At 42.3% G+C, this 461,373-nt stretch carries 442 protein-coding genes, 13 pseudogenes, 2 riboswitches and 1 other annotated feature (2 of these 458 cut by a window edge); of the genes and pseudogenes, 362 read left to right on the top strand and 93 right to left on the bottom strand.

Going from position 1 to position 461,373, the window contains the following annotated elements; translation table 11 throughout:
• The 4 genes from AC6HZ4_RS19355 to AC6HZ4_RS19340 all read left to right on the top strand — a co-directional run.
• Positions 1-1,291: the 3' portion of a methyl-accepting chemotaxis protein gene (locus AC6HZ4_RS19355; protein WP_497491334.1), read on the top strand. It extends 422 nt beyond the left edge of the window; 1,291 of the gene's 1,713 nt are visible here — the last part of the coding sequence; its start codon lies off the left edge, out of view; its stop codon occupies positions 1,289-1,291.
• 610 nt (positions 1,292-1,901) lie between these two features.
• On the top strand, positions 1,902-2,198 hold the full coding sequence (locus AC6HZ4_RS19350) for an ArsR/SmtB family transcription factor (RefSeq protein ID WP_497491333.1): 297 nt from the start codon (positions 1,902-1,904) through the stop codon (positions 2,196-2,198).
• 335 nt (positions 2,199-2,533) lie between these two features.
• Positions 2,534-3,427 (top strand): hydroxymethylglutaryl-CoA lyase, encoded by an 894-nt coding sequence (locus AC6HZ4_RS19345; protein ID WP_497491332.1) that lies wholly within the window; start codon positions 2,534-2,536, stop codon positions 3,425-3,427.
• Between the two features lie 189 nt (positions 3,428-3,616).
• The gene (locus tag AC6HZ4_RS19340; RefSeq protein ID WP_497491331.1) at positions 3,617-3,772 is read left to right on the top strand and encodes a DUF1540 domain-containing protein; all 156 of its coding nucleotides are present in this window, start codon (positions 3,617-3,619) and stop codon (positions 3,770-3,772) included.
• A gap of 190 nt (positions 3,773-3,962) precedes the next feature.
• On the opposite strand, the gene AC6HZ4_RS19335 is transcribed toward AC6HZ4_RS19340, so the two are convergent.
• The 3 genes from AC6HZ4_RS19335 to AC6HZ4_RS19325 form a co-directional block, all read right to left on the bottom strand.
• Entirely contained in the window at positions 3,963-4,121 is a 159-nt protein-coding gene (locus tag AC6HZ4_RS19335) for a hypothetical protein (protein WP_497491330.1), read from the bottom strand.
• 77 nt (positions 4,122-4,198) lie between these two features.
• Entirely contained in the window at positions 4,199-4,534 is a 336-nt protein-coding gene (locus AC6HZ4_RS19330; protein WP_497491329.1) for a DUF2085 domain-containing protein, read from the bottom strand.
• Positions 4,531-4,794: a hypothetical protein gene (locus AC6HZ4_RS19325; RefSeq protein ID WP_497491328.1), complete on the bottom strand. Its 264-nt coding sequence runs from the start codon at positions 4,792-4,794 to the stop codon at positions 4,531-4,533. The genes AC6HZ4_RS19330 and AC6HZ4_RS19325 overlap by 4 nt, the downstream gene beginning before the upstream one ends.
• Before the next feature lie 412 nt (positions 4,795-5,206).
• Here AC6HZ4_RS19325 and AC6HZ4_RS19320 point away from each other — a divergent pair, with 412 nt between their 5' ends.
• The 5 genes from AC6HZ4_RS19320 to AC6HZ4_RS19300 all read left to right on the top strand — a co-directional run bounded on the left by AC6HZ4_RS19320 (position 5,207) and on the right by AC6HZ4_RS19300 (position 9,536).
• Positions 5,207-5,404 (top strand): spore coat associated protein CotJA, encoded by a 198-nt coding sequence (locus AC6HZ4_RS19320; RefSeq protein WP_497495778.1) that lies wholly within the window; start codon positions 5,207-5,209, stop codon positions 5,402-5,404.
• 12 nt (positions 5,405-5,416) lie between these two features.
• Positions 5,417-5,680 (top strand): spore coat protein CotJB, encoded by a 264-nt coding sequence (locus AC6HZ4_RS19315; RefSeq protein ID WP_497491327.1) that lies wholly within the window; start codon positions 5,417-5,419, stop codon positions 5,678-5,680.
• A 15-nt stretch (positions 5,681-5,695) separates the two neighbouring features.
• Positions 5,696-6,265, top strand: coding sequence for a manganese catalase family protein (locus AC6HZ4_RS19310; RefSeq protein WP_497491326.1), 570 nt, complete (start codon positions 5,696-5,698; stop codon positions 6,263-6,265).
• Between the two features lie 244 nt (positions 6,266-6,509).
• Positions 6,510-8,651, top strand: a complete 2,142-nt coding sequence (locus tag AC6HZ4_RS19305) for a sensor domain-containing protein (protein ID WP_497491325.1) — start codon at positions 6,510-6,512, stop codon at positions 8,649-8,651.
• 290 nt (positions 8,652-8,941) lie between these two features.
• A riboswitch (cyclic di-GMP riboswitch) is annotated at positions 8,942-9,028 on the top strand.
• Between the two features lie 205 nt (positions 9,029-9,233).
• A complete protein-coding gene (locus AC6HZ4_RS19300; protein ID WP_497491324.1) occupies positions 9,234-9,536 on the top strand; it encodes an ArsR/SmtB family transcription factor in 303 nt (100 codons plus the stop codon).
• A 242-nt stretch (positions 9,537-9,778) separates the two neighbouring features.
• Here the strand turns inward: AC6HZ4_RS19300 and AC6HZ4_RS19295 are convergent, their stop codons facing one another.
• Positions 9,779-10,936 (bottom strand): MFS transporter, encoded by a 1,158-nt coding sequence (locus AC6HZ4_RS19295; RefSeq protein ID WP_497491323.1) that lies wholly within the window; start codon positions 10,934-10,936, stop codon positions 9,779-9,781.
• A 322-nt stretch (positions 10,937-11,258) separates the two neighbouring features.
• On the opposite strand from AC6HZ4_RS19295, the gene AC6HZ4_RS19290 reads away from it, so the two are divergent.
• Together AC6HZ4_RS19290 and AC6HZ4_RS19285 are read left to right on the top strand one after the other, a co-directional pair.
• The gene (locus AC6HZ4_RS19290) at positions 11,259-12,614 is read left to right on the top strand and encodes a TrkH family potassium uptake protein (RefSeq protein WP_497491321.1); all 1,356 of its coding nucleotides are present in this window, start codon (positions 11,259-11,261) and stop codon (positions 12,612-12,614) included.
• A gap of 385 nt (positions 12,615-12,999) precedes the next feature.
• On the top strand, positions 13,000-15,012 hold the full coding sequence (locus AC6HZ4_RS19285; protein ID WP_497491320.1) for a methyl-accepting chemotaxis protein: 2,013 nt from the start codon (positions 13,000-13,002) through the stop codon (positions 15,010-15,012).
• A 47-nt stretch (positions 15,013-15,059) separates the two neighbouring features.
• On the opposite strand, the gene AC6HZ4_RS19280 is transcribed toward AC6HZ4_RS19285, so the two are convergent.
• From AC6HZ4_RS19280 to AC6HZ4_RS19270, 3 genes are all read right to left on the bottom strand, one after another.
• Positions 15,060-16,871, bottom strand: coding sequence for a response regulator (locus AC6HZ4_RS19280; protein ID WP_497491319.1), 1,812 nt, complete (start codon positions 16,869-16,871; stop codon positions 15,060-15,062).
• Positions 16,843-17,631, bottom strand: a complete 789-nt coding sequence (locus AC6HZ4_RS19275) for a CheR family methyltransferase (protein ID WP_497495777.1) — start codon at positions 17,629-17,631, stop codon at positions 16,843-16,845. Before AC6HZ4_RS19275 ends, AC6HZ4_RS19280 begins: the two co-directional genes overlap by 29 nt.
• Before the next feature lie 96 nt (positions 17,632-17,727).
• Positions 17,728-20,403, bottom strand: coding sequence for an ATP-binding protein (locus AC6HZ4_RS19270; protein ID WP_497491318.1), 2,676 nt, complete (start codon positions 20,401-20,403; stop codon positions 17,728-17,730).
• A 328-nt stretch (positions 20,404-20,731) separates the two neighbouring features.
• On the opposite strand from AC6HZ4_RS19270, the gene AC6HZ4_RS19265 reads away from it, so the two are divergent.
• The 3 genes from AC6HZ4_RS19265 to AC6HZ4_RS19255 are packed head-to-tail and all read left to right on the top strand — an operon-like array spanning position 20,732 to position 24,091.
• Positions 20,732-22,189, top strand: a complete 1,458-nt coding sequence (locus AC6HZ4_RS19265) for a circularly permuted type 2 ATP-grasp protein (RefSeq protein WP_497495776.1) — start codon at positions 20,732-20,734, stop codon at positions 22,187-22,189.
• A gap of 34 nt (positions 22,190-22,223) precedes the next feature.
• Entirely contained in the window at positions 22,224-23,198 is a 975-nt protein-coding gene (locus AC6HZ4_RS19260; RefSeq protein WP_497491317.1) for an alpha-E domain-containing protein, read from the top strand.
• Positions 23,195-24,091, top strand: a complete 897-nt coding sequence (locus AC6HZ4_RS19255; protein ID WP_497491316.1) for a transglutaminase family protein — start codon at positions 23,195-23,197, stop codon at positions 24,089-24,091. The genes AC6HZ4_RS19260 and AC6HZ4_RS19255 overlap by 4 nt, the downstream gene beginning before the upstream one ends.
• Positions 24,092-24,348: 257 nt before the next feature.
• On the opposite strand, the gene AC6HZ4_RS19250 is transcribed toward AC6HZ4_RS19255, so the two are convergent.
• Both AC6HZ4_RS19250 and AC6HZ4_RS19245 read right to left on the bottom strand, forming a co-directional pair.
• The gene (locus AC6HZ4_RS19250) at positions 24,349-25,806 is read right to left on the bottom strand and encodes an ATP-binding protein (RefSeq protein ID WP_497491315.1); all 1,458 of its coding nucleotides are present in this window, start codon (positions 25,804-25,806) and stop codon (positions 24,349-24,351) included.
• Between the two features lie 698 nt (positions 25,807-26,504).
• Positions 26,505-27,299, bottom strand: coding sequence for a DUF2935 domain-containing protein (locus AC6HZ4_RS19245; RefSeq protein WP_497491314.1), 795 nt, complete (start codon positions 27,297-27,299; stop codon positions 26,505-26,507).
• Between the two features lie 486 nt (positions 27,300-27,785).
• Between AC6HZ4_RS19245 and AC6HZ4_RS19240 the strand changes: the two genes are divergently transcribed.
• The 4 genes from AC6HZ4_RS19240 to AC6HZ4_RS19225 all read left to right on the top strand — a co-directional run bounded on the left by AC6HZ4_RS19240 (position 27,786) and on the right by AC6HZ4_RS19225 (position 28,933).
• The gene (locus AC6HZ4_RS19240) at positions 27,786-27,992 is read left to right on the top strand and encodes a hypothetical protein (protein ID WP_497491313.1); all 207 of its coding nucleotides are present in this window, start codon (positions 27,786-27,788) and stop codon (positions 27,990-27,992) included.
• Positions 27,993-28,105: 113 nt separating this feature from the next.
• Positions 28,106-28,246, top strand: a complete 141-nt coding sequence (locus tag AC6HZ4_RS19235; RefSeq protein ID WP_497491312.1) for a hypothetical protein — start codon at positions 28,106-28,108, stop codon at positions 28,244-28,246.
• The gene (locus tag AC6HZ4_RS19230) at positions 28,233-28,520 is read left to right on the top strand and encodes a hypothetical protein (RefSeq protein WP_497491311.1); all 288 of its coding nucleotides are present in this window, start codon (positions 28,233-28,235) and stop codon (positions 28,518-28,520) included. Before AC6HZ4_RS19235 ends, AC6HZ4_RS19230 begins: the two co-directional genes overlap by 14 nt.
• Before the next feature lie 146 nt (positions 28,521-28,666).
• A complete protein-coding gene (locus tag AC6HZ4_RS19225) occupies positions 28,667-28,933 on the top strand; it encodes a hypothetical protein (protein ID WP_497491310.1) in 267 nt (88 codons plus the stop codon).
• A 186-nt stretch (positions 28,934-29,119) separates the two neighbouring features.
• Here the strand turns inward: AC6HZ4_RS19225 and AC6HZ4_RS19220 are convergent, their stop codons facing one another.
• The gene (locus tag AC6HZ4_RS19220) at positions 29,120-29,548 is read right to left on the bottom strand and encodes a DUF3997 domain-containing protein (RefSeq protein ID WP_497491309.1); all 429 of its coding nucleotides are present in this window, start codon (positions 29,546-29,548) and stop codon (positions 29,120-29,122) included.
• Positions 29,549-29,699: 151 nt separating this feature from the next.
• On the opposite strand from AC6HZ4_RS19220, the gene AC6HZ4_RS19215 reads away from it, so the two are divergent.
• From AC6HZ4_RS19215 to AC6HZ4_RS19205, 3 genes are all read left to right on the top strand, one after another.
• On the top strand, positions 29,700-30,155 hold the full coding sequence (locus tag AC6HZ4_RS19215; protein ID WP_497491308.1) for an RDD family protein: 456 nt from the start codon (positions 29,700-29,702) through the stop codon (positions 30,153-30,155).
• A 774-nt stretch (positions 30,156-30,929) separates the two neighbouring features.
• The gene (locus AC6HZ4_RS19210; protein WP_497495775.1) at positions 30,930-31,412 is read left to right on the top strand and encodes an SDR family NAD(P)-dependent oxidoreductase; all 483 of its coding nucleotides are present in this window, start codon (positions 30,930-30,932) and stop codon (positions 31,410-31,412) included.
• Positions 31,413-31,612: 200 nt separating this feature from the next.
• Positions 31,613-31,837: a hypothetical protein gene (locus AC6HZ4_RS19205; protein WP_497491307.1), complete on the top strand. Its 225-nt coding sequence runs from the start codon at positions 31,613-31,615 to the stop codon at positions 31,835-31,837.
• Positions 31,838-32,014: 177 nt separating this feature from the next.
• On the opposite strand, the gene AC6HZ4_RS19200 is transcribed toward AC6HZ4_RS19205, so the two are convergent.
• A complete protein-coding gene (locus tag AC6HZ4_RS19200; protein WP_497491306.1) occupies positions 32,015-33,172 on the bottom strand; it encodes an aminotransferase A in 1,158 nt (385 codons plus the stop codon).
• A 251-nt stretch (positions 33,173-33,423) separates the two neighbouring features.
• Here AC6HZ4_RS19200 and AC6HZ4_RS19195 point away from each other — a divergent pair, with 251 nt between their 5' ends.
• Both AC6HZ4_RS19195 and AC6HZ4_RS19190 read left to right on the top strand, forming a co-directional pair.
• Entirely contained in the window at positions 33,424-34,398 is a 975-nt protein-coding gene (locus AC6HZ4_RS19195) for an HD domain-containing protein (RefSeq protein WP_497491305.1), read from the top strand.
• Positions 34,399-34,729: 331 nt separating this feature from the next.
• Positions 34,730-36,013: an ATP-binding protein gene (locus tag AC6HZ4_RS19190; protein WP_497491304.1), complete on the top strand. Its 1,284-nt coding sequence runs from the start codon at positions 34,730-34,732 to the stop codon at positions 36,011-36,013.
• Positions 36,014-36,059: 46 nt separating this feature from the next.
• On the opposite strand, the gene AC6HZ4_RS19185 is transcribed toward AC6HZ4_RS19190, so the two are convergent.
• The gene (locus AC6HZ4_RS19185; RefSeq protein ID WP_497495774.1) at positions 36,060-36,851 is read right to left on the bottom strand and encodes a DUF3967 domain-containing protein; all 792 of its coding nucleotides are present in this window, start codon (positions 36,849-36,851) and stop codon (positions 36,060-36,062) included.
• 540 nt (positions 36,852-37,391) lie between these two features.
• Here AC6HZ4_RS19185 and AC6HZ4_RS19180 point away from each other — a divergent pair.
• The 3 genes from AC6HZ4_RS19180 (at position 37,392) to AC6HZ4_RS19170 (ending at position 39,795) form a co-directional block, all read left to right on the top strand.
• Positions 37,392-38,108: a hypothetical protein gene (locus tag AC6HZ4_RS19180; protein WP_497491303.1), complete on the top strand. Its 717-nt coding sequence runs from the start codon at positions 37,392-37,394 to the stop codon at positions 38,106-38,108.
• A 195-nt stretch (positions 38,109-38,303) separates the two neighbouring features.
• Positions 38,304-39,125: a polysaccharide deacetylase family protein gene (locus AC6HZ4_RS19175; RefSeq protein ID WP_497491302.1), complete on the top strand. Its 822-nt coding sequence runs from the start codon at positions 38,304-38,306 to the stop codon at positions 39,123-39,125.
• A 13-nt stretch (positions 39,126-39,138) separates the two neighbouring features.
• Positions 39,139-39,795 (top strand): YkyA family protein, encoded by a 657-nt coding sequence (locus AC6HZ4_RS19170; protein WP_497491301.1) that lies wholly within the window; start codon positions 39,139-39,141, stop codon positions 39,793-39,795.
• Between the two features lie 57 nt (positions 39,796-39,852).
• Here AC6HZ4_RS19170 and AC6HZ4_RS19165 read toward each other — a convergent pair whose 3' ends face one another.
• The 3 genes from AC6HZ4_RS19165 to AC6HZ4_RS19155 form a co-directional block, all read right to left on the bottom strand.
• Positions 39,853-40,311, bottom strand: coding sequence for a YkyB family protein (locus AC6HZ4_RS19165; protein ID WP_497491300.1), 459 nt, complete (start codon positions 40,309-40,311; stop codon positions 39,853-39,855).
• 337 nt (positions 40,312-40,648) lie between these two features.
• Positions 40,649-40,987, bottom strand: coding sequence for a hypothetical protein (locus AC6HZ4_RS19160; RefSeq protein ID WP_497495853.1), 339 nt, complete (start codon positions 40,985-40,987; stop codon positions 40,649-40,651).
• Positions 40,988-41,090: 103 nt separating this feature from the next.
• On the bottom strand, positions 41,091-41,948 hold the full coding sequence (locus AC6HZ4_RS19155; protein ID WP_497491298.1) for a metallophosphoesterase: 858 nt from the start codon (positions 41,946-41,948) through the stop codon (positions 41,091-41,093).
• A 170-nt stretch (positions 41,949-42,118) separates the two neighbouring features.
• On the opposite strand from AC6HZ4_RS19155, the gene fadH reads away from it, so the two are divergent.
• From fadH to AC6HZ4_RS19135, 4 genes are all read left to right on the top strand, one after another.
• On the top strand, positions 42,119-42,883 hold the full coding sequence (gene fadH / locus AC6HZ4_RS19150) for a 2,4-dienoyl-CoA reductase (RefSeq protein WP_497491297.1): 765 nt from the start codon (positions 42,119-42,121) through the stop codon (positions 42,881-42,883).
• 304 nt (positions 42,884-43,187) lie between these two features.
• The gene (locus AC6HZ4_RS19145; RefSeq protein ID WP_497491296.1) at positions 43,188-44,357 is read left to right on the top strand and encodes a pyridoxal-phosphate-dependent aminotransferase family protein; all 1,170 of its coding nucleotides are present in this window, start codon (positions 43,188-43,190) and stop codon (positions 44,355-44,357) included.
• Between the two features lie 85 nt (positions 44,358-44,442).
• Positions 44,443-45,642 (top strand): EAL domain-containing protein, encoded by a 1,200-nt coding sequence (locus tag AC6HZ4_RS19140; RefSeq protein WP_497495773.1) that lies wholly within the window; start codon positions 44,443-44,445, stop codon positions 45,640-45,642.
• Between the two features lie 388 nt (positions 45,643-46,030).
• On the top strand, positions 46,031-46,534 hold the full coding sequence (locus AC6HZ4_RS19135; RefSeq protein ID WP_497495772.1) for a DUF3993 domain-containing protein: 504 nt from the start codon (positions 46,031-46,033) through the stop codon (positions 46,532-46,534).
• A gap of 431 nt (positions 46,535-46,965) precedes the next feature.
• Here AC6HZ4_RS19135 and AC6HZ4_RS19130 read toward each other — a convergent pair whose 3' ends face one another.
• Positions 46,966-47,205, bottom strand: a complete 240-nt coding sequence (locus tag AC6HZ4_RS19130; RefSeq protein ID WP_497491295.1) for a glutaredoxin domain-containing protein — start codon at positions 47,203-47,205, stop codon at positions 46,966-46,968.
• A 111-nt stretch (positions 47,206-47,316) separates the two neighbouring features.
• On the opposite strand from AC6HZ4_RS19130, the gene chrA reads away from it, so the two are divergent.
• From chrA to AC6HZ4_RS19080, 10 genes are all read left to right on the top strand, one after another.
• The gene (chrA, locus tag AC6HZ4_RS19125) at positions 47,317-48,471 is read left to right on the top strand and encodes a chromate efflux transporter (RefSeq protein WP_497491293.1); all 1,155 of its coding nucleotides are present in this window, start codon (positions 47,317-47,319) and stop codon (positions 48,469-48,471) included.
• 186 nt (positions 48,472-48,657) lie between these two features.
• Complete coding sequence (locus AC6HZ4_RS19120) at positions 48,658-48,894, top strand: YkuJ family protein (protein ID WP_129726957.1); 237 nt, start codon at positions 48,658-48,660, stop codon at positions 48,892-48,894.
• Positions 48,895-49,240: 346 nt separating this feature from the next.
• On the top strand, positions 49,241-49,756 hold the full coding sequence (locus AC6HZ4_RS19115; RefSeq protein ID WP_497491292.1) for a ribonuclease H-like YkuK family protein: 516 nt from the start codon (positions 49,241-49,243) through the stop codon (positions 49,754-49,756).
• A gap of 195 nt (positions 49,757-49,951) precedes the next feature.
• A complete protein-coding gene (gene abbA, locus AC6HZ4_RS19110) occupies positions 49,952-50,146 on the top strand; it encodes an antirepressor AbbA (protein WP_497491290.1) in 195 nt (64 codons plus the stop codon).
• Between the two features lie 152 nt (positions 50,147-50,298).
• Positions 50,299-50,742, top strand: coding sequence for a cyclic-di-AMP-binding protein CbpB (gene cbpB, locus AC6HZ4_RS19105; protein WP_497495771.1), 444 nt, complete (start codon positions 50,299-50,301; stop codon positions 50,740-50,742).
• Between the two features lie 193 nt (positions 50,743-50,935).
• Positions 50,936-51,805, top strand: a complete 870-nt coding sequence (gene ccpC, locus AC6HZ4_RS19100; RefSeq protein ID WP_497491289.1) for a transcriptional regulator CcpC — start codon at positions 50,936-50,938, stop codon at positions 51,803-51,805.
• Between the two features lie 76 nt (positions 51,806-51,881).
• On the top strand, positions 51,882-52,604 hold the full coding sequence (gene dapD, locus AC6HZ4_RS19095) for a 2,3,4,5-tetrahydropyridine-2,6-dicarboxylate N-acetyltransferase (protein WP_497491287.1): 723 nt from the start codon (positions 51,882-51,884) through the stop codon (positions 52,602-52,604).
• A gap of 68 nt (positions 52,605-52,672) precedes the next feature.
• The gene (locus AC6HZ4_RS19090) at positions 52,673-53,794 is read left to right on the top strand and encodes an N-acetyldiaminopimelate deacetylase (protein ID WP_497491286.1); all 1,122 of its coding nucleotides are present in this window, start codon (positions 52,673-52,675) and stop codon (positions 53,792-53,794) included.
• A gap of 487 nt (positions 53,795-54,281) precedes the next feature.
• On the top strand, positions 54,282-54,830 hold the full coding sequence (locus AC6HZ4_RS19085; protein WP_497491285.1) for a peroxiredoxin: 549 nt from the start codon (positions 54,282-54,284) through the stop codon (positions 54,828-54,830).
• A gap of 167 nt (positions 54,831-54,997) precedes the next feature.
• A complete protein-coding gene (locus AC6HZ4_RS19080; protein ID WP_497491283.1) occupies positions 54,998-55,666 on the top strand; it encodes a potassium channel family protein in 669 nt (222 codons plus the stop codon).
• A 242-nt stretch (positions 55,667-55,908) separates the two neighbouring features.
• On the opposite strand, the gene rnjA is transcribed toward AC6HZ4_RS19080, so the two are convergent.
• Both rnjA and AC6HZ4_RS19070 read right to left on the bottom strand, forming a co-directional pair.
• Positions 55,909-57,576 carry a ribonuclease J1 gene (rnjA, locus tag AC6HZ4_RS19075; RefSeq protein WP_497491282.1) on the bottom strand — a complete coding sequence of 556 codons (1,668 nt, stop codon included), beginning with the start codon at positions 57,574-57,576 and terminating at the stop codon, positions 55,909-55,911.
• Complete coding sequence (locus tag AC6HZ4_RS19070) at positions 57,576-57,788, bottom strand: DNA-dependent RNA polymerase subunit epsilon (protein WP_497491281.1); 213 nt, start codon at positions 57,786-57,788, stop codon at positions 57,576-57,578. Before AC6HZ4_RS19070 ends, rnjA begins: the two co-directional genes overlap by 1 nt.
• A gap of 672 nt (positions 57,789-58,460) precedes the next feature.
• On the opposite strand from AC6HZ4_RS19070, the pseudogene AC6HZ4_RS19065 reads away from it, so the two are divergent.
• Positions 58,461-58,583: pseudogene (locus tag AC6HZ4_RS19065) on the top strand (carbonic anhydrase); the annotation flags it as partial.
• An 83-nt stretch (positions 58,584-58,666) separates the two neighbouring features.
• On the opposite strand, the gene def (AC6HZ4_RS19060) reads toward AC6HZ4_RS19065, so the two are convergent.
• Together def (AC6HZ4_RS19060) and AC6HZ4_RS19055 are read right to left on the bottom strand one after the other, a co-directional pair.
• Positions 58,667-59,221, bottom strand: a complete 555-nt coding sequence (def, locus tag AC6HZ4_RS19060; RefSeq protein WP_497491279.1) for a peptide deformylase — start codon at positions 59,219-59,221, stop codon at positions 58,667-58,669.
• Positions 59,222-59,350: 129 nt separating this feature from the next.
• On the bottom strand, positions 59,351-59,506 hold the full coding sequence (locus tag AC6HZ4_RS19055) for a YjcZ family sporulation protein (RefSeq protein ID WP_497491278.1): 156 nt from the start codon (positions 59,504-59,506) through the stop codon (positions 59,351-59,353).
• Between the two features lie 215 nt (positions 59,507-59,721).
• Between AC6HZ4_RS19055 and AC6HZ4_RS19050 the strand changes: the two genes are divergently transcribed.
• The 6 genes from AC6HZ4_RS19050 to AC6HZ4_RS19025 all read left to right on the top strand — a co-directional run bounded on the left by AC6HZ4_RS19050 (position 59,722) and on the right by AC6HZ4_RS19025 (position 66,252).
• Entirely contained in the window at positions 59,722-60,378 is a 657-nt protein-coding gene (locus AC6HZ4_RS19050) for a YkyA family protein (protein ID WP_497491277.1), read from the top strand.
• A 442-nt stretch (positions 60,379-60,820) separates the two neighbouring features.
• On the top strand, positions 60,821-61,942 hold the full coding sequence (gene pdhA, locus AC6HZ4_RS19045) for a pyruvate dehydrogenase (acetyl-transferring) E1 component subunit alpha (RefSeq protein WP_497491276.1): 1,122 nt from the start codon (positions 60,821-60,823) through the stop codon (positions 61,940-61,942).
• 3 nt (positions 61,943-61,945) lie between these two features.
• Positions 61,946-62,923 carry an alpha-ketoacid dehydrogenase subunit beta gene (locus tag AC6HZ4_RS19040; RefSeq protein WP_497491275.1) on the top strand — a complete coding sequence of 326 codons (978 nt, stop codon included), beginning with the start codon at positions 61,946-61,948 and terminating at the stop codon, positions 62,921-62,923.
• Positions 62,924-63,013: 90 nt separating this feature from the next.
• A complete protein-coding gene (locus AC6HZ4_RS19035; RefSeq protein WP_497491274.1) occupies positions 63,014-64,324 on the top strand; it encodes a dihydrolipoamide acetyltransferase family protein in 1,311 nt (436 codons plus the stop codon).
• A gap of 5 nt (positions 64,325-64,329) precedes the next feature.
• Positions 64,330-65,745: a dihydrolipoyl dehydrogenase gene (gene lpdA, locus AC6HZ4_RS19030; protein ID WP_497491273.1), complete on the top strand. Its 1,416-nt coding sequence runs from the start codon at positions 64,330-64,332 to the stop codon at positions 65,743-65,745.
• Positions 65,746-66,006: 261 nt separating this feature from the next.
• The gene (locus tag AC6HZ4_RS19025) at positions 66,007-66,252 is read left to right on the top strand and encodes a hypothetical protein (protein ID WP_497491272.1); all 246 of its coding nucleotides are present in this window, start codon (positions 66,007-66,009) and stop codon (positions 66,250-66,252) included.
• On the opposite strand, the gene AC6HZ4_RS19020 is transcribed toward AC6HZ4_RS19025, so the two are convergent.
• Positions 66,240-66,632: a DUF1885 family protein gene (locus AC6HZ4_RS19020; protein ID WP_497491271.1), complete on the bottom strand. Its 393-nt coding sequence runs from the start codon at positions 66,630-66,632 to the stop codon at positions 66,240-66,242. The genes AC6HZ4_RS19025 and AC6HZ4_RS19020 overlap by 13 nt on opposite strands.
• Positions 66,633-66,957: 325 nt before the next feature.
• Between AC6HZ4_RS19020 and AC6HZ4_RS19015 the strand changes: the two genes are divergently transcribed.
• Together AC6HZ4_RS19015 and AC6HZ4_RS19010 are read left to right on the top strand one after the other, a co-directional pair.
• A complete protein-coding gene (locus AC6HZ4_RS19015) occupies positions 66,958-67,251 on the top strand; it encodes a DUF3055 domain-containing protein (protein ID WP_497491270.1) in 294 nt (97 codons plus the stop codon).
• Positions 67,252-67,570: 319 nt separating this feature from the next.
• Positions 67,571-67,699, top strand: coding sequence for a GapA-binding peptide SR1P (locus AC6HZ4_RS19010; RefSeq protein WP_497491269.1), 129 nt, complete (start codon positions 67,571-67,573; stop codon positions 67,697-67,699).
• A gap of 210 nt (positions 67,700-67,909) precedes the next feature.
• Here the strand turns inward: AC6HZ4_RS19010 and AC6HZ4_RS19005 are convergent, their stop codons facing one another.
• Together AC6HZ4_RS19005 and AC6HZ4_RS19000 are read right to left on the bottom strand one after the other, a co-directional pair.
• Entirely contained in the window at positions 67,910-68,740 is an 831-nt protein-coding gene (locus tag AC6HZ4_RS19005) for a protein-glutamine gamma-glutamyltransferase (protein WP_497491268.1), read from the bottom strand.
• A 218-nt stretch (positions 68,741-68,958) separates the two neighbouring features.
• The gene (locus AC6HZ4_RS19000) at positions 68,959-70,431 is read right to left on the bottom strand and encodes an aminotransferase class I/II-fold pyridoxal phosphate-dependent enzyme (protein ID WP_497491267.1); all 1,473 of its coding nucleotides are present in this window, start codon (positions 70,429-70,431) and stop codon (positions 68,959-68,961) included.
• 861 nt (positions 70,432-71,292) lie between these two features.
• Here AC6HZ4_RS19000 and AC6HZ4_RS18995 point away from each other — a divergent pair.
• Positions 71,293-71,562 (top strand): UPF0223 family protein, encoded by a 270-nt coding sequence (locus AC6HZ4_RS18995; RefSeq protein WP_497491266.1) that lies wholly within the window; start codon positions 71,293-71,295, stop codon positions 71,560-71,562.
• A 111-nt stretch (positions 71,563-71,673) separates the two neighbouring features.
• On the opposite strand, the gene AC6HZ4_RS18990 is transcribed toward AC6HZ4_RS18995, so the two are convergent.
• A complete protein-coding gene (locus tag AC6HZ4_RS18990) occupies positions 71,674-72,300 on the bottom strand; it encodes a YktB family protein (RefSeq protein WP_497491265.1) in 627 nt (208 codons plus the stop codon).
• A gap of 209 nt (positions 72,301-72,509) precedes the next feature.
• Here AC6HZ4_RS18990 and AC6HZ4_RS18985 point away from each other — a divergent pair, with 209 nt between their 5' ends.
• Positions 72,510-72,698, top strand: a complete 189-nt coding sequence (locus tag AC6HZ4_RS18985; RefSeq protein WP_129726927.1) for a YkzI domain-containing protein — start codon at positions 72,510-72,512, stop codon at positions 72,696-72,698.
• Positions 72,699-72,786: 88 nt separating this feature from the next.
• Positions 72,787-73,578 (top strand): inositol monophosphatase family protein, encoded by a 792-nt coding sequence (locus AC6HZ4_RS18980; RefSeq protein WP_497491264.1) that lies wholly within the window; start codon positions 72,787-72,789, stop codon positions 73,576-73,578.
• A gap of 190 nt (positions 73,579-73,768) precedes the next feature.
• On the opposite strand, the gene AC6HZ4_RS18975 is transcribed toward AC6HZ4_RS18980, so the two are convergent.
• Positions 73,769-73,945, bottom strand: coding sequence for a DUF5325 family protein (locus AC6HZ4_RS18975; protein ID WP_497491263.1), 177 nt, complete (start codon positions 73,943-73,945; stop codon positions 73,769-73,771).
• Between the two features lie 277 nt (positions 73,946-74,222).
• On the opposite strand from AC6HZ4_RS18975, the gene typA reads away from it, so the two are divergent.
• The 3 genes from typA to AC6HZ4_RS18960 all read left to right on the top strand — a co-directional run bounded on the left by typA (position 74,223) and on the right by AC6HZ4_RS18960 (position 77,242).
• Complete coding sequence (gene typA, locus AC6HZ4_RS18970) at positions 74,223-76,067, top strand: translational GTPase TypA (protein WP_497491262.1); 1,845 nt, start codon at positions 74,223-74,225, stop codon at positions 76,065-76,067.
• Positions 76,068-76,642: 575 nt separating this feature from the next.
• Positions 76,643-76,951 (top strand): YlaH-like family protein, encoded by a 309-nt coding sequence (locus AC6HZ4_RS18965; protein ID WP_497491261.1) that lies wholly within the window; start codon positions 76,643-76,645, stop codon positions 76,949-76,951.
• Between the two features lie 3 nt (positions 76,952-76,954).
• On the top strand, positions 76,955-77,242 hold the full coding sequence (locus tag AC6HZ4_RS18960; protein ID WP_497491260.1) for a hypothetical protein: 288 nt from the start codon (positions 76,955-76,957) through the stop codon (positions 77,240-77,242).
• 276 nt (positions 77,243-77,518) lie between these two features.
• Here the strand turns inward: AC6HZ4_RS18960 and AC6HZ4_RS18955 are convergent, their stop codons facing one another.
• The gene (locus tag AC6HZ4_RS18955; protein WP_497491259.1) at positions 77,519-77,719 is read right to left on the bottom strand and encodes a YlaI family protein; all 201 of its coding nucleotides are present in this window, start codon (positions 77,717-77,719) and stop codon (positions 77,519-77,521) included.
• 484 nt (positions 77,720-78,203) lie between these two features.
• Here AC6HZ4_RS18955 and AC6HZ4_RS18950 point away from each other — a divergent pair, with 484 nt between their 5' ends.
• Both AC6HZ4_RS18950 and AC6HZ4_RS18945 read left to right on the top strand, forming a co-directional pair.
• A complete protein-coding gene (locus AC6HZ4_RS18950) occupies positions 78,204-78,659 on the top strand; it encodes a pyridoxamine 5'-phosphate oxidase family protein (protein WP_497491257.1) in 456 nt (151 codons plus the stop codon).
• A 181-nt stretch (positions 78,660-78,840) separates the two neighbouring features.
• The gene (locus AC6HZ4_RS18945) at positions 78,841-80,169 is read left to right on the top strand and encodes a PhoH family protein (RefSeq protein ID WP_497491256.1); all 1,329 of its coding nucleotides are present in this window, start codon (positions 78,841-78,843) and stop codon (positions 80,167-80,169) included.
• A gap of 330 nt (positions 80,170-80,499) precedes the next feature.
• Here the strand turns inward: AC6HZ4_RS18945 and AC6HZ4_RS18940 are convergent, their stop codons facing one another.
• Positions 80,500-80,997, bottom strand: a complete 498-nt coding sequence (locus tag AC6HZ4_RS18940) for a peptidyl-prolyl cis-trans isomerase (RefSeq protein WP_497491255.1) — start codon at positions 80,995-80,997, stop codon at positions 80,500-80,502.
• A gap of 169 nt (positions 80,998-81,166) precedes the next feature.
• On the opposite strand from AC6HZ4_RS18940, the gene AC6HZ4_RS18935 reads away from it, so the two are divergent.
• The 3 genes from AC6HZ4_RS18935 to pyc all read left to right on the top strand — a co-directional run bounded on the left by AC6HZ4_RS18935 (position 81,167) and on the right by pyc (position 86,661).
• Positions 81,167-81,451: an Fpa/YlaN family protein gene (locus tag AC6HZ4_RS18935; protein ID WP_497491254.1), complete on the top strand. Its 285-nt coding sequence runs from the start codon at positions 81,167-81,169 to the stop codon at positions 81,449-81,451.
• A gap of 162 nt (positions 81,452-81,613) precedes the next feature.
• Positions 81,614-82,789, top strand: a complete 1,176-nt coding sequence (locus AC6HZ4_RS18930) for an FtsW/RodA/SpoVE family cell cycle protein (RefSeq protein WP_497491253.1) — start codon at positions 81,614-81,616, stop codon at positions 82,787-82,789.
• Between the two features lie 428 nt (positions 82,790-83,217).
• Entirely contained in the window at positions 83,218-86,661 is a 3,444-nt protein-coding gene (gene pyc / locus AC6HZ4_RS18925) for a pyruvate carboxylase (protein WP_497491251.1), read from the top strand.
• 104 nt (positions 86,662-86,765) lie between these two features.
• On the opposite strand, the gene AC6HZ4_RS18920 is transcribed toward pyc, so the two are convergent.
• Positions 86,766-87,728, bottom strand: a complete 963-nt coding sequence (locus AC6HZ4_RS18920) for a COX15/CtaA family protein (RefSeq protein ID WP_497491250.1) — start codon at positions 87,726-87,728, stop codon at positions 86,766-86,768.
• 564 nt (positions 87,729-88,292) lie between these two features.
• Here AC6HZ4_RS18920 and cyoE point away from each other — a divergent pair.
• From cyoE to AC6HZ4_RS18885, 7 genes are all read left to right on the top strand, one after another.
• Complete coding sequence (gene cyoE / locus AC6HZ4_RS18915; protein ID WP_497495770.1) at positions 88,293-89,138, top strand: heme o synthase; 846 nt, start codon at positions 88,293-88,295, stop codon at positions 89,136-89,138.
• 170 nt (positions 89,139-89,308) lie between these two features.
• Positions 89,309-90,358, top strand: coding sequence for a cytochrome c oxidase subunit II (coxB, locus tag AC6HZ4_RS18910; RefSeq protein WP_497491249.1), 1,050 nt, complete (start codon positions 89,309-89,311; stop codon positions 90,356-90,358).
• Between the two features lie 34 nt (positions 90,359-90,392).
• A complete protein-coding gene (ctaD, locus tag AC6HZ4_RS18905) occupies positions 90,393-92,252 on the top strand; it encodes a cytochrome c oxidase subunit I (protein ID WP_497491248.1) in 1,860 nt (619 codons plus the stop codon).
• Positions 92,252-92,875: a cytochrome (ubi)quinol oxidase subunit III gene (locus tag AC6HZ4_RS18900; RefSeq protein WP_497491247.1), complete on the top strand. Its 624-nt coding sequence runs from the start codon at positions 92,252-92,254 to the stop codon at positions 92,873-92,875. Before ctaD ends, AC6HZ4_RS18900 begins: the two co-directional genes overlap by 1 nt.
• Before the next feature lie 3 nt (positions 92,876-92,878).
• Positions 92,879-93,217 carry a cytochrome c oxidase subunit IVB gene (ctaF, locus tag AC6HZ4_RS18895; protein WP_497491246.1) on the top strand — a complete coding sequence of 113 codons (339 nt, stop codon included), beginning with the start codon at positions 92,879-92,881 and terminating at the stop codon, positions 93,215-93,217.
• A 210-nt stretch (positions 93,218-93,427) separates the two neighbouring features.
• Positions 93,428-94,345, top strand: a complete 918-nt coding sequence (gene ctaG, locus AC6HZ4_RS18890; protein ID WP_497491245.1) for a cytochrome c oxidase assembly factor CtaG — start codon at positions 93,428-93,430, stop codon at positions 94,343-94,345.
• Between the two features lie 164 nt (positions 94,346-94,509).
• Positions 94,510-94,845, top strand: a complete 336-nt coding sequence (locus AC6HZ4_RS18885) for an Asp23/Gls24 family envelope stress response protein (protein WP_497491244.1) — start codon at positions 94,510-94,512, stop codon at positions 94,843-94,845.
• A 14-nt stretch (positions 94,846-94,859) separates the two neighbouring features.
• On the opposite strand, the gene AC6HZ4_RS18880 is transcribed toward AC6HZ4_RS18885, so the two are convergent.
• A complete protein-coding gene (locus tag AC6HZ4_RS18880; protein WP_497491243.1) occupies positions 94,860-95,225 on the bottom strand; it encodes a YugN family protein in 366 nt (121 codons plus the stop codon).
• Between the two features lie 269 nt (positions 95,226-95,494).
• Between AC6HZ4_RS18880 and AC6HZ4_RS18875 the strand changes: the two genes are divergently transcribed.
• From AC6HZ4_RS18875 to AC6HZ4_RS18850, 6 genes are all read left to right on the top strand, one after another.
• A complete protein-coding gene (locus tag AC6HZ4_RS18875; RefSeq protein WP_497491242.1) occupies positions 95,495-96,529 on the top strand; it encodes a CAP domain-containing protein in 1,035 nt (344 codons plus the stop codon).
• An 85-nt stretch (positions 96,530-96,614) separates the two neighbouring features.
• Complete coding sequence (locus tag AC6HZ4_RS18870; protein ID WP_497491241.1) at positions 96,615-97,046, top strand: YlbD family protein; 432 nt, start codon at positions 96,615-96,617, stop codon at positions 97,044-97,046.
• 11 nt (positions 97,047-97,057) lie between these two features.
• Positions 97,058-97,309 (top strand): YlbE-like family protein, encoded by a 252-nt coding sequence (locus AC6HZ4_RS18865; RefSeq protein WP_497491240.1) that lies wholly within the window; start codon positions 97,058-97,060, stop codon positions 97,307-97,309.
• Between the two features lie 66 nt (positions 97,310-97,375).
• The gene (locus AC6HZ4_RS18860; RefSeq protein WP_497491238.1) at positions 97,376-97,948 is read left to right on the top strand and encodes a histidine phosphatase family protein; all 573 of its coding nucleotides are present in this window, start codon (positions 97,376-97,378) and stop codon (positions 97,946-97,948) included.
• Positions 97,949-98,043: 95 nt separating this feature from the next.
• Positions 98,044-98,493 carry a YlbF/YmcA family competence regulator gene (locus tag AC6HZ4_RS18855; protein WP_497491237.1) on the top strand — a complete coding sequence of 150 codons (450 nt, stop codon included), beginning with the start codon at positions 98,044-98,046 and terminating at the stop codon, positions 98,491-98,493.
• A 297-nt stretch (positions 98,494-98,790) separates the two neighbouring features.
• Positions 98,791-99,060: a YlbG family protein gene (locus AC6HZ4_RS18850; protein ID WP_497491236.1), complete on the top strand. Its 270-nt coding sequence runs from the start codon at positions 98,791-98,793 to the stop codon at positions 99,058-99,060.
• Between the two features lie 603 nt (positions 99,061-99,663).
• On the opposite strand, the gene AC6HZ4_RS18845 is transcribed toward AC6HZ4_RS18850, so the two are convergent.
• On the bottom strand, positions 99,664-100,053 hold the full coding sequence (locus AC6HZ4_RS18845) for a DUF7147 family protein (RefSeq protein WP_497491235.1): 390 nt from the start codon (positions 100,051-100,053) through the stop codon (positions 99,664-99,666).
• A gap of 506 nt (positions 100,054-100,559) precedes the next feature.
• On the opposite strand from AC6HZ4_RS18845, the gene rsmD reads away from it, so the two are divergent.
• The gene (gene rsmD / locus AC6HZ4_RS18840) at positions 100,560-101,111 is read left to right on the top strand and encodes a 16S rRNA (guanine(966)-N(2))-methyltransferase RsmD (protein ID WP_497491233.1); all 552 of its coding nucleotides are present in this window, start codon (positions 100,560-100,562) and stop codon (positions 101,109-101,111) included.
• 17 nt (positions 101,112-101,128) lie between these two features.
• Positions 101,129-101,614, top strand: a complete 486-nt coding sequence (coaD, locus tag AC6HZ4_RS18835; RefSeq protein WP_497491232.1) for a pantetheine-phosphate adenylyltransferase — start codon at positions 101,129-101,131, stop codon at positions 101,612-101,614.
• Between the two features lie 13 nt (positions 101,615-101,627).
• Here the strand turns inward: coaD and ylbJ are convergent, their stop codons facing one another.
• A complete protein-coding gene (ylbJ, locus tag AC6HZ4_RS18830; protein ID WP_497491231.1) occupies positions 101,628-102,830 on the bottom strand; it encodes a sporulation integral membrane protein YlbJ in 1,203 nt (400 codons plus the stop codon).
• Between the two features lie 104 nt (positions 102,831-102,934).
• On the opposite strand from ylbJ, the gene AC6HZ4_RS18825 reads away from it, so the two are divergent.
• Complete coding sequence (locus AC6HZ4_RS18825) at positions 102,935-103,729, top strand: patatin-like phospholipase family protein (protein WP_497491230.1); 795 nt, start codon at positions 102,935-102,937, stop codon at positions 103,727-103,729.
• Positions 103,722-104,747 carry a SepM family pheromone-processing serine protease gene (locus tag AC6HZ4_RS18820; RefSeq protein ID WP_497495769.1) on the top strand — a complete coding sequence of 342 codons (1,026 nt, stop codon included), beginning with the start codon at positions 103,722-103,724 and terminating at the stop codon, positions 104,745-104,747. The genes AC6HZ4_RS18825 and AC6HZ4_RS18820 overlap by 8 nt, the downstream gene beginning before the upstream one ends.
• A 267-nt stretch (positions 104,748-105,014) precedes the next feature.
• Here the strand turns inward: AC6HZ4_RS18820 and AC6HZ4_RS18815 are convergent, their stop codons facing one another.
• A complete protein-coding gene (locus AC6HZ4_RS18815) occupies positions 105,015-106,241 on the bottom strand; it encodes a nucleotidyltransferase (RefSeq protein ID WP_497491229.1) in 1,227 nt (408 codons plus the stop codon).
• Between the two features lie 173 nt (positions 106,242-106,414).
• On the opposite strand from AC6HZ4_RS18815, the gene AC6HZ4_RS18810 reads away from it, so the two are divergent.
• The 4 genes from AC6HZ4_RS18810 to AC6HZ4_RS18795 all read left to right on the top strand — a co-directional run bounded on the left by AC6HZ4_RS18810 (position 106,415) and on the right by AC6HZ4_RS18795 (position 109,042).
• Positions 106,415-106,918, top strand: a complete 504-nt coding sequence (locus AC6HZ4_RS18810; RefSeq protein ID WP_497491228.1) for a YceD family protein — start codon at positions 106,415-106,417, stop codon at positions 106,916-106,918.
• Between the two features lie 57 nt (positions 106,919-106,975).
• The gene (rpmF, locus tag AC6HZ4_RS18805; protein WP_497491227.1) at positions 106,976-107,149 is read left to right on the top strand and encodes a 50S ribosomal protein L32; all 174 of its coding nucleotides are present in this window, start codon (positions 106,976-106,978) and stop codon (positions 107,147-107,149) included.
• A gap of 424 nt (positions 107,150-107,573) precedes the next feature.
• Positions 107,574-108,347, top strand: coding sequence for an enoyl-CoA hydratase/isomerase family protein (locus AC6HZ4_RS18800; RefSeq protein WP_497491226.1), 774 nt, complete (start codon positions 107,574-107,576; stop codon positions 108,345-108,347).
• Between the two features lie 134 nt (positions 108,348-108,481).
• Positions 108,482-109,042 (top strand): RsfA family transcriptional regulator, encoded by a 561-nt coding sequence (locus AC6HZ4_RS18795; protein ID WP_497491225.1) that lies wholly within the window; start codon positions 108,482-108,484, stop codon positions 109,040-109,042.
• Positions 109,043-109,073: 31 nt separating this feature from the next.
• Here the strand turns inward: AC6HZ4_RS18795 and AC6HZ4_RS18790 are convergent, their stop codons facing one another.
• Positions 109,074-109,544, bottom strand: coding sequence for an N-acetyltransferase (locus AC6HZ4_RS18790; RefSeq protein WP_497491223.1), 471 nt, complete (start codon positions 109,542-109,544; stop codon positions 109,074-109,076).
• 343 nt (positions 109,545-109,887) lie between these two features.
• Between AC6HZ4_RS18790 and AC6HZ4_RS18785 the strand changes: the two genes are divergently transcribed.
• From AC6HZ4_RS18785 to AC6HZ4_RS18580, 42 genes and pseudogenes are all read left to right on the top strand, one after another.
• The gene (locus AC6HZ4_RS18785) at positions 109,888-110,760 is read left to right on the top strand and encodes a 2-dehydropantoate 2-reductase (protein ID WP_497491222.1); all 873 of its coding nucleotides are present in this window, start codon (positions 109,888-109,890) and stop codon (positions 110,758-110,760) included.
• Between the two features lie 81 nt (positions 110,761-110,841).
• Positions 110,842-112,455 carry a bacillithiol biosynthesis cysteine-adding enzyme BshC gene (gene bshC / locus AC6HZ4_RS18780; protein WP_497491221.1) on the top strand — a complete coding sequence of 538 codons (1,614 nt, stop codon included), beginning with the start codon at positions 110,842-110,844 and terminating at the stop codon, positions 112,453-112,455.
• 338 nt (positions 112,456-112,793) lie between these two features.
• Positions 112,794-113,726 (top strand): 16S rRNA (cytosine(1402)-N(4))-methyltransferase RsmH, encoded by a 933-nt coding sequence (gene rsmH, locus AC6HZ4_RS18775; protein WP_497491219.1) that lies wholly within the window; start codon positions 112,794-112,796, stop codon positions 113,724-113,726.
• A 45-nt stretch (positions 113,727-113,771) separates the two neighbouring features.
• Positions 113,772-114,125, top strand: a complete 354-nt coding sequence (ftsL, locus tag AC6HZ4_RS18770; protein WP_497491218.1) for a cell division protein FtsL — start codon at positions 113,772-113,774, stop codon at positions 114,123-114,125.
• Between the two features lie 17 nt (positions 114,126-114,142).
• A complete protein-coding gene (locus tag AC6HZ4_RS18765) occupies positions 114,143-116,278 on the top strand; it encodes a penicillin-binding transpeptidase domain-containing protein (protein ID WP_497491217.1) in 2,136 nt (711 codons plus the stop codon).
• A 104-nt stretch (positions 116,279-116,382) separates the two neighbouring features.
• On the top strand, positions 116,383-118,299 hold the full coding sequence (locus AC6HZ4_RS18760) for a stage V sporulation protein D (protein WP_497491215.1): 1,917 nt from the start codon (positions 116,383-116,385) through the stop codon (positions 118,297-118,299).
• A gap of 61 nt (positions 118,300-118,360) precedes the next feature.
• Positions 118,361-119,842 (top strand): UDP-N-acetylmuramoyl-L-alanyl-D-glutamate--2,6-diaminopimelate ligase, encoded by a 1,482-nt coding sequence (locus AC6HZ4_RS18755; RefSeq protein ID WP_497491214.1) that lies wholly within the window; start codon positions 118,361-118,363, stop codon positions 119,840-119,842.
• A gap of 25 nt (positions 119,843-119,867) precedes the next feature.
• Complete coding sequence (mraY, locus tag AC6HZ4_RS18750) at positions 119,868-120,842, top strand: phospho-N-acetylmuramoyl-pentapeptide-transferase (RefSeq protein ID WP_497491213.1); 975 nt, start codon at positions 119,868-119,870, stop codon at positions 120,840-120,842.
• Complete coding sequence (murD, locus tag AC6HZ4_RS18745; RefSeq protein WP_497491212.1) at positions 120,843-122,195, top strand: UDP-N-acetylmuramoyl-L-alanine--D-glutamate ligase; 1,353 nt, start codon at positions 120,843-120,845, stop codon at positions 122,193-122,195.
• Positions 122,196-122,269: 74 nt separating this feature from the next.
• Positions 122,270-123,367: a stage V sporulation protein E gene (gene spoVE, locus AC6HZ4_RS18740; protein WP_497491211.1), complete on the top strand. Its 1,098-nt coding sequence runs from the start codon at positions 122,270-122,272 to the stop codon at positions 123,365-123,367.
• 178 nt (positions 123,368-123,545) lie between these two features.
• Positions 123,546-124,451: a UDP-N-acetylmuramate dehydrogenase gene (gene murB / locus AC6HZ4_RS18735; RefSeq protein WP_497491210.1), complete on the top strand. Its 906-nt coding sequence runs from the start codon at positions 123,546-123,548 to the stop codon at positions 124,449-124,451.
• Between the two features lie 109 nt (positions 124,452-124,560).
• The gene (locus AC6HZ4_RS18730; protein WP_497491209.1) at positions 124,561-125,331 is read left to right on the top strand and encodes a cell division protein FtsQ/DivIB; all 771 of its coding nucleotides are present in this window, start codon (positions 124,561-124,563) and stop codon (positions 125,329-125,331) included.
• Positions 125,328-126,020: a DUF881 domain-containing protein gene (locus AC6HZ4_RS18725; RefSeq protein ID WP_497491208.1), complete on the top strand. Its 693-nt coding sequence runs from the start codon at positions 125,328-125,330 to the stop codon at positions 126,018-126,020. The genes AC6HZ4_RS18730 and AC6HZ4_RS18725 overlap by 4 nt, the downstream gene beginning before the upstream one ends.
• Positions 126,021-126,040: 20 nt before the next feature.
• Positions 126,041-126,757: a DUF881 domain-containing protein gene (locus AC6HZ4_RS18720; RefSeq protein WP_497491207.1), complete on the top strand. Its 717-nt coding sequence runs from the start codon at positions 126,041-126,043 to the stop codon at positions 126,755-126,757.
• A gap of 1 nt (position 126,758) precedes the next feature.
• Positions 126,759-127,146, top strand: a pseudogene (locus tag AC6HZ4_RS18715) (small basic family protein).
• A 92-nt stretch (positions 127,147-127,238) separates the two neighbouring features.
• Positions 127,239-128,513, top strand: coding sequence for a cell division protein FtsA (ftsA, locus tag AC6HZ4_RS18710; protein WP_497491206.1), 1,275 nt, complete (start codon positions 127,239-127,241; stop codon positions 128,511-128,513).
• A 37-nt stretch (positions 128,514-128,550) separates the two neighbouring features.
• On the top strand, positions 128,551-129,717 hold the full coding sequence (ftsZ, locus tag AC6HZ4_RS18705; protein ID WP_497491205.1) for a cell division protein FtsZ: 1,167 nt from the start codon (positions 128,551-128,553) through the stop codon (positions 129,715-129,717).
• A 323-nt stretch (positions 129,718-130,040) separates the two neighbouring features.
• Complete coding sequence (gene spoIIGA / locus AC6HZ4_RS18700; RefSeq protein ID WP_497491204.1) at positions 130,041-130,958, top strand: sigma-E processing peptidase SpoIIGA; 918 nt, start codon at positions 130,041-130,043, stop codon at positions 130,956-130,958.
• A 23-nt stretch (positions 130,959-130,981) separates the two neighbouring features.
• On the top strand, positions 130,982-131,701 hold the full coding sequence (gene sigE / locus AC6HZ4_RS18695; protein ID WP_497491203.1) for an RNA polymerase sporulation sigma factor SigE: 720 nt from the start codon (positions 130,982-130,984) through the stop codon (positions 131,699-131,701).
• 75 nt (positions 131,702-131,776) lie between these two features.
• Entirely contained in the window at positions 131,777-132,556 is a 780-nt protein-coding gene (sigG, locus tag AC6HZ4_RS18690) for an RNA polymerase sporulation sigma factor SigG (RefSeq protein ID WP_497491202.1), read from the top strand.
• Between the two features lie 282 nt (positions 132,557-132,838).
• Positions 132,839-133,117, top strand: coding sequence for a YlmC/YmxH family sporulation protein (locus AC6HZ4_RS18685; protein ID WP_497491201.1), 279 nt, complete (start codon positions 132,839-132,841; stop codon positions 133,115-133,117).
• Positions 133,118-133,377: 260 nt separating this feature from the next.
• Positions 133,378-134,193 carry a peptidoglycan editing factor PgeF gene (pgeF, locus tag AC6HZ4_RS18680; RefSeq protein ID WP_497495768.1) on the top strand — a complete coding sequence of 272 codons (816 nt, stop codon included), beginning with the start codon at positions 133,378-133,380 and terminating at the stop codon, positions 134,191-134,193.
• Positions 134,190-134,858 carry a YggS family pyridoxal phosphate-dependent enzyme gene (locus AC6HZ4_RS18675; RefSeq protein WP_497491199.1) on the top strand — a complete coding sequence of 223 codons (669 nt, stop codon included), beginning with the start codon at positions 134,190-134,192 and terminating at the stop codon, positions 134,856-134,858. Before pgeF ends, AC6HZ4_RS18675 begins: the two co-directional genes overlap by 4 nt.
• Positions 134,859-134,873: 15 nt before the next feature.
• Positions 134,874-135,320, top strand: a complete 447-nt coding sequence (locus AC6HZ4_RS18670; protein WP_497491197.1) for a cell division protein SepF — start codon at positions 134,874-134,876, stop codon at positions 135,318-135,320.
• Between the two features lie 5 nt (positions 135,321-135,325).
• The gene (locus tag AC6HZ4_RS18665) at positions 135,326-135,589 is read left to right on the top strand and encodes a YggT family protein (protein WP_497491196.1); all 264 of its coding nucleotides are present in this window, start codon (positions 135,326-135,328) and stop codon (positions 135,587-135,589) included.
• A gap of 13 nt (positions 135,590-135,602) precedes the next feature.
• The gene (locus AC6HZ4_RS18660; protein WP_497491194.1) at positions 135,603-136,376 is read left to right on the top strand and encodes a YlmH family RNA-binding protein; all 774 of its coding nucleotides are present in this window, start codon (positions 135,603-135,605) and stop codon (positions 136,374-136,376) included.
• Positions 136,377-136,462: 86 nt separating this feature from the next.
• Positions 136,463-136,966 (top strand): DivIVA domain-containing protein, encoded by a 504-nt coding sequence (locus tag AC6HZ4_RS18655; RefSeq protein WP_497495767.1) that lies wholly within the window; start codon positions 136,463-136,465, stop codon positions 136,964-136,966.
• A 50-nt stretch (positions 136,967-137,016) separates the two neighbouring features.
• Positions 137,017-137,238: a binding site (T-box leader), on the top strand.
• Between the two features lie 58 nt (positions 137,239-137,296).
• Positions 137,297-140,062, top strand: coding sequence for an isoleucine--tRNA ligase (gene ileS, locus AC6HZ4_RS18650; protein ID WP_497491193.1), 2,766 nt, complete (start codon positions 137,297-137,299; stop codon positions 140,060-140,062).
• 289 nt (positions 140,063-140,351) lie between these two features.
• Positions 140,352-140,645: a molecular chaperone DnaK gene (locus AC6HZ4_RS18645; protein WP_497495766.1), complete on the top strand. Its 294-nt coding sequence runs from the start codon at positions 140,352-140,354 to the stop codon at positions 140,643-140,645.
• Positions 140,646-140,771: 126 nt separating this feature from the next.
• Positions 140,772-141,230: a signal peptidase II gene (lspA, locus tag AC6HZ4_RS18640; RefSeq protein ID WP_497491192.1), complete on the top strand. Its 459-nt coding sequence runs from the start codon at positions 140,772-140,774 to the stop codon at positions 141,228-141,230.
• Positions 141,231-141,238: 8 nt separating this feature from the next.
• Positions 141,239-142,153, top strand: a complete 915-nt coding sequence (locus tag AC6HZ4_RS18635; RefSeq protein ID WP_497491191.1) for an RluA family pseudouridine synthase — start codon at positions 141,239-141,241, stop codon at positions 142,151-142,153.
• A 224-nt stretch (positions 142,154-142,377) separates the two neighbouring features.
• On the top strand, positions 142,378-142,914 hold the full coding sequence (gene pyrR, locus AC6HZ4_RS18630; protein WP_497491190.1) for a bifunctional pyr operon transcriptional regulator/uracil phosphoribosyltransferase PyrR: 537 nt from the start codon (positions 142,378-142,380) through the stop codon (positions 142,912-142,914).
• A gap of 146 nt (positions 142,915-143,060) precedes the next feature.
• On the top strand, positions 143,061-144,347 hold the full coding sequence (locus AC6HZ4_RS18625; protein WP_497491188.1) for a uracil-xanthine permease family protein: 1,287 nt from the start codon (positions 143,061-143,063) through the stop codon (positions 144,345-144,347).
• Between the two features lie 160 nt (positions 144,348-144,507).
• Positions 144,508-145,422 carry an aspartate carbamoyltransferase catalytic subunit gene (locus tag AC6HZ4_RS18620; RefSeq protein ID WP_497495765.1) on the top strand — a complete coding sequence of 305 codons (915 nt, stop codon included), beginning with the start codon at positions 144,508-144,510 and terminating at the stop codon, positions 145,420-145,422.
• Positions 145,406-146,692, top strand: a complete 1,287-nt coding sequence (gene pyrC, locus AC6HZ4_RS18615) for a dihydroorotase (RefSeq protein WP_497491187.1) — start codon at positions 145,406-145,408, stop codon at positions 146,690-146,692. Before AC6HZ4_RS18620 ends, pyrC begins: the two co-directional genes overlap by 17 nt.
• On the top strand, positions 146,689-147,789 hold the full coding sequence (locus AC6HZ4_RS18610) for a carbamoyl phosphate synthase small subunit (protein ID WP_497491185.1): 1,101 nt from the start codon (positions 146,689-146,691) through the stop codon (positions 147,787-147,789). The genes pyrC and AC6HZ4_RS18610 overlap by 4 nt, the downstream gene beginning before the upstream one ends.
• The gene (carB, locus tag AC6HZ4_RS18605) at positions 147,774-150,992 is read left to right on the top strand and encodes a carbamoyl-phosphate synthase large subunit (RefSeq protein ID WP_497491184.1); all 3,219 of its coding nucleotides are present in this window, start codon (positions 147,774-147,776) and stop codon (positions 150,990-150,992) included. Before AC6HZ4_RS18610 ends, carB begins: the two co-directional genes overlap by 16 nt.
• Positions 150,989-151,768, top strand: a complete 780-nt coding sequence (locus AC6HZ4_RS18600; protein WP_497491183.1) for a dihydroorotate dehydrogenase electron transfer subunit — start codon at positions 150,989-150,991, stop codon at positions 151,766-151,768. The genes carB and AC6HZ4_RS18600 overlap by 4 nt, the downstream gene beginning before the upstream one ends.
• Positions 151,765-152,700, top strand: a complete 936-nt coding sequence (locus AC6HZ4_RS18595; protein ID WP_497491182.1) for a dihydroorotate dehydrogenase — start codon at positions 151,765-151,767, stop codon at positions 152,698-152,700. Before AC6HZ4_RS18600 ends, AC6HZ4_RS18595 begins: the two co-directional genes overlap by 4 nt.
• Positions 152,675-153,388: an orotidine-5'-phosphate decarboxylase gene (gene pyrF, locus AC6HZ4_RS18590; RefSeq protein WP_497491181.1), complete on the top strand. Its 714-nt coding sequence runs from the start codon at positions 152,675-152,677 to the stop codon at positions 153,386-153,388. Before AC6HZ4_RS18595 ends, pyrF begins: the two co-directional genes overlap by 26 nt.
• On the top strand, positions 153,385-154,017 hold the full coding sequence (gene pyrE, locus AC6HZ4_RS18585; RefSeq protein WP_497491180.1) for an orotate phosphoribosyltransferase: 633 nt from the start codon (positions 153,385-153,387) through the stop codon (positions 154,015-154,017). The genes pyrF and pyrE overlap by 4 nt, the downstream gene beginning before the upstream one ends.
• 257 nt (positions 154,018-154,274) lie before the next feature.
• Positions 154,275-154,541, top strand: coding sequence for a hypothetical protein (locus tag AC6HZ4_RS18580; RefSeq protein WP_497491179.1), 267 nt, complete (start codon positions 154,275-154,277; stop codon positions 154,539-154,541).
• Positions 154,542-154,617: 76 nt separating this feature from the next.
• On the opposite strand, the gene AC6HZ4_RS18575 is transcribed toward AC6HZ4_RS18580, so the two are convergent.
• Genes AC6HZ4_RS18575 through AC6HZ4_RS18565 form a run of 3 tightly spaced genes read right to left on the bottom strand, consistent with a single transcriptional unit; the run spans position 154,618 to position 155,958 of the window.
• Entirely contained in the window at positions 154,618-155,145 is a 528-nt protein-coding gene (locus tag AC6HZ4_RS18575) for a permease (RefSeq protein ID WP_497491178.1), read from the bottom strand.
• Positions 155,142-155,624, bottom strand: coding sequence for a hypothetical protein (locus tag AC6HZ4_RS18570; RefSeq protein ID WP_497491177.1), 483 nt, complete (start codon positions 155,622-155,624; stop codon positions 155,142-155,144). The genes AC6HZ4_RS18575 and AC6HZ4_RS18570 overlap by 4 nt, the downstream gene beginning before the upstream one ends.
• Positions 155,617-155,958, bottom strand: coding sequence for a PadR family transcriptional regulator (locus AC6HZ4_RS18565; protein WP_497491176.1), 342 nt, complete (start codon positions 155,956-155,958; stop codon positions 155,617-155,619). The genes AC6HZ4_RS18570 and AC6HZ4_RS18565 overlap by 8 nt, the downstream gene beginning before the upstream one ends.
• Positions 155,959-156,081: 123 nt before the next feature.
• On the opposite strand from AC6HZ4_RS18565, the gene AC6HZ4_RS18560 reads away from it, so the two are divergent.
• The 6 genes from AC6HZ4_RS18560 to AC6HZ4_RS18535 all read left to right on the top strand — a co-directional run bounded on the left by AC6HZ4_RS18560 (position 156,082) and on the right by AC6HZ4_RS18535 (position 160,936).
• On the top strand, positions 156,082-156,225 hold the full coding sequence (locus tag AC6HZ4_RS18560; protein ID WP_497495764.1) for a TetR-like C-terminal domain-containing protein: 144 nt from the start codon (positions 156,082-156,084) through the stop codon (positions 156,223-156,225).
• Between the two features lie 391 nt (positions 156,226-156,616).
• Positions 156,617-157,702 carry a ribosome small subunit-dependent GTPase A gene (rsgA, locus tag AC6HZ4_RS18555; protein WP_497491175.1) on the top strand — a complete coding sequence of 362 codons (1,086 nt, stop codon included), beginning with the start codon at positions 156,617-156,619 and terminating at the stop codon, positions 157,700-157,702.
• Positions 157,703-158,082: 380 nt separating this feature from the next.
• Positions 158,083-158,622: a TetR/AcrR family transcriptional regulator gene (locus AC6HZ4_RS18550; protein ID WP_497491174.1), complete on the top strand. Its 540-nt coding sequence runs from the start codon at positions 158,083-158,085 to the stop codon at positions 158,620-158,622.
• A gap of 250 nt (positions 158,623-158,872) precedes the next feature.
• Positions 158,873-159,730: an NmrA family NAD(P)-binding protein gene (locus AC6HZ4_RS18545; protein WP_497491172.1), complete on the top strand. Its 858-nt coding sequence runs from the start codon at positions 158,873-158,875 to the stop codon at positions 159,728-159,730.
• Positions 159,731-159,983: 253 nt separating this feature from the next.
• Positions 159,984-160,118, top strand: a complete 135-nt coding sequence (locus AC6HZ4_RS18540; protein WP_497491171.1) for a hypothetical protein — start codon at positions 159,984-159,986, stop codon at positions 160,116-160,118.
• A gap of 235 nt (positions 160,119-160,353) precedes the next feature.
• Positions 160,354-160,470: riboswitch (SAM riboswitch) on the top strand.
• A gap of 88 nt (positions 160,471-160,558) precedes the next feature.
• Positions 160,559-160,936 (top strand): peptide-methionine (S)-S-oxide reductase, encoded by a 378-nt coding sequence (locus AC6HZ4_RS18535; protein ID WP_497491170.1) that lies wholly within the window; start codon positions 160,559-160,561, stop codon positions 160,934-160,936.
• 335 nt (positions 160,937-161,271) lie between these two features.
• Here the strand turns inward: AC6HZ4_RS18535 and pdxR are convergent, their stop codons facing one another.
• Positions 161,272-162,651: a MocR-like pyridoxine biosynthesis transcription factor PdxR gene (gene pdxR / locus AC6HZ4_RS18530; protein WP_497491169.1), complete on the bottom strand. Its 1,380-nt coding sequence runs from the start codon at positions 162,649-162,651 to the stop codon at positions 161,272-161,274.
• A 221-nt stretch (positions 162,652-162,872) separates the two neighbouring features.
• Between pdxR and AC6HZ4_RS18525 the strand changes: the two genes are divergently transcribed.
• A complete protein-coding gene (locus tag AC6HZ4_RS18525) occupies positions 162,873-163,490 on the top strand; it encodes an FMN-binding negative transcriptional regulator (protein ID WP_497491168.1) in 618 nt (205 codons plus the stop codon).
• A 391-nt stretch (positions 163,491-163,881) separates the two neighbouring features.
• Here the strand turns inward: AC6HZ4_RS18525 and AC6HZ4_RS18520 are convergent, their stop codons facing one another.
• The 3 genes from AC6HZ4_RS18520 to AC6HZ4_RS18510 form a co-directional block, all read right to left on the bottom strand.
• Positions 163,882-165,195: an MFS transporter gene (locus AC6HZ4_RS18520; RefSeq protein ID WP_497491167.1), complete on the bottom strand. Its 1,314-nt coding sequence runs from the start codon at positions 165,193-165,195 to the stop codon at positions 163,882-163,884.
• A gap of 247 nt (positions 165,196-165,442) precedes the next feature.
• Entirely contained in the window at positions 165,443-165,931 is a 489-nt protein-coding gene (locus tag AC6HZ4_RS18515; RefSeq protein WP_497491166.1) for a zinc ribbon domain-containing protein, read from the bottom strand.
• Between the two features lie 152 nt (positions 165,932-166,083).
• Positions 166,084-166,842, bottom strand: coding sequence for an MBL fold metallo-hydrolase (locus tag AC6HZ4_RS18510; protein WP_497491165.1), 759 nt, complete (start codon positions 166,840-166,842; stop codon positions 166,084-166,086).
• 131 nt (positions 166,843-166,973) lie between these two features.
• On the opposite strand from AC6HZ4_RS18510, the gene AC6HZ4_RS18505 reads away from it, so the two are divergent.
• On the top strand, positions 166,974-167,384 hold the full coding sequence (locus AC6HZ4_RS18505; protein ID WP_497491164.1) for an Lrp/AsnC family transcriptional regulator: 411 nt from the start codon (positions 166,974-166,976) through the stop codon (positions 167,382-167,384).
• 243 nt (positions 167,385-167,627) lie between these two features.
• On the opposite strand, the gene AC6HZ4_RS18500 is transcribed toward AC6HZ4_RS18505, so the two are convergent.
• Both AC6HZ4_RS18500 and AC6HZ4_RS18495 read right to left on the bottom strand, forming a co-directional pair.
• On the bottom strand, positions 167,628-167,993 hold the full coding sequence (locus tag AC6HZ4_RS18500; RefSeq protein WP_497491163.1) for a DUF1284 domain-containing protein: 366 nt from the start codon (positions 167,991-167,993) through the stop codon (positions 167,628-167,630).
• 428 nt (positions 167,994-168,421) lie between these two features.
• Positions 168,422-169,819 (bottom strand): hypothetical protein, encoded by a 1,398-nt coding sequence (locus AC6HZ4_RS18495; protein ID WP_497491162.1) that lies wholly within the window; start codon positions 169,817-169,819, stop codon positions 168,422-168,424.
• Positions 169,820-170,336: 517 nt separating this feature from the next.
• Between AC6HZ4_RS18495 and AC6HZ4_RS18490 the strand changes: the two genes are divergently transcribed.
• The 10 genes from AC6HZ4_RS18490 (at position 170,337) to AC6HZ4_RS18445 (ending at position 184,026) form a co-directional block, all read left to right on the top strand.
• A complete protein-coding gene (locus AC6HZ4_RS18490; protein ID WP_497491161.1) occupies positions 170,337-171,725 on the top strand; it encodes an ABC transporter substrate-binding protein in 1,389 nt (462 codons plus the stop codon).
• Between the two features lie 58 nt (positions 171,726-171,783).
• Positions 171,784-172,725, top strand: a complete 942-nt coding sequence (locus tag AC6HZ4_RS18485; RefSeq protein ID WP_497491160.1) for a carbohydrate ABC transporter permease — start codon at positions 171,784-171,786, stop codon at positions 172,723-172,725.
• The gene (locus tag AC6HZ4_RS18480; RefSeq protein ID WP_497491159.1) at positions 172,722-173,555 is read left to right on the top strand and encodes a carbohydrate ABC transporter permease; all 834 of its coding nucleotides are present in this window, start codon (positions 172,722-172,724) and stop codon (positions 173,553-173,555) included. Before AC6HZ4_RS18485 ends, AC6HZ4_RS18480 begins: the two co-directional genes overlap by 4 nt.
• A gap of 12 nt (positions 173,556-173,567) precedes the next feature.
• A complete protein-coding gene (locus AC6HZ4_RS18475; protein WP_497491158.1) occupies positions 173,568-175,028 on the top strand; it encodes a glycoside hydrolase family 32 protein in 1,461 nt (486 codons plus the stop codon).
• A gap of 340 nt (positions 175,029-175,368) precedes the next feature.
• Positions 175,369-177,129, top strand: coding sequence for a cache domain-containing sensor histidine kinase (locus AC6HZ4_RS18470; RefSeq protein WP_497491157.1), 1,761 nt, complete (start codon positions 175,369-175,371; stop codon positions 177,127-177,129).
• On the top strand, positions 177,119-178,297 hold the full coding sequence (locus tag AC6HZ4_RS18465) for a response regulator (RefSeq protein WP_497491156.1): 1,179 nt from the start codon (positions 177,119-177,121) through the stop codon (positions 178,295-178,297). Before AC6HZ4_RS18470 ends, AC6HZ4_RS18465 begins: the two co-directional genes overlap by 11 nt.
• Positions 178,298-178,514: 217 nt before the next feature.
• Positions 178,515-179,774, top strand: a complete 1,260-nt coding sequence (locus AC6HZ4_RS18460; RefSeq protein ID WP_497491155.1) for an ABC transporter substrate-binding protein — start codon at positions 178,515-178,517, stop codon at positions 179,772-179,774.
• A 499-nt stretch (positions 179,775-180,273) separates the two neighbouring features.
• On the top strand, positions 180,274-181,515 hold the full coding sequence (locus tag AC6HZ4_RS18455) for an MFS transporter (protein ID WP_497491153.1): 1,242 nt from the start codon (positions 180,274-180,276) through the stop codon (positions 181,513-181,515).
• 13 nt (positions 181,516-181,528) lie between these two features.
• A complete protein-coding gene (locus AC6HZ4_RS18450; RefSeq protein ID WP_497491152.1) occupies positions 181,529-183,016 on the top strand; it encodes a glycoside hydrolase family 32 protein in 1,488 nt (495 codons plus the stop codon).
• Positions 183,017-183,405: 389 nt separating this feature from the next.
• Positions 183,406-184,026 (top strand): GntR family transcriptional regulator, encoded by a 621-nt coding sequence (locus AC6HZ4_RS18445; RefSeq protein ID WP_497491151.1) that lies wholly within the window; start codon positions 183,406-183,408, stop codon positions 184,024-184,026.
• Between the two features lie 172 nt (positions 184,027-184,198).
• On the opposite strand, the gene AC6HZ4_RS18440 is transcribed toward AC6HZ4_RS18445, so the two are convergent.
• Together AC6HZ4_RS18440 and AC6HZ4_RS18435 are read right to left on the bottom strand one after the other, a co-directional pair.
• On the bottom strand, positions 184,199-185,764 hold the full coding sequence (locus AC6HZ4_RS18440) for an ABC transporter permease/substrate-binding protein (RefSeq protein ID WP_497491150.1): 1,566 nt from the start codon (positions 185,762-185,764) through the stop codon (positions 184,199-184,201).
• On the bottom strand, positions 185,764-186,888 hold the full coding sequence (locus tag AC6HZ4_RS18435; protein ID WP_497491149.1) for an ABC transporter ATP-binding protein: 1,125 nt from the start codon (positions 186,886-186,888) through the stop codon (positions 185,764-185,766). The genes AC6HZ4_RS18440 and AC6HZ4_RS18435 overlap by 1 nt, the downstream gene beginning before the upstream one ends.
• 743 nt (positions 186,889-187,631) lie before the next feature.
• Between AC6HZ4_RS18435 and AC6HZ4_RS18430 the strand changes: the two genes are divergently transcribed.
• Positions 187,632-188,615 carry an LCP family glycopolymer transferase gene (locus tag AC6HZ4_RS18430; RefSeq protein WP_497491148.1) on the top strand — a complete coding sequence of 328 codons (984 nt, stop codon included), beginning with the start codon at positions 187,632-187,634 and terminating at the stop codon, positions 188,613-188,615.
• 232 nt (positions 188,616-188,847) lie between these two features.
• Here AC6HZ4_RS18430 and AC6HZ4_RS18425 read toward each other — a convergent pair whose 3' ends face one another.
• Positions 188,848-190,281, bottom strand: coding sequence for a S8 family serine peptidase (locus AC6HZ4_RS18425; RefSeq protein ID WP_497491146.1), 1,434 nt, complete (start codon positions 190,279-190,281; stop codon positions 188,848-188,850).
• Positions 190,282-190,563: 282 nt separating this feature from the next.
• Here AC6HZ4_RS18425 and AC6HZ4_RS18420 point away from each other — a divergent pair, with 282 nt between their 5' ends.
• Complete coding sequence (locus AC6HZ4_RS18420; RefSeq protein ID WP_497491145.1) at positions 190,564-190,803, top strand: hypothetical protein; 240 nt, start codon at positions 190,564-190,566, stop codon at positions 190,801-190,803.
• Positions 190,804-190,928: 125 nt separating this feature from the next.
• Here the strand turns inward: AC6HZ4_RS18420 and AC6HZ4_RS18415 are convergent, their stop codons facing one another.
• Positions 190,929-192,635 (bottom strand): Rqc2 family fibronectin-binding protein, encoded by a 1,707-nt coding sequence (locus AC6HZ4_RS18415; RefSeq protein ID WP_497491144.1) that lies wholly within the window; start codon positions 192,633-192,635, stop codon positions 190,929-190,931.
• A 113-nt stretch (positions 192,636-192,748) separates the two neighbouring features.
• Between AC6HZ4_RS18415 and AC6HZ4_RS18410 the strand changes: the two genes are divergently transcribed.
• The 17 genes from AC6HZ4_RS18410 (at position 192,749) to spoVM (ending at position 210,453) form a co-directional block, all read left to right on the top strand.
• Entirely contained in the window at positions 192,749-195,472 is a 2,724-nt protein-coding gene (locus tag AC6HZ4_RS18410) for a calcium-translocating P-type ATPase, SERCA-type (protein ID WP_497491143.1), read from the top strand.
• Positions 195,473-195,650: 178 nt separating this feature from the next.
• A complete protein-coding gene (locus AC6HZ4_RS18405; protein WP_497491142.1) occupies positions 195,651-196,523 on the top strand; it encodes a YicC/YloC family endoribonuclease in 873 nt (290 codons plus the stop codon).
• 67 nt (positions 196,524-196,590) lie between these two features.
• A complete protein-coding gene (gene remA, locus AC6HZ4_RS18400) occupies positions 196,591-196,854 on the top strand; it encodes an extracellular matrix/biofilm regulator RemA (protein WP_497491140.1) in 264 nt (87 codons plus the stop codon).
• A gap of 12 nt (positions 196,855-196,866) precedes the next feature.
• A complete protein-coding gene (gmk, locus tag AC6HZ4_RS18395) occupies positions 196,867-197,484 on the top strand; it encodes a guanylate kinase (protein ID WP_497491139.1) in 618 nt (205 codons plus the stop codon).
• 1 nt (position 197,485) lies between these two features.
• Positions 197,486-197,698 carry a DNA-directed RNA polymerase subunit omega gene (gene rpoZ, locus AC6HZ4_RS18390; RefSeq protein WP_497491138.1) on the top strand — a complete coding sequence of 71 codons (213 nt, stop codon included), beginning with the start codon at positions 197,486-197,488 and terminating at the stop codon, positions 197,696-197,698.
• Between the two features lie 77 nt (positions 197,699-197,775).
• Entirely contained in the window at positions 197,776-199,002 is a 1,227-nt protein-coding gene (gene coaBC / locus AC6HZ4_RS18385; RefSeq protein WP_497495763.1) for a bifunctional phosphopantothenoylcysteine decarboxylase/phosphopantothenate--cysteine ligase CoaBC, read from the top strand.
• Positions 198,999-201,398: a primosomal protein N' gene (gene priA, locus AC6HZ4_RS18380; protein ID WP_497491137.1), complete on the top strand. Its 2,400-nt coding sequence runs from the start codon at positions 198,999-199,001 to the stop codon at positions 201,396-201,398. The genes coaBC and priA overlap by 4 nt, the downstream gene beginning before the upstream one ends.
• A 12-nt stretch (positions 201,399-201,410) precedes the next feature.
• Entirely contained in the window at positions 201,411-201,887 is a 477-nt protein-coding gene (gene def, locus AC6HZ4_RS18375) for a peptide deformylase (RefSeq protein WP_497491135.1), read from the top strand.
• A 14-nt stretch (positions 201,888-201,901) separates the two neighbouring features.
• Positions 201,902-202,843 (top strand): methionyl-tRNA formyltransferase, encoded by a 942-nt coding sequence (gene fmt, locus AC6HZ4_RS18370; protein WP_497491133.1) that lies wholly within the window; start codon positions 201,902-201,904, stop codon positions 202,841-202,843.
• On the top strand, positions 202,840-204,174 hold the full coding sequence (rsmB, locus tag AC6HZ4_RS18365) for a 16S rRNA (cytosine(967)-C(5))-methyltransferase RsmB (RefSeq protein ID WP_497491132.1): 1,335 nt from the start codon (positions 202,840-202,842) through the stop codon (positions 204,172-204,174). Before fmt ends, rsmB begins: the two co-directional genes overlap by 4 nt.
• Positions 204,175-204,178: 4 nt before the next feature.
• Positions 204,179-205,264: a dual-specificity RNA methyltransferase RlmN gene (gene rlmN / locus AC6HZ4_RS18360; RefSeq protein ID WP_497491131.1), complete on the top strand. Its 1,086-nt coding sequence runs from the start codon at positions 204,179-204,181 to the stop codon at positions 205,262-205,264.
• Positions 205,265-205,268: 4 nt separating this feature from the next.
• Positions 205,269-206,021 carry a Stp1/IreP family PP2C-type Ser/Thr phosphatase gene (locus tag AC6HZ4_RS18355; protein ID WP_497491130.1) on the top strand — a complete coding sequence of 251 codons (753 nt, stop codon included), beginning with the start codon at positions 205,269-205,271 and terminating at the stop codon, positions 206,019-206,021.
• A 7-nt stretch (positions 206,022-206,028) separates the two neighbouring features.
• Entirely contained in the window at positions 206,029-208,023 is a 1,995-nt protein-coding gene (pknB, locus tag AC6HZ4_RS18350) for a Stk1 family PASTA domain-containing Ser/Thr kinase (RefSeq protein WP_497491129.1), read from the top strand.
• Between the two features lie 19 nt (positions 208,024-208,042).
• Positions 208,043-208,924, top strand: a complete 882-nt coding sequence (gene rsgA / locus AC6HZ4_RS18345; protein ID WP_497491128.1) for a ribosome small subunit-dependent GTPase A — start codon at positions 208,043-208,045, stop codon at positions 208,922-208,924.
• A gap of 2 nt (positions 208,925-208,926) precedes the next feature.
• Positions 208,927-209,574: a ribulose-phosphate 3-epimerase gene (gene rpe / locus AC6HZ4_RS18340; protein ID WP_497495762.1), complete on the top strand. Its 648-nt coding sequence runs from the start codon at positions 208,927-208,929 to the stop codon at positions 209,572-209,574.
• A gap of 87 nt (positions 209,575-209,661) precedes the next feature.
• Positions 209,662-210,303, top strand: a complete 642-nt coding sequence (locus AC6HZ4_RS18335; RefSeq protein WP_497491127.1) for a thiamine diphosphokinase — start codon at positions 209,662-209,664, stop codon at positions 210,301-210,303.
• Between the two features lie 69 nt (positions 210,304-210,372).
• Positions 210,373-210,453 (top strand): stage V sporulation protein SpoVM, encoded by an 81-nt coding sequence (gene spoVM / locus AC6HZ4_RS18330; RefSeq protein WP_034670092.1) that lies wholly within the window; start codon positions 210,373-210,375, stop codon positions 210,451-210,453.
• Positions 210,454-210,521: 68 nt separating this feature from the next.
• Here spoVM and rpmB read toward each other — a convergent pair whose 3' ends face one another.
• Entirely contained in the window at positions 210,522-210,710 is a 189-nt protein-coding gene (rpmB, locus tag AC6HZ4_RS18325) for a 50S ribosomal protein L28 (RefSeq protein WP_129726809.1), read from the bottom strand.
• Positions 210,711-211,145: 435 nt separating this feature from the next.
• Here rpmB and AC6HZ4_RS18320 point away from each other — a divergent pair, with 435 nt between their 5' ends.
• The 105 genes and pseudogenes from AC6HZ4_RS18320 to AC6HZ4_RS17800 all read left to right on the top strand — a co-directional run bounded on the left by AC6HZ4_RS18320 (position 211,146) and on the right by AC6HZ4_RS17800 (position 324,349).
• Entirely contained in the window at positions 211,146-211,508 is a 363-nt protein-coding gene (locus AC6HZ4_RS18320) for an Asp23/Gls24 family envelope stress response protein (protein ID WP_497491125.1), read from the top strand.
• A 22-nt stretch (positions 211,509-211,530) separates the two neighbouring features.
• Positions 211,531-213,210, top strand: a complete 1,680-nt coding sequence (locus AC6HZ4_RS18315; protein WP_497491124.1) for a DAK2 domain-containing protein — start codon at positions 211,531-211,533, stop codon at positions 213,208-213,210.
• A 212-nt stretch (positions 213,211-213,422) separates the two neighbouring features.
• Complete coding sequence (gene recG, locus AC6HZ4_RS18310) at positions 213,423-215,462, top strand: ATP-dependent DNA helicase RecG (RefSeq protein ID WP_497491123.1); 2,040 nt, start codon at positions 213,423-213,425, stop codon at positions 215,460-215,462.
• A 96-nt stretch (positions 215,463-215,558) separates the two neighbouring features.
• Positions 215,559-216,146: a transcription factor FapR gene (gene fapR / locus AC6HZ4_RS18305; RefSeq protein ID WP_497495761.1), complete on the top strand. Its 588-nt coding sequence runs from the start codon at positions 215,559-215,561 to the stop codon at positions 216,144-216,146.
• The gene (plsX, locus tag AC6HZ4_RS18300) at positions 216,143-217,141 is read left to right on the top strand and encodes a phosphate acyltransferase PlsX (RefSeq protein WP_497491122.1); all 999 of its coding nucleotides are present in this window, start codon (positions 216,143-216,145) and stop codon (positions 217,139-217,141) included. Before fapR ends, plsX begins: the two co-directional genes overlap by 4 nt.
• Entirely contained in the window at positions 217,141-218,085 is a 945-nt protein-coding gene (fabD, locus tag AC6HZ4_RS18295) for an ACP S-malonyltransferase (protein WP_497491121.1), read from the top strand. Before plsX ends, fabD begins: the two co-directional genes overlap by 1 nt.
• Entirely contained in the window at positions 218,085-218,825 is a 741-nt protein-coding gene (gene fabG, locus AC6HZ4_RS18290) for a 3-oxoacyl-[acyl-carrier-protein] reductase (RefSeq protein WP_497491120.1), read from the top strand. The genes fabD and fabG overlap by 1 nt, the downstream gene beginning before the upstream one ends.
• Before the next feature lie 85 nt (positions 218,826-218,910).
• A complete protein-coding gene (locus AC6HZ4_RS18285) occupies positions 218,911-219,144 on the top strand; it encodes an acyl carrier protein (protein WP_129726801.1) in 234 nt (77 codons plus the stop codon).
• A gap of 74 nt (positions 219,145-219,218) precedes the next feature.
• Entirely contained in the window at positions 219,219-219,959 is a 741-nt protein-coding gene (gene rnc / locus AC6HZ4_RS18280; protein WP_497491119.1) for a ribonuclease III, read from the top strand.
• Positions 219,960-220,011: 52 nt separating this feature from the next.
• Entirely contained in the window at positions 220,012-223,581 is a 3,570-nt protein-coding gene (gene smc / locus AC6HZ4_RS18275; protein WP_497491118.1) for a chromosome segregation protein SMC, read from the top strand.
• 15 nt (positions 223,582-223,596) lie between these two features.
• Positions 223,597-224,586, top strand: coding sequence for a signal recognition particle-docking protein FtsY (gene ftsY, locus AC6HZ4_RS18270; RefSeq protein ID WP_497491117.1), 990 nt, complete (start codon positions 223,597-223,599; stop codon positions 224,584-224,586).
• An 88-nt stretch (positions 224,587-224,674) separates the two neighbouring features.
• Entirely contained in the window at positions 224,675-225,007 is a 333-nt protein-coding gene (locus tag AC6HZ4_RS18265; RefSeq protein ID WP_497491116.1) for a putative DNA-binding protein, read from the top strand.
• Positions 225,008-225,019: 12 nt separating this feature from the next.
• Positions 225,020-226,363 (top strand): signal recognition particle protein, encoded by a 1,344-nt coding sequence (gene ffh, locus AC6HZ4_RS18260; protein WP_497491115.1) that lies wholly within the window; start codon positions 225,020-225,022, stop codon positions 226,361-226,363.
• 113 nt (positions 226,364-226,476) lie between these two features.
• Positions 226,477-226,749, top strand: a complete 273-nt coding sequence (rpsP, locus tag AC6HZ4_RS18255; protein WP_129726795.1) for a 30S ribosomal protein S16 — start codon at positions 226,477-226,479, stop codon at positions 226,747-226,749.
• Positions 226,750-226,756: 7 nt separating this feature from the next.
• Positions 226,757-226,984, top strand: a complete 228-nt coding sequence (locus tag AC6HZ4_RS18250) for a KH domain-containing protein (protein ID WP_497491114.1) — start codon at positions 226,757-226,759, stop codon at positions 226,982-226,984.
• Positions 226,985-227,168: 184 nt separating this feature from the next.
• Entirely contained in the window at positions 227,169-227,687 is a 519-nt protein-coding gene (gene rimM, locus AC6HZ4_RS18245; RefSeq protein ID WP_497491113.1) for a ribosome maturation factor RimM, read from the top strand.
• The gene (trmD, locus tag AC6HZ4_RS18240; protein ID WP_497491111.1) at positions 227,684-228,418 is read left to right on the top strand and encodes a tRNA (guanosine(37)-N1)-methyltransferase TrmD; all 735 of its coding nucleotides are present in this window, start codon (positions 227,684-227,686) and stop codon (positions 228,416-228,418) included. Before rimM ends, trmD begins: the two co-directional genes overlap by 4 nt.
• Before the next feature lie 148 nt (positions 228,419-228,566).
• On the top strand, positions 228,567-228,911 hold the full coding sequence (gene rplS, locus AC6HZ4_RS18235; protein WP_129726791.1) for a 50S ribosomal protein L19: 345 nt from the start codon (positions 228,567-228,569) through the stop codon (positions 228,909-228,911).
• A 75-nt stretch (positions 228,912-228,986) separates the two neighbouring features.
• Positions 228,987-229,541, top strand: a complete 555-nt coding sequence (lepB, locus tag AC6HZ4_RS18230) for a signal peptidase I (RefSeq protein WP_497491110.1) — start codon at positions 228,987-228,989, stop codon at positions 229,539-229,541.
• A 58-nt stretch (positions 229,542-229,599) separates the two neighbouring features.
• The gene (gene ylqF, locus AC6HZ4_RS18225; protein ID WP_497491108.1) at positions 229,600-230,466 is read left to right on the top strand and encodes a ribosome biogenesis GTPase YlqF; all 867 of its coding nucleotides are present in this window, start codon (positions 229,600-229,602) and stop codon (positions 230,464-230,466) included.
• Positions 230,467-230,507: 41 nt separating this feature from the next.
• Positions 230,508-231,305, top strand: a complete 798-nt coding sequence (gene rnhB, locus AC6HZ4_RS18220; protein WP_497491107.1) for a ribonuclease HII — start codon at positions 230,508-230,510, stop codon at positions 231,303-231,305.
• Between the two features lie 385 nt (positions 231,306-231,690).
• Positions 231,691-232,851 (top strand): ADP-forming succinate--CoA ligase subunit beta, encoded by a 1,161-nt coding sequence (gene sucC, locus AC6HZ4_RS18215; RefSeq protein ID WP_497491106.1) that lies wholly within the window; start codon positions 231,691-231,693, stop codon positions 232,849-232,851.
• 19 nt (positions 232,852-232,870) lie between these two features.
• Complete coding sequence (gene sucD, locus AC6HZ4_RS18210; protein WP_497491105.1) at positions 232,871-233,773, top strand: succinate--CoA ligase subunit alpha; 903 nt, start codon at positions 232,871-232,873, stop codon at positions 233,771-233,773.
• 150 nt (positions 233,774-233,923) lie between these two features.
• Positions 233,924-234,793, top strand: coding sequence for a DNA-processing protein DprA (dprA, locus tag AC6HZ4_RS18205; protein WP_497491104.1), 870 nt, complete (start codon positions 233,924-233,926; stop codon positions 234,791-234,793).
• A 163-nt stretch (positions 234,794-234,956) separates the two neighbouring features.
• On the top strand, positions 234,957-237,035 hold the full coding sequence (gene topA, locus AC6HZ4_RS18200; protein ID WP_497491103.1) for a type I DNA topoisomerase: 2,079 nt from the start codon (positions 234,957-234,959) through the stop codon (positions 237,033-237,035).
• Between the two features lie 51 nt (positions 237,036-237,086).
• Complete coding sequence (trmFO, locus tag AC6HZ4_RS18195; RefSeq protein ID WP_497491102.1) at positions 237,087-238,388, top strand: FADH(2)-oxidizing methylenetetrahydrofolate--tRNA-(uracil(54)-C(5))-methyltransferase TrmFO; 1,302 nt, start codon at positions 237,087-237,089, stop codon at positions 238,386-238,388.
• 228 nt (positions 238,389-238,616) lie between these two features.
• Complete coding sequence (gene xerC / locus AC6HZ4_RS18190; RefSeq protein ID WP_497491101.1) at positions 238,617-239,516, top strand: tyrosine recombinase XerC; 900 nt, start codon at positions 238,617-238,619, stop codon at positions 239,514-239,516.
• A 74-nt stretch (positions 239,517-239,590) separates the two neighbouring features.
• A complete protein-coding gene (hslV, locus tag AC6HZ4_RS18185) occupies positions 239,591-240,133 on the top strand; it encodes an ATP-dependent protease subunit HslV (RefSeq protein ID WP_497491100.1) in 543 nt (180 codons plus the stop codon).
• Between the two features lie 14 nt (positions 240,134-240,147).
• Complete coding sequence (gene hslU, locus AC6HZ4_RS18180) at positions 240,148-241,542, top strand: ATP-dependent protease ATPase subunit HslU (RefSeq protein WP_497491098.1); 1,395 nt, start codon at positions 240,148-240,150, stop codon at positions 241,540-241,542.
• 77 nt (positions 241,543-241,619) lie between these two features.
• Positions 241,620-242,399: a GTP-sensing pleiotropic transcriptional regulator CodY gene (gene codY / locus AC6HZ4_RS18175; RefSeq protein ID WP_497491097.1), complete on the top strand. Its 780-nt coding sequence runs from the start codon at positions 241,620-241,622 to the stop codon at positions 242,397-242,399.
• A gap of 318 nt (positions 242,400-242,717) precedes the next feature.
• Positions 242,718-243,419, top strand: a complete 702-nt coding sequence (gene rpsB / locus AC6HZ4_RS18170) for a 30S ribosomal protein S2 (protein WP_497491096.1) — start codon at positions 242,718-242,720, stop codon at positions 243,417-243,419.
• A gap of 123 nt (positions 243,420-243,542) precedes the next feature.
• Entirely contained in the window at positions 243,543-244,430 is an 888-nt protein-coding gene (tsf, locus tag AC6HZ4_RS18165) for a translation elongation factor Ts (RefSeq protein ID WP_497491095.1), read from the top strand.
• Between the two features lie 110 nt (positions 244,431-244,540).
• On the top strand, positions 244,541-245,263 hold the full coding sequence (gene pyrH / locus AC6HZ4_RS18160; protein WP_497491094.1) for a UMP kinase: 723 nt from the start codon (positions 244,541-244,543) through the stop codon (positions 245,261-245,263).
• Between the two features lie 3 nt (positions 245,264-245,266).
• Positions 245,267-245,824: a ribosome recycling factor gene (gene frr / locus AC6HZ4_RS18155; RefSeq protein WP_497491093.1), complete on the top strand. Its 558-nt coding sequence runs from the start codon at positions 245,267-245,269 to the stop codon at positions 245,822-245,824.
• An 87-nt stretch (positions 245,825-245,911) separates the two neighbouring features.
• Positions 245,912-246,685, top strand: coding sequence for an undecaprenyl pyrophosphate synthase (gene uppS, locus AC6HZ4_RS18150; protein WP_497491091.1), 774 nt, complete (start codon positions 245,912-245,914; stop codon positions 246,683-246,685).
• Between the two features lie 18 nt (positions 246,686-246,703).
• On the top strand, positions 246,704-247,498 hold the full coding sequence (locus AC6HZ4_RS18145; RefSeq protein WP_497491090.1) for a phosphatidate cytidylyltransferase: 795 nt from the start codon (positions 246,704-246,706) through the stop codon (positions 247,496-247,498).
• A gap of 109 nt (positions 247,499-247,607) precedes the next feature.
• The gene (gene dxr, locus AC6HZ4_RS18140) at positions 247,608-248,750 is read left to right on the top strand and encodes a 1-deoxy-D-xylulose-5-phosphate reductoisomerase (protein ID WP_497491089.1); all 1,143 of its coding nucleotides are present in this window, start codon (positions 247,608-247,610) and stop codon (positions 248,748-248,750) included.
• A gap of 17 nt (positions 248,751-248,767) precedes the next feature.
• Positions 248,768-250,027, top strand: a complete 1,260-nt coding sequence (gene rseP, locus AC6HZ4_RS18135) for an RIP metalloprotease RseP (RefSeq protein WP_497491088.1) — start codon at positions 248,768-248,770, stop codon at positions 250,025-250,027.
• Positions 250,028-250,087: 60 nt separating this feature from the next.
• Positions 250,088-251,788, top strand: a complete 1,701-nt coding sequence (locus AC6HZ4_RS18130; RefSeq protein ID WP_497491087.1) for a proline--tRNA ligase — start codon at positions 250,088-250,090, stop codon at positions 251,786-251,788.
• 65 nt (positions 251,789-251,853) lie between these two features.
• The gene (locus AC6HZ4_RS18125; RefSeq protein WP_497495760.1) at positions 251,854-256,158 is read left to right on the top strand and encodes a PolC-type DNA polymerase III; all 4,305 of its coding nucleotides are present in this window, start codon (positions 251,854-251,856) and stop codon (positions 256,156-256,158) included.
• Positions 256,159-256,900: 742 nt separating this feature from the next.
• Positions 256,901-257,371: a ribosome maturation factor RimP gene (gene rimP / locus AC6HZ4_RS18120; protein ID WP_497491086.1), complete on the top strand. Its 471-nt coding sequence runs from the start codon at positions 256,901-256,903 to the stop codon at positions 257,369-257,371.
• A gap of 17 nt (positions 257,372-257,388) precedes the next feature.
• Positions 257,389-258,489, top strand: coding sequence for a transcription termination factor NusA (gene nusA / locus AC6HZ4_RS18115; RefSeq protein WP_497491085.1), 1,101 nt, complete (start codon positions 257,389-257,391; stop codon positions 258,487-258,489).
• Positions 258,490-258,501: 12 nt separating this feature from the next.
• Entirely contained in the window at positions 258,502-258,774 is a 273-nt protein-coding gene (gene rnpM / locus AC6HZ4_RS18110) for an RNase P modulator RnpM (RefSeq protein WP_497491083.1), read from the top strand.
• Positions 258,775-259,086 (top strand): YlxQ family RNA-binding protein, encoded by a 312-nt coding sequence (locus tag AC6HZ4_RS18105; RefSeq protein WP_497491082.1) that lies wholly within the window; start codon positions 258,775-258,777, stop codon positions 259,084-259,086.
• Between the two features lie 4 nt (positions 259,087-259,090).
• On the top strand, positions 259,091-261,205 hold the full coding sequence (gene infB / locus AC6HZ4_RS18100) for a translation initiation factor IF-2 (RefSeq protein WP_497491081.1): 2,115 nt from the start codon (positions 259,091-259,093) through the stop codon (positions 261,203-261,205).
• The gene (locus AC6HZ4_RS18095; RefSeq protein ID WP_497491080.1) at positions 261,202-261,480 is read left to right on the top strand and encodes a DUF503 domain-containing protein; all 279 of its coding nucleotides are present in this window, start codon (positions 261,202-261,204) and stop codon (positions 261,478-261,480) included. The genes infB and AC6HZ4_RS18095 overlap by 4 nt, the downstream gene beginning before the upstream one ends.
• Positions 261,481-261,493: 13 nt before the next feature.
• A complete protein-coding gene (gene rbfA, locus AC6HZ4_RS18090; RefSeq protein ID WP_497491079.1) occupies positions 261,494-261,850 on the top strand; it encodes a 30S ribosome-binding factor RbfA in 357 nt (118 codons plus the stop codon).
• Positions 261,851-261,907: 57 nt separating this feature from the next.
• A complete protein-coding gene (gene truB, locus AC6HZ4_RS18085) occupies positions 261,908-262,831 on the top strand; it encodes a tRNA pseudouridine(55) synthase TruB (RefSeq protein WP_497491078.1) in 924 nt (307 codons plus the stop codon).
• A 43-nt stretch (positions 262,832-262,874) separates the two neighbouring features.
• Positions 262,875-263,841: pseudogene (gene ribF, locus AC6HZ4_RS18080) on the top strand (bifunctional riboflavin kinase/FAD synthetase).
• Positions 263,842-263,938: 97 nt separating this feature from the next.
• Positions 263,939-264,208, top strand: coding sequence for a 30S ribosomal protein S15 (gene rpsO, locus AC6HZ4_RS18075; protein ID WP_497491076.1), 270 nt, complete (start codon positions 263,939-263,941; stop codon positions 264,206-264,208).
• Between the two features lie 163 nt (positions 264,209-264,371).
• Complete coding sequence (pnp, locus tag AC6HZ4_RS18070; protein ID WP_497491075.1) at positions 264,372-266,501, top strand: polyribonucleotide nucleotidyltransferase; 2,130 nt, start codon at positions 264,372-264,374, stop codon at positions 266,499-266,501.
• 230 nt (positions 266,502-266,731) lie between these two features.
• Positions 266,732-267,688: a polysaccharide deacetylase family protein gene (locus AC6HZ4_RS18065; RefSeq protein ID WP_497491073.1), complete on the top strand. Its 957-nt coding sequence runs from the start codon at positions 266,732-266,734 to the stop codon at positions 267,686-267,688.
• Between the two features lie 97 nt (positions 267,689-267,785).
• The gene (locus AC6HZ4_RS18060; RefSeq protein ID WP_497491072.1) at positions 267,786-269,033 is read left to right on the top strand and encodes a M16 family metallopeptidase; all 1,248 of its coding nucleotides are present in this window, start codon (positions 267,786-267,788) and stop codon (positions 269,031-269,033) included.
• 59 nt (positions 269,034-269,092) lie between these two features.
• Positions 269,093-269,338 carry a YlmC/YmxH family sporulation protein gene (locus AC6HZ4_RS18055; protein ID WP_497495759.1) on the top strand — a complete coding sequence of 82 codons (246 nt, stop codon included), beginning with the start codon at positions 269,093-269,095 and terminating at the stop codon, positions 269,336-269,338.
• 280 nt (positions 269,339-269,618) lie between these two features.
• Positions 269,619-270,521 (top strand): dipicolinic acid synthetase subunit A, encoded by a 903-nt coding sequence (gene dpaA, locus AC6HZ4_RS18050; RefSeq protein WP_497491071.1) that lies wholly within the window; start codon positions 269,619-269,621, stop codon positions 270,519-270,521.
• Entirely contained in the window at positions 270,518-271,117 is a 600-nt protein-coding gene (locus AC6HZ4_RS18045) for a dipicolinate synthase subunit B (RefSeq protein ID WP_497491069.1), read from the top strand. Before dpaA ends, AC6HZ4_RS18045 begins: the two co-directional genes overlap by 4 nt.
• Positions 271,118-271,254: 137 nt before the next feature.
• On the top strand, positions 271,255-272,301 hold the full coding sequence (asd, locus tag AC6HZ4_RS18040; protein WP_497491068.1) for an aspartate-semialdehyde dehydrogenase: 1,047 nt from the start codon (positions 271,255-271,257) through the stop codon (positions 272,299-272,301).
• A gap of 19 nt (positions 272,302-272,320) precedes the next feature.
• Positions 272,321-273,553, top strand: a complete 1,233-nt coding sequence (gene dapG, locus AC6HZ4_RS18035; protein ID WP_497491067.1) for an aspartate kinase — start codon at positions 272,321-272,323, stop codon at positions 273,551-273,553.
• A gap of 11 nt (positions 273,554-273,564) precedes the next feature.
• A complete protein-coding gene (gene dapA / locus AC6HZ4_RS18030) occupies positions 273,565-274,443 on the top strand; it encodes a 4-hydroxy-tetrahydrodipicolinate synthase (RefSeq protein ID WP_497491065.1) in 879 nt (292 codons plus the stop codon).
• A 497-nt stretch (positions 274,444-274,940) separates the two neighbouring features.
• Positions 274,941-275,237, top strand: a complete 297-nt coding sequence (locus tag AC6HZ4_RS18025) for a hypothetical protein (RefSeq protein ID WP_497491064.1) — start codon at positions 274,941-274,943, stop codon at positions 275,235-275,237.
• A gap of 273 nt (positions 275,238-275,510) precedes the next feature.
• The gene (locus AC6HZ4_RS18020; protein ID WP_497491063.1) at positions 275,511-277,178 is read left to right on the top strand and encodes a ribonuclease J; all 1,668 of its coding nucleotides are present in this window, start codon (positions 275,511-275,513) and stop codon (positions 277,176-277,178) included.
• 160 nt (positions 277,179-277,338) lie between these two features.
• A complete protein-coding gene (locus tag AC6HZ4_RS18015) occupies positions 277,339-278,082 on the top strand; it encodes a ClpP family protease (RefSeq protein WP_497491062.1) in 744 nt (247 codons plus the stop codon).
• Positions 278,079-278,285: a YlzJ-like family protein gene (locus AC6HZ4_RS18010; RefSeq protein WP_497491060.1), complete on the top strand. Its 207-nt coding sequence runs from the start codon at positions 278,079-278,081 to the stop codon at positions 278,283-278,285. The genes AC6HZ4_RS18015 and AC6HZ4_RS18010 overlap by 4 nt, the downstream gene beginning before the upstream one ends.
• Before the next feature lie 113 nt (positions 278,286-278,398).
• Positions 278,399-279,157 (top strand): annotated as a pseudogene (locus AC6HZ4_RS18005) (cell division protein FtsK); the annotation flags it as partial.
• 156 nt (positions 279,158-279,313) lie between these two features.
• Positions 279,314-280,759 (top strand): annotated as a pseudogene (locus AC6HZ4_RS18000) (DNA translocase FtsK); the annotation flags it as partial.
• A gap of 424 nt (positions 280,760-281,183) precedes the next feature.
• On the top strand, positions 281,184-281,909 hold the full coding sequence (locus AC6HZ4_RS17995) for a GntR family transcriptional regulator (RefSeq protein WP_497491059.1): 726 nt from the start codon (positions 281,184-281,186) through the stop codon (positions 281,907-281,909).
• A gap of 207 nt (positions 281,910-282,116) precedes the next feature.
• Positions 282,117-283,184, top strand: coding sequence for a BMP family lipoprotein (locus tag AC6HZ4_RS17990; protein ID WP_497491058.1), 1,068 nt, complete (start codon positions 282,117-282,119; stop codon positions 283,182-283,184).
• 94 nt (positions 283,185-283,278) lie between these two features.
• Complete coding sequence (locus AC6HZ4_RS17985) at positions 283,279-284,817, top strand: ABC transporter ATP-binding protein (RefSeq protein WP_497491057.1); 1,539 nt, start codon at positions 283,279-283,281, stop codon at positions 284,815-284,817.
• Positions 284,810-285,868, top strand: coding sequence for an ABC transporter permease (locus AC6HZ4_RS17980; RefSeq protein ID WP_497491056.1), 1,059 nt, complete (start codon positions 284,810-284,812; stop codon positions 285,866-285,868). The genes AC6HZ4_RS17985 and AC6HZ4_RS17980 overlap by 8 nt, the downstream gene beginning before the upstream one ends.
• A complete protein-coding gene (locus tag AC6HZ4_RS17975) occupies positions 285,869-286,828 on the top strand; it encodes an ABC transporter permease (protein WP_497491055.1) in 960 nt (319 codons plus the stop codon).
• Between the two features lie 415 nt (positions 286,829-287,243).
• Positions 287,244-288,518: an EF-P 5-aminopentanol modification-associated protein YfmF gene (yfmF, locus tag AC6HZ4_RS17970; RefSeq protein WP_497491054.1), complete on the top strand. Its 1,275-nt coding sequence runs from the start codon at positions 287,244-287,246 to the stop codon at positions 288,516-288,518.
• A 1-nt stretch (position 288,519) separates the two neighbouring features.
• The gene (gene yfmH, locus AC6HZ4_RS17965) at positions 288,520-289,806 is read left to right on the top strand and encodes an EF-P 5-aminopentanol modification-associated protein YfmH (protein WP_497491052.1); all 1,287 of its coding nucleotides are present in this window, start codon (positions 288,520-288,522) and stop codon (positions 289,804-289,806) included.
• 196 nt (positions 289,807-290,002) lie between these two features.
• The gene (gene ymfI, locus AC6HZ4_RS17960; RefSeq protein ID WP_497491051.1) at positions 290,003-290,728 is read left to right on the top strand and encodes an elongation factor P 5-aminopentanone reductase; all 726 of its coding nucleotides are present in this window, start codon (positions 290,003-290,005) and stop codon (positions 290,726-290,728) included.
• A gap of 72 nt (positions 290,729-290,800) precedes the next feature.
• Positions 290,801-291,049 (top strand): DUF3243 domain-containing protein, encoded by a 249-nt coding sequence (locus AC6HZ4_RS17955; protein ID WP_497491050.1) that lies wholly within the window; start codon positions 290,801-290,803, stop codon positions 291,047-291,049.
• A 163-nt stretch (positions 291,050-291,212) separates the two neighbouring features.
• Positions 291,213-291,998: a DUF3388 domain-containing protein gene (locus AC6HZ4_RS17950; protein WP_497491049.1), complete on the top strand. Its 786-nt coding sequence runs from the start codon at positions 291,213-291,215 to the stop codon at positions 291,996-291,998.
• Positions 291,999-292,020: 22 nt separating this feature from the next.
• Positions 292,021-292,917, top strand: a complete 897-nt coding sequence (locus AC6HZ4_RS17945) for a helix-turn-helix domain-containing protein (protein ID WP_497491048.1) — start codon at positions 292,021-292,023, stop codon at positions 292,915-292,917.
• Positions 292,918-292,978: 61 nt separating this feature from the next.
• The gene (gene pgsA, locus AC6HZ4_RS17940) at positions 292,979-293,557 is read left to right on the top strand and encodes a CDP-diacylglycerol--glycerol-3-phosphate 3-phosphatidyltransferase (protein ID WP_497491047.1); all 579 of its coding nucleotides are present in this window, start codon (positions 292,979-292,981) and stop codon (positions 293,555-293,557) included.
• A gap of 12 nt (positions 293,558-293,569) precedes the next feature.
• Entirely contained in the window at positions 293,570-294,805 is a 1,236-nt protein-coding gene (locus AC6HZ4_RS17935; RefSeq protein ID WP_497491046.1) for a competence/damage-inducible protein A, read from the top strand.
• A gap of 148 nt (positions 294,806-294,953) precedes the next feature.
• Complete coding sequence (recA, locus tag AC6HZ4_RS17930; RefSeq protein WP_497491045.1) at positions 294,954-296,000, top strand: recombinase RecA; 1,047 nt, start codon at positions 294,954-294,956, stop codon at positions 295,998-296,000.
• Positions 296,001-296,394: 394 nt separating this feature from the next.
• A complete protein-coding gene (rny, locus tag AC6HZ4_RS17925; protein WP_497491043.1) occupies positions 296,395-297,957 on the top strand; it encodes a ribonuclease Y in 1,563 nt (520 codons plus the stop codon).
• A gap of 226 nt (positions 297,958-298,183) precedes the next feature.
• Positions 298,184-298,978, top strand: a complete 795-nt coding sequence (ymdB, locus tag AC6HZ4_RS17920; protein WP_497491042.1) for a 2',3'-cyclic-nucleotide 2'-phosphodiesterase — start codon at positions 298,184-298,186, stop codon at positions 298,976-298,978.
• Positions 298,979-299,290: 312 nt separating this feature from the next.
• Entirely contained in the window at positions 299,291-299,551 is a 261-nt protein-coding gene (spoVS, locus tag AC6HZ4_RS17915) for a stage V sporulation protein SpoVS (protein WP_129726731.1), read from the top strand.
• Positions 299,552-299,609: 58 nt separating this feature from the next.
• A complete protein-coding gene (locus AC6HZ4_RS17910) occupies positions 299,610-300,536 on the top strand; it encodes a dipeptidase (protein WP_497491040.1) in 927 nt (308 codons plus the stop codon).
• Positions 300,537-300,795: 259 nt separating this feature from the next.
• Positions 300,796-302,556: a 2-oxoacid:acceptor oxidoreductase subunit alpha gene (locus tag AC6HZ4_RS17905; RefSeq protein ID WP_497491039.1), complete on the top strand. Its 1,761-nt coding sequence runs from the start codon at positions 300,796-300,798 to the stop codon at positions 302,554-302,556.
• Positions 302,543-303,409, top strand: a complete 867-nt coding sequence (locus tag AC6HZ4_RS17900) for a 2-oxoacid:ferredoxin oxidoreductase subunit beta (protein WP_497491038.1) — start codon at positions 302,543-302,545, stop codon at positions 303,407-303,409. The genes AC6HZ4_RS17905 and AC6HZ4_RS17900 overlap by 14 nt, the downstream gene beginning before the upstream one ends.
• Positions 303,410-303,783: 374 nt before the next feature.
• Positions 303,784-305,313: a tRNA (N6-isopentenyl adenosine(37)-C2)-methylthiotransferase MiaB gene (gene miaB, locus AC6HZ4_RS17895; RefSeq protein ID WP_497491036.1), complete on the top strand. Its 1,530-nt coding sequence runs from the start codon at positions 303,784-303,786 to the stop codon at positions 305,311-305,313.
• Between the two features lie 3 nt (positions 305,314-305,316).
• Positions 305,317-305,766, top strand: a complete 450-nt coding sequence (locus tag AC6HZ4_RS17890; protein ID WP_497491035.1) for a YlbF/YmcA family competence regulator — start codon at positions 305,317-305,319, stop codon at positions 305,764-305,766.
• Positions 305,767-306,032: 266 nt separating this feature from the next.
• Positions 306,033-306,578, top strand: a complete 546-nt coding sequence (gene cotE, locus AC6HZ4_RS17885) for an outer spore coat protein CotE (RefSeq protein WP_497491034.1) — start codon at positions 306,033-306,035, stop codon at positions 306,576-306,578.
• 222 nt (positions 306,579-306,800) lie between these two features.
• Positions 306,801-309,410, top strand: a complete 2,610-nt coding sequence (mutS, locus tag AC6HZ4_RS17880; RefSeq protein ID WP_497495758.1) for a DNA mismatch repair protein MutS — start codon at positions 306,801-306,803, stop codon at positions 309,408-309,410.
• A gap of 4 nt (positions 309,411-309,414) precedes the next feature.
• Positions 309,415-311,289, top strand: coding sequence for a DNA mismatch repair endonuclease MutL (gene mutL / locus AC6HZ4_RS17875; RefSeq protein WP_497491032.1), 1,875 nt, complete (start codon positions 309,415-309,417; stop codon positions 311,287-311,289).
• 146 nt (positions 311,290-311,435) lie between these two features.
• Positions 311,436-312,212 carry an ABC transporter ATP-binding protein gene (locus AC6HZ4_RS17870; RefSeq protein WP_497491031.1) on the top strand — a complete coding sequence of 259 codons (777 nt, stop codon included), beginning with the start codon at positions 311,436-311,438 and terminating at the stop codon, positions 312,210-312,212.
• Between the two features lie 193 nt (positions 312,213-312,405).
• Complete coding sequence (miaA, locus tag AC6HZ4_RS17865) at positions 312,406-313,356, top strand: tRNA (adenosine(37)-N6)-dimethylallyltransferase MiaA (protein WP_497491030.1); 951 nt, start codon at positions 312,406-312,408, stop codon at positions 313,354-313,356.
• Between the two features lie 24 nt (positions 313,357-313,380).
• Entirely contained in the window at positions 313,381-313,605 is a 225-nt protein-coding gene (gene hfq / locus AC6HZ4_RS17860; RefSeq protein ID WP_129726720.1) for an RNA chaperone Hfq, read from the top strand.
• 237 nt (positions 313,606-313,842) lie between these two features.
• Positions 313,843-314,226, top strand: coding sequence for a hypothetical protein (locus AC6HZ4_RS17855; RefSeq protein ID WP_497491028.1), 384 nt, complete (start codon positions 313,843-313,845; stop codon positions 314,224-314,226).
• Positions 314,227-314,404: 178 nt separating this feature from the next.
• Positions 314,405-315,214 carry an N-acyl homoserine lactonase family protein gene (locus tag AC6HZ4_RS17850; RefSeq protein WP_497491027.1) on the top strand — a complete coding sequence of 270 codons (810 nt, stop codon included), beginning with the start codon at positions 314,405-314,407 and terminating at the stop codon, positions 315,212-315,214.
• 131 nt (positions 315,215-315,345) lie between these two features.
• Positions 315,346-315,891: a PadR family transcriptional regulator gene (locus tag AC6HZ4_RS17845; protein WP_497491026.1), complete on the top strand. Its 546-nt coding sequence runs from the start codon at positions 315,346-315,348 to the stop codon at positions 315,889-315,891.
• A 416-nt stretch (positions 315,892-316,307) separates the two neighbouring features.
• Positions 316,308-317,717 (top strand): MATE family efflux transporter, encoded by a 1,410-nt coding sequence (locus tag AC6HZ4_RS17840; protein WP_497491025.1) that lies wholly within the window; start codon positions 316,308-316,310, stop codon positions 317,715-317,717.
• Between the two features lie 203 nt (positions 317,718-317,920).
• Positions 317,921-318,712 carry a tyrosine-protein phosphatase gene (locus AC6HZ4_RS17835; protein ID WP_497491023.1) on the top strand — a complete coding sequence of 264 codons (792 nt, stop codon included), beginning with the start codon at positions 317,921-317,923 and terminating at the stop codon, positions 318,710-318,712.
• Positions 318,713-318,948: 236 nt separating this feature from the next.
• Entirely contained in the window at positions 318,949-319,725 is a 777-nt protein-coding gene (locus AC6HZ4_RS17830) for a CPBP family glutamic-type intramembrane protease (protein WP_497491022.1), read from the top strand.
• Between the two features lie 18 nt (positions 319,726-319,743).
• A complete protein-coding gene (locus tag AC6HZ4_RS17825) occupies positions 319,744-320,373 on the top strand; it encodes a TetR/AcrR family transcriptional regulator (RefSeq protein ID WP_497491020.1) in 630 nt (209 codons plus the stop codon).
• Positions 320,374-320,681: 308 nt separating this feature from the next.
• Positions 320,682-320,831 (top strand): annotated as a pseudogene (locus tag AC6HZ4_RS17820) (cation transporter); the annotation flags it as partial.
• A 12-nt stretch (positions 320,832-320,843) separates the two neighbouring features.
• Positions 320,844-321,848, top strand: a pseudogene (locus AC6HZ4_RS17815) (heavy metal translocating P-type ATPase); the annotation flags it as partial.
• 30 nt (positions 321,849-321,878) lie between these two features.
• Positions 321,879-322,727: a DUF8832 domain-containing protein gene (locus tag AC6HZ4_RS17810; RefSeq protein WP_497491019.1), complete on the top strand. Its 849-nt coding sequence runs from the start codon at positions 321,879-321,881 to the stop codon at positions 322,725-322,727.
• Positions 322,728-322,945: 218 nt separating this feature from the next.
• On the top strand, positions 322,946-323,746 hold the full coding sequence (gene bacA, locus AC6HZ4_RS17805; protein ID WP_497491016.1) for an undecaprenyl-diphosphate phosphatase: 801 nt from the start codon (positions 322,946-322,948) through the stop codon (positions 323,744-323,746).
• 192 nt (positions 323,747-323,938) lie between these two features.
• Entirely contained in the window at positions 323,939-324,349 is a 411-nt protein-coding gene (locus tag AC6HZ4_RS17800) for a YjdF family protein (RefSeq protein WP_497491014.1), read from the top strand.
• 110 nt (positions 324,350-324,459) lie between these two features.
• Here the strand turns inward: AC6HZ4_RS17800 and AC6HZ4_RS17795 are convergent, their stop codons facing one another.
• Positions 324,460-325,452 (bottom strand): tyrosine-type recombinase/integrase, encoded by a 993-nt coding sequence (locus AC6HZ4_RS17795; RefSeq protein WP_497491012.1) that lies wholly within the window; start codon positions 325,450-325,452, stop codon positions 324,460-324,462.
• 94 nt (positions 325,453-325,546) lie between these two features.
• Here AC6HZ4_RS17795 and spoVK point away from each other — a divergent pair, with 94 nt between their 5' ends.
• Positions 325,547-326,500: a stage V sporulation protein K gene (spoVK, locus tag AC6HZ4_RS17790; RefSeq protein ID WP_497491010.1), complete on the top strand. Its 954-nt coding sequence runs from the start codon at positions 325,547-325,549 to the stop codon at positions 326,498-326,500.
• Between the two features lie 44 nt (positions 326,501-326,544).
• Here spoVK and sspL read toward each other — a convergent pair whose 3' ends face one another.
• From sspL to AC6HZ4_RS17775, 3 genes are all read right to left on the bottom strand, one after another.
• The gene (gene sspL, locus AC6HZ4_RS17785; protein ID WP_497491008.1) at positions 326,545-326,682 is read right to left on the bottom strand and encodes a small, acid-soluble spore protein L; all 138 of its coding nucleotides are present in this window, start codon (positions 326,680-326,682) and stop codon (positions 326,545-326,547) included.
• Positions 326,683-326,697: 15 nt separating this feature from the next.
• The gene (locus tag AC6HZ4_RS17780; RefSeq protein WP_497491006.1) at positions 326,698-326,832 is read right to left on the bottom strand and encodes a hypothetical protein; all 135 of its coding nucleotides are present in this window, start codon (positions 326,830-326,832) and stop codon (positions 326,698-326,700) included.
• Positions 326,833-327,062: 230 nt separating this feature from the next.
• Complete coding sequence (locus AC6HZ4_RS17775; RefSeq protein WP_497491005.1) at positions 327,063-327,674, bottom strand: trimeric intracellular cation channel family protein; 612 nt, start codon at positions 327,672-327,674, stop codon at positions 327,063-327,065.
• A 103-nt stretch (positions 327,675-327,777) separates the two neighbouring features.
• On the opposite strand from AC6HZ4_RS17775, the gene hflX reads away from it, so the two are divergent.
• From hflX to glnA, 4 genes are all read left to right on the top strand, one after another.
• The gene (gene hflX, locus AC6HZ4_RS17770; protein ID WP_497491003.1) at positions 327,778-329,049 is read left to right on the top strand and encodes a GTPase HflX; all 1,272 of its coding nucleotides are present in this window, start codon (positions 327,778-327,780) and stop codon (positions 329,047-329,049) included.
• Positions 329,042-330,322, top strand: coding sequence for a methionine gamma-lyase family protein (locus tag AC6HZ4_RS17765; protein ID WP_497491002.1), 1,281 nt, complete (start codon positions 329,042-329,044; stop codon positions 330,320-330,322). The genes hflX and AC6HZ4_RS17765 overlap by 8 nt, the downstream gene beginning before the upstream one ends.
• Before the next feature lie 210 nt (positions 330,323-330,532).
• Positions 330,533-330,892 carry a MerR family transcriptional regulator gene (locus tag AC6HZ4_RS17760; protein WP_497495757.1) on the top strand — a complete coding sequence of 120 codons (360 nt, stop codon included), beginning with the start codon at positions 330,533-330,535 and terminating at the stop codon, positions 330,890-330,892.
• 57 nt (positions 330,893-330,949) lie between these two features.
• A complete protein-coding gene (gene glnA / locus AC6HZ4_RS17755) occupies positions 330,950-332,284 on the top strand; it encodes a type I glutamate--ammonia ligase (protein ID WP_497495756.1) in 1,335 nt (444 codons plus the stop codon).
• A 460-nt stretch (positions 332,285-332,744) separates the two neighbouring features.
• Here the strand turns inward: glnA and lexA are convergent, their stop codons facing one another.
• Complete coding sequence (lexA, locus tag AC6HZ4_RS17750) at positions 332,745-333,365, bottom strand: transcriptional repressor LexA (protein WP_497491000.1); 621 nt, start codon at positions 333,363-333,365, stop codon at positions 332,745-332,747.
• Positions 333,366-333,492: 127 nt separating this feature from the next.
• On the opposite strand from lexA, the gene AC6HZ4_RS17745 reads away from it, so the two are divergent.
• The 7 genes and pseudogenes from AC6HZ4_RS17745 (at position 333,493) to mnmH (ending at position 339,099) form a co-directional block, all read left to right on the top strand.
• Positions 333,493-334,149, top strand: a complete 657-nt coding sequence (locus tag AC6HZ4_RS17745) for a YneB family resolvase-like protein (RefSeq protein WP_497490999.1) — start codon at positions 333,493-333,495, stop codon at positions 334,147-334,149.
• Positions 334,150-334,195: 46 nt separating this feature from the next.
• Complete coding sequence (locus AC6HZ4_RS17740; protein ID WP_497490998.1) at positions 334,196-334,435, top strand: DUF896 domain-containing protein; 240 nt, start codon at positions 334,196-334,198, stop codon at positions 334,433-334,435.
• 279 nt (positions 334,436-334,714) lie between these two features.
• Positions 334,715-336,712 carry a transketolase gene (tkt, locus tag AC6HZ4_RS17735; protein WP_497490997.1) on the top strand — a complete coding sequence of 666 codons (1,998 nt, stop codon included), beginning with the start codon at positions 334,715-334,717 and terminating at the stop codon, positions 336,710-336,712.
• 157 nt (positions 336,713-336,869) lie between these two features.
• Positions 336,870-337,010, top strand: a pseudogene (locus tag AC6HZ4_RS17730) (helix-turn-helix domain-containing protein); the annotation flags it as partial.
• 145 nt (positions 337,011-337,155) lie between these two features.
• Entirely contained in the window at positions 337,156-337,602 is a 447-nt protein-coding gene (gene sirA, locus AC6HZ4_RS17725) for a sporulation inhibitor of replication protein SirA (protein WP_497490996.1), read from the top strand.
• Positions 337,603-337,687: 85 nt separating this feature from the next.
• Entirely contained in the window at positions 337,688-337,906 is a 219-nt protein-coding gene (locus tag AC6HZ4_RS17720; protein ID WP_497490995.1) for a YneF family protein, read from the top strand.
• Positions 337,907-338,028: 122 nt separating this feature from the next.
• The gene (mnmH, locus tag AC6HZ4_RS17715) at positions 338,029-339,099 is read left to right on the top strand and encodes a tRNA 2-selenouridine(34) synthase MnmH (protein WP_497490994.1); all 1,071 of its coding nucleotides are present in this window, start codon (positions 338,029-338,031) and stop codon (positions 339,097-339,099) included.
• A 154-nt stretch (positions 339,100-339,253) separates the two neighbouring features.
• Here the strand turns inward: mnmH and AC6HZ4_RS17710 are convergent, their stop codons facing one another.
• Positions 339,254-339,466, bottom strand: a complete 213-nt coding sequence (locus AC6HZ4_RS17710; protein ID WP_497490993.1) for a hypothetical protein — start codon at positions 339,464-339,466, stop codon at positions 339,254-339,256.
• Between the two features lie 240 nt (positions 339,467-339,706).
• Here AC6HZ4_RS17710 and AC6HZ4_RS17705 point away from each other — a divergent pair, with 240 nt between their 5' ends.
• Positions 339,707-340,414 carry a cytochrome c biogenesis CcdA family protein gene (locus AC6HZ4_RS17705; protein WP_497490992.1) on the top strand — a complete coding sequence of 236 codons (708 nt, stop codon included), beginning with the start codon at positions 339,707-339,709 and terminating at the stop codon, positions 340,412-340,414.
• A gap of 48 nt (positions 340,415-340,462) precedes the next feature.
• On the top strand, positions 340,463-340,957 hold the full coding sequence (locus AC6HZ4_RS17700; RefSeq protein WP_497490991.1) for a CcdC family protein: 495 nt from the start codon (positions 340,463-340,465) through the stop codon (positions 340,955-340,957).
• 28 nt (positions 340,958-340,985) lie between these two features.
• Here the strand turns inward: AC6HZ4_RS17700 and AC6HZ4_RS17695 are convergent, their stop codons facing one another.
• Complete coding sequence (locus tag AC6HZ4_RS17695) at positions 340,986-341,417, bottom strand: DUF2621 domain-containing protein (protein WP_497490990.1); 432 nt, start codon at positions 341,415-341,417, stop codon at positions 340,986-340,988.
• 278 nt (positions 341,418-341,695) lie between these two features.
• Between AC6HZ4_RS17695 and AC6HZ4_RS17690 the strand changes: the two are divergent.
• Positions 341,696-341,866: pseudogene (locus AC6HZ4_RS17690) on the top strand (hypothetical protein); the annotation flags it as partial.
• A 48-nt stretch (positions 341,867-341,914) separates the two neighbouring features.
• On the opposite strand, the gene AC6HZ4_RS17685 reads toward AC6HZ4_RS17690, so the two are convergent.
• The 5 genes from AC6HZ4_RS17685 to AC6HZ4_RS17665 all read right to left on the bottom strand — a co-directional run bounded on the left by AC6HZ4_RS17685 (position 341,915) and on the right by AC6HZ4_RS17665 (position 345,161).
• Entirely contained in the window at positions 341,915-342,724 is an 810-nt protein-coding gene (locus AC6HZ4_RS17685; RefSeq protein ID WP_497490988.1) for a YitT family protein, read from the bottom strand.
• Between the two features lie 256 nt (positions 342,725-342,980).
• Positions 342,981-343,142, bottom strand: a complete 162-nt coding sequence (locus AC6HZ4_RS17680) for a XapX domain-containing protein (protein WP_497490987.1) — start codon at positions 343,140-343,142, stop codon at positions 342,981-342,983.
• Between the two features lie 124 nt (positions 343,143-343,266).
• Positions 343,267-344,322 (bottom strand): selenide, water dikinase SelD, encoded by a 1,056-nt coding sequence (gene selD, locus AC6HZ4_RS17675; RefSeq protein WP_497490986.1) that lies wholly within the window; start codon positions 344,320-344,322, stop codon positions 343,267-343,269.
• A gap of 33 nt (positions 344,323-344,355) precedes the next feature.
• Entirely contained in the window at positions 344,356-344,742 is a 387-nt protein-coding gene (locus AC6HZ4_RS17670; RefSeq protein WP_497490985.1) for an Hsp20/alpha crystallin family protein, read from the bottom strand.
• A 269-nt stretch (positions 344,743-345,011) separates the two neighbouring features.
• Positions 345,012-345,161 (bottom strand): small acid-soluble spore protein P, encoded by a 150-nt coding sequence (locus AC6HZ4_RS17665; RefSeq protein WP_497490983.1) that lies wholly within the window; start codon positions 345,159-345,161, stop codon positions 345,012-345,014.
• A 115-nt stretch (positions 345,162-345,276) separates the two neighbouring features.
• On the opposite strand from AC6HZ4_RS17665, the gene AC6HZ4_RS17660 reads away from it, so the two are divergent.
• Complete coding sequence (locus AC6HZ4_RS17660; protein ID WP_497490982.1) at positions 345,277-345,543, top strand: hypothetical protein; 267 nt, start codon at positions 345,277-345,279, stop codon at positions 345,541-345,543.
• Between the two features lie 37 nt (positions 345,544-345,580).
• Here the strand turns inward: AC6HZ4_RS17660 and sspO are convergent, their stop codons facing one another.
• The gene (gene sspO, locus AC6HZ4_RS17655; protein WP_497490981.1) at positions 345,581-345,730 is read right to left on the bottom strand and encodes a small acid-soluble spore protein SspO; all 150 of its coding nucleotides are present in this window, start codon (positions 345,728-345,730) and stop codon (positions 345,581-345,583) included.
• 298 nt (positions 345,731-346,028) lie between these two features.
• Here sspO and acnA point away from each other — a divergent pair, with 298 nt between their 5' ends.
• From acnA to tlp, 12 genes are all read left to right on the top strand, one after another.
• On the top strand, positions 346,029-348,749 hold the full coding sequence (acnA, locus tag AC6HZ4_RS17650; RefSeq protein ID WP_497490979.1) for an aconitate hydratase AcnA: 2,721 nt from the start codon (positions 346,029-346,031) through the stop codon (positions 348,747-348,749).
• Between the two features lie 762 nt (positions 348,750-349,511).
• On the top strand, positions 349,512-349,832 hold the full coding sequence (locus AC6HZ4_RS17645; RefSeq protein WP_497490978.1) for an ArsR/SmtB family transcription factor: 321 nt from the start codon (positions 349,512-349,514) through the stop codon (positions 349,830-349,832).
• 85 nt (positions 349,833-349,917) lie between these two features.
• Positions 349,918-350,340: an ArsI/CadI family heavy metal resistance metalloenzyme gene (locus AC6HZ4_RS17640; protein WP_497490976.1), complete on the top strand. Its 423-nt coding sequence runs from the start codon at positions 349,918-349,920 to the stop codon at positions 350,338-350,340.
• Between the two features lie 307 nt (positions 350,341-350,647).
• On the top strand, positions 350,648-350,995 hold the full coding sequence (locus AC6HZ4_RS17635; RefSeq protein WP_497490975.1) for an ArsR/SmtB family transcription factor: 348 nt from the start codon (positions 350,648-350,650) through the stop codon (positions 350,993-350,995).
• 27 nt (positions 350,996-351,022) lie between these two features.
• A complete protein-coding gene (locus AC6HZ4_RS17630) occupies positions 351,023-351,661 on the top strand; it encodes an MIP/aquaporin family protein (RefSeq protein ID WP_497490973.1) in 639 nt (212 codons plus the stop codon).
• A 41-nt stretch (positions 351,662-351,702) separates the two neighbouring features.
• Complete coding sequence (gene arsC, locus AC6HZ4_RS17625) at positions 351,703-352,104, top strand: arsenate reductase (thioredoxin) (RefSeq protein ID WP_497490972.1); 402 nt, start codon at positions 351,703-351,705, stop codon at positions 352,102-352,104.
• A gap of 70 nt (positions 352,105-352,174) precedes the next feature.
• Complete coding sequence (gene arsD, locus AC6HZ4_RS17620; protein WP_497490971.1) at positions 352,175-352,534, top strand: arsenite efflux transporter metallochaperone ArsD; 360 nt, start codon at positions 352,175-352,177, stop codon at positions 352,532-352,534.
• Positions 352,535-352,542: 8 nt separating this feature from the next.
• Positions 352,543-352,908, top strand: a complete 366-nt coding sequence (locus AC6HZ4_RS17615) for a protein-tyrosine phosphatase family protein (protein WP_497490970.1) — start codon at positions 352,543-352,545, stop codon at positions 352,906-352,908.
• A gap of 244 nt (positions 352,909-353,152) precedes the next feature.
• Complete coding sequence (locus AC6HZ4_RS17610) at positions 353,153-353,716, top strand: redoxin domain-containing protein (RefSeq protein WP_497490969.1); 564 nt, start codon at positions 353,153-353,155, stop codon at positions 353,714-353,716.
• 566 nt (positions 353,717-354,282) lie between these two features.
• On the top strand, positions 354,283-354,426 hold the full coding sequence (locus tag AC6HZ4_RS17605; RefSeq protein WP_497490968.1) for an FbpB family small basic protein: 144 nt from the start codon (positions 354,283-354,285) through the stop codon (positions 354,424-354,426).
• A gap of 57 nt (positions 354,427-354,483) precedes the next feature.
• Positions 354,484-354,627: a small acid-soluble spore protein N gene (sspN, locus tag AC6HZ4_RS17600; protein ID WP_497490967.1), complete on the top strand. Its 144-nt coding sequence runs from the start codon at positions 354,484-354,486 to the stop codon at positions 354,625-354,627.
• A gap of 262 nt (positions 354,628-354,889) precedes the next feature.
• Entirely contained in the window at positions 354,890-355,123 is a 234-nt protein-coding gene (gene tlp, locus AC6HZ4_RS17595; RefSeq protein WP_497490966.1) for a small acid-soluble spore protein Tlp, read from the top strand.
• Between the two features lie 21 nt (positions 355,124-355,144).
• On the opposite strand, the gene AC6HZ4_RS17590 is transcribed toward tlp, so the two are convergent.
• Positions 355,145-356,434: a glycoside hydrolase family 18 protein gene (locus AC6HZ4_RS17590; protein WP_497490965.1), complete on the bottom strand. Its 1,290-nt coding sequence runs from the start codon at positions 356,432-356,434 to the stop codon at positions 355,145-355,147.
• Positions 356,435-356,498: 64 nt separating this feature from the next.
• Between AC6HZ4_RS17590 and AC6HZ4_RS17585 the strand changes: the two genes are divergently transcribed.
• Positions 356,499-356,963, top strand: coding sequence for an acyl-CoA thioesterase (locus AC6HZ4_RS17585; RefSeq protein WP_497490964.1), 465 nt, complete (start codon positions 356,499-356,501; stop codon positions 356,961-356,963).
• A 183-nt stretch (positions 356,964-357,146) separates the two neighbouring features.
• Here AC6HZ4_RS17585 and AC6HZ4_RS17580 read toward each other — a convergent pair whose 3' ends face one another.
• Together AC6HZ4_RS17580 and plsY are read right to left on the bottom strand one after the other, a co-directional pair.
• Positions 357,147-357,437 carry a HesB/YadR/YfhF family protein gene (locus AC6HZ4_RS17580; RefSeq protein WP_497490962.1) on the bottom strand — a complete coding sequence of 97 codons (291 nt, stop codon included), beginning with the start codon at positions 357,435-357,437 and terminating at the stop codon, positions 357,147-357,149.
• 237 nt (positions 357,438-357,674) lie between these two features.
• Positions 357,675-358,253, bottom strand: a complete 579-nt coding sequence (gene plsY, locus AC6HZ4_RS17575; RefSeq protein ID WP_497490961.1) for a glycerol-3-phosphate 1-O-acyltransferase PlsY — start codon at positions 358,251-358,253, stop codon at positions 357,675-357,677.
• Between the two features lie 231 nt (positions 358,254-358,484).
• On the opposite strand from plsY, the gene AC6HZ4_RS17570 reads away from it, so the two are divergent.
• From AC6HZ4_RS17570 to parC, 7 genes are all read left to right on the top strand, one after another.
• The gene (locus tag AC6HZ4_RS17570; protein ID WP_497490960.1) at positions 358,485-360,356 is read left to right on the top strand and encodes an anaerobic ribonucleoside triphosphate reductase; all 1,872 of its coding nucleotides are present in this window, start codon (positions 358,485-358,487) and stop codon (positions 360,354-360,356) included.
• Positions 360,353-360,853: an anaerobic ribonucleoside-triphosphate reductase activating protein gene (gene nrdG, locus AC6HZ4_RS17565; protein ID WP_497490958.1), complete on the top strand. Its 501-nt coding sequence runs from the start codon at positions 360,353-360,355 to the stop codon at positions 360,851-360,853. The genes AC6HZ4_RS17570 and nrdG overlap by 4 nt, the downstream gene beginning before the upstream one ends.
• Complete coding sequence (locus tag AC6HZ4_RS17560) at positions 360,816-361,499, top strand: response regulator transcription factor (RefSeq protein ID WP_497490956.1); 684 nt, start codon at positions 360,816-360,818, stop codon at positions 361,497-361,499. The genes nrdG and AC6HZ4_RS17560 overlap by 38 nt, the downstream gene beginning before the upstream one ends.
• Positions 361,500-361,689: 190 nt before the next feature.
• Entirely contained in the window at positions 361,690-362,892 is a 1,203-nt protein-coding gene (locus tag AC6HZ4_RS17555) for a S1C family serine protease (RefSeq protein WP_497490954.1), read from the top strand.
• 69 nt (positions 362,893-362,961) lie between these two features.
• Complete coding sequence (locus AC6HZ4_RS17550; RefSeq protein WP_497495755.1) at positions 362,962-363,375, top strand: CoA-binding protein; 414 nt, start codon at positions 362,962-362,964, stop codon at positions 363,373-363,375.
• Positions 363,376-363,741: 366 nt separating this feature from the next.
• Complete coding sequence (gene parE, locus AC6HZ4_RS17545; RefSeq protein WP_497490953.1) at positions 363,742-365,724, top strand: DNA topoisomerase IV subunit B; 1,983 nt, start codon at positions 363,742-363,744, stop codon at positions 365,722-365,724.
• Positions 365,702-368,128 (top strand): DNA topoisomerase IV subunit A, encoded by a 2,427-nt coding sequence (gene parC / locus AC6HZ4_RS17540; protein WP_497490951.1) that lies wholly within the window; start codon positions 365,702-365,704, stop codon positions 368,126-368,128. Before parE ends, parC begins: the two co-directional genes overlap by 23 nt.
• 418 nt (positions 368,129-368,546) lie before the next feature.
• On the opposite strand, the gene AC6HZ4_RS17535 is transcribed toward parC, so the two are convergent.
• The 3 genes from AC6HZ4_RS17535 to tpx form a co-directional block, all read right to left on the bottom strand.
• On the bottom strand, positions 368,547-369,725 hold the full coding sequence (locus tag AC6HZ4_RS17535) for an NAD(P)/FAD-dependent oxidoreductase (RefSeq protein WP_497490950.1): 1,179 nt from the start codon (positions 369,723-369,725) through the stop codon (positions 368,547-368,549).
• A 39-nt stretch (positions 369,726-369,764) separates the two neighbouring features.
• On the bottom strand, positions 369,765-370,208 hold the full coding sequence (locus AC6HZ4_RS17530) for a helical membrane plugin domain-containing protein (RefSeq protein WP_497490949.1): 444 nt from the start codon (positions 370,206-370,208) through the stop codon (positions 369,765-369,767).
• Between the two features lie 837 nt (positions 370,209-371,045).
• Positions 371,046-371,546 (bottom strand): thiol peroxidase, encoded by a 501-nt coding sequence (gene tpx / locus AC6HZ4_RS17525; protein ID WP_497490947.1) that lies wholly within the window; start codon positions 371,544-371,546, stop codon positions 371,046-371,048.
• A gap of 469 nt (positions 371,547-372,015) precedes the next feature.
• On the opposite strand from tpx, the gene AC6HZ4_RS17520 reads away from it, so the two are divergent.
• The 12 genes and pseudogenes from AC6HZ4_RS17520 to AC6HZ4_RS17465 all read left to right on the top strand — a co-directional run bounded on the left by AC6HZ4_RS17520 (position 372,016) and on the right by AC6HZ4_RS17465 (position 384,833).
• Complete coding sequence (locus AC6HZ4_RS17520; protein WP_497490946.1) at positions 372,016-372,849, top strand: transketolase; 834 nt, start codon at positions 372,016-372,018, stop codon at positions 372,847-372,849.
• Positions 372,849-373,799, top strand: coding sequence for a transketolase family protein (locus tag AC6HZ4_RS17515; protein ID WP_497490945.1), 951 nt, complete (start codon positions 372,849-372,851; stop codon positions 373,797-373,799). The genes AC6HZ4_RS17520 and AC6HZ4_RS17515 overlap by 1 nt, the downstream gene beginning before the upstream one ends.
• Before the next feature lie 24 nt (positions 373,800-373,823).
• A complete protein-coding gene (locus tag AC6HZ4_RS17510; protein ID WP_497490944.1) occupies positions 373,824-374,582 on the top strand; it encodes an SDR family NAD(P)-dependent oxidoreductase in 759 nt (252 codons plus the stop codon).
• A gap of 231 nt (positions 374,583-374,813) precedes the next feature.
• Complete coding sequence (locus AC6HZ4_RS17505) at positions 374,814-375,527, top strand: FadR/GntR family transcriptional regulator (protein WP_497490942.1); 714 nt, start codon at positions 374,814-374,816, stop codon at positions 375,525-375,527.
• A gap of 521 nt (positions 375,528-376,048) precedes the next feature.
• Positions 376,049-377,380, top strand: a complete 1,332-nt coding sequence (locus AC6HZ4_RS17500) for an MFS transporter (RefSeq protein ID WP_497490940.1) — start codon at positions 376,049-376,051, stop codon at positions 377,378-377,380.
• A 77-nt stretch (positions 377,381-377,457) separates the two neighbouring features.
• Positions 377,458-377,586 (top strand): annotated as a pseudogene (gene garR, locus AC6HZ4_RS17495) (2-hydroxy-3-oxopropionate reductase); the annotation flags it as partial.
• A gap of 623 nt (positions 377,587-378,209) precedes the next feature.
• Positions 378,210-379,547, top strand: a complete 1,338-nt coding sequence (locus tag AC6HZ4_RS17490; RefSeq protein ID WP_497490938.1) for an MFS transporter — start codon at positions 378,210-378,212, stop codon at positions 379,545-379,547.
• A 165-nt stretch (positions 379,548-379,712) separates the two neighbouring features.
• On the top strand, positions 379,713-380,444 hold the full coding sequence (locus AC6HZ4_RS17485; RefSeq protein WP_497490937.1) for a FadR/GntR family transcriptional regulator: 732 nt from the start codon (positions 379,713-379,715) through the stop codon (positions 380,442-380,444).
• A 470-nt stretch (positions 380,445-380,914) separates the two neighbouring features.
• Positions 380,915-382,246 carry an MFS transporter gene (locus AC6HZ4_RS17480; RefSeq protein ID WP_497490936.1) on the top strand — a complete coding sequence of 444 codons (1,332 nt, stop codon included), beginning with the start codon at positions 380,915-380,917 and terminating at the stop codon, positions 382,244-382,246.
• A gap of 119 nt (positions 382,247-382,365) precedes the next feature.
• On the top strand, positions 382,366-383,322 hold the full coding sequence (gene pfkA / locus AC6HZ4_RS17475; protein WP_497490935.1) for a 6-phosphofructokinase: 957 nt from the start codon (positions 382,366-382,368) through the stop codon (positions 383,320-383,322).
• Positions 383,323-383,344: 22 nt separating this feature from the next.
• Complete coding sequence (gene rpiB / locus AC6HZ4_RS17470; protein ID WP_497490934.1) at positions 383,345-383,812, top strand: ribose 5-phosphate isomerase B; 468 nt, start codon at positions 383,345-383,347, stop codon at positions 383,810-383,812.
• A 163-nt stretch (positions 383,813-383,975) separates the two neighbouring features.
• On the top strand, positions 383,976-384,833 hold the full coding sequence (locus AC6HZ4_RS17465; RefSeq protein WP_497490933.1) for a class II fructose-bisphosphate aldolase: 858 nt from the start codon (positions 383,976-383,978) through the stop codon (positions 384,831-384,833).
• Positions 384,834-385,021: 188 nt separating this feature from the next.
• On the opposite strand, the gene AC6HZ4_RS17460 is transcribed toward AC6HZ4_RS17465, so the two are convergent.
• Positions 385,022-385,321, bottom strand: a complete 300-nt coding sequence (locus AC6HZ4_RS17460) for a hypothetical protein (RefSeq protein ID WP_497490932.1) — start codon at positions 385,319-385,321, stop codon at positions 385,022-385,024.
• A 595-nt stretch (positions 385,322-385,916) separates the two neighbouring features.
• Between AC6HZ4_RS17460 and AC6HZ4_RS17455 the strand changes: the two genes are divergently transcribed.
• The 6 genes and pseudogenes from AC6HZ4_RS17455 to AC6HZ4_RS17430 all read left to right on the top strand — a co-directional run.
• A complete protein-coding gene (locus tag AC6HZ4_RS17455) occupies positions 385,917-386,138 on the top strand; it encodes a Spo0E family sporulation regulatory protein-aspartic acid phosphatase (protein ID WP_497490931.1) in 222 nt (73 codons plus the stop codon).
• Between the two features lie 128 nt (positions 386,139-386,266).
• Positions 386,267-386,767 (top strand): GapA-binding peptide SR1P, encoded by a 501-nt coding sequence (locus tag AC6HZ4_RS17450; protein ID WP_497490930.1) that lies wholly within the window; start codon positions 386,267-386,269, stop codon positions 386,765-386,767.
• 580 nt (positions 386,768-387,347) lie between these two features.
• The gene (locus tag AC6HZ4_RS17445) at positions 387,348-388,556 is read left to right on the top strand and encodes a branched-chain amino acid ABC transporter substrate-binding protein (RefSeq protein WP_497490929.1); all 1,209 of its coding nucleotides are present in this window, start codon (positions 387,348-387,350) and stop codon (positions 388,554-388,556) included.
• Between the two features lie 864 nt (positions 388,557-389,420).
• A complete protein-coding gene (locus AC6HZ4_RS17440; protein ID WP_497490928.1) occupies positions 389,421-390,407 on the top strand; it encodes a branched-chain amino acid ABC transporter permease in 987 nt (328 codons plus the stop codon).
• Positions 390,408-390,417: 10 nt separating this feature from the next.
• Positions 390,418-391,698 (top strand): branched-chain amino acid ABC transporter permease, encoded by a 1,281-nt coding sequence (locus AC6HZ4_RS17435; protein WP_497490927.1) that lies wholly within the window; start codon positions 390,418-390,420, stop codon positions 391,696-391,698.
• A 12-nt stretch (positions 391,699-391,710) separates the two neighbouring features.
• Positions 391,711-391,869: pseudogene (locus tag AC6HZ4_RS17430) on the top strand (ATP-binding cassette domain-containing protein); the annotation flags it as partial.
• Between the two features lie 130 nt (positions 391,870-391,999).
• On the opposite strand, the gene AC6HZ4_RS17425 reads toward AC6HZ4_RS17430, so the two are convergent.
• Positions 392,000-393,430, bottom strand: coding sequence for an IS4 family transposase (locus AC6HZ4_RS17425; RefSeq protein ID WP_497490925.1), 1,431 nt, complete (start codon positions 393,428-393,430; stop codon positions 392,000-392,002).
• A 95-nt stretch (positions 393,431-393,525) separates the two neighbouring features.
• Between AC6HZ4_RS17425 and AC6HZ4_RS17420 the strand changes: the two are divergent.
• The 5 genes and pseudogenes from AC6HZ4_RS17420 to AC6HZ4_RS17400 form a co-directional block, all read left to right on the top strand.
• A pseudogene (locus AC6HZ4_RS17420) lies at positions 393,526-394,149 on the top strand (ABC transporter ATP-binding protein); the annotation flags it as partial.
• A gap of 18 nt (positions 394,150-394,167) precedes the next feature.
• Positions 394,168-394,869 carry an ABC transporter ATP-binding protein gene (locus AC6HZ4_RS17415; RefSeq protein WP_497490924.1) on the top strand — a complete coding sequence of 234 codons (702 nt, stop codon included), beginning with the start codon at positions 394,168-394,170 and terminating at the stop codon, positions 394,867-394,869.
• Between the two features lie 115 nt (positions 394,870-394,984).
• Complete coding sequence (locus tag AC6HZ4_RS17410; protein WP_497490923.1) at positions 394,985-395,377, top strand: gamma-glutamylcyclotransferase family protein; 393 nt, start codon at positions 394,985-394,987, stop codon at positions 395,375-395,377.
• A 640-nt stretch (positions 395,378-396,017) separates the two neighbouring features.
• Entirely contained in the window at positions 396,018-396,479 is a 462-nt protein-coding gene (locus tag AC6HZ4_RS17405; RefSeq protein ID WP_497490922.1) for a hypothetical protein, read from the top strand.
• Between the two features lie 358 nt (positions 396,480-396,837).
• Entirely contained in the window at positions 396,838-398,457 is a 1,620-nt protein-coding gene (locus AC6HZ4_RS17400) for an ABC-F family ATP-binding cassette domain-containing protein (protein WP_497490920.1), read from the top strand.
• Positions 398,458-398,551: 94 nt separating this feature from the next.
• On the opposite strand, the gene AC6HZ4_RS17395 is transcribed toward AC6HZ4_RS17400, so the two are convergent.
• From AC6HZ4_RS17395 to AC6HZ4_RS17385, 3 genes are all read right to left on the bottom strand, one after another.
• The gene (locus AC6HZ4_RS17395) at positions 398,552-398,722 is read right to left on the bottom strand and encodes a DUF4021 domain-containing protein (RefSeq protein WP_497490919.1); all 171 of its coding nucleotides are present in this window, start codon (positions 398,720-398,722) and stop codon (positions 398,552-398,554) included.
• 283 nt (positions 398,723-399,005) lie between these two features.
• The gene (locus AC6HZ4_RS17390; protein WP_497490917.1) at positions 399,006-400,184 is read right to left on the bottom strand and encodes an NAD(P)/FAD-dependent oxidoreductase; all 1,179 of its coding nucleotides are present in this window, start codon (positions 400,182-400,184) and stop codon (positions 399,006-399,008) included.
• Between the two features lie 40 nt (positions 400,185-400,224).
• A complete protein-coding gene (locus AC6HZ4_RS17385; RefSeq protein ID WP_497490916.1) occupies positions 400,225-400,668 on the bottom strand; it encodes a DUF1641 domain-containing protein in 444 nt (147 codons plus the stop codon).
• Between the two features lie 426 nt (positions 400,669-401,094).
• On the opposite strand from AC6HZ4_RS17385, the gene AC6HZ4_RS17380 reads away from it, so the two are divergent.
• The 3 genes from AC6HZ4_RS17380 (at position 401,095) to AC6HZ4_RS17370 (ending at position 403,520) form a co-directional block, all read left to right on the top strand.
• Entirely contained in the window at positions 401,095-402,294 is a 1,200-nt protein-coding gene (locus AC6HZ4_RS17380) for a branched-chain amino acid ABC transporter substrate-binding protein (RefSeq protein ID WP_497490915.1), read from the top strand.
• A 195-nt stretch (positions 402,295-402,489) separates the two neighbouring features.
• Complete coding sequence (locus AC6HZ4_RS17375) at positions 402,490-402,948, top strand: YoqH family protein (RefSeq protein WP_497490914.1); 459 nt, start codon at positions 402,490-402,492, stop codon at positions 402,946-402,948.
• Between the two features lie 302 nt (positions 402,949-403,250).
• On the top strand, positions 403,251-403,520 hold the full coding sequence (locus AC6HZ4_RS17370) for an ArsR/SmtB family transcription factor (protein WP_497495754.1): 270 nt from the start codon (positions 403,251-403,253) through the stop codon (positions 403,518-403,520).
• A gap of 396 nt (positions 403,521-403,916) precedes the next feature.
• On the opposite strand, the gene AC6HZ4_RS17365 is transcribed toward AC6HZ4_RS17370, so the two are convergent.
• The 3 genes from AC6HZ4_RS17365 to AC6HZ4_RS17355 all read right to left on the bottom strand — a co-directional run bounded on the left by AC6HZ4_RS17365 (position 403,917) and on the right by AC6HZ4_RS17355 (position 406,639).
• A complete protein-coding gene (locus AC6HZ4_RS17365) occupies positions 403,917-404,693 on the bottom strand; it encodes an arylamine N-acetyltransferase family protein (RefSeq protein ID WP_497490913.1) in 777 nt (258 codons plus the stop codon).
• 130 nt (positions 404,694-404,823) lie between these two features.
• Positions 404,824-405,486, bottom strand: a complete 663-nt coding sequence (locus AC6HZ4_RS17360) for a nitroreductase family protein (protein ID WP_497490912.1) — start codon at positions 405,484-405,486, stop codon at positions 404,824-404,826.
• A gap of 202 nt (positions 405,487-405,688) precedes the next feature.
• Entirely contained in the window at positions 405,689-406,639 is a 951-nt protein-coding gene (locus AC6HZ4_RS17355) for a DMT family transporter (RefSeq protein WP_497490910.1), read from the bottom strand.
• A gap of 190 nt (positions 406,640-406,829) precedes the next feature.
• On the opposite strand from AC6HZ4_RS17355, the gene AC6HZ4_RS17350 reads away from it, so the two are divergent.
• From AC6HZ4_RS17350 to AC6HZ4_RS17330, 5 genes are all read left to right on the top strand, one after another.
• Positions 406,830-408,173 (top strand): aminotransferase-like domain-containing protein, encoded by a 1,344-nt coding sequence (locus AC6HZ4_RS17350; RefSeq protein WP_497490909.1) that lies wholly within the window; start codon positions 406,830-406,832, stop codon positions 408,171-408,173.
• Positions 408,174-408,861: 688 nt separating this feature from the next.
• The gene (locus AC6HZ4_RS17345) at positions 408,862-409,035 is read left to right on the top strand and encodes an aspartyl-phosphate phosphatase Spo0E family protein (protein ID WP_497490908.1); all 174 of its coding nucleotides are present in this window, start codon (positions 408,862-408,864) and stop codon (positions 409,033-409,035) included.
• Positions 409,036-409,810: 775 nt separating this feature from the next.
• A complete protein-coding gene (locus AC6HZ4_RS17340; protein WP_497490906.1) occupies positions 409,811-410,338 on the top strand; it encodes a TetR/AcrR family transcriptional regulator in 528 nt (175 codons plus the stop codon).
• Between the two features lie 142 nt (positions 410,339-410,480).
• Positions 410,481-411,374: a hypothetical protein gene (locus AC6HZ4_RS17335; RefSeq protein WP_497490905.1), complete on the top strand. Its 894-nt coding sequence runs from the start codon at positions 410,481-410,483 to the stop codon at positions 411,372-411,374.
• A gap of 33 nt (positions 411,375-411,407) precedes the next feature.
• Entirely contained in the window at positions 411,408-411,842 is a 435-nt protein-coding gene (locus tag AC6HZ4_RS17330) for an ABA4-like family protein (protein ID WP_497490904.1), read from the top strand.
• 267 nt (positions 411,843-412,109) lie between these two features.
• Here AC6HZ4_RS17330 and AC6HZ4_RS17325 read toward each other — a convergent pair whose 3' ends face one another.
• Complete coding sequence (locus AC6HZ4_RS17325; protein ID WP_497490903.1) at positions 412,110-412,433, bottom strand: mannosyltransferase YkcB-related protein; 324 nt, start codon at positions 412,431-412,433, stop codon at positions 412,110-412,112.
• A gap of 534 nt (positions 412,434-412,967) precedes the next feature.
• Complete coding sequence (locus AC6HZ4_RS17320; RefSeq protein ID WP_497490902.1) at positions 412,968-414,182, bottom strand: cytochrome P450; 1,215 nt, start codon at positions 414,180-414,182, stop codon at positions 412,968-412,970.
• A 341-nt stretch (positions 414,183-414,523) separates the two neighbouring features.
• Here AC6HZ4_RS17320 and AC6HZ4_RS17315 point away from each other — a divergent pair, with 341 nt between their 5' ends.
• From AC6HZ4_RS17315 to AC6HZ4_RS17305, 3 genes are all read left to right on the top strand, one after another.
• Complete coding sequence (locus AC6HZ4_RS17315; protein ID WP_497490900.1) at positions 414,524-414,799, top strand: hypothetical protein; 276 nt, start codon at positions 414,524-414,526, stop codon at positions 414,797-414,799.
• A 355-nt stretch (positions 414,800-415,154) separates the two neighbouring features.
• Positions 415,155-416,828, top strand: coding sequence for a peptide ABC transporter substrate-binding protein (locus AC6HZ4_RS17310; protein ID WP_497490899.1), 1,674 nt, complete (start codon positions 415,155-415,157; stop codon positions 416,826-416,828).
• A gap of 199 nt (positions 416,829-417,027) precedes the next feature.
• On the top strand, positions 417,028-417,741 hold the full coding sequence (locus AC6HZ4_RS17305; protein ID WP_497490898.1) for a class I SAM-dependent methyltransferase: 714 nt from the start codon (positions 417,028-417,030) through the stop codon (positions 417,739-417,741).
• 126 nt (positions 417,742-417,867) lie between these two features.
• Here AC6HZ4_RS17305 and AC6HZ4_RS17300 read toward each other — a convergent pair whose 3' ends face one another.
• Positions 417,868-418,038: a hypothetical protein gene (locus AC6HZ4_RS17300; protein WP_497490897.1), complete on the bottom strand. Its 171-nt coding sequence runs from the start codon at positions 418,036-418,038 to the stop codon at positions 417,868-417,870.
• A gap of 328 nt (positions 418,039-418,366) precedes the next feature.
• Here AC6HZ4_RS17300 and AC6HZ4_RS17295 point away from each other — a divergent pair, with 328 nt between their 5' ends.
• The 8 genes from AC6HZ4_RS17295 to AC6HZ4_RS17260 all read left to right on the top strand — a co-directional run bounded on the left by AC6HZ4_RS17295 (position 418,367) and on the right by AC6HZ4_RS17260 (position 427,611).
• The gene (locus tag AC6HZ4_RS17295; RefSeq protein WP_497490896.1) at positions 418,367-418,702 is read left to right on the top strand and encodes a hypothetical protein; all 336 of its coding nucleotides are present in this window, start codon (positions 418,367-418,369) and stop codon (positions 418,700-418,702) included.
• 230 nt (positions 418,703-418,932) lie between these two features.
• Complete coding sequence (locus AC6HZ4_RS17290; RefSeq protein WP_497490895.1) at positions 418,933-421,059, top strand: vWA domain-containing protein; 2,127 nt, start codon at positions 418,933-418,935, stop codon at positions 421,057-421,059.
• Positions 421,060-421,075: 16 nt separating this feature from the next.
• Positions 421,076-424,438, top strand: coding sequence for a tubulin-like doman-containing protein (locus AC6HZ4_RS17285; protein WP_497495753.1), 3,363 nt, complete (start codon positions 421,076-421,078; stop codon positions 424,436-424,438).
• A gap of 54 nt (positions 424,439-424,492) precedes the next feature.
• Entirely contained in the window at positions 424,493-424,807 is a 315-nt protein-coding gene (locus AC6HZ4_RS17280; RefSeq protein ID WP_497490894.1) for a hypothetical protein, read from the top strand.
• Positions 424,808-424,879: 72 nt separating this feature from the next.
• A complete protein-coding gene (locus AC6HZ4_RS17275) occupies positions 424,880-425,131 on the top strand; it encodes a DUF1294 domain-containing protein (RefSeq protein WP_497495752.1) in 252 nt (83 codons plus the stop codon).
• Between the two features lie 69 nt (positions 425,132-425,200).
• Entirely contained in the window at positions 425,201-425,644 is a 444-nt protein-coding gene (msrB, locus tag AC6HZ4_RS17270; protein WP_497490892.1) for a peptide-methionine (R)-S-oxide reductase MsrB, read from the top strand.
• Between the two features lie 333 nt (positions 425,645-425,977).
• On the top strand, positions 425,978-426,919 hold the full coding sequence (gene rarD / locus AC6HZ4_RS17265) for an EamA family transporter RarD (protein ID WP_497490891.1): 942 nt from the start codon (positions 425,978-425,980) through the stop codon (positions 426,917-426,919).
• A 269-nt stretch (positions 426,920-427,188) separates the two neighbouring features.
• Entirely contained in the window at positions 427,189-427,611 is a 423-nt protein-coding gene (locus AC6HZ4_RS17260; RefSeq protein ID WP_497490890.1) for a divergent PAP2 family protein, read from the top strand.
• Positions 427,612-427,671: 60 nt separating this feature from the next.
• On the opposite strand, the gene AC6HZ4_RS17255 is transcribed toward AC6HZ4_RS17260, so the two are convergent.
• Positions 427,672-427,830 carry a YfhD family protein gene (locus tag AC6HZ4_RS17255; RefSeq protein ID WP_497490889.1) on the bottom strand — a complete coding sequence of 53 codons (159 nt, stop codon included), beginning with the start codon at positions 427,828-427,830 and terminating at the stop codon, positions 427,672-427,674.
• 176 nt (positions 427,831-428,006) lie between these two features.
• Between AC6HZ4_RS17255 and AC6HZ4_RS17250 the strand changes: the two genes are divergently transcribed.
• From AC6HZ4_RS17250 to AC6HZ4_RS17240, 3 genes are all read left to right on the top strand, one after another.
• On the top strand, positions 428,007-428,138 hold the full coding sequence (locus tag AC6HZ4_RS17250) for a YuzL family protein (protein ID WP_497490888.1): 132 nt from the start codon (positions 428,007-428,009) through the stop codon (positions 428,136-428,138).
• 332 nt (positions 428,139-428,470) lie between these two features.
• A complete protein-coding gene (locus tag AC6HZ4_RS17245; protein WP_497490887.1) occupies positions 428,471-429,184 on the top strand; it encodes an N-acetylmuramoyl-L-alanine amidase in 714 nt (237 codons plus the stop codon).
• Positions 429,185-429,530: 346 nt separating this feature from the next.
• Positions 429,531-431,189, top strand: a complete 1,659-nt coding sequence (locus tag AC6HZ4_RS17240) for an alpha-glucosidase (protein ID WP_497490886.1) — start codon at positions 429,531-429,533, stop codon at positions 431,187-431,189.
• Positions 431,190-431,219: 30 nt separating this feature from the next.
• Here AC6HZ4_RS17240 and AC6HZ4_RS17235 read toward each other — a convergent pair whose 3' ends face one another.
• Both AC6HZ4_RS17235 and ric read right to left on the bottom strand, forming a co-directional pair.
• Complete coding sequence (locus AC6HZ4_RS17235) at positions 431,220-431,975, bottom strand: (S)-benzoin forming benzil reductase (protein WP_497490884.1); 756 nt, start codon at positions 431,973-431,975, stop codon at positions 431,220-431,222.
• 574 nt (positions 431,976-432,549) lie between these two features.
• Positions 432,550-433,254, bottom strand: a complete 705-nt coding sequence (gene ric, locus AC6HZ4_RS17230) for an iron-sulfur cluster repair di-iron protein (protein WP_497490883.1) — start codon at positions 433,252-433,254, stop codon at positions 432,550-432,552.
• A 28-nt stretch (positions 433,255-433,282) separates the two neighbouring features.
• On the opposite strand from ric, the gene AC6HZ4_RS17225 reads away from it, so the two are divergent.
• On the top strand, positions 433,283-433,495 hold the full coding sequence (locus AC6HZ4_RS17225; RefSeq protein WP_497490882.1) for a hypothetical protein: 213 nt from the start codon (positions 433,283-433,285) through the stop codon (positions 433,493-433,495).
• A gap of 54 nt (positions 433,496-433,549) precedes the next feature.
• Here the strand turns inward: AC6HZ4_RS17225 and AC6HZ4_RS17220 are convergent, their stop codons facing one another.
• Positions 433,550-433,729 carry an H-type small acid-soluble spore protein gene (locus tag AC6HZ4_RS17220; RefSeq protein WP_497490881.1) on the bottom strand — a complete coding sequence of 60 codons (180 nt, stop codon included), beginning with the start codon at positions 433,727-433,729 and terminating at the stop codon, positions 433,550-433,552.
• 281 nt (positions 433,730-434,010) lie between these two features.
• On the opposite strand from AC6HZ4_RS17220, the gene AC6HZ4_RS17215 reads away from it, so the two are divergent.
• Positions 434,011-434,259 (top strand): hypothetical protein, encoded by a 249-nt coding sequence (locus tag AC6HZ4_RS17215; RefSeq protein WP_497490880.1) that lies wholly within the window; start codon positions 434,011-434,013, stop codon positions 434,257-434,259.
• Positions 434,260-434,421: 162 nt separating this feature from the next.
• Entirely contained in the window at positions 434,422-435,096 is a 675-nt protein-coding gene (locus AC6HZ4_RS17210; RefSeq protein WP_497490878.1) for a serine/threonine protein kinase, read from the top strand.
• Between the two features lie 242 nt (positions 435,097-435,338).
• Here the strand turns inward: AC6HZ4_RS17210 and AC6HZ4_RS17205 are convergent, their stop codons facing one another.
• Positions 435,339-436,043 carry a hypothetical protein gene (locus tag AC6HZ4_RS17205; RefSeq protein WP_497490877.1) on the bottom strand — a complete coding sequence of 235 codons (705 nt, stop codon included), beginning with the start codon at positions 436,041-436,043 and terminating at the stop codon, positions 435,339-435,341.
• 485 nt (positions 436,044-436,528) lie between these two features.
• Here AC6HZ4_RS17205 and AC6HZ4_RS17200 point away from each other — a divergent pair, with 485 nt between their 5' ends.
• Positions 436,529-436,954: a hypothetical protein gene (locus tag AC6HZ4_RS17200; protein ID WP_497490876.1), complete on the top strand. Its 426-nt coding sequence runs from the start codon at positions 436,529-436,531 to the stop codon at positions 436,952-436,954.
• 354 nt (positions 436,955-437,308) lie between these two features.
• Here AC6HZ4_RS17200 and AC6HZ4_RS17195 read toward each other — a convergent pair whose 3' ends face one another.
• Positions 437,309-437,731 carry a GlcG/HbpS family heme-binding protein gene (locus AC6HZ4_RS17195; RefSeq protein ID WP_497490875.1) on the bottom strand — a complete coding sequence of 141 codons (423 nt, stop codon included), beginning with the start codon at positions 437,729-437,731 and terminating at the stop codon, positions 437,309-437,311.
• 232 nt (positions 437,732-437,963) lie between these two features.
• Here AC6HZ4_RS17195 and AC6HZ4_RS17190 point away from each other — a divergent pair, with 232 nt between their 5' ends.
• The 6 genes from AC6HZ4_RS17190 to AC6HZ4_RS17165 all read left to right on the top strand — a co-directional run bounded on the left by AC6HZ4_RS17190 (position 437,964) and on the right by AC6HZ4_RS17165 (position 442,428).
• Positions 437,964-438,680: an NAD(P)/FAD-dependent oxidoreductase gene (locus tag AC6HZ4_RS17190; protein WP_497490874.1), complete on the top strand. Its 717-nt coding sequence runs from the start codon at positions 437,964-437,966 to the stop codon at positions 438,678-438,680.
• 16 nt (positions 438,681-438,696) lie between these two features.
• Positions 438,697-439,017, top strand: coding sequence for a glycine cleavage T C-terminal barrel domain-containing protein (locus AC6HZ4_RS17185; RefSeq protein ID WP_497490873.1), 321 nt, complete (start codon positions 438,697-438,699; stop codon positions 439,015-439,017).
• A 28-nt stretch (positions 439,018-439,045) separates the two neighbouring features.
• Complete coding sequence (gene solA, locus AC6HZ4_RS17180) at positions 439,046-440,197, top strand: N-methyl-L-tryptophan oxidase (RefSeq protein ID WP_497490872.1); 1,152 nt, start codon at positions 439,046-439,048, stop codon at positions 440,195-440,197.
• Positions 440,198-440,271: 74 nt separating this feature from the next.
• Positions 440,272-441,420, top strand: coding sequence for an aromatic ring-hydroxylating oxygenase subunit alpha (locus AC6HZ4_RS17175; RefSeq protein ID WP_497490871.1), 1,149 nt, complete (start codon positions 440,272-440,274; stop codon positions 441,418-441,420).
• 107 nt (positions 441,421-441,527) lie between these two features.
• Positions 441,528-442,001, top strand: a complete 474-nt coding sequence (locus tag AC6HZ4_RS17170) for an ATP-binding cassette domain-containing protein (RefSeq protein ID WP_497490870.1) — start codon at positions 441,528-441,530, stop codon at positions 441,999-442,001.
• 121 nt (positions 442,002-442,122) lie between these two features.
• Positions 442,123-442,428 (top strand): HesB/IscA family protein, encoded by a 306-nt coding sequence (locus AC6HZ4_RS17165; RefSeq protein WP_497490869.1) that lies wholly within the window; start codon positions 442,123-442,125, stop codon positions 442,426-442,428.
• 100 nt (positions 442,429-442,528) lie between these two features.
• On the opposite strand, the pseudogene AC6HZ4_RS17160 reads toward AC6HZ4_RS17165, so the two are convergent.
• The 3 genes and pseudogenes from AC6HZ4_RS17160 to AC6HZ4_RS17150 all read right to left on the bottom strand — a co-directional run.
• Positions 442,529-442,756, bottom strand: a pseudogene (locus AC6HZ4_RS17160) (NAD(P)/FAD-dependent oxidoreductase); the annotation flags it as partial.
• Positions 442,757-442,926: 170 nt separating this feature from the next.
• Positions 442,927-443,394, bottom strand: coding sequence for a DUF1641 domain-containing protein (locus AC6HZ4_RS17155; protein WP_497490868.1), 468 nt, complete (start codon positions 443,392-443,394; stop codon positions 442,927-442,929).
• A 92-nt stretch (positions 443,395-443,486) separates the two neighbouring features.
• A complete protein-coding gene (locus AC6HZ4_RS17150; protein WP_497490867.1) occupies positions 443,487-445,193 on the bottom strand; it encodes a high affinity choline transporter 1 in 1,707 nt (568 codons plus the stop codon).
• Between the two features lie 671 nt (positions 445,194-445,864).
• Between AC6HZ4_RS17150 and betB the strand changes: the two genes are divergently transcribed.
• On the top strand, positions 445,865-447,358 hold the full coding sequence (gene betB, locus AC6HZ4_RS17145) for a betaine-aldehyde dehydrogenase (protein ID WP_497490866.1): 1,494 nt from the start codon (positions 445,865-445,867) through the stop codon (positions 447,356-447,358).
• 29 nt (positions 447,359-447,387) lie between these two features.
• Positions 447,388-448,590: a choline dehydrogenase gene (gbsB, locus tag AC6HZ4_RS17140; protein ID WP_497490865.1), complete on the top strand. Its 1,203-nt coding sequence runs from the start codon at positions 447,388-447,390 to the stop codon at positions 448,588-448,590.
• 117 nt (positions 448,591-448,707) lie between these two features.
• On the opposite strand, the gene cudC is transcribed toward gbsB, so the two are convergent.
• From cudC to AC6HZ4_RS17125, 3 genes are all read right to left on the bottom strand, one after another.
• On the bottom strand, positions 448,708-449,277 hold the full coding sequence (gene cudC, locus AC6HZ4_RS17135; protein WP_497490864.1) for a choline uptake/conversion transcriptional regulator CudC: 570 nt from the start codon (positions 449,275-449,277) through the stop codon (positions 448,708-448,710).
• A 383-nt stretch (positions 449,278-449,660) separates the two neighbouring features.
• The gene (gene bcaP / locus AC6HZ4_RS17130; RefSeq protein WP_497490863.1) at positions 449,661-451,076 is read right to left on the bottom strand and encodes a branched-chain amino acid transporter BcaP; all 1,416 of its coding nucleotides are present in this window, start codon (positions 451,074-451,076) and stop codon (positions 449,661-449,663) included.
• A 426-nt stretch (positions 451,077-451,502) separates the two neighbouring features.
• A complete protein-coding gene (locus AC6HZ4_RS17125) occupies positions 451,503-452,033 on the bottom strand; it encodes a ferritin-like domain-containing protein (protein WP_497490862.1) in 531 nt (176 codons plus the stop codon).
• Between the two features lie 150 nt (positions 452,034-452,183).
• Here AC6HZ4_RS17125 and ppnP point away from each other — a divergent pair, with 150 nt between their 5' ends.
• Positions 452,184-452,498, top strand: coding sequence for a pyrimidine/purine nucleoside phosphorylase (gene ppnP / locus AC6HZ4_RS17120; RefSeq protein WP_497490860.1), 315 nt, complete (start codon positions 452,184-452,186; stop codon positions 452,496-452,498).
• Between the two features lie 70 nt (positions 452,499-452,568).
• Here the strand turns inward: ppnP and AC6HZ4_RS17115 are convergent, their stop codons facing one another.
• Both AC6HZ4_RS17115 and yppF read right to left on the bottom strand, forming a co-directional pair.
• Positions 452,569-453,006, bottom strand: coding sequence for a hypothetical protein (locus AC6HZ4_RS17115; protein ID WP_497490859.1), 438 nt, complete (start codon positions 453,004-453,006; stop codon positions 452,569-452,571).
• Positions 453,007-453,096: 90 nt separating this feature from the next.
• A complete protein-coding gene (yppF, locus tag AC6HZ4_RS17110; protein ID WP_497490858.1) occupies positions 453,097-453,324 on the bottom strand; it encodes a YppF family protein in 228 nt (75 codons plus the stop codon).
• A 227-nt stretch (positions 453,325-453,551) separates the two neighbouring features.
• Between yppF and AC6HZ4_RS17105 the strand changes: the two genes are divergently transcribed.
• Entirely contained in the window at positions 453,552-454,895 is a 1,344-nt protein-coding gene (locus tag AC6HZ4_RS17105) for an MDR family MFS transporter (protein ID WP_497490857.1), read from the top strand.
• 584 nt (positions 454,896-455,479) lie between these two features.
• Positions 455,480-458,506 (top strand): efflux RND transporter permease subunit, encoded by a 3,027-nt coding sequence (locus tag AC6HZ4_RS17100; protein WP_497490855.1) that lies wholly within the window; start codon positions 455,480-455,482, stop codon positions 458,504-458,506.
• 47 nt (positions 458,507-458,553) lie between these two features.
• Here AC6HZ4_RS17100 and cdaS read toward each other — a convergent pair whose 3' ends face one another.
• Positions 458,554-459,183, bottom strand: a complete 630-nt coding sequence (gene cdaS, locus AC6HZ4_RS17095; protein WP_497490854.1) for a sporulation-specific diadenylate cyclase CdaS — start codon at positions 459,181-459,183, stop codon at positions 458,554-458,556.
• A 54-nt stretch (positions 459,184-459,237) separates the two neighbouring features.
• Positions 459,238-460,563, bottom strand: coding sequence for a glycoside hydrolase family 18 protein (locus AC6HZ4_RS17090; RefSeq protein ID WP_497490853.1), 1,326 nt, complete (start codon positions 460,561-460,563; stop codon positions 459,238-459,240).
• A 419-nt stretch (positions 460,564-460,982) separates the two neighbouring features.
• On the opposite strand from AC6HZ4_RS17090, the gene AC6HZ4_RS17085 reads away from it, so the two are divergent.
• Positions 460,983-461,373, top strand: the 5' end (the start) of a protein-coding gene (locus AC6HZ4_RS17085) for a response regulator (RefSeq protein WP_497490852.1). The gene runs 2,366 nt beyond the window's last position; only the first 391 of its 2,757 coding nucleotides appear in the window; the start codon lies at positions 460,983-460,985; its stop codon lies off the right edge, out of view.

The following is a 461,373-nucleotide window of genomic DNA, read 5'->3' as shown; positions in this document are numbered from 1 at the left end:
ACGTGCGCCGGAATATTATATGGCAGCCTCTAAAAAGGCGATCTTTGTTAGTGAGATTAGCGGCGAGCTGGCAAATAAGGAACTGCGTCACCTAAACGAAGTAAAAGAACAGACAAAAGCAGCATTTGCGAGAACCTTACTCATACTTGGAATTGCGGCAGGTCTGATTCTATTATTCTCGATTGCTTTCTCCTATGTATTTTCACATACCATTTCAAAACGATTGAAATATTTATCTGTATTGGTAGACAAAATGGCAGATGGGGATCTTACTGTAGAAGAAGAGATGGTTTCAGGTCCTGTAAAGGACGAAGTCATTCAGCTCTTACAGCAATTTCATAAAATGAAGGTATCGCTCAACCACTTGATCCAGAATGTACTATCCAGCGGACGCGAGGTATCTGCCACAGCAGAGGAATTATCGGTAAGCATGGAGCAAAGCCACTCCGCGAACCATGCAATGGTTCTTTCCATTAATGGTGTACATGATGTAGCTGTTGTACAAGCTAAGTTTCTAGAAGAGTATAAGGCAGCTTTTGAAGAATCAAATCGTGTGCTTCAGCAGGTGCTGGGTCGAACGCTTGACCTCGAAACAAATGTGTCAGATTCCAAGCAAGCGATGCTTGCGGGAAAGCAGTCTGTTTCTGACATTATTACAGGTATTCAAGATATGAACGGGATGATGATGAGGTTCAAGGAACGAGTGGATGTAGTTACCGAGAATTCTATGCGAATTTCTAAAATTATTGAAGTTATTAACGCTATTTCCGAGCAAACAAAGCTATTGTCGCTCAATGCGTCTATTGAAGCAGCACGTGCTGGTGAGTCAGGAAAAGGCTTTGCCGTTGTTGCTGGTGAGATTCGCCACTTATCTGAGCAAACAAGACAAGCAACAAAGGATATTGAAGAGATGATTACAGATATGAAAAACAATACAATGCAAGTTGAAGAAGAAGTCCGAAATGGCATGCATTATGTCCAAAGTAACACGCAGCTTGCACAAAATGCGAATGAGGCATTTTCGAATTTGGAAGAAAAGAACCAAGAATTCTTCCACGGCACACAAAGCATTATTGATGAAATGAAGCAAGTGTCCCATCAGCTAGCCACAGTAGAGACAAAGCTAAGCGGACTTGACCATCACGTTACAACATTGCTGCGCACAAGTGAAGATGCTTCAGCTATTACAGAAGAACAGTCCGCTGTAATTGAAAACGTCGCAAGCCGCTCCGTGACATTGGAACAAATGGCTAACCAGTTAAATAAGGATGTAGGGATTTTTAAGGTATAACAGGCACATCAAGAGGTATAGCTGCGGCTATACCTTTTGATTTTTTTCGTAGCTTTTATAAGTAAACTCTTACTTGCCAAAATTCTGTCAATTCGTTTGTGCTATTCGCTTCCTTCCATTGTTCAATGGTTACGTTAGGAACGCCGATTGCACGGATAATAAGTATGATCAATTTAATGCAAAAATAAGAGGAAGAAAGCATTCCTTTCTCGAACATTAAAAGCAAAGAAATCTCTATCCGTAATTAATATGTAGACTGGATGCAGATTTCATACGCTGTATATTGCCCTAGGAAAAAGCCCCTGCAGTACAAACCATTTTCTTAAATTCAACATCCGCACAGCATTTTACAATCTACTTTCTGACAGGTTGACCAACGAAAAAAGGTAAGAAGGAAGGTGAAGACATGATGGAAATTCCTAAAGAATGTTACCTGTATGCTTGAAATCTATGATTTATAGTACAGATGAATAAGCTGTTGTTGTATTTTTAATATATTATTATGTTAGTATGTAACAAAAACCGGAAATATATGCTATAATTAAACAATTGTTAAACATTGGGATATTATGTTTTACAAAATAAAACCTCTAAAAGGCGGAGATATACGATGTTAGATTTTACAATTAAACAACCGAATTTAAATGGTGTAGCTGAGCAGCTTAAGGTAATTGCCCACCCAGTACGTTTGCAAATACTTCATGTTTTGATAGAACACGGACCACAAAATGTTACATCCTTATATGAGGGTTTGGGGCTTCCACAGTCTACATTGTCACAGCATCTTGCAAAAATGAAATCGGCGCGTATTGTACTAGGAAACCGAAAAGGACTGGAAATTTATTATGAGGTATTAGATTCTCGCATGAAGCAAATTGTCGCTTTAATCAATGAAGAGCTATCGTGATACAAGCAGTTTGTCATGTATGCAAAGATAATTTGTTTGCGCTATAGTGAAATTACAGAATTTAGCTTTACATAAGGATGCATTTTGCAAAATAACTACTAGCAAAGCCAGCACTTCAAGGATTTGGAAGAGGATATGGAAATTTATAAAAAGAATAAGGCTGGATGAAAACGAGCAAGGATAATTTTCCTTGCTCGTTTTTATATTTTCGACATGAACGTCTGCTGAGCCAGCATATGTATCTGTATATTGAACCAATCCATTCGTTGGAAAATAAGCCTGAACATATTTAGCTAAAATGGCAGCGATTTCTTAAGGGAGATGAGGTGAGGGATATGAATCTTCCAAAGCAGGTTGAAATCATTGAAGTGGGGCCAAGGGATGGGCTGCAAAACGAAGCAAGCTTTATCCCTACGGAACAAAAGATTGCCTTAATTAACGCATTAAGTCAAACAGGAATACGAAGAATGGAGGCGGCTTCCTTTGTCCATCCAGTATATGTTCCGCAAATGAAGGATGCAAAGGAAGTGCTGCAAGGAATAGAAAAACGTCCAAATATTCAGTACATGGTACTTATTCCGAACGAAAAAGGATATGAACGAGCAGCGGAAAACGGGGTACGCGATCTTTCTTTAGTGACAGGAGCAAGTAACAGCTTTAATTTGAAAAATGTAAAGATGACGAGGGAAGAGTCGATCAAGAGGCTTGAGGCTGTTATTAAACAGGCAAAGGCAAATGGAATGTTCATTCGCTACAATATTTCCACCTCATTTTGGTGCCCGTACGAAGGAAAGGTGGATGCGGGTCTTGTTTTGGAGATGGTTGAGAGGATCGATGCTCTCGAAGTAGATGAAATCGTAATATGCGATACAATTGGCCGTGCGAATCCGCAGCAGGTGTTTGATTTGTTCGAACGGACCTTTTCCTCGCAGCCGAAGGCAAGGATTGCTGCGCATTTTCATGATACTTATGGCTTAGCACAAGCAAATATAATCGCAGCTTTACAGGCTGGTGTTACACGTTTTGATGCTTCAATCGGAGGACTGGGCGGCTGCCCGTTTGCGCCTGGAGCAGCAGGAAATGTTGCAACGGAGGATGTTGTTTTCATGCTGCATGAGCTGGGAATTGAAACAGGAATTGACCTGCCCTCTCTTCTTTCCTGCGTAAAGCTGGTCAAATCGTTAACGGCACGTGAGTTAACAGGTCATTTTCATAAAGTTAGGGCGTAGAGAGCATAATGGGAACCCTTATACTGCAGGGAGAGACAGTAACCACGAGGGCAGCCAGGTACTATCTCATATCTTTTTTGATGATATGCGTCCGTGCGCTCGTTACGTTAGTTCTGACGCAGTTCAAATAAAAGGAAGTATCACACGTCCTCAATTTGTAAATGATAATTGTAAAGGAGGTGTGATACGATGGCTAGAGACGTTCTTTGTGAAGTAAACAACTGTAAATATTGGGCTCCTGGAGACAAATGTACTGCAGAGGCCATTTATGTAGTCAGCCATAAAGGCAAACAAGCATCCGATAGCAAGGAAACAGATTGCAAAACATTTGTACCGGAGTTGTAATATGTTTAGGGGTAACCTCTATTTGGTTACCCTTTATAATGTATATTATTGATAATAGCTATCATTTTCATTCGGATTATAGAATATTTTTTAGAATTTGTTTTAGATGCAACGTTTGTACTAAAATTTCTATAATCTTTCTTACTGCAAAGTATAAGCTATGTAGAAAAGAACGGGCGGAGAATGAGAGCTACTCCGTTTTTTTCAGAAAGCTCGAAGCTGCAATTGCGATAATGCCAACTGCAATTAAGCTAATTGCTACAAGCTTGTTCGGATTTTTGAAAATGCTGAAATTCGTGCATCCAATAGCAAACAGCAGCAGTCCGATTCCGAGTAAAGCATTTTTCATAAGATCACCCCTTTCTACAGCTTGTCTTCTAAAGGGATGGGAAGCCCTCCCTTGCAGCAGCTTCCCTAACAGAGTTTCTATACTGCTGACAAAAGAGCGGTTAGAGCAAAGGAACAAGAAACAATGAGAACGGATAAGCCAAAGCCGCTTAATAAACCGGTTACGAGCCGCAATGTATTGTTGCTTGTTCGCCATTTCCACAGCTGTGTATAGCCGTCCGCTATAAGCGGGAGCTGGCTTAATAAGCCGACCCAGAACGGAATATGCCAGCTAAGGAGCAGGAAAAGCGGCACGAACAAATATCCGGCTAAAATACCAGTGCATCTCGCACAAATCGGCATCGTCTTTCCGTTTATATGCAGACAGCGTTCCGGCTTTCGATGGCATGGAACAATTTTAAGCAAAGATATCAATTGCAATCCACCCCGCAGCACTCCAGCCCATCGCTATCACAGTCTACGCAATCAGGGTACGAACTATCGAACGTACAATTGGTGCAATTCCGCTCTATTCTTTTGTAATAATAGATACCGATAAACAAAGAAAGCATAATTGCAAGCACGAGACAGACAATTGCTAAGGTAAGCTGCCATGAATTTCGGTCCTCCGAGAAAAAGAGCAGGCCAGAGCAAATGTATAAAATTAAATCCAACGCAGTAAGCAAGAAAAACAACGATGATCCCCCCTAAGAAGCGTTTGTATTCTTTATGCAAATCAAATGTTATGCATTCCATATTTCAGAAAGCTGAAACGGATCGCTCCCTCTTTTTGCATAAAAAGATTTCCATATATTTCTGAATCCTATTATAAATGAAATTTTTCTGTTGTGGAGAAAAACAGAAGAGCATTTTGCTTGCGGAGAATTTTTACCGCAATAAGAAGGGTGTGTCTGCTTTTCATGATGTCTAGCTCCATAGCAAACCAGGCCGATTCTGCTTCTCTTATGCATGTCTTCAGAATTTTTATACTCATCATATCGTACTTAGGCGAATACATTTACAAAGAGATGAAAAGGCAGGTAGAATTCCCTGTTGGTGAATAAGGAGGGGTTTATGATGAACCAATCGAATCAAGCCTTTACTCGGATGAAATCTTATATTCCGTATCATAGTGCTTATGACCCATGTCCGCCGATTGGACAGAAATATTATTCTACGCCGCCCAATCTATATTTAGGATTTCAACCGCCTAACCTAGAACAATTTCCTCCGAAGGAAGCTTTGCATAAGGGAACCTTGTGGCCGGCTTTGTATGACTACTATGAGAATCCATATAAAAAGTAGGGGGTAATGTGTATGCAGCAGCCTTTACCGGAGGAATATTATCAGCTTCTGGAGGATTTGCAGGCAGCTGATTTTGTACTGGTTGAGCTTACCTTATATTTAGATACCCACCCTGGGGATATCAATGCCATCAGTCAATTTAATCAATATGCCCAATATAGGCAGCAAGCAAAGCTGGCATTTGAGGCGAAATTCGGTCCTTTGCAGCAGTATGGAAACAGCTACGCTGATGCCAAATGGAGCTGGAACAATTCACCTTGGCCTTGGCAGGTATAGAAAGGGAGGAGTAATATGTGGATTTACGAAAAGAAGCTGCAATATCCTGTAAAGGTGAGTACGTGCAATCCGAGGCTTGCAAAATTTTTGATTGAACAATATGGAGGAGCGGACGGCGAGCTGGCAGCGGCATTGCGGTATTTAAATCAACGCTATACAATTCCTGATAAAGTGATAGGACTATTAACGGATATTGGGACAGAGGAGTTTGCCCATTTAGAAATGATTGCTACCATGGTTTATAAGCTTACAAAGGATGCGACGCCGCAGCAAATGCGCGATGCGGGCTTGGATGCTCATTACGCTGATCACGACAGTGCGCTCTTTTATCATAACGCTGCAGGCGTGCCGTTTACTGCAACCTTTATACAGGCAAAAGGAGATCCAATTGCGGATTTATATGAGGATATTGCGGCAGAGGAGAAGGCGCGCGCTACCTATCAATGGCTGATTAATATGTCGGATGACCCTGATTTAAATGATGGTTTACGCTTCCTAAGGGAGAGAGAAGTGGTACATTCTCAAAGGTTCAGAGAAGCAGTGGAAATATTGAAGGAAGACCAAAACCAAAAGAAGATTTTCTAAGCATATCTTTAGATCTATTACACATGAAAAAATTAAGAAACGCCATCTTTCTCTAGAAAAATCGCGTTTCTTAATTTTTTTCATTTAATAAGAATAATAAACTCTCGGTACAAAAGAATTCTAAATTCCTCATATTAACAATTTTTTAAGATGTTGTTATGAATCATTTTCGTGTACAATAGTATTCAAAGATATAAATAAGGGGTTATATAAAGATAAATCAAAACATACAGAGGGATACTCTATGAAGCTAAATCAATCGAGTGTAATCAAGAGCACAGAAAATCAGATGTATTTGCCCCCTACAGAATCTATTTTAGATAATATAGGAAGCGGTTTTTTTGTGTTAGATCAAAATGGGGTTGTTACATACACAAATAAATCGATTGAAAATTGGATTGGAAGAGCACGAAATGAATTACTCGGTTATAGGATTTGGGATGTAATTCCAGAAACTGAAAACCCGAAGTTTTATGAATTTTATTATCGGGCGATAGAGGAGCAGGAGACTTTTTCATTCGAGGAATTTTTTGAACCGACGGGCGCTTGGCTGAAGGTTACGGTCGTTCCTTCAAGTCTGGGTTTGATTGGGTATGTATCCAACAGTACCGAGCATAAAAGCAATGAAAGAATGATTAAGCATATGGCTTATTATGATTATTTGACAGATTTGCCAAATCGGAGATGCTTTGAAAAAAAGCTGGAAGATGTAATTGCATCCGCAAAGAAAAATAAAAGTGGATTTGCTCTCCTTTATGTAGATATTGATCGATTTAAATACATTAATGATGCGTTAGGTCCCGGTATTGGAGATCAGTTGATTCATCAATTTGCCGCTCGGCTTGTCCAGCTTGTTGGGAATGATGCATTTATTGCGAGGCTAGGAGGAGACGAGTTTGCGATTGTGCTGGATGGGGAAGCTGTCAGTAAGGAATGGATGGAAACGCTGGCCCACAATATAAATACAAATATAGAAGAATGTCCGTTTCATATACAGGATTTTGAGCTGTATACGACAGCGAGCTTAGGAATTTGCTTGTATCCGGAACACGGCGAAGATGCAGAATCCTTAATTAAGCACGCAGATATTGCCCTGTATGGAGCAAAGGAAAACGGTCGAAATACGTATGCGTTGTACAATCCAATTCTTGATATCGATCGTTTCAAAAGGATTTTGCTTGTAAAGGGATTGCGCCAAGCGATTGAGCAGGATGAATTGGAGCTGTATTATCAGCCGCGTGTAAATACAAAAACGGGAAGAATACAAGGCGTTGAAGCTCTGCTCCGCTGGAATCATCCAGAATGGGGGACTGTGTCGCCGGCTGATTTTATCCCAATAGCGGAGGAGACCGGTCTTATCCATCCTCTGACAAAATGGGTTGTACAAACAGCTTGTAAGCAAATTCAGGCATGGAAGCAACAAGATATTGCACCTGTTCCCATTTCAATTAATGTAACGGCTAAGCTTTTTGTATCGGAGGATTTTGTCCGTAACATGCAAAATGCATTAGAGGAAACAGCAATTGAAGGGAACTGGATAGAGATAGAGATTACGGAAACATCCATTTTAGATAATGAGAGATTAGTTGAATTAAGCATCAACCGCTTAAAGAAGCTCGGTTTAAACGTTTCGATCGATGATTTTGGAACAGGTTATTCCTCCTTGGCTTACTTGTCTCACTTTAAGGTGGATACACTGAAAATTGATCGCTCCTTCATGCGGGACGTTATTACAAATCAATCCAATGCAACAATTGTAAAAGCAATTATTCACTTAGCGCACGGCCTAGGAATGAAGGTAGTTGCAGAAGGTGTGGAAACAACCGAACAAATTGATTTTTTAAGGGAACATGATTGCGATGAGCTGCAAGGCTATGTCTTCAGCAAGCCTGTTCCTCTTGCGGAGCTGATTCCGCTGTTAGCAAAAGGGGCCCTGCATTCAAATGAAGGAGATACCGTGAATCTCTATGCGCAAAAACGAAAACAGTTGCATGTTTCGCTGCTGTTTCCAATTCGCTCATATATGACAATTACTCGAATGAACGGCAAAGAGATTCGTTTAGATAAGACAGAGGTGTTAGTTGACGAACTTAGCGCAGATGGATTGAGCTTCTCGTCCTATCTTGGGCTTGCTATTCATACAGATGTGATTTTTGAGTTTGAGATTCAGCTTTTTAGTAAAATTCTTACTGTGTGTGGGTATATTATTTCCAAGGAAGAATTAAGTGATGGCACTTATCGATATGGTTTAGAATTTGTAATAGATGAAAAGGAACGCGAAGATTTAGCCGGCTTATTGAAACAGCTCCTGCTGCAAATGAAAATAAACCCATTTGTTCCGAATTGTAATATGGTGGAGTTGGAGCAAAAACAGGATATTTCCTAATGCTAGAAAGGATTGGCAAAGCGGGCAGCTTTGCCAATCCTTTCTTTGTTATTCTTTAATAAGGTGTAAATTTCCAGCTAGAAGCTAATTTGATGTATAGCGGAAGCGGCCTGCTTCAGTCTCCAGAATGAATTCTGTCATAAAAGGAAAAGAGTGCTTTATGTGATAGAATTCATTCTGTTTTTTTGTTTCTTATGGATGCTTCAAATAAATTATGTTATAATTTGTATATTAAAGTAAATGTTTCATCCTTTACCTTGGCATATATGCAAGAGATGTGTTTATATAGGTAAGGGCTTAGGCAAACTTATCGAAAGATAAGGATGCAAAGCTACGGGTCTAAGGTGCGAAAGCATGATGATTGCCAGGTTGTCATGGTTCTTTTTATTGGTCATCCTACAGCATGATAATACATACAATGTAACCCAGAAAGGACAGGAGACTACATACTCATGTCCTTTATTTGCCGGAGAGAATAATGGGTAATTATGACAAATAGAATTGTTATTTCATAATAATATATACCATGGTAGTACGGCCTTTGATCTTTTAGTTTGCTAGAAAGGAAAGAGGAGGAATTCGATGTTTAATTATGAAGTCGATACGAAGCGCTATGAATTGGTAGCGAATCAATTAAAAATAATAGCTCACCCTGTCCGTTTACAAATTGTTAAGCTATTAATTGAAAAAGGTGCACAAAGCGTGACGCAGTTGAATGTGTACCTTCATTTACCGCAGCCTACTTTGTCGCAGCATTTAGGAAAGCTCAAGTCCATTCAGACTGTACAGGCGAATCGAAAAGGAATTGAGGTATATTATGAAGTGGTGGATGAGCGTATAAAGGAGCTAATTTCTTTGCTTGAAGTGTCATTTATTGCAGGATAATACATAAGGATAAGTAAAAGCATCGATTAGGAAAATCTATTGTACAAAAACAAGCTGTGAAGAATTCTTACAGCTTGTTTTTGTATGTCGATTCCTTTATACATAGCGAGTAGAGATGCATTCCTTCAAAATCACGATAGGATCTAGATGGGATGATGGGTGGATCCAGCAACAATCAGAAAATGGAAAATGCCGCAGGGGGGTGAAGCATCCCCTGCGTTGAAATAATTAAGATCGTTTGCCTACACACTTTGCTCAACAGGACGGCTGTATTTTTTAGATGTAATATGGAACGCCCCGTAGCAAATGGCAGACACGCTGCAAAATAAAAATAAAATAAAGTAGAGATACGCAGTACCGGCATAGTCAATGATGAATCCCCCTGCTGAGTTTCCGATAATGCTGCCAAGTCCAGAGGTAACGGAGGCAAACACAGTTTGGTACGTTGCGCTTGTCTTCGTTGTTGAAAAGGATTGTACAGTTTCAACAGCGGCAGCAGTGAAAAGAGCAAAGCAAATACCATCAAGCAGCTGCATGGAAAGAACAACGAATAAGCTCGGAGACAAGGTTAACACGATACACTTTACGGCATACAAAATACCAGCGATGCATAGGACGAGAAATCGTCCTATTTTTTTGTTAAGTCTAGCGGCTATCCAAAACATCGGGACTTCAATAATTGCTGCTATTGCGTAAGCAGTGCCAATCCAGCCTTTATTGTAGCCCGATTCCTTGAAGTAGATGGGAAGAAAGCTAAAATTGATGGCAATTGCCATTGTCAATAGAAAGGAGACAGCCAGAAAGGCCATAAATGCTTTATTAAAAAATACCTGTTTGACCTGTCCTGTAAGAGAGATTGTCATCTTCTGTTTTTTTACTTTTGGAAAGCGAAGCAATGTAAGCAGAACGAGCGCACTGCAAGCCAGATAGAAAAAGAAGCTTTTATCATAGCCGATTTTTGCATATAAAAAGCCGGTGAGGAATGAGCCTAACGAAAATCCAAATGCACCCCAGGAACGGACGCTCCCGAAGGAAAAACCTTCCTTTTGCCCGATTTCCAATGCAATAGCATCGCCAATAGGCCCCGAAGGCGATTGTAGAATTGGCAGCAAGCAAGCGATGATGACTAAAGCAGCATAGCTATCAAATACATAATATCCGAGTGCAAGGAGGGGAGAAGCAATCGTTGAAATCATTAAGATAATGCGGTTGTCAGATAAACGGTCATTTATAATGCCCATGATTGGTTGAGCGATTAAACCGGTAATAGCTGCTATAGCCAGAATACCTCCGATAGCTGCAGGTGTAATTCCCTTATCGCTGAAATAAATACTTAAATATGGAGAATATGCTGACAGGCCGATGTAGTAAAAGAAGTAAAAAGTACTTATATTTCTCATGTTATTCCCCCAATTGGATAGGATAAATGCTGCCTGAAACAAACAGAAAAGGATGGATTGTGTGAAGGTACTGTTTTATCTAACAGTAGACAGCGCTTTCGTAAAGGTGTTGTTTTTGAAATATCCACAATTTGGTTAAATTATAATGTGAATTCTTAATAAATTAAATACTCTATTTGATTGAAACATCTATTATTTTGCTAATGTTAGATTCGTTTGTACGTATATTGATTTAGATAATGGAATTGTATCTTTTGTTTTTTTTCAGCCCTTTGCTATAATAAAACGTACTGATTTTGTAAATAATGAGGGACTTTTGCATATGACGTTTAAAGTAAAGACTATGAGTGAAAAGCTGTCTTCAGTGCAGCTGATTGTGTTGTTTTATTTCATAGCCGTAATGATTTCTACCGCTCTTTTACTTATTCCGGCGGCAAGAAATCCGGGTGTGGAGCTTTCTGTAGTGGATGCGTTATTTACAGCAGCAAGTGCTGTGAGTGTAACAGGCCTTACGGTTGTTTCGACGGCTGAAACGTTTAGTACAACCGGTTATTTTATTTTAATTTTCATTGTCCAGTTTGGCGGTATTGGCATTATGGCGCTCGGGACGTTTATTTGGCTCATTATGGGGAAGAAAATTGGATTTAAGGAACGGCAGCTCATTATGATTGACCAAAATCGTTCTACCTTCTCCGGGCTGGTACAGCTCATGCGGGAAATTCTGCGCATCATTATTACGATAGAGCTCATTGGGACAATCGTGCTGGGAACGTATTTTCTACAGTATTATCCAACGTGGCAGGAGGCCTATTTGCATGGATTGTTTGCTGCTGTAAATGCTGCGACCAATGCCGGTTTTGATATTACTGGTGAATCGATGGTTCCATATGCACATGATTATTTCGTACAGTCTGTTCATATCATTTTAGTGATTTTAGGAGCAATTGGCTTTCCTGTGCTTGTTGAGATTAAAGAGTATGTAACATACAAAGGAAAGAATCCGTATCGTTTTTCGTTGTTTACGAAGCTGACAACAAGCACCTTCTTTTTACTTCTCGGTATTGGGACATTTTTTATTTACTTTTTTGACCGTCATCATTACTTTTCCGATAAGACATGGCATGAATCATTATTTTATGCATTATTTCAAGGAGTGTCGACTCGAAGCGGCGGGCTGGTCACGATGAATTTAAACGAATTTACCACACCGACGCATCTTGTGCTGGCTGCACTTATGTTTATCGGGGCATCTCCCAGCAGTGTTGGGAGCGGCATCCGCACGACGACGTTTGCGATTGTGGTGCTGAGCATTTTGGCGTATGCAAAAGGACGAACTACGGTGAAGGTGTTTCGGAAGGAAATACATCCTGTTGATGTGCATCGCTCGTTTATTGTTTTGACAGTTGCGGTCTTTTTATGCGCCATATCGTTCATTGCGCTAGCTAGTACAGAGCCGTCACTTAGCTTAACTGCTATTGTGTTTGAAGTATGCTCTGCCTTCGGTACAACAGGTTTGTCGCTGGGGATTACGCCGGAGTTAAGCACGGCGGGGAAAATGCTTTTGATTGCATTAATGTTTATCGGACGTATTGGTATCTTTTCGCTTCTGTTTTTGATACGCGGAAGAGAGGTTAAGGAGAATATTCATTATCCGCAGGAACGGGTGATTATTGGGTAGGTCTGCATATGTATGAACTTGTGAACAGGTCCAGTAAATTGACCTGTTTTTCTTGCACTTTAGAAGAGTATAAATTTTCAGCTAGAAGCTGATCCGATGTATTAGGAATTTTTAAGAATAAAATGTAAGTGCAGCTATGTCCCTGTCTTCATATAACGGCTCGCCAATCGGCGAGTTTTCTTTATATATGGTAAGAAGTGTACAGCCGGCATGCTTGCATTAACAGGTCTTTTCTATCAGGAATTGCTTTCTGGCGATATGTAACATTTTCCTGCTATAAAACAGAAAAAATATCATATACGAGTGGTGCTTTTCCCTCTAAAATAGATGATAAGGAGGTTCATCTTTACTTAAATATTCAGTCATCATATGGAGGGAAGTTAGATTGCTGCAATCGATACGAAGTAAATTTATTCTTTGGTTTCTTATTATATCGTTAATTCCGCTTATTGGGACATTAAGTGTTTTGTATGCGTTGAATTCTGACCTGTTGCTTGAGAAGGAAGAGGAGAATATTCAAAGGATTGTTGCCAGTACGGCTGAGAGGATGGACAATCAGTTTCTTATATATTTGCGCGAAATATCTTTAGCTGCTAAAAGCGACGCACTTCAGTCTTCGGATATGGTATTGAAAAAAAATATGCTGCTAAGCGTAAAAAGCGGAGATCCGGAGTTTTATAGTACGATTTCGTTCCTTGATACAAAGGGTATCATTCAAGAGGATAGCAATCCCGCCGGTGAAGGCTCTACCGTCGGGGGCGATCGGAGTGACCGAGACTATTTCAAAGCGGCGATGCAGGGAAAAACGAGTGTATCCTCTGTCATGATTTCCAAATCTACAGGGAAGCGTATTATTGTAGTATCCGCTCCTGTTAAAGCGAAGAGCGGCGAAATCATTGGTGTTATTAGTGCCACAATTGATTATGAAAAGTTCATAATGAAGTACGGAGATACGTTTAAGCAATTTGGAAAAAATACACATGTTGTCATTGTTGATAATGCGAATGTTGTTCAGTATAACTCTAAGGATGAGAATGATTTTGGCAAGTCCACGCAAAAATCCAATCTGGATAACAATCTAAAAGCGTTGATGGCGAAAAGCTCGAATCAGAATGGTTTAAGCTCTTATGCCGACAAGGAAAATCAAAAGTATCTAGTTGGCTATGCGCCTGTGAAGCTGACAAATTATACAATCTACTTCAGCATGACAGAGGAATCCATTTTGGCATCTGCGACAGCTGCGTTTCAGAAGATGACGTTAACAAGTGCGCTTGTGGTTATTGTATTTGTGTTACTTGCAGCCATTTTTATTGCTAATCGAATTGCTCGTCCAATTGTTGCTTTGTCGAAAGCAGCTGAGCGTATTGCCGATGGCGATTTGCTCGTCGAACATATACCAATTCCATCAAATGATGAAGTAGGTAAGCTGACTGAAGGACTGAATGCAGTAATTGATAGTTTGCGCACGACTATTTTTTCTATTAAGCATACATCCGGCCTTGTGGCTGCTTCTTCAGAACAGCTGTTAGCATCAGCAATTGAAAGTGTCGGAGCGTTTGAACAGGTGGCAAAATCCTCAGATGATATCGCAAATGGCGCAAAGCTGCAGGTTACCGAGGCTCATTCCATGCTGGAGGCAGTGACATCCGTGGATAAAGAAGTGAAGGAGATTTATAATGGAGCATTGATTGTAGAGAAGCAAGAACAAGCTGTGCAGGAAAAAATTGCAGCTGGCGTAGCTGCTATTATGGAGTCATCCACTCATTTAAATGAGATGGTTCAAAAGGTAGAGGAAACTATGCGTGCGGTAGAGGCTTTGAGTGTACAATCTGAATCTATCGGAAAAATTGTTGTGTTTATTGAGGAAATTTCACAGCAAACAAATATGCTTGCCCTAAATGCGGCGATTGAAGCAGCAAGGGCAGGAGAGGCTGGCCGGGGGTTTGCTGTTGTTGCAGATGAGGTACGCAAGCTTGCCGAACAAACACAAAAGGCCACGCGGGAAATTTCTGGATTCATTTCAAGGCTTAGCTATGATATGTACGATGTTCGTAAGCAAATGACCGAAAGCACACAGCTTGTTAAAAATGGCGAACAATCGAGTCAATCCGTTCGTGACTGCTTTGAAGATATTTCAATTTCTGTAAATGACGTAAATGTTCGAATGACAAATATGATCCGCTCAACGAAGGAAATTGCCAAGAGTACAGCATATCTGCTGAATCAGTCCCATCAAATGGTAACTTTGGCTGAAAAGGTATCCAGTGATATTGCAAATATTGCTGCTGCAAACGAAGAGCATGCGGCAATGATGGAGGAGATTAATGCTTCTGCTGATACTCTAACAAAGATGGCGGAGGAGATGGATCAGAAGACCTCCCAATTTAAAGCAAACTAGGTAACGATCATATTACGAAAATGTTAATAATAAAAAAGGCCGGCAGATCATAACGATCTGCCGGCCTTTTCTATCTCCTGCCGTTCCTCCACATTGAAATGTACAAGAAATTTCGTTCCTTGCTCGCTCGTTTCTACCTTCATAACTGCATTGTGCCGAGCAACAACTCCATGGCAGACAGATAAGCCTAGACCGGTTCCATTTACCTTTGTGCTGAAAAAAGGAGTCCCAATTTTCTCAAGCAGTTCTTCCTTAATACCACAGCCTTCATCCTGTACCTCCAAAATAACTTCGGATCCATTTGTATATGTTTTGATGGTTAAAACACCTTCGGCTGGCATTGCTTCTAGTCCGTTTAAGGCTAGATTTAAAATTAATTGACGAATTTCCTTTTCGTCTAAGGATAAAGGCGGGCAGTCTCCAAGCTCCATGCAGGCGGATTTATGGGACACCATCGCCTTTGCCTGAATGAGAGGAAACAATGTCTGGACGATATCATTTAACTGCTTTTGCACACGCAGCGTCGAGGTTGTTTTTGTTACGGAAAGAAATTCTGTAATAATATTGTGCGTTCGGTCCAATTCTTCGATCATAATGTCAATATACTCGGTTGAAGGATGATTTTTTGACATTTGTAAAAAGCCCCGAACCGTTGTCATCGGGTTTCGTATTTCATGAATAATACCGGCAGCCATTTCTCCCATTAGGTTTAATCGGGCGAATTTTGCTATTTCTTTTTCGACGGCGACTCTGTCGGTAATATCGGTAATAATGCTAAGGATACATGCTTCTCCTCGTATTTCCATAATCTCTGTTGACAACAACCCTTCGCGCATATCACGTGATTTTGTCCAGTAGTTAATGCGCGCATTTCGGACAGGGGCTGTTAATTCGAAAATTCCAACAGAGGTTTCTCCAAGTCCATCTAAATCCATGATGTATTGGATCTCATCATGTGTCTGATTGATAATGTCCTCGTATGTATGCCCCGTATAGCTGAGCCAGCTTTCATTTACATTCATATAGCGTTTGTCCTCAAGAGAACGCAGTTCAATTAAGCAAGGAGTAGCGTTAAAGATTCGGCGGAAGCGCTCTTCGTCTGACAGCTTCCGCTCGGTCACATCCCGGATGGAGCAGACGAAAATCTGCTGCTTCTTAACGGCGGCCATTCCAATTTGAATATCGCTTGGGAACTTTGTTTTATTCCTTCGCAGCGCGATTGTTTCGACAATCCGTTCGTTTTCTCCCGACGGACGAAAGTGAAGGGTAGGGACAAGTTGATTGATATGCAGGCCGATACATTCGCCGGGTGTATACCCAAACATGTTTGTAACGGCCTCGTTTACGGTTAAGATGTGACCTGAATGGTCGAATGTGAGAATCGTATCTGTCGTTGTTTCGCCAATGACGCGCAGCAGCTCATTTTGCAGCTTAATTTGTTCTTGCTGCTGCTGCATTTCTACAAGTGCTTGAACCTTCATTCTTAATGTTTCGGGATGAAATGGCTTAAAAATATAATCAATAGCGCCGACACTATATCCGTTCTTTACATGCTCTAAGGCTTGGCTAATAGCAGTGATAAAAACGATTGGGATTTGCTTTGACTTCTCTCTCGCCTTAATAAGCTTAGCTGTTTCAAATCCATTCATTCCAGGCATTTGCACGTCAAGCAAAATGACGGAGAAGTCTTCCTGTAATACGTGTTTCAATGCCTCTTCGCCGGAACTAGCGGTAACGAGGTTATAGTTGGAATAGGCAAGAACAGACTGGAGTGCAAATAAATTCTCTGGGCGGTCATCAACCATTAAAATATTGACCTTTTGCTGGGCTTCATTTAATTTTTTGATAGATTCTCCCACGGGTATCAATCTCCTCGTAATAAATATGTTTATTAGTAGATACAAGCTGTTCCTTGCTGCCGAGACCTAAAATACCTGACGGTGCTAAGCTTTCGTAAAATAAATGATGAACACGATTGGTGAGCGCTCTATTAAAGTAAATCAGAACATTTCTGCATATAATTACATGGAACTCATTAAAGGACTGATCCACAGTTAGGTTATGCTGAGCAAAGATAACATTTTTGCATAGAAAGGGGTGAAACATAGCATTCTCATCTTTAATGGTGTAATACTCGGAGAATGCTCTGTCTCCTCCGGCATGCAGGTAGTTTCTTGTATACAGCCGCATCTTCTTTAACGGAAACATCGCTTGTTCAGCTATGTTTATGAGCGATTCGTTCATATCTGTTGCATATAATTTTGTCCGTTCATATAGTCCTTCCTCATACAGCAAAACAGCCATCGAATATACCTCTTCGCCAGTAGAGCAGCCGGCGTGCCAAATCCGGATATGAGGCAGCTCTTTTAAAATGGGAACGACTTTTTGACGAAAGGCGAGAAAGAATTCTGGATCGCGGAACATCTCTGTCACATGAATCGAGAAATCATCGAGCAGCTTCTTCATCATTATCGGATTGTGGAGCACTTGCTCTTGTAACGCTGATACATTGGGCAGGTGCTCCATTTGCATTCTATATTGGATTCTTCTTTGAATGGAGGCGAATGTATAATCACGAAAGTCAAAGCCGTAATGTCGGTATATCGCCTCGAGAAGCAGTTCAATTTCAAGCTTTTCTAAATCATCTGTACTGCCTGTCGCGTGTGGAATATAAGCATCAAATGGTTTGCTCTCTAGAATTGTCTGTCCCTCCTACTAATACAACCAAACTCTCATTACAGAAAAAAGCTGTTCTAGCTGTATAGGCTTGCTAATATAATCAGATGCACCGGCGGCAATGCATTTCTCTCTGTCCTGCTTCATTGCCTTTGCGGTTAGTGCGATAATCGGAATGTTTTGAAATTTCGGGATTTTTCGTATCGCATGCATAGCTTCGTATCCATTCATTTCAGGGAGCATAATATCCATTAAAACAATGTCGATATCAGGTTGATTTTGCAGCAGTTCAATCCCGTCTTTTCCGTTGTCGGCAAACAGCACCTGCATCCTTTGCTGCTCAAGAGCTGTCGTCAGCGCAAAGATGTTACGCATATCATCGTCAATAATCAGCACCTTTTTATCCTGCAAAAGAGGATTTTCCTCAGTGTATAGGGACTCGATTTCTATTGCAGGAGCAGCCTCCTGCTCAGCGTTCCTTGTGCTTGCAGCTTCAGAAATGGGCAAATACAGTGTAAAGGTACTTCCTTTCCCTTTCTCGCTTTCTAGCCCAATTGATCCTCCTAACAGGTGTGCGATATCTCGGCTGATAGATAACCCAAGACCGGTTCCGCCGTACTTTCTGTTTGTGGCCCCGTCTGCTTGTTTAAATGCTTGGAAAATAAACTCCTGTTCTTCTTTCTTAATGCCGATGCCTGTATCGCTGACGGAGAAGGCGAGTGCGGCCTGCTGATCAGGAAGTGTATCTGTTTTCGTTTGGTAAATATGAAGCGCTACTTTTCCTTTTTCAGTAAATTTAAAAGCATTTGACAGTAGATTTTTTAAAACCTGCCGCAGTCGTTGTTCATCTGTATATATTGTATCTGTAAGATCTGGTTCTAAGTGAACGGTAAAGGAAAGTCCTTTTTCGGCTGCCAGCTGAGCGAATTGCCGTTCTGTAAAGGCGCATATGCGCTGCAAGCTTACCTCGTCTATCGTTATATCAAGCTTTCCGGACTCTACCTTTGCTAAATCAAGAACGTCATTAATTAAATGCAGCAATTCATTGCCGGAGGAATAAATCGTCTGTATAAACTCCAGCTGTTTTTCTGTTAAATTGCCTTCCGCATTTTCTGCAAGAAGATGTGCCAAAATGAGCAAGCTATTAAGCGGTGTACGCAGCTCGTGAGACATATTGGCTAAAAATTCTGACTTGTAGGTAGAACTAAGCGCGAGCTGGCGGGCCTTTTCCTCCAGCTCTAGCTGTGCGTTCGTTAACATTTTCGTTTTTTCTTCGGACTCCCGATATTGCTCCCCGAGCTCCTCGTTTATGCTTTTGAGCTCCTCCTGCTGCATTTGCAGCTCCTCAGACTGGCTCTGCAGCTCTGCTGTTAATGCTTGTGATTCTTTTAACAGTTCTTCGATCTTCATACGTCCCATGACGCTGTGGATCGTAATGCCCACATGATTCACGACCTGCTTCAGAAGCGCCTGCTGAATCGGGGTGAACGGATGGAAGGAAGCGAGTTCAATCACGGCTGTTACTTGCCCTTCAAATTCGACAGGTATAATCATAATATAAGAAGGTGTCGCTGCACCGATGGCGGATTGGATTTGTATGTAAGAATCGGGAGGGTTCGTAAGCGTAATGCTCCGGTTTTCAAGTGCCGCTTGTCCAATTAGACCTTCTCCAAACGAGAAGCTATCCCGGCCTACTTCACTGCTGTCGTAGGCATACGCAGCAAATTTGTGCAGACGCTGCTGAGAGCCCGCTCCTTGTTTAATATAAAAAGCTCCGTAGTTCGCACCGATCATCGGTGCGATTTTTGTAAGGAACATATTTGTCAATGTTTTTAAATCATGAACACCTTGGTACATTGTAGCGATTTCTGCAGCGTTTGTTTCCAGCCAGTTTTGCTCCTGCAGCGTTTGTTTAAACTCCAGCTCCTGCTTTCGATGCTCCTCAAGCGTATAGCATAATGCATTGAAGGCTTCAGCAATCTTGCTTGTTTCGTCCTTGGAACGAACATGGATGCGAGGCAGGTTTACATTAGAGGCCGAGTAGGAAGCGAAGCCTGCGATCACCTTTGTAATTTTATGAAGATTTCCAGTAATATTTCTCGAAATAAACAATCCAATTCCAACAGCTAAGATAAAAATCAGAACATTTAGAAGTGTGTTCGTCAGAATGACTCGTTCTACAAGTTCGGTATTTGCTTCCTTGCCTTCGCTTAACATTTCCCGCTGCCGTTCAGCGATAACGTTTGCTACCGGCTCAAGCTGCTTGCCGATTGGAAATACCTCGTCTTTAAAGTACTGCAGTGCTTCCTCCTGATTGTGATTGTCTTCATACCGCTCCAACAACTCTTTGTATTTCTTTTCAAACTCCTGATTTAAAACGGTTAATTGTTGTAAAGCTTCCTTATTGCCTTGCTGTGTCAAAAGCCCTCTAGTATTACCGATAAGCTCCTGCAGGGTTTCATTTGCTGTTTGTAGTTCAACTAAAAAGTTTGTATCCTGGGTGAGCAAATAACCGCGAAGTGCATTCGTTTGCTTGAGTGCTAAAGATCGTATTTCTGCTGTATTTGCTAGAATTGTCACTCTTCTGTCAATTAGATCTGAATAAGAGTTGTTTACCTGTTTGATATAGTAGTAGGAAATTGCGCTCGTTCCCCCGAGCAAAAAGGCTATAGATAAATATCCAATCAGAAGCTTTTTTCCAATTGTCCATTTCATTCAGTTTAGCACCTGCCTTTCTCTAGTCTTCTCATTACTCTGCCGTTGTCATGTATATACATTATACAGGATTATAAGACGTTTTTTGACCTTTTGTTATATTTATTTACATTAATTGTTACTTAAAATAACACTATTTAAGTGCAACCACAAATCAATTAGATTTTTTGTCACAAAATTGTCACAAATTCCGCGCTGAATTCGACAGGCTGTTAAATTCATCTTATTGTATAGTTGTTTATGTTAATAAATTCCTGTTATGAATGTTTACATGTATCCAGGGGGAAATATGAAGAAGTTGCGGAGGAAGATCCTTATGCCGATGTTGATGAAAAAACAAGATAAACCATTATTTTATAAATATGGGACATCTTTTTTTTATGATGAAATGTTTGACTGTCAGGGAGATGTAAGAGCCCCTTATAGCATGCTGCATCAGAAATTTCTAAAGATGGGAACGGATGAAATAAAGAAGCGTAACGCCCGTATGCATTCTGAAATGGTAAAGCAGGGGATTACGTTCACACTGTACAGCAGCAATGTGGAAGAAGCCTCTCTAGAGCGGACCATTCCATTTGATATGATTCCGAGAATTCTTTCTGCCGAGGAATGGGAAGTGGTGGAGAGAGGGATGAAGCAGCGTGTTCGGGCGTTAAATATGTTTATCCGCGATATTTATCATGAACAAAACATATTAAAGGATGGAATTGTGCCAAGAAAAATGGTTGTAACGAATACATATTTTCGCCCGGAAATGGTTGGGATCCATATACCAAATGATGTTTATATTTCGATATCAGGAATTGATTTGATCCGTGATGAAAATGGTGAATTTTACGTTTTAGAGGATAACTTAAGAAGTCCCTCAGGATTATCCTACGTATATAAAAACCGTTCTTTGATGATGCACTTGCTTCCCGAGTTGTTTTTTGAATATCATGCCCGCGACATTGATGAAGGGTTAAACAATCTATTAACGAGTTTACGAAGCCTTGCTCCCGGTAACAAGCCAAATCCTTTTGTTGTGCTTCTAACACCAGGTGTACATAATGCTGCCTATTATGATCATACATTTCTTGCCCAGGAAATGGGGATTGAGCTTGTTGAAGGGCGAGATTTAGTTGTTATCGATCAGAAGGTATATATGAAAGGCATTGGAGGACTTCGCCAGGTGGATGTGATTTATCGAAGAATTGATGATGAGTTTCTTGATCCGCTCGCGTTTCGTCCAGATTCTGTACTCGGCGTAGCAGGGCTCCTCAACGCGTACCGGGCAGGGAATGTTGCGATTGCGAATGCGCCGGGAACAGGGGTAGCGGATGATAAGGCCATTTATATGTATGTTCCTGACATGATTCGCTATTACCTGCAGGAAGAACCTATTTTAAAAAATGTCCCGACCTACGATTTGTCGCAAACGGAGGAAAGGGAGTATGTTCTAGCTCATTTATCCAAGATGGTGGTAAAGGAACGGGCGCTTTCAGGAGGGTACGGAATGCTTATTGGACCTTCCGCTACGAAGCAGGAGCTGCAGCTATTTGCTGAAAAAATTGTACAAACGCCGCATCAGTATATTGCGCAGCCGACGATTCAATTGTCGTGTGTTCCATCTATTGTTAATGGACATGCTGTCTCCCGTCATGTGGATTTGCGGGCATTTGTATTTATGGGAAGTGAAACACATGTAATTCCCGGCGGACTCACAAGGGTGGCGCTAAAGGAAGGATCTCTTATTGTCAATTCCTCGCAGGGCGGCGGTACGAAGGATACATGGGTTTTATCATAAGTTCAAAATTCGGTAAAAATGGGGTGGATAAGCAATGATGAACCGCACTGCGGAGGCTTTATTTTGGATTGGGCGCTATATGGAACGGGTTGAAAATCATACAAGATTAATGGACGTGAATTATCATATGCGCCATGAGTTGAAGGGAAATGATAGAGATGAACCCGAGTATATGTGGGAAAGGCTAGTGTCGGCGATTGGAGATATTTCGTTATTTAAGCAGCGTTATCATGCTGTTACAGAGACATCTGTACTTCATTTTTTAATGTTTGACCAATCGCATAATAATTCTATTTTTTCTTGCATTCGTCAAGCGCGGCAGAATCTTCGTTCTCTTCGGCAGCTGCTTCCCGGGGAGCTATGGGAAATTGCTAATGCATTTTACCTCTGGATAGGTGAACAGAATATGGAAAAGGTTATGCTGCGTTCGCCGCATGCGTTTTATCAGCGTGTACGGGAATGGGTGGCTTTGTTTAACGGGGCCGCGGATTCCATGATGGTTCGGGAGCGCGAGTGGCATTTCATTCAGTCCGGAAAACATTTAGAAAGAACAGAAAATACGCTGCGGGTGTTACAGTCTGTGTATACAACCTTAAAGCGTGAAGGTTCTTCCCTTACAGCCAGCGGCACTTATAACCGCATGATTATTTTGTTGAAGTCTGTTAGCGGATACGAGGCGTTCCGAAAATTTTATGCAGATGAAGTGATATGTTCAAAGGTTACAAGGTTCATGATGCTAAATACAGGATTTCCGCGTTCTGTCATGTTTGCTTTAACATCCTTCGGGGCGTCGCTAACAGCCATTCAGGATCAGGATTGTCAATTTGAATCATTGCTGAATGAATCAAAAGCCATTACGGAAGAGTTAAGAGAAACGCTTGCTCGTTGCAATAACGGACTCTCTCAATCTGATATTTTAGACGGAATCGGCCGCATGCTGCTATTATGCGACCAGCTAGGGTATGCAATTTCAAAAACTTTTTTTCAGGAGGAGTTTGTTGAAGCGTGAGACTACAAGTTTCCCATCTTACTAAATATGTATATCGAGAACCAGTAATAGACAGTGTTAACGAAGTTCGCCTAACGCCAAAAACGGGGGGCTCTCAAGCATGCTATGACCATTCTATTTCCATTTCGCCATCTGTTTCGCTATTTCCATACACAGATTACTTTGGAAATACAGTTCATTATTTTTCTGTTCCGTTTCCGCATGAAGAGCTTATCATTGAATCGCGCTCTATTGTACAGACGAGCGAGGGGAGTATAGAGCAAACGAGCCGTGTGCCCTACAGTGCGGAATGTGAGATTTTACAGAGTGAAGCGTTTCAAAATCAATATGCCGAGTATTTAATGGAGACGGCGTATACGAAGGCCGCGAAGGAACTAGAGGACTTCGCACGAGGGATAGCTTCTGGCGAGAAGATAGAAAGTATATATCAGCTTCTAGAGCACATTTCGCACGCTATTTATACAACCTTTACTTATGATACAAATGCAACAAATGTACATACGACTGTCGAGGAGACGTTGCAGTTAAAAAGGGGTGTGTGTCAAGATTATGCCCATCTTATGATTGCGACGTGCAGGTTGTTTAATATACCGTGCAGATATGTGAGCGGCTATCATTATATAGGAGAGTTTGGAAGCGAAGAAACGAATGTTCAGCATTTCTCCCATGCCTGGGTAGAAGCCTATGTTCCGTTAGTCGGTTGGATTGGTTTGGATCCTACGAACAATGAGAAAACGAACTGGCGTTATATTAAAATTGGGCATGGCCGTAATTATGGAGATGTTGTACCTGTAAAGGGGATGTACCGCGGTACATCCTGTCAGCATCTGGAGGTCACGGTTGAGTTGAAGAGGGTACAGGAAGAACATTCGAGTGACGTAGAGGTAAAATAAGACTGGAAGATGAAACCTCCCATTGATTTTCTGTATCAGAAAGTCAATGGGAGGTTTTTTTGGAAAAAAGATAGGTCGGTTTCTTTGTTTAGATGCAGCTATCGTTTTTTATGTATTATACACTGTTCCTCAGTGTATAAGAGAAAAACGGAGGACTCTTTCGAAAACTAGCTAAAAACTCAAGGGGGAAAGTACTAGGGAATGTTTTACCAATTGTGTTTTATGAATAGATTGTTTGACTGCGCGATGCGGTGATGCTATGGATTGGGAAATGTAATCGTAAAGGCTGTACCCTCGCCTAGTCTGCTTTCACAGGAGATGCTTCCCCCATGGTTTTTAATGACGCGATACGTTACCATCAGTCCGAGGCCATTTCCTTTCTTTTTCGTTGTGTAAAACGGCTCTCCAAGGTGGTCAAGCTTCTCGGCAGGAATGCCGTCTCCTTGATCGCGAACAGTGACAATGATATTGTTGTCTGATTCCAGGCAGGAAACAAATACAGAGCCGCCTCGCTTTTCTTGCATAGATTCTATTGCATTTTTTAAGAGATTGAAGAAAGCCTTTTTCAGCTGGTGTTTGTCGCCGCAGGAAAGTAGGGGATTGCCTGCATAATGCGTTTGGACAGTTACCCGTCCCTTGAAGGCTTCCGAATCGAGAAGTAGTACAACCTCGTCAAGTAAGGCGTGAAGATTCACGTTTGTAATCTGCTGTGGCTGCGGTTTAGCGAGCATCATGAGTTCACCGGCTGTTTGGTTAATATGGTCAATCTCTGATTCAATGAGCTTGATGAATTTTGGTGTAAGAAAGGACTCATCCTGCAGCATAAGGGAAATAAACCCTTTGATTACGGTAAGCGGATTGCGTATTTCATGACCAATTCCTGCTGCCAGTTCTCCAAGCAAGGCCAATTTTTCCGCTTGCATTAGAGCTTCTTCTGTTTCTTTCTTCTCCTTAATATCGATGGAGGAGCCGATTAATGCCACTGTTTCTCCATTTTCCACAATCGGGCTTAGCGATGTGAGCCAATACAGCCTATTTAAGTAATGTACCTCAAATACAATTTTCTCTTGTGATTCCCAACAGCGCTGGTAATGCTCGTATAGAAATGCAGCGTGATCAGGAAGAAACAAATCCTTAATGCATGTTCCGGCCATGTCGTTAGGTGTGTAGCCGAGTTCGTATATAAGCTGTCCATCACAAAGGGCGAAATAAAAATCATCAGCATGCTTTTGAATTTTAAACATGAGTCCTTGCTGATTTCGCATCATATCTGTTAGTTCTTTATGCATGAGCCGAAGTGCTTCCTCATGTTCTCTTCTTTGGCTAATATCCCTCGAGATGCCCAGAATATAACGGCAATTTCCTGTAGCTTCTTGAAAAATAGGAATAATCGTTGTGTCGTATGTTCTTTTCTTGTTCCTGATGGTTAGCTGCTCTTCGTAGCTGAGCTTTTGTTTGCTTGAGATTGCTTTTCGATAGTTTGTATCAATGGCATGTGCTTCATCCGATTGAAAGACATCTTTTATTTGCTTGTCTTTTACCTGTGCAAGCTGTATACCTGTAGTTCTTACATAAGCGGGGTTTACGTGATTGAATCTGAAGGTGAGTAAATCGTCAACATCAATCAGGAATATCATGTCTTCTAAATGGTCGAAAATCATACATAGATGCTGCAAATCTAGATTTTTATTTGTCTGTAAAGCGGACAAATCCAACGGTACTACACCTCCATTTACAGCGGGAAATATGAATCCCAATATGGTTTAGCGGTATTTTCGGAAATGCGTTTCATGTGTTTTGCATCGTTTTTTCTCGCAAATTATCAGCCTACGTATTTAATATATCCTGTTTTGCTTGAAAATTCCATAAAATCCTAGTTTTTAGCTTAAAAAAAGAGAAAGATATAAAGCTTTGCATAAGAATAAATCGGCCTTTTGGTATTATTTTATCTTAAAATCACGATAAAAATATAAATATGTCAGTTGCGAGGCCGTTCACTTGTATAATGAAGAGGGGACGTTCATCAGGTGAAAGAAGAACAGGGGGACTTCTTTACTGAAGAGCCTTCGGGGTTTTTATCCATAAAAACTAATAAAATATACCTGTTCATTTATGTTCACAATTGGCCAAACAAAAGACCTCTTATGGCAGACCGCTGCTGTTACCACTTTTTTGTAAGAGAAAGTGTTCAATACAAAATAGACCTCTGCCTTTACTTGCTTGCTAAGCAAAGATAAAAGGCTTGCCTTAAAAGTTTTGAATGGTCTTATATATGTAAATTTTAGTGGTTTTTTATTTTAATGTATTGATAATTGAATGTTATATAAAAAGAGTAACCCCTTCCCATATGGGCGATTTGGAGGGGGTAAGCATAGGATTATCTGGGTTCCTTTATAGGATTTGCATGCTGGCTCTAATACTTTTGATGTGTGAGTGATGATTCAAACATGTCAATGATATGAAGAAACCTTTCTGCTTCACGGAAAACGTGATCTGCAAGAAGGGGATGAATATTACTTTTTATTTTACAGGATTCAATTAGCTCCCTTGCAGTTTTTTTAAAGTTACGCAATGAAACAACTGAAACACGGTTTTGATCAAGGAATTGATCCAAAATAGGGACAGTTTCAGACTGGGGACGCATAGACTCCAAATCAACTGCTTGAAAAAGAAGTTGATCAAAATCGTGGCTAAACTCTTGGGCTTGCTCTACTAATTTTCTTTCGGAAGGATCGAGAAGGTGGCCGATAAATTTAGCATGGTCCGCCATAATTTTGAGGAAAAAGACATTCTCTTTTATAATAGCTTCAGGTAAGGGATCTAATGTACCTTCGTTTAATTGTTTTAAGCGGTTAGCAAAATAAGCTGCTTCCCGGCTGGTATGATCAACTAACAACGCATAGTTATTAGAGCGAATTTCACATCGTAAAATCAATCCAAGCACTTTTCTTTTATAAGCCCAAATGGCAGCTGCGGCTTGATAAACCTGGTCGTTAAAAGTCCTAATTTGTTGGGGGTCTGAGCTAACAGAAAATTGAGTAAGTTGCTGCTCAATTCTTTCAAACAATCCGATAAATTCCTGTGCCTCTTGAATAAGTTGTTTATCATCATAATTAAATCCCAGGCTTAAAAATAAAGCATGCTCTTTCATGATTCGAGACCAGAAGCGGATTTCATCTAATGATCTTGAAACAAATACATCAGCCATTGATATCCCCCTTTATAATAAATTCCGCCCATTCATTATATGCACGAGTTATAAGGCTTAGAAGAGTCTGCTCCCGCAGGCCGATTGTTGGATGCACAAACTCTGAATAATGCAGCAAAAGATTGAGATGCCGGTTTATTTCACTCAAGTCAAGGGGAGGGCATCTCTTTTTAATTGGTTGCTAATAAAAGATACTGCTGTTGATAATGCATCTTCGGAAAGTGTTTGGAAAATCAAAAGCATCCGTAACGGCGGGAATGCGAGCAGATAGAGGGATGTTCGTTCCTTTTAATCCATGTGAATAGCTCCTCCATCCCAACGTTCATGCTCATGAAGTACTCCCCTTAGCAGCAAACAAGAAGAGGTTGAAAAATGTAATTTTTATACATATAGAAATAAATTGAAACCGATATATAAGTATAATACAATGAAGACGTATAGTAGGAGTTTGTTTATCGTGTAAGCAGCTGAGGGGAGATTACAACTATGAAGTATGAAATATTCCTTATAACTGGGGAATGGGTTGCATCTTTTGAGAGCAACTGGCATTTTAAAGAGTACGAGCATCTGTTTTTTAATGATGGAAACGAAAAGCGGAATTTCATTATTACGCGTGTGACACACGATATTTATGAGGGGATAGGGCATACAATCCGCTTATACTGTCAGGAGAAAAAGGTATACGGAGCGTAACTTTATCTGGAAGTGATTGTAAGATTCACTGCTTCAGTAGAAGGAAAGCTGGAAAAGCTCTCAGTTTCGAGAGCTTTTTTGATTGCTTAAAGCAATAATAGGTGCGAAGCACGGTGAGGAAGAGTCCCTTTCCTGAGCCTGGCTGCAACATCATACGGCTTTCTGCATATGATGGTACAGGCAGTTTGAAAGGGGTGGCGCTGCGTGAGGTTTACCGCAGCGGTCTTTGGGATGGCTGGAATGATGAGCATTAATGTATTCTGGCTGCTTGTATCAGAAATAAGCACATCCTCGTTCGCTCCGTTTGTTTCGTGGCTGTATATCGCTCAACTCTTTGTATTCGGAATACTCAGCGCATACCGATTTGGTACAAAGGTATGGTATGTGCATATTGGTATTTTGCTTATCTCATGTACTTGGGCACAAAGCTTGTTATACTCAGGTATACTTATGGACAGTCTGTTACGTACGTGCTGCGCTTTATTTGGAAGTATTGTATATGGTGTGCTGTTTCGAAGAGAGATGTGATTGATAGGGAGGCAAGCCCGCGGCGCGGTTTGGCGGGCTAAATCTATAACGAAATGTTTTGTGAAGCCGGACACAGATGTCTGGTTTTTTTTGGATTTATAAGCGGGGGCTAAAGGGCTGCATAATAGAAGAAAGGAGGGAATGCATTGTCAATTGGAATTGCAGCTATTATCATTGTTTGTACTGCTTGCTTACTCAGCTGTCTTTTATACAAGGTGTTTCCGAATGATGTTATCCCTTATATTCCTTGTGTAGTCTATGCGCTCGGTGGAGCGTATTTTCTGGCGCTTGGCGGAGCCGTGCGCGGCGAGATGCAATCGCAGATAAAGGCTTGGGCAATTGTTATGATTGTCGCGGCATTTGCAAGCTTTGGTGTATGTACATGGCTTCAAGCAAAATATTCTTCATCATAAAGAAAAGCGGACACAGCCGATTTGCTCCCGCAGTAAAACAGGCCGCGTACAGAACACGCAGTTTGGCGGAGAGGATTCACTGAAGTTTTCCGTGTGTTCCTCACCACAAAAGGCGCTTTTTGCCTTGGGTGGTGAGGCATACATATCTTTTTTATTATAAAAAAGCATAATTAAATGTAAGAAAAATTATCCCTTTTGGGTAAGTTCTTCAACCTTTTGCAATTGAAGCGCGCTTGAAATACGAAATTCTCTTTTTTGTGCTTCAAATTGCTTTTTTGTATATGGACCGAATCTTTTATTATATTGCAAGTCAATAATCCAGTAGTTTGCGCTCTGCTGATTGGGAATTTGCGCGCCAGGATTATTGGGGTCAGCCTGTAATTCCAACTGCTTCGCCAGTATGTAGCTGTCGTTCCAAGCCACCTCCGTGACAACGGGAGGGATGAGCTGCGAAGCGTTGAAAGCATCCATTTTCGGAATGATTTGAGTTGTGTTTGCGGAGGACTGCAAGACTTCGTAATCAGCACCGATATCATATTGTGTATAGCGGGACGACAAGACGCAGCCTGACAGAAGGAAACAAGTCAGGAAAAGGAGAAATGTGTTTTTCATCATCGCATATTGACCCCCTCAAACGATAGATTTATATATATTTTAACCAAAAATAGGCATTCCAGTCACGTACCATACTTTGTCTGAAGTTGTCACAACAAGTCGAGCGTGGTAAGATGGGAGCGAAAATGCATAAGGAAAGGAGGATTTTACAATGAAACTTCATGTGCATCAGCCTGCCTTTGTTATGAACAGAGTCGGAGCGTTTTTGATAGATATGTTTATCGTTTCTCTTGTATACGGTATTGCGGCTGCGGTAATCAGCGGTGATTATAGAGCTGCCTTCGATCGTTTTCAAGTAAGCCTTGGTGATGCCCGCTATGATATGCTGCTCGCTCTTATTATTATGACGGCTTACTTTGTTTTGCTTCCCTTATTTTGGAATGGACGGACAATTGGGAGCCGCTTTACGCGCATACAACTGTTAAAAGAAAGCGGAGAAGCAGCTGGAGCAGGGACGCTGCTTTGGCGCTTTGGTATCTTGGTGTTATCGAATGTGCTGCTGCTTGGTATTCCAGCTATTGTAAATATATATATGATGCTTCTTCGAAAAGATAACAGAGGCTATCATGACTTAGCTGCTCGTACGAAGGTCATTAGTAATGTATAGGCTGAGAATAGGAACATTCCGATTGAATCAGTGATCATGGGAGCGGTGGATTTGTTGATAAAAATATTTAAATTGTAAAAGAATAAAGGTTTTTTCGTTCAATAATTTGTAATTTTTTTTACAACTTTTAACTATTTTGTCGGACGAAATTTTACAATTTATGATGAAAAAAAGAAAAAAATGTTATATTTATTTGCGTGTAAATCGTTAAAACCCTTATATATAAGGGTTTTAACGGATTTTACTTTTCAGAAAATTTTTTAAGTTCTAACTATATTTCTGCAAAAATCGACATAAGTTTTTGTTATAATCGTTTTTGTATAGGACTGGCATCTCCTATATAAGTACCCTCCATTAACAGGCACGCAGACATGTAGCGTGTCTCCTTTTTTGATACACACTACATATTTCCTCTCAGTATTGTTATGGCAGCTTGGTATGCGGCAGAATAAGCCGAGGATAACCTTAGCATGAGAACAGAAAAATCAGTACGAAGAAAGAGATAAAAACATCGAGCTGCCTCACAAAGAAAGAGGACAACATGTACGTGAGTTATATTATTTGCGCAGGGAAATCTGCATTTGTAAAACGATCTTTAAGCAGAGAGTATGCATGAAGCAGACGTGTAAAGCAGTAGGATAGCAGGATTCCACTTCGTCTTTGACCTAAGGGTCTCGCACTGCAATCTCAGGAATCGATTCCTCATTGTTGCGGTTGCTGTAGAAAACGGAGTATACTGTAGGACGGGAAGTTTATCAGAAGGGGTAGAGGATGATGAAGCTAGCAGGGAAGGTTATCGTTGTGACAGGCGGAGGTATTGGCATCGGGCGTAAAACAGCACTTTTATTAGCGCAGCAAGGTGCAAACATCGTGATTACCGATATTGATGTCGATAACGGTATGGCGACGGTACAGGAGATTTTGGCCCAAAACGGCAAAGCAATTTTCGTTTCCCATAATGTGAATGAAACGGAGGATTGGAAACGGGTAGTAGAAGAGGCGATGAAGGCATACGGAACAATTGATATGCTATTTAACAACGCAGGCTTATACCGTATCCGTTCTATTACTGACGTTGCAAAGGACCGATGGGAAGATGCAATGGCAATCTATTTGAAAGGGCTGTTTCTAGAAATCAAACATCTTACATCTTCAGTTAACAAGCAGCAGGAGGAAAGTACGGTAAATGATTTGCCGCTTGCAGGCTTAATGAAAGGGAGACAGCAGTTTTTCGGAACGGCTGAACCTGCTGTATAAATATAATACGAACAGTGTTACTAATCCATCATTTATTTTCTAACGGAAGTTTATGAAAAGTCGCCTAAGGCGGCTTTTTTTCTTAACCTTAATTCCCTTCCCAAGTACAAGTAAAGCCTATTTTAGAAATGGTGAGCACCGAAATTTTTTTTGATAATAGTATAGAAGTATAATCATCCTTATCAAAGGAGGTGTTTTGCATGGATAACACATTAAAGTCTTTCTTCGCAGCATTTGTCGGTTGGCTATGGATAGTTACAGCCGGGCAGATGGACGCTTCTTTGACATCTTTCTTTCATTTCTTTTCCTTTACTGCAATTGATGGCTTTATCAACTTTCTAACATATGCGATGACTTTTATCGGCTGGCTGGCGGTTGTTTTCTTTGGCTGGTTTGCAATGAGCAGCGCGTGGAAGTCGAAATAAGTTCATTTTCTGAATAAATGTAAGCGATTACAAATAAGAGAGAGAAGAATTTAGCTCTCTCTTATTTTTTTGATAAAAAATTAAGAGAGGGCCCCCTTCTCTATGCAAGGGCAAACAGCACCTTGCATGGAGAGGAACCTTCCCTTTCGGAAGTAAAACGGGCTGACTGCGCTTTTCTTAGATCTCAGCTTGTAAAAAGCGCTCGATTCGATCGCAGCCTTCCTTTAAGGTTTCCAGACTGTATGCATAGGATAAACGAAGATAGCCTTCTCCATACTCAGAAAACGCTGTACCCGGTACGACCGCAACTCCAGCTTCTTTGACAAGGCGCATAGCGAAATCAAAGGAGCCGCTCCCAAACTGCTTGATTGAAGGAAAAATATAAAAGGCACCAGTTGGCTGTTCAACTGATAAACCCATGCTCGTTAAGCGATGGTATACATAGTCTCTTCTTCTTTTGTATTGATGACGCATCATGCGAGGCGCATCCTTGGCTGCTGTTAAAGCTTCTATCGCTGCGTATTGAGAGATAGAGGAGGCGCATGTTACATTATACTGATGAACCTTTAAGATTTCCTTGGCGATGTAAGAAGGAGCGAATAAAAACCCAATACGCCAGCCTGTCATAGAATGTGATTTGGAAAGACCGTTAATAACAATTGTTTTATCACGCATAGATGGAAATTGAGCAATTGAGCGATGGGATCCTTCATAAACAAGCTCGCTGTAAATTTCATCAGAGATTACGAAAATGTCTTTAGTCTCTAAGACACTAACAATTTCCTGAAGCTCTTCCTTGCTGAGCGTAACTCCTGTTGGGTTAGATGGATATGGCAAAACAACGCAGCGTGTATTTTCTGTAATAGCTTGCTCGAGCGCTTCGGCTGTTAAGCGAAAGCCGCTTTCCCGTACATCAACAAATACAGGCTTTGCACCCATTAAACGAATAATCGGCTCATAGCCTGGATAGATAGGCGCCGGCAGGATGACCTCGGCTCCTTCATCTAAAATCGTCCGAAACGCAATATCAATCGCTTCGCTCGCACCTGTTGTAACAATTACTTCGCTTGTCGCATTGTAATCGAGCCCGTATCGCTCTTTGACAAAAGCGGCAGCAGCCTGTCTCAGCTCAGGAATGCCTGCGTTATGCGTATAGCTTGTAATATTTTCTGTAATAGCACGCTTGCCGGCCTCCTTCACGAAGGAAGGTGTCGGAAAATCAGGCTGACCAATCGTAAGGGAAATCAAATTGTCGTATTCTTGAATCAGATTAAAAAATTGGCGAATGCCTGAAATTTGGATGTTTTTTACACGTGGATTTAATAGATGTTCCATAAAGTCTTCCTTTCTTCCGTTGCAAAATTTTAATTTATTTTATCATATCTGTGAGTTTGATTGCGAAGTTTTTATTATAGGTAGAAAACAAGCTGAAAGAAATGAAAACGCTTCATATGATCCTTCGGGTATCTATTGTAAAAAAAGATGTAAAATTCCCTAACGTTTCTGTAAAACAATGAATATAATACCAAACCTATCATAGTATGATGATAATCTCTAGTGAAAAGAATGTGGGACGGTGATTAGAGGTGCAGCAAACCTTTTGCCAAGAAACGGTATACGATCCGCTTTATAGACATGAAATTCAAGCCTTTCCTCACGAACTGGAGCTATTTCAATCAAAAACGCTCCGAAGGTTAAAATTCTTAAGCCATTATGGTACCGCTTCTCTTTACTCGCCTATTATGCATTCACGGCTCGATCATACAATCGGTGTTTGGTCCGTGATTGCCCGTTTCTTCCCAAATGATAAAGAGCTTCGTCTTGCCGCTTTGCTTCATGATATCGGACACTTACCGTTTTCTCACGCTGTTGAAAAAACACTTGGTTTTAATCATCACGCGAATACGGAAAAGCTAATCCGTGAAGGAGAAGCAGCTCGTATTCTGAAAAAACACGGGTATGCTGGTGAACATATCATTACTTTATTAAATGAAGATACACCATTGACAAGCAAAACAAGCCTGCTTGGAGCAGACCATTTCGACAGCTTCCTGCGGGATGCATATCTCGTTGGCGGGATTGCTAGGAAACCGTGGGAGTTAATTCAAAATATCCGATTTTCCGGGAATTTTGTAGAAACAGATGTAGAGACAGGACTGCATATTATGGAAGCGATGGTTGTTGATCATAATGCATTTCTCAGTCCGCTTGCGATCGCCATTGATGCTTTATTGTCAAAGGCAGTTGCAGCTTATGCGAAGCATCAGGAGGTTAAATTGTCATTTATTGAGCCGCTCACGAATTATGAGCTTATTTACCACCTGCAAACGTGTGAATGTCCGGAAGTGAAGGAACTGATGAATGTGGTGCTGTGGGAGCCTCATCGTATCTGTATACATGAAACAGCAGCAAAGGAACGGATGCAGGTAGATGTAAAAAAGGTGTATGATAAGGAAGTTCTCGTAGATGGGAACCCAATTAGCACTTTAAGTGAGGAAGCGCAGGAGCAGCTAAGAAAAGTGAAGAGCCTGCAAAAAACATACTACGTTTCCTATCAATGAAGAAAAGCGGGCATGGCTTGTAGTAAGATAATCCGCTCACAAAACGCGCTTTTGCCTTTTGCAGGGAGGGTTATGTTACGGAAGGGAGCAGGCGGCGTCCGCTAGATCGTATTCAAAATGTTATGCTTTTTAATCTTCTAACGAAGGGCCGTGATGCTGCACGGCCCTTTTCTTTTTAGCACGTGTCCGATTGCTCGTAATCTTTCACCTAAACATGGAGCAAAGCTAGTGTATGCTGCCGTATAAAATTACCGGAAAAACATAAATTTTTACAGAATGATTGGTTGTAAATGTTATAATTAGTAGAAAAAGGTAACGGGGGATGGGGGATTTGGAGCAGATTGGGGATCTTCTTATTCAACTCGCAATTGTAATCTTGCCTGTGTTTTTGTACGAAACACTTCGTTTGAGTCGTTATCACGTGTCCGTTCCGAAGCGGAATTGGAAAACAACGTCCCTTCTATCGGGAGGCATTGTGGTTTTGTCTATGATGTATCCAATTCATCTTGGAGAACATTATTATTTTGATTTTCATGCAATTCCTATTATAGGCACATATTTATACGGAGGAGGATATGGGCTGTTTCCAGCGATTTGTTCCGTCGTCTTTTACTGGTTTTGGTACGGAGGCGATAAGATTTGGATCCAATTCCTTGATATGGCGTTTCTATCCGTTATTCCTTTTTGGCTGTCGCGTAAGTGGAATACCTTCGCGAATCATAAAAAAACCATTATCTCCTTTTTATTTGCATCATTGTATGCGCTTCTTTACTTGGTTGGGAGCATCATCTCCGTTTTTCTGCAGGATTCTTTTACGCCGGCTATTTCTCAAGCGCATGCATATTTTACAGTTGCCTCGCTTGCACTGGCTGTAGCGATGGCATTTCAAGTCTACTTGGCAGAATATTTATACGACAACGCACTGCTGCGGGTCGAGATGCAAAAGTCTGAGAAACTAATGATTGTAAGCGAGCTAGCGGCGAGTGTGGCTCACGAGGTAAGAAATCCGCTCACAGTTGTAAGGGGCTTTATTCAATTATTTCAAAGAGCGGAGGAGATAAAAAACAAAGAGTATCTGGAACTTGTGTTGACTGAGCTTGATCGGGCAGAGCATATTATTTCAGATTATTTAAATTTGGCGCGTCCGCAAATGGAGAAAAAGGAACAATTTTGCTTATCGAATTTGCTCGATGAAATGTCGACCATTATGTCTTCCTTTGCGGCTATGCAGGGGGTGTATTTGCAAACGGAGATTCAGAAGGATATCTATATGGTTGGCGATCATGCAAAGCTAAAGCAAGCGATTATGAATATCGTGAAAAACGGGGTTGAAGCAATGGATGGCCAGAAAGGGTATTTGAAGGTAAGGGCGTATCAAAAGGGGGATGAAGCGATTGTGACTGTTAAGGACAGCGGTGCCGGAATGGATAAGGAACAGCTTGCAAGGCTTGGGCAGCCATACTATTCTTTGAAAGAAAAGGGGACTGGTTTAGGGCTTATGGTAACATTTAGTATTATTCAGGCGCATCAAGGAAGAATTGCCTATAAAAGCGAGAAGGGGAAGGGGACAGAAGCAAGCATTACTTTGCCGGTTCGTCCGCTAGGCATTTCCTAATGAAAAAAGTTACCGAGGGTACCGGTAACTTTTTTCATTAGCATCATTATGCTCGCTCCGGCTTCGCACGGAAGATGTTTTTAATTGTTCTTACCCAGGTGCTTTCTTGGGATGCGGCAATCATTCGCTTCGTTTCCTGCATTTCCCGAATGAGGCTCATCAATTGTTCGTCACGGCTTGACTCCTGCTTATACACATGGTTGATAAGCTTATTCATTTTTTCATCCTGCTTTGATTCTTTTTTGTACATTTGGCTAAGTACATTATCTATTTTTTCGTCCTGCCTTGATTCGGTTTGCTTGACGTGGCCGATTAGGTCATATAGCATATTTTCTTGTTTTGATTCTTTCACGTACACTTGCTGCATTAGTTCATCCAGCTTCTCATCTTTTTGGCGGTTTTGTGAGATAAGCGTTGAATTTTGATGGATAATTGCTTCGTTTAATTGTGCAAGTGTATCGAGCTTATTCATAAACTCTTCGAACTTCTTATTTTGCTCGCGAATGGTCGTATTGACATCGTCGTATATGGCAACAGCTGCTTTGGCTGATGATACAGGCTGTTTGGGCTCAGCGGGCTGTAACGATACGGGCAGGGCATCTTCTGGCATGTTTTGTAATATTGCCGCAACTGCTTCCGCAGCATCTTCATCGAGTTCAGATACTCGTTTATGAATGTCCTTCAATAAGCGGATATCTGCCATTGTAAACATGCGTGAATTTCCCGTTTTCTCAATTATGTAGCCATGCTGTTCAAGCAAATTGCTATATTTTCGCACTATATTGCCGGGAATCCCCGTTTTATTAGCGATATCCTTTGTCTTATAGCATCCTGTCATGACCCAATCTCCTTTCAAATGGTTCGTACTTACAAATTCCATATGTTCCGCGGCTCCTCCTTTGAAAAAGAATGTCGGATGATTGGAAGTTTTCTACAAGTTCCGTTGAAATTAGTAAAAAGCTGCAGAGGGTGATAGGGATAAATGTTATATTTTGGAGGAAAAAGAAGGGGAAAGGGGAAGATAGATGGCAGATCAACTTTCTTAATTTTAAAATATGCTCTCCTGGTTTTTGTAAACAAGACAATGGAAAGAAAAGGCTGTTGTAAAGTGGTTCATAAAGATAGGGCATCATAAGAAGCAATTGACGTTGATAAAAAAAGTAATACCAGTGCTCATAATGTCTCTTAACAAATGGTTTCTTTAGGAAAAACCTGTCTAAAATGTAAAAGCAGAGAATGGTTTTCATCATTCCTTGTCGAATATGGAACAAGGAGTGATGAATTTGTGTTTCGTTTCATTGTAGTACGTTTTCCTTATGGAGTAAAATGAAGCAGTAATCATATATATAATAATGAAGAAGAGAGTGAGGTGAGGGACATGTCAAAATGTCAGGACGGACTGGATATGTCAGTGTATACGGTATATGAACCGGAAGAAATACAAATGCGAGTTGCTTTATCTGCTGCGTCTAGCTTAACGGATATTGAATGTGCCATGCATCTTCCAGAGGGAGCGGTTTTGCGCTCTTCGTCCATTCCGCCTGCTAAGGTGGAGAAGGAGACTGTGACATGGATGAACCCGAATGTTTCTCTATGGGATGTAGCTGTGGCACCTTCATCAGAAACGATAAAATTTACAGCAACAGGGCGGATTGGCAGCGAGAAGGTTCTAGTAGAGCGTGTCGTACAAGGGGGAGAAAAACTTGTCCTGGCTCAGCTTGCTGTTCGCAATCATTCCGAAAATGCCTCCAGTTATCGCCCCGGTGATGTGCTGGAAATAGAAATTCGTCTCCGTAATTGCGGGACGGTGGATGTAGTACAGTTGTTTGGAAGCCACATGATTCGTGATTATTTGTCATATATATCTGATACGCTGCAGGCTGATAAAGGAGAGGCTGCTGTAGTCTTTCGGCTCGTGCGTTGGCGTATCTCCCTGTTGCAGCCTGGAGAAGAGGCTGTATTGACATTTCAAACGAGGGCGCAGGAAGGAAATCCGCATGCTCATATTGCTCTTGGTGCAACATACACGTTCCAAGCGCGTGGTACGATGTATGGTCCATACCAAGCAAAGGGAATAGTGCTTCTAAAACAGTAAAAGGGACCGGTTTGGTTCCTTTTATTTACGTTTTTGGCAGCAGACTCTTCAAAATAAGACAAAATGAGAATATAATAAATAATAGAGAAGCGTACGTGTATTTACGTGGCTATTGGTTAGGGTAGAGATAGAAAGTGCTCTGCACTTTTCATTTTCTAAAATAACTAATAATCTGGTTGGAAAGGGATTGGTAGAATGACAGATTTTCGAATTCCGCGCTTACGAAAAAAGGTTAAGCGTATTCTTGTGGCGGCAGCTGGTGTGGCCATCGTTCTTATTGGTTTTTCCTTTGTTCGATCCTTTTCATCTCCAGTAAAGGCTGTATCTGAGCAAATGCGTGCCGTTCAGTTTGTCAGCGAGCTGCCGAAGCCGGCTGCTGCAAAAGAAGTACCGGAAAAATATAACGGTCAAGTACGGAGGATTGTATATCTCACATTTGATGACGGGCCAAACGAATATACAGAAGAGATTTTGAATATTCTGAAGTCGAATGGATTGCAGGCGACTTTTTTTATGATTGGAGCTCAAATTCCAAATTATAAGAACAGTGTCAACCGTCTTGTAAAGGAAGGGCATTATCCGGGTCTGCACAGCATGAGTCACGATTATAAAAAGCTGTACAATGACGGACAAATTGTAAATGAAATGAAGCAGGCGCAGAGTATTGTGAAGGATGTTACAGGAATAAACCCAACCTTGACTCGTTGTCCGTACGGAAGCATGCCAGGGCTTACAAGCGCGCTGCGCGATCAAATGGCGGCGGCTGGTTTAAAAGAATGGGACTGGACAGTTGATTCATTGGATTGGAAGCTGACACATAACCCAAATGGTATCGTGCAAAATGTACTCACGCAATCAAGCAGAAATCTGGAAGTTGTTCTTCTTCATGAAAAAAAGCAAACCGTGCAAGCATTGCCTGGGATCATTACAGGCCTCCGGAGTAAGGGATATGAATTTGAGGTGTACGACGAGACTGCACATTTTCCGTTGAATTTTTGGCATGACAGCCGATTGTAGAGGAGGATTCCGTTTGTATAAGAGGATAGCACTAAGCGCTGCTTTATCGCTCATCCTGCTGTCCGGCTGCTTTGGACCAAAGCCGGAAGAGGAGTTATATGCTGTATTTGAAGCTGCTGTGAAGCAGGAAGCAACGCTCTTCGAGGACGCAAAAGCATTAGAAGCGCTTGAACAGAAAAATGCACAGCTGTATGATAGTATTTTGCATGAAGGACAGGATGATAGCGACCAAGTGAAGGGGGCTGTGGAGCAAGCGATGCAAGGCCTCAAGGAGCGGGCAGGTATCTTGGAAAAAGAGCAAAAAGCGCTTGAGAAGGCACATAGTAAAATGAAGGAAGCCGATCAGTATATAAGTAAAATAGGCGATAAGAAGCTGAGTGAGCAGGCAACAAAGGTTGTATCCTTATATGAGGAACGCTTCACCGCTTTTGTACATATGCACGATGCTTATGGAAAGGCGCTTGCGTCGGAAGAAAAGCTTTATGGTATGCTGCAGACAAAGACAGAAAAATTAAAAGCAATTACCGACCAAGTAAAAGAAGTAAATGGGCTGTATACTGATATGCAAAAGCATAATGAAGCCTTTAATGAGCTAACGAGGCAATATAATCAAGAAAAAATTGCATTCTATAAGCAGGCAAAATTTCGCATTCAAGAGAAAACAAAATGACAATATGAAACAAACCGTCCTTATATAGGACGGTTTGTTTCATGCTCAAAGAGGTTTTTATTTTTGTGTATAAGCTCGCTTGTACCAAGGTTCAGGCTGGGAGAGCTTTTTTTCCTGTTCAAACGCCTCCGCACCAATGTATTGCTGCAATAGCTTTTTTGCAGTTGATAAGGACATCACTGTTTTTGGGTTACGGTACGATTGATTGAGTTCGCCGAGATGAGGGAGCTTTTGGAAGTCATCTTTTGTAGGCGGGATATGAAAAAAGTAGCTGCCGACGTGAACGAGCACATCAGATTGCTGTTGGCTGAGCTTTGGATTTCGAGAAAAATGCAATCCTTCTTTCAACGCTTTTCCTTCTTGAATAAGCTTTTCAAGTGCCCGTTTCTTCAGCCAGTATAAATACTTTGGATTCGTGGCGGCTTTGGCATGACGGTTTACGACAAAGACAGCTTGAGCTAATTGTTCGGCTGACAGAGCAGGTTGTTCATCCGTGCCCGGCTTAGAAGGTCTCATGTCCTTCACTCCTTTCATGTTAACATTATCATGTATTACCATTCTCTTGCAATATTCAATCCTTTTGTTACAAAAACATTTTGTGAACAATGTAAATATATCTAGATGCCTTGGACAAGAAATGCTGTATTTTTCTTTCTAAGGTGTATTTAGTAAAAAAATAAAGTAACAAGGATGACAGGGAAATACAAAAATTTTGGATAGAAAGTCAGCAGCTTTTTACTGGAAAAGCGATAGGCTGCAAGGGATTGCCCATGTATGTATGCGTTTTTGTGAAAAAAGCAGACCGTTTTGCTTGTGAAGAACAGCCTGCTTCATAGTTTGTTTGATTATAAACTTAGTAGAAAAAGCCGGGACCACCAAATCCGCCGCCAAAGCCCGAACCTCCAAAGCCCGGACCACCAAGTCCGCCGCCAAATCCGGGACCGCCAAATCCGCCGCCAGAGCCCGGACCTCCGTAGCCATAGCCGTAGCCATAACCAGGGCCATAGCCGTAACCGTAGCCATAACCGCCATAGCCGCCAAACCAAGGCCGCCAAAATGATAATGCAGCGCCGCCAAGCAGACCGCCGGCGATACCTGCTAAAAACGGAACGCCAAAAAACGGCAGCAAGCGTGTGTCTCCTGGATTTACGGGAACGGAACGAAACGGAACAGGCTGTAAGTGAGGATACATCTTTTAACCTCCTTTATTAGACTTATCATATACTATGGAACAGGGAGGATAAGGGAGCCAGTACGTGGGGAGAAACTTGTAGAAAATAGGCAGAGCACGGCTGTTAGCCGTGCTGCAGGGTAAAAACTGTAATTTCTGGTCGAGCGAAAAATCGGAACGGTATGCGTGTCATTCCGAGGCCTCGATTTACATATACCGTCAGATTAGAAACGGTGTAAAAGCCTTCTATGTACTGCTTTGCGAGAGGAGGCGTAATGACAGGTCCGACAATAGGCAGTTGTACTTGTCCGCCGTGGCTATGGCCTGAGAGCTGCAGGTTTACTGGGTACTGTGCAATGACAGGAGCAGCATCTGGCTCATGCACGAGAACGATCGTATATAATTCTTGACGTGCTAGCTGCAGTGTTTTTTCCAGCTTTGGACTTCCTAGCATCATATCATCAATACCTAAAATAGAAATTTCACTTCCATCAACAAGACGGATACGCTGTTCGTTATTTTGCAGTAGAGTAAAGCCAGACTCATTCATAATAGCCTTATACAGCTCGGTACCATATCCGCCGTGATCATGGTTGCCATAAATGCAATACTTGCCAAACGGCGCATGGATATGTTGCAGGATCGGTGCGATACGAGGGGTGAACGGACAGGAGCGTTGATCATCAATTAAATCTCCAGTAAAAAAAACAATATCTGCTTCTTCCTGATTGATTCGATCCACAACTTTAGAAAGCCGAGACAGCGAATAATAGTAGCCCAGATGCAAATCGCTGAACTGCACGATTTTCATGCCGTGAAAGCTTTCTGGTATGAGCGGAGAACGGATGCAATGGCGGGTAACAGAAAGCAAAGAAGGTTCTATGTGTCGTGCGTAATAATAGCCAATCCCTGATGTCAATAGCGTATACAGTGAGAAACGAAAGCTTTTTTTCAAAAAGGCTCTTCTAGTAATCTTTGTCATAGTCCCTACCTATCCATTGAAATCTATTTTATTATATCATTTTTTCCTCTCATGTATGACAGTAGGCAAAGAAAAGTTATTTTTTGGATTTTAAAAAAAAATAAGTATAATCCATAAAGTGGAAATGATAAAATGAATACATATTCATTTTGAGGGAGAGGGTGGAACGTATGAAGGGGAAGGTTGTTGTTGTAACAGGCGGATCGAGCGGGATGGGAAAAGCGATGGCTGCGCGCTTTGCTTGCGAGGGGGCATACGTTGTGATTACAGGCCGTACGCTAGAAGCGTTAGAGCAAGCGAAACGGGACATTGAGCAATTTGAAAACCAGGTACTCGTTGTGCAAATGGATGTGCGTGAACCAAAGCAAGCGCAGCAAATGGTGCAACTAGCGGATGCTGCCTTCGGGCGTATTGATTATCTAGTGAATAATGCCGCAGGAAATTTCATTTGTCCAGCGGAGGAACTGTCTGTAAACGGCTGGAATGCTGTCATTAATATTGTATTGAACGGAACCTTTTATTGCAGCAGTGCGGTAGGGAAATATTGGATTGAAAAAGGGATTGCTGGACGCATTATTAATATGATTGCAACGTATGCCTGGGATGCTGGTCCCGGTGTTATTCATTCTGCATCGGCAAAAGCAGGCGTGCTGGCTATGACTCGCACACTTGCAGTAGAGTGGGGAAGAAAATATGGGATCCGCGTAAACGCCATCGCGCCGGGGCCGATTGAACGTACAGGGGGAGCAGAACGTCTTTGGGTGTCAGAAGAGGCTGCAAAGCGCACGCTAGAAAGTGTACCTCTTGGACGTCTTGGAACGCCAGAGGAAATTGCCGGGCTTGCCTGTTACTTGCTTTCAGATGAGGCATCTTATATAAACGGAGCTGTTATGACAATGGATGGGGGCCAGCATCTGCATCAGTACCCATTTTAGTTAGATTCCATAAAGTGTTATGAGAGATATCGAATATCTAGACATTTTTATAGAGGCTTGTCCTGATTTTCATGGTAACGTCTCTTATCCTTTCAGACAGCTGAAGGGATTTTTTATGCGCTGTGCTTCCTATTAAGCAAGGTACAAATCCTTTAATGTTTTGAGTATAATCAAACCATTTGTTTAATTTGAAGGCTTTTTATTTTTTATCCTTCCAAATGTATGAAAAAATATTGTAGTCTCTTATCTTCTATTCATCTTATAATAGAAGATGACACTATCTTAATAAAAGGAGTGGAGGAGTATGATAGAGCAAAGACTGCCAGAACGAATTTTGATGGGGCCAGGTCCGAGTGATGCACATCCGCGCGTTCTTCGGTCGATGGCTGCCCCGCTGCTTGGGCATTTGGACCCTGAGTTTTTACATATGATGAACGAGATGAAGGATTTGCTGCGATACGTATTCCAAACAAATAATGAATTAACGCTTGCGATGAGTGGAACGGGAAGCGCTGGTATGGAAACGGTGTTTGTGAATCTAATAGAGCCGGGGGATCAGGTGATCATCGGGGTAAATGGTGTATTTGGTACGCGTATGGTAGATGTTGCGCAGCGTGCCGGTGCAGAAGTGATTGAAATAAAGGGCTCATGGGGCGGCATTATCGAGCCAGGTGATGTGAAGCGTGCACTGGAGGATTACGGGAACGTGAAGTTAGTCGCACTTGTTCATGCCGAAACGTCAACTGGAGTATTGCAGCCGCTTGAAGAAATTGCGAATATTGTACACGCATATGGTGCATTGCTTGTATGTGATATGGTGACCTCCCTTGGCGGTGTACCTGTACAGGTGGATCAGTATGGTATTGATGCTGCGTATAGCGGTACACAAAAATGTTTAAGCGCTCCTCCAGGTCTTTCTCCTGTAACCTTCAGCAAGCGGGCGGCGGATGTAATGGCTAAGCGCCAAACGAAGGTACAAAGCTGGTACTTAGATTTAAGCATGATTCAAAGCTACTGGGGAGCAGAACGGTTCTATCACCACACTGCGCCAATTTCAATGATCTATGCATTAAAGGAAGCGCTTCATCTTATTCAAGAGGAAGGGCTGGAGCAGGTAATCCGGCGCCATAGCTTATACGGATCCGCGTTGCAGGCAGGACTAGAGGCGATGGGTCTTGAGCTTCTTGTACAGAAGGAGCATCGTCTGCCGCAGCTTACGTCTGTAAAGGTGCCAATTGGCGTAGATGAAGCTTCGTTTCGTACACGCTTGTTACACAAATATGGGATTGAAATCGGCGGCGGTCTTGGTGAGTTGAAGGGGAAAATTTGGCGTATTGGTCTTATGGGCTATAACGCAAAGCAAATGAATGTTACACTATTATTATCTGCGTTTGAGGATATTTTGTCTGAATGCGGTCTGTCAGTGCCGAAAGGAGAGGCAATTCGGGCAATGCGTGAGCGGATGCAGCAGTAAAAAGAGATTGCAGCAAGAGGTGTCATACGAACGATGAAGAGAAAAAAAGAGGGGAGGGGCGCTGCTAGTGGATGCATTAGATGTTATGTCTAACTTAGATCAAGTCCTTCCTTACTACCAAGCAATTTTCAGTGCAGATGAACATACAGTAATTGGATATGAGGCAGTAGGGCGCATTCAGACGGAGCAAGGCGTCAAAAGTCTTGCATCATTTTTTCGTGATGAATCTGTTCCGGAGGAATACCGAATAGAAGTTGATAATTTAATTTTAACAAAGGCGCTGCAAACGCATCTAGAAACGGATCCGTCAGCACTGTTATTTATTAATCGTAATGCCAATTTGCTTATGCAAGATGAGGAAGATAGCTTTTTAAATCAGCTGCTTGTTTATGAAAGGCAAGGGCTGGACTTGAAACGTATTGTATTGGAAATTCGAGAGCAAGATTTTACCGGTAATCTTGATCAGCTGGCACATTTGCTTACCTATTATCGGACGTACGGTATACAGCTGGCAATTAACAAGGTTGGAGCAGGTATGAGCAATCTTGAGCGCATCAATCTGTTGTCGCCGGATATTTTAAAAATTGATTTAAGCAATTTGAGACAAACCGCAATGCTGCAGTCCTATCAGGATGTCCTTTATTCTATCTCCTTGCTGGCGAGGAGAATTGGAGCAACTCTTCTCTATGAAGATATTGATGCGTTCTATCAGCTTCAATATGCATGGCGTAACGGGGGCCGGTATTACCAGGGGAATTATTTAAAGGAGTTTATGCCATCCTTTTTACCTGCTGATATTTTAAAGGATCGGCTTCGGCAGGAATGTCATGAATTTATCGTTCATGAAAAGCGAAAGCTGGAAAACATATACTCGTTAACGGAAAGGCTGCGCAGTCGTGTCGGTACAGTGATGGGCAAGCAAAAAAAAATTGAGAACTTTAATAAATGGCTCATGACGTTTAGTGAGGAAGTTACCGACTGCAGCTTTAGGTTGTACGTCTGCGATGAGGACGGCTTTCAGAAGTCCGGCAACCTGGTAAAGCAAAATGGCAAATGGGAGTTTGTGCCGGAATACGAGCAAAAGAACTGGAGCTGGCGTCCGTATTTTTTAGCGAATATTATGCAAATGCGTTTTGAAAAAAAAGGACGTCTATCCGACCTGTATACGGATATTGAAACAGGGGAGATAATTCGTACATTTTCGTTCCCGATTGATGACGATCAGCATTATTTGTTTATTGACTTATCGTATGAGTTTTTATTTGAGCAGGATGCGCTGTTTTGAAGAGCATATAGGCCGTGCGAGCTTTTCTGTTTGTTTAGCTCTCACGGCTTGTTTGTACTTTAAAAAAGTATAAATTTCTAGCTGGAAGAAAATTCGACGTAGCGAGAAATTTTAGGAATAAAGTATAAGGGCAACTACGCCTCTGTCTTCGCCCAAGGGCAGGGCTCGCCAATCGGCGAGTTTTCTTTATGTGGTAAAGCCGGACCGAATCCGCTTTTGTTTGTTTTTTCGTGCATTTTTTGTTTTGTTCTCTTCTTTCATGGAAATCCTGCTACATATCAGCAAAAAACGCTGTCTATTGCTGTAGCGATTTTACGAATGAAAGATTGTCTATGTCGCGTTGTGACTTGCTACAATAGAGGCAGGATGAAATGGAGGAGGAAACATGTTGAAACGATACGGAGCGTGGATTGCATTTTTGCTGCTTCTTGCGATTATTGTCGGGCAAAGTGTGGCAATTGCCACCGACAAGGGAAATGTGAAAATACATAGAGCTGCTGTGTTTGACACGATTCGAAAAGGGTATGAAGCGCAGTTTGCGATTCGGGGCAGGAAGCTGTCGATGGAGATTATGTATAAGAAGCTGTCCCCATATTTTACGGACAACTTTCTGCAGGTCTTTACAGACGAAAACAGCGGTGATGCAAAAGGAACTGGAACGCATTTACTCGCTAAAACAGCACCGTTTTCCTTTACATCCGAAACGAAAACCATTTACGATCGGGAGCATGGTCTTTTGTATGTGTACGAGCATTTAAAGGATAAAGCAATGTATGAGGTTGTATCGCTCCAACAAGTGGATGGAACATGGAAGCTGGCTGGCTATCATAGTGACAAAACATTGTTAGAAGAGATTAAGATGCTTGAGAAGGAACAGGGAGAGAGCGGGTAAGTGTAACAAGTTTTATAAATTGGCTGTTTTCGCAGATATTGTTGCTTTTGCATCTGGCTCAGCAGCATGCATACAGCACTGTGCGAAGAGGCGGGAAGTCAGAAATGAGAGGTCAGCTGCAAGAGAAGAACAGCCTCTTGCTTATATCGAAACACGTTTCTTTATTCCTATAGCAACAATTGTTTAGAAAAGAGCCTATAAATTTTAAAGCAAGAAAGCCGACAAGTCCTTAGATTGTCGGTTTTCTTGCTTTCTAGACCTGATTTTGAATATATTTTCAATGGTCTCCTTGCTCATATTTCCTATCATGCAACCAAAGCATCTGTCACTCATTCTTTTAGCTGAGTTTGAAAGTTCACCCTAGGGGGATGAAACTAGAAATACGATCGCTTCTTTATTGGAAGGTACGAAGTCTTTAGTCTCGGGATCATTCACTCCTCAATCCCAAGAAGACCTTGAAGCTTTTCGATATCAAAGCCTGTCACTGCCTCTCCGTCTACGACAACAGTGGGTGTAGAGTACGAGTTATAGTCGTGCAGAAGACGCTTACGGGCGGAACCGTCTTGCTTAATATTGTACTCTACGTAGGAAATCTCATAGTGCTTAAAAAATTCTTTTATAATTTGACATGGCGGACAGTCCGGCTGCGTGTATAGTTCTACTTTTTTCATTTCGTTCCCTCGTTTTCTTATATCATCGTTACGCTTTTTATTATATGATGAAAGGTGGATGCGTACAATGGATGAAGGGTTTTCGCATTTTCTTAGTTTGGGGTGGATAGAGTGAGGCAATATGCAAATATCTTTTGGACGGCACTTCGTCTAGGCTGTACGTCATTTGGCGGTCCTGCTGCCCACATTGGCTACTTTCGCAAGGAGTATGTTGAAAGGCAGAGATGGTTAGATGAAAAAAGCTACGCTGATCTCGTTGCGCTGGCAAACTTTTTGCCGGGACCAGCGAGCAGCCAGGTTGGGATTGCCATCGGTACGATGCGGGGGGGCATTCTGGGCGGCTTGTTGGCATGGCTTGGATTTACGATGCCGTCTGTTTTGGTGCTGACAAGCTTTGCGCTTTTTATGCACGGACAAGCCGTACAGTCCGGCTGGATTCATAGCTTGAAGCTCGTTGCTGTGGCTGTTGTGGCACAAGCGGTATTTGAAATGGGCAGAAAGCTTGCTCCCGATGCTGTGCGGCAAACGATTGTTCTTGCTGCTGCTGCGAGCCTCTTTTTATTTGAGTCTCCGTACATGCAGCTGATCATAATTGGTATAAGCGGTATTGTTGGTTATCTCGTATACAGAAGAGAAGAAGCGGGTATAACGGACATAACAGCATTTTTTGTTTCGAGAAAAACGGGTATACTTTCTTTTAGCCTGTTTTTCATATTGCTTTTAGGGTTGCCTCTTTTGCGTACATTTGTGTCCTCGCCGCTTCTTGTGCTGTTCGATACGATGTATCGCTCAGGGGCGCTTGTATTTGGCGGCGGCCATGTTGTGCTCCCGCTTTTGGAAACAGAAATTGTAGATAGCGGTATGATGAAGAAGGAGCTGTTTTTAGCTGGATATAGTGTAACGCAAGCTGTTCCCGGACCGTTATTTACGTTTTCAAGCTACATTGGCGCAAGCTTATACGGCGTAATGGGAGCGTTTGTTGCGACTGTCGGCATATTTTTACCTGCCTTTTTGCTTATCTTAGGCGGCTTGCCGTTTTGGAATACGCTGCGGCAGCATTCAGGTATTCGACCAGCACTTCTTGGCATTAATGCCGGTGTAGTCGGGATTTTGCTTGCTGCTTTATATGATCCCATTTTCAAAACATCCGTTGTCACGATGGCAGATGCAGTGCTTGTGCTGCTATATTTTGCATTGCTTAGCGTCTGGAGGCTTCCATCGTGGATTGTTGTTGGTGTTGCGCTCGGATGCGGCTGGCTTCTATAGATGTCTAACTCCTGAAGCAAATCAGGCTGTGCCCGCTTTTCTGTATAACTTTTTTCGACAAATTTATTGAGTTTCTGGCTCTCAACCGTTATCCTATTGTAATGAGACAAATTTTCTGTTGTTGCGGATAGAAAAAGTGCGGTTGCAAACACTATGCGCAGGAAAATTAGAGAAAGGGGAGATTTTATGTCTCTGCTCCAAGGAATTATTACTCGTCTTGTTAGCTTGAAAGAGCAAGCGGCAAACGGCGAAGTGGCACAGCGCTATTTTGAAGTAAACGGCGAGCGCAAATGCAGCGTGAAATACTTTGATAAAAGCGATACGTACGAGTTGGAAGTGTATCAGCCGGGAGAAAAACCGCAAACATATCAGTTTGATAATATCGATATGGTAGCGATTGAGATTTATGATATGATTTCCTAATTCATACATAAAAAACAGCACCTTAATATGAGGTGCTGTTTTTTTGTATGATTCCTTCTGAGCTTGCTCAAACTGAGGAGGAAAGGAGTGGTTTTCTATGCATACGCCTACTGTAATTTGCCCTGCATGCAAGCAGGCAGCAAGGATGGAAAATGTGTTAACCGCGCAATCAAACCAAGATGTAATTTACACATGCCCATCCTGTGGTTATATGATACGCAATATCAAAACAAGTAAAGGCTGATTTGGCGCTCTCATCCGCTTTTCTTTGACAAAAAAGCATATTTGCCTCCCGTGCATCATATAGTGAGAATGCCGGAGTTGCCATGGGAGGGGACAGTGCTATATGAGAGACTATTTCTTTTACAACTTGTCGGAGCGCCATATGAGGTTTGATGATGTATTTGCGCGCATCTACAATTTTATCAAGGCAGACCCGCGAAATGTATACCGCCTTTCTATAGGTACAGATTCTCAGGCGCATGGAAACGATACGCGCTTTATTACAGCTATCCATTTGCATCGCGTCGGAAAAGGAGCGTGGGGCTGCCTGCGCAATGAGGTTATACATAAAAAGTTAGAAAGCCTGCGTGAGAAAATATCTTTAGAAACACATCTTAGCCAGGAGATTGCTTGTTTGTTTACACCGGATTATATGAGTGAGCTGCTAGAACTGATGTATCCCTATCGAAGTGAGGGAGTTCGTTTGGCGATGGAAATTCACCTCGATATTGGAAATCAAGGGCTGACGAAGGAGTTTATCTTGGATATGACGGAGCGTGTGAGGGCTATGGGGCTGACAGCAAAAATTAAGCCGGATGCATACGCTGCATTTAGCTACGCAAATCGTTATACAAAATAAGTGTTATTCCTACAATTTCTGTGTGCGTAAATCGGCGGAATAGGGCAATACTGGAATATACCCTTCCTTATCTTCCCTTATATGTTAGGAACGGTCGAAAGATGGCGAACTTTTAGGAGTTCCATCCTCTATTAAACAAGGTGAATCTTTTATATAATAACAGCAGATGAACTTTGTTTAAGGGAGAGTCGCGAGATGGAAAAAGAAAAGGTGCTGTTAACAGAGGAAGATCAAAGTCTTTTGCTTAGTGTACTGTTTAAACAAAGATATGCAAGTGAGCTTCTTGCTTGCGAATTAGCAGATATAGAGAGTGGTTTAAAGGATTCGGATAATGCGCACTATCTACGAGTAACAAGATTGTTCGACCGCTTACGAAATGCCGATATGTGACTACCTTAATTGGTAGTCATTTTTTTCGCGTATATGGTAAAATAAAGAAGGTCAATATGAACCAACCAAAAGAAACTGAGTACGCTAATAAAGTGAAAACGCTATCATCAGTAAAGAAAGCAACAGGGCTATACAAGAAAGGGGGAAGTGTAATGATTAGTCTTCCAACAGAGGACTTTAAACAAATTCTCGTGAAGGATTTATTAATTTCTTCAGAAAAAGTGGCGCATGTGCAAGCTGCCAACAGCTTGGAACATGCCATGCTTGTTTTGGTGAAGTCTGGGTATTCCGCTATTCCTGTACTCGATACATCTTATAAACTTCAAGGGTTAATTAGCACCGCTATGATTTTAGATCGCACTTTGGGGATGGAGCGCATTGAGTTTGAACGTCTTGAGCAAATGAAGGTAGCAGATGTGATGAATGTTAATATTCCAAGATTAGGTTTGTATGATACGTTCGCGCAAGGGCTTGATATGGTGATTAACCATCCTTTTGTGTGCGTAGAAAATGAAGATGGCTGCTTCGAGGGTATTTTAACGCGCCGTGCCATCTTGAAGCTGTTAGGTAAAAAGGTGCGCCGCTACAACAAATAGTCATATAAGTGCAACTTTATGCCAAAGGTTGCACTTTTTTATGCTTTAAGAATTATAACTTTCCAACTAGAAGACTATTTGACGAAGCTGGAAATTTTCAGTGTAAAGTATAAGTGCAGCTAGGCGATTGCCGGCCTTTCCAAGGTTTGGCGCCAGCCAAGTTTTTTTATGAGCAGGGAAGAGGTGACGCAATATGCAACTAGATGATTTTCGAATGATGGTCGTTTTGGCACAGGAGTTAAATATGAGAAAAGCGGCGGAAAGATTGTTTGTGTCGCAGCCTGCACTGAGTCAACGGCTTCAGTCGATGGAAAAGCAGTGGGGGATGAAGTTTTTTCTTCGTTCTCAAAAGGGATTGACGATTACGCCTGAAGGGGAAAAGGTGACATTATACGCGATTGAGATGCTGCAGAAGGAAGAAAATGTAAAAAACGAGCTTGCCGCTCTGCAGGCGAAAACGCATGGAACACTAAAGATTGCGGTTGCCTCTATTATTGGTCAATACTGGTTACCGGGTATTTTAAAAACCTTTGTCGAGCAATATCCGCTCGTGCAAATTTCGCTGTTTACCGGCTGGAGCAGCGAAGTGCAAAAGCATTTTTATGAAGGAGATGTACATCTGGCGATTGTGCGCGGCTCACAGGACTATCCGGGGAAGAAATATCATTTACTGACGGATGAGCTATGCTTAGTTGATACAGAAATATCCGATACGGCGATGCTTCGGGATACGAATAAACCGTTTATCCAGTTTAAGAGCGATTCAACCTATTATTCACAAATTCAAAGCTGGTGGTACACGATGTTTTCAAATCCCCCGAAGCGAACGATTGTTGTCGATCAAATTGAAACGTGTAAGCAAATGGTTATGCATGGTATTGGCTATGCGGTTTTGCCGTCAAGTGTGCTGCAGACCGCAGAAGGGGTTTATAAGCTGCCAATGGTAGTCGACGGCAAGCGCTTAACGCGGGAAACATGGCTTTTAATGAACGAAGCTGCTCTTGAATTAAAGCAGGTAGGAGCATTTGCTGACCTCGTAAAGCATTTTATCACAAAAAAATAAACTTTCGTCCTTGCTACAGGGCGCTCTCTTTGGTACAGTAACAAGTAGCACATCGAAATAGGAGGAACTTCACATTATGAATATGATGGATGCAAATGAAATTATTGCTTTTATTCAAAAAAGCGAAAAGAAAACACCAGTAAAGGTATACATAAAGGGAGATCTTGAGGGAATCGATTTTCCAGAAACAGTACAAGCATTTGTAAACGAAAAAACAGGCGTACTGTTTGGCGAGTGGACGAAGGTAAAAGCAGTGCTTGATGAAAACAGCGGCCGTATTGCAGACTACGTAGTAGAAAATGATCGCCGCAACTCTGCGATTCCGCTTCTTGATCTAAAAGGAATTAAAGCTCGCATTGAACCAGGCGCAATCATTCGCGATCAAGTAGAAATTGGTGATAACGCTGTTATTATGATGGGTGCGTTGATTAATATCGGCGCTTCGATCGGTGAAGGTACAATGATTGATATGGGAGCTGTATTAGGCGGACGTGCAACAGTTGGGAAAAATTGCCACATCGGCGCAGGCGCTGTATTAGCAGGCGTAATCGAGCCGCCTTCCGCTCTTCCTGTTATTGTAGAGGATGATGTATTAGTAGGTGCTAACGCAGTAGTATTAGAAGGCGTACGCATTGGAAAAGGCGCGGTAGTTGCTGCAGGCGCAATTGTAACAGAGGATGTTCCTCCTTACACAGTAGTAGCAGGTGTACCAGCTCGTGTTATTAAAGAGATTGACGAAAAAACAAAGTCTAAAATCGAAATTAAGCAAGAGCTTCGTCAACTGAATCCAGAAGAATAATCTGAATGAAACAAACGAAAGCGTAAGAGTTTAGAGCTCTTACGCTTTTTATCAATAGGGGTGAGACTATGAATCGATTCGTGAAAATTCGCCGGGATCTGCATCAAATTCCCGAGCTTGGCTTTCAAGAATTTAAAACGCAAGCATACATTTTAAGCTATTTAGAAACGTTGCCAGAGGAGCGCGTGGAGATTCGTACATGGAGAACGGGCGTCCTTGTAAAGGTGAAAGGAAAGAATCCAAGACAAACAATCGGGTACCGTGCTGATATTGACGGTCTGCCAATTTTGGAGCAGACGGGTTATGAGTTTTCTTCGACACATGAAGGATTGATGCATGCGTGCGGCCATGATATGCATACGAGCATCGCGCTTGGGGTTGTAACAGAGCTTGTAGAGCAGCCGATTGATGATGATGCAGTCTTTTTCTTCCAGCCTGCTGAGGAAGGGCCGGGCGGTGCGCAGCCAATGATGCAAAGCGAGGAATTTCAGGCGTGGAAGCCTGATATTATCATAGCGCTTCATATTGCGCCGGAATATCCAGTTGGTACGATTGCTACAAGGGAAGGACTTCTGTTTGCAAACACATCAGAGCTGTTTATTGATCTAAAGGGGAAGGGCGGCCATGCAGCCTACCCGCATCAAGCAAACGATATGGTCGTAGCGGCGAGCTATCTTGTTACTCAGCTGCAGTCTGTCATTAGCCGTAACGTGGATCCGCTTGATTCTGCTGTCATTACCATTGGAAAAATTACAGGCGGCACTGTACAAAATATTATTGCGGAAACAGCGCGTCTAGAGGGCACAATTCGCACGTTATCTGTTGAATCTATGAAGAAGGTAAAAGAACGCATTGAAGCCATTGTCGCAGGCATCGAAGCCTCCTTTCAATGTGAAGCGGTGATTGACTACGGAGCGATGTATCATCAAGTTTATAACCATGAAGAAATTACACGCGAATTTATGAATTTTGCAAGAGAGAGCGGCCATATGGAAGTGATAGAGTGCCGCGAAGCGATGACAGGCGAAGACTTCGGTTACATGCTTGCTGAAATTCCAGGACTCATGTTTTGGCTCGGTGTTCAATCGGAATTTGGTCTGCATCACGCGAAGCTGCGTCCGAACGAAGATGCCATTGAACGTGCAATTTCGTTTCTTACAAGCTATATGAACTGGAAGGGAAGCAGGTAGGCGCAACGCCTATCTGTTTTCTTTGTTTAAGGCTGTTTCGCATCGATTGTTGCTTTTGCATCTGGCCAGCAGCACGTTACAGCACTGTGAGAAGAGGTGAGAAATTAGCAATGAGAGGTTGATTGCAAGAGGCGAATAGCCTCTTGCTTGTATCGAAACACGCTTTGTTTATTCCTGCAGCAACAATTGTTTAGAAAAGAGCCTTGTTTAAAGATAGGAAAGTATAACCTTTTGCAGGCAGATTGTGTCCGCCTCTCTTATTTTTACAGAGTTTTTTCATCGTTGCTAAACTTGTTCCCCCTCCCTAAAAACTCCAGGGTTTTCATGCATATTTTTTGTAATTTCTACACAATACTTTATAATGTAGTTGGGAGGAGAGTTTTAAGGCAATGTTAAATATTTATAATTATTCTTATATGACATTGACTCTAATTGACTTCTTCTTATATAATTACACGTGTAAATAAGAAAATGGAGGCTGATACATATGGCAGAGCGTTTAGTAGGTAAACAAGCTCCTAGATTTGAAATGGAGGCTGTTTTGGCAAACAAAGAGTTTGGTAAAGTAAGCCTAGAAGACATCATGAATCAAGGAAAATGGACAGTACTTTACTTCTATCCAATGGATTTCACTTTTGTATGCCCAACAGAAATTATCGCGCTTTCTGATCGTTACGATGAGTTCGAAGATCTAGAGGCAGAGGTAATCGGTGTTTCTACTGACACAATCCATACTCACTTAGCTTGGATTAACACGGACCGTACGAAAAATGGCTTAGGAGAGCTTCGCTATCCGTTAGCAGCTGACACAAACCATGTTGTTTCTCGCGACTACGGTGTATTAATCGAAGAAGAAGGAATCGCGCTTCGCGGTTTGTTCATCATCAGCCCTGAAGGTGAATTAATGTACCAAGTTGTACATCACAATAATATTGGACGCGAAGTAGACGAAGTATTACGCGTGCTTCAAGCATTGCAAACAGGCGGACTTTGCCCGGCAAACTGGAAGCCAGGTCAAGCAACATTAAACGTATAATATGCGTTAGGGAAAGGTCTAACAGAGATGTTAGATCTTTTTTATTTTTATCAAAGAGAATCCCTATCTGCCTCAGGAAAAGTGATATAGTGTAAATGGCAGGCAATTCGAGATATATGGTAAAATAATACATAACCAGAGCAGAATTGATTATTGGAGGAGTTTACGTGAGCGGGAACAGGAAGGAATTCGCGGTCATCGGGCTTGGACGATTTGGCGGCAGTATTTGCCGGGAATTATCGCAGCTTGGCATGGAGGTAATGGCGATTGATGTGAATGAAGATCGTGTGAATGAGTTTTCTAATATCGCATCCCATGCGGTGATTGCAGATTCAACAGATGAGATGGTATTGAAAAGCCTAGGAATCCGTAATTTTGATCATGTTGTTGTAGCTATTGGTGATAACATTCAAGCGAGTATTTTAACAACGTTAATTTTAAAGGAGCTGGGTGTAGAGAATATTACAGTAAAAGCTACGAACGACTATCATGAAAAAGTGCTGCGTAAAATCGGAGCAGATCAGATTGTTCATCCGGAACGCGATATGGGGAAGCGAATTGCAAATACGATTGCATCAACAAGCGTGCTTGATTATCTGGAGCTGTCCGATGAGCATAGTGTTGTCGAGCTCATGGCAAACAAGCGCATTCACGGACAAACGCTGCAGGATTTAAATATTCGAGCGCGGTTCGGATTAAATATTGTTGCAATTAAGCGAGGCAAGGAGGTATTTGTCTCGCCGCGTGCTACGGAAGCCATTTATGATGGCGATATTTTAATTATGATTGGTGCTGATGATGAGATTGACCGTTTTGAAGCGTATTTAGCAAAATAGAATTCCAATGCAGTAGAGCAAGGCATAGATTAGCGAGAGAAAGATCATATAAACAAAAAGGACAACGATCACGTTGTCCTTTTTGTTTATATGATAAGAAAGTATGACTGTTTGCGGGGACACTGTCCAGCCCTCATGGCCTGCTTGCTGTAGGGAAAGGACCTCTGTCCAACTAGGCAAAAGGCATCCCAATGGGCAGGAACTGCCTCCTTCGGGAGCAGAGCGGACCGTGTCTACTTTTCCTATACTTCCATAATAATCGGAAGAATCATCGGTTTCCGTTTTGTTTTTTCGTACAGGAACGGCGCTAATGTATCTGTAATTTCATTTTTGATTTCTGACCATTGTGTTGTTTTACGTTCCATTACCTTGCTCAGATGAGCGGCGATTAAGGTTTGCGCATCGCTGATTAAATCACTGCTTTCACGCATATAGACGAAGCCGCGGGAAATGATATCTGGTCCTGCTGCAATTTTGAATTCCTTCATATCAATACTAACGACTACGATGACAAGACCTTCCTCTGATAAAATGCGGCGGTCGCGCAAGACGATGTTGCCGATATCGCCAATGCCGTTTCCGTCAATATAAACTGATCCGGATGGAACCTTTCCGCCTACTGTCGCTTCATCCTCTGTTAATGTTAACACATCACCATTGTCGAGAATGAAGCAGTTTTCTTCAGCAACACCGCAATCAATTGCAAGCTTAGCGTGCATGCGCTGCATCCGATATTCGCCGTGAATTGGCATGAAAAACTTTGGTTTCATAAGACGAAGCATAAGCTTTTGCTCCTGCTGCCCGCCGTGTCCACTCGTATGAATATCTGTTAACGGTCCGTAAATCACCTCTGCCCCAGCACGGTACAGCATGTTAATCGTACGGCTTACACTCACAGTATTACCTGGAATTGGCGAAGAGGAGAAAACGACTGTATCGCCAGGGATAATTTGAATTTGACGGTGCGTACCATTCGCAATGCGCGATAATGCGGCCATAGGCTCGCCTTGGCTTCCTGTACATAAAATGACAGTCCGGTCAGCAGGCATACGATTTACCTGAGATGCCTCAATAAATGTATCCTTTGGACAGCGGATATAGCCGAGGTCTTGTCCGATTTCAATTGCCGATTCCATGCTCCGGCCAAACACCGCCACTTTTCGGCCGTTCGCGACTGCTGCCTCTACGACCTGCTGCAAACGGTGAATATTAGATGCAAATGTTGCAAAAATGATGCGGCCTTCTACCTTGCGGAAAATTTCATGAATGCTGTCGCCGACCCTGCGCTCTGACAGTGTAAAGTTCGGTACCTCTGCATTTGTGCTGTCAGACAGTAAGCAAAGCACGCCTTCTTTTCCGATTTCCGCCATTTTTGTTAGGTTGGCAGGCTCGCCAACCGGCGTAAAGTCAAATTTAAAGTCGCCTGTATGAACAATTTGTCCTTGCGGCGTTTTGACAACAATTCCGTACGCATCTGGAATGCTGTGCGTTGTGAGGTAAAAGGAAACTGATGTATTTTTGAATTGGATGACATCATCTTCCTTAATTTCATGCAAACGTGCTTTCCGAAGCAGTCCGTGCTCTTCCAATTTGTTCTTAATTAAACCGAGCGCTAGCTTTCCGCCGTAAATTGGGATATTCACTTGCCTTAATAAATACGGGATACCCCCAATGTGATCTTCGTGACCGTGCGTAATAAATAAACCTTTGATTTTTTCTTCGTTTCGTACTAAGTACGTGTAATCCGGAATCACGTAGTCGATGCCGAGCAACTCGTCTTCCGGGAATTTAATGCCTGCGTCAATAACAATAATTTCGTCTTGATACTGCACCGCATATGTATTTTTACCGATTTCTCCAAGTCCTCCGAGAGCGAAGACTGCGGTTTGGTCATTTTTCAGAAATTTCATTATACATTCTCCGCAAGCTTAAAGTTTTCGCTTTGTTGTTCATACGCAAGATGCGCGCCGGCAAGCTCTTGAACAAATTCGATATTGTAATGGAACGGCGCTAATCTTTTACGTACGTCCCGTTGTGATTCTGCTTCTACGTACAGAACCTGCGTTTTCTCTCGCACAGGTACTTCCGTACTCTTTTCTTGATAAAACACTTTAAAAATCATAATAAAACCTCTCCTTGTTTCGATTGTGTGGCTGCCTTCTAACTATTATAAAGGAAACACATTTGTTTTTCATGTTTTTTTCAGCGGTGCCGGGAAAAAAGCCATTGTTATGCGATTTTCTTTTTATGAAGCAGGTCATTTAAATAAGTTTTTAGTTTTTCTTTTAATTTTTTAAACATTATCTTAGCCTTCCTTTCTGCATTTCAAACATTCGCCCGTTTTTTAGTAGTATGAGATGTACAAGCGAAATTCATGTACGGGAAAGGAATTTATACATTTTTATATAATAATAAAACTAGAAAAGAATTGCTGTTTGTATACGAGGTATACAGTGCGGCAGACCGAGCATGTCGCAGACATTACAAGACAGTAGATGACGAAAGAAGGAAGGCTGGCTGGAAAGGCGCTGCCTGTTATGCTTTAGTTTGTTCGGCTGCTTGTTTCCCTATGCTCATGAAAGTAAGAGCAGTACATACTGTAAACATAATATAGGGATGGCATTAAGAAATTATATATTTATTTAACGGATAAATTATCCTATAAAAATGAAAAAATGCTAAAGTAATGTTCGTGCAGTAGGTATTCAATACGGAGGGGTAGGTTTAGACAATGAGAAAAAAAGCAGCATTATGGGATATTTTACCGAAAGAACAAACGACTCAGAATATAGCACTAGATCAGCCGATAGAAATGTCCAAGGAGCAAATTCAGGCATTTCAGAGTATTTTCCCGGATAACCATCGTCCAGTTCAGCTAGTAAATAGCCGTGAGGTACACGAGGTAATCCAGAAATAAACAGCATCAGGAGTGTTGCCCGATGAAAAACAGCCTCCAATCTTTGGAGGCCGTTTTTCATCGGGCAACAATGTCAACTTTTCTTATCTTTCTAGCGGAAGAGCATTTTCCGGCGGTGCAAATGGATTGCTTTCATTAATACGATCATAAAACATAACACCGTTTAGATGATCGATTTCATGCTGGAACACGATAGCTGGAAGTCCTTTGAGACGGAGCTTCAGCTCCTCGCCATCCGCACTCACTGCTTTCACTGTAATACGGGAATAACGAGGCACATAGCCTGGTACATTTCGGTCGACTGATAAGCAGCCCTCTCCGTTTGTTAAATATGTAAGCTCAACTGAATGGCTTATAATTTTTGGATTGAATAGCGCGTAGCTATGAAGTGTTCCATCCTGATCCATAACGTGAACAGCGATCATTCGCTTTGACACACCGATTTGCGGAGCAGCGAGCCCGATTCCCGGACGGAGGTTATATTGAGCCGCAATTTCTGGATTTTGGCTATTGATTACAAACTGCAGCATGCTGCGCACTGTTTGTATATCTTCTTCACTTGGCGGCAGTGCTACTTCTTGTGCAACTTGCCGCAGGACGGGATGCCCTTCCCGGACGATATGTTCCATTGTAAGCATAAGCGTCTCTCCTTTTTTCTTTCAGTCTATCAAAGTCTGCCCAAAATGTCATGATAAAGAAAAGCGGATATAGTCTGGACAAAGAAAAAGGAAGGCGAGCCTTCCTTTTTCATAGTTATTCCGTTTACATTAGTGGTGGATGCAAGCAGCCCCTACAATAATTAAAAGAACGAACAATACTACGATTAGCGCGAAGCCGCGTCCATATCCTGTACCGCAGCCGTAGCCATAGCCGTAAGCTGGCGCTGCATAAGTTGGGTAATAGCAATTTGTGTATCCGTACACTGAGTTGCCCTCCTTGTATTGTTTCCGCGGATAGCGCGGTTACTATACTGTATGAGCTTAGAGAAAATGTGTGTGGTTATCTGCCTATGGAGATGGAAGGATCCGTATATTTTCCGCAGCACAAGAGAAAAGCTAACATATAGGGGAAGCTGTGGAAGTGAAAGCTGTAGTTGTCCGTAGTTTGAGTCGTCCGGCGGATGAAGGAGGTGCTTTGCTTGTCAATAAAAAGGAAGCTCATATTAGCAGCTGCTTGTTTATTTCTCGCCTCCTGCTCGCAAAGGGCAGCCGTTACAAGTATATATGAGAGACTAGAGCAGGTTGCGGCTGCTGAGCGGACATTTGAGATAGAGCAAGAGCCGCTTATTTTGCTGGAAAAGCAAGAAAAAGCATTGTATGACATGATCTTGTCTCTCGGTCTGCACGACACAGCTAAGCGTCAGGAGCTCGCTGTAAAAGCTGAGGAATCACTCAAGGAACGCGAGCGCCATTTAATGCGTGAGCGCAGCGGATTATATGAGGCGAAGCAGAGGTTTGCGACAGTTCTCCCTTTGTTTAAGGAATTAGAGGAGGAGGGGCTGAGAAGTCGAGGAGCCACATTAATAAGGGCGATGCAGGAGCGATACGGTATATATGATCAGCTATACGCGCAGTATGAGCGTGCGCTGCAAAAAGACCGTGAGTTGTATGATTTACTGCAAAGCGACGCGATTTCATTTCGGCAAATTCAAAAACAAATTGAGGATATTAATCGGGAATATGAACAGGTTTTGCGGTTAAATCGGTCATTCAATGACTACACAGAGCAATATAACGTGAAAAAAGAGGAATTTTATAAGAGTGCCGGACTGAACATAAAACGTGAGCAGCTATAGAAAAGATTGTCTTGCCCTAAGGAAACTATGGAACAGAAGAGGGGGAACGGCTTCGATAAAGAAACAGGAATCTGACAATGCTTACATATTATTCTAAGAGAGATAACAAGGGAAACAGGGGATAATATAACAGGAGTGCTACAATTAATGATACAGAGTAGGGAAAAAGAATAATTATCCTAGTACAGCTCCGCTAATTTTTTGAACAAAATTTGAATCCAAAGTGATTGACATAAAGATTAGAATAGTTGTAAACTAAAAAACGTGGTTAATATTGTATTAATTATTTGTGAAAAAAAATTAGTACAGATTGTGTTAGGCACAAGAAGCCTGAAAAAACCGATTGTTTGGTCGGTTCTTATACTTAACATGCAGTAATGTTTTGTTTTGTTGTTGAAAGCGTTTCATAAGAAAGTTCATAAAAGAAGAAGAGGTGAATGGAATGGGTACGCAAGCAAAAGCAAAGAAAGCCCTGTTTGATGCTGAAGCACAATTTCAAGCAATTGAAGAGCAATTTCAAACATTCCAAATTTTAAATGAAGAAGGTCAAGTTGTTAACGAAGACGCGATGCCGGACCTAACAGATGAGCAATTAAAAGAGTTAATGCGCCGCATGGTGTATACACGCGTTTTGGATCAACGTTCAATCTCCTTAAACCGTCAAGGTCGCTTAGGCTTCTATGCGCCAACTGCTGGACAAGAGGCATCTCAATTAGCGAGTCATTTCGCACTTGAGAAGGAAGATTTCTTACTTCCAGGTTACCGTGACGTTCCACAAATGATTTGGCACGGCTTACCGCTTTACCAAGCATTTTTATTCTCTCGCGGTCATTTCCATGGCAACCAATCGCCTGAAGATGTGAACACACTTTCACCGCAAATCATTATCGGTGCACAAATTATTCAAGCAGCTGGTGTAGCGCTTGGTATGAAATTGCGCGGCAAACAATCCGTTGCAGTAACATACACAGGTGACGGCGGTGCGTCTCAAGGTGACTTCTACGAAGGCTTAAACTTTGCGGGAGCGTTCAAAGCGCCAGCAATTTTCTTCGTACAAAACAACCGTTTCGCGATTTCTACTCCAGTAGAAAAGCAATCTGCAGCACGCACAATTGCACAAAAGGCAGCAGCAGCTGGTATTTTAGGTATTCAAGTAGACGGTATGGATCCGTTAGCAGTATACGCGGCTACTCGTTTTGCTCGTGAGCGCGCGGTAAACGGCGAAGGTCCTACGCTAATTGAAACTTTAACATTCCGTTACGGTCCGCACACAATGGCTGGTGATGACCCAACTCGTTACCGTTCAAAAGATCTTGAAAACGAATGGGAAAAGAAAGATCCGATCGTTCGCTTCCGTAAGTTCTTAGAAGCAAAAGGCCTATGGTCTCAAGAAGTAGAAGAACAAGTAATTGAACAAGCAAAAGAAGATATTAAAGAAGCAATTGCAAAAGCTGACCAAGCTCCGAAGCAAAAAGTAACAGACTTAATTGTGAACATGTTTGAAGAGCTTCCTTACAACTTGAAGGAGCAGCTGGAAATTTACAAAGAGAAGGAGTCGAAGTAAGCCATGGCGCAAATGACATTGATTCAAGCTATTACTGATGCGTTACGCGTCGAAATGAAAAACGACCCGAACGTTCTCGTATTTGGGGAAGACGTAGGTGTAAACGGCGGTGTATTCCGTGCAACTGAAGGTCTTCAAGCAGAATTTGGCGAACAGCGCGTATTCGACACACCTCTTGCTGAGTCCGGTATCGGCGGTCTTGCGGTTGGTCTTTCTCTTCAAGGCTTCCGCCCTGTTCCAGAAATCCAATTCTTCGGCTTCGTATTTGAAGTTATGGACTCTATCTGCGCGCAGCTAGCTCGTATGCGTTACCGTTCTGGCGGCCGCTTCAACGCGCCTGTTACAATTCGTTCTCCGTTCGGCGGCGGTGTACATACACCTGAGCTTCACGCAGACAGCTTAGAAGGTATGGTTGCACAGCATCCAGGATTACGTGTAGTAATTCCATCTACTCCATACGATGCGAAAGGATTGTTGATTTCTGCAATCCGCAACAACGACCCAGTTGTATACTTAGAGCATATGAAATTGTACCGTTCTTTCCGCCAAGAGGTACCAGAAGGGGATTACACAATCCCATTAGATAAAGCAGACGTAAAACGCGAAGGTAAGGACGTAACAGTCATCGCATACGGTGCTATGGTACATGCTGCATTAAAAGCGGCTGAAGAGCTAGAAAAAGAAAACGTATCTGTAGAAGTAATCGACCTTATTTCTGTAAGCCCGCTTGATATTGACACAATCATCGCATCTGTTGAAAAAACAGGCCGCGTTGTTGTAGTACAAGAGGCACAAAAAATGGCCGGCGTAGCAGCAAATGTTGTAGCAGAGATCAACGACCGCGCGTTGTTGAGCTTAGAAGCTCCAATCGTTCGTGTTACAGCAGCTGATACAATCTTCCCATTCTCTCAAGCTGAGGGCGTATGGCTTCCAAACCATAAGGACGTTGTAGAAGCAATCCAACAAGTAATTAATTTCTAAACATAAAAATAAATAAGGAAGAAAACAGTCGGCTCTGTTTTCTTCCTCTATCCATATAAACTTACACATAAACATAAGGGGTTGAGCTCTGTGTCATTTGAATTCAGATTACCGGATATCGGTGAAGGTATTCACGAAGGCGAAATCGTAAAATGGTTCGTAAAGCCTGGCGATGAAGTAAAAGAAGATGATGTGCTTCTTGAAGTACAAAACGATAAAGCTGTTGTAGAAATTCCATCTCCTGTAAAAGGAAAAGTAGTAGAAATCCTTGTAGGCGAAGGAACAGTAGCTGTTGTTGGCGATGTTCTTGTTAAATTTGATGCGCCTGGCTACGAGCATTTGAAATTTAAAGGTCATGACGATGAAGCGGCTCCAGCTCCTGCAGAAGAGGCAGCTCCTGCGGCAGAAGCAGCGCCAGTTACTCCAGCAGCGCCATTAGCAGAAGAAAACGAGCGTGTTATCGCAATGCCATCCGTGCGCAAATATGCGCGTGAAAAAGGCGTAAATATTCGTCTTGTTCAAGGTACAGGCAAAAACGGCCGTGTTTTAAAATCTGACATCGATGCATTCCTAGCTGGCGGTGCAGTTCCAGCAGCAGCAGCTACTGCAGCACCAGTTGCTCCAGCAGCGGCACCTGCAGCACCAGCGGCAGAGGAAAAAGCAGCAGCACCTGCACCTCAGCCAATCCCAGCAGGCGAATATCCAGAAACACGCGAGAAAATGAGCGGTATCCGTAAAGCGATCGCAAAAGCGATGGTAAATTCTAAGCATACAGCTCCTCACGTAACATTAATGGACGAAGTGGATGTAACAGAGCTTGTTGCAAACCGCAAGAAGTTCAAAGATGTTGCAGCAGCAAAAGGCATCAAGTTAACATTCTTGCCTTACGTTGTAAAAGCATTAACATCTGCTCTGCGTGAGTACCCAATGTTAAATACATCTTTAGATGATGCTACTCAAGAAGTGGTTCATAAGCATTACTACAATATCGGTATTGCAGCAGATACAGACAAAGGTCTTCTTGTACCGGTTGTAAAAGATGCAGACCGCAAATCCATCTTTACGATTTCGAAAGAAATTAACGAGCTTGCAACAAAAGCGCGCGAAGGCAAATTGTCTCCAAACGAAATGAAGGGTGCTTCTTGCACAATTACAAATATCGGTTCTGCGGGCGGACAATGGTTCACACCAGTTATTAACCATCCAGAGGTAGCAATCCTTGGAATCGGCCGTATTGCGGAAAAACCAGTTGTGAAAAATGGCGAAATCGTAGCAGCACCAGTATTGGCGCTATCCTTAAGCTTCGATCACCGTTTAATTGACGGAGCTACAGCTCAAAACGCATTGAACCATATTAAACGTTTGTTGAACGATCCACAATTACTTGTAATGGAGGCGTAATCGAAATGGTAGTAGGGGATTTTGCAATTGAATTAGATACGGTCGTAGTTGGTGCAGGACCAGGAGGATATGTTGCGGCAATTCGTGCTGCTCAGCTTGGTCAAAAGGTAGCAATCATTGAGAAAGCAAATCTTGGCGGCGTATGCTTAAACGTTGGATGTATTCCTTCAAAAGCATTGATTTCTGCAGGCCACCGTTACGAGCATGCGAAGCATTCTGCGGATATGGGAATTATTGCAGAAAACGTAACAGTTGATTTCTCTAAAGTACAAGCTTGGAAAGCAGGCGTTGTAAAGAAATTAACTGGCGGCGTAGAAGGTTTATTAAAAGGAAACAAAGTAGAAATTATTCGCGGTGAAGCATATTTTGTAGATACTAACACATTACGTGTTATGACAGAAGATGCAGCACAAACATACACATTTAAAAATGCAATTCTTGCAACAGGCTCTACACCAATCGAAATTCCTGGCTTTAAATTTTCAAAGCGCGTAATCAACTCCACAGGTGCATTGGCATTAACTGAAATTCCGAAAAAGCTTGTTGTAATCGGCGGCGGCTACATCGGAATGGAGCTTGGTACGGCGTATGCGAACTTCGGTACAGAGGTTACAATTTTAGAAGCAGGCGAGGAAATTTTAGCTGGCTTTGAAAAATCTATGAGCGCGGTTGTAAAACGCGGCTTGAAGAAAAAAGGCAACGTAGAGATTTATACAAAAGCGTTCGGTAAGTCTGTAGAAGAGCGTGAAGATGGTGTAACAGTAAACTTTGAAGTGAACGGTGAAATGAAATCCGTTGAAGCTGATTATGTTCTTGTAACAGTGGGACGCCGTCCGAATACACAAGAACTTGGCTTAGAGCAAATTGGTGTGCAACTGACAGAGCGCGGTTTGGTTGAAATTAATAGACAATGCCGCACAACTGTAGATAACATTTATGCAATCGGCGATATCGTAGCAGGACCACCGCTTGCGCATAAAGCATCTTATGAAGGTAAGGTTGCAGCTGAAGTGATTAGCGGACATGCATCTGAAATTGATTATATCGCAATTCCAGCTGTATGCTTCACAGATCCAGAATTAGCTTCTGTTGGCTATACGAAAAAGCAGGCAGAAGACGAAGGATTAAAAGTAACAGTTTCTAAATTCCCATTCGGCGCAAACGGCCGTGCATTGTCTCTAAACAGCACAGAGGGCTTCGTGCAGCTTGTAACGCTTGACAGTGAAGATGGTCTGTTAATTGGAGCGCAGGTTGTTGGTGCAGGCGCATCTGATATCATCTCTGAGCTTGGATTAGCAATCGAAGCAGGTATGACTGCAGAAGATATCGCACAAACAATTCATGCTCATCCAACTTTAGGGGAAATCACAATGGAAGCGGCAGAAGTAGCTCTTGGCATGCCAATTCACATTGTAAAATAATAAAAAAAGAACAGGCGCCGCCTGTTCTTTTTTATTTTAAGTAAAGTATCAATTTTCAGCTAGAAGCTAATTCAACGTAATGGGAAATTTTTGTAATAAATTATAAGTGCAACTACGCTTTCGTTTTCACCCAAAGGCTCGCTAATCGGCGAGTTTTCTTTATGTAGAAAAATATTTCAGACTTGTCTTTCCTCTCTTCTAAAACGAGTACAGCTTCATATATATAAAAGAACCAGTTATGTAAGCAAAGGAGTTAAAAGAATGAAAGATGTACTCGTTACCGCTTTACATACGCTCATTTGGATGAGCTTTGCAATTGTACTCGCTCTATCACAGCGGGACAGGCTGCATGCAAAGATTGCACTGTTCCTGCTTTTTCTTTACTTTTGCTATGTTGTGGCTCATTATATACTGCAAAGAAGAAAGGCGGCAGTCATTTGCACATTGCGAAACAGTTCACTGTTCCTTCTAATTCAGCAGGCTGTTTCTTTTTTTCATCGTTTATAAAAATACATAGTTCGTCCATTAAATAACTGCAGCTCGCCCTCTAGCTTTTTTGCAACGTAGCGGCAAAATTCATTGGCTTTACCTTTATCTCCAAATGTAGCGCTTTCAGGGAGTGTAATTTGTACAAAATGCTGCCCATGTTCTTCACCGATCCCGACATAAATAGAACGGTATCGATCATGAGAAGACTTTAGATGAAGCGTTGTCTCGGATGTTTGTATGATTTCATAAGGAAATGCTGACTCCTCATAGCTCCAGTTTAACTGCTTTCCTGTTTGAGCCGTAATGCTTTGATAGTATGTAAATAACTGTTGTACATCTCCCAATGTAACCGTTTGCTTTGCTGATTTTGGTACAAGCTTAATAAATGCATGCTGCATAGCATTTCCCCCTGTTTTTTAAAAGATATGAAAATATAAGATTACTATTGATTTCAATGCTATAGGCTGCTCCATACGCAAAAAATCTTTTCTCTAAATGGAAACAGGCATCTGATGAGGAGCACACGGAAAGTTTCTGCGAATTCTCTTCGCTAGAACCGCGCGTTTGGTGCACGGGTTGTTTTACTACAGGAGCAAAACAGGCTGAGTCCGCTTTTCTATTGTACCATTGCTTGAAATTTTTTGACAATTCCTCGCTCATATTTTCTGGTCTTTGTTCATATATACAGGAAGAGCACTAGAATTTATGAAGGAGGGGGTTATAATGTTCGATAAGCTATATGAAGAATCAGAGCAAGGAAGAGTAAGATTTCTTGGATTTACAACTAATGATATCCGTTATGATTTCGGCATTGTATATACAAGTATGTTCTTTGGTAAGCCGCTTGTTGTTTGTATGCAAACGGGACGGTCTAGCCTGCTTGGACCTGACGACCTGGAGAATTTGCAGCATCTGAGTGAGGTGTTCCGGCTGCCTTCGGAGAAAGAAGCGAAGGACGTAGCGGACATTTTACGTTTTTATTTGCCAAGTCCATCTTTAGAAACTGAATATGAATAAAGTCGCTGTCTTAGCGGCTTTTATATCTATCGATTCTCTGCCTTTACTCCTCGAAACATTCTAATGAGAAACAATAGAGCGGATATTTCATCACACACGCTTATCCCCGGCGGTAAATACCCTTTTCAAAATAAACCAGTAGAGCTGTATCTAGATACGACCTAAAAAGTTGAATGTACATCACAATTACTTGTAAAAAAAATATTTATGTTATACTAAATAGTCATTGACTGAAAAAGTATAGCATAATATACTACAGATAGAAATATAAAGCGGTTGCAAAATGTTGAAAAACTTATTTATATAGGGGGAATGTAGGATGGGAACAATCGTATGTCAAGTTTGCGATAGCACAATTGCGCATTTTGAGGATGAAAAGGTAACGGTGTTGTACGGCAATTGCTGTTCTTGCGGCCATGCAAAGGAAGAGCATAAAAAAGAAGCATAAAAAAAAAGCCTGCGATTGCAGGCTCTTTTTTTGAAAAAATATAACTTTTTGAAGTGTTGTATAACCTCATAGGCTTATTCGCTTTTTTATTGCCTGGCTCTTATCCTGCTCCCATCTCTAGAATAATCTCCCGCACAGAAGGCAAAAAAGCGCCCTCTTCGCGGGAGAATATTCTTTCACAGGAGTAAGGACGGGTCATGTCCATTTCTCTTAGTACACTGCAGTTGTATGGCCGATTGTAGCAATCACTGCATCATCCCGAATTGGGATAAGTTCAATTTTCGTCTGAAGCTTCTCTGGTGAAGCGTATCGACTCATAATCCGATAATCAAGTCTTGTAACTAAATCTGTTAAATAGGCAGAGAGAAAAGCATTTGGCATCCGATGTGTATTTAAGTGATCTATAATCTGCTTTTCCGTACGAATTCCTACACCATGCCCGTAATAAAATGCATCCCCTAAATAAATCGTATTCTCTCCTTGCCAATGCATTTCAGCTGGATTTACCTGCGGGTTTTTAAAGTAAACTAAGTCTCCTGGAAGGATTGTGCCATTGGTTTTCGTAATAAGCTGTAAATCACGATCATAATCCCATGTGTATAATAGAAGATTTGCGAATAACCTATTAAATGTATCTGCACTGTATACGCTTAACAGAGCTTTATAGATAAGGATAATCATAGCGGTTGCGCATTCCGTTCCGTATTTCTTACCGTTTGTGAAGATATCCCGAATAGCGGAGGACGGAAGCACCCCTGGTTTGAGCTGAAAACCGCCAAGTCTGGTGCGCTGCCAAAATTGTTCGTTGCAGTAGGATTCCTCAAAGATACGAAATTGTATCCCGCTGTTAAATAGCTCGATGCATGAGAGAATAAGGTTAACGCGGAAATTTACATCAAATGAAAGCTCTTGTAATGATTGATACGTATATACTTCTTGATTGCTCGTCATTAGAGTTAATATTTCCTGCTTTGTTTTAAAAAAAGGCTCCGTATCGTCCACTATATAAGGGTGTACAATAGAACGGCCAATTACAATCATGACATGATCTCACCCCATATCGTTAAATTTCTTAATAGAGTATGATAAAAGGGAAAGAACGGTGAGGAAATATGTATTAGTACTCAGAGATATGATGCTTTCCTGAATCTATACAGTGCAAAATAGAAAAAGCCCCTGTCAAGCAGGGGTTTTTTGTCAATCTATCGAGGAATGGTACTGAGCTTAGGCCGTTTGCAAAGCCCTTAAAAATCATTTTCTTATACAATTGGTTTGTATTCTTTAATTACTCGAAGCGTTTTTAATTCCATATCTTCCGGTCCTTGTACAGGAAGACCAGCTTTGAGATTCTTCTGGATATATTCTAGGTTTTCCGCCGTAATGATTTCTCCTGGCGTAAAAATCGGAATGCCAGGCGGATAGACCATAACGAATTCAGCAATAATGCGGCCTGCTGCCTCTTCAAATGGCACAGTTTCCGCTTCAGAATAAAATGCATCGCGAGGAGAAAGTGCTAATACCGGAATTTCAGGTATTTCTACATGGATTTCCGTTCCTTCTTCCGCTTGATGTTTACATGTATCTGATAAATCTTGAAGTGCCTGCACGAGAAGATTTGCTTCTTCGTCTGTATCGCCTAATGTAATCAAACATAGGATGTTGTATAAGTCTGACATTTCTACTTCGATATTATATTTCTCACGCAGCCAGAGCTCTGCGTCGTGTCCGGTAATGCCTAAATCCTTTACTGAAATGATAAGCTTTGTCGGATCCATATCAAAGGCTGCGTCTGTACCAAGACGTTCTTCACCCGGACAATATAAGTACGGGATTTCGTTTACTTGCTTTCGCACCCGTTGCGCGAGATGAATTGTTTCATCAAGGAGTCTTTTGCCCTCCGTTGCAAGCTGTTTTCTCGCTGTATCTAAAGAAGCAAGTAAAATATACGACGTAGATGTTGTGGTAAGCATGCTGATGACAGCTTGTACGTGCTTTACGTTCACAAGTCCCTCTTTTATATTTAGGATAGAGCTTTGCGTTAGTGAGCCTCCTAGCTTGTGAACGCTTGTTGCTGCCATATCTGCTCCAGCTTGCATCGCTGACATTGGCAAGTCCTCGTGAAAGTGAATATGAACGCCGTGTGCTTCGTCAACGAGAACAGGAATGTTATAAGAATGTGCGATCTCGACAAGCTGTTTTAAGTCCGCTGCGAATCCAAAATATGTTGGGTTGATGACGAGCAAGCCTTTTGCATCTGGATGCTCCTCTAACGCTCTTTTTACGGACGCAATTGTCATACCATGGGAAATACCAAGAATAGGGTCAATCTCAGGATGAATGAAGATTGGCTTTGCCCCAGAAAAAATGATCGCCGACATAACAGATTTATGCACGTTTCGCGGTACGAGAATTTTGTCTCCTGGTCCGCAAACACTCATAACCATTGTCATAATAGCGCCGCTTGTTCCTTGTACTGAGAAGAATGTATGGTCTGCGCCAAATGCTTCGGCAGCAAGCTGCTGCGCTTCTTTAATCATTCCCTTTGGATGATGAAGATCGTCAAGTGGCGCGATATTGATCAGGTCGATCGATAATGCGTTTTGCCCAATAAATTCCCGGAATTCCGGATCCATTCCTTGCCCTTTTTTATGCCCTGGAATGTGAAATTGAACAGGATTTTTTTTGCTATGTTCGACTAAAGCAGTGAACAACGGTGTTTCATATTGGGACAACTTATACACCCCTTTATCATAGTTTCGTTCCCGGTCTGTTTCATGTCCATTAGAGAACGGGAGTTGGTTTATACAGCTTCTATTTATACTTTGCGTATAAAGTAAAAGTATAAGTGCAACTGCGCCTCTGTCTTCGCTCAAGGGCCCGTCAATCGGCGAGTTTTCTTCACACTTTAGGAAAGTATAAAATTCCAGCTAGAAGCAAATTCGACGTAGTGGGAAATTTTAAGAATAAAGTATAAGTGCAACTACGCCTCTGTCTTCGCCAATCGGCGAGTTTTTTTACAAGGTAAGAAAGTATAACTTTTTGCGGGGACACTGTCCAGCTCCCATGACCTGCTTGCTGTGGGGAAAACCTTGCTTACCCGGGCAAAAAGCGCTTCAATGTGCGGAGAATTGTCTCCTTTGGGAGCAGGGCGGACCGTGTCCGCTTTTCTTATCTGAACAAATACTTGTCATTCGATACAAAACAAATGAATTATATCACCTATGCTAATGGATGTATAGAAAAATTACTGTAACCGATTTGTTTTTTTTATATTTAGAAACAAAGAAGCAGAAAGGAGTGAAACATATTTTCAAAATCTTTCCTAATACCTATATGTTTCGCGAAAGGAGCAGCCGGCTATACGTAAGTCTATATGCTGCAGCTGTTTGTTTGACTCTGTATGTACATTGCAAGTAAGATAGAGAATACAAGCGGTTAGCCGCATCTGTTTGTATAAGGGAATCGGGACGGAGGATTTATATGAGGTATTCGTATAAGAGGAACAATGATGGATGCCACAGCTGCGCAAAATGAATCCGTATAAGATGCAGGCGGCACAAACAGAAGGAAGAAGGAATAAATGAGGTGACAAAATGGAGTATCAATATCCCCTTGCTTACGATTGGTCAACAGATGAGATCGTTGATGTAATCCGCTTTTATGAAGCGGTGGAACAGGCGTATGAAAGAGGAATTAAACGAGAAGCATTGATGAGTGCGTATCGTCGTTTCAAGGAAATTGTGCCAAGCAAGGCTGAAGAAAAAAAACTGTGCGGTGAGTTTGAAGAGATAAGCAAATATTCTTGCTACCGCGCAATCCAAAGAGCGAAGGATATGGACGACACTGCCATAGTGAAAATGTAACGCTATACACAAATTGTTTGAATTTAAAAAAAATTTTGAAATATAATAAAGTAAGTGCTATAATAGTACAACAACGAAGAAACGGACAATGCACTCATTGTCCGTTTTGTGCTACCTTCGGCTTACCTTATAAAGAGGAAGGAGTGTTGCAAACGTATCTTGTATACGCTGTAAAAAGGATTCATTATCTAGTTGCAAAACTTCTTCTTTTGAGAGATGAACGCCGACAAGTAATTCAGCCTTTTTTACCTTTGCAAGGCGTTCGAACATCAATTTTAAATCTTCCCTTGTTAAAGTACCGTGCAAAGCCGCGTCAGGTTTTGTATGATCAATGGACCAAACAAAGTGTTCTGGCACAGCCATGCGAATGTCTTCTAGATGTTCTAAATATGCTGCCGCATAATCGGCCTTTTCCGGGCATTCGTAAATAAGGCCAAAGTAAATAAAGACGTGTGTTCCCCAAAGACCTACTTGAAAATGCGGCATCATCTTATAGCCGCGTTTGTTTGCAGCAAATGCGACCCATGTATCCTTCGGGGGATTTACAGTACGGCGTGCATGCTTTGCGACATGATAAAAGAATGTCTCACCTGTTTCCTTTGTGAGGAACGGGACGAAATGTTCACCGATTGCCTCAAGCTTCGGACGTATGTGCGTGATGATTTCTTTCATACGCTCCTCTAGTCCATCCACCGAGAACGCGGCAAAATCTTGTAATTGCAAGTTTGTTTGTTTCATATGTTTTCCCCCAAAAATAAAATTTGCTTTTTATTCTAGCATAGCTTGTACCATTCATAAAAAGGAACGCTCAAAAAAAATATAGGTAAAAATACAAATTTGTTGCATAGAGGATTTATCCCACATAATATGATATAAAACAAAATATCAGAAAATTGAGCAGATTCTAGGTCATGGGCAAACTAAAAACTGGGAGGAGGCAAACTGAAATGAGACAGGTGATTAATGCACTAAAACGAACTGATGCAGAAAAGAGAATTCCGGTATTGCGTTTGGAGCTGGATTACGAACTTGCAACATTATACGATGCAATGATGGAAAATGATGAAACAAAAAAGGAAGAGTGCAAAAAAAAGTTAGAAGTATTACGACTTGAAATGATCCGCCTAGAAGCATAATAATATCGTATGTATAAACCAGCATTTGGTGCGAACCTCTTACAAGGTTCGTTTTTTCTGTGAACAGTATAGACTGGAGTGTGGACTCATGCACGAGATATGGAAAAAGATAGACGCTCATGCGAAGCAATGGACGAAGGAAGCAGGAGGCCTGCTCGTTTCTTCTTTGAAAGACTCCCTGATGATTGAAACAAAATCGAGTGCCTCTGACCTTGTGACAAATATGGATCGGCAGATTGAACAGTTTTTTATCGAGAAAATTCAAAACACGTATCCAGATCACCATGTGTTGGGAGAGGAAGGATACGGAGATGATATCACATCTGCGGACGGAACGGTGTGGCTCATTGATCCAATTGACGGGACAATGAATTTTGTGCACCAGAAACGGAATTTTGCCATTTCGATTGGCGTTTATCATGATGGTGTCGGAAAAATTGGTCTTGTTTACGATCCGGTTCATGATGAATTGTATCATGCCCTAGCAGGCGAGGGTGCGTATTGTAATGGTGTAGAAATTCCAAAGCTTGAGCCGGGATCGGTATCAGAAGGAGTTGTTGCTGTGAATGCGACGTGGCTTACCGAAAACCCGAGACTGGATTACAGGAAAATGGCAGAGCTTGTGCGCAGAGCAAGAGGCACGCGCTCCTATGGCTGCGCAGCGCTTGAGATTGTGTATGTAGCAACAGGCAGACTAGACGCTTATATAACGCCTCGTTTGTCGCCTTGGGACTTTGGCGGCGGTGCGGTAATTGTTCAGGAGGCAGGCGGAATCATTACCACGTTTGACGGGGGCTCGCTAGACCTAGTCGGTCAAAGCAGTGTGTTAGTCGCAAAGCCAGGTGTTTATGAGCAAGTGCTCGAATATGTGAACAGATGAAACAAGAAAAGGGAACGCACGATTTTATTCGTATGTTCCCTTTTCTTGTTTTGGTTGGCGCGGAAGGAAATTCTCGTTCTTAATAGATGGTGTAATCATCCTATTCAAAACGTACACGTTTTATTTATACAATCTTATTATAAGGGTAACAATTCACATAGGGGGAATAGCTTCTGTGAGTTCACAGAAGCTATTCCTTGCGAAACTTGCGCTTTGTTGCAAATCCGTATCCCATTGTTGCAAGCAGGCCGATTATACAAGCAATTGTACCAATGGAACTTTTTTCGGCAATCATAATGCCGATGCCAATCATAAAGATAACAGCGATTATGGCAAGAATCAAAAAGCGATATTGAAGTTGTTCCATATTTTCACCCTCCGTGTATATTGTACTTTACACAATTATGAGAAAACAATCGATTTTAGGATGCGAACATAAAATTTCTAAAATTTCTTCGTATATTTCAGAGAAAAAAGATCCAATGAGAGAGGCAGGCCGCGCGGGAGCACAAATCTCTTTTTGCGTGGAATAGCTGGGAATTTATTTCCTATCTACTTTCTTTACGTGATCTTGGTTGCAACTTAGTCGGTTTCGCTCTTATAATAGAAAGGGTTAAAAAGATGAATAGTAGGAGCTGGACAGATTGAAAAAACGAGAAGACTTACGTAATATCGCGATCATCGCCCACGTTGACCATGGAAAAACGACGCTTGTTGACCAACTGCTGCGTCAAGCAGGGACGTTTCGTTCGAACGAGCACGTGGATGAGCGCGCAATGGATTCCAATGATTTAGAGAGAGAACGCGGGATTACAATTTTAGCGAAAAATACCGCGATTAACTATAATGGTACACGTATTAACATTTTGGATACACCTGGACATGCGGACTTCGGCGGCGAGGTAGAGCGTATTATGCGCATGGTTGATGGTGTATTACTAGTTGTGGACGCGTATGAAGGCTGTATGCCGCAAACGCGCTTCGTTTTAAAAAAGGCGCTTGAGCAAAATTTAACACCAATCGTTGTCGTAAACAAAATTGACCGCGACTTTGCACGCCCAGAAGAAGTGGTTGATGAAGTGTTAGACTTATTTATCGAGCTTGGCGCAAATGAGGAGCAGTTGGAGTTCCCAGTTGTATTTGCTTCTGGTATTAATGGCACAGCAAGCTTAAGCCCAGACCCGGCTGACCAAGAAGAAAACATGAAGTCACTATTTGATACAATTGTTGAGAATATTCCAGCACCGGTTGACAATAGCGAAGAGCCATTGCAATTCCAGGTAGCGCTTCTGGACTACAATGACTATGTGGGTCGTATTGGAATTGGACGCGTGTTCCGCGGTACGATGAAGGTTGGACAGCAGGTAGCATTAATGAAGCTTGACGGCAGCGTGAAGCAATTCCGAGTAACGAAAATTTTCGGCTTCTTTGGCTTAAAGCGCGAAGAGGTACAGGAGGCCAAAGCTGGGGATTTAGTAGCAGTTTCTGGAATGGAGGACATCAATGTTGGAGAAACAGTATGTCCATTTGAACATCAAGAAGCGCTTCCGGTACTACGCATTGACGAGCCTACATTGCAAATGACATTCCTTGTAAACAACAGCCCATTCGCTGGGAAGGAAGGCAAATTTGTAACAGCACGAAAAATTGAAGAACGTCTCCGTGCTCAGCTGCAAACTGATGTGAGCTTGCGCGTAGAAAATACAGATTCTCCGGATGCTTGGATTGTTTCAGGGCGTGGAGAGCTTCATTTGTCTATCTTAATTGAAAACATGCGCCGCGAAGGATACGAGCTGCAGGTGTCCAAGCCTGAAGTTATTATCCGTGAAATCGATGGTGTACGCTGCGAGCCGGTAGAGCGGGTGCAAATCGATGTGCCTGAGGAAAACGTTGGTGCTATCATTGAGTCTATGGGAGAGCGCAAAGGCGAAATGCTTGATATGATTAATAACGGAAGCGGCCAAGTACGTTTAGTCTTCATGGTGCCTGCACGCGGTTTAATCGGTTATTCTACAGACTTTATGACATTAACGCGCGGCTACGGTATTTTAAACCACACGTTTGACAGCTACCAGCCGATGCAGCCAGGTCAAGTCGGCGGCCGTCGTCAAGGTGTACTCGTATCGATGGAAACTGGAAAAGCATCCTCATACGGTATTATGCAAGTAGAAGACCGCGGTACTATTTTTGTGGAGCCGGGTACGGAAGTATACGAGGGTATGATTGTGGGCGAGCATACACGTGAGAATGATTTAACAGTAAACATTGTAAAAGTAAAGCAAGCAACAAACATCCGTTCAGCGAACAAAGAGCAAACAGCAACGATGAAAAAACCGCGTATTATGACGCTTGAAGAATCGCTTGAATACTTGAATGATGACGAGTACTGTGAAATCACACCACAATCCATCCGTCTGCGCAAAAAGCTTCTCGACAAAAACGAACGTGAGAGAGCAGCAAAGAAGAAGAAATACGCAGAACAAGCTTAATACGAAAAGCGGACACAGCTCGACCTGATTTCGCAGTAAAACAACCGCACACAAAACGTGCGGCTTTAGCGGAGGGGACTCATCGGAGCTTTCCGTGTGTTCCTCGCCACTGCAGGTGTTTTTTGCAGAAAGGGAGCGGGCAAAGACGTTGGAAAATAAACACAAACAAAGCCTCCGGATTTTTTGGAGGCTTTGTTTGCATATAGGATGAAAGAGTTGTGTTACGATCCTTTATGAAAAAAGTCTGCTAGTGCATGCCCGAATTGAATCAGTTGGTATCCCATTAGGGTTACAGCGGTTAAAGAAAAAAATCCAGTCATGATAAAGCGAAGAATCATCATTGCTTCTCCTCCTTTATGACCAACACGCTTGATTTATATGCGGCGGTCTAGGTTCGAACAACTACGGGCATATTGTATTCCTTTTTAATCTATGTAGCAAGAAAAGATTTATGGTGATTTTTCCAACCATTTTTTTGCATCAGGTCTACTGGAAGAGAATGCGTTTTCGCTAGACAGGGACGTTTCCTCCATGTACTCTAAGAATAGAACGAATACAAAGGGGAGAAGCAAAGCATGCTGGAGAGAATGACTTTTTTCGCAAGGCTGTATGACGTAGGGGATAATGCGGGGACAGGCATGTGGCTTTTGTATGCGACTGTAATCGTGTTAAGCATTATTGTATTTAATTTAGGCTTTGCCCGTAAGCTGCCGTTGCTTAAAAATGTTGTAGTTTACATATCGCTCGTTCTTGGCTGCTCTGTATTAACGTTTTTTGCAGTCTTTTTACCGATTGCGGAAGGGTTGGTTATTGCGGCGATTATTCTCGCTATTTACAAAATCCGCTTGCATCAAGCGAAAAAAGAGCAAGCAAAGGGAGTGTAGCAGATGAAATCGTTACAGGATGTATTATATAACTGGCTTACGATTAAAATGATTGCGGAAGCAAGGCCGAACGACGGGGCAGCGCAGGAAACTTATGAATTATTTGATGGTATGCTTCGTAATGATCACGGTGTGGAACAGGTTACAATTGAGAAGGATGAGGAAATGTACCTTGTTACGTACATGAAGGAAGGACAGGTAAAATCAACACGCTTTCCAACAGATCTCATTGATTGCTTTTTAGAGCAAATGGAACGGGAACCAGAGAAGTTTCAAAACTACGAACAATAGTTTAGAGGCTCCGACTCATGTCGAAGCCTCTTTATTTTAGACTCTTTTCTAAACAATTGTTGCTGCAGGAATCAAAGAAGGTGCTTCGATACAAGCAGGAGGTGAATAGCCTCTTGCAACAAACCTCTCACTTCTGATTTCCCATCTCCTCTCACAGTGCTGTATATGTGCGCTGGGCAAGATGCAAAAGCAACAATAGCTGCGAAAACAGCCTTATTTTAAGAGAAGCACGCATTCCTTTTTGCGGATTGTCCAGCCCGTATGCCCGCCTTCCTCCTACCAATCCTCTTCCGTTTTCTTGCCGCTATATAAACGGAAAGTCCCTGTCTCTATGCGCTGCGCTGTCCGCTCGGAAATTCGGTCATGGCACCTCTTGCACATATATGTATGAATCGGGCGATTACGCAGACGTTTTGCCAACGGGTCTTCATCATGAAGCACTTCGATTGTGTCGCATAAAATACATTTTACTCTCATTGTGTCACCTCAAAAAAACAAATTATGTTCTATTCAGTATATCATGAAAGCTATGCTGGTTTATACTCAGATATTTGAACTGCCCGCCGCTTCCCCGCGCTAACGCTCCTTTCCCGCAAGGAGACTTCCTTTGGGAGAAGGAAGGGGTCTCGCCTATTTTCACTTTAGGAAAGTAATAAATTTCCAGCCAGAAGCTCATTCGGCGCAGCAGGGAATTTTAGGAATAAAGTGTACGTGCAGCTGCGCCTCGGTCTTCGCCTAAAGGCGCGCCAATCGGCGAGTTTTCTTTATGATAAAATAAATATTTTCAATATTCACAAATCAAGGTATGATAAATGTACAGCAAAGATTTAGCGCATAAGATGTACTGTTTTCTCTCAATAGCGGCAGAGACAAACAGTTTCGGCTCGTTAGCATCCTTCTCTTGAGCAGGAAGGAATGAACGGGGTTAAAGCGGAACTAATAAAGCATGGGGGGTGAAAACATGGCAAACGTAGTAGAACCTGTACTAACAGAAGAGCTGATTCAAGCACTTCAGGAAGAGCGCATCGTAACAGTTGCCACCATTGACTTTGAAAAAGGGATTCCGAGCGTAAGCGCAATTTCTTGGGTGTATGCAATGAATGAAGCTTCTGTGCGTTTTGCGGTTGATCAACGTTCCCGTATCATCGAAAATGTGCGCAATAATGGAGCCGTCACGTTAAATGTGATTGCGAACGAATCCGTCTATTCTATCAGCGGCACTGCAAGCATTCGAACGGATCGTATGGAAGGTGTACCATTAAAGCTTGCGCTGGTTGAGATTGCTGTTAAGGAAGTAAGAGATGTAATGTTTTATGGTTCGAAAATTTCTGTAGAGCCGAAATATGAAAAAACGTATGATGCGCGTGCGGCGGCGAAACTCGACAACCAAGTGTTATCAGCCATGAAAGCACTGTAGTGTACATAAGGGCGGACAGTAGATATGTTCGTCCTTTTTTGTCACTGAGATGAGGAAAGTTTCCGTTTTTGTCATTCTATCTTTTAGATACGGTTCATATATTGATAACAACGGTTCGTCCATAGCCTGTATGGATGAAACCCTTGTTCTACAAACTATGGTGGAGTCAGGGGGTAACAGATTGAGTAAAATCTATGTTCTCGATACGAATGTGCTTTTGCAGGATCCGTTGTCGCTGTTTTCGTTTGATAATAACGAGGTTGTTATACCGGCAGTCGTGCTAGAAGAAGTAGATTCTAAAAAACGTTACATGGATGAGGTCGGTCGAAATGCACGCTACGTCTCGAAGTTAATTGACAAATTTCGGGAAATTGGGAAGCTGCATGATAGTATCCCGCTCGAAAATGGCGGAACGTTCCGTATTGAGCTGAACCATCGTTCGTTCGTCCAACTGCAAGATATTTTTGTGGAAAAAACGAACGACAACCGTATTTTAGCAGTGGCAAAGAATTTATCGCTTGAAGAGCAAGCGAAGGAAAACGGAAGACCGGTTATTCTTGTCAGTAAGGACGTGCTTGTACGCGTAAAAGCTGATGCCCTTGGATTACAGGCGGAAGATTATTTAAGTGACCGCGTGATTGAAGTGGATAATATATACACGGGCTTCTTAGAATTCTACATATCAAAAGATCTACTGAATCGCTTTTATGAAAAAGGAGAGCTTCCTGTTTCTGAAATCGCAAATCATCCATTTTATTCGAACCAATTTGTGCTTATGAAGGATTCGCTTGGAGGATCGGGATCTGCAATCGGCATTGTTGATCATACAGGCAAAAAAGTGAAAAAGCTCGTGTTTCCAAACGAGCAAATTTGGGGAATCCGCCCGCGTAACGTACAGCAAATTATGGGGATGGAGCTTCTTCTGCGAGAGGACATCCCGCTGGTTACGCTGATTGGAAAAGCAGGAACTGGAAAAACCTTGCTTGCATTGGCAGCAGGGCTGATGCAAACAGAGGATTTAGGGCTGTATAAAAAGCTTCTTGTAGCTCGTCCGATTGTACCTGTAGGAAAAGATATTGGATATTTACCGGGAGAGAAGGAAGAAAAGCTGCGTCCGTGGATGCAGCCCATTTACGATAATCTCGAATACTTGTTTAATACAAAAAAACCGGGAGAACTTGATGCTATTTTAGCAGGCATGGGATCCATCGAGGTAGAGGCCTTAACGTATATTCGCGGCCGCAGCATACCTGAGCAATTTATCATTATTGACGAAGCGCAAAATTTAACAAAGCACGAAGTGAAAACAATTCTAACACGCGTTGGCGAAAGAAGTAAAATTGTACTAATGGGCGATCCGCAGCAAATTGATCATCCGTATCTTGATGAATACAACAACGGTCTTACCTACGTGGTAGAGAAGTTTAAGGAGCAAAAAATAAGCGGACATGTGAAGTTCGTCAAAGGAGAGCGTTCCAGCCTCGCGCAGCTAGCGGCTGATTTACTATAAGAAAGCTGCTCCGCCTCGCCTTGTCGGGGACGGCTTTTCTTCAAATTATGCAGCATTTTGAGCCTGCTCTATATGCAGCGTCTTTCTCACTATGCAAAGGAAAAAGATGTCTTTAGCGGTGAGGAGCAATTTACGGCGGTATAGAGCAGGCTGAGTCTGCTTTTTCTTGAGCAGCTCGAATGACGCTCCTTTGCGTAAATAGCCTTCCTGCAAAAGGCAAAAGGCGCCTTTTGCGGGGAAGAATATGCGGAAAGTTTCTATCAATAAGCTTTGCTAAAGCCGCATGTTTTGTGCGCGGGTTGTTTTACTGCGGGAATAAAGCGGTTTTTTCTATACCACAGTAAACTTACGAACTCGTACGATCGGTTTATCGACGTTGGAGCCGTCTCCGAAATACAGGTGAACCGGACCGTTCTCGCGAAGCGGTTTACCGTCCTTCGAAAAGCCAAGAATAGCCTGCATCGCATCCTGTAAGGAGATTGTATAAACATCTGTTTCTGTATGAATCTCGACGGAATGTGCTCCCTCGTTCACTTCTGCATTTTGCAGAAATGGACGAAGCGGCATTGCAAATGTTCCAGTAATTATTTTTTCCTTTTCAAACTTTGTTACGCTGCGTTGGATTGGAGGGAACGCAGCCCCTTCGCGAATCTCACGATCCCAATGCTCTGCGGTGCTTTTTGTATATTGCTCCAGCTGGTTTTGCTCCGGTCTTGGTTCGTTAAAGTATGTGCACAAATCTACTTTCCGATCATCAAAAATCCAAATACTAGGGTCCAGCGTAATAGAAAACTTGACGTTTCCGTTTATTAATAAGATTTCACTCATAATGATAATGCCCCCATTTGTTTTTTACTCCCATCTTTCAGTATAATAGGGACAGAAACAGTTGTCATCTGCCAAGGCCGAAGGAAATATTTTTATTGCAATTTGCCAAAACTATCTATAATATTAAGAGATAGGATAGGAGAGTTGGACGGAAACGGAGGGAACCAATTTGGCGTCTGAGACGGTAACAAATCATCAGGATAAGGCTCTTGCCCTTCTAAAAGCTGATGCGGAAAAAATTTTAAAGCTCATTCATGTGCAAATGGACCATCTGACAATGCCTCAATGTCCATTGTACGAGGAGGTGCTGGATACGCAAATGTTCGGGTTGTCCCGCGAAGTCGACTTTGCCGTTAGACTCGGATTAATTGAAGAAGCGCAAGGCAAGGAAATTTTAGGAGAGCTTGAGCGCGAATTATCCGCCCTGCATGAGGCGTTTACGAAAAATCAATGATAATGGTATAATAAGGAGCTCGGCCGAACAAGGTCCGAGCTCTTTTGTGTAAAAAGAAAGCGTTATACATAGATGAAGAAGATGTGCTCTTTAAAGAGGAAGGAATAAACGATTTTTTCATGGAATACAACATGTAAAACTACCAGAGAAAGAGGGAATGTAATGAAACGAGCATGGAAGTCATTTGATTATACTTTATTGCTTCCGCTGCTAATTGTTTGTACGCTTGGGCTTATTATGGTGTATAGTGCCAGTTCGGTTGTCGCCATTACGAAATATGCCGGGCTGCACTATACGAGCGATCACTTTTTCCGGTCACAGTTGAGGGCGCTGATCGTTGGGGCTTTTTTGTTCGTCGTACTTGCATCGATTCCATATCATGTCTGGAAAAAACGGATTGTTGCTGTTTCAATATATGCAGGGGGGACTATTGTCCTGATTCTTGTGCTGCTAATTGGTACGGTTGTGAACAATGCACAGTCATGGCTATGGGGGGCACAGCCGTCCGAATTGATTAAGCTATGCGTGATTATAGTGATTGCCCGTTTTTTTGCAAAATGGCATGAACAAGAACGAGTAGCAGGACGGAGCAAGCTTGGAACGTGGGGATTTTTGTTTGCGGTGCTCCTTCTCATTAAAATGCAGCCGGATTTAGGAACGGACATGCTGATTGCGGCAATCGCGGGAATGATGATTTTTTGTTCGGGTATTCGTATGGATATATGGCTGAAGCGGGCGGCGGTTACATCCGTTATTTGGATACCGCTTGTGTATGTGATCGGAATGCTTGGTTTGACAGAGGAGCAATATGGCCGGATTCAAACCTTCTTCAACCCGTTCCAAGACCCGCAAGGAGAGGGCTTTCATATAATCAACTCATTTGTTGCAATTGCATCTGGAGGCATCCGTGGTTTAGGGCTGGGCAACAGTGTGCAAAAATATGGCTATTTGCCAGAACCTCATACAGATTTCATTATGGCTATCGTCTCGGAAGAGCTGGGTTTTTTAGGCGTAGCAGTTATACTTGCGTCACTAGCGCTCATCGTACTGAAGGCTTTTAAGATTGCCCAGCGATGTAAAGATCCGTTTGGCAGTATGGTTGCGATCGGTATAGGCAGTATGATTGGCATTCAAACGATTGTCAACGTCGGCGGTGTGACGGGGCTGCTGCCGCTCACTGGTGTTCCTGTTCCGTTTGTCAGCAACGGCGGCAGCTCCTTGGTGGCGAATTTAATGGCGATGGGGATTTTAGCGAATGTTGCCAGCCAGGTGAAGGCGCAGGAAAAGCAAGCGAAACGGCCAGCACCGCAGAAACCGCATCTAGTGGTAGTAAAGTAGTATATGTCTGATGGAAAGGGGCTTTGTACAAATGTACAAAGCTTTTTTTATAGAGCATTTCCTGTTTGTTTCATCATTTTTATAAAAAATTATGCAACAGATGCTAAATTTCATCAAAAAAGATAATAAAAAATTATGTTTTTTGATGAATGTCTTCCTCTAAAAAATATAACCCTATGTAAAGGAAAGTTTCGTTATAACGATAGGTTTACTATAAATTGTGTCATATAACCTCCTTTTTTATGTTTTTAGAAAGGAATAGTATGTCATATCTGTTTTAAAATGACATATTTTTTATAGTTACTTTCGGATATGTGTGTTATACTTCCTGTATAAAATGAATAATACAGAAATCTTATCAAATTCTGAAAAATGTTGTATGATGATTGAAATGCGTTTCAACAAACAGCACGAAAAGGGGAGAATGTATGAAAAAGCTGCAGAACATTCAAAAGGTATTAGTTGCAAACCGCGGTGAAATCGCGATTCGTGTGTTCCGCGCATGTACAGAACTCGGATTGCGGACTGTTGCGATTTACTCGAAGGAAGATGCGGGCTCGTATCACCGCTATAAAGCGGACGAGGCGTATCTAGTCGGGGAAGGCAAAAAGCCAATTGATGCATATCTTGATATTGAAGGAATTATTGCAATTGCAAAACGTAACGGTGTAGATGCGATTCATCCAGGTTACGGGTTTTTATCTGAGAATATTCAATTTGCCAGACGCTGCGAAGAAGAGGGAATTATTTTTATCGGACCAAAAAGCGAACATCTGGATATGTTCGGGGATAAGGTCAAAGCAAGAGGACAAGCATTGGCTGCAGGCATTCCTGTTATCCCGGGCAGTGACGGTCCGGTTGAAGGCTTAGAAGAAGTGCAAAGCTTCGCGCAAACATATGACTATCCTATTATCATTAAAGCAGCTCTTGGCGGCGGCGGCCGCGGTATGCGTATCGTTCGCTCGGAGTCTGAATTACAGGAAGCATACGAGCGTGCAAAATCCGAAGCAAAGGCAGCCTTTGGAAGCGATGAAGTATATGTAGAGAAGTTTGTAGAAAATCCAAAGCATATTGAGGTTCAAATTCTTGCTGACAAGAGCGGCAATATTGTTCACTTGTTTGAACGTGATTGCTCCGTACAGCGCCGTCACCAAAAGGTTGTTGAAGTAGCGCCGAGCGTTTCTCTTTCGGAAGGCTTGCGCAATGAAATTTGCGAAGCGGCTGTCAAGTTATCAGCAAATGTAAAGTATATCAACGCAGGTACAGTAGAGTTTCTTGTAAAGGATGATAAATTCTATTTCATCGAGGTAAATCCGCGCATTCAAGTAGAGCATACAATTACTGAGATGATTACGGGAGTTGACATTGTTCAGACGCAAATTTTAATTGCGGATGGCTATACATTACATAGCGACAGAGTCGCTATCCCGCATCAGGATAAAATTCAAACGCACGGCTATGCGATCCAATCACGTGTAACGACAGAAGACCCGCTTAACAACTTTATGCCAGATACAGGAAAAATTATGGCATATCGTTCAGGCGGCGGCTTTGGGGTGCGTTTAGATACAGGAAATAGTTTCCAAGGCGCTGTCATTACACCGTATTACGATTCTTTGCTTGTAAAAGTAACAACATGGGCGCTCACATTTGAGCAAGCAGCTGCGAAAATGGAGCGAAACCTGAAGGAATTCCGTATTCGCGGTATTAAAACGAATATTCCGTTCTTAGAAAACGTAGTAAAGCATCCGAATTTCCTATCTGGAGAATACGATACATCCTTTATTGATACAACACCGGAACTGTTCGTATTCCCGAAAAGAAAAGACCGCGGAACGAAAATGCTCACATATATCGGATCCATCACGGTTAACGGCTTCCCGGGGATCGGTAAAAACGAAAAACCAATTTTCGCTGAGCCTCGCATGCCGAAATTTGACTATGCAGAACCGTTAACAGGAACGAAAAACATCCTAGACGAGCGCGGTGCCGATGGTTTAGTGAAATGGGTGCAGGAGCAAAAGAAAGTATTGCTTACTGATACAACATTCCGTGATGCGCACCAATCGTTATTGGCGACGAGAGTTCGTACACAGGATTTGAAAAATATTGCTGAGCCTACTGCTCACTTGCTGCCGAATTTGTTCTCCATGGAAATGTGGGGCGGCGCGACGTTCGATGTGGCGTACCGCTTTTTAAAAGAAGATCCATGGGAAAGATTGCTGCAGCTTCGCAAGCGTGTTCCGAACGTATTGTTTCAAATGCTTCTGCGCGCATCTAATGCAGTTGGATATACAAACTACCCGGACAATGTCATCCAAAAGTTTGTAGAAAGCTCTGCGCAAGCGGGAATTGATGTGTTCCGTGTATTTGATAGCTTAAACTGGGTTGAGGGAATGCGCGTTGCAATTGATGCGGTTCGTCAGAGCGGTAAGCTTGCTGAGGCGGCTATTTGCTACACAGGAGATATTCATGATCCATCTCGCAGCAAATACGATCTGAAATACTACACAAACATGGCGAAGGAGCTTGAGGCAGCAGGTGCTCATATTTTAGGCATTAAAGATATGGCTGGACTTTTAAAGCCGCAGGCTGCTTATGATTTGGTATCCGCTCTAAAGGATGCTGTATCGCTTCCAATCCATCTTCATACGCATGATACGAGCGGAAATGGTATTTACACTTACGCAAAGGCAATTGAGGCTGGTGTTGATATTGTAGACGTAGCGGTAAGCTCTATGGCGGGCTTAACATCTCAGCCGAGCGCGAACGGATTATACTATGCGTTAGAAGGACATAAGCGTCAGCCAGATGTAAATATCAATTCACTTGAGCAGTTGTCCCGTTATTGGGAAGATACGCGCAAATATTATGCCCGTTTTGAAAGCGGGATGAACGCGCCGCACACGGATGTATATATGCACGAAATGCCGGGCGGACAATACAGCAATCTGCAGCAGCAGGCAAAAGCTGTTGGTCTTGGCGAGCGTTTCGATGAAGTAACAGTTATGTACCGCCGCGTCAATGATTTGTTTGGCGATATCGTAAAGGTAACACCATCCTCAAAGGTAGTAGGAGACATGGCGTTGTTTATGGTTCAAAACAATCTAACGGAGGAAGATATTTTCGAGCGCGGCGCAACGCTTGACTTCCCGGATTCTGTTGTGGAAATGTTCGAAGGCTATCTTGGCCAGCCGCATGGAGGATTCCCGGTAGAGCTGCAGCGCATTATTCTAAAGGGCAAACAGCCTCTCACGGTTCGTCCTGGTGAATTGCTTGAGCCGGTAGACTTTAACAAGCTGCAGGAAGAGCTGTTCCATAAGCTGAATCGTCAAGTAACGATGTTTGATGTGCTTTCATATGCTCTATATCCGAAGGTGTTTATGGATTATCAAAACATTCATGAAAGATTTGGAAATCTCTCTGTTTTGGATACACCAACATTCTTCTACGGTATGCGCTTAGGGGAAGAGACAGAAGTAGAAATTGAGCGCGGAAAAACGTTGATTGTAAGACTTGTTTCAATTGGGGAACCGCAGCCGGATGGAACACGCGTTGTATACTTTGAATTAAATGGACAGCCGCGCGAGGTCATCGTGAAGGATGAAAGCATTCAATCTACAGTAGCGCAGCGCGTAAAAGGAAACCGCGATAATCCAAGCCATATTAGTGCAACGATGCCAGGAACGGTTATCAAGGTACTTGTAAAAGCGGGCGATAAAGTGAAAAAAGGTGATACAATCGCTATTACGGAAGCGATGAAAATGGAAACGACAGTACAAGCTCCGTTTTCAGCTTCTGTTAAGGAAGTGTACGTGAAGAATGGCGATGCCATTCAAACCGGGGATCTTCTTATCGAATTGGATAAGTAATAAAAGGAGGACGTCTATGACAAATGTCAGAGGCGTCCTTTTGTTGTGACGGAAGGAAGCAGGCTCTCTGAAGTCCACTTGTTTTTATGAAAAGAGCCTTTGTCTTATTTAGACAAAGGCTCTGTACGGAAGGAACGATCATCGTTTGCTGCAGCGCTTTTAGCTTGTTTGCTTGTTTTGCTTCGCGTCGCAAGCAGAACAAGGTAGCAAAGCACAGCGAACAAGCAAGAAATGAAGAGCGCGTGCAGTAAAGCAACGTATAGATTTAATTCTGTATATACGATGAGTATACCCGATATAGCTTGAAGGCAGACTAGAATGAACGAAGTTAGCCAGCCATAATAGATGACGCGCTGTCCTCGGTATTCCCTCGCAGCGAGCAGCAATGCATAGCCGATCCAAACGAAAATCAGGAGTGCGGCAAACCGGTGGCCCATCTGTACCCACTCGTGAAATTGTGTCGGCAGCGGGCTGTTTTTACTGCAAATAGGGAAGGTAGGGCAAGCTAAGCTTGCATGTTCATGGCGAACGAGAGCTCCTGTGTATACGACAATGTAGCTGTAAATGGCTATGCCATAAATATGAAATTTCATTTTGTGATCGAGCGCAACCGACTGTGCATCAAACTTCTTATCTACTTCAAAAATAAGAAGCGTCTGCAAAATAACGGCTGCGAATGAAATGAGAGAAATTCCAAAATGAAGTGCCAGTACAGCGCCTGATTGTCCCCATACAACTGCAGCTGCGCCAATTAGCGCCTGCGCTAATAAAAAGGAAAAGGAAACAATGGCAAGCGGCTTCGTTTCGCGTATATGTCCTAAGTACCGCCATGATAGCACACATAATAAAGATACTAAAATCCCTGCCGAGCCGGAGACGAGACGATGGCTTAATTCAATTACCGTTTCAAGCGTGAGCGGGTCTGGGATAATTTGTCCGTGACAAAGCGGCCATTGTCTTCCGCAGCCAAGTCCGGAACCTGTTTTTGTGACTAAAGCTCCACCGAGCAGAACAAATAAAAGATTTAAGCTGGTTACAACTCCTAGCAGTTTCAGGAAACGTCGCAACCCGTTCACCTACTTTCTGAAATGAAGTTATGCTACAATATTTTGATGAAATAAGGCTTCCATATATAAATAACGAATTTGTCACAGTCCTAATCATATATAAAACTTTATAAAATAGCAAAGAGATGTGAGCAATTGGAAATGGTTTTGCACGGTGTACAGATACATAGAAGAACACAAGATCTTTTACATTTTGCGGCAAAAAGGCAACAAAAATATCCAATTCTAAACAATTCAGTGCGATTTTGGACAAAATTATTTATCATGGAAACAAATTCATGGTATGATTATAACAGATAAGAAAAGCCTGTTTGAAAAAGACACATAATGTTCATGTTTTCTTCACAATTTTCTCGCGAAATGTGATTTAATATAATCGAGCAAGTTTGTATATTTTAGACTATGAACTGATAAAACAATATCTCTACTGTAATAATATTGCCGTATAGATAGAAAAGCAGTTTGTAAACGGATGGAAAGGGGTTGACGAAAGTGAGTCAAGCAACACAAGTGCACGAGCAGTCAACTGTAAATGATGTACCGCAAACGACGTGGAAGCAGGATATGTTTGCGCTTTTGAAAATGGGGATTGTCAATTCAAACGCGTTGACGACATTTACGGGCTTTTGGCTCGCTCTCCATTATAATGGGCTCAGTTTTTTAGGTGAGCTTGATAAGATGGTATTTACACTACTTGGCTCGTCGCTTATTATCGCTGGTTCCTGCAGTTTGAATAATTATATCGACCGCGATATCGATCATTTAATGGAGCGGACGAAGCATCGGCCGACAGTTACAGGGAAGTTTAAAGGGAATTTTGTCTTAACTCTCGGCATTGTACTATTATTACTTGGTTTTGCATTTTTATTGCTGACAACTCCAATGGCTGCGTTTATTGGATTTATCGGTACGTTTACGTATGTAGTACTCTATTCATTATGGACGAAACGAGCATATACGCTCAACACAGTGATTGGGAGTGTTTCAGGAGCTGTGCCGCCTCTTATCGGGTGGGCCGCGCTTGATCCGAATTTGGACTTCATCGCATGGATGATGTTCTTAATTATGTTCATTTGGCAAATTCCGCATTTCCTGGCATTGGCGATGAAGCGTGTTGAGGAATACCGAAAAGCCGGCATTCCAATGCTGCCGGTTGTACATGGTTTTGAGATGACAAAACGGCAAATCATCATTTGGGTCGCATGCTTGCTGCCGCTTCCTTTTTATATGCATTCGCTAGGTGTTACATTTATGGTAGTTGCGACACTTTTAAATATCGGTTGGTTTGTGCTTGGATTGTATGGCTTCCGTACAAAGGACGATATTAAATGGTCTGTTCAAATGTTTGTATATTCGTTGAATTACTTATTGATTTTGTTTGGTTTAATGATTGCAGTTGTGATGTTCTAAGTTTGGTTTTTAGATAAGGCAATCGGGTCACTCCGATTGCCTTATAAAAACATATATTATTCCGAAAATTGCGTTTTTTTATTGAGTGACAAGGGGATTTTTTACGTCGGGATTTACTTTAATTGCTATAAAGTAAAATCTAATCAACAAAGAAAGCGGGGTTTGTTTGCATGAAGAAACAGTGGCGATTGCTTTCGCTCGTTTCCTTGCTGTCTTTACTGTTAGGGGGATGCGGTAAAGAATTTCAGTCTACTTTGATTCCGCAAGGCGAAGCAGCAAAGATGCAGTATGATTTATTAATATTATCCAGCGTAATTATGGTTTTCGTAGTGGCGGTTGTCTCTGTCATCTTTTTCTACGTAATTGTGAAATTTCGTCAGAAAAAGGGTCAAGAGCACATCATTCCGAAGCAAGTGGAGGGGAGTCATAAGCTGGAGATTATTTGGACTGTCATTCCAATTCTCTTGCTGTTAATCTTAGCTGTTCCTACTGTTACATACACATTTAAGCTTGCGGATGTCAGCGCAGCAGAAAAGAAAAAGCTTGATAAGGACACGGTTGTAGTCGATGTTACAGCACGCCTTTATTGGTGGGAATTTGCTTATAAGACGGATAAAGTAGTTACGTCTCAGGAATTGGTCATCCCTACTGGCAAAAAGGTATACTTAAACTTAAAGGGAGCGGATATTAAGCACGCCTTCTGGGTCCCATCTTTGGCAGGGAAAATAGATACAAATACAGAAAACACAAACAAGATGTGGATTCAAGCCGAGAAAGCAGGAACGTACAATGGATTTTGTACAGAGTTTTGCGGTCCTTCACATGCGCTGATGCAATTCAAGGTGAAAGCGCTTGATGAAAGCGAGTACAAAGCTTGGGTGGCTGCCATGAGCAAACAGGATGGTAAAGGGACTGCAGATACTGCACAGGCACAACAAGGAGAGCAGATTTTCCAAAAGAGCTGTGTGGGCTGTCATGCTGTAGCAGGCAACGACTCCCGTCCCGCTGCTGCTCGTATTGCACCGAACCTAGCTAACTTCGGTGACCGCGATCTGGTAGCAGGTATTGCAGATCAAACGGACGAAAACATCAAAAACTGGTTAAAGGATCCGGAAAGCATGAAACCGGGCAACAAAATGACCGGGAAATACGGCAACTTGACAGATCAAGAAATCGACGCCTTGACAGTGTATTTAAAGAGCTTAAAGGTTACGCAGTAAATAAGGGGAAAAATCACGAAGGGGAGGTAAAAACGTGAGTTCTGTAGCAAAGAAAAAAAGCGTTCTTTGGGATTACTTAACGACGGTAGACCATAAGAAAATCGCCATTTTGTATTTAGTTGCGGGCGGATTATTCTTTGTTTTCGGCGGAATTGAAGCCTTGTTCATCCGCTTTCAGCTCGCTGTACCGAACAATGACTTCCTAGTAGGGGATGCATACAACCAGGTATTAACAATGCACGGTACAACGATGATTTTCTTGGCGGCCATGCCGCTCATATTTGCTTTCTTAAATGCGGTAGTGCCGCTTCAAATTGGGGCACGCGACGTAGCATTTCCGTACATTAACGCATTGGGCTTTTGGTTGTTCTTCTTCGGGGGTGTATTCCTAAACTGCAGCTGGTTTTTAGGAGGCGCTCCAGATGCAGGCTGGACGTCTTACGCATCTTTGACGCTCGCTTCACAAACGCATGGCGTAGACTTCTATATTCTCGGCTTGCAGATTTCTGGTATAGGTACGTTAATTGGGGGAATTAACTTCCTTGTTACCATCATCAATATGCGTGCACCGGGTATGACATATATGCGTATGCCAATGTTCACATGGACAGCGTTCGTCGTTTCTGCACTCATTTTGTTTGCGTTCCCGCCGTTAACAGTTGGCTTGGCATTGTTAATGCTTGACCGTTTATTCGGTACAGCATTCTTTGATCCGGCTCTTGGCGGAAACACAATTATTTGGGAACATTTATTCTGGATTTTCGGACATCCTGAAGTATACATTCTTGTACTTCCGGCATTTGGTATTTTCTCTGAGGTTTTCGCAACGTTCTCGAAGAAGCGTTTATTCGGATATTCTTCTATGGTCTTTGCGACAGTGTTAATTGGCTTCTTAGGCTTCATGGTATGGGCGCATCATATGTTTACAGTTGGTATGGGGCCGGTAGCTAATGCGATTTTCGCTGTGGCAACAATGGCGATTGCTGTTCCGACAGGGATTAAGATTTTTAACTGGCTATTTACAATGTGGGGTGGAAGCATCCGTTTTACGACTCCTATGATGTATGCAGTTGCTTTTATCCCATCCTTTGTAATGGGCGGCGTAACAGGGGTTCAGCTCGCTTCGGCGCCGGCGGATTATCAGTTCCACGACAGCTATTTCGTTGTGGCGCATTTCCACTATGTAATCGTGGGCGGCGTTGTATTTGGTTTATTTGCAGGCGCACATTATTATTGGCCGCTTATGTTTAACAAGATTCTCGATGAAACGCTGGGCAAGATTACCTTCTGGCTATTCTTTATCGGCTTCCATTTAACATTCTTTATCCAGCATTTCCTTGGCTTGATGGGGATGCCGCGTCGTTACTTTACGTATTTGCCAGGACAGGGTCTAGAAACAGGAAACCTAATCAGCTCTGTTGGTGCAGCTTTTATGGGCTTGGCAACGATTGTTTTATTAGTGAATGTTGTGAAAACAACTGTATCCGGCAAGGCGGCTGGACGCGATCCATGGGATGCACGTACGCTTGAGTGGTCGGTAGAGGCGCCGACTCCGGAATACAACTTTAAGCAATTGCCGTTTGTTCGCGGCTTAGATGCGTTATGGATTGAAAAAATGGAAGGACGCAAGGAAATAACACCTGCAGAACCAGTTGGCGATATTCATATGCCAAACTCTTCTTTCCTTCCGTTTACGACATCTTTAGGATTGTTCATAGCTGCATTTGGAGCAATGTACATGAATGGCGGAAAGGAAACCGAGTGGCTGATTGTCGCGTTTATTGGCTTAGCTATCACATTTGGTTCCATGCTCCTGCGTTCTGTCATCGATGACCACGGCTATCACATTCATAAGGAAGATTTAGATGGAGATGATAAGGGGGTTACGGCATAATGCAAGCAGAAGAAAGATTAACCCTTGAAACGCTTCCTGCTGATCCGGAGAAGGCGACCCTAGAAGGGAAAAATAAATTCTTAGGTTTTTGGCTGTTCCTTGGGGGAGAGACGGTATTGTTTGCCTCTCTCTTCGGAACGTATCTTGCTTTGAAAAATTCAACAAACGGCGGACCGACAACACAAGAGCTGTTTGAGATTCCGATTGTCTTTGTGGCGACTATGCTTTTGTTAACAAGCAGTTTAACAAGTGTATATGCGATTTATCATATGAAGAACCTCAATTTCAAACAAATGCAGCTTTGGCTCATTATTACGGTTTTGTTAGGTGCAGGCTTTTTAGGGCTTGAAATTTATGAATTTAATCATTATGTTACACATTTCAAGCATACGATTAAAAGCAGCGCGTTTGGTTCTGCGTTCTACACGCTCGTCGGTACACATGGTGCGCACGTCGCTTTCGGCTTGCTTTGGATTTCAGCGCTTATCCTTCGTAATGCGAAGCGCGGTTTAACTTTGTATAACGCGCCGAAATATTACGTGGCGTCCTTATACTGGCACTTCATCGACGTAGTTTGGGTGTTTATTTTCACTGTAGTTTATTTAATGGGAATGGTGGGATAAACAATGGCGTCAAAACAACCTGGGATTATAAATTCGAAAGTAAATATTGAGTACAGAAGGAAGAAGAATGCAGAGGAAATGAAGCATCAGGTGATTTCGTTTGCATTGATGATTTTCTTGACGCTCGTTGCGTTTTTAGCAGTCATGTATCCGAAAACATTTGATCCGATTTTCACTGTACCGTTCATTATTTTACTTGCGGTTGTGCAAGTTATATTCCAGCTGTACTACTTTATGCATATGAGCCACAAGGGACATGAAGCGCCTGCTTTGTTTCTATACGCTGGTATTGCTGTCGCTTTATTGACAATTTTAGCGTTTATGACACTTATGTGGTGGTAGAAATAAAAGGGGATTGATAACCATCAATCCCCTTTTATTTAAGAGGAAGAAAGTTGTCTTGGAGGTATTTAGCTCCCACGGCCTGCTCCTTCTCATAAAATAATCTTCCGTATGCAAGGGAAAAAAGTACCTTTGATTGGGAATCGCATTTTACTATGGAATAAAAGCGGACCGTATCCGTTTTTCTTAATTATGAAGGGGGTGTAATCAATGAAAAATTTATGGATTTTCGGTTTTGAGGCGTTATGGAGCCCTATCTTTTTATTGATGATGATTCTAGTGCTAGTTGCATATTTTCTAATCATTGGGAAATATCGCTCGTATATTCCCAATGCTGAGAAAGTAAGCAAAAAGCAGCAGTTTTATTTTGTCACAGGTATTGTTCTCTTATATCTTATAAAGGGCGGCCCGATTGATTTGCTCGGTCATATTATTTTTAGTGCACATATGACGGAGATGGCCATTTTATATATGGCAGTGCCGCCGCTATTGTTGCTCGGGCTGCCCGAGTGGCTGCTGGAGAGGGTGATTCAAGCAAGGCTTATCCGTATACTTCTGAATACAGTCGGAAGACCGCTTGTTGCGTTATTTTTGTTTAATGGCCTGTTTTCAATTTACCATTTACCTGTTGTGTTTGATGCTGTTAAACAAAGCCATCTTCTGCATCCATTATTTCTAGCGGTTTTATTCGTTGCAGCGCTGCTGATGTGGTGGCCTGTTTTAAATCCGTTGCCGAATAATCAAACGCTCAGCGAAATTAAAAAAATCGGCTATATGTTTGCGAACGGTATGCTGCTCACGCCGGCTTGTGCTCTTATTATTTTTGCGAGCACTCCGCTGTTTGCTACTTATACGGACCCGCAGGCTTGGATGAAGGCAATGGAGCTTTGCGTACCAGCTGATACGCTCTCCTCTCTGCAGCTGACAGGACCGGATTTTCTAGGATGGATGCCTGTTCTAGACGATCAGCAAACGGGCGGTGTGATTATGAAGGTTATACAGGAGATTGTGTACGGAACAATTATCGGGTATGTCTTTTTTCGATGGTCACGCAGTGAAAGGGAAAAAGAGAAGAGTGGAACGTATGAAGTGCCGCCGTATTTGCAGTCTAAACCGTTAAGAAAGTGAACGGCTATGCCTCTTTAGATATTACCTGAACTTAGTGCAAGCAGAATCGTAATTAGCGCATTGCATGCTGGGTTTTTAGTGCTTGGGGAGCTTCCCAGGCTTTTTTTGTGTCCAAAATAGGAAGCAAGGCATAGGATATAGAAAAAGGAAAGGCGAGGATAATAATGGATATGCAGCAAATCCCGCCGCTCGGAATGCTGTACATTGCTAAGAGAACGTTAATGGAATTAGTAGAGATGGCTCTAGATGAAGTGTTCGGGGTGAGTAAGGCCGTCTCAAAGCTTCCCGGTCCTTTTAGAAGAAAGGGGATTTGGATTGAGGAGCAGGAAAAGGGGCTTGTGATTCACGTGAATGTCGCTATTTATAGCACGGCAGCTATTGTGCCAACGTGCATTACTGTACAAGAGAGGATTAAAGAGAGCATCGAGTCAGTAACAGGCTTACCTGTTCAATCGGTTTATATCCAGGTAGAGCAACTGATAAAGGCGTATCCATCTTGATACGCCTTATATACTTAGTGTGGATCTGGAAGGTTTGACAGCGCTTCCTTCACGTTCTTTAAAAGCTGCTCGCTTTTGTTTATTATGTTTTTCGGAAAATTTTCCCCTTCACCATACTCTACACCATGCGGATAGTAGTGCTTGCCAAGAAGCGGGGTTAACAGTTTAATTTTTGCAGAGCCGTGACCAACCTCTCCTTCCACCGCATATCCTTGAAGGCGCAGGTAGTACACATCCTGCAGCATTTCGAATTTATAGTCGTATGTAACACGTTCGTAATCCCATTGTCCTGCTAAAACAAACCCGTTTTGCTTCGCTACTTCTGTCAGCAGTGTGAAATCCACAACCTGACCATCAAGTCCTGTGTTTTCAAATTTCATTGTATAGCCCCCTTAATATACATGAAAATTTTCCCTAAATTTATAATAGTACGAATAATGTGAAAGCGCAATGAATAAACAAACAAAAACAAGATGTGAAAAGGACGAGAGAATGTCTGCTTGACGAGAAAAAATATGATATATTGAATATACTAGCATATAAACAAATTGTATTTGTAATTGCTTTATTGTGAAAAAATGGAATATGAATTCTTGTTGTGCATTCCGTGTGTATACCTCGGGATACAAGGCACAGGGGGTATATTGTAGTGAAGAAGGTATTGGTTATTCTCCTTTTAACCGTTATTGTATTATTTGTTGATTTGTACGGTAAGCTCATCGTTTCACAGTATATGAAATCGTCTGATTCTCAATTAAACAAGGTCGTTACGCCGCAATTAAAGAAGCAAGGAGAGGCAGTGCCTTCTGAGGCCGTCTCACAAATGCTCGGAAAGGATTCGGAGAGTCTATTAGCGTCATTTGGAGAACCGTCGCGCGTGGAGCCATCCTCCTATGATTATGAATGGTGGGTGTACAATACTGATTTGTCACGATATGTGCAGTTCGGTGTTTTACAAAATAAAGTTGTAACCATCTACGCTGCAGGTCAGGAAGTAGATATATCCCCGTTCCATATTGGGCAAAAATATGGGGATATTTATGCATTATCTCCATTTTCGTATGAAATTGATTTAGATTACAATAATAGCAGCTATCAATTTGAGCTATCCGAGTCAGAAGTAAATGAACAGCCGTTAATTGCAGTCTCAAATGGGTGGGCACAGCTGTATTTTGATAAGTTTACGCAGCAGCTAGCTGGAATTCGCTACATGGATAATGAGACGCTGCTCAAGCAACGGCCCTATCAGCTCATGTATTCAGGTGTGCTGGTGAATCCGCAATCGTTGACGGCGGAGAGGGAAAAAGAAGTAGAAGCGGCGAATGCAAAGCAGATTTTAGACTTAACAAATATCATTCGTCTTCGTCATCATTTAAAGCCGCTTGTGTGGGATGACGAAGTAGCAGAGGTTGCTTATTTACATAGTAAGGATATGAAGGATAGCAATTATTTTGCGCATGAATCGCCGCAGTTTGGTTCACTCGGCGATCGGCTTGAGCGTGGGAAGGTGACGTTTCGGATGGCTGGCGAAAATATCGCCTCGAACTATACGGACGGCATTGCTGCAGTGCAAGGATGGCTCAATAGCGAGGGACATCGCCAAAATGTTCTAAACTCAAAATTCAATAGCTTAGGTGTTGGTGTATACGATATGTATTACACACAAAATTTTACACAAAAATAACGGGGCAGCGCCTAAAAATAGGCGAACCATGCGCCGTTTTTTTCTTACAATGTAGTATATGATTTTAATAAATGAGGTGAGGACTATGACGACAGCGCGAGGGCAACAGCATCCTTCTGTGCAAAAATTCAAACAGTTTGTACGCCATCACCCAAAAATGATTCAAATTGTACGGAATGGAGAAAAGACGTGGCAGCAGTTTTATGAAGAGTGGTACTTACTTGGCGAACAGGATGCAGTGTGGAACACGTACAAGGAAAATGCAGTAGAAACGAAGCAGGCAGCAGCGCAAACAAATGTGATGCACGAAGAGGAATCGAAAAAGGACTGGGTGGGACAGATGCTGACATTTATCAAAAATATGAATGTGGATCAAATGCAGCAGCATTTAGCGAACGTAACAAATGTAATCGGAAGCGTGCAGCAGGTTGTTCAGTCCTTTAAGGGCGGCGCTAGCACCCCGCAGCAAGAGCAACAGCCGGTACAAAATAATCCGTTTTTCTTCCAAAAAGACTAGGAGGCGGGTGTATGAGACAAGAGCTCATTGAACTTTTGCAATCTCGGGAGGATTTACAAAACTATATAAGACAGCAGCCGCATTGGTATAGACGACTTTCACGTAATCCGGGAGAGAGGGAAGCATTTGAGACGGCAGCGCTTCAATTCTACAAAAAAACAATCCCAGATCAGGTTGCTAAGTTTCAAAACCAGCTGGCAATGGCTTCGATTATGCTTGAAATGTTTCAGTATATGAAGCAGCAAAATACGAATGCAGAGTAAAAGGGTATCCGTCATGCGTAAGTTCTGTTAAAATAAAGAGCAATCATACGAAAAGGAGCTTACGGCATGACGGAAATTTGTTTAGTACGACATGGACAAACAGAATGGAATTTCCAGGAGATTATCCAAGGGAGAGAGGATATCCCGCTCAATGAAACCGGCAGACAGCAGGCAAAGCAAAGCGCTCATGCACTGCGCGGGGAGAAATGGGATGTTATTATTAGTAGTCCGTTAGTACGAGCCTATGAAACGGCAAAGGAAATTGCCGATGCTGTTGGACTTGATGTGATTCATCTAGATGAACGTTTTATAGAGCGGCATTTCGGGGCAGCATCTGGCAAGCCTGTACGCGACGTTCGCCATCGCATCGCTGCTGGCGATGTAGAAGGTATGGAAACGGATCAAGAAATTGTAGAGCGTTGCTTTTCGGCGCTGCAGGATGTTGCGAATCAGCATGCTGGCAAGCGCATCATTATTGTTGCGCATGCACACGCGATTAAGGCTATGCTTCATGCGATCAGCCCTGATGAGGTTACGTTTCAAACATTTCTGAACAATGCCTGCATTAACTATGTTGCCTTGAAAGAAGAGACGTGGAGTATCATAAGATATAATGTGGCAGAGCATATTCGTGCCTGAACGGCTGCTGCCCTTGTGCACTCTATGTACCAAAAGCAGGATTAGGAGTTATGCTGCAAATATGGTATGATAGGTAATCGGGAGGTGTCCTTTATATGATAATTGCAACGCTTGAGAGTGTAATGATTTTGGACGAGGCGGAGCAGCTTGCCCGCATGATCGTGCAATCAGAAACAGCCGAGCACTATCGACAATGCTACCATACATTAAAGCAAGACCATGTTGCACAGGAGCTCATTCGGCAGTTCACTGCCATCAAGGAGCGCTATGAGGAAGTGCAGAGGTTTGGGAAATACCATCCCGATTTTTCATCTGTTACAAAGCAAATGCGCGAGCTAAAGCGTCAAGTGGATTTACATGAAACAATCGCTTCCTTTAAGAAAGCGGAGAATGCTATGCAAAAATTGCTTGATGAAGTGAGCGTTTTAATAGGGCAGGAAGTTTCTCCGGCCATTAAAGTGCCAACGGGCAATCCATTTTTTGATGCCGGCGGCTGCGGCGGCGGCTGCGGTTCCGGAGGCAGCTGTGGTTGTAAAACGGGATGATTTCCCGTTTTTCTCTGGCCGGGCGAAAGCGGATACAGTGGAATAAGATGAGGAATCGGCTTATTCCTTGTTCTATTGTATTTCCCTATTTCCGGGCCTGGCTGTTTTTGCCTATATTACATGAAATGTAAGCATTGGAAATAAAACATATTATGGGTAGATTACTTGGATTCAAAATAGAGAAAAGCTGTAAAATCGACAATGGTGCTTCATAAGTCGGAAAAGTGAAAGGAAAGGAAAGGGGTGAGCTCTGCTCTAAATGCATACAACAGCTTATGTTTTTAGGAGCAGTTCAATATGTTTGGACAACGACAAGGAATCATTGTGTATTTGCATTCGCTCAAGCATGCAAAGCTTCTTCGTAAACACGGCAATATTCATTATATATCAAAGCGCTTCAAGTATGTTGTGCTGTATTGCGATATGGATCAAGCGGATGCGATGATGGAGAAATTGAATCATTTTCCGTTCGTCAAAGGAGTCGAGCCATCGTATCGTCCGTTTTTGAAAACGGAATTTGAATCCAAGCCAGATCGGGCAAAGGAGTACGACTATAAAATTGAGTAGAAAGCTCTCGATGCTGAGGGCTTTTTATTTTTGATCAGAAAGTATAAGCTTTTGGAGTTTTGCCTAGCTTCAGCACCCAGTTCCCCGCAGACAAATAACTCTCACCACGTAAAGGGAACAAGCGCCCTTAGTGGTGAGGAACATACGGAAATCTTCTGTGAATCCGCTTCGCTCTTTATGCGCGGGCTGTTTTTCAGCCGGAGCAAGACGGGCTGATTCCGCCTTGCTTAGCCATGTAAGAAATCATACATTTCCAACTGAGAAGCCCTTCAGCACAGTAGGAAATTTTAAGAGTAAAGTATTAGTACTACTATGCCTTTATCTCCGCCTAAAGACTCGCGAATCGGCAAGTTTTCTTCACACTTTAAGAAAGTATAAGTTTCCAGCTAGGAGCTAGTTCGACGTAGCAGGAAACTTTAGGAATAAAGTGTAAGTGCAACTACGCCTCTGTCTTTGCCTAACGGCGAGTTTTCTTTACACTTTAAGAAAGCGTAAGTTTCCAGCTAGGAGTTAGTTCGACGTAGCAGGAAACTTTAGGAATAAAGTGTAAGTGCAACTACGCCTCTGTCTTCGCCTAACGGCTTGCCAATCGGCGAGTTTTCTTTATTGCATAGGCGGGATAAAGCGGTTCATACGCAGTATGCCGATGAGATGACTATAGTATAGCTCTGTTTCGGGAAATGTCGTTGAGGGCTTTACTGTGAAGGCAACGACTTCCTTATCAAGCGAAGCAGCCGTTTCTTCAAACAGCTCATATCGTTTGCTTTTTTTGTCCTCTAAGAGGGGAATGCCCTCTCTGCATATATAAATTGGCTGAAATTTTCCTTCTGTTGTAGGATGCAGTACAACAGCAAGCGAGCAAACAGCCTTGTTATTTTTGATCGTGTGAAATGCAAGCATATGGGCGAGACGATGGCGGTTTGCTTTTGCAAGCTCCAGCAGCTCATACAAATCTGAATATCCTTCTCCCAGTTCAATAAAACGTTGAATCATATGTTCTCCTCCTTTTGTCCTTTCTGACTCAATGTCCAGCTCCCGCGGCTATGCCCCGTCTGCAGAATAACCTCCGGCACAAAAGGCAAAAGCGCCTTGTGTGCCGGAGAATATTCTTCCGAGGGAGCAGCATCAAGCCGCGTCCGCATTTCTTACTGTATCATTTGATAAAACCATTGAAAAGATGGAGAAAATAAAAAAACCCTGCATTTGCAGGGTCCTTCTTATACCGACATTACCGTCGGCAAGAAGGCAAAGGGAGAGGAGAAACCGGAGGAAGAACTTATGGGGAAACGTAAGTCTTCTCCGCGGTTGGCAACAACACCTGAAGTGATGTTGTTGTCTTTATTCTTGTCGTTTTTAGGGAAAGTTATACATAGGGAATGAAAAAATATAAAAATGAGTGCACGAGGCTTTCTAGGAAGAAACGTGCATGAATGGTTTTTCTTTCCGATGTTTTATGTTAGGATTATGAAGGATGAATGTAAGCAAAGGTAGGAATCAACATGAGAGTAGTTTCAGGAACATGCAAAGGACATCCGTTAAAGGCAGTGCCCGGTCAGACAACGCGCCCTACAACCGATAAGATAAAGGAAGCGATTTTTAATATGATCGGTCCGTATTTTGACGGGGGATTAGCGTTGGATTTGTTTGGCGGGAGCGGAGGCTTAGGAATAGAAGCGTTAAGCCGCGGAATGGAAAAGGCGATTTTTGTTGACCGTGACCCAAAAGCCGTTCAGGTTATTCGGCAAAATATAGAAAGCTGCCGATTGACAAGTCAAGCGGAGGTGTATCGTAATGACGCGGATCGCGCTTTGAAGGCTCTCATTAAGCGGGGGCTTGTGTTCGATCTTGTTTTGTTGGATCCGCCATATAAACAACAACAGCTTGTCGCCTTAATGAGCATTCTGGACCAGCACGAATTACTGGCGAAGAATGGAACGATTATGGCGGAGCATGCGGTGGATGTAGTTTTGCCGGAAACAGTAGGCCGTCTAGTGTGCAGAAAGCATGAAGAATACGGCATTACTGCTGTATCCATTTATGAATACGAATGAGGAGGCGGGGAGCAGGAATGGCAAGTATAGCAATTTGTCCGGGGAGTTTTGATCCGATTACGCTCGGACATTTGGATATCATTAAGCGAGGCGCAAATGTCTTTAATGAAGTGTATGTAGTAGTGATGAACAATTCTTCGAAGCAGCCGCTTTTTACTGTGGAGGAAAGAATTGAACTCATTAAAGAGGTAACAAAGGACATACCAAATGTAAAAGCAGACGTACATAGCGGCCTGCTTGTTGAGTACGCGCGCAAGAGGGATGCAAGCGCTATTTTGCGAGGATTACGCGCAGTATCGGATTTCGAGTATGAAATGCAAATTACCGCAATGAACCGAAAGCTTGAGGAAAACATTGAAACCTTCTTTATGATGACAAATAATCAGTACTCATTTCTGAGCTCGAGCATTGTAAAAGAAGTTGCCAGATACGGGGGAAATGTTGCAGACCTTGTTCCCCGCGCCGTAGAAAAAGCATTAAAGGAGAAATTTAAAACCCCGTAGATACGGGGTTTTCTCACTTTTGCGCCCGGCGCCGAAAGAGCAGAAATACATAAATATACAAGAAGGCAAGTGTAATGATGGGACCGTAGGCACTGATTGTGCCCCATCCTCCTGCTGCGTCAGTCTGTGGTCCTAACACAGGGATATCGTGCTCGTGAGGACGAAGGGAATGTACATTCTCGTACAATGGCTGCCAGAGAAAATACGTACAAATGGGTGCGACAATGCTTTGGATGATGCGGCCGATAAAATAGGGCCGAAAGCGAATATCAGTGTCGGCGATAATGCTGGCAACCTGCGCATGAATAGATAGCCCGCTAAAGGCTAAGATGAAGCTTGTGACCATGGCCTGCTGCAGCAGCGTTGTATGCTCTGTTTGACTTGTCATTTGACTGCCGAGCGTCATTTCAAAGAGGCCGGACAAAAGCGGCGTTGCAAAGGATCCTGGAAGTTGAACAATAGCTAGTACATAGTAGATAATCGAACTAACAGCATCTGTGAAGTGGATGACAGCGAGCATTTTGTTCATGACGGAGAATAAAATAATAAAACCGCCGACCATAAGCAGCGTTTGAATAGAGGAGACAATCGCGTCTCCAATGAGTTTTCCAATCGGACGTTTTTCTTCAAGTCTTTTTTCATGCAGCACTTCGAAGGCGTAATGAAGTGAGAATGTGCGATTTTGAGCCGGTGGAGCAGTCTCGCTTGCACCATAAAACCGCATGAACAATCCGACTGCGAAATTGCTTATGTAGTGAGAAGCCGCGAGAACCATGCCAAGATTTGGGTTTTGAAAAAAACCAACAGCTACAGCGCCGAAAATGAACAGCGGGTTGGAGGAGTTTGTGAAGGATACGAGACGCTCCGCTTCAATTCGGCTTAGCTGCTTTGCTTGACGTAAACGAGCGCTTAGTTTCGCGCCTGATGGGAATCCTGAAGCCATCCCCATTGCCCATACAAAGGCGCCAACGCCAGGCACGCGGAACAAAGGGCGCATAAGCGGCTCCAGCACCACACCGATAAAGTTTACAACCCCCAGCCCGATTAAAAGCTCTGATACAATGAAGAAAGGCAGAAGAGAAGGAAACACGACCTCCCACCACATATCAAGACCGCGAATGGAACCTTCCAGAGAGGCTTGCGGGTTTGCGATGAGAGAAGCTGTTAAAAAGGTGATGCTAATAGCTAGTAAAGCTGTTTTTAGTTTTGCTTGCATACACTCCCCCCTTTTGTCCAAGCGTTCAGTTCAGTATACGAGGATAGGGGGAGCATTTAGACCATAAGATGAAAAGAGAGAGAAATTTTCTAAAGGGTGAGGATATGAGTATACCAAAAATCGGTCTTGCCCTCGGTTCTGGGGGAGCGAAGGGTTTTGCACATGTTGGCGTGATTAAGGTATTGAAGGAAGCAGGCATTCCTATTGATATGATTGCCGGCAGCAGCATGGGGGCGCTCGTTGCTGTGTTTTATGCTGCTGGAAGCGATGTCGACCGGCTGTATCAAATCGCGAAGCTGTTTAAGCGTAAATATTATTTAGACTTTACTGTGCCGAAAATGGGATTCATTTCCGGAAAACGAGTAAAAGATATGATTAGAGTCCTTACATACAATAAAAAATTAGAAGAGCTGGATATTCCAACAGCTGTTGTGGCAACTGATATTCTAACAGGGGAAAAGGTTGTCATGACGGAAGGGCCGATTGCGGAAGCGGTAAGGGGGAGCATTTCAATTCCCGGTATTTTTGTGCCGGAAAAAATGGGGGACCGTCTTCTTGTTGATGGCGGCGTGATTGACCGTATCCCTGTATCTGTCGTGAAGAGCTTGGGAGCAGATCTTGTTATTGCGGTTGATGTGTCTCCTATTAAGGTGCAGGGGGATGTAACAACGATTTATGACGTGATTATGCAAAGCATCGAAATTATGCAGCATGAACTTGTTCACCACCGACAAACCGCATCAGATTTAATGATGCATCCTGCTGTGGAACGCTTTAGTTCCCGGACTTTTACGGACCTTGAGGAGATTATTGCTGTGGGAGAGGAGGAGGCCAGGAAGCATATCGATGCGATTCATGCATTGATCGAAAATTGGAAGGAGCAGAGAAATGATACTTAAGCGTTTACGGTACTTGTTCGTGTTTTTGCTGGCTGCTTTGTTTGCGGCTGGCATTACGTATGTGCCGCTGCCGTATTACATTACAAAACCGGGGCTGGCAGACGAACTTGACCAATATGTGAAGATTGAGAATGGCTATAAGGAAAAAGGGGATTTTATGCTCGTAACTGTCTCAATGTCACGAGCGAATGTCATTAGTTATCTTGTTGCGAAAATGAACAAATATCACGAAATTTTCAAAAAGCAGGAGATTATGCCAACTGGCCAAAGTGATGAGGATTATCAATTCCAGCAGCTTCATCTTATGCAGGAGTCGCAGGATGCTGCTATTTATAACGCATATAAGCGTGCTGGTAAGCAAGTTTCATACGAGAATACGGGTGTCATTGTAATTGCAGTTTCAGATAAGATGCCGGCTAAAAGGGAGCTGCAAGCAGGAGACCAATTGATTGCTGTGGACGATCAGTCACTGCAATCAGCGGAAGAGTTTATCGACTATATGAAAACAAAGAAACAGGGTGATACAGTAAAAATTCGGTATGTGCGAGAAAAGAAAGAGAAAACGGTTGTTCTGCCTTTGGAGCCGATACAAGGAGCAGGGGGACGCATCGGAATTGGCGTACAAATTGTAACAAATACAAAACTTAAAGTGGATCCAGAGGTGAAAATTGATTCGCACCGTATTGGCGGACCGTCAGCTGGCCTCATGTTTACGCTGGAGATTTACAACCAGCTTACAAAGAACGATATCACAAAGGGCTGGGAAATTGCAGGAACGGGCACAATGAATGCGAAGGGGCAGGTCGGGCCAATTGGAGGTATTTCACAAAAGATTATCGCTGCAAGCGATGCTGGTGCGGAAATTTTCTTCGCGCCAAATGAACAAGGTGCGGCGAACTCAAATTATAACGAGGCAGTCAAAACAGCAAAGGACATCGGCACGAAGATGAAGATTGTTCCAGTGGATACACTTGATGATGCGCTTGCATTTTTAGAAAAGCTAGAAGAAAAAAAGTAAGGAAAGCGGAGAATGGCTCGCTTTCCTTATTTTAGTAAAACAAGAAAGCATTCCCTTCTGGGGGATTGTCTAGCCTTAGCAGTCTGCATTCATCCCTGGAATAATCTTCCGCGCAAAAGGCGAAAAAGCTCCTCCAATGGTGAGGAGCACACGGAAAGATCCCATGAATAGGTTTCGCCCGAGCCGCGCGTTTTGTGCGCGGGTTGTTTGTCTGCCCTGGCTAAGCCGGGAGCTTGCGCTTTTCTGATTCGCACCATTCGGTTACAGCTATATTTGAAACCGTTTTGTATCTTCGTCATAGCGAATCGGATGCTGCGTATAGTCCTGCTTCAGCATCGCAGACTGCAGCGGCTCTGGCAGGACGGAATAATACACACTGCCTGCTCTTATATCAAGATCGAGAAGCGGCTGTGAAAATGATTTAAGATTAGAGACAAGGGGAAGTGCAGCATTTTTTTTATAGGCTGATAAGTAGCTTTGCCCCTTTTTTGACATACCAAGCAGCCGGATGTAGGCTGGCGTCTTTATGTTCATCTCTTCCTTTGTTGTATGCGTTAGCACATGAACGAGTAAGCGCTGCAGGCGTGTCCATGTGTAGCGCTTTGTTTTTAATGCTTCCATGAACGAGTCAAATGAAGCTGCTTCTTTTACGGAGGATAAGATACGATGCTCTAATCCCTCCTGCACCTCATATATACTGCCCAACTGTGCGGGAGACATCGTTAACAGCTTATATTTTAAAAATGGAAAGTATCGTTCCCAATTGTGAAACATGCCGTATATATCGTGGTAGTCCTGAAGCTCTAGCAGCGTAGAGGGAGGAATCACCCCTGAAGCGCTGTCTACGCTGTTCGATGTAAGATGCTTTCGTATGCTCGTTGCACTTGCGATGGAGGCAGATGCGAATGTTTCATCATGATACTGTGCGCTAAGGCGCGGAACTGTTTTTGGAACGATACTGCTGCCTTGTTCTGCAATCGCTTGTACATAATGAAATCCAAGAATGTTGTTAGGCTTTGACATGTCTAGTATCGTCTGTTCTCCTTGAATGGCGGCGAAAGCTTCCGATAACGCCTTTGGATAGCTAATTCCTTTCTGCATAAAGGAGCGAACCGCTGCATCAAATGCAGCCTGACGCGTTTGACGCAATTTCACAAGGGAGAGAAACTGCTGGATTTGTCCGCTTTCGCTGCCGAAGCAAAGCTCGTGAACACCGAGCGCCTGGAGAATCGATACAGCACCGCTTGCGAAGGTGGAAGCCTGTTGAACGGCGAACGCATACGGAAGCTCCACAACAAGATCCACGCCGCCTAAAAGGGCCATTTTTGTCCGGGTCCACTTTGAAACGAGCGCCGGCTCGCCGCGCTGCAAAAATGGACCGCTCATTACTGCAATGGTAACATCAGCGCCTGTTAAGTTTTTCGTTTCTTGCAAATGATAAGCATGTCCGTTATGAAACGGATTATATTCTACAATTACACCTGCGGCCTTCAAAGGTCCCGCCTCCTTTTTCAGAAGAAATGTCGCTTTCTTATGGAGTTATGTATAAGAACGTGATAATGTGTATATAGTGCATCATATTGACTTCATTATAGTGTAAAGAAAAAACATTGACAAATATAGAAACGCTCTATATAATTTTCTTTGTTGCCTTGAGGTGATTTTAAATGAAATGGTCAATCCATCAATTAAACAAATACCGAAGCAAAGGGTTAACGTTTGACGAAACAGTCGATGTGAGCGAATTGAAGGGAAATGCTGATATTCGAGACATTTCGCCCGTTCGCGTAGCGGGACGAGCGGATCTTGGTGCAAACAAGTTCACGTTTCATTTTCGCATTACTGGCACGATGGTGCTGCCTTGTTCGCGAACGTTAGCAGATGTAACATTTCCGTTTGATATTGAAACAACTGAGGTGTTCCTCACTTCAAAAGAAGAATATGAGGCCGATGCAGATGTTCATTATTTACAAGGAGAAGTACTTGACTTACTCCCTGTAATTAAGGAAAATATAATTCTGGAAATTCCGATACAGATTTTCAGTGATGAGGCTTCAAATGGGGCACCGATGAAGGGTCAGGACTGGCAGGTTATTACAGAGGCGGAGCAGACTGAGAAGGTTGATCCTCGTCTTGCGGGACTTGCGAAGTTTTTTGACAAACAACAATAGAAGACCGGCATTAGGACTTCATATGAAACAATGCACTCTTTTAAGGAGGTGGGAATAATGGCAGTACCTTTCAGAAGAACATCCAAAACTGCAAAAAGAAAACGCCGTACGCACTTCAAACTAGCAGTGCCTGGTATGACAGCATGCCCAAACTGTGGTGAAATGAAGCTTGCTCACCGCGTATGTAAACAATGCGGTACTTACAAAGGCAAGGAAGTTATCAGCCAGTAATGGCTGTCAGCGCAGAAGAATTTCTTCTGCGCTTGTTTTATTTTAGAGATCTTTAGCAGATGTTACAAAGACTCCATTTTAGGTTCGCGGTAAGCTGTGGATATCTCTAGTATGTGATGTCATTTGGAAATTTGCCTCACTTATTCTAACAAGCGATAGAAAACCTATGCATTTCTGTATCTGATGCATGAAATAAATTTATATTTTCTTTTATTAAAATTTTTAGTTTTAGGAATGAATCATGTCTCCTCTTTCGGAAGGAATTTGGCAGCTTCTCTCGAAACTTAGTACATATAAAAAGAAGCAACGGCAGATCTTTATTAAGCCTGGCTTGCGTGCAGCTGGAGCGCAATTGGCTATATGATGAACCGAGAGGAGGAGTGCAGGAGATATGCGGGCTGGCGCTGTTTACAGAAGGAGTTCGATGTCTCCTGTACGAAAGCTAATGAAGAAGGTAATAGTAGAGAGAAAGCAAGGTATTGTATGGGCGACGTTTAACAGACAGGAGCGCCGCAATGCGATTGATTTTGATGTGATGGCTGAGCTTGCAGCATTGCTGAAAGAGGTGCGGGAAAATAGGGAGGATAAAGCGCTTGTGCTAACGGGAGCAGGAAATGCGTTTTGTTCAGGCGGTGATTTACAGCTTTTTCATGGGCTTTATACGAAGGAAGAGGCGCATCCGATGCTAAAGAAAATGGGAGAAATTCTATATGAGCTAATGACCCTTCCTAAGCCGACGATTGCTTTATTGAATGGTACTGCAGTTGGCGGCGGGTGTGAAATTGCAGCTGCATGTGACTACCGCTTTGCACTTAGTACGGCAACGATTGGATTTGTGCAAGGCCGCCTTGCTATTACAACGGGCTGGGGCGGGGCAGCGATGCTGTTTGAAAAGCTTCGTCACGACCAGGCGATGACGCTTCTATGCTCTGCACAGCGTTTTAGTGCGGGAGATGCATTAAAACTCGGATTTATACATGAAATATTTGAAGGTGATGCAAAACTATCATGTCAGAAATGGATGGAAAGCATGCTTTCACCGCGCGTTGAGGTGCTGTCTGCTTATAAAACAGCAGCCATTCGCAGATGGGAGGAAACACGTTTGAAGGAACGTATGGAGCAGGAGATAGAGGAGTGCGCTGTCCTTTGGGAATCACCTGCGCATCATGAGGCTGTAGCCGCCTTTTTAAAAAGTTAACTGCTTGTAATGGCTTTTCCATACTAAAAACAGTGATATAATCAAGCAGAAATTACATATTTTTAGCAATTTGCCATTCTATCGTTTCTACCAACGGCATATGTTTAATAAAAAATGCTCAAGGAGGGCTTTAGATGGCAACAACACGCCAAGATGCTTGGACAGATGAAGAGGATTTGCTGCTGGCCGAAGTGGTGTTGCGTCATATTCGTGAAGGGGGAACGCAGTTATCCGCTTTCAAGGAGGTTGGCCGTCAGCTATCTCGAACGCCGGCTGCTTGTGGATTTCGGTGGAACTCCTGTGTAAGAAAGCTATATAAGGAGAAAATTGAAGAAGCAAAGCAAATTCGAAAAGCAGCACCTTCCTCAGCGGAGGTCGAGCAGAAAAGGGAACAGCAAGAAGGAGTTTCGTTTGCTACACTCGATGATGTAATCTTCTTTTTGCAGAATTATAAGAAGGCGAAGGGTGCTAGTGAAGCAATGAGCTGGCAGGAGAGGTTAGAACAGCTGCAGCAGGAGACTGAGCAGCTGCGTCAGGAAAACAAACGCTTACTGGGAAAACTCTCCCGCTATGAAGAAGAGTATCGTACGCTGTTTGATTATATTGACCGAAAGCGCAGTGTTGTAGAATCCGGGGAAGAACGGGAGATGCAGCTGCTGCGGGAGCGCAATGTATTAGAGCAAATTGAAAAGTAAAACAGCTGCCTTAAAAGGCAGCTGTTTTTTTCTATGCGGATTCGCTTTTTGTAATCGTATTCAAATTTTCGGAGGGATGCCAGATGTAAAAGCTATTTTCACCGACCGGTATTTTTTGAAATCCGACCCGCTCCCAGAACCCTTCCGAGTGTACGCGCGCTGTCGTTTTAATTGGCAGCTCTAAGCTTTTTGCATAGTCCACAAGCACTTTGCCGAAGCCTTGCCGCTGAAATGGCGGAAGCACTTCAAGCTTAAATAGTTCCACGAACGGTCCCTGCAAAATAGCATCCTCCGTCTGCTTGCTCATGTACAGACTCATTCTCGCAACAAGAGATTCTCCGTAACGAATACCATAAAAAGGAGATTCACTGTCATTTTCAATCATGTTTGCTTGCAGATCTTCGAGCATGGATAGCTCCTGTGCGCCGCAGCCTTTAAATTTCTTAAATTCTTCCAATGTTTTATAATTTACGAGCAATCGCTCAACCTTAGGAGAATACAAAGAACGTCACATCCTTTTCTATAGAGTAAAAAGTTTTTAAAACGGTTAGCATGCTAGCTGTTAAACTCTTCTATAACACAATGTTTGTTATCTATTGGAGCAATTTTTTATATTTAGGAAGACAAAAGAATTATGCACCCATTGATTGAAGCCGCATGGGGCTATAGCCTGCGGAAGACCAAGGAGACAGGATCCGCCTTTTCAAGATGATGAAAAATAAAAATATTCTCACTTCTATTATAACGCGGTTGGAGTGGTTTATGAAAGGAAGGAGGAATTTTCGGTATTTTTCTAAAAAATTTGTTACACTAACTGTAAGAATAACGAAGTAGGAGAGAGTGTTATGAAAATGGGAGTGATCGGTCCGGGCGCGATCGGCATGTTATTTTCCTTTTACTTACAAAAGGCCGGCGCCGCTGTCACAGTGTATACGCGAAACATGGAACAAGCAGAGCATATACGCCGCTTTGGAATTTCGTGTACGTTTGATGGGCAAGTAGAAACGCAGTTTCCCGCAGCAGTTCCCTTAGGCGCCGCAGCTATAGAGGATGATTATGTGTTTGTAGCTGTAAAGCAATACGATCTCGGCCTGATTTTGCCGCACTTGCAGCAAACGCAGGCACGGCTGGTTTTTTTACAAAATGGAATGGGGCATCTTTCCCTATTACAGAATATGCAAAATACATGCATTGCTGTGGGCATTGTGGAGCATGGTGCTAGAAAAGGGGATGCCCGGTCCTTTGTGCATACTGGCATCGGTGTAACGAAGCTGGGTATTCTAGCGGGAGAAGAGGGGTTTCAAGCATTGCTGCCGTTTTTTCAAGCTCCCCGTTTTTCAATTGTAGTCGAAGAGAACTGGGAAGAAGTTTTAAGAAGCAAGCTGATTGTAAACGCATGCATTAATCCGCTTACCGCATTATATCGGGTTCGAAATGGCATTTTATTGGATAACCCGGCTTTTCGCAAGGCCATGAAGCAAGTGTTTGCAGAGGTTATCTTTATTCTTGATGAAAAGGAAGAGCGTTGGGAGCATGTCTGTGACGTATGCCGGAAAACAGCTGAGAACCAATCTTCTATGCTGACGGATGTAAAGCTTGGAAGACAAACAGAGGTTGATGCAATTATTGGATACTTGCTTGTGCAAGCAGAGAAACAAAACAAACAGGCACCGCTCTTATCATTTTTGCACCAATCAATAAAAGGAATAGCTCCTTGAGTAAAATTCTTTGCTTTTGCATACAACATTGACTACAATTTTGTCATACACAACGTCTGGATATGAAAGGAAGAACTTTTTATGGAGTTGAAGGAAATCTCGGTTTCGCTGCCAAGCGGAGTTGCAGGAGATTACATACAGCAAAAGCAACAGATTTCAGCCTGTTTTGATTATTCGCTAGAAGAAGAGGCTTTTCAAAAGCGGGTCAAAGATTTACAAAAGCGATCGTACCCGCGCCGAGAGCTTTCTGCTCATTTATTTGCTTATAACGAGCGGCTCGGAGCAGGGGCGAAAACGCTCCAAAACATTCAGGCGCTATCAGAACCGGGTACATATGTTGTGATTGGGGGACAGCAGGCAGGACTTTTGACAGGACCGCTATATACCATTCATAAAATCGTTTCGATTTTGCAAATGGCAAAGGAGCAGGAGAAAAAGCTCGGTACACCTGTCGTACCAGTGTTTTGGATTGCTGGAGAGGATCATGATATAGAGGAAATTAATCATCTATTCGTGGCGAAAAACGGAAGCTTAAAAAAATCGGTTCTCTATCAGGCCGGTACAGGGAAAACGAGTGCATCCTCCCTTCCGCTTGAAATTGAAGCATGCTGGTCATGGGTGCAGGAGATATTTCAGACGTATCGGGAAACGGAGCATACGAATGATTTGCTAAACGTTATTAAGGATTGCTTACAAAAATCAAGCACATACGTAGACTTTTTCGGCCGGCTGATTATGGAGCTGTTTAAGGAAGAGGGCCTTATACTTGTTGATTCCGGAGATAGCGAGCTGCGCCGTTTGGAAGCAACGTTTTTTCAAACGATCCTTCATCATCACGAAGATATTCAGTCTGGTTTGCATCAGCAGCAGGAAATGCTGCGCGAGCGTGGGTATACACCTCTGATTGCTGCGAAGGAAAATAGTTTACATTTGTTTATTCACGAAGAAGGAGAGCGGTGGCTGCTAGAAAAGGATGGGGACCGTTTTGTGTATAAAAACGGCAGTTATTCCTTTGCAGAGCTGGAGCGCCTTATGATAGAGAAGCCTGAGTCATTTAGCAATAACGTAGTCACGCGTCCGCTTATGCAGGAGTATTTATTTCCGACGCTTGCGTTTATTGGCGGTCCGGGAGAGGTTGCCTATTGGGCGGAGCTGCAGCAGGTCTTTCATCATATTGGCTTTTTGATGCCGCCTGTTGTGCCTCGTCTTATGATGAGCTATCTCGAGCGAGGTATTGAGACAGATTTGCAGGAATTGCACATAAGCGTGGAGGATGTATTCCGTAAACCAGTCGAACAGATGAAGGAGGAATGGCTGGCGCAGCAAGTATCTGAGCCGGTTGAAGAAACTTTTGCCCAGGCGCGTCAGCGATTCGAGGAGACGCATAGAACACTGCGCGAGCTTGTTCGAAATATACAGCCGGGACTAAACAGCTTTGCTGAGAAAAATAAACAGAAAATCGAGGAGCAAATCAATATGCTAGAGCGTGCCCTGGGGCGGGAAATCGAGCTCGTGCATAATGTGCAGCTGAATAAATTCCGCCGCATTCAAATGTCTTTGCAGCCGTTAGGGCATTTGCAGGAGCGCACGTGGAGTGTATGGTATTATTTGAATGAATACGGCTTTGACTTTATTCCGGATTTGCTGAAGCTGCCATTTTCTTGGAACGGCTCCCATTTGTGTATTCGTCTGTGAATGACAGTTTGCCTCCTATATGGTTCGAGCTGCGAGTAAAGGATATGCTGCGCGGTCGAAATGGAAGATGCTTATTAGACCTTTTACGTTAAAATCCTGCACATGCTTGCAGGATTTTTTTTTTGAGTTGTGGAATTAATTGTAAAATGGCAGTCTGTCCGCTGGATTAGATATAGAAGGAACTGTGTTTTTTGCTATTTTACAAAAGAATGCGCAATATAATAGCGTTTGCTAAAATTCAGCAGGATTTTAGCAAACATTTTGGTAAAGATGATAAAATCTAGTATATAATAAAACAATAGTAAAAAAGCTATGATTTCACAAAAGTAGGTGCAACAATGTTTAAACATATTACAGTGCTTTTAAAAGAAACAGTGGACGGGCTGCATATACAGCCGGATGGTACGTATGTGGATTGTACATTAGGAGGAGGCGGACATAGCTCATATTTGCTGTCGCAGCTTTCTGAAAACGGCAAACTGATTGCTTTTGACCAGGATGAAACGGCAATTCGAAATGCGCAGGAAAAGTTCGCTTCCTATGGAGACCGCTTTATCGCAGTGAGAAGCAATTTTCGCTATTTAAAAGAAGTATTGGCTGACCTTGGGATAGAAAAGGTGGACGGCGTGCTCTTTGACCTTGGAGTATCTTCTCCGCAGCTTGATACACCGGAGCGCGGCTTCAGCTACCATCATGATGCGCCTCTTGATATGCGAATGGATCAGGATGCGCCGTTAACAGCGTATGAGGTCGTCAACGAATGGCCGTACGAAAAGTTAGTGAAAATTTTCTTTCAATATGGGGAAGAAAAATTTTCCAAGCAAATTGCGCGCAAAATTGAAGCGGCGAGAGCAGTAAAACCAATTGAAACGACAGGAGAGCTTGTAGAGCTCATTAAAGAAGGCATTCCGGCTCCTGCAAGAAGAACGGGCGGTCATCCTGCTAAACGTGTCTTTCAAGCTATTCGAATTGCTGTGAATGATGAGCTGCAGGCATTTGAAGAAGCGCTGGAGGCGGCAATTGAGGTAACGAAGCCGGGCGGACGTGTGAGTGTTATTACCTTCCACTCTTTAGAGGATCGGATTTGCAAAACAGTATTCAAGGCGCACAGCACAATGCCGCAGCTGCCGCCGGGTCTTCCAATCATCCCGGATGAGTATAAGCCGAAGCTAAAGCTGATTACAAGAAAGCCGTTGCTGCCGACAGAAGAAGAATTAGAGGAAAATAACAGAGCTCGTTCTGCTAAACTGCGGATTGCAGAAAAGTTATAAGAGTAAACGGGTTTGGTACCATGAAGGTAAGGGGGAAGGTAAAGCATGAGTAACCTCGCTGTGGAGCGTAAAAAGCAGACAGAACAAACCTCGTCTGTACCAAAGCAAGCCCCAAAAGCACGAACGGCAAAGGTGACGAGATTTGAAAAGCTGTTGTATGGTATGTTTCTTGCTTTTTTAGTGTACGCGTGCATCGCTCTAATTAGTAACAAAGCGGACATGTATAAGGTGAATGCCGAATCCTCGAAGCTGCAGCAAAGCATTGAACAGCAAAAGAAAAAAAATGCTGACCTAAAAGCAGAGGTAGAGCAGCTGAGCCGCTATGACCGCATCTCCAAGAAGGCGAAGGAAATGGGTCTTGAGGTTAATGAAAACAATGTAAAAGGGTTAAATCAATAAGCGGGTGTGAGAAACGGATGGATGCGAAAAAATTCCATATGAATAGAGGAGCAGGATTATTAATGCTTATATTTCTCCTGCTCTTTTTCCTGTTATTGTCACGCTTTTTTTATATTCAGTGGACGGGAACGGTACATGGACAGTCATTGACGGAACTGGCGAAGGCGAAGCATAATAAAAAGGGTGTACTTGAAGGAAAACGCGGCACGATCTATGATCAAAATGGTTTTGTGCTCGCTCAGGACATTACGGCGTATAAGCTTGTTGCTATGCTCAAAGGCGACAACCGTGTAGAGGATAAAGAACAAACGGCGCAGCAGCTTGCATCAGTTTTAGATATGGAGGCCGAGGAGATTTTAGAGAAGCTCAATAACAAAAAGGCGTATCAAGTTGAATTTGGTCCCGCTGGAAAAAGCTTGACGAAGAAACAGAAGAAGCAAATTGCTGCTATGAAGCTAAAGGGAATTACCTTTATTGACGGGAGAGCGCGCAGCTATCCAAACGGTGATTTTGCTTCGTATGTTATCGGCTATGCAAAGACGAATGACGAAGGTGTACTAGAAGGGAAGTTTGGTCTTGAACAAACACTAGATTCATATTTGCATGACGAGAACGGTTTTATCTCCTATGAAGGGGACTCACGCGGTCTGCTGCTCGCAAACAGTGAAGAAAAGGTGAAGCCCGCGAAGAATGGGGATGATGTTTATCTCACGATTGATCAGCGTGTGCAGAGCTTTCTTGAGGACGCCATGACGAAGGCAGCAGAGCATTATGACCCATCGATGCTGCTCGGTATTGTCGCTGATCCGAAAACAGGGAAAATTCTAGCGATGTCGAGCCGCCCGAGCTATGACCCGAATATGCGTAACATTACATATTATTTAAACAATCCGATTGCATACGCGTATGAGCCGGGATCAACGATGAAGGTGTTTACGCTTGCGGCGGCTATGAATGAGGGCGTATATCAAGGTTCGGCGTATTATCAGTCCGGCACATATGCAGTAGGCGGAACACAGATCAGAGATCATAACGGCGGAGCAGGCTGGGGCTCTATTACCTTCGATGAAGGGGTACAGCGCTCTTCCAACGTAGCATTTGCAATTCTAGCAGAGAAGCAGCTTGGTTTTGACCGGCTTCGTCAGTATATTCACAGATTTGGTCTTGATCAAAAAACAGGCATTGATTTGCCCGGAGAAAGCGGGAATACAATTTTATTTGATAAGCAGATCCAGCAAGTTACAACGGCATTTGGGCAAGGTTCTACTGTCACGCCGATTCAACAAATTCAAGCGGCAACAGCAATTGCTAATGATGGAAAAATGATGAAGCCGTATGTGATAGACCGTGTTGTCGATAGCGATACCGGCAAAGTTACGGAGCAGCATAAGCCCCAGGAGATTGGAGAACCGATTACGGAGGATACAGCGAAACGGGTGCGGCAGCTGCTAGAAACGGTCATTACGTCCCCGAAAGGAACGGGCACTGCCTATAAAATTGATGGGTATTCCGTTGCCGGTAAAACGGGAACGGCACAAATTCCAGGTCCTGACGGCAAATATATGATGGGGCGAGAGAACTATATTTTCTCCTTTCTCGGCATGGCGCCGGCAGACGATCCCCAGCTGCTTGTCTATGTTGCTATAAAGCAGCCGCATCTTAAGGACAGTGAATATGGAGCAACACCGCTTGCCGATATTTTTAAGTCGGTAACGAAAAATAGTCTGCAATATTTAAAGGTGAAGCCTTCGATTGTAAAAGATACAGGCAAGCTAGCTGAACAGGAAAGCATCGCTGTTCCGAGTCTAGTAGGAGAAACGGTTTCGGCTGCAAAAGAAAAGCTTGAGAGCAAAGGGCTGCGCCCGACTGTGTTAGGAGAAGGTACTGTCGTGAAGCAAACGCCGCTTGCTGAAGATAAGGTGTTAAAAGGCGAGCGCGTACTGCTTGCAGGCACGAATAATAAAATGCCAAACATAAGCGGCTGGTCGCTCCGGGATGTGATGAATCTTGCGAACGTGCTAGGCCTTGAACTGAAAACTTCTGGAAAAGGATATATAACCGAACAAAGCATCCAGGAGGGAACCGGACTAAAAAAAGGTGATCTGCTTGAGGTAAAGCTGTCGCCCCCAGTTGAGCAGCAGCCAGAAGAATAGCAGAAGAAAATCTATGGGCTTGACGCCTGTAGGGTGCTGTGTTCTAATCAAAAAGGTACAAGCATATATTGAAACGAGCCAAAGTGCAGGGAGGTTCTTTCGATATGCGCGTATCAAACGTAACGGTACGGAAACGACTTATATTTGTATTAGTGTGCGGTTTGCTTATTTTTACAGTGATTGATGTACGTCTTGGCTATGTGCAGTTTGCCCTTGGAAATATGCTGACGGAACGGGCAAAGGATTCTTGGAGCCGGAATATTAAATTTGAACCGCAGCGCGGCCGGATCTTGGACAAAAATGGTGTGGAGCTCGCAACGAATAAAAGTGCTCCTTCCATTTTTGTTGTGCCAAGGCAGATCGAAAATCCGGCGGCAACGGCTGAAAAGCTCGCTGCTGTATTGGACGCATCAAGGGAAGATATTTATAAGCACTTGACGAAAAGGGCAAGCATTGAACAGCTTAGGCCAGAAGGACAAAAGATTTCCCATGAGAAGGCAAAAGAAGTGCGCGCTCTTGGTTTAAAAGGGGTGTATATTGCCGAGGATTCCATCCGGTATTACCCGTTTGGCAGCTATTTATCGCATGTTCTTGGATTTGCCGGCATTGACAATCAAGGTTTAATGGGCTTAGAGCTTTCGTATGACGAGGAATTAAGCGGTGAGAAAGGGTATGTCCGTTTTTTTGCGGATGCAAAGGGCCGAAAGCTTGAAAATATCGGGGATGATTATAAACAGCCAGAGAGCGGACTAGACTTAAAGCTTACCATCGATACTCGCGTTCAAACGATTGTGGAGCGTGAACTGGACATTGCGCAAGCTACATATAGCGCAGATGGTATTGTTGCAATTGCGATGAATCCGAAGAATGGAGAAATTTTGGCGATGTCAAGCCGTCCAAACTTTGATCCGTCCAATTACAAAAACGTCGCGCAAGAGGTATACAATCGAAATTTACCGGTTTGGAGTACGTACGAGCCCGGTTCAACCTTTAAAATTATTACACTTGCTGCAGCTTTAAACGAAAATCTAGTTGATTTAGACAAGGACCGCTTCTTTGATGACGGAGCAGCTGAGGTTGACGGAGCGAATCTTCGCTGCTGGAGACGCGGAGGTCACGGTGATCAAACGTTCCTTGAGGTTGTCCAAAATTCATGCAACCCGGGATTTGTCGAGCTTGGGGAACGGCTCGGCAAGGAGAAGCTATTTCAATATATCTATGATTTTGGTTTTGGACAAAAAACAGGTATTGATTTGCAGGGAGAAGGAAAAGGGATTCTCTTTAACCCTGCGAAAATCGGTCCTGTTGAACAAGCAACAACAGCGTTTGGGCAAGGGGTTTCTGTAACGCCGATTCAACAGGTGGCGGCTGTTGCTGCGGCTGTAAATGGCGGTACATTATACCAACCGTACATTGCCAAGGAATTTATTGATCCAGAAACCGGTCAGATTGTGAGTCGGAAAACGCCAGTTGCCAAGAGACAGGTTATTTCGAAAGAAACCTCGGCTGAGGTGCGCCGCGCGCTCGAAAATGTAGTCGCAAAGGGCTCTGGTAAAGGAGCGTACGTTGAGGGCTATCGCGTTGGCGGTAAAACAGGAACAGCGCAAAAGGTCAAAGATGGACGTTATATGGAAAATAACTATATTGTTTCCTTCATCGGCTTTGCGCCTGCCGATGACCCGCAGGTTGTCATTTATGTGGCTGTCGATAATCCAAAAGGAACAGTGCAATTTGGCGGCGTTGTTGCGGCGCCGATTGTTGGAAACATGATGCGTGACATATTGCCGGCCATAGGTGTACAGCCGCGTGGAGGCGGAATTGATAAAGAGCTTACATGGCTCGATACGCCTTCTATTGAAGTGCCGAATTTAATTGGCATGACGAAAAAAGACTTGCAAACACAGCAGCTTGATCTTCAAATTGAAGTTCAAGGTGAAGGGGAAAAGGTAGTTGAGCAGCAGCCGCGTGCTGGTGTGAAGGTAAAGGAAGGAACGAAGATACGCCTGTATTTAGGAAGCTAATTTACGTATGAGTGCGTTTCGTTTCAGATACAATAAATAAAAAGCAGAGAGGTAAAGCAGAATGAAGTTGCATACACTCATGTCATGCTTGCATGATTTTTCCGTCATGCCGGCGGAAAACCCGGAAATTGAATCCATTGAAATGGATTCGCGCCAAGTCAGTACTGGCAGCTTATTCATTTGCATCAGCGGGTTTACGGTCGACGGGCATCAGTTTGCAAAGCAGGCCGCCGCAGCAGGTGCGGCAGCTATTGTAGCGGAGCGCCCACTTGACGTGGACGTTCCTGTTGTTCTTGTGAAGGACAGTGTGCGCGCCTTAGCGGTGCTTGCAGATTTCTTTTATGGTCAGCCGACGCAGCATTTGCATTTAATAGGTATTACAGGTACAAACGGAAAAACAACAACATCTCATATTGTGAATGAGATATTGCGCGAGCATGGCCATACAACCGGCTTAATTGGCACGATTAATATGAAAATCGGAGATGAAACGTTTGAGGTAAAAAATACAACACCTGATGCGCTCACACTGCAAAAAACGTTTCGCCGTATGCTGGACAGTAATGTAACGGCGGCTGTCATGGAGGTATCATCCCATGCACTTCATCTTGGTCGAGTGCACGGCTGTGAGTATGATGTTGCCGTATTCACCAATTTAACGCAGGATCATCTCGATTACCATAAAACGATGGATGAGTATAAGCATGCGAAGGGCCTCTTGTTTGCCCAGCTTGGCAACAGCTATCGCCATGACCGCGTCAAATATGCGGTTCTAAATAATGATGATGAAGCTTCTAAGGATTACATAATGAGTACGCAGGCAACGGTCATTACATATGGGATTGATATGAAAAGTGATATTTTCGCAACGGACATTGAAATGACCGGGGCGGGTACAGCATTTACGCTCGTCACGCCGTTTGATAGCGTAAGAGTAACAATGAAGCTTGCAGGAAAATTCAATGTCTACAATGTGCTGGCTGCAACGGCTGCTAGTCTTGTTTCGGGCGTGCCGCTAGAAACAATAGTGCGCGTCATTGAACGTATGCAAGGCGTATCCGGGCGGTTCGAGCTTGTAGATGGAGGACAGGATTTTGCTGTTATTGTAGATTACTCGCATACGCCAGACAGTCTGGAAAACGCATTACAAACCATTCGCCAGTTTGCAACAGGCAAGGTATATTGCGTTGTTGGCTGCGGGGGAGATAGAGATAGAACAAAGCGCCCGAAAATGGCGCGTATTGCTGCTAGGTACGCGGATTATCCAATTTTTACTTCTGATAATCCCCGCAGCGAGGATCCGCTTGCTATTTTAGAAGAGATGGCTGCAGGGGTCGAAGGTGAACAGTACGAAATTCTCCCTGATAGAAAAGAAGCCATTACGCATGCTGTTTTAGCTGCAGAGCGCGGAGATGTAGTCTTAATTGCCGGAAAAGGTCATGAAACTTATCAAATTATCGGTACGACAGTCATTGATTTTGATGACCGTCTCGTTGCGAAGGAAGCAATGAAACACCGTTCAAGCAGACAGCAAGATATCTAACAGCGAGAGAGAAGGGGGGCTATTTATGCTTGAACTTGGACTTTTAATTACAATTGCCGTTGCTTTTTTAATTGCCGTCGCGCTTTCTCCTGTTTTTATCCCGTTTTTACGTCGTTTAAAATTTGGACAAAGCATTCGTGAGGAAGGGCCAAAATCACATCAGAAGAAATCGGGAACACCGACGATGGGGGGCATTGTGATTTTCCTGTCCGTCATCGTAACGACTGCTTTGATGGCGGCAAAGTTTGGGGAGCTAAATACAGAAGCATATTTGCTTCTATTTGTTACATTTGGCTACGGTCTAATCGGCTTTTTAGATGACTACATTAAAGTAGTCATGAAACGAAATTTAGGGTTAACTTCAAAACAGAAGCTTGTCGGTCAACTCGTCATTGCTATTGTATTTTTTCTGTTTTACCAAAAATATTCATTCGGAACGGATCTTCGTATACCGGGAACGGATATTAGCTTTGATTTAGGGTGGGGCTATTTGCTTTTTATCGTGTTTTTGCTTGTTGGTACATCGAATGCGGTTAATCTTACGGATGGCTTAGATGGGCTATTAGCGGGAACATCTGCAGTTGCGTTTGGGGCGTATGCAATTTTGGCTTATAACCAGCATCAGTATGAAACGGCGATTTTTTGCGTTGCCGTTGTTGGAGCCGTTCTTGGCTTTTTGGTGTTCAATGCCCATCCGGCAAAGGTATTTATGGGGGATACCGGTTCACTTGCGCTTGGCGGCGCATTAGCAGCGGTTGCAATTTTGACAAAGCTGGAGCTGTTGCTGGCGATTATCGGCGGTATCTTCATGATTGAAACACTTTCTGTTATTATTCAAGTTATTTCATTTAAAACAACGGGGAAACGCGTATTTAAGATGAGTCCGCTTCATCATCATTACGAGCTTAGCGGCTGGTCGGAGTGGCGCGTCGTTGTGACGTTTTGGTCAGTCGGCTTGCTGTTTGCAATGCTAGGAATTTATATTGAGGTGTGGATGTAATTGAAAACTGTAGCGGATTATCAAGGAAAACATGTGCTTGTACTAGGTATGGCAAAGAGTGGATATGCTGCTGCCACTTTGCTTCATCAGCTTGGCGCAAGCGTAATCGTAAACGATAAAACACCATTTGAGGAAAATGAGATTGCACAGCGTCTAAGCAGTCAAGGCATTGAGGTTGTGTGCGGCTCTCATCCTCTTGAGCTGCTTGAGAGAAATATTACAACAATTGTCAAAAATCCCGGGATTCCATATACAAATCCATTAGTGGCTGCCGCGCAGCAAAAGGGAATTCCTGTTATTACAGAGGTGGAATTGGCCTATCGTATCTCGGAAGCGCCGTTTATCGGCATTACTGGATCAAACGGTAAAACGACTACAACTACACTAACGTTTGAAATGCTTCAAGAAGGCAACAAGCGTCCGCTTATTGCTGGAAACATTGGTACAGTTGCTTGTGAGGTAGCACAAGCAGCAAAGGCGGATGAAGTGATTGTAACAGAATTATCATCCTTTCAGCTGATGGGGATTGAAACTTTCCATCCGAAAATTGCTGTGCTTTTAAATTTATTCGATGCCCATCTTGATTATCATGGCACAAAGCGCGAGTATGGATTAGCGAAGGCAAATCTTTTCAAAAACCAAACATCCTCTGATTATAGCGTTGTGAATGCTGATAATGAGGATGTGGTGGAGCTAGTAAAGGGAAGTAATGGGCAAAAGGTGTATTTCTCGACGACACAGGTGCTTCCGGACGGAGCGTGTGTACAAAACGATGCGCTCTATTTCCGAGACGAAAAAGTGATAGAGATTGCTGACATTGTGCTTCCAGGAAAGCATAATCTTGAAAACATTCTTGCGGCGATGAGCGTTGCGAAGCTGATGGGTGTATCCAATGAGGCAATTGAATCTGTGTTAAAGCGATTTACAGGAGTAGCGCATCGTCTGCAGTATGTAACAGAAGTAAATGGCCGGAAGTTTTATAATGATTCGAAGGCAACGAATATTTTAGCAACGCAAAAAGCATTATCTGCGTTTACGCAGCCTGTTATTCTGCTTGCTGGAGGGCTGGATCGAGGCAATGAGTTTGATGAACTGATTCCATACCTTTCTCATGTTAAAGCGCTCGTAACATTTGGACAAACTGCACCGAAGCTAATCAAAGCAGCAGAGCAGGCGGGAATGAAATGTATCAAACGTGTCGATAATGTGGAACAAGCAGTGCAGCAGGCTTACGAACTGTCTGAAGCTGGAAACGTAATTTTGCTTTCGCCAGCGTGTGCAAGCTGGGATCAGTTTAAGACTTTTGAGGATCGAGGAGACATGTTTATACAAGCCGTGCATAAGTTAGTATAAAGCAGTTTAAAACGCCGGGAGGGTCCCGGCGTTTTAAATAAGACTTAAGCTTGTTTCCAAGAGGTGATATTCGAATGCCAGCGAAAAAAACACCCGATTTCATCATTGTTGCGGTTACGCTGATATTGCTGACCGTTGGCATGATTATGGTGTACAGCGCGAGTGCAGCCTGGGCGTCGTATAAGTTTAAAGACTCGTTCTTTTTTGCGAAGCGGCAGCTTTTATTTGCCGGGCTTGGCGTTGTAGCGATGTTTGTCATTATGAAGATCGATTATTGGATTTGGCGTGATTATTCGAAAATCATTTTGCTTGTTTGTTTTCTGTTTCTTATTCTTGTGCTCATTCCTGGAATTGGAATGGTACGCGGAGGAGCGCGCAGCTGGATTGGGGTCGGTGCTTTTTCAATTCAGCCGTCTGAATTTATGAAATTTGCGATGATTGTATTTTTAGCCAAGTTTTTATCGGAGAGGCAAAAATTGATTACATCCTTTAAAAGAGGACTTGCTCCGTCGCTTGGCCTTGTGTTTTTAGCGTTTGGAATGATTATGCTGCAGCCAGACCTTGGTACGGGTACGGTGATGGTTGGAACATGTGTGGTCATGATTTTTGCAGCAGGGGCAAGAGTAGCGCATTTTATGATGCTTGGAGGAGTCGGAATAGCAGGCTTTATTGCGTTAATTGCGTCAGCGCCTTATCGGATCAAACGTATCACATCTTATTTAGATCCATGGTCCGACCCGCTCGGCAGCGGTTTTCAAATCATCCAGTCGTTGTATGCGATTGGTCCAGGAGGCTTATTCGGCCTCGGACTGGGACAAAGCAGACAAAAGTTTTTTTACTTACCGGAGCCGCAAACAGACTTTATTTTTGCGATTCTTTCTGAAGAATTAGGTTTTATCGGCGGCTCGTTTGTGTTATTATTGTTTAGTCTTTTATTGTGGCGGGGGATCCGTGTTGCACTTGGCGCACCGGATTTATACGGGACATTTTTGGCGGTCGGCATTGTGGCGATGATTGCCATTCAAGTGATGATTAATATCGGCGTGGTCACTGGACTGATCCCGGTTACCGGTATTACGCTGCCGTTTTTAAGCTATGGGGGATCGAGCCTGACGCTTATGCTTGCGGCAGTCGGAGTATTATTAAACGTAAGTCGTCATTCCCGATACTAAGCCCTGTTCGTGAACAGGGTTTTTCTTAATGTCTCAACACGGGGTATTGCAAAGCAAAATATCAAAATAACTCGATATTTCCCGAAAAATAACGATACGCTATAACAAGAAAATAACGTTAGGTGAATGTCCTGCATATTACTATAAGTACCGGAGAATTGGATTGGGGGAGAGCAGTATGGAACAATTGGCGAGGGAGTTAATAGAAACGAATGTTGGAAAGGTGCTGGAGCAGGAGCCGCTAGCACGTCATACAACAATGAAAATTGGCGGACCAGCTGATATTATGGTGATTCCAAGCAGCATAGAAGGCGTGCGTAAAACGCTGGAGATTGTGAAGGAGCACAAAACACAATGGACGGCAATTGGCCGCGGTTCTAATCTACTCGTATCTGACAAAGGAATTGAGGGAGTCGTCATTAAACTTGGCGAAGGACTGGATCATTTAGAGGTAGAGGGAACAAAGGTGTCTGTTGGCGGCGGCTATTCACTTGTTAAGCTTGCGACGCTTTTGAGTCGTCAAGGCTTATCAGGGCTCGAATTTGCCGGTGGGATTCCAGGCAGCATTGGTGGTGCGGTCTATATGAACGCAGGTGCTCATAAGTCTGATATGTCCAAAATTGTAACGAAAGCACTTGTTATGTTTGAGGATGGCAGAGTAGAATGGCTCACAAATGAAGAGCTTGAGTTTTCTTATCGCACTTCTGTTTTGCAAAATAAGCGCCCGGGAATCGTGCTTGAGGCAGAATTGGAACTGCAAGAAGGCGACCGTGATGAAGTATTTGCACTCATGCAAAAAAATAAAGACTATCGCCGTGATACACAGCCATGGAATCACCCGTGCGCTGGAAGCATTTTTCGTAATCCTTTGCCAAATTTTGCCGGCAATCTCGTAGAAAAAGCCGGACTAAAAGGCTATCAAATCGGCGGTGCAAAAATTTCAGAAATGCATGGGAATTTTATCGTGAATACAGGAACGGCTACTGCCGAGGATGTACTTTGTTTGATTCAGTATATTAAACAGACGATACATGAGCAATATGGCATCGAAATGCATACAGAAGTGGAGATTATTGGTAGATAATAGTTGTCTACTTTGTATGGAAACATTTATGATATAATAATAGAAGATAAAGAACGGCATGCGCTTCCATGCCGTTCTTTACGTTACATACGGACAATGGGGGATCGAAATGAAAAATGGAAAGATTATTCAACTTGAGGAGCGCGTGCCAAAGCTGAAGAAGCAGCGGCAAAAGCGAAAAAAGGTGAATCGCAGGTTGATTTTATATGTCGCAGTTTTATTTTTGTTAGTTTTATTTGTGATGTACTTTCGATCTCCGCTTAGCAATATCTCTCATATCGCTGTACAAGGAAGCCATTATATGAGCGATAAAGAGGTGATGAAGCTATCAGGTATTACATATGAGACAAGCTATTTTCGAGTAAAGCCAAAGGAAGCAGAAGCAAGACTGTCTGAAAAAAAGGAAGTTCAAGCAGCACAGGTTCAAAAAGTGCTGCCAAATAAGATTGTGATTACGATCAAGGAATACAAGACAATTGGCTATGTATATAAAAAAGGTAAGCTCTATCCGCTTTTGGAAAATGGGAAGATGCTATCAGCGCTTCCAGACCAAACGCTTCCAGTGGCAGCTCCCGTTTTATTTGGATTTGAGAAGAAGGAAGCATACCAAGAGATGTCCTCTGAGCTTAAAAAGATGTCACTCAGCATATTTCGGTCTGTGTCTGAAATACACTTGAGCCCAAAGCCATCTGACCCGCTTCATCTTACTCTCTATATGAATGAAGGCTATGAGGTGAGTACAACTGTTCGAGGATTTGCTGAAAAAATGACAGCTTATCCGCTTATTATAAAAACGCTGCAGCCGAATGAAAAAGTGAGAATTCACCTAGAGTTAGGGGCATATACGGAACGTTTGAATACAGGAGAGGAGTCACAATGAAAAGAAAAGGTCGTTATGTATGGCTTTCGCTTGTTTGTCTAGTTCTTGGCTTTATGATTGCCTATTCTTACGCGGTAACGTCAAAGAAGGAGCAGAGTGAGAGAGCGGACAGGGAGTGGAACCGGGAATATGAGCTGCGCGAAAGATTGATTGACCAAGAGAAAACGAATGCCAAGCTGCAGCGTCAGGTAGCTGCTTTGCAGCAAAGCGTGCGCAAAGAGGAAGAGAAGCTCGGGGAGCAAGAAAATAACCTTTCGAATGCGGTAAGTGAGGTTGAGCAGCTGCGTGTATATATAGGAGAGGTAAAGGTGAAGGGACAAGGATTAGAAATTACGCTTGCGGATAGCACAAAAGCAATTGCTGATAAAAATGTGAATAATTATCTTGTTCATGACGGTCATATACAAGCTGTACTTCACGAATTATATGCTGCAGGCGCAGAAGCAATTGCTATAAATGGACAAAGGCTAACAACTCATTCATATGTGACGTGCATCGGACCGGTTGTAAATGTAGATGGTACGGAGCATCCGGCGCCTTTTGTAATTACGGCTATCGGCAGTCCGGATGTGCTGCAAAAGGCATTGAATATTCGCGGCGGCGTTGTTGACCGTCTGCTTAGCGACAATATTTCTGTGAAGCTTCAAACAAGACAAGATCTTGTACTGGAGCCGTATTATAAAAAGTAATGGTAAGAAGGGGAAGAATAGTGAGCCGAAAAAGATGGAGCTTCACTCTCATTATGTTAATTATTGGAGTTATGGCAGCTGTGCAGTATAAAACATTGCAAAGTCCGAAGGTTACAGACACTCGGGATGAATGGCAATTAAAGGAAAGTTTAAAGGCGGAGCAACAGGTTCAAATTGAACTGCTAAAGGAAATTCGCAAGTATGAGGAGCAGCTTGAGGGATATGAAGCGAAGCGAGCTGGAAGTAAAGCAGATGCGCTGCAAAAAACACTAGAGGAGCTGCGGGAAAAGGCTGGATTAACGGATGTGACAGGAAGCGGCATTACACTTCGTCTCGCCCCCTTATTTAGCAATTTGGGAGAGGGTGAGGAGGCGCCGGTTCTATCCCCTCAGCTGCTGCAGCGTCTCGTAAATGAGTTAAATACATATGGTGCAACAGCAGTGCAAATTGATGATCAGCGTATTATAGCTACAACGCCTATTCGAGATGTGAACGGCAAGGTGTCGGTTAATCGCGTTGTGCTGCCGCCGCTTCCACTGGAAGTGAAGGTTGTTGCCAAAGATGCGCAGGAGCTGTATGACCGCATGAAGGTATCGAATGCGTTCGATCATTTTGCAATTGACAATATTGAATTGACCATGTCGAAGCCTGAGGATAAGATTACGATCGGACGCTATGAAGGATCGATTCGCACGGAGCACATGGAGGCTATCAAAACAGAAGAGGAGGGGAAGTAGCATGTGGCTCCCTGTTTTAGGTTTATTCATCGGCATTGCGCTTGGATTAAGCTCAGATCTTACAATTCCGGAGCAATACTCTAACTATTTATCCATTGCTGTGCTTGCAGCGCTTGATACATTGTTTGGAGGAATACGTGCGAACTTGCAAGGAACATATGATGAAGCCGTCTTTCTTACCGGTTTCTTTTTCAATATAATCCTAGCGGCAAGTTTAGCTTTTCTGGGAGTACATCTTGGTGTAGACTTATATTTGGCAGCTATCTTTGCCTTTGGGGTTAGGCTGTTTCAAAATATCGCCGTCATTCGAAGGCTGCTCCTTGCTAAAAGAACAGGTAGTAAACAAAAATAAGAAAAATGTCCGTATAAAAAAAGGGAAACGTACGTAAACGTTGAATATTTTTCTTATAAATACAAGTGCCACGTTTGTTGTTCGATAGATGCATGCTTATGGTATAAATAAAAAAGGAGGTGCCAGAGTATGAACAGCAACGAAATATACGTTAGTCTTGACATCGGTACATCCAATGTTAAAGTCATTATTGGAGAAATGTCCCATGATGCTTTAAACATTATTGGTGTTGGAAATGGAAAATCGAGCGGTTTAAAGAAAGGTTCCATTGTGGACATAGATGAAACTGTACAGTCAATTAAAAGAGCGATTGAACAAGCGGAACGAATGGTTGGTATGCATATTGACCGTGTTGTTGTCGGAATTAGCGCTAATCAAGTGCAGCTTCTTCCTTGTCATGGAGTGGTGGCTGTTTCGAATGAAAACCGTGAGATTGGCAGCGAAGATGTATTGCGTGTACTAGATGCTGCACAGGTCGTTGCAATTGCACCAGAGAGAGAAATTATTGATGTGGTGCCGCAGCAGTTCATTGTGGACGGGCTGGATGAAATCAATGATCCTCGGGGGATGATTGGTGTACGTCTAGAAATGGAAGGATTATTAATTACCGGTTCGAAGACATTGCTACATAATTTGCTTCGTTGTGTAGAAAGAGCGGGGCTGGAAGTTGTGGATATCGGTTTGCAGCCGCTCGCAGCAGCGAGTCTTGCTCTTTCTAAGGACGAAAGAAATATGGGGGTAGCTTTGGTTGATATCGGCGGCGGTTCTACGACTTTGGCTGTTTTTCAAGATGGCGAGCTAAAGGCGACTAGCGTTTTGCCAATCGGTGGAGACCATATTACCAAAGATATTGCAATTGGTTTAAAAACGGCTACAGAGCATGCGGAAAAGGTAAAGCTTAAGCATGGTCATGCTTATTATCATACAGCATCAGAAGACGAAATGTTCGCAGTATCCGTTATGGGAAGTGATCAGACAGAGCAGTTTGCTCAGGCTGATTTAGCAGACATTATTGAAGCGAGACTAGAGGAAATTCTTCTATTTGTTCAACAAGAGCTTCGCAAGCTAGGTTTTAAGTCGCTTCCTAGCGGATATGTGTTAACAGGCGGTGTCGTTTCGATGTCAGGAGTGTTAGAGCTTGCCCAGGATGTTCTGCAGCATAATGTTCGGATTGCGACACCTGATTATATCGGGGTTCGTGAACCGCAATATACAACAGGGGTAGGACTAATCAAGTATGCCTACCAAAAATCGAAGCTAAAAGGAAAAACGCAGCAACAGGAACAGCCGGAATATGATCGTCGTCCTCCTATACCTGTGCAGCAGGCTCCAAACCAGCAGCCGAGGGAAGAGGAACGTGTTATGGATAAAATGAAAAAAGTGTTCCGCTATTTATGGGATTAGACATGGAAAGAAAAATGAGGTTCTAGGGGGATTTTAGATGTTAGAGTTTGATACTACGCAAGAATCAATGGCGAATATAAAAGTAATCGGTGTTGGAGGCGGCGGAAACAATGCTGTAAACCGTATGATTGAGCATGGTGTACAGGGTGTGGATTTTATCGCTGTTAATACAGATGCCCAGGCCCTTAATTTATCAAAAGCAGAAATTAGAATGCAAATTGGCGGAAAGCTTACAAGGGGACTAGGTGCTGGAGCGAACCCAGAGGTAGGAAAGAAAGCTGCTGAGGAAAGCAAGGAGCAAATTCAGGAGGCGCTGCGCGGAGCAGATATGGTATTCGTAACAGCCGGAATGGGCGGCGGAACGGGTACCGGTGCTGCACCTGTTATTGCACAGGTGGCAAAGGAGCTTGGTGCGCTGACAGTAGGTGTTGTAACGCGGCCGTTTACCTTTGAAGGCCGCAAGCGTGCAACGCAAGCTGCTGCTGGAATCGCGGCACTAAAGGAGAATGTCGATACACTTATCGTCATTCCAAATGACCGTTTGCTTGAAATCGTTGATAAGAATACGCCGATGCTTGAAGCGTTCCGTGAAGCGGATAATGTACTTCGTCAAGGGGTACAAGGTATCTCTGACTTAATCGCAGTACCAGGTCTTATTAACCTAGACTTTGCAGATGTGAAAACGATTATGTCCAACAAAGGATCTGCGCTTATGGGGATTGGCGTTGGTACAGGAGAGAGCCGTGCAGCAGAGGCGGCGAAACGTGCGATTTCCAGCCCTCTTCTTGAGACATCTATCGATGGGGCGCAAGGGGTGTTAATGAACATTACAGGCGGAACAAATCTAAGCTTATACGAAGTGCAGGAGGCAGCTGATATCGTTGCATCTGCGTCTGATTTAGAAGTGAATATGATTTTTGGTTCTGTTATTAACGAGAACTTAAAGGATGAAATTGTCGTTACTGTTATTGCGACAGGCTTTGACGACTCCGTTGCGCTGCAGACGCCGCCAGCGAAGCCATCTGTTCGTTCAACTGTTACCGGAGCAGCTTCGCAGCAGCAGTCAACTCCACAACCACAGCCGCCAATCAAACCGGTGCGGGAGGTAAAGCGGGAAGAGCCTGTTTATAACGATATTCCTCGTAATCCACAGGTAGAAGATTTAGATATTCCGGCGTTTCTACGCAATCGCCGCAGACGATAAACAAGCGGATGCAGGCCACAGAAGCTAAATCAAGTAAAAAAGGCAAAGGGAAAAAATCCCTTTGCCTTTTTTACTTGATCCAAGGATAACCATTTGAGTGATACCCAGTTCCAGCGCCCTTCCCCATAGCAGGCAAAAAACGCTCTAATGTGCAGAGAACGGTCTCCTTCGGGAACAGGACGGACTGTGTCCGCTTTTCTTAACGACTGACAGATTGCGGGCAGAATTTGCAAAATAACAAAAAAATCACATCATGAATTGACAGACTTTTCCATACCGCTTGTTCTATACTAGTCTCAACCGGCCAAAAAGAGGTGGAATACTTGGTTGTTTATGCAGATGCAATATGGCTTTTGAATTTTTGCATTGATTGTCTTTTGCTGATGCTGACTGCAGTTGTACTCAAGAGACGCATAAAGAAGCGGCGTCTGCTGCTTGGAGCATGTATTGCTTCTACGATTGTCATATTTGCTTTTACTCCCTATGCAACTACGATGACACATCCAGCGGTGAAACTTTTGTACTCCGTTCTTATTGTATATGCAGCTTTTGGATTCACAAAAATTCGTACATTCATACAAACACTGCTCATGTTTTATTTCGTTACATTTATGGTAGGCGGAGGACTTATTGGATTGCATTTTTTTATGCAGACAAACGAACTGGCTGGAGGAATCGTATCCGCAAGAAGTCTTTCATTTGGTGATCCCATTAGCTGGACACTAGTTGTGTTTGGGTTTCCTCTTATGTATTACTTCTCCAAAAAACGAATCAGCGAGATTGAAGTGACAGAAATTCGCTATGACCAAATTGTTAGAGTAGAGATCGTCATAAATGGAGCAGAGCTGCAGCTTAGCGGGCTAGTTGACAGCGGTAACCAGCTGTACGATCCTCTTACAAAAACACCGGTTATGATTGTAGAAGCAGCTTGTGCAACAGCATTATTCCCGGAATGGCTGATTCAGCAGGCCCGAATCAAGAATACGCTGCCTGAGTGGAATGAGAAAGAACCGGAGTGGACAACGCGTATTCGCATTGTACCGTATCGTGTTGTCGGGCAAAATCACGGTTTTTTGCTTGCTGTGAAGCCAGATGAAGTTCGCATTTATAAGGGAAACGAGCTTCTGCGCGTCACACGCATTCTCATCGGTTTATCTGATACGAAGCTTTCATCCGATCACGAATATGCATGTATTTTGCATCCGAAAATGTTTGTATCTGCTGACATTGTACCTGCGTAATACGATGACTAGGAGGGAAACTTATGGCGAGTATTAGGCTGAAACTGACATATCTCTTGTATAAATTATTAAGGAAACTTGGAATTAAGACCGATGAAATTTATTATATTGGCGGAAGTGAAGCGCTGCCGCCTCCTTTAACAAAGGAAGAGGAGGAAATGCTTCTTGAGAAGCTGCCAAAGGGAGATGAAGCAGCGCGTGCGCTGCTGATCGAGAGAAACCTGCGTCTCGTTGTGTACATAGCGAGAAAATTTGAAAATACGGGGATTAACATTGAAGATTTAATTAGCATCGGCACTATTGGGCTGATTAAAGCAGTCAATACCTTTAACCCCGAGAAAAAAATTAAGCTCGCCACTTATGCTTCCCGTTGTATCGAAAATGAAATTTTAATGCATTTGAGACGAAATAACAAAAATCGTTCCGAGGTGTCGTTTGACGAGCCGTTAAATATTGATTGGGACGGTAATGAACTGCTGCTATCTGATGTACTTGGTACAGAGGATGATATTATCACAAAGGATTTAGAAGCCAATGTAAATCGGCACTTGCTCCTAAAGGCATTGCATCAGCTCAATGACAGAGAGAAGCAAATTATGGAGCTTCGCTTCGGTCTTGATGGCAGTGAAGAAAAAACACAAAAGGATGTTGCCGACATGCTTGGCATCTCACAATCGTATATTTCTCGCCTGGAAAAGCGCATCATCAAACGTCTTCGCAAAGAATTCAACAAAATGGTCTAGCATAGCTTGTGCATAAAATTCCCTCCTAAGGAGATACTTTACACTGTACAGCAACTCCCAGTAGGAGGGAAGACAGTGACACGAAACAAAGTAGAAATTTGCGGTGTAGACACATCTAAACTTCCAGTACTGAAAAACGATGAAATGCGAAAGCTGTTTCAAGAAATGCAAGGCGGCGACAACAGCGCGAGAGAAAAATTGGTCAACGGCAACTTGCGGCTTGTCCTCAGTGTCATTCAGCGATTTAACAACAGAGGAGAGTTTGTTGACGATCTGTTTCAGGTCGGATGCATTGGGCTGATGAAGTCGATTGATAACTTTGACCTGAGTCAAAACGTTAAATTCTCAACGTATGCTGTACCGATGATTATCGGAGAAATCCGAAGATATTTACGCGATAACAACCCAATTCGCGTATCGCGCTCGCTGAGAGATATCGCCTATAAGGCGCTGCAGGTAAGAGAAAAGCTTATGGCAGAAAACTCAAAAGAGCCGACTGCTATGGATATTGCTGAAGTGCTTGGTGTGACGCATGAAGAGATTGTTTTTGCATTAGATGCTATTCAAGATCCTGTTTCATTGTTTGAGCCGATTTACAATGACGGCGGCGATCCGATTTTCGTGATGGATCAGCTAAGCGATGACAGGCAGCGTGATGAGCAATGGGTAGAGGAGCTTGCTTTAAAAGAAGGAATGAAGAGGTTAAACGATCGGGAAAAAATGATTATTCGAAAGCGTTTTTTCCAAGGGAAAACGCAAATGGAGGTCGCTGAGGAAATCGGCATCTCGCAGGCGCAAGTCTCTCGTCTGGAGAAAAGTGCTATTAAACAAATGAATAAAACGATTCAAGGATAAGAGCCCGTCAATTTTGGCGGGCTCTTCTTACACTGTAAGAATGTATAAATTTCCAGCTGGAAGCTTATTCGACGTGGCAGGAAATTTTAGCAACAAAGGTAAGGGCAACTCCGCCTCTGTCTTTGCCCAGCCCCTCGCAGGCAAATAGCCCTCACCACGTATAAAGAACAGAAACAAGGATTCCTTTTGGTATTCCCTAAAAAGAAGCGCTTTTCCTATGTTTCTTCACCTTCTACCCTCGTCATTCCCATCATATACTAAATGTAAAAGGAGAGGGTGCTCATGATTCGGATATCAGAATTTCAGTTGAAGGATGTTGTGAACGTATCAGATGGAAGAAAGCTGGGGAATATTGGGGATATTGACATTGACCTTCATACAGGGAAGATTCAAGCAGTTATTATCGCAAAGCCGGGAAGAGGACTTGGTTTGTTTGGAAAAGGCGAGGAAATCATTGTACCGTGGAAGCACATTGTTAAAATTGGAGAGGACGTCATTTTAGTGCGCGTTTCTAGCAGCGAGCCATCACCGAATCCAATACAAACAACGACACTTTCGTAAAATTTATTACAAATTATTCTTTTTTTTTTGTGTTATCCTTATGGAAAAATAAAAGTATGGTAAAATAGACAACAAGTACCATAAATTTTATGTGAGTAAGGTTTGCTAGCTTCAAGCTGCTTAGATAGGACGATTATGAGAAGAAAAGGAGGAAGTGCAGGAGAAGTATTGGCTAAGGCCAACGAATATTCCTCCCCCGTTTACTTATTGGGCTACGCTCTTTACATTTTTTGAGGTAAGGGTCTCCTGTGCGAATGCTGATGAAACAAGAGCCGTTTCAATACAGAGAAGGAATGCTGCATATAGCTGTATGGGAAGGCGTGACAGCTGGATTTACGACGCGCGAGGGCGGTGTGAGCAACGGTCACTTTTCCTCGATGAATGCAGGATTGCATGTGGGCGATAAGGAAGCTGCGGTGCACGAGAATCGGCGTATCCTTGCTTCCCGCCTTCATTTCCCGTTACATAGGTGGATTTGCTCCGAGCAAATTCATGATAACAGAGTGGAAAGAGTTGGAGATGCTGAGTGCGGAAAAGGTGTGTTTTCTTATGCGGATGGCGTGCCGGGCACAGATGGAATTTATACAGGGGAGTCAAGTGTTCTTCTTACCTCCTGCTATGCGGACTGTGTTCCTCTTTACTTTTACGCGCCAGGCCATAAACTAATAGGCTTAGCGCACGCAGGGTGGAAGGGAACGGCAAAGGGAATCGCGCGTGAGATGCTTCGCAAATGGCAGCAGGAGGAGGGGATTGCTCCTTCTGAGGTGCTGATAGCGATCGGTCCGTCGATTGGCGGATGCTGCTACGTCGTTGATGACCGCGTGCTCGAAGCAATGAAGCAGCAGCTGCAAGGAGATGTTCCGCACACCGTCATTTCGAAGGGGCAGTATGCGATTGATTTGAAGGAAATCAACCGTTTGATTTTCCTGCAGGAAGGAATTGCGGAGGCGAATATTGCTGCTGCTTCGTTTTGTACAAGCTGCGAGGAAACACTTTTTTTCTCACACCGCCGCGACTGCGGAAAAACAGGGCGCATGCTTAGTTTCATTGGGTTTAAGGAGGGTTTGGGCAGTTGACAGTACAAGAGAATTACACGCGTGTAAAACAGAATATTGAAGAAGCCTGCAAACGGTCAGGACGTTCTATAGAGAATGTAACCGTTGTAGCGGTAACAAAGACAGTAGGAATTGAGAAAACGAGAGAGGTGCTTGCAAGCGGGATTATGCATCTTGGTGAAAACCGAAACGAAGGATTTTTGCCGAAATATGAGGTGATTGGGCCAGATGCTGTTTGGCACTTTATTGGATCCCTTCAAACGCGCAAGGTGAAGGATATAATCAATCAAATTCATTATTTGCATTCGCTTGATCGTATCTCGCTTGCGCAAGAGATCCAAAAGCGGGCCAAGCACCGCATCTCTTGCTTCGTACAGGTGAAAACATCGAATGAGGAAACAAAGCAAGGGCTTGAGCCAAGTCAGCTGCTTCCATTTATCCAGGAACTTGCCTCCTTTGATCGCATACATGTTGCAGGGCTGATGACAATGGCTCCTTATACTGATGATGAAGAGCAAATCCGAACATGCTTCCGAACGCTCAAGAAGCTGCAGCAGGATGTACAAGCGTTAAATTTGCCGTATGCTCCTTGCAGGGAGTTATCAATGGGCATGTCTAATGATTATGTCATCGCAGTAGAAGAAGGGGCAACGTATATTCGTTTGGGAACCATTTTAGTAGGATAGGAGAGGAAAAAAACGATGAGCTGGACAAAGGTCAAGGATTTCTTCTTTGAAACGCCGGAGGAACAAGACGAACGGATTTCGTATGAAAGAGAGAGAGAACAACCTATGGATGAAGATATCCAACTGCCAAAAGCGCCGCAAAAGCAAAATGTAGTGAGTATTGAGAAGGCAAAGCAGGGCACAAAGGTGGTGCTGCTTGAGCCGCGCACATATGCAGAGGCGCAGGCTATCGCCGATCATTTAAAAGGCCGCCGCGCCGTTGTGATGAACCTGCAGCGTATGTCGACTGATCAGGCGATTCGCATCGTTGACTTTATGAGCGGCACTGTATATGCAATCGGCGGTGATATTCAAAAGCTGGGTGTGAGAACCTTCTTATGTACGCCAGACAATGTAGATATTGTTGGAGCGATTTCGGAATTGCTTGGCGAATCAGAAGAAACTAACAATAAAAGGTGGTAAGCATCATGGCTGTTGTGTTGAATGCTTTGTTTTTGCTATTTGATATTTATTACTACGCCTTAATCGTATATATTTTACTTTCTTGGCTGCCGGGCGCACGGGACTCAAGCTTTGGGCACTTTTTAGCTCGTATTTGCGAGCCGTATTTAGAGCCGTTTCGCCGTTTCATTCCCCCGCTCGGCATGATCGATATTTCGCCAATCGTAGCTATCCTCGTTTTGCGCTTTGCGAAAATCGGTTTGGCGCGTTTAGTACAGATGGTTTTGTAATTGGGAGAATACTATGAGCATTTATGATCATTTTCGGGCTGAAGAGGCCGTCTTCGTTGATCAAGCATTAGAGTGGAAGGAGGCGGCCGAGCAGTATCATAAAATGAAATTGACGGATTTTCTTGACCCGCGCGAGCAGCAAATCCTTTCCATGATCATTGGCAGTCAATCGGAGGCAGCTGTACAATTTTTCGGTGCTTTTGAGCAAGCTGAACGAAAAAGAGCGCTGATTTATCCGTCTTATATCCAGCCTGAGCTGGAGGAATTTCAAGTGGAAACACTCGAAATTTCATACGCGTCCAAATTTCATACCATTGAGCATCGACAAGTACTCGGGGCGCTTATGTCGCTTGGTATGAAGCGCGGGAAGTACGGCGATATTGTCTTGCAGCAGGAACGCATCCAGATGGCTGTGGCAAAAGAGGTAACGGATTATATCCGCATGAATTTACAATCTGTTGGGAAGGCAAGCGTTTCGTTATCGACCGTTTCGCCAGAGGATATTTTACATCAGCAGGAGGAATGGACAGAAAAGTCAGGTACTGTATCCTCAATGCGTCTAGATGTTTTAATTGCTGAGATTTTTAATCTCTCCAGACAAAAGGTTTCTCCGCTCATTAAAAACGGCCTTGTCAAGGTGAATTGGAAGGTAGTAGAGCAGCCCTCGTATGAGTGCTATGCAGGTGATGCCTTTTCTGTCCGCGGCTACGGCCGAGGAAAATTGCTGTCGGTAGATGGAAAATCAAAGCGTGACAAATGGAGAATTCTATACGGACTGCGAAAATAAACAAGCTGCAGGAAGGAAAACCGCTTGTTTTGTCGAACACATATAATCAAAATGTATTTTTAGACGACTACTTGGAGGTGGCACGGGTGCCTTTAACACCATTAGATATTCATAACAAAGAATTTAGCCGCGGCTTTCGCGGTTACGATGAAGATGAAGTAAATGAGTTTTTAGATCAGGTTATTAAAGACTACGAGCATGTCATCCGCGAGAAAAAAATGTTAGAGGAAAAAGCTGCAGATTTAGAGCAACGCCTCCATCATTTCTCCTCCATTGAAGATACGCTAAATAAATCAATTTTAATTGCGCAGGAAGCGGCGGAAGAGGTAAAGCGGAATGCACAAAAAGAAGCAAAGCTTATCATTCGTGAAGCGGAAAAAAATGCGGATCGTATCATTAACGAAGCGCTTGTAAAATCAAGAAAGGTCTCCTTCGATATTGAGGAATTAAAAAAGCAGTCGAAGGTGTTTCGTACGCGTTTTCGCATGCTGCTGGAAGCGCAGCTGGATATGCTTAACAATGATGACTGGGACAAGCTTATGGAGCTTGAGGAATCTGAATTGCTTAAACAGGAAGAAGCTTCCTTGTAAACTTGACGTTTTCGCGAGAATTACATATAATTCAATAACAAATAGTATCGATAAATACGGAGATAGGGACAAGTACTTTTTTCACACCCTTACATAGCGAATCGGGGAAGGTGAGAGCCCGGTTAAGGAGGAAAAAGGAATATCACCCTGGAGTTCCGCGCTGAACGAATGAGTAGGCGCAGGCGTGCATTCGCGTTACGAATATGAAGTGGATACAGGCATAGTCTTGTATTTATAAGGGTGGTACCGCGGGAGACCTTCTCGTCCCTTTTTTGGGGGATGAGGAGGTCTCTTTTTTGTGCCTATGTCCGGATGATGAGGAGGATTACTATGGAGTATAAAGACACGTTATTAATGCCGCAAACAGAGTTTCCAATGCGCGGCAATTTGCCAAAGCGCGAGCCTGATGTGCAAGCGAAATGGGCTGAAATGAACATTTATGAAAAGGTGCAGCAGCGCACGCAGGGTCGTCCGCTATTTGTGCTGCATGATGGGCCGCCGTACGCAAACGGTGATATTCATATGGGTCATGCATTAAACAAGGTGTTAAAGGATTTTATCGTTCGCTATAAATCAATGAGCGGCTATCATGCACCGTATGTTCCAGGCTGGGATACGCATGGACTTCCAATTGAGCAGGCTTTAACAAATAAAGGAGTCAAGCGCAAGGAAATGACAGTTGCTGAATTCCGTAAGCTTTGTGAAGAGTATGCGTATGAGCAAATCGATCGTCAGCGCCAGCAGTTCCTTCGCTTAGGTGTTCGCGGTGATTGGTGGAATCCGTACATCACATTAAAGCCGGAATATGAAGCACAGCAAATTAAAGTATTCGGCGATATGGCGAAAAAGGGCTATATTTATAAAGGTCTAAAGCCTGTGTACTGGTCTCCGACAAGTGAATCTGCATTAGCTGAAGCGGAAATTGAATATAAGGACAAAAAATCCCCATCCATTTATGTAGCATTTGATGTGAAGGATGGAAAGGGTGTACTAGAGGGCGATGAGAAATTTGTTATTTGGACGACAACGCCATGGACAATTCCAGCGAACCTAGGTATTTCTATCCATCCGGAGTTAGAATATAGCGTAGTAAAAGTCGGCGGCGCGAAATACATTATTGCTTCCGCATTATTGGAGTCTGTGACAAATGCAATTGGCTGGGAAAACCCTGAGGTTGTTAGAACATTAAAGGGAAGCGAAATGGAGTATATCGTGGCGAAGCATCCGCTGTATGGCCGTGATTCCCTCGTTATGCTTGGTGAACATGTTACAACAGATGCAGGTACGGGCTGCGTGCATACGGCGCCTGGCCATGGGGAAGATGACTTTATTGTTGGTCAAAAGTACGGTCTGGACGTATTATGCCCAGTGGATGACAGAGGCTGCATGACAAAGGATGCGCCAGGTTTTGAAGGGCTGTTTTATGAAGAGGCGAACAAACCAATCGGTCAAAAGCTGGAAGAGGTTGGAGCGCTGCTGAAGCTAAGCTTTATTACGCACTCTTATCCGCACGATTGGAGAACGAAAAAGCCGATCATTTTCCGGGCGACAGCGCAATGGTTCGCGTCCATTGATGCATTCCGCAGCGAGTTGCTGCAGGCAGTAGAGGAGACGAAATGGGTACCAGCATGGGGAGAAACACGTCTGTATAATATGGTACGTGACCGCGGTGATTGGTGTATTTCCCGCCAACGCGCATGGGGCGTTCCAATTCCTGTATTCTACGCGGAAAATGACGAAGCCATCATTACAGATGAGACGATTAACCATGTAGCTCATCTTTTCCGTGAGCACGGCTCAAACGTTTGGTTCGAGCGCGAAGCAAAAGATCTGCTTCCAGAAGGCTTCACGCATCCGGGCAGCCCGAACGGCCGCTTCCGTAAAGAAACGGACATTATGGACGTTTGGTTTGACTCTGGTTCTTCTCATCAGGCTGTATTAGAAGAACGCGATGACCTGCAGCGTCCGGCAGACTTGTATTTAGAAGGATCTGACCAATATCGCGGCTGGTTTAACTCTTCCTTGTCGACTGCGGTTGCAGTAACAGGAAAGGCGCCGTATAAAGGTGTGCTTAGCCATGGTTTCGTCTTAGACGGAGAAGGCCGCAAAATGAGTAAATCAATTGGAAACGTCGTAGTTCCACAAAAAATTATGGATCAATTGGGCGGGGATATTCTTCGTTTATGGGTTGCATCTGTTGATTATCAATCTGATGTGCGCATCTCTGATGATATCTTAAAGCAGGTTGCAGAAGTATACCGCAAAATTCGCAATACGTTCCGCTTCTTGCTTGGAAACCTATTTGATTTCAAGCCAAGTCAGCATGCATTAAGCGCCCAGCAGCTTCGTGAAGTTGATCGCTATATGCTGGTGAAGCTAAACAACCTAATCAATAAAGTAAAGGGAGCGTATGAAACATACGATTTTGCGGCAATGTATCACGCGCTTCATAACTTCTGTACAATTGATCTCAGTGCGTTCTATTTAGATTTTGCGAAAGATATTTTATATATCGAAGGCGCTGATAACCATGATCGCCGTGCTATTCAAACGGTATTATACGAGGTGCTGGTCGCGTTAACGAAGCTTGTTTCTCCTGTTTTACCTCATACTGCTGATGAGGTATGGGCATACGTGCCTGGTGTGAGCGAAGAAAGTGTCCAATTAACGGATATGCCGGAAGCAGTGAAGGTGGCGAATGCTGAAGAATTGCAAAGCAAATGGGATGCGTTTTTAAGCCTGCGCGATGATGTGTTAAAAGCACTTGAGGAAGCGCGTAACGCGAAAATTATTGGCAAGTCGTTAAATGCAAGCATTACGCTGTATCCAACAAAGGAAATGCATGCATTGCTCGCATCCATTAAAGAAGATGTTAAGCAATTGTTTATTGTCTCCGGATTTGAGGTTGCAGGAACAATTGAGGATGCGCCAGCTGAAGCGCATAAATATGAGCATACTGCTGTTGTTGTAAAGCAGGCAGAGGGTGAAACATGCGAGCGCTGTTGGACTGTTTCTACGGAAGTGGGCCAAGACAGCGAGCATCCAACACTATGCCCGCGCTGTGCAACTGTTGTAAAAGAGAACTATGTGAAGTAAAAACAAAGGGACTAACTCATAATTGGATGAGTGAGTCCCTTTTCTTTATATTTTGAAGAAAGTATAACGTTTTGGGGTACGCTGCCCTCTTCCCATAACCTGCTTGCTGGGGGCAGAGAACTGCCTCTTTCGCAAGCAAACCGGGCCGTGTCCGCTCATTCTAATAGGAAAAACTTGTGGCTTGTAAGGGCGGGCTTTTTGGATAAACTAAAGCTACGTTAAACGGTGATGGAGGGATAACAGCGTGAATATAAAAACATACTTCGAAATTAAGTATGAGCTTGAGTTGATGAAACGAGAGTTAAGAGCACGGCTAAAGCAGGAACAAAACCGTTTATACCAAATGGAAACAACTGAGGAGCGGGGCATTGTGGTGTCCGAAGAGGAAGTAAAACGAAAAACGGTGCTGCACCATATACAAGAGGATTTAAAGGATGTAGAACGTGCCTTATTTAAAATGGAAATAGGAATGTACGGCATTTGTGAGGAAACAGGAAAGCTTCTGCCGCTGGAGCAGTTGCGGATTATGCCGACGGCGCGAACAGCTCATGAATTTTTATATGAACGCTTAAAAACAGTATAAGGAAAAATAACATTGTTATTTTACACCTCAATTTACATTTTATTCTCTTTATGAAGCCATTCATTGTGAAAAGTTTAGACGTGTGCTAAACTTTTGAAGTACACTGTCATGGCGGGGGAAAGAAAAATGATATATTATTTGATTGCGCTAGTTGTCATTGCAATTGATCAATTCACAAAATGGCTCATTGTAAAAAATATGGAGCTCGGTGAAAGTATTCCAATCATTGATAATGTGCTATACATAACGTCTCACCGGAATCGTGGGGCTGCATGGGGTATGTTACAAAATCAAATGTGGTTCTTTTATATTATCACAGTTATTTTTGTAATCGGAGTCGTCTATTATATACAGAAGTACGGGAAGCAGGACAAGTTTTTAGGGTTGGCGCTGTCGCTTATTTTAGGCGGAGCAATCGGAAATTTCATCGATCGTGTATGGAGGAAAGAAGTAGTGGATTTTATTCACACGTATATTTTTTCTTATAACTTTCCTGTATTTAATGTCGCTGATTCCGCGCTTTGCATTGGTGTAGCGCTCATCATGATTCAAACGCTGCTTGAAGGTAAGAAAGCGAAGGAGTAGAAGAAGGCATGCAAGAGGTTGTACAACAAAAGGTAACAGAAGAGCAGAACAAAGAGCGAATTGATAAGGTCGTTGCGAGCATTAATGCAGAATGGTCGCGTTCGCAAGTGCAGCAATGGATTAAGGACGGAATTGTAACTGTAAACGGACAAGTCGTCAAAGGAAATTACAAAGCAAAAACAGGAGATGCCATTGCAATTACGGTGCCAGAGCCTGAAGTGCTTGATGTATTACCGGAGCCAATGGATCTTGACATTTATTATGAGGATCGTGATGTTCTCGTTGTGAACAAGCCGCGCGGTATGGTTGTGCATCCTGCGCCTGGCCATGTAACCGGAACGCTCGTAAACGGCTTAATGTATCATTGTAAAGATCTATCAGGTATTAATGGTGTCATGCGCCCGGGAATTGTGCACCGTATTGATAAGGATACATCTGGCTTATTGATGGTCGCAAAAAACGACATGGCACATGAGTCGCTTGTGAATCAGCTTGTTGCAAAGACGGTAACAAGACGGTATAAAGCGATTGTGCACGGGGTGATCCCGCATGATACAGGAACGGTTGATGCGCCGATCGGCCGTGATAAAGTGGACCGCCAAAGCATGACGATTGATGAAAATGGAAAGAACGCTGTTACACATTTCCGCGTTCTTGAGCGCTTTAAGGATTTTACGTATGTAGAATGCCGGCTTGAAACGGGACGAACGCATCAGATTCGTGTTCATATGAAGTACATTGGCTATCCGCTTGCGGGAGATCCAAAGTATGGTCCGAAGAAAACACTGGATATTGGCGGGCAAGCGCTTCATGCTGGTATTTTAGGATTTACGCATCCGCGAACAGGGGAGTATATGGAGTTTGAAGCGCCTCTTCCACAAGATTTTGCACATCTGCTTGAATATTTGCGTCGATTATCTTGACAGGTTAAAGAAATACTGAGATAATGTTAACAATTCAATAAGTCCTTTAACGCAGCCCCGTGAGGTTGAGAAGGAGACGGTTTGAAAGAAACAGGGTGACGTATACCCTTTTTCAAGGTCCTCTTGCGCGCGCGGCGAGAGGACTTTTTTTGTAAGAAAAGGTAGACCGATCGTGTCCGCTTTTCTTATGGCTTCCTGACAACAACAGCCTAGGGGTGAAACAAGTGACGGAAAAAGCAGTTGTATTGGATGAGCAAATGGTTCGCCGCGCTTTAACACGCATTAGTCATGAAATTGTAGAACGTAATAAAGGAGTAGACGAACTTGTTCTCGTTGGTATTAAAACGAGAGGAATTTTTCTAGCAAAACGTTTAGCAGAACGAATCGAACAATTTGAGGGAAAAGCAGTTGCGATTGGGGAATTGGATATCACGCTGTACCGCGATGATTTAACACTTCAACAAGACAATGATCCGCTTGTTAAGGGCTCAGATATTCCAATCGATATTACTAATAAAAAGGTAGTACTCGTAGATGATGTACTGTATACAGGCAGAACAGTGCGCGCTGCTATGGACGCGCTAATGGATATCGGAAGACCGTCACAAATTCAACTGGCAGTGCTTGTTGACCGCGGTCACCGCGAACTGCCGATTCGCGCCGATTATGTCGGCAAAAACATTCCAACATCCAGCGAGGAGCGCATTGTTGTGGCTCTAAGCGAAGTGGATACAGAGGATAAAGTAAGCATATACTACTAACTAGTAATGCCCTTTTAAAAGCAGTCCCGTGAGGCTGTCAAAGGGTCTCTACTTCCGCATGCCTGATCGCACGGCATATGGATGTACAGGACTCTTTGTGCAACGGACGCAAAGAGTTTTTTATTTATGAGGAGGATTTATTTTTTATGCAAAAACCAGTACTTGATATTCACGAAATACCAAGCCCGGGAAAATGGTTCTTACTAAGCATTCAGCACTTGTTTGCTATGTTTGGTGCAACAGTTCTCGTACCCTTCCTGACCGGACTAAATCCAGCAGTTGCACTTATTACAAGCGGGGTTGGAACACTTACCTTCATTCTAATTACAAAAGGGCAAATGCCGGCTTATCTTGGTTCATCCTTTGCGTTTATCGCGCCAATTATTGCAGTAAAAGCATCAGGTGGTCCGGGAGCCGCAATGGTGGGAGCGTTTCTAGCAGGTCTTGTCTATGCGATTATTGCAATAATCATCAAGCAAGCAGGATCCGGCTGGGTGATGAAGCTATTGCCGCCAGTCGTTGTAGGGCCCGTAATTATGGTAATCGGACTTGGACTTGCAGGTACAGCGGTTAATATGGCTATGAATGATGCAGACGGAAAATACAGCTTAACAAATTTTTCAGTTGCTTTAGTAACACTTGCCATTACAATTGCTTTCTCCATTTTTGCAAGAGGCTTTTTTAGCATCATCCCTGTCCTGCTGGGCATTATCGGCGGATACGTATTTGCTTATACGCAAGGCCTGGTAGATTTTCAAAAAGTAATTGATGCAAAATGGTTTGCAGTACCGGACTTTACGATTCCGTTTTTAACATACACACCAGGAGTTTCTTGGACAATTATTCTTCTTATGGTTCCGGTAGCGGTTGTAACAATTTCGGAGCATATTGGGCATCAAATCGTACTTGGAAATGTTATTAATCGTGATTTGTTTCAAAAGCCAGGATTACACCGTTCATTATTGGGTGACGGGGTAGCGACAATGGCAGCTGCTCTTCTTGGAGGGCCGCCAAGCGTAACATACGGCGAAAATATTGGTGTACTCGCGATTACACGTGCATACAGTGTATATTTATTCGTGGGTTCGGCAGTCATGGCAATCGTGTTTGGATTTGTAGGAAAGGTTTCTGCATTAATTAGCACAATTCCAACACCTGTTATGGGCGGTGTGTCTATCCTCTTGTTCGGAATTATAGCATCAAGCGGCTTGCGTACGATGATTGACGATAAAGTAGATTTTGGCGAAAAACGCAACCTGGTGATCGCTTCTGTGATCCTTGTTCTTGGAATTGGAGGGGCCGTTATTCATATCGGCCAATCGTTCCAGGTAGAAGGCATGGCGCTTTCCGCGATTATCGGTGTGCTTTTAAATCTTGTTCTTCCTTCAGCAAAAGAGGGAAAGAAATCAACTAAACAACGAAAAGTATCATAACCACCTTTTAAGTAAGTCCCGTGAGACTTGAAAGGGTGTAAAAAATGCTTAAACTTTTTACACCCTGGTCTCATAAAGATCAGGGTATTTTTATTCACGTATTGTTATAAATATGCCGATGTAGTATGATAAAACACAGGAATGAGGGATTAGGATGACAGTGAAGCATTTGCTAACGATGAGCGAGTTATCAGTGCAGGAGATAAAAGAGATTTTAAAGGACGCTGAAGAATTTGCCCGCGGCTGCATTGTACAGCCAAAGGAGAAAACATTTGTCGCAAATTTGTTCTTTGAAGCAAGTACAAGAACGCGCTTTAGCTTTGAAGTAGCAGAAAAGCGTCTTGGACTTGAGGTTCTCAACTTTTCCGCAGAATCATCGAGCGTACAAAAAGGGGAAACGCTGTATGATACTGTAAAAACCTTGCAATCCATCGGAGCAAAAGCTGTTGTCATCCGCCACCCAGAGGATCGTTATTTTGATGAGCTTAGGGGAAAAATAAACATTCCGATTTTAAATGCAGGCGACGGATGCGGCAATCACCCGACGCAATCCTTACTTGATTTGCTTACGATCGGGCAGGAGTTTGGCAGCTTTGAGGGGCTGAAGATCGCGATTGTCGGGGATATCCGCCATAGCCGCGTAGCACGTTCCAATGCTGAGGCGTTAACAAAATTAGGAGCCAGCGTCTTTTTCGCAAGCCCAAAAGAGTGGATGGATGAACAAAATTCTTTCGGAACATACGAATCTCTTGATGAACTCATTCCTCAGGTAGATGTTCTTATGCTACTGCGCGTTCAGCATGAACGGCATGACAAGTTTGCAGAGCATATTATGAGGGATTATCATGAGCAGCATGGCTTAACAATTGAGAGGGAGCAGCGTATGAAGCCGGGAAGCATCATTTTGCATCCTGCGCCAGTCAACCGAGGCGTTGAAATTGCAGATGAACTCGTAGAATGCGGACGTTCCCGAATCTTCAAGCAAATGGAGAACGGTGTATATGTAAGAATGGCAGTGTTAAAGCGCGCGTTGTCAGCAGAATTAGGAGGGGTGAACCATGAATTACTTGTTTAAAAACGGTTTGTATGTAAATGAAGAAGGAAACACCATCAAAACTGATATACTCATTCAGGATGGCGTAGTTGCAGAGATAGGAGAAAACCTAGAAAGCAAAGACGCACAAGTGATTAACATACAAGGGCATCTGATTGCCCCAGGATTCATTGATGTTCACGTGCATTTACGAGAGCCGGGCGGAGAGCATAAGGAAACAATTGCAACTGGTACGCTTGCTGCGGCAAAAGGCGGATTTACAACAATTTGCTCCATGCCGAATACGCGTCCTGTTCCAGACAGCGTGGAACATATGGAAAATTTGCAAAAACGCATTTCTGAAAGCGCACATGTAAATGTTCTGCCATATGCTGCAATTACAGTGCGTCAGCTTGGAGAAGAATTGACTGATTTTGAGGCTTTAAAGAAATTGGGAGCCTTCGCTTTTACAGATGATGGTGTCGGTGTGCAAGATGCAAGCAAGATGCTAGAAGCAATGAAGCGAGCGGCGGCGATACATATGCCGATCGTGGCGCATTGTGAAGAAAATACATTGATTAATAAAGGCTGTGTTCATGAAGGAACGTTTTCTAAGGAAAATGGCTTAAATGGAATTCCTTCTGTTTGTGAATCTGTTCATATCGCACGCGATGTGTTGCTCGCAGAAGCAGCTGATTGTCATTACCATGTTTGTCATATTAGCACGAAGGAATCGGTTCGTGTTGTGCGCGATGCAAAGCGTGCCGGCATTCGTGTGACGACTGAGGTTTCACCGCATCACTTGCTGCTGTGTGATGAAGACATCGTTGGACTTGATCCAAACTTTAAAATGAATCCGCCTCTTCGCGGGGCAGACGACAGAGCGGCGCTTATCGAAGGATTGCTTGATGGAACAATTGATATGATCGCAACAGACCACGCTCCGCATACAGCAGAGGAAAAAGCGCTTGGCATTGAACGTGCTCCGTTTGGGATTACAGGACTTGAAACAGCGTTCCCGCTGCTATACACGAACTTCGTTGAAACAAACATTTTAACGTTAGCGCAGCTTGTGGAATTCCTAACAGTGAAACCGGCTGAAACATTTGGCCTTGATAGCGGTCGTCTTCAGGTTGGTAAAAAAGCAGACATTACAATTGTAAACTTAGAAGAAGAACAAGAGATTGATCCGGCAACATTCGTATCAAAAGGGAAAAACACGCCGTTTGCTGGCTGGAAATGTAAAGGATGGCCAGTTATGACACTTGTCGGCGGTAAAATTGCATGGCAAAAGGAGAGTGTATTCGCATGAAGAAGCGACAGCTGATTTTAGAAGATGGAACGGTATTTATCGGGAAAGCATTTGGCGGTGAGACAGAGAAAGCTGGAGAAGTTGTATTTAACACAGGGATGACAGGCTACCAAGAAATTCTATCTGATCCTTCCTACTGCTCACAAATTGTTACACTTACGTATCCGTTAATTGGAAACTACGGCATTAACCGTGACGACTTTGAAACAATCAACCCATCTATTCATGGATTAATCGTAAAGGAAGTATGCGATCATCCATCAAACTTCCGCAGTGATTTGTCGCTTGATGAATACCTAAAAGAGCGTGATATTCCTGGTCTTTCCGGTATTGATACACGTAAGCTGACAAGAATCCTTCGTCAGCACGGTACACTTCGCGGCCGTTTGTGCGGTATGGATGCTGATGTGAACGAAGTGGTAAATCAGCTGAAGGACACTGCATATACAGGTCAGGTAAAGCAAGTATCGACAGGACATGCTTATCCAAGCCCGGGACGCGGCTACCGCGTTGTTCTTGTGGATTACGGCATGAAGCACGGTATTTTGAGAGAGCTAAACAACCGCAACTGTGATGTAGTTGTTGTACCGTACAATACAAGCGCTGCTGAAATCCTGCGTTTAAATCCAGATGGCATTATGCTAAGCAACGGCCCTGGAGATCCAAAGGATGTACCTGAAGCAATTGAAACAGTTCGTGAGCTTATCGGCAAAGTACCATTGTTCGGCATCTGCCTTGGCCATCAGCTGTTCGCACTGGCAAGCGGAGCAGATACAGAGAAGCTTAAGTTCGGCCACCGCGGCTCTAACCATCCGGTTAAAAACCTAGTAACAGGAAGAGTAGACATTACAGCGCAAAACCACGGCTATACAGTAGAACCATCATCTATTGCCAATACAAAGCTTGAAGTTACGCATGTAGCGCTAAATGACGGCACAATAGAAGGATTGCGCCATAAAGAAGCGCCGGCATTTACAGTGCAATATCACCCAGAGGCATCTCCTGGACCAGAGGATGCGAACCACTTATTTGACCAATTTTTAAGCATGATTGAAAACTGCAAGAAGGAAGGGGAAGCGTTATGCCAAAACGTTTAGACATTAATACAATCTTAGTAATCGGATCCGGCCCAATCGTTATCGGGCAAGCAGCGGAGTTTGACTACTCCGGTACACAAGCGTGTCAGGCGCTGAAAGAAGAAGGATACAAAGTTATTCTTGTTAACTCCAACCCTGCGACAATCATGACTGATACGGCAACTGCCGATAAAGTATATATTGAGCCATTAACAGTAGAGTTTGTGAGCCGAATCATTCGCAAAGAACGTCCAGATGCGGTGCTTCCTACATTAGGCGGCCAAACAGGCTTGAACATGGCGGTAGAATTAGCGAAATCCGGCGTATTAGATGAGTGCGGCGTAGAAATTTTAGGAACGAAGCTTTCTGCAATTGAGCGTGCGGAAGACCGTGATTTGTTCCGCACTTTAATGCAGGAGCTTAACGAGCCAATCCCGCAAAGTACAATTATTCATACACTAGAAGAAGCTCAGGCTTTTGTAAAAGAAATCGGCTTCCCGGTAATCGTGCGTCCGGCATTTACGCTTGGCGGAACGGGCGGCGGTATTTGCTCAAACGACGAAGAATTAGTTGAAATCGTATCAAGCGGCTTGAAGCACAGCCCTGTGACACAATGTTTGCTTGAGAAGAGTATCGCTGGCTGCAAGGAAATCGAGTACGAAGTAATGCGTGACGCAAACGACAACGCAATTGTTGTATGTAACATGGAAAACATTGACCCAGTAGGTGTTCATACAGGGGATTCCATCGTTGTTGCGCCTAGCCAAACGCTAAGCGACCGTGAATACCAAATGCTGCGTAATACATCTTTAAAAATTATTCGCGCGCTAGGTATCGAAGGCGGATGTAACGTACAGCTTGCACTGGATCCAGACAGCTTCCAGTACTATGTAATTGAAGTAAACCCGCGCGTAAGCCGTTCTTCTGCGCTTGCATCGAAAGCAACTGGTTACCCAATTGCAAAATTGGCAGCGAAAATCGCAGTAGGCTTAACACTGGATGAAATCATCAACCCAGTTACGAAAACATCATTTGCATGCTTCGAGCCTGCGCTTGACTATGTTGTATCCAAAATCCCACGCTGGCCGTTTGACAAGTTCGAGGACGCAAACCGTCTTCTCGGCACACAAATGAAGGCAACAGGCGAAGTTATGGCGATGGGCCGTACGTTAGAAGAATCGCTTTTAAAAGCAGTTCGTTCTCTAGAGCTTGGCGTGTACCATTTAGAAATGGATCACTTAAAAGAGCTTGATAAGGAAACAATGCAAAAGCGTATTGCAAAAGCGGATGATGAGCGTTTATTCATCGTAGCGGAAGCAATCCGTCAAGGCGTAACAAAAGAAGAAATTCATGACTGGAGCGCAATGGACTTCTTCTTCCTGCAAAAAATTGAAAACATCGTAAACATGGAGAAGCAGTTGAAGGAAAACGTAGGAAACCTTGAAGTGCTTCAAGAAGCGAAGGAAATGGGCTTTAGTGACCGTTACATCGCATCCGTATGGGGTACAGATGAAAGTGCGATTTATGCCACAAGAAAGCAAAACGGCATTATCCCTGTCTACAAAATGGTAGATACATGTGCGGCTGAGTTCGAATCTGCTACACCGTATTTCTACAGCACGTACGAAGATGAAAACGAATCAATCGTATCAGATCGCAAGAGTGTTGTTGTACTAGGTTCCGGTCCGATCCGCATCGGTCAAGGGATCGAGTTTGACTATGCGACTGTACACTCTGTATGGGCGATTAAAGAAGCGGGTTATGAAGCGATTATCATCAATAACAACCCGGAAACAGTATCTACAGACTTCAGTATTTCTGACAAATTATACTTCGAGCCATTAACAATCGAAGATGTAATGCATATTATCGACTTAGAGAAGCCAGAAGGCGTTATCGTTCAGTTCGGCGGTCAAACAGCAATCAACCTTGCTGCTAAGCTTGAGGCACGCGGCGTGAAAATTTTAGGAACATCTCTTGAAGACTTAGACCGTGCGGAAGATCGTGATAAATTTGAAGCGACTTTAACAGCGCTTGGCGTTCCGCAGCCTAAAGGTAAAACAGCGACAGCGGTAGAAGAAGCAGTTGTGATCGCAGAAGAAATCGGCTATCCAGTGCTTGTAAGACCATCCTACGTTCTTGGCGGACGCGCGATGGAAATCGTATACCGCAAGGAAGAGCTTCTGCACTATATGCAAAACGCGGTAAAAGTACATGCGGATCATCCAGTACTCATTGACCGTTACATGATCGGAAAAGAAATCGAGGTTGACGGAATTTCTGACGGCACAGATGTATACATCCCAGGTATTATGGAGCATATCGAGCGCGCGGGCGTTCACTCTGGTGACTCGATTGCAGTATATCCATCTCAAAGCTTAACGCAAGAAATTAAAGATAAGATTGTACAGCATACGATTTCCCTTGCAAAAGGCTTAAACATCGTCGGCTTGCTTAACATCCAGTTCGTTGTATACAAAGATGAGGTATACGTGCTAGAGGTAAACCCTCGTTCAAGCCGTACTGTACCATTCTTAAGCAAAATTACTGGCGTGCCAATGGCGAACATTGCAACAAAGGTTATTCTTGGCAGCACACTGAAGGAGCTTGGCTATGGCACAGGCTACCACCCAGAGGCGAACGAAGTGTATGTAAAAGCACCAGTATTCTCGTTTGCGAAGCTGCGTTCTGTTGATACAACACTCGGCCCTGAAATGAAATCAACAGGCGAGGTTATGGGTAAAGATACAACGCTTGAGAAAGCATTGTATAAAGGCTTAATCGCAGCGGGCATTAACATCCCAACGCACGGCTCAGTAATTATTACGGTTTCAGATAAAGATAAAGCAGAGGCGCTTGAAATCGCGAAACGCTTCTACGATATCGGCTTCAACATTATGGCGACAGCTGGCACAGCGAAATACTTGCAGCAAGGCGGCATTCCGGTTCAATTTGTGAACAAAATTGATTCTGAGGATTATAACCTGCTTGACATTATCCGCCAAGGAAAAGCGCAGTTTGTTATCAACACATTAACGAAGGGCAAGCAGCCTGAGCGCGACGGTTTCCGTATTCGCCGTGAATCCGTTGAAAACGGTGTTGCATGCTTAACATCTCTTGATACAACGAGAGCGATTTTACAAGTTATTGAATCGATGACATTCTCAGCAGTTCAAATGAAGGAAATAACAGTTCCGACTCGTCAACAGGCGGTGTATTCATGATGAAAAAGCAGCTCATGACCGTCGTCCGTCAGCAAGCAATCGCAAAAAATATTTATGAGTTGACGTTAGCAGGCAGTCTTGTGCAGCAAATGAACGAACCCGGGCAGTTTGTGCATATCAAGGTGGCAGAGGGGCATTCTCCTCTGCTTCGCCGCCCGATCAGCATTTGCAACGTGGACAAGGACAAGAATGAATTCACTATGCTGTACCGCGCGGAAGGAAAGGGTACATCTCTTTTAGCGAATAAGCGCACAGGCGATGAAGTGGACGTGCTCGGTCCGTTAGGTAACGGGTTTCCAGTTGAAGAAGCAGAGCCGGGACAAACAGCTTGCTTAGTTGGAGGCGGAATCGGTGTTCCTCCATTATATGAATTATCGCAGCAGCTTACAGCACGAGGCGTTCGCGTTATTCACATTCTCGGATTTCAATCGAAGGAGAATGTGTTTTATGAGGAAAAATTTGCAGAGCTCGGCGACACATACGTAGCAACAGTGGACGGCACACATGGAACAAAGGGATTTGTTACAGATGTGATTGACCAAAACGGCATTACCTTTGATATTCTTTATTCATGCGGCCCGACGCCTATGCTAAAAGCATTAGACGGACGGTACCAGGATCGAAAAGCGTATATCTCGCTTGAAGAGCGGATGGGCTGCGGCATTGGCGCTTGCTTCGCCTGCGTATGCCATTTGCAAAGCGATCCGAATGGTTATTCTTATAAAAAGATTTGCAGTGATGGACCAGTATTTAAAGCAGGGGAGGTTGTATTATGAGTCGATTACAAGTAGAATTGCCGGGTCTTTCCTTGAAGAACCCAATTATGCCGGCATCCGGCTGCTTTGGATTCGGACGTGAATACGCCAACCTGTATGATTTAAGCATTCTTGGCTCTATTATGATTAAAGCAACAACAGAACAGCCGCGTTTTGGAAATCCAACGCCGCGTGTGGCAGAAACACCAGCTGGCATGCTAAATGCAATCGGCCTCCAAAACCCAGGGCTTCAGAAGGTAGTAAGCGAGGAATTGCCATGGCTTGAGCAGTTTGATGTGCCGATTATCGCTAATGTAGCGGGATCGCAGACAGAGGATTATGTTGCAGTAGCGAAAGAAATTTCAAAGGCGCCGAACGTACATGCGCTTGAATTAAATATCTCTTGTCCAAATGTAAAAACAGGTGGAATTGCCTTTGGAACGATACCCGAAATTGCAGCGGACTTAACAAAGAAAGTAAAAGAGGTATCAGAGGTACCTGTTTATGTAAAACTATCTCCAAATGTAGCAAACATCGTGGATATGGCAAAAGCAATTGAACAAGCTGGTGCTGACGGGTTAACAATGATTAACACGCTTATTGGCATGCGCCTGGATTTAAAAACAGCAAAGCCAATTCTTGCCAATCGGACAGGCGGTTTATCCGGCCCTGCGATTAAACCAGTTGCACTTCGCATGATTTATGAAGTAAGCCAAGCGGTAGAGATTCCGATTATCGGCATGGGCGGCGTAGAAACAGCAGAGGACGTAATTGAATTTTTCTATGCAGGTGCAAGTGCCGTAGCAGTCGGAACAGCAAACTTCGTAGACCCATACGTATGTCCGCAGATTATTGAAGAATTGCCGCAGCTTCTTGAAGAGCTTGGGTATGATCACATTTCAGACTGTCACGGAAGGAGCTGGAAGAATGCGAACACCTATAGTCGCGCTTGATTTCCCGAGCCAAAAGGAAGTCGAGCAGTTTCTTGCACATTTCGGTGAGGAATCGCTATTTGTAAAGGTCGGTATGGAGTTGTTTTACCGGGAAGGGACGAGCATTATCACCTATTTGAAGGAACGAGGCCACCGCATTTTCTTGGATTTAAAGCTGCATGATATTCCAAATACCGTAAAAAGTGCTATGCGAAATCTCGCTATTCTTGGTGTGGATATGGTTAATGTTCACGCTGCTGGCGGAACGAATATGATGAAAGCGGCGCTCGAAGGGTTGCAGGAAGGAACGCCAGAAGGAAAAGAACGGCCGATTTGTATCGCCGTAACGCAGCTTACGAGCACATCTGAAGAAGTGATGCAAAGGGAGCTGTGGATTGAAAAATCCTTGGAAGAAACGGTACTGCATTATGCGAAGCTCGCACAAGACAGCGGGTTGGACGGTGTTGTTTGCTCAACCCTTGAAGTGCCGAAAATCCGTGAAGCGTGCGGAGAAGGCTTTGTGACGGTTACACCTGGAATTCGTATGGCAGACGACAATGTTGATGATCAAGTTCGCATTGCAACACCAGCGCGTGCACGTGAATTAGGCTCCACATATATCGTAGTTGGACGAAGCATTACAAAAGCGGAGAATCCGCTTGAGGCATATAAGAAGGTAACACAACAATGGGAGGGGTCTACTGTATGAAAAAACAAATCGCATCTCACTTATTAGATATCGGAGCGGTATTTTTACGGCCAAATGACCCATTTACATGGTCTTCTGGTATTAAATCTCCTATTTATTGCGACAATCGCTTAACGCTCTCCTTTCCAAATGTAAGAAAAGATATTGCGAAAGGCTTACAGCAATTAATCGAAGCGCATTTCCCAGAGGCAGATGTGATTGCAGGAACAGCAACAGCCGGCATTCCGCATGCTGCATGGGTGAGCGATTTGATGAACTTGCCAATGTGCTATGTACGCAGCAAAGCAAAAAGCCACGGCAAAGGCAATCAAATCGAAGGAAAAGTAACAGAAGGACAAAAGGTTGTTGTTGTTGAGGATTTAATTTCAACAGGCGGCAGCGCAATTACATGCGTAGAGGCATTGCGTGAAGCGGGCTGCGAAGTGCTTGGCATCGTATCGATTTTTACATACGAGCTGCAGGCTGGGCAGGACAAATTGGATGCGGCGAACGTAGCATCCTATTCGTTGAGCAACTACTCTGCTCTTATTGAGGTTGCGTTAGAAAAAGGCATCATCGCTGAAGGCGATCTAGCGAAGCTGCAGGAGTGGCGCCAAAATCCGGCAGAATGGATGACGGAAAAAGCTTAATCTTTAAACATAAAAAGAGCAAAGGGGCGGCCCTTTGCTCTTTTTTGTGTTTAAAGATTATTGAACAAAAGATAAAATTATTATTTTTTCTATTGCATTATTCGTTTTGTTAATTTTTTATAAAAGTATTTTACCATTTACATACGATATGTAAATTAGCCAAAGGATTCTTTAAGAATCTATTAATTTCATTGAATTCTATGGTTTTCTCTCTAGAATGGAAAAGGTAATCAATTAGTACAGGAGGTCTAGAAACGATGAAAAAATGCTTAGCTGTTTTAACCCTTATTGCTTCTATTTTCATGATGTCATTCACAGATGTTTTTGCTGCAGGTAATTCCCCATTATCTAAACAAGAGACTGTGGTCCCTCTTGCAAAAGCTCACGCACATAATGATTACGAACATATCCGTCCATTAACTGATGCTTTGGAACATGGATTTACGAGTGTAGAAGCTGATGTTTGGCTTGTGGACGGAGAACTTAATTCCCTAGTATTTTTCCATGAGAAGTCCAACTCTTAATGGAATATTATAAATTTAAAAGCTGCAGCTACAAAAGAATTTGGGATTGAGGGCTTAAAGATTTATCGATCTAAATCTAAACGTCTTCAGTTATATCATACTTTAACAATTGTCGATGCTTATAAAATTTCTCAAAAATAATACCCATTAAATAGAAAAATAACAAACCAAAACAAATGTGAATGAGTGTAAATTTAACTCCAAATGAAGCAAGTTCATATACAATAACCGGTAATTTTGCAGTTGTCCAGACTCCTAAAAAAAATACAATATAGCGTATGCTTGCTCCTTTTTTTAATAAAAGTGCCGCAATTGGAAAAGCTACGTAGAGGGGACCAGCTGCAATTACCCCTAATAATAGGGAGAACAAAATGCCATAGATGCCGGATTTTCTCCCCATATATCTAATTAATGTTTCTTTCTCTACCCATTTGTCAAGCAAACCTACGAATATTAAGACAGGAGGGAGTAGAACCAGCATATCTAAAATGCTTTTTCCTGTTAATTGAAACGCGTTCCATCCCACCGATTGGTTTATAAAAGTAAGGATAATGAGCCCAAATAATAAAATGAAAAAGAAACGATATCTTTTTAATTCATTCATCCCATCACCACCCAAATAATATATGAAAATATTAGAGACATTAACACTGCAGATGCATTGCGAGAATAGGCAAAACTTCGCCCAAATATCTTTTTTTCCATAGGTAAAGTTGTGATTCCTACTGACATTAATGTAGACATTAATACAGCTACTTGAGGGAGTCCTGCACCATTTTGGACTAATGTATGTCCAAGAGGAAATACAACAAAGCTTGGAACTAGTGCAATAGATCCAATTAATGCTGCATAAACAATACCTGTCAATCCAGATTTTTCTCCAATGATTGAAGAAATTAAGGATGGAGTTAATATAGATAGTGATAGTCCAACGAAAAGCATAATTGATAGCATGTCAGGTATAATATTACGAAAGCTTTTCCATGACTTTAATAGAGCATCTCTTGTTTTATTTCGATCTTTTATAAAAGAAATACTGAGAAGAATAATAGCGATAGCGTAGAGGATAGCGCCATTAATCATGATTAGACTCCTTCCATTCCTTGTATTTATTTAAGAAAAACGATAAGTTCTTCATTTTTTCTTCGATATCTATTTGAAAATCTTCTAATTTTCTTTTTCCAAATGTAGTAATTTTGTACATTTTTATCAGCTTATCCTGATCAGATGTATCCAAATAAGACTCAACAGCACCTTCTTTCTCTAATGATTTTAATGTGCGATATAAGATGGCACTATCAATTGGATTGATGGGAAGCTCTTCTTCACATTTCTGCAGAAGTTTCCCTCCATAGCTATCTCCCTCTGTTAAAAATAGCAGAAGAAATGCACCTGTATGTCTCCCTGTATGTTTCATGAAATATATAACCTCCTAATTTAAATGTAAAATTTTTTTCGGCAACACCATACTGTTAATAATAGTATACTGTTATTAACAGTGATATGTCACTAACAGTATGTCCTTTTTTAAAAATTTTTTATTCAATTTTTCAGTTCAGCTTTCGTAGGGTTAGTTGGATGGTGGCTTAAGAATGGAATAACAGTTCCATCTCGTGTGATGGCAGAACAAGCGGGGATATTGTTTAACAGATCTCCGAAAGAATTCCCTTCTTCAATCCTGTGAAGGGCGAAACCCAAGGGTAAGGAGGGGTCATTCGCTTTTACTCTCGTTCACTTGAGAGATGCTTAATCGAAGGAGATTTTCCTTTTAACACATATCGATCACTTTACCGAATATATCGTCAACTTTGGCCCTTTTATCGCCAACTTTCCAAATAAATTGTCAACTGACCGCAAAGGTCTCCTTGTCCCAACCGATTCTTTTAGCCAGTAGTTGAGGAACTGTTTGAGGAACTGTTAATATGATATAGTTATCTCAATTAATGAAAAGGAGTTGAAGTTTTATGTTTAACAAGCATATGGCTGAGATTGTAGCGAACGGGGAGGGTTGTGCAAAATAATACCTGCATAAGACCTCCCAAAGGTTACAATCGAAACTTTAGGAGGCTATAACATTGAATACAATAGATATGAAGCATTTAGGCCTTATTGAAACATTTATTCAGGAGTCTCAAAAATATAGAGATCTTTATATAGGGCGAGTGTCGTCTCAATTTAAAAGCGTATATAAGGTAATCACAGAAAAAGGGGAATTAACAGCTGAAATATCGGGAAAGTTTCTCCACGGCGTAAGAGCGATGTCTGAATACCCGTCTGTCGGAGATTTTGTGATGATCGATCGAACTGATGGCGCACAAGGCAACGGAATTATTCACCATGTGCTTACACGGAAAAGCGTGTTTGCACGAAAAGTGGCGGGGACGACAAGTGATCTCCAAGTAGTGGCCACAAACATTGATACCGTTTTGATCTGTATGTCATTGAACAACGATTTTAATCTTCGGAGACTAGAGCGTTATCTTTCTATCGCCTGGGATAGCGGAGCGACTCCAGTTATTGTGCTGACCAAATCGGATCTTTGTAAAGATCTTGAGAGCAGGCTTTACGACATATCATCGATTGCCATAGGTGTGGATGTTCTTGTAACGACTAGTTTATCTGATGATTGGAAACCATCCATGAAAAAGTATCTATCAGGCGGTCAGACTGTAGCATTCATTGGCTCTTCTGGTGTTGGAAAGTCAACCTTGATTAATTGTCTTCTCGGTCACAGCGTATTAGATACCGGTGGCATTCGAAGCGATGATAAGGGACGACACACCACGACAAGACGAGAGCTAATCTTGTTGCCGGGCTTAGGTGTTGTCATTGATACGCCCGGGATGCGGGAACTTGGGATTATTGGTGCGAATTTGTCAAAATCGTTTGCAGACATTGATGATCTCGCGGCTCAATGTCGTTTTAACGACTGTTCTCATAAAAGTGAACCGAACTGCGCTGTGCAAAAAGCCATAGAAGATAATCATTTGTCAGTTGAACGGTTGGAGAGCTATTGGAAGCTAAAAAAAGAGGTGAAGTACGATAGCTTGAATTCTAGAATGATTGAAAAAGAAAAAATAAATGACATCTTCGGCAGCATGGGTGGCATGAAAAATGCAAGGAATTTCTTTAGAGAACAAAACAAAAACAAAAGAAGATAAAAAGTTATTTAGGAGCTGGTCTCATATAGAGCCAGCTCTTTGAAAATAGAAAACCGACCTTCTTTCATTATTTTACTGAAAGATAAGAAAAGTGAAGTTTGAGGCTTGAATTAGCAACGAAGGCAGATTGTTAAACAATTATAGGAAATAAAAAGAGGAGTGGAGAATCCACTCCTTTTATCACGACATGTTTTTGTTTTCTTATCACGACAATTTTTCTTCAATTGGCTCTGCTAAAGAATGTTTCTGATTTTCTTGTTAAACGAACGGGGCAGGTTAGTTGAATAATTCCAACATTTGTTGAAAAAGTATATAATGGCTTTGTTAACATATTTATAAAACAAACCGATCTAAACTTTTTCGTTGGAATAGGAGAAAGTATGAAAAAACAGGACCCGCGTATACAGCGCACTAGACAGTCTATAATTGACGCATTTTATACACTAGCAAAGCGAAAGAATTTTGAAGACATTTCAATAGCAGATATAACAGAGGAAGCAAAGATTAATCGTTCTACTTTTTATTATCATTTTATGGATAAATATGATTTGATCGATTCTATCCAAAAAGAAATAATCACTAATAAATTATTTAAGGACATTGAAGAACAAGAGACTATTGATGAAAAAACCATTATTCTAACACTTCAAGCCATTATCAATTCTCAAACGGGACTTTCATTACATTGTCAACGTGCTTACGATGCATTCAAACCCAAAGTTGAGTCGGAAATAAAAAAACATTTAACCCAATCACTTCAAAATTTGTTAACTAAACAATACGGTGAACACCCTGACCACTACGTTAAAGCTACCTTTTGGAGCTGGGGGATTTATGGAGTTGCAATGGCTTGTATTGAGGGAAAAGAAACGCTTAATGTTGCGGTAACTAAATTAACGAACACCATGTTGCATTCGTAGTTACAGGAACTCCATTTCTTCTAATTGAGACACGATTTTTCGTGTCTATTTTTTTACTTTATTTTGACTTTCACTTTTTCAACAATATGTTCTTTCTGTTGGATTTCCGATAAAAGTGTATTTTTGTTGGTGTACGTTGCAAAGGCTAAGTTGTACACTATTTTTACAACAGTTGTCGAAAAAACTGTAACTGTTATAAAAACTTTGAATTTAAATCCATTTAACGGGAGGAAATATAGATGAAATTTTAGTGACAGGTGCCACTGGAGCATTAGGTAGCAGAGTTGTTGAAACATTATTAAAAAGTGTGCCAGCCAATCAAGTTGCGGTAAGTGTTCGAGATACAGCGAAGGCTGAACATTTACGTGCACATGGTGTTGAGGTAAGACAAGCAGATTTCAACGATCCAGCTTCTTTAGATAAAGCTTTTGAGAGTATTGACCGCTTATTAATAATTTCAACAACAGAGCCGATTAACGAGAAACGTATCGCCCAGCATGTCAATGCGATTAACGCTGCAAAACGTGCAAATGTAAAGCTTTTAGTATACACAAGCGGTACAAAATCTGATAAGACTACACTTGCTATGGGTTTGGCACATAAAGCAACAGAAGAAGCTATATTAGAAAGTGGCATTCCGTATTGTATTTTACGTAACAATTTATACTTGGAGGCGGAATTAAATACAATTAAAGCGTGTCTAGCGGGCGCGCCAATCGTGACAAACGCCGGCGAAGGGAAAATGGGTTTTGCACTTCGCAACGATTATGCTGATGCGGCAGCAGCCGTATTAGCCGGAGAAGGGCATGAGAACATGATATACGAATTGTCAGGCAAACTCATGACTTATGATGACTTAGCCGCAGAAATTGGTAAAGCAATCGGTAAAGAAGTATTAGTAAAACATGTTGATGATGCTGGTTATGCAGCATATTTAAAACAAGTGGGTATACCAGAAGTAATAATTCCTATGTTAACAGCTACAAAAGCTGGTGTTCGGGATGGGGTTTTAGAAGTCCAAAGTAATGATCTTGAGAAATTACTCCAACGTCCTGCAACGCCAATTAACGAAGCATTGGATAAATTAATTCTGTCTCTAAATAAATAATTATTCTTATTGTACCATGTAAGAACGTGATTTTCTTACATTTTCTGTGGTGAAGCCAGCGATCAGGCTGACAGAATTAATGAATATTTTTTGGGTCAAATGAGCCCTATCTAACATTAAAGATGCCTTATATATGCAGAGGAATTACAAAAGAAGCGCTGATGGTGACGTATGCCTTTATAAGAAGTATCTAGAAAAAAATCTTATTTAAAAATAAGGTGGAGGGACAAACTAGTTTTGAAAGGGGGAAGTTATGGAAAAGAATAAAAAAGTACCGATGAATTTAAGCTATGAATCAGATGGAAGAATAGGCAAAAAAAACAATAAGATAAAGGCTAACAAAAAAGATCAGGCGGAATTCTTTAATACCACACAAAACAGTGAATAAAAAATAAAAACCTGCTTACAATTCAACGCAAGCAGGTTTTTAATATAAATGTGAAATTATTTGTAGGTATTTAAATATGTTTGCAAAAGTACCGTTGTTTTTAATGACATAGAGAAAAATAAAGGGATGTATGTAAATCCAATCTTTTATTTTTAAAAAATATTACTTGAATTTTAGATAAATAGATGATATTGTTAACAACAAGTTAAAAAATAAAAAATAAATAGCGATAAACTTCTTATCCAGAGTGGTAGAGGGACAGGCCCTATGAAACCCGGCAACCATCAAGTCAAAATATTACTTGAACGGTGCTAATTCCTGCAAAGGTTTAATAACCTTTGAAAGATGAGAGGAATGTATTTAATCATACAACCTCTCTTTAGATTGAAGAGAGGTTTTTTGATGGAAAGAAGGCTTATCGCTCAAAGGAGCGAATTTCAATGGAAAGAGCAGTATTTGGTGCAAGCGAATTTTTTAGTCAACAAGCTTTTATTACAAGTTTTCGTGGTATTGAATATGTTCAAAGAGGACATCTAAAAGGGAAAAATGTAGAAATAGTAGAAATATGGTTTAATCCCTGGAAAGTATCTTATAATGAATTATTAGAATTGTTTTTTGACTTACATGATGCAACATCCAGAGAAGGTAAGCAATTTAAAAATCAATCATTCATTTTCTTTTCTGATATGAATCAATTAACAGCAGCTAAACAAAAGAAAAATGAGCTGAAACATATATTTAAAGGTGAAATTATTACGGAAATTACTCCAGTATGGGAACATATAAATAGCCTAGAAGAGATAAAATTAATATCTTAATAAAACTTCGCATTAGGACCACAATGTGTAATAAGTAACTTTTTTTCTTCAGCAACCCGGTGCTTTCCTTTAGCAGGGGAAGTACCTTATTTATGTTTTAGGCATATACAAGATTGACTCTACAGAGTTAAATGGAATATGTATGTAAAATATTGTGGAGATTGTGAAGGAATGTACTTAAACAAACGGGTGCAATAGTTTAAAAATGGGGTTGCGGCGGCAACCCTTTTCTTTATTTCACGAACGCGCAGGTTAGTAGAATAAGAACCTGTGTTTTAAAAGTTCATGATTTGCCCCGCAATTATTAGACATAAGCTACAATTAAGGGGTGTTTTTTATAACCAAGCCTTTTTTAGGAGCTCCACGCCAAGCTTGATTTCATCACAAGAAAGATTACTAAAACCAAGTTTAATAATCGGTTTATCGGTATTATTTTTAATGAAGTAGAGTGAGGTAGGATAAACTTTAACACCATGAAAGGAAGCTTGTTGAATTAGCCATTCTTCTGAACGTTTCAGATGTACTTTGATTAATAAATACAAACCAGACTGCTCACCAATAATGAATATATTTTGATCGAATTGCTTTTTTAATACTGATACCAAGTGCTGCATTTTTCGTTTATAAACAAGACGCATACGTTTAATATGGCGATTCCATTCTCCCTCTTCCATAAATTTAGCCATTGTGAGTTGGCTAAGAAGTGAAGTGGTACTCTCGAAATGAAGAAATTGATTTTTATAACGGTTTAAAAGTGGCTCTGGCAACACCATATAACTTAAACGAATTCCTGGAAGAAAGGACTTTGAGAAATTCCCTAGATAAATGACTCTTGCAGAATCAATGGAAGCGAGAGCTGGAAATGGTTGTTGTGTATAGCGAAATTCACTATCATAATCGTCTTCGATAATATAGCCTTGCATCTTGTTAGCCCAGTGAATAAGCGTTTGCCGTTGTTGAATGGACATGCTTACCCCATATGGACTGTGATGGGAAGGTGTTACATAGATTAATCGTGATTTCATTTGTTCTAATTGTGAAAAATCAGCACCTGCCTCATAAACTGGTAAAGGTTCAATCGTAAAACAATGAAATTGAAAAGCTTTCCTAGCGCCATCGTATCCAGGGTCTTCTACTGTAATGCTTGGAAAATCATCCTTCAGTATATGTCCAAGATTGATAAGCATGTGTTGGGTACTACTGCCGATAATAATGGCATTTGCATCTGTTTTCACCCCACGAGATTGGAGTAAGTATGTGGCAATTTGTTCACGTAGGCACACTTCACCAAAGGGTTCCCCATATTGAAAGCTCTCCTGTAATGTTAATACTTGATTGGCAATCCTCCTCCAAATTTTTAGAGGGAAATGCGTTTGATCTACGGCACCTGCTCGGAAATCAATGAGGGTAGGTGTCACTGACTCTCTTTGCTTTTTATTATGAGGAATTAACTTTTCTTGGGATAAAAGCGTCTCTAATTCATTTGCAAAATAACCTTTTCTCCCTTCTCCACGAATATAGCCTTCAGCTACAAGTTGATCATAAGCCATTAATGTCGTATTGCGACTTACTTGAAGGGAATCTGCAAGTTGACGAATGGAGGGCAATTGTTCATCAGCAAGTATGTCACCCCGTTCAATAAATAACTTAAACTGCTCGTAGATTTGTTTGTATTTGGGAGAATCATCCTTAAAAGCAAAAATGGTATTTTTCATTTACGATCTCCTTTGACATGTTTATTTATTTAAAATTGTACCTTTTTACATGTCAGTTTGTATAATACTATATTTTACAGATGAGGGTTCTCGATTATTCAAGGTAGATTCAATGAGGATAGATACTTAGTGAAAGTTGCTATGATTGTGAATAAATAATATTGACGAATCAATTGTCTGTCTGTTTAAAAGTTTATATGCAGGTGGAAAGGAGATTGTTTATGTATATCCCTAAGCAATTTGAAATAAAAGAATTAGCAGTAGCTTACGATGTAATACAGGAGAATAGTTTTGCAACATTGTTTTCCATGCATGAAGGAATGCCTTTTGCTACACATTTACCACTGCTGTTGAATAAGGAGAAAAACTATTTGTATGGTCATTTTGCTCTTCCGAACCCTCAGTGGAAAGGTATTAAAAATCAAACAATCTTAGCAGTTTTTCATGGTCCTCATTGTTATATCTCTCCCTCTTGGTATGAGACGAATCAAGCAGTACCAACATGGAATTATGTGACTGTTCATGTATACGGCGAAGTCGAACTTATTGAGGATGAACAGGAGTTAATTGATTCCTTGCATGACATGGTATTGAAGTATGAAGGTCCTAATAGTTCATACAAATTGCAAGATGTAGACGCTGACTTTCTCGCTGGGATGAACAAAGGAATTCAAGGCTTCAAAATAAAAATCAACAAGATAGAGGGGAAAGCGAAGTTAAGTCAAAACCATTCACTGCATCGACAAAAGCTAGTTATTAATCAACTGGAACAGATCCAAAATACAGATGAGCGAAAAATTTCCTTTTTAATGAAGGCAAACCTAAAAAATAACGTGTAATGTTACTGCATTAACGGGAGTGTTGATCAAATAAGGATTAACGCTCTTTTTGTTGAACTTCTTTTACTAATGAAGCAGGCTAGTTCAAGAAGAAAATCATTTATAATTGGTATAAAGTGTTATGGAACGAACTCGGCTTAGCCATTAAAATGGAGGACTTTTCTGGTTACGAAGCACTGGCCAGCATCATTAAAATGACTAACGGAAATTTCCGATTCATCCACCGATTGTTTACACAGATAGAACACGAGACGAAGAAATATGAAAAAGGCAGCTTTCAATTTTTTACCGAAAGCTGCCTTTATTCATTAGAATTTAATCGCACCTTGCTAGATAAAACTCTACATTGATACCAGCTTAACTAATTAAAAGGATTTGAATTAGAAAAACTTTATATCAGCTCTCTGCTTTGAGTCTTACGAGACCAAACAACTACAGGAATAAGCAACAGTGACAGAATAGCTCCAGAAATTGATAGTGCCGCATAACTAGAATGAGCGACTACTATTCCTGATAACGCACCGCCGGAGGCACCTGATAATGCAAGCAAGACATCAACCGATCCCTGTGTTTTTGCGCGAATAGATGGATGTGTTGCATCTACAATGAGAGCAGTTCCGCTTATTAATCCAAAGTTCCAGCCAACACCTAGCAGTACTAGTGCGCAGGTAAGCAGTACCATTGAGTCTGCTGGCGCAAAAGCTGCCAGTATACCAGAGGCTAGAAGCGTGGCACCAGAAGCAACAGCCATAGCAGTACGACCGACTTTATCTACCAATAGGCCTGTAACAGGTGAAGGAAAGTACATGGCGCCTATATGAAAACCTATGACCAACCCAACTTCCCTCAAACCATGGCCATGGTGTCCCATATGGATCGGTGTCATTGTCATAATGGCCGCCATGACAAATTGAGTCAAAACCATAATGGCAGCGCCTACGACAATTCCTCTTTTGTTCATTGTAGAACTTTCTGAATTTGGTTTTTTCTGCACTATATCGTCTTTCTCCTGGACATTCGCTATGGCTGTAGACACAACCAAAGGGTCTGGACGAAGAAAAACTAAGAGAACCGATCCGGCAAGGATAAAAGCAATGGCCGCTAAGATAAAGGGACCAGCCAAAGTTGGAACACCAATAGAATGCGCAAATTTTCCCATCACATCGACCAAGTTAGGACCGGCTACAGCACCAAAGGTAGTAGAAACCATGGCCATGCTCACAGCAGTTGCACGCTGTTTAGCTGTCGCCAGATCTGTACCCGCGTATCGTGCTTGCAGATTTGCGGCGGTACCAGCCCCATAAAGAAGCAGGGAAGCGAATAAAAGCAAGACGCTGTTGATTAAGGCGGCGATTATAACGCCGATCGCACCCAGTCCACCGGCAAGAAAACCGGCTGCAAGTCCTGCTCTGCGCCCATAACGCTGTGAAAGCCGGCCTACAAGCAATGCAGCTCCTGCAGATCCTAAAGTGAGTAAGGCAATTGGAATCCCTGCTGCACTTTCCGTCCCTAGCATATCTTGTGCAAGAAGTGCGCCTACCGTTATACCGGCTGCAAGTCCTGCTCCTCCAAAGATTTGTGACAGGATCACAATTCTTAATGTTTTTTTATAGAGCTGTTTTTGTTTTTCTGGTGAATCAATATAACCTTGCAACCAAACAGGCTGCTGTTTTGACTTACTTGTATCCCCTATTTTAGTTATCATGAACTGCACTTCCTAACAAAATAATTTTTTAGCTTTTCATGCTCCTCCCATATAAAATTAAAACTACAATTTCTGTCCGTTTTTTATCATGAATGACCCCTCCTTAACACCCTTTCGGATTGTTTGAAGAAGGGGCTTCCTGCTTCATGGACCGTAGCATAGTGGGGGTTCCCAATATGTCTTACACAATCTCCACAGGCATAGATTATCCTGTTTGGACACAACCTTGCCCTACAGTTTGTTTGGTTCAGTTTGCCACAAGGAATCCTTCCCATGCTTTTTGTAGGATGTTTCGCGCAGCATTATAGTCTCTATCAAGTACTACTCCGCATTTCGTACAAATATGAGTACGGATCGAAAGGGACTTCTTGACTCGATTGCCCTTCTTGTTGAAGCCGAATTGAGGAAACGTCATACTTGTATACTCTTTATACGTTTTTAGTTTTGGGTATTTGGCATGTTTGCGAAAGAAGTGATCGAACGCCTTTTTCAATCGTACAAACACTTCTTGTAATGGCTGAGAAGGAACTTCGTTTAGAAAGGGATACTTCTTTTTATCCAACGTTTGTTGTCTTTGCATATCGTAGCGAGTGTAATTTTCTTTGGCTTGCCTATATTTGCGTTCTTTGTCTAAGAGGGCGGAATTATACGTTTGACGGCAGTATTGGAGCCAGCGGTCTAACATCTTTTTTTGTTCCTCTGTCGGAAAGATCTCATATTTTTGATTCAACAACACTGCCGTCACCACCCTTCCATATATAACCATTATAGAACGCATGTTTCTATCATGCAATACGTTAGGCTGTGCCTAAGCGAAATTCATCCCCTCCTTACCCTTGGGCTGCGCCCTTCACAGGCCCCAAGAAGGGGAATTCTTTCGAAGATCTGTTAAAATGTGTATGATTCACCATCATCTGGCACTAGAATGTGAGAGGAGATTCCTTTTTCCTCAATAAAGCTTTTTAATTCTTCTCTGGATAATGTCCAATGGTTGACAGCTTCCATATGGCTCACAATAATTTTTGCGTTAGGGGCAGCCTTATATACTTCATAGATATCCTCTTTGCCCATGACGAGAGAACCGCCTTCAAAGAATTGATTATCACCGCCATTTACTACAATGACTTCTGGCTTGTGGGTATCAATCATTTCTTGAACCCCTTCATACCATACCGTATCTCCAGCTACATACAACGTTTGCTCAGTTGGATGCTCGAAGACAACGCCGCACACTAGACCAGCACGTTTTAGTATTTCTCCTCTTCCGTGCTCGCCTTTTGTTTTAATTAGTTGGACATCCTCAAACATTGTATCTTCTTGTAACATTTCTACATTTTGAAAACCAGCGTTTTGCACTTCTTGTGCATCTTCTTCATTTTGTACAAACATTTTGATACTTTTTGGTAATGTTTTTTGAGCTGCCTCATCAAAGTGGTCTAAGTGCAGATGAGTGACAATGACAGCATCTACGTTAATAATATCGTCAAGTGATGTGGGTAAACCAACTAAAGGATTGTATTGATCTTGTCTTAATGAGTTAGGAAAGGGCGGGTAAGTTCCCTTATCTGCTAAAAATGGGTCAACTAAAAACTTTTTCCCTGCGTATTGGATAACCAGTGTAGCATTTCTAATTTGTTGAATGTTCATACTTATAACTCCTTTTCTTTTTATTTGTGTTTGCTGCCTGTGCTTAGTTTATAATATGGGCAAGTACTATTTACATGGATAAAATCAAGTGTTTTTATCGTTTGACTTGAATTTTGAAAGGAGTTGATTTCATGTTAGATCACACAGATATGCGAATATTAGAAGAGTTATCCCAAAATAGCCGCATTACTATGAAAGAATTAGGAGAGAGAGTTCATTTGACAGGACAAGCGGCCGCATCTAGAGTTGCTAAATTGGAGGATAACGGAGTAATTGAGGGTTATACAATTAAAGTGAATCAAGTTAAATTAGGTTGCTTTATGTATGCTTTTATTAATATCTATATAAAAGATACACATCATCAGCCATATCTCTCGTTTATTAAAACGCAAGAGAAATACATTATAAATAACTATAAAATTAGTGGGGATGGTTGTTATCTTCTTGAATGTAGATTCCCATCTAATGAGCTATTAGATCAATTTTTGGTAGACTTAAACAAGCATGCAAACTACAAATTATCAATTGTTATTAATAAATAGTGGGTCAATAAAAATGGGATATAGAGGGCTTAAGTTAAAGAATAAAGGTCTTCTATTTTAAGACGACCTTTATATCTATTCACTTAAAATACCAAAATAGTTTGCTCAAAAAAGCTATTGCATCAACCCGTTTTCAAGGCATCAACATTCCTTGTTGGGCAAGTCCGACACGCAGGTGTACAACTTGGGCACGCTTTAAAAATTGCATCTCAAAACGGAATTATTAATAAAAGGGAGGAGGGCTTATTTAAGTTTCCTTAAGCCCTTCCCTTCATGAATCTCTTGAATACCTTCCTCACAAACTCCATATGAACGCCAGAAACAAGTTTCACACACAATTTGAATATCGGAGGGGACGACAAACTTTCGAATGCACGACTCAATGTCCTTCCAACTCAGAATTTGTCCGATTTTAAGCCCCATTTTCTTTAAAATAGTGGCATCTCTTTCATAAATATTGTCGTCTTGGCAGTGGTATTTACCTGAGTTGGGGTATTTTTCACACAATTGGTCAGGTCCCTTTATAAGCTGAATTAACGTCTCGGGGTTATCTCTCAAGGCTTGATGCAAACGTGTCATATTTTCCACGTATTCTTCGGAGTAGCCCATTCCTCGATAGCCCAGAAGGCAAAAAAGATAAGTGCTGAAGATGAGATAGATCGTAAATAAAAAATACTATTGAGAAATTTGATTTGTTACAAATACTAACGCGGGATATGTATTTGTATTAAAAGATTTTTATCAATTATCAAAACCTAAAACCCAAATCTATAAAAAGATACTATCAGCAAGCGGAATCATTACAAAAAAGCAAGGGAACCCTAGCGTTCCTCTTGCTTATTTTTTGTCCTTATCAATCATTTTGCTTGTAGCTTCTGTTCTCTCGTGTACATTTGAAACTTGGTTCCTTTTCGTGCCATAAAAAATCCCTCCTGTGCGACAGTATAGGATTTTTTTCCACTGTCTACACAGGAGGGATAATATCATTTCTCGGTCTTTTTCTTTGGGCAAAAATCAATAATGTGATTTAACAGAGTCTACATAAAAAACATGGCAGCAATTGTTGTGACAACAAGACCAATCACAACAGGGAGAAAATTACGACGCGCGAGCTCGAATGGATCTACCTTACAAATTGCCGCCGCTGGGATAAGTGCCCACGGAATGAGCGTGCCGCCGCCCACCCAAATCGCCGCAATTTGGCCAAGTGCTGTTAACGTAGCTGTACCATGGCCAATTGCTTCACCGAACAGATTAGCGATAGAGCCGGCGAGGGAAATACCGGAGAATCCTGAGCCGTCAAGGCCTGTAATAGCACCGATCACGGTGAGCGCGACAGCTGCAACATTTGTGTTGACAGGAACAGAGTGAGACAAGGCGACACCTAGGTCATTAATAATCCCATGGGAGCCTTTTGGCAGAAAGTCTCCAACAATTTTCGTAAAGCCGCTGTCACCGAGATAGAACAATGCAGCAATCGGAATGACAGGCCCGAAGATTTTAAAGCCGAACTGTAATCCTTCAATCAGATAGCTTGTTGTTTTTTCCAGTGCTGTGCCTTTATAGGCAAGCGAGAGAATAAACAGCATAATCACGATTGTCGTACCGCCGATTAGTGCTGTTGCATCACCGCCCTGCAGCTTGAAATGAACCATCAAATAAATATCAAGCGCATACAAAACGGGAATAAGAACCGCCCAGAAACGTTTTGTTGTTTTAGGTAAAAAAACATATTCCGTTTTCTCTGCATGATCTTCTGCAGCTGATCTGCTGGCTGCTTCAAAATCCACACCCTTTTTCATATCGCGGCGAAGGAGGAAGGAGGCTGTAATCGTTGTAACAACGCCCATAATGATGACAAGCGGCAAGCTTGCCGATACAACATCAGAAACAGGAATACCCGCTGCATCTGCCGTTAGCTTTGGTGCTCCTTGGATTACGAAATCCCCCGATAAAGCGATGCCGTGACCGAACAAATTCATGGCGATTGCGACTCCAATTGCCGGCAAGCCGACGCGCAGCGCAACAGGCAGCAAAACCGCCCCCATGAGCGCCACTGCTGGAGATGGCCAGAAGAATAAGGAAATCACCATCATAACAATCCCGATAATCCAATAGGCTAGTGCTGGAGTACGGATAAGGCTTGCAAACGGGGAAATCATGACATCGTTAATGCCGGTGCGAATTAACAGGTTACTCATCGAAACGATAATCGAGATGATAAGAATGGTTGGCAATAGTTCCGTGATGGAGAAAATAAAACTGTTAAAAATGGTGCTAACCGCCTTGCTGACAGAGCCTGTTGCAATGAGGCCGAGAAGGAAAATCATGATGATGGAGATAAGAGTTGTATCCTTTCGAAGCAAAAAGCAGCCGATGATAAAAAGTAAAAAGACAACATACATCCAATGAATTGCGACTAACTCTACGCCCATAGAAATCACATCCTTTTGCGTAATGTGATATAGGATATGGGGAAGAGCGGAGATGGTGAGTGTCCGGATGGGCTTGATAAAGATTTCTTTAGAGAACATGTGAATGATCTCTCCTTACCCTTGGGCTTCGCTCTTCACAGGCCCAAGAAGGGGAATTCTTTCGGAGATATGTTAAAAGGAAGAAAAAATGCCCTGCAAGTACAGAGCATTCATTGTTACTTAAGTTTTGGGCACCATCAAGTACTTTTTTTACAACAGATTCAGGTGAATTTGCAGCTTCTTTAATTTTTTTAAGTGGAATGCCAAGTTTGATGACGTTTCTAAAGTCCCAGAAATCATAAAAATTTAAACATAAATAAAAAGAATGTCGCATTTTGAAAGCGCTTCATAAATTATACAATCAATTCAAGAAGTCTAAGAGATCGACAATACTAAGAGACAATAGATTCATCAGAGTATTGCCAATCTAAACTTCACACAAAAAAGAAAGCGATAACAAAGGGGGTTCTATGAAACTATGAAAAAGTTAGTCTCTTTAGTTTCAGGAGTAGTGTTAGCGGCTTCGTTAGTGGGCTGCGGTTCTTCCAAGCAGTCTTCAGGCGGTGCTGATGACAAAATTGTTGTTTGGACACAAGCGGCGGCAGATCATCCAGAGGGGAAAATGTTTGCAGATCGTGTGAAGAGCTATAATGCAGAGCATCCGGACAAGCCAAAAGTTGAGATTAAAAACATTACAAGAGCTGGTGCTGGTTCAGGCTATATTGATAAGCTGAATGCGGCTATTACTGCTAATGATATGCCTGATATTTTCACACTTGATGGCCCAGACGTGTCGGCATACGTAGAATCGGGAGTAATTGGCGAGTTAGATGGTCATATGACTGATGGATTCAAAGAAGGTTTTACGAAGGCTATCATTGATCAAGGAACAGTAGACGGTAAATTTTATGCGATGGGTTACTCGGATTCCGGTGTTGCCATTATGTACAATGAAGACATGATTAATACCCTGCCGGCAGATGTGAAAGCAATGGTACCAAGTCCTGATGAAGATTGGACATGGGATGAGTTTGTAAATCTTTCTCGAAAGATTGATGATTTTGCGAAAACAACAAATGATCCTGCTTATAAGAATTATGAAGTTGCCACTAGCTTGCTTTTAACGGATATTACTGCTGGCGCTTATGAATTGGGAACCTATTATTTCACACCATTATTATGGGGAAATGACACTAATATTGTAGATAAAGACGGCGTGACTGTAGATGGCGTTTTGAACAGCAAAAAGAGTGTGGAATCTTTGACAAAGTTTGCGCAATTGTTTAAAGATCAGCCATTAGCGAATGCGGCAGAATCTGAAAAAACATTCCATAGCGGGAAGTCTGCATTAGCTGTAGCTGGCTTCTGGTATGTGAACGAAATTAAGAATAATTATCCAAACCTTAAGTTTAGAACTGTTAGATATCCGAAGATGAATGAAAGCCATAACGGGTTATATACACCATCAGGCAGCTGGGCATTTGTTAGAAACGGTCAAATTGAAGATGAAAAACGAGTGAAGCAGGTTGTAGAAGTGATGGAATGGCTTACAAATGATGAAGCGGCTAAAGAATATTATGAGAAAAACGGTTCCATTCCAACAAGAGTGAATTCGATTGATGCGATTAATACAGAAACTGATAATCCTTACTACAATGAAGCTTGGAAAGTGCTGAAGTACCAAGTTGAAAATACAAACAAGGCTCGCCCGGTATCACCAGGCTATCCATACTTATCTGAAACATTCTCCAAAGATGTTATCTTAAAAATTGCGCAAAATAAAACAACAGATTCAGAAACAATTCAAAAATATTTAGATGAAGCTGCGAAGAAAATCGATGCGGAGTTTGAGAAATATAAAAAATAGGCTGTGAAATTAAGAGGCGGGGTCACACCTCGCCTCTGTATACAAAGGATGTGGAATAGTGAGTAATTTAAAGATGGGAAATCTAAGTCTGAAACGATTTGTCAAGGTGAGAAATCCCCATGCACAACGTTACAAACGAAGTGAAGTCACAACAGCATTTGGATTTTTAACTCCTGCGATGGTGTTAGCGTCTCTCTTTATCGTGCTGCCAATCATATTAGCATTTACGTATGCATTTACGGACTATTATTTATTAAAACCTCATGCCAAACAATTTATTGGCATGAACAACTTTACTAGAATGCTAACTGATGAGGTTTTACGAACAAGCCTTTTTAATACTTTGCAGTTCGTACTGTTTGTAGTGCCTCTTCAGCTTTCTATGGCTCTCGGTCTTGCACTAATTGTGAATAAGAAGATTAAAGGCAACAGTTTCTTTAGAGCAGCTTATTTTTCACCAGCGGTATTATCTTTAGTTGTTATTTCAATTCTTTGGACTGTTATGCTGAATCCAACATCAGGTTTAATTAATCAAATGCTTGCGAACTTCGGCTTACAAAAACAACCCTTTCTTACAAGTCCTAGTCAAGCGATGTTTTCCATCATTTTTATATCAGCTTGGTCTGGCTGCGGCTATCAAATGATGATTTTCTTAGCTGGACTAAAGAATATCGATCCTAGTTTATATGAAGCAGCAGATATCGATGGCGCAAATGCACTGCATAAGTTTTTGTATGTTACCCTGCCATCCCTAAAGCCAATTACAATGTTCCTTGTAATTACAACAACGATTCAAGCGTTTAAGCTGATTGTACAACCAATGGTTATGACTGGCGGGGGACCGGATTATTCAACGATTACCATCTTGCAATACATCTATGAGTATGGTTTCCGTCATAGAAATATCGGCTATGCAAGTGCTGTTACACTCGTGTTTACAGTTTTCTTGGTTGTTGTATCTATAGGGATTAAAAAATTATTTAAGGAGGAAGCGGCGTGAAAATATTTAAGAAAACATTATTTTACTTGTTGGCTATAGTTGTAGCGCTGCAATTCCTTGTTCCTCTTGTTTGGATGATTCTTTCTTCCTTCAAAATTGATGAGGTTATATACAGGGACGCTAAGACGATTTTTGCAATCGTTCCAAAATTTTCGGATTTATCACTTAAGTCTTATGCGGAGCTGCTTGGTTTTTACAATATTTTTGGGAATTTGCTGAACAGTTTAATTTACGCATCGATCACTGTCATTTTCGGGTTAACGATCAATTCGTTAGCGGGATATGCCTTAGCAAGATTTGAATTTCCATTTAAAGACACAATTTTAATTATCATCATTGCGTTAATGATCGTACCGATTGAAGCTACGATTCTTCCGTTATTTTTAGTCGTGAACGAGATGGGATTAATTAATACAGTGCTGGGCTATCTCATTCCGTTTTTGGTAAATGTTATGAACATTTTCTTATTTAGACAACACTTTCTATCTTTTCCGGGTGAACTGATTGAATCTGCCAAGATTGATGGACTAGGTGAGATCGGATGCTTTTTCCGTATCGTTGTACCTTCGAGCTTGAATATGTATGTAACAGTAGGGATATTAACATTCTTAGCATCTTGGAATGATTTCTTATGGCCGGTAATGGCACTTTCTAATGCGGATTTAATGCCGATCCAAGTTGCACTGAACGCAGTGTTCAGCGATAAGTACAATATATTTACAAGTCATATTATGGCTGCATTAACAATTGTTACAATTCCAATCGTTATCCTATATATTGTTTTCCAAAAATATATTGTGGAAGGTTCGATGCGAAGCGGTATCAAATAAGGAGGGGTTCTGGTGAATAAATTAGAGACAGCAAACGCCTATATACAAAAAAATAAAGAAACAGTAAAAAATAGACCGCTGTTTCATTTTACTCCTGAAATCGGTTGGATGAATGACCCGAATGGTTTTTCCTTTTATCAGGGAGAATATCATCTGTTTTATCAGTATAACCCTTATGATGTTGTCTGGAATGATATGCATTGGGGACATGCGACGACCAATGATTTTGTGAATTGGAATTATAAGCCGGTGGCGATGGCCAATGATAAGCTGTATGATGCCAATGGATGTTTTTCAGGGAGTGCTATTGAAAAGGACGGAAAACTATTTTTAATGTATACAGGCCATATTGATCCTAATATAGGCTTTGATAAAGATGAATCTCAAATTATAGAGCATCAATGTCTTGCATTTTCCGAGGATGGGATTCAATTTGAAAAATATGAAAAAAACCCTATCATTGGTGAAAAGGAACTACCTGAAGGCTATATGATGTGTGACTTTAGAGATCCAAAAGTTTTGGAAGTGGACGGTGTGTATTTTTGCGTCTTAGCAGTGAGAAATGCCAAGCGGCGCGGGGAAATTATTATGTTCAAGTCACTCAATTTGTTGGATTGGACCTTCCATTCTTCCATTTATCAGTCTAAGTTTGAAGAGAACATGATGTTAGAATGCCCGGATCTGTTTCGAGTGGATGGAAAGGATGTATTGATTTTTTCAATCATGCCATGTGATCCAGAATTCCAAGGGGAAGTGATTCATAAGACAGCTTATGTAATTGGAGAGATGGATTATGAGAAGGGAAGTTTTGAACTGGAAAGTCACGGTCTTCTTGATTACGGTCACAATTTCTATGCTCCGCAATCCACTGAAGGGAAAAATGGTGAAAGAATATTAATTGGCTGGATGCAGCGCTGGCATCAAGCTGTACCACCAAAGGATTATGGATTTAATGGTATGATGTCAGTACCAAGGGTGCTGGCACTGAAGGACAATAAGCTTATCCAACGACCGATCGGGAAAATAAATAGCTATTTTAGAAACACAACAGTTTACAAAAACTTGGCATTGGAAGTGAATGAAACACTCGATTTTCATGATGGAAATGCAGCTTACTTGAGTGTAAATGCTTCCACCTTGGAGAAGCAAAAGTTTCAGTTGGAGCTCAATAAAAGTGAAGACAAAGCGACTCGAATATATGTAGATATAGAGAACGCTATAGTTTCATTTACATCTGACTATGGTGATTCCGGCCAAATTGACATTTCAGAATGCTGTAATCCCCTACAGGAAGAGGTAACACTTGAAGTATTTATCGACCTTCATTCTATTGAAGTATTCATTAATTCAGGCGAAAAGGTGCTCAGTTTTACAGCATACGATGAGGGGAAAGGAACAGACATTTCTATCCGCGGGTTAGGTCAAACTGCGTTTAAAAAAATCGTGTATGCAACCTTCAAGCCAGAAGTATGAGGTAGGTTTAGCAATACGAGTTATGTGCTTATGGGAATTGAATAGGGATATGGAAACGCAATCACAAGGAACAAGTGCATCTTCACTTGTTCTTTGTTTCACTGTAAGAAGGTATAAATCTCCAGATGGAAGCCAATTCGGTGTAGTCGGAAATTTTAGGAATACAGTGTAAGTGCAACTACGTCTCTGTCTGCGCCTAACGGCTCGCCAGCCGGCGAGTTCTCTTTATGAGGTAAGGATATTGAGTATAATGGCAACACAATTATGCACAAAATGGTAATATTTCCATGTTTCTATGGTAAACTACTATGTGAAAAAATAACAATGTAAGGTGTATATAATGAGATTCCAGCAAAAGGTATTGATTGCATTTCTAGTTTTAATCTTAGTGCCTATCATCATTCTTGGTGTAGTTTCGTATCAAGTTTCGTCTGCTGCATTAAAAGAAAAAGTAGGGAAAGAAACATTACAAACTTTGAAGGCAACCAATACAAATTTACAGATGGTAATGTCCGAGGTGAATTCTTTTTCTAATTATGTGATAGCTTCTCAGGAAGTTGAAAATTTTCTTAGGTATAATCAGGAGCAGTCGATTGTTAATTTTTACAGCAGCGGACAATCAATGGCCGGATTGTTGTATACTCAATCAAGGCTAGATGATCTTATTCTTTATAGTATAAAGGGGCAGGTTTACCATTTTCGGAATAGTGCCATTCCTTCATTAAAAGAATTTCAACAAACAGAGTTTTATCAGAAAATAGTAAGCGAAAAAGGACGGGCAGTTTGGTTATCTCCAGTTCATAATGAAATATTTGCTTCGGGAGATACTCCATTTTATATTCATGGTCGTGCTATTAGAGATGCTGATACGCTTGAGGATATCGGATATGTGATTATGAAAATTAAAATCGAACGTTTTGATGATATTTTCGCAAATCTTTACAAGGATGACTCTGAGGAAATGATTGTTGATGAAGAGGGGAGAATTATCTATCATCGCAATCGGAATTTGATTGGCGAATCAATGAGGCTTAACAATCGTTCAGAGATTCTTTCAGGTAAAGATGGAACCGGTATCGATTATCTAGACGGAGAAAAAAGTTTAGTTACGTATATTTCCGGAACCTTGAAGGACCGTAATGCGACCAAGTATTTTCTCGTTTCCATTAAGCCATGGCATACGATTTCAAATGAAACAAAGTATATTCGTCAAACCACATTTGGACTGGTTTTCATGGTGTTAGTTTTTGCTGTGTTGTTCAATCTCTTCTTTTTAAATCGGATTGTCAGTTTCATTACGGAGTTTTTAAACAAAATGAAACGGGTTGAAAAAGGTGACTTGAGTGCAAGGATGTCATCATTCCCTTTTTTGGAGCTAAACCATTTAGCGAAAGGCTTTAATGCAATGGTAGGAAAAACAGTAGTTTTGCTGCAGCGAATCAAAAGCGAGCAAGAATTAAAGAGAAAAGCTGAGTTCCAGGTGCTTCAAAACCAAATTAATCCCCATTTCTTATATAACACACTGGAATCTATTAATTCGCTGGCTGTTTTAAATGACCAGCAGGATATTAGTAAAATGACAATTCATCTTGGAAAGCTGCTGCGGATTAGTATTAATGCTTCCGATGAGGTATCTGTTCAAAATGAAATACGGCATGTTATGAGCTATATGGAAATTCAAAGGGTCCGTTATAATGATCGATTTACCTTTGAAGTAAGTGTAAATGAAGAGTTATTTCATTATAGGGTGCTAAAGCTCGTCTTACAGCCTCTGGTCGAAAACATTTTAATCCACGCGTTTGATCGTAAGCAGCAAGATGCAGTGATTCGAATTACAGGAGGGATTGAGAAGGGAAAAGGATATTTTTATATTGAAGACAATGGAAAAGGAATAAGTGACGATGTTCTTCAACTATTGAATGAACGCAATCAGGGCGTGCAAACGAGTAAACAAACGAGTCATGGTGTAATGAATGTGCAGAATCGTTTAAAGCTGTATTATGGTGAAGGACACGGCTTAATGATTTGTTCGAAGGAGAATGAAGGAACGACCATTAAGTTAACATTTCCACTGCGTAAGGGTGAAGAGAATGAAGTATAGAGTAATTATTGCTGATGATGAATCACTAATCGTTAAAAGCATAGTAAAGGCCATTGATTGGGAAGCTCTTCAGTGTGAAGTAGCAGGAACAGCCGAGGATGGGAATGAAGCTCTTGAGCTCATCAGGACACATCGTCCTCATATAGTGATAACAGATATTTGTATGCCGGAGTTGAGCGGAATTGAGTTGTTAAAAGCATTGCAAAGCTTTTCTGTCAGACCAGAGGTATTATTGGTAAGCGGCTATAATGAATTTGAGTATGCCAGAGAAGGATTACAATATCATGCGTTTGATTATATACTAAAGCCAATTGATCATGAGGAGCTTACAGCATGTATTCATCGAATGGTCCATAAATTGAAAGGAAAAGAAAAAAGCGATTATGAGCTAAAGAAACATAAACTGTATGAACTGCTTATTCTTGAAAATGCTGCTGAAACCTTTATGGATGAGCAAGGGGCATATGCTACCATGATCATGCAGTTTCGTAATGGGACAGAGCAGAACGAACAAGTTTTGAAGCAATGGATAAGTGATCGAGAAAAAGATGATACGTTCTTTCAAAACTTTTTATTTAAGTTAGAAAATAATCGGTTTCTTATTGTTTGTGTGAATACAGCAGGAGATTGTGAACAGTTATATAGCTATGTTATGAAATCTGCTCATCAGGCAGCTGAAATGTTTAAGGAGCATTGCACAATTGCGATAGGGAAATTCGTAAGTGGTATAAATGAACTTCCAGCGTCTTATCAGCAAGCCAAACAATATATGGAAAAAAGTGCGTTTTTAAAAATGAATATTGTTACTGAAGAAGATATTAAAGCTGAATACAAATCAAAACATACACCCGATGCTTTAGTCAAGAAAGCTGAACAATTTCTGAAAAACCACTTTACTGAGAATATTGGCATTGAGACTGTCGCGGAGCAGGTAGGACTTAGCGTCAGTCATTTTAGTGTATTATTTAAACAAAAAACGCGTGTAACATTTTTAGATTATGTAACGAAGCTGAGGGTGGATCATGCCTGTCTCCTGTTAGAAACGACAGATTTAAAGACGTATGAGATTGCCAATATGGTTGGTTATACGGATCAGCGCTATTTTAGTCAAGTTTTTAAGAAGTATGTAAACCTCACTCCAAGTCAATATCGAAAAAAGGTAGAATAGGTTCTCTCACAAAGGAGTGGGAGAATCTTTTGATTCACACTTTAAGAAAGTATAAATTTCTAGCCCGAAGCCAATTCGACGTAGCGAGAAATTTTAGGAATAAAGTATAAGTGCAACTACGCCTCTGTCTTCGCCCAAAGGCAGGGCTCGCCAATCGGTGAGTTTTCTTTATAACGGAAAATGAAGTAAAGCACATTCGAATCAAGGAGGAATACAAGTGAAAAAAAATGCTGTTCTCCTTGCAAGTTTCTGTCTGGTGATGAGTCTGTTCTTGAGCTCTTGCGCCTTAGCAAGAAAAGATGATACCGCTTTAGAGAAAAAAGAAAAAAAGAAACTTGAATTTTTTCACGGGAAAATAGAATCAGCAAAAATCTTTGAAGAATTAATCCAGGAGTTTGAAAAAGAAAATCCGGATATTGATATTGAGAATGTGTACGTACCACATGGCTCAACGGTTCTAAAAACACGTATTGCCCGCGGTGATATTCCAGATATTTTTGTAACGTATCCAATTGAACATGATTACGTATTACGTGTAAACAAAGGATATTTATTGGATCTCACAGATGAAGAATTTATTCAAAATATCCAACCTGAGATTCAAAATCGTTACTTAGTAAATGACAGAATGTATGGGGTAGCTTTATCACAAAATGCTGTTGGCGTTCTGTATAATAAAGATATCTTTACAGAACTGAACCTGGAATTTCCTAGAACATGGGATGAATTCATTCAAACAATGGAAACGATTCAGAAAGCAGGAAAGCAGCCGCTTTTGATGGGCAATAAAGATCCGATACAGATTAGCGTTTTTAATTTAAATCTTGTTGCAAACGAGTTTGACAGTCAATATTGGGACAAAGTCAATAAAGAGGACATAAACATCAATAATGATGAAAGATGGATAGAAATTTCGAAAAAAATGCTGCAAGTTCTCCCTTACGTTCAGCCGAATTCCTTTCATGCGGATTCCAATCAAATCAAAAAGGCATTTGCAAATGGAGAGGGTGCCATGTACGTGATGGGAACATGGGCTCTTCCAGATATTGAAGCATTCAATCCAAGTTTAAACTATGGCATCTTCCCGTTCCCTGCTACGAATGATCCTGAAAAGAACCATGTGTTAGGAGGAGTAGATGCAGGGTTTGCCATCTCAGCTGACACTCCATATCCTGACGAAGCAAAACGGTTTTTAGCCTTTCTCCTTCAAACAGAGAACGCCCAAAAATTTTCGGATTATGAAGGCAGCATTAGTGCGGTGAAAGGTGTTCAAATGAAAAAACAAGAAGTGAAATTGATCGATAAGCTTGTAAAGCAAGAAAGGGTTGTCAATTGGCCGAACCACTATTGGTTAGGTGGAACTGCTGCTGAAGATGAGTTTAGAAAGTATTCACAACAGTTTTTTATCAATCATAATATAAGGGCTTATCTTGAGAATCTAGAGAGGATGTTTTCAAGTTATAGACAAAACAAATGAACATGGGGAGCGGCCTAAAAGGAGAACTTCTGATCTCTTTTTTGGCCGCTCTTATTTTTTACTAATAGGGCTGACGGACAAGCAATAACAATTAGTTACAGATTTACACACAAAATACTCTTATATCAAAAGGAGTATTTCTAAGCTATGTAACTGAAAAAATGATTTTTTGACGATATCCTGGAACCTTGTTTTTCACCCCTGTTGAAACCGTTTATCCTAGAAATTTAAACATAAATAAAAAGAATGCCTCGTTTTGAAAGCGTTTCATACTAGTTACAATAAAGGTGTAGCAAGATTACAAATACGAGGATTACATGTTCGATCCAACCAGTTGATTTTTAATTGCCGACAAAGTAAGCGCTTTGATGGAGATCTTAAAAAATCGGCAGGGAATTTCTAAATAGAGATTTAGTTGGAAAGAGTAGTCTTTCGCAGGTACATTGCAAACACAATTGTAGTAATACATGTTACATCTTTAGTTAAAGGGGCAATTAAAATGGAAAGTTCAAAAAGTTTATATTGGAAGTTAAGTGCGTATTTTTTCTTTTTCTTTTTTACTTGGTCATCTAGCTATTCCTTATTTTCGATTTGGTTAGGGCAAGAAATGCATTTAAGCGGATCAGCTACAGGTATCATCTTTTCTGCAAACGCTATTTTTGCTTTATGCATGCAGCCATTATATGGTTATATCTCTGACAAAATAGGTTTAAAGAAAAATATCTTATTTTTTATCAGTATTTTACTAGTATTTGTAGGTCCATTTTATATCTATGTGTATGGCCCATTATTACAATACAATGTCTTTCTCGGTGCAATTGTTGGGGGGCTATATTTAGGGATTGCTTTCTTAGCAGGTATCGGAGCGATTGAATCGTATGTTGAAAAAATTGGTCGTAAATATAATTTTGAATATGGAAAATCAAGAATGTGGGGTTCGTTAGGGTGGGCAGCAGCTACATTTTTTGCAGGACAACTGTTCAATATCAATCCTAATATCAACTTTTGGATTGCGTCTGCTTCGGCAATTATATTAGTTGCAATCATTCTGTCTGTGAAGGTAGAAATGACAAATGAAGAGATGGGAAAAGCCGACTCGGTTACATTAAAAGATGTTGGCGGATTATTTCTACTGAAAGATTTCTGGTTTTTAATGATGTATGTAATTGGGGTGACATGTGTCTACAGTGTGTACGATCAACAGTTCCCACTGTATTATTCATCTTTATTCCCAACTGAAGCCATGGGGAATCAAGTGTTTGGCTATCTAAACTCATTCCAAGTATTTCTAGAGGCTGGTGTTATGTTTCTCGCACCTTATATCGTAAATAAGGTAGGCGCAAGGAATAGTTTGATTTTGGCTGGGTTTTTAATGGCATTCCGAATTATTGGTTCAGGGCTTGTTATGGGGCCCATTGGAATTTCATCTATGAAATTAATTCATGCAGTAGAGCTGCCTATTATGCTCATCGCCATTTTTAAGTATTTGGCAGTGAACTTTGATACACGCCTATCTTCTGTATTATATCTGGTTGGTTTCCAGTTTGCTTCTCAGGTAGGCGCATCTATCCTTTCACCAATCGCAGGCAGATTGTACGATAGTATAGGATTTCGCTATTCCTATATCATAATGGGAATTTCAGTTTTATGCTTTACAATTATTTCAATTTTTACATTACTCAATACTAAAAAAAGCAAAGGCTTACAAATTCATTCAGAAAAATTGCAAAAGGCTATATAGGAGGATGAGGAAAATGTTAACAATCCATACACTTCAACAGGCAGAAGAAGCAATTAAAATTGCCAAGGGAAAAGTAGATGAACAATATCGATTAGGCTATCATATTATGGCACCTGCTAACTGGATTAATGACCCTAACGGTTTAGTACAGTATAAAGGGGAATATCATGTGTTTTATCAGCATCACCCGTATGATGAAAACTGGGGACCAATGCACTGGGGACATGTTAAAAGCAAAGACCTGGTTCACTGGGAACACTTGCCGATTGCTCTTGCACCGACAGAAACGTATGAGAAGGATGGGTGTTTTTCGGGAAGCGCGGTTGATGATAACGGAGTACTGACGTTAATTTACACAGGAAACATATGGGTTGATCGTGAAAAGGACATCCTTGACCAATCACAATGTATCGCGACAAGCACGGACGGTATTCATTTTACCAAAGAAGCTGCAAATCCGGTTATTGCGAAACATCCAGAAGAAGGGTCTGGGCATTTTCGGGATCCAAAAGTATGGAAGCATAAAGATCATTGGTATATGGTTCTAGGAACTAGAAAAGAAGATACCGGAAAAGTTGTTTTATATAAATCAAAAGATTTAAGACAGTGGGAGTATCTTGGCGTATTGGCAGAAAGCAATGGAACAGAAGGTTATATGTGGGAGTGTCCGGATTTCTTTGAAGTCGACGGAAAACATGTGCTGTTATTTTCACCGCAGGGAATAGCGGCTGAAGGCGAGAAGTATCAAAATCTGTTCCAAACAGGTTATATTGTAGGAGATTTTAATTATGATACACTCAAATTTTCGCGTGGTGAGTTTACAGAGTTAGATTATGGCCATGATTTCTATGCTGTTCAAACGTTGCTTGATGACCAAGGCCGACGCATCGCTATCGGCTGGATGGATATGTGGGAATCTCCAATGCCGACAAAGGAGCATGGCTGGGCCGGTGCTTTAACATTGCCGCGTGAGCTGACTCTTACCAGTGATGGAAAGCTGGCAATGAACCCTGTTTCTGAACTTACAATGCTTCGCGAAAAACAGATTGACCTGGCGATTGATACGATTAATAGTGAAAGTATTCATACCGGGATCAATGAAGAATTACTGGAAATAAAAGTAGAGTTTTCATTGAAAGATGTGACAGCATCTGAGTTTGGTCTAAAACTCAGATGTGATGAAGCAGGAACAGAGGAAACAGTCATTGGCTTCGATGTTACATCCTCTAAATTATTTGTTGATCGTGAACAATCAGGTAAGGGCGTAAGTGGAATTCGGAAAAGTAAAGTAGATGTGCAAGCTGAGACGCTGTCACTTCATATTTATTTAGATCGTTCATCTGTCGAAGTATTTGCTAATAATGGTCTTAACGTATTGACTAGTAGAATATACCCGCAAAAATCGAGTTTAGGGCTGCAATTCTATGCAAAAAATGGAGCAGTTCAGATTAAAGATGTACAGGTTTGGAAATTAAAAGATATCTGGAAAGAAAACGAATAAGATATTCTGTCTATTACGCGCAGATAAAGGCATGCCTTATGCTGTATTGCACTGTAAGAAAGTATAAATTTCCAGCTAGAAGGTTATTCGACGTAGTCGGAAATTTTAGGAATACAGTATAAGTGCAACTACGCCTCTGTCTTCGCCCAAGAGCAGGGCTCGCCAATCGGCGAGTTTTCTTTATAAGAGGTTTATAAAGATTAAAACTAGCCAAGTGCTTTTACAGAAGCCTTGGCTTTTTGGACGTAGTTTGAGCTAAAGACAGTATTTTTAAACTATAATAGGAGAGTTTAACATTTTTCTTCTCGCATACAAGCAGTCAAAAGGTTTATAGTATTAATGACCATATTTAATATGGATCATTTTTGGGAATTGTGGTGGAGAATCGAATGCAGCAGCGCGTACAAATGCCGACGTATGAGAAAATCGCAATTGATATTGCAAATCGGATATATGATGGGAAATTTAAAGTAGGGGAGAGAATACACGGGAGGTCCACACTTGCAAGTGAATACAATGTGTCGCCGGAAACCGTAAGGAGAGCGATTAAAATACTAGAAGATGTCGACATTGTCCACTCCGCTAAGGGTAGCGGCGTTATTATAGCGTCTAGAGAGAATGCTTTTAAGTACATTAGCCGCTTTTCTAATCTAGAAAGCATTAAGGATTTAGAAAAGCAAATGAAAGCACTAATACAGGAACGTGAGAAGCTGGATGAACAGTTATTTGAAACTGTCCAGAAAATTGTAGATTATTCGGGAAAGCTGCGGCATACAAATCCCATTGCACCATTTGAAGTAGAAATTATGCCAACGTGCAGCCACATTGGAAAGACAATATCAGAAGTGAAGTTTTGGCAAAATACGGGAGGAACAGTAATCGGAATTAAGCGTAATAATGAATTGATCATTTCTCCAGGGCCATATGTGCTTATGCTAGAGGGAGATATACTGCTCATCATCGGTAATGAACAGACGTATGAGAGAGTGATAAACTTTCTGGCAGAGTAGAAGGAACTGTAATGTAACTAACAAAATCCCCGCTTGGAGTATGCTCCAAGCGGGGATTATATGTTAATCGATAAGAAAGTATAAGTTTTTGGGCATTGTCTAGCTCCCACAGCCCGCTCCAGACTCCAGCATGTTCTTCCGCAGGAGCAAGGGCGGACCGTGTCCGCTTTTCTTAATCGATTAGTTTTTCTTGTTGTAAGAAGTCTTTTGCAACCTTTGCCGGGTCTTCCTTCAGGCTGTCAACTCTGTAGTTGAGTTCTCGCATTTTTTCATCTGTCAGCTTGCCCGCCAGCATATTGATAGTACGTTTAAGCTCAGGATATTTCTTTAACGTATCCTGTTTCACAATTGGCACAGCATAATAAGGAGGGAAGAAGCCCTTGTCATCCTCTAACACTTTTAAACGAAAAGCCTCAAGCAATCCGTCTGTCGAGAAAGCATCAATGACATCACTCTCTTGATTTTGCAGTGCAGTATAACGTAATCCGCCGTCTACCGCTTTCACATCTTTAAATTGCATGTTGTACGTTTTGGCAAGCCCAATCAGTCCATCATCCCTATTTGGAAATTCAATTGTCGGACCAATAACCAACTCATTACTCACTTTTGCAAGGTCAGAGATTGTATTGAGATTATATTGCTTTGCCGTATCCTGACGTACTGCTAGAGCATACGTATTGTTAAAACCCATTGGTTTTAACAGCTCAATACCGTATGTCTTTTGAAATTCCTGCTGAACGGTTTTGTATACTTCATCAGGATTATTGACAGCTGGTTTATTTAAAATATTTACCAAGCCTGTTCCCGTATATTCCACGTATAAATCGATATCACCTTTATTTAAGGCATTAAACGCGACTTGTGTTCCGCCGAGATTCAGCTTTCTTTCTACATGAATATCTGTTTTATCCTCAATTAAATCTGCTACCATGTTTCCTAAAATGAGCTGCTCACTAAAGTTTTTTGAGCCAATGGCAATTGTGTCTTTTGCACCTGCTTTTGAATAGATAGCAGTTGCGCCAAAGCCAATGAGCAGGATAGCCGCGGCAGAGATGAAAAGCCGCTTCCTAAGTGGTGATATTGAAGTTTTGGAAGCGAAAGTCTGCTTCTTATTTTGATAAGAGAGAGAAGATTCGAGTTTGCCTACAATATAATCAATCAGTAAAGCAAGAATACAAGCGGGAATGGCTCCTGCTAAAATCATGTTGTTATCCACGGTTTGTACACCTGAGAATACAAGGTAGCCAAGTCCGCCAGCTCCAATAAACGCTGCGATCGTCATTAGGCCTACCGCTGTTACGGAAGAAATGCGAATGCCGGCCATAATCATTGGAAATGCTAGAGGTAGTTGCACCTTTTTCATTGTTTGGCTTTTCGTCAAGCCAATCCCTCTCGCTGCTTCAAGGATATCTGCATCGATATTTGTTAGTCCTGTGTAAGTGTTCTTCACAATCGGAAGAAGAGAATAGAGAACAACCATTACGATGGCTGGTGTACTTCCAATTCCGATAAAAGGGATGAAAAAGCCGAGTAAGGCTAAGCTTGGTATAGCTTGAATGACATTTGCAGCACCGATAATAGGCTTTGCAAGGCTTTTATTTTTTGAGATTAGAATTCCAAGTGGAACACCAATCGCAATGGCGATTAATACAGACATAACACTCAGGTAGATGTGCTGTCCAAGCAAACTGAAGACTTGGTCATATTTAGCAGTGAAAAAGCTCCATAATCCATTCATTAAAAAGCCACCTCCAAATCAATTAGCTGGCTGCTTAATTCGGAGAGGATGCTGCTTCTTGTAATGAGACCAGACAATTGAGCCGCTTGATTCACGACGGGAACATACCCAATTTTGTGATCATTCATTGTTTTTAATACAGAAATCAAATTTGCATCCTCAGAAACTGTGAGCACGTTGCGCTCCATAACCTCTCCTACTACAGCATTTCGGTTCTGCAGTTGAATTCCTTTTAGCGTCACCAATCCTAAAAGCAAGTTCGTTCGGTCTGTTACCAGCAAACTATCTACTTTGTTATCCTTCATAATTTCAATTGCCTGCAGAACATTTCGGTTCGGCGTAATCTTTACCGGATTGGAAATCATAATGTCCTCAGCCTTTAACAGTTCTGGATTATTCCATACTCTCCTTTTTCCAATAAAGTTTTCGACAAATTCATTAGCCGGGCTCTTCAAAATATTCTCCGGTGTATCAAACTGGAGGATATTCCCATCCTTCAATAAGCAAATTTTATCTGCTATTTTAATAGCTTCATCCATATCATGTGTTACAAAAATAATTGTCTTGTTTAATTCTTTTTGCATTTGAAAGAGCTCTTCCTGCAGGGAACTTCTTGTTACCGGGTCTAAAGCACTGAACGGCTCATCCATTAAAATGATGTCTGAATCTGTAGAAAATGCTCGTGCTACACCAATTCGCTGCTGTTGTCCTCCACTTAGCTCTTTTGGGAAACGGTGCATATATTCCTGTGGATTTAATCCAACCATATGAAGCAATTCCTCTGTCTTTTTTTCAATTGCTTCTGGAGCTTCCCCTTTTAGCTTAGGGATAAGTTCCAAGTTTTCTTTTATAGACATATGAGGGAAAAGTCCTGTGTTTTGGATTACATAGCCGATGTTTCGCCTCAGTTCAATCGTATTGATACCTGAAATGTCTGTTCCATTTACAAAAATCTTCCCGGATGTGGGTTCGATTAGCTTATTAATCATTTTTAGCAGTGTTGTTTTGCCGCAGCCGCTCGGGCCAATAAAAACAACAAGCTGGCCTTTTTCAATTTCCAATGAAAAGTTACGGATAACTGTTTTACTATGATACTTCTTTTCTATGTTTTGGAATTTTATCATTGTGTGCCTCCTTAGTAACAAGTTTATCCTTGGTTAATTGACAACTTAATGCTAACATATAAGTTGTTAGTTGTCTAATTTAGTAAAAAACAGGTGAGGGTAAATCGCCTTTTTATGTGTTAGAACGTTCATTCTTGCGGTGCGGTATTCTGTTCTTTGAAAGCCGAAGATAAGGCATATTGTGGTGTCAATTTATGCTAGTAGACACGAGTTTATCTTTACTCGTGTTTTTCTGTTACATCATGAATGGCCCATGTACAAATACGCAGTTCTGCTATGTCTTCTATATTTGAATCTCTCAAAAAAAGATTTTAGAATATAAAGAGATATAGATTTTTTCACTTTTTTCATTCCCTCTTTCAAAGCAAAATGGTAGAATAGGCATATGTAACAAGAAGGGGAGATTTCAAAAGGCTAGTAGACAGGGAAGAATGGTAGTCTTTCGTACACATAATTTGAGGAGTGTTTGGAATGGGCGTATGAGGTCCGAGGTTTTCATCCAGCTATTCAATAGACATTAAAATTTCTCAATTTATAGCTCATATCCATATGCTTTATCAGATAGAATAAGTTGCCTAATAAAGAGCAGAATAGTATGAATTTTCCCGCATTTGGCTTCGATCTAAATGGAAACGTTGTTACATAATGCTTTTTAATAGATGTAGCAGGAAATTCCTGCTGTATCTTCGGTCCTGGGAAATAGGACTTGTATTTACTTCATAAATAGGGATAGGAATGAAAAGATGGAAAAGAATAGACAAAACAAAAGGAAAAAGAGAAAGATTTTTTTATATGCTTTACTTACGCTGCTCATCGCAGGCGGCGGGATTGGAGCATATGCGTACCAAAAACTGTCGCCAGAGAACCATTTTAAATCGGTTTCGGTAGCGACTCAGCCAGCCAAAGCAAGTGAGGTAAAGCCAAAGAGCGGCGTATTTAATGTGCTCATTATGGGGACGGACCAGCGGCCAGAAGATCCGGCTGGACATTCGGATTCTATGATACTTATTCATATGAATTTAGACAAAAAACAATATAATGCAATCAGCATCCCTCGTGATACGCGTGTGTACGTGAAGGACTATGATGGCTATACGAAGCTGACAAGTGTTCAATATATTATTCAATCTGAAAGCAATTCCTTAGATAAGGGAGTGAAGGCAGCTGCTCAAGCTGTTAGTGACTTGACAGGAGTGCCGATTCATTACTATGCTGAAACAACGTACTGGGGTCTTAGGGACATTATCGACAAATTGGGCGGGATTGACATAGAGATTCCTTATGATGTGAAGATTACTCATTCATGGATTCCGCAGAATCATGGCAAAATTGTTGAAGCTGGAGCCCAGCATTTAGATGGAACGATGGCTGTGGAGGTTGCTAGGGAGCGCTATGCGGTTGCGGAGGGAGAATTTGGACGTCAGCAGCTGCAGGAAAAGGTTCTTCTTAGTGTGGCCGATTCCATATTGAAGCCGCAAAATATTGTGAAGCTGCCAAAGTTTGTTAAGGACCTGCCTGAGGTCATCACTTCTACAAATATGACGCAAACAGATGTGTTAAGCCTTGGGCTCGCGTTAAAAAGCTTCAAGCCTGAGCAACTAGAATATCATCAATTGCCCGGCGAATACAAAATGAGATACGATGATATTCTCCAAGCGAACAATGACGAGTTTGTTGTAGATCCGGATAAGATTAAGGAGCTGGTTAAGCAGTATTTTAGTAACTAAGCTGCAGCAAACGGTCTTTCATAACAGCAGGTTCACAAATCGCCTGGATGATATAACAATGATTGTAAGGAGCTGCCCCTTTAAGGGCGGCTCCTTTTTTATACTTTGGCTCTGTTAAACAAGGCTGTTGATTTTCTCGTTCAACTAGCAGGCCGGGCACGGTTAAGATTAAAATGGATCCGCAAAGACATTGTGTAACAGTCTTTGCGGATCCATTTCTCTAAGGGGATATTTACTTTAACGTAAAAGACGCTGTTCCTGTGCTGCTTTTATAGTTCGCTATAGTGGAGGCGGCCGATATTTTGTACGTTCCTTTTAGGGTCATTTTTTGTGTAGTCAGCCGCAGCACAAGTGCGCCGGAGCTGTCTGTTTTTCCTGTTGTTTTCATAATGGAACCGGAAGGAGCTGTAATGCTTAACGTCACATTTGCGTTACTAAGCTTTGTTCCATTTGGTGCCGCCGCAGCAATGGTAACGGTAATGGTTTGTCCGCTCAAATAAGTTGATTTATCTGTACGCACTGTTGTCGAGCTTTGCATGATTGGAGCGGAGGAACCGGAGCTTGACGGTGCTTGAATTAATCCATAGCCATACCATGTATCCTTACCGGATACCCCTAAGTCCGACGCAGACTGCTGCAATTTTCCTCGCAGCTGGGCAGCCGAAAGAGCAGGGTTCGCTTGCTTTAAGAGAGCCAAGTTTCCAGCTGCAAATGGAGCCGCCATAGAAGTTCCGCTCATTCTCGCATATTGGTTATTCAGATAGGTGCTGTATACCCTTACGCCGGGTGCAGCCACTTCTATAGTTGCCCCAGTAGAAGAAAACGAAGCACGTTTGTTATTGCTATCAGTCGCAGCTACAGCGATGACAGACGAATAACGAGCCGGGTAATCTACTGTATCTCCTGTTCCGTTAGATAAACCATCATTTCCTGCTGCTGCAACAACAAGAATTCCATTGCGGTAGGCTTTGTCGACTGCATTGTGAAGCGCTAACGAATCTGTTTCCGTTCCAAGGCTTAAGCTAATGATGTCCATATGATTTGATATGGCCCACTCAATGCCTGAGATAATATCTGATAAGTAGCCCGAGCCGCTTGCATCCAATGCCTTTACAGCATATAAGCTTGCTTCAGGTGCAATTCCGACCATTCCGGCATTGTTGTTCCGGGCGCCAATAATTCCGGCTGCCTGTGTCCCATGGCCATTATCGTCCGCAAATGATTTGGTATAGGAGACAATGGAAACACCGCCGGTAATGGTGAGGTCTTCATGATGGGATATACCCGTATCAATAATCGCTATCTTTACCCCTTTTCCCGTATAGCCACTGCTCCAAGCAACAGGGGCACGGGTACTGGCAATACCGTAATCCTGCACTTGGCCGCTTATTTTTACCAATACGTCATCTTCAACAGATTTGACTGCTGGGTTCTTTTTTAAGCTATTTATTTCAGAGACAGGCACAGTAACGGCTGCTGAAGGCGTTTGAGTAAATTCACGGCGAAGCTTCCCCTTTGCCTTCTGAATGATCCGTTTATCAGTTTTTTCCTTAAACGTTACAATAACACGCTTCTCTTTTGTTAGCGCTGCAGCCTGTACCTGCTCAGATGGAATAAAAGGAAAAATGAGGGCTAAGCTGCATAAGATAAGAAAAATTCGTTTCATAGATGCACCCTCTTTCGAATTGATAGACTTATAAATATATTAACATAGTAAATGAGTGAAGAGTGCGAATCTTTTTTTGGAATTTAATCTATTTAAACGTTACAATCTAAAAGAGGGTTAAAAAACAGTTTTCTGTAACGTTGTTGCATCGGGTGAGACCTCATAACAATCCCTCCCTCAATCGCATGCTGAATCTATGTGTGATCAATTGCCATAGGTACATATATGGTATGCTTATCCATGTATTAAAGAGAAAAGAAACGGATCTACAAGGGGGATGCAGTGAATCGAAATGTAAAGATAATAGGAGGGATTCTTTCTGTTATCGTGATTGTTTTATTAGCAATGGAGAACTTTTTATGTGCCATTGTACTCAGCCAGTTTGTCCTTTGGATGGGCTGTACGATGCAAATGAAAAGATTGTCCGAACAGCGGAAATATAAGGAGGCTAAACGGTTTCAGGCAATAGCTTATTTATGTGCTGTATTGTTTACAGTCGGGGCGATAGTTTTATGGATATAGTAAAAAAAGCGAACGGCTGCAGCGCTCGTCCGCTTTTTTAGCAGGTAAGAAAGTATACATTTTTGGATTCTGTCTAGCTCCCCGGCTGATCACTGTGGAGAATTGTCCCCTTCGCGATTTTCTTGCTATCCCTTAAGCTTCATCACAATATCCTCATCTGGCGTCACATACAGCGTTTGCTGGTTGTCATATGTTACAAAACCAAGCTTCGCACCACTTGGTTTTTTCACATGGCGAATTTTCGTAAAATCAACTGGAACGGAGCTGGAGCTTTTCGCCTTGCTGAAGTATGCGGCCAATATAGCAGCCTCCCGCAGCGTTTGCTCGCTCGGCTCGACGTCGCGGATTAACACGTGGGATCCTGGAATATCCTTCGTGTGCAGCCAGATTTCATCGCGCCGCGCCAGCTTATTCGTTAAATAATCATTTTGTTTATTGTTCTTGCCGACAAAAATCTCTGTTCCGTCACTTGATACATATTTATCAAGCATAGGTTTGGACGGCTTTTGCTTTTTTTGCTTCGCGCGGCTGCGGATATAGCCTTCTTCCGCAAGCTCGTCGCGAATTTCCTCAATATCCCGCTGCGAAGCTGATTCCATTTGCTGCAGCAAGGCATCGAAATAGACGATTTCTTCTTCTGTCTTCCTGATTTGCTCTTCAATAATCGCAACGGAATTTCGTGCCTTTTGATATTTAGAGAAATAGCTTTGCGCGTTTTCTGACGGTGTTTTGAGAGGGTCAAGTGTAATGGTAACCATCGATCCGTTTTCGTCATAATAGTTCATAACTTCAATTTCTGTCATTCCCTTTTGGAGCGCGTACATATTGGCTGTCAACAATTCGCCATGCAGCTGATACTCATCTGCCTTTTCGGCATCCTGCAGTGTCTGCTTTAGCTTACCAAGCTTTTTCTTATTCTTTTCGAGCTCGTTGCCGATAAACTTTTCTAAGTCATGTCCCTGCTGCTTCACGCGATCGCGCTCTGCTTTACCAAAGAAGAAGCGGTCAAGCAGCTCGCTTAAGGTAGCGAAGCTTTTGCTTTCGCCTGTTACATGGGAGAGAGGCAGCATATAAAAATATTCTTTATCATCACCTGTAATCATCACAGGTTCATAGCGGTGCTCCTTAAGTGCATGCAGCAGCTCAAAAAAGACAGGCGGCAGCGTTTGCTCATTTACGAGACCGGCGCGTGCGATGATTTCTTTAGCAAATAACGGCGAAAGGCCTGCAAATCGGCCAACGAGCTGTTTATCCATTTTTCCGCTCATAAAATCGAGCTGCATCAAAAACTGCTCTTTCGTTTCTATAGTGAATGGATTCACTTTATGCTGAGCGGGCGGCGAGATATATTCGTAGCCTGGAAAAACGGTGCGGTGCCGGTTTACAGCAGGGGATAGGTGCTTGATACTATCTAAAATGATATTCGTTGCTGTATCAATCAAAATGATATTGCTATGCCGGCCCATAATTTCTACAATTAATGTTTTTTGTGATTCATCGCCAATTTCGTTTCGGCTTCTCACGGTAATATGAACGATGCGCTCAAGCTCTTGCTGCTCGATGCTTTCGATAATGCCGCCTTCGAGATGCTTGCGCAGCAGCATGCAAAACATTGGCGGAAGAGCGGGAGAATCATAGTTTTGTGCTGTCATATGCATGCGCGCATACGTTGGATGAGCAGATAGAAGCAGCTTGTGATTTTTTCCTCTTGCACGAGTATGTAACAAAATTTCATATTTTGAAGGCTGATAGATTTTTGAAATCCGACCAGACGATAGGCTTTCCTGCACTTCTTTTGTAATTGCACGTGTAAATAATCCATCAAAGGACATCGGTAACACTCCTTTCTCGATGCAATCGTTGTTCAATTATAGCATTTTTTAGGACGAGGCTGAATACCATTTCAGTAGAGCATGTCTCGCAATCAGAGAGTTGAGGTGAGAGAATGAATTGGTATGAGCTGCGTGCCCATGATGTAGAAAAGAAAGCAAGCACAAATGTCAAAGCCGGATTAACGGAGCCGGAGGTAAACGCTCGCTTAAAACAATTCGGTCCGAATGAGCTGCAGGAAGCGAAGCGTCCGTCTGCACTTGCTGTTTTTTTGGCGCAATTTAAAGATTTTATGGTGCTCGTTTTACTAGGAGCCACGGTTATTTCCGCCTTGCTTGGGGAAATGGTCGACGCAGTTGCGATTGTTGCGATTGTGATTATTAATGGTGTACTCGGTTTTTTTCAGGAACGAAAAGCGGAGAAATCGCTTGAAGCGCTAAAGGAGCTGGCCGCCCCGCAAGTGACGGTGCTGCGCAACGGAAAGTGGATGAAAATTCCTTCCAAAGGGCTTGTTACCGGTGATGTAATTAAATTTGCAAGCGGTGACCGGATTGGAGCAGATGTTCGTCTTATAGAAACAAGCAGCTTGTACATAGAGGAATCGGCCCTAACAGGGGAATCTGTTCCGGTACAAAAGAAAATTGAAGCCATTCGAGGTACGAATATTGGCATTGGTGATCAATCCAATATGGCGTTTATGGGAACGATGGTCACGCGCGGTTCAGGCGTAGGGGTTGTGATTGGTACTGGTATGAATACAGCGATGGGACAAATCGCAAATATGCTGCAAAATGCCGAGGAAGCAGAAACGCCATTGCAAAGAAGGCTGGAGCAGCTCGGGAAAATTTTAATTGTTATAGCGTTAGCTCTTACAGCGCTGGTTGTGTTAGTCGGTGTATATCAAGGGAACAACGTCTACCATATGTTTTTAGCCGGTGTTTCGCTGGCAGTTGCTGCGATTCCTGAGGGGCTGCCTGCCATTGTAACAGTCGCACTTTCTCTTGGTGTGCAGCGGATGATTAAAAAGCGTTCTATCGTACGCAAGCTGCCGGCTGTAGAAACGCTTGGCTGCGCCTCAGTGATTTGTTCAGACAAAACAGGTACGATGACGCAAAATAAAATGATGGTCACGCATCTTTGGTCAGGAGGCCAAATGTGGAATGTCAGCGGGCAAGGATACCATCCATCCGGTACGTTCACAAGAAAAAACGAGCCGGTAGACGTAGCGAATACTCGTTCTTTATACCAGCTCTTAACCTTCGGGACATTATGTAACAACGCTTCTATTATAAAAAGGAAAAAAGATTATGTTTTAGACGGTGATCCGACAGAAGGGGCGCTCGTTGCCGCAGCCATGAAGGCCGGGATTACAAAGGAAAGGCTGCAGGAACAGTTTCAAATTGTGAAGGAGTTTCCGTTTGATTCTGCTCGTAAAATGATGAGTGTAATTGTAAAGGATAGAAGCGGAAAACAGTTTGTTGTAACCAAGGGGGCCCCAGATGTTCTGCTGCAGGTGAGCCAGACTATTCTTTGGGGTAACAAGCAGCAGCCAATGGCAGCGCTATATAAAAATGAAACGCAGCAAGCTATTCATTCGTTAGGAAGTCAAGCGCTGCGGACGATCGCCATTGCATATCGGCCGCTCAAGGATGGAGAAAAAGTACAAAACGAGCAGGACGCTGAGAGCAACTTAATGTTTATTGGCCTGCAGGGCATGATTGACCCGCCGCGTCCTGAGGTAAAGCAGGCGGTGCAGGAATGTCGTGAAGCTGGCATTAAAACGATTATGATTACAGGAGATCATAAGGTAACCGCGATGGCGATTGCAAAGCAGCTTGATATTTTGCCAGACGGGGGCAGGGCTGTAGAGGGTTCTGAATTGGCAAATATGACGGTTGAGGATTTAGAGGATATTGTGGAAAACACATACGTATTTGCGCGTGTATCGCCGGAACATAAATTAAAAATTGTCAAAGCGCTTCAAAATAGAGGTCACATCGTTGCTATGACGGGGGACGGAGTGAATGATGCGCCGGCTATTAAGGCATCCGATATTGGAGTGGCGATGGGAATTACCGGTACAGATGTGGCGAAGGAGGCCTCGTCCCTTATTCTGCTCGACGACAATTTTGCAACGATTAAATCTGCTATTCAAGAAGGACGGAACATTTATGAGAATATCCGGAAATTTATTCGTTATTTACTCGCTTCCAATGTCGGCGAAATTCTTGTTATGCTGTTTGCGATGATTCTTGCTTTGCCGCTGCCGCTTGTACCGATTCAAATTCTTTGGGTCAACCTTGTTACGGATGGCTTGCCGGCAATGGCGCTTGGATTGGATTCTCCTGAGGATGATGTGATGAGACGGAAGCCTCGTCATCCGAAAGAAGGGGTATTTGCAAGAGGGCTTGGCTGGAAAATTATAAGCCGAGGATTTTTAATCGGCTTTGTGACGCTGCTCGCGTTTATTATCACGTACAACCAGCATCCGAACGAGCTGCAGTATGCACAGACGGTTGCGTTTGCAACGCTCGTACTAGCGCAGCTGATTCACGTGTTCGATTGCCGAAGCGAGCATTCCGTGTTTCATCGCAATCCGTTTGGCAATGTATATTTAGTAGGAGCTGTAATCATTTCTGTGTTGCTTATGCTTGTTGTAATTTACTATCCGCCGCTTCAGCCGATTTTCGATACAATGCCGATTGAGCCCCGTGATTGGCTGCTTATCGTCGGATTATCGTCTATTCCGACCTTTATGCTTGTTGGTTCGCTATTAACAGGGAACAAGAAAAAGAAGAAAAAACAAGTGATGTACGAGGGACAAGTGAACTTAAAATAGGCAACAGCAAGAAAATATGGTATAATCTCAAAGGGTAATAGAGACGGTTCTCTATTACCCTTTTCAATGCGATACATACTGTATATATTTCGGGATGCCCTGGCTCCCGTAGCGAATACAAGTGGATTGTTTCCGCTTTTCTTATTTTGTTATACTATCATGACTTGGATGTGATAAGATGGTTTCAAGTATGACTGGATTTGGGCGTGCGAAGGCAGGACATTCTACTCATATTACAGTAGAGATGAAATCTGTCAATCACCGTTTTCTAGAGATGAGCATTCGTCTTCCAAAAGGAATGATGAGATTTGAGGATATGATTCGCAAAACTATCGGAGAGCGCATTCGCCGCGGACGTCTTGAAGTGTCCGTGACGGTTGAAGGGGAAGGGCTGTCCGAAAGAAAGCTGCACGTTGACTGGAGTTTGCTTGAGCAATACAGGAAGGCAATGGAGGAAACGAAGCATAAGTTCCAAATGTCTGATGCTATTACGGTGCAGCAGCTTTTTATGATGCCTGAGGTGGCGTCTATCGAAGAAACGGAAAGTTTAGATGAGGAATTTGAGGACAGTTTGCAGGAAGCAGTTGAGGCTGCTGTCAATATGCTTGGGCGAATGAGAGACGCTGAAGGGGAACGATTACATAACGACTTGCAGCAGCGCCTTCATGATATTGAAGGATGTGTGAATGCAATTGTTTCTTATGCTCCGTCTGTGGTTCAAAAGTACCGTGAACGTCTGGAAGCAAAGCTGAAAGAAGTGTACAATCATGATTTGGATGAACAGCGTTTGCTGGCGGAAATTGTGCTATATGCAGATCGATGTGATATACATGAAGAGCTTGTCCGATTGAAAAGCCATCTTGAGCAATTTCATGAAACGCTCACGGATCAGGAGCCGATTGGCCGGAAGCTTGAATTTATCGTGCAGGAGATGCATCGGGAAATGAACACAATTGGATCGAAGGCAAACGACTTGGCTATTTCAAAATATGTTGTTGATATGAAAAATCATCTTGAAAAAATTCGCGAACAAGTACAAAATATTGAATAGCTGTCAGAAATCGCGCGCTGTTATATTGCAGGAGGAATTCGGTTAGACTTATTAGGAGGCAAAGGCCATGGCTATGCGGTTTTTGAATATCGGGTACGGTAATCTCGTGTCCGCACATCGCATTATTGCGATCGTAAGTCCGGAATCCGCTCCCATTAAGCGGCTCGTGCAAGAAGCAAGGAAGCAAAATCTAGTACTGGACGCAACATACGATCGGAAAACGAGAGCGGTCATTATGATGGATGAAGGACATATCGTGCTCAGTCCGATCCAGCCGGAGACGATTGCGCAGCGGTTGAGCCATAAAGAAGACTTAAGTGATGAAGGGTAGGTTTACATATAGATGAGAAGCGAACGCGGACTACTTATCGTACTTTCCGGACCGTCAGGCGTCGGAAAAGGAACGGTGCGAAAAGCATTATTCAACCAAGAAGACATTCAGTTTCAATATTCTGTTTCAGCAACAACACGCAGCCCTCGCGAAGGGGAAGTCAACGGTATTGACTATTTCTTTAAAACGCGTGAAGAGTTTGAACGAATGATCGCAAATAATGAATTGCTAGAGTGGGCGGAGTTTGTCGGCAACTACTACGGCACTCCGATTGCATATGTAGAACAAACGCTGCAAGAAGGAAAAGATGTCTTTTTGGAAATTGAAGTACAAGGTGCGCTCCAAGTAAAAAAAGCTTTCCCAGAAGGTGTGTTTATCTTTTTGGCACCTCCGAGTTTATCAGAACTAAAAAGCCGCATTGTGGGCCGTGGAACAGAAACGGAAGAGGTTATTCACAGCCGTTTAACGGTAGCGAAGGAAGAAATTGAAATGATGGACGCCTACGATTATGTCGTGGAAAACGATGAAGTGCAGCTTGCCTGTGACCGCATTAAGGCGATTGTAGTGAGCGAGCATTGCCGCCGCGACCGAGTTGCGAAATATTATAAACAAATGACGGAGGTTGAATAATATGTTATACCCATCCATTGACTCTTTACTTACGAAAATTGATTCAAAATATACGCTTGTGACAGTAGCTGCCAAACGCGCAAGAGAAATGCAAGAGCAAGGAGAGTGCCGCGTCAGCCGTCCGGTATCTCATAAGTATGTTGGAAAAGCGCTTGAGGAAATTAACGGTAGAATGCTTGATTACAAACCAATGGAAGATAATTTCCAAAAATAATACGGACAAGCTCCACTATGAAACGCCGACAACCTATTTACAAGTAGGTTGTTCTTTTTTTACGATAAAGATAGCGTATTTTACATAGAGAGGACAAGGTCACAATGAAGGGAAAACATATTTTATTATGCGTAGCGGGAGGCATTGCCGTATTTAAAGCTGCGGCTTTAACAAGCAAGCTGACGCAGGAGGGTGCGGTTGTAAAGGTAATCATGAGTGAATCTGCATGCAAGTTTGTAACGCCTCTTACATTTCAGGCTTTATCCCGCCATGAGGTGTACACAGACACATTTGCGGAAAAGGATCCTTCTGTGATTTCCCATATTGATTTAGCGGATTGGGCAGATGTAATTTTGGTAGCACCGGCAACTGCTAATATAATTGGCAAGCTAGCGAACGGTATTGCGGATGATATGATTACGACAACCATTTTAGCAGCAACAGCACCTGTTTGGATCGCGCCTGCGATGAATGTACATATGTATGAGCACCCTGCAGTGCAGCAAAATATGCTGACGCTGCAGCGCTTTGGGTACCAGTTCATTGAGCCGGGTGAGGGATTTTTAGCTTGCGGCTATGTGGCAAAGGGCCGTTTGGAGGAGCCGGAAACGATTGTGGCGCTGCTCAAGGAATTTTGGCAGATAAAGAAGCCGCTCGCAGGGAAAAGAATCCTTGTTACAGCCGGACCTACGCGAGAAAGGATCGACCCTGTCCGCTATTTAAGTAACTTTTCTTCCGGAAAAATGGGCTATGCAATTGTCGAGGAGGCAGTCAAAATGGGAGCGGACGTGACGCTTGTAACAGGACCGACGGGTTTACAGGCGCCTTCCGGAGCAAAGGTCGTACAGATTGAATCAGCGCAGGATATGCTTGAAGCTGTACTCTCGCACTATCCAGATATGGATGTTGTTATTAAGACCGCCGCTGTTGCGGATTATCGTCCGAAAACTGTACATAGCGAGAAAATGAAGAAACGAGCAGGAGAGCTTATTCTCGAGCTAGAGAGGACAACCGATATTTTAAAAACGCTCGGGGAGAAAAAGGAGCAGCAATTGCTCGTTGGCTTTGCGGCTGAAACGGTAGATGTAGAGCATTACGCAAGGCAAAAGCTAGAGACGAAAAATTTAAATATGATTGTTGCGAACGATGTCAAGGCAGAGGGTGCAGGCTTTGGCACGGATACAAACATCGTAACAATATATAAACAAGGAGGCGATGTGATTTCACTCCCTCTTCTATCAAAAGCAGAAGTGGCGCAACGCATTTTAGAGGAAGTACAGTCGCTGCTTGAGGGTAATCTATGAGGGTGGCAAGTGTCATCGTAGACGTGCCGGCGCGCCAAACGGATCGTCCTTTTGATTATCTGATTCCGGAGCGTTGGGAGGATCTTGTTGCCCCGGGTATGCGCGTAGCGGTTCCATTTGGTCCACGTAAGCTGCAAGGGTTTGTTATTGCGGTAAAGGATACAGTCGATGTTGATATACAAAAAATAAAAGAACTGGCAGAACTGCTTGATGTAACACCTGTGTTAAATGAAGAACTGCTTCGTCTCGGCTTTTGGCTGACAGACGAAACGCTTTGCTTTACCATTTCCGCCTTTCAAGCGATGCTGCCGACTGCTATTAAAGCCTCCTATAAGAAACAGCTCCTCCTAAAAGGGAGTGTACCGGAGGAGGTACAGCCGCTGTTTCGAGGAAAGGAAACGATCGGCTGGGAGGAGCTGGATGAGCAGCCTCATCTGTACAGAAGTGTAAGGGAGAGCATTGCCTCCGGCGTAATTGAGATTGTTTATGAAGTAAAGGACCGCGTCCAAAAGAAAAAACAAAAAATGATCCGTCCGGTACCTCCTCATGAGGAGCTTGAAAAGGAGGCGGCTTCGTTACGAAATGGGAAGCAGCAGGATGTTTTATACTATTTTCTTGAAAACTATGGGGCGCTTCCGCTGAAGGAACTAAAGGAGGAGCTGGGTATTACGGATGCTCCTGTGAAGGCGCTCGTGAAAAAGGGGCTGCTGCATGAGACATATGTAGAAATCTACCGTAATCCGTATGATGATGAAAGCTTTGAGCGAACAAAGCCGCTGCTGCTTACAGAGGAGCAGCGGGGAGCTATTGCCCCCATTTTATCGAGCGTGCAGGAAAACAGGCATGATGTTTTTCTTATGTATGGAGTGACTGGAAGCGGTAAAACAGAAGTATATTTACAATCAATTGAAGAGGTGTTAAAGCAGGGGAAGGAAGCAATTGTACTCGTGCCCGAAATTTCGTTAACGCCGCAAATGGTACACCGTTTTAAGGGACGGTTCGGTTCGCAGGTTGCTGTGCTTCACAGCGCGCTTTCTGTTGGGGAAAAGTATGATGAATGGAGAAAAATTCTTCGCAAGGAGGTGCGCGTTGTGGTCGGTGCGCGCTCTGCTGTGTTTGCGCCGTTTGAAAACCTTGGTATTATCATTATTGATGAGGAGCATGAATCGAGCTACAAGCAAGAGGATAATCCGCGTTATCACGCGCGAGAGGTTGCCGTGTGGCGCGGACAATACCACAATTGCCCCGTTGTGCTCGGCAGCGCGACACCGACGCTTGAATCCTTTGCGCGTGCGAAAAAGGGTGTGTATCAGCTCCTTGAGATGAAAAAGCGAATGAACGAGAGGGCATTGCCTGCTGTTGATATTATTGACATGCGGGAGGAGTTGCGTGAGGGAAATCGTTCCATGTTTTCCCGTTTACTTTATGAAAAAATCCTGCAGCGTCTCAAGCGGGGGGAGCAGACTGTGTTATTTCTCAATCGGCGCGGTCACTCCACGTTTGTCATGTGCCGCGACTGCGGATATGTGCTGCAATGTCCGCATTGCGATATTTCATTAACCTATCATCGGATGAACCAGAGGCTGAAATGTCATTACTGTAATTATGAAGAACCTATGCCGAATGCATGTCCGGCGTGCAGCAGCGCATACATCCGTTTTTTCGGAACAGGAACACAAAAGGTTGAGGAGGAGCTGACGAAGCTTTTCCCCGAGGCGCGCGTTATCCGGATGGACGTTGATACAACGAGCCGAAAAGGATCGCACGAAAAGCTGCTCGGCGCATTTGGGGAAGGAAAAGCGGATATTTTACTAGGAACGCAAATGATTGCCAAAGGGCTTGATTTCCCGCATGTGACACTCGTCGGAGTACTGACAGCGGATACGATGTTGCATTTGCCGGATTTTCGGGCGAGTGAAAAAACGTATCAGCTGCTCACGCAAGTAAGCGGCCGCGCCGGGCGTCACCATTTGCCAGGTGAGGTTGTCATTCAAACGTACACGCCGGAGCATTATAGCGTGCAGTTTGCGAAGCGGCAAGAGTATGAAACATTTTTTGAACGGGAAATGTATATGCGCAAGAGCAGTCAATATCCGCCGTATTATTATTTGACGCTCGTGACGGTTTCGCATCCAGAACTATTAAAGGCAGTCAATATTACCGAAAAAATTGTATCCTTTTTACGTCAGCATTGCTCTCCTGAGACGATCATTCTAGGACCTGCTGCGTCATCGATCCCAAGGATAAAAGATAGATATCGCTATCAATGCATGATAAAATACAAGCGGGAACCGAACTTAAAGTACGTATTACGCCTAGTGAACGAGCATTATCAGGCGGAGCTGAGCAAGGATTTGCAAATTTCGATTGATTTTAACCCAACTATGTTAATGTAGCGGAGGAAAGGCATGGCCATTTTACAAATTGTAACGCATCCGAACGAGGTGCTTGAAACAGCATGTGACCGCGTTTTGGATTTCGATAAAAAATTAGTTAAGCTGTTAAATGATATGTATGATACGATGCTTGAGGCTGATGGCGTTGGTCTGGCTGCGCCGCAGGTCGGCGTATTAAAGCAAGTAGCAATTGTCGATGTCGGGGACAAGCATGGACGGATTGAATTGATTAATCCGGTCATTTTAGAAGAGCGCGGTGAACAGATTGGTCCGGAAGGATGCCTTAGCTTTCCTGATGTTTTTGGAGAGGTAAAGCGTGCCGATTATGTAAAGGTGCGAGCGCAAAATCGTAAGGGAAAAGTATTTGTGCTGGAGGCGAGAGAGTTTTTGGCACGTGCGATTCAGCATGAAATCGATCATTTAAACGGCATCTTGTTTACGTCTAAGGTGACGCGTTATTATGAGCCGAGTGAGCTAGAAGAGGCATAAGGAGAGAGGATACAATGGTAAAGGTAGTATTTATGGGAACACCTGATTTTTCTGTTCCTGTTTTGCGTCAAATCATTGAAGATGGTTATGAGGTGATCGGGGTTGTCACGCAGCCTGATCGTCCGGTCGGCAGAAAAAAGGTGCTTACGCCTCCACCTGTAAAGGTAGAGGCTGAAAAACACGGTATTTTGGTGCTGCAGCCGCTGAAAATCAGAGAGAAAGAGGAATATGAGAAGGTGCTGGCGTTAAAGCCGGATTTAGTTGTAACAGCTGCATTTGGACAAATTTTGCCAAAAGAGCTTTTAGAGGCGCCTACATATGGCTGCATTAACGTGCATGCTTCATTATTGCCGGAGCTTCGCGGCGGTGCGCCAATTCATTACTCAATTATACAAGGCAAAGAAAAAACAGGCATTACAATTATGTATATGGCAGAAAGATTGGATGCCGGCGATATTTTGACCCAGGTGGAGGTGCCGATTACAGAGCGGGATACGGTCGGCACGCTGCACGATAAGCTAAGTGCAGCCGGTGCGGAGCTTTTATCAAATACGATACCTTTATTATTAGATGGAAAGATTACTCCTATTGTACAGGATGAGGAACGCGCAACATTTGCGTACAATATTAAACGAGAGCAGGAGAAAATCGATTGGTCCAAATCCGGAGAAGAGATTTATAACCATATTCGCGGCATGCATCCGTGGCCGGTCGCGTATACAACGTTGCAAGGGCAAGTTGTAAAGGTATGGTGGGGGGAGAAGGTCCATGCTTCAAGGAATGAGCCAGGAGTGATCCTAGCCGTTGAAGCGGATGGTTTTGTTGTTGCAACAGGCAATGAAACAGCAATCAAAATTACAGATTTGCAGCCTGCCGGCAAAAAGCGGATGAGCGGTACTGAATTTTTGCGCGGCATTAAGCTGCAAACAGGCATACAGTTAGGAGCGGAAGAATGAAAAAAAACGTTCGCGAGCTCGCGTTAGAGGGGCTGCTGCAGGTTGAGAAAAGCGGAGCCTACAGCAACCTTTTGCTGGGCAGCTTAATTGAAAAGCATAAAGTAGAGGGAAAGGACACCGGCCTGCTGACGGAAATCGTCTACGGTACGATTCAAAGACGAGACGCGCTTGATTTTTATTTGCAGCCGTTTCTGAAGAAAAAGCCAGAGCAGTGGGTTAAAATCCTTCTCCGCTTATCCTTATATCAAATGCTTTTTTTAGATAGAGTACCAGCTCATGCTGTCATTCATGAAGCGGTAGAGATTGCAAAGAAGCGAGGCCATCAAGGAATTGCCTCTTTGGTAAATGGTGTGCTTCGTTCTGTACAGCGTCAGGGGGTCCCATCCCTTGAGGTCATTAGCGACCCGGCAGAGCGGCTTGCGGTGGAGACAAGCCATCCAAAATGGCTTGTGCAGGAGTGGGCTGAGGAGTACGGCATGGATGCAGCGAGAAAAATATGTGAAGTAAATATGCTGCCGCCTGTGCCGACCGCGCGGGTAAACGTGAATAAAATAACGGTAGAGGAAGCACTCATTATGCTGAAGGAAGAAGGCATTGAGGCGAGACGCGGAGAGCTGGCAGAGGATGCCATTTTGATTGAGAAGGGAAATGTCGCTCATACACGCGCCTTTCAGGACGGTTTTTTATCTATCCAGGATGAAAGCTCAATGCTTGTTGCCCGCGCCCTTGGGCCAGAGCAAGGGGATGATGTGCTGGACAGCTGCGCAGCACCCGGCGGAAAAACAACACATATTGCGGAATTGCTGCACGGAACGGGGCGTGTGCTTTCCCTTGATTTGCATCCGCATAAGGTGCGTCTCATTGGACAGCAAGCGAATCGTCTCGGCTTAGCAAATGTAGATACAAAAGCGATGGATGCGAGAGAAGCGGGGAAAGCTTTCAATCCGGAAAGCTTCGATAAAATTTTAGTCGACGCACCGTGCTCGGGCTTTGGCGTCATTCGCAGAAAGCCGGACATTAAGCTTGGTAAGCAGCCTGAGGACAGCAAAAGGCTGTCTCAGATTCAGTTTGCGATTTTACACGAGGTGGCACCCCTTCTAAAACGGGGAGGACGTCTTGTGTATAGTACATGTACGATTGAGAAAACAGAAAATGAGAATGTGGTGCAGCGATTTTTACAATCCCATCCGGAGTTCGAGTGGGACACTTCAATGAAAGAAAGGCTTCCAAAGGCATTAGAACCGTACATGCATGATGGACAGGTGCAGATTTTGCCGCATTACTTTGCGACAGACGGATTTTATATTGCTTGTTTGCGAAAGAAGGTGTAACAGCATGGAAACAACAGTAATAAAGAAAGAAACAAAACAAGAAAACAAGCCGTCCATTTATTCCCTGCAGCTGCATGAATTAGAGCAATGGCTCAAGGAGCAGGGAGAGCCAAAGTTTCGCGCTGGACAAATTTACGATTGGCTCTATAAAAAACGTGTGGCATCTTTTGAAGAAATGTCGAATGTTTCAAAAGGATTGCGTGAGAAACTGTCGAATTCTTTTGGCATTACCACATTGAAGACGTTAGTAAAGCAAACATCTTCTGATGGAACAATTAAGTTTCTATTTGAGCTGTATGACGGCTATTCCATTGAAACTGTGTTAATGAGACATGATTATGGTAACTCGATTTGTGTGACAACGCAGGTTGGCTGCCGCATCGGCTGTACATTTTGCGCCTCCACACTCGGAGGGCTGAAGCGGAACCTAGAAGCTGGAGAAATTGTAGCGCAAGTTGTTGAGGTGCAGCGAGCGTTAGATGAGACAGGAGAGCGCGTAAGCTCGATTGTTGTAATGGGAATCGGTGAACCATTTGACAATTACGACCATTTAATGTCGTTTTTGCGCATTATGAATCATGAAAAGGGGCTTCATATCGGTGCGCGTCATATGACAGTATCGACGAGCGGCATCATTCCGAAAATTTACAAATTCGCAGAAGAGGATTTGCAAATCAATTTTGCGATTTCACTTCATGCGCCAAATACGGAGCTGCGTTCTAAGCTTATGCCGATTAACCGCGCGTATAAGCTGCCTGATCTTATCGAAGCGGTGAGGCATTATACAGAAAAAACAGGCCGCCGCATTACCTTTGAATACGGATTATTTGGGGGAGAGAACGATCAGGATGAGCATGCAGAAGAGTTGGCGCAGCTTGTAAAAGGCTTGAAATGCCATATCAATTTAATTCCAGTTAATTACGTGCCGGAGCGGAATTACGTGAGAACGCCGCGCGAGCAAATCTTTCGCTTTGAAAAAATCTTGAAAAAACATGGCGTGAACGTAACGATTCGCCGCGAGCAAGGCCATGATATTGATGCGGCCTGCGGACAATTGCGAGCAAAGGAGCGCAAAGAGGAGACGAGGTGACAAAATGAAGACCGTTTTTCTATCCGACCGGGGAAAAGTTCGTCCACATAACGAAGATTGTGCTGGAGTGTTTCAAAACTTAGACGGTGACATTTTGGCCATTGTAGCAGATGGAATGGGAGGTCATCGGGCAGGCGATGTTGCCAGCTCGATGACAATCCAGCTGTTTCATGATTACTGGAAGCAAACGTATAACATGGATACGCCGAAAAAGATGGAGAACTGGCTGAGAAGTCACGTTCACATTATTAATGAGCGTTTGTACAAATACGCCGAGAACCATGAAGAATGTCAAGGTATGGGGACGACGATTGTGGCGGCGCTGTGCACAAGTCAATTTGTTACTATCGGTCACATTGGAGACAGTCGCTGCTATATTTTATCCGAGGATGACTTCTCTTTGGTGACAGAAGACCATTCCCTTGTGAACGAGCTTGTTCGGCATGGGGAGATTACGAAAGAGGATGCTGAATCCCATCCGAAAAAAAATGTATTACTGCGTGCGCTTGGAACGGAACAGACTGTCGATCTAGATGTGAAAACATTGGTGCTGGAGCAGGGGGACCAAATGCTTCTTTGCTCGGATGGTTTGTCGAACAAAGTATCCTATGAGCAGCTGAAGCATGTTCTGCAGGCTGACGGGGAGATAGAGAAAAAGGGCGAGCGGCTTATCCAACTTGCTAATGACGGCGGCGGCGAGGATAATATTACACTTGTAATCATTCACTATACTGATTCGTCTGATGAAAGCAGGTGAGGTGAACGTGATGATTGGAAAACGTCTCAATGACCGTTACAAGCTGTTGAAAGTAATTGGGGGCGGCGGCATGGCCAACGTTTATTTGGCGCATGACGTCATTTTGGACCGGGAGGTGGCGGTGAAAATTCTTCGTTTAGATTATTCGAATAACGAAGAGTTTATTAAGCGTTTTCACCGTGAAGCACAATCTGTCACCTCTTTGTCCCATCCGAATATTGTGAATATTTATGATGTTGGGGAAGAGGATGGGATCTACTATCTTGTTATGGAGTATGTTCCCGGTCAAACTTTAAAGCAATACATACAGCAGCATGGAATGCTTTCAGTAAGAGAATCGCTTGATATTATGGAGCAGCTCACGTCTGCTATGGCGCATGCGCACCATTTTGAAATCGTTCATCGGGACATCAAGCCGCAAAATATTTTAATTCGTGACGATGGTCTCGTAAAGGTCACTGATTTTGGTATTGCTACTGCCACGACTGCTACAACGATTACACATACGAACTCTGTGCTTGGCTCTGTTCATTATCTATCGCCTGAGCAGGCACGCGGAGGTATTGCCAACAAAAAATCCGACATTTATTCACTTGGCATCGTAATGTTTGAACTGTTGACTGGCCGTCCGCCATTTTCAGGGGAGTCAGCTGTGTCCATTGCGCTCAAGCATTTACAAAATGAAACACCGTCACCGAAGCGTTGGAATCCTGATATCCCGCAAAGTGTGGAGAATATCATTTTAAAAGCAACTTCAAAAGATTCCTTCCATCGCTATGACTCTGTGAATGAAATGAAAGAAGATATTATGACTGCATTGTACCCGGAGCGGGCGAATGAAGAGAGATTCTCCATTCCGGATGATATGGAAGCAACAAAAGCGATTCCGATTATCCGTCCAGAAGCGTTTCAGGAAAGCGATAGTGATGAAACGATTGTCATGAGCGGGAAGCGAGAGGAAATAAAGAAAAAAACGGGGCCGGAAGAACAGCAGAAGACAGTGAAAAAGAAAGGAAAGCTGTGGAGGATTCTGCTTACTTTATTTCTCCTGCTAGGCTTGGGAGGGGTGTTTGCGGTAACAGTCGTTCCTGGCTTTTTTGCTCCAAAGGAAGTAAAGGTACCCGACGTTACGGGCATGCCATATGAAAAAGCAGTAACGACCCTGGTGGATAATGGACTGGATGTCACATCGCCACAAATTATTTATAGCGACGAGGTTGCAGAAGGCGATACGATTAAGACGAGTCCGGAAGCGGGTAAGATTGTTAAGGAAAATACAAAGATTACAATTTTTAAATCGGGCGGCAAGAAAAAGCAGGAGATGCAGCAGCTCATCGGCTTGCAATATGATAGTATAAAAGCATCATTAGCAGAACAATATGCGAATGTTGTTACGTATTATACAGAAAGCGAGAAAGCTAAGGGACAGATTCTAGACCAATTTCCGAAGGCTGGAGACTCTATCATTGAGAAGGAGCAGGAGGTTCGTATTTGGATTAGTGAAGGACCAAAAAGAACGGCGCTGGCTGATTTTACCGGTTGGACAGAAAACAGCGTAAATAACTATGCTTCCGAGAAAAAGCTTGTTGCCGAATTTAAGCAGGATAACTCTAATACGGTGGAAAAAGGGCTTGTGATATCACAAAATCCAAAGGCGGGCACCCTGCTGAAAGAGGGAGATAAAATTTCTATTGTGATTTCGGCTGGCGCAAAAGAAAAGCCGCGCAAAACGGTGACAATTAGTAATATTTCCATCCCGTATGAGCCTGAGCCTGTCGCGCCTGAAACACCTACTGATGAGCCGGCTAAGCCGCAAATTGTTGAAATTTATAAAGAGGATGCGGAGCATACTATGGCAAGACCGGTTGAAACGAGGACAATTACAGCGACGACTACGATTTCTATCGATCTTTTGATTGAGTACGGAAAAAGCGCTCGATATAAAATTGTACGTGACGGAACGACCATTGTAGAAAAAGAAATTCCATATCCGGCTGATTAGTGGAACAAGGAGTGAGTATATGCCAGCTGGCAAAATCATCAAGGCTTTAAGCGGATTTTATTACGTTGCACACGAGGGAGGCATTACGCAATGCCGCGGCAGAGGGGTGTTCCGAAAAAATAAAGTGACCCCCCTTGTTGGCGATGAAGTTGTGTTTCAGGCAGAGAACAATACAGATGGTTATATATTAGAGGTGCTAGAGCGGAAAAATGAACTTGTAAGACCGCCGATTGCAAACATTGATCAAGCCATTCTTGTATTTTCCGCAGTTGAACCAGGTTTTAGCTCCCTTCTTTTAGATCGTTTTCTTATGCTTATTGAGCATAACGATATTGAGCCGATTATTTGTATTAGTAAAATGGATTTAGCAGACGATGAAACAAGGAAGCAAGTGGAGGGGTTCGCACACGATTATAGAGAAATCGGGTATGAGGTGCTGTTTACCTCTAAAACAGCAGCGGAGAGTGTTGATAGGCTGCGTCCCTTTTTAGATGGACGAGTATCTGTGATTGCCGGCCAATCTGGGGTTGGAAAATCAACGCTTTTGAATTTACTTCGTCCGGAGCTGGAGCTAAAAACGAGCGGTATTTCCTCTCATTTAGGCCGTGGCAAGCATACAACAAGGCATGTGGAGCTTATTGAGATTGGCAGCGGTCTTGTTGCTGATACGCCAGGCTTTAGCTCCCTTGATTTCATCGATATTGAGGTGGAGGATGCAACAAATTGCTTCCCTGAGTTAAAAGAACAGAGTCAATATTGTAAGTTTAGAGGTTGTACACATATGGCTGAACCAAAATGCGCGGTGAAGACAGCGGTAGAAGAGGGTGCGATAGCTCGCTACCGCTATGATCACTATGTAGAATTTGTTCAGGAAATTAGAGATAGAAAGCCGAGGTACTAATGATGATTAAAATTGCACCATCTATCCTGTCAGCTGATTTTGCGAGGCTGGGGGAGGAAATTAAAGATGTAGAAAAAGGGGGAGCTGATTATATTCATGTGGATGTAATGGACGGGCATTTCGTTCCGAATATTACAATCGGTCCGTTAATCGTTGAAGCGATTCGTCCGATCACTTCGCTGCCGCTCGATGTGCACTTGATGATTGAACGGCCGGATCTATACATTCCGCAATTTGCAAAAGCCGGGGCCGATATTATTACAGTCCACGTTGAAGCGAGTCCGCATCTGCATCGGACGATTCAACTGATTCGATCCTTTGGTATTAAAGCGGGTGTCGTATTAAATCCGCACACGCCTGTTTCTATGATTGAGCATGTGTTAGAGGATATTGACATGGTTTTACTGATGACAGTGAACCCTGGGTTTGGCGGGCAATCCTTTATACATTCCGTATTGCCAAAAATTCAAGAAGTGTCGCGTATGGTACGTGAGCGCGGCCTGCATGTAGATATTGAGGTTGATGGCGGTGTAAACGCAGAAACGGCGCGGCTTTGTGTTGAGGCGGGGGCAAATGTACTTGTCGCGGGTTCTGCTATTTATAATGAAAAGGACCGAGCACAGGCGATTCGAATCATTCGCGGAGAGTGATAACTGTATACACTAAAAAACGGCTGTCCTGTAGGGGCAGCCGTTTTTATAAGAAACTGATTTTTGATAAAACAGGAGGTCTTCGGATTGATTATTCATATTTTAGCGGGCGGACCGCTCGACCACCATCCGGATTTTTCGCAGTATGAGGATGAGCAGGCAGTTTGGGCCGCGACAGACCGCGGCGTATATTACCTGCTAAAGCGGGGCATTGTACCGCATGCAGCATTTGGCGACTATGATTCCGTAACGGACGAAGAGCTGGGGTGGATGCAGCAGCAAAAGCCGGAACTTCATATTATGCCAAAAGAAAAAGACGAAACCGATTTGGAATTGGCGCTTCGTTGGGCGCTCGAGCAGCGTCCGGAAAGGATTCGCATTTTTGGAGCGACAGGAGGACGTCTCGATCATGCGTTTGCGAATGTGCAGATGCTGGTAAGAGGAATTGATAAGGAAATTCCCATTACAATTATTGATCATAAAAATGAAATATCTATACAAACACCAGGCATATATATACTAGAGAGCAACGAGTTGTTTCCTTATATCTCCTTCCTGCCGATAACCGAAACAGTCACGGGTATCGCGCTCAGCGGGTTCAAATATCCGCTTGAAAACGAAACGATTCATTGGGGATCGACGCTTTGTGTTAGCAACGAACTCATCAAGGAAAAAGGTACTTTTTCTTTTCAATCTGGCATATTAATGGTGGTAAGAAGCAGGGATTAGAGAAACGCTTTTTGCACTTATGAATATATTACAAAGAGATTGGGAGTAATGGGGATTAGGAGGGAAACCATGAGATTTTATACGATTAAGCTGCCGAAATTCCTAGGTGGTCTTGTAAGAGCGATGTTAAATACCTTTAAGAAGGGTTAAAAAGCACCGGGAACGGTGCTTTTTTCCTTTAAATGCAAAAAAGAGCCCAATTCGGACTCTTTTTATGATTAAACGCGTTCGATTTTGCCGGATTTCAATGCTCTAGCAGAAACGTAAACACGCTTTACTTTACCGTTAACGACGATGCGAACTTTTTGAAGGTTAGCACCCCATTTGCGCTTAGTTGCGTTCATAGCGTGAGAACGTGAGTTACCAGAACGAGCTTTTCTACCTGTGATTGCACAAACACGAGCCATCTATATTTCCCTCCTAACTACCATAACGTACCTTATTTTTCAAGGGCTTAAGGGCGGCTTTAGCCCCAAAAACACTACTATAATTTAACACAAGTATTATTAGAATGCAACAGTGTTCAAAAAAGAAATCAAGAAAAATTCCTTGACATAACATCTTGACGTATGTTGTATAATAACAGTGGGCAATTTTGCTCATTCTAAAGAAAATTCGCCGATTGGCGAGCCGTTAGGCGAAGACAGAGGTGTAGTTGCACTTACACTGTATTCCTAAAATTTCCGACTACGTCGAGTTCGCTTCTAGCTGGAAATTTATATTTTCCTACAGTGTAACAAAAGGAAGCAGCGTAAAAGGGAAATAGCATTTTCCCCGAAAACCGTATATGATAGAAATAAGCAGTTCAGCTCGCTTTGAACATTTCCAAAGGGGGAAACCATATGTCAATCGAAATGAAGACAGAGTACGGACAAATCGATATTAGTACAGATGTAATCGCAACAATCGCAGGCGGTGCTGCAGTAGATTGTTACGGTATTGTAGGAATGGCTTCCAAAAATCAGCTGAAAGACGGGTTAACGGATATTTTGCGAAGAGAGAACTTTACGCGCGGTGTGGTCGTTCGCGATGAGAACGGCGAAGTACATATTGATATGTATATCATCGTGAGCTACGGAACGAAAATTTCGGAGGTAGCCCACAATGTCCAAACGAAAGTGAAATATACGTTGGATCAAACAGTCGGATTGGCTGTCGATTCGGTAAATATTTATGTGCAAGGAGTTAAAGTAACGAACTTGTGAGGCGCAATAAGGAGGAAGGTCTGTGTCAATAAAACAAATTGATGGAAAGCGTTTAGCACAAATGATTTTACAGGGAGCGACAAACTTAACGAATAATGTAAAGCTTGTAGATTCGCTAAACGTTTTTCCTGTTCCAGACGGTGATACGGGTACAAACATGAACTTGTCCATGACATCAGGAGCAAAGGAAGTGCAGGGGAATGTTTCCGATCACGCCGGGAAGGTCGGTGCAAGTCTTGCGAGGGGACTCTTAATGGGTGCGCGCGGTAACTCTGGTGTCATTTTGTCCCAATTGTTCCGAGGATTTGCAAAGGCGATTGAACAAAAAGCAGTACTCACAACAGTTGATTTTGCCCAGGGGCTTGAGGCCGGTGTGGAAACAGCTTATAAAGCGGTGATGAAGCCGATTGAAGGCACAATTTTAACAGTGGCAAAAGATACTGCGAAACGAGCGGTTGCAGCGGCGAAAAAGCAAGACGATTTCGTTTCGTTCATGGAGGAAGTTGTACAAGAAGCAAACGAGTCCTTAAACCGCACCCCGGATCTTTTACCAGTGTTAAAACAGGTCGGTGTTGTCGACAGCGGCGGCAAAGGGCTTTGCGTCGTATACGAAGGCTTTTTAGCTGATCTGAAGGGAGAGACCATCGCATCCAAGGAGCCGGCTGCAACTATGGCGGACATGGTACAGGAAGAGCATCATCGCACTGTACAAAGTCAGCTAAGCACGGAGGATATTGAATTCGGCTATTGTACGGAGTTTATGGTGAAGCTCGACCCGGAAAAGGTAAAAGAGCATTCATTTTCCGAGCAAAAGTTTCGCGAGGATATGAGCGCATACGGTGATTCATTGCTCGTCGTGGCGGATGATGAGCTTGTGAAGGTTCATATTCATGCGGAGTATCCGGGAGATGCGATGAACTACGGACAGCGCTACGGCAGCTTAATTAAAATTAAAATTGAAAATATGCGCGAGCAGCATACTCATTTATTGCACGGTGAGGACATGGTGCAAGCGGCAGCGCCAGCGAAGAGTGAAGCAAAAAAGCAGCCGTATGGTATCGTAACTGTCGCGATGGGATCAGGTATTAAAGAGCTGTTTGAAAGCATGGGCGCCGTTCAAGTGATTGAAGGCGGCCAAACGATGAATCCGAGCACAGAGGATATCGTAAAGGCAATTGAAGCGGCACATGCAGAGCGGGTGATTCTGCTGCCGAATAATGGTAACATCGTCATGGCTGCGCAGCAGGCTGCTTCTGTTGTAGGGGATCATATTGTTGTTGTGCCATCGAAAACGGTTCCGCAGGGTATGGCAGCTGTGCTGGCATTCAATCCCGCGCTTACGCTTGAAGAAAACGCAAGTAATATGAAGGCTGCCCTTTCTTCTGTGAAAACAGGGCAGGTGACATATGCGGTGCGCGATACGCAAATGAACGGCGTTGATATTAAGAAGGATGATTACATGGGCATTGCAGAAGGAACAATCGTTGCCGCATCGGGCGATAAAATAGAAGTAACGAAGAAGCTTCTTGAGCATATGATTGATGAGGATGATGAGATTGTTACAATTTTGCAAGGTGAAGATGCATCAGATGAACAAGTAGAAGAATTGCAATCCTTCATTGAAGCTGCATTTGAGGACATAGAAGTAGAGGTTTACAAAGGGAATCAGCCGCTATATTCATTTATTATTTCTGTTGAATAAAGAAAAAGCTCTGTCTCACAACAAGACAGGGCTTTTTGCTCGTTTCATAAGAAAGAAGTATTTCTTGTGGATGGTGTCTAGCTCCCATGACCTGCTTGCTGCGGGGAAAGGCCTCTGCCCGCATGTCTTATTTCTTTGTTGAGAATGATAGGTCCAAACTCTAATGTTGATAGTGCGTGTGGTAGAATAGGAAGGGCAGGAGGTGCTACGTGATGTTACAAACACCAGTTATAGATTTAAAAGGTGTCGGAGAAGAAACTGCGGCTGTATTGCATGAAATGGGTTTATTTACGGTAGGTGATTTGCTCGAGCATTTTCCATATCGCTACGAGGATTATTCCATGAAGGATCTCGCAGAAGTAAAGCATGAAGAGCGCGTCACTGTAGAAGGTAAGGTGCATAGCCTTCCTGTCTTACAATACTATGGAAAGAAAAAATCGCGGCTTACGTTTCGTGTACTCGTAGGACGTTATTTAATTAACGCAGTATGTTTCAATCGGCCTTATTATAAAGATAAAGTTAAGATAGACGAAACGGTTACTGTTACAGGGAAGTGGGATCAGCATCGGCAAACAATTTCCGTTACCGAGGTGCATTTTGGGCCTCTTGTGCGACAACAGGATGTAGAGCCGGTATATTCCATTAAAGGGAAGTTAACAGTGAAGCAAATGAGACGCTTGATTTCACAAGCGCTGCAGCAATATGGGCAATACGTAGACGATCCGCTGCCGGATGGTTTATTGCAGCGCTATAAGCTGCTGCCGCGGCGCGAAGCTCTGCAGGCCCTTCATTTTCCGAGCGGACAACAAGATGTGAAACAAGCGCGCCGGCGTTTTGTATATGAAGAGTTTTTTTTGTTTCAGCTGAAAATGCAAGCTCTTCGCAAGTTGCAGCGTGAAAATTCAAAGGGGACAAAGAAGGAATATGATGAGGAGGCGCTGCGCGTATTTATCTCATCGCTTCCGTTTCCGCTTACAGGGGCGCAAGAGCGGGTTGTCTCTGAGATTTTATGTGATATGACATCAATGTATCGAATGAATCGATTGCTTCAGGGTGATGTCGGCTCAGGAAAAACGGTTGTTGCTGCTATTGCGCTGTATGCTGCAAAGCTCGCTGGTTATCAAGGGGCGCTTATGGTACCGACGGAAATTTTGGCTGAGCAGCACTATCAATCTCTTCTTGGTATTTTTGCAGCGTTTGACGTACGGATGGAGCTATTAACAAGCTCTGTAAAGGGAGTGCGCCGCCGTGAGATTTTGGAGCGTCTGCATATGGGAGAGGTTGATATTCTTGTCGGAACGCATGCGTTAATCCAGGATGAGGTGAACTTTCATCGGCTCGGGATCGTCATCACGGATGAGCAGCATCGCTTCGGTGTGGCGCAGCGCCGCATATTACGGGAAAAGGGAGAGAATCCCGATGTTTTGTTTATGACAGCGACACCAATTCCGCGCACGTTGGCAATTACCGCCTTCGGGGAAATGGATGTATCGGTGATTGATGAAATGCCAGCCGGCCGTAAGACGATTGAAACGTATTGGGCGAAGCATGATATGTTTGAGCGCGTGCTGGCATTTGTCGAGAAAGAACTGCAAAAGGGAAGACAAGCGTATGTCATTTGTCCGCTTATTGAAGAATCAGAAAAGCTTGATGTACAAAATGCAATTGATTTACACAGCATGCTTTCTCACCATTTCAAAGGCAAATGCAACGTTGGTCTTATGCACGGCCGTTTGTCCTCGCAGGAAAAGGATGAGGTGATGCGGGCGTTCAGTCAAAATGAAGTACAGCTTCTTGTTTCTACAACGGTTGTAGAGGTAGGTGTAAATGTACCAAATGCAACAGTAATGGTCATTTATGATGCAGAGAGATTTGGATTATCCCAGCTTCATCAGCTGCGCGGCCGTGTTGGACGCGGAAGTGAACAGTCATACTGTATGCTCATTGCTGATCCGAAATCGGAGGTTGGAAAAGAACGCATGCGCATTATGACAGAAACAAATGATGGTTTCGTTTTATCAGAAAAGGACTTGGAACTGCGCGGCCCAGGTGACTTTTTTGGAAGAAAGCAAAGTGGCTTACCTGATTTTAAGGTAGCAGATATGGTTCATGATTATCGAGCTCTTGAAACGGCAAGAAGCGATGCTGCGATTCTTGTAGAATCACAAGCATTTTGGCATACTCCGCAATATGCTGGACTTCGGCTATATTTAGAGAAGAGCGGCGTGTTTCAAGGAGAGAAGCTCGATTAACAAGACAGAAGCGACAAACTTTTTTGTTGCATTCTGTTTTTTTTGCTTATATACTACTATTAGTACCTAGTCATAAGATCGGAAGGCGCGAAATTGATGAGAAGACAGAAGAAGGAACGGCAACAGCTGCTAAAGGAAACGATACGAGATAATCCATTCATTACAGATGAAGAATTGGCGGAGAAGTTTCAAGTAAGTATTCAAACGATTCGACTTGACCGCCTAGAATTATCTATTCCTGAACTGCGTGAGCGCATCAAACATGTAGCAGCCAAGCAATTAGAGGAAAATGTGAAATCGTTGCCGCTTGATGAAGTAGTTGGGGAAATTATAGATATGGAGCTTGATGTGCAGGGGATTTCGATTTTAGATATCGGAATGGAGCATGTGTTTAAGCGAAATAATATCGCACGGGGGCACCATCTGTTTGCCCAGGCGAATTCGTTAGCGGTCGCTTTAATTGATGAAGAATTGGCCCTAACTGCAAAAGCGACGATTCAATATGTACGCCCTGTAAAGCTAGAGGAGCGTGTTGTTGCAAAAGCACGCGTATCTAATATTGAAAACGACAAAGGCAGAACGGTGGTAGAGGTAAGAAGCTTTGTCGGAAGTGAGATTGTGTTTACCGGAAGGTTTGAAATGTATCGTTCGAGTAAAAACAGTGAGGATGGGAACAGCAGATGAAAATTGCAATCGATGCAATGGGCGGTGATCATGCGCCGAAGGCCGTTGTGCTTGGAGCGATGAAGGCTGTCGAAAGGTTTTCCGACATACATATTACATTAGTTGGAAAAGAAGAGAAAATTCGCAAATACTTAACGAAGGAAGAACGTATTTCCATTTTACATACGGATGAAGTAATCGAAGCAACGGATGAACCAGTACGCGCGGTGCGGCGGAAAAAGAATGCTTCCATGGTGTTAACCGCTCAGCAGGTGAAGGAAGGAAACGCGGAGGCGTGTATCTCAGCCGGTAATACAGGTGCGCTCATGGCAGCTGGATTGTTTGTTATCGGTCGCATTGAAGGAATTGAGCGTCCGGCACTTTCTCCTACGATGCCGACAACTGACGGAAAAGGGTTTATTATGCTTGATGTTGGTGCAAATGTAGATGCGAAGCCAATTCATTTGTATCAGTATGCGTTGATGGGCAGCATTTATGCGGAGAAGGTGAGAGGAATTTCAAAACCGCGTGTCGGTCTGTTGAACGTAGGGACGGAAGACGGTAAAGGAAATGACTTAACGAAGCAGACATTTGAGCTGCTCAAGGATTCTTCGCTAAACTTTGTCGGAAACGTGGAAGCTCGCGATTTAATGCAAGGTGTTGCTGATGTGGTTGTAAGCGATGGGTTTACGGGAAATGTCGCTCTAAAGGCAATGGAAGGAACGGCGCTTTCTGTCTTTTCGCTGCTGAAAAAGCAACTGACAAGCTCATTTACAAGCAAGCTGGCGGCGGCGCTTTTAAAACCGAAGCTGCTAGGATTAAAGCAGCAGATGGATTATTCCGAGTACGGAGGAGCAGCCTTGTTCGGGCTGAAGGCACCGGTTATTAAGGCGCATGGTTCCTCTGATAAGCAGGCTGTATTCAGTGCAATCCGTCAAACAAGAGAAATGGTAGCCAACGGTATGGTTGCAACGATTACAGAGGCGATTGAGAGACAAACGGAGGGGGTAAAATAATGGGAAAAATCGCATTTTTGTTTCCAGGTCAAGGCTCTCAAGCTGTCGGCATGGGAAAACAATTGGCAGATCAGTATGAAGAGGTTGCGCAAGTATTCCAAAAAGCAGATGACATACTAGGTGTACCGCTTTCAAAAATTATTTTTGAAGGACCGCAGGAAGAGCTGACATTAACAACGAATGCACAGCCTGCACTTTTAACAACGAGTGCTGCAATTCTAACGGCTCTGAAGCAATCTGGCATTACGCCTGATTATGTAGCGGGACATAGCCTAGGTGAATATAGCGCGTTGGTAGCTGCGGGCGTATTTTCATTTGAAGATGGTGTCTATGCGGTGCGCAAGCGCGGTGAGTATATGGAAGAAGCGGTGCCAAACGGAGAAGGTGCAATGGCTGCTGTTTTAGGCATGGATCCGGCTTTGCTTCGTGATGTAACGGAGGAGGTAACGAAGCAAGGGCATCCGGTGCAAATTGCGAATATGAACAGCCGCGCGCAAATTGTAATTTCTGGAACGAAAACAGGTGTTGAGCTTGCATCGCAAAAGGCGAAGGAAAACGGAGCGAAGCGGGCGATTCCTCTTCGCGTGAGCGGTCCGTTTCATTCTTCTCTTATGAAGCCGGCTGCTGAAAAATTCCGCGCTGTGCTAGACGGAATCGAAATCCGTGACGCGCTCATCCCAGTCGTGGCGAATGTAACGGCGGATGTAGTAACAAGTAAAGAAGAAATGAAGGAAAAGCTAGTCGAGCAGCTCTATTCCCCTGTTCTTTGGTATCCTTCAATTGAACGTATGGTTGAGCTTGGGGTGGATACAGTTGTAGAAATCGGTCCCGGTAAGGTATTAGCAGGATTGATGAAGTCGATTGCTCCGTCTGTAAAAACATATGCAATTTACGATGAAGAAACGCTTCAGGATACGATTTCAAAATTGAGAGGAGAAGGCTGATGCTACAAGATAAGATTGCAGTTGTAACAGGAGCGTCCCGCGGAATTGGCCGCGCTGTAGCGCTTGAGCTGGCAAAAAATGGTGCGAAGGTAGTCGTCAACTATGCGGGCAATGAATTGAAGGCAAAAGAAGTAGTCGATGAAATTCAAAAGCTTGGCAGCGAAGCGATTGCAGTAAAAGCTGACATTGGAAACGGCGAAGAAGTAAATGCAATGATTAAGCAAGCCATAGATACATTTGGGAAAATCGACATTCTCGTTAATAATGCCGGCATCACAAAGGATAATCTATTAATGCGCATGAAGGAAGAAGAATGGGATGCAGTTATTAATACGAACCTAAAGGGTGTATTCTTGACAACAAAAGCAGTATCCCGCCACATGATGAAGCAGCGCGCCGGCCGTATTATCAACATTGCGTCTGTTGTTGGCGTAATGGGCAACCCAGGACAAGCAAACTATGTGGCAGCGAAGGCCGGTGTAATTGGTTTAACGAAAACAGCGGCAAAGGAGCTTGCGCCTCGCAATATTACAGTAAATACGGTTGCGCCTGGCTTTATCGTAACGGACATGACAGACAAGCTGGCAGAAGAAGTGAAGCAGGAAATGCTAAAGCTTATTCCGCTTGCAAAATTCGGTGAAGCGGATGATATTGCCCATGCAGTAGCATTCCTTGCATCCGACCGCAGCGGCTATATTACAGGACATACGCTTCACGTCAACGGCGGCATGAGCATGTAATAGCCCTTCATATAACAAAGAATTGATTTTGTCTAGTTTTTCTGTACAATATCTAATATAATGACTTGAGGGGAGGTGAACCAGAATGTCAGACGTTTTAGAGCGTGTAACGAAAATCATCGTAGATCGCCTTGGAGTAGACGAAACAGAAGTAGTTCCTTCTGCTAACTTTAAAGAGGATCTAGGTGCGGATTCTTTAGATGTAGTAGAGCTTGTTATGCAATTAGAGGACGAGTTCGAAATGGAAATTTCCGATGAGGATGCAGAGAAAATCGCAACTGTTGGCGATGCTGTTAGCTACATAGAGAGCCACGTATAAGATTTTGAGCAAGTCCCGTTTCTACGGGGCTTTCTCAGCATATATGCATACCTGTGGACGTTTAGGAGGAACCTATGCCGTACAGAAGACATAGAGACAAAAGATTTGAAGCGAAATATCGCGAGGCTTTCAAACAGTTTCAAGACAGGACGGGCATTGCATTTAAGAATGAAAAGCTGTTAATTCAGGCTTTCACGCATTCATCTTATGTGAATGAGCATCGCAAAAAACCTCATGAAGATAATGAGCGTTTGGAATTTTTAGGAGATGCGGTATTAGAGTTGACCATTTCTCAATATTTGTTTCAAAAATATCCGACTATGAGCGAAGGGGAGCTTACGAAGCTTCGTGCTGCTATCGTTTGCGAGCCGTCTCTTGTACAATTTGCGAATGAATTATCATTCGGTGAACTTGTATTACTAGGGAAAGGCGAGGAGATGACAGGGGGACGTGAGCGGCCGGCGCTGCTTGCAGATGTGTTTGAGGCATTTATTGGAGCGCTTTATTTAGATCAAGGCTTGGAGCGCGTTTGGGAATTTTTAAAAGATATCGTCTATCCGAAAATTAACGAGGGTGCTTTTTCTCATGTGATGGATTTTAAAAGTCAGCTGCAGGAATTAATTCAGCGCGACGGCAGCGGGAGTATTGAGTATCAAATTTTGCAGGAGAAGGGCCCTGCACATAATCGTGAATTTATTTCCCGCGTTACTTTAAATGGAGTTGCTTTAGGTCTTGGAAGCGGTAAATCTAAAAAAGAAGCGGAGCAGCATGCCGCAGAGGAAGCGTTAAAGAAGCTAAGAGAACATCAAGGATGAATCCCCCTAATCAAAGGGGGATTCATTCTGCGTAAAAAGGGGGAAGTGATGAATGTTCCTCAAAAGACTAGATATCGTTGGATTTAAATCGTTTGCTGAGCGCGTGTCTATTGATTTCGTTCCCGGTGTCACGGCGGTAGTCGGTCCGAATGGAAGCGGAAAAAGCAATATTACGGATGCGATTCGTTGGGTTCTTGGCGAGCAGTCCGTTAAATCGCTTCGCGGCGCAAAAATGGAGGACATTATTTTTGCCGGCAGTGATTCGCGCAAATCGCTGAATATAGCAGAAGTGACACTAACGCTTGATAATGAGGATCAGCAGCTGCCAATTGAATATAATGAGGTAAGTGTAACGCGGCGCGTATATCGCTCTGGGGACAGTGATTTTTTTATTAATAAGCAATCGTGCCGTCTAAAGGATATCGTCGATTTATTCATGGATTCCGGCATGGGCAGGGAAGCGTTTTCGATCATTAGCCAAGGAAAGGTCGAGGAGATTTTAAGCAGTAAATCGGAGGATCGCCGAGGCATTTTTGAGGAAACAGCCGGGGTGTTAAAATATAAAACACGCAAAAAAAAGGCAGAGGCAAAGCTTGAGGAAACACAAGAAAATTTAAACCGTGTTGAGGATATTATTCATGAGCTTAGCAGCCAAATTGAGCCGCTTCGCATCCAATCCTCTATTGCTAAGGATTATCTTGAGAAAAAAGAAGAACTTGAGAAGGTGGAAACAGCTCTTATTGTATATGAAATTGAGGAGCTGCATACGAAGTGGGAGCGCCTGCAGGAGGAGCTTGCACAAAATAAAGATCAAGAAGTAAAGCTGTCAGCGAAGCTGCAAGCAGGTGAGGCAAAGACGGAGGAGCATCGTGAGCATATGCATGCAATTGATGAGTCCATCGCTTCCTTGCAGGAGGTGCTGCTTCTATCGAGCAAGGAGCTTGAGAAACTTGAGGGGCAAAGAGAAGTACTAAAGGAAAGAAAAAAGAATGCAGCTGCCAACTGCGCGCAGCTTGAGAAAACGATTGAGGACTTAACGAGAAAATTACTGCAATATGAGGTAGATGTTAAGCAAGAAAAGAGTCAGCTTCAAGCATTTGCGCGTCATGTAAAGGAACTAGAGCAGCGTCTTGGTCAGCACCAGCATGCTATGCTGACCTATGAACAAAACTTAGAAGAAGAAATTGAGAGGCTGCAAGGCGACTATATCGAGCTGTTAAACAAGCAGGCTAGTTTTCGGAACGAGCTGGCTTTGATAGGGGAGCAAACGAAGCAGCAGGAATTGAAAACGAGACGTCTAAACGAAGAAAACGGTAAATTTTTGGAGCTGCGCGCTTCCATTGAAGAGAAGAAGGCAAGCCTAGCTGCCCAGTATAAGGTACTTCAGTCCTCCATTGCCCAGCACATTTCGCTGCTGCAGGAGACCGAGCAAAGAATTGCGCGTATGCGGACGCAGCAAACAGAAGATGAAGCGAAGCTTTATCAAGCCTATCAATACTTACAAAAGACGCGTTCCCGTAAAGAGATGCTCGAGGAAATGCAAGAGGAATATACCGGTTTTTATCAAGGTGTCAGGGAAGTGTTGAAGGAGCGCGGCAGCAGACTTCATGGAATCGAAGGGGCCGTTGCCGAGCTTGTTACAGTGCCGGAGGAATATGAAACAGCTATCGAAACGGCATTAGGTGCTGCTGCCCAGCACATTGTTGTACAAGAAGAACAGCACGCCAGAGAAGCGATTGCTTTTTTGAAGAAGCAGCAGTACGGACGTGCTACGTTTTTACCAATGACAGTAATCAAGAGTAGATATGTGTCATCTGACATGCTGCGTACTGCCCAGCAGCATCCTGCCTTTATCGGTGTGGCTTCTGAACTCATTACCTACCATCCATCGTATCGAAGCGTAATCACAAACCTGCTTGGGACAGTTGTTGTAACGAGCGATTTAAAAGGTGCGAATGAACTGGCGAGATTGCTGCAATACCGATACCGCATTGTCACGCTTGAAGGAGATGTTGTCAATCCGGGCGGTTCAATGACGGGCGGTGCTGTAAAGCAGGCAAAAACGTCATTGCTTGGGCGGCAGCGAGAGCTCGAGGCATGGGCGGCGAAGCTTGCGGATATGGAGCGTAAAACAAGCGCCCTAGAGACGCATGTGCAATCATTAAAAAAGGATATCGGCGAGCAAGAGAAGAAGGCAGCTGAGCTTCGTATGACTATTGAGGAAATCCGTGCAGATGAGCGTGCGCAAAAGGAAGAGATTACCCAATTGGAAGTAGAGGAGCATCGCGTTAATGACCGTCTTGCTCTTTACGATTTGGAGATGAATGGTTTTCATGAGGAACACACAAAGGCCGCCGGACGGGAGAAGATGCTGCAGCTTGAGCTTGAGCGAATCGGCGAAACAATTGCAAAGCTAGACGAACGGATGAACGCCTTAACGAAGCAAAAAAGTGAGCAGCGTTCCTCAAAGGAGAAGCTACAGGCAGAAATTACAGATACCAAGGTGCTGGTCGCACAGGAGCAGCAACGTTTGTATAATCAAAAGGAAACCGTTGCCCGTTTGCTGCGGGAACAGAGTGATGCAAATGAAACGCTCTCTAGAACAAAGGAGGATTTAGAGCTGCTGAAGCGTGAGACGGCCTCCAGTTCAAGCGGAGAGGTTCATTTGTCGGAGCAAATTGAGAAAAAAGCACATGACCGCAATCAGACGGTCGAGCTTATTAGTGTGCGCCGGGAGCAGCGCCTCAGTCTCCAAACAGCACTTGAGGATGCTGAGAGAGAAACGAAGGAAACAAAGCGGCAGCATAAATATTTACTTGATATCGTAAAAGACCAGGAGGTGCAGCTGGGCCGTCTTGACGTAGAGCTGGAAAACCGGCTGCAGCAGCTGCGTGAAACGTATACGATTTCGTATGAAGCGGCGAAACTAAAGTACCCGCTTTTGATGCCTGTTGAAGAGGCGCGTAAAAGGGTAAAGCTCATCAAGCTATCTATTGAGGAGCTTGGCACGGTTAACCTAGGTGCCATTGAAGAATATGAGAGAGTTTCCGAGCGTTATCATTTTCTTCTTGAACAACGCAGCGATTTGCAGGAAGCAAAGAATACGCTGCATCAGGTAATTAGTGAAATGGATGAAGAGATGAAGAAACGGTTTGCTTATACATTCCAGGCGATTCGTACTGAATTTCAAGCTGTATTCCGCGAGCTCTTTGGCGGTGGACGGGCAGATTTAATCATGACAGATGAAAAGGATCTATTGAACACAGGAATTGATATCGTAGCACAGCCGCCAGGGAAAAAACTGCAAAATCTCGGACTGCTATCAGGTGGAGAACGCTCGTTTACAGCGATTGCACTTTTGTTTGCTATTTTACGGGTGCGGCCTGTTCCGTTTTGTGTACTTGATGAGGTTGAAGCGGCGCTCGATGAAGCAAACGTAGCGCGCTTTGCACAATATTTGCGGAAATTCAGCAAGGAAACGCAGTTTATTGTCATTACGCACCGAAAGGGAACGATGGAGGAATGCGATGTACTATATGGTGTTACCATGCAGGAGTCCGGCGTTTCTAAGCTTGTTTCCGTTCGGCTTGACGATGAGGCCAAAGCGATTGCAAATGACTAAAAAGGATGTGGCATAATGAGTTTTTTTAAAAAGCTAAAGGAAACAATTTCCCGTCAAACAGAATCAGTAACAGAAAAGTTCCGACAAGGTCTTGAGAAAACGCGCAATTCCTTTTCAGAAAAGGTAAATGATCTTGTATACCGATACAGAAAAGTGGATGAGGATTTTTTTGAAGAGCTAGAAGAGATTTTAATTGGTGCTGATGTTGGTGTGACAACGGTAATGGAGTTAATCGAAGAGCTGAAGGATGAGGTAAAACGCCGTAATATTCAGGATACGAAAGAAGTGCAGGCTGTTATTTCTGAAAAGCTCGTAGAAATTTATAAAGGCGACGATGATTTTAACGGCCAATTACATATGCAGCAAAATGGACTTACTGTCATTTTGTTTGTTGGTGTAAATGGCGTGGGAAAAACAACGACAATCGGCAAGCTTGCGCACAGATTGAAAAGACAAGGAAAAACGGTCTTGCTGGCGGCTGGGGATACATTCCGTGCTGGCGCTATTGAGCAGCTCGAAGTATGGGGAGAGCGTGTAGGTGTGGATGTTATTAAGCAAGGGTCAGGATCTGACCCGGCAGCTGTGATGTATGATGCCGTTCAAGCAGCGAAAGCACGCAAGGTGGATGTGCTGTTATGTGATACGGCAGGACGGCTTCAAAATAAGGTCAATCTCATGAAGGAGCTTGAGAAGGTAAAGCGTGTCATCGAGCGTGAGGTTCCGGGTGCACCTCATGAAGTGCTGCTCGTGATTGATGCGACAACAGGACAAAATGGCTTAAGTCAAGCGAAAACCTTCCGCGAAGCAACGGATGTAACAGGGATTGTATTAACGAAGCTTGATGGCACAGCAAAAGGCGGTATCGTGCTTGCGATCCGAAATGAAATGAATGTCCCTGTAAAATTCGTCGGTCTTGGCGAAAAAATGGATGACCTCCAAGAATTTAATCCTGAACAATACGTATACGGCTTGTTCGGAGACTTAATTGATAAGGAAGCAGAATAGATCCTGCAAGAGGAAAGGCTTGACACGCGTTTTATTTCTTTGTACACTAATGTTGTAAAGGGAATTCACTTAACAAAGGGTGATTAACATGCTCGAAAAGACAACGAGAATGAATTATTTGTACGATTTTTATCAATCGTTGTTAACTGCGAAGCAGCAAAGCTATATGTCTCTTTATTATTTGGACGATTACTCGCTCGGCGAGATTGCGCAGGAGTTTGAAGTAAGCAGGCAAGCAGTATACGACAATATTAAGCGTACAGAAGCGATGCTTGAGGAGTATGAAGAAAAGCTGTTATTGTTTGAAAAGTTTCAAAAACGGCAACAGCTTCTTGCAGAGCTGCAAGATGTACTCAGCAAACACGAGCATGTGAGCGAAGAAGCGAAACACATTGTTGAAGCTATTGAAAAATTAGAGTAGGAGGACGGCATTATGGCATTTGAAGGATTAGCCGACCGACTTCAACAGACATTGCAAAGAATCCGCGGCAAAGGGAAAGTCACCGAAGCCGATGTAAAAGAAATGATGCGCGAGGTGCGTCTCGCTTTATTGGAAGCGGATGTTAACTTTAAAGTAGTAAAAGACTTTGTGAAACGCGTATCTGAGCGTGCTGTTGGGCAAGACGTAATGAAAAGCTTAACGCCCGGACAGCAGGTTATCAAGATTGTACAGGATGAGCTTACGCAGCTCATGGGCGGCGAGCAAAGCAAAATTGCTGTTTCAAATCGTCCGCCGACTGTTATTATGATGGTAGGCTTACAGGGTGCCGGTAAAACGACGACAACAGGAAAACTTGCAAACTTGCTTCGTAAAAAGCATAATCGCAAGCCGATGCTTGTAGCAGCAGATATTTACCGTCCTGCGGCTATTAAACAGCTTGAAACGCTTGGAAAGCAGCTAGATATGCCTGTCTTTTCCCTCGGCGATCAAGTAAGTCCGGTGGAAATTGCAAAGCAGGCGATTCAAAAGGCAAAAGAAGAGCATCGTGACTATGTGCTGATCGATACGGCAGGGCGTCTTCATATTGATGAAGCGCTTATGGATGAATTAAAGCAAGTAAAAGAAGTTACAAAGCCTGATGAAATTTTCCTCGTTGTTGACGCGATGACGGGGCAAGATGCAGTCAATGTGGCACAAAGCTTTCATGAGCAGCTTGGTTTGACGGGTGTTGTGCTTACGAAGCTAGACGGTGATACGCGCGGCGGTGCAGCACTGTCTATTAAAGCTGTCACAAACACACCGATTAAATTTGCAGGTATGGGTGAAAAGCTTGACGCGCTTGAGCCTTTCCATCCGGAGCGTATGGCTTCCCGTATTTTAGGCATGGGCGATGTGCTGACGCTGATTGAGAAAGCACAGGCCAATGTTGATATAGAAAAAGCAAAAGAGCTGGAACAAAAAATGCGTACGCAATCGTTTACGCTGGATGACTTTTTGGAGCAATTAGGACAAGTGCGTCAATTAGGACCGCTTGATGAATTGCTCGGCATGCTGCCCGGTGCCAACAAAATGAAAGGGCTAAAAAACATTCAGGTTGACGAGAAGCAAATCGGTCATGTTGAGGCTATTATCCGTTCTATGACAAAGCTAGAACGGGAGCAGCCGGAAATTATCAATGCCAGCCGCAAAAAGCGGATTGCAAAGGGAAGCGGAACGACTGTTCAAGAGATAAACCGCCTTCTCAAGCAGTTTGATGATATGAAGAAGATGATGAAAACGATGACTAGTATGCAAAAAGGTAAGAAAAAAGGCGGCTTTAAGTTTCCATTCATGTAAAAAGCAGGAGAGTTGAAGGAAAAAATAAGCTGTTAAGAATTTATACTTTACAACCCTAAACACATTTGCTAATATTAGTATCTGTGTGAAACAAATTCGGAGGTGCTTTATAAATGGCAGTTAAAATTCGTTTAAAACGTATGGGAGCTAAAAAATCTCCTTTCTATCGTGTAGTTGTTGCAGATTCTCGTTCTCCTCGTGATGGACGTTTCATCGAGGAAATCGGCTACTACAATCCAGTTGCGCAGCCAGCTGAAATTAAAATCAACGAAGAAGCAGCATTAAAATGGTTGGCAGACGGCGCGAAGCCATCTGACACAGTTCGCAACTTATTCTCTAAGCAAGGTATCTTAGAGAAGTTCCACGTAGCACGCCAAGGCAAGTAATCGGCGTATGACGGGGTTAATCGAAGCGATCGTCAAGGCCCTTGTGGATTATCCTGAGGATGTAAAGGTTACACAAGACACGACCAATGGAGCTAGCATATATCGATTAACTGTACATCCTGAGGATGTTGGAAAAATAATCGGCAAGCAAGGCCGTATTGCAAAAGCGATTCGGACCGTCGTTTATGCGGCTGGTCATCAAAAAAACGAAAAGCTGACGCTTGAAATTCAATAGCGGGAAAAAGGGCGAGGACGATTGTTCCTCTCCCTTTTTTGCAATTTGGGGAATTTTAAGAATAAGTGCAGCTCCGCCTCTGCCTTCGCCTAACGGCTTGCCAGTCGGCGAGTTTTCTTTATTAAGCTAAGAAAGTTATGGAGAAACTAATATACATATTGAGAAAACGGGAGTGGATCATCCTATGACAAAATGGTTTAACGTTGGGAAGATTGTGAATACGCAAGGCTTACGAGGAGAAGTCCGCGTTATTTCTAGCACAGACTTTCCGGAGGAGCGTTACAAAAAGGGCAGTACGCTATACATCTGGAAGGAAAAAAGCAAAGAGCCAATTGAAGTGAAGGTTGCATCGCACCGTACACATAAAAACTTTGACCTTCTCACATTTGTGGGCTACGACAATATCAATGACGTTGAACAGTTTAAGGGCTCCTTTTTGAAGGTATCAGAGGAGCAGCTTGGAAAGCTTGGAGAAAACGAATATTACTACCATGAAATTATTGACTGTAAGGTTGTTTCCGAGGATGGAGAAGAAATTGGTGTGGTTACAGAGATTTTATCTCCAGGCGCAAACGATGTTTGGGTTGTGAAGCGTCCGAACGGAAAAGAGGCGTATATCCCATATATTGCAGATGTTGTATTAAAGGTTGATGTGGAAAACAAGCTTGTCGTAATTTATGTGATGGAAGGGTTGTTAGAATGAAAATCGACATCGTAACATTGTTTCCTGAAATGTTCACAGGTGTGTTCGGTTCTTCGATTTTAAAAAAAGCGCAGGAAAAGGAGGCTGTGTCCATCCGTGTTGTAAATTTTCGGGAATATTCAGCCAGTAAGCATGGCAGCGTGGATGATTATCCGTATGGAGGAGGGGCGGGCATGGTTCTTGCTCCGCAGCCGATTTTTGATGCGGTAGAGCAGCTTACAGGCACTGCTGAGACAAAACCGCGTGTTCTTCTTATGTGCCCGCAGGGAGAGCGTCTGACGCAGCGAAAAGCGGAAGAACTAGCAGAGGAAGAACATCTTGTTTTGATTTGCGGCCATTATGAGGGCTATGATGAACGAATTCGAGAGCATCTGGTAACGGATGAAATTTCCATTGGCGATTATGTATTGACGGGCGGTGAGCTAGCTGCCATGGTTGTGACAGACAGCGTTGTCCGTTTGCTGCCGGGGGTACTGGGAAAAGAGGAGTCACATGTTCAAGATTCGTTCAGCACGGGTCTTTTAGAGCATCCGCACTATACACGCCCTGCCGATTTTCGGGGGATGAAGGTTCCTGATGTTCTGCTGTCAGGCAACCATGCTAAAATAGAGGAATGGCGCAGGAAGGAGTCATTACGCCGTACGTATATGCGCCGTCCTGATTTGCTTGAAGGGCGTGAATGGTCGAAGCAGGAGCAGAAGTGGCTTCGTGAGTTCGAAGAAGACAAGTAAAAAAGCTTAACACTTTTGTTAGGTAGCTATTGCAAGCTCGGTTTGTATATGTTAAGATATCCCTTGTGGCTTACGTCGCATTAACAACGATGTTCCGCTGCAGGAGATGGTGTGCAAGAGCATCGGTTTGGAAGGAGAGAAAACAGAAATGCAACAATTGATTGAAGAAATCACAAAATCCCAATTAAAGACAGATTTACCTGCATTTCGTCCAGGTGACACAGTACGTGTTCACGTAAAAGTAGTAGAGGGTACTCGCGAGCGTATTCAGGTGTTCGAAGGCGTTGTAATCAAGCGTCGCGGCGGCGGAATCAGCGAAACATTTACAGTTCGTAAGGTATCTTACGGCGTAGGCGTTGAGCGTACATTCCCATTACACACACCACGTATTGCGGAAATCCAAGTAATGCGTCGCGGTAAAGTTCGCCGTGCGAAATTGTACTACTTGCGTAACCTTCGCGGTAAAAAAGCACGTATCAAAGAAATTCGATAATGACTGTATGGGAGCTTGTATGTACAAGCTCCCTTTTTCCAATATGTCCTATACATACAATGGAGGAGAACGTACATGGCGAAAGAAAAAAGCCAAACATGGGAATGGATCAAAGCGATTGTTGTAGCTGTTGTGCTTGCAGCCGTCATTCGTCACTTCTTCTTCGCGCCGATTTTGGTTGATGGTGTTTCCATGATGCCGACATTGCACGACAGAGACCGTATGATTGTGAATAAAATCGGATACACTCTCGGAGAACCGAAACGATTTGATATTATCGTATTTCGGGCAACAGAGGACAAAGACTATATTAAGCGAATTATCGGACTGCCCGGCGATCATATCGAGTATAAGAACGATGTGTTATATGTGAATGGTAAAGCGTATGAAGAGCCGTATTTAGAGGAATATAAAAAGCAAATAACCGAAGGGTCTCTTACATATGACTTTACGCTTGAAGAGGTTACAGGGGCCAGTACCGTACCTGAGGGGCAGTTATTTGTTATGGGCGACAACCGCCGCTTTAGCAAGGACAGTCGAACAATAGGAACCATTTCTATGGATGACGTAATGGGCAAGGCAAATATCGTGTATTGGCCGATCAAGGATGCCCGTGTTGTAGGAAAGTAGACAGGAAAAATCAGCTTGCCTAACGGTAAGCTAGTACCAACCGTAAGTAGGTGATAATATGACAATTCAATGGTTTCCCGGACATATGGCAAAGGCAAGGCGTCAAGTAACAGAACAGCTAAAGCTGATTGATGTAGTCATCGAGCTTGTTGACGCCCGTCTTCCTGCTTCGTCTCGAAATCCGATGATTGATGAAATTATTGCGCATAAGCCCCGTCTTATCGTATTAAATAAAGCTGATATGGCAGACGAAAGGTTAACACGCAAATGGATTGCGTATTTTGAGGAAAAGGGCTTTAAAGCTATTTCAATTAATGCGCAAGCAGGTCAGGGGATGAAAGAAATTGCCGCTGCCTGTAAGGAACTGGTGAAGGAAAAATTTGATAGAATGGTTGCCAAAGGTGTTAATCCAAGGGCAGTCCGTGCCTTGATTGTCGGGATTCCGAATGTAGGAAAATCGACATTGATTAATAAAATGGCGAAAAAGAATATTGCCAAAACAGGTGATCGTCCAGGTGTAACGACTGCGCAGCAATGGATTAAGGTCGGCAAGGAAATGGAATTGCTTGATACCCCGGGAATTCTTTGGCCGAAATTCGAGGACGAGCTCGTTGGGCTTCGTCTGGCAACATCAGGTGCAATCAAGGATGCGATTTTAAATTTGCAAGACGTGGCTGTATATGCGCTTCGCTTCCTATCTGCACATTATCCAGAGCAGTTAAAGGAACGCTACATCCTAACACATCTTCCTGAAGATATTGTGGAGTTATTTGATGAAATCGGAAAACGAAGAGGCTGTTTATTAAGCGGCGGCATCATTGACTATGACAAAACGGCGGAAGTTGTACTAAGAGACTTGCGGGCCGGCAAACTCGGGCGTGTTACCTTTGAAGAACCAAATGAATATGCAGAAATAGAAGCATAAAGGTGCGCATATGCGTGCCTTTTGTATTTAGGGGGAGTTGTATGACAATGCGGACGATTGCATCAGTAAAGCTTCTGCTGGAGGAAATTGAAACAGAGCAGGATGAGCGCTTTGCTGCACTGCTGCAGGATGAACGAAAAGGAGTACAAAAGCTATTAGCTGGCTGGCGGAAGCAAAAACAACTGCAGCTGCAGGAGCAGCAGCTGTTTTCTTACATGTCGGAGTATGAAAAAGCGCTTCGTTCTAAAGGAATTACGGCAATCGCAGGCGTCGATGAGGTTGGCCGGGGTCCGTTGGCCGGTCCTGTTGTAGCCGCGGCGGTAATTTTGCCTGAGAATTTTTATTTAGCGGGACTGAATGATTCCAAGAAGCTGAGCGAAGCAAAGCGAGAAGCCTTTTTCTCCATTATTCAGGAACAGGCTCTTGCCATTGGAATCGGCGTTGTCAGCGCTGAAGAAATTGATGAGATAAATATATACGAAGCGACAAAAAAGGCTATGGCGGAGGCGATTGGGAGCTTATCTATAAAGCCGCAGCACTTGCTGATTGATGCGATGAATCTTCCGCTTGCGATTGCACAAACATCCATTATAAAAGGAGATGCCAAAAGTATATCCATCTCAGCCGCCTCTGTAGTCGCAAAGGTGACGCGTGACCGGATGATGAAGGAGCTCGGGCAGCGCTATCCGCAGTATGGCTTTGAAAAGCACGCAGGCTACGGGACAAAGGAGCATTTAGCTGCGATCGAGCGCGAAGGTGTATTGCCGGAACATCGAAAATCATTTGCTCCCATTAAACATATGGTGCAATCGCAGGATGGGGTCCTTTCAATAGATTAAGTTGGAAAAACGAGTGTTTTTATTATTTTCGAATATATATGCCTGAAGCAGGGGTGCAAATAATAAAGCTCTAGAGCTTGCTGCGTCTGGTAGCTTATAAGTTCTGTTATTGTGAATTTTTAAGGGAAGAGCTGTTTTTCATATGATTCTTACAGCTGGTTCTTTTTATAGAATAAGAATGGCCTCCTGTTTGGGAACATGGTCTAGCTTCACCGGTCTGCTCGTATAGGGACCGGTTTCGATTTTTTTAATAAAAAAATATTGTTCATAATATTTTTTAGAATATTTTTATTCTTGTCACTTTCTTCTAGACAGCCCTTGTCGTATTTTATACAATGATAGCGAAGTGTTTTTTATTCGTTAAATAATGGGGAGGATGGGGACCATGAATATCCATGAGTATCAAGGCAAAGAAGTCCTTAGAAACTATGGTGTAAGCGTTCCTAATGGGAAAGTTGCTTTCACAGTAGAAGAAGCTGTAGAAGCTGCAAAAGAATTAGGAACAGCCGTATGCGTAGTTAAAGCACAAATCCATGCCGGCGGACGCGGCAAAGCTGGAGGCGTGAAAGTAGCAAAGAGCCTAGAGGAAGTTCGTACATATGCGGAGCAAATTTTAGGCAGCACGCTTGTAACCCATCAAACAGGTCCAGAGGGCAAAGAAGTAAAGCGCTTACTAATCGAAGAGGGCTGCGACATTAAAAAAGAATATTATGTTGGTTTAGTATTGGACCGCGCTACTTCTCAAGTTGTATTGATGGCATCTGAAGAAGGCGGAACTGAGATTGAAGAAGTAGCGGAGAAAACTCCGGAAAAAATCTTTAAGGAATATATTGACCCGGCTGTAGGCTTACAAGCCTTCCAGGCGCGCCGCATTGCGTTCAATATCAATATTCCAAAGGAGCTTGTTGGACAAGCTGCGAAATTCATGATGAGCTTGTATACAGCGTTTGTGGAGAAGGACTGCTCGATTGCAGAAATTAACCCGCTTGTTGTAACGGGAGACGGCAAAGTCATGGCGCTTGATGCAAAGCTGAACTTTGACTCTAACGCTTTATATCGCCATAAAGATATTCTAGCTCTTCGCGACCTTGATGAAGAGGATCCAAAAGAGATTGAAGCATCCAAATATGACTTGAACTATATCTCCTTAGACGGCAATATCGGCTGCATGGTAAATGGTGCAGGTCTTGCGATGGCGACAATGGATATCATTAAGTATTACGGCGGAGATCCTGCAAACTTCCTAGATGTAGGCGGCGGCGCGACAACAGAAAAGGTAACGGAAGCGTTTAAAATCATTCTTTCCGACCAAAATGTAAAAGGCATTTTTGTTAACATTTTCGGTGGTATTATGAAGTGTGATGTAATCGCAAACGGTGTTGTTGAAGCGACGAAACAAGTCGGCTTAGAGCTGCCTCTTGTTGTGCGCCTAGAAGGCACAAACGTAGAGCTTGGCAAGAAAATCTTAAGCGAGTCCGGCTTGAATATTACAGCTGCTGAATCTATGGCAGACGGTGCACAAAAAATCGTTTCGCTTGTGGGCTAACAGAAAGCGGGGGAGAAAGATGAGCGTATTTATTAATAAAGATACAAAGGTAATCGTACAAGGTATTACTGGCAAACAAGGACTATTTCATGCAACACAAATGATCGAGTACGGAACGCAAATCGTCGGCGGTACATCTCCTGGCAAAGGCGGTACGGAAGTCATTGGCGTACCTGTATTTGATACAGTTGAGCAAGCGGTAAAAGCGACGGGTGCAAATGCTTCTGTTGTTTACGTTCCGCCTGCGTTTGCTGCTGATTCTATCATGGAAGCGGTAGATGCTGGTCTTGATTTAGTTGTATGTATTACAGAAGGTATTCCTGTTCTTGATATGGTTAAGGTGAAAAAGTACATGCAAGGCAAGAAAACACGTTTAGTGGGGCCAAACTGCCCTGGTGTTATCACGCCTGAAGAATGCAAAATCGGCATCATGCCTGGCTATATCCATAAAAAAGGCCATGTAGGCATTGTATCTCGCTCCGGTACATTGACATACGAAGCGGTACATCAATTAACTGAAGCCGGAATCGGTCAATCTACAGCTGTTGGAATCGGCGGGGATCCTGTAAACGGCACAAACTTCATCGATGTATTGAAAGCATTTAATGAAGATGAAGACACATACGCTGTAATTATGATTGGTGAAATCGGCGGTACAGCGGAAGAGGAAGCAGCTGAATGGGTACGCGCTAATATGACAAAGCCTGTTGTCGGCTTTATTGGCGGTCAAACTGCTCCTGCTGGAAAACGTATGGGCCATGCAGGCGCTATTATTTCCGGCGGCAAAGGTACAGCTGCTGAAAAGATTAAAACAATGGAGGCGTGCGGCATTAAAGTAGCACCAACCCCATCTGTAATGGGCGAAACATTAATCTCTGTTTTAGAAGAAAAGGGATTATTAGAATCGTGCAAAACACACTAATATAACAGTCTGCTTCATCTTGAGGCGGTTATTTCCTCATGGATGTTAAAGATGCTGAAAGATGAAAATAGAAGGATGCTCTCTGATAAGAGAGTGCCCTTCTATTTTGGTATATAAACATAATATCAATTACAGTAAAGGGGACGTATAATGAAAACGAAACGGGAACGTTTGCTTCATTTACATCATGATCTTGCTGACAATTGGCGTGCAATAGAACGGCTGCTGCGCTGGGACCCGGAGTTAAAGCTGTTGTATGACTTCTCCCCTGAGGATTTTTCCTCATTGCTCTCTCTTTCCCCCAAACGAGCTGCCCAACTTTATTCCTCTCTTCATTCCATCGCGATTTCTTCCATTTTAGATGAGTTACAGCGGCATCATATATATTATATTACTATTTTTGATGATATATATCCGAGCCTGTTAAAGGAGATTTCTGATCCGCCGTTTGTGTTGTATGGAAAGGGTGACCTTTGCGCTATGCAGCATGAGCAAAAATTGGCTGTTGTCGGCACAAGGCATCCCTCTCATTACGGCATCCTGAGTGTACAATCTATTTTATCAGAGCTTTTGAAAGAGAATTGGGTGATCGTTAGCGGCATGGCATATGGTATTGATATGGCGGCGCATATTAGTGCCGTACAGCGAAGCCGGTATACAATTGCTGTGCTTGGAGGAGGCTTCAGGTATATATATCCGCAAGACAACTATACTGTATTACAAAAGCATTCTCAGTATGTTGTATATGTAACAGAATATCCACCGCACTTTCGGCCGCAAAAGCGGTATTTTCCAAGACGGAATCGCATTATAAGCGGACTATCGAAAGGTGTTGTCGTAGCAGAGGCAAAGGCGAGGAGCGGCTCTCTTATTACAGCTGACTGTGCCCTAGAGCAGAATAGGGAAGTGTTCGCGATCCCAGGCCCCATTCATATGGAAACGTCAGCCGGCACAAATTGGCTTATTCAACAAGGGGCAAAGCTTGTGCTGCAGGCAGCTGATATTGCCGAGGAATTCTAAAAGGATTAACATTTTATGGACAATTTTCATGTTTTTGTGAAAGAAATGTTGACAACTCCTCCATCATGTGTGTTATTTTATATTCATTCTGAATTGACAAAAAGAAGGCGAATCAATACTATAAATGAAGACTTGAATTCACCTCTTGAGGGAGGAAACCAAGATGTCAGAGTATCTCGTAATCGTTGAATCGCCGTCGAAGGCGAAGACGATTGAAAAGTATTTAGGGAAAAAATATAAAGTAGTAGCGTCCATGGGACATGTACGCGATTTGCCGAAAAGTCAGATGGGCATTGAGATTGAAAACAACTATGAACCAAAATACATCACGATACGCGGCAAAGGTCCTGTTTTAAAGGATTTGAAGGCAGCTGCAAAAAAAGCAAAGAAAATTTATCTTGCGGCCGACCCGGATCGTGAAGGAGAAGCAATTGCATGGCATTTGGCCCATACGCTAAATGTGGATACATCATCAGATTGCCGCGTTGTCTTTAATGAAATTACAAAGGACGCTGTGAAAGAGTCCTTTAAAAAACCGCGTGCAATCAATATGCATTTAGTCGATGCACAGCAGGCGCGCCGTATTCTAGACCGCCTTGTCGGATATAATATTAGTCCGTTATTATGGAAGAAAGTGAAAAAGGGTTTAAGTGCAGGGCGTGTTCAATCTGTAGCGGTTCGGTTAATTTCGGAACGGGAAAAGGAAATTAAGGCCTTTATACCGGAAGAGTTTTGGACGATTAAGGGCGAGTTCCTAAAGGATAAGGATGTATTTGAAGCCAGCTTTTACGGTGTAGACGGAGAAAAGCTGGAGCCGAAACATGAACAGGAAGTAAAAGACATTTTAGCAAAGTTAGATACAAACGCCTTTACGGTTGAAAGCGTTACGAAACGTGAACGAAAGCGCAATCCGGCTGTTCCGTTTACGACATCCTCCTTACAGCAGGAGGCGGCCCGTAAGCTGAACATGAGAGCGAAAAAGACGATGATGCTTGCGCAACAGCTATATGAAGGCATTGACATCGGTAAAGAGGGTACAGTTGGTCTGATTACGTATATGAGGACGGATTCTACTCGTATATCCGAAACAGCGCAGGCGGAAGCACGTGCTTATATTGAGGAAGCATTTGGATCTGGCTACGTATCCGCGGAGAAGCGCAAGGAAGGAAAGAATGCGAATGCGCAAGATGCGCATGAAGCCATCCGTCCGACGTCGACGCTTCGTAAGCCGGAGGAATTAAAGGCTGTATTAAGCAGGGATCAGTACCGTTTGTATAAGTTGATTTGGGAGCGATTCGTTGCGAGTCTGATGGCACCTGCTGTGATGGATACGGTAACGGTGGCACTGGTCAATAACGGAGTGCAGTTCCGCGCTCACGGATCTGTTGTAAAATTTCCTGGTTTTATGAAGGTGTACGTTGAATCAAACGATGATGGAGTGGAGGAAAAAGACCGTTTGCTTCCGCCGTTTGAAGTGGGCGAAACAGTATTTTCAAAGGACATTGAACCAAAGCAGCATTTCACGCAGCCGCCGCCGCGCTATACGGAGGCTCGTCTCGTAAAGACGATGGAGGAGCTTGGAATCGGACGGCCGTCTACCTACGTGCCGACGCTTGAAACCATTCAAAAACGCGGCTACGTGGCGCTTGAGAATAAGCGCTTTGTTCCTACAGAGCTTGGGGAAATTGTTATTGAACTTATCCTTGAGTTTTTCCCGGACATTATCAATATTGAATTTACAGCCAATATGGAAGATAGCTTAGATAAAATTGAAGATGGAGATGCTGACTGGGTCAAAGTCATCGATGAATTTTATAAAGGTTTTGAACAGCATCTCGAAAAAGCAGAGAAGGAAATGCGGGAAGTTGAGATTAAGGATGAGCCGGCCGGCGAAGATTGTGAGCAATGCGGAAATGCTATGGTGTTTAAAATGGGGCGGTATGGAAAGTTTATGGCTTGCTCGAACTTCCCGGATTGTCGCAATACGAAGCCGATTATGAAGGGAATTGGCATCGAGTGCCCGAAATGCGGGGAAGGCGAGATTATCGAACGCCGCAGCAATAAGAAAAAACGTATTTTCTACGGCTGCAGCACGTATCCGGATTGCGATTTTCTATCTTGGGATAAACCGGTGGGCAGAAAATGTCCGAAGTGTGAAGGTATGCTCGTAGAAAAGAAGCTCAAAAAAGGTCTTCAGGTGCAATGTGTATCTTGTGATTATGAAGAGGAACAACAAATGTGAGCTGAAAATGCTCACATTTTTTTCGGAAAAGAAAGAGAAAAGGTGATAGTAATGGAACAAACAGTTCATGTAATTGGAGCCGGCTTAGCTGGCAGTGAGGCAGCGTATCAAATCGCCAAGCGCGGAGTGAAGGTTACGTTGTATGAGATGAGACCCGTGAAGCAAACGCCTGCCCATCATACGGATAAATTTGCTGAGCTTGTATGCAGCAACTCCCTTAGAGGCAATAGCTTGACGAATGCAGTCGGTGTGTTAAAGGAGGAGATGCGCCGTTTAGATTCTGTCATCATTCGCGCAGCGGATGAGTGTTCTGTACCAGCAGGCGGAGCGCTTGCGGTGGATCGCCATGAATTTGCCGCGAAGGTAACAGACTATGTGAAAAATCACCCAAATATAACAGTTGTAACGGATGAAATGACGGAAATTCCGGCTGGGCCGACTGTAATTGCAACAGGTCCGCTTACTTCAAAAGCACTATCAGATCAACTGAAGGAGCTAACGGGCGAAGATTACTTTTATTTCTACGATGCAGCAGCGCCGATTATTGAAAAAGAGAGCATCAACATGGAGATTGCGTATTTGAAATCGCGCTACGACAAAGGGGAGGCGGCATACCTCAATTGTCCGATGACAGAGGAGGAATTTAACCGCTTTTACGAGGCGCTTATTTCTGCTGAGGTTGTGCCACTTAAGGAATTTGAGAAGGAAATTTACTTTGAAGGGTGCATGCCGGTGGAAGTTATGGCGCAGCGCGGGAAGCAAACGTTATTATTCGGCCCAATGAAGCCGGTTGGGTTAGAGGATCCTCGTACTGGAAAACGTCCATTTGCAGTCGTGCAGCTTCGTCAGGATGATGCGGCAGGAACGCTGTATAATCTTGTAGGCTTCCAAACACATTTAAAGTGGGGTGCCCAAAAAGAGGTGCTGAGTCTCATTCCGGGGCTTGAAAATGCGGAAATCGTCCGCTACGGTGTCATGCACCGCAATACGTTCATTAATTCGCCAAAATTACTGCTTCCTACCTACCAATATAAGCAGCGTGAGGACTTATTCTTTGCCGGGCAAATGACTGGTGTAGAGGGATACGTAGAATCTGCAGCATCTGGCTTGCTTGCGGGCATTAATGCCGCTAGAATGGTAAAGGGGCAGGAGTTGATCTCGTTGCCTCCAGAAACAGCGATGGGCAGTATGGCGCATTATATTACGTCAACAAATGCCAAAACATTTCAGCCGATGAATGCAAATTTCGGACTGTTTCCGCCGCTTGAAACAAAGATCAAGAAGAAGCAGGAGCGTTACGAAGCGTATGCACAGCGTGCTTTGGAGATAATTCAAAATTTTGTAAATATTTAGTCAATTTTCTTGCAAAGGCTACTACGTTGTGATACGATTTAGTAGCCTTTCTTGTGAAATTATAAATAATAACTTTGAGGATGATTCCTAGCTTGCGTGATTTGTGTGCTATAGAGAAAGCATGTCAGCTCTAATAGAATAGGGCAAAAAGCGCCTTGTCGCACTGAGAAATGTTCTCTTTGCGAGCAAAACGGATGATGTTCGCTTTTCTTAAAAGGTGAGAAACGTATGAATATGAAGGAAAAGTTAAACCTGTTTGTCGAGTATTTACAAATTGAGCGGAATTATTCGAAATATACAATTGCAAGTTATGAGGATGACTTTGAGCATTTTGTTAACTTTATGACGCAGCAAGGAATTGCTTCGTTTGAGAATGTCGTATATTCCGATGTTCGCTTATATTTAACTGTACTTCATGAACAAAAGCTGGCACGAAAAACAGTAGCTAGGAAGATATCGAGCCTGCGCAGCCTGTATAGGTTTTTCATGAGAGAGGGGTATTGTGGAGATAATCCGTTTTCCTTTGCTTCTCTTCCGAAAAAGGAAGGGGCGATTCCCAAATTTCTATACGCAGAGGAGCTGGAGAGCTTATTTGACGTTTGTGATGAGGGTACAGCGCTTGGACAGCGCAATCAAGCATTGCTGGAGCTTTTATACGCAACCGGAATTCGAGTGGGTGAATGCTGCCAGCTGCGTCTTGAGGATATTGATTTCACGGTTGGAACGATTCTTGTCACCGGGAAAGGAAAGAAGCAGCGCTATATTCCGTTTGGCAGCTATGCCCACGATTCGCTCCATACCTACATACAAAGCGGGAGACAAGAATTGTATAAGAAGAGCCGGCAGGAGAGTACAGCTTTGTTTTTAAATGCAAAAGGAGCTCCTTTAACGGAAAGGGGTGTGCGGTACGTTTTGAATGAAATCATTGAAAAGGCTTCCTTAACAATGCGTTTGAGTCCACACATGCTGCGTCATACGTTTGCGACTCATATGCTGGATGAAGGGGCTGATTTGCGTACCGTACAAGAGCTGCTTGGACATGCTCATTTGTCCACAACCCAAATTTATACGCATGTTTCCAAGGAGAGATTGCGTTCTGTTTATACAAAGCATCATCCGAGAGCATAATGATGCTAGAATGGCAGGATGCTCCATATAATGGTATTGGTGTGACAAAATGACAAGGTAAAAGGAGTTTTTCTATGGGAAACTTTCATGCGACAACGATATTTGCAATCCATCATCAAGGGAAGTGCGCGATGGCGGGAGACGGCCAGGTGACGTTTGGAAACGCGGTTGTTATGAAGCATACGGCACGCAAGGTTCGCAGGCTGTTCCAAGGAAAGGTGCTTGCCGGCTTCGCTGGTTCTGTTGCCGATGCGTTTACTTTATTTGAAATGTTTGAAGGCAAGTTAGAGGAGTATAACGGAAATTTGCAGCGCGCCGCTGTAGAAATGGCCAAGAAATGGCGCGGGGACAAGATGCTTCGCCAACTAGAGGCGCTGCTCATTGTGATGGATGCAAAAAATTTACTTCTCATCTCTGGAACAGGAGAAGTGATTGAACCGGATGATGGCATTTTAGCCATTGGATCAGGAGGTAATTATGCCCTTGCCGCAGGCCGGGCTTTAAAGCAGTTTGCAGGGGAACGGTTAACAGCGAGGGAAATCGCAAAGGCGAGCCTTGAGGTCGCAGGCGATATTTGTGTATATACGAACGGAAATATCATTGTTGAGGAATTGTAAAGGGGGACGTATTGATGCATTTACATTTTACACCGCGTCAAATTGTCGAAAAGCTTGACCAATATATTATCGGTCAAAAAAATGCAAAAAAAGCGGTAGCAGTTGCGCTGCGCAACCGCTACCGCCGAAGCTTGCTAGATGAAGCCATTCGCGATGAAATCGCCCCAAAAAATATTTTAATGATCGGACCGACGGGGGTTGGTAAAACGGAGATTGCCAGACGTTTAGCGAAGCTTGTTGGTGCCCCGTTCCTCAAGGTGGAAGCAACAAAATTCACAGAGGTTGGATACGTAGGACGAGATGTTGAGTCAATGGTTCGGGACTTAATGGAAACGTCTATCCGCATTGTGAAGGAAGAGAAAATGGTTCGTGTCAAGGATAAAGCAGAAGAGCAGGCGAATCAGCGCATTATCGAAACGCTCGTGCCGGGAAAATCAAAGCAGCATACCTTTAAAAATCCATTGGAAATGCTGTTTGGCGGACAACAAACCAGCGATACAAAAACGGACTCTCACCAAGATGAAGCAGATATGCGGTTAAGGCAAAAAGAAGTAGAACGAAAGCTAGCTGCCGGCCTTCTTGAAGATGATATCATTTCGATTGAGGTAGAGGAGCAGCAGCCTTCTATGTTTGATATGCTCCAAGGAACAGGTATGGAGCAGATGGGAATGAGCTTTCAAGATGCATTAGGAAACCTTATGCCGAAGAAAACAAAGCGCCGCAAGCTGACTGTAAAGGAAGCGAGAAAGGTGCTCGCTAATGAAGAAGCACAGCGCTTAATCGATATGGAAGAAGTGACGCAGGAGGCGATTTATCGGGCGGAACAGCTTGGGATTATCTTCATCGATGAGATTGATAAGATTGCCGGCAAAAATGCAAATAGCGCAGATGTTTCACGCGAGGGTGTACAGCGTGATATTTTGCCGATTGTCGAAGGCTCGACGGTTGTTACTAAATACGGACCTGTGAAAACCGATCATATTTTATTCGTTGCAGCGGGTGCCTTTCATATGTCGAAGCCTTCTGACCTTATTCCGGAACTGCAAGGCCGCTTCCCAATTCGTGTAGAGCTGACAAAGCTTTCGACTGAGGACTTTGTTAAAATACTTGTAGAGCCAGATAATGCTTTGATTAAACAATATCGTGCATTGTTATCAACAGAAGGTATAGAGATTGAATTTTCTGACGAAGCTATTCATAAAATTGCTGAGATTGCTTACGAGGTAAACCAGGATACGGATAACATCGGAGCAAGAAGGCTCCATACTATTATGGAAAAGCTTTTGGAAGATTTGTCGTTTGAGGCCTCTGAAATTACATTGGAAAAAGTGACCATCACTCCTCAGTATGTTGAGGAAAAGCTAAATAGCATAGCAAAAAACAAGGATGTAAGTCAATTTATTTTATAAGGAAAGTATTCCGTGCGATGCCTCCCCTCCATACAAATCAGGAGGGGACCTGTGCGGTGTAGGAGGAAGAAAGAACAATGGCACTATTAGACAAAACAAGAAAAATTAATGCGCTGTTACAGCGGGCTGCAGGAAAGCCTGTAAACTTTAGAGAAATGGCCGACACATTATGCGGCGTAATTGAAGCGAACGTGTTTATCGTAAGCCGCCGCGGGAAATTGCTCGGCTATGCAATTCATCAACACATCGAAAGTGATCGGATGAAGCAAATGCTGGCAGAACGACAATTTCCAGAGGAATATACAAAAAGCCTATTTAACATTACAGAAACATCTCCTAATTTGGATATTAACAGTGAATATACTGCTTTCCCGGTTGAAAATAAAGAGTTGTTTCAAGAAGGCTTAACGACAATTGTACCAATTGTCGGAGGCGGTGAACGCTTAGGTACACTTGAGCTAGCTCGTTTATCACAAGAGTTTTCAGATGAGGATTTAATTCTTGCGGAGTACGGTGCAACGGTAGTTGGAATGGAGATTTTACGTGAAAAAGCAGAGGAAATTGAAGAGGAAGCACGCAGCAAAGCAGTCGTTCAAATGGCAATTAGCTCTTTATCTTATAGTGAACTAGAAGCGATTGAGCATATTTTCGACGAACTAAACGGAACGGAAGGTTTGCTTGTTGCAAGTAAAATTGCGGACCGTGTAGGAATTACTCGTTCTGTTATTGTAAACGCACTTCGCAAGCTCGAAAGTGCGGGTGTAATTGAGTCACGTTCTCTTGGTATGAAGGGGACATATATTAAGGTGCTCAATGATAAGTTTTTGCAGGAGCTGTCAAAGCTAAAAACAAATTAAAACAAAAGCTCTCCATATTTGGAGGGCTTTTGTTTTGAAATGATATAAAAGTGGAAATACTTATAGAGGTGAGAATTGCTATTATGCTTATGTTCGTGTAGGAGATTCAAAAGAACTATCCTTTCCCTGAAAAGAAATTGAAGCAGTTTAGTAAAAACACCGATTTTCGACTTGAATGTCATATCTTGTTATGATATAGTAGTCAATGGTGTGAATACACACGTTTACAGATTTAAGTGTCGGTGCTGCTCTTTGTGCAGTTACGCTTAAAGATGAAGTAAACGGAGGATACTAAAAACCATTCAGGAGGAACTAAGCATGTCAGTAATTTCTATGAAACAATTGCTTGAAGCTGGTGTACATTTCGGACACCAAACACGTCGTTGGAACCCTAAAATGAAACGTTACATTTTCACTGAGCGTAACGGCATTTATATCATCGATCTTCAAAAAACAGTTAAGAAGGTTGAAGAAGCTTACAACGTAATGAAAGAAATCGCAGCAAACGGCGGTACAGTTCTTTTCGTTGGTACAAAAAAGCAAGCGCAAGATGCGATTAAAGAAGAAGCAGAACGCGCAGGCATGTACTACGTAAACCAACGCTGGTTGGGCGGTACATTAACAAACTTCCAAACAATCCAAAAACGCGTAAAGCGTTTGAAAGACATCGAAAGAATGCAAGAAGACGGCACATTCGATGTACTTCCGAAAAAAGAAGTTGTTCAGCTTAAAAAAGAATTAGAGCGTCTTGAGAAATTCTTAGGCGGTATTAAAGATATGAAGGATCTTCCAGATGCAATCTTCATCGTAGATCCACGTAAAGAGCGCATCGCTGTTGCGGAAGCACGTAAGTTAAACATCCCGTTAATCGGTATTGTTGATACAAACTGTGATCCAGATGAAATTGACCATGTAATTCCTGCGAACGATGACGCAATTCGCGCTGTAAAACTTCTTACATCTAAAATGGCTGACGCTATCCTTGAAGCAAAGCAAGGAGAAGAAACAGTTACTGCGTAACAGATGGGAAAGGTGATAAGGGGTTAAGCCTTTTATCACCTTTTTTAAAGTAAGAAATTCATATGTTTAGGAAGAGCATACCAGCTCTTCCTGAGTTATATACATAACAGGAGGATGAAGAACATGGCAGTTACTGCACAAATGGTAAAAGAGCTTCGTGAAAAAACAGGCGCGGGCATGCTTGATTGCAAAAAAGCGTTGACAGAAACAAACGGCGATATGGAAAAAGCAATTGATTTCCTTCGTGAAAAAGGAATTGCAAAGGCTGCGAAAAAAGCAGACCGCATCGCTGCTGAAGGTTTAACAGCAATTGAAGTACAAGGAAACGAAGCAGTGATTCTTGAAGTAAACTCTGAAACAGACTTCGTAGCAAAAAATGAAGGTTTCCAAACTTTAACAAAAGAATTGGCAGCTCATTTATTAGCGAAAAAGCCTGCATCTGTTGAAGAAGCACTTGCACAAACAATGGATAGCGGCGTAACAGTAGAACACCATATCAACACTGCGATTGCAAAAATTGGTGAGAAGTTAACTCTTCGCCGTTTCGAAATCGTAACAAAAACAGATGCTGATGCATTTGGTGCATACTTGCATATGGGCGGCCGTATTGGCGTATTGGCTGTTCTTGCAGGAACAAATGACGAATCTCTTGCAAAAGATGTAGCAATGCATATTGCCGCAGTAAATCCGAAATATGTAGACCGCAGTGCGGTAACAGAAGAAGAAATCGAGCGCGAGCGTCAAGTTTTAACGCAACAAGCGTTAAACGAAGGCAAGCCTGAAAATATCGTTGCAAAAATGGTAGAAGGCCGCCTAGGCAAATTCTTTGAAGACATTTGCTTAGTAGACCAAGCGTTTGTAAAAGACCCAGATACAAAGGTTGGAAAATATGTACAATCTAAAGGCGCAACTGTAAAATCCTTCGTTCGCTATGCGGTAGGAGAAGGTATTGAAAAGCGTCAAGACAACTTCGCAGAAGAGGTAATGAACCAAGTAAGAGGCAACAACTAATAAAGGTAAGGGGACACGTAGTGTTCCCTTTTTTAAAATAAACAAGCAGTCTGCCGCGCGGCAATGCGTGGTGTGAATACGGATAAAGATCGTAGCAACGGAGGTTCATTATGAGTCAAGCTAAATATAAACGAGTTGTACTAAAGTTAAGTGGAGAAGCTTTGGCAGGTAGCCACGGATTTGGAATTAACCCGGCCGTTATTAAATCAATCGCACAGCAGGTGAAGGAAATTGCTGAGCTCGACGTAGAAGTAGCAGTTGTTGTCGGCGGCGGGAACATCTGGCGCGGTAAAACTGGAAGCGAGATGGGAATGGACCGCGCTACAGCTGATTACATGGGGATGTTAGCCACGGTGATGAATTCTCTTGCATTGCAAGACAGCTTAGAGAATTTAGGCATTCAAACGCGCGTGCAAACATCAATTGAAATGAGACAGGTTGCAGAGCCGTATATCCGCAGAAAAGCGATTCGTCACTTGGAAAAGAAGCGTGTTGTAATTTTTGCTGCTGGAACAGGAAACCCATACTTCTCGACAGATACGACTGCAGCATTACGTGCAGCTGAGATTGAAGCTGATGTGATTCTCATGGCTAAAAATAATGTAGACGGCGTATATAGCGCAGACCCAACGATTGACGAAACAGCAACGAAATACGATACGTTAACATATTTGGACGTACTAAAAGAAGGATTAGGTGTGATGGATTCAACAGCTTCTTCTTTATGTATGGATAATGACATCGCGTTGATTGTGTTCTCGATTATGGAAGAAGGAAATATTAAACGTGCTGTTCTTGGCGAAAACATTGGAACGATTGTAAGGGGGAAATAAATAATGGCACAGCAAGTGTTAAAAAATACAAAAGAAAAAATGGAAAAAGCAATTTCCGCATATACACGTGAATTAGCGTCGATCCGTGCAGGACGCGCAAGCGCAGGGGTACTGGAGAAAATCACGGTAGATTATTACGGAGCACCTACACCGGTCATCCAGTTAGCAAACATTACTGTACCAGAACCGCGTATGCTTGTGATTCAGCCCTATGATAAGTCGTCCTTAAAAGACATTGAAAAAGCAATTCAAACATCCGATTTAGGGCTAAATCCATCTAACGACGGTTCCGTAATCCGTATTGTATTCCCAGCGTTGACAGAAGAGCGCCGCCGTGATTTGGTGAAAACTGTGAAAAAGTATGCGGAAGAAGCAAAGGTAGCAGTTCGTAACATTCGCCGCGATGGAAACGACGAGCTGAAGAAGCTTGAGAAAAACGGCGAAATTACAGAGGATGAGCTGCGCGGGCATACAGAAACAGTTCAAAAGGAAACAGACAAGCACATCGCGAAAATTGATGATATTACAAAAGACAAAGAAAAAGAGATTATGGAAGTTTAATCCTCAGTTTTGTCTATGCACGACCCTCTGCTTAAGGGGGTCTTTTTACACTTTTATGGAATACGTGTGCTCGTGGAGGTTTCAAACATGTTAAAGAGATTTTCCATTCGGAAAGATAAGTCAGTTTCATCGTTTGAGGAGCTAATGGAGGAAGTACAGCAAGGGGAAATTCCGCAGCATATTGCCATTATTATGGACGGGAATGGCAGGTGGGCGCGGAAAAGAGGTTTGCCGCGTATCGCCGGTCATCATGAAGGCATGAAGGTAGTGCGGAAAATTACAAAATGCGCCAGTCATCTTGGCGTGAAGGTATTAACACTTTATGCATTTTCAACAGAGAACTGGAAGAGGCCGAAATTGGAAGTGGATTACTTAATGAAGCTTCCTCAGGAGTTTTTAGGTACCTTCTTACCGGAGCTTGTAGAAGAAAACGTACAGGTTCGCTTAATTGGACAAAAAGAGGGGCTTCCGTCTCATACGCTTGCGGCAGTAGAGAGTGCCATACAGGCTACTGCGAACAATACAGGTTTAATTTTAAATTTTGCGTTAAACTATGGAAGCCGTGATGAAATGGTTTATGCGGTTAGAGATTTGGTTAGAGATAGTAACAGTGGAAAACTTAACGCAGATGACATCACCGAGGAAGTGATTTCTTCCTATTTAATGACGAGTAAGTTGCCGGATCCGGATTTGTTAATTCGCACGAGCGGTGAAATTCGGATCAGTAATTTTATGCTGTGGCAAATTGCTTATACAGAGCTGTGGTTTACAGATCGTTATTGGCCAGACTTTACGGAGTCCCACTTGCTTGAAGCCGTCATAAACTTTCAAAGGAGAGGTCGCAGGTTCGGTGGCGTATAAGAAAGTGAGGTCTTGTTTTTGAAACAACGATTGGTTACAGGAATTGTGGCATTGGCCTTATTTGTTCCGTTCGTATGGTACGGAGGAAAGCCGTTTTTATGGCTAGTCTACGCGCTTGCCTTTGTCGGGCTGTATGAGCTTATACGCATGAAGCGGCTTCCGCCTTTTTCTGTCCCGACACTCCTAGTTGCCTTTTTGCTTGCAGTTATTTTGCTGCCAAGTACAGCAACAAGCAATGGAGCCTTGGAAGTGATGCATCTTACGAAAGCAGAAATAACGTTTTTGGTTGTCCTGCTTCTTTTATCATATACGGTTCTTTCCAAGAATACATTTACTTTTGATGATGCATCTTTTCTGCTTATGGCGACTCTTTACGTAGGTATGGGATTTTACTATTTAAACGAAACGAGAATAGAGGGCTTGAAATATATTCTATATACGCTGTTCGTGATTTGGGCAACGGATACGGGGGCATATTTTATTGGTCGAGCTATTGGCAAGCGGAAGCTGTGGCCGGAAATCAGCCCGAATAAAACGGTAGAGGGAGCAGTCGGCGGTGTTATTTGTGCGATTATAGTGGCACTTGTGTATAACCGTTTTTCAGTGGTGACGGATAATGCGGGAATGTTAGTTGCCGTGACAGCAGCAGTTTCTGTTTTTGGACAAATTGGTGATCTTGTAGAATCTGCATTTAAACGCCATTATGGAGTCAAGGATTCCGGCAACATCCTGCCGGGACACGGCGGTATTTTGGATCGTCTAGACAGTTTGCTGTTTGTCCTGCCGCTTTTGCACTTTTTGCATTTTATTTGATGAAGCTTTACTGGGATAGGACGGCAGGTTCTATCATCCGAATAGTATGCCGCTTGTGCTGCTGGTTTATCATATGTAAGCTCGTTTCGTCAAATAAGGAGATGGAACAATGAAAAAAATTAGTGTGCTTGGAGCGAGCGGATCTATCGGGGTACAGACACTCGATGTGATTCGGCTTCATCCGGAACAATTTCAATTAGTCGCTTTCTCGGTAGGGAGCAATATTGAGTTTGCGGTGCAAGCGGTACAAGAATTCGCCCCGCAGCTTATATCCGTACAAAAGGAAGAGGACGCAAAGCGACTGCGAGGCATGCTTGGTAACGTGAAAGTCGTTTGGGGAGAAGAAGGGCTGCTTGAGGTTGCCTTGCATCCAGCTGCTAATATTGTAGTGAATGCAGTTGTCGGAAGTGTAGGATTGGTCCCGACGCTTAGCGCAATCGAAGCAAGAAAGACAATTGCGATTGCAAACAAAGAAACACTCGTAACAGCAGGACATCTGGTGATGGAGGCTGCCCGTAAATATGGTGTCACCTTGCTTCCGGTAGATAGCGAGCATTCTGCGATTTTTCAATGCTTAAACGGTGAAAGCAGGGAGCGGCTTTCCCGTCTTATTTTAACAGCATCCGGTGGAAGCTTTAGGGACAAAACGCGAGAGGAGCTTACAAAGGTCACGGTAGAGGATGCTTTGAAGCATCCCAATTGGTCTATGGGTTCGAAAATTACGATTGATTCTGCTACAATGATGAATAAAGGACTAGAGGTCATTGAAGCTCATTGGCTTTTTGATATCCCTTACGATCAAATTGACGTGCTGCTACATAAGGAAAGCATCGTCCATTCACTTGTAGAGTTTGAAGATCGAAGCGTCATTGCGCAGTTAGGTACACCGGATATGCGTGTCCCGATTCAATATGCGCTTACGTATCCAATGCGGCTGCCGCTTCAGGCGACAAAGCAACTGCAGCTGTGGGAGATTGGAACACTCCACTTTCAGCAAATGGATTTTGAAAGATTCCGCTGCCTAGCGTTCGCTTACGAGGCGGGGAAGGTGGGAGGAAGCCTGCCTGCTGTTATGAATGCGGCAAATGAAGCAGCTGTTGCCGCCTTTTTACAAGGGAAAATCGGCTTTTTGACCATTGAGGAGCTAATTGAGAAAGCGATGCACCATCACAGTGTGATTTCTCATCCGAACTTAGATGAGATTCGGGAGATTGACGAGATGACAAGACGGTATGTGATGGAACAAATTTAGCAAAGGTGGGTATTGAGTTGAACACAGCGATTGCCTTTATTTTAATTTTTGGAGCACTCGTCTTTTTCCACGAGTTAGGACATCTGTATTTCGCTAAGCGGGCGGGCATTCTTTGCCGAGAGTTCGCAATCGGCTTCGGTCCTAAAATTTTTTCGTTTACTAAAAATGAAACAGTCTATACGATTCGATTGCTTCCGCTCGGCGGCTACGTGCGTATGGCTGGGGAAGATCCGGAAACGATTGAACTAAAGCCTGGCGTGAAGGTCGGATTGTTATTGAACGAGAAGGAAGAAGTCATCAAGCTCGTATTAGACAATCGCGACAAGTATCCGAATGCTAGAGTAATCGAGGTGGAGCGAGCAGACTTAGAGCATGCTCTTACAATCTCTGGATATGAGGAGTACGAGGAAGAACTGCAAACGTTCCGTGTTCACGAGAAGGCCTATTATGTATCCGGCGGAGAAGAAATTCAAATTGCGCCGTACAATCGGCAGTTTGGCTCTAAATCATTAGGACAACGTGCTCTTGCTATTTTTGCCGGTCCTGCGATGAACTTTGTGCTTGCATTTTTCTTGTTTGTGATTATCGGTCTTCTGCAGGGCATCCCTGTTGATAAACCGATTGTCGGGGAGCTCGTGCCAAATAGCGCTGGTGAAAAGGCAGGGCTGCAGCAAGGAGATATTATAAAATCGATTAATGGTACCCAGGTAGAAAGCTGGACAGATGTGACAACGATTATTCGTAAAAATCCCGGCAATGAGATGGAAATGGAGCTCGAACGCGGCAAGAAGGACTTGGTGATTAAGGTTACTCCAGCGGTTGAGAAGGAAGGAAACGCGGAAGTAGGCCGCCTTGGCGTATACGGTCCGGTCGAAAAATCGCTGCTCGGATCCCTGCAGCTTGGAGCTGAACAAACGTATAAGTGGACAAAGCTTGTCTTTGTTTCACTTGTGCAGCTGGTGACGGGACAGTTTAGCATTGATGCTTTGTCTGGGCCTGTTGGTATCTATAACTTAACGGGGAAGGTCGCGGAGTCAGGCTTTATTAATTTACTCGGTTTGACTGCTGCTCTAAGCATCAATCTTGGATTGTTCAATTTATTGCCGGTTCCGGCACTCGATGGAGGACGTTTAATGTTTTTCCTCGTAGAAGCATTGCGTGGAAAACCAATTGATCGTCAAAAGGAAGGCCTTGTCCATTTTATTGGATTTGCTCTTCTCATGCTCCTTATGCTTGTTGTGACATGGAATGATATTAAAAATCTTTTTATAAAATGAGGAAATTACGTCTGACGCTGCCAAAAAGCAGCGTCAGCATTAACGGAGAGGTGTACGTCAATGAGACAGAGTATGATGTTTAGTCCAACATTGCGCGAAGTGCCGTCTGATGCAGAAACAAGAAGCCATCAGCTGCTTCTTCGCGCAGGCTTTATGCGCCAAAACGCATCCGGTGTGTACAGCTTTTTACCGCTTGGATTAAAAGTATTGCAAAAGGTTGAAGGTATTATTCGCGAGGAAATGGAAAATGCAGGCGCAATTGAGCTGCTCATGCCGGCACTTCAGCCGGCAGAGCTATGGCAGGAATCAGGGCGCTGGTATTCATACGGCCCGGAATTGATGCGTATGAAGGACCGCCATTCTCGTGAATTTGCGCTTGGCGCTACGCACGAAGAGGTCATTACCGCACTGGTGCGCGATGAAATAAAATCGTATAAAAAGCTTCCGCTCACTCTATATCAAATTCAAACGAAATTCCGGGATGAAAAACGTCCGCGTTTTGGCCTGTTGCGCGGGAGAGAATTTTTAATGAAGGATGCCTATTCCTTCCATACATCGCGGGAAAGCCTGGATGAAGTGTATAATAAAATGTATGAAGCATATTCAAATGTGTTTCGCCGCTGCGGCTTAAACTTCCGCGCTGTTATCGCAGACGCTGGTGCGATAGGCGGAAAGGGTACGCATGAATTTATGATTTTGTCTGACATCGGAGAAGATACAATTGCGTATTCCGATACCTCGGATTACGCAGCAAATATTGAAATGGCAGAAGTTGTAACAACCTATGAAAAAAGCAATGAAGCAATGAAAGAACTAGAGAAGGTAGCAACGCCAAATCAAAAGTCCATTGATGAGGTGGCTGCATTCCTAGGGATGGATGAAACGTCTTGCATCAAATCGATGGTATTCCAAGTGGATGACAAGTTTGTACTTGTTCTCGTACGCGGCAACCACGAAGTAAACGATGTAAAAGTGAAAAATTTATATGGCGCTTCTGTTGTTGAGCTGGCGTCTCCTGAGGATGTGCAGCGCTTAATGAATTGCACATTTGGTTCCCTTGGGCCAATTGGTGTATCCGAGGAGCTTGAGGTGATTGCGGATCATGCAGTAGCAGCGATTGTGAACGGAAGCTGCGGGGCAAATGAAGAGGGCTATCATTATATAAATGTGAATCCTGGCCGTGATTTTACTGTAAGCCAATATGCGGATTTGCGCTTCATTGAAGAAGGAGATCCTTCTCCTGATGGACAAGGTGTCATCAAGTTCGCTCTCGGTATTGAAGCGGGACACATCTTCAAGCTTGGCACACGTTATAGCGAAGCGATGAATGCTACGTATCTAGATGAAAACGGAAAAACACAGCCGATTATCATGGGATGCTACGGTATTGGTGTCTCCCGTGTGGTGGCGGCAATTGCTGAGCAGTTTAATGATGAAAACGGATTGATGTGGCCATCTGCAGTAGCGCCGTTCCAGGTTCATGTAATTCCGGTGAATGTAAAAACGGATATTCAAAGAGAGCAGGCGGAGCATATCTATCAATCATTGAAGAAACAAGGCTTAGAGACTCTGCTTGATGACCGTCCAGAGCGTGCGGGTGTAAAATTTGCCGATTCCGATCTGTTCGGAATTCCTGTACGTGTTACAGTAGGGAAAAAAGCAGAAGAAGGTATTGTTGAAGTGAAGGTACGTGCGACAGGCGAATCTGCAGAAGTGCACGTAGAAGGACTATACGAATATATCACAAATATTTTACAATAAGAGAAGAGGTACCTCATTGAGGTACCTTTCCTTGCTTATGATGAGAGAGGAGGAACAAGATGGCAATGCTAACAAAGGAGCAGCAGGAACGCTTTCATATTTTGCTTGGGCAGCTTGGGCTTCCTGATGCGATGCAAACCGAGTATTTTGCCGGCGGCGGTATTACAAAGCTTGTGGTGGATAAACCAAACAAAGCTTGGTGCTTTCAATTTGCATTGCCGCGTCTGTTGCCTGCAAACATATATGAGCTGTTAGAGAATCAGCTCGTGCAAACATTTTCGCACATTGCCAATGTGTCGTTTGTGCTGCAGGTGGAAGATGGGCAGTATACGGAGCAAGATGTACAATCGTATTGGCCGCTTTGTATGAATAAGCTGTCACTATCGCCAATGTTCCGTTATTTAAAGGAGCAGCTTCCGCATATAAACGGTGTAAGGCTCACGGTAACAGTTAAAAATGAGCTTGAGGAAGCGACTATCAAGAAAAACTGGGCAAAGCCGATTGGTGATCGTTACGAGTCATTCGGATTTCCTCGTTTTCAACTGGATGCAGCTGTGCAGCAGAACGTGGAAGAAATGCAGCGCTTTATGGAGCAAAAAGAACAAGAAGACCGCGAAAAGGTGCAAAAGGCAATCGAAGATATGGCGAAGCGTGAAGACGAAGCTAGCGCTGGTGCACCACCATCTGATGAGCCTCTTGTAATCGGCTATCTGATTCGCGAGGATGAAGAGATCGTCTCCATTCGCGAGATTCAAGATGAAGAGAAACGAAAGACGATTCAAGGCTATGTCTTTGATGTAGAGACGAAGGAGCTTCGCAGCGGCCGGACATTATTAACGCTGAAAATTACCGATTATACGGATTCGATTATGGTTAAAATGTTTTCGCGTGATAAAGAAGATGTTCCGCTTGTACAAGCGATTAAAAAAGGAATGTGGCTAAAGGTGCGCGGTTCCGTACAAAATGATACATTCGTCCGCGATCTCGTCATGATTGCAAACGATATTAATGAAATAAAAGGACCCTCCAGGAAGGATACAGCACCTGAAGGAGAGAAGCGTGTGGAGCTTCATCTTCATACACCAATGAGTCAAATGGACGCCGTGACACCGGTTTCCAAGCTTATTGCGCAAGCAGCAAAATGGGGGCACCCAGCCGTTGCCGTGACGGACCACGCGGTAGCACAGTCGTTTCCAGAGGCGTATGCGGCTGGAAAGAAAGCGGGCATTAAGGTTATATATGGCGTAGAGGTCAATCTCGTAAATGATGGTGTACCAATTGCATATAACGAGGTGCATCGCTCCCTGGCTGACGAAACGTATATTGTATTTGACGTAGAAACAACAGGACTTTCAGCCGTATATGATACGATTATCGAGCTAGCGGCCGTCAAGATAAGAAATGGGGAAATTATAGACCGGTTTGAGGCGTTTGCGAACCCGCATCACCCTTTATCTGCTACAACAATTGAGCTTACGGGTATTACGGATGATATGGTAAAGGATGCGCCGGATATCGACGTTGTCCTCCGGAAATTTGAAAGCTGGATTGCAAACGATACGCTCGTTGCGCATAACGCAGCGTTTGATATGGGCTTTATTAACGTTGGCTTTAAAAAATATGGCTTACCAAAGCCTGTTAATCCTGTTATTGATACGCTTGAGCTGGCACGCTTTCTATATCCTGAGATGAAAAATCATCGTCTCAACACATTATGTAAAAAGTTTGACATTGAATTAACACAGCATCACCGCGCGATTTACGATGCAGAAGCAACGGGTTATTTACTGGCAAAAATGCTCAAGGATGCGATTGCGCGCGGGATGGAATATCATGATCAGCTCAACGACAGCATGGGACAGGGCGATTCTTATAAAAGAGGCCGCCCGAGTCATGCGACGATTCTAGCTGTGTCGGATGAGGGCTTGAAAAACCTGTATAAGCTCGTATCCTATTCGCATCTTCAATATTACTACCGCGTACCGCGTTTGCCGCGGTCGCTCTTAAAGAAGCATCGAGAAGGTCTTCTCATTGGTACAGCCTGCGACAAAGGAGAAGTATTTGAAGCGATGATGCAAAAGTCTCCTGAAGAAGCAGAGGAGATCGCGCAATTTTATGATTACATCGAGGTAATGCCCCCTCAGGTGCTAACGCATTTAATTGAATTAGAATTAGTGCGGGATGAAGGGCAGCTGCGTACGATTATTTCCAACCTTGTGAAGCTCGGGGAGACGCTGGACAAGCCGGTTGTAGCGACGGGAAATGTTCATTATTTGAACCCGGAGGACGGCGTATACCGCAAAATTCTCATTGGTTCACAAGGCGGAGCAAATCCTCTTAATCGTCATCAGCTGCCGCCTGTATATTTCCGTACGACCAATGAAATGCTAGAGGCCTTTTCCTTTTTAGGAGAAGAAAAAGCAAAGGAAATTGTTGTAACGAATACGCAAAAAATCGCTTCTATGGTCGGAGAAGTAAAGCCGGTTAAGGATGATTTATATACCCCGCGCATAGAAGGAGCGGATGAGGAAACACGCGAAATGAGCTATGCGATGGCAAGAAGCATTTATGGCGATACTCTTCCGGAAATCGTAGAAGCACGTCTTGAAAAGGAGCTAAAAAGCATCATCGGCCACGGTTTTGCGGTTATTTACTTAATTTCGCATAAGCTCGTGAAGAAATCGCTCGATGATGGTTATCTTGTAGGATCACGGGGCTCGGTTGGTTCCTCGTTTGTTGCGACAATGATGGAGATTACAGAGGTTAACCCGCTCCCGCCGCATTATATTTGTCCTAATTGCAAGCACTCGCATTTCTTTAATGACGGTTCGGTCGGTTCCGGCTTTGATTTGCCGGATAAGGATTGTCCGCAGTGCGGTACGAGATATAAAAAGGATGGGCATGATATTCCGTTCGAAACGTTCCTTGGTTTTAAAGGCGACAAGGTACCTGATATCGATCTTAACTTCAGCGGCGAGTATCAGCCGCGCGCCCATAATTATACGAAGGTATTATTTGGTGAGGACAATGTGTATCGTGCTGGAACAATCGGTACCGTTGCTGACAAAACGGCTTTTGGCTATGTAAAAGGCTATGCATCCGATCGCAATTTAACCATTCGCGGTGCTGAGGTAGAGCGCCTTGCAGCAGGATGCACCGGTGTAAAGCGGACAACAGGCCAGCATCCGGGGGGCATTATTGTTGTACCGGATTACATGGACGTATTTGACTTTACGCCGATTCAATTCCCAGCGGATGATACGTCAGCCGATTGGCGAACGACGCATTTTGATTTTCACTCAATCCATGATAATTTGTTAAAGCTCGATATACTTGGGCACGATGATCCAACGGTCATTCGTATGCTGCAGGATTTAAGCGGCATCGATCCAAAAACGATTCCAACGGACGACCCAGAGGTTATGAAGATTTTTTCCGGGACTGAGTCAATCGGCGTGACTGAAGAGCAAATCAACTGTAAAACAGGTACGCTTGGCATTCCGGAATTTGGAACAAAATTCGTTCGTCAAATGTTAGAGGAAACGAAGCCGACGACCTTCTCCGAGCTTGTCCAAATCTCGGGATTGTCTCACGGAACAGACGTATGGCTTGGCAACGCCAATGAACTCATTTATAGCGGAACATGTACGCTAAGTGAGGTAATCGGCTGTCGTGATGATATTATGGTTTATTTGATTTATCAGGGGTTAGAGCCGTCGCTCGCGTTTAAAATTATGGAATCGGTGCGTAAAGGGAAAGGGGTCCCGCCGGAATGGGAAGAGGAAATGCGCAAGAATAATGTACCGGAATGGTATATTGATTCATGCAAAAAGATAAAATACATGTTTCCTAAGGCGCATGCCGCTGCCTATGTGTTAATGGCAGTACGTATCGCCTATTTCAAGGTGCATTTTCCGCTTATGTACTACGCAGCATATTTTACAGTGCGGGCGGATGATTTTGATGTGGAGTCTATGGTGAGAGGCTCGGCCGCCATTCGTGCGAAAATCGAAGAGATTACACAAAAGGGCTTGGATGCATCGCCGAAGGAGAAGAGCTTACTAACTGTGCTTGAGATGGCACTTGAAATGTGTGAGCGCGGTTTTTCCTTCAAAAAGGTGGATTTATACCGCTCTAGCGCAACGGACTTCATTATTGATGGGAATTCTCTGATCCTGCCGTTCAACGCAGTTGCCGGTCTCGGTACGAATGCGGCGCTTAATATTGTAAAGGCGAGGGAAGAAGGAGAGTTCTTATCGAAGGAGGATTTACAGCAGCGCAGCAAAATTTCGAAGACGATCCTCGAGTATTTAGATAGCCAAGGCTGCCTAGAGGCTTTGCCGGATCAAAACCAGCTGTCGTTATTTTAAAGATTAGGAAAGTATAACTTTTTGCGGCTTCAGCACCCAGCCTTGCGCAGTCAAATAACTTTCCCCGCAAAAGGGAAAAAGTGTTTTTCAAGGTGAAGAACACATGGAAATCCTCTGTGAATCGGCTTCGCTTGAACCGTGCATTTGATGCGTGGGTTGTTTGCCTGCCCTGGCTAAGCAGAGCGCTTGTGCTTTTCTTAGAGAGAAAGTCTTTGCAAAATATAGCAATATATGTTACAGTAAAAAGCGAGATATTCATGTCGTGTATATTGTATGTAGAAGAGTGGGGCAACCCACTCTTTCGTATTACTATCTACTTCTTTCAGGCCATAAAGCTGCTGATTTATATACATATTTTTCTACACGTTTTACTGCTTGAATTTGGCAATACTAAAACAGATATTCCCTGCTTTTAGCAGGGGCTTTTGTTATCCTGTGTTCATTTTTTAAAGCGGGTTAACTAATGCTGAGAAACGGAAGAGTGCGGTCTTTTTATAAGAGTTAAGAAAGTTGTGGTTTGGGCGCTGCTTTAGCTCCTGCGGCCTACTCCCTTTCGCAAAACAACCTTCCTCATGCAAAGGCAAAAAGCGTCTTAGATGGTGAAGAACACATGGAAATCTTCTGTGAATGGGCTTCGTCCGAACTGAGCGTTTTGTGTGCGGGTTGTTTTACGGCGGGCCGTGTCCGCTTTTCTTATAAGGCCGTTTTATATCGTATAAGTGCTTGGAAAGGAGATTGTTTTGTGAGCAAAGATGTAACAGAAGTTGTGGAGCAGCTGGCGAGACCGATTATAGAGGACATGGATTTAGAACTCGTTGACGTCGAGTATGTAAAAGAAGGCAAAGATTGGTTTTTGCGTGTTTTTATTGATTCCGAAACGGGAGTAGATATTGAGGAGTGCGGAACAGTAAGCGAGCGTTTAAGTGAAGCGCTGGATAAAAAGGACCCGATTCCTCATTTATATTTCTTAGATGTGTCGTCTCCCGGTGCGGAACGGCCTTTAAAGAAGGAACAAGATTTTGTAAAAGCAGTCGGAAAGCAAGTAGCAATTCAAACGAAGGAACCAATTAACGGCGAATCCGTATTTGAAGGAAAGCTGCTAGCTTACGACGGTACGATATTGACAGTTCTGATCACGATTAAAACGCGCAAAAAGGAAATTCAAATTTCAATGGAGAATGTTGCAAGTGCGCGCCTTGCAGTGATGTTTTAGTAAGAAGGGGGACCATCATGAGCACTGAGTTAATTGATGCTTTGCTCGTCTTAGAAAAAGAAAAGGGCATCAGCAAAGAAGTTATTATTGAAGCGATTGAAGCTGCATTAATATCTGCTTACAAACGCAACTTCAATCAAGCACAAAACGTACGCGTCAGCTTTAATCCTACGACAGGAACGATTAAAGTTCTGGCTCGAAAAGATGTAGTTGAAAGTGTATTTGATCCTCGTCTTGAGATTTCGGTGGAAAAGGCGCGGGAATATAATCCAAACTTCCAGGTAGGCGATATTGTAGAGCTTGAAGTAACGCCAAAGGATTTTGGACGCATTGCTGCGCAAACAGCGAAGCAGGTAGTAACGCAGCGCGTTCGTGAAGCGGAGCGAGGTGTCATCTATTCTGAATTTATCGATCGCGAAGAAGATATTATGGTTGGAATTGTACAGCGCCAGGATGCACGTTTCATTTATGTGAGCCTAGGCAAGGTAGAGGCGCTTCTGCCGGTAGGCGAGCAAATGCCGAATGAGCATTATAAGCCGCATGATCGTATTCGCGTGTATATTACAAAAGTAGAGAAAACGACGAAGGGGCCGCAAATTTTTGTATCCCGTACGCATCCAGGGCTGCTGAAGCGTTTGTTTGAGCTTGAAGTTCCGGAAATTTATGATGGAACGGTTGAAATTCGTTCCGTTGCACGGGAAGCGGGAGACCGTTCGAAGATTTCGGTGCATTCCGATAATGCTGATGTAGATCCAGTTGGTTCCTGCGTCGGACCGAAAGGACAACGTGTACAGCAGATTGTGAACGAATTAAAAGGTGAGAAAATTGATATCGTTCGTTGGTCCAGCGACCCAGTGGAGTACGTAGCAAATGCATTAAGTCCTTCGCAGGTTGTAGAGGTTCTCGTAAACGAGGAAGAAAAAGCAACGACGGTTATTGTGCCGGATCATCAGCTGTCTCTTGCGATTGGCAAGCGTGGACAAAACGCACGTTTGGCTGCTAAACTCACAGGTTGGAAGATTGATATTAAAAGCGAATCCGAAGCGGAAAAAGCAGGTCTTCTCAGTCAAACAACCAGCGCCGGCACATTCGACAATGAGGAATATGAAATCGAATAAGAGGTGAGATGAGTGAGCAATCGAAAAATTCCGTTGCGCAAGTGTGTTGCGACGCAGGAAATGAAGCCGAAGCGCGAACTCATTCGTATTGTTCGGTCGAAAGAAGGGGAAGTTTCCATCGATTTGACGGGAAAGAAATCGGGTCGCGGAGCTTATCTCTCTAAAGATAAGGAATGTATTTTAAACGCGCAAAAAAAGCATGTGCTAGAGCATCATTTAAAGGCGAAAATTGATCCTTCCCTTTACGAGCAGTTGCTGGAGCTTGTTGAAAAGGAGTCATTGTAAGTGGGGGACTGGGCATCGTTTTTAGGGTTAGCAAACCGAGCAAGAAAGATCATTTCAGGCGAGGAGCTTGTTTTAAAGGAAATTCGCAGCGGCAAGGCAAAGCTCGTATTGCTTGCGCAGGATGCATCGAAAAATACAGCAAAACGAATGACGGATAAAACGACGTACTATAAGGTGCCGCTGAGGCATGTAGAGAGTCGCCAGCTATTAGGGCATGCAATAGGGAGAGATGAGCGGGTGGTCGTAGCCGTGCTAGATGAAGGTTTTGCGAAAAAGCTGCTTAGCATGCTCGATACAACTTATCGGGGGTGAAGGTATGAATAAAATTCGTGTTCATGAATACGCGAAAAAACAAAATATATCAAGTAAAGATGTAATATCAAAACTAAAAGAAATGAATATAGAGGTTTCAAATCATATGGCAATGTTAGATGACGATATAGTAGGAAAATTGGATCATGAGTATAACGGAGGCAGCAACGAACAACAGGCTGCAAAACCAAAACGTTCGATTGTGGAAGAGTTTGACGAGGAAGCAGATAAAGAGGTTGTAAACACAAGTAAGAAAAACAGCAACAAAAAGAAGAAGAAGAAGCAAGGAACGGCAGATAACGCTCGTTCTGTTTCAGCAGGCAGAGGTGCGAATCAAGGGCGACAAAATCAGTCAAATGAAACGCCGAATCAAATTACATTTGCCGGTTCTTTAACAGTTGGTGAGTTGGCAAAGAAATTAGGAAAAGAGCCTTCTGAAATCATTAAAAAGCTATTCTTGCTCGGAATTATGGCAACAATCAACCAAGACTTGGACAAAGATGCGATTGAATTAATTGCTGGTGAGTATGGCATTTCTGTAGAAGAAGAAGTGATTATTGACGAAACAAACTTTGAAACGTATATAGATGAAGTGCATGAAGGGGAAGAGCTTGAAGAGCGTCCGCCTGTTGTCACAATCATGGGTCACGTTGACCATGGAAAAACAACGCTTCTTGATTCGATTCGCAACTCCAAGGTAACAGCAGGAGAAGCTGGCGGTATTACACAGCATATCGGTGCGTACCAGGTTGAGATTAACGGTAAGCAGATTACGTTTTTAGATACGCCGGGCCATGCTGCGTTCACAACAATGCGTGCTCGTGGAGCGCAGGTAACAGATATTACGATCCTTGTGGTTGCGGCAGATGACGGTGTAATGCCGCAGACAGTAGAAGCCATCAATCATGCAAAGGCTGCAGGTGTGCCAATCATTGTAGCGGTTAACAAAATGGATAAAGAAACTGCTAACCCGGATCGCGTGATGCAGGAGTTAACGGAATATGGCTTAGTAGCAGAGGCTTGGGGCGGCGAAACAATTTTCGTACCGATCTCTGCATTAAAAGGAGAAGGAATCGACAACCTATTGGAAATGATTCTTCTTGTAAGTGAGGTAGAGGAATATAAAGCAAGTCCAAAACGCCTCGCGCTCGGAACAGTCATTGAAGCGCAGCTTGATAAAGGAAAAGGACCAGTTGCAACACTTCTTGTACAAAATGGTACGCTTCGAGTTGGAGATCCAATTGTCGTTGGTGCTACGTACGGACGTGTACGTGCAATGATTAATGATATTGGTCGCCGCGTCAAAGAAGCAGGTCCATCGACTCCGGTTGAGATTACAGGCTTAAATGATGTCCCGCATGCAGGGGATCGCTTCTTAGTATTTAGCGACGAAAAGAAAGCCCGTCAAGTCGGAGAAGCCAGAGCACAGCGTGCTGTAGTTGAGCAGCGCAGCGATAAAGCGAAGCTAAGCCTAGAGGACTTGTTCCAGCAAATCCAGCAAGGGGACGTAAAGGAAATTAACTTAATCGTCAAAGCGGACGTGCAAGGTTCTGTAGAGGCGTTGGCGGCATCGCTTCAAAAGATTGAAGTAGAGGGCGCAAAAGTAAAAATTATTCACACAGGCGTAGGAGCGATTACCGAATCGGATATTATTCTTGCGTCTGCATCAAATGCGATTGTGATTGGTTTTAACGTTCGTCCAGACGTGAATGCGAAGCGTACAGCCGAAACAGAAAATGTTGATATTCGCTTGCACCGTATTATTTACAATGTAATTGAAGAAATCGAATCAGCGATGAAAGGAATGCTTGATCCAGAATTCGAGGAAAAGGTAATTGGCCAAGCGGAGGTTCGTCAAACCTTTAAAGTATCAAAGGTTGGTACAATTGCCGGTTGTTACGTAACAGACGGGAAAATTACGCGTGATAGCAGCGTTCGTGTCATTCGTGACGGTGTTGTCATTTTTGAAGGCAAGCTTGATACGTTAAAACGTTTCAAGGATGATGTAAAGGAAGTTGCACAAAACTATGAGTGCGGTATCACAGTCGAACGCTTCAATGATGTGAAGGAAGGCGACATTATAGAGGCGTACGTGATGCAAGAGGTAGAGCGGAAGTGATTGCTTCCCTCTTTTGTGAATGCATTTTCTATGAAGCACAGTCACTGAAGGATAAGCGTGCTATTTTGCAGCGCGTTCTTACCCGGCTTCGACAGCGTTACAATGTGTCCGTTGCCGAAATCGGGTATCAGGATTTGTGGCAACGGACAGAAATTGCGATTGTTTCTGTTTCATCCAGCCGGGCAGCGTGTGAGAGAGAAATTCAAAAAGCATTGGAAATGGTGGATTCTTTTCCAGAGATTGAACGCACGGTAACAAGGATGGAATGGTATTGAATGAGGTGATAACATGAAGCTACGTGCGAACCGCGTGGGAGAACAGATGAAAAAAGAGCTGGGCGATATTATCGGCCGCAAAATTAAAGACCCGCGCATTGGATTTGTCACAGTTACAGATGTACAAGTAAGCGGTGATTTGCAGCTGGCGAAGGTATATATATCTGTATTGGGAGATGACGAGCAGCGGCAAAGTACACTAAAAGGGCTAGCGAAAGCGAAAGGATTCATTCGCTCTGAAATTGGGCAGCGCATTCGTTTACGTAAAACACCGGAAATCTCCTTCGAATTCGACGAATCGATTGATTACGGTCACCGAATTGAAACGCTCTTGCATGAGATAAACAAGGATGATAACAAGGAAGAGTAGCGGGTAGACATCATTGTCTATCCCTTTTTTCTGTCTAAATAATGGAGGGTGTAACGCATGGAAGGTGTATTGTTATTACATAAACCAACGGGTATGACTTCTCATGATTGTGTCTTTAAAGTGAGAAAGCTCCTAAGAGAAAAGCGGGTTGGCCATACAGGCACTCTTGACCCGGACGTAACGGGTGTTCTGCCGATTTGTATTGGCAGGGCAACGAAAATTGCACAATTTTTAACGAGTGAAACAAAAACATATGAGGGAGAAGTCACGCTTGGGTTTTCCACCACAACAGAGGATGCTTCCGGAGAATTAGTGGAGCGAAAAGACGTGAATCGTATTATTACACGTGCTGAGATTGAGGAAGTGCTTCGTTCTCTAACAGGTACGATTAAACAAATGCCGCCAATGTTTTCTGCCGTAAAGGTGAATGGGCGGAAGCTGTATGAGTATGCGCGGCAGGGTATAGAAGTGGAGCGTCCTGTTCGAACGATTACAATTCATGAATTTACATTGCTTGATGGTGAAGAAGAATGGGCTGGTCCTACAGCATCCTTTCGCTTTCGTGTGGTGTGCAGCAAAGGAACGTATGTCCGCACGCTGGCAGTGATGATTGGAGAACGGCTCGGATTCCCGGCACATATGTCACATTTGATTCGGACGGCTTCCGGCCAATTTACGTTAGACCGCTGTCTCACGTTCGAAGAAATTGAGCAGCGAGTAGAAAACGGAACAATGCAAGCAAACCTCTTGTCCATTGAAGAAGCGCTTAGGGAATTTCCGAAGCTAATTGTCGGGGACGAGCAGGCAGAGAAGGTGAAAAACGGGGCATTTTTACGTAATGAACAGGATTTGGCCGCGAGTTTCTTCACTGTTTTTGACAAAAAGGGGCAGTGCCTGGCAATCTACGAGCCGCACCCCAAGCAGCCTGGCTTATTAAAGCCGACGAAAGTTCTTGTGAATAATCAAGAATTAAAGCTATAATGAGGAAATGGAAGCATTATAACAGAAAAAGGTGAATTCGAGCGTGAAATTAATTCATTTGACTCACCCTCATCAGTGGAAGGAAGAAGAGCCAAGTGTAATGGCACTTGGATATTTTGATGGTATTCATCTTGGGCATCAGGAAGTCATTCTGACCGCGAAGAGAATTGCGGAGGAACGGGGCTTGAAAAGTGCCGTAATGACATTTTATCCGCATCCGTCAGTTGTGCTGCGGCGAACGGAGGCTCACGTCGAATCGATTACTCCTCTGAAGATGAAGGAAGATATTATCGCCAGCTTAGGCATTGATATTTTATATATCGTGAAATTTGACGAGGCCTTTGCAAAGCTGCTGCCGCAGCAGTTTGTAGATGATTATATTATACGTCTTCAGGTGAAGCATGTTGTAGCTGGTTTTGACTTTACTTACGGCCGTCTTGGAAAGGGTACGATGGAGACGCTGCCGTTTCATGCAAGAGGGGAGTTTACACAGACTGTGGTGGAAAAAGTGGAATTTCAAGAAGAGAAAATTAGCTCTACTTTGCTTCGCGGCCTAATCCGAGAAGGAAAGATGGAAGAGGTTCCATCTGTTTTAGGAAGATACTACAAAGTAGAAGGAACAGTTGTTCATGGGGATAAGCGCGGCAGACAAATCGGATTTCCTACTGCAAATGTTGCCTTAAACGATGATTATATTTTGCCTCCTGTCGGTGTGTATGCTGTTCGGTTGAGGGTAAAAGAACGTTGGCATCAAGGGGTATGCAATATTGGATATAAACCGACATTTGAGCAGGATGAGAAGATTCTGTCCATCGAAGTGCACGTCTTTGAATTTCAAGAAGAGATTTATGATGAGTGTGTAGAGATAGAGTGGCACATTCGTATTCGCGCGGAACAGAAATTTAATGGTATTGGAGAACTAGTCGCGCAAATTCAGCGGGATAAAGAAAAGGCCCAACAATATTTTCAGCAGCTTGCGAAATCAGCTTGCTTTTTTTAGCAAAAGATAGTATTCTAATTTATGTACTTTATTGGAACCGTTGCTTGGCATAACGATTCACCAACGTATGCTAGGGAATTGGGGATTATTATGAGGAGGTGAATAGGATGGCTTTAGCACAAGAACGTAAAAACGAAATCATCGCTCAATTTAAAACTCACGAAACTGACACTGGTTCTCCAGAGGTTCAGATCGCTGTCCTAACTGAGCAAATCAACACTTTAAATGAACATTTACGCACTCACAAGAAAGATCATCACTCACGTCGCGGTCTTTTGAAGATGGTTGGTAAGCGTCGTAACTTACTGAACTACCTTCGTAACAAAGATGTAACTCGCTACCGTGAATTGATTAAAAAGCTTGGATTACGTCGATAGTCAAAAAAAAGCGGGAATATTCCCGCTTTTTTGTTAGGGAAAAAAGCTTATTCCCTTCATACCTTTCCAGCTTTTCGGCAATACTAGGGAAGGATATATGCTAATAGATAATTTTTTTACATAGAAGCAGTTACTTATATTTTAAATTGAGAGGGGTACTTTAATGGACCAAGAAAAGCAAGTCTTCTCCATAGATTTAGCGGGACGTCCGCTCGTAATTGAGGCGGGCCAGCTTGCGAAGCAAGCAAATGGTGCTGTTCTTGTGAGATACGGTGATACCGTTGTATTGTCTACGGCAACAGCTTCAAAAGAACCGAAAAATGTTAGTTTTTTCCCTTTAACCGTGAACTATGAAGAACGCTTATATGCAGTAGGAAAAATTCCAGGAGGCTTTATTAAACGGGAAGGCCGTCCGAGCGAGAAAGCTATTTTGGCAAGCCGCCTCATCGACCGCCCAATTCGTCCGTTATTCGCAGAAGGCTTCCGAAACGAAGTACAGGTTATTAGCATGGTTGTAAGTGTGGATCAAGATTGCTCCTCTGAGATTGCTGCAATGATCGGATCCTCCTTAGCGCTTTCTATTTCCGATATTCCGTTTGAAGGACCGATTGCAGGTGTGATTGTTGGACGCATCAATGGCGAATTTGTGATCAATCCGAGCGTAGAGCAGGCAGAGCAAAGTGATATTCACCTTGTGGTAGCGGGGACGAAGGACGCAATCAACATGGTAGAAGCAGGTGCTGATGAGGTACCGGAAGAAGTAATGCTAGAGGCAATTATGTTCGGTCATAATGAAATCAAGCGTCTCATTGCGTTCCAGGAGGAAGTTGTTCAAGCGATCGGTAAAGAGAAGCTCGAAGTTACCTTGTATGAAGTAGACGCTTCTTTAGAAGAAGAAGTTCGGCAAATGGCGGAAGCTGACATGGTTGCAGCCATTCAAGTTCATGAAAAGCACGCGCGCGAGGACGCGATCAATGAGGTGAAAAAACGCATCATTGCGCATTATGAAGAGAATGAAGCAACGTCTGAAACACTAGAACAAGTTAGCGAGATTTTATATAAAATCGTAAAAGGCGAAGTACGCCGCCTGATTACGGTAGAGAAGGTTCGTCCAGATGGCCGTAAGGTGGATGAAATCCGCCCGTTAGCTTCTGAGGTAGGGATTCTTCCGCGTACACACGGTTCTGGATTATTTACGCGGGGACAAACACAGGCGCTTAGTATTTGTACATTAGGTGCCCTAGGTGACGTGCAGATTTTGGATGGTCTAGGCATTGAAGAGTCTAAGCGCTTCATGCATCATTATAATTTTCCATCCTTCAGCGTTGGAGAAACTGGTCCGCTTCGAGGACCAGGCCGCCGCGAAATCGGTCATGGTGCCCTTGGAGAACGGGCGCTGGAAGCAGTTCTTCCGTCTGAAAAAGACTTCCCGTATACAGTTCGCCTTGTGTCTGAGGTATTGGAATCAAACGGCTCTACGTCCCAAGCAAGTATTTGTGCAAGCACACTTGCGATGATGGATGCGGGTGTTCCGATTAAGGCGCCAGTTGCAGGGATTGCAATGGGACTTGTGAAATCCGGAGAGCATTACACGGTATTAACAGACATTCAGGGTATGGAAGACCATCTTGGCGATATGGACTTTAAAGTAGCAGGAACGGCAAAAGGTGTAACTGCATTGCAAATGGATATTAAAATCGAAGGCTTATCTCGTGAAATTTTGGAGGAAGCACTGCAGCAAGCAAAGATTGGCCGCATGCAAATCCTAGAGCATATGCTTTCTGTTATTAATGAGCCGCGTACGCAGTTGTCACAATATGCACCAAAAATTTTAACAATGAAGATTAATCCAGATAAAATTCGCGACGTCATTGGACCAAGCGGAAAACAAATCAATAAAATCATCGAAGAAACTGGCGTGAAAATTGATATTGAACAAGATGGTACAGTTTTCATTGCTTCAACAAATGAAGAGATGAATCAAAAAGCGAAGAAAATCATTGAAGATATTGTTCGTGAAGTAGAGGTTGGTCAAATTTACTTAGGAAAAGTAAAACGTATTGAAAAGTTCGGCGCATTTGTTGAATTATTCAGCGGAAAAGATGGTCTTGTTCACATTTCCGAATTGGCGGAGGAGCGCGTTCCTAAGGTAGAAGACGTTGTAGCGATTGGTGACGAGATCCTTGTCAAGGTTATTGAAATCGATAAGCAAGGCCGTGTGAATTTATCGCGTAAAGTACTATTAAAAGAGCAAAGAGAACAAAAAGAAAAAGAGCAGCAAACACAAAAATAATTATGAGAACGAGTCCAGGGATAACCTTGGGCTCTTTTTTATAAAATAAGAAAGGATGTATTCTAGAGAGTAATCAAATCTCTCGGCTTGCTTGCTGCGGGGGAGACTTCCGGGGAAAAGCGTCTTATCCAAGCAGAGGGCGTTCTGCTCGCGGGCGGCCGGCCCATGTCCGCTTTTTTTGTTCTACTGTGGAAGAGGCTTACATAGTGTGTGATGAGGAGGTGTAACGGATGAAAAAACAGCTATATCGTATTGTCGCTTTTTTCTGTACAGTTGCGGTCGTCTACATATCGATTCAAAATCCATATACAGCTACTTATTTACAGCATATCAAAACTCAGGCTGTGCAAGCTGCTAAATTGCAAACTCCCCTGTATGAAGAAATTGCACAAAAAGCAAAGGAATATAATATTCCTGCTGCTGATGCAAAGATTGATAAAATATGGAAGGCGATGCCAGGCTATAATGGCCGTATTGTTGATGTACAGGCCTCGTATAAGAATATGGAGAAGCAAGGTGTATTTGATAAAAATAAACTTGTCTTTCAAGAGGTGTCTCCAAAGGTGCATTTAAAGGATTTATCACCCGCGCCGATTTACCGGGGCCATCCTGAGAAAAAAATGGTAGCCCTCACGATTAATGTTGCATGGGGAAATGAATATCTCCCGAATATGTTAGAAGTATTAAAAAAGCATAATATCAAGGCCACTTTTTTCTTGGAAGGACGTTGGGTAAAGGAAAACCCGAGTCTTGCAAAAATGATTGCAGAAGCAGGGCAAGAGGTAGGGAATCACTCCTACACGCATCCTGATATGAAAAGGTTATCCGCTTTCGCGATTGAAGAACAATTGACGAAAACAAATGATATGATTGAGACAACGACAAATCAAAAGGTGCGTTGGTTTGCACCGCCAAGCGGCAGCTTTCGCGATGAAGTGGTAAATCTTGCTGCTAAGCATGGAATGGGTACAATTATGTGGACGGTAGATACGATTGACTGGCAGCGGCCTGAGCCAAGCGTATTGTTGAATCGCGTACTTACAAAAGTGCATCCAGGAGCTATTATTTTGATGCACCCTACATCACCTACTGCGCGTTCCCTTGATACACTTATTGTACAATTAAAGAAAAAAGGATATAAAATCGGAAGCGTATCTATGCTTCTTGATGAAAAAAGAATAGATTAAACATATTTACATGACAGCGCTTTGTAAAATTGATATGATTAAATGATAGCACCATATTTCTAGCAAAAGCAAAAAATGAACTATAGGAGGATGGCACTTGATTAATAAATATACTTGCAAAAACGGTGTAAGAATTGTATTTGAACATATCCCTACCGTTCGTTCCGTTGCCATCGGTGTGTGGATTCATACTGGTTCACGCAATGAAAATGAGAAAAACAACGGCATTTCTCATTTTTTAGAGCATATGTTCTTTAAAGGAACAACAACGCGTACAGCACGGGATATTGCTGAAGCCTTTGATAGCATCGGAGGACAAGTTAATGCGTTTACCTCGAAGGAATATACGTGCTACTACGCAAAGGTATTAGATGAACATGCTCAGTATGCACTTGAAATTTTAGCTGATATGTTCTTTAACTCGACATTTGTAGAGGAAGAACTGGAAAAAGAAAGAAATGTTGTATATGAAGAAATTAAAATGTACGAAGATACACCGGATGATATTGTGCATGATTTGCTAACACAGGCAACATACGGGTCCCATCCGCTCGCTTATCCGATTTTAGGAACAGAAGAAACGTTAGCCACGTTTAATGGTGATACACTTCGTGGGTACATAAAAGATCACTACACGCCTGAAAATGTTGTGATTTCAATTGCTGGTAATGTAAATGAATCGTTCATGCAAACGGTAGAATCTTACTTCGGAGGTTATAAGGGAGTTACAAACCGCCAATCCGTACATAAACCACAATTTCATACGAACCGTGTATCCCGCAAGAAGGAAACGGAACAGGCGCACTTGTGCTTAGGCTATAAAGGGCTGAGCATTGGGGCTGAGGACGTATACAGCTTGATTGTGTTGAATAATATTTTGGGAGGAAGCATGAGTAGCCGTTTATTTCAAGAAGTGCGTGAACAGCGCGGGCTGGCATATTCTGTATTCTCCTACCACTCTTCCTATGAAGATACAGGTATGCTAACTATTTACGCAGGTACAGGGAATCAGCAGCTTGAAACTCTATATGAGACGATTGGACAAACGCTCGATAAGCTCAAAGCTACAGGGATTACAGAGAAGGAGCTTCGCAACAGCAAGGAGCAGCTGAAGGGGAATTTAATGCTGAGCCTTGAGAGCACGAACAGCCGAATGAGCCGAAATGGTAAAAATGAGCTGCTTTTGAAGAAGCACCGTTCCCTTGATGAGATTATTGAGAGCGTAAACAGTGTGACAAAGGAACAGGTAGATCAGCTTATCCGCAGCACATTTACAGACGAATTTTCTGTGGCGCTTATTAGCCCCACAGGAGAGCTTCCAAAAGGAATTACCTACAAGAATTAACTTGTAGGTATTTTTTTTTAGATGTCCGAATACGTAGTAAGTAGACGGGGGTGAGGAAGCTGAGATTAAGTGAGCTAAGCGGAAAGGAAATTGTAGATTTAGAGCGCGCAGAGCGGATGGGGGTACTTGGGCAAGCGGATTTGGAAATTGATGAACATGACGGAAAGATTCATGCCCTTATTATTCCGATCGGCAAGTGGAATGCATTCAAACGTTCACAGCAGGAGACGCGTGTTTCTTGGAGCCGTATTAAAAAGGTTGGGCATGATATGATTATTTTTGATTTATCAGAGTATCAGGAATAACGTATGAGAGGCGGCTGAATAGCCGTCTTTTTTATTGGATTAAGAAAGTATAACGGTTTGGATGCCGCTTTGCTCTTATGAATAGACTTCGCTAAAGCAGCACGTTTTGTGCGAGGATTGTGTGCCAGTCGCAGTAAACAGGGCGCCCTAGCTTTTCTTAGTGTCCTTTTTCCTTTTATGTAATCACCTTGCCCTTGTACGATACATATGATGTGGAGGAAACTAAAGAGTTAGGCGATTTGCTTATATAGATTAGCTGAAAAAGAAGGTGAAGCGAGATATGTTAACTGACATGCGTATAGCTGTGATAGGAGGAGATGCGAGACAACTCGAAGTCATCCGAAAGCTAATTGAATTAGATGCAAAGTTGTCATTAGTCGGCTTCGATCAGTTGGACCATGGGTTTACGGGAGCTTCTAAGGAATACATGCACGAACTGGACTTCGCCTCGTTAGACGCAGTGATTTTACCGGTAGCGGGGACGAATGCGGAAGGCGGAATTGATACGATTTTTTCGAACGAAAAAGTAGTGCTGACAAAAGAGCAAGTAGAAAAAACACCGCCGCATTTCACTATATATTCCGGTATTAGCAATGCTTACTTAGAGAATTTGACATCGTCCTGTCAAAGAAGGCTCGTTAAATTATTTGAGCGCGACGACGTAGCTATTTATAACTCCATTCCAACCGTAGAAGGCACCATTATGATGGTGATTCAGCATACGGATTACACAATACACGGTTCGAAGGTAATGGTACTTGGCTTTGGAAGAACAGGTATGAGTGTAGCGCGTACGTTTCAAGCATTAGGAGCACATGTAAAGGTTGGCGCGCGCCGCTCTGAGCACCTTGCCCGCATTACAGAAATGACTTTTACACCGTTTCATCTGCAGGATTTAGAAAAAGAGGTGCGTGATGTTGATATCGTGATTAATACCGTGCCGCATCTTATCGTAACGGCAAGTGTTATTGCAAAGATGCCAGCGCATACACTGATCGTTGACCTAGCATCAAAGCCGGGAGGGACTGATTTTCGCTATGCTGAGAAAAGAGGTGTAAAGGCCTTTTTAGCACCGGGGCTTCCAGGCATTGTTGCACCAAAAACAGCGGGGCAAATTCTTGCAAACGTACTATCTTCCTTATTGACGGAGGATTTGAAAGTAAGAAAGGAGAATGGCAAATGAGTTTAAAAGGAAAACGAATCGGATTTGGGTTTACGGGATCTCATTGTACGTATGCAGAAGTTATGCCATACTTGCAGCAGCTCGTAAACGAGGGTGCAGAGGTGCGTCCGGTTGTCTCCTATACTTTAAAATCAACAAACACCCGTTTTGGAGAAGGGGAAGAGTGGATCCGGAAAATTGAGGAGATTACAGGATTTCCGGCGATTGACAGTATTGTGGGAGCAGAGCCGCTCGGTCCCAAAATTCCGCTTGACTGCATGGTCATTGCTCCGATGACAGGAAATTCAATGAGCAAGCTTGCCAATGCGATGACCGATTCCCCTGTGCTTATGGCAACGAAAGCAACGCTGCGCAATTGCAAACCAGTTGTGCTTGCGATTTCAACGAACGATGCACTTGGGCTAAACGGTGTGAACCTCATGCGCCTAATGGCAACAAAAAATATTTACTTCGTTCCATTTGGGCAAGATGCACCAGAAAAAAAACCTAATTCAATGGTTGCACGCATGGAGCTGCTCCGTGATACGATTGTTTCTGCCATAGAAGGAAAGCAATTCCAGCCAGTGATTGTAGAAAAATTCCGTTATATGAATTAATACTCAAAAAACGAAACAATTTTCAAAAAAAAAACTCATGACTTTGCAACAAGTATGGTAAAATTGTTCTAATAAAGATGGAGACGACAATAAGCTCCATCTTTTTGCAAGTAAGTAGTGCTGAAAGGGGTCTAGTCATGACAAAGAAACAAGCTTTTCATGTTGCTGTAGTCGGAGCAACCGGCGCAGTTGGAGAACAAATGTTAAACACTTTAGAAAACCGCAACTTTCCGATCGGAAAATTAACACTTCTATCTTCGAAACGTTCAGCAGGAAAGAAGCTGTTATTTAAAGGAGAAGAAGTCACAATTCAAGAGGCAACTCCAGAGAGCTTTGAAGGAGTCGATATCGCTTTGTTTAGCGCAGGCGGATCTGTATCCTTAGAACTTGCTCCAGAAGCGGCAAAACGCGGTGCGATAGTTGTTGATAACACAAGTGCGTTCCGTATGGATGCAAATGTACCGCTTGTAGTGCCGGAAGTAAATGAAAAGGATTTGCTAGAGCATAATGGCATCATTGCAAATCCAAACTGCTCTACAATTCAAATGGTTGTAGCACTTGAGCCGATTCGCCAAGCATATGGATTGGGCCGCGTGATCGTATCAACATACCAAGCGGTGTCCGGTGCGGGTGTATCTGCAATCCAAGAATTAAAAACACAAGCGCAGGCTATGCTGAACGGAGAAACTCCAGAAGCGAATATTTTGCCGGTGAAGAGCTTGGATAAACATTATCCAATCGCGTTCAATGCAATTCCGCAAATTGATAAATTTACGGAAAATGGCTTTACTTATGAAGAAATGAAAATGATTAACGAAACGAAAAAAATTATGCATATGCCAGAGCTGGAAGTTGCAGCAACTTGCGTACGTCTTCCGGTTGTATCAGGACATTCTGAGTCCGTATATATTGAAGTAGAAAAGGACGGAGTAACAGCGGATGATATTCGTGCTCTTTTAGCGAACGCAGAGGGCGTTGTTCTTCAAGATAATCCAGAGGAGCAGCTATATCCAACACCTCTTGATGCAACAGGTAAAAACGAGGTATTTGTTGGCCGTATCCGTAAAGATTTAAATAATGACAAGGGCTTCCACCTTTGGATTGTATCTGATAACCTGTTAAAAGGTGCTGCTTGGAACTCGGTTCAAATTGCAGAACGATTGGTGAAACTAGGATTAGTGTAACATCAAAGAGGGTGCAAACATGAAGATTATTGTGCAAAAATTCGGCGGTACATCTGTACGCGATGAAAACGGCAGAAAGCACGCGTTAAAACATATCGCAAGGGCATTAGAGGAAGGATACAAGGTGGTTGTTGTTGTATCGGCAATGGGCCGAAAAGGCGATCCCTATGCAACCGACACGCTTCTTAGCTTAGTGCAAGATAAGAATTCCAATATTTCGAAACGTGAGCAGGACCTTCTCTTGTCTTGCGGCGAATTAATTTCTGCTGTTGTGTTTTCCAATATGCTAAATGAAAATGGAATTGATGCCGTTGCTTTCACCGGGGCGCAGGCCGGTTTTGTCACAAATGATGACTTTACAAATGCAAAAATTATAGAAATGAAGTGCGACCGCTTATTGAAGACGTTGCGCGAGTCTGATGTTGTTGTTGTTGCTGGCTTCCAAGGCCAAACGAAAACCGGCGATACGACAACGCTTGGACGCGGCGGCAGCGACACATCCGCTTCTGCTCTTGGGGTAGCAATTCAGGCAGAATATATTGACATTTTTACAGATGTAGAGGGCGTGATGACAGCTGATCCGCGTATTGTACAGGATGCAAGACCGCTCGATGTTGTAACGTACAATGAAATTTGTAATATGGCTTACCAGGGCGCGAAGGTCATACATCCGCGCGCTGTTGAAATTGCGATGCATGCAAAGGTTCCGATCCGTGTTCGCTCCACGTATTCCGACAATGTTGGAACGCTTGTTACAGCATATGACGGTGCAGTCAAGGGGCGGGATGTTCAGGAGCGTCTTGTAACGGGAATTGCGCACGTGCCAAACGTAACGCAGATTAAAGTGCTTGCTAAGGATGGTCCATACGATTTGCACGCGCAAGTCTTCAAGGAAATGGCCAATGAAGGAATTAGTGTAGACTTTATTAATATTTCTCCGACAGGCGTCGCCTACACGGTGAGTGATGATCTAGCAGATCGTGCCGTTATAGTGCTGCGCGCCATCGGCTACGAGCCGCTTGTTGCACGTCATTGTGCAAAGGTATCCATTGTTGGGGCTGGCATTACAGGTGTCCCGGGCGTAACGTCCAAAATTGTGACGGCGCTGTCAGAGAAAGGCATTCAAATTTTACAATCAGCTGACAGTTATACGACCATTTGGGTGCTCGTCAAGGAGAGCGATTTAGTCGAGGCTGTGAATGCCCTGCACGGCGCCTTTCAATTAGCGGAAGAAAAGCACGTGGAACATTAAGGAGTGAGAGCATGATCGATTTTGGAGCAGTTGCGACTGCGATGGTGACGCCGTTTGATCAGGATGGGCGTGTTGACCTCACCAAAACAACGCAATTGGTGGAATATTTAATCCATAACGGAACAACAGCCCTTGTAGTAGCAGGAACGACTGGAGAATCTCCGACCTTAACAACAGAGGAAAAGCTAGCGTTGTTTCGCCATGTTGTAGATGTGGTGAAGGGGAGAATACCAGTTATCGCTGGAACGGGCAATAACAACACGCAAGCTTCGATCGAGTTAACGAAGAAAGCGGAAGAAATAGGTGTAGATGCGGTGATGCTCGTAGCACCGTATTACAATAAGCCAAATCAAGAGGGGCTCTACCAGCATTTTAAAACAATTGCTGAGAGCACAAAACTTCCAGTTATGCTTTATAATATACCAGGACGTTCTGTCGTGAATGTGACAGTTGATACAATCGTTCGTTTATCCCAGCTTCCAAACGTTGTGGCGCTAAAGGATGCGGCTGGTGATGTGCTGGCAATGACGGAAATTATTGAGAGAACGGATGAAAGCTTTGCTGTTTACAGCGGCGACGATGGTTTAACGCTGCCGGCACTTGCAGTTGGTGCAAAGGGCGTTGTTTCCGTTGCCTCTCACGTAATCGGCAATGATATGCAAGCGATGATAGCAGCTTTCCAAAGCGGTGACATCAAAAAGGCGCAGCGTATCCATCAGTTTGCACTGCGCATTACAAAGGCGCTCTTTATGGCTCCGAATCCGACTGCTGTCAAAGCAGCAATGCGAATGCTTGGAATGGATGTTGGATCCGTACGTTTGCCGCTTGTTCCTTTAAGTGAAGGGGAGCAGAAGCAATTGTCACAAATCGTTCAGTCGATTCCGCGTTAATAAAAAACAGCTTGGTAAATGCTGCTAATAGGTTCCGTTATACGGTGTGAGACAGAAAAACGCTAAAGAGCTTAGAGAATATTCTAAGCTCTTTAGCGTTTTTCGTTTTCTTACAAAGGCGCACGTTAGTGCAGTAAAAAACAGGGATTGTAATTGACTCAACTCATAACCTGCAACTCGTCGGATCGGGCATGTTGCTGGACTTATCAAAACTCCTATACCTTGTTAGAAATTAACTTGTATTCTATTTCTTGTATCAGGTATAATATTTTTAAGTGACTTAGTACGGGTATGCTTAACAAAATTGGGAGATTAAAAACAGTTTTAAATTAAATGGTGTTTTATGGTAGAAATTATCGGAATCTAAATATTATTGATATAGTATTATTTTATCAATTGATGATGGAGCCATTGAAGATTGGTCAAGCCGCAAACAGATTTGGCGTGGATGCACAGCCTCATTTGCAGCTTGGATGAAAGATAGGGAACCTGATTGTATGTTGATGCCAACCGGACACCGTCGTTTGAATAAAGATGATATCTTGCCCTCTCTTGTGCTTGTATCTATGGAAAACAGGGAGATAAGAATTGGAAGAAAAAATTCCAAAAGGTTTACTGCAAGAGCTTCGTTTGTTGGTGAAGCCGCATTTGATGGGCATCCTCGGGTCGGTGGAAGAATCCGAGAAGCGCTCAAACAATGGAAAACAAAGACGAATATACATCGGTATGATGCTAAGCAATATCAACATATGGAAAGACCACCACAGTTGGAAATTGTGGAACGTCATCCATAAAACGTTACGGATAAAGAATCAGGAAGTACAACTAAAGGAGGTGTAAACCTGGTGCTAAAATCTTTGGCGATACGCTGGCCCATGGAAGGGATGGTGTATCGCTGTGAGCCGGCTCTAACAGGGCACCGCAGGTTGTCTTGCATAATAGATGCATGACAAGAGGGGAAACTCTCTTCCTGACGGAGTGACGCGAGAATTGTCACGGTATGTCCCTTTTTCTTGGTTCAGGGGCGAATGTTAGAAATCACTAGATTTTAGAAACCAGGCTATAAGGTGAGGAAAGAGACAGAAAATATTAAAGTATTCGCCCTAGGTGGAGTAGGGGAAATTGGCAAGAACATGTATGTCGTTGAGGTAGATTCGGATATTTTTGTCGTGGACGCTGGATTGATGTTTCCAGAGGAAGAGATGTTCGGAATTGATATTGTAATCCCTGATATTACATATTTACAGGAAAATAAGGAACGAGTAAAAGGGATTTTCTTAACACACGGTCACGAAGATCATATCGGCAGTGTTTCATACGTACTAAGAAAGCTATCTGTTCCTGTTTACGGAACACGCTTAACATTGGCGCTGGTTGAAGATAAATTGAGCGAGGCGGGCTTGCTCGGACGTGTAACATTAAAAACGATAGATGCAAATTCTATTTTGGAATTTGAAAGCGCAAACGTTTCGTTTTTCCGCGTTACGCACAGCATTCCAGATGCAGTCGGTGTATGCTTTCATACTTCGCAAGGTGCGATTGTTTATACAGGTGATTTTAAATTTGATCAAACTCCTGTGGATGCATATGGAGCTGATATTGGAAGAATGGCGCAAATTGGTAATGATGGTGTGCTATGCTTATTGTCGGACAGCACAAATGCAGAGCGTCCAGGCTTTACAGGATCTGAAAGATCAGTTGGTATAGAAATTTCAAAGGTATTTTATAACGCGGAAGGGCGGATTATTGTTGCTTCCTTTGCGTCGAATGTTCACCGTCTTCAGCAAGTATTTGATGCAGCCTTTGAAGATGACCGCAAAGTGGCGGTTGTTGGCCGAAGTATGGTGAAGGTTGTGGACATTGCCCGTAATCTTGGTTATTTGCATATTCCGGATGATATGTTAATTTCACCGCAGGATATTGATAATTACCCAGAGCGTAAGGTAGCGGTTCTAACAACAGGCAGTCAGGGTGAACCGATGGCAGCACTCTCAAGAATGGCTAAAAATGCACATAAGCAAGTGGCCATTCGAAAAGGTGATACAGTTATTATTGCAGCGAGCCCAATTCCAGGGAATGAAACATCTGTGTCAAAGACGATTGACTTGCTGTTTCGTGCTGGCGCTAACGTTGTATATTATGGTGAAAAGAAAATTCACGTATCGGGTCATGGAAGTCAAGAGGAATTAAAATTAATGTTAAATGTAATGAAGCCGAAATACTTCATTCCGGTACATGGGGAGTTTCGTATGCAAAAGGCCCATGCGAAGCTCGCATCCGATATTGGTATTTCACCTCACCGCATTTTTATTGTGGAAAAAGGTGAGGTCATCGAGTTCAAAGAAGGCAGAGCGAAAGCTGGAGGAAAGGTACAAGCTGGTAATGTTTTAATTGACGGCCTCGGTGTTGGGGATGTTGGCAACATTGTACTGCGCGATCGGAAGCTGCTCTCTCAAGACGGTATTCTTGTAGTTGTCATCACGCTTAGTAAGGAAGCAAAGAGGATTGTATCTGGTCCGGAAATTATTTCGCGAGGCTTTGTGTATGTACGCGAATCAGAACAGCTTATTGAATGTTCCGCAAAGCTAGTAAGAGAAATTATTGAGCAATCCATTCGGGAGTACTCTATCGAATGGTCTACCTTAAAACAAAACATTCGTGATTCTCTCAGTCAATTTTTATTTGAGAAAACGAAGCGAAAGCCAATGATTTTACCAATTATCATGGAAATCTAAGAACGAAGCGCTCCTATAGATGGGGGCGCTTTGTTCTGCAGAGTAAGATATCCTTCTTGGTTGTATGTATACGTCGTAGCTTTCATATGCTTGTCCTTTCTCCGCATGAAAAATGGAATGTAACAAATACTAACCGTATAATGGCGAAAGGAGCAGGATTATGGCAGATCGCGAATACATAACAAATCAAGAAGGAACGGAAAAAAAAGAAGAAACAAAAGATAGCATTGTGGAGAAAATACAGCAGCTCGGACAGACAAATGTCCCGCAGCTGAATGAATCCCGCATTCACTGCCTAACAATTGTTGGACAAATCGAGGGGCATGTACAGCTCCCTCCTCAAAATAAAACGACGAAATATGAACATGTCATTCCGCAGATTGTCGCAATAGAGCAAAATCCGAAAATTGAAGGTTTGCTTCTTTTGTTGAATACAGTAGGGGGAGATGTGGAGGCGGGTCTGGCCATTTCCGAAATGATTGCCTCTTTATCAAAGCCGACTGTTTCCATCGTACTGGGAGGAGGGCACTCCATCGGTGTTCCGATTGCGGTTTCTACGGATTATTCTTTTATTGCAGAAACGGCAACGATGACAATTCATCCGATTCGTTTAACAGGCATGGTAATTGGTGTCCCACAAACGTTTGAATACTTAGATAAAATGCAAGAACGTGTTATTCGGTTTGTCACAAAGCATTCAAAGGTGACAGAGGATCGATTCAAAGAGCTGATGTTTGCGAAGGGGAATTTAACACGTGATATTGGAACAAACGTTGTCGGGCTCGATGCGGTCAAATACGGTCTTATTGATGAGGTGGGAGGAATCGGTCCTGCCATCCGCAAATTAAATGCAATGATTGACAGCCGCACACAGCAGCAGGAGGGAGGGAGGCTGCTGCAATGATTTTATATACGATTGTGCCTGAAGAAGTCTTATACCCAATCGATGAGGCTGTCTTTACAAAGCAAAAACTTATAAATTGCGGCGGCTGCGACTTGGTTGTAGAAGCAACACCAGATAATCAGTATACTGTTGTGCGTGTACTGAGCAGCGACCCGCAGCATTACTTACAATACCAGCCGGGGCAAAAAATTGTCATTCAATAAAAAAAGCAGGAATTCGAAGGGAATATATAGTATAATATAAGAAAAAACGACAGGTAGAGCAGCCAACAAGGCTGCTTTCTTCCGTTTTGTATAATAAGTTTCGAGGTGAAGAAATGGCAAAGCAAAAGAGAGGTAAAAAAATGAAGGAACGGCAATCTATGAAGCCAACAATGTACTATGAGATTGTCGGTTTGTCTCTTTTCGCGCTCTCTCTCATTACGATTTTACAGCTTGGTGTCATCGGAAAAGCTTTTGTTCTATTTTTCCGCTTTTTCTTTGGCCAATGGTATATGATTGGCCTGCTTGGGGTAATCAGCTTGTCTGTGTATTTCGTGCTAAAGCGACAATGGCCGAATTTGATGCATAAACGTCTGATTGGATTGTATTTAATCGTGCTGGCTGTTTTAATGTTCAGTCATGTGACATTGTTTCAAATGTTAACAAACAACGGAAAGCTTCCGAGTCCGTCTGTTATTGTGAACACGAAGGATTTGTTCCTTCTTGAGGCAAAGGGGGAAATTGGCTCGAAGGACCTGGGAGGAGGCATGTTTGGGGCGCTTATGTTTGCATCATGCTATTTTTTATTTGATGCCATGGGAGCTTACATTATTGGAGCAATTTTTATCGTGCTTGGAATTCTCTGCATCACAAATAAGCATTTGGGTGAGGTATTGTCCCCCGTTTTAGTGCTTGTCAGAGGACAGTTATCGGCATTTGGGCAGGATTATAAAGATTGGAAGGAAAGTCGAGCAGCGGAAAAAACAGAGAAAAAGAAGGCAACGAAAACAAGAAGTGAGCGTCATGAAAGGGCAATAGTGGCTGAACAAGCTGATGAGGATGAAGAAGACGATACGCCTCCTATTATTATTAATGATACATATGCTTTGCAAGAGGAAGATGAGGAACCTCAGGCAGAAGCACCAAAGGAGGAAAACCGGAGGATTAAAATTAATTTAGGTATTCCGACGCCGCAGAAGGAGGAACGGGCAGCAGAACCGGCGATTGCACCTGTGCCCGAGCCGAATCTGCAGTTTGTGCACGCTGAGGCGAAGGACTATATACTTCCGCCGCTTGATTTGTTAAAATCGCCGAACAAACGGGGCGTAGCGGATGATACAGATAAAATCAAAGAAAATATCGACATATTAGAAGAGACCTTTAAAAGCTTTGGTGTGAAAGCTAAGGTGACAGAGGTGCATAGAGGTCCGGCTGTTACAAAGTATGAGGTGTATCCAGGGACAGGTGTGAAGGTCAGCAAAATCGTAGGTTTAAGTGATGATTTAGCGCTTGCTCTAGCTGCGAAGGATATACGGATTGAGGCACCAATTCCAGGTAAATCGGCAATCGGTATCGAAGTACCGAACTCGGAGATTGCGATGGTCACACTGCGTGAGGTACTTGAGGGAAAAGCAAGCAAGCATCAAGATGAGAAGCTATTGATTGGTCTTGGCCGTGATATTGCTGGTGAAGCAGTTGTTGCGCGGCTTAACAAAATGCCGCACCTTCTTGTTGCTGGTGCGACTGGCAGCGGAAAGAGCGTTTGTATCAACGGCATTATTACGAGTATTTTGATGCGAACAAAGCCGCACGAAGTAAAAATGATGATGATTGATCCGAAAATGGTAGAGTTAAATATGTATAATGGTGTGCCGCACTTGCTTGCACCTGTTGTAACAGACCCGAAAAAAGCATCGCAGGCATTGAAAAAGGTTGTAAGTGAAATGGAGAGACGCTATGAGCTATTTGCGCATAGCGGAACGCGCAATATTGAAGGGTATAATGAGTATGTGAATCAATATAATGAGCATGCGGACGCGAAGCAGCCAACATTGCCTTATATTGTTGTGATTGTGGACGAGCTCGCTGACCTAATGATGGTCGCTTCCTCGGATGTGGAGGATAGTATTATGCGTCTTGCTCAGATGGCGCGTGCCGCCGGCATTCATTTGATACTAGCAACGCAGCGTCCATCTGTTGATGTTATCACAGGCGTGATTAAAGCGAACATTCCCTCACGCATCGCCTTTGCTGTTTCATCGCAAACCGATTCACGTACGATTTTAGATACAGGTGGAGCCGATAAGCTTCTCGGCCGCGGCGACATGCTGTTTCTTCCGGTGGGAGCATCGAAGCCAATTCGTGTGCAAGGTGCATTTTTATCCGATGAAGAGGTCGAGAATGTTGTGGATTATGTCATTTCGCAGCAAAAAGCGCAATATCAGGAGGATATGATTCCGAAAGAGGGAATGGAGAGTGTGCAGGATATAGAGGACGATTTATATGAAGAGGCAGTACAACTTGTTGTTGATATGCAGACGGCTTCTGTATCTATGCTGCAAAGGCGGTTCCGCATTGGTTATACGCGTGCGGCCCGTTTGATTGACGCAATGGAAATGAACGGCGTTGTAGGTCCGTATGAAGGAAGCAAGCCGCGAGAAGTATTAGTGAAAGATGCGCAAGAAAAAAGTTCGTAAAAAAACGGATTATCTCCGTTTTTTTACGATGTGAGAAAAATGTCGAATTCTGTTGACGCTCTATCAGGTGCATGATAAGATGGTCAAGAAATATACACGGATTCGTCTTGTGAGATAAAATAATGCTAGTCTATTTTATTGCGCAATCGTCTGAGAAATATGGGATGACGAAGGGAAGCTAAGCATATACTATACATCCACCCCTTGTATTTTAGCGTTCTCGGAGGAAGAGAATGTACAGAGCGCGGGGTTTTTTTACATATAAAGCGATTTCAGCCATGTTGCGTAATACAACAAATTATAATTCACTCGACAAAGACAACTTTCATGTTTTGAATTACAAGCATTCATGATATAGTAATTCATGAAGAGAATAGATGTCTTACATCAGAGGTCGAATAAGTGGATGTATTGGAGGATTAGCATGTCAATCAGGTCAGATAATCGACATTTGTATTTACGTGTCATAGACCGGGTGAAAGAGGACATCAAAAACGGGGTATATAAGGAAAGACAAAAGCTTCCATCTGAATTTGACTTAGCGAAGGAATTAGGTGTTTCTAGAGCAACATTGCGAGAAGCACTTCGCATATTAGAGGAAGAAAACGTCGTAATTCGCCGCCATGGCGTAGGTACCTTTGTAAATGAGAAACCGTTGTTTTCATCCGGTATTGAGCAGTTAAACAGTATTACCGATATGATTATGGGTGCAGGGAAAAAGCCAGGAACGATTTTTTTATCTTCTTCGATCACGAATTTAACAGAAGAAGAACAAAAACTTTTTAAAAGCGGCCCAGACTTAGATGTGTTATCCATTGAACGGGTGCGGACCGCAGATGGAGAACCGGTTGTATACTGTATTGATAAAATACCAAAGCATATTTTGGCCAATTTATCAGAGTATAAAGAGGAATCCTTGCTTAATATTATTCATAAAAAGACAAATAAGCGTATTACGTATGCTGTTGCTCATATTGAGCCGTTAGGGTACCACCAAAAGGTGTCGCCTATTTTAGAGTGTGATCCAGAAACTGCGCTTTTTGTGCTAAAACAGATGCATTACGATCAAGCCGATGAGCCGATTTTGTATTCTATCAATTATTTTCGGGCGGATAAATTCAGTTTCCATGTGTTAAGAAAACGCATATAGATCCATAAAAACGAAGCTGCAATAAAGGGCTAAAATGGGAGAAATGCAGCCCTGCGTTCTCCCAACCCTTTTATTTATCCTGTTCATCTTTCCATTATTGCAAAATAATTGTAATTTTATCTGCTCTTTTGGGGGAGATGATGGAAAGAAAGGGACATGATATACATATAGACATTTCTTTTACATTCACTTAGGAGGGATTTAGGTATGAAGAAAAAAGCGGGTTTACTCTTATCTCTAACATTAGTTGCAGGTACTATCTTAAGTGCTTGCGGTAACGCTGACGACAAAGGCGGCGAAGCGACAAAAACAAGTGATTTTAAAGTAGGGATGGTTACAGATGTCGGCGGTGTAGACGATAAATCCTTTAACCAATCTGCTTGGGAAGGATTAACAAAGTTTGGTAAAGACAACGGTTTAAAAGAGAATGAAGGCTACCGTTATTTGCAGTCCTCTCGCGATTCAGAGTATGAGCCAAACTTAACAAAATTTGCCGAGAGCAACTTTAACTTAACATTCGGTATTGGCTACTTAATGCAGAAGGCAGTGGAAACAGTAGCAGATCAGTTTCCGAACAATCAGTTCGCGATTGTTGACAGCGTAATTGATAAAAAGAATGTAACAAGCATTACATTTAAGGAGCACGAAGGTTCTTTCTTAGTTGGTGTTGTTGCGGGATTAACAACAAAATCGAATAAGGTTGGCTTTGTCGGCGGTGTAAAAAGCCCGCTTATTCAAAAGTTTGAATACGGATTTAAAGCGGGTGTAAAAGCAGTGAATCCGAATATTGAAGTTATATCTGAGTATGCAGAAGCATTCGATAAGCCGGAAAAAGGATCTGTTCTAGCATCTGCAATGTATGGTCAAGGTGCGGACATTATTTATCATGCATCTGGCGCAACAGGAAACGGCGTGTTTACAGAAGCGAAAAACCGTGCGAAAAAAGGAACGAAGGTTTGGGTAATTGGTGTTGACCGCGATCAGCATCAGGAAGGAATGCCAGAAAACGTGACATTAACTTCTATGGTTAAGCGTGTTGACGTAGCGGTAGCAGAAGTATCTCAAGAAGCAAAAGATGGCAAGCTAGAGGGTGGAAAAACGCTTGAGTTTGGTCTGAAGGAAGAGGGCGTAGGGATCGCTCCTACGAAAGATAACGTAAGTTCAGAGGTCCAAACAAGGGTAGAGGAATTTACGAACAAAATCTTAAACGGTGAAATAAAGGTTCCAGCTACAGAAGAGGAATATAAAGCATATGAAGCTTCTTTAAAGAAGTAGAGCAGAGAAATAGCGCGAAGGTTAGTTCATAGAACTAGCCTTCGTATGTATTTGCAATACACTACGTGGAGCTTCCAGTGGAGGAGGTCTTGTTATGAGTTATGAGTATGTTATTGAAATGAATCACATTACAAAGATTTTTCCCGGCATTGTTGCAAATGATAATATTACACTTCAAGTAAAGAAGGGTGAGATTCACGCGCTGCTAGGGGAAAATGGCGCTGGAAAATCAACGCTAATGAACGTGTTGTTCGGCTTGTATCAGCCGGAGGAAGGTGAAATTCGGATTAAAGGCAATCCGGTTAAGATTACGAGTCCAAACGTTGCAAACGATTTAGGAATCGGCATGGTGCATCAGCATTTTATGCTTGTACATAATTTTACAGTAACAGAAAATATCATCCTTGGAAATGAACCGAAAAAGGGCGGGAAAATTAATATTGAGGATGCTGCGCTGGAGATAAAAAAATTGTCCGAGCAGTACGGCTTGGCAGTTGATCCGTATGCAAAAATTGAGGATATTTCCGTTGGGATGCAGCAACGTGTAGAAATTTTAAAAACGCTATACCGGGGTGCGGAAATTTTAATTTTTGATGAACCGACGGCAGTATTAACACCGCAGGAAATTCATGAGCTCATCGGTATTATGAAGCGTCTCGTGCATGAGGGGAAATCCATTATTTTAATTACACATAAATTAAAGGAAATTATGGAGGTATGCGACCGTTGTACGATTATCCGAAAAGGAAAAGGAATCGGCACGGTGACGATTGCTGAGACGAATGAAAATCAATTAGCAGAGCTGATGGTAGGACGTCAAGTGAGCTTTAAAACAGAAAAGTCAGACGCAAAGCCTCGCCAAGATGTTCTCAGTATTCGTAATCTTATCGTTCATGATACTCGCGGTCTCCCTGCTGTAAAAGGGCTTGACTTAACCGTTCGTGCAGGAGAAGTGATGGGCATTGCAGGGATAGAAGGCAATGGTCAAAGCGAGTTAATCGAAGCTATTACTGGCTTACGAAAAGTTGAGTCAGGCTCTATTACGCTAAATGGGAAAGATATTACAAATTGGCCGACCCGCCGCATTACAGAGGAAGGAGTCGGACATATTCCACAGGACCGTCATAAACATGGACTTGTACTAGATTTTTCAATTGGCGACAACATGGTGCTGCAAACCTATTATAAATCCCCATTCTCAAAAGGTGGTATTTTAAATTTTAACAAGGTATATGAGAAAGCAAAAATGCTGATTCAGCAGTTCGACGTTCGCACGCCGAGTGAGCATACACCTGCACGTGCTTTGTCTGGAGGAAACCAGCAGAAAGCCATTATTGCTCGAGAGGTGGATCGTGATCCAGAATTGTTGATCGCGGCGCAGCCAACGCGGGGCCTGGATGTCGGTGCCATTGAATTTATCCATAAAAGGTTGATTGAGCAGCGTGATAAGGGAAAAGCCGTCCTGCTCATTTCGCTGGAGCTAGATGAAGTTATCAACGTTAGCGACCGCATTGCGGTCATCTATGAGGGACAAATTGTTGATATTGTAGATGCCAAGCAAACAAATGAACAAGAGCTTGGACTATTAATGGCTGGCGGCAAGCAAGGAGAGAAGGTGAAGGAAGATGCCTAAAATTACATTATCGCCTCGCGCGATTGGAGTGTTAGTGCCGATTTTGTCAGCTGTATTTGGCCTGCTTGTCGGCGCAATTGTTATGATTGTGAGCGGCTATGATCCTGTTGCAGGGTACGGTGCACTATGGGAAGGAATGGTCGGGACGCCTCGCGCATTTGGGGAAACTATACGTACGATGATTCCGCTTGTGCTGGCAGGCTTATCAGTTGCATTTGCATTTCGCACAGGTCTTTTTAATATCGGTGTAGAGGGACAGCTTCTCGTTGGTTGGTTTGCATCGATTTGGGCCGGCTATGCATTCCATTTGCCAGGTGTGCTGCATATTCCGATTTCTATTTTGGCAGCAGCAATCGCGGGTGGGATCTGGGGCTTTATTCCAGGATTTTTAAAGGGGAAATTTAAAGTCAATGAAGTCATCGTGACGATTATGATGAACTATATTGCTTTATACATCACATATGATTTTATTAAACGCTTTTTGAATGCTGGTAATGAAAAGTCTTACGATGTGCAGGAAACCGCCTCTTTAGCGTCTCCTTTTCTTTCGGATTTAACGGGGGGCTCACGTTTGCACTGGGGCATTGTTGTTGCGCTGATCATGGCTGTCCTGATGTGGTTTTTACTCGATCGTACGGCGCTTGGGTACGAATTGAAAGCTGTTGGTTTTAATACACATGCATCGCAATACGCTGGGATGAAGGTATCTCGCAATGTTGTGCTGTCGATGTCGATTGCAGGAGCATTTGCTGGAATTGGCGGGGCAATGGAAGGGTTGGGAACATTTCAGAATATGACCGCCATGTCATCCTTTACGGGAATCGGATTTGATGGAATAGCAGTTGCCCTGCTGGGAGCAAATAATGCTTTTGGTATTTTGATTGCAGCTCTATTGTTTGGCGGATTAAAGAGCGCTGCACCGCAAATGAACTTCACAGCTAACGTTCCATCCGAACTCATTAACGTGATCATTGCCTTTATTATTTTCTTTGTGGCAAGCAGCTACGTCCTTCGTTGGGTGCTTTCCCGTTTGAGCAAGGAGGGGAAATAAATGAGTTTCTTGGATTTATTAGCTATTATTGTTTCCGGAACGCTTTATACAGCAGCGCCGCTCATCTTTACTGCGCTTGGCGGGGTGTTTAGCGAACGTTCCGGCGTTGTAAATATCGCATTGGAAGGATTAATGCTATTCGGTGCATTTATAGGGATCGTTACGACACTTTTAATGGGTGATACATGGGGGGCGGCAGCGCCGTGGATTTCCCTTATCATTGCTGCGATTGCCGGCGGTGTATTTGCATTGCTGCACGGAGTTGCATCGATTACGTTAAAAGCAGATCAGACGGTAAGCGGTGTTGCTATTAACTTTCTCGCTCTTGGTTTAACGGTGTTTGCGATTAAGAAACTCTTCGGAAAAGGACAAACGGATTTTATTCAGTTCCGCATCGAAAAGATTGATGTACCCGCTCTTTCTGATATTCCCATTATCGGGAAAATCTTTTTCGCGGACGTACCGTATACATCCTATATTGCTATCATTCTTGCCTTTGTCGTATGGTATATCATTTATAAAACGCCATTTGGTCTGCGCCTTCGAGCGGTAGGGGAGCATCCGATGGCTGCAGATACGATGGGAATTAACGTATATAAAATGCGTTATACAGCTGTATTTATTTCCGGGATGTTTGCAGGAGTCGGAGGCGCTGTATTTGCTACTTCAATTTCTGGTAACTTTTCCGGCGGAACCATTACAGGGCAAGGTTTTCTTGCATTAGCTGCGATGATTTTTGGGAAATGGCATCCAATCGGGGCGCTTGGCGCAGCGTTGTTCTTTGGCTTCGCTCAATCACTCGCTATTACAGGCGGAACAATCCCGTTTTTAAAGGGTGTTCCAAGCGTGATTTTGACGATCTTGCCTTATGTGTTTACAATTCTGGCCCTTGTTGGCTTTGTTGGACGTGCAGAAGCACCGAAAGCTCTTGGTGTTCCGTATGAAAAAGGAAAACGATAAGAAAAAGCCCAAAGATGGGCTTTTTCTTATACTTTAAGAGGAGCATAAACTTCCAGCTGAAAGACCATTTGATGCAGGGAGAATGTTGAGAATAAAGTATATGCAACTGCGCCTCCGTTTTTGCCTAAAGCTCGCTAATCAGCGAGTTTTCTTTATACTTTAAAAACATATAAATTTCCAGCTGGAGGGATATTCGACGTAGTAGGAAATTTTAAGAATAAAGTATAAGTGCAACTACGCCTCTGTCTTCGCCTAACGGCTCGCCAATCGGCGAGTTTTCTTTATATAAAACGCAAATAATCTCCTTTTTTACATACAATAAATTTAACTTACTTCATTTGTACAAGAAACTTGCATATAGTTTGCTAAAAAATGTATATTGGAAAAGAACATCTCTAATAGAGGAGGAACAAGAATGGAAGTTGTGTCTCAGCACATACACCGCCTAGAAGGACTTACTGTACATATCATTCCAACCGTTAAGTATAAAACAAATACACTTGTGCTTCGCTTGAAGGCGCCGCTGTCGGAAGAAAACGTAACCTACCGCGCCATTTTACCGTATGTTCTGCAAAGCGGAACAAAGCAACATCCTTCTGTGAAAAGCATTCGCCAATATGTAGAGGATTTGTACGGCGCCGCATTAGCGGTGGATGTGAACAAAAAGGGCGAAGAGCATGTTATTTCGATTTACATGGATGTCGCCAATGAAACATATCTGCAGGATGCGCCGCCTTTGCTGGAAAAAACCGTGGCAATGCTTGCAGATGTTCTGCTGCATCCGGCAGAAGAGAACGGTGCTTTTGTAGCATCCATTGTGGAAAGCGAAAAACGCGCACTCTTGCAGCGTATTGAATCAGCGTTTGATGATAAAATGCGCTATGCCAACCAACGGCTTATTGAAGAAATGTGCAAGGAGGAACCATACCGCCTTAGTCCGAACGGTCAAGCGGAGGATGTATCCTCCATTACTCCGCAGTCATTGTATGAATATTATAAAAAAGCGTTGTCAGAGGATGAAATTGATTTATATATCGTAGGAGATGTAACAGAAAATGCGCTTCAGCTTGTAGAGAAATATTTTTCTATTCCAGTGCGGCAGCAGCAAAGGAAACAAGCTGCTCAGGCTGCAGTACCTAAAGAGGAGCGCGAGGTTGTAGAGAAGCAGGATTTAAAGCAAAGCAAGTTGAATATCGGCTATCGTACACACATTACATATAAAGATAGCGATTATTTTGCGCTTCAAGTATTTAATGGTTTATTTGGCGGCTTTGCACATTCTAAGCTGTTCCGAAATGTGCGGGAGAAGCATAGCCTCGCCTATTACGCCGCTTCTCGGTATGAGAGCCACAAAGGCATACTTTTTGTGATGTCCGGAATTGAAGGGAAAAATTATGAAAAAGCAGTGAATATTATTGGGGAACAAATGACAGCGATGCGAAATGGCGATTTTACAGAAGAAGACATGTCGCAAACGAAAGCGGTTATTAAGAACCAAATTTTGGAAACTCTTGATACGCCACGCGGATTGGTTGAGCTGCTATACCATGATGTTGTCGCCGATTATAAACGTCCGATGGACACATGGCTTGACGATGTAGACCGTGTAACGCGAGATGAAATTATAGCAGTTGCAAATAAAATTGAGTTAGATACGATTTACTTATTGCAAGGATCGGAGGAGGCGTAGCATGGAGAAAATTGAATATGGACAGCTGAAGGAGCAGCTGTATTACGAAAAGCTGCCGAACGGTCTTGAGGTATATATATTGCCAAAGAGCGGCTTTAATAAAACATATGCGACCTTTACAACAAAATACGGCTCGATTGATAATGAGTTTGTACCGCTCGGCAAGGATGAAAAGCTGCATGTTCCAGATGGCATTGCTCATTTTTTAGAGCATAAGCTGTTTGAGAAAGAAGATCGGGATGTGTTCCAGGACTTTGGAAAGCAAGGGGCATCCTCCAATGCATTTACATCCTTTACGCGTACAGCGTACTTATTCTCTTGTACTTCAAACGTAGAGCTTAACCTGCAAACACTTCTCGACTTTGTACAGGATCCGTATTTTACGGAGCAAACCGTTGAAAAGGAAAAGGGTATTATCGGACAGGAAATTCAAATGTATCAAGACAATGCAGACTGGCGCTTATATTTCGGATTGATTGAAAGCTTATATCAAAAGCACCCGGTTAAGATTGATATTGCCGGTACGATTGAGTCCATCAGCAAGATTACGAAGGATTTGCTATACGAATGCTATCGCACCTTTTATCATCCGAGCAATATGCTGTTGTTTATCGTCGGTCCGATTGATCCAGAACAGATAATGAAGCTTGTGCGTGACAATCAAGCAGGTAAACCGTATACGGATCAGCCGAGCATAGAGCGCTTCTTTGAGGAAGAGCCGGAAGAAGTGAGTCAAAAGCAGACTGTGATTCAAATGACGGTACAAACGCCGAAGTGCTTAGTAGGCATCAAGACGAAACAATCTGGGAAAACAGGGCGTGAGCTGTTGAAATTTGAAATTGCAACAACGCTGCTGATGGATTATTTATTTGGAAGAAGCTCTGATAATTACGAGCGTCTCTATCAGGACGGTTTGATTGATGATACGTTTTCCTATGATTACACAGCAGAAAGCAATTTTGGATTTGCAATGGTTGGAGGAGATACAAAACAACCGGATAAGCTTGCGGCGCGCTTGCGCTCCATTTTGCTCGATACAAATTATGAAGCATTGTCAGAGGAAACGCTAAGCCGTGTCAAAAAGAAAAAAATTGGCGGTGTATTACGTTCGCTTAATTCGCCGGAATTTATCGCCAACCAATTTACACGTTATGCGTTTAACGGCTCTAGCTTATTTGATGCTTTACCGATTCTAGAGGAAATTACAATCGATGATTTAAAGGCATCTGCAAAAGAATTTATTGACGAGAAGCGAATGAGTGTTTGCCAGGTTGTTCCGAAGCAGTAATGAAGCATCCTTCCTTTAGGATGCTTTTTTAAGTCTAGACTTTTGGGGCATTGTCCAGCTTGATCGACCTGCTTGCTGCGGGGAAAGACCCTCTACTAATGAGATGTAAAGCACTTCATTGCTTGGGGAACTGTCCCCTGCTGCGGGCAAAACAGGGCGATTCTGCTCTTCTTATGAAAAATGGAGGAATTTGGAAATGAGGAAATATGCGTTGATTACAGGAGCAAGCGGCGGCATTGGTTCTGCTGTTGCGCGCCGGCTTGCGGCTGATGGCTATTCATTATATTTGCATTATCATAAAAACGAAAATGCTGCAAAAAGGCTGCAGCAGGAACTCGCTTCCAGCGGGGTTGGTGTGACGCTTGTTCAAGCGGACTTAACTAATCGAGATGGGGCGGAAGCATTGTGGAGTTCTGTAACGCATGAGCTGGATGCGATCATCTACACAGCCGGAAAAAGTGTGTTCGGACTTGTGACAGATGTTACGAATGAGCAATTAGAGCAGATGACACATTTACAGCTCACAAATGTCTATAAGCTAGTGAATCTTGCTCTTCCTTCCATGATTCGCCGCCGCACAGGGGGTATTGTTGTGATTTCCTCCATTTGGGGACAAATTGGGGCATCCTGTGAGGTTTTATATTCAATGCTCAAGGGAGGACAAAATACATACGTGAAGGCAATTGCAAAAGAAGTAGCGCCAAGCGGTATACGAGTAAATGCTGTTGCTCCCGGCGCGATTGCCACGGATATGCTTCGTATATTTTCAGAAGATGAAACACGTGCCCTCGCCGATGAAATTCCGCTCGGCAGGCTTGGAATTCCTGAAGAAATTGCAAACACTGCGTCTTTTTTACTATCGCGGGAGGCTTCCTATATTACAGGGCAAATTATCGGAGTAAACGGAGGATGGCATTGTTGATACATAAAAGCGAATCAAATTGTACATAGTAAGGATGAACCAATCATTACTTTCATAAAGGGGTGCATTGCAATGTCAGTATTAGACAACTGGGATCAATGGAAAGGTTTTTTAGGAGAGCGTTTAAATGCTGCAGAGGGCAAAGGTCTTGACAGCAGCTCCATCAATGAAATGGCATACCGCATCGGTGATTATTTGGCAAATGAAGTAGAAGCACGCAATCCGGAAGAGCGTGTTTTAGCGGATTTGTGGAAAGTAGCTGACGAGCAGGAACAGCATACAATTGCTAACTTGATGCTTAAGCTTGTACAAAATAAGTAAGAAGAAGAGAGGAAATTTCCTCTCTTTTTCTTATGAGAATCAAGCTTTTCTTTTAAGTATGCGTACATTTGAAAAAGCAGATAGCATAATTTAACTTTCCTATTGATATAAAATCATATAATATAGAATACGTAGATGTAAGGGAAGCGGGGGAGTGTAGAAGATGATTGAATGGTATTTCGAGTATGAAATTCATAAGAATCGCCCTGGTTTGCTTGGTGACGTTGCGTCCTTAATAGGAATGCTTGGCATTAATATTGTAACGATTAACGGAGTGGACAATTCCCGGCGAGGTCTGCTGCTCATGTGTGAAAATCAGGAGCAGATTACAAGGCTTGAATCAATCCTTAATACAATGGATAACATAACAGTAACGAAATATCGTCAACCAAAGCTTCGGGATCGACTTGCTGTTCGTCATGGGAGATATATCCAAAGGGATGCAGATGATAAGAAAACATTTCGATTTGTGCGTGATGAACTTGGTTTGCTTGTTGATTTTATGGCTGAATTGATGAAAAAGGAAGGCCATAAAGTAATCGGTATCCGCGGAATGCCGCGTGTCGGAAAAACAGAGTCTATTGTAGCCGCAAGCGTGTGTGCGAATAAGCGTTGGATTTTCGTCTCTTCTACACTTATTAAACAAACAATACGCAGCCAGCTTATTCAAGATGAGTATAACGAGAACAATATTTTTATTTTAGATGGTATTGTGTCCACAAAAAGAGCCAACGAACGTCATTGGCAGCTTGTACGGGAAATTATGAGTCTCCCGGCTACAAAGGTAATTGAGCATCCGGATATTTTTGTAAGTCAATCTGAGTATACAATGGATGATATTGATTACATTATCGAATTAAGAAATAACGATAATGAAGAAATTAAGTATGATTTAGTGGACGAGATTGAGCTGGACAAGAAAAATAACTTTTCCATGTTTGACTTTTAGGTACATATCGAGGTGTTTATCATTGACGGAATTAGGACAAAAGCTCAGAGAAGCAAGGGAAGCAAAAGGACTTTCTCTTGACCAATTGCAGGAGATGACGAAAATTCAAAAGCGTTATTTGGTCAGTATTGAGGAAGGGAATTACAGCGTATTGCCGGGGGACTTTTACGTTCGGGGATTTATTAAGCAATATGCAGAAGCTGTTGGACTCGATCCGGAGGAGACCGTACAGGAGCATCTTGGAAAGATGCCTGTAACACCGGCGCAGGAGGTACCGCTTCGCTCACAACAACCGAGAGAAACGGTATCGCGTAATGCTTCTTCCAAGATTATGGATCATATGCCGAAGGTGTTTATTACATTGCTCGTTATAGCTGTTGCGGTTGGGGTTTGGCTCATTGCGCAGCTTTTCTCCGAGCCATCGGCCGATCAGGCAGAAAAAGTAACGCCGCGTTCAGAAGCGAAGGTGCAGGAGGCGAAGGATTCGACTTTAGGCAAGCAGCAAGAAGAACCTAAGGAAGAAGAAGTGAAAGCGGAACAAGCGCAGCCAGCCCCAACTCCTGAGCCGGTACAAGAGCTAAAGGCAGTCCAAACATCAGGAAAGACTACTACGATGGAGCTTCGTAATAACAAAGGCTTTACTGTGGAGATTACCGCTAAAGGAGCATGCTACATAGATATTAAGAACGGTGCAGGAAAGCTTTTTTACAGCGGTACGTTAAACGAGGGAGAAAGCCATCAGCAGGATATGTCAGCGGAAGAGGTTGTTCGCCTGAATATCGGAAGCTCGCCGAATGCTGACATAAAAATTAACGGTCAAGCCGTTGCTTATCCGCAGGACCCGAAAGATTTTTATCATCAAATTTTGCTCATTAAAAATTTGGGTGTATCGCAGGCACAACAGCCTGCTCAACAATAGTCATCATTGCGATGACTATTTTTCAATGAATAACCGCTTTACATATGATGGAGGAATAGCTGTGAACTTGCCAAATAAAATTACTGTTTCAAGAATTGCTTTAATCCCAGTATTTCTACTTGTGATGCTTGTCCCATTTGATTGGGGGGTATATACGATTGGTGATGCTGTTTTGCCCCTGCAGCACTTAATAGGAGCTCTTATCTTTATTATTGCGTCTGCTACAGATTGGGTGGACGGGCACTATGCACGTAAATATAATCTTGTTACAAACTTAGGGAAATTTCTTGATCCGCTCGCTGATAAGCTTCTCGTATCAGCAGCTTTAGTTACGCTCGTAGATCTTCATTATATATATGCTTGGGTTGCGATTCTCATCATCACAAGAGAATTTGCCGTCACAGGCTTGCGTCTGCTTCTTGCGGAAACCGGCGAGGTAGCGGCAGCCAAAATGCTGGGGAAAATAAAAATGTGGACGCAGGTTGTTGCGATTTCTGCTTACTTGCTTCATGACGTTCCGCTTCAATGGCTGCCATTCTCTATTGCAGATGTGTCTATGGCAGTTGCTGTTTTATTTACAGTCCTATCTGGATGGGATTATTTTGCGAAAAATAAAGCTATTTTTGCAAATTCAAAATAGGGGGGCATAGGGATGAATGCGGAAATCATTGCAGTCGGCACTGAGCTCTTACTCGGTCAAATCTTAAATACGAATGCGCAATTTTTATCTCAAAAACTAGCAGCAATCGGCATGAATATGTACTACCAAACAGTTGTCGGCGATAACGCTGATCGTTTGCGTTCTGCCATTGAGACGGCGCAGCAGCGGGCTGATATTCTCATTTTTACAGGAGGTCTTGGACCGACAAAGGACGATTTGACGAAGGAAACGATTGCTGGGGCTGTAGGAAGCTCGCTTGTCTATGACGATGCTGCGCTTCGGTCCATTGAAGAGTACTATAAACGAACTGGACGGACGTTTACAGAGAATAATAAAAAGCAGGCTCTTGTGCTTGAAGGTGCCGTCGTGTTCCCGAATGATCATGGTATGGCTCCGGGAATGGGCTTGCATCAAGATAAAAAGACATATATTTTGCTGCCGGGTCCTCCTAAGGAGATGCGGCCGATGTACGACAGCTACGTAGAGCCTTTTTTACTTCCGCTTACCTCTAAGGAAACACTGCATTCTCGCGTGCTTCGTTTTTTCGGTATCGGAGAATCGCTTTTAGAGGAAACGCTGCAGGATTTAATTGATACGCAAACGAATCCAACGATTGCCCCTCTTGCTGCAGATGGAGAGGTAACGCTTCGTTTAACGGCAAAGCATGCTTCTAAAGATGAAGCAAACAGATTGATAGATGGCGTAGAACGGAAAATATTAGACAGAGTAGGTGATTTCTTTTATGGCTATAATCACGACTCCCTGCAAGGGAAGCTCGTATCTTTGTTAAAGGAAAAAGGAATCACCCTTGCGTCCGCGGAAAGTTTAACAGGTGGATTGTTCAGTGAAAAAATTACGGAAATTTCCGGTGTATCCTCCTTTTTTCAAGGCGGTATCGTTTGCTATAGCAACGAAGTAAAGCAGCATGTATTAGGTGTACCTGCGAGCGTGCTTGAGACAGCTGGAGCGGTGAGTGAAGCTTCTGCCGCTTTGCTTGCAGAAAACGTCAGCAAACTGCTGCGGGCGGACATTGGTATTAGCTTTACGGGTGTAGCAGGCCCTGATGAACTTGAAGGGAAGCAGCCTGGTACTGTGTTTGTCGGTATTGCAGGAAAAGCCATAGAAACGTCAGTGATTTCTCTTAAGCTATGGGGAACGAGACAGCAAATCAGAGAACGTGCGATGAAATATGGGATGTATCATTTATATAAAAAGCTAGAGGGGTAGTCCGTCTAGCTTTTTCCTTTTTCTCTAGGGAAAACAGAATAATAGAGAGAGGAAAAATAAAAAACGAATAAATGTTCGATTTTTATTGGCATTTTTAAATGAAAACAAGTATAATAAAGATAGTCATAAGAAAAAAGGAGGAAATCTAGTGAGCGATCGTCAAGCAGCGTTAGAAATGGCGTTAAAGCAAATAGAAAAGCAATTTGGAAAAGGTTCTATTATGAAGCTTGGAGAGCAGTCTGAACGTAAAGTCTCCACTGTACCGAGCGGATCATTAGCACTAGACGTAGCACTTGGAGTCGGCGGCTATCCCCGCGGCCGTATTATTGAAATTTACGGACCAGAGAGTTCTGGTAAAACAACAGTAGCACTTCATGCAATTGCAGAGGTACAAGCGCGCGGCGGACAGGCGGCCTTTATTGATGCAGAGCATGCGCTTGATCCGGTATATGCACAAAAATTAGGAGTAAACATTGATGAGCTGCTTCTTTCTCAGCCGGATACGGGAGAACAAGGGCTAGAGATTGCAGAAGCATTAGTTCGCAGCGGAGCGATTGATATTATCGTTATCGACTCTGTTGCGGCACTCGTACCGAAAGCGGAGATTGAAGGAGACATGGGAGATGCTCACGTTGGTTTGCAGGCCCGCCTCATGTCGCAGGCGCTTCGTAAATTATCAGGAGCCATCAATAAATCCAAGACGATTACGATTTTTATTAACCAAATCCGGGAAAAAGTCGGCGTGATGTTTGGAAATCCTGAGACGACACCAGGCGGTCGTGCGTTAAAATTTTATGCGACAGTTCGTTTAGAGGTGCGGCGCGCTGAGCAATTAAAGCAAGGAAATGATATCGTCGGAAATAAAACAAAAATTAAAGTTGTAAAAAATAAGGTGGCTCCTCCATTCCGTACGGCAGATATTGATATTATGTACGGGGAAGGAATTTCAAAAGAAGGGGAAGCTCTTGACATGGCAGCAGAGCTTGATATTGTGCAAAAGAGCGGAGCTTGGTATTCCTACAATGAGGAACGTCTAGGACAAGGACGCGAGAATTCAAAAACCTTCTTAAAAGAAAATAAAGAAATTCTTGATGAAATTTCATTCAAGATTCGTGAGCACTACGGCATCGATTCTGATGAGCCGCGCACGGTCACAGAAACAGAAGAGGATGATTTTTCGCTTCTAGAGGACTAAAATTTAAAAGGCACAGCAATGTGTCTTTTTTTGTTCGATTTATTAATAAGCTTATATTCGCTTTTTTGTTTGAAAATGTGTCAACCATTGATAGGTAAAGAAAGTAAGAGGATACAACCCTTGACAATGAAAATAGTGCCCGATACAATAAGAATGTGTATTCTTTTTTTACCATCTTATGTTACAGTTCTTTTTCAGAAAAAGAATTGTAATTTCGGACAAGACCTGCAAAGCGGTGTTTTAGTTCCGAGTTTTAAACTATGACCATACAAAGTGTCAATTTTAATGAAATGAAAAGGGTCCCAAAAAGGACAACGTCATTTATTGTACATTGAAACATGACAATGTACATGCCGGCAATCTTTTCCTATTCATAGCAAGAGGAGGTGAAGTTATGAGCATAGTTATGGTATTCATCTCCATTTTGCTTGCCGCTATCGTCGGTGCAGTTGTTGGATTTTTTGTTCGAAAGTCCATTGCGGAAGCGAAAATTAACGGTGCTGCCAATGCTGCTAAACAAATTGTCGAAGATGCAAAGCGTGAAGCAGAATCATTGAAGAAGGAAGCGCTGTTAGAAGCAAAGGATGAAATTCATACACTTCGTACAGAAGCGGAATTAGAAATTCGAGACCGAAGAAGTGAGTTGCAAAAACAAGAAAATCGTCTAATGCAAAAGGAGGAGAACCTCGATCGCAAGGACGAATCGCTTGATAAACGCGAGCAGTTGCTTGAAAAGAAAGAGGATTCTCTAACACTTAGACAACAGCAGATTGAAGAGTTGGAAAGCAAAGTGGGAGAGTTGGTCCAAAAGCAGCAAGACGAGCTGGAGCGCATCTCAAGCTTAACGAGAGAGGAAGCGCGTGCCATTATTTTAGAAAAGGTAGAAAACGAGCTTTCGCATGAGAGTGCCGTTATGATTAAGGAAAGCGAAGCACGAGCGAAGGAAGAGGCGGACAAAAGGGCGAAAGAAATTTTGTCAATGGCAATTCAACGCTGTGCAGCTGACCATGTTGCAGAAACGACTGTTTCTGTTGTAAACCTTCCGAACGACGAAATGAAGGGCCGTATCATTGGCCGTGAAGGGCGGAATATCCGTACACTAGAAACACTGACGGGTATTGATTTAATCATTGATGATACACCAGAAGCGGTTATTTTGTCAGGCTTTGATCCAATTCGCCGTGAAACGGCCCGTATTGCTTTAGATAAGCTGGTGCAGGACGGACGTATTCATCCGGCCCGCATTGAGGAAATGGTTGAAAAATCAAGACGCGAGGTAGATGAATACATTCGCGAGGTTGGTGAACAAACAACGTTTGAAGTTGGGGTACACGGATTGCATCCAGATTTGATCAAGATCTTGGGTCGTTTGAGATTTAGAACGAGCTACGGTCAAAATGTGTTAAAGCACTCTATGGAGGTTGCCTATCTGGCAGGACTTATGGCAGCTGAACTTGGTGAGGACGAGAAGCTGGCACGTCGGGCTGGATTGCTGCATGATATCGGGAAAGCGATTGACCATGAGGTTGAGGGTAGTCATGTTGAAATCGGCGTAGAGCTTGCAACGAAATACAAGGAGCATCCAGTCGTTATTAACGCAATTGCATCCCACCATGGTGATACAGCGCCTACGTCGGTCATTGCCGTGCTCGTTGCGGCAGCAGACGCATTGTCAGCAGCGCGGCCAGGGGCAAGAAGCGAAACGCTTGAAAACTATATTCGCCGCTTAGAGAAGCTGGAAGAGATTTCAGAGTCCTACGAAGGCGTGGAAAAATCATATGCGATTCAAGCTGGACGCGAAGTTCGTATTCTCGTTAAGCCTGATGCAATTGATGATCTTGAAGCGCACCGCTTAGCACGTGATATTCGTAAACGCATTGAAAATGAGCTCGATTATCCGGGACATATCAAAGTAACGGTAATCCGCGAAACGCGTGCGGTCGAATATGCAAAATAAAACAGATCCCTCTCAATGCAGAAGACAGGGGTCAGAAGTAAAGTGGTCTAGCACCACTTTATTTTTTTGTGTTATGAAATGAGAAAGTATTGTTATTTTTGGGGCTAGCCCCAGCTGTGCGAGGTGGCAAGGAATCGTTCGTACAGGAGTAAAGGCGGGTCGCGTTCACTTTTCTTAGAATAGGAAAGTATAAAAAACAAAGCTGATCTGAGAAAGGATTGCAAGAATGAGAATTTTATTTGTAGGGGATGTTGTTGGTTCGTCTGGGAGACAGATGATTCAAGATTACGTTCCGAAATTAAAAAAGAAATATTCACCGACTGTCACCATTATAAATGGTGAAAATGCGGCTGGAGGGCGCGGTATTACAGAGAAGATTTACCGAAGCTTTTTGGAAGCGGGTGCTCAAGCTGTTACACTTGGCAATCATGCATGGGATAATCGTGAGATATTTGAATTTATTGAGAATGCCAAATATTTAGTGAGACCGGCGAATTTTCCAGAAGGTACACCAGGAAAAGGGCTCATTTTTTTAAATTGTAATGGTATGGAGGTTGCAATTATTAATTTGCAGGGAAGAACCTTTCTTCCGCCGCTTGATTGTCCATTTAAAAAGGTGGATGACTTGATTGCACAAGCAAAAAAGAGAACTTCTATTATTTTTATTGATTTTCATGCGGAAGCAACGAGCGAAAAGCAGGCGCTTGGATGGTATGTAGACGGAAGAGCTACAGCTGTTGTAGGAACGCATACGCATGTACAAACAGCGGATAATCGTATTTTACCAAACGGCACGGCGTACATTACGGATGTTGGGATGACGGGACCATACGACGGGATACTAGGAATGGAGCGCGGAGCTGTATTGAAAAAATTTTTAACAGCGCTGCCCGTACGATTTGAGGTGGCAGAGGGCCGTACGCAGCTTAGTGCTGTTCTTATTGATGTAAATCCATCGACAGGAAAAGCGAGCAGAATCGAGCGGATTTTGTTGAATGATGACCAGTCATTTTTTGAGTAACGGGGAGTAAGAGCTATCCTGAATTGTTGTTAACTGTATGAATAAAATTGTGTCGTGCCTGTCTTTCTTAATATGCAGCTTTCATAACCAGTCACTTCTGTGGTAAAAAACGTTTTACTACAGAAGTAAAATCGTTCCGTGTTTGCTTTTCTTAAAAATAGACAATAAATTGTTAGAATAGACAATATATTAAAATTTTTTCGAAAACTTACAATGGATAAGCAGGAATATGAAATCCTCCTCGTGAATATAAGTAAAGTGAACTCAATAACCGCTTATACTTTTGAAAGAAAAACGAGGAGGAAACGACGAATGGAGATATTAAAAGTTAAAGCAACTTCAGTCCCTAATTCTGTAGCTGGTGCACTTGCCGGTGTGATTCGTGAGCGCGGCTCCGCAGAAATCCAAGCAATTGGCGCGGGTGCATTAAATCAGGCTGTGAAGGCAGTAGCGATCGCAAGAGGGTTTGTAGCACCGAGCGGAGTTGACTTGATTTGCATTCCTGCTTTTACTGATATTATGATTGACGGCGAAGAACGGACAGCTATCAAGCTTATTATTGAACCTCGTTAATTTTAACAGCCTGTTTGCTTATAGCAAACAGGCTGTTTTGTATGAAAGGAGATACAGAGTGATGGTGTTTGATGCGCATTGTGATGTGCTATGGCAAATGTGGCAGCGGAAAAGGGGGGCTGCCTTTAACAACGATGATTCCCTGCATGTTACCCTTGAAGGTCTCAAGAAGGGGAAGGGAAAGCTGCAATGCTTTGCTGTCTATGTTCCGGAAGAAGTACCTCATGGACAGCGGTTTGAGGTTGCTCTTGAGATGATTCATATTTTCTATGAAGACATTTTAAAGAAGCATGCAGAAATGAAGCTTATTTTAACCAAGAACGACGTCCTAGCGCTTCAAGAGGAAGAGATAGGAGCGATTTTAACCTTAGAGGGCTGCGATGCTATCGGCAGCAGCTTAATGCGTTTGCATACCTTATATCGTTTAGGTGTGCGCTCGGTTGGATTGACCTGGAATTACGCGAACGCGGTGGCAGACGGTGCGGCGGAGACGAGAGGGGCTGGTTTATCTGATTTTGGGAAGCAGGTCGTACGGCAATTGAACGAATACCGCTTATGGACGGATGTATCCCATTTGTCAGAACGAGGATTTTGGGATGTAATGCAGCTTGCTCATTTTCCGATTGCCTCTCATTCGAATTGCTATTCCCTTTGTCCGCACCCTCGAAACCTAAAGGATGAACAAATTCGTGCACTGATTGCAAGAAACGGGATGATTGGCATTACGTTTGTGCCAATGTTTTTGACGGAGGAACGCCCTGCTGCTATTACGCATATTTTGCGGCACTTAGAGCACATATGCTCATTAGGAGGAGAACATCATGTCGGGTTTGGCTCAGATTTTGATGGGATTACGGAAACCGTGCATGATCTTGGAACCTATGCACAATATGAAAATTTAAAAAATGAGCTGGTTAAACATTACACAGAAGAACAAATCCATTCTTTTTTATATAGGAATTTTGTGAGGAACATCACGTTCTAAACAATCATTATACTAAAATCTGATTGCTGTGTGTGATATTGTAGCAATTCTTAAAAAAATGTTAATAAATTCGTTTCAAATTATTGCATTTTTTCGTTAGTAGGTCTAGAATTGTAAACGAATTAGAACTATGCAAAAAATTCTATAAATTAGAAGAGGTATAATTTGCATACATTGTAGTTTCTTTTTTTAGAAAGTGGTAAACTAGAAGAGTAATAAAAATACACTACAATGAATGCAGTCCAAAGGGGTGTAGGAGATGATTAGTCAACTTTCCTGGAAAGTTGGAGGACAACAGGGTGAGGGTATTGAAAGTACGGGAGAAATTTTCTGTATTGCATTAAACCGCTTAGGATATTACCTGTACGGCTATCGCCATTTCTCATCACGCATTAAGGGCGGTCACACGAACAATAAGATCAGAGTGAGCACAACCGATGTTCGTTCGATCTCTGATGACTTGGATATACTAGTAGCTTTTGATCAAGAAACAATTGACGTAAACTTCCACGAATTGCGTGATGGCGGCATTGTTATAGCGGATGCCAAATTCAATCCGACAATTCCAGAGAGTACTACAGTATCTTTGTATGCGGTTCCATTCACAGATATGGCAACGGAGTTAGGTACGTCTCTTATGAAAAACATGGTTGCTGTAGGAGCTTCAAGCGCTGTTTTAGGCTTAGATGAAAATGTATATGTAAAAGTAGTAGAAGAAATTTTTGGCCGCAAAGGGCAGCAAGTTGTGGACAAGAATATGGAAGCGATTAAACGCGGCTCTCAATACATGAAAGAGCTACTTGGAGATAAAGTAAGCTTAATGCAATTAGAGAAGGCTGATGGCAATCAGCGTATGTTCATGATTGGTAACGACGCGATCGCATTCGGGGCGCTGGCTGGTGGAGCTCGCTTTATGGCTGCGTATCCAATCACTCCTGCTTCTGAAATTATGGAATATTTAATTAAAAAGCTTCCGAAAGTGGGCGGCACTGTTATTCAAACAGAGGATGAAATTGCGGCCTGTACAATGGCAATTGGTGCGAACTATGGTGGCGCACGTACATTGACAGCGTCTGCAGGTCCTGGCCTTTCCCTGATGATGGAAGCAATTGGTTTATCCGGAATTACGGAAACACCGCTAGTTATTGTAGATACACAACGTGGCGGTCCAAGTACAGGACTTCCTACAAAGCAAGAGCAATCTGATTTAATGGCGATGATTTACGGTACGCATGGAGAAATTCCAAAGGTTGTTATCGCGCCAAGTACGGTAGAAGAAGCATTTTATGATGCTGTAGAAGCGTTTAATATCGCTGAAGAATACCAATGCCCTGTCATTCTTTTGACAGACCTGCAGTTATCCCTAGGAAAACAAACGGCAGAGCCGTTAGATTATAACAAAATTCAAATCCGTCGCGGAAAGCTTGACTTAAATGCACAGCCGGAAAGAGAAGGAAAAGAATACTTCAAGCGTTATGAAGTAACTGAGGATGGTATTTCTCCACGTGTGATTCCTGGAACGAAAAATGGTATTCACCATGTAACAGGCGTAGAACACGCAGAGACAGGAAAGCCATCCGAATCAGCACCTAATCGTATCGCGCAAATGGATAAACGTATGCGTAAGCTAGACAGCTTACATTCTAGATTTGATACCCCTGTATTCAAAAATGCAAAGCATGAGCAAGCAGACCTATTGCTAGTTGGCTTTAACTCCACACGCGGTACAATCGAGGAAGCAATGGAACGTTTGGAGAAAGATGGAATGAAAGTAAATCATGCCCAGATTCGCTTAATTCATCCATTCCCAAAAGAAGAGCTCCTGCCTCTTGTACAAAATGCAAAGAAAGTTGTTGTCGTGGAAAACAATGCAACTGGACAGCTTGCAAACATTATTAAAATGAACCTTGGCCACGGTGAGAAGATTTCCAGCTTCTTGAAGTACGATGGAAACCCATTCCTGCCGAAAGAAATTTACAACGAATGCAAAAAAGGGGTTGTTTTAAATGGCAACATTTAAAGAGTTTCGCAATGATGTAAAACCAAACTGGTGCCCAGGCTGCGGAGATTTCTCCGTGCAAGCTGCAATCCAACGTGCCGCTGCAAATGCAGGACTAGAGCCAGATCAAATGGCAGTTGTGTCCGGTATCGGATGCTCTGGCCGTATCTCTGGTTACATTAATTCATACGGCTTCCACGGCATTCACGGCCGTGCTCTTCCAATCGCACAAGGCGTGAAAATGGCGAACCGTGATTTAACAGTTATTGCAGCCGGCGGCGACGGTGATGGCTTTGCAATCGGTATGGGGCATACAGTTCATGCCATTCGCCGTAATATTGATTTAACATACATTGTCATGGACAACCAGATTTATGGTTTAACAAAAGGACAAACATCCCCGCGAAGCAGCGCTGGGTTCAAAACGAAGAGTACCCCGCAAGGTTCCATTGAACCAGCATTGTCTGTTATGGAATTGGCATTAACAGCAGGCGCAACTTTTGTAGCGCAAAGCTTTTCCAGTGATTTGAAAGAATTAACACAAATCATTGAAGCTGGAATTAATCATAAAGGATTTTCTTTAATCAACGTGTTTAGCCCATGTGTAACATATAACAAAGTGAACACATACGATTGGTTCAAGGAAAATTTAAAACGACTAAGCACTGTAGAAGGCTATGACCCATCTAACCGTATGATGGCAATGCAAACATTGATGGAAAATAATGGCCTTGTAACTGGTATTATCTATCAAAACAAGCAACAGCCTTCTTACCAAGAGCTTATCAAAGGATATAGCGAGCAGCCTCTGTCTCAAGCGAACCTTTCTTTAGACAAGGACATGTTCGATGAGCTTGTAGCAGAATTTATGTAAGTGCAAAAGGCCTCTCTGTTGACAGGGAGGCTTTTTGCACGCTAAGAAAAAGTATAACGTTTTGCGGGGACGCTGTCTAGCCCCCGCGACCTGCGGGAGCTTTTCTTATGTATCAAGTATGATATTTCGGTACACTTTTATATAAAACGTATACGCTTTCTTTACTAAAAAAATCCAAAATGATAGAATAATAGTTGACGCCAGTATCTTCCTTCATCGTTATGAGCTTGTGTTGAGAACGAAAGCTATGATAGACAAAGGCCCTCCATATTGTTTAATTGAGCCAAACGATTTATACTATAATAATGTGTATGCAAAAGAAACAATATGCATGATAGGTATACAAAGAAAATGTATATGGAGGGAGATTCGTCGTGAACGAACAACAACGATTGCAAAGTCAGCAAGTGAATTCTTCGGACAAAAAATCCGATCAGGATTACAGCAAATATTTTGAGAAAGTGTACCAACCACCTTCGTTAAAGGATGCGAAAAAACGAGGGAAAGAGGAAGTCAAAGTTCATCGTGATTTCGAGATCCCTGACGAGTTCTTAGGTATGGGAACAGGTAAGAAATTTTATATCCGCACATACGGCTGTCAAATGAACGAGCATGATACAGAGGTAATGGCGGGCATTTTTATGGGACTTGGCTACGAGCCTACTTTTACAGCTGAGGATGCAGATGTCATTTTGCTCAACACATGTGCAATTCGTGAAAATGCAGAGAATAAAGTATTTGGTGAAATCGGTCATTTAAAACCGCTGAAGCAAAAAAACCCTGATCTTTTAATTGGGGTATGCGGCTGTATGTCACAGGAAGAATCTGTTGTTAACAAAATTATGAAGACTTACCAATATGTAGATATGGTATTTGGTACACATAATATTCATCGTCTTCCAAATATTTTACGTGAAGCAATGTTTTCAAAGGCAACAGTCGTAGAGGTATGGTCGAAGGAAGGGGACGTAATTGAAAACCTTCCGAAGGTACGCCGCGGCGATATTAAAGCGTGGGTAAATATTATGTACGGCTGTGATAAATTCTGCACGTACTGTATTGTACCGTATACACGCGGCAAGGAACGCAGCCGCCGGCCGGAGGATATTATTCAAGAGGTCCGTCACTTGGCAGCTCAGGGCTATAAGGAGATTACACTTCTTGGTCAAAACGTTAATGCTTATGGTAAAGATTTTGAAGATATGAAATACGGTCTTGGCGATTTAATGGATGAAATTCGCAAAATTGATATTCCGCGTATTCGTTTTACAACAAGCCATCCGCGTGATTTTGATGACCGCCTCATCGAGGTTTTAGCGAAGGGCGGCAACCTTGTAGAGCATATTCACTTGCCAGTACAGTCCGGCAGCTCAGAGGTATTAAAAATGATGGCGCGTAAATATACGCGTGAGCAATATTTGGAGCTTGTTCGCAAAATCAAAGAAGCTATTCCTGGTGTTGCATTAACGACGGATATTATTGTCGGCTTCCCGAATGAGACGGATGAACAGTTTGAAGAAACCTTATCGCTTTACCGTGAAGTAGGGTATGACAGCGCATATACATTTATTTACTCTCCTCGCGAAGGTACGCCTGCTGCGAAGATGGAGGACAATGTACCGATGGCTGTGAAGAAGGAGCGTTTGCAGCGTTTGAACGCACTTGTGAACGAGCTATCCGCAGAAAAGAATAAAGCGTATGAGGGTCAAGTTGTCGAGGTGCTTGTTGAAGGAGAAAGTAAAAATAACCCGGATGTGCTTGCAGGCTACACACGTAAAAACAAGCTTGTGAACTTTAAAGGTCCGAAGTCTGCAATCGGCCAGCTTGTGCAGGTGAAAATTACAGCGGCGAAAACATGGACGCTAGATGGAGAAATGCTAGAAAAGCCAATTGAGGTGAAGTAGTATATGACACAATATACAAAAGATGATATTGTTGCACGGGCAAAGGAATTAGCAAAAATGATTTCTGAAACAGAAGAAGTGGATTTCTTTAAGCGTGCAGAGGCGAAAATTCACCAAAATGAAACGATTAAGCAAACGATTAGTCAAATTAAGGCACTGCAAAAGCAGGCTGTAAACTTGCAGCATTATGGAAAGACGGAAGCATTGAAGAAAGTAGAATCTGAAATCGATGCACTGCAAGATAAACTTGATGAACTTCCGATCGTGCAGGAGTTTCAGTCCTCGCAGGCATATGTGAACGATTTGCTGCAGCTTGTTGCCAGCACCATTTCCAATACGGTAACAGATGAAATTTTGTTATCGACAGGCGGAAATGTGTTAACGGGCGAAACAGGTGCAGAAGTGCAAAGCAAGCATAGCGGAGGCTGCGGCACCGGCTGCGGCTGTTCATAAGAAAAAGGCGTTCCCTTTTTTAGAAGGGGACGCCTTTTTCGTTTAATTAGGAATGCATAGCCTTCAGATGCTAGCCATACTCTCCATGTTTTTCTTCATAAATCATTCATACAAAAACTACGAACATATTTGGGCGCTAACGCATACAATGTATTGTACGAATTTCTCGAAGGAAATGGTACATCCACGTCTTTTTTCTAGGCGATAGCACATTCCACGAATGTCACGCATATGATGAATTGAATATTCATTGAGGAGGGTTTGGAATGTCCGAATATAGACAGATTATTGTAAAGGCCGTTGTTGGAAAAGGCCGCAAGTATACAAAATCCACCCATACGGTAGACCCGAAAAACTATCCAACAAGCATTTTAGGCTGCTGGGTTATTAACCATGTATATGAGGCGAAAAAATACGGCAAATACGTGCAAATTGAGGGCTATTATGATGTGAATACATGGTACTCGTATGACGAAAATACAAAAACAGAGGTTGTAACAGAACGTGTTCGCTACGAGGAAGAAGTAAAGATTCGCTATCGTGACAAGAATTTTTCAGGTGAGGATCATGAAATTATCGCCCGCGTCATGCAGCATCCAAATTGCTTAGAAGCCGTGATTTCTCCAAACGGTAACAAAATCGTAACGACAGTTGAACGTGAATTTATTTGCGAAGTTGTAGGTGAAACAACGATATGCGTGAAGGTGAATCCAGAAGGCTGCTATGATGATGATGAATACTACTACAGCGTCGATGATGAAGAATTTGAAGATTTAGATCCGAACTTTATGCTGGATTCCGAAGAAGAGTAATACGAAGCTAGGAAGGCTTTTCTTCCTAGCTTTTTGGATTTTAAAAAGGCATAGGTTTCTAGATAAGCAGCCATTCGGCGTAGTGGGAATTTTACGTATAAAGCATAAGTACAACTTCGGCCCTGTCTTCTCCAATCAGCGAGTTTTCTTTATCCCCTCCGTTTGAGAACATGCTATAATAGGGTGAAATACATGAGGAAACTAGAAAGCCGGAGGACTGAAATGGCACAGTATACGCCTATGATACAGCAATATTTAGCGATTAAGGCAGACTATCAAGATGCCTTTTTATTTTTTCGTCTCGGAGATTTTTACGAGATGTTTTTCGACGACGCCGTAAAGGCTGCACATGAATTGGAAATTACATTAACAAGCCGCGACGGCGGCGGAAGCGAGCGCATTCCGATGTGCGGAGTGCCGTATCATTCTGCTAAAAACTATATAGAGCAGCTGATAGAGAAAGGATATAAGGTTGCAATTTGTGAGCAGGTGGAGGACCCGAAAACAGCTAAGGGTGTTGTACGCCGCGAGGTTGTCCAGCTCATCACACCCGGCACGATGATGGAGGGGCGCTCTCTTGATGAAAAGGAAAATAATTTTCTCGTATCGATTACGAGCTTTGAAGATGGTTCATACGGCCTGGCATGCAATGATTTAACAACAGGACAAAATACGGTTACGCTTCTATATGGTTCTATGGAGGACGTGCTGCTTGAAGTGCACGGGCTTGGGGCCAAAGAGGTTGTAGTCAGCTCCTCATTCTCTGGGAATGAGCTGAAGAAGCTAACGGATCTTTTGAAAATTACGGTTTCTTACGAGGAGGACGCATCTGTTCCGGAAGGCTTGGACCACGTCGTACAGGACCTGCAGCAAACAAAGCTCATTGAGACGGTCGGGCGCTTGCTTCGTTACGTCTGGCGTACGCAAAAGCGTTCATTAGACCATTTGCAGCCGGTAGAGCTGTATCAAAGCAACCACTTTATGAAAATGGATGTGCACTCAAAGCGCAACCTAGAGTTAACGGAAACGATTCGCACGAAGGAAAAGACTGGATCCCTGCTATGGCTGCTTGATAAAACAAAAACAGCGATGGGCGCCCGTATGCTCAAGCAATGGATGGAGCGCCCGCTTGTGCGGCAGGAGCAGATTGCGCAGCGTCATAGTATGGTTGAAACGTTTGTGAATCACTATTTTATTCGTGAGGACTTAAAGGAAAAGTTGAAAGAAGTTTATGATTTAGAGCGTTTAGCCGGAAAGGTAGCATACGGGAATGTAAACGCAAGAGATCTTCTTCAGCTGAAGCGCTCTCTCCTGCAAGTACCAAGTATTTTACAGCTGATGGGGGAGTTGGATAACTCTTATATATATGAGCTGATGCGAGGGATTGATCCGTGTGAAGAATTGGCTGAGCTGCTTGAGAAAAGCATCCAAGAAAATCCCCCATTATCGGTGAAGGATGGAGACATCATTAAGGATGGCTATCATGAGAAACTCGATCAATACCGGTACATTAGTAAAAATGGAAAAACATGGATTGCTGACCTGGAAAAGCGTGAACGCGAGCTAACAGGCATCCGGTCGTTAAAAGTCGGCTATAACCGTATTTTTGGTTATTACATTGAAATTACCCGCGCCAATCTTTCCGCCCTTCCGGAGGGACGGTATGAGCGTAAGCAAACCTTAGCGAATGCTGAGCGCTTTATAACCGATGAGCTGAAGGAAAAGGAAGCGATGATTCTAGAAGCAGAAGAGAAAATTGTTCAATTGGAGTATGATTTATTTCTGCAGCTGCGTGAGAGGGTAAAGGAGTATATTCCAAAGCTGCAGCAGCTTGCGAAGGCAATTAGCGAGCTTGATGTGTTTCAGAGCTTTGCGACGGTGAGCGAGGAAGAACAGTTTGTAAGACCTGTGCTTACGACGAAGCAGGAGATTGTTCTCATCGATGGCCGTCATCCTGTTGTTGAGAAGGTGCTTGAGAAGAAAACATACGTGCCGAACGATTGTGTGATGCGCGAGGATTTGAATATGCTCCTTATTACAGGCCCAAACATGTCAGGGAAAAGCACATATATGAGACAACTGGCGCTCATCGCGGTAATGTCGCAAATCGGCTGCTTTGTACCGGCAAAGGAGGCTGTCCTGCCTGTATTTGATCAAATTTTTACGCGTATCGGAGCTGCGGATGATTTAATTTCCGGTCAAAGTACATTTATGGTCGAAATGCTTGAGGCAAAACATGCAATTGCAAATGCAACGCAAAGCAGCTTGATTTTATTTGATGAAATTGGACGCGGGACATCTACGTACGATGGCATGGCGCTGGCGCAGGCGATTATTGAATATATTCATCATAATATCGGGGCTAAAACATTATTTTCCACTCATTATCATGAACTGACTGTACTTGCAGATCATTTGGACAAGCTGCAAAACGTTCATGTTTCTGCGATTGAGGAAAACGGTAAGGTCGTATTCCTTCATAAGATCAAGGAAGGGGCAGCCGACAAAAGCTACGGTATTCATGTTGCGGAGCTTGCTGGTCTTCCATCCTCGCTCATTGCACGTGCAAAGGATGTATTGGAATCCCTAGAAGGGCAGGAGCAACGTGAAAGTGTACCGCCTGCCCGGCAGGAGGAACCATTACTTGCAAAGGAAGCGCAGCTTTCTTTCTTCTCCGTAGATGAACGTCCGGCTGTGGTGCAAGAGAATGCTATTTCCTCGCAGGAAAAAGAGATATTGAACCGAATCCAAACAATGGATTTATTAGATATGACGCCGCTTGAAGCATTGAATGAAATGTACAAGCTGCAAAAAAAGCTAAAGAAGGGATGAAGAAATGGGGAAAATTCGAAAGCTTGACGAACAGCTGTCCAATCTCATCGCAGCGGGCGAGGTTGTAGAACGGCCTGCTTCTGTTGTAAAAGAGCTTGTTGAAAATGCGATTGATGCCAACAGTACGACGGTCGAGATTCACCTTGAAGAAGCAGGCTTATCGAGCATTCGCATTCTGGATAACGGCGATGGGATAGCGGAGGAGGATTGCCTGCTGGCATTTGATCGGCACGCGACAAGCAAGATTCAAGACGAAAACGATTTGTTTCGCATCCGCACGCTGGGCTTTCGCGGCGAGGCGCTGCCGAGCATCGCGTCTGTCAGTGAATTAGAGCTTATAACAAGCACGGGAGATGCTGCAGGGACGCATCTTGTCATTAAAGGCGGAGAGGTCATGCGCTTTGAAAAGGCGGCAAGCCGTAAAGGAACAGATATTACTGTCCGCAGCCTATTTTTTAACACGCCGGCCCGCTTAAAATATATGAAAACAATCAATACCGAGCTAGGCAGCATTACTGATATTGTCTATCGTCTTGCTATGTCTCATCCAGATGTCTCTTTTCGATTGTTTCATAACGAGAAAAAGCTGCTGCATACGTCTGGAAACGGCGATGTTCGGCAAGTATTAGCCGCTATTTACGGCGTAGCGGCGGCAAAAAAAATGATCCCGATTCAAGCCGAGTCTCTTGATTTTACAATAACAGGCTATATGGCACTTCCGGAATTAACGCGGGCATCCCGAAATTATATTTCGACGATTGTAAACGGACGCTATGTAAAAAACTTCTCATTAGTGAAGGCGATCCAGCAAGGGTATCATACGCTGCTGCCGGTCGGGAGGTATCCGATTGGGTTTTTATCGATCGAAATGGATCCGATGCTTGTAGATGTGAATGTTCATCCGGCAAAGCTTGAGGTACGCTTTAGCAAGGAGGCTGAACTCTTAAAGCTGCTGGAAACAGCGATTCAACAGACGTTTCATAATCTGCAGCTGATTCCCGATGCGGCGGTGACAACGAATAAAAAGGTAAAACAAGAAAGCGTGCAGGAGACATTTCAATTTGAGCACCAGGCTCCTGCCTCTTCTCTTCCGACTCGTATATTCGTGACGGATTACAAGCCTGCTCCGGATATCGTACAGGAGGAAGCGATAGCGAAACGGGAATACATCCGTCCTGAGATAACCCCGCAAGAAGATATCGGCTCTGAAGCTCCTGCGTTAGACGATGCAGTGTTAGAAGAGCTAGAAGAAGCGGATGATCAGACATTCGAGGAGTGTCCGCCAACAACCGGCAATGAATTGCCTCCTCTGTATCCAATCGGGCAGATGCACGGTACGTATATTTTGGCTCAAAATGATCAGGGGCTATATATACTTGACCAGCATGCGGCGCAGGAACGAATCAATTATGAATATTTCCGTGAGAAGGTAGGCAAGGTTGCTTCTGAAGTGCAGGAGCTGCTTGTTCCGTACCGCATTGATGTTTCATTGCCTGAATTTTTGCGGCTTGAGGAGCAGCTGGAGGAACTTCAAAAGGTTGGATTGTTTCTAGAGCCGTTCGGTCATCAAAGCTTTCTTGTGCGCTCGCACCCAACATGGTTTCCGAAAGGGCAAGAGGTTGAAATTATTGAGGAAATGATGCAGCAGGTGCTAAGGCTAAAACGGGTGGATATCCGCAAGCTGCGGGAAGAAGCAGCGATCATGATGAGCTGCAAAGCTTCCATTAAAGCAAACCAATATATTACAAATGATGAGATTTTTGCGCTGCTTGAGGATTTGCGCAAGACGACAAATCCATATACATGTCCGCACGGCCGGCCGATTATTGTGCATCATTCGACGTATGAGCTGGAGAAGATGTTTAAGAGAGTCATGTGATAAATATAGGAACCAATCCCTTGTTTTATAAGGGATTGGTGCTATGAACTTCATAGGACTGAGCGGATGGAACAAACAAAATATCGAATAAGTAATATAGTAGTGTTTTGGTGTATACATAATTTGTTTAAAAAGGAGGGACTCGCATGGTGATTGATATACAAAACATTTCATGGATCAGACAAGGAAAAACAATTCTAAAGGATATTTCATGGCAGGTAAATCAAGGTGAGCATTGGTGCATTGTCGGCCTCAACGGATCAGGAAAGACAACGCTTTTGAATATTTTAACGGGCTATATTTGGCCATCCGCTGGTTCAGTGACGGTGTTAGGGCAACGGTATGGAACAATTAAGCTGCCGGAATTCAGGAAACGGATCGGCCTTGTCAGCTCGTCATTGCAGCAAAGATTTTATGGCCATGAAACAGCGGAAGAGGTTGTGATGAGCGGCAAGTTTGCTACGATTGGGCTTCATGAAGGAGTAGAGGAGGGCGATGAAGAAAGGGCGCGGGAGCTTCTTGTTTTATTTGGATGCGAAAAGCTTCTTGGACGACAATATCATACGTTCTCGCAAGGGGAGCAGCAGAAAGTATTGATCGCAAGAGCCTTAATGGCTTCTCCTGATATTTTAATCTTGGATGAGCCGTGCACGGGTCTTGACTTGCTCGCGCGGGAGCAGGTGCTCTCGATGATTGCTGATATCGCTTCTAAGCCGGATGCGCCGACGCTTATTTATGTGACGCACCATATTGAAGAAATCGTCCCTTGCTTTACGCATACGCTGCTTCTGAAAGAAGGAATGATATTTGAGGCAGGGAAAACAGAGCATGTGCTGCATGCTGAATCGTTGAGCCGATTTTTTGATATTTCGATTGAGGTTCACGAGCGCGAAAATAGAAAATGGATTGTTGCAAATTTGTAACCAAATCATGCAAAAAAGCAGAATAAGCTTGCCATATAAGCCGCGTATTCTGCTTTTTTGTTTGAAGAAAATGATAGGTTTTTAAAATTTCATGTACCATATTGGAAAATTTACGCTTTTTCTCTTCTAAAACCTCAGAATTTGGGTATAATAATCAGATGTACAACTTTAGTATAAAAGAGAGTGAAGCCATATGGGAGGAATACAGCAAGAGAAGGTTGTTGTCATTATTGGGCCAACCGCAGTTGGCAAAACGAAGCTAAGCATTGATATGGCAAAGGCATTTGACGGTGAAATTATAAGCGGGGATTCTATGCAGGTGTACCGGGGCATGGATATTGGGACAGCGAAGGTAACCAAGGAGGAAATGGATGGTGTTCCTCATTATATGATTGATATTCGCGACCCGGACGAGCCGTTCTCGGTAGCAGAGTTTCAACAGCTTGTGCGAACGTATATTCGCGACATCTCAAGCCGAGGCAAGCTGCCGATTATTGTAGGCGGAACAGGGCTGTACATACAATCTGTTTTGTATGATTATCAATTTTCAGAATCGCCGGGTGATGCGGCGTACCGTGAACGTCTCGAAAGATTGGCAGAAACGGATGGAGTAGGGGCAGTATATGAGAAGCTGAAGCAGGCTGATCCGCAAAGTGCTGAGAGGATTCATCCAAATAATGTGCGACGCGTGATTCGGGCTTTGGAGATTTTGCATACAACAGGGAAAACAATGAGCGAAACATTAGAAAGCCAAGAGCAGATCTTGCTATACGAAGCAGCCATCATCGGTTTGACAATGGAGCGTGACAAGCTGTACAATCGCATTAACCAACGTGTGGATTTGATGATGGAGCAGGGGTTATTAGAGGAAGTCAAGTCACTGTATGACCAGGGACTGCGGCATTGTCAATCGATTCAAGCGATCGGCTATAAGGAATTGTATGCATACTTCGAGGGAACGGCAACGTTAGAGGAAGCTGTAGAGGCTTTAAAAACAAACTCGCGGCGCTATGCAAAGCGACAATTAACATGGTTTCGCAATAAAATGGATGTCGCATGGTTTGACATGACGGATGGAGAAAAAAAGGAAGAAATTTTCAGTTATGTAGAAGGAAACCTACGACTAAAGTCGAATATTACGTAAGTAGAGAAAAGAGGAGGATTCGACATGAAGCAATCTATCAATATCCAAGACCAATTTTTAAATCAACTCCGTAAGGATAATACGTTTGTAACGCTGTACTTGCTTAATGGCTTCCAGCTTCGCGGCCTGATTAAAGGCTTCGATAATTTCACAGTATTACTGGAAACAGATGGCAAGCAACAGCTTATCTATAAGCACGCGATTTCTACATTTATGCCGCAAAAAAATGTATCGATTGAGCTTGAATAGGATAAATACGTACATAGGAACAAGGGGTGTCTCAAAAGGTGGCGCGTTACGCTACCCTTTTGAGACACCCCTTGTTTTTTTGATGGGTCTATTATAGCAGTGGCTAGGGTAGAACGGACGGGTTTTACCTTTTATCATTTTCCGACGAAGACCCCCACTTCAAGCATGTGATGGGCGTAGTCCAGTGACAAGCGGGGGATGAATGTTGGCTAGGCGAAACTGAGACGAGAGATTCCCTTGGCTTTGTTTGGCTCTCGTTCCTTCTTTCGTAAGCAGTATACACTATATAAGGATCAAAAGCGTCATGCGAAGTGGAGGCAAGCATTCCGTCACAAGCGAAATGCCAAGATGACAATTTCCAGGCGGAAGGATGCGAAGTGTGGGAACTTTGTGTTCCAATATGATGCACAAAGCCAAACCTTACACATGAGAAGCATCACGGGACAAGTGCTTGTACTTTCACATGTGTATTTTCCTTATGGCCAAGACCGAGTGCAAGAATCCATCGCTGCGCAGCTTTCCTGTCAGAACAAAAAGAAGTATGGCAAGTCAATCGAAGACCATGGTACGTACTACATCATCAAATGTATCATAATTACACTTTCATCGCTGTCTGGTTAGGGTGTAGATATTGGCAGTTTTGTTCATATCAGCTTGATAAGCATGTGATACTACCTTTGGATGAACTTAATCAGTAAAAATAATACTTATTATTGACATATAACTCCCAAAATGTTTAATATTGGAATTATATATAACATTTTATATATAAAAAATGTATTTGTAAGGAGAGAATGAGATGACAACCAAGATTCATATTATGCATACGGGAGCTGTAAATATTGATCGAGCCTTAGCATTTAGAGAAAAAACTTGGCATCCTGCACCGTATACAGGTTGGTTTCGTCCTAAATCAAAAAGAATACGGGTCCCAGTTTCAAGTTATTTAATTGAGCATCCGAATGGTCTAGTTCTCATTGATACTGGTTGGAGTAACGCTATTCGGTATGAGCAGAAGAAGCATGTGGGGAATCTATCCTATTCCATGTTTAAAGGGGAGCTTCCAGAAGGAAAGGCAATCCATGAGCAACTGAAAGCAAAAGGGATTTCAGAAAAAGATCTAGATGTTGTCGTACTGACCCATCTCCATGCTGACCATGTAAGCGGGCTGCATCATGTTAAAAATGCTAAAGAGATAATTGTAAATGAACTTGAATGGGCCCAAGCAAATAAGGAATTAGGGTATATACCGAGCATGTGGGAAGGAATCAACATTACTCCATTTAACCTACAAGAAATTCCATATGGACCTTATAGAGCTGGCTTGGACTTATTTGGGGATGGAACTGTTTATTTGATTCATACACCTGGGCATAGTAAGGGACAGCTGTCAGTCATGGCTTTGATAAGCAGCGGCTGGGTTTTACTTGCATCTGATGTTGGGTATAGCGCAGAGTCTTGGGAGAAGGGGATTCTTCCGGGGATAACCACCGATAAGAAGCAGGCGCTCGATTCATTAGAATGGGTCAAATATTTTGCTGATAGTGAAGAGTGTGTAACGGCTTTGGCCAATCATGATCCAAGTGTAAGTGAAGGAATCATTCGATAGTTCTTATGTAATGTACGTTGATAAAGAATGTTATAGCTGCTAATTTGAGGAGGAGAGAAATTGAAGTAGAACAAGTTCCTTAGATACGGTAATATTTTAATACAAATCATCAATTTGGAGGTTTCGTATACATGTCTCTCTCTCACGTTATTCTTGGGCTGCTTTCTTATCAGGACATGACTGGATATAATTTAAAGTCTTCCTTTGACGAATCTATTAAATGTATTTGGCCTGCACACTTAAGCCAAATTTATAGAGAATTGGGTATTCTAGAAAGTAAGAAGTGGGTCTGTTCACGAATAGAACCGCAGGAAACTCGCCCTGACAGAAAAGTGTACAGTATTACAGAAAGCGGAAGAAACGAACTCGTTACATGGCTGAATAAATCCCCGCAAAGTTTTGATTCTATCGTTCGGGATGAGGCAGCTCTGCGAATGTTTTTTGGCTCAAAGATTGAAAGGAAAGAACTTATATTCCAATTAAAGATGTTTCTTAAAGAAAAAAGAGAGATCCTTTCTTTTCTGGAGCATATGGAGAAAGTTGTAAAGGAAGGACCTTATGACTCTGAGAAAACCTATTGGTTATTCTCACTACGTAAAGGATATAAGCGAATTGAGTCTGAAGTTGCCTGGGCAGAAGAATGTATCAGTGAGTTAGAATTCCTTAGAGAAGAGTAGTAATCCCTAGAACATATTATGCGGATTGAAGTTTTTCTTCAATACACAATTAAAAAAGTTGAAATAGGAAAGATATGTGCTAAATATGCTATCTAAACAGATAGTATATTTTTTTGTATTTTATAGCGGGGTATATAGACAATCAAATATGTGTAATAACAGGGGCTTATAATCAAGCTGCTTATAATTGGCGGAACACAATTTTTAGGGCGTGATTTGGTTGAAAATGCACTAAGTATTGGACATGCTGTAACACTATTTAATTAGGAGAAAATAACCCTAATTTATTCCAAAATGTTGAATCTATAATCAGCGATAATACTTTTTATATGTCAAGTTTGTTTCTCAGTCATTTTCGGCATTTCATATCATAAGTATATGACTTAAATTAAAAAGGGACTGGGGGGAAATAAAAAATGAAATCATCTCAAACTATAAACAAAGAGGGTACAAAACTACAGAGTAAGGAGATAGACAGTCAACCCGTTTGGCGTTCTATCACCATGTTTCTTATCCCTCTTATTCTTAGTAATGCTCTACAATCAATCGGTCAATTAGCTGGAAGTATCATTGTAGGGCGTTATCTTGGTGTGAATGCTTTAGCAGCTATCTCTGCCTTCTTTCCATTGCTTTTTTTGCTTGTTTCCTTTGCGATCGGAATAGGTTCAGGTAGTTCTATCTTAATCGGCCAAGCATATGGGGCGCGCAATGAAGAGCGTGTAAAGGCCATTGTTGGAACAACTCTCACTTTTACTTTTCTATTAGGGGTGTTGTTAACGGTAATAGGGGGCATATTTACTTGGGATATATTGCGGTTATTAGGTACCCCGGAAAATATCCTTGCCGTTAGCGTCCACTATGCGAGAATTTTATTCTGGTCTATGCCGATTACATTCTTATACCTGGCCTATACAACTTTTATGCGCGGTATAGGGGACTCAAAAACGCCATTTTACTTTCTTGTTGTTAGTACAGTACTCAATATAGGATTGTTGCCTGTTCTCATCTTTGGTTGGCTTGGCCTTCCTAAGCTAGGTGTTTACGGTTCAGCATATGCATCTGTATTATCAACAAATTTAGCATTCATTGTTATGCTGATTTACTTGAATAAAACAAATCATCCGCTTCAATTTGATTCATCAGTGCATCGTTGCCTCCGGCCGGATTGGCGGCTGTTGAAATTGCTGTTGCGTCTGGGCATTCCGTCAAGCATCAATATGATTGTAGTAGCACTATCTGAAATTGCTGTTATCACATTCGTGAATCACTTTGGTTCTAGTGCTACAGCAGCATATGGGTCGGTCAATCAAGTAGCAAGCTACGTAACGATGCCGGCAGCAAGCTTAAGTATTGCAGTCTCCATATTTGCTGCACAGTCCATTGGGAGAGGTCAATTTAACCGCCTAACGCAGGTGCTTCAAGCAGGTTTAATGTTAAATTATGTAATTGGAGGTTTTTTAATCCTGCTTGTTTATGTATTTGCCCAAGATATTCTATCTTGGTTTCTAACAAGTGAAGGGACACTTGCTATTGCACATAGTTTATTAGTTATCACACTATGGAGTTATCTAATATCTGGCCATTCACAAATCATTACAGCTGTAATGCGTGCAAGTGGAACAGTATTATGGCCAACGCTGTTCATCATCATATCCATTTGGTGTGTTGAAGTTCCTGTGGCTTACCTGCTGTCAAATTACACTAGCCTTGGTATAAAAGGCATCTGGGTTGGATATCCAGCAGCTTTCTTCGTTAGCCTTGTCTTGCAATATTCATACTATCGTTGGTCATGGAAGAAGAAACGGATAGTACGTATGGTTCATTAAACAATCCATTATTTATCATTCATGTGAGCGGGTTTTCATACAATCTATAAATCTTATAGATTGTATGTGTAATGTTATTTATTGACATATTAACAAACGTTCATTAATATTAGTTTAGCAGTATTATACAGAAATCGAATCCATTTAATGGAATGCAAATTGTGGTAACTAATACAGTCATATTGGATGAAAGGAGGGTCATAATGGCCATTATTGAAAAAGAACCCATACTGCAACTAGACGGTTTATATAACTTTCGTGATATAGGAGGCCTTAGAACACAAGATGGACGCAGAATGAAATCGGGAATTCTATTCCGCTCGGATGAATTATCCCGTTTGTCCCCAAATGACCTAGAAAAATTTAAGCAGTTACATATAAAGTTAATCTGTGATTTGCGAACGCCGCGAGAACAAAAATCAAAGCCTAGCCGAATAAAAATGGAACAAGGAATACAGTTAGTGAATATATCCATCCAAGATAAAAGTCAAGAATTCACACACTTTGAATTTTTTAGATTTCTAGTAGGCAAGTCTAATCAGATAGACTTTGAAAAAATGATGAAAGACCTTTATCAAAACATAGCGTTTAAAAGCAACATGCAGATTAAAGAGATAATAACCTTGCTTTCTGAACAAAAGAATGTACCAGCTCTTATTCATTGTACAGGCGGCAAGGACCGAACAGGTTATATATCTGCCTTAATTCAATTGCTTGCTGGCGTTCCGTATAGCACTGTTTTGGATGAGTATCTGACTTCAAATGATTTGATTGGGCCCCGAATGAAGAGGGTTGAAAGATTTATCAGATGGATTAGTCTGTTTCAAGTGTCTCCTGACCGTTTGAAACCTATTTTAGAAGTTCGGCGGGAGTATCTGGATGAAACTTATAATAGGATAATAAAAGAGTATGGAACAATTGAAAATTATCTCTGTCAGGCTTGTAATATTCAGCAAAATACTATAGATAATTTAAAACACCTGCTGCTTGAATAAGGCAGCAGTATTCTAATTGAGAAACAGTAGTTCTTCTTCGTGTTGAAGGTACCTCTATTTTATCATTCATGTGAAAGCAGATTTTTACACAACAGCTAAATCTTATAGATTGAATATGTAATATTATGCATTGACATGTTAACGAACGTTAATTAGCATTAAGTTAGTAATATTTAATGGGAATTTAATCCATGTGATATTCTATTTTTTAAACAAACAAAATTGGGAGGTGCAATATGAAAAATGTATATATGAATTCGGGTCGTGTTAGCTTGGATCAATCGATAAAACAGAACGATATCAGTGGTAGAATTATATTCTCATTATTAATGCGCACATTATTATTTATAGCGTTTGGTGTATTATTCGTTGGCCTTTTTGCTTTGAAGGGAGATGATTCACCTTTGAATGCTGCACAAAAGTGGTGGCCTTTTCAAGCTATCTTTGCTAATATTTCCACCTTTTTTATTCTACGATCTTTTATGAAAAAAGAGGGGCTTAAATACCTAAGTATTTTTAACTTTAAAAGGGGCAGACTCGGAAGGGATGCATTGGAGACTTTATGGCTTATTGTTGTAGGCTTTGTAGTAGGCGGGATCCCTTTATATATTTTTTCTTACATTTTATTAGGGTCATTCATTCCGCCTGATATTATGTTCCAAAAGCTTCCTGTGTGGGCCATTGTTGTATCATTAATTTTATTCCCTTTATCAAATGGGCTTGTGGAAACACCTACTTATATTGGCTATGCACTTCCTCGAATCCATGCCAGTACTGGAAAACTGTGGCTTGCCATTCTTCTTGCCGGTTTAGCACTTGCATTACAGCATGTTGCATTACCTTTGGTTTTTGATGGTCCATACTTGCTATGGAGGTTTTTATCATTCGTTCCGCTGGCTATCACCCTGGGTATTATTTTCGCAAGAACCAATAGGTTAGCTCCAATTGCGCTTGCTCATTTTTTCATGGATTTGCAACTTATGATCCAGCTTGTAATCACGACCTTATCTTAAATAAAAAAGGAGTTCCAAATGAACAACATAGTAAAAGATCTTGATGTATCAAATACAAAGTACAAAATCCTTGAAACTGCTATTGAATTATTTTCTCGCAAAGGGTATTCTGCTGTTTCAGTCCGAGAAATAACAAAAGCCGTTGGCATTAAAGAAAGTGCTTTATATAATCATTTCAAGTCTAAGGAAGAAATTTTAGAGTGGATTTATTCCTGGTTTCAGACGCAGCATGCAAGAACGCGTCCTGATCAAGGTGTGATCATTTCCATCGCTAGAAGCTCTACGGTAAGGAATTTTTTGACACAAGGTATGGAAATTTTTAAGAAAACCGCAGAAGATAACCTGCATGAAAAAATGTGGAGAATTCTTAACATCGAACAATTTAGAGATCAACGTGCGAGAGACATTATTTTAAACGATGTCTATGGAGGAACAGTTAATTTTTTGGAAACAGCATTCCAGGCATTTATTGATGAAAAGAAAATGAAACAGCAAAATGCTAAATTTCTTGCAATTGAATATCAATATCCCCTTTTCGCCATGATGACAGAATACTTGCTATTAAGGTATGACAACAAAGATACCTTTGAAGTAGAAAATAAAATGGAACAGCATTTAAACTTTTTTCTTTCTGCCATTGAAAATTAGCAGGAGTTTTTTAACCAAAAAACTCCTTACTCATCAAACCGAATAGGGATTAAAGATAAAGGAAGATGTAGGATAGTAATTTTATATTAACGAACGTTAATTAATGTTGAATGATAAATAATTAATGGTAATTTAATTTAGGTGATATTCTGGTATGTTTTAGGAGGATTTAAAATGAGAGTTCTTAGTTAGAGAAAATTAAAGAAACCATTGACGATCAAGGCTATGAAGTAGAGTGAACATAGATGAGGTGCTATTTAGCACCTCCTTGGTCACAAGTTGATCATTGAAAAACGGGGTGAAGGTACATGAGTATAAATGTTCAAGAAGTGAATCTTCCAATCACGGGTATGACTTGTGCTTCTTGCGCGGTGAGAATTGAAAAAGGGTTAAAGAAGCTCGAAGGCGTAGAAGAAGCAACAGTCAATTTTGCATTGGAGCGAACATCAATTAAATACGATTCAAGTAAAGGTTCAGGGCGAGCAGCCGAGTTGGGGGTTCTTTTTAAAGGTGGAGAGCACTTGGAGATGACTCACCGAATTGATACGATCATTTTGGATAAAACAGGAACTGTAACGAATGGAAAACCAATTCTCACGGATGTATTAGTTGAAGAGAATTTCATGGAAGAAGAGTTTTTGAGATTAGTTGGAACGGCCGAGAAGCAATCAGAACATCCGTTGGCTCAAGCAATTGTTCAAGGTATTCAGGAGAAGAAGGTTCCTTTAAGTGAAGTATCAGAGTTTGAAGCTATCCCAGGATATGGAATCAAAGCGGTTGTCAATGGCAAAGAGATTTCAATCGGAACCCGCAAGCTAATGAAGCAAAATAAGATTTCTATTGGCCGCATCCTGCCAGCGATGGAACAGTTAGAAGGAAACGGAAAGACTGTGATGCTCGTCGCAATTGATCAACAGTATGCCGGCATGGTAGCTGTGGCTGATACTATTAAGGACACATCAAAGGGCGCAGTCAAACGATTAAAAGAGATGGGAATCCAAGTAATCATGATTACGGGTGACAATCAACGGACAGCTGATGCGATCGCTAAAGAGGCAGGTATTGATGTCGTGATAGCGGAGGTGTTGCCAGAAGGAAAAGCAGATGAAGTGAAAAAGCTTCAGCAGCAAGGTAAGCATGTAGCAATGGTTGGGGACGGTATTAACGATGCACCAGCTCTTGCAACAGCTGATATTGGGATGGCAATCGGTACAGGAACAGATGTAGCGATGGAGGCAGCGGACATTACGTTAATGCGGGGGGACTTAAACAGTATTGCCGACGCAATCTTTATGAGTAAAAAGACGATTACAAACATTAAGCAAAACTTATTCTGGGCATTTGCCTATAATGCCATCGGCGTTCCAATTGCTGCTATTGGTCTGTTGGCACCTTGGCTGGCAGGAGCAGCTATGGCATTTAGCTCTATATCTGTTGTGCTAAATGCCCTTCGTCTACAAAAAGTAAGACTATAAAAAAGGCACATTATGGGGAGGTGAAGTTTGATGAAAAAGTGGGCGATTGCTGCCATTGTTTATTTGCTGACTGTGATAGGCGGTTATTCCATTTATGCGAGCTTAGCGGTTGATGGAAAACGAGAAGAAACGAAACAAAATCATCATGAGTCAACCGAAAAGAAGGAGACTGACAGCCATGAAGCAGAAAGTCATGAGCATGGTGAAGAACGTAGTGACCATGACAGTACTGCCATAGCTGATAGTGAAGTAACAACAAGTTTAGAAGTGCACGGTCAAGAATTAGTCATTGCAATCAAAGATTTATCGGGGAATGCCGTAACAGACTTAGAAGTAAATCATGAGAAAATCATGCATTTAATCGTAGTCGATACACACCTTAACCAGTATGTTCATCTCCATCCGGAACAGATAGAGCCAGGTTTGTTCAAAGTTCAACATGGGTTACTGAATGGATCGTATAAGGCATTTATTGATATTAAGCCAAAACAGTTGGGATATCATGTACAACCTGTTTCCTTCTCCATAGGTGAGAAGGGAAAGGAACATGCGCATAATTCCCTGAAAGTTGATCAAAAGTTGACTAAAACAGTGGATGAACGTACAGTCACGTTAGAACTGAGTTCGTTGCAAGCAGAGGAATCAGTTGAGCTAAAGTTTTTAGTTAATGGTCCATTAGAACCTTATCTTGGTGCCGTAGGACATGTCGTCATATTAGATGAGAAAGCAGAACAGTACGTTCATGTTCATCCTGCCAATGATACTGAACCGATCTTCGAAACTCAGTTTGACCAACCGGGGATTTATAAAATTTGGGCGGAGTTTAAACAAGAAGGAGAAGTGCGAATCTATCCATTTACCGTAGAAATAACACAGTAGCTGTTCACAACAAGACAGCGCGCCGAACCGAAAAGGTCATTGGCGCGTTGGTGTTCAATTCTTAGCAGGTCTTCCTTTAACCAATGTTGAGGGAAATATTATTAATTTAAAGGATGACCAAAAGTATCGCGATCTCTATATGATAGGATTTATCGCAACAATAGGCTGCTTTATAAAGGTGGATATCAACTGAATAATAAATTTGTAAGGAGTTTTTTATGGATATCATTATTGGATTAATTATGGGTTTAGTAGAAGGGCTAACAGAGTTTGTGCCTGTATCATCAACTGGTCATTTAATACTTACAGGTCATTTGCTTGGTTTTGAAGGTACTCCTAGAGCCACTACCTTTGAGGTCGTGATACAATTAGGGTCTATTTTAGCAGTCGTAGTACTCTTTTGGAATCGCATATTAACGATTTTAGGGCTGCGTCGGAATAAGGAAAATGGTGGCACTGGCAATCTGAGCATCATACATATAGCTATTGGTATCATTCCTTTTGGTATCGGAGGGGCCGTTTTATACGACTATATTAAGCAAGTTTTGTTTCAGCCTCAAACTGTTGTTGTTACACTTGTGGCAGGAGGCGTTCTTATGATCATAGCTGAAAAATTCAAACCTGTGCCTTCTTCTAATTCGCTTGACCAAATCACGTATAAACAGGCTTTCGTAGCGGGATTGTTTCAATGCTTGGCGCTAGTTCCTGGTTTCTCCAGATCGGGCGCTACATTATCCGGCGGGCTGCTAATCGGAATGAATCATAAGACAGCATCTGAATTTACATTTATAATGGCTATTCCAATTATGTTTGCGGCATCAGGAAAAGATCTATTTGAGAGTTGGAACCACCTGAATGCAAATGATCTGCCATTGTTTATGACAGGATTTTTAACAGCTTTTATAGTAGCAATTATCGCAATTAAGTTTTTCTTGAATTTAATTAATAAGATTAAACTAATTCCCTTTGCTCTTTATCGTTTTGTATTAGCTTTCCTATTTTGGCTATTTATCTTATAGGGTAAAGAGTGAGCTCAAAATGAAAGAGCAGTTATGTGAAAAGTGGGCTTTGTTGTATAATAAAAAATAGAACGTAAAAACACAGTCTGGTTGGTAGTCCAGACGCATTGAGTCTTTCTTTTGGGATCAATGTCAGTAACCTTCCCCCCTCGGGATGTCCATCGTTCTAATGTATTATTAGAGGGGGATTTTATGAAACTAACAGTTTATTATGATGGTCAATTTTGGGTAGGTGTTATTGAGGAAGTTCATGAAGGGAAATTGAAAGCGGGCAGGCACGTATTCGGTTCTGAACCAACTGATACTGAAATTCTGGAGTTTATCTATAGACAGCTATTAGACATAACAAACAGATTGTCTGAAGAAATCAATACAAAAACTCCTAATGAGCGGCGAATAAACCCAAAGCGTCTTGCAAGACAAGTGGCTGATGAAATGAAAAATAAAGGAATATCTTCTCATGCTCAAGAAGTTCTCAAACTGGAATATGAGAAAAGAAAAAAGGAAAAACAAACTTTTTCCCGGCAGCAAAGGGAAGAAATGAAAGCAAGAAAGCGAGAAATAAAACGTCAAAAAGCGAAAGATAAACATCGTGGAAGGTAGTTGAAAAATCGGTGAGTTACCCGATTTTTTACATCTTTTTATCGTAAAGAATGGAGAAAACTAATCATCTATTGACGAATTTGTTTTTCAACAGTCTGAAACCCTCTTATTTATAAGAGGGTTTTATTTTTGGCGTAATCATAATACCGTTTGAGAGAAAGTCTTGTCTTAAAGCCCACTCGCTTCATAATCTCCTGCTCGCTCACTTCCTGCTTGATGAGTTTCAGAATAAACGTATTACGAAAATGCTGACCTGAGATTCCTTTACGTAATCCTGCACGCGCAACCTCCTGACGAATCATCTTTTGTACAGCAATTTCAGTTAAAGCTTTAGGGGCATCGTTTTCATATACCCAGCGGTACGTATTACGATTAAAATCAAATGCGACAAACAGCGGGTCGTCAGAATGGTATTTTGGACGAACCGGCTCTGGGATAATTTTATAGTATTTGTAGAGCTGTTTTTTGTCTTCCACGGAAAGCGTAATCGTACGTGCGATTCCGGAAACAGGAGGAATGGAAAGTGTGTTTGTTTCAAAATGGACATGGTGCATATTCAAGGAAATGAGTTCTTGTAAAGATAGCCCGTAATCAAGAAGTAGTGTAATGATGCTGATGTTTCGGTCAATAAGTAAAGAGCGGGCTGGAAGCTGCTTTTCCGACAAATTTTCGAGAGACGAAAGGGTGTTCTTCAAACGGTTTTCTTCCTGTTCTGTAATAAAGTCGGCCTTGCGCAGCGCTCGGTCCGGTTGAATAACAATTTCCATTTCTTTTAAAGGGTTTATCATGCCGGGATTGGATAATTGGAAAAATTGGTACAAACGATTAAGAACGATGAATACACGGTGTATCGTTTTTTCAGAATAATGACGAATCGTTTTTAATTCAAAAAAGTAATTTTCGTAGTCTTTTGTACATAGGGATGCCCATATATTGTTAGAAGAAACTTTTTCATTCTTTTCAAGCCAGTGAATAAAATCTTCGATATCGTACACGTAACGCTTAATGGTTGATGGTTTCCTGCCCTTACTCGTTAGGTAAGCAGCAAATGTACGAATCGTATTAAGCAATTCATCATTTTGAATCCGCCTTGTCTCCAACATCTCACCGCCCATCATATTTTTTCTAAATTATAACAGAAAATGATAAACAAGTGTTGAATTGTTAGGAAAGTGCTAAAAGGTTAGGGGTGATTGTATGGAACAGTCCATTCGAAAGAAAAATAATAACCAAATTAATATCGTGTTAAATACGAGAACGAAAGCACCCGCCCCTGTTCCGCCGCCAAAATCCATATTGACGGAACCGTCCCCAAAGCATGAAATGTTAAAGCAAATAGAGGAAGAGATGAGCAGGCTTGTCGGCATGAATGAGGTCAAATCCATCATTAAAGAAATTTACGCGTGGATTTACGTGAACAAAAAGCGGCAGGAAGCAGGACTTAAGGCAGAAAAGCAAGTACTGCACATGCTCTTTAAAGGAAATCCCGGAACAGGCAAAACAACAGTTGCGCGCATCATTGGGAAGCTTCTGTTTGAGATGAATGTACTATCTAAGGGCCATCTTGTAGAGGCGGAGCGTGCAGATCTTGTTGGGGAATATATTGGACATACAGCACAAAAAACGCGTGATTTAATTCGAAAATCATTAGGGGGCATTTTATTTATTGACGAGGCGTACTCATTGGCGCGGGGCGGGGAAAAGGATTTTGGTAAAGAAGCAATCGATACTCTCGTCAAGCATATGGAGGATAAGCAACATGATTTTGTTCTTATCTTAGCGGGATATTCACGGGAGATGAACCATTTTCTCTCCTTAAATCCAGGCTTGCAGTCGCGGTTTCCATTTATTATTGAATTTCCGGATTATACAGTGAATCAGCTGCTTGAAATTGGAAAACAGATGTATGAGGAGAGAGAGTATCAATTGTCCAAGGAAGCAGAGTGGAAGCTGCGGGATCATCTCAATGCGGTGAAATATTCTTCTTCCATTACCGCCTTTAGCAATGGGAGGTATGTGCGGAATATTGTAGAAAAATCTGTGCGCTCCCAAGCGATGCGGCTTCTGCTGCAGGATTCGTATGATAAACATGACCTGTTGACAATTACAGGTACAGACCTATCATTTGAGGAAGAACCGCAGGGCTTGTAAGCCCTGCGGTTCTTTGCTGCGCCGATGCTATTGGCATCGAAGGCTTATATCTTTGTATTGCTTTTTTTAGCACGATTTTCAAGAGCAGTTTTTGGATCACGTGATGCTTCATCCGGTGTTAAGCCTTGCGGATTTACGCTGGTTCCTTGGTCGGTACCGCGATTTTTCTGTTTTTTTCCCATTATAGTTATCCTCCCTTAATCGTTTTCGCGTTGCTCGCGGAGCTGATGATGCCGTTCCATTTTATCGCTTTTTGCGCGAGCTGAGTCATCAGCATTGCCAAATTGTCTCACTGAGCTTCTATGTTTGCCTTTATTGACGTGATTGGTCATATCTTGCACCCCCTTGCTCTTATAGTATTTGCATTTTGCATGAAAAAAACAGCCTGAACAGGCTGTTTTGTTTTTCGAAGATTAGATAAGAAAGTATAAGCTTTTGTGTATTGTCTAGCTCCAACGTCCTGCTTGCCGTGGGGAAGGATCTCCATCCAGTGAGGCAAAAAGCGCCCCGCCCGGCAGAGAACTGTCCTCTTCCAAAGCAAAACGAGCCGATTCCGCTTTTCTTAATACGATTGATTCGTAAGCGATTTATGCGGCAGCTTCCAGTTGTACTGCACAGAGAGCATCCGGCAGACAACAATAAGAACGAATAATCCATACATGCCGACCGCAGTATGAACGATACCAGAACCAACGGCAAATCCCGCAAGAATCGTCCAAAGTGCGTATACTTCCGCGCGCAGTACGAGCGGTTTCCGCTTTGCTAAAACATCACGAATGATACCGCCGCCAGTCCCGGTTAAGACAGCTGCAACAATTGTCGCACTAATTGGCAGATGTAATTGCTGTGCGTACAATGCCCCTTGAATTGCAAATGCGGACAGGCCGATGGCGTCAGTAATATTTTCCCACCGTTTCCAGTGCTTTATTAGTTTGTTTGGAAACAAAAAGATGATAGTCATGGATAAAAGCGCAATTTGAAATAATGAATCCTGTTTCCAAAGTGCATCAATCGGGTATCCTATTAGCAGGTTACGCATTGCTCCGCCGCCGAATGCTGTTGCCATACCTAAAATATACACTCCAAACAGATCATACTCTTCTTCCATGGCAACGATAGCGCCGCTGATAGAAAAAGCGATTGTTCCAATAATACCAAATATTTCCCAAGTCACGTTGAAAATCCTCTCCCCTTATGTGATAAGCAACTAGATGAATGATGCCTCCTCTGCTATTATAGTAGAAGGTTGAACTTTCGAAAAGAAAGAGTGAAGATATTTGAAAGAAAAAGCAATTTTAGTCGGCTGTCAATTGCCGCACGATGATGAAGAACGGTTTACATATTCGATGGAGGAGCTTGCCTCGCTTGCTAAAACGGCACAAGCGGACGTGCTCGTTACGACAACGCAAAAGCGCCCAAGGTTTCACCCTGCTACATATATCGGTAAAGGAAAGCTGGAGGAGCTTGCGGCTCTTGTAGATGAGCTGGAGCCGGATATCGTTATCTTTAATAATGAGCTAACACCAAGCCAGATTCGCAACCTGTCAAAGGAATTAGATGCGAGAGTTATTGACAGAACGCAGTTGATTTTGGATATTTTTGCTCAGCGTGCGAAATCAAGAGAGGGGAAGCTGCAGGTAGAGCTTGCACAGATGCAATATGCACTGCCGCGTCTTGTTGGACAAGGCGAAGCGCTATCTCGTCTTGGGGGCGGTATCGGGACAAGAGGTCCAGGGGAAACAAAGCTGGAAACGGACCGCCGTCATATTCGTTCGCGTATTAATGAAATTAAACAACAGCTTGCTGTGATTGTTGAGCATCGCTTGCGCTACCGCGAACGTCGTAAACAAAACAGCACGTTCCAGATTTCTCTTGTCGGTTATACGAATGCGGGGAAATCCACGCTGTTTAACAGGCTGACAGCAGCAGACACATTTGAAGAAAACCTGTTATTTGCCACGTTGGATCCGACAACGCGCAAAATGCAGCTGCCGTGCGGCTATACGGTGCTTTTGACGGACACGGTCGGATTTATTCAAGACTTGCCGACCTCGCTTGTTGCTGCATTTCGTTCCACGCTTGAAGAAGTGAATCAGGCAGATTTTGTTTTGCATGTTGTAGACTCTTCAGATGTGAATTATGTTGGTCATGAGCGGACGGTGCGGGAACTGCTGCATGAACTAGAGGTAGAGCAAATTCCATCTCTTACTGTCTACAATAAGAAAGATGTGCAGCATCCCTCCTTTTTACCGTCTCCTAAGGGAGAGAATATTGTGATCAGCGCGTTCGAGCAGCAAGATTTAGAGCGGCTGCGTCATACCATTGAACGGGATATGCTGCAGCTTATGAAGCCGTATCATATTGCTATTCCTGCATCTGAAGGGCGCCTGCTTCATTTATTAAAGACAGATAGCATTTTGAAGGAAACGGTGTTTGATGAAGAGGAGCACACATATACGTGCAAAGGATATGTATTTCCGAATTCTCCACTGAACGGACACATTCAAAGATATACAGCAAGAAAAGGGGAAGAGAAAACCGATGTTTAATCGATTTCAGCACGGAGAAAAAATTGCTCCGATTGTAGCAAAAGTAGAACAACAGATTGCGGGAGTACATAAACGTATGGATGAGGTAGCCGAAAGCAATCAGTTTCGGGTACTCGAGAGCTTTCGCAAGCATAAAATCAGCGATTCGCACTTTATTCCGACAACAGGATACGGATATGATGATATTGGACGCGATACGCTTGAACAGGTATATGCAGACGTGTTTGGTGCGGAAGCAGGACTTGTTCGGCCGCAAATTATTTCCGGAACGCATGCCATTTCTACTGCTTTATTTGGAATTTTGCGCCCTGGCGATGAATTGCTGTACATTACCGGAAAACCATATGATACATTAGAGGAAATTGTCGGTATACGAGGAAAAGGCATTGGTTCTTTTAAGGAATTTCAAATTGGTTACCGTGCTGTTAACCTGACTGCGGAAGGACAAGTGGATATTTCAGCAGTCAAGGAAGCCATTCGGGACAATACTAAAATGATTGGTATTCAGCGATCTAAAGGATACGCAACTCGTCCATCCTTTACAGTAGCTGAAATCAAAGAGATGATTGATGCTGTAAAAAGCATTAAGCCTGATGTGGTTGTATTTGTGGACAATTGCTATGGAGAGTTTGTCGAGGAGCTTGAGCCTTGTCACGTTGGCGCGGATCTAATGGCAGGATCGCTTATTAAAAACCCTGGCGGCGGCATTGTGAAAACCGGAGGATATATTGTTGGTAAAGCGCAGTATGTCGAGGCGTGTGCCTACCGCTTAACGTCTCCGGGGATTGGGGCCGAAGCCGGTGCATCGCTGTATAGCCTGCAGGAAATGTATCAAGGCTTTTTCTTGGCGCCGCACGTAACAGCACAGGCCTTAAAGGGTGCTGTGTTTACAGCGGCATTTTTGGAAGAGCTTGGCATGAATACATCGCCTCGCTGGGATACGCCGCGGACTGACCTCATTCAATCTGTTCAATTTGATGATGCTGAACGCATGATTGCATTTTGTCAGGCGATCCAATATGCTTCGCCCATTAATTCGCATTTTAAGCCGCATGCGAATTACATGCCAGGCTATGAGGATGATGTTATTATGGCCGCGGGCACATTTATACAAGGAGCAAGCATCGAGTTATCGGCAGATGGGCCGATTCGCCCTCCTTACGTAGCATATGTCCAGGGCGGCTTGACCTATTCGCATGTCAAAATTGCGATTTGCTCTGCAATTGATGAGCTGCTGCAAAAAGGCTTGCTGCAGCTAGAGCAAACGATATAGAGAAAAGTATTATAAAATGAGGCCAAATGCATACCATAACAAGGTGCGGACTGGGAATAGACACGCTATTGTAAATCTGTCATAAAAAGTAACATTATTTGACAGGTTACATTGGCGTGTTATAAAATGAAGATATGTTAAGGCGAAGGAGGAACTGAAGTGAATACGCACGATCGACGTTCTACTCCGCTGTTTCCCATCGGTATCGTCATGAATTTGACACAGCTGTCCGCCCGCCAAATTCGTTATTACGAGGAGCATGATTTAATTTCACCTGTCCGAACCGAGGGCAACCGTCGGCTTTTCTCATTTAATGATGTTGATAAATTGCTTGAAATTAAGGACTTGCTTGATCAAGGCTTAAACTTAGCTGGTATTAAGCAAGTGCTGCAATTGAAAGAGGATGCAGAGACACAAGGGCAGCCTGCCGCTCCAGCGGCGCCGCAGGAAGCACCCAAGCAATTGTCAGATGCGGAATTGCGCAAGCTTTTGCGCGATGAACTTCATCAAGCAGGTCGATTTAATCGAACCTCCCTGCGTCAAGGAGATATGTCTCGATTCTTCCATTAATATGGGGATTGCAATTTGTTTGTACATAAAATGCTAGGGATTAGGAGGAAGGAAATGATGGCAAAGTACACGAAAGACGATATTTTTCGTATCGCAAAAGAGGAAAATGTAAAGTACATCCGCCTGCAATTTACAGATCTTCTAGGCATTATCAAAAATGTTGAGATTCCTGTTAGTCAATTGGAAAAAGCATTAGGAAATAAAATGATGTTTGATGGTTCTTCTATTGAAGGGTTTGTTCGTATTGAAGAGTCAGATATGTATTTATATCCAGATTTGGACACTTGGGTTATTTTCCCTTGGACTCCAGAAAAAGGGAAAGTTGCCCGTTTAATTTGTGATATTTACAATCCAGACGGCACGCCGTTTGAAGGTGATCCACGCAGTAACCTAAAGCGCATTTTGAAGGAAATGGAAGCGCTTGGATTTACACACTTCAATCTTGGACCAGAGCCTGAATTCTTCCTATTCAAAGTAGATGAGAAGGGCCACCCGACTTTAGAGTTGAATGATAACGGCGGCTACTTTGATCTTGCGCCAACAGACCTAGGTGAAAACTGCCGACGCGATATCGTGCTTGAGCTTGAAGAAATGGGCTTTGAGATTGAAGCATCCCACCATGAAGTAGCACCGGGACAGCATGAAATTGACTTTAAATATGCTGATGCGTTAAAAGCATGTGATGATATTCAAACCTTTAAGCTGGTTGTAAAAACAATTGCCCGTAAACATGGTTTGCATGCAACATTTATGCCAAAGCCGCTGTTTGGGGTAAACGGCTCTGGTATGCACTGTAACTTATCTTTATTCCGTGGCAATGAAAATGCATTTTATGATCCAGGCAGCGAGTTACAATTAAGTGAAGTAGCCCGTCATTTTATCGCTGGTGTGTTAAAGCATGCAACGAACTTTTCTGCGGTTACAAATCCGACAGTTAACTCGTATAAGCGACTTGTGCCTGGCTATGAAGCCCCTTGCTATGTAGCTTGGTCTGCTCGTAATCGCAGCCCGTTAATTCGTATTCCTGCTTCTCGCGGTTTAAGCACCCGTGTTGAAGTGCGCAGCGTAGACCCTGCTGCTAATCCGTACTTGGCAATGGCAGTATTGCTCGCTGCTGGTCTTGACGGCATTAAAAATAAAATTGCAGCACCGGCTCCGGTAGACCGCAATATTTATGTAATGACAAAATCAGAGCGTGAAAAATCAGGTATTGTAGACTTGCCGGCTACATTGGCAGAAGCGCTAGAAAACTTAAAATCGGACGAGGTTATTTGCAACGCATTAGGACAGCACCTGCTTGAGCATTTCATTGAAGCAAAAGAAATCGAGTGGGATATGTTTAGAACGCAAGTCCACCAATGGGAACGCGATCAGTATATGAGCGTATATTAAAAAGGAAAAGCCTTGACACTGTTAGTGTCAGGGCTTTTTTTATCAAAAAATAGGCGAGAATACCCTTTCCTCAAGGAACGTGAAGGGCAAAGCCCCGTGAGCAGGGAGGGAATGAATCGCCTTCGGACAGATGTAGGAATCAAAGATTTTGCGTGTGATGTAGAAGAGGAAGCCAATGATAAATGCATGTCATAACTATAGCTAAAAGATTTTAGGACATACACAGGCTTTCTTTTTTCATGAATGGGCTGTATATAGTTCAAATGCAATGATAGATATATGAAAATAAGCCTGGGCTTGAAAAAATTTAAATGGTAAATACAGGTTTGTAAGCGCATGCATGAGAAAAAAAGAGGTAAATATCTGAAAAGTATAAATAAACAAAAGTATTGCAATAGTTAAAATATTTTTTCGGTATAATAAAAATGATGCAAAAAAAGAAGAGCTGTTACAAGCTCTTTTAATGAATATTTCGATATACGCCAATGACCTTTCCAATAATGGAAACGTGCTGTAGAATAATCGGCTGCAGAGAAGCGTTCTCTGGCTGCAAGCGGAAGTGGTCCTTTTCTTTATAGAAGCGCTTCACTGTTGCTTCGTTTTCCTCTGTCATTGCTACCACAATTTCTCCGTTATTGGCGGATGTTTGCTGGCGAACGACAACAAGGTCGCCATCGAGAATCCCTGCTTCAATCATGCTGTCGCCAACAATCTTTAGCATGAAAACAGAATCATTTTCAGAAACGAGATTTGCCGGCAATGGGAAATGCTCCTCAATATTTTCTACAGCTGTAATGGGTGGACCTGCTGTTACTTTGCCGATAATAGGAACGTGCACGATAGACTTCATTACGGCGGACGCCCCATCCTCCCCTAGTATTTCAATGGCACGAGGCTTCGTTGGGTCGCGCCGGATGTATCCTTTTTCTTCTAAACGTGATAAATGACCGTGTACAGTAGAACTGGAAGCTAGGCCGACCGCTTGTCCAATTTCACGTACAGAAGGCGGATATCCTTTTTCTTGTACTTTTTGCTTAATGAAGTTGAGTATATCCAGCTGTCTTTTTGTTAGCTTTTCCATATTTACACCTCGCTTTGTTGTTGAATCTTCCCAATTTCATTATAGCATGAGCATGTTCTTTCTACAAACGTAAGTTCGAATAAATAAGCATATATGATATACTATGTAGAGAGGGGGAGTGAACGGGATGAAAGCGATTATTTATGCGCGTGTAAGCACAAAGAAAGAAACACAGGAAACATCTTTAGAGAGACAAAAAGAAGAATTGTGGAAGCTTGCCAGTCTTTATAATATGCAAGTTGTAGGCGTTATCGAAGAACAGGCGAGCGGCTATGAAATAGAACGACAGGGGATTTTGGAAGTGCTCGATACAATTAAAGAGGAACAGGCCGAGGCGGTGTTAATTCAGGATGAAACGCGCCTTGGCAGAGGAAACGCAAAGATTGCGCTCATGCATTGCTTACGAAAAGAAGGTGTAACTGTATATACGCATGCACATAACGGGGAATTGCAATTGTCAGATTCAGATTCTATGGTTCTTGAAATTATCGGTATTGTTGAGGAGTATCAGCGTAAAATTCATAATGCTAAAATCAAAAGAGGGATGAGACGAGCTGTAGACAATGGATTTCGTCCGGAGCGCAATTTAAGGAATCAGCATATAAACAGCGGACGTGATAAAATAGAAGTACCGGTTGAAGAAATTGTTCGTTTGCGCCGCAACGAGCTCACGTTTGCGGAAATTGCAGCAACGCTGAGGGGATTCGGCTATGATGTGTCCAAGGCGACGGTACACCGTCGCTTTACGGAGTATATGAAGCAGCAACTTGATATTCCAAAATAACTAGTATAAGATGGGTACGTAGTGTTTAGAAAAGGAGAGAGGAACTATGTTGAGTCCTGAAAAAATAAGCCGCATTAATGCGTTAGCTAATAAAGCAAAAGCGGAAGGATTAACAAAAGAAGAGCAGCAAGAACAGCAGGCACTTCGTCAAGAGTATTTACAAACCTTTCGTGGACATATGTTAGACCAATTAAAGTCTGTAAAGGTTGTTGACGATAAAGGAAATGATATTACTCCTAGCAAATTAAAGAAGCTCAAGCAGCAAGGAAAGAGTATGCTGCACTAAAAAGAGGCGGGGAAATCCGTCTTTTTTTGTTTTAGGAATCGAGGGAATACAATTATGTATAGCTGACTCTGATGACTTGCTTATTTAGGGGTAACAGTCCTGAAATCGTGAATATATTGTATTTGTTGGTTTTTATGCAGATTTTAGCAGATATTATTATATGGAAAAAATTATAATGTCTTTTCAATAAATATTGCCAATACATGTTGTATAATTAAGTGTGGCAAGCTATCATATAGAGTGTGTTAATTGTCTATTATTTTCGAAAGGGAGAAAACTATGTCACATTCAATTGAACAACTTTCCATCAATACAATCCGTACGCTTTCCATTGATGCGATTGAAAAAGCAAATTCGGGACACCCAGGGATGCCGATGGGCGCAGCACCGATGGCGTATACATTATGGACACAATTTATGAATCATAATCCTCGCAATCCGAAATGGTTTAACCGGGATCGTTTTGTACTTTCTGCAGGTCATGGATCGATGCTGCTATATAGCTTGCTCCACTTATCTGGCTATGATGTAACGATGGATGATCTGAAAAGCTTCCGTCAATGGGGAAGCAAAACGCCAGGACATCCAGAATACGATCATACCCCAGGGGTAGATTGCACAACAGGGCCGCTTGGACAAGGGATTGCTACAGCTGTAGGTATGGCTATGGCAGAGCGTCACTTAGCTGCAAAATATAATCGTGAAGCATACAACGTGGTGGATCATTATACATACGTAATTTGCGGAGACGGCGACTTAATGGAAGGCGTTTCAGCTGAAGCATCCTCTTTGGCAGCGCATTTAGGTTTAGGCCGTTTGGTTGTATTGTATGATTCCAACGATATTTCCTTAGATGGTGATTTAAATCGTTCATTCTCTGAAAGTGTAAAAGGCCGTTACGAGGCCTACGGCTGGCAGTACATTCGCGTGGAAGACGGAATGGATGTTGCTGAGATTGCAAAAGCACTTGAAGAAGCAAAGAGCGACGAAAGCCGTCCGACATTAATTGAGGTACGTACAGTAATTGGTTTCGGTTCTCCGAATAAAGCCGGAAAATCTGCTTCCCACGGTTCTCCGCTTGGCAAGTCCGAAACACAATTAACAAAAGAAGCGTACGGTTGGACTGCTGAACAAGAGTTCCACGTGCCAGAAGAAGTGTATGCACATTTCCGTTCTGTTATCCAAGAAGCAGGCGAGAAAAAGCAAGCTGAATGGGATGCATTGTTAAAAGGCTATGCGGCTGCTTACCCTGAATTAGCTAAAGAACTTACTGACGCAATTGAAGGCCGTCTTCCTGAGGGTTGGGAAAACAATCTTCCAAAATACGGTTTAGGAACAGCGACTGCTACACGTAACTCTTCTGGAGAAGCAATCAATGCTATCGCAGAAGTAGTTCCATCTTTCTTCGGCGGTTCTGCAGACCTTGCTGGTTCTAACAAAACATACATGAAAAAAGAAAAAGACTTCACAAGAGAAGATTACAGCGGAAAAAATATTTGGTACGGTGTTCGTGAGTTCGCAATGGGCGCTGCGATGAACGGAATTGCGCTGCACGGCGGTTTAAAGACATTCGGCGGTACATTCTTCGTGTTCTCTGATTATCTGCGTCCGGCGATTCGTCTGGCTGCTTTAATGAAATTGCCTGTTACGTACGTGTTCACGCATGACAGTATTGCAGTAGGAGAAGATGGCCCAACTCATGAACCAATTGAGCAGCTTGCTTCCTTGCGCGCGATGCCAGGCCTTTCCGTTATCCGTCCTGCCGATGGAAACGAATCTTCCGCTGCATGGCAGCTTGCGCTAGAATCAAACAAACCGACAGCGCTTGTGTTAACTCGTCAAGACTTGGCTGCGTTAGAAGGCGCAGCAGAAAACACATATGAAAAAGTATCCAAAGGTGCATATGTGGTTTCACCGAGCAAGAAAGAAACAGCAGATGCGATTCTTCTTGCAACAGGATCTGAAGTGAACCTGGCAGTAGAAGCACAGGCTGCGCTAGCACAAGAAGGCATTGATGCATCTGTTGTCAGCATGCCATCCTTTGATTTGTTCGAGGCACAATCAAAAGAATATAAAGAGTCAGTTCTTCCAAGAGCAGTTACAAAACGTCTTGCAATCGAGATGGGATCTACGCTTGGCTGGCATCGTTATGTCGGCTTAGATGGCGATGTAGTAGGCATCGATACGTTCGGCGCTTCTGCACCAGGCGAAAAGATTATGGAAGAGTATGGCTTCACAGTAGAAAATGTTGTTGCGAAAGTAAAAGCATTACTGTAATTTTGATAAAAAAATCTCTCCTATGTGGGGAGATTTTTTTTATTCTGCAGGAACTGTTAAATAACTATATTGATTTTTTAAGAAAGATAAGCTTGGCTGCCATAGCCAGGCTTATTTTGTCCTAAGTAATTTCTTCTTCAAGTAAAGCGCTCGTTCAATATTTTTAACACATATCCAAATCGGTTGTTCTCGTTTCGTGTTCAATCATTTTTTGTCTCTTTGGAACAGCTCTTATCAAGAGACAGGAAAGGGATTCTCCTACAATCAGTGTTCCAAACAACTCCCCCACCTTAAGAAGCGTTAGCGAGTAGGTGGCGGGTAGTTCAAGAAAATAGTTGTTTCGACAGAAATAGTCCTTTCTTTCTCCATAGTAAGACACCTCTTTTGCATATGCTTTTATATAATATGAAAAAGGGGCTTGTCTCACGCGAGGGGGAAAGAAGATGAAAACATATCATTTGTATTTAATTCGTGATGATATTGCTAAGTCGTACTTCGGAAGAGAACATTTGCTGTTTGATTTGTTTGTCCGGTTTGCTCGCGCTCGTTCCTTGTCAGAAAAGAAAATGTTATACAAACAAATCCGGTATATTACGAAGCCCTTGCCGCAGTTAAAGCTGCACCATCGTATCGAGCAATCCCTGCTGTCAAGTCATTTGTATAAAAAAGATGCGAAGGTTCATACACTGTTTTCGGCAAGCGGAGATGTGAACGGGAAACTTACAATTAAGCCGCAATATGCCATACTTGAATCTCTGGGTAATTTAGAAGTAGAAATGACTTTTTTTGAAATACTAAGAAAGAATGAAATGACGTTTCTTGCTATGGAATATACCGAAGAACAGTGCGGTTGGCTAAATCCGATTAAGCAAGAAAGAAAATACGTGTAAGTGTGAAAAATATGACGTACAAATCTTGTCTTCTGTAGAACGTTCTAGTACACTGTAATGTAGACAACATGAAGGAGGAAACCGTATGTCAGTTTGGGTCGTTGTTCTAGTGGGCATTCTTGCATTAGCGGCAGGCGTAGCGCTAGGATTTTTCATCGCTCGTAAATATATGATGGACTATTTGAAAAAAAACCCGCCTATTAACGAACAAATGTTAAAAATGATGATGATGCAAATGGGACAAAAGCCGTCTCAAAAGAAAATCAACCAAATGATGCAAGCTATGAACAAACAAACGAAATAAAACGGATAAGACACTCGAGTTTAGGGTGTCTTTTCGTTTCCTGTACGGACATTTTTGTACAAGCTGTTGATAGAAGCAGCTACTAGGTATGCATTCCATAGAAACTAGCAGGAGTGAAGAGTATGTATCCATCTATCCAAGTTCCGACTATTTCGGTGCAAGAGGCACTTTCGTCTTCCTATACATTTATTGATGTTCGGACTCCGGCTGAATTCGAAGAATTTCATATGCCAAACAGCATCAATGTACCGATTTTTTCAAACGAGGAACGAATTCAGGTCGGCACCATATATAAACAGGTGGGCAGAGAGCAAGCTAAAGAAATCGGTGTAAAGCTATTGTCCGAAAAGCTGCCTTCTTTATATGCACGGATGAAGGAAATTTATAAAGAACAAAAGCGCCCCATTGTTGTCTATTGCTGGAGAGGAGGCATGCGCAGCAAATCTGTAGTCGTTACAATGGCGGCTCTTGACCTTCCTGTTATGCAGCTCGTTGGAGGGATCCGCTCGTACCGTCAGCAGATTACAGACATGTTTGAGAGTCTCACAGCTTCCCCAAAACCGTTCGTTGTACTGGAGGGGAATACAGGAATCGGTAAAACAAAAATGCTGCAAATATTGCAACGGGAAGGATATCCTGTAATTGATTTAGAAGGACTAGCTAATCATCGCGGCTCTATTTTTGGAGGAGTCGGATTAAAGCCTCGTTCACAAAAGATGTTTGATAGCTTATTGTTTGAACGTATTAGGGAGTTAGAGGATGCGCCGTATTATATAATAGAAGCGGAGAGTAAGCGAGTAGGGAATATTTCGCTGCCCCCTTTTCTGCTTGAAGGAAAAGCAAAAGGGAGCCGTCTTCATCTTAGCGCTCCGCTTTCATACCGTGTACAGACTATCTGTGATATGTATCGCTTCGAAGAGTATAAGGATGCATTTTATAAAGCCTTTTCATATATTTCCAAGCGGCTTCGCGAAGATATAAGGCAAGAAATAGAGAATGCTTTTGTGCAAAATGACGTCTATTCTATTGTTCAGCTGCTGCTTGAGCATTATTACGACCCTCGCTATGAGCATGCAGCGAATCAGTATGATACACCGGTATATCCTCTTTTTGTTGAATCAGTAGAAGAAGGAGTGCAAATGATTAAGCAACATCTGAGTCATTTGCATGCCAAAAAGCAGCCTCTTTTGTAGAAGCGGCTGCTTTTTACAAAAATATAAAAATGTTTGCTTCGTATGTTTCAAATAAGCAGGGAGTTGAAATATAAAGGATTCTGTTGGCAGAATGATGAAATCAATGCAGGTGATGCCTATTCAGTAGGAGCGTGCTGTAGATCCTGATGAGGTATTATGCGTAAGGCACAGTTTGCTGTGTGATTGTAGGGGATTGATCGCGTATCGCGTGAATATGCAGAGATGGAGGAGAGCCAAAACGGCGCGTCACTTCATCTGCAACCTTTTGAATAGCGTGTATCTCAGATGATGCAAAGACAGTTAATTCTTCTTGAACAGTGCGTTGCCCCTGCCTAAACGTATATTGTACGGAATACGAGAAAATCATATCTTACCACTCCTCTCGTAAAAAGGATGTAGAATAGATGTTTCTAGTATTCTCCATTTCTGATCCTATTCCTTCTTTAACTATTAAAGAAAGAATAGGTGTATTTGTCCTTTTGGCTAAAAATTGTGTATAATTAACAAGAAAGAAACATACGTACATAAGACAAGTCATATTTCTTTTTGTTCTAGATTGTAAGGAAAAGTCTGCTGCCAAGGAAAGGACGAGCGGAAGGGGGATACTATGCAGGATGTAAATGTATTGTTAGCGTTTGGTGCGGGATTTTTGTCCTTTATATCTCCGTGCTGTTTACCGTTGTATCCGGCCTTTTTATCATACATAACGGGGATCTCTGTATCGGAGCTGAAGGAAGAGCAAGGGATGCTGCAAAAGCGTGGTATGCTGCACACGGCATGTTTTCTTCTTGGCTTTTCTATTATTTTTATTGCAATCGGATACGGGACATCGCTAGTTGGGCAGTTTTTTACGGATTACAAAGATTTAATTCGGCAGCTAGGCGCTATTTTTATCGTTTTGCTCGGCCTTGTTATTGTTGGTGTATTTAAGCCGGAATTTCTGATGCAGGACCGGAAGTTTACCTTTCAAAATCGGCCGTCCGGCTACTTTGGTTCGGTATTAATTGGAATTGCCTTTGCGGCAGGATGGACGCCTTGTACGGGTCCGATTTTAGTATCGGTGATTACCTTGTCAGCTACGAATCCGGAGTCGGCGCTGCTGTATATGATTTCCTACGTGCTAGGGTTTGCGATACCGTTCTTCATTTTGTCGTTCTTTATGACGAGGATGGCATGGATTAAAAAGTACAGTACAAGACTTGTTAAGGCAGGCGGCTATGTTATGGTGTTTATGGGAGTTCTTTTATATTTTGACGCTATGACGAGAATTACTGTATTTTTTACCGATATATTCGGCGGCTTTACCGGTTTTTAAAATATAGTATTAATAGGATTAAAATTTCAAAAAAGGGATGGGTGAGGGATGAATTCACTAGTTATATCGAGCATTGTGGCTGTCTTAATGGGAATCGGTGCGATGTTCATCCGATTTAAAGCGGCAAAAAAGCCCGCATCCTTAAAAAAGATTATTTTACCCCCTATTTTTATGAGCACAGGGGCACTTATGTATATTGTTCCTGAGTTTCGGATTACGCCTGCAGAAATGGCGGAGTCTATAGCGGTTGGCTTATTTTTCTCTATTTTTCTTATCAAAACATCCAAGTTTGAAGTACGGGATAAAGAGATTTATTTACAGCGTTCTAAGGCTTTTGCAGGTATTCTCATTGGCTTGCTCGTTGTGCGGATTGCATTTAAAACGTATTTAAGCCAAACAATTGATTTCGGGCAGCTAAGCGGAATGTTCTTCCTTCTTGCCTTCTCTATGATTGTATCATGGCGAATTGCGATGTATCGCTCGTATAAAAAAATGCAGGCAGAGCTAAAAATACACCATGATGAAGATAGGAAACTCACATAAAAACCTCAGTTGTATAAACTGAGGTTTTTCACTTAAATAACAACGATTGAAAGGGAGAATAATCAATTTCCTTTTTCTTAAGCGTTTGTACTAAAAACTTATGATCGCGTTTTGGAGTAGCAAGAATATAGCCCTTAATAATTAGGTCCTGTGTAATGCTTACAGCCTTTTCTTGTAAGGCGAGCTCCCCGATTTTTCCGGCGATTTTTGAGCGTGCCACATCGCGGAACAGCTCTGGAACAGGACTGACGAGCTCCTCAAGCAATGCTTTTTGATCTTCTCCCCACATATGCCGGGTTTGTTCAATGTAGTAGTATTCCCAATCTAAAATGGATTTGCCATCTTCCTTTGGCAGCCGTTTCAAAAACTTTCGAAACATAAAATAGCCACCAATTGACATAAGACTTAATAAAATGATTGTCCAAGTAACGATAAACCAGCTGAACCATCCCGTAAGCAATGTATCCCCCCCTTTATTACTAACAAATCGTTCATAGATTGCTAATTTTATTATAAAGCGGGCGGCTGTGCGAAGGCAAGGCTGCGGGACTGCTGCTGCAAAGGTTCATTAGATGGGCATTAGGATAGGTATGGTGCAGATTCAAGAAAAGGGGTATTGTGCGTATGCTGCAGGAAAGCAACCGAATTGGACGTATTGTTATGCTTCTCGCACTTGCAGATGCGGGGGAATCCTTAGCCGTTCCGCTTCCGAATGGGTGGCGGCATTGCATCGGCAAGGTCGGAGCTATCGATATTGTGGAGATTGATCCAACGCTTGATTTTCGCGATATGACGAGCAGAATTGCTGCACATATCATCATGAGTTTTGCTTTGGAAGATTTTGAACGATCTTGTCTATTGCCCTGCTATGCCCTTCACATCATTGAGAAGGGCATAGCCTGCTCTTGATACATAAATTCTGCTTACTTCCTCGCAGTCGGAAGCGCTAAGCCATTTTCAACCCCTTCGGAACAGCCCAAGTACTTCCACAGTTTCCGTAATATTCACAAATGCATGCGGATCTGCTTCTGCGATCAGTGTTTTAATATTTACAAGCTCTTCTTTAGCGATAACCGTCATGAGTACACGCTTTTTTTCGCTCGAATATGCCCCTTCTCCTTCCAAAAGCGTAATGCCGCGCACAATGCTGGAAAGAAGGCTTTGTTTCATTTCCTCTGCTTTGTTTGTGACAATCATAAGCGTAAGCTTTTTATGCTTCGTATGGATAGCATCAATGACTTTTCCGGTTACGAAAATAGAAAGAAGGCTGTTTAAGGCGGCATCCCAATTAAAGAAAAATCCGGAGATGATAATCACGACCCCATTTAATAGGATTAAAAATCCGCCAAGCTGTATTTCTTTTTTTCTAGAGAGCAGCATCCCTACAATGTCAAAGCCGCCGGTAGAGCCGGCGCAATTAAGCACAAGCCCGACTCCTGCGCCGGTGAGAACACCTCCGAACAGAGAGGAAAGAAGAGACTCCGTTGCGATTGCCTGCACAGGGATGAGGTACAAGCCTGCTGAAATAACAAGAACAGATAAAACAGTGTAACAAATAAAACGTTTGCCAAGACCTATGTAGCCTGCAATTAAAATAGGGATGTTCAGCAATAGGTTTACGAGCCCTGTGTTAAGCGGTGTCAAAATCCCAATAATAATTGCAATGCCGCTAATACCGCTGCTAAGCACATGGTGCGGGATGAGAAAACAGTTAAAAGAAAAAGAGATGAGTAAAGAACCGAGAATAACCCCCAATAACTTGTGCATACAGTGAAACCGTCCTTTTTATCAATCTTATTGTGTTAATTCAAAATTATAAATGGATTTGGTTCTTTTGTGGAAAAACAGTTTATTTTGGAAAGTATAACTAGTTTGAAAACTATAAAAATTCAATATATAGCATGAATATTCATTCGCGATAGAAAATGCTGTTTTATTTGTGGAGGCGGAGGGAGATAAAAATAGAGGTAGATAGTGAACGCCACAAGCATAAAAGGCGCTCAACCAATGAGCGTCCTTTTTGCTACAATAAGCCGATAATTACCTCATATAACCGGTATCCGAGATAAATGCCGATAATTCCTAATATCCCCACTAAGGTAGGCGGGGCGGGAAGAGGAAGTTTAATGGCAGAAAATAATACACCGACGATGAGTCCGGCAAAGATCGCTAATGCATATTGCATATGACACCCCTTCTCGTTATACAAGATAGAGGTAGTGTACGTAACTTTCTCAATTTTTATTTATTCCAGATCCCAAAAGGAAGAACCTTGTCATTTACAAAAAATAAGGACGCTATTTGCATCCTTATTTTTGTACGTATATATATGTTTCACGCATTTCGGTTACACGCCCAATGATGCGAGCGTCTTCAATTCCATTTTGCTGGAGTTCGCTTACGTAATGAGCTGCTTCGTCTGGAGGCAGGCTGACGAGAAGGCCTCCGGATGTAATAGCATCGCAAAGGATCAATTGCTCAGCTAGTGTCAGATCTGAGGCGTATTGCACTGCACTGCTCAGCCAAGCATGATTCGCTTTTGAGCCGCCTGGTACAATTCCGTCATTTGCCAGCTCTAGTGTGCCAGGAAGAAGAGGTACAGCTGTGTATTCAATTTCAAAAGAAACGCTGCTTCCCTTTGCCATTTCGCTGCCGTGTCCTAGCAGTCCGAAGCCTGTCACATCGGTTACTGCATTCGGGTGGAATTTCTTTAAACATTGTGCTGCCGTCTTGTTTAGAGCGGCCATTGTACTTGTCACTTGCTGGATTTGCTCCTCGGTCACGGCGTTACGTTTAATGCCGGTCGTTGCAATACCCACGCCAATCGGCTTTGTTAGAACGAGTGCATCTCCTGGCTTTGCTCCGACATTTTTCCATACATGCTGCGGATGGACGATGCCGGTTACGGAAAGGCCGAATTTCGGTTCTTGATCGTCTATAGAATGTCCGCCAACGATAACGGCCCCGGATTCCGCTACCTTATCAGCGGCTCCGCGTAAAATATCTGCAAGCATTTTTTCCCCAAGTTTTTTAATAGGATAGCCTACAATATTTAATACCGTTTTCGGTTCGCCCCCCATTGCATATACATCGCTTAACGCATTCGCTGCAGCAATCTGTCCGAACATATAGGCATCATCGACAACAGGTGTAAAGTAATCGACCGTTTGAACGAGAGCAATCTCTTCGGTTAATTTGTAGACGCCGCCGTCATCGGATGTTTCGAGACCGACGAGAACATTTGGATTATGTGTTGTTTTCGGTAAATGACGCAATACTTGCGCCAGGTCACTTGGACCAATCTTGCAGCCTCAGCCAGCCTTTGAAGACAGACTCGTGAGACGAATTTTTTCTTGTTCAGTCAATTTTCTCACCTCCGGCTTTAGTATAGCACATAACTAGTCCGGAAAATGAATCGTATGCTCCCCTGCCGAAACCGTCTCGTTTTTTGAAATATGAATTTCTAATAAACCGTTCTCAAAGGAAGCGCTCATTCGTTTATATATGATATTCACGGGCAGTTGTATATCACGCATGAGGGTATGGCCTGTTTTCGTTTGGATAAGAATACGCAGTCCATTCTTCGTTTTTTCGAGCATAATATCACTTTTGCAAACATCGGGTACATCGGCTTCCAAAATATATTCTTGTTCAGTTTCAAATAAATCAACGCGAAGACCTTCCGGATAATGAAAACTGGCGTAAGGATCTGCGAAAAATTGGTCCATCCACTGTTCAAATCCTTCGACTTGAAAAAAGCAGTCCTTTTTTTTCTTTGCACACATGGCGCGAAACCCTCCGTCATTCTAATTATTCATGCGTGATATACAGCGGGAGGCGGGAGAGTAGATGGATGGGTGTAAAGCGAAGAAACGTATATCAATATCACATTATGTAGCTGAAAGAGGAAATATGTAAACAAAGCAAAAAGAACTGTATTTGAATGGCTGAATAAAAGACGAATGCTCTGAGCAGATCTTGGGAGCTGGACAGCGCCTAAAATGTTATGCTTTTCTTTTAGAAAGCCCGCTGCAAGCGGGCTTCATGCAACAGCTTATTGATCATGATGACTATTGTGCTTTTGCCGTGTATGGTTGCGGTTTTTCACTTTATGAGAGCCGCTCATCGGTTCCGGTTGACCGCTGGAGCCTTGCGCATCCTTCGGCGAGTTGCGACGGATGGATTTTGCGCTGTTTCGTTCCATGATGCATCCCTCCTTCCATATTAGGATGAGAGAATTTTGTGTAAATATACCGTATGTTTTAGAGAAAAGCTACGAAATATATAGAGGAAAAGAGTGACAAGAAAGGGGATTTTTTATGCCGTATAATAAAGACAAGCAGCAGGCGTTTCAAGCAGCGCAGCAAGGAACAAAGGAAGCAGTAAATATCGCAAGCAGCATTGTTAAAAATGATCCGGAGTATGGAAGCCAGCTAAAGCATCTTCGTAAAGAGGTAGAAGAGGCGTATGAGCAAATTCAGAATGCGCTGGAAAACGCGTCGGAAACACAATATGAGCAACTGCAGAAATATGAACAAGATTTGCGCAAGATTATGCAGGATGTTGACGAGCAGAATGGGTTCTAGATGAAAAAACCCGCCGAATTGGCGGGTTTTATTGGTTTTATTGGTTCTTTTTTCGCTTTTTATTGTTTTGACGCTGCTCAGCTGTCAGCGGTTCATTTGAAAACTCTTCGTTATAGCCTGTGCCCTTTCCTTGCGCGGACGCGGCATTCATTCCAGGAATGATATGATTTGCTTTTCGTTTTGCCATCGTATATTCACCTCCGTTGTCAGTAGTATTTGATAGACGATTGTTGTCTATTCGAGTTACAAGAGAGGACATTACCGCGTTTGGTCACTTTGGTGAATATTTCCTTAATATAAGAGGATGATAAGAAGACAATATGTATGATTGTTTATAACAAATACTTATTGAAAACTATAAGTTTCTTATTATTTACTTATGTTCCAAGTTGTAATAAGATAGTATCGTAAGGTTTTGAAAGAGTTTGCATAAACTTTATATTTAGAAAATTCAGCTTGTTCACGTTTAACAGGGGGGAAACACAATGGTGAAACACGATCCATTCCACGCACGCACTTCCTTTGAAGTAAACGGCAAAACATACCAGTATTATCGTTTAGGTGCGCTTGAGGACGCAGGGATTGGTCAAATCTCTCGTTTACCTTATTCCATTAAAGTATTGCTCGAGTCCGTTCTTCGTCAAGTAGACGGCCGCGTTATTAAAAATGAGCATGTAGAAAACTTGGCAAAATGGGGTACAGCTGATGTGCAAGACATCGATGTTCCATTTAAGCCTTCTCGTGTTATTTTACAAGACTTCACAGGTGTACCAGCTGTTGTAGATTTAGCTTCCTTGCGTAAAGCAATGGCAGATTTAGGCGGTAACCCTGATAAAATTAATCCGGAGATTACGGTTGATCTTGTAATTGACCACTCTGTGCAAGTAGATAAGGCGGGAACAGAAGACTCGCTTCAATTTAACATGGACTTGGAATTCAAACGAAATGAAGAGCGCTATAAATTCTTAAGCTGGGCGCAAAAATCATTTGATAACTATCGTGCTGTTCCGCCGGCAACAGGTATCGTTCACCAAGTCAACCTTGAGTACTTGGCTCCTGTTGTTCATGTGCAGGAAGTAGACGGTGCGCTTGTCGCATATCCGGATTCCCTAGTAGGTACAGACTCCCATACAACAATGATCAACGGTATCGGCGTTCTTGGATGGGGTGTAGGCGGTATTGAAGCAGAAGCTGGAATGTTAGGACAACCTTCTTACTTCCCAGTTCCTGAAGTTATCGGCGTGAGACTAACGGGATCGCTTCCAAGCGGTGTGACAGCAACAGACGTTGCGTTAAAGGTTACACAAGTATTGCGTGCAAAAGGTGTAGTAGGCAAGTTCGTTGAATTCTTCGGACCTGGCCTTGCAAGCATGCCTCTTGCTGACCGCGCTACAGTTGCAAACATGGCTCCTGAGTACGGTGCAACTTGCGGCTTCTTCCCAATTGACGAAGCTTCTCTTAACTACCTTCGTCTAACAGGCAGAGAGGAAGAGCAAGTACGTGTTGTAGAAGCATACTGCAAAGCGAATGGATTGTTCTTCACAGTTGACAGCGAAGAGCCAATCTACACAGACCTTGTAGAAATCGATCTTTCTGCAATCGAGCCAAGCTTGTCTGGACCGAAACGTCCGCAAGACTTAATTCTTCTTTCCGATATGCAAGCAGCATTCCGCAAGGCGGTAACAGCTCCTGTTGGAAACCAAGGCTTCGGCTTTACAGAAGCAGAGTTCGACAAGCAATTGACAGCTACAGTAAATGGCGAAGAAGTAACAATGAAAACAGGTGCAATCGCAATTGCGGCGATTACAAGCTGTACGAACACATCTAACCCATACGTGCTCGTTGGTGCAGGTCTTGTGGCGAAGAAAGCAATTGAAAAAGGATTAAGCGTACCTGCTTACGTGAAAACATCCTTAGCTCCTGGTTCTAAAGTTGTTACAGAATACTTAAACAAAGCTGGATTAACTCCTTATTTGGATCAATTAGGCTTTAACACAGTAGGTTACGGATGTACAACATGTATTGGTAACTCCGGTCCGTTAGATCTTGAACTTGAAAAAGCAATTGCGGATAATGATTTGCTAGTAACATCTGTATTGTCTGGTAACCGTAACTTTGAAGGACGTATTCACCCGCTTGTAAAAGCAAACTACTTGGCATCTCCGCCGCTTGTAGTGGCTTATGCAATTGCAGGTACAGTAGATATCGATCTTCGCAACGATGTGTTAGGCACAGACAAAGACGGCAACAACGTATATTTTGCTGACATTTGGCCGACTGCGGAAGAAATTGAAGCGGTAGTAGGATCCGTTGTAACAACAGAAGTGTTCAAAAAAGAATACGAACGCGTATTTGACAGCAACGAGCGTTGGAACGAAATTCAAACATCCAACGAAGCCTTGTATACATGGGATACAGAGTCTACGTACATCCAAAATCCTCCGTTCTTCGAAGGATTATCGGCTGAACCAGGCGAAGTAGAGCCGTTAGCAGGTCTTCGCGTAGTTGGTAAATTTGGCGACTCCGTTACGACAGACCATATTTCTCCAGCTGGATCTATCGGTAAAAATACACCTGCGGGACGTTACTTGCTAGAAAAAGGTGTACAGCCGGTTGACTTCAACTCTTACGGTTCCCGTCGCGGTAACCACGAAGTCATGATGCGCGGTACGTTTGCAAACATCCGCATCAAAAACCAAATTGCTCCTGGCACAGAAGGCGGTTATACAACATACTGGCCGACTGGTGAAGTAACATCCATTTACGATGCAGCAATGAAGTATAAAGAAGACGGAACAGGCCTTCTTGTTATTGCAGGTAAAGATTATGGTATGGGAAGCTCTCGTGACTGGGCTGCAAAAGGTACAAACCTTCTTGGTATTAAAGCAGTTATCGCTGAAAGCTTCGAGCGTATCCACCGCAGCAATCTTGTATTAATGGGTGTTCTTCCGCTTCAATTCAAGGATGGCGAAAGTGCAGAAACATTAGGTCTTGCAGGTGACGAAACATTCGCAATTCATGTTGACAAAGACGTGAAACCGCGTGATGTTGTAAAAGTAACTGCAACAGACGCAAACGGCAATGTGAAGGAATTTGAAGTTGTAGCCCGTTTCGACTCCGAAGTTGAGATCGACTACTACCGTCACGGCGGTATTCTACAAATGGTTCTTCGTGAAAAGCTAAAGGAATCTAAAGTAGCAAACTAATAAAAGAACAGGCAGGCTGTAAAGTGACAAAAGTTAAGTATACTGACCTTAGAATGACACTCTACATGTTTATGCAGTTCAGGTGTATAAATATAATTTGTAATAAAAGAAAAAGCGTGTGATACATTTTTGTATCCACGCTTTTTTAGTTATGGAGTGATAAATTGAGGCGGATAGCATCCATTTCACTGTTGCGACGCAAGCTCAAGATTGATTATCCCGGAATGGAAATGTCTTCTGGATTTGTAACTCGCTCTATTGTATTAGGACGCATGGTCTCCCTCCTAGAAAAGCATCTATTTCCAAGTATTCAAGGGGAGATGTTCTTATTCCAATCCAACTAAGATAGATAAGATAATCAACTTTGTATTACAATGTCAATTAAAACGATCTCCTCTGAACATTCCAACGCTTCCCTCAGGATGCTTTCAAATTCTTCTATGTCTCATTTCTTACTGTCTACTCAATCGTTCAGGATGTAGGTATTGCATTGGGACCCTTTGTCAGCTATCTTCTTATTTCCTTACATAATGGTTTTGTGTATCTTTATTGGAGTGGATCAGTAATCTTTATATGTTTGGGTTTGTCGTAGCTAAAGTTATATTCAGATGAAAAGCGTATTATGAGCAAAGTATCGTGAAAGGAATACATGAGCTTCTGTACAAAATATTTCATCAAAAAGATTTGATGTTAGTTGTTGTAAAAAAGAAATAAAAGGAATACAATAAATTCATCAAGAAAATTTGATGTAAGGAGAACGACATGAAAGAATTACCGTTATACAATCAGACCGTTACAAAATCTTTTGAAACGTATGAAAAAAAATTCAAAGCATTGGCGGATCAGAAGAGGCTACATATTTTATACGAACTGTGCCAACGTGGAGAGACTTGCGTGTGTGATTTAACCGATGTCCTTGAACTTCCTCAGTCAAAGCTTTCGTATCACTTAAAGATTTTATTGGATACGAATTTGATTACAAAGAAAACACGCGGCACGTGGAGTTACTACGATATCAATCCAGAAGAAGTGGATGCGCTGCTGTCAGAACAATTGTGCTGCATTTTCCGCCGGATACAATAATTTTTTTTAGGTAATTCAACAAATTTTTTTGATGAATACATCAAATTTTCTTGATGAATAATCTGCATACACAGGGGGAATTGGGATGTTATATGTACACGTGGGTATCAATGTCACAAATTTAGAGAAGAGTGTGGAGTTTTATACAAAAGTGTTCGGTGTGCAGCCTGTGAAAGTAAAAGAAGGGTACGCAAAGTTTTTGTTAGAAAAGCCAGGCTTGAACTTTACACTGAATCAAAGAGAACAAGTCGCAGGGAATCAAGTGAACTATTTTGGATTCCAAGTTGAGAACAAAGAGGAAGTTTTGGCACACCAGGAAAGACTTGAAAAAGAAGGTTTCTTTGCACACGAAGAGATGAATACGACTTGCTGCTATGCTGTGCAGGATAAGTTTTGGGTAACGGATCCGGACGGAAATGAGTGGGAGTTTTTCTATACAAAAGCAGACGCTGAGGTGTATGTTAAGCGGCTAGATACGTGTTGTGATACTACGCCACCGGTTGTCTAAATGACTTGTTTGCTACATTTCAAGAGGAATGCCCAGATAGGCGCTCCTCTTGTTCGTTGAAAAGGAACAGAATTGTAAAGGTTATGTTAAAATCGACTCTTTTTTCTTGCTTTATATAAGTGTGTGATTATATACTTATGCCTGGAGAGAGGACAAGAGGCACTTGTGTGCTTCACCAACTATGTCTTGTGAACTAAAGTCATGAAACGAGAAGGAGAATTGCAAGCAAGGCTGTGTATAATGTCATTCTTTTATGCGAAACATATAAGTAAATAGTTATTCGATTATATCGGATGGGAGGGTTCGTATGCTGAAAACAATTATAGATATGGATCGAATGGCACATGTGTTGAAATTGCTCGGAGATAAAACACGTTTAACTATCGTTGCGATTCTAAAGCAACGAGAGTGTTGTGTGTGCGAACTTCTTGAAGTGTTTGACACGAGTCAGCCTTCTATTAGTCAGCATTTGCGCAAGCTAAAGGATGCAGGACTTGTAAAAGAAGAACGAAGAGGGCAATGGATTTATTATTCCCTAAATTCGCAAACTGATTTATATGACCTAATCGAGGATATTTTGAAACATGCGCCGGACCAAAGTGACAAGATACAGATCATTCAAAATTGTGCTGTAAACACATGTTGTAATGAATAATTGGTGCGAATACAGAGGAGTTCAAACATGAGGAAGAAACTAACAGCAGAGTTTTTAGGAACGTATTTTTTAGTTTTTGCTGGAACCGGAGCGGTTGTGATCAACCAAATCACACAGAGTTTGACGCATGTTGGAATTGCGTTAACCTTCGGGCTTGTCGTGACTGCACTTATTTACACATTCGGACATATCTCGGGTGCGCATTTTAACCCAGCTGTCACGATTGGGTTTTTCATACTTGGGGATACAAACAAGCGGGATGCGATATCGTATGTGATTGTTCAGCTGTTAGGTGCGATACTTGCAAGTATGACGTTGCTCTTATTATTTGGTAATGTTGCCAAGTTAGGCGCAACATTACCGAGGGGAACGGAGATTCAATCGTTTGGTTTGGAATTTATTCTTACTTTTTTTCTGATGATGATCATTTTAGGATCGGCCGTTCATGGAAAAGCAGTACAATCATTCGCTGGCCTTGCAATTGGGGCCACGGTTGGGCTGGAAGCCATGTTTGGTGGACCGATAAGTGGTGCATCCATGAATCCTGCACGTTCTATTGGGCCCGCAATCATGTCAGGTCACATGGAACATCTTTGGATTTATATCGTTGCTACCATATTAGGGGCGATTGCAGCGACTTTCGTTTATAAGTTTATGCACGAGTAAAAAACAATCTAATACATTACGTACTAAAGGAGAAATGACAGATGACAAAGAAAACAATCTACTTTTTATGCACAGGAAACTCTTGCCGCAGCCAAATGGCAGAAGGATGGGCAAAACAACATCTTGGAGATGAGTGGGACGTACGCAGTGCTGGACTTGAAGCACATGGACTCAATCCGAACGCTGTAAAGGCAATGAAAGAAGTAGGAATCGATATTTCGAGCCAAACTTCTGATGTGATTGACCCTAAGATTTTGAATAACGCAGACTTAGTCGTTACATTATGTGGCCATGCAGCAGATAACTGTCCTGTAACGCCTCCTCATATCAAACGTGTTCACTGGGGGTTTGATGATCCAGCTGGGAAAGAATGGTCTGAATTTCAACGTGTTCGTGATGAAATAGGAGCACGTATCAAAACATTTGCTGAAACAGGCGAATAATTGAAATGAGTATATTCACAGCCGAGAAGATTCTTCTCGGCTGATTTTATAAAAAAGGGGCTCTGAAGACATGAAAAAAATTGAAATCTTTGACCCAGCGATGTGCTGTCCAACTGGCGTGTGCGGTCCAAGTGTAGATCCAGAATTGATTCGTATTTCGGCAGCGGTTCAAAACCTAAAGAACAAAGGCATTGATATTGTGCGTTACAACCTAGGCAGTGAACCAGATGCGTTTGTGGCAAACGAAACAATCAGTAAATTACTGATGGAAAAAGGTCCTGATGTATTGCCGGTTATCCTAGTAGATGGTGAAGTGGTGAAGGAAACAGGATATCCGACGAATACTGAGTTGGCTGCTTTAACGGGTTTGACAGAAGAAGAACTCAGTCAAAAGCCAAAAGTGCGTTTAAGTTTGAACGTGAAAAAATAAGGAAAGAAGTGCAATCGAATGACCGATTTATTTCATCTGTATTTGACCTTCGTGAAAACGGAACAGAGCCAGCAAGGTTTCCAAAAGAAGCAACTCGTCATGCATATCCGATTGTGGAAGATATAGAAGGCCAAGACGAGTCTGTGCAACGTGCGATTGCTGCCGTAAAAGAAGCGGTAGATCAAGGGAAAAAGGTATATTTCCATTGCTCAGGCGGAAAGAATCGTACAGGCACAGTAGCAACAGGTTTATTACTGGAATTAGGCCACGCTTCAAATGTGGAAGATGCAGAAAAGCAAGCAAAAGAAGTACGTTCTGTCATTGATATTAAGCCTGAATTGAAGAATGTACTAAACAGATTGTACACGAAGTAAGAATTTAGAAAATAGCACATACACCAACAGAACAAAAAGCACCCAAATCCGTATGGAATTTGGTTGCCTTTTTATTTAGGGAGTTCTTTGCTTTACCTGACGAACTTCAACATTATGTATAAACCTAAATCGTACAGTGGTTTCCAAAATTACCACGATGTGCTTTAATACAATTATACGAATATTCCTTTGTATGCTTGTATAAGCTAAATGAGAAAAACTGTTAAATTAAGGAAGTGTTCATGTGCTGCGTAAAGTATTACTCATTTGTTTGCTTGCTGTGCTTGCCGGTTATGCGGTTTATGACCAGTTTTGGAAAGAGGAGAAGCAGGAAGTCGTTAAGCGGCCGAAGGTACAGGAAGTATTGGCCGAGCAGGGATTAGAAATTGGCAAGGAAGCACCTGATTTTGAACTGCAAGCACTCGATGGTTCCACCGTCAAGCTGTCAGATTTAAAAGGAAAAAAGGTGATTTTAAATTTTTGGGCAACCTGGTGTCCGCCATGTAAACAAGAAGTGCCGGAAATGCAAACCTTTTATGAGAAACATAAAGAGGATGTTGTAATTCTGGCGGTAAACTTTACTGTATCAGAGAGAGGCGGAGCACAAGAAAAGGTAAAAAGCTTTGCTTCCCAATATGGTGTCACCTTTCCTATTTTGTTTGATAGCACATCCGAAGTAAGCGATACATATCGCGTTATCAGCCTGCCGACATCTTATTTTGTAGATACGAAAGGCGTCATCCGGCAAAAATTTATCGGTGCCATGACAGAGGAGTATATGGAGAAAACAATACGAGCATTACGATAAGGAGCCGTTTTGATACGCGGCTCCTTTTGCCTTTATATTCCTAGGACTGCTTTCTTTCGTAAATCTCCCTTGCCGCAAAAGGAAAAGAGCGCCTTTTGTGGTGAGGAACACATGGAATGTTTCTATGAACGGCCTTTGTCCGAACCGTGCGTTTTATGCACAGGTTGTTTTGCTGCGGAAGCAAAGGGGGGACGTGTCCGCTTTTCTTATGCTTTAAGAATGCATAACTTTGCAGCTAGAAGCTAATTCAACGTAGCGAGAAATTTTAGGAATAAAGTATAAGGGCAACTACGCCTCTGTCTTCGCCCAAGGGCAGGGCTCGCCAATCGGCGAGTTTTCTTTACACTTTAAGAAAGTATAAATTTCTAGCTGGAAGAAAATTCGACGTAGCGAGAAATTTTAGGAATAAAGTATAAGGGCAACTACGCCTCTGTCTTCGCCCAAGGGCAGGGCTCGCCAATCGGCGAGTTTTCTTTATAAAAAAACAAATTTTCTTACAACTTGTATGAAATAATCTTTCTATTGCCAATACTACCTAATAGTGACAGTTGGAAAGGATGAGGCATATGAGACGAAACAGAAGAAAAACATTTGAAGAGCTTGTGATGGAAAATAAGCAGCAGCTATTGAGTGATCAAGCGGCAATTGAGCAGATTGAAGAAAGATTAGAACAGCGTCTAGAAATACGGCGGTTTGAACAAGCGGAATAGCACTCTGCATAATTCTCGCCTGAGGAAACATACTATTGGTGTGAGGAGGGATAAACAATGGGTAATCAAAAACACCCTACGAAACGCTTCCAACCAGACCATATTGGTACGCAGTCCAAAGGCTTCGATGGGAATAAAGGAAAGAAAATGCAAACAAAAACAGGAGAAACGCCTGTTGCCATTCATAATTATAACGGTTAAGCATAGGACATTTTGCTTACGGTAAAGTGATAAATAAGAAAAAGGACGAGAAATCGTCCTTTTTTCAATGATGGCGGGCAATATTGAGGTTTGCTGCTTAGGATTTTGGGTGAGGGTTACTTGGGAAAATGAGAGCAAAACATATAAGGAAGGACTCGCTTCTGCTTTACAAAAGCGGCTGTTCTCATTCTTTTTTTCATACATATTCGCTTTTAATTAAAGCAAACTAACGTTGTATCTTACACACGAGGAGGAGTACAGCATGACAAAGCAATACAAATCGAACCCGGATGATCGAAGCGATAATGTAGAAAAGCTGCAGGAAATGGTACAAAATACGATTCAGAACATGCATGAAGCGGAAGAGGCAATCGAGTTTTCGAATGAAAAGGACCGCGCTGCGATTCAAGCAAAGAACCAACGCCGCTTAGATAGCATCGCTGCGATGCGTGATGAAATCAAGGATGAGTATGCGTACCGTGAAGGGAAAGAGTAAACAGAAAAAAGGCTGACATGATCAGCCTTTTTTTGTAATATTAAAATTCTCGGTAAGCAGACGCCAGTTTTGAGGGAAGGGCAAGCCGATTTTCCAATAGCTAATGCCGCGTATACCTTGTTCTTTAATTAAATTGAATTTTGCCTGCACGGATCTTGCATCTTCAAACCATACTTCGTGCTGTACACCTTGTGCATCCCAGTAAGTAAAGTGAGGTGCCTGTGCGGTGTAATCATAAGCGATGGCTGTATTATACGCTCTGGCTAAGGCAACGGCGGCAATGGAGCTGACTGCTTTCGCCATGTTGCCCGGCCTAAATGGGAGCGGCCAGTCAAAGCCGTATAAATTTTGCCCCATCATAATTTTATTTGCCGGCATTTGTGATTTGGCATATTGGATGACCTGCTTTACTGGACCAATTGGTGACACAGCCTGCGGAGGTCCTCCTTGCCAGCCCCAATCATAAGTCATAATCACTACGAAATCGACAATTTCTCCGTGTGCTTTATAGTCGAGTCCCTCATAATATCGTCCTGTTTGAGCTGAGCTCGTTTTTGGAACAAGTGTTGTACTCAGTGTATAGCCTTGTGGTAAGCGCGCCTTTACATTCCGTAAAAACTGATTATATGCTTCACGATCAGCTCCTGCTACATCCTCGAAATCAAAGTGTACATCCCGCATGCCATATCTCTCTGCTGTTTGCAGGACGTTTGTAATCAGTTTATTCTGGATAGCCGGATCATTGAGCAGCACCCTTGTTAGTTCAGTACTAAATTGCCCGTTTTCTATATTCGACACAACGAGCATGGGGATTACATTATTTGCGCTCACAGCATCTAAAACGGCTGGTATGCTTGTCGGCTCAAGAAGTGTCCCGTCCCGCCTTGCCTCAAAGCTAAAGTATGCTAAGTATGTGAGATACGGGGCCGCGGCTCTTGTGGCCGCCAGTAGACTTTCCCTAATGGGAATAGACGTTGGCTGCAGGTAAGCAATAGACTCGGCATTTCGTTTTGGGCCCCTTGGAATATATAATCGCTGTCCGACTTGCAGCATCGTTTTCGCAGAAATGTTATTTGCGTTTGCCAACGTATTGATCGAAGTGTTATACGTAAGAGCGATTTTATATAAGCTGTCTCCGGGCTGGACATAATACACGTTTCCCGGTGTATTCACGATTAATGCCTGCCCGACAACCAATACCTGCGCAGGGTTTAAACCGTTATCATTTGTAATCGTTTCAACAGTTGTACCGTACCGCTGTGCCAATTTATACAAAGTATCGCCGCGTTGCACCGTTACAATTTGCAGCATACAATCCCCCCTTTGTAAGGAAAAAGATACGTCGCTTCTATTTTATTTTGGCACTGCTTGTATTATGATTAGTATCGTTACCAGAGCATGGAGGGGATATAGCTTGTACATATCAGAAAAACGTATTGAAGTTCGCTATGCAGAGACAGATCAAATGGGAGTTGTGTATCATGCAAATTACGTCATTTGGCTGGAGCTTGGACGTACGCAGCTTATTGAAGACTTAGGCCTTTCCTATGTAGAAATGGAGAAGCAGGGCATTGTTTCTCCTGTATTAGATTTACAGGTTACATATCGAAAAGCAATGCGCTACGGGGAGAAAGCGCTCGTGAAAACGTGGATTGAAGCCTTGAACCCGCTTCGCGTTGTGTATGGCTATGAAGTGTATAATGAAGAAGGAGAGTTGTGCATTACAGCAAACACAACAAATATTTTGGTGAAGCAGGATACATTTCGTCCAGTTTCATTTAAAAAGCTTTACCCAGAATGGTATGAGGTATATGAAAAAGCAAAAAAGCAAAGTGAGTAAGGAAGCTTTTAAAAATAAGAAAAGAAACGTGTTGCCCATATGCAACACGTTTCTTTTCTTACACTTTAAGTATAAATTTCCATCTAGAAGCTAATTCGACGTAGTAGGAAATTTTAAAAATAAAGTATAAATGCAACTACGCCTCTGTCTTCGCCTAGCGGCTCGTCAATCGGCGAGTTTTCTTTATTTTTCGTATTGGAAATTTGGTGCTTCTGCATTTGGCTCATACATAACAGAAAGATTATGGCCATCGAAATACCACTCGTCTTCTTCTTCAATGAAAAAGGTTACGCCATTTTCTGTCGTTTGGGCCGCCGGGTTTACGGGTAAATCCTTGCGAATTCCAAGCGAGAAGCCTTTTTGTACTGTACTGCAGCCTCCGTATTGCACAAAAAATCGAATGGCATCGCCTTGTTGTAGGTGCAGCTCATTCTTATACCAATTGGCCGCATCTTTTGATATAAACATTTCCATATTCCATCCTCCTAAATTTCCCGCTTACTTAATAGTATAGAAAAAAACGCAAAAAGGCGCTATCTTTATGCTTTACAACTCCTTTTTGCGGTATAACGTTTTTTTATACTTCTTTAAGAAAGAGTATAAATTTCTAGCTGGGAAGTCATTCGACGTAGGCAGAAATTTTAGGAATAAAGTATAAGTGCAACTACGCCTCTGTCTTCGCCTAGCAGCTCGCCAATCGGCGAGTTTTCTTTATAATTTTACTTTCGGTTCCGTTTTGTCTAAAATGCGCTTAATGTTGGCTCGATGCCGATAAATAACGAACAAGGCAAGAAATGAGACGCCGAAGATAAACGGTTTATCACCTTCAATGACAGCGGCAATGACAGCAACGACAGCCGTTAGCATGGAGGATAAGGAGACATATTTGGTTGTATACAAAAGCGCCAAAAATACAAGTATCACCACTAGGAAAATAATAGGCTGATAAAATAGAACGACACCTGCTGACGTAGCAACTGCTTTGCCGCCGCGGAAGCCTGCAAAAATCGGATAGACATGCCCGATAACCGCTACTAGGCCGAACCAAAGCGGGTGAATGTCAATACTGAATATAACAGGCAAAGATGCCGCAAGCGTGCCTTTTAAAATGTCGGCAAATGTTACAATAAATCCCGCCTTTTTACCTAGTGTGCGGAACGTATTCGTAGCGCCTAAATTTCCGCTCCCATGCTGTCGTATATCTATGCCGTACCCAAGTTTTCCGACCACCAGGGCAAACGGAATGGAGCCGAGTAAATAGGCGGCTAAAAATAAAATGTATGTAAGCATACGTTTCTTCTCCTTTATAAGGATAATGTTAATAAAAGCAGTAAGAGACCTTTTTTCTTAGTCTATTGTATCATATAACGAAAAAGTTAGAAGTTGTTTTTTTGTAAACCGCTATGCAGAGGTGTTGTACGACAGGTGTCACAATACTGTGAGAATCTATACATTTTTCTGCATCTACATATTGTATAATTTATTCGAAAATAAAACTATATTTTGTGTGGAGTGAGAAAAATGGAAAAATTTTCAATACGAAAAAAGCATGCTTTAGAACAACTGGCAGCTTCGTTTCAACGGATTATTCATTATGAGGAGCAGGATGTATTGCAGGAAAATGCAAATGTAGATGGACGTTCACCAATGGGGATGATGGGTAAATTTTCCTCAGAGGGCGCCAAATTTTATGCATTAGAATATTTACTGACTGAAGAAGTGAAGCAAGCGGTACAGGATAATATGATCCACGTGCATGATTTGGATTTCTATGCGGCAGGAACAACGACATGCTCACAAATCCCGCTTGGCAAGCTTTTAAAGGGAGGATTTTCTACCGGACATGGTCATATGAGGGAACCAAAATGCATTAGCAGCGCAATGGCATTAGCAGCTATCATTTTACAAGCAAATCAAAATATGCAGCATGGCGGACAATCGTTTGCTATGTTTGATAGGGATTTAGCGCCATATGTACGTAAAACGTATGAGCGTCATATAGAACGGCTAGGGAGTTATGCACGATTTGGAGCGGATGAGATACAGCAAATTGCCTGGGAGGAAACAAAACGAGATACATACCAGGCGTGCGAAGCATTCATCCATAATGCAAATAGTATGCACAGCCGAGGAGGAGGGCAAGTTCCGTTTGTGTCTATTAATTACGGGACGGATACATCAAAGGAAGGCAGGATGCTCATCCGTCAGCTGCTTTTAGCAACGCAGACCGGTCTTGGAAACGGTGAAACTCCTATTTTTCCCATTCAAGTGTTCAAGCTGAAGAAGGGGATTAACGTACTTCCATCTGATCGAAACTATGATTTGTATCGACTTGCGCTTGAAACAACCGCAAAGCGGCTATTTCCAAATTTCGCGTTTTTAGACGCACCCTTTAATTTGCAGCACTATGACGGCCGGCCTGAAAGCGAAGCATGCTATATGGGATGTAGAACGCGTGTCATGGCGAATATTCATGGAGAAGAGAATGCAGTGGGAAGAGGAAATTTGTCATTCACATCCATCAATCTTGTGAAACTCGCCCTGCAGAGCACAAGCGTAGAGCAATTTTTTCACATGCTAGAGCAGTACATTTCACTTGTCATTCGCCAATTGCTTGAGAGATTTCACTATCAAGCTCGCAAGAACGCGAGAGACTTTATGTTTTTATATACCCAAGGTGTATGGCGCGGAGGGGAAGAGTTAGAGCTTAATGCTCCCGTTGAAAGTATTATTAGACAGGGAACATTGAGCATTGGATTTATCGGTCTTGCTGAATGTCTTGTGGCTTTGACGGGGAAACACCACGGTGAAAGTGAGGATGCGCTGCGCCTTGGACTGGATATTATCCGTTTTATGAGAAGCAAGGCGGATGAAGCGACGAAGCAGCATCAGCTCAATTTCTCCTTGCTTGCAACGCCCGCAGAAGGATTGTCAGGTAAATTTACGAAGCGGGACCGAAAGGAGTTTGGCGTAATTACCGGTGTTACAGATAGGGACTATTACACAAATTCGTTTCATGTTCCCGTATATTACCCAATCAGAGTGATAGATAAAATTCGGATTGAAGGGCTGTTTCATGAGCTTTGCAACGGCGGCCATATTACGTATATTGAACTAGACGGGGCAGCTGTTCATAATGTGGAAGCACTCCGCCAAATCGTCATGGCTATGCTGCAGCATCATATCGGATACGGCTCGATTAATCACCCGATTGATCAATGTAAACGCTGCGGTTACCACGGTATGATTGAAACCGCGTGTCCATCTTGCGGAAATGACGAGGAATCGCAAGTGGAACGAATCCGGCGCATTACCGGCTATCTTGTCGGAGATATGACGAAGTGGAACGGAGCCAAACGAAGTGAAGAGCAGGAGCGGGTGAAGCATACATGAAGGTTATGAATATTTTACATGATAGTGTTGTCGATGGAGAGGGGCTGCGTACGGTTATTTTCTTTGCAGGTTGTCCGCATCGGTGCTGCGGATGCCATAATCCGAAGTCGTGGAGAATGGAAAATGGAACGAATATGACAAAAGAGCAAATCTTGCAGGAAATTGTAAGCAATCCGCTAACAGGGGTAACTTTTTCTGGCGGAGAACCTTTGTATCAAGCTGCTGAAGTCAAGGAGCTGGCAAAGGAAATCAAAGCACATGGGAAAAATTTATGGGTCTATACCGGTTATACGCTTGAGGAGATACATAATTCTAAAAATGATGATATGATAGAAATGTTGCAGCATGTGGATGTATTGGTGGATGGGAGGTTCGATATGACAAAGCGTGATGTTACACTTCCTTTTAGGGGGAGCAGCAATCAGCGCATCATTCGACTGAAGGAGGGGAGATGGCCGGATGACAACGGGCAAAACAGTGCTAATTGTCGAGGATGAACAACGGCTGCGGGAGGTTATCTCCGATTATTTTATAAATGAAGGCTTTGAAGTGGTTGGGGCGGAGGATGGAAAGCAAGCTCTAGCCCTGTTTGAACAGCGTACAATTCATCTAATTGTCTTAGATATTATGCTTCCTGAAATTGATGGTTGGTCTGTTTGCAGGCAGATTCGGAAGAAGTCAAGCGTTCCAGTGATTATGCTGACGGCTCGTTCGGATGAGGATGATACGCTGCTTGGCTTTGAGCTTGGGGCAGATGAATATGTCACTAAGCCCTTTAGCCCAAAGGTGTTAGTAGCTAGAGCGAAGACGCTGCTTAAGCGTGCGGAAGGGAAAGTTGCACATTCGGCGGAACACACGCTATCCGTCAGCGGGATCACATTGAACCGTTTATCTAGAATGGTATTCGTAGATGGGCAGGAAGTAAATTTAACACATAAAGAGTTTGAATTGCTTATGTACTTAATGGAAAATAGCGGGATTGTACTGTCGCGTCAGCATTTGCTTGATCAATTATGGGGGTATGATTACTACGGTGATGACCGTACCGTTGACACCCATATTAAAAAATTACGGAATAAGCTTGGACCACGGGCGACGCATATTAGTACAGTCATTCGTGTCGGATATAAGTTTGAGGAATAATCCTTTATTTACAGCTATAAGACATGCAGCCGCACTGTAAAGGAAAAAGTAATTGATGGCAGGATTTATGTGCGATTTTGCGGAATTTTGGTTAAAATGGAAGAGAGAAAGTCATTTTCATGTATTTCACTAAATTTTCACCAAATTTTTGTATCATACAAGCAATGATAAACTAGAGGGGAGATAGACTATGGGCTACTATGATCAAACTGAGATGACTACAAGATTCGAAGAAAAGCCGCCGCGCCGCAGCAGGAAAGGCTATTTTTTCTCCGGCTTTGTTGGGGCGGTTATCGGAGCTGCGGCTGTGACTGCTTCGATATCCTATATACCGGCGCTTCAAAATAAAGAAGGACAGGCTTCCGTTGTTCAACAGGTGCAGCAAAGCGAAGGGACGGCTGTTCCAGTTGTGCAGAACATGAAGGAAACGGATCTTGCCGGTATGATTCAGGGGGCAAAGGAGGCTGTGGTCGGGGTTATTAATTATCAAACAACGGATGTGCTTGATGCACAGGATTCCGAGGCTGGCTCCGGCTCAGGTGTAGTTTATAAAAAGGTAGGAAATAAAGCTCTTGTCATTACAAATAATCATGTAGTAGAAGGGGCAAAGCGTCTTGAGGTGAAGCTTGCGAATGGTGAAAAAATTGCAGCTAAGCTTGTTGGGGCAGATCGCTGGCTTGATTTAGCCGTTGTTGAAATTGATGGAACGAACATCAAAACGGTTGCAACCCTTGGTGATTCTGACAAGGTGCGTGTCGGTGAGCAGGCGATTGCCATCGGGAATCCGATTGGTTTAGACGGAACAGTTACAGAAGGTATTATCAGCAGCAAGAATCGTGAAATACCGGTAGATATTGATCAAGATGGCAGTGCGGATTGGCAGGCGCAAGTATTGCAAACGGATGCCTCTATTAACCCTGGTAACAGCGGCGGTGCGCTGTTTAATGAGAACGGTGAAGTAATTGGTATTAATTCCAGCAAAATTGCACAGGAAGCTGTGGAAGGAATCGGCTTTGCGATCCCGATTAATGTAGCAAAACCAATTGTCGAATCACTCGAAAAGTATGGAGAGGTGCAGCGTCCGTTTCTTGGCGTACAGCTTCGTTCTCTGGATGAACTGTCAACGTCCGCAAGCAGACAGTTAAACCTTCCGGAGGAAGTGGCGAGCGGAGTAATTATTTTGCAAACAACCGCAAATTCTCCTGCGGCAAAGGCAGGCTTGCAGCAGTATGATGTGGTCGTAGCGCTCGATGGCCAAGAAGTGAAAGACTCTGTACAGTTCCGAAAGTATCTGTATGAAAAGAAAAAAATTGGAGATGAAATGAAGGTATCTTTCTATCGCGACGGGCAAAAGCAGGAGAAAACAATTAAGCTTGACGCAAATGCCAACTAAGAGAACCGACTGTTTCTATTGAAACGCTCCTTTCTCTTTTTGTATAATTTTGGAAAAGGAGAGGTTATGATGACAATTCAAAATCCAACACGTACTGAAATCGGCGAACTGTTAAAGAAAAGTAAAACAATTGCGGTAGTAGGATTATCCGATAACCCGGAGCGAACGTCTTATATGGTTTCAAAGGCAATGCAGGATGCTGGCTATGATATTATTCCAGTAAACCCGAATGCAGAGTATATACTTGGAAAAAAAGCTGTAAAATCGTTAACGGATATTGAGGGCCATGTTGATATTGTCAATGTATTCCGACGCTCTGAGCATTTAATGGATGTAGCAAAGGAATTTGTTCAAATTGATGCGGATATTTATTGGGCGCAGCTAGGATTAGAGGATGAGGAGACGTATGCATTTTTAAAGGAACAGGGCTATACGGTCATTATGAACCGCTGCATTAAGGTGGAGCATGCGCTAACGAGATAGAATGTTCACAAAGAAGCCAATTGCGAGGCTTCTTTTCTATTTGTATACTTATGGAATAGCATGAGAAGTGATTGAGGTACACGCATGAAGTTTTTTAAAGGCTGTTTATGGGGGCTTTTGCTTGTGATTCCATTTTGGATCATTGTTATTTGGTTGTTGATGAAGGTATTCTCATAGTCATGTATTGACAGGTTATTATTTTTTTGAAATAGTAACTTACAGGAATCCTTGTGAGAAACAAGGATTTTTCCTTTATATCTTGTATATTTTATAAAGGATGTCTATACTTGCCAACATAGGGAGAAACACGGTATGCTATAAAAGAAACGTATGTTCTTATCGGAAGATAGAAAGGAGTTTGGGGATTTGACACAGCATCAGTTTCAATATAACGAGGATGCAATTCAAGTGCTTGAAGGTCTAGAAGCCGTACGAAAACGGCCCGGTATGTATATCGGAAGCACGGACAGCCGCGGATTGCATCATTTAGTATACGAGATTGTAGATAATTCTGTAGATGAAGCGCTGGCAGGATTTGGCAGCGAAATCACGGTTATGATACATAAGGATAACAGCGTTAGTGTGGAGGATAAAGGGCGCGGTATGCCTACAGGTATGCATAAACTCGGGAAGCCGACGCCGGAGGTTATTCTTACGGTGCTTCATGCCGGCGGTAAGTTTGGACAGGGAGGCTATAAGACGAGCGGCGGTTTGCATGGTGTAGGGGCATCAGTTGTAAATGCGCTATCGGAATGGCTTGTTGTGACTATTAAGCGTGACGGGTTTGTGTATCAACAGCGTTTTGAGCATGGAGGAACTCCGGTAACAACGCTTGAAAAAATAGGGGTAACGAAGCAAACGGGAACCAAAATTCATTTTAAACCGGATGCGACTATTTTTAGTACGACTAACTTTCAATATGAGACGTTATGTGAACGCCTTAGAGAATCTGCCTTTTTATTAAAGGGTATGAAAATTGTTTTAAAGGATGAACGCAACGATTTAGAGGATGTGTTTCATTACGAAACAGGGATTGAGGCGTTTGTGTCCTACTTGAACGAAGAGCGGGATGTGCTTCATAAGGTTGTATTCTTTGAAGGGGAGCAGGGAGGCATCGAGGCGGAGCTGGCATTTCAGTTTAACGATGGCTATTCCGAAAACATCCTATCGTTTGTAAATAACGTCCGTACAAAGGACGGCGGTACGCATGAGGCGGGCTTTAAAACGGCAATGACGCGCGTATTCAATGAATATGCACGGAAGGTTGGAGCGCTAAAGGAAAAGGACAAAAATTTGGATGGGGCAGACATTCGCGAGGGCTTGTCTGCAATCGTATCTGTCCGTATTCCAGAGGAACTGCTTCAGTTTGAAGGGCAGACAAAAGGGAAGCTGGGTACGAGCGAGGCGCGTTCTGCGATCGATTCAATCGTATCGGAGCATCTTGCTTACTTTTTACAGGAAAATCCGGATATTGGCGGATTGCTTGTGAAAAAAGCAATTAAAGCGTTTCAGGCGCGTGAAGCTGCTCGAAAGGCGCGGGAGGAAGCGCGAAGCGGGAAAAAGAAAAAGCGTTCGGAAGCATCCTTAAGCGGGAAGCTGACACCGGCGCAATCACGTAATCCGCAAAAGAACGAGCTGTACCTTGTAGAGGGAGATTCTGCCGGAGGTTCGGCAAAGCAAGGCCGTGATCGACGCTTTCAGGCTGTACTGCCGCTGCGGGGAAAGGTCATTAACACAGAAAAAGCAAAGCTATCTGACATTTTTAAAAATGAAGAGATCAATACGATTATTCACGCCATTGGCGGAGGGGTTGGTCCGGATTTTTCCGTTGAGGATATCAACTATGACAAGGTTGTTATTATGACGGATGCTGACACGGACGGTGCTCATATCCAAGTGCTGCTGCTGACATTTTTCTATCGCTATATGAAGCAGCTCATTGAAGAGGGAAAGGTCTTTATTGCGCTCCCGCCGCTTTATAAAGTGAGCAAAGGAACCGGTAAAAAGGAAATGATTGAATACGCCTGGTCAGATGAAGAGCTAAAAACCATTACGAAGCGCTTTGGCAAAGGCTACACGATTCAGAGATATAAAGGTCTTGGAGAAATGAATGCAGATCAGCTTTGGGATACAACGATGAATCCAGAAACAAGAACGCTCATTCGTGTCAAGATCGATGATGCAGCCCGTGCCGAACGCCGCGTGACAACACTCATGGGTGATAAGGTAGAGCCGCGCCGAAAGTGGATTGAGAGAAATGTGCAGTTCGGATTGCAGGAAGAAGGAAATATTTTGGAAAATGAGATGATTTCGGAGGTGGAGCAGAATGCAGGCGGAGAAATTTCATGATCTTCCGTTAGAGGATGTTCTGGGCGACCGCTTCGCCCGCTATAGTAAGTATATTATCCAAGATCGGGCATTGCCGGATGCGCGCGACGGCTTAAAGCCCGTGCAGCGCCGCATTTTATACTCGATGTATGTGGAGGGAAACGTGCAGGATAAACCGTTTCGAAAGTCGGCAAAAACAGTCGGTAATGTAATCGGTAACTACCATCCGCACGGAGATTCTTCCGTTTATGAAGCAATGGTGCGCCTCAGCCAGGATTGGAAGGTACGCAATGTGCTTGTTGAGATGCATGGCAACAACGGAAGCATTGACGGCGACCCAGCCGCAGCCATGCGTTATACAGAGGCGCGTTTATCGGCAATCGCGTTTGAGCTCTTGCGTGATATTGATAAGCAGACGGTGGAGTTTGTCCCAAACTTTGATGATACGAGCGAAGAGCCTGTCGTCTTGCCTGCCATGTTCCCGAGTCTCCTTGTCAACGGCTCCACAGGGATTTCCGCAGGATATGCGACTGAGATTCCTCCCCATCATCTTGGAGAAGTAATCGATGCTGTTATAATGCGTATGGACAATCCGGTTTGTACGGTCGATGACCTGCTAACCGTTATGAAAGGACCGGATTTTCCGACCGGGGGCATTATTCAAGGCTTGGAAGGGATTAAAAAGGCGTATGAGACAGGCCGTGGGAAAATCATTATTAGAGGTAAAGCTGCTATTGAGCATATGCGCAGCGGAAAGCAGCAAATTGTTGTAACGGAAATTCCTTATGAGGTGAATAAGGCAAATCTTGTAAAGAAAATTGATGATTTGCGTATAGAGAAGAAGCTGGACGGGATTTCAGAGGTACGTGATGAAACAGATCGTACCGGCCTTCGCATTGTCATTGAGCTGAAGAAGGACGCGAACGCCGAGGGGATTTTAAATTATCTGTACAAAAACACCGAGCTGCAAATTCCATATAATTTTAATATGGTTGCGATTCATAATCGTCGTCCGAAGCTGCTCAGCCTGCCGCAAATATTAGATGCGTATATTGCGCATCAAAAAGAGGTTATCACAAACCGTTCCCAATATGACTTGCGAAAAGCGCAGGATCGTCAGCATATTGTGGAGGGCTTGATGAAGGCACTTTCCATTCTAGATGAAGTAATCGCAGCAATCCGTGCGTCAAAGGACAAGCGGGATGCGAAGGATAATTTAATAGCAAAATTTACGTTTACAGAAGCACAGGCGGAGGCAATTGTTTCGTTGCAGCTCTATCGTTTAACAAATACAGACATTACAGCGCTGCAAAAAGAGGCAGAAGAGCTTAATGAAAAAATTAAAGAGCTTCTTCTTATTTTGAATAGTGAAAAAAAGCTTCTTCAAGTCATTAAAACAGATTTAAAGCGCGTGAAGAAAACATATGCGGATGAACGACGCACGATGATTGAAGATGAAATTGAAGAAATCAAAATCGATATGGAAGTAATGATTCCGCAGGAGGATGTCATCGTTACAATTACAAAAGAAGGCTATCTGAAGCGAACAAGCTGGCGTTCCTATAACGCTTCCAATGGAAAAGATTTTGGTATGAAGGAAGGGGATCGCCTGCTTGCCCGTTTAGATGTGAACACGACGGATACCGTTCTTCTGTTTACCAATAAGGGGAATTATCTATACTTGCCTGTATATGAAATGCCAGATATACGCTGGAAGGACTTAGGCCAGCACGTTGCGAACATTGTCTCCCTTGAAAAAGATGAGATTATGATAGCTGCGGTTACGGTGCGGAACTTTGAGGAAGACGATCGCTTTTTGTTATTTGTGACCAAAAAAGGAATGGTGAAGAAAACAGAACTCAAGCAGTATAAGGTACAGCGTTATTCTAAAGCGCTCGTTGCGGTTAATGTAAAAAGCGATGATGAAGTGACGGATGTATTGCTTACGGATGGAAAGCAGGAGCTTGTACTTATTACGCACGGTGCGTATGCCTTGCGTTTTCATGAGGAAGAAGCGAGTCCTGTCGGCGTCCGCGCTGCTGGTGTAAAAGGGATAAGTGTAAAGGAAGACGACTATGTGGTGCGCGGCTTTGCCTTGCATTCGGAAGCAGAGACACTTATTCTTGTTACGCAGCGCGGCGGCGTGAAGAAAATGAAGGTGTCCGAAATTGAGCCATCGTCTCGAGCGAAGCGTGGACATTTAATTTTCAAAGAGCTAAAGGCAAATCCTTACCGGATTGTCGGAGCGGAGATAGCAGATGATGCTTACAGGATTTTCGTGAAGCTAGAAAGACAGGCAGCAGAAGAGCTTGATGTACAATCTTTAAAAGAAAAGGACCGTTATAGCAATGGTACACTCGTTATTGATGTAAACGAATCCGGAGCCGTTACGGAAGTTTGGAAGGAAGCTAAACAAGAAGGCTGAAGAAACCCCCATCCGAAGTGATTCGGATGAGGGTTTCTTTTTAGTTCTACGAGATGCTTCCCAACAGGAGTTGAACCAGCAAAGCTAATCAAGTTTGAATGAGGATATTAGTTAACTCCTTTACTTGGGGTAGCATTATTTTAGTTTATAATCGCTTCTTTTCTTATAATTGAACTTACCACCCCCCATGTATTGCCACATACACTTCGGACATATGGAGTACTGTTTGCTGCCTGTAGGGAAGAATTAATAAGAGTATAGGTAAGAAGTAAACTAGAACCCTTTAGACATAATAAACAGGCTTCGGGAGAGGAAGCCTGTTTGTTTAGGGTTATGTGTGAGATAACAATGTCTCACATCTCTAGTATACATGGAATCAAGTAAACTAGATGTTTTTTATCTTTAATAATTGTTTGGTTTAGTGAGCTAAGCTGAACAATGCTTTAATATGTGATAAGTAACGAACGTTGCTTGCTTCCTTCATCAGAGTTGCTGGCAGCCCTTTAAGCTGAGTGGAGTTTGCTCCAATTGTAGCAACAGCATCCTTACGGCCTAAGCTTGCAAGTGTCCCTGAGTTAACCGGACTGAACGCTTCAAATGATTTGTTTTCTAGGTAGGCAAATAAGTTGTAGCCGATTAGCTCTCCCATTTGCCAAGCAATCTGTGCAGTAGGTGGGTATGGGCGACCATCTTCAGCGAATACAACGGCACAGTCACCTGCAACAAACACATCTGGGTGAGAAGTAGATTGTAAATAATTATTCACAGTTGCACGTCCACGATTGACTTCAAGACCAGATTCACCCACTAGAGGGTTACCTTGTACTCCACCTGTCCAAACGAATGTATTGGTGACAATCCGCTGACCATCTTTTAAGCTAACGATATTTCCCTCAACGTTAGTAACAGGAAGACCCATTAGGAATTGAACGCCGCGCGCTTTTAAACTAGCTGTTGCACGCTCAATTAACGAATCAGGCAGGACTGGCAGGATCTTTGGACCTGCTTCTACGAGTAATAGCTTCACTTCTTTAGGATCTACTCCATAGCCTTTAGCAAGCTTAGGCATCTTATCAGCAATTTCACCAACTAGCTCAACGCCGGTTAATCCACCGCCGCCGATTAAAATGGTAGCGTCAGCTTCATTTTTGGTCCTTGCATATTCGCGAATGCGATCTTCAATATGCTGATAAACTTTGTTAGCATCCTCTACGGATTTTAACACCAAGCTATGTTTTTCCAATCCTGGAATACCGAAATAAGCGGTTTTGCTTCCCAAACCGACAACGAGAGCATCGTATGTTAAAGTGGAACCATCGGAAAGTTTCACTTCTTTGTTATCTACTGAGAAGGAATCAACTTTTGCGATCTTAAGGTCAATATCCTTTCCTTTGAAAAGTTTCTCCAGTGGAATCGATACAGCTGGCTCAGTAATGCTTCCTGCTGCAAGACGGTGCAACTCTGTGATGATTTGGTGTGTCGGGTACTGGTTAATTACAGTAACTTGTACATCAACCTTGCTTACATATTTACGAACGTTTAAAGCCGCTAGAAGCCCGCCATAACCGGCTCCTAAGATAACGATATGTTTTGACATAGTTTATTCTCCGTCCTTATTGATTGAAATGTAAAAAAACTATTGGTTGCTATTGCGTTCTTTACTAATTTGAAGATAAGCGTTTACGAAACGGAAAAGCTTCTGCACTTGCGGGTCTTTTAGCATCTTTAACAAACCAAACAGACCGATTATTTCATTGCTTTCCTCAGCGCGGTCTTTCGCTTCAATGGCAGTAGCTGCAACGCTTTTTACAGAATGTATTACAGGACCCATAATTTCTTGAACTGCTCCAATAGTATCGCTCTTTAATACTTCATCAGTAGCAACTGATTGAGCAAATTCATAAGACTTAGTTAATATACTTACAAGTTCAGTCAATTTTGGCAACTGTTCTATTAAGACAGTCAGAGATTGCTGAACCTCTGGGTTTAACAGTTGATCCAGTACATCAAATTGTTCTAGGCTAGCAGATAAGTTTAGTAATTCTTGTTCTGCTTTTGTTTGAGTCATTGTTCCTGACATATCCAATTCTCCTTTGTAAAAAATCGCTTACATTTATTGATGAAGTAATACCTATTTCTTGTGAAATTTCAGAAGCACTTAAGAGTTTTGGGTAAACTTTGGTGTATTAGAAAATTCACAAGTATACAAAATAAACCTTAAGACAAATTGTTTTTAGACTTTAATTAAAGATCCGCAATATTGTTTTGTTGTCAACTTGTCTACTAAGTAACCTTACAATTTTAGTATAGCACCGATCGTTGAAATAAATCTACTCTTAAATGTATCGATATCATTGAATTTTTAATACAATTCATTTTATAAATATGTGCTTCCTATAAGTTGGACTAGAAGAATTTCAAATATTTGTACTTATAAGGTCTAAGTAATTTGATTTCTTCTGTTCATTCATTTGTTAGTGGGTGTGGTCTGTGAGATCAGCCAATAATTTTGAGGTGTAATAAAAAAGCGTCCTAAGGTCAGAAGGAATCTTTGTACGCTTTAGTCCATAACTAGCAAGTATAGAAGGGCAATCTAGATGAGTATTTTTGGAGGCACAAATTTAAATACGAGACGAGGGCGGCTTTTCGGGAAAGGTATACATATGTGTGTTCTAGTAAATTGCCGATATTCCACTCTCTATATAGAGGCCTAAAAATCATGATAAGAAATATGCTAATACTTGATTGAAGAAATTATTTCTGATGAAGAGTTACATTCGATATATGTCATGCCCAAATCCTTTGGGAAATCGTATAGTACCGCCACTTGTATCTGCAGCGGTAAGGCACCCATAAAAACAGGAGTAGTCCATTCTCAGAAATATGGCTGAGACCTCCGAAACGGAGGTCTCTTTGCTTATTTCGCAGCTTTTGCAGCTTCAAGTGCTGCCTCGTAGTTTGGATGATTTGTTACTTCGCTTACATATTCTACATATGTTACTTGGTCTTCGCTGTTAATTACGAACACAGCGCGAGTTAATAAACGTAGCTCTTCAATCGCAACGCCGTATGCTTGCCCGAAGGAAAGATCGCGGTGGTCAGAAAGCGTTACCGCATTCTCAAGACCTTCTGTTGCACAATAACGATTTTGGGCAAATGGAAGATCCACGCTAATCGTTAATACCTTCACATTTTCAAGACCTGCAGCTTCTTCGTTAAATTTACGTGTCTGCGCAGCGCATACCCCTGTATCTACAGAAGGAACTACGCTAATTAATTTCACTGCACCTTTATAAGTATCTAATGTTACAGGAGATAAATCATTAGCTAATACCGTGAAATTCGGTGCTTGCTCTCCTACCTTTACTTCATTGCCAAGCAATGTAACAGGATTTCCCATAAATGTAACATTTGTCATTACAATTCCTCCTTTTTCCTACAAGAAATGATGTACAGTGCCAATAATAGTGGGAACAGAAACAGAATGCAATAAAAATATTTTTATTTTTCGAAATATATCGACAATGCTCCTGCATCCAAAGTACTCCTCAACAGCCCAAAAGTCGGGGGTGTTTTTGTTTCCATAGCATAGAAAAATCAAGGTTTCCTCTCAAAATCATGTATTACATATAAGATTGCATTTTGATGGTAGACCTGCTTCTTTAATCATTCCACAAGGAGAATGACTTTTTAAGGTGTAGAAATTGAGTTTCTTTACAATAAGGCAATGAGATTCATTTAAATAAAATCTAAGTTGACAAAGATTAGATTGGTGATATACTAAACTCATAAGGCAACTTAGTAGACAAGTGAACAACATAACAATACTGAGAAGCTTTTAACTAAAATCTAAAAACGGCAAGTCATAATTTAATGGGGTGACTGGTATGAAAGCAAGTAATATTGAAGAATTAAAGCAAAAAGCAATTGAGCTTCGAAAGACAGCGCTTACGATGATTCACAAAGCACAATCGGGGCATCCAGGAGGTTCCCTATCCGCAGCTGATGTAATGGCGGCGCTTTATTTTGGGGAAATGAATATTGATCCTAATAATCCCAAATGGGAAGACCGTGACCGATTTGTTTTATCAAAAGGACATGTTTGTCCGATCCAATATGCAGCATTAGCTTTACGAGGGTATGTACCGTATGAAACGATTTACACTTTAAGACAGTATGGATCTCCATTTCAAGGACATCCTGATATGAAAAAGTGCCCTGGTATTGATATTTCTACTGGGTCTTTAGGACAGGGGCTTTCTTGTGCAGTTGGAATGGCACTAGCCGGCAAAAGAGATGAAAAAGCTTATCGAGTTTTCGCTATGGTAGGAGACGGCGAATGTCAAGAAGGCCAAATCTGGGAAGCGGCGCAAAGCGCAGTGAAATATAAATTAGACAATTTAGTTGTCTTTGTTGATGATAATGGATTGCAGATCGATGGTACAACAGAGGAAGTTATGCCAAATCTAGATTTAGAAAAGAAGTTTGAAGCATTTGGCTTTGAAACGAAAAGAATTGATGGGCATTCTATGGAAGAGATTGTTGCGGCATTAGACTATGTGAGAGACGCAAAAAATGGAAAGCCGAAGTGTATCGTATGTAACACGGTAAAAGGTAAGGGAGTATCTTTCATGGAAGATGTAGTCAACTGGCACGGTGTTGCTCCAAATGATAAGGAGTATGCCGAGGCACTAGAAGAAGTATCCGGGGGGTTAAAATAATGAGCGTAACAGCAGACAAAGTTGTAATGAAAAAAGCTACAAGAGACGCCTTTGGTGATGAAATTGTCGAATTGGGCAAAAAGAATAAAAATATTTATGTAGTGGATATTGATATCGGTAAGTCATGTAAAACTACAGCATTTTCCAAACAATTCCCGAATCAACATGTGAATGTTGGGATAGCGGAGCAAAATGGTGCTGGCTTAGCTGCAGGACTTGCGACAACTGGTAAAATCCCTTTTGTAAGCACTTACGCAGTATTTGGTTCGTTGCGAATGGCGGAACAGATTCGCCAAGAAATTTGTTATCCGAACTTAAATGTAAAGATTGCTTGTTCTCATGGCGGGCTTACACCAGCGAATGATGGGGGAAGTCATCAAAGTATCGAGGATATGGGAGTATTAAGAACGATTCCAAATATGACTGTTATTATGGGTGCTGACTATCATTCTACTAGAAAGCTAGTAGCACAAGCAGCAGAAATCTATGGCCCAGTATACCTTCGTTTTACTCGGGACACAGTTCCATTTATCTATGATGAAAATGAAGAATTTACAATTGGGAAAGCAAAACAGATTCAGGACGGAAAAGATATCGCAATTATTGCAAATGGTGACACAGTATGCCTTGCTTTAGAAGCAGCTAAGCAATTGGAACAAGAAGGAATTTCTGTAAAGTTATTAGATATGCATACGCTTAAGCCTCTAGATCGAGAAGCTGTAGTTGAATGTTTAAATATTGGCAAAATCATTACGGTTGAAGACCATAATATTTTAAATGGTTTGGGAAGTGCAGTCTGTGAGGTAGTAGCAGAAGAAGGCAAGGGGATTGTAAGAAGAATCGGGGTACAAGATAAGTTTGGAGAATCTGCGCCATATGAAAAATTGTTAGAGATGAATGGAATTACGATCGAAAATATAGTTAAAACAGCGAAAGAAATGCTGAAGTAAAGAAACCAGGGGAGAGAGTAGAATATGTTTAGATTAGATAATAGAGTAGCCATTGTAACGGGTAGCGGTTCTAAAAAGGGGATTGGACGCACAATCGCGTTAACACTTGCAAAACAGGGAGCGGCAGTTGTTGTCGCTGACCTCAATATGGATGGAATTCAGGATACAGTGAACGCGATTACCGAAGCTGGAGGAAGAGCTTTAGGCGTAGAATTAAATGTAACGAGCAAAGAATCGAATGAGGCTATGGTTGAGAAGGTTCTTCAAACATATGGCAGAATCGATATCCTTGTCAATAATGCAGGGATTTCACAAAAAGTAACTGTTGAAGATATGACACTTGAGGACATCACAAGAGTATTTAATGTAAACATGTTTGGGTTATTCTTATGTACTCAAGCTGTACTGGAAACAATGAAAAAACAAAAATATGGCAGAATCATTAGTCTTTCTTCCGTTTCAGCTAAACGAGGAGGAGGCGTATTTGGAGGCCCGCATTATTCCGCTTCAAAAGCTGCCGTATTAGGCTTCTCTAAAAACCTTGCTCGTGAGGTTGCACTGGATGGAATTACGGTAAACTGTGTGGCACCAGGACTTGTGAATACAGATATCTGGAAGTCCCTTCCTGAAGAACAGGCAAAGAATGTAATTGCATCAATCCCTATGGGAAGACCAGGAGAAACAGAAGAAATTGCATCAGCGATTGCATTTTTGGCTTCAGAAGAAGCATCTTATATTACAGGTGAAGAAATCGATATTAACGGTGGTTCACACATGGATTAATTTATATTGTATTTTAATATACAGGCATCCCGATTCGGTATGCCTGTATATTATTATTAAAGGGATGAAAAGAGTTAATGGATAAACTAGGTCTACGTATAGCCATTTGTTAAAATCTTCCTATCAAACAATCCTTATTTTAAATCCTTAGATTCACTGCTCTTTTATGTGAATTTTTATCTAATTATGTATGGCTAATTACTTGAAATATAATAAGCAATATGGGGAGAAGTGATTACTATTATTAGTTTTAGTCCAGTGTCTAGTAAGAAATTGCATATACAAATATACAATCAAATTCTTTCGGAAATCCAATCGGGTTCATTTCAAATTGGTGATAAGCTGCCAGCTGAAAGAGAACTATGTGAACAGTTTGGTGTAAGCCGCGCCCCTATTCGCCAAGCCCTTAGCGCATTAGAATTGAATGGTATGATTTATTCCCGTCAAGGCGAAGGTGTTTTTGTGAAAAGCAATCAGGCTGCATCCGATAAGTCCCAATCAGCCATCTTTTTTGATTCTATATCCCCAGAGGATATTGTAGAAGTAAGGATGAATATAGAGCCTATTATTGTAAAATTTGCAGCGCAAAGAGCTACAGATGAAGATATAGAGGATCTTCGTGCAACCATCAAACAGATGGAGGAAGAAACGAAGGCTGGTGTATATGTGCCAGAAACAGATGAGAAATTGCACTGCGGCATTGCTAAGGCGTCCCGTAATGATTTATTTATTAACATCATGGCGGCGATTAGTAATGCAATGAAACAACAGGAAATGTGGACATTTATTCGGGATCGCACCGTAACTCGACCAGATTATAGAGATGTTAATTTCAAGGAGCATCAATTACTCATTCAAGCAATTGCAGATCACAATGAACAAGAAGCAGTCGAAATCATGACGAAACATATGCAAAATTTATATGATCGATATTGGAGGGATTAGGGCAAGAAAATTTCGCCTAGATAAGTAGTTTGAAAGGCATTAAAAAAGCTTAAATAGTATGTGAGTGTAAATATTACACCCTAAATTCCCCTATCTTAAAGAATGAAGGGGAATTGTTTTATCCTTCATCGATCTGATACTATGCTACGATAGCAGCTTAAGAATTATGAATTTTCCATAAGGCTTAGAATAATTCCATAATCGTGTTGACAAACAATACTAATAAATCTATACTTAAGTTGTAAGGTAACTTAGTATACAAGTTACCAAGGATACAAAAATGAAAGGAGGGTAAATATAAAGATAGAAAGTTTGTAATCGTTCAAAAAGAGGGGGCTATGAGGGAGAAAGTTATTGAAGGGGAAATTGAGATAATCTATCTTTTGTTTCGCCGAACCGCTTAGAGTGAAAATATTTTTGAAAGCGCTTAATGTAAGCGTTTGACGAGAGGGATTACCCTCAATTTTAATGAAATGAAGGCTTGAAAAAAGGAAGGCATGATAACTGAAGGGGGAATTATTTTGAATCAACTCGCATTAGAGCGTTCAACTACTAGAAAAGTTACGTTACGATTAATTCCGTTTTTATTTCTATGTTTTGTAATAGCTATACTAGATAGGGTGAATATTGGATTTGCTGCTCTGCAAATGAACGAAGATCTGGGTTTTTCTAATGCTGTTTTTGGATTTGGAGCAGGGATCTTCTTCCTTGGTTATTTCCTTTTAGAAGTACCCGGAAGCGCCATGATGACGAAAATTGGCGCAAGAAAATGGATTAGTAGAATCATGATTACATGGGCCCTCATTGCTGTTTTTATGGCCTTCATACAAACTCCAATGCAATTTTATATAGCGCGATTCTTGTTAGGGGTTGCAGAAGCTAGTTTTTATCCATGTATGGTATTTTACTTAAGCGGTTTTTATCAAACGAAGCATCATGCAAAAGCGATTGCAGGATTCATGTTGGCAATACCAGGTGCGAATGCATTAGGTGCTCCGCTCTCCACCTTTTTGTTAGGTATTGAATGGTTAGATATGGCTGGCTGGCAATGGTTGTTTATTTTGGAAGCGATTCCAGCTATTATCTTGGGTGTTATCGCTTATTTCTATCTTGATGACACACTTGAAGAAGTAAAATGGTTAAATAAAGACGAGAAACAATGGTTAATTGACGTTACAACAAAAGAGAATCTTGAAAAACAACAAGTAAAGCACTACACATTCGCACAGGCTTTAAAGGATCGTGACGTTTTAATCCTATCTGTAGGATATTTTTGCTGGATGGTTGGTTATTACGGAATTAACATGTTTTTACCAACTATTTCGAAAGGTTTATCCGAGGCAACAGGTCTTAGCATGCAAAACATGGGCTGGATTTTAGGACTGATGTACGTGTGTGCGATGGTGACAATGATTCTAGTTGGGAACCATTCAGACAAGAAGAACGAAAGACGCTGGCATGTGGCGGTATGTTTAACAATAAGTGCAATTGCCATGATGATTAGCAGCTATGTTGCAAGTACAAGCATTGTATTATCATTTGTATTTCTAACAATCGCTCTATGCGGAGCATTTGGTGCATACTCTCCATTTTGGGCGATCCCGCCTTCTTTCTTAACGGGAGCAGCCGCTGGAGGTGCGATTGCACTCATTAACAGTATAGGAAATCTTGGCGGATTCTTCGGGCCGTATGTTGTAGGATACATTAAGGATATAACAGGATCCTTTACAACGAGTATGATTTTCATGGGTAGCAGCATGATTATAGGTTCTTGTATTATTCTTTTCTTGGTAAAACAATCAGGAAAGGCCCTAAGTCAGGATAGCGAAAAAAAACTAGAAAAATCTAGTTAATACAAAAAGTCCATCAATATATGATTCAACCTCAAAATAAGATTCCAGTGGCTGCGTTTGTCTAGCTGCTGGAATCTCTTCATATAACAAGTCAGCTTTTAGAAATATTCCATGCACTTAAAGCGGATGGCAGGTTAAACGACGACCATGGGGGCATTATCCAATACTATGAAAAAATAGCTAACATAGAAATTGAGCGTTCCTAAGTCCCAGTAAATAATTAATAAAAGCAACATGGATATTAACTTTAAGGAGCATCGATTATTAATTCAAGTGATTGTGGATCACAATGAGCAAGAAGCAGTCAAAATCGTGATGAAACATATGCAAAACTTATATAATCAGTATTGGAGAGATTAATCTAAGAAGATTGAAGGGCATTTAATAAGCTTAAGTAAATATAATCTTACATAATAAAATTCCTCATCTTAAAAAAGGAAGGGGAATTTTTTTTTCATAGATCTAATGCTATGCTGTAGTATCAATGTAAGAATTATGAATGTTTCATAAGATTTGTATGAAGTGCAGAATCGTATTGACAAATAATAATAGTAAAGTTATACTTGCGTTTAAAGTTGACTTAGCATACAAGTTACGAGGGATAAAGTGGCAGGGAGAGGATTGATAGAACACTTGTAATTGTTGAAAAATGGATAACATAAGAAAGAAATTTATTGAAGGTTCAATTGACATGAATTATCTTTCATTTTGCTCAATGAATCAGAATGAAAGTATTTTTGAAAGCGTTTAATATAAGGGGTTACCTTCAAACTCGATGAAATGAAGGTTTGAAAAAGGACAGCATGAAAGCGCATAAGGGGGACTTGTTTTGAATCAACTCGCATTAGAACGTTCAGCTACTAGAAAAGTTACGTTACGATTAATTCCGTTTTTATTTCTATGTTTTATAATCGCTATACTAGATAGAGTGAACATTGGCTTTGCTGCTCTGCAAATGAACGAAGATCTGGGGTTCTCTAATGCTGTTTTTGGATTTGGAGCAGGGATCTTCTTCCTTGGTTATTTCCTTTTAGAAGTACCCGGAAGCGCTATGATGACAAAAATTGGTGCAAGAAAATGGATTAGTAGAATCATGGTTACATGGGGTATCCTTGCTGTCGGAATGGCTTTCGTGCAAACTCCGATGCAATTTTATACAGCACGGTTTCTATTAGGGGTTGCTGAAGCTAGTTTTTATCCATGTATGGTATTTTACTTAAGCGGTTTTTATCAAACAAAACATCATGCGAAAGCGATCGCAGGATTCATGTTGGCGATACCAGGTGCAAATGCGTTAGGTGCTCCACTCTCCACTTTTTTACTAGGTATTGAATGGTTAGACATAGCTGGCTGGCAATGGTTGTTTATTTTGGAAGCGATTCCGGCTATTATTTTAGGGGTCATTGCTTACTTTTATCTTGACGATAAAATTGAAGATGTAGAATGGTTGAACAAAGATGAGAAACGATGGTTAATTGACGTTATAACAAAAGAAAACCTTGAAAAACAACAAGTAAAACACTACACATTCGCACAGGCTCTAAAGGACCGTGACGTGCTCATCTTATCTGTAGGGTATTTTTGCTGGATGGTTGGTTATTACGGAATCAATATGTTTTTACCAACCATTTCGAAAGGTTTATCTGAGACAACGGGTCTTAGCATGCAAAACATGGGCTGGATTTTAGGACTGATGTACGTGTGTGCGATGGTGGCAATGATTTTAGTTGGGAACCATTCAGACAAGAAGAACGAAAGACGCTGGCATGTGGCGGTATGTTTAACAATAAGTGCGATTGCCATGATGATTAGCAGCTATGTGGCAAGTACAAGCATTGTATTATCATTTGTATTTCTAACAATCGCTCTATGTGGAGCATTTGGTGCATACTCTCCATTTTGGGCGATCCCGCCTTCTTTCTTAACGGGAGCTGCCGCTGGAGGTGCGATTGCACTCATTAACAGTATAGGAAATCTTGGCGGATTCTTTGGACCGTATGTTGTGGGATACATTAAGGATATAACAGGGTCGTTTACGACTAGTATGATTTTCATGGGGATTAGCATGATTATAGGGTCTTGTATTATTCTTTTCTTGGTAAAACAGTCAGGAAAGGCTCTAAGTCAGAATGTTGAAGAAGAACTACAGAAATGTCTAAAGAGTTAAAAGAAGATGTAAATGCTTTTAAAATTCAGTAACAATAAGTTTGCTTAGAGCTGTTTATTGAAAGCATTTCTGCCCAAAACTGCTTGATTCCTTCAAACCCTTAGATTGATTGCCCTTTTAAATAAATTTCTATATAATTATTTATATCTAATTACGTAAAGGATAATGAATACAATAGAGGGAGAAGTGATTATCATTAGTTTTAATCCAGTATCTAGTAAGAAATTATATATGCAAATTTATAATCAAATTCTTTCGCAAATCCAATCGGGCGCATTTCAAATAGGTGATAAATTGCCAGCTGAAAGAGAACTATGTGAACAGTTCGGTGTAAGCCGTGCTCCTATTCGTCAGGCTCTTAGCGCATTAGAATTAAATGGTATTATTTACTCTCGTCAGGGCGAAGGCGTTTATGTGAAAAGCAATCAAGTTGCATCCGATAAGTCCCAATCAGCCATCTTTTTTGATTCTATATCCCCAGAGGATATTGTAGAAGTAAGGATGAATATAGAGCCTATTATTGTAAAATTTGCAGCGCAAAGAGCTACAGATGAAGATATAGAGGATCTTCGTGCAACCATCAAACAGATGGAGGAAGAAACGAAGGCTGGTGTATATGTGCCAGAAACAGATGAGAAATTGCACTGCGGCATTGCTAAGGCGTCCCACAATGATCTATTTATTAACATCATGGCAGCGATTAGTAATGCAATGAAACAACAGGAAATGTGGACATTTATTCGGGATCGTACCGTAACTCGACCAGATTATAGAGATATTAATTTCAAGGAGCATCAATTACTTATTCAAGCAATTGCACATCACGATGAACAAGAAGCAGTCGAAATCATGACGAAACATATGCAAAACTTATATGATCGGTATTGGAGAGATTAATCTAAGGAAATTGAAGGGCATTAAATAAGCTTAAGTAAATATAATCCTACACAATAGAGATCCCCATCCTAAAGAAGGAGGGGGATTTTTTCTTTTTTATGGATTTGCTGCTATGCTGTAGTATCAGTGTAAAGATTATGAATGTTTCATAAGATTTGTATGAAGTACAGAATCGTATTGACAAACAACACTAGTAAAGTTATACTCATATTGTAAGTTAACTTAGTAGACAAGTAACAAAGGATACAAGATGAAGAGAGGGTGGATAGACAGTTTTTAATCGTTTAAAAAATGGAGACCATAAGAGAAAAATTTGTTGAAGATTTAATTGACATGAGTTATCTTTCGTTTTGTTGAATGACTCATAATGAAAGTGTTTTTGAAAGCGTTTAATGTAAGGGGTTACCTTCGACTTCGAAGAAATGAAGGTTTGAAAAAAGAAAGGCATGAAAGCGTCAGGAGGAATTATTTTGGATCAACTCGCGTTAGAACGTTCAGCTACTAGAAAAGTCACGTTACGATTAATTCCGTTTTTATTTCTATGTTTTATAATCGCTATACTAGATAGAGTGAACATTGGCTTTGCTGCTCTGCAAATGAACGAAGATCTGGGGTTCTCTAATGCTGTTTTTGGATTTGGAGCAGGGATCTTCTTCCTTGGTTATTTCCTTTTAGAAGTACCTGGAAGCGCTATGATGACAAAAATTGGTGCAAGAAAATGGATTAGTAGAATCATGGTTACATGGGGTATCCTTGCTGTCGGAATGGCTTTCGTGCAAACTCCGATGCAATTTTATACAGCACGGTTTCTATTAGGGGTTGCTGAAGCTAGTTTTTATCCATGTATGGTATTTTACTTAAGCGGTTTTTATCAAACAAAACATCATGCGAAAGCGATCGCAGGATTCATGTTGGCGATACCAGGTGCAAATGCGTTAGGTGCTCCACTCTCCACTTTTTTACTAGGTATTGAATGGTTAGACATAGCTGGCTGGCAATGGTTGTTTATTTTGGAAGCGATTCCGGCTATTATTTTAGGGGTCATTGCTTACTTTTATCTTGACGATAAAATTGAAGATGTAGAATGGTTGAACAAAGATGAGAAACGATGGTTAATTGACGTTATAACAAAAGAAAACCTTGAAAAACAACAAGTAAAACACTACACATTCGCACAGGCTCTAAAGGACCGTGACGTGCTCATCTTATCTGTAGGGTATTTTTGCTGGATGGTTGGTTATTACGGAATCAATATGTTTTTACCAACCATTTCGAAAGGTTTATCTGAGACAACGGGTCTTAGCATGCAAAACATGGGCTGGATTTTAGGACTGATGTACGTGTGTGCGATGGTGGCAATGATTTTAGTTGGGAACCATTCAGACAAGAAGAACGAAAGACGCTGGCATGTGGCGGTATGTTTAACAATAAGTGCGATTGCCATGATGATTAGCAGCTATGTGGCAAGTACAAGCATTGTATTATCATTTGTATTTCTAACAATCGCTCTATGTGGAGCATTTGGTGCATACTCTCCATTTTGGGCGATCCCGCCTTCTTTCTTAACGGGAGCTGCCGCTGGAGGTGCGATTGCACTCATTAACAGTATAGGAAATCTTGGCGGATTCTTTGGACCGTATGTTGTGGGATACATTAAGGATATAACAGGGTCGTTTACGACTAGTATGATTTTCATGGGAATTAGCATGATTATAGGGTCTTGTATTATTCTTTTCTTGGTAAAACAGTCAGGAAAGGCTCTAAGTCAGAATGTTGAAGAAGAACTACAGAAAACTAGTTAAGAAAGACTATTTATACATGATTCAATGCTAAATAAAGTTCCAGCGGCTACGTTTATCTAGCTGCTGGAATTTCTTCATAAACTACTAAAATTCTTAATTGTGTAAGAGGTGTAGGGCTCATGAATAAACTAGGGATCTTAACAAGTGGTGGAGATGCCCCAGGAATGAATGCCGCCATCAGGGCTGTAGTAAAAGCAGCAAATCACTATCATCTAGAGGTAATGGGCATACAGTGTGGATACCAAGGTTTAATTGACGGTAAAATTCACCCCTTAACTTCTTCAGAGGTAGAGGATATTGCAGATAGAGGCGGAACGATATTAAAAACGTCTAGATCCTTAGAATTTATGAAGGAAACAGGAAGAAAAAAGGCTCTTCAGGTCTTACAAAACTTTGGTATAAATTCTTTGGTTGTAATAGGTGGGGAAGGATCTTTAAAAGGGGCTGAAAAATTACATGAACTCGGTATGAAAGTAATCGGTATACCCGGAACGATTGACAATGATTTAGCCTATACAGATTACTCTATTGGATTTGACACCACGTTAAATACAGTATTGGATTGCATTGGAAAAATTAAAGATACAGATTTTTCTCATGATAAAACAACTATTGTTGAAGTAATGGGAAGATATTGTGGTGACTTAGCCTTATATTCAGCCTTAGCAGGTGGAGGAGAGATCATATCTACTCCAGAAAAAAAATTAGATTTTGATACCATATGTTCAAAGTTACATGCAAGAATAAGTAACGGAAAACAAGATAACCTCGTCATCGTAACAGAAAGAATGTATGATTTGCAGGAATTACAACGATATATTGAAGAGAATTTAAATATGAGTGTAAGAACTACGGTATTAGGTTTCATACAAAGAGGAGGAAATCCATCAGCATTTGATCGGGTATTAGCAAGTAAAATGGGCGTTACGGCAGTAGAACTGTTGGTAAATGGATATTCAGGTCGGGCTGTTGGAATGAAGGAAAATAAAATCATCCATAAAGAACTTGAAAACGTTAATGCTGAAATAATCGATAAACATGATAAATATAGATTACTAGAAACACTTTTACACTAGAAATACATGAGGAGGAAGAAAAATGAAAGTAGCGATTGCATCTGATCATGGCGGTATGAATATTCGTAAAGAGATCATCTCATTGATGGAGGAGATGAATATTGAGTATGTAGATTTAGGGTGTGAGTGTGATACCTCTGTTGACTATCCGGATTATGCTATTCCAGTAGCTGAAAAGGTGGCAAGCGGTGAAGTACATCGAGGGATTTTAATTTGCGGAACAGGTATTGGAATGAGCATTGCAGCCAACAAAGTAAAAGGAATCCGCTGTGCGCTTGTGCATGATACGTTTAGTGCTAAGGCAACGAGAGAACATAATAATACAAACATACTAGCTATGGGAGAGCGTGTCATTGGTCCGGGCTTAGCTCGCGATATCGCAAAAATATGGTTAACAACACCTTTTGAAGGCGGCAGACATGAAAATCGTGTCAATAAAATAACAGTATATGAAACGACTAATGAGTTGGTGAAGCGATTAATGTGTTGAACTATAATTCATCTCGTGCAGGGAAGATGGACAGCAACTTGTGAAACTATTAACTCGATAACGTATGAGAGTTCGTATGTGAATTGTATGCAGATGATTAATTTATATATAGACTCTTATAAGAAATAAAAGTTAGGGTCTATTTATTAAGGAGGATGTTGGTGTGGCTTTAGTTTCAATGAAAGAAATGTTAAATAAGGCGTTAGCAGAGGGGTATGCGGTTGGTCAGTTCAACATCAATAATTTGGAATGGACACAAGCGATTTTATCCGCAGCTGAAGAGGAGAAATCGCCAGTTATCCTCGGTGTTTCGGAGGGTGCTGCTCGCTATATGGGGGGTTTTAAGGTAGTAACAGCCATGGTGGAAGCTCTTATAGAGGAAATGGGTATCACAGTTCCTGTAGCCATCCATTTGGATCACGGTTCTAGTTTTGAGAAATGTAAAGCTGCCATTGACGCTGGCTTTACATCGGTGATGATTGACGCTTCTCATTATCCGTTTGAAGAAAATGTAGAAATCACTAAAAAGGTAGTCGAATATGCCCATGAACGTGGTGTATCTGTTGAAGCGGAGTTAGGTACTGTTGGCGGACAAGAAGATGATGTAGTTGCAGAGGGAGTTATCTACGCAGATCCAAAAGAATGTGAAGAGTTGGTAGAGCGTACTGGCATCGATTGTCTTGCGCCCGCATTAGGCTCTGTTCACGGCCCTTATAAAGGTGAGCCAAATTTAGGATTTACGGAAATGGAACAAATTTGTAAAGCAATTGGTTTACCTTTGGTTTTACACGGTGGTACAGGCATTCCAACCAATCAAATTCAAAAATCAATCTCATTAGGAACGGCAAAAATTAATGTAAATACAGAGAATCAAATTGCGTTTACGAAAGCTGCACGAGCGATATTAAATACAGATTTAGAAGTATATGATCCACGTAAATTTATAGGTTCAGGTCGTGATGCAATTAAGGAAACGGTCATTGGAAAAATGCGTGAATTTGGTTCTTCAAACAAAGCCTAACTGGTTCCGATACAAAAGATCCATAGTCCGAGCTTAGTTTTTGATATTTCCGATATACGGTTAACAACCTCCTTTGAAGGTGGTCGGTACGAAAATCATGTCAATAAAATAGCAGTGTATGAAGCAGGCAACTACTGAGTAGAAATATGCCCAAGAAAGGTAACTAAAAGGGATAGAAACTTTCTCTTTTAGTTACCTTTCTTCTCCCAAAATTTTAGTTTAACCTTAACCATCAAGAAAAGAAACAATGGCATACAAAGGCCAAACACGAAAGAATAGGGTGTCCAAATATTTGCAATAAAGTTAGCCAAATAATTCATATCAGGTGCTATCACAACAGATAGGACCATCAGGATCATGGCAAATGGGAGAGTCAGAGAGCGATAATCATGCATTTCTAATGCTTGGACCAGCACTAATGCGAATACATAATAACAAATCTGCAGTTTAAAAAAGATAGTAATAATCCATTCCCCACCAAAGCGCACGAAAAATCACATCCTTTTGATCAGACATCACCATAGGGCCAAACGGCGCCAGTAAGGCAATGAAGAAAGCCAATAGCGCAGCAAACGCAGGAGCGTAGAATCGGATGGCTAATATGGCAAGTGGCGTATTTACGATGATACTATGCGTGCTAGTCTGCTTTAGTCAACTTTCAATTTCGACTACTCCCGCTTAAGAATCATGAGTTTATAAGGCTTAGAATAATACCATAACCGTATTGACAAACAGTATTAGTAAAGCTATACTTAAATTGTAAGGCAACTTAGTAGACAAGTAGTCAACGGTACAATAGGCAGGTATGGTAAATGGAAGGATTGTAATCGTTCAAAAAGAGTGGAATTCACCGAGGAATTCATTGACCGAACGTATCTTTTACTTTGCCGAACTGCTTAGAATGAAATTATTTTTGAAAGCGCTTAATGTAAGCGTTTGATGTAAGGGGTTACCTTCACCTTGAAATAAAACTCCAGCCACTATGTTTATCTAGAGAGTAAAAATTTGTGCTGGTTTTATACAGAGAGCTTAGTTTCTATAGATTAACAACATTGCTTAAATGGCAGAAAGGAAGTAGCAACCATGATTTTGAGAAATGTATTAGCTCTCAGGGAGAGTATAAATGAGTATCGTCAGAGTATGCACGAGGCAGCAAAGAAGAAGGGGATTTCTGATCCGTATGTAGTACAAATCAGTAAACAATTAGATGGAAAAATCATTATGTTGCAAAAAATTATGTCTGATACTCCATCTTTATCAAAAACCAGGTCTCATTATCAAGATGAAACAAGCTTAAATTTGTAACCAGCACTTATAAATAGTTTGACTGAAATGATCAATATCAAACCTTAATAAAGATATAAAAAACGATTCCTTTATTCCATTATGTGTTATCAAACAAATTTTACCAGACAAAAGTGAGGGGGACAAAAATGATGGTTGAGGAATTAAAAATAAAACAAGGTACGATTATCTGTCAAGCGTGTGACGAAGTGATTGATGTAGTTGATAGCTCAGAAGGTGTTAAAACATGGTATGGAGTGTGTACGGATTGTTCCAAAGAGAAGATTAAACATGTTTTTATTCAACAAAAGTTAGGGGGACCCAAAATGATGGTTGGGGAATTAAAAGTAAAACAAGGTACGATTATCTGTCAAGTGTGTGACGAAGTGATTGATGTAGTTGATAGCCCAGAAGGTGTTAAAACATGGTATGGAGTGTGTACAGATTGTTCCAAAAAGAAGATTAAACATGTTTTTAACAAACAAGAGTTAAGGGGAGAAAAAATGATGGTTGAGGAATTGAAAGTAAAACAAGGTACGATTATCTGTCAAGTGTGTGACGAAGTGATTGACGTAGTTGATAGCCCAGAAGGCGTTAAAACATGGTATGGAGTGTGTACAGGTTGTTGCAAAGGGAAGAAAGAAAATTAATGGATTGGATTTTTTATTAGCTGCAGGCATCCGGTAAAAAATTTCGGGTGCCTGTTCGTGAAACGGGAACAAAGAACACGATGGAGGTCCAGATTGTGGGCAATGTAATTGCAAAAGGATAGGAAGAAGAAAGAAGGAAAAAATGAAAGTATCCATTGTATTAGATCATGTTCAACAAGGGAAGGGGGGAGCACAAAGTGCTCCCCCCTTTTGTCAACTGCCCCTTATAGGCGGTCCTTTCTATACAAGCTAAGCTTTGATGATAGCTGCAACCTATCGTACCATATTTGTACTAGAACCTTAGGAGCTTATGGCTTCTCTTCTGCATGATTCCAATTAGGTTCGAACCAGGAGACCACAATCGTGCCTCTTTATTTGCTTAATGAATCAACTTTCCTAAACCCGCGGGAGCAAAGGAGAACTAAATTCACTTTTTCGTCACAAATTTGTAAAATTTTATGAAATGAATGTCGAGAAATAAAAAAAAAACTAGAAAGATAGTAGGTTGTACAAATGGGAGACATCCTGTATGATTTAACTAAATATTTATAAAATTCCGAAAAATAAGGGGGTAACAAAATTGGTACTTAAAAAAGGAATGGCACTAGCTTTGTCTACCGTGCTTACAGTTGGAGTCTTGGCAGCCTGCGGCAGCAAGACGGAGCAAACGGGGGCAAGCACATCATCTGGCGGCAGCGGAAAGGTTATTAAGATTGTTACACAATCTCCTTTATCCGGCGGCTCTGCAACGCAAGGGGAAGCGATTAAGCTTGGAGCACAATTACAAATAGACGAACAAAAAGAGGAGTTTAAAAAGCTTGGATTTGAGCTGCAGCTTGTTCCATATGATGACCAAGCCGACCCGAAAAAAGGCGTAGCAAACGCCCAGTTAATTGGTGCGGATAAAGATGTTCTTGGTGTAGTAGGCCATATGAACTCCGGGGTAGCGATTCCTTCTTCAGAAGTGTATGAGAAAAATAACCTGGTTATGGTATCTCCAACAAATACAGCAACCGATGTAACAGACCGTAAATTAAAATCGGTAAACCGAATTTGTGCTCGCGATGATTTCCAAGGTCCTGCGGGAGCAGAATATGCAATGAAAACGTTAAATGCAAAGAGCATTTTCGTTATCGATGATAAAACAGCCTATGGTACAGGATTGGCAAAGGCCTTTAAGGAGGCTGCTGAAAAGCTTGGAGTGCAAATAGCGGGCTATGAATCGATTACGGTAGGAGAAAAGGATTTTAACGGCGTATTGAATAAAGTGCTTGCGAAAAAGCCTGATTTAATTTATTTCGGCGGTTTATACGCAGAGGGCGGATTGCTGCTGAAGCAGGCGCGTGAAAAAGGTATTACAATTCCGTTTATGGGCGGCGATGGTTTAGATTCTGGTACGTTGGTAGAAATTGCGGGAGCAGCATCACAAAATGCATTTTATACATCAATTGCAGCTGATCCATCAAAAACAGAGGCAGGCAAAAAGTTTATCGAGGACTACAAAAAGAAATTTAACAAAGACGTTGAAGGATACTCTGCTTACGGCTATGATGCGGCAGGGGTTGTTCTTCAGGGGATTAAGGATGCGATTGCGGCAAACGATAATAAGCTTCCATCGCGCGAGCAGGTGCGCGATGCCGTCCGCAGCATTCAAAGCTATGAAGGTGTTGTAACGAAGGTTGGTTTTGATGAAAAAGGAGATAATAAATTCTCAAAAATCTACATTTATAAACTGAATGGGCCAACATATCCTGGTACGCAAGAAGGAGAAGTAAGCAATACGCAATAAAACAAAAAAGAGGCATGGAAAGCCTTCCATGCCTCTTTCGATTATCATTTCATTCCTGAAGGATCACTTCTTTTTAAAAACATCCAGGACAACTTTTTATAAAATTTCTAATCATTTAAATTTAGCAAGAATTATCTTTCTATCGTTTTAGCTTTTTATATACAAGTACATAGACATGCCATACGCATTCTGATGAGAATGCTTTCACTGGCGAAAAGAAGATAGATCATTTTAAGATCAACATATAAGCACCTCTATCTCTCTATGCTAGATTGAATAGGTATACGATTCCTTGGAATGGAAACGAGGATGGGAGCAGCAAGGAATTGCAATTTTGTTGAATCGAGAATATTCTTTATAAACAAGATGGGAAAACGACACATTTCGACACTTTTTTATTTCGTTATGTGGTATGTGCCGAAAAGGATTCACAAAAAAAGTATTGTAAATTTTCTAAATATTCATTATTATTTTCTTAAAACATTATAAATGTTCTAACAATTGGAGGTGCGCAAGGAGAATCCATATTTAACAGTAGTTCTTATGACCATATAAGCTGGGGATCGTTGGAAGCAGCATTTTACTGAAATATTCTTATTCTGAATTGCAGGGGCAATAAGAAAAGACAAATCGTATGCTCAGAAATGTAATTGAATAAAAGGGCAACTTGCCAAGCCCTACAAAGCTGTTCACTTCGCATGTGGATCATAGGAAAATGAGTGAGCTATGGCCTCTCATGTAAATCCAGCATATACGTAAGTACATGGAGACAGAACAAGTTTGATGATTTGTCTTCCGCATCATGGGAAGTTGCTGGACGCTGTGAAAAGCAGAATGACAAACAATTGAAAGCGGGGAGACAACATGTTAGCAGAAATATTGCATACTTTACCGCAAGTACTCCTAGACGGATTAACATTAGGTGCGGTATATGCTATCGTCGCACTTGGCTATACGATGGTATACGGAATTCTAGAATTGATTAACTTTGCACACGGTGAAATTTTTATGACCGGCGCCTTTATTGGAACAGCCATTTTTCTAGCAATGGCAGGATTTGGTTGGATTGGAGCAATGCCGGCAATCCTTGCGCTTGTTCTAGTGCTTGTAGCTTCATCTGTATTGACAGGATTTCTAGGAATGGGAATTGAGAGGGTCGCTTATCGACCGCTTCGGAAGGCGCCAAAACTTATTACACTTATCACAGCAATTGGGATTTCATTCTTGCTTCAGGATATTGTGCGTTTTATTACAGAGTTAAAGCAAGGGAACTATATCATTACAGCTCCGTCTTTATTTACCAATCAAGTTACAATTCAAGCATCTTCTATGAGTTCAATACTTAATAATGCACAAATTAAGTCATCTTCGTTTATTCTCATTGTGATAGCAATCGTGATGATGGTTGCGCTCGATTTCTTTGTTAACAGAACAAAATGGGGTATGGCGATGCGCGCGGTGGCACAGGATCGTGAAACAGCAGCGTTAATGTCTGTAAACGTGAATAAGGTCATTTCTCTTACGTTTTTTATCGGCTCCGCTCTTGGCGGTGCAACAGGTGTCTTGTTTGCTGTACAATACGGAACAATCGATCCGTATATCGGCTTTATTCTTGGTATGAAAGCTTTTACTGCCGCGGTTATGGGCGGTATCGGCAACATTCGCGGCGCGATGGTTGGAGGAGTTTTACTTGGCGTAATCGAGATGTTCGCGTCAGCTAACTTATCGGTGCTTACTCACGGCGTGTTGGCAGCAGAGTATAAGGACGTTTTTGCATTTGCGATTTTAATTATTGTACTGATCTTTAAGCCTGAGGGACTCTTCGGTAAAGCAGTTACAGAGAAAGTGTAGGTGAGAGCAGATGAAAACTTTGCTGGGACAATTAAAAGAACATAAATTACTGCAGGTGATTTTACTCGCCCTGTACATTGCAATTACTTCTCTTAGTCTATATTTAGCCGAAAAATCGGTTACAGCCTTTTTGCTTCTATTATTCTCTCTCTTACTGCTATACTATACAAATTTTTCAGTGAAGGTAAAGTGGGCGGCAGGATTGTTCGTAATGGTTGTACTGCTGCCGTTTACGGCAAGTGCCGGTCCGGCATATGAATCATATATGGAAGTAGCGACCTTAGTTGGGATTTATGTAGCAATGGCTCTCGGATTAAATATTGTAGTCGGTTTTGCTGGACTTTTAGACTTAGGCTTCGTTGCCTTCTTTGCAGTTGGTGCTTACACGTACGGTATTTTCGCGACAGGACAAGCACAGAACTTCATGCCGTTTGGAGAATATCCGCTTGCAGGCGAAAGCTTCTGGATCTTCCTTGTGATTGGCGGCTTCGTTGCCGCATTATTTGGTGTGCTGCTAGGGATTCCGGTTCTTCGTGTAAAAGGTGATTACTTAGCAATTGTAACGCTTGGCTTTGGTGAAATTATCCGGATTGTGTTCAATAATCTAGACAAGCCGGTTAACATTACAAATGGTGCAATGGGTCTTTCTTCGATTCAGGCGCCGTCCTTGTTTGGTATTACCTTGAACAATTCGAGTCAGTTTTATTTCGTCGTTATAGCTATTTTGATGTTCGTTATTTTTGCAGTCAGACGTTTTGAGTATTCTAAAATTGGCCGCTCTTGGAAGGCTGTACGCGAAAATGAGATTGCTGCGCAAGCGATGGGAATTAATCTCGTACGTACGAAGCTGCTTGCGTTTGCCATTGGAGCTTCCTTCTCCGGCATGATGGGTGTTGTGTTTGCCGGCAAACAAACTTTTGTTGATCCGACAAGCTTTACGCTCATGGAGTCAATCACGATTCTTGTTATGGTAATTTTAGGAGGTATGGGCAGTGTGCCAGGTGTTATTTTGGGTGCTGCTATGATGACCATTTTGAATTTGCAAGTACTAACAGAGCTGACAAATTGGCTGAACCAATTAAGCCAATCCGGTGCTTTGGCAGTTCCCGAGGCTTTGTCTCCAGCTAAAATGCAACGTTTTATCTTTGGCGGTATCTTAATTATTTTTGCAATCTATCGTCCGCAAGGGCTCATTCCGGCCAAGAATCCGGCCTTTAACGAAGCAGAGCTAAAAGGAAGCGTAAAGGCAGCGCCAGTGGAGAAGGCGGAAGATAAAGCATTTGGTGCTTAAGGAGGAAGGAACATGTCAATTTTAACAGTATCCAATTTGACGAAGCGATTCGGCGGTGTTGTTGCTGCGAAAGGTATTTCAATGACAGTAGAAAAAGGATCAATTACTGCAGTGATTGGTCCGAACGGTGCCGGAAAAACAACGTTTTTTAACATGATTACGGGTGTGTACACATCGCCATCAAGGTAATTTTGTGTAAGGCGACTTTTTGTTAAATTCTATTGCACTTCTAGAATATATAACTTGAACTATTTAAAAATTGGCATACCAAATAAACCCCCACGGGTGAAGTTTTTTTTGCTTAAGCCGCTTGGTTGTCAGACATGGTATACTGATATACGACACCCAATATATCAAAGACTGTTTTCTTCTCGTACCTATGAGATTTTCGCCCGTTACGCTGTAGGAGGTTGAACAGGCGAAGTAGAATCCTTGATATTTCTGTGGTGTCTTTTTCCATGGCTTTATGTAAAAGAGGGAAATAATCCATAATCATATACATTGCTTTATATTCACTTAGCTCCCGTTTTTTCTTCACAAGAAGTAACTGCCGCATTTGAAACATCGTAGAAGAACAAAGTAAGATGGCTATTAATTGGCCATACAAATGACACTCTAATCGCTCGCGCTTCACCTTTTTACAATGATCAATCTGAAAGAACGATTTCCATATTTTGAACAAAATTTCTATTTGCCAACGTAAGGAATACAAATCATGGACATGTCCCGTCGGGACAATATCAGTAGAGGTGTTCGTCGTATATACATTTATCCCACTCAACCGTTTACTACGAGGAGAATACGTCATCCCTTTCTTTTTCTCACGAACTGCTTGATCTTGTAGGCGTTTTTTCTGTTGTTCTTCTGTAAGACGATGAACAATGACACGAGCCGGCAATTTTTCAGCCATTCCAATATAGGCGTCTGGTATTTCATAGGTTTGTCCTGGTTGCAGAGTGTTCATCAGGTCCTCCATATCTAGTTGGATATACTGAGATCCTTTTTTGATTCTTCCATCTTGAAAATACTCAGGATTCGGATTTTTCTGGTATACGCGTGTATTAGATTTGATACGAGAGATATAGTATGCTTGCTGCTCTTGTATGTGTTGAAGATCTTTGATATGAAAATAGCCTAAATCCCGTATGCACAAGTCCTTTGCTTCTACAGAAGGTACACAGAGAGAACCGTAGGTACGATCGTGTTGTTTACCCGGCCCCATATGAATATGAAGGAATTGTCCACTTAGAAGATCATATTCCAATTGAATCTTAATACCAGCCTTATGGCTGCATCCTCCAGCCCCTGGATAGACGGATGCAAAAACATTTGGCAGTTGAAATGCAGTGGAGTCTAGTATACGAATCCGCTGAAAAGTAGTTGCATACTGAGGTGAAAATATTCTTGATGCAGATAGCTTTTGGGTGAGGAGCTGAGTTAATATGTGCTGTAAAAACTCTACAGCGTTGGTATTAAACCGTTGATTGAGTCCTTCAGGACTCATAAGTATGCCTGTTGCTGCTTCTAAACCGCTACATAACTGGGTCAAGGAGGTTTGAGCCACACTCTGACTTATCCATACACATAAAGCTGCTAGATCTTGTGCTCGATATTTACTGGTTCGTTTTACAAATCCGACTTCTTTAGCTACATGTTGTAAATGAGTTGGTGATACATGTCGTTGAAGCTCTTCTGCAAATAGCTGTAATTCTTGAGATACAGAACACGTCATACAAAAATGCGCCATCCTTTCCATGGTGATAGAGAAAGAATAACGCATTTTTTTCGTTTTGGGGGTATTTAATTACTTTACCTTGATGGCGATGGGGTGTGTACAATCCGGATGAGGGAGAAATTATGCTTGGAAACCAATCGCTTGTTGGCTTTAAGCCGCATGATATTTCAAAGCTTGGAATTGCCCGTACCTTTCAAAATATTCGTTTGTTTAACAGCATGACCGTACTTGAAAATGTGATGGTTGGCTTGCATAATCATTTAAAAAGCGGGCTGTTTGGAACGCTGCTGAATTTACCGAACGTTCGCCGTGAGGAAAAGGAAGCGCAAAAGGAAGCCTATCGTTTGCTTGAATACGTTGGATTAGCGCAATTTCTAAATGAAGAAGCGCAAAATCTATCGTACGGTGCACAGCGGCGCTTAGAAATTGCTCGTGCCCTTGCCGCAAGGCCAAAGGTGCTATTGCTGGATGAGCCGGCAGCAGGAATGAACCCGAAGGAAACGAAAGAGCTGACAGATTTAATTTATCGCATGAGAGAAGAGCTTGATGTGACGATCATTTTAATTGAGCATGATATGAAGCTAGTTATGGAAATTTCTGAGCATATTATCGTTCTCGATCACGGAGAGAAAATTGCCGAAGGAGGGCCTCTCGATATCCGCAGCAATCCGAAGGTTATCGAAGCATATCTCGGAAAAAGCGCGGTCACGCAGTAAGGAACGGGAGGGAATTTTATGTTACAGCTTGTAGACGTAAATGCATATTATGGCGGAATTCATGCATTAAAAGGATTAAATGTAACAGTAGAAAAAGGCGAGATCGTTACGCTAATTGGCAGCAATGGAGCAGGGAAATCCACTACGTTGAAAACGATTAGCGGGCAGGTCATCCCTAAGACGGGACAAGTGTTATTCCATGGAAAAGATATTACGAAGCAGCCGCCGCATATTACGGCGTTGTCAGGAATTGCGCATGTTCCGGAAGGCCGCCGCATTTTTCCGCGCTTAACGGTACTTGAGAACCTGGAAATGGGTGCTTTTTCAGTAAAGGATAAGAAGATTATTAAGGATCGGATGGAGCGAGTATTTCATTACTTCCCGCGTGTAAAGGAACGACTCGACCAAAAGGGCGGCACGATGAGCGGCGGTGAGCAGCAAATGCTTGCAATCGGTCGTGCGTTAATGAGCCAACCGGATTTGCTCATGCTAGATGAGCCCTCTATGGGACTTGCACCGATTATTGTAGAGCAAATCTTTGAGATTATTACAGAATTGAACAAAGAAGGCATGACGATTTTGCTTGTGGAGCAAAATGCTTATCAAGCGCTTCAAATCGCACATCGCGGCTATGTTATCCAAACGGGTGAAATTAAAATGGTTGGCGAAGGAAAAGTATTAATCAATGATGATATTGTAAAAGAAGCGTACTTGGCTTAAATCAAGCATCCTCTCCGTAATGGAGGGGCTGTTTGTCTTTGGAAAAAAGATATTGGGGAAATAACGGCTCATAAAGAAAAGAGAAATAAAATTGTTTGATTAAGGAGGAGAGATTATGGAGCATCTTCTATTCGTATACGGAACGCTTCGAAAAGGCGAGAAAAACCATTATTTGATTCGCAAGGCGAAATGTGTGAAACAAAACGCGTACATATTTGCAGCAATGTATGATACAGGAGATGGGTATCCGGCTATCATGTTAGATGAGAGCCAGAAAGTGATTGGGGAGTTATATAAGATTGACGATGAGATGCTGCAGATAGTGGACCGTCTAGAGGGCTATCGGCCTGGAAGAAGCAAAAATTTGTATGAAAGAATACGTATACATGCTTTTGTGGAGGACGGGACATACGAGGCGATTGTATATGTTGCAGGTGCTTCGCTCAATAGTTTAAAAGAGCATATTCAGAGCGGAGATTGGATACAGTATAGGAAGCAAAATATCTGATTTGTTGATCTATAAAGTTTCTGTAAAGGAATGCTTGTTTCTTCATGTGCTCTATGGTATGATGATGAAGCGATGAGCTGAATTGCATAAGTCGAAGAGCATGCTTTTAAAGCAAAACGTATGGATGTGGCCTTACGGTTCTTCGCCGCAATACGCAGGCGCCTATATATAGGCGCCTTTTTATTTTGGATTTTTTCTAACTAAATGTTCGATTTGCGGCTTATGCACGCTGCTTTCCTCTCCGTTCCGGCTGCTTCTTGTGCTATAAGATCATAAAGGATTAGGATCATGTGTTTGACTTGCAGATAAGCTAGATCTGAATGGAAGGACATATTAGACGGGTGTTAAAATTTCATGTAATGTAATATGTAACATTCAGTTTATACATACTTGAAAGCATGCATTTAATGGTAATCATAATAAACCATTAAATATACACTTTTTTGTTTTGTTAGGAAATTGGAATAATTTATATAAAGTCAAGCAGAATTTGTTTATCAGATCTTAGAGTTCTTCGTACAAAAGAGGGCCTCAATAATAATTTGTTTGCTTCAATCCTAACTTTAATATGTTTGTACCAGAACTATTTTGAAATTTTTTACATGTAATATAGCATAACTTTTAAGGAGAAAATTTTACAATGAATGATGATCGTTATAGATTTAATTTAAGAACACAATTTAGTTTTAATGTTAATGATAATACACTGAACTGTATTTTAAGCGACATTGCTAGACAAGGTGTGAATATTACTGCTTATCAACAAGCTCCTTTAAAAATCAATTGTTGTATTTACAATATGGTTAGGCTTGTAGTCGGCAGCACTGATTCTGAGAGTGAAAATGATCTTCGTGTAGTAAAAGATATATTGGAAACTTTAGGTATTAAATTTCATCAAAAAACAGTTATTCAAGTGCTTATACCTGATGTTCCAGGTCAAATTAATGCTATTTTTGGAGCATTATGGTGTAAATTACATGTTAAAGCGATATACATCGGGGCGGATAATCGATTCTTTTTAGATGTATCAGATATTGAAAAAGCCATAGGAATTTTATCACAAAAAGAGATCAAACAATGCTCTAGATATTACAAGATTTAAAGTTATTGATTTTAGGATGATGACAAAATGAAATCATGCTTTGTAGAAATTTTTTCTTACAGGTAGATCTTTACAGATGCTTCAAGCATGATAAAAGACTGTATTTTCTTCGAAGGCATCTTTACCAGTGTGAATGTGATTAGGAAAAGGAGCGTTAGCGAGCAGGTGGCGCGCAGTTCAAAGGGTGTCGTAAACTGGAACAGGGAAGTTATTGCAACGATAGGACAACTTACTGTATAATGTCAATAGTTTAAAACAAGTGAATCGTAAGATATGGGTTTTTCTGATTCTACACAAAAACGGATATATACAAGGGTTAAACCCTTAATAATACTAGGTTTGTCTGGAGGAACACAATTTGATTCAAGTAAGCAATGTAAGTTTACGATACGGTGATAGAAAATTGTTCGAGGATGTAAATATTAAGTTTACACCAGGAAATTGCTACGGTTTGATTGGTGCAAACGGCGCTGGAAAATCAACGTTTTTGAAAATTTTATCTGGTGAAATTGAGCCGAATACAGGTGATGTAATTATTACGCCTGGCGAGCGTCTTGCTGTTTTGAAACAGAACCATTTCGAATATGAAGAGGTTGAGGTTCTTAAAACTGTTATTATGGGTCATACCCGTTTATGGGAAATTTCTCAGGAAAAAGATGCTATTTATATGAAGGAAAACTTTACAGATGAAGACGGTATGCGTGCGGCAGAGCTTGAAGGCGAATTTGCCGAGCTGAATGGCTGGGAAGCTGAGTCCGATGCAGCAATTCTTTTAAAAGGCTTAGGTATCGGTGAAGATCTTCACTATAAAAAAATGGCTGAATTGTCAGGGGCAGAGAAGGTAAAGGTATTGCTGGCGCAAGCTCTATTTGGCAAGCCGGATATTTTACTTTTGGATGAGCCGACAAACCATTTGGACATGAAGGCTGTTCGTTGGCTAGAGGATTTTCTGTTAAACTTTGAAAATACAGTAATTGTTGTTTCCCATGATCGTCACTTCTTAAATAAAGTATGTACACATATGGCGGATCTTGATTTTGGCCGTATTCAAATTTATGTTGGCAACTACGATTTTTGGTATGAGTCCAGTCAATTGGCTCTCAAAATTTCACAGGATGCCAACAAGAAAAAAGAAGAGAAAATTAAAGAATTGCAGGCATTTATTGCACGATTCAGCTCGAACGCATCAAAGGCAAAGCAAGCAACTTCTCGTAAGAAATTGCTGGATAAAATCACGCTTGATGATATTAAACCATCTTCTCGTCGTTATCCGTTTGTAGGCTTTACGCCAAACCGCGAAGTCGGAAACGATTTGCTGCGTGTAGAAGGATTGACGAAAACGATTGATGGTGAGAAAGTGCTTGATAACGTGAGCTTCACAGTGAATAAAGGTGATAAAATCGCGTTTGTTGGCCGCAGCGAACTTGCACATACAACATTATTCAAAATTTTATCAGGAGAAATGGAGCCGGATGCAGGTTCCTACAAGTGGGGCGTGACAACTTCTCAAGCATACTTCCCGCGGGATAACTCTGCCTACTTTGAGAATTGCGACTTAAACCTAGTAGAATGGCTTCGCCAATTTTCTCCGGAGGATGAGTCTGAAAGCTTCCTTCGCGGATTCTTAGGTAGAATGTTATTTTCTGGAGAAGAAGTGCTTAAGAAAGCGAGCGTATTGTCAGGAGGCGAAAAGGTTCGCTGTATGTTATCGAAAATGATGCTCAGCGGCGCGAACGTGCTTCTATTCGATGATCCGACAAACCATCTTGACTTAGAGTCTATTACAGCGCTCAACAATGGTTTAATTAGCTTTAAAGGCACGATGCTGTTTACATCACACGATCACCAGTTTGTTCAAACAATTGCGAACCGTATAATCGAAATTACGCCAAACGGCATTGTGGATAAGCAAACAACATATGATGAGTATCTAGAAAACAGCGAGCTGCAAAAAACAATAGAACAGATGTATGCATAAATCGTACCAGATAATAAATCAGGAGAATTATTCTATCTGAGCTGCGTAACTATGGAGAGACACCTTTTTTACAGGTGTCTTTTTTGTTTTTTAATTATTTTTTTTCGTGCCTGCTGTCTTCAACGTCAGTTTCGGGCATTCCATACAATCCATTCATCTCTTGTTCATCCATATCAAGACCAATGGCATTTTCACTTCGAGTTCGATGCAGCATCTTATTTTTATTACCATTTTCTTCTTCTTTTCCAGAGTACAGATTATTCATATATATATCACCTCCAATTTTTAAAATGCCCAAACAATAAAATCATTATGCAAACTAAGCATAATGATTTGGACAATTCTAATGGAGTATGAGTACTTTTGAGCATGACAAAAAGGCTTCGGGTGAGGAAGCCTTTTTGTTTAGGGTTGTGTGTGAAATGGATAATATTTCACATTCTTAGTGTACCTGAAGTTGGGTAAATTATACAGACATTTCTCTAACATGTAACCTAGTTTCATTTAGAGAAACAGGATATTTTCCCTTTCGTTCATATCCGTTTGGTTTAATGAGCCAAGCTAAACAATGCTTTAATATGTGATAAGTAACGAATATTGCTTGCTTCCTTCATTAGGGATGCTGGCAGCCCTTTGAGTTGAGTGGAGTTTGCTCCAATTGTGGCCACAGCATCTTTACGACCTAAGCTTGCAAGTGTTCCTGAGTTTACTGGGTTAAACTCTTCAAATGTTTTGTTTTCTAAGTATGCAAATAAGTTGTAGCCGATAAGTTCGCCCATTTGCCAAGCAATCTGTGCAGTAGGCGGGTATGGACGGCCATCTGGAGCGAAAACAACGGCACAGTCACCAGCAACAAACACATCTTCATGAGAAGTAGATTGAAGGTAGTTATTAACAGTTGCACGTCCGCGATTCACTTCAAGGCCTGATTCTCCTACTAGAGGGTTACCTTGTACTCCGCCTGTCCAAACAAAGGTATTAGTTACAATCTTCTGACCATCCTTTAGATCAACTACATTTCCCTCAACATTTGTTACAGGAAGACCCAATAGGAATTGAACGCCGCGTGCTTCTAAGCTAGTCTGTGCACGTTCAATTAGCGTATCCGGTAGAACTGGAAGGATCTTTGGACCTGCTTCTACAAGAAGGAGCTTCACTTCTTTAGGATCGATTCCATAGCTTCTTGCAAGCTTAGGCAGCTTGTCTGCAATCTCGCCAACAAGTTCAACGCCTGTCAATCCGCCGCCGCCGATTAAAATAGTAGCATCGGCCTCATTTTTCGTTTTCGCATATTCACGAAGGCGACCTTCAATATGTTGGTAAATTTTATTAGCGTCCTCTACTGACTTTAACACGAGGCTATGTTCTTCAAGTCCTGGGATACCGAAATAAGCAGTTTTGCTTCCTAAACCAACAACAAGAGCATCGTATGTTAAAGTAGAACCATCTGCAAGCTTCACTTCTTTTTTGTCTACTGAAAAAGAAGCAACCTTTGCGATCTTAAGATTGATATCCTGTCCTTTGAAAAGTTTCTCCAATGGGATAGATACCGCTGGCTCAGCAATGCTTCCTGCTGCAAGACGGTGCAGCTCCGTGATGATTTGGTGTGTTGGGTACTCGTTTATTACTGTAACTTGTGCATCAGCCTTACTTAAATATTTTCGAACGTTTAATGCTGCTAGAAGCCCCCCATAACCGGCTCCTAAGATGACGATATGCTTTGACATAGTTTATCCTCCGTCCTTACTCATTTAAATGTAAAAAGAATTATTTTTGGATATTGCGTTCTCTACTTACTTGAAGATAAGCGTTTACAAAGCGGAAAAGCTTCTGTACTTGTGGATCTTTGAGCATCTTTAAAAGACCGAAAAGACCGATCACTTCATTGCTCTCCTCAGCACGATCTTTAGCTTCTATAGCAGTGGCTGCGATGTTTTTTACAGTGCCTGTTACAGGATCCATAATTTCTTGGATCGCTCCAACTGTATCGCTCTTTAATACTTCATCAGTGGCAACTGATTGCGCAAACTCATAAGACTTAGTCAATATACTTACAAGCTCAGTCAATTTTGGCAGCTGCTCTATTAAGACAGTCAGAGATTGCTGAACCTCTGGTTTTAATAGCTGATCCAGTACATCAAGTTGTTCCAAGTTGGAAGATAAATTCGGCAATGCTTGTTCTTCTTTTGTTTGAGTCATTGTTCCTGACATATCCAATTCTCCTTTTTAAAAACTATATCGCTTAAATTTTGTGATTAAAGAAAAAGACCTATCTTGCGTAGGATTTTCCCAACCCTTAAGAGCTCGAGATCATTTTGATATCTCGAAAAATTTAGAAGCATACAAAATAAATCTTAAAATAAATCTCAAAATAAGTCTACTTTTAAATTTATCTTTACCAGTGATTCTTTAATTATGTCGTATTTTTAGAAGCATTGAAAACTTTTAGGGAGATTTAGGGCTCATCACGTAAGGCGCTCTATGAGATGTCTTAAGCAGCCATAATAATGAAGCATTAAGTTTATTTTGTTGAAATTTGTCGATGGAATCGAATTCACCTCTTGTCTAAATTGTTGAAATGAATTAATATTTAAAATATTAAGAAAATTATTTCACGATATGGAGGAGGCGTTTAGAATGAAAAAGAAAAAGGGTCTATCCCTACTGTTATCCGGTGTGCTCACAGTAGGTCTATTGGCAGGGTGCGGAACAAAAGTTAACACAGAAACAGCATCTGATAAAGGTGCAGGCGGCAAGGTAATCAAAATCGTTACACAATCTCCACTTTCCGGCGGCTCTGCTTCCTTCGGTGAATCAATGAAGCTTGGTGCACAGCTTGCAGTAGATCAGCAGAAGGAGGAATTTAAGAAGCTGGGCTTTGATTTACAGCTTGTACCATACGATGATCAAGGTGATCCGAAAAAAGGGGTAGCAAACGCGCAAACAGTTGGTGCTGATAAACAAGTGCTTGGCGTAGTGGGACATCTTATGTCGGGCGTATCTATTGCAGCTTCTGAAACATATGAAAAATACAAACTTATCATGGTATCTCCATCAAGCACTGCAGTAGAATTAACAGAGCGTAATTTAAAATCGGTAGCACGTCTGGTAGCACGCGATGATTTCCAAGGTCCTGCAGCTGCGAAATTCGCTGTAGAGAAAATTGGCGCGAAAAACATCTTTATCATTCAAGATAAAACAGCTTACGGAACAGGTCTTGCAGATGCGTTTAAGAAAGAAGCTGAAAAATTAGGCGCAAAGGTTCTTGGGTACGAAGGTATTACAATAGGCGAGAAGGACTTTAACGGCGTATTAAATCAAGTATTGGCAAAGAAGCCTGACTTAGTATACTTTGGCGGTCTGTATGCAGAAGGAAGCATCTTGGTGAAGCAGGCTCGTGAAAAAGGTATTGATATTCCGATTATGGGCGGCGACGGTATCGATTCTCCGACAATGGCTGAAATTGCAAAAGATGCTTTGAAAAATACGTATTACACAACAGTTGCGACATCTCCAAATTCTACAGAGGAAGGCAAGAAATTCGCGGCAGACTACAAGCAAAAGTTCAATAAAGATGTAGAAGCATTCTCAGCATATGGCTATGATGCTGCAAGTGTTATCCTGCAAGGAATTAAGGATGCAATCGCCAAAAACGACGGCAAATATCCAACTCGTGAGCAAGTTCGTGATGCGGTTCGAGGTGTAAGCGACTTTAATGGTGTTATTACGAAAATTAGCTTCGATGAAAAAGGCGATAACAAATACGCAAAAGTGTACATCAACAAGTATGAAGGCGGCACATATCCTGGCAAGCAGGAAGGCGAAGTGAGCAAGTAAGACAGAAAAAGAGGGCCGACCCAAAAGGTACGTAATGTGCCTTTTGAGGTCAGCCTTTTTTAGTCCGCTAAAAAGCCAAAACAAAAGAACGGCTTTTTTTTACATCAAATGTACAAAATATAAAACGCAGTGAATGTTTCATAACAATGTAACACAAGAGAGAAACTAACCCAAATAACTATCTTGGAGGGAACCATGCGACAGTTTATTTTGGCGTTAGTATTGTGTACGGCATTCATCATAAGCCCAAATCAAATTCAAGCTGATTCATCAGCGCCCCTTCCTTGCAGCGTAATATTGAATCCTCTTAACAAACAGGACAAAAATGCAAAAGGGGTAGCTTTGGTGTACAAGGTAAAACTGACGCCAAGCTTCCCGCGGACAAGTATAAGCATCCATGCTCTTCATTTACCCGATCCAAGCATTTTGGGCAATTATGATAGGTATGAAGGGTTTGCATTTATTCCAAATGAAATCAGTTGGCGTTTTAAACTTTATCCTTCTGAGGAAGAGGGCAGCCCCACTTGGGCAGGGAGAATCGACAGTATTACTGCAGAAATGAAAGATGTACAAATACAAGTGCGTCCTTCTAACTCAACAACCGAGAAATTAGGACCGCCAATTCTGACGAATAGTATAAAAGCCTGTAGATAGAAGTGCGTTCATGTAACTTACTATAAGCAATCTTATGGCGGCTTGTCTAATGTTAAATCTTATTGCCCAAGCATGGATCTGGTAACCGTAATCAAATCAGCGCCGGTTATTTTTGCTGCCTGAAATCTTTTTCTTATTCCAATGGTGTATTGTATAACCTGGTTTATTAGCATATTATTGTGGCTTTATTCATCGTAATATAAATGTAATATGCGACATTATTTTATTGTGATATAATATTTAATGTAGCTATTAATAATGGGAAAAAAGGAGCGAGTACATTGAATACAGAAAAAGCCGCAATGATGGATTTGCATGTTGAAGATGCTGAGTTACTCAAGGTACTGGCTCACCCAGTACGACTTGGATTAGTGGAATTTATGTTAAATCAAGGTCCTGCAAATGTAACTACACTGTATGAGGAGTTTGAAATGCCGCAAAGCACCATCAGTCAGCACTTAGCAAAGATGAGAGCAGCTAAGGTCATTGCAGGAACTCGAAAAGGCTTAGAGATTTTTTATGAAGTAATAGATGAGCGAGCTAGAGCTATCCTCAAAGCAATTGCAGCATAATATTGTGAGTATTGCCACATAGATCAACCTAATAAAAATAAACTATCCCAAAACGGTAAAATTGAGCAATTTGTGCAAAGTCTTTGTTTTGGGGTAATTGTGAATTCTTAGTTTGATGAGTATGGGGTACTGCCAGCAAAAGGCGGATGTATCCCGTTAAGGATATTCCAGAATTAAAAATCCCAATTTCTCAGTGATATAAATGAGAAATTGGGATTTTAATTGTTCAATAATTGTGCTGATTGGAGAAAATGAAGTTGGCAAAATTTTAAACCATGTCTAACCGGGTTGCTAACGATCATTGTATAAGGCTGTGCGTCATTTGCTGCATCCGCATGAGCTATAAATTTGGTTCCGGCTGCGGATTTTGTGAGCTTTTTCGTCTGATTCAGTGTTTTAGATCCCAAAATGCTGTTTCAACAGCTTTTTGAATTTCGCGTCGTCAATTTTCTCTTTTGTAACGATTCCATCAACCCATTGTGTAAATGAGGTGTTTGTTAATGTTACATTTCCGCCATTTGTCAGTTTTGTGATTAGCGGATTTTTGTTAAATGGAGATTCTTGATGTTCAGCGATGATCGTTTGGAGCTCATTAAATTCCGATACATCGGTTACAGGCCTCTTGGAATCGAAGGCATATCCTATTTGCCAATCGGTATCCTTATGTTTTAATTTCATTTCAAAAATGTAGTCTCCATGTTCACTAGCCCCTTTTTTTATCCGAAATTCCCCATTATTGGAGGTTACAGTCTCCCCGGTTAAAGGAACAGGTTTTAATGGCAAATTCCCTCCAAAGCCCGTATCTATTAAATACGTTTGTTCCTCATGGGTTATCAGAATAGTGACATGGGTTCTTCCCAGGGGAAGATACTCTTGGCCAGTATTGTTGTAAACAACCCCGCGTGCCAGCACTGCGTTAAAACCATTTTCGATTAAGAAGAAATAGAAAAGCGAATTTAATTCATAACAAAGGCCGCCTGCTTTTTTTACCAGCATTTTATTGATTAAGTTTTCTTTAGTGATCTCACTGATGTTATTTTCAATAATACATAAATTTTCAAAAGGAATGTTTTGGGCGGTTTTTTCAAGAACATTATCCAATGTGCCAAATGTAATAGTTTCGGTTTCTGGAATCCCGATTCTTTTACGAAATAAAGCATCCAGCGTACTCATTAGTAATTCCTCCAAAAGTAGTTCTTCAATTAATTTATTCTTCTATCACAGAGGCGATGAGGATTTCATCCAGTAAAATTACCCAAAAAGATACCCATCGTTAGTAGAGTATCTTTTTGGGAATAACGCCTCAAAAATCGGATTGGGCCAGTTTCTTAGAAAGTTCCAGATTCCAGAAAACCGTTTGCTCGACCGGTAATCGGGCGGACGGACGAGCTGGTGCAGCCGCCTTGCCGATAGCGACCAGCATGACCGGAACATACCGCGCAGGGACGCCGAATGCTTCGACGAATTTATCGGCGTCGTATCCGCCCATTGGGCACGAATCAAGGCCTTTCGCCTTCGCGGCAAGCATGAGCTGCATCGCGGCCAACGATGCGTTGCGGATTGCTTCATCGCGCGGAGCGGTCGGTACATTGGCATACGCGTATTCAATTTGGCCGAGCAGGTTCGCCTTGACTTCCTCGGACAGCAGTCCGGCTTGCACGTCCGGTTCAAAGACGGCTTCGGCGTTCAGATTGGCTTGAAGGTCTCCCAGTATGGCGATGACGACAGAGGCCTCGACGACTTGTATTTGGCCGTAAGCAATAGGAAGCAGCTTAGCTTTAGCCGTCTGGTCGGTGATGGCGAGAAACTTCCAATGCTGAAGATTCCAAGCCGACGGTGCGCTATTCGCAATCTCCAGAAGCTCCTTAATTTCCTGTTCGCTCAGTTTGTGCGCAGCGTCATAATGTTTGACGGAATGACGTTCCCGAACTACGGTGAAAAAGTCGGTTTGTACAGTAGGTGACATTTCACAAGCAACTCCTTAATTATTTACTGTATTTTCAGCAATGGGCCCTCAGGTTTACACTTATCGAGGCCGATTTGCCATGTTAAGTTTTTAAAACTAACTTCTGACAACTATGGTGTCCGCCATCTTTAAATTATCCTTGCCGCAATTAATGGGCGGTTGAATAATCGGCCGCAATGCTGCAGGTTTTCAGTCTGCTCTATCATGCTTCTGCACGGTCAGCCTTGGTCATTCGCTTGGTTGTCTTTTTTCGTCCAAAACGATTTGTTCCCATAACCCCCATTATAATTAGCACCGAACCGATGATATGGTACATCGTAATTTTTTCCCCGAGAAACATCGCCCCGGCCGCAATAGAGACGATGGTCGATAGATTGGCGAATACGCTTGTTTTTGACGCTTCTATTTTTGACAAGGCGTAGTTTGCCGTCAGTGCTGTGACGAGTGAGGACATTACTCCCAGGTAGAGGATCGACACGATAAAAGTACCGCTGGCGAGCGGTGCGAACAGGTGGCCGAGCGTCCCGGCGGTCACATGGCCGGTAAGCGAAACAGCCAGAAATACGACGAATCCGATCCCCAACATTAAATAGCTGATTTCCATCGGACTAAAAATCCTCAAAAGCGACCGGGCCAAAACGCTGTATCCGGCAAAGGCCAGGCACGACAAGAACAACAGGAAAATCCCCGTCATGTTCGACAAATCGATGCTGCTCCCCTTCATCATCAAGATGAACACAACGCCGAATACCGAAAGGAAGATCGACAGCTTCTGCAAGGCGGTGGTTGCTTCCTTCAAAAATACAGAGGCCAGTAACAGCGTTAAGACCGGTGTGAAGGCGTACAAAATGCCGCCCTCGGCCGAGGTGGCGTGCTCCAGCCCGAACGTTTGCAGCGTGAAGAAGCCCAAGGGGTACATAGTCGCTAGCAGCAACACTTTGTATAGCGGCTTGCCGCGGTATTTAAGTTTAATCCGGCCGCACGCAGCCAGGATCGACATGACCGCAAACGAAGCAGCAAAACGGTACGTCAGCGTATCGATCGGATGGGCGTGCTCGAGTGCCATTTTGATAAACAAAAACGAAAATCCGATTATCGCTGCGTTTAACACGGCAGACAAATAAGCAAGTTTCAGTTCTTTTTGGTTTGTCATCGCATCTTCCTCTCTGCAATAGCCGGGATTATGTTCGCGAACGTTTTATCCCTTACATGAAAAAGGTATGACAAAATGCTGATCTGAACAATGCCTTTTTGCTGAAAGTGTATCGATACAGTTGGCGAGGCCAAGTATAATGAGTAGAGAAACATGATAGATTCGTGAAAATTGAACAGGGGGAAGCGGTGTGAAAAAATATTTGTCTATTCTTTCCGATATAGAGCAAAAAATCATGGAAGGGCAATACAGTTCGGGCCAAAAGCTGCCTTCCGTCCGCAGCGCTGCGAAGTTGTACGGATGCAGCGTCAGCACGATCACACGGGCATATGCAGAACTGGAGAAGCGCCACGCGATTTATTCGATCGCGCAAAGCGGCTTTTATGTGGTCGGAAAGCCGAAGGATTGGCGTGACAACACGGAAGGCGGAATGATCGATTTTGCTTCGGCGTCACCGGATTTGAACGTGTTTCCATATTTGGATTTCCAGCATTGCTTGAACAAAGCGATTGATACATACAAATACCACCTGTTTACATACGGTGATTCGCAAGGGCTGGAAAGGCTGCGCCAAACGCTCGTTTCCCATTTGGCCAACAGTCAGGTGTTTGCAAAAGCGGAGCGGATTGTTGTCACTTCGGGTGTCCAGCAGGCGCTGGAAATTTTGGCGAAAATGCCATTTCCGAACGGCAATGCGGTCATCTTGGCTGAACAGCCGAGCTACGATATTTATTTGCGCTTTCTTGAGGCGGAGGGCATACCGGTTTGCGGAATCACTCGTACGGCGGCAGGTATTGATTTGCGGGAATTGGAGGAGAAATTCAAAAGCGGAGGAATCAAATTTTTTTACACGATGTCTAGATACCACAATCCGCTGGGCACCTCGTATAGTGAGGAGGAGAGGAAAGCAATCGCCGGTTTAGCCGGCAAATACAACGTGTACATTGTGGAGGATGATTACATGGCCGACTTGGGTGAAGAACAGTGTTTCGACCCAATTTACGCTTACGACAGAACTGCGCACGTCATTTATTTGAAAAGCTTTTCAAAAATCATTTTTCCGGGTTTGCGGCTGGGAGTTGCCGTTTTGCCGGAACGGTTGCTGGGGACATTCCGTACATCCAAAAGATCAGCCGACACCTCGCTTTTGTCTCAGGCGGCGCTTGAAGTGTACATTAAAAACGGCATGTACGAGCGGCACAAGCACAAAATATACAGCCAATACGGGGCGCGTATGCGGGCGCTGAATGAGGCGGTGCAGAGGTACAACGATGCAGGAGTGATTAAAGTATCGGATGTCAAATCAGGTGTCTATATGCAGTTTAAGCTGCTGCAATCGGTCAATATAGAGCGTCTAACGAAGCGGCTTGCGGCGAGGAATGTCAGCGTCGTGCCCGGAAAAGGATTCTATTTGTCGGATTATCTGGAGCGGGAGAAGTTTTTGCGGATCAGCATCTCCCGGGCGCAGCTGGAGCAAATCGATGAGGGGGTCAAGGCGATAGTTGAGGAAGTGGAGCGGTGCAGCAGGTGGTAGTATTGCGAATCGATGCGTTGCCGAATCTGATGTAGATTAAAACTCTGTTCTGTTTTGTGATTATCACTGAACTCAAATAACCTAAAAGATTAATCATCCAAGAAGGGTTAGAAATCGATTATAACCATGAATAAGCATGTTAAAATAAAATTGCAACAAAATTTCTATACTTTGGCTACCTGTAACATATGGGTAGCCCTTTTTCTTATCTTGAATCATACAAAACCAAAAGATTATGATGTATTTGGGAATATACAGGATTTCATCCAGGTTTTAGAGAATGGTAGTGGGGCATAAGGAAGCCGGAAGCTGCGCCATTATGGGAGTGTATAGAATCATGCATAATTGATAATTTCATAATAACGAGAAAACCTAGTATTCGTACGGATTCCAAAGAGATTCCGATTTCTGATGATGTGTGTTATGTCAACACGCATGGAATAGGAATTAACCGTTAATTATGGAATTGCAGAATGTTCCGAAGTCAAAGAAAACAGCTCTGTCTAACAGCAGAGAAGCACCGGAATGAATGGGTCTAGTCAATGTGGTTGAATCCTTTTTGCGCTTTTTATTGTAATGAAAGAGCTTTTGGTATGAAAATACCATAATTTGGACTATTTTATATAAACTTACTTTTTGATAAGATTTAACCTAAACGCCATTTCAATTTGATAGAAAGGTTGCTAGTATGTTTAGTCTTACAGATTTAATCGAAAAAAAAAGGGAGCAACTATTTTATTTAAGCAAACTATATGGGCTAACTCATCCTCAGACTGTTCAATGCAGTCAACAATTAGATATATTGATCAATGTATCTATGAAAAAACAAAGTGCAGAAATAAAAGTACATACAAATATGTAAAAGGATACCTCTTCATGGCAGATGTATCCCTTTTTTGTATTTTATGCATGTTTTTGTAAGCCCCGTCACAGCAGTGTTTTATGGAAGATGGAACCAATCAAAAATGCATAGCCTTATGTATGCATATTCATATCTTTTCCATATTTTATCGGTGTGCTCTTAGACTGCATGTTTCTGTCATAAGTAATAAATAGCAGCCATGCTTGTTTAACTTATCTTTAATATTTCTAAGCAGATTCGCCCGCAGCTGCTTGAAGAGACAAGAGAATACAAAAATCGCACAATTTAAATGAAACGTTATAAATGGGCCCTGTTTGAGACTGATCTAAACTGCAGAGCACTCAGAAGGATTTACATAATCGTATGGTTGCTTTCCCGCCTTCATTGCTGAGAGGCTAGAGAAGCAGCTAAAAATGTTATGCGCTCTATTATCCATCGTATTTAGCCAATAATAAAGAACACTATAGTCGACCTTGTCCTTGGTACCGGCCCCGCCTACGCCGTATACCTTTGGCAGCCACACGCGCCGCCCAACCCAATTCCTATTATAATAGAAAACGCTTACAAAGTAAATATTCTGTATATAATCCAATTATTGGAAGTTTAATGGTATTAGCTTTTTAATAGGTTTAACATCTCACTTCTGTGCCTTCATAGGCAGTTGCAAATTTATTAGAACCTGAAAATCGGCGGAATCCAATACACGAATACCCCTTGATTTTTACTCTATATTTGAATACAATTTATTTATTGATCAATAAATAAATAGGAGAAGGTGAAGGGATTGGCCGGCCATGGAGATCGAAAAGAACAAATTATTGACAAAGCCGTGGGAATATTTGCGGAACTTGGATATTACAAGGCAACAACAGCGCGGGTAGCCAAAGCAGCAGGAGTAACACAGCCGTACGTGTTTCATTTTTTTAAAAATAAAGAAGAACTCTTCAAGGCGGTTATTGATAGGGCAATTAAACGGATTTATGAAACCTTCATCCAAGTCGAAGCACCTCCGGATCGATTGGCGGAGACGATGGGGCACGCGTTCCTTCAAATCATGGAAGCTCATAGAGATGAGATTATCATGGTCATGCAAGCTCATGCAATTTCTGAACCAGTCATTCGGGAGCATGTCCGTGAGCAGTTCCGTATGATCCATGAGGCTATAATCGCGAAATTTGAAAGAGCAGGAATTCCGAACGCGGAAGCGGCAGCTTCCCAATTTATTGGAATGGGTCTCTTAATTACGATATCGGAAGTTTTGGATTTGCCACAGTTACTCCATTTTAAAGATAAAACGAAATAACAGTCCAAATCAATACTGAGGCAACAGACAGACCAGGCAGTTACAGTGCTGCCTTTTTTACTCATATTTTATTTATTTATTAATAAATAAATAACGAGAGCCGTTTCAATTAAAAAAAACATGAGGAAGGAATGATCCATTCATGAAGGCGGGTAATCGAAAAGTCGATCAAATACCAGGGCTGAAGCTCTTTGAGGGAGAAAAGCTGCTCGTAGGTATTGGTATGCTTGGCTTTGTTCTTGCAGTTGGTATTGCGGTATATATGGGACTATACGGGGCAATCATTTTTCCAGAAGGCAACTTGGAGCGGGCGTTTTCTTTCAATGCCGCAATAGCATTGTTTAGTTTGTCCATAGCGGCCATTTTGCCGATAGCGGGGCTGGGTTCACGCAAACGGGCGGCGATTCGCTGGACTTTCACGCTGACAGCCTTATATGCCTATGCAATCGAAACGATCCAACATTTTCGCGGAATTAATCCGCGGTTTACGCGTGCTGGCTCTGCTGTCGATTCGATTGCCGGCGCCTTATTCGGGCTGGATTCGCTGTTGATCATCATCGTGACTGTGCTGCTTGCTATCCCGTTTTATCGCAAAAGACAGATGAATGAACGTCCGCTTTTAGTACTGGGCATCCGCTATGCGCTTTTCTCAACCATGATTGCCTTTGCATCAGGAATATGGATGATTGTGCTGCAAAGCCGGTATACGGGCGAGACAGGAAACCTAATTGTCCTTCATGGGCTCAGCTTTCATGCTTTGCAGGCACTACCGTTGCTAGGGTGGTTATCGGAACGGGTACATACCGATAAGAGGCATACCTTCCGGCGGCTCCATTTTGGGTGTTTTGCCTGGACAGCTTCCATCGTGCTGATTGGTTTACAAACTGCTCTCGGACGTTCCGTTTTTGAACTGACAGTGCTGCCGTTCCTTGCCGGGGCCATGCTGCTCATCTGGCTTGCCACAGTCGTTGTCACTGCATTTGAATTGCTTAGACCGAGGCAGGTGCCTGTCAATCCATCATCGCATAGAAATTAAAACAGTATTTTCCTGAAGAGGGGGATGGTAACAATGTACGAAAAGCTGTTTTCTCTCGCAAGCATAGCTGTACTGCTCTGGCTTCTTTTAATACTGCTGCCGACGTGGCGAGTTACAAGATTTCTCGCAAACATAGCCATTTTTCCTATATATCTCGCTGCACTTTATACCATTGGAATCATTATGGCTATTGCAGGCTTAGGCTTTGGATTTGTTCAAGATTTCGGGTCGGCGGAAGGTGTCATCCGACTGTTGTCCAAACCAGATTTCGCCTTACTCGTCTGGCTTCATTTGCTTTGCTTCGATCAAGCGATTGGCCATTACGTTTATAGGGATAATATGGAACATCGGTATGTATCGATACCGATGCAATCTATACTTTTATTCCTCATTCTTATGTTCGGGCCGCTTGGGTTGTTATGTTATCTTGTGCTGCGGAAGGTACGGAAACAGAACAAGTTAAGGTGATAAAACTAAACGAGCTGCGATTTCTTATATTGATTGAACATAATCGGCATAAAAACAGAAAAACGCTATGCTTTCATCTGACATCCTACCGAAAGCATAGTGTTTTTTCATTTGGGGCTATTGGTTTATCCTGATTTAATGGGGTAGATTCTTACCCATCGTTATGACACGAAATCCCTATATGAAAAAGCCAAGGCTCTCTTGGGAAAGCGCTTGGCTGCTTGTTTTGTTTGTCTCTTGATTCACTCAGCAAAATTTGAATGATGGTTATCCTTTATATTCATATAGTGTTTGATTCCTCATTCTGTCAAATGGCACCCGATTATTAGTTGTAGTGTTTTCATCTGATTTCCATTCACTGCTCGGTACTTCTTCGGAATTCTCTTTAATCCATTCCGTAACAGATTCGCTTTGGCCCGCTCTTCCGCTACTACCGATTAGGAAGTATTTTACTTCTCCGTTTTTCGTCAATTCTTCCAGTTTTTCCGACGTGAGGACTTCTGGAGTAATCGACAAGCCTCCTGCCTTGCAGAGCTTAGGCGGGAGAGGCTCATACATACTTTGGTACTTATCGCACAGTACGTGAACCATTTCAACATCCAGTGAATTCTTAGCGTACGTTTTACCCTAAAAAGTACAGTCATCCCTGCTAGACTACTTACAATCCAAATCTCAGAAGTTTTACATCATCTAGAAAGCTTATATTCTAATAAGTTTATGTGAAAAAATGCTAACAATTAAAGTTGGACATGCATATGCTATAATGCAGCAACAAAACTTCATAGGGGGATGAACATAATAGGATACTGGGGTTGGAAAAAAGATTGCGATTGCAGTAAGGAGAAGAAAAAGTGCTATGACTACTCTTATAAAAAATATTACGTTAAGAAATGTCATTGCGAATGCTGTTTCGAACCTTACTATAAAAAAGACTGCGATCATAAATCTGATGACGATTGTAATCAAAAAAAGAGTTCCTACAATTATGATCACACAAAAGGTTACTACGATTATTATAAATGTGATGATGATAATCACAAAAAAGATTACTAGTTAAAATCTTAGTAGGCTGATGAACATGATAGGTTTTGGTTCAAAACCTATCATGTTCTTTTTTATCGTTTATCAGACAGTGAAAGTCACGGGAAATTGCTTCACACCAAAAACGAACGGGCTTGGAATTGGTTCAAGGGCTATATGCTTCTTATTTTCCAATCGAGAGAATGCAGCCAGCATCTCTGCAAGGGCTATTTTTGCTTCTAATCTCGCAAGCGGAGCGCCTAGGCAGAAATGAATACCGAATCCGAAAGATAAATGCGGGTTTTTTTCCCGTGTCAGCATAAAGCGATCGGGGTGTTCAAATTTTTGATCATCCCGGTTCGCTGAAGCTACCCAGCTGATGACCTGGGATCCTTTAGGAATGAGGCAGCCCTTTATGTTTGTATCTTCGTTTGCAATGCGTCCGATCGCTTGGATCGGCGGATAGAAACGGAGGGTTTCCTCTATAAAATTGGGAATTAACGAAGGGTTTGAACGAATTTGTACCTGTATATTCATGTCTTCTGTCATATAGCGCACAGCATTTGTGATAAGGTTCGTTGTCGTTTCGTTTCCAGCAACAAGCAGGAGGACGCAAAATGCCAATATATCTTCTTCCGATAGCTTTTCGCCATCAACATCCGCCGCTAGCAAAAGAGAAATCAAATCTTTCCTCGGATCCGCTTTCCGCTCATGAATAATATTTTTGAAATAGCTGATCAGGAAATTACTCCCGTCTTGCCGCTGCATCATCATTTTGCTGAAGGCTTCTTCAGAATCATCTTCGGCCCCCGCGACAAGAATATCTGAATATTTCTTGAAAAGTTCTCGGTCTTCAATTGGAACTCCAAGCATCTCGGCAATGATAATAACCGGAAGGGGAGCGGCGAAGTCATGTACGATGTCCATTGTTCCCTCCTCCTTCACTTGATTGATCAGATAAGCAGAAACTTCTTCGATCCGCTTTGTAACGGTATTCACTGCTTTGGGTGTAAAGGCCTTATTAACGAGATTTCTCATCTTCGTATGCTTTGGCGGATCCATTGTCAGCAATGTGTTGTTTTTATCGGAGATGCCGCGTTCGGAGGAAAATAATTTCGGGTTCTTCAGTACATAATGCACGTCCTCATATGTGAACACGTCCCAGCAATCTCTTGTTTCGTCATATCGTACCGGTGTAGAGTGCCTAAGAGAATTGTAGATTTGAAAAGGAAATAATTGATCTTCTGTTGAGCGTATTTCCTTTATCGGAATAAGATTTGCATACCGATTGGTACCCGTTTTTTGATTTACAGTTTCCATTCATGTAAGCCCCCTTATAGATTCTAGGTTGGGATATAATGCTATTAGGTATTTCATGGTACACAATAACACCTCCGTTATTGGTTTTCAACGGACATAATGAAGGGAAATTGTCAATTTATCGCATTACTAGTGTATAGCAATTTTGGGAATAAATAGAAATATTTTGAAGCACAATTTGTCATCTCAATTGTCCGACTGTTCAAGAGCGGCACATGATCACTGAAACAGGGCTTGGGTACAAGTGTCTAAGCCCTTGATTTTCTGATAGCCATCTCCTCTTTTTAACATTTTGCATTAGCTCTACATAGAATGAATCTGAGGATAAAAAGGAGAGGAGAATGGACGTGTCTTGTATGATTCATATTCATTCCATTAAAATCAACAACATGGTCGGCAATGCTTCCCTTAATATCGGTTCAGTCTTTCATAGCAATCCTAGCAAGAGTGCTCATACACAGGCAGATTCTGCGATTGGCGGCCAATCCTCTGCAAAAGCGAAAGATGATATTGCCGGAGGCAGTAAGAAATGCGATGAGAAATTAGTGTGGAAAATTGGAGAAAATGCCTTTTTTTCTTGGTCTAGTAGAGAAAAAATGGCGCAAAATCATGGTTAGTCAGCGGAAAGCAGCCGCTTCCCTTTATAATAACAACCAGTCACAAAATGCATAAAGAATGGGAATTTAAATTTTGTAAATATGCTCTAACATGCTGATGCGCCAATCTAATGAGTTATGTTTGAGCAATAATATTTCGTTTCATAACGTTATCGAGATTTAATACATAGATGATACGAGCGCGGCTCATTTAGTATAGCTGGCAAACTTGTACCTGAATATAGCGGGATGAGCCTAAAGAACTTTCTTTCTAAAGAGAAGTTCTTTTTTCTTTTACATAGCAAAGGGATGGATGAGACATACTAAAAAATGAAAAAATTGGATGATGTATGCAGGAATAAGGAGGGTGCACGATATGAAAAGGAAAAAGCTATCAGTTGTTGTAGCGCTGGCTTTGGCTGCCAGCCTTGCTTTAGCTGCTTGTGGTGGAAACAACGCAGGTAAGCAGGAGGCGCAAAAGGAGGGAAAGCTGGCTGAAACGCAAGTATTAAACCTGTTAGAAACATCTGATATTCCGTCTATGGATACTGTAAAGGCGACAGATCAGGTTTCCTTTATCGTAATGAATAATGTCATGGAAGGGTTATACCGTCTCGACAAGGATCAAAAGCCGACTCCTGGTGTAGCTGAATCGCATACAAAAAGTGAAGACGGAAAGAAGTACACATTTAAGCTTCGTAAAGATGCTCAATGGTCTAACGGTGACCCTGTAACAGCAAACGATTTTGTATTTGCGTGGAAGCGTGCAGTGAACCCGGCGACTGCGGCTGAATATGCCTACATTATGTTTGATGTAAAAAACGCAAAAGCAATTAATGAGGGAAAAGCACCTGTTGATTCCTTAGGTGTAAAGGCAGTAGATGAGCATACACTCGAAGTGGAATTAGAAAATCCAGTTCCTTATTTTCTTGACTTAACTTCCTTTGCTACGTTTTATCCACAAAATGAGAAGTTTATTAAGCAGCAGGGCGATCAATTTGGTTTAAAGGCTGAAACAACTATTTATAACGGACCGTTTGTGTTAACGGATTGGAAAACAGAGCAAGGCTGGACTTATAAAAAGAATAAGAATTATTGGGATAATAAGTCTGTTAAGCTTGACCAAATTAATGTTAGCGTTGTAAAAGAACAAGGAACAATGGTGAACTTGTATGATTCCGGTCAAGTAGATCGTACAAGCTTAACAGCTGAATTTGTAGACAAGTATAAATCCAGCGATGAGTTCCATACATCAAAGGATATGTCTGTATATTTTTTACGCTTCAATCAGAAGCGCCTTGGAAAAGACACGCCTCTCGCTAATTTGAAGGTTCGTCAAGCAATTAGCTTAGTACAGGATAAAGAGGCGTTAACAAATGTATTGCTAAACAATGGTTCAGCACCAGCCTATTTTTTAGTTCCGGCTGAATTCGTTGCAGATGAAAAAGGAAACGATTTCCGTAAAATAAATGGAGATATGAACAAGACGAACGTAAAAAAAGCTCAAAAGCTATGGGAAGAAGCAAAGAAAGAGCTTGGTACGGACAAAGTTGCACTTGAGCTCTTGAACTATGACAGCGACAGCTCCAAGAAGGTAGGCGAATATTTGAAGGAGCAGTTGGAGAAGAATCTCCCAGGCTTAACGGTAAACATTAAGCCTCAGCCATTCAAGCAAAAGCTTGATCTAGAAACGAAGGGTGATTATGACTTCTCCTTCTCTGGCTGGGGTCCGGACTATCCAGACCCAATGACATTCATTGATATGTTCGTAACTGGCGGATCCCATAATCAAATGGGATACTCTAACACAAAATACGATGAGCTTGTAGCAGCAGCTAAAGGCGAGCTTCTAACGGATACAAAGGCTCGTTGGGATGCATTAGCGAAGGCGGAGAAAATTTTATTTGAAGATGCAGCGATTTCTCCGTTATATCAAAGAGGCACAGCTTTCGTTCAACGTCCCTATGTAAAAGATATTGTAGAGCACAACTTCGGTGGTGACTACTCTTATAAATGGGCTTATGTGTTAGAGAAAGGCGAAGCAAAGTAAACAAAAAGGCAGAGGACACATATACGTTGTTCTTTGCCTTTTTTATAAGATAAAAAAGTATAACTTTTTGCGAGGGCGCCGGTCTGCTCCCTGCGGAGAACTGTTTCCTGCGGGAGCAGGACGGGCTGTTTCCGCTTTTCTTTCACATTTTTTCTTTCTGGGAATACATATGCAGTAAACAATAGTGAGGAGACTGCATATGCATTCATATATTGATTTACTTGCCTTAATGGGGATAGGCAGCGCCCATCCGGGTGGATTTGCGCTAACGAAGCATTTACTGCAGTGCATTCCCATTGACTCTGCAGCTTGCGTATTAGATGCCGGGTGCGGAACGGGACGTACAGCTGCATATATTGCTAAAACATACGGCTGCTCTGTTACAGGAATTGATAACCACTCTGTAATGCTGCAAAAGGCAGAGAAGCGTATGAATAAAGAGGGTGTTACTGTAAAGCTTGTGCATGGCAGTGTAGAGCAGATGCCTTTTGCATCTGAATCATTTTCACTTGTAATATCTGAATCGGTTATTGCTTTTACAAATATAAACAAAACGCTTGGAGAACTGCGCCGTGTTCTTCAGCCTCAAGGTATTGCTGTTTTGTTGGAAATGACTGTAGAGCGGCCGCTATTGCTGCAGGAAAAAGAAGACATTAGTTCACTGTACGGCACAAAAGAAATTTTGACAGAAGCGGAATGGATGAGAAAGCTGCTGGAGGCAGGCTTTTCACATGCAGAAACAATTGGCGGCGGCACAATAGCTAAGCAAATGCATTTGTACGCAGACTTGCCTGACTGGGATGTGTCACCTCAGATCGAGCCAAGTATATATACAGTTTGGGCTCAGCATGAAGCAATTATTAGAGCGTACGGTCATCTGCTTGGACATCGTGTATTTATATGTAAACCTTAGATTCCAACTTTGTAGTTCCTCTTGGGAAAATGGAACTTTTATTTTAGGGTCGATATGTTGCGGCTGGTTTCCTAGCAGTATGTCTCTGCTTATCCATAAAAAGGCAGACACAGTCTGCCCTTTTGCCTAGAAGAAAAATAACGCAGCGAGAGCGATGCCGACAATAAAGCCAAATGCGAATTCAATGACAGCACCTGCACCGTAATAGTAGTCATAGTCATAGTCATAACCGTAGTCGCGTCCGAAATCGTCATAGCCGTTGTAGCCGAAGCCGAGATCAAATTTGTGCGAGTCCACGGGTTGAAGCCACACACTTTCATCTGTGACGTCTATAATTCTGCCTATATGGACATGACCATTTATATCTTCTATGCGGACAACCTTGCCGTGGTATTTACAGCATAAGCCATAGCACTGCTTAGGATTCATGAGGATCCCCCCTTTTCGTATAGTATATGACCTTGTACAAGCTTTGCCTGTGCGGGTTCACTAGTAAGAGGCAGTTGAACTAGAAAAGTGAGTTTTCTCCCATCTTTCAGGTGTGTTGATTCGTTTTTCTGACGAATATCTTCCAGAGAACAGGAAAACCTACCATATAGAAGAGAAAGGGCAGGAGGAATTCACAATGAATGAGTCTGATGTATTTCAAATATACGAAGTTCCATGGAATGATTTTACCGATGCGCTGCGAAGCGAAATGAAGGAGCAGATTGGAGCTGACATCGTTGACCGTATTGTTTGCGATTTAAAAGACGGTTTTGAAGTATATACGTATATTCAAGGAGATTTGGATTTTGATTTAAAGGATGCATTGGAGCGAAAGTATGGCACAGATGCTGCTCTTCCGAACGTGTTAACCATTATGCTGCTATCAGAGATTTATAACGCTCCAGAGGAGAACATTCGTCTCCATGCTGACCATAAGCAAAATCCAGTTGTAGAGGTATACGTGAAACAATAAGAAAAACGAACACGTATGAAAGGGGGCCAAAATGAGTCACCTTTCTTTTTTTGGCACATCTATCATATATGTATCATAAGCATAATTGTTTGACAGACTACAAAGTTGTTTTAAGTTTACATAATAAAATTATTGTACATATCATTTCCCGAAAAATACAAGTCATATATCTACTAGGACATCATAGATTTAAACATAGGACTATCCTATGGTAAAGGTGGCGTGTCATCATGAAAAAACAGCTGATTGCCACGTGCGTTTTATTGTTGTTGTTTTCTCTGTTGCCCATCCAAGGATTAGCAGAGAAGGAGGGACCGAAGAAAAGAGCGGTTGCGCTTGTATATGATGATTCGGGCAGCATGAGAAATGGAAAAGATCGATGGAAGTATGCGAGCTATGCACTGCAAAGCTTTGTTGGATTGCTGGATGAAAGGGATTCTTTTTCATTCATTCCGATGAGCCGGCCTTCCCAGGAAATAACAATGGACCTTTCTAAGGAGAAGAGGCAGGAGGAAATTGACGGTATTCGCCAATGGAATCAGTATAAAAATACACCGTTTACAGCAGTGGAAACGGCAATAGCTTCAATAAAAAGGCAGGTTGCGGCGGATGCGGATGGCGAATTTTGGTTAATCGTGTTAACGGATGGCGCTTTTAACGAGTTGGAATCGCCGAAAAGCGCGCAATACGATGCAAATAGAAAAAGAATCACCGATACAATGCGGTCATTTGCGGCGTGGATGGAAGGGAAAAAAGCGTCAGTTCATAGCATTTTAATTACAATGGACCAAGATTTAAGCGCGGAGGAGAAGGCACAAATGAATGCCTTTCAGCAAATTTGGCGCGATACAACGAATGGGATTGTGCTTGCGGCAGGAGAAGAGGATGGAATTATTAAAAGCGTTGATCAAGCAGCGGCGTTAATTGCCAACCGAGATCCATTCTCTAGCGCTGAGGATTATGTTCAGGTGAAGCGGGACGGTGAAAAGCTGAAGGTGTCGACTCCATTTCCGCTCAGACGGCTCACGATCGTTCAGCAGACGAACGGGGAGGAGCAGCTCCCTCGCCTTGAGAATACGAATGAATCATCGCTTCGAATAGATGGTCCGTTTCAAACAGAAACACCAGAAAATAACATGATTACCGGCTCTATCGTTCATGTTGCGGCGAAAAACGGGGATGTGATGAACCCGGGCAATTATGAATTGCAGTTCCAAGGCAATCTTTCCTCATCAGTGAGATGGAAGGTTCTTGCTGAACCAGCTCTTGATTACACGGTGCATATGTATAAAAAGGAAGGGGACCGCCTGATTGCAGCGGGGGATGAAATGTATGCAGATAGTACGGTTGTAATAGAGGCAAAGCCGAATGATCTGCCTGTAGATGCTCTATATTTTTCTGCGTCAATTGAGTATAACGGCAATTCTGCCTTGATGAGGTGGGATGAGAAGCGAAAAGCCTTTCAGTATGAGATGAAATTAGGGACAGCTCCGGTGCGCGGCAGTATTCATATGAATATAAAAGGATTTTACCGGCAGTCAAAAGAGTTTCGCATTGCTCCTATGCCGAAGCCGAAGCTTTCTATCGCGGTCTTAACGAATGACTGGAGTGAGAAGGTGAATCGTTTAACAGAGAGCGCTCCAATTATAATACAACCGCTTTTGAATGGAAAAGAGATGAAAGATACTGAGGTAGCTAGACTTTTGGAATCGGCCTCTGTCACCTTTAATAAACATCTGAACTATGAATGGAAGCAGCATGGAAACCAGCTCTATTTATATCCGCGCCCCTATATTTCCAACACGTTAAATTTTACAGATACGGGTTTAGTAGAAGCAACGATTTCATTACGAGATCCGGCATTTGAAGAAGTAAAGCAAAACGTTGCGCTAAGAATTGAGGATGTTTCCTTTTTCGAGAGGTATGCTGTTATTTTTCATTTTATTATTCCAGCCAGCGCAGCAGCCCTTGTCATACTTATCCTTCTGACAGGATGGATCGTACGGCCCCGCTTTCAAAGGAAGGGCTTGATCTACTATGAGCTGGATCAGTCGATCTCGGAGGATTGGATTCATGCGGCGGAGCCGCAGCTTCTTCGCAATATCTGGTGGCGCCACTATCTGGGGATTCCGTATCGCAGTGAGCGGCGAAATGTCCAATCTATTACCTTTATTGCAAAAAAAGGTACAAAGGCTATTTGGATTGCGAAAGAGTCACAGGTAGAAGGCATGATGATTGATGGTTCGTTTTTAGAGGAGGAGGATATTGGCAAAGAGCATAAAACGTTGTACCCAAATGAAACAGTTGTAATCGACAAGGGATATGGTAAGGAAGTATACCGCTATGAATGCGACTAAAAGGAGTGTGGTAAGCGTGAATATGCAGGTTCCTACAATTCTCATCGGCCTCGGCGGCATTGGCAGTGCCATCACTCACAATGTGTATGAAAAAATTCCGAACGATCGAAAGAAACGTGTGGCAATGCACGTGTTTGACACAGATATCCATACTGTAAGCAAGTTTCAGCATATTCGAAGATTTGTGACACAAACGAGTTCAAGTAAAACACCTCGGGAGTACATTGCAGAGGATCAAACAATTACGGACTGGTTTCCGCATGACCCGACGATTTTAGATAAACCGCTCACAGACGGGGCAGGACAGCTTCGCGTCATTTCCCGGCTTGCACTGCGGGCAGCAATGAAGGACGATAAGCTAACGAGCTTTTGGCAGGAAATCGAAAAAATCTTTCCTGTGACGAGTGATACGACAGAATATGGGGTCCGAGTCATCATTATTACTTCACTTGCTGGTGGAACTGGGTCGGGCATGTTTTTGCAAATTGCCCTATATTTGCGGGAAATGCTTCGGAAAAAGCTGCACCATAATAATATTCTCATTCGCGGTGCCTTCCTGATGCCGGATGCTTTAGTGAAAACAAGAACGATTAGCGCTAAGGAATATGAATCCGTGCAAGCAAATGGCTATGCGTCGTTAAAGGAGCTGCACGCGATTACGCTTGGCTCAACAGGGGAATTGTCGCGGCGCGGCGGTGTGACAATTGAACTGGAATACCGTCCTGATCAGGTTGATGAGGAAGGGAGAACCAATCATATTATTACGCAAAAGCATTTGCCGTATAATTATTGCTTTTTATATGATTATGAAAATTTACACGGTCATCATTTACAAAGTCTATCAGATTACATGGAGCAAATGACAAATACGATTTATTTGCAGTTATTTAGCCCTCTTTCCTCCAATCATTTTGCCCAAGAGGATAACCAAATTCAGCAGCTCGCCGATTCGAACGGAAAAGCGCGTTATTGCGGAGCTGGAGCGGCACGGCTGATTTATCCATATGAGCATGTGCTCGAATATAGCGCATTAAAATGGGCGGTGCAGGGACTTGATGAGTCATGGCTCCATCTTGATAAGCTGTATGAGGAAAAGAAGCTGCGTTATGAGCAGGATGTGCGCCGCGGCATTCAGCGCGAGAAGCCAGAGCGCGGCAAAAGCTTTTTAGAGGATTTGGAGCATCTGGCAAATCGTCCGGAACGCGCCCATCCGTTTTACCGAAGCATCTATCAGGAAACGCGTGAAGGAGCAGAAGCGGGAAAAAGCGGACTATCGAAAGCAAGACAGTTTTTAGAAGCAGTCGAAAGCTATATTCAGCGTACAATCCAAAAGGATGAGGAACTAAACCGTCTGCAAAGGGAATGTAAAATTTCTGCAGCGAAGCTAAAGATACAGGATCAGATGAAGAGTGAGGTCGCCCGGCTTGATCATGCGGTGCGGCTATATGCGTACAGCATTCCGAGTCGTGTGCATGAGCACGTTACAACGCTTGTGTACGACATGATGGAATCTGACCAGTTTTCTCCAGTCGGGTCTGAGGGGCAGTCCTACCAGCTGAATACATGGTTTTTAAAACGTCCGTCTCCTGTTCACCCCGTAGCAGCCCGGTTTATGCTGTATGAAATTCGCAAGCTGCTTTCAGAGAGGATAAGACGTCTGCAGGAAAATAACGAACAAAAGCGGACAATGATTCAAAATTACGATAAAAAATTTAATGTTGGAAATGTTGATGGAACTGTGACTGCGGTGCGGCGCATTGAACTAGCTGAGCAGCAAGGGTGGTTTGGTAAGCTGTTTTATAATGAGCAAAGAGCCTTTCGTAAGGAATTTCAGGACATTATTACGCAATATGTGCACAAGCTGAATGAGTACCGGAAGGAAATGCTGCTTGAGCTTGTCTATCAATCGCTATATCAAGCGATTGACAAAATGATTAAGCATTGGGAGCGCTTTTTCGATAATTTGTACGAAACGAGAGAAAGCTTGCTTCTGGAAATTCATAAACGTTCAAAGGAGTTTGAAGGAAAAACAAATCCGACGAATGTATACGTGCTTGCTGAGCAAGATATGCAGGAGAAGGTATGGAAGCAAATTTATCAAAGTGTAGATAACGGGCTGCTGCCTCATGACATTTCTAGTGAAATTTATTTGAGCTTATATCGTGCTTATTGCAAGGAGACGAATGGAGAAGAGCGGACAAACGAGAAGGTGGAGGACTTTTACCGTATTCATATTCTCTCTTATTGCCGGAAGGAACTGCGTACGCGTTATCGGGATAAACTTGACTTTACAATTATTGAGGCGCTTCGGAAAGAAGCAGATTTTTATAATGAGGACCGGGAGGAGTATGTAAGAAGAAAGATTGACGATCTCGTACATTTGGCGAGCCCGTTTATCCCGAAGGTTCCACATCACCGCGAATTACAGTATTGGGGCATTCATCCGAATGTAAGACGCGATGTAAGCGATGAGCTGCTTCAGCAGGTATTTCAAGAGAAGGAAACAGTCGATACAGCATTTTCGCCATATGAAATCATCTGCTACCGCGCTCATTACGGCTTATCTCTTCAGGATTTCCCGAAGCTGTCGTCCGGCCACGCGCATAACGGCTATGAAGAGAGCAAGGGGGACTATTTTCAAGCATACTACCGCCGGATTAATAAGCTGAACATTCGTAAATCCAATCTAACGCCGCATCTTGATAAGTATTGGCACTTACCGGCATTTATGCCGGATTTGAACGCAACACAAACGAAAATGGACTATGAAAAGTGTAATCGCGCTTATTTATATGCATATATATACCGCTGGATTAGCCTTGTGAAGGTGGAGGAGCAGTTTGTCTATCAATATAATGGGGTTGGGCGCAGCTTTTTGATTCAGTCGATGGGCAAAAATGTAACTTGTGAAGGCTACAAGCTTCATCGGGCCTTCCTGCATAATCCGTTCATTTATGAAAACATTATTACCCGGTTTGAACAGGAGCATGAAAAGGCGCTGCAAACAGGAGGCCATTTATACACGCATCCATTTTTAATCGGGGCGCAGGATGTACGGTGGTTGAAGAAAGAGTTTATTCATAACATACTCGATGTCGTGTTGATGTATGGAAGCGAAGCGAAGCGGGATGGTACGCTTGAGGAAACATCAGATGAGCTGCTGCGGCTATTGCTTGATGAAATTGTACAATATTTTAAATCATATTATGGAGCAGGCGCTGAAGCAATGGCGAGAAAAGAAGCAGCAATTTTTACGGAGCAGCTATGGAATCGTTCCTATGCTAAAGAATATGTAGATGAAAACAGTGCTTCCTATAAAAAATGGATTCATATGATTGGCGTACAGGAGGAGGCGGCAGAAGAAGAGGAGCTTGCATAAAAGTATGTTTGTTTTGACACCCTTTGAATAGTATAACTGAAGGAGGGTGTTCTTATGGCGTTGGATGACGGTCTAAATATGTATGCAGGCGGCAGTCTATTAAATAGTGTTGTAGTTCCAAGTACGATAGATACTGACTTTGGATTGAATCATGATGCGTATGATATATATGTAAATGAAAAATACATCGGGAAGAAAACGCTGCTTGTACAAGGGGAAAGCATAGATGATGTAGATGGCTTTCTGCACAGCCGGGGCTTTACGCAGTTTACCTCCTCTTTAGATGGGGATCATTATCGAATCCGTACGGAGGGGGATAATGAGCAGGAAATCGTCAATCACATGGAGGTATATTTAAACAATCGTTAGCATGCAGGAGATTCCTGTGTGCTTCTTTTTGTGATATAGTAATGAGATGTACAAAGGAGGGGGATAAGCGTGGTGTGGCTATATATCTATATCATTGCAGTTAATGCTTTGTCGTTTTCTTTAATGGGAATTGATAAAAGAAGGGCGAGGGCAGGAATGCGGCGCATCCCCGAACGAACCTTATTTATGACGGCGATAGCTGGCGGAGCATTTGGATCGTGGCTTGGCATGTACACGTTTCGTCATAAAACGCGCAAACGGGCATTTGTATTTGGAATGCCTTTACTTGCCCTTCTTTTTTTAGCGCTTGTGTTGCAAATATGAGGCGCATGATTTTTCTTATGCGGCGGGATTCGCTATAATGAATGCAACAATACTTGGGAGGGATGATTTGTGGATCAGTCTAAAAAGCAGGAAGCGATCCGGAAGCTGACGCCGATGCAATATAGGGTGACACAGGAAAACGGTACAGAGCCGCCGTTTCAAAATGAGTTTTGGAATCATAAGGAAGAGGGATTGTATGTGGATATTGTGTCGGGAGAGCCGCTCTTTAGCTCGTTAGAAAAATATGATTCCGGCTGCGGCTGGCCGAGCTTCACAAAGCCGCTTCATGATGAACACATTCAAGAAAAACGCGATCTTAGCCATGGAATGATTCGTACGGAAGTGCGCAGTACAGAAGGAGACTCTCACTTAGGGCACGTGTTTAACGACGGGCCAAGAGATCGCGGCGGCTTGCGGTATTGCATCAATTCGGCAGCGCTTCGCTTTATTCCGAAAGAAGAGCTTGAAAAAGAGGGCTACGGAGAATATAGAAAGCTGTTTGAACAAGAATAAGCAGGTTAGGCCTGCTTTTTTGCTGCAATAAGTAGAAGAATATTATTTTGGAGGCTTTGTCAAGCGCCATGGGCCTGCTTGCTGCGGAGAAGTACCTTCCCTTATAAAGGAAAACAGCGTTTTTTTATATGAAGAACTGTCTCTTTGCAAGCATAGTGAAAGCGGGCTGGGTTCATTTGTATTTTAATAAAGTATAAGTGCAGCTACGCCTCTGTCTTGGCCACTCGGCGAGTTTTCTTTATTTGTTGAAAACATACCGCAATGAATCGTTGGAAAAGTAATTGTATCCTACTATAATGAAGAAAGTCATCAAGGAGAAGTTGGGGGAGCATAATGGAGAGACAGACAACAAAACAGACGAAGGGCATTTTATATGCCGGAGGAGCTTATCTTATATGGGGAATTTTGCCATTATATTGGAAGCTTGTACAAGATGTGTCCGCCGAGGAGATTTTGGCGCAGCGTGTCTTTTGGTCCTTTATTTTTATGGTGGTTGTACTGCTGCTTGGTGGTAAGTGGGGAGAGTTTATAGCACAGTGTAAGAAGCTGCTGCGGCATCCTAAATCTTTCATAATGTTAACTATTGCGTCTTTGCTTATTAGTATCAATTGGTTTCTTTACATTTGGGCAGTTAATCATAACCATATTATCGAGACGAGTCTTGGCTATTATATTAATCCGCTTGTTAGTATTTTGCTAGGTACAGTCGTTTTAAAGGAGCGGCTGAATTTTTGGCAAATTGTTGCGGTTGGGCTCGCTGCGGCCGGTGTTGCTATTATGACATTACGGTACGGTGCATTTCCTTGGATCGCGCTTACGCTTGCGTTTAGCTTTGGTTTGTACGGTTTAGCGAAGAAATTGATTAACTTTGATGCGGCAATCGGTTTGACATTTGAAACACTCGTTATTACACCATTTGCGTTTTTATATTTAGGCAGCCTGCAAGTAAACGGAACAATTGCATTTGGCACTGTCTCCCATTCTGTTACGTTTTTATTAATAGGAGCAGGGGCGGCAACAGCTGTGCCTCTATTATACTTTGCCAAGGGAGCGAAATTAATTCCGCTCACTATGATTGGCTTTTTACAATATATCGCCCCGACCATTAGTTTATGCATCGGCGTCTTTTTATACGGGGAGCGCTTTACAAGTGCGCATGCTGTTGCATTTGGTTTTATTTGGGCGGCGCTTATTACATTTTCGTTTGCTAAAACAAAATTCATGGTTGAGAGACAGCCGAAATTTGGCAAGCAAAAGCGGGTAAAGGTCTCCTAAAATAAGAGCGTGCATACTGTTTAGGGGAGTTGTTTGCAAGACGATAGGATACCATTTCTTTCATTATTCGTTCAGACAGGCAAGCTCTGTTGCAGGGCTTGTCTTTTAATTTCAAGAAAGTATAACATTTGGGAATTTATCTAGCTGCATTGATCTCTTGCTATAGGGGCGTATCGGCTGTTCATATTTGGAAAGAAATATTTGCTATTTTTTCTGCCAAATACTATCATAAGAGGAAAAAGTCCGTTTCGGTAAGAAGGAGGCGTTCCATGGAACACTTGCTTGCCAATGGGCCATTAGTTTGTGCGGTGCTCGCGTGGTTTTTGGCTCAATTTGCAAAGGTAGTACATGCATTAATTAAAACAAGAGAGATTAACTTAGCGAAATTTTTTGCCTCGGGCGGTATGCCGAGCTCTCATTCATCTACTGTAACAGCCTTAGCTACAGCTACTGGTATTGAACATGGAGTTGACAGTTCTTTGTTTGCTTTGACGTTTATTTTTGCGATTATTGTTATGTACGATGCATCCGGTGTTCGGCTGGCAGTCAGCAAGCAGGCAAAAATTCTCAATGATTTTTTCCATGGCAGAACAAAGAATTATAAGCAGCTGAACGAACTGGTCGGTCATACGCCGTATCAGGTGATTGTCGGAGCTGCACTCGGGGTTGTTGTTGCGGGGTTTTATTACTAAAGCAGCTTATGACTAAAGGATATAGGAAGAAAAACAAGAAGGCTCCACGCCTTCTTGTTTTTACTTGTTTTTCATTGGCTGTTTGTTTTTCATGCGCTCGTCTGCTGCCTTAGAGCGCTCCAGTGCTTCTAAATCATCTTGATCTGCCAATTCGAGTGAAAATTCGATATCGCGCCCGTCAGATTCCTTATTTTGCAAAAAATTCTTTTTCGTCATCATCAACATCTCCTTTTTTATGAAATGCAAATATAGCTTTTGTAAAGCTGTCTTGTTTTATGTTGCATTTTGTCATAAAAGAAGGAGATTATCATGAGGAAGAAAGAGATGATAGCACTGCTTTTCATCTATGTATAATGCGAATGGATAGGGGAAAGGTAAGAGCGGAGGTGAATAAGATGGGAAAAATCAAAGTAGATGCATCGAAATCAAAGCTGAACTCCGCTCATGTGGAAGGACAAGGCACAACAAATACAGAAACAGGTAGAATCAAAGCGGATTCCTCCCGTCATCCAAAAAAGCAGCCGTAAACTCACAGTGTATACTGTGAGTTTTTTATGTATTCGCCATGAATATTTTTAGCACGAGATTTATTTTTTCAGAAAAAGACCTCTTTTAGAAGGTTTTTTGTATATATACACCAAAGAGCTTTAGATCTTGAAAAAGGCAGTTGAGAAGCTGGAGAGGGAAGGCAAATGATTTGAAAGAGACGATAGATACAAATCCGTAACAAGAGAACGATTTAAGCGGGGGAATACACTATCTCAGCACCAAATTGCTTTATTTTGCATATGATAGAATAAAGAGTTTCGAAAATTTATCTATTAAGATTTATTGATTTTGGTATGTGTTTACGTATGAAATGAGGACAGACTATAAAACTAGAAGGGAGAGAACTAAAATAGTTAAAATTTGGATTGACGCTGGCCATGGAGGAAGTGACTCAGGAGCTGTTGGAAATGGATTGCAAGAGAAAAATATCGTGGCGGAAATCGCACGTCAGATGAATCATATTCTCAACACCGAATACACGGGTGTTGAAACTGGGATGACTCGGATGGACGACACGTTTGTTTCTCTTAGCGAGCGCGCTAATCGTGCGAATGCATGGAATGCTGATGCGTTCGTCTCCATTCATTGCAATAGCGGCGGCGGAAGGGGATTTGAATCATATCGGTATACGGGAACGAGCGGACGCACATTAACGTTTCAAAATACAATCCATGCTAAGGTGATGGCTTTTTATCGACAGCATAACATAGTAGATCGCGGTCAAAAGACAGCAAATTATGCTGTACTTCGTGAAACGAATATGATCGCTGTGTTAACGGAAAACCTGTTCATGGATAATGTGGAAATTACAAAGTTTAATGATTTGAATTTTCTGATTGGTGTAGCGCGTGCCCATGCGGAAGGTGTAGCAGAGTTTTTTGGTCTTCAAAAAGTACAAACTGAACCACCGGCAAATACACCATATCGAGTGATTGTTGATGATATCACATATGCACAAGCAAAGCAGCTTGTGATTCAATTGAAAACGCAGGGCTATAACAACACGTACGGCGAAGCAAAATAAAGAGGCACAACAACCGCTTCACTTGTTTTGGGGCGGTTTTGTTGTTTGATATTTAGAGGTATAATTCTCTCCCTTACTTAAAACTGCTATGACTATTTGGAGTGAGTCCGAGTCTCGGAGCAGGGGAAAACTTGTTTCTATGAAATAGATTCGTTACACTAGGTAATAATTTAATGATACAAATGATTACATAAGAAGTTGCAGAGAAATTATAAGAAATCTGTTTTTACTGCGTTCGAAAATATGCAAACGTTTGCTTAGATTTGTATGGCATGTAAGCAAGTACAGAACATGTATACCTGCAGCGGGTACATTATAACAAGTGAAAAATAGGAGGAGTAATCAAATGAAGAAGGTATGGTGGAAGGAAGCCGCAGCTTATCAAATTTACCCAAGAAGCTTCATGGATTCGAATGGTGACGGAATCGGGGATCTGCAGGGCATTCTTTCAAAACTGGATTATATAAAGGATTTGGGAATTGATGTCATCTGGATTTGTCCATTTTACCAATCGCCAAATGATGATAACGGCTATGATATTAGCGATTATCAACAGGTGATGGATGTGTTTGGAACGATGGAAGATTTCGATCAGCTCCTTGTCCAGGTGCACGGACGCGGCATGAAGCTTATTCTTGATCTTGTCATCAATCACACAAGCGATGAGCATCCTTGGTTTATCGAGTCTCGCTCATCGCAGGATAATCCAAAGCGTGACTGGTACATTTGGCGTGACGGCAGAGACGGGAAAGAGCCGAATAACTGGGAAAGTATTTTCGGCGGCTCAGCTTGGGAATATGATGAAGTAACCGGGCAATATTTTTTACATGTATTCTCTAAAAAACAGCCAGATTTAAACTGGGAAAATAAGGATGTTCGTTTTGCGTTATATGATATGATGAATTGGTGGCTCGATAAAGGCATCGATGGCTTCCGTGTAGATGCAATCTCCCATATTAAGAAAAAACCAGGACTTCCTGATCTGCCGAATCCAACCAATTTAACGTACGTCCCATCCTTTGAAGGGCACATGAATCAAGAGGGGATTCATGAGTTTTTAGAAGAGCTAAAAACGCAGACGCTTTCCAAATATGATGTCATGACAGTGGGAGAGGCTAATGGGGTAACAACAGAGGATGCCCATCTTTGGGTTGGAGAGGAAGAAGGAAAATTCAATATGGTATTCCAGTTCGAGCATCTTGATCTTTGGGATAGAAATAAGGCAGAGGTCGATGTAATCAAATTGAAACAAACGCTCACAAAATGGCAAAAAGGTCTTGAGAATCGAGGATGGAATGCTTTGTTTATTGAGAACCATGATAAAGCGAGAATTGTCTCTACGTGGGGGAATGACAAAGAGTACAGAGTTGAAAGCGCAAAGTCCTTCGGCGCTATGTATTTCCTTATGCAAGGGACTCCATTTATCTACCAAGGGCAGGAAATAGGAATGACAAATGTCCGCTTTGTCTCTATTGAACAATATGATGATGTTGCCATTCGAAATTTCTATCGGATTGAGAGTGAGAAGGGTACGCCGCATGATGAAATCATGGCAGTGATTTGGGCAACAGGACGTGACAATTCCCGCACCCCAATGCAGTGGGATGATAGCAGAAATGGTGGTTTTACAACAGGTACGCCATGGCTTGGTGTGAATGAGAATTACAAAGAGATTAATGTGAAGAATGATTTGGGCGATCCGAACTCGATTTTAAACTTTTATAAACGAATGATTCATCTCCGCAAGAACAATGAGCTGTTTGTCTATGGAATGTATGAATTGATCTTACCGGATCATGAGCAAATTTATGCATATACCAGAACGCTGGACAGTAAGCAAGCGGTCATTATCACGAATTTGACAAATCGCACAGCAATGTATGAATACGAGGGAATTGCGCTCTCTTCTAACAATCTTGTGCTTCACAACTATCCGGCAGAGGCGCATGAAAATGCGGTTTCTTTTGAGCTAAGGCCGTATGAAATGCGTGTATATATGATGTAAAAAAGCAAGGAGTTGTGTCCTTGCTTTTTATCATTGTTTTGCATTGATGCGGACCACGCCGCCTTGTTCAAAATGCTCTGCTTCTAATAAATCAACAATTACACGCGCCACATAGGAAGGAGACAGCAGCTTGCCTTCCTTCTTTAGAGAAAGAAAGCGATCGATGTGGATAAAGTCTTCCTTATCTGTATTCCGAATTTGTTCCTGCATGCTTGTATCTACAACACCAGGAGCAAAGGATAGGATTTTTGTCGGATAGGTTTTTCCTTCCTCCTCAAGCGCGACGCAGCGAGTAAACATATCGATACCAGCTTTTGTCGTACAATACGCACTCCAACCAGAATAAGGCTTCTTGCCGGCTCCTGATGAAATGTTAATAATGCGTTTTTCTAATGGTGCATCCTTCGTGCGCTTTAAAAACTCGGAAATAAGCAGCATTGGCGCGAGAAGGTTCACCTCGACATTTTGCACAAGCAGCTCATTTTCGGCACGCTCCACTGGTTTGATCGGGTCGAGCATACCAGCATTGTTCACGAGATAGAGATCCGATGCACTATCTAAATCCATAGCAGCAAAAATCTCCTTCATCACTTCTTCTACATCCTGCAGATTATGTAAATCAAAGCTAAGCGGATAAAATAAAACACCTGCTTGCTTTGCCGTTTCTTCCAACAACGCATTTCGATGACGAGCGACAGAAAATACAATAACTCCTTTTTCTAGCAGCTGCTTCGCGATGGCTTCCCCTAGACCGCGAGATGTTCCTGTAACAATTGCATATTTCATCACAAATCACCTCCTCTTATACACAAACATAACATTAAACGAATGAAGTGTAAATTCGGAATATTCTATAAGCAAATGAATGATTGAAATTTAACATAATTTCGAAAGAAGTCCCCTCCTCAAGGAGAGTGAAGGGAGAAGCCCGTCGAGTAGGGAGGGAATGAGTTTCGTTCAGACTATGTCTGAAGGGTTTGAGTAAAAATGACCGAAAAGACTTTTTCCAAGTATGGTACATGAATAGGCAGGAACATTGCTGCGCAAATGCTTGAAGCTTGCAAAGTACAGGCTCTAGGCAAGGACTAGTATGGAAAGTTTAAGAGAATAGGTTTTTAACAGGTAGAAAGGATTTAAATTAATGGAATTCCGAAAGAAGTCCCCTTCCTCAAGCGCGTGAAGGGCGCAGCCCAGCGGTAGGGAGGGGATGAATGTCGGTTAGGCGCAGCCTAAAAGCCCTTAACAGAGCCTATTTTATTAATGCGTGTGTAAGTGCAAAAACAAGCTTATTTTTTATGTTGTTTTTGCAATTTAGGCCTTGATAAAGTGACTAGTTCTTGTTTTTATTTTTTAATTTCATTTACTGAACTGAAGATAACCGTTTAAATAATATATTGTTTTCTAAATGAACGTGCTGGAATAAGTCTGTCTCTAGTTCCTCTAAACGATTGTATACCATTTGATACGTGCGGCAAGCGTTTTCTGGAGGAGTAAAATCGGATGTAATCTCACGAAGTGTTTTCATGAGATTACCAGCTTCATCATGTTCTTTTTCCAGCTCTTCTAGTACGAAAAGGATGTTCTGCAGATTTTCTTTGGTTGGTTCCTGCTCATACTTTATAATGAGAGGAAATACCAGCTGTTCTTCTTTCATTGTGTGCTGTTCAAGCTCTGTCTTGAGTTGGTTATATAATTTATGCACCTGTGCCAAATGGGGATGATGCTCATCGTGTACGCGAAATACCTTTGTAACGTAAGGATTTAGCTGCGGCAGTTCTTCATTTAAGTAATGATGGTGTGTGTGAATAATATGATGAACGATTTCAGAATAATTTGCTTCGTTCCAATTTTTATGGTCCGCTTCGGCATTGTAGCTGCTGTATAGTGTGTTTAATGTATGAAGTAATTCTTCTGCATGAATTCCTTTATTCATCGTTGCTTCTTCGATTGTTTGATTGCCGCCGCAGCAAAAATCAATTCGATTTGCTTTAAATAGGTCGCTGGCCTTCGGAAATACCGTTACAATATCTCCAACAATGGATTGCTTCGTAAATGCAGTTTGCATGTGTATCACTCCTATAGGTGTTTGTCATATGTTTAGCATACAGGAAGCGATACGGATGGGCAGTGACTGTGCTCACAGCAATGATAAACATTTTATTACAAACCCATCGGCTCCTCCATTGGAAGAACTGTTTCAACTATATGAAGCAGCTGCCCGGAAAGCATTTGCTTTTCTTCCTCATTCTTCTTTACTTTTATTGTATTCTTATTTTCTCCTTAACGCAGAAATAAAAGTGGAGTAAAATGGACTATTTTGTGACAATAAAAAGAGGGTCAGCCGTTTGGGGCTGACCTTCTTACTGTTCTTGGAGGCTATTAACAGCAACTGTTTGCTCCTTCTCTGGATTAGAGATGGGATAAATGCGCGCTGTACCATCTTGCTCATTTACATGCTGAATCATGACCGGTGTTCCTTGAAATGTAACATGAACGGTTTTTCCTGTTTCCGCAATTTCTTTTGCGCGTGCGATATTCATGAATATGTCCCTCCGCTAAGTTGTTTTTCTTAGCATGACACAGAAGGCAGTATGTTATGCCTGCTTTGAAAATCGAGGAATATTAAATTTACTCGGCTTCTTATTTGCAGGTTTTCAAAGCAAGCGTCTGCTCCATAGCTATAGGGATTGCATTCTGTTTAAAAGTTCATCTTTTTCATCAAGAGATAACAATCGTTCTGCCATCGGAAATAAAATATGCTCTTCCTTAAGGAAATGAAGCGGTTCTAGCCATTCGTCAGGATGAAATTTCACATTTAAACATGTTTACAAAAAGCTACTTCGAACTGACGGGACAGTATCCGGATCTTTTTATGGGGAAGCAGCCTTCTTCATTTGCGGCTGGAACCCGAGAATCTATTCTAGATGAACAGCAAACCGTACCATTCTACCGCAGTATTGCATCACGGACGACGAATCCGCAGGTGCAAAGAAGATTTATTCGTGCATCTAATGAGAAGCAGCGGCATTTTGAAACATTTCGAATGATTGCAGGCCAAATGAATTTGTGATGACATTACGTAAGAGTGGAAACAATAGAAATAGGCAGCCAGAAGGCTGTCTGTTTTTTTATTTCTTCCAATCTTTTTTATATGTTTCTAATACCATCACCATGATAAGATGTGTAAAATAGAGAGAGAAGATGCAGATGGGAATATATTGGAGCTGAATAGATGGAGCAATTAAATAGATTTGTGGAGAAAATTGAAACAACGCTACTAAAGGAAGTTCGCCTAGAAAGCGACAATCCGTATGATCCGGTCATTGTTAAGCATACTCCAACCGGATGGAGGTGCATCGGAGCTGGCAACTATGCTGCTGTGTTTGCATATAAAGGGAACGATGATTGGGCTGTGAAAATTTATGCCAGGGCACAAGAAGGGTTGAAAAAAGAAGCAGAGGTATACCGCAAGCTCGGAGGTCATCCCGCTTACTCTGAACTTATTTATCAGGGAGAACAATACTTAGTGTTAAAAATGCTTAAGGGTATTACTTTATATGAAGCCTTTCATAAAGGGATACAAATTCATGAGAATGTCATTCGTGACGTGAATGAAGCCTTAGAATATGCAAGAGCGCGCGGATTAACGCCTTGTGACATTCACGGAAAAAATGTAATGATGAATGACGGAAAAGGCTATGTAGTCGATATATCTGATTTTTATAAGTCCGGCGAGGATGAAAAGTGGAACGACTTGGTGAAAGCTTATTATAAATTGTATAAGCCGTTTTTCTATAAACATCCTATACCAGTTCCTTATTTTGTATTAGATGCTGTACGCCATTCGTACCGGTTTTATCAGAAGTGGAGAAAGAAAAGGAAGCAAGTGCAGCTGAATAAAGGATAGGGTGGTTCATTTTTTCTGATATAGTTATCTTATGGGAAAGGAGCCCATTTTAGGTGCCAATTGATTCTCTCATATGATTCATCGCAGTCAAATCAGCTTTCAGAGTATATTGGCACAAAAGACTGCTTTGGCGGTGAGGGACAACCGTATGTTGGGATTAAGCAACAGACTTTTTGGCTTTTTTATTTCTCAGAAAGAAGACCCCCACTTCAAGTGTATGACAGGCTTGAAGTGGGGAGAACTCAGTGAAGAGGAGTCTTGTGAGACAAATATTCTCCCATCAAATCTGTAATATAAGAAGCCTCTTCCTCTTTAAAGAAAATCATAATGCCTTCCTCTGAGTCTTCTTCGTTTTCCCTTGTTACAGTATTGCGAAGCAGAACACCGTCTCCTGTTTCTGGAACGATCCCAAGTTTATAATGAATAGTGTGCTCTAATTTGCCATTAGGGGAGTGCTCTTCGATGTGAATATACTTATCGTTTGTAATCCACTCAATAGAATCATCTTCCTCTATGGCCTCTCCAAAATCCTCTTCATCGTCATAGTCGTCAAAGTCATCCTCATCCTCTTCATCGTCATAGTCGTCAAAATCATCCTCTTCATCCTCAAAGTCCTCATCCTCAACTTCATCCAAATACTCATGAAAGGCATCATGGATAAATGCGAGCATTTCGTCTAAGTTTCCAAATAGAGCCTTTGCTTCAAAATCAGATTCTTCCTCGGAATGATAGGAATAAAACTCTTGATTGACCGGATCAAAATGGATGAGACAGAAATTCTCTTGCTCGCCTTCATCAAAACCGACAGCAACGGAGAAGACAAACGAAGGGTGCTTTGTTGTCGTGTCTGTGTCAAATAAAACATCAAATTCATCAAAGCCCTCACATACATCTGGAAGGCTTTGTCTTACTGCATGTTCCATTCTGTAAAACCATTCTAAGCTCATATTCCTTCCTCCTCACTATGACAACTACTCCTAAAGGTTTCCCATTCAGGCTTAAAAAGATGCTATGTATAAGAAAAGATGCAAGATTCTTTGTTAGCTTGCTTATTTCTTTCCTATATTTGCTGCGTTCAAGTTGCTTGTTTCTGCGTCCGTATGCGAATTAGAAGTATTTGAAGAAATAGGAATGGAGATGAATATAAATACTATCTTACAGCTTGTTCGTATCAGAATCAAATTTGTGTAAGATAATATAACAAATTCATACAAGTAACTGGAAATAGTTATTACACTCAAAGTATAAAAGAGGTTAATAAAAATGATTATTTTAACCAGTTTATAGAAGGCTTGATAAGTATTCAGGAGATTTTGCATTATGTCTCCGGTTTCTAGCTAAATAAAGTATGGGCAGCTCGGAAAGCCGCTATATAAGTTAAAGGCTCTGCAAGCGGGATCAATAAACTTTCAAATTAAGAGGAGCGGTTTATATGAGTGTATTAAAGTATAAGGGTGAACAGTGTGTATTGAAGCAGAAGGATCGAATTTTATATTATTATATTGGTCTCTGGGGAATGGTGTCCTTTGGATTATTTACGTTTCAATACTTTGACGTTCCTCTAGTTTTTAAAAGCAAGGTTGTAGAGATTTTTCCAGAATTACAAAAAAAACCAGGCTATTGGAGTTTGGTACTTGCACTTACCATTCTTGTTGTGATTCTAAAAAAAAATAATGATAACGTACAATTAATGGCCAGAGTACTAATAGTATTTTCTTCTCTATTAGGAATTGGGCATTTCCGCATGGCGTTAAGCAGTAAGGAAGCCGTTATTCATTGGATTGGTTTTAGTGAGAATTTTATTTTAGGTACATGTTTAGGATTATTTTGTATTTTCTTTGCTTCAAGAGCTCAATAGCAGTCTAACAGGAACCTTAAAATAAGGTTCTTTTTCGTACCTTAAGAATGTATAAATTTCTAGCTAGGCAGCTATTTGGCGCAGCGGGAAATTTTAAGGATAAAGTATGAGTGCAGCTACGTCTCTGTTTTTGCCTAAAGGCCTGTCAATCAGCGAGTTTTTCACAAGGGGAGAGAGGTAACGAATAATTGACTAATGGAAACGGCCCCCCAACTAAAAATAACAATACGATAGCCGTCAGAGATGACGCTATCGTATTGTCTTTTTTCTGCTGCTATTCCCCCTGTTCTTTTATAATTATTATAGAATAACAGTTTGTTAATTGTTATATGTGTTGTTTATAAAGAACAAGATTTAAACTAAGCTTTCTAGACTCTCAAATACTTTAACAGCTGCTTGAGCTACCTGGATATCGTGAGGAACGGTACTGCCGCTTACGCCAACTGCACCGATTACTTTACCATCCTTTACAAGAGGAATTCCTCCGCCAAACACAACAAGTCGTCCATTATTTGTTGTATTAAGTCCATAAAGCTCTGCATGCGGTACAGTTGCAGCTGCTAGATTTTCCGTCGGCATTTTTAAGGCAACAGATGTCCATGCTTTATTTTGTGAGATAGCGATACTTGCAAGCCATGCGTCATCCATACGGTGCGTTGCAATCAGATTGCCCCCTTCATCTACAATCGTAATTACCATAGCAACCCCTAGCTGCTTTGCTTCATTTGTTGCTCCTTCAATTAATTTTTGAGCTAAATCCAATGTTAGTTTTTCCATCTCTCATCCCTGCCTTTTTTGTAATTTTTTGGTGAATCTAGCTTTAAAGTAAAGCAACTCTAAAGTGTCACGCAATATGTATGTTACATTTTTTTACATAGAAAATAATCCAATAAAAATCTCTGTCATATAATCTAACTTAATATTTACATTATTCTGAATGTTTTCTATAAAATGAGCATACAACAATTTTTACCATACTTTTACAAGGAATGGAGTGTGATGCAGAATTATGGAGCAAAAAAAAATTGTAATTATTGGAGCAGGTGTTGTTGGATGCAGCACTGCCTATTACTTAAGTAAAATGGGACAACGAAACATTACTGTTATTGAGCAAGGACCGCTGTTTGAAACAGGGGGATCAACCTCCCATGCACCAGGACTTGTATTTCAACTGAATTTCTCAAAAGTAATGACAACATTAGCCTCTCAAACAGTGGACTGTTTTAGGGAGCTTAGCGCTGATGGACAAGCATCTTTCTATACAGTAGGTAGTATTGAAGTAGCGAATACACCAGAACGATTAGAAGACTTAAAACGAAAAGCAGGAATAGCAGCATCATGGGGCATGGAAGCAATCATTCTTTCACCAGAGGAATGTGTCCAAAAATGTTCTTTGATAAACCAAGATAACATTTATGGAGGACTGTATGTACCGTCAGATGGCATCGCAAAGCCTCTTCGCGCCGTCGCCAAAATGGCAGACTTTGCAAAATCTTGCGGCGCAGAGTTTTACGGGCAAACAGAAGTGATTGATATTGATGTCGTTGACGGAAAAGTACAAGCAGTCGAAACAAGTATTGGAAGATTTGAAGCTGATCTTATTATTTGTTGTGCAGGATTTTGGGGGCCGCGTATCGGGGAAATGGTAAATGTGCCGATTCCGCTGCAACCGATGGCACATCAATATGTGGTCACCACTGATTTACCTGAACTGGCTGAGATTTGAAGCAGGGCTGTATCATATGGTTGATTTACAGAAACCGTCCTTTCTTGGAAAAGAAGCATTGCTTGACCGTCAATCAAAAGGGTCTAAGCAATTGCTGACACCGCTTATATTAGATGATCCATCAGTCGTTGTAATGGGATACGAGCCTGTTTTTTATCAAGGAAAAGCAGTTGGATTTATTACAAGTGCTGGATATGGATATAGCTTAGGAACAGGAATTGCATATGCACTATTGTTACCTGAAGCTGTCCAAGAAGGAAATGTGTTAAGTATCGAATATTTTGGGCAGCGTTATACAGCGACCATTCCAGAGAAATCTGTTGTTGCTGTTCAATAAGAAATGAACAAGATTAGGAGGAATGAAAATGCCGGCACATTATGATGTAATTGTCATTGGCCTAGGAGCAATGGGCAGTACAGCTGCATACCAATTAGCGAAGAGAGGTCAGCGTGTACTTGGGATTGAGCGTTTCGGTCCAGCGCACGATCAAGGGTCCAGTCATGGCGGATCACGTATTATTCGGCAGTCGTACTTTGAAGATCCGGCTTATGTTCCATTATTGCTTCGTGCCTATGAGCTATGGGAAGAGATTGAACGGGAAAGCGGGGAAGAAATTCTTACGATTACGGGAGGGCTAATGATGGGTCCTCCAGATAGTGTAACAGTATCTGGCAGCATCGAAAGTGCAAAGCAGTGGAATCTTGCTTACGATGTGCTGGATGCAAGTGAAATTCGCCGACGTTTCCCAGTCTTTGCTCCATCAGCTAATACAGTAGCTTTATATGAAGAAAAAGCTGGATTTGTAAGGCCGGAGCTAAGTGTATATACCCATCTTCTTCAAGCGGAAAAGCATGGTGCTGAGTTAAGATTTTTTGAGCCTGTTCAATCATGGGAGGCATATCCTTCTGGAGAAGGCGTCCGTGTCGTGACTGCCAATGGTACATACGAGGCAGGGAAAATTGTTATCTCCCCAGGAGCCTGGGCACCGCAATTGTTGAATGACTTAGGCTTAAGCTTACAGGTAGAGCGGCATGTACAAATGTTTTTTGAACCAACTAACGGAATAGACCCGTTCCGTGTCGGAAAGCATCCTATTTATATATGGGAAGCAGATGATAATGTTCAATTATATGGCTTCCCTTCCTTCGGGTTAAAAGCTGAAGGTGCAAAAGTTGCCTTCTTCCGAATGGGACAATCATGCACACCGGAAACAATTGACCGAAACGTATATGAATATGAGGTAGAGAAAATTCGAGGCTATCTTAAACAAGGTCTTCCACAGTTAAATGGGCGATTTTTACAAGGAAAAACATGTATGTATACAAATACGCCAGATGAACATTTTGTCATTTCTTCACATCCAAAATATCCGCAAGTGTCTGTTGCTGCTGGATTCTCAGGACATGGATTTAAGTTTGCGAGTGTTGTAGGAGAAATTTTAGCAGATCTAGTGATTTGCGGGAAAACGAGTCATCCTATTGATTTATTCCGCCCGCAACGTTTTGCATATAATTAATCTTTTTCATATGAATGCTGTAATTTGTAATTAGGTTATTTGAATGCTTTTATAATGGAGAAGGAGGAATACGGATGGTCATGAATCAGAGTCTGGTAAACGGTGGAGGTAAAGTAATTCCTACATTAAAAGGGGAGTTGTATACAGATCCTGCAATTTTTGAGTTGGAAAAGGAACATATCTTCTCTAAATCTTGGATTCTTGTTGGTTTTGCCTATGAAGCAGCTGAACCTGGTCAATATATGACAACAAAGGTTGGGAATGAAAACATTATCATCGTTAGAGGGAAAGATAATATATTACGTGCTTTCTTAAATGTATGCCGACATCGTGGAGCGACTCTGTGCAGCAATTCCAGTGGAAAGACTGGAGTGATTCGCTGTCCGTATCACTCCTGGAGCTACGGTCTTGATGGTAAACTAGCTGGCGTTCCGAATACAAGTGAATGCCGTGAAGAACTAGTTAATAATGAAAATTATAGTCTAGAGCCGGTGCACCTGCAAACATGGCATGGGATGATTTGGCTTAATCTCTCTGATAATCCGCTTCCGGTTGAACAACAGTTAGATACGCAAATTTTTGAACGATTTGGCGAGCTTGCCACATTTGCAAGATATCAAATTGAAAACCTAAAGGTAGCTCATCGTAAAGAATACGAGGTGAAGGCAAATTGGAAGCTCATTGTAGAAAATTTCCAAGAATGTTACCATTGTTCAGCTATTCATCCGGAATTGACAGCAGCCCTTCCTGAATTTCGCTCCGGTATCGGCACACAAAATGGTGTTGGAGGGGGAGCACAGTTTAATGAGCAAATAGAGGCTTTTTCATTAAGCGGCAAAGGTAACCGTCCGCCATTAAAAGGATTGCTTCCTGAAGATGATCGTTTGTATTACGGAATGACGATTCTTCCTCATGTATTTATCAATTTAACGCCGGACCATGTAATTGTTCATCGTCTGATTCCTATTAGTTCAGATAAAACAAAGGTTATTTGTGAGTGGTTATTTGATCCGGAAGAAATGGAAAAACCAGAATTTAATCCATTGGATGCTGTTGAGCTGTTTCATCGTGTGAATGTACAGGATTTTGAAGCTTGTGAATGGTGCCAGGAAAATATGGGATCAAAAGCGTATAAAAACGGCGGTATTTTAGTCCCAATTGAACAGCATGTATCACACTTTTACAATTACGTGTTAAGCTCGATCGGCATGAAAGCTGAATAACAAGTGAATCTCATTTGGCACGTTGTACATTCTCGTTGCGGCGGGATGTACACGTGTCCAATCTGTTATAAAAATCAGCACTGTAAAAATGAGGGAGGAGATTGAAAATGAAACGAAATCTCAAATTGGCAGATCCGATTATTCGTGTCACTAATGTCTCCAAAGTATTCGGACGCCGAAGTGAACAAGCGCTTGAACTGAGACGATCCGGGCAAAGTAAACATGAAGTTGAACAAGCAACACAGACAACTGTCGCTATATTTGATGCTCATTTTGAAGTGCAAAAAGGAGAAATATTTGTATTAATCGGGTTATCCGGAAGTGGAAAATCCACGCTGCTTAGGTGTTTAAACGGCCTGGTTGAGCCGACAGAAACAGAATCTAAAGAAACACTGGATGCCTTTGCTGACGTCATGATTCGAATTGCAAAAGAAGCTGAAGAAAATCCAGATGTTGTACTAGAGGCACCACATACAACGGTAATTGGCCGATTGGATGAAGTACAAGCAGCAAGACAACCAATATTACGTTATACAAAAGAGGAGACAGTAGAGAGAGAAAAGGAAATAGTAAAATCATAAACATATTTTAAGATCGAAAGTGAGCCGCTAGGAATGGGAAGTAAAAGAAGAGAATGTATTCCTTACTCCCACGTTCCTGGCGGCTTCGAATATACGGGAATACTGGAAAGGAGATGATCTAATGGTGGTAGCACTGACAGATGCGGCATTGAAGAGGTTGAAAGAAATAATGCTGGAGGAAGAGAGAGCTCCGCGGATTGATGCTAATATAGCTGGCGGATGTGGAATGTCTGTTAAACTTACGTTGGTTTTTGATGAGCTGCGCCGAAATGATATATTTATTGAATATGATGGGATTCAGATTCGTATGGATCGTTTTACAAAGCGCTATTTAAATGAAGAAACACAAATTGATTATACAGATGAAGACGGCTTTTTTGTTGGAGAAAGCTTTGCCTCAAGTGCATGTGCAATTGAGATTGAATAATAGGGGGAAGCTTAGAATTGCAATCAGATAGAAAGAGCGGCATCATGTTAAGCTAACAAATGATGCCGCTCTTTCGTATTTTCGTTAAATAAAAGGTAGTCTTCAAATTAATATGTTTACCGCGGAGCAATTTTTCCAGCGGCAATGCTATAGTCTTTTCCGATAAATTACCTGCAGCGAGACGATGTAACTCCGTAATGATTTGATGGGTTGAAAGGCGGTTCACGACCGTGATAGAAGCCTCTTTCATTCCTAAATGTTGACGTACAGTCAACGCGCTGAGCAAGCCGCCATAGCATCCGCCCAAAGTTAAAATATGTTTCTCCATAATCCATCCTCCAGTTATACTTTTATCGAAATAAAAAAAGCGAACGTGGCCGCCCTTGCTCCTGCGAAAGAATTACCTGTTCGGCGATGAGATTATTTTGGAGCCTGGATCAGGCGCGCCCGCTAGACATCTTCGGAAAACTTATATTTTCTTGTTTTGTAAGAAAAGCTTTACTGCTGCTTCTGCCGTTCAGACATGATATCTAAGTAAGCAAGTATAAAGCGGAAGCCTTTTTGTACTTGCGGATCTTTGAACATTCGCCATAAACCAAGCAGGCCGATTGTTGTTGCTTCATTTGCCTGTGCCCGGTCATTTGCTTCAATAGCTGTTGCCGCTGCCTCCTTGACCTTTCCTTCCACCGGTTTTATAAATTTCTGAATACCATCTGCCAAATCATTAAATAGCACGCGATCTGTCATGATGGATTGTGCAACATCATATGATCTGATGAACAAGGTAGTCATTTCCGTCAATTTCGGCAGATTCTTCACGAGGGCAGTCAATGCCTCCTGTACTTCTGATTTTAGCAATTGATTGAGTGCATCGATTTGTTCTTGGCTTATTCCTGAAGATGCAGCTTGATTTTCGATAGAAGAAGCTTCATTTGTAGATGATTGTTGAATAGTTGCTTGTGGCATAAGATCCTCCTTTGCTATATGTTATTACTAATTTTATAGTGATATAATCTCCTATTTATTTGTATAAATGACACAGGGTTTGCTTGTTTAATCTAGATAGATTTATTGATGTCCTTATGCAGATTGCGTAAAGGCATTGGCGGGCAGCTTCGACGAGTTAAATAAGAAACAATGAAAATGGTGATCAATCCTGCGAGCATGGCAAATGTACGGAAAGGAAATAGTACACTTCCATTTTCAATCATAGGGTAAGGCAAAAACGGTGATAATCCCAGTAACGGCTCCCCGCCGCCAATTCGTAGAAGAAGAGCGACAATAAAACCAGCAAGTGATCCATATCGGTTTGCACCTTTATAAAAAAGAGCACAAACTAATTGAGGAAATAATATACAATATACGAGATCACTCGATAAGTACCAAAGGGCATAAACGCTTTTAGAGGATAGGGCAATTAACGCGGCCCCTGTTCCGATAAATATAATAGAACGTTTAATTATTTTGTCCAGATGTACTTGGTTTGCTTTTGGATTTACCAAGGGACGATACACATTCCAAGCTGCCATTCCAGAAGCGGATAATAAAGATGCTGCAACAGCTGCCATAACAGCGGCGGCAAGACCACCTAATGCAATAGCACCAACAATGTCTGGTGTCATGTATTTAAATACATATGTTAAAATCATGGAAGAACTCTCAGGAGCAGCTGTTCCTAAAGAACTCCAATCGGCATTATATCCAGCAATACCAATAAGGGTTGGCGGGATGGCAGCAAATGCACAAAATAGCCCAGCTGTAATGGATAACCACATTGCTACATTTTCATTTTTAGCAGAAAGAACGCGTTGGAAGTAGCTTTGCCAAGGAATACCTCCAAATATGAGCAGAAGAGCAACATCCCACCATTGCCAATACGAATTCCCCCAGTTTGGATCAGTCCATCCCATCAAAGGGGGGAAAAAGCTTAATGAGCCTTTCATCCCTTCTGAATAGTTTGCTATTGCTTCGTTTAGGCCGCCGACATGAGAGAAAGCAAACGGCAGGACGAGAAATAATCCTAAGAACATAATTGATAGTTGTAATACATCAGTATGAGCAACTGCCCATAATCCTCCAATAACCGTATATCCAATAGCAATAATTGCTGAGAAAATGATGGAGGCAGAGAAACTTAATCCTAAGATAACACCAAAGGTTGTACCAAGAGCTGTCAGAATGGCGGCACTCCAAAATAATTCACCGAGTACGGCCGGAAAATAGAGCAGACTGGCTATTTTCTTTCCAAAACGAGCTTCTAGGGGGTCAAGCATAGTCATAAATTCAAACTTGCGCATCTTTCTAGCAAAAAAGATGCCCCCAAAAATTAAACTTATTGAGTAACACCATGGAGCCTGGGCCCAAACTAAACCGGAGCTATACACGGTTTCGGCTGTTCCGGCAATATATCCCCCGCCAACCCAGGTAGCTGTCATGGTAAACATTGAAATCCATAGGGGCATGGACCTTCCGGCTACAAGCATATCATCCGTTTTTCCTCTTCTTTTCTCAACTGCCTTTACTCCAATGTAATAGATAACACAGTACATTACGAGCATCATCACTAAGCCGGGCCAATATATTGTTGAATCATAGAGAGAATAAATAAAAGAAATGGTCAAAAAGACAATAAAGCCTATAATTGCTGTGCGCAGTGGTGTCCAAAATAGAGGAGACTGTTGTTTTGTATCCTTTAGATGATGAGTATTTATGGGTTGTTCCTGTATCAGTGATGTAGTTTCTGTTAGTTTATTAGTGTTTTGCATACAATCACGTCCTTTTTTATAGATAATTTAACTATCTAATTACTAGATTTTCATACAGCCTGTACGATCCAGTTCAGTGACAATCATATTGGTAGTTCTTACCTGCCTCAACACTTTTAACCTATTAGGAAACTATAGTAGACTTTACAGAGCACGTAATTGTATGACGTTGTCGGAAACTATTTCATGTTTCATGCTTTTCTCTCTTATATTTCCAGCAATCAAGTTTTCCTAGTTCATTCTGCTTGTACTATATGAGGGACCGTCTGCTTATGGAATGCCAGTTCCGTCACTTTAAAACTCACCTCCTAATAATTGGAATAATCCGTTTAGTTTATTTTGAACGTTTAATACCTTGTAGAAATATTTAACACAATTTCCAGAATAATTTGAATAATCTAGTGAGAATATCTCACATTATTTTTTGGAACACAAAATTAAGATTTTATAATTAGAATTCATGAAAAGTTTTAATTACCGAGGAATGAAAACTGATTAAATATAGCATTTTAATTGTCTAATCATTAATCTTCAGATAGTAGAACGGATAGATATTTTTAAAATTCTGAAAATTTATATTGACTATTTTTTTTATGTGATGTTACAATTCAAGCTATCAAGAACGTTAAATTTATTAAATTTAAATTTAACATATTTAATATTGGAGGTTGATGCTCTTGAAAAAAATGTATATTAACGGTGAATGGGTAGAATCTCAATCTAGTAAAACGAGAGAGATTATTAACCCATTTAACCAGGAAGTAATAGCTGTTGTGACAGAAGGAGACCGTACAGATGCAGCTAATGCAATTCATGCTGCACGGAACGCCTTTGATCATGGAGAATGGAAACAAGTAACTGCCTATGAGAGAGGAGCTTTGTTGTTTCAAGTAGCAGAGAAAATTCGCGCATATAAAGAGGAGTTGGCAGAACTAGAAACATTAAATACAGGGAAAACCTTGGTAGAAAGTTTAGGCGACATGGATGGAATCGCCGCTGTTTTTCAATATTATGCAGGATTAGCAGACAAGGATGGGGGACAGATAATTGAATCTCCTAATCATAATTCTGTTAGTCGGGTAGTTCGTGAACCTGTAGGAGTATGTGGTCAAATTACTCCATGGAATTATCCGCTGCTGCAAGCATCGTGGAAGCTGGCTCCAGCTTTAGCTGCTGGAAATACAATTGTAATCAAACCGAGTGAAATTACCCCCTTAACAACTATTCGAATGGCAGAGATTTTTGAAGAAGTTGGATTGCCTCGAGGTGTTGTCAATGTTGTACTCGGTTCAGGATCAACGGTAGGACAAGAAATAGCTGAAAGCCATTTAGTAGATCTCATTTCCTTTACGGGAGGAGGGATAACGGGCCGTCAAATCATGAAAGCAGCTGCGGGGAATTTCAAAAAAATCTCATTGGAATTAGGAGGGAAAAATCCAAACATTGTATTTGCAGATGCCCATTTTGAAACCGCTGTTGATTATGCTTTAAATGCAGTCTTTTTTCACGCTGGACAAGTATGTTCAGCAGGGGCGCGCCTGTTGGTAGAAGCATCCATTCATGATGCGTTTGTAGAGGCGGTGATTGAGCGGACAAAAAGGATCCGCATGGGAAATGGAATGAATGAACAAACACAAATGGGTCCTGTTATCTCTGCAAAGCATCTTGCCAAAATTGAGCAATACATTCAAATGGGCTTAGAGGAAGGTGCAACATTAGCTTTAGGAGGAAAACGTCCAGAGAACCTGGAGTTGCAAAATGGCTTTTTTATCGAACCTACGATTTTTACAAATTGTCATTCGGCAATGCGTATTGTTCAAGAGGAATCGTTTGGTCCTGTCATGACGATTGAATCCTTTACCAGTGAAGAAGAAGCTATCCGTTTAGCGAATGATAGCATCTATGGATTAGCTGGAGCGGTATGGACACAGGATATGAATCGTGCAGAGAGAGTGGTTCGGGAGCTGCGTATGGGCACAACTTGGATTAACGATTATCATCCATACTTTCCTCAGGCTCCATGGGGAGGCTATAAGCAATCAGGAATTGGCAGAGAATTGAGCCAGGTTGGATTCGAAGAATATACGGAAATTAAGCATATTTACATGAATACAAATCCACAACCAATGAAATGGTTTCACAATGAAATGGTTTCAATAAAATAATACTTTGATTCGGAAAGGGGAAATGAGCTATGTTTATGCGTTTTGAAAGAATGGAAAGATTGAAGAGCTTTGAGATGCCTACAGTAGTAAAGCATGGTATTGGTGTCATTAAGTACACAGGTCAAGAAGTAAAACAATTAGGGGTATCAAAGGCATTATTAGTAACGGACCCGGGAGTACGAAAAGTCGGATTAGTTGACCCTGTTATAAATAGCTTAAAAGAAGCAGATATAGATGTGGTTGTATTTGACCAAGTGGAGCCGAATCCTTCTATTTATACTGTTGCACAAGGAACAGCTATGTATCTTGAGTATCAATGCAATGGGTTAGTCGCTGTGGGAGGCGGAAGTTCCATGGATACCGCAAAAGCTATTGGTGTTGAAGTCGTCCATGGAGAGCCTGTATTAGAATATGAGGCGGCTGAAGGAAAGAAGCCATTGTCCAGACGGATCCCTCCATTAACAACGATTCCGACGACAGCGGGAACAGGAAGTGAAGTTACTCAATGGGCAGTGATTACTGATCCAGCTCGTCAATTTAAATTTAATACTGGGGGACCATTAATTGCTGCTCATTTAACAATCATTGATCCAACACTTCATGTATCGATGCCAGCCCATATTACCGCAGGAACTGGAATTGACGCCCTCTCCCATGCTATTGAATGTTATACTTGCCACTATGCTCAGCCAATGACAGATGCCGTGGCACTTCTAGCTATTGAATATATTGGAAAATATCTGCGCCGGGCAGTAGCCAACGGACAAGATATTGAAGCTCGCTATGGAATGGCTCATGCAGCGATGCTAGCTGGACTCTCATACGGAAGTGAATCTGCAGGGGCCGCTCATGCTATGGCGCAAACCCTTGGGGGAATCTATCCAGTGGCGCATGGCCCTTGTGTAGCAGCTATGCTGGGCCCGGTTATGGAATATAACTGGATGGGTGAACCTGAGAAGTATGCTCGAATTGCTCAGGCGCTGGGAATCAATATTCATGGTTTAAGTATAGAGGAAGCTGCTAAAGCAGCAGTGCGAGAAGTATACCAGTTAGTTCAGGATGTCCAAATTTTAACATTAGAACAGCAAGGAGTACCAGCGGAAGAAATTCCTAGATTGGCGGAGGAAGCATTTAATGATCCGCAAACAGTGGGGAACCCTCGTGATATCAATATAAAAGGATATGAGTGGATTTATCGCCGATGCTTTAATCTAGAGCCTTGCACAGTTTAAAGAATTTCAGATGATTATCCTGCCATGAGGCTGTTGAAACATCAACAGCCTTTTTTGAGGTACATCATACAATTAAAGAGCTTGACGCCTGCCTCCATCGGCTCATGAATGAATTAGCTAAACGGTCTCATTTTCTTCCGGTATCATACTATTAAGCATTTCGAAAATTTCTTTACTTTCAAATGCAGTAACCAGCTTTCTTAACCAATAGTAATATTGTTTGGAATCTTCTATTTGCTTTAAATCTATTAGCGCCTTTTGGGATATTCCTACAGGTACATTAGGATTATCTATTAATAGCTTTAATTTTTGTTCCGCTATTTCTATAGCTTCTAAATTAACTGAAATCTCCCGTTTCCATTTATTGCAAAAGAATGAGAAAAAGGATTTTGAAAAATCTTTTTCTGCTTCATATAAGTCTTTACGAACACCTTTTTTCCAAACTTTATGAACCATATCAATTTGTTGTAACGATCGGATTGAAGTACTCATGCTTGGTTTACTCATGCCCAGCTCTTTGCTCATTTGATCGAGTGTCAGTGGTTCATCCATAAAATATAAGACACCATAAAGCCGTCCAACAGAAGGAGTAACCCCATATAAATCCATAGTATCTGCAATAGCATTTATAACTAGTTCTTCCGCTTCCTTTAGTAAATCCATATAATTTTGTGTTAAGTCGTCCATGCATTCATCTCCTTCCGCATTAAATTTATTCAATTTTAACTTAATAAATTTAATGTTATCAAATAGAAATGAAATGTCAAATAGTTATGGAAGTCTTTAAGAGATAAAGAGAAAAAACCCAATACATCCTAGATAAAGAAACTACTCGGAATTTAATGAAGTTTTCAGAAGATTTGAAATGGGATAAAAAATCAGATGCAATATGATTCTTTATTTGTCGAATGGAGCAGCGTATCCCAAGTATTTCCCCATTCCTCCTTGCTGTGACTACTATTCTAAAGGTTTCCCATTCAAGCTGAAAAGATGCTATGTATAAGAAAGGATGCAAGCAAAAGGAATAAGAAAAAGGCAAATAACAGTACACTGTTATTTGCCTTTTTCTGTTAGCTTGCTTGTTTCTTTCCTGTATTAGCCGCATTCAAGTTGCTGTTTCTGCGTCCGTATACGAAGTAAATAACAAGACCGATAAGCAACCAAATACCAAAGCTAATCCAAGTCGTTGCAGGAAGCTGTAACACTAAATATCCACAGAAGAGAACCGCTAAAATTGGAACCAATGGAACAAGTGGAACCATGAAGCTGCGTTTTAAGTCTGGCTGTGTTTTGCGTAATACTAAAATACCGATCGAAACCATAATAAATGCGAACAATGTTCCGATGTTTGTTAACTCCGCTAATTTGTTAAGCGGAAGTACTCCCGCAAAGAATGCTACGAATACACCGATTAACCAAGAGTTTACCAATGGAGTTTGTGTTTTTGCATTTACTTTAGAGAATACTTTTGGAAGCAATCCGTCACGGCTAATCGCATAGAATAAACGAGTTTGTCCATAAAGCATAACAAGTAATACTGTTGTAATACCTGTGATTGCCCCTAAAGAAATAAAGCCTGCTACCCAATCTTGGCCAATGTAATTTAATGCGAAAGCTACTGGATTTTTCACGCCAAGCTGAGCGTAAGGGACAATCCCTGTTAAAATTGCGGAAACAATGATATATAATACGGTACAAACTGCAAGGGAGGCAATAATCCCAATTGGCATGTTGCGTTTTGGATTTTTAACCTCTTCTGCAGCTGTTGAAACTGCATCAAAACCGATATAAGCAAAGAATACTGTTGCCGCACCTGTTGCTACACCAGAGAAGCCAAATGGCATAAACGGTGTCCAGTTTTCTGGTTTTACATACCATACACCTACGCCGATAAATAAAAGAACAACCGCTACTTTAATGATTACCATGATTGTGTTGAAACGTGCTGATTTTTTCACGCCTTGTGTTAATAGGAATGTCATAACAAGAACGATTAAAATAGCGGGTAAATCAATAAAAGTACCCTTTTCCGGGTCATACGCACTCGTTAATGCTGTCGGGAAATGGATACCAAAGCCTGCAAGCAATCCTTGGAAATAACCGGACCAGCCAGCTGCAACCGCTGAGGATGCAACACCGTATTCCAAAATTAAATCCCATCCCAAAATCCAAGCGATGAGTTCGCCGAACGTTGCATAGCTATACGTATAAGCGCTTCCAGATACTGGGACAGAAGAAGCGAATTCTGCATAGCAAAGAGCTGCAAATACACAAGCAAGACCTGAAAGAATAAATGAGAGTACAAGTGCTGGTCCAGCGTGTTCAGCTGCTGCTACCCCTGTTAATACGAAAATACCCGTACCAATGATAGCACCAATTCCGAGCATCGTTAAATCAAATGCTCCTAATGCTTTTTTTAGGCCCGCGCCTTTATTGTCAGATTCTGCAATAAGAGCCTCGATTGACTTCTTTTGAAAAAGACCCATGTTAATCACCTTCCAATTCTTTTGAAAAGATAAAAATTATGTCGAAATATTGTGTTCGCAGAAGTGATTGTACAATGGAACCGAATGTTTGTAAAGTTGAAATATTAAAAAAATTATAGAAAGATATGACATATTCTTTAAATTTGTATATAAAGTAACAGAAAAATCCAAAAGTGTAATTATTTAAAAATTAGAAATAGTCTTTAAAATATTTATTTTTTCAAAAGGATAAATATATATGCTGTAGTGAAAAGGGAGGGGGATAAAATTATTAAAATAGTTTTTCTTAGCGTGAGGTATAGGGGATGAAAATTTTATTTTGTTATTTTAAAAAATGAAAGTATAAACTGAGTGATGTGTTTATATTTTATGTGGAGAGAAACAGGACGAAATGGATTACAGCTTTGGTCCATTTCGCCTGCTTCTTTATTCGGAGCGGCTGAGTCCAGCTTGAAATGCTGCAAGATGATTAAGAGCAGCATTTCGGATACTTGTCATCGCTCTTTGTACATCTGCAGGGATTCCTGGAGTTTCAAGAAATTTATTATACATTGAAATGTGTTCTGTTTCCCTCTCTATACCCGTCCTAAAGGCTGCTTTTAAGGATGCTGGTGCTTCTGTAAAGTGTGCGGCTTGATTTTTAGGAACAGGTATCTTGTACGTCTTAAACAACGGCAGTAAAGTTTCGATATGTGTTTGTTCCGCCTCTTTAATGCGTACAAATGGTTTGACGGATCCAAATTTGCGAATCACTGCATCACATCTTGCTCGCGCTGCATATTCATCCTGAAGTGCGTATGTTAATGCTTTTTCTAATGTAATAGAAGAGTCTTGCAGTGCTCCTTTTGCCCCGAATCTTTCCAGCGTGTTGGTTTGAGCGGAAACGCCGTAAGAGACTGAAAGGAATAAAATAGAAGCGATCATGCAGCGGATATACTTGAAAACTGAAGTTGTCATAAGCAGGAAGCCTCCTTTCGTGCTTTAATTATGAATAGCTTATACAGTATTTGTAACAATATGCAGCTAGCACGAATGAAGAGCAAAAGATAGTTTTCATTTTTTCAATTCTATGGTATTGTAAGAAAATAACGAAAAGGAATGAGAATATTGACACAATTCGAAAATGTAACCGTTGTAAAGAAAGCCAATGTATATTTTGACGGAAAGGTAACGAGCAGAACAGTAGTGTTTCCTGATGGTACAAAAAAGACATTGGGCATCATGCTTCCAGGTGAATACGAGTTCTCCACTTCTGTAAAGGAAGAGATGGAATTTGTAGGAGGAACTTTAGAATATAAATTACAGGGCCAAGATTGGCAAAAGATCGAAGAGAATGGCGTATTTTATGTCCCTGCAAACGAGACATTTCTATTAAAGGTTCACACTGTTGCAGATTATTGCTGTTCGTATATTAATGAATAATCACCCATTATTTAGGTGAGAAATAGGAGAGAAGGGGAGACCTTCTTTCCTTATTTATGGCATAATTACTTTATTTTCCTAATTTAGCTGGCAGCGGATTGTTTCTTTCCTTTAAAATATCTTGAATAATTTCAATGTGAACAGCAGCCCAGGCTTTCTCATGAAAGTGAAGAATCACACTAATAGTTAGGAGAAGGATATAAATAAAAGCGAAGCCAATGGCGATTAAGCCTCCGTATTTAAAAAGAAACTTTTGCAGCTGGTTCGAGAATACTAATAAAATCAATGGACCCGATGATACCAAGATAGGGATAATTCCTGAACCATTCTTTTCCTTAATCATACGATAATAAATCTTTTTTAACATATGGTCATCGATGGTGCTATAAAACTTTTGGATTTCATCAATTTCTGCAAGTTCCTGAATAGTCACAAATTGTTGGTCTTTGTTCAATGTTGTTTTAAGCTTCAGATAAAATCTATGAGCATCTCCGCGTGTTGCAAACATATTCAATCCTCCATTATTAAGCAATACTCAATAGAAGATTTTGCATGTGTACCTTTTTTTATACGCGGCTGCAGGGCTTGGAGCCTTTCCTTATAAAGCTTTTCTACTAAATGTCAGGATGTTTTCAAGGATAAACATCCCCGTTCTCTCAACCCCTCGTTTGTTAAGCTCTCGAAATAAGTTTTTATAGTCACTGGCGGATAGCTCGCCACAGGTATAGCTTTTTTGGAGATAGGTTAATAATTCAATTGTATGTAATGGTACGCGTTTGTTCATGAGTATAAATTGATGTATAAAGTCTTGTAGTAACACTATCATTCAACCTCCATATAGCATGTTTAATATGTAAAAATCATATCATGGAACCGATTGCAGAATGATTATTTTGAAAATTCAAACTTGCGACATTTATCAACAATATCCTATTTTTTTAAGGAAAGTTTGCCCAGCAAAGAAAAATAATCTTCGAGAACAGGATATTTCTTTTTGATAATTATTTAACCTGGTGTATAATACGTTGTTGATATAAAAAGGGGGAAGGGCAAATGAAAAATAGAACGTCCGTTATGATTAGCATTGTGCTTGCGATGCTGGTTGCATCTATGGATGCAACCATTATGAACACAACTATGCCAATTATCGCAAAGGAATTAGGACGATTCGATCTATATGCTTGGTCATTTGCATCATATATGATTTTTTGCACTGTTCTTTCGCCGGTTGCGGGGAGAATTTCTGATTTATTCGGCAGAAAGCATGTATTTGCAGCTGGAATTATTTTATTTTTGATTGGTTCACTTCTGTGCGGGTTAGCGCAAGGTATGGTACAACTGATTATCTTCCGTGCTGTTCAGGGGATCGGTGCAGGTATCATGATGCCGTTTCCTGCAATTATTGCGGGGGATTTATTTCCGATTGAGAAGCGTGGGAAGATTCAGGCCTTTTTTACGGCTATGTGGGGGCTTTCAGCGATATTAGCTCCAATGCTCGGTGCATTTTTTGTTGAGTATATGACATGGAGATGGATTTTCTTTGTTAATTTGCCAATCTGCATTTTATCAGTTGTCATGCTGCTGCCATATAAAGAGGTGTATACACCGAAAAAAGCAAATGTGGACTATATGGGCGCTATTTTATTTGCGATTGGCGTCAGTCTTGTGCTCCTCGTGACGGTGCTAGAGAGCAATCAAGCTGTGTATGGTATTCTTGGGGCTGTCGTTCTCGGTATCTTTTATTTCTATGAGAAGAAGCAAACTTCTCCAATTGTTCCGCTGTCGATGATTCGCCACAAAACGATTAAGTGGATGAACATCAATGGATTTATTGGGTGTGCAGCATTATTTGGCACAGCTAGTTATATCCCATTGTTTCTGCAGAAGACGGCGCATCAATCGATCTTTATGAGCGGTGTAGCGCTGCTGGGTATGTCACTTGGATGGATGGCGGCCGCTGTGCCGGCAGGAAAATGGATTCTCAAATATGGATATCGTGTGCTGCTGATTATCGGGAATGCCCTGCTCGTTGTGTCGGGTGTTATGCTGGCTCTGCTGCAAGAAGGTAATGGCTTTTGGTATGTATTTACCACTATGCTTATCCAGGGAATCGCGTTTGGCCTAGTTTCAACCGTTAGTGTAATTGGTGCGCAGCAATTCGTAGCACCGCATGAAAAAGGAATTTCTACATCCTTCCTTATGTTCTCGCGCAACATTGGTACTGCAATTGGTGTAACGATTATGGGTGCTTTTTTAACAAAGGCGTCCATCTTTATAGAAGGAATTCACCATTTATTCTTGTTTGGATTTGTTGGAAGCTTGCTTGCGCTTTTAACAGCATTTTTCATTCATGATAAATCGTATGAAGAAGAGAATACAGGCGCACAAGTTATGTAATAGATAGAAACATGCTTTCTTTGAATCTATTGCTGCAAGATGAACGCAGTAGAAGACATCGGCTTATATCATAACTGAAAATAATGAATACATCCGCCTAATAAGGCGGATTTTTATCATTTGAATTTGGAAATACTAATAAAGGCAAAATGGATAGTTGTTATACTGTTTAGAGGATTTCATATTGGAACGAACAGGCTTGTATATCGTATTGATGCTTACTTTGATACTCTTGATCGGTGCTTGGCGTTTTGGAGATTGGAGAATATATTATCCTACTATCCTTTTCGCGATAGGTGTAGATTTTTTTATTAGCATTATCCTTTATAACCATTTGTATTCCCTTTATGCTTGTAAAGGATTTTAATTTTTTTGTATATATCAGTCTTAAGTCCTAGGGTGAATCGACCAAATGTCTCATGCTGCCAGCTTGGATAGAATTTACAATAAAGTTATAGGTAGACAAAAGAAAAGGAGGCATTGGTGGATTATTTATTTAGGCAAAATGGATCCTTTACATGGAGGTGCTTTTTACCGAAAGGGATACAGAGGGGCATCCTATTTTAAACATAGGGGGAAGGGCAATGAAATCATGGATTCAGTTTTCTTTACGTAACGCAGGGGCTATTTTTATGACAATGCTGTTATTGATCGCGGGGGGATTGTACTCTGTTAAAACAATGAAAATGGAGGAAATGCCCAATGTAGATATTCCGTATATTGTTGTACAGGTACCGTACATAGGAGCTACGCCTGATCAAGGCTTAGAGGATGTCGGGAAACCGATGGAAGAAATGCTTTCTAATGTTCAAAAACTTGATAATCTATATATTGAGTCACATAGTAACATGGTTGTTGCCGTGATGGAATTTGATATGAGCGCTAAAATGGATGAGGCGGAGAAGGACGTTATCAGCGCAATGGCAGCTCTAAAGCTTCCAGATGGAGCTGATAAGCCGGTGATTATGAAGGATGGTCCTTCGCAAGCACCAGTGTTTACATTCTCTCTTTCTGCTAAAGAGGCAAGTTCGGCTGATCTCACACAGTACATAAACGATAAGGTAAAGCCAGTTATTGCTACTGTAGATGGAGTCAGTAAAATTGAGGTAACAGGAGATACAGAGAAGCAGCTGTTTATTCAGCTTAATCCAGATAAAATCAAGCAATATCGATTAACCTACGAGCAGATCAAGCAAGTATTACAGGCACATAACTTCTCCGTGCCGCTGGGACAGATGAATCTAGACGGCAAAACGATGAATGTGCAAGCGGACCATAAGCTAAAGTCAATTGATGAAGTGAAAGATATTAAAATTTCCATTCCAAGCGGGAATGGTATTATTGCAATTAAACTGTCCGACATTGCGACTGTTGAACAAGGAACTAAGACAGAGCAGGTGTATACGCGTGTCAATGAAAAGCCGGGTGTGCTCGTATCAGTGAAGGCGCAGCCGGGATCAAATGCGGTAGAGATTGTGAAGGAAATCAACACACGCTTAGACGACCTGCAGCTTCCGTCCGGCTTGGAACTTCAGAAGCTCCAAGACAGCTCTAAGCAGGTCGAGAAATCTGTTAACAGCATGATGCGTGAGGTATTGCTCGGAACGTTATTTGCCGTGCTTGTCACGTTTATTTTCTTGCGTAATATCCGAGCAACAGTTGTCGCCATTCTCTCTATCCCGCTTTCAATTTTGGCATCGATGATTACGATGAAATACTTGGATTATAGCTTGAATATGATGACACTCGCAGCTATTGCTGTTGCGGTTGGTCGTGTTATTGATGATTCGATTGTTGTTATTGAAAACATTTACCGCCGCACGCTAACAACGAAGCATCGCAATGAAGGGATGGTATTGGAGGCTGCGAAGGAGGTAGCTGGAGCGGTGACATCCTCTACGATCACAACGATGGCTGTATTTGGACCGCTTTCATTCGTACCAGGTATTATTGGGAGATTTTTCGCTCCGTTTGGAATTACAGTAATTGTCGCTCTTGCATTTTCACTCATCGTATCAATTACAGTTGTACCGCTATTAGCTAAGCTCTTTTTATTGGGTGTTAAGCATAAGAAGCCAAAGGAAACAATCTGGCAACGATTATATAAGCGTACGCTCGCTTGGACGCTGCGTAGACGCACGGTTACATTGCTGCTGGCATTTATCGTATTTGCAGGGTCACTTGGTCTGATAGGTCTTATTCCGAAGAACTTCTTGCCCGAGGAAAAAACAATTTCTTATAATCTAACAGCAGATTTACCGGCAGGAACGTCGCTTGATAAAGCGAATGATGCTGCACGAAAGCTTGAAGAGATTGTGAAGAAGGAAACAAAAATTCAAAACTATGAAACTATTGTCCGTGGAGAGTCTGTCAGAATTTCAATTCAATTACAAGATGATACAACAAAGGAACAATCTAAAATGTTTGAAAAAGATGTACGTGAGCAAATCAAGGATTTTGGAGAAGGAATTCAAACAGCGTTAGCTCCAGTCGGTGTAACCGGAGGCGGTTCCTTCATGCTCATCGTAGAAGGCAGTACAGCAAAGGATTTAGAGACAGCAGGAAATATGATTACTGATAAGCTAAAGGACATTGATGGGTTGTCCAATGTAAAAACGAACTTATCTGCGACAAAGCCGCAGCTGAATTTAGAGGTGAAGGCAGAAGAAGCAGCGAAAAACGGTTTGAATCCGATGATGATCGCGGGTTTTGTTAGAAGTCTTGTGGCTGGAGATACGATTACAAATGTACAAATAGATGGAAAAACAATTGCTGTCAATATGGCGCTGCAAAATGCAAATGCGTCTTCTATTGATGCAATTTTAAATCAAAGCATATCAACACCGCTCGGACAACAGGTCAAACTATCTGATGTTGCAACACTATCCGAAAACCAAGGTCCATCCGCTTTATACCGTCTGAACCAACAAGAGTATGTAGAAGTAACAGCCCGTTTTACAACGGATAATGTCTCTGGTGTGCAGGCGCAGGTAGATCAAAGGCTAAAAGATTTAGAGCTTCCTGAGGGTGTGAAGTATCGCTCCGAGGGGCAAGCGAAGGCAATGGCTGAAGGCTTCCAGAACATGACAATTGCAATGGGTGTCGCAATTGCGCTTGTATTCATGGTGATGCTCGTAACATTTGGCAATGCGATAGTGCCATTTTCCATTCTGTTCTCCTTACCTTTCTTATTTACAGGAGGGCTGCTTGGCTTGTACGTCACAAAGCAGGCGCTCGGCATGCCAGCTCTTGTTGGATTCTTAATGCTAATCGGAATTGTAGTCACAAACGCAATTGTCTTAATGGATCGTGCGATGCATAACGAAAAAACAGGGATGTCGATAACAGAAGCATTGCTTGAAGCAGGTGCCACAAGACTTCGGCCAATCTTGATGACCGCTCTTGCTACAATTGGCGCATTAATTCCGCTGGCATTGTCCACGGAAGGCGGATTGATCTCACGCTCTCTTGCTGTTGTTGTGATCTCGGGATTATTAACATCAACGTTGCTTACGCTTGTTATTGTACCGACTGCATATCATGCAATGAGCTCCATGAAACGTAAATTTTCTAAGAAGACGGCGATTGCAGCACAGGAAGAGACAGCGTAATGAACAAAAAAGGAACGGGTCAACCTGTTCCTTTTTTGTTGTAAGATTTAGTGTAGAGAAGTGGCTGCAATAACTGGATAGAGTTTCCCATTTAAAGCAAAGGAAATCTTTCGTGTTTCCTCAGAAACAACGAGAGCTAAAGCATCACTTTGTTCAGTTACCCCTAGAGCAGCGCGATGGCGTGTTCCTAGTTTTTGATTTAGCATGACCTTTTTCGTTAAAGGAAGGACATTCCCTGCCGAAACGATTTCATTTCCTCGAATTAAAACAGCGCCATCATGAAGCGGATTTCCGGGATAAAAGATGGATTCCAATAGAGTCGAAGTTACAGTTGCCCCTAGCATTGTACCTTTTTGAATGATTTCATCAAGCGAGTCCTGACGTTCGACAACAATTAAAGCGCCATGACGCTGCTCTGATAGATGTTGAACGCAAATCGATAAGTCCTTATACGTGTCGGTGAAGGCAGATAAGTAACAGTTTAGATAGAAGGATGCAGCCATGGATTCAATATGTATAAAGCGTTCCTTAATCTTCTCCAGGCTGCCTAACGCACAATAGGTTTCATTTCCTAGCATGTTTAAGTTGTACTGCAGATCATAAATCAGCTGTTGTATATTTTCAGCTACCTTCTGTTTCATTGGGGAAAAGTCACAATCTGTAGGACTCGTGCTCATCTTTATAAGCCTCCTCTTATTATGTATGATGGTGCACGGCTGCCAGCTTTAGCATTATTGAACATGAAATTCTTCAAGTAATATTTCCTCTGTTTGCGGCATCGAAGTGCCTAAATGCCAGCACCCGATTCCGCCTAAGCCATATTCCTTGACAAGGCGGAACTTAGCAAGAAGACTCCGGGGATCTTCAAACCACACCTCGTGTAAAATCCCATTCTTATCTACATATCGAAACCAAGGAGAGGCTGCCATTTCGTCGTAATAAATTTGGCTTCCATGGCTTATGTACTCATCAATTGCACGTTGCGTAGAATAAGCGATTCCTGTTCTTTTTTTCGCTGGGATGGTCCAATCATAGGCATACTGAGGTACGCCAAGCATGAGCTTAGACTTAGATACAGCAGATACTGCATAATGTAAAACAGGACGTATTTCGTTTATAGGTGCAATGGGACCGGATGGACCGCCTGGCCAATGCCAGTTATAGGTCATTAAAAACATTTTATCAAGGTACCTGCCGAGTGTGCGATAATCATAGCCTCCATAATATGTTGGTGTGTTTTCTCCTGTCATAGGAGGCATAGCCATCAATACCTCCATTTTTGAAGGGTGAAGCCTTGCGGTCAATTGTCTAATAAATTGATTCAGATTCTCTCGATCCCCAGGTCTTACCATTTCAAAATCAATGACAACCCCTTTATAATCATGGCTGTCCAACAAAGAATAGATATGCTCAATAAATGTTTTGCGCAATGCAGCAGCACTTAGTAAACGATGAATGAGGTCAGGGTCGTACCCTTTGCTGCTTATATTTGTCAATACAGCATAAGGAGACAAATTCTTTTTCCAAGCAATCGTCTGAGCTCCGTTCTCGGTTACTTCAATAAGCTGCCCTTTTTCGTTTGGGCGGTAATCAAATACAAATACACTAGAGAGTATCTGCTTATAGTATTCAAGCGTCAAATTATTTGTATTCTTATCCTTTGGGACAAAGTAGGCTCCCGTCCAAATATTCATTTTGGGAGAGGGGGGAATATCCAATTTTTGTCCTGGGATAATAAGTGCGCTTCGTATGCGATTATAGCCCATTAATAATTCTTCACTAATTGCATGACGATGCGCAATGGATGCTATGCTGTCGCCGGGCTGAACGATATAGGACGAACCAGGAAGTAATATAGCCTGCCCGATAACAAGAGGAGCATCTTCTTTTAGTCCGTTCAACTTTGCGATAGATTCCGTTGTAGCATTGTATTGTTCTGCGATTTTGTTTAAAGTATCCCCTAATCTCGTTTCGTGAATGACTTGAGCATACGCGAGAGATGGTATCACGGAAACAAAATATAATGCCATTACAACACAAGAGAGTGTTTTTAGCATAGCTGTTCTCCTTTATATATGTGCTAGCAAGTAGTATCAGCAAGTTGTTGAATTAATATAAATTAGTAATTTTAACCAGATGTTCATTATTTCTTACTTTGTATCCTTAATTTTGGCATAATCATGTAAAAGCGTATTATATCAAACCTCGTATACATGCAGGGACATAATTTGACCATGGATTGCTTGTTATGTTCTCTTATAATATAATCACCCTTGGGAATATCAAGAAAAACAGTTATTTTTCTACATGACTTTCATATTTTTGTTTTTGGATTCATGAATTTTTATAAATCTGCTCTCTAATAAGAAAACTCGCTTGAAACAAAGTTTCTCAAATCTTATTTATTACAGGCATGAGAAAGTTTCATAGAATTATCTTTGAGTTTTTGAGTCATGTTAAATGGAACGGAGGTCATATGAAATTTAAAACAAAGCTGTATGTTGGATTAGGTTCTATATTTGCTTTAATTACAATCCTCTTAGGAATTTTATTGAGCATGCTCAATCAATTAACTGTAAATATGAATGTTGTAGTTAATGAATTATCTGATAGAGTGAAGCTGACTTCAGCTATCCAATATGAAACGAATAATATGGATAAAGAATTAAGGGAGATTGCGTCTCATCCTCCCGAGCAGCTCCTTCCGAAAGTTATAAATGATTGGGAACGGTCTCGCTTGAATATTAAAAAGTCCATTAGTTCTCTTCAGGAAATAGACAAACGTGAGAAGTCCCAGGAATTAATTGCGAAGTTTAACACTTTGTATGAAGCATATGAAGGCATTGGCCAGCAAGTTATTACATTGC

The sequence above is a fragment of the Ectobacillus sp. OTK genome (genome assembly GCF_059698935.1).
Note: the sequence above shows the minus strand (reverse complement) of the source record. Positions and strands in the feature narration are given on the sequence as shown.

Excerpts from the sequence above, each read along its gene's own strand:
- ylbJ (WP_497491231.1), bottom strand. The coding sequence starts at position 102,830 with ATGCAAGCAAAACTAAAAACAGCTTTACTAGCTATTAGCATCACCTTT.
- sigE (WP_497491203.1), top strand. The coding sequence starts at position 130,982 with ATGGCGAGTATTAGGCTGAAACTGACATATCTCTTGTATAAATTATTA.
- AC6HZ4_RS17325 (WP_497490903.1), bottom strand. The coding sequence starts at position 412,433 with ATGGTTCACGTACTGTGCGATAAGTACCAAAGTATGTATGAGCCTCTC.
- topA (WP_497491103.1), top strand. The coding sequence starts at position 234,957 with ATGTCAGAGTATCTCGTAATCGTTGAATCGCCGTCGAAGGCGAAGACG.
- AC6HZ4_RS19205 (WP_497491307.1), top strand. The coding sequence starts at position 31,613 with ATGGATAACACATTAAAGTCTTTCTTCGCAGCATTTGTCGGTTGGCTA.
- AC6HZ4_RS17330 (WP_497490904.1), top strand. The coding sequence starts at position 411,408 with ATGTACGAAAAGCTGTTTTCTCTCGCAAGCATAGCTGTACTGCTCTGG.
- AC6HZ4_RS18995 (WP_497491266.1), top strand. The coding sequence starts at position 71,293 with ATGGAGTATCAATATCCCCTTGCTTACGATTGGTCAACAGATGAGATC.
- ctaF (WP_497491246.1), top strand. The coding sequence starts at position 92,879 with ATGGCGTCAAAACAACCTGGGATTATAAATTCGAAAGTAAATATTGAG.
- ftsA (WP_497491206.1), top strand. The coding sequence starts at position 127,239 with ATGAACAGCAACGAAATATACGTTAGTCTTGACATCGGTACATCCAAT.
- dapD (WP_497491287.1), top strand. The coding sequence starts at position 51,882 with ATGAATATGATGGATGCAAATGAAATTATTGCTTTTATTCAAAAAAGC.
- AC6HZ4_RS19290 (WP_497491321.1), top strand. The coding sequence starts at position 11,259 with ATGACGTTTAAAGTAAAGACTATGAGTGAAAAGCTGTCTTCAGTGCAG.
- AC6HZ4_RS17220 (WP_497490881.1), bottom strand. The coding sequence starts at position 433,729 with ATGAATATCGCACGCGCAAAAGAAATTGCGGAAACAGGAAAAACCGTT.
- AC6HZ4_RS18810 (WP_497491228.1), top strand. The coding sequence starts at position 106,415 with ATGAAATGGTCAATCCATCAATTAAACAAATACCGAAGCAAAGGGTTA.
- dpaA (WP_497491071.1), top strand. The coding sequence starts at position 269,619 with ATGTTAACTGACATGCGTATAGCTGTGATAGGAGGAGATGCGAGACAA.
- AC6HZ4_RS18870 (WP_497491241.1), top strand. The coding sequence starts at position 96,615 with ATGACGACAGCGCGAGGGCAACAGCATCCTTCTGTGCAAAAATTCAAA.
- AC6HZ4_RS19160 (WP_497495853.1), bottom strand. The coding sequence starts at position 40,987 with ATGTATCCTCACTTACAGCCTGTTCCGTTTCGTTCCGTTCCCGTAAAT.
- pyrE (WP_497491180.1), top strand. The coding sequence starts at position 153,385 with ATGAAAAAACAAATCGCATCTCACTTATTAGATATCGGAGCGGTATTT.
- AC6HZ4_RS18435 (WP_497491149.1), bottom strand. The coding sequence starts at position 186,888 with ATGATAAAATTCCAAAACATAGAAAAGAAGTATCATAGTAAAACAGTT.
- rsmD (WP_497491233.1), top strand. The coding sequence starts at position 100,560 with ATGAGAGTAGTTTCAGGAACATGCAAAGGACATCCGTTAAAGGCAGTG.
- rnc (WP_497491119.1), top strand. The coding sequence starts at position 219,219 with ATGCCGTACAGAAGACATAGAGACAAAAGATTTGAAGCGAAATATCGC.
- AC6HZ4_RS19015 (WP_497491270.1), top strand. The coding sequence starts at position 66,958 with ATGTTCGATAAGCTATATGAAGAATCAGAGCAAGGAAGAGTAAGATTT.
- cudC (WP_497490864.1), bottom strand. The coding sequence starts at position 449,277 with ATGGACGACTTAACACAAAATTATATGGATTTACTAAAGGAAGCGGAA.
- AC6HZ4_RS18265 (WP_497491116.1), top strand. The coding sequence starts at position 224,675 with ATGCTCGAAAAGACAACGAGAATGAATTATTTGTACGATTTTTATCAA.
- AC6HZ4_RS18635 (WP_497491191.1), top strand. The coding sequence starts at position 141,239 with ATGCAAGAGGTTGTACAACAAAAGGTAACAGAAGAGCAGAACAAAGAG.
- ymdB (WP_497491042.1), top strand. The coding sequence starts at position 298,184 with ATGAGAATTTTATTTGTAGGGGATGTTGTTGGTTCGTCTGGGAGACAG.
- AC6HZ4_RS17900 (WP_497491038.1), top strand. The coding sequence starts at position 302,543 with ATGGCAACATTTAAAGAGTTTCGCAATGATGTAAAACCAAACTGGTGC.
- AC6HZ4_RS18785 (WP_497491222.1), top strand. The coding sequence starts at position 109,888 with ATGAAAATGGGAGTGATCGGTCCGGGCGCGATCGGCATGTTATTTTCC.
- AC6HZ4_RS18885 (WP_497491244.1), top strand. The coding sequence starts at position 94,510 with ATGGATATGCAGCAAATCCCGCCGCTCGGAATGCTGTACATTGCTAAG.
- AC6HZ4_RS18575 (WP_497491178.1), bottom strand. The coding sequence starts at position 155,145 with ATGAATGAATTAAAAAGATATCGTTTCTTTTTCATTTTATTATTTGGG.
- AC6HZ4_RS19175 (WP_497491302.1), top strand. The coding sequence starts at position 38,304 with ATGACAGATTTTCGAATTCCGCGCTTACGAAAAAAGGTTAAGCGTATT.
- pyrH (WP_497491094.1), top strand. The coding sequence starts at position 244,541 with ATGAGTCAAGCTAAATATAAACGAGTTGTACTAAAGTTAAGTGGAGAA.
- hslV (WP_497491100.1), top strand. The coding sequence starts at position 239,591 with ATGGGAAACTTTCATGCGACAACGATATTTGCAATCCATCATCAAGGG.
- tlp (WP_497490966.1), top strand. The coding sequence starts at position 354,890 with ATGACAAAGCAATACAAATCGAACCCGGATGATCGAAGCGATAATGTA.
- pyrF (WP_497491181.1), top strand. The coding sequence starts at position 152,675 with ATGCGAACACCTATAGTCGCGCTTGATTTCCCGAGCCAAAAGGAAGTC.
- bacA (WP_497491016.1), top strand. The coding sequence starts at position 322,946 with ATGGATATCATTATTGGATTAATTATGGGTTTAGTAGAAGGGCTAACA.
- AC6HZ4_RS17765 (WP_497491002.1), top strand. The coding sequence starts at position 329,042 with ATGTTTAATCGATTTCAGCACGGAGAAAAAATTGCTCCGATTGTAGCA.
- smc (WP_497491118.1), top strand. The coding sequence starts at position 220,012 with ATGTTCCTCAAAAGACTAGATATCGTTGGATTTAAATCGTTTGCTGAG.
- AC6HZ4_RS17185 (WP_497490873.1), top strand. The coding sequence starts at position 438,697 with ATGGTTGATTTACAGAAACCGTCCTTTCTTGGAAAAGAAGCATTGCTT.
- cotE (WP_497491034.1), top strand. The coding sequence starts at position 306,033 with ATGTCCGAATATAGACAGATTATTGTAAAGGCCGTTGTTGGAAAAGGC.
- AC6HZ4_RS17905 (WP_497491039.1), top strand. The coding sequence starts at position 300,796 with ATGATTAGTCAACTTTCCTGGAAAGTTGGAGGACAACAGGGTGAGGGT.
- AC6HZ4_RS17375 (WP_497490914.1), top strand. The coding sequence starts at position 402,490 with ATGCGACAGTTTATTTTGGCGTTAGTATTGTGTACGGCATTCATCATA.
- AC6HZ4_RS18425 (WP_497491146.1), bottom strand. The coding sequence starts at position 190,281 with ATGAAACGAATTTTTCTTATCTTATGCAGCTTAGCCCTCATTTTTCCT.
- rpiB (WP_497490934.1), top strand. The coding sequence starts at position 383,345 with ATGAAAGTAGCGATTGCATCTGATCATGGCGGTATGAATATTCGTAAA.
- yppF (WP_497490858.1), bottom strand. The coding sequence starts at position 453,324 with ATGATAGTGTTACTACAAGACTTTATACATCAATTTATACTCATGAAC.
- AC6HZ4_RS17205 (WP_497490877.1), bottom strand. The coding sequence starts at position 436,043 with ATGAGCTTAGAATGGTTTTACAGAATGGAACATGCAGTAAGACAAAGC.
- AC6HZ4_RS19020 (WP_497491271.1), bottom strand. The coding sequence starts at position 66,632 with ATGCAGCATGCATTTATTAAGCTTGTACCAAAATCAGCAAAGCAAACG.
- acnA (WP_497490979.1), top strand. The coding sequence starts at position 346,029 with ATGGTGAAACACGATCCATTCCACGCACGCACTTCCTTTGAAGTAAAC.
- AC6HZ4_RS19025 (WP_497491272.1), top strand. The coding sequence starts at position 66,007 with ATGAAAGATGTACTCGTTACCGCTTTACATACGCTCATTTGGATGAGC.
- AC6HZ4_RS19300 (WP_497491324.1), top strand. The coding sequence starts at position 9,234 with ATGTTTAATTATGAAGTCGATACGAAGCGCTATGAATTGGTAGCGAAT.
- AC6HZ4_RS18500 (WP_497491163.1), bottom strand. The coding sequence starts at position 167,993 with ATGGGCTACTCCGAAGAATACGTGGAAAATATGACACGTTTGCATCAA.
- hfq (WP_129726720.1), top strand. The coding sequence starts at position 313,381 with ATGAAGCAATCTATCAATATCCAAGACCAATTTTTAAATCAACTCCGT.
- plsX (WP_497491122.1), top strand. The coding sequence starts at position 216,143 with ATGAAAATTGCAATCGATGCAATGGGCGGTGATCATGCGCCGAAGGCC.
- AC6HZ4_RS18760 (WP_497491215.1), top strand. The coding sequence starts at position 116,383 with ATGCGCGTATCAAACGTAACGGTACGGAAACGACTTATATTTGTATTA.
- sspN (WP_497490967.1), top strand. The coding sequence starts at position 354,484 with ATGGGTAATCAAAAACACCCTACGAAACGCTTCCAACCAGACCATATT.
- AC6HZ4_RS17410 (WP_497490923.1), top strand. The coding sequence starts at position 394,985 with ATGGAGCATCTTCTATTCGTATACGGAACGCTTCGAAAAGGCGAGAAA.
- AC6HZ4_RS19200 (WP_497491306.1), bottom strand. The coding sequence starts at position 33,172 with ATGGAACATCTATTAAATCCACGTGTAAAAAACATCCAAATTTCAGGC.
- AC6HZ4_RS19310 (WP_497491326.1), top strand. The coding sequence starts at position 5,696 with ATGTGGATTTACGAAAAGAAGCTGCAATATCCTGTAAAGGTGAGTACG.
- AC6HZ4_RS17995 (WP_497491059.1), top strand. The coding sequence starts at position 281,184 with ATGTCAATCAGGTCAGATAATCGACATTTGTATTTACGTGTCATAGAC.
- AC6HZ4_RS19295 (WP_497491323.1), bottom strand. The coding sequence starts at position 10,936 with ATGAGAAATATAAGTACTTTTTACTTCTTTTACTACATCGGCCTGTCA.
- AC6HZ4_RS17510 (WP_497490944.1), top strand. The coding sequence starts at position 373,824 with ATGTTTAGATTAGATAATAGAGTAGCCATTGTAACGGGTAGCGGTTCT.
- uppS (WP_497491091.1), top strand. The coding sequence starts at position 245,912 with ATGTTAAAGAGATTTTCCATTCGGAAAGATAAGTCAGTTTCATCGTTT.
- rimM (WP_497491113.1), top strand. The coding sequence starts at position 227,169 with ATGACAAAATGGTTTAACGTTGGGAAGATTGTGAATACGCAAGGCTTA.
- AC6HZ4_RS17225 (WP_497490882.1), top strand. The coding sequence starts at position 433,283 with ATGTTTAGCATACAGGAAGCGATACGGATGGGCAGTGACTGTGCTCAC.
- cdaS (WP_497490854.1), bottom strand. The coding sequence starts at position 459,183 with ATGAGCACGAGTCCTACAGATTGTGACTTTTCCCCAATGAAACAGAAG.
- lexA (WP_497491000.1), bottom strand. The coding sequence starts at position 333,365 with ATGGAAAAGCTAACAAAAAGACAGCTGGATATACTCAACTTCATTAAG.
- AC6HZ4_RS19180 (WP_497491303.1), top strand. The coding sequence starts at position 37,392 with ATGTCAAAATGTCAGGACGGACTGGATATGTCAGTGTATACGGTATAT.
- AC6HZ4_RS17395 (WP_497490919.1), bottom strand. The coding sequence starts at position 398,722 with ATGAATAATCTGTACTCTGGAAAAGAAGAAGAAAATGGTAATAAAAAT.
- AC6HZ4_RS17630 (WP_497490973.1), top strand. The coding sequence starts at position 351,023 with ATGAGGAAGAAACTAACAGCAGAGTTTTTAGGAACGTATTTTTTAGTT.
- AC6HZ4_RS19165 (WP_497491300.1), bottom strand. The coding sequence starts at position 40,311 with ATGAGACCTTCTAAGCCGGGCACGGATGAACAACCTGCTCTGTCAGCC.
- truB (WP_497491078.1), top strand. The coding sequence starts at position 261,908 with ATGGAAGGTGTATTGTTATTACATAAACCAACGGGTATGACTTCTCAT.
- AC6HZ4_RS18950 (WP_497491257.1), top strand. The coding sequence starts at position 78,204 with ATGGCAAACGTAGTAGAACCTGTACTAACAGAAGAGCTGATTCAAGCA.
- rarD (WP_497490891.1), top strand. The coding sequence starts at position 425,978 with ATGGAGAGACAGACAACAAAACAGACGAAGGGCATTTTATATGCCGGA.
- trmD (WP_497491111.1), top strand. The coding sequence starts at position 227,684 with ATGAAAATCGACATCGTAACATTGTTTCCTGAAATGTTCACAGGTGTG.
- AC6HZ4_RS17810 (WP_497491019.1), top strand. The coding sequence starts at position 321,879 with ATGAAAAAGTGGGCGATTGCTGCCATTGTTTATTTGCTGACTGTGATA.
- AC6HZ4_RS17450 (WP_497490930.1), top strand. The coding sequence starts at position 386,267 with ATGATGGTTGAGGAATTAAAAATAAAACAAGGTACGATTATCTGTCAA.
- nrdG (WP_497490958.1), top strand. The coding sequence starts at position 360,353 with ATGAAGGTTATGAATATTTTACATGATAGTGTTGTCGATGGAGAGGGG.
- coaD (WP_497491232.1), top strand. The coding sequence starts at position 101,129 with ATGGCAAGTATAGCAATTTGTCCGGGGAGTTTTGATCCGATTACGCTC.
- pyrC (WP_497491187.1), top strand. The coding sequence starts at position 145,406 with ATGAATTACTTGTTTAAAAACGGTTTGTATGTAAATGAAGAAGGAAAC.
- frr (WP_497491093.1), top strand. The coding sequence starts at position 245,267 with ATGGCACAGCAAGTGTTAAAAAATACAAAAGAAAAAATGGAAAAAGCA.
- lpdA (WP_497491273.1), top strand. The coding sequence starts at position 64,330 with ATGGTAGTAGGGGATTTTGCAATTGAATTAGATACGGTCGTAGTTGGT.
- mutL (WP_497491032.1), top strand. The coding sequence starts at position 309,415 with ATGGGGAAAATTCGAAAGCTTGACGAACAGCTGTCCAATCTCATCGCA.
- AC6HZ4_RS19010 (WP_497491269.1), top strand. The coding sequence starts at position 67,571 with ATGGGAACAATCGTATGTCAAGTTTGCGATAGCACAATTGCGCATTTT.
- AC6HZ4_RS17385 (WP_497490916.1), bottom strand. The coding sequence starts at position 400,668 with ATGTCAGGAACAATGACTCAAACAAAAGAAGAACAAGCATTGCCGAAT.
- bcaP (WP_497490863.1), bottom strand. The coding sequence starts at position 451,076 with ATGGGTCTTTTTCAAAAGAAGTCAATCGAGGCTCTTATTGCAGAATCT.
- rnhB (WP_497491107.1), top strand. The coding sequence starts at position 230,508 with ATGACAATGCGGACGATTGCATCAGTAAAGCTTCTGCTGGAGGAAATT.
- rny (WP_497491043.1), top strand. The coding sequence starts at position 296,395 with ATGAGCATAGTTATGGTATTCATCTCCATTTTGCTTGCCGCTATCGTC.
- AC6HZ4_RS18525 (WP_497491168.1), top strand. The coding sequence starts at position 162,873 with ATGTATATCCCTAAGCAATTTGAAATAAAAGAATTAGCAGTAGCTTAC.
- AC6HZ4_RS17660 (WP_497490982.1), top strand. The coding sequence starts at position 345,277 with ATGCCGTATAATAAAGACAAGCAGCAGGCGTTTCAAGCAGCGCAGCAA.
- AC6HZ4_RS17850 (WP_497491027.1), top strand. The coding sequence starts at position 314,405 with ATGACAACCAAGATTCATATTATGCATACGGGAGCTGTAAATATTGAT.
- parC (WP_497490951.1), top strand. The coding sequence starts at position 365,702 with ATGCAGGCGGAGAAATTTCATGATCTTCCGTTAGAGGATGTTCTGGGC.
- cyoE (WP_497495770.1), top strand. The coding sequence starts at position 88,293 with ATGTTTGCGCTTTTGAAAATGGGGATTGTCAATTCAAACGCGTTGACG.
- AC6HZ4_RS17370 (WP_497495754.1), top strand. The coding sequence starts at position 403,251 with ATGATGGATTTGCATGTTGAAGATGCTGAGTTACTCAAGGTACTGGCT.
- AC6HZ4_RS18490 (WP_497491161.1), top strand. The coding sequence starts at position 170,337 with ATGAAAAAGTTAGTCTCTTTAGTTTCAGGAGTAGTGTTAGCGGCTTCG.
- pdxR (WP_497491169.1), bottom strand. The coding sequence starts at position 162,651 with ATGAAAAATACCATTTTTGCTTTTAAGGATGATTCTCCCAAATACAAA.
- AC6HZ4_RS17250 (WP_497490888.1), top strand. The coding sequence starts at position 428,007 with ATGGGAAAAATCAAAGTAGATGCATCGAAATCAAAGCTGAACTCCGCT.
- AC6HZ4_RS18415 (WP_497491144.1), bottom strand. The coding sequence starts at position 192,635 with ATGTCCTTTGATGGATTATTTACACGTGCAATTACAAAAGAAGTGCAG.
- AC6HZ4_RS19340 (WP_497491331.1), top strand. The coding sequence starts at position 3,617 with ATGGCTAGAGACGTTCTTTGTGAAGTAAACAACTGTAAATATTGGGCT.
- AC6HZ4_RS17365 (WP_497490913.1), bottom strand. The coding sequence starts at position 404,693 with ATGAGTACGCTGGATGCTTTATTTCGTAAAAGAATCGGGATTCCAGAA.
- AC6HZ4_RS17175 (WP_497490871.1), top strand. The coding sequence starts at position 440,272 with ATGGTCATGAATCAGAGTCTGGTAAACGGTGGAGGTAAAGTAATTCCT.
- bshC (WP_497491221.1), top strand. The coding sequence starts at position 110,842 with ATGGAGTTGAAGGAAATCTCGGTTTCGCTGCCAAGCGGAGTTGCAGGA.
- rpmB (WP_129726809.1), bottom strand. The coding sequence starts at position 210,710 with ATGGCTCGTGTTTGTGCAATCACAGGTAGAAAAGCTCGTTCTGGTAAC.
- AC6HZ4_RS18410 (WP_497491143.1), top strand. The coding sequence starts at position 192,749 with ATGAATTGGTATGAGCTGCGTGCCCATGATGTAGAAAAGAAAGCAAGC.
- AC6HZ4_RS17455 (WP_497490931.1), top strand. The coding sequence starts at position 385,917 with ATGATTTTGAGAAATGTATTAGCTCTCAGGGAGAGTATAAATGAGTAT.
- ric (WP_497490883.1), bottom strand. The coding sequence starts at position 433,254 with ATGCAAACTGCATTTACGAAGCAATCCATTGTTGGAGATATTGTAACG.
- pnp (WP_497491075.1), top strand. The coding sequence starts at position 264,372 with ATGGACCAAGAAAAGCAAGTCTTCTCCATAGATTTAGCGGGACGTCCG.
- AC6HZ4_RS18045 (WP_497491069.1), top strand. The coding sequence starts at position 270,518 with ATGAGTTTAAAAGGAAAACGAATCGGATTTGGGTTTACGGGATCTCAT.
- AC6HZ4_RS17360 (WP_497490912.1), bottom strand. The coding sequence starts at position 405,486 with ATGTCACCTACTGTACAAACCGACTTTTTCACCGTAGTTCGGGAACGT.
- remA (WP_497491140.1), top strand. The coding sequence starts at position 196,591 with ATGGCTATGCGGTTTTTGAATATCGGGTACGGTAATCTCGTGTCCGCA.
- AC6HZ4_RS17800 (WP_497491014.1), top strand. The coding sequence starts at position 323,939 with ATGAAACTAACAGTTTATTATGATGGTCAATTTTGGGTAGGTGTTATT.
- AC6HZ4_RS18355 (WP_497491130.1), top strand. The coding sequence starts at position 205,269 with ATGAAGACCGTTTTTCTATCCGACCGGGGAAAAGTTCGTCCACATAAC.
- AC6HZ4_RS17670 (WP_497490985.1), bottom strand. The coding sequence starts at position 344,742 with ATGTGTGCAAAGAAAAAAAAGGACTGCTTTTTTCAAGTCGAAGGATTT.
- ctaG (WP_497491245.1), top strand. The coding sequence starts at position 93,428 with ATGAAAAATTTATGGATTTTCGGTTTTGAGGCGTTATGGAGCCCTATC.
- AC6HZ4_RS17955 (WP_497491050.1), top strand. The coding sequence starts at position 290,801 with ATGTCAGTATTAGACAACTGGGATCAATGGAAAGGTTTTTTAGGAGAG.
- AC6HZ4_RS19350 (WP_497491333.1), top strand. The coding sequence starts at position 1,902 with ATGTTAGATTTTACAATTAAACAACCGAATTTAAATGGTGTAGCTGAG.
- AC6HZ4_RS19115 (WP_497491292.1), top strand. The coding sequence starts at position 49,241 with ATGAGAGACTATTTCTTTTACAACTTGTCGGAGCGCCATATGAGGTTT.
- sucD (WP_497491105.1), top strand. The coding sequence starts at position 232,871 with ATGAGCGTATTTATTAATAAAGATACAAAGGTAATCGTACAAGGTATT.
- AC6HZ4_RS18540 (WP_497491171.1), top strand. The coding sequence starts at position 159,984 with ATGGAAAAGAATAAAAAAGTACCGATGAATTTAAGCTATGAATCAGAT.
- def (WP_497491279.1), bottom strand. The coding sequence starts at position 59,221 with ATGCTTACAATGGAACATATCGTCCGGGAAGGGCATCCCGTCCTGCGG.
- AC6HZ4_RS18725 (WP_497491208.1), top strand. The coding sequence starts at position 125,328 with ATGAAAAGAAAAGGTCGTTATGTATGGCTTTCGCTTGTTTGTCTAGTT.
- mraY (WP_497491213.1), top strand. The coding sequence starts at position 119,868 with ATGCTTGAACTTGGACTTTTAATTACAATTGCCGTTGCTTTTTTAATT.
- ffh (WP_497491115.1), top strand. The coding sequence starts at position 225,020 with ATGGCATTTGAAGGATTAGCCGACCGACTTCAACAGACATTGCAAAGA.
- pgeF (WP_497495768.1), top strand. The coding sequence starts at position 133,378 with ATGAAACAAGAGCCGTTTCAATACAGAGAAGGAATGCTGCATATAGCT.
- AC6HZ4_RS18505 (WP_497491164.1), top strand. The coding sequence starts at position 166,974 with ATGTTAGATCACACAGATATGCGAATATTAGAAGAGTTATCCCAAAAT.
- AC6HZ4_RS19130 (WP_497491295.1), bottom strand. The coding sequence starts at position 47,205 with ATGAAAAAAGTAGAACTATACACGCAGCCGGACTGTCCGCCATGTCAA.
- AC6HZ4_RS19345 (WP_497491332.1), top strand. The coding sequence starts at position 2,534 with ATGAATCTTCCAAAGCAGGTTGAAATCATTGAAGTGGGGCCAAGGGAT.
- spoVK (WP_497491010.1), top strand. The coding sequence starts at position 325,547 with ATGGAACAGTCCATTCGAAAGAAAAATAATAACCAAATTAATATCGTG.
- cbpB (WP_497495771.1), top strand. The coding sequence starts at position 50,299 with ATGATTAGTCTTCCAACAGAGGACTTTAAACAAATTCTCGTGAAGGAT.
- AC6HZ4_RS18625 (WP_497491188.1), top strand. The coding sequence starts at position 143,061 with ATGCAAAAACCAGTACTTGATATTCACGAAATACCAAGCCCGGGAAAA.
- rnjA (WP_497491282.1), bottom strand. The coding sequence starts at position 57,576 with ATGAAATTTCTGAAAAATGACCAAACCGCAGTCTTCGCTCTCGGAGGA.
- ccpC (WP_497491289.1), top strand. The coding sequence starts at position 50,936 with ATGCAACTAGATGATTTTCGAATGATGGTCGTTTTGGCACAGGAGTTA.
- spoVM (WP_034670092.1), top strand. The coding sequence starts at position 210,373 with ATGAGATTTTATACGATTAAGCTGCCGAAATTCCTAGGTGGTCTTGTA.
- AC6HZ4_RS17685 (WP_497490988.1), bottom strand. The coding sequence starts at position 342,724 with ATGCACAAGTTATTGGGGGTTATTCTCGGTTCTTTACTCATCTCTTTT.
- dxr (WP_497491089.1), top strand. The coding sequence starts at position 247,608 with ATGAAAAAAATTAGTGTGCTTGGAGCGAGCGGATCTATCGGGGTACAG.
- AC6HZ4_RS18550 (WP_497491174.1), top strand. The coding sequence starts at position 158,083 with ATGAAAAAACAGGACCCGCGTATACAGCGCACTAGACAGTCTATAATT.
- AC6HZ4_RS19040 (WP_497491275.1), top strand. The coding sequence starts at position 61,946 with ATGGCGCAAATGACATTGATTCAAGCTATTACTGATGCGTTACGCGTC.
- codY (WP_497491097.1), top strand. The coding sequence starts at position 241,620 with ATGGCACTATTAGACAAAACAAGAAAAATTAATGCGCTGTTACAGCGG.
- AC6HZ4_RS18570 (WP_497491177.1), bottom strand. The coding sequence starts at position 155,624 with ATGATTAATGGCGCTATCCTCTACGCTATCGCTATTATTCTTCTCAGT.
- nusA (WP_497491085.1), top strand. The coding sequence starts at position 257,389 with ATGAGCACTGAGTTAATTGATGCTTTGCTCGTCTTAGAAAAAGAAAAG.
- ftsL (WP_497491218.1), top strand. The coding sequence starts at position 113,772 with ATGAGTAACCTCGCTGTGGAGCGTAAAAAGCAGACAGAACAAACCTCG.
- AC6HZ4_RS17320 (WP_497490902.1), bottom strand. The coding sequence starts at position 414,182 with ATGGAAACTGTAAATCAAAAAACGGGTACCAATCGGTATGCAAATCTT.
- AC6HZ4_RS18470 (WP_497491157.1), top strand. The coding sequence starts at position 175,369 with ATGAGATTCCAGCAAAAGGTATTGATTGCATTTCTAGTTTTAATCTTA.
- AC6HZ4_RS17315 (WP_497490900.1), top strand. The coding sequence starts at position 414,524 with ATGGACGTGTCTTGTATGATTCATATTCATTCCATTAAAATCAACAAC.
- AC6HZ4_RS18765 (WP_497491217.1), top strand. The coding sequence starts at position 114,143 with ATGGATGCGAAAAAATTCCATATGAATAGAGGAGCAGGATTATTAATG.
- AC6HZ4_RS19315 (WP_497491327.1), top strand. The coding sequence starts at position 5,417 with ATGCAGCAGCCTTTACCGGAGGAATATTATCAGCTTCTGGAGGATTTG.
- AC6HZ4_RS17485 (WP_497490937.1), top strand. The coding sequence starts at position 379,713 with ATGAATACAATAGAGGGAGAAGTGATTATCATTAGTTTTAATCCAGTA.
- AC6HZ4_RS18405 (WP_497491142.1), top strand. The coding sequence starts at position 195,651 with ATGGTTTCAAGTATGACTGGATTTGGGCGTGCGAAGGCAGGACATTCT.
- AC6HZ4_RS17870 (WP_497491031.1), top strand. The coding sequence starts at position 311,436 with ATGGTGATTGATATACAAAACATTTCATGGATCAGACAAGGAAAAACA.
- mutS (WP_497495758.1), top strand. The coding sequence starts at position 306,801 with ATGGCACAGTATACGCCTATGATACAGCAATATTTAGCGATTAAGGCA.
- AC6HZ4_RS17555 (WP_497490954.1), top strand. The coding sequence starts at position 361,690 with ATGGGCTACTATGATCAAACTGAGATGACTACAAGATTCGAAGAAAAG.
- miaA (WP_497491030.1), top strand. The coding sequence starts at position 312,406 with ATGGGAGGAATACAGCAAGAGAAGGTTGTTGTCATTATTGGGCCAACC.
- AC6HZ4_RS17705 (WP_497490992.1), top strand. The coding sequence starts at position 339,707 with ATGCAGGATGTAAATGTATTGTTAGCGTTTGGTGCGGGATTTTTGTCC.
- AC6HZ4_RS17590 (WP_497490965.1), bottom strand. The coding sequence starts at position 356,434 with ATGCTGCAAATTGTAACGGTGCAACGCGGCGATACTTTGTATAAATTG.
- AC6HZ4_RS18455 (WP_497491153.1), top strand. The coding sequence starts at position 180,274 with ATGGAAAGTTCAAAAAGTTTATATTGGAAGTTAAGTGCGTATTTTTTC.
- AC6HZ4_RS17435 (WP_497490927.1), top strand. The coding sequence starts at position 390,418 with ATGAAAACTTTGCTGGGACAATTAAAAGAACATAAATTACTGCAGGTG.
- AC6HZ4_RS18795 (WP_497491225.1), top strand. The coding sequence starts at position 108,482 with ATGGCAACAACACGCCAAGATGCTTGGACAGATGAAGAGGATTTGCTG.
- AC6HZ4_RS17560 (WP_497490956.1), top strand. The coding sequence starts at position 360,816 with ATGACAACGGGCAAAACAGTGCTAATTGTCGAGGATGAACAACGGCTG.
- AC6HZ4_RS17200 (WP_497490876.1), top strand. The coding sequence starts at position 436,529 with ATGAGTGTATTAAAGTATAAGGGTGAACAGTGTGTATTGAAGCAGAAG.
- AC6HZ4_RS17680 (WP_497490987.1), bottom strand. The coding sequence starts at position 343,142 with ATGCAATATGCATTAGCGATCTTTGCCGGACTCATCGTCGGTGTATTA.
- fadH (WP_497491297.1), top strand. The coding sequence starts at position 42,119 with ATGAAGGGGAAGGTTGTTGTTGTAACAGGCGGATCGAGCGGGATGGGA.
- AC6HZ4_RS18955 (WP_497491259.1), bottom strand. The coding sequence starts at position 77,719 with ATGAGAGTAAAATGTATTTTATGCGACACAATCGAAGTGCTTCATGAT.
- AC6HZ4_RS19270 (WP_497491318.1), bottom strand. The coding sequence starts at position 20,403 with ATGAAATGGACAATTGGAAAAAAGCTTCTGATTGGATATTTATCTATA.
- AC6HZ4_RS17640 (WP_497490976.1), top strand. The coding sequence starts at position 349,918 with ATGTTATATGTACACGTGGGTATCAATGTCACAAATTTAGAGAAGAGT.
- AC6HZ4_RS17425 (WP_497490925.1), bottom strand. The coding sequence starts at position 393,430 with ATGACGTGTTCTGTATCTCAAGAATTACAGCTATTTGCAGAAGAGCTT.
- tsf (WP_497491095.1), top strand. The coding sequence starts at position 243,543 with ATGGCAGTTACTGCACAAATGGTAAAAGAGCTTCGTGAAAAAACAGGC.
- AC6HZ4_RS17255 (WP_497490889.1), bottom strand. The coding sequence starts at position 427,830 with ATGATGACGAAAAAGAATTTTTTGCAAAATAAGGAATCTGACGGGCGC.
- dprA (WP_497491104.1), top strand. The coding sequence starts at position 233,924 with ATGAAAACGAAACGGGAACGTTTGCTTCATTTACATCATGATCTTGCT.
- AC6HZ4_RS19245 (WP_497491314.1), bottom strand. The coding sequence starts at position 27,299 with ATGGCTGATGTATTTGTTTCAAGATCATTAGATGAAATCCGCTTCTGG.
- sspO (WP_497490981.1), bottom strand. The coding sequence starts at position 345,730 with ATGGCAAAACGAAAAGCAAATCATATCATTCCTGGAATGAATGCCGCG.
- AC6HZ4_RS18285 (WP_129726801.1), top strand. The coding sequence starts at position 218,911 with ATGTCAGACGTTTTAGAGCGTGTAACGAAAATCATCGTAGATCGCCTT.
- dapG (WP_497491067.1), top strand. The coding sequence starts at position 272,321 with ATGAAGATTATTGTGCAAAAATTCGGCGGTACATCTGTACGCGATGAA.
- AC6HZ4_RS18125 (WP_497495760.1), top strand. The coding sequence starts at position 251,854 with ATGCTAACAAAGGAGCAGCAGGAACGCTTTCATATTTTGCTTGGGCAG.
- AC6HZ4_RS17830 (WP_497491022.1), top strand. The coding sequence starts at position 318,949 with ATGAAAAATGTATATATGAATTCGGGTCGTGTTAGCTTGGATCAATCG.
- solA (WP_497490872.1), top strand. The coding sequence starts at position 439,046 with ATGCCGGCACATTATGATGTAATTGTCATTGGCCTAGGAGCAATGGGC.
- AC6HZ4_RS17280 (WP_497490894.1), top strand. The coding sequence starts at position 424,493 with ATGGCGTTGGATGACGGTCTAAATATGTATGCAGGCGGCAGTCTATTA.
- infB (WP_497491081.1), top strand. The coding sequence starts at position 259,091 with ATGAATAAAATTCGTGTTCATGAATACGCGAAAAAACAAAATATATCA.
- pdhA (WP_497491276.1), top strand. The coding sequence starts at position 60,821 with ATGGGTACGCAAGCAAAAGCAAAGAAAGCCCTGTTTGATGCTGAAGCA.
- AC6HZ4_RS18565 (WP_497491176.1), bottom strand. The coding sequence starts at position 155,958 with ATGAAACATACAGGGAGACATACAGGTGCATTTCTTCTGCTATTTTTA.
- AC6HZ4_RS18495 (WP_497491162.1), bottom strand. The coding sequence starts at position 169,819 with ATGGGCGTAGAGTTAGTCGCAATTCATTGGATGTATGTTGTCTTTTTA.
- AC6HZ4_RS17935 (WP_497491046.1), top strand. The coding sequence starts at position 293,570 with ATGAATGCGGAAATCATTGCAGTCGGCACTGAGCTCTTACTCGGTCAA.
- AC6HZ4_RS18975 (WP_497491263.1), bottom strand. The coding sequence starts at position 73,945 with ATGGAACAACTTCAATATCGCTTTTTGATTCTTGCCATAATCGCTGTT.
- AC6HZ4_RS18440 (WP_497491150.1), bottom strand. The coding sequence starts at position 185,764 with ATGAATGGATTATGGAGCTTTTTCACTGCTAAATATGACCAAGTCTTC.
- AC6HZ4_RS18520 (WP_497491167.1), bottom strand. The coding sequence starts at position 165,195 with ATGATAACTAAAATAGGGGATACAAGTAAGTCAAAACAGCAGCCTGTT.
- AC6HZ4_RS18535 (WP_497491170.1), top strand. The coding sequence starts at position 160,559 with ATGGAAAGAGCAGTATTTGGTGCAAGCGAATTTTTTAGTCAACAAGCT.
- AC6HZ4_RS17890 (WP_497491035.1), top strand. The coding sequence starts at position 305,317 with ATGACACAATATACAAAAGATGATATTGTTGCACGGGCAAAGGAATTA.
- AC6HZ4_RS17780 (WP_497491006.1), bottom strand. The coding sequence starts at position 326,832 with ATGACCAATCACGTCAATAAAGGCAAACATAGAAGCTCAGTGAGACAA.
- rpsP (WP_129726795.1), top strand. The coding sequence starts at position 226,477 with ATGGCAGTTAAAATTCGTTTAAAACGTATGGGAGCTAAAAAATCTCCT.
- AC6HZ4_RS17345 (WP_497490908.1), top strand. The coding sequence starts at position 408,862 with ATGTTTAGTCTTACAGATTTAATCGAAAAAAAAAGGGAGCAACTATTT.
- AC6HZ4_RS18990 (WP_497491265.1), bottom strand. The coding sequence starts at position 72,300 with ATGAAACAAACAAACTTGCAATTACAAGATTTTGCCGCGTTCTCGGTG.
- rpsO (WP_497491076.1), top strand. The coding sequence starts at position 263,939 with ATGGCTTTAGCACAAGAACGTAAAAACGAAATCATCGCTCAATTTAAA.
- AC6HZ4_RS19185 (WP_497495774.1), bottom strand. The coding sequence starts at position 36,851 with ATGACAGGATGCTATAAGACAAAGGATATCGCTAATAAAACGGGGATT.
- fabG (WP_497491120.1), top strand. The coding sequence starts at position 218,085 with ATGCTACAAGATAAGATTGCAGTTGTAACAGGAGCGTCCCGCGGAATT.
- recG (WP_497491123.1), top strand. The coding sequence starts at position 213,423 with ATGTTACAAACACCAGTTATAGATTTAAAAGGTGTCGGAGAAGAAACT.
- AC6HZ4_RS19070 (WP_497491281.1), bottom strand. The coding sequence starts at position 57,788 with ATGATTTTTAAAGTGTTTTATCAAGAAAAGAGTACGGAAGTACCTGTG.
- abbA (WP_497491290.1), top strand. The coding sequence starts at position 49,952 with ATGGAAAAAGAAAAGGTGCTGTTAACAGAGGAAGATCAAAGTCTTTTG.
- rsmH (WP_497491219.1), top strand. The coding sequence starts at position 112,794 with ATGTTTAAACATATTACAGTGCTTTTAAAAGAAACAGTGGACGGGCTG.
- AC6HZ4_RS17845 (WP_497491026.1), top strand. The coding sequence starts at position 315,346 with ATGTCTCTCTCTCACGTTATTCTTGGGCTGCTTTCTTATCAGGACATG.
- plsY (WP_497490961.1), bottom strand. The coding sequence starts at position 358,253 with ATGCTTACATACATTTTATTTTTAGCCGCCTATTTACTCGGCTCCATT.
- AC6HZ4_RS17665 (WP_497490983.1), bottom strand. The coding sequence starts at position 345,161 with ATGGAACGAAACAGCGCAAAATCCATCCGTCGCAACTCGCCGAAGGAT.
- AC6HZ4_RS18850 (WP_497491236.1), top strand. The coding sequence starts at position 98,791 with ATGTTTGGACAACGACAAGGAATCATTGTGTATTTGCATTCGCTCAAG.
- AC6HZ4_RS17090 (WP_497490853.1), bottom strand. The coding sequence starts at position 460,563 with ATGCTAAAAACACTCTCTTGTGTTGTAATGGCATTATATTTTGTTTCC.
- hslU (WP_497491098.1), top strand. The coding sequence starts at position 240,148 with ATGCATTTACATTTTACACCGCGTCAAATTGTCGAAAAGCTTGACCAA.
- AC6HZ4_RS18025 (WP_497491064.1), top strand. The coding sequence starts at position 274,941 with ATGTTGATGCCAACCGGACACCGTCGTTTGAATAAAGATGATATCTTG.
- mnmH (WP_497490994.1), top strand. The coding sequence starts at position 338,029 with ATGTATCCATCTATCCAAGTTCCGACTATTTCGGTGCAAGAGGCACTT.
- AC6HZ4_RS18445 (WP_497491151.1), top strand. The coding sequence starts at position 183,406 with ATGCAGCAGCGCGTACAAATGCCGACGTATGAGAAAATCGCAATTGAT.
- priA (WP_497491137.1), top strand. The coding sequence starts at position 198,999 with ATGAGGGTGGCAAGTGTCATCGTAGACGTGCCGGCGCGCCAAACGGAT.
- AC6HZ4_RS17125 (WP_497490862.1), bottom strand. The coding sequence starts at position 452,033 with ATGACAACTTCAGTTTTCAAGTATATCCGCTGCATGATCGCTTCTATT.
- AC6HZ4_RS18010 (WP_497491060.1), top strand. The coding sequence starts at position 278,079 with ATGATTTTATATACGATTGTGCCTGAAGAAGTCTTATACCCAATCGAT.
- AC6HZ4_RS19145 (WP_497491296.1), top strand. The coding sequence starts at position 43,188 with ATGATAGAGCAAAGACTGCCAGAACGAATTTTGATGGGGCCAGGTCCG.
- AC6HZ4_RS17115 (WP_497490859.1), bottom strand. The coding sequence starts at position 453,006 with ATGTTTGCAACACGCGGAGATGCTCATAGATTTTATCTGAAGCTTAAA.
- AC6HZ4_RS17165 (WP_497490869.1), top strand. The coding sequence starts at position 442,123 with ATGGTGGTAGCACTGACAGATGCGGCATTGAAGAGGTTGAAAGAAATA.
- ftsY (WP_497491117.1), top strand. The coding sequence starts at position 223,597 with ATGAGTTTTTTTAAAAAGCTAAAGGAAACAATTTCCCGTCAAACAGAA.
- AC6HZ4_RS17150 (WP_497490867.1), bottom strand. The coding sequence starts at position 445,193 with ATGCAAAACACTAATAAACTAACAGAAACTACATCACTGATACAGGAA.
- AC6HZ4_RS17195 (WP_497490875.1), bottom strand. The coding sequence starts at position 437,731 with ATGGAAAAACTAACATTGGATTTAGCTCAAAAATTAATTGAAGGAGCA.
- AC6HZ4_RS19120 (WP_129726957.1), top strand. The coding sequence starts at position 48,658 with ATGTCTCTGCTCCAAGGAATTATTACTCGTCTTGTTAGCTTGAAAGAG.
- AC6HZ4_RS17235 (WP_497490884.1), bottom strand. The coding sequence starts at position 431,975 with ATGAAATATGCAATTGTTACAGGAACATCTCGCGGTCTAGGGGAAGCC.
- AC6HZ4_RS17440 (WP_497490928.1), top strand. The coding sequence starts at position 389,421 with ATGTTAGCAGAAATATTGCATACTTTACCGCAAGTACTCCTAGACGGA.
- AC6HZ4_RS17740 (WP_497490998.1), top strand. The coding sequence starts at position 334,196 with ATGTTGAGTCCTGAAAAAATAAGCCGCATTAATGCGTTAGCTAATAAA.
- AC6HZ4_RS18845 (WP_497491235.1), bottom strand. The coding sequence starts at position 100,053 with ATGATTCAACGTTTTATTGAACTGGGAGAAGGATATTCAGATTTGTAT.
- def (WP_497491135.1), top strand. The coding sequence starts at position 201,411 with ATGGCCATTTTACAAATTGTAACGCATCCGAACGAGGTGCTTGAAACA.
- AC6HZ4_RS18755 (WP_497491214.1), top strand. The coding sequence starts at position 118,361 with ATGAAGTTGCATACACTCATGTCATGCTTGCATGATTTTTCCGTCATG.
- AC6HZ4_RS17760 (WP_497495757.1), top strand. The coding sequence starts at position 330,533 with ATGAATTTGACACAGCTGTCCGCCCGCCAAATTCGTTATTACGAGGAG.
- spoVS (WP_129726731.1), top strand. The coding sequence starts at position 299,291 with ATGGAGATATTAAAAGTTAAAGCAACTTCAGTCCCTAATTCTGTAGCT.
- AC6HZ4_RS18985 (WP_129726927.1), top strand. The coding sequence starts at position 72,510 with ATGAGACAGGTGATTAATGCACTAAAACGAACTGATGCAGAAAAGAGA.
- AC6HZ4_RS17840 (WP_497491025.1), top strand. The coding sequence starts at position 316,308 with ATGAAATCATCTCAAACTATAAACAAAGAGGGTACAAAACTACAGAGT.
- AC6HZ4_RS18595 (WP_497491182.1), top strand. The coding sequence starts at position 151,765 with ATGAGTCGATTACAAGTAGAATTGCCGGGTCTTTCCTTGAAGAACCCA.
- AC6HZ4_RS19155 (WP_497491298.1), bottom strand. The coding sequence starts at position 41,948 with ATGACAAAGATTACTAGAAGAGCCTTTTTGAAAAAAAGCTTTCGTTTC.
- rlmN (WP_497491131.1), top strand. The coding sequence starts at position 204,179 with ATGGAAACAACAGTAATAAAGAAAGAAACAAAACAAGAAAACAAGCCG.
- AC6HZ4_RS17390 (WP_497490917.1), bottom strand. The coding sequence starts at position 400,184 with ATGTCAAAGCATATCGTCATCTTAGGAGCCGGTTATGGGGGGCTTCTA.
- AC6HZ4_RS17100 (WP_497490855.1), top strand. The coding sequence starts at position 455,480 with ATGAAATCATGGATTCAGTTTTCTTTACGTAACGCAGGGGCTATTTTT.
- AC6HZ4_RS18430 (WP_497491148.1), top strand. The coding sequence starts at position 187,632 with ATGGAAAAGAATAGACAAAACAAAAGGAAAAAGAGAAAGATTTTTTTA.
- AC6HZ4_RS19230 (WP_497491311.1), top strand. The coding sequence starts at position 28,233 with ATGATGAGCATTAATGTATTCTGGCTGCTTGTATCAGAAATAAGCACA.
- AC6HZ4_RS17835 (WP_497491023.1), top strand. The coding sequence starts at position 317,921 with ATGGCCATTATTGAAAAAGAACCCATACTGCAACTAGACGGTTTATAT.
- AC6HZ4_RS17210 (WP_497490878.1), top strand. The coding sequence starts at position 434,422 with ATGGAGCAATTAAATAGATTTGTGGAGAAAATTGAAACAACGCTACTA.
- AC6HZ4_RS18900 (WP_497491247.1), top strand. The coding sequence starts at position 92,252 with ATGCAAGCAGAAGAAAGATTAACCCTTGAAACGCTTCCTGCTGATCCG.
- lepB (WP_497491110.1), top strand. The coding sequence starts at position 228,987 with ATGGCGAAAGAAAAAAGCCAAACATGGGAATGGATCAAAGCGATTGTT.
- AC6HZ4_RS17570 (WP_497490960.1), top strand. The coding sequence starts at position 358,485 with ATGGAAAAATTTTCAATACGAAAAAAGCATGCTTTAGAACAACTGGCA.
- AC6HZ4_RS17310 (WP_497490899.1), top strand. The coding sequence starts at position 415,155 with ATGAAAAGGAAAAAGCTATCAGTTGTTGTAGCGCTGGCTTTGGCTGCC.
- AC6HZ4_RS18665 (WP_497491196.1), top strand. The coding sequence starts at position 135,326 with ATGGCTGTTGTGTTGAATGCTTTGTTTTTGCTATTTGATATTTATTAC.
- murB (WP_497491210.1), top strand. The coding sequence starts at position 123,546 with ATGGAACAATTGGCGAGGGAGTTAATAGAAACGAATGTTGGAAAGGTG.
- pfkA (WP_497490935.1), top strand. The coding sequence starts at position 382,366 with ATGAATAAACTAGGGATCTTAACAAGTGGTGGAGATGCCCCAGGAATG.
- AC6HZ4_RS18250 (WP_497491114.1), top strand. The coding sequence starts at position 226,757 with ATGACGGGGTTAATCGAAGCGATCGTCAAGGCCCTTGTGGATTATCCT.
- AC6HZ4_RS18465 (WP_497491156.1), top strand. The coding sequence starts at position 177,119 with ATGAAGTATAGAGTAATTATTGCTGATGATGAATCACTAATCGTTAAA.
- AC6HZ4_RS17585 (WP_497490964.1), top strand. The coding sequence starts at position 356,499 with ATGATTAGTATCGTTACCAGAGCATGGAGGGGATATAGCTTGTACATA.
- AC6HZ4_RS17105 (WP_497490857.1), top strand. The coding sequence starts at position 453,552 with ATGAAAAATAGAACGTCCGTTATGATTAGCATTGTGCTTGCGATGCTG.
- AC6HZ4_RS19260 (WP_497491317.1), top strand. The coding sequence starts at position 22,224 with ATGATGAACCGCACTGCGGAGGCTTTATTTTGGATTGGGCGCTATATG.
- arsC (WP_497490972.1), top strand. The coding sequence starts at position 351,703 with ATGACAAAGAAAACAATCTACTTTTTATGCACAGGAAACTCTTGCCGC.
- arsD (WP_497490971.1), top strand. The coding sequence starts at position 352,175 with ATGAAAAAAATTGAAATCTTTGACCCAGCGATGTGCTGTCCAACTGGC.
- AC6HZ4_RS17170 (WP_497490870.1), top strand. The coding sequence starts at position 441,528 with ATGAAACGAAATCTCAAATTGGCAGATCCGATTATTCGTGTCACTAAT.
- glnA (WP_497495756.1), top strand. The coding sequence starts at position 330,950 with ATGGCAAAGTACACGAAAGACGATATTTTTCGTATCGCAAAAGAGGAA.
- AC6HZ4_RS18860 (WP_497491238.1), top strand. The coding sequence starts at position 97,376 with ATGACGGAAATTTGTTTAGTACGACATGGACAAACAGAATGGAATTTC.
- rpsB (WP_497491096.1), top strand. The coding sequence starts at position 242,718 with ATGTCAGTAATTTCTATGAAACAATTGCTTGAAGCTGGTGTACATTTC.
- AC6HZ4_RS19005 (WP_497491268.1), bottom strand. The coding sequence starts at position 68,740 with ATGATTGTAATTGGCCGTTCTATTGTACACCCTTATATAGTGGACGAT.
- ftsZ (WP_497491205.1), top strand. The coding sequence starts at position 128,551 with ATGTTAGAGTTTGATACTACGCAAGAATCAATGGCGAATATAAAAGTA.
- AC6HZ4_RS17305 (WP_497490898.1), top strand. The coding sequence starts at position 417,028 with ATGCATTCATATATTGATTTACTTGCCTTAATGGGGATAGGCAGCGCC.
- rsgA (WP_497491128.1), top strand. The coding sequence starts at position 208,043 with ATGCCAGCTGGCAAAATCATCAAGGCTTTAAGCGGATTTTATTACGTT.
- AC6HZ4_RS18600 (WP_497491183.1), top strand. The coding sequence starts at position 150,989 with ATGATGAAAAAGCAGCTCATGACCGTCGTCCGTCAGCAAGCAATCGCA.
- AC6HZ4_RS18130 (WP_497491087.1), top strand. The coding sequence starts at position 250,088 with ATGAGACAGAGTATGATGTTTAGTCCAACATTGCGCGAAGTGCCGTCT.
- AC6HZ4_RS18450 (WP_497491152.1), top strand. The coding sequence starts at position 181,529 with ATGTTAACAATCCATACACTTCAACAGGCAGAAGAAGCAATTAAAATT.
- tkt (WP_497490997.1), top strand. The coding sequence starts at position 334,715 with ATGTCACATTCAATTGAACAACTTTCCATCAATACAATCCGTACGCTT.
- AC6HZ4_RS17290 (WP_497490895.1), top strand. The coding sequence starts at position 418,933 with ATGAAAAAACAGCTGATTGCCACGTGCGTTTTATTGTTGTTGTTTTCT.
- AC6HZ4_RS19220 (WP_497491309.1), bottom strand. The coding sequence starts at position 29,548 with ATGATGAAAAACACATTTCTCCTTTTCCTGACTTGTTTCCTTCTGTCA.
- AC6HZ4_RS18065 (WP_497491073.1), top strand. The coding sequence starts at position 266,732 with ATGAAAAAACAGCTATATCGTATTGTCGCTTTTTTCTGTACAGTTGCG.
- AC6HZ4_RS19210 (WP_497495775.1), top strand. The coding sequence starts at position 30,930 with ATGAAGCTAGCAGGGAAGGTTATCGTTGTGACAGGCGGAGGTATTGGC.
- AC6HZ4_RS17990 (WP_497491058.1), top strand. The coding sequence starts at position 282,117 with ATGAAGAAAAAAGCGGGTTTACTCTTATCTCTAACATTAGTTGCAGGT.
- AC6HZ4_RS17215 (WP_497490880.1), top strand. The coding sequence starts at position 434,011 with ATGTTTACAAAAAGCTACTTCGAACTGACGGGACAGTATCCGGATCTT.
- AC6HZ4_RS17405 (WP_497490922.1), top strand. The coding sequence starts at position 396,018 with ATGAATGATGATCGTTATAGATTTAATTTAAGAACACAATTTAGTTTT.
- AC6HZ4_RS17645 (WP_497490978.1), top strand. The coding sequence starts at position 349,512 with ATGAAAGAATTACCGTTATACAATCAGACCGTTACAAAATCTTTTGAA.
- rplS (WP_129726791.1), top strand. The coding sequence starts at position 228,567 with ATGCAACAATTGATTGAAGAAATCACAAAATCCCAATTAAAGACAGAT.
- lspA (WP_497491192.1), top strand. The coding sequence starts at position 140,772 with ATGATATATTATTTGATTGCGCTAGTTGTCATTGCAATTGATCAATTC.
- tpx (WP_497490947.1), bottom strand. The coding sequence starts at position 371,546 with ATGACAAATGTTACATTTATGGGAAATCCTGTTACATTGCTTGGCAAT.
- ymfI (WP_497491051.1), top strand. The coding sequence starts at position 290,003 with ATGAGGAAATATGCGTTGATTACAGGAGCAAGCGGCGGCATTGGTTCT.
- AC6HZ4_RS18865 (WP_497491240.1), top strand. The coding sequence starts at position 97,058 with ATGAGACAAGAGCTCATTGAACTTTTGCAATCTCGGGAGGATTTACAA.
- xerC (WP_497491101.1), top strand. The coding sequence starts at position 238,617 with ATGAATATGAAGGAAAAGTTAAACCTGTTTGTCGAGTATTTACAAATT.
- AC6HZ4_RS17530 (WP_497490949.1), bottom strand. The coding sequence starts at position 370,208 with ATGTCAGGAACAATGACTCAAACAAAAGCAGAACAAGAATTACTAAAC.
- AC6HZ4_RS19215 (WP_497491308.1), top strand. The coding sequence starts at position 29,700 with ATGAAACTTCATGTGCATCAGCCTGCCTTTGTTATGAACAGAGTCGGA.
- AC6HZ4_RS17980 (WP_497491056.1), top strand. The coding sequence starts at position 284,810 with ATGCCTAAAATTACATTATCGCCTCGCGCGATTGGAGTGTTAGTGCCG.
- AC6HZ4_RS18825 (WP_497491230.1), top strand. The coding sequence starts at position 102,935 with ATGAGTATACCAAAAATCGGTCTTGCCCTCGGTTCTGGGGGAGCGAAG.
- AC6HZ4_RS18965 (WP_497491261.1), top strand. The coding sequence starts at position 76,643 with ATGCTGGAGAGAATGACTTTTTTCGCAAGGCTGTATGACGTAGGGGAT.
- AC6HZ4_RS18855 (WP_497491237.1), top strand. The coding sequence starts at position 98,044 with ATGATAATTGCAACGCTTGAGAGTGTAATGATTTTGGACGAGGCGGAG.
- rpoZ (WP_497491138.1), top strand. The coding sequence starts at position 197,486 with ATGTTATACCCATCCATTGACTCTTTACTTACGAAAATTGATTCAAAA.
- AC6HZ4_RS18610 (WP_497491185.1), top strand. The coding sequence starts at position 146,689 with ATGAAGAAGCGACAGCTGATTTTAGAAGATGGAACGGTATTTATCGGG.
- AC6HZ4_RS17260 (WP_497490890.1), top strand. The coding sequence starts at position 427,189 with ATGGAACACTTGCTTGCCAATGGGCCATTAGTTTGTGCGGTGCTCGCG.
- AC6HZ4_RS19090 (WP_497491286.1), top strand. The coding sequence starts at position 52,673 with ATGAATCGATTCGTGAAAATTCGCCGGGATCTGCATCAAATTCCCGAG.
- AC6HZ4_RS17700 (WP_497490991.1), top strand. The coding sequence starts at position 340,463 with ATGAATTCACTAGTTATATCGAGCATTGTGGCTGTCTTAATGGGAATC.
- dapA (WP_497491065.1), top strand. The coding sequence starts at position 273,565 with ATGATCGATTTTGGAGCAGTTGCGACTGCGATGGTGACGCCGTTTGAT.
- AC6HZ4_RS19305 (WP_497491325.1), top strand. The coding sequence starts at position 6,510 with ATGAAGCTAAATCAATCGAGTGTAATCAAGAGCACAGAAAATCAGATG.
- AC6HZ4_RS17355 (WP_497490910.1), bottom strand. The coding sequence starts at position 406,639 with ATGACAAACCAAAAAGAACTGAAACTTGCTTATTTGTCTGCCGTGTTA.
- gmk (WP_497491139.1), top strand. The coding sequence starts at position 196,867 with ATGAGAAGCGAACGCGGACTACTTATCGTACTTTCCGGACCGTCAGGC.
- sirA (WP_497490996.1), top strand. The coding sequence starts at position 337,156 with ATGAAAACATATCATTTGTATTTAATTCGTGATGATATTGCTAAGTCG.
- rpmF (WP_497491227.1), top strand. The coding sequence starts at position 106,976 with ATGGCAGTACCTTTCAGAAGAACATCCAAAACTGCAAAAAGAAAACGC.
- AC6HZ4_RS19320 (WP_497495778.1), top strand. The coding sequence starts at position 5,207 with ATGAAATCTTATATTCCGTATCATAGTGCTTATGACCCATGTCCGCCG.
- yfmH (WP_497491052.1), top strand. The coding sequence starts at position 288,520 with ATGGAGAAAATTGAATATGGACAGCTGAAGGAGCAGCTGTATTACGAA.
- yfmF (WP_497491054.1), top strand. The coding sequence starts at position 287,244 with ATGGAAGTTGTGTCTCAGCACATACACCGCCTAGAAGGACTTACTGTA.
- AC6HZ4_RS18320 (WP_497491125.1), top strand. The coding sequence starts at position 211,146 with ATGTCAATCGAAATGAAGACAGAGTACGGACAAATCGATATTAGTACA.
- AC6HZ4_RS17605 (WP_497490968.1), top strand. The coding sequence starts at position 354,283 with ATGAGACGAAACAGAAGAAAAACATTTGAAGAGCTTGTGATGGAAAAT.
- gbsB (WP_497490865.1), top strand. The coding sequence starts at position 447,388 with ATGTTTATGCGTTTTGAAAGAATGGAAAGATTGAAGAGCTTTGAGATG.
- AC6HZ4_RS18670 (WP_497491197.1), top strand. The coding sequence starts at position 134,874 with ATGAGCTGGACAAAGGTCAAGGATTTCTTCTTTGAAACGCCGGAGGAA.
- AC6HZ4_RS17745 (WP_497490999.1), top strand. The coding sequence starts at position 333,493 with ATGAAAGCGATTATTTATGCGCGTGTAAGCACAAAGAAAGAAACACAG.
- AC6HZ4_RS18510 (WP_497491165.1), bottom strand. The coding sequence starts at position 166,842 with ATGAACATTCAACAAATTAGAAATGCTACACTGGTTATCCAATACGCA.
- AC6HZ4_RS17245 (WP_497490887.1), top strand. The coding sequence starts at position 428,471 with ATGAGGACAGACTATAAAACTAGAAGGGAGAGAACTAAAATAGTTAAA.
- AC6HZ4_RS17710 (WP_497490993.1), bottom strand. The coding sequence starts at position 339,466 with ATGATTTTCTCGTATTCCGTACAATATACGTTTAGGCAGGGGCAACGC.
- betB (WP_497490866.1), top strand. The coding sequence starts at position 445,865 with ATGCTCTTGAAAAAAATGTATATTAACGGTGAATGGGTAGAATCTCAA.
- AC6HZ4_RS19240 (WP_497491313.1), top strand. The coding sequence starts at position 27,786 with ATGAAGTATGAAATATTCCTTATAACTGGGGAATGGGTTGCATCTTTT.
- AC6HZ4_RS17550 (WP_497495755.1), top strand. The coding sequence starts at position 362,962 with ATGACAATTCAAAATCCAACACGTACTGAAATCGGCGAACTGTTAAAG.
- rsmB (WP_497491132.1), top strand. The coding sequence starts at position 202,840 with ATGAAAAAAAACGTTCGCGAGCTCGCGTTAGAGGGGCTGCTGCAGGTT.
- AC6HZ4_RS17415 (WP_497490924.1), top strand. The coding sequence starts at position 394,168 with ATGTTACAGCTTGTAGACGTAAATGCATATTATGGCGGAATTCATGCA.
- sspL (WP_497491008.1), bottom strand. The coding sequence starts at position 326,682 with ATGGGAAAAAAACAGAAAAATCGCGGTACCGACCAAGGAACCAGCGTA.
- AC6HZ4_RS18730 (WP_497491209.1), top strand. The coding sequence starts at position 124,561 with ATGAAAAATGGAAAGATTATTCAACTTGAGGAGCGCGTGCCAAAGCTG.
- AC6HZ4_RS18940 (WP_497491255.1), bottom strand. The coding sequence starts at position 80,997 with ATGAGTGAAATCTTATTAATAAACGGAAACGTCAAGTTTTCTATTACG.
- AC6HZ4_RS17240 (WP_497490886.1), top strand. The coding sequence starts at position 429,531 with ATGAAGAAGGTATGGTGGAAGGAAGCCGCAGCTTATCAAATTTACCCA.
- AC6HZ4_RS17950 (WP_497491049.1), top strand. The coding sequence starts at position 291,213 with ATGATTGAATGGTATTTCGAGTATGAAATTCATAAGAATCGCCCTGGT.
- AC6HZ4_RS17520 (WP_497490946.1), top strand. The coding sequence starts at position 372,016 with ATGAAAGCAAGTAATATTGAAGAATTAAAGCAAAAAGCAATTGAGCTT.
- AC6HZ4_RS19265 (WP_497495776.1), top strand. The coding sequence starts at position 20,732 with ATGAAAAAACAAGATAAACCATTATTTTATAAATATGGGACATCTTTT.
- AC6HZ4_RS18930 (WP_497491253.1), top strand. The coding sequence starts at position 81,614 with ATGAAACGAGCATGGAAGTCATTTGATTATACTTTATTGCTTCCGCTG.
- ileS (WP_497491193.1), top strand. The coding sequence starts at position 137,297 with ATGGAGTATAAAGACACGTTATTAATGCCGCAAACAGAGTTTCCAATG.
- AC6HZ4_RS18645 (WP_497495766.1), top strand. The coding sequence starts at position 140,352 with ATGAAACGAGAGTTAAGAGCACGGCTAAAGCAGGAACAAAACCGTTTA.
- fabD (WP_497491121.1), top strand. The coding sequence starts at position 217,141 with ATGGGAAAAATCGCATTTTTGTTTCCAGGTCAAGGCTCTCAAGCTGTC.
- pyc (WP_497491251.1), top strand. The coding sequence starts at position 83,218 with ATGAAAAAGCTGCAGAACATTCAAAAGGTATTAGTTGCAAACCGCGGT.
- AC6HZ4_RS18015 (WP_497491062.1), top strand. The coding sequence starts at position 277,339 with ATGGCAGATCGCGAATACATAACAAATCAAGAAGGAACGGAAAAAAAA.
- AC6HZ4_RS19335 (WP_497491330.1), bottom strand. The coding sequence starts at position 4,121 with ATGAAAAATGCTTTACTCGGAATCGGACTGCTGCTGTTTGCTATTGGA.
- carB (WP_497491184.1), top strand. The coding sequence starts at position 147,774 with ATGCCAAAACGTTTAGACATTAATACAATCTTAGTAATCGGATCCGGC.
- asd (WP_497491068.1), top strand. The coding sequence starts at position 271,255 with ATGACAAAGAAACAAGCTTTTCATGTTGCTGTAGTCGGAGCAACCGGC.
- AC6HZ4_RS18660 (WP_497491194.1), top strand. The coding sequence starts at position 135,603 with ATGAGCATTTATGATCATTTTCGGGCTGAAGAGGCCGTCTTCGTTGAT.
- AC6HZ4_RS18800 (WP_497491226.1), top strand. The coding sequence starts at position 107,574 with ATGTCTCCTGTACGAAAGCTAATGAAGAAGGTAATAGTAGAGAGAAAG.
- sucC (WP_497491106.1), top strand. The coding sequence starts at position 231,691 with ATGAATATCCATGAGTATCAAGGCAAAGAAGTCCTTAGAAACTATGGT.
- AC6HZ4_RS18880 (WP_497491243.1), bottom strand. The coding sequence starts at position 95,225 with ATGAAATTTGAAAACACAGGACTTGATGGTCAGGTTGTGGATTTCACA.
- AC6HZ4_RS17825 (WP_497491020.1), top strand. The coding sequence starts at position 319,744 with ATGAACAACATAGTAAAAGATCTTGATGTATCAAATACAAAGTACAAA.
- AC6HZ4_RS19140 (WP_497495773.1), top strand. The coding sequence starts at position 44,443 with ATGTCTAACTTAGATCAAGTCCTTCCTTACTACCAAGCAATTTTCAGT.
- coxB (WP_497491249.1), top strand. The coding sequence starts at position 89,309 with ATGAAGAAACAGTGGCGATTGCTTTCGCTCGTTTCCTTGCTGTCTTTA.
- AC6HZ4_RS17985 (WP_497491057.1), top strand. The coding sequence starts at position 283,279 with ATGAGTTATGAGTATGTTATTGAAATGAATCACATTACAAAGATTTTT.
- AC6HZ4_RS17515 (WP_497490945.1), top strand. The coding sequence starts at position 372,849 with ATGAGCGTAACAGCAGACAAAGTTGTAATGAAAAAAGCTACAAGAGAC.
- AC6HZ4_RS17720 (WP_497490995.1), top strand. The coding sequence starts at position 337,688 with ATGTCAGTTTGGGTCGTTGTTCTAGTGGGCATTCTTGCATTAGCGGCA.
- AC6HZ4_RS19085 (WP_497491285.1), top strand. The coding sequence starts at position 54,282 with ATGGCAGAGCGTTTAGTAGGTAAACAAGCTCCTAGATTTGAAATGGAG.
- AC6HZ4_RS17295 (WP_497490896.1), top strand. The coding sequence starts at position 418,367 with ATGAATGAGTCTGATGTATTTCAAATATACGAAGTTCCATGGAATGAT.
- fmt (WP_497491133.1), top strand. The coding sequence starts at position 201,902 with ATGGTAAAGGTAGTATTTATGGGAACACCTGATTTTTCTGTTCCTGTT.
- ylqF (WP_497491108.1), top strand. The coding sequence starts at position 229,600 with ATGACAATTCAATGGTTTCCCGGACATATGGCAAAGGCAAGGCGTCAA.
- rbfA (WP_497491079.1), top strand. The coding sequence starts at position 261,494 with ATGAAGCTACGTGCGAACCGCGTGGGAGAACAGATGAAAAAAGAGCTG.
- AC6HZ4_RS18960 (WP_497491260.1), top strand. The coding sequence starts at position 76,955 with ATGAAATCGTTACAGGATGTATTATATAACTGGCTTACGATTAAAATG.
- AC6HZ4_RS17380 (WP_497490915.1), top strand. The coding sequence starts at position 401,095 with ATGAAAAAGAAAAAGGGTCTATCCCTACTGTTATCCGGTGTGCTCACA.
- AC6HZ4_RS17580 (WP_497490962.1), bottom strand. The coding sequence starts at position 357,437 with ATGGAAATGTTTATATCAAAAGATGCGGCCAATTGGTATAAGAATGAG.
- AC6HZ4_RS17535 (WP_497490950.1), bottom strand. The coding sequence starts at position 369,725 with ATGTCAAAACATATCGTTATCTTAGGAGCCGGTTATGGCGGGCTTCTA.
- AC6HZ4_RS17190 (WP_497490874.1), top strand. The coding sequence starts at position 437,964 with ATGGAGCAAAAAAAAATTGTAATTATTGGAGCAGGTGTTGTTGGATGC.
- AC6HZ4_RS18685 (WP_497491201.1), top strand. The coding sequence starts at position 132,839 with ATGATTCGGATATCAGAATTTCAGTTGAAGGATGTTGTGAACGTATCA.
- AC6HZ4_RS17975 (WP_497491055.1), top strand. The coding sequence starts at position 285,869 with ATGAGTTTCTTGGATTTATTAGCTATTATTGTTTCCGGAACGCTTTAT.
- fapR (WP_497495761.1), top strand. The coding sequence starts at position 215,559 with ATGAGAAGACAGAAGAAGGAACGGCAACAGCTGCTAAAGGAAACGATA.
- AC6HZ4_RS17795 (WP_497491012.1), bottom strand. The coding sequence starts at position 325,452 with ATGTTGGAGACAAGGCGGATTCAAAATGATGAATTGCTTAATACGATT.
- AC6HZ4_RS18980 (WP_497491264.1), top strand. The coding sequence starts at position 72,787 with ATGCACGAGATATGGAAAAAGATAGACGCTCATGCGAAGCAATGGACG.
- trmFO (WP_497491102.1), top strand. The coding sequence starts at position 237,087 with ATGGAACAAACAGTTCATGTAATTGGAGCCGGCTTAGCTGGCAGTGAG.
- AC6HZ4_RS18580 (WP_497491179.1), top strand. The coding sequence starts at position 154,275 with ATGAAAAAATGCTTAGCTGTTTTAACCCTTATTGCTTCTATTTTCATG.
- AC6HZ4_RS17635 (WP_497490975.1), top strand. The coding sequence starts at position 350,648 with ATGCTGAAAACAATTATAGATATGGATCGAATGGCACATGTGTTGAAA.
- rpe (WP_497495762.1), top strand. The coding sequence starts at position 208,927 with ATGATTAAAATTGCACCATCTATCCTGTCAGCTGATTTTGCGAGGCTG.
- AC6HZ4_RS17335 (WP_497490905.1), top strand. The coding sequence starts at position 410,481 with ATGAAGGCGGGTAATCGAAAAGTCGATCAAATACCAGGGCTGAAGCTC.
- AC6HZ4_RS17155 (WP_497490868.1), bottom strand. The coding sequence starts at position 443,394 with ATGCCACAAGCAACTATTCAACAATCATCTACAAATGAAGCTTCTTCT.
- spoVE (WP_497491211.1), top strand. The coding sequence starts at position 122,270 with ATGCCAGCGAAAAAAACACCCGATTTCATCATTGTTGCGGTTACGCTG.